This window comes from Streptomyces sp. NBC_00464 (genome assembly GCF_036013915.1).
GTDB lineage: Bacteria > Actinomycetota > Actinomycetes > Streptomycetales > Streptomycetaceae > Streptomyces.
Genome location: NZ_CP107899.1, coordinates 170,289 through 631,661 on the forward strand (window position 1 = coordinate 170,289; position 461,373 = coordinate 631,661).

The 461,373-nt window shown below is 70.9% G+C and carries 392 protein-coding genes, 1 tRNA gene, 4 pseudogenes and 1 riboswitch (1 of these 398 cut by a window edge); of the genes and pseudogenes, 157 read left to right on the forward strand and 240 right to left on the reverse strand.

The genetic code is table 11. The annotated features are described in order from the left end of the window. From OG912_RS00750 to OG912_RS00825, 16 genes are all read right to left on the reverse strand, one after another. Positions 1-70, reverse strand: the beginning of a protein-coding gene (locus OG912_RS00750; protein ID WP_326740260.1) for an aspartate aminotransferase family protein. Its footprint begins 1,328 nt before the window's first position; only the first 70 of its 1,398 coding nucleotides appear in the window; the start codon lies at positions 68-70; its stop codon lies beyond the left edge, outside the window. Then, a complete protein-coding gene (dxs, locus tag OG912_RS00755) occupies positions 67-1,989 on the reverse strand; it encodes a 1-deoxy-D-xylulose-5-phosphate synthase (RefSeq protein WP_327707667.1) in 1,923 nt (640 codons plus the stop codon). Before dxs ends, OG912_RS00750 begins: the two co-directional genes overlap by 4 nt. A 210-nt stretch (positions 1,990-2,199) precedes the next feature. Then, the gene (gene hpnH, locus OG912_RS00760; protein WP_327707668.1) at positions 2,200-3,219 is read right to left on the reverse strand and encodes an adenosyl-hopene transferase HpnH; all 1,020 of its coding nucleotides are present in this window, start codon (positions 3,217-3,219) and stop codon (positions 2,200-2,202) included. 5 nt (positions 3,220-3,224) lie between these two features. Beyond that, positions 3,225-3,884: a phosphorylase family protein gene (locus tag OG912_RS00765; protein ID WP_327707669.1), complete on the reverse strand. Its 660-nt coding sequence runs from the start codon at positions 3,882-3,884 to the stop codon at positions 3,225-3,227. Then, the gene (gene shc, locus OG912_RS00770; RefSeq protein ID WP_327707670.1) at positions 3,884-5,887 is read right to left on the reverse strand and encodes a squalene--hopene cyclase; all 2,004 of its coding nucleotides are present in this window, start codon (positions 5,885-5,887) and stop codon (positions 3,884-3,886) included. The genes OG912_RS00765 and shc overlap by 1 nt, the downstream gene beginning before the upstream one ends. 107 nt (positions 5,888-5,994) lie before the next feature. Further along, positions 5,995-7,098 carry a polyprenyl synthetase family protein gene (locus tag OG912_RS00775; protein ID WP_326740255.1) on the reverse strand — a complete coding sequence of 368 codons (1,104 nt, stop codon included), beginning with the start codon at positions 7,096-7,098 and terminating at the stop codon, positions 5,995-5,997. Beyond that, the gene (hpnE, locus tag OG912_RS00780) at positions 7,095-8,483 is read right to left on the reverse strand and encodes a hydroxysqualene dehydroxylase HpnE (RefSeq protein ID WP_327707671.1); all 1,389 of its coding nucleotides are present in this window, start codon (positions 8,481-8,483) and stop codon (positions 7,095-7,097) included. The genes OG912_RS00775 and hpnE overlap by 4 nt, the downstream gene beginning before the upstream one ends. A 119-nt stretch (positions 8,484-8,602) precedes the next feature. After that, a complete protein-coding gene (gene hpnD / locus OG912_RS00785) occupies positions 8,603-9,523 on the reverse strand; it encodes a presqualene diphosphate synthase HpnD (RefSeq protein WP_326740253.1) in 921 nt (306 codons plus the stop codon). A 29-nt stretch (positions 9,524-9,552) separates the two neighbouring features. After that, positions 9,553-10,473 carry a squalene synthase HpnC gene (gene hpnC, locus OG912_RS00790; protein WP_327707672.1) on the reverse strand — a complete coding sequence of 307 codons (921 nt, stop codon included), beginning with the start codon at positions 10,471-10,473 and terminating at the stop codon, positions 9,553-9,555. Positions 10,474-10,918: 445 nt separating this feature from the next. After that, complete coding sequence (locus OG912_RS00795; protein ID WP_326740251.1) at positions 10,919-11,707, reverse strand: ABC transporter ATP-binding protein; 789 nt, start codon at positions 11,705-11,707, stop codon at positions 10,919-10,921. Continuing rightward, on the reverse strand, positions 11,700-12,629 hold the full coding sequence (locus tag OG912_RS00800; protein WP_326740250.1) for an ABC transporter permease: 930 nt from the start codon (positions 12,627-12,629) through the stop codon (positions 11,700-11,702). Before OG912_RS00800 ends, OG912_RS00795 begins: the two co-directional genes overlap by 8 nt. Before the next feature lie 107 nt (positions 12,630-12,736). Beyond that, on the reverse strand, positions 12,737-13,609 hold the full coding sequence (locus OG912_RS00805) for a glycosyltransferase family 2 protein (RefSeq protein ID WP_327713310.1): 873 nt from the start codon (positions 13,607-13,609) through the stop codon (positions 12,737-12,739). 8 nt (positions 13,610-13,617) lie between these two features. Beyond that, a complete protein-coding gene (locus OG912_RS00810) occupies positions 13,618-14,397 on the reverse strand; it encodes a CDP-alcohol phosphatidyltransferase family protein (RefSeq protein WP_327707673.1) in 780 nt (259 codons plus the stop codon). Continuing rightward, complete coding sequence (locus OG912_RS00815; RefSeq protein WP_327707674.1) at positions 14,375-15,436, reverse strand: iron-containing alcohol dehydrogenase family protein; 1,062 nt, start codon at positions 15,434-15,436, stop codon at positions 14,375-14,377. Before OG912_RS00815 ends, OG912_RS00810 begins: the two co-directional genes overlap by 23 nt. After that, positions 15,424-16,161 carry a phosphocholine cytidylyltransferase family protein gene (locus tag OG912_RS00820; RefSeq protein WP_326740247.1) on the reverse strand — a complete coding sequence of 246 codons (738 nt, stop codon included), beginning with the start codon at positions 16,159-16,161 and terminating at the stop codon, positions 15,424-15,426. The genes OG912_RS00815 and OG912_RS00820 overlap by 13 nt, the downstream gene beginning before the upstream one ends. Beyond that, positions 16,158-17,960, reverse strand: coding sequence for a DUF5941 domain-containing protein (locus OG912_RS00825; RefSeq protein WP_327707675.1), 1,803 nt, complete (start codon positions 17,958-17,960; stop codon positions 16,158-16,160). The genes OG912_RS00820 and OG912_RS00825 overlap by 4 nt, the downstream gene beginning before the upstream one ends. A gap of 273 nt (positions 17,961-18,233) precedes the next feature. Here OG912_RS00825 and galE point away from each other — a divergent pair, with 273 nt between their 5' ends. From galE to idi, 4 genes are all read left to right on the forward strand, one after another. Next, a complete protein-coding gene (gene galE / locus OG912_RS00830) occupies positions 18,234-19,229 on the forward strand; it encodes a UDP-glucose 4-epimerase GalE (RefSeq protein ID WP_327707676.1) in 996 nt (331 codons plus the stop codon). Positions 19,230-19,406: 177 nt separating this feature from the next. Continuing rightward, entirely contained in the window at positions 19,407-20,348 is a 942-nt protein-coding gene (locus tag OG912_RS00835) for a cation diffusion facilitator family transporter (RefSeq protein ID WP_327707677.1), read from the forward strand. Positions 20,349-20,423: 75 nt separating this feature from the next. Next, on the forward strand, positions 20,424-21,011 hold the full coding sequence (locus OG912_RS00840) for a GNAT family N-acetyltransferase (RefSeq protein WP_327707678.1): 588 nt from the start codon (positions 20,424-20,426) through the stop codon (positions 21,009-21,011). Between the two features lie 147 nt (positions 21,012-21,158). Further along, positions 21,159-21,752, forward strand: coding sequence for an isopentenyl-diphosphate Delta-isomerase (idi, locus tag OG912_RS00845; protein ID WP_326740243.1), 594 nt, complete (start codon positions 21,159-21,161; stop codon positions 21,750-21,752). A 24-nt stretch (positions 21,753-21,776) separates the two neighbouring features. Here the strand turns inward: idi and OG912_RS00850 are convergent, their stop codons facing one another. Together OG912_RS00850 and OG912_RS00855 are read right to left on the reverse strand one after the other, a co-directional pair. After that, positions 21,777-22,232 carry an ATP-binding protein gene (locus tag OG912_RS00850; protein WP_327707679.1) on the reverse strand — a complete coding sequence of 152 codons (456 nt, stop codon included), beginning with the start codon at positions 22,230-22,232 and terminating at the stop codon, positions 21,777-21,779. A gap of 134 nt (positions 22,233-22,366) precedes the next feature. Then, positions 22,367-22,990 (reverse strand): HdeD family acid-resistance protein, encoded by a 624-nt coding sequence (locus OG912_RS00855; protein WP_327707680.1) that lies wholly within the window; start codon positions 22,988-22,990, stop codon positions 22,367-22,369. Between the two features lie 80 nt (positions 22,991-23,070). Between OG912_RS00855 and OG912_RS00860 the strand changes: the two genes are divergently transcribed. Next, positions 23,071-23,850 (forward strand): enoyl-CoA hydratase/isomerase family protein, encoded by a 780-nt coding sequence (locus OG912_RS00860; protein WP_327707681.1) that lies wholly within the window; start codon positions 23,071-23,073, stop codon positions 23,848-23,850. Here OG912_RS00860 and OG912_RS00865 read toward each other — a convergent pair. Beyond that, positions 23,837-24,472 carry a DJ-1/PfpI family protein gene (locus OG912_RS00865; protein ID WP_327707682.1) on the reverse strand — a complete coding sequence of 212 codons (636 nt, stop codon included), beginning with the start codon at positions 24,470-24,472 and terminating at the stop codon, positions 23,837-23,839. The two genes, OG912_RS00860 and OG912_RS00865, sit on opposite strands and share 14 nt — an antisense overlap. A gap of 33 nt (positions 24,473-24,505) precedes the next feature. Continuing rightward, positions 24,506-25,483, reverse strand: coding sequence for a GlxA family transcriptional regulator (locus tag OG912_RS00870; RefSeq protein WP_327707683.1), 978 nt, complete (start codon positions 25,481-25,483; stop codon positions 24,506-24,508). Positions 25,484-25,617: 134 nt separating this feature from the next. On the opposite strand from OG912_RS00870, the gene OG912_RS00875 reads away from it, so the two are divergent. Further along, positions 25,618-26,475, forward strand: coding sequence for an SCO6745 family protein (locus tag OG912_RS00875; protein ID WP_327707684.1), 858 nt, complete (start codon positions 25,618-25,620; stop codon positions 26,473-26,475). Between the two features lie 154 nt (positions 26,476-26,629). After that, positions 26,630-29,080: a Tex family protein gene (locus tag OG912_RS00880; protein WP_327707685.1), complete on the forward strand. Its 2,451-nt coding sequence runs from the start codon at positions 26,630-26,632 to the stop codon at positions 29,078-29,080. A gap of 139 nt (positions 29,081-29,219) precedes the next feature. Here the strand turns inward: OG912_RS00880 and OG912_RS00885 are convergent, their stop codons facing one another. The 3 genes from OG912_RS00885 to OG912_RS00895 form a co-directional block, all read right to left on the reverse strand. Further along, positions 29,220-30,857 (reverse strand): ABC-F family ATP-binding cassette domain-containing protein, encoded by a 1,638-nt coding sequence (locus tag OG912_RS00885; protein WP_326740235.1) that lies wholly within the window; start codon positions 30,855-30,857, stop codon positions 29,220-29,222. Positions 30,858-31,068: 211 nt separating this feature from the next. Further along, positions 31,069-32,814: a BCCT family transporter gene (locus OG912_RS00890; RefSeq protein WP_327707686.1), complete on the reverse strand. Its 1,746-nt coding sequence runs from the start codon at positions 32,812-32,814 to the stop codon at positions 31,069-31,071. A gap of 74 nt (positions 32,815-32,888) precedes the next feature. Beyond that, positions 32,889-34,244 (reverse strand): M14 family metallopeptidase, encoded by a 1,356-nt coding sequence (locus OG912_RS00895; protein ID WP_327707687.1) that lies wholly within the window; start codon positions 34,242-34,244, stop codon positions 32,889-32,891. A gap of 225 nt (positions 34,245-34,469) precedes the next feature. On the opposite strand from OG912_RS00895, the gene OG912_RS00900 reads away from it, so the two are divergent. Continuing rightward, complete coding sequence (locus tag OG912_RS00900; protein ID WP_327707688.1) at positions 34,470-35,513, forward strand: LacI family DNA-binding transcriptional regulator; 1,044 nt, start codon at positions 34,470-34,472, stop codon at positions 35,511-35,513. A gap of 34 nt (positions 35,514-35,547) precedes the next feature. On the opposite strand, the gene OG912_RS00905 is transcribed toward OG912_RS00900, so the two are convergent. Then, a complete protein-coding gene (locus tag OG912_RS00905; RefSeq protein ID WP_327707689.1) occupies positions 35,548-36,429 on the reverse strand; it encodes an oxygenase MpaB family protein in 882 nt (293 codons plus the stop codon). 348 nt (positions 36,430-36,777) lie between these two features. Between OG912_RS00905 and OG912_RS00910 the strand changes: the two genes are divergently transcribed. Continuing rightward, positions 36,778-37,752 (forward strand): oxygenase MpaB family protein, encoded by a 975-nt coding sequence (locus OG912_RS00910; RefSeq protein ID WP_327707690.1) that lies wholly within the window; start codon positions 36,778-36,780, stop codon positions 37,750-37,752. Here the strand turns inward: OG912_RS00910 and OG912_RS00915 are convergent. The 5 genes from OG912_RS00915 to OG912_RS00935 all read right to left on the reverse strand — a co-directional run bounded on the left by OG912_RS00915 (position 37,670) and on the right by OG912_RS00935 (position 41,842). Beyond that, positions 37,670-38,302, reverse strand: a complete 633-nt coding sequence (locus OG912_RS00915; protein ID WP_327707691.1) for a TetR/AcrR family transcriptional regulator — start codon at positions 38,300-38,302, stop codon at positions 37,670-37,672. The two genes, OG912_RS00910 and OG912_RS00915, sit on opposite strands and share 83 nt — an antisense overlap. A 657-nt stretch (positions 38,303-38,959) precedes the next feature. Continuing rightward, positions 38,960-39,949, reverse strand: coding sequence for an NADPH:quinone reductase (locus OG912_RS00920; RefSeq protein ID WP_327707692.1), 990 nt, complete (start codon positions 39,947-39,949; stop codon positions 38,960-38,962). Between the two features lie 20 nt (positions 39,950-39,969). Next, the gene (locus OG912_RS00925) at positions 39,970-40,548 is read right to left on the reverse strand and encodes a PadR family transcriptional regulator (RefSeq protein ID WP_327707693.1); all 579 of its coding nucleotides are present in this window, start codon (positions 40,546-40,548) and stop codon (positions 39,970-39,972) included. Between the two features lie 202 nt (positions 40,549-40,750). Then, on the reverse strand, positions 40,751-41,293 hold the full coding sequence (locus tag OG912_RS00930; protein WP_327707694.1) for a hypothetical protein: 543 nt from the start codon (positions 41,291-41,293) through the stop codon (positions 40,751-40,753). A gap of 72 nt (positions 41,294-41,365) precedes the next feature. Continuing rightward, positions 41,366-41,842, reverse strand: coding sequence for a macro domain-containing protein (locus tag OG912_RS00935; protein ID WP_327707695.1), 477 nt, complete (start codon positions 41,840-41,842; stop codon positions 41,366-41,368). 126 nt (positions 41,843-41,968) lie between these two features. Here OG912_RS00935 and OG912_RS00940 point away from each other — a divergent pair, with 126 nt between their 5' ends. Further along, positions 41,969-42,700, forward strand: a complete 732-nt coding sequence (locus tag OG912_RS00940; protein WP_327707696.1) for a MerR family transcriptional regulator — start codon at positions 41,969-41,971, stop codon at positions 42,698-42,700. Positions 42,701-42,756: 56 nt separating this feature from the next. On the opposite strand, the gene OG912_RS00945 is transcribed toward OG912_RS00940, so the two are convergent. The 4 genes from OG912_RS00945 to OG912_RS00960 are packed head-to-tail and all read right to left on the reverse strand — an operon-like array spanning position 42,757 to position 48,562. Beyond that, positions 42,757-44,964, reverse strand: coding sequence for a 3-hydroxyacyl-CoA dehydrogenase NAD-binding domain-containing protein (locus OG912_RS00945; RefSeq protein WP_327707697.1), 2,208 nt, complete (start codon positions 44,962-44,964; stop codon positions 42,757-42,759). 31 nt (positions 44,965-44,995) lie between these two features. Further along, positions 44,996-46,210: an acetyl-CoA C-acetyltransferase gene (locus OG912_RS00950; protein ID WP_327707698.1), complete on the reverse strand. Its 1,215-nt coding sequence runs from the start codon at positions 46,208-46,210 to the stop codon at positions 44,996-44,998. A 49-nt stretch (positions 46,211-46,259) separates the two neighbouring features. Then, complete coding sequence (locus OG912_RS00955; RefSeq protein WP_327707699.1) at positions 46,260-47,402, reverse strand: acyl-CoA dehydrogenase family protein; 1,143 nt, start codon at positions 47,400-47,402, stop codon at positions 46,260-46,262. Continuing rightward, entirely contained in the window at positions 47,402-48,562 is a 1,161-nt protein-coding gene (locus OG912_RS00960; RefSeq protein ID WP_327707700.1) for a CaiB/BaiF CoA transferase family protein, read from the reverse strand. The genes OG912_RS00955 and OG912_RS00960 overlap by 1 nt, the downstream gene beginning before the upstream one ends. A gap of 204 nt (positions 48,563-48,766) precedes the next feature. On the opposite strand from OG912_RS00960, the gene OG912_RS00965 reads away from it, so the two are divergent. Then, a complete protein-coding gene (locus OG912_RS00965) occupies positions 48,767-49,957 on the forward strand; it encodes a saccharopine dehydrogenase family protein (protein WP_327707701.1) in 1,191 nt (396 codons plus the stop codon). Positions 49,958-49,979: 22 nt separating this feature from the next. On the opposite strand, the gene mmpA is transcribed toward OG912_RS00965, so the two are convergent. Both mmpA and OG912_RS00975 read right to left on the reverse strand, forming a co-directional pair. Further along, on the reverse strand, positions 49,980-50,123 hold the full coding sequence (gene mmpA / locus OG912_RS00970; protein WP_327707702.1) for a morphogenic membrane protein MmpA: 144 nt from the start codon (positions 50,121-50,123) through the stop codon (positions 49,980-49,982). A gap of 81 nt (positions 50,124-50,204) precedes the next feature. Next, positions 50,205-50,882, reverse strand: coding sequence for an endonuclease V (locus OG912_RS00975; RefSeq protein ID WP_327707703.1), 678 nt, complete (start codon positions 50,880-50,882; stop codon positions 50,205-50,207). Between the two features lie 43 nt (positions 50,883-50,925). Here OG912_RS00975 and OG912_RS00980 point away from each other — a divergent pair, with 43 nt between their 5' ends. Further along, on the forward strand, positions 50,926-51,219 hold the full coding sequence (locus tag OG912_RS00980) for a YciI family protein (RefSeq protein WP_327707704.1): 294 nt from the start codon (positions 50,926-50,928) through the stop codon (positions 51,217-51,219). Here the strand turns inward: OG912_RS00980 and OG912_RS00985 are convergent. Beyond that, positions 51,216-52,313, reverse strand: a complete 1,098-nt coding sequence (locus OG912_RS00985; RefSeq protein WP_327707705.1) for a WD40/YVTN/BNR-like repeat-containing protein — start codon at positions 52,311-52,313, stop codon at positions 51,216-51,218. The two genes, OG912_RS00980 and OG912_RS00985, sit on opposite strands and share 4 nt — an antisense overlap. Before the next feature lie 183 nt (positions 52,314-52,496). Between OG912_RS00985 and OG912_RS00990 the strand changes: the two genes are divergently transcribed. Then, entirely contained in the window at positions 52,497-52,913 is a 417-nt protein-coding gene (locus tag OG912_RS00990; RefSeq protein WP_327707706.1) for an SsgA family sporulation/cell division regulator, read from the forward strand. Positions 52,914-53,341: 428 nt separating this feature from the next. Then, positions 53,342-54,973 carry an ABC-F family ATP-binding cassette domain-containing protein gene (locus tag OG912_RS00995; RefSeq protein ID WP_327707707.1) on the forward strand — a complete coding sequence of 544 codons (1,632 nt, stop codon included), beginning with the start codon at positions 53,342-53,344 and terminating at the stop codon, positions 54,971-54,973. 35 nt (positions 54,974-55,008) lie between these two features. Here OG912_RS00995 and OG912_RS01000 read toward each other — a convergent pair whose 3' ends face one another. Then, on the reverse strand, positions 55,009-55,470 hold the full coding sequence (locus OG912_RS01000; protein WP_327707708.1) for an ATP-binding protein: 462 nt from the start codon (positions 55,468-55,470) through the stop codon (positions 55,009-55,011). A gap of 168 nt (positions 55,471-55,638) precedes the next feature. On the opposite strand from OG912_RS01000, the gene OG912_RS01005 reads away from it, so the two are divergent. From OG912_RS01005 to OG912_RS01015, 3 genes are all read left to right on the forward strand, one after another. Continuing rightward, positions 55,639-56,490, forward strand: a complete 852-nt coding sequence (locus OG912_RS01005) for a Scr1 family TA system antitoxin-like transcriptional regulator (RefSeq protein WP_326740213.1) — start codon at positions 55,639-55,641, stop codon at positions 56,488-56,490. An 11-nt stretch (positions 56,491-56,501) separates the two neighbouring features. Beyond that, complete coding sequence (locus tag OG912_RS01010) at positions 56,502-56,693, forward strand: hypothetical protein (protein ID WP_326740212.1); 192 nt, start codon at positions 56,502-56,504, stop codon at positions 56,691-56,693. A gap of 278 nt (positions 56,694-56,971) precedes the next feature. Beyond that, positions 56,972-57,946, forward strand: coding sequence for an acyl-ACP desaturase (locus OG912_RS01015; RefSeq protein WP_327707709.1), 975 nt, complete (start codon positions 56,972-56,974; stop codon positions 57,944-57,946). Positions 57,947-58,037: 91 nt separating this feature from the next. Here the strand turns inward: OG912_RS01015 and OG912_RS01020 are convergent, their stop codons facing one another. Then, positions 58,038-61,388, reverse strand: coding sequence for a hypothetical protein (locus OG912_RS01020; protein ID WP_327707710.1), 3,351 nt, complete (start codon positions 61,386-61,388; stop codon positions 58,038-58,040). A gap of 72 nt (positions 61,389-61,460) precedes the next feature. Between OG912_RS01020 and OG912_RS01025 the strand changes: the two genes are divergently transcribed. Further along, entirely contained in the window at positions 61,461-62,369 is a 909-nt protein-coding gene (locus OG912_RS01025) for a chitosanase (RefSeq protein ID WP_327713311.1), read from the forward strand. A gap of 46 nt (positions 62,370-62,415) precedes the next feature. On the opposite strand, the gene OG912_RS01030 is transcribed toward OG912_RS01025, so the two are convergent. The 10 genes from OG912_RS01030 to OG912_RS01075 all read right to left on the reverse strand — a co-directional run bounded on the left by OG912_RS01030 (position 62,416) and on the right by OG912_RS01075 (position 71,295). Next, positions 62,416-63,993 (reverse strand): GMC family oxidoreductase, encoded by a 1,578-nt coding sequence (locus tag OG912_RS01030; RefSeq protein WP_327707711.1) that lies wholly within the window; start codon positions 63,991-63,993, stop codon positions 62,416-62,418. A 98-nt stretch (positions 63,994-64,091) separates the two neighbouring features. After that, on the reverse strand, positions 64,092-64,346 hold the full coding sequence (locus tag OG912_RS01035; RefSeq protein ID WP_326740208.1) for a WhiB family transcriptional regulator: 255 nt from the start codon (positions 64,344-64,346) through the stop codon (positions 64,092-64,094). Positions 64,347-64,440: 94 nt separating this feature from the next. Then, positions 64,441-65,241, reverse strand: coding sequence for a VOC family protein (locus OG912_RS01040; RefSeq protein ID WP_327707712.1), 801 nt, complete (start codon positions 65,239-65,241; stop codon positions 64,441-64,443). A 160-nt stretch (positions 65,242-65,401) separates the two neighbouring features. Further along, positions 65,402-66,475: an LLM class flavin-dependent oxidoreductase gene (locus OG912_RS01045; protein WP_327707713.1), complete on the reverse strand. Its 1,074-nt coding sequence runs from the start codon at positions 66,473-66,475 to the stop codon at positions 65,402-65,404. A 4-nt stretch (positions 66,476-66,479) separates the two neighbouring features. Then, the gene (locus OG912_RS01050) at positions 66,480-67,367 is read right to left on the reverse strand and encodes an ABC transporter substrate-binding protein (RefSeq protein ID WP_327707714.1); all 888 of its coding nucleotides are present in this window, start codon (positions 67,365-67,367) and stop codon (positions 66,480-66,482) included. Beyond that, a complete protein-coding gene (locus OG912_RS01055) occupies positions 67,368-68,123 on the reverse strand; it encodes an ABC transporter ATP-binding protein (RefSeq protein WP_327707715.1) in 756 nt (251 codons plus the stop codon). After that, a complete protein-coding gene (locus OG912_RS01060) occupies positions 68,120-69,004 on the reverse strand; it encodes an ABC transporter permease (RefSeq protein ID WP_327707716.1) in 885 nt (294 codons plus the stop codon). Before OG912_RS01060 ends, OG912_RS01055 begins: the two co-directional genes overlap by 4 nt. Continuing rightward, complete coding sequence (locus tag OG912_RS01065; protein WP_327707717.1) at positions 69,001-70,017, reverse strand: NrtA/SsuA/CpmA family ABC transporter substrate-binding protein; 1,017 nt, start codon at positions 70,015-70,017, stop codon at positions 69,001-69,003. The genes OG912_RS01060 and OG912_RS01065 overlap by 4 nt, the downstream gene beginning before the upstream one ends. After that, a complete protein-coding gene (locus tag OG912_RS01070; RefSeq protein ID WP_327707718.1) occupies positions 70,014-71,042 on the reverse strand; it encodes an ABC transporter substrate-binding protein in 1,029 nt (342 codons plus the stop codon). The genes OG912_RS01065 and OG912_RS01070 overlap by 4 nt, the downstream gene beginning before the upstream one ends. Before the next feature lie 142 nt (positions 71,043-71,184). Continuing rightward, positions 71,185-71,295: a putative leader peptide gene (locus tag OG912_RS01075; protein ID WP_326740200.1), complete on the reverse strand. Its 111-nt coding sequence runs from the start codon at positions 71,293-71,295 to the stop codon at positions 71,185-71,187. Positions 71,296-71,486: 191 nt separating this feature from the next. On the opposite strand from OG912_RS01075, the gene OG912_RS01080 reads away from it, so the two are divergent. Further along, complete coding sequence (locus OG912_RS01080; protein WP_326740199.1) at positions 71,487-72,269, forward strand: IclR family transcriptional regulator; 783 nt, start codon at positions 71,487-71,489, stop codon at positions 72,267-72,269. Positions 72,270-72,374: 105 nt separating this feature from the next. Further along, complete coding sequence (locus OG912_RS01085) at positions 72,375-74,573, forward strand: DEAD/DEAH box helicase (protein ID WP_327707719.1); 2,199 nt, start codon at positions 72,375-72,377, stop codon at positions 74,571-74,573. On the opposite strand, the gene OG912_RS01090 is transcribed toward OG912_RS01085, so the two are convergent. After that, a complete protein-coding gene (locus OG912_RS01090) occupies positions 74,567-75,580 on the reverse strand; it encodes a multicopper oxidase domain-containing protein (RefSeq protein ID WP_327707720.1) in 1,014 nt (337 codons plus the stop codon). The genes OG912_RS01085 and OG912_RS01090 overlap by 7 nt on opposite strands. Before the next feature lie 280 nt (positions 75,581-75,860). Here OG912_RS01090 and OG912_RS01095 point away from each other — a divergent pair, with 280 nt between their 5' ends. After that, the gene (locus OG912_RS01095; protein ID WP_327707721.1) at positions 75,861-78,353 is read left to right on the forward strand and encodes a ThuA domain-containing protein; all 2,493 of its coding nucleotides are present in this window, start codon (positions 75,861-75,863) and stop codon (positions 78,351-78,353) included. Next, on the forward strand, positions 78,350-80,587 hold the full coding sequence (locus tag OG912_RS01100; RefSeq protein ID WP_327707722.1) for an OmpL47-type beta-barrel domain-containing protein: 2,238 nt from the start codon (positions 78,350-78,352) through the stop codon (positions 80,585-80,587). Before OG912_RS01095 ends, OG912_RS01100 begins: the two co-directional genes overlap by 4 nt. Positions 80,588-80,602: 15 nt before the next feature. Here OG912_RS01100 and OG912_RS01105 read toward each other — a convergent pair whose 3' ends face one another. Together OG912_RS01105 and ligD are read right to left on the reverse strand one after the other, a co-directional pair. Further along, entirely contained in the window at positions 80,603-81,718 is a 1,116-nt protein-coding gene (locus OG912_RS01105) for an ABC transporter permease (protein ID WP_327707723.1), read from the reverse strand. Continuing rightward, the gene (gene ligD / locus OG912_RS01110; RefSeq protein ID WP_327713312.1) at positions 81,715-82,725 is read right to left on the reverse strand and encodes a non-homologous end-joining DNA ligase; all 1,011 of its coding nucleotides are present in this window, start codon (positions 82,723-82,725) and stop codon (positions 81,715-81,717) included. The genes OG912_RS01105 and ligD overlap by 4 nt, the downstream gene beginning before the upstream one ends. 97 nt (positions 82,726-82,822) lie before the next feature. Here ligD and OG912_RS01115 point away from each other — a divergent pair, with 97 nt between their 5' ends. Then, positions 82,823-83,887: an ATP-dependent DNA ligase gene (locus tag OG912_RS01115; RefSeq protein ID WP_327707724.1), complete on the forward strand. Its 1,065-nt coding sequence runs from the start codon at positions 82,823-82,825 to the stop codon at positions 83,885-83,887. 15 nt (positions 83,888-83,902) lie between these two features. On the opposite strand, the gene OG912_RS01120 is transcribed toward OG912_RS01115, so the two are convergent. The 18 genes from OG912_RS01120 to OG912_RS01205 form a co-directional block, all read right to left on the reverse strand. Beyond that, positions 83,903-85,171 (reverse strand): lytic transglycosylase domain-containing protein, encoded by a 1,269-nt coding sequence (locus OG912_RS01120; RefSeq protein ID WP_327707725.1) that lies wholly within the window; start codon positions 85,169-85,171, stop codon positions 83,903-83,905. A gap of 22 nt (positions 85,172-85,193) precedes the next feature. Continuing rightward, the gene (locus tag OG912_RS01125; protein WP_327707726.1) at positions 85,194-85,907 is read right to left on the reverse strand and encodes a hypothetical protein; all 714 of its coding nucleotides are present in this window, start codon (positions 85,905-85,907) and stop codon (positions 85,194-85,196) included. A 39-nt stretch (positions 85,908-85,946) separates the two neighbouring features. Further along, on the reverse strand, positions 85,947-86,444 hold the full coding sequence (locus tag OG912_RS01130; protein WP_326740854.1) for a hypothetical protein: 498 nt from the start codon (positions 86,442-86,444) through the stop codon (positions 85,947-85,949). A 115-nt stretch (positions 86,445-86,559) separates the two neighbouring features. Next, entirely contained in the window at positions 86,560-87,273 is a 714-nt protein-coding gene (locus tag OG912_RS01135) for a hypothetical protein (protein ID WP_327707727.1), read from the reverse strand. Next, on the reverse strand, positions 87,270-87,791 hold the full coding sequence (locus OG912_RS01140) for a hypothetical protein (RefSeq protein ID WP_327707728.1): 522 nt from the start codon (positions 87,789-87,791) through the stop codon (positions 87,270-87,272). Before OG912_RS01140 ends, OG912_RS01135 begins: the two co-directional genes overlap by 4 nt. Then, the gene (locus OG912_RS01145) at positions 87,788-89,050 is read right to left on the reverse strand and encodes an MlaD family protein (RefSeq protein WP_327707729.1); all 1,263 of its coding nucleotides are present in this window, start codon (positions 89,048-89,050) and stop codon (positions 87,788-87,790) included. The genes OG912_RS01140 and OG912_RS01145 overlap by 4 nt, the downstream gene beginning before the upstream one ends. Then, the gene (locus OG912_RS01150; protein WP_327707730.1) at positions 89,050-90,324 is read right to left on the reverse strand and encodes an MCE family protein; all 1,275 of its coding nucleotides are present in this window, start codon (positions 90,322-90,324) and stop codon (positions 89,050-89,052) included. Before OG912_RS01150 ends, OG912_RS01145 begins: the two co-directional genes overlap by 1 nt. Next, the gene (locus OG912_RS01155; RefSeq protein WP_327707731.1) at positions 90,321-91,436 is read right to left on the reverse strand and encodes an MCE family protein; all 1,116 of its coding nucleotides are present in this window, start codon (positions 91,434-91,436) and stop codon (positions 90,321-90,323) included. The genes OG912_RS01150 and OG912_RS01155 overlap by 4 nt, the downstream gene beginning before the upstream one ends. Position 91,437: 1 nt before the next feature. Then, on the reverse strand, positions 91,438-92,457 hold the full coding sequence (locus OG912_RS01160) for an MCE family protein (protein WP_327707732.1): 1,020 nt from the start codon (positions 92,455-92,457) through the stop codon (positions 91,438-91,440). Continuing rightward, positions 92,454-93,485 carry an MCE family protein gene (locus OG912_RS01165; protein ID WP_327707733.1) on the reverse strand — a complete coding sequence of 344 codons (1,032 nt, stop codon included), beginning with the start codon at positions 93,483-93,485 and terminating at the stop codon, positions 92,454-92,456. The genes OG912_RS01160 and OG912_RS01165 overlap by 4 nt, the downstream gene beginning before the upstream one ends. Beyond that, positions 93,482-94,807: an MCE family protein gene (locus tag OG912_RS01170; protein WP_327707734.1), complete on the reverse strand. Its 1,326-nt coding sequence runs from the start codon at positions 94,805-94,807 to the stop codon at positions 93,482-93,484. The genes OG912_RS01165 and OG912_RS01170 overlap by 4 nt, the downstream gene beginning before the upstream one ends. Further along, complete coding sequence (locus OG912_RS01175; RefSeq protein WP_326740182.1) at positions 94,807-95,610, reverse strand: MlaE family ABC transporter permease; 804 nt, start codon at positions 95,608-95,610, stop codon at positions 94,807-94,809. Before OG912_RS01175 ends, OG912_RS01170 begins: the two co-directional genes overlap by 1 nt. 3 nt (positions 95,611-95,613) lie before the next feature. Continuing rightward, on the reverse strand, positions 95,614-96,480 hold the full coding sequence (locus tag OG912_RS01180) for an MlaE family ABC transporter permease (protein ID WP_327707735.1): 867 nt from the start codon (positions 96,478-96,480) through the stop codon (positions 95,614-95,616). After that, positions 96,477-97,472, reverse strand: coding sequence for an ABC transporter ATP-binding protein (locus OG912_RS01185; protein WP_326740180.1), 996 nt, complete (start codon positions 97,470-97,472; stop codon positions 96,477-96,479). Before OG912_RS01185 ends, OG912_RS01180 begins: the two co-directional genes overlap by 4 nt. 869 nt (positions 97,473-98,341) lie before the next feature. Continuing rightward, on the reverse strand, positions 98,342-99,295 hold the full coding sequence (locus OG912_RS01190; RefSeq protein WP_327707736.1) for a hypothetical protein: 954 nt from the start codon (positions 99,293-99,295) through the stop codon (positions 98,342-98,344). Between the two features lie 75 nt (positions 99,296-99,370). Beyond that, a complete protein-coding gene (locus OG912_RS01195; RefSeq protein ID WP_327707737.1) occupies positions 99,371-100,918 on the reverse strand; it encodes a DUF6801 domain-containing protein in 1,548 nt (515 codons plus the stop codon). Positions 100,919-101,027: 109 nt separating this feature from the next. Further along, complete coding sequence (locus OG912_RS01200; RefSeq protein WP_326740177.1) at positions 101,028-101,663, reverse strand: hypothetical protein; 636 nt, start codon at positions 101,661-101,663, stop codon at positions 101,028-101,030. A 362-nt stretch (positions 101,664-102,025) separates the two neighbouring features. After that, positions 102,026-102,667, reverse strand: a complete 642-nt coding sequence (locus OG912_RS01205) for a hypothetical protein (RefSeq protein ID WP_327707738.1) — start codon at positions 102,665-102,667, stop codon at positions 102,026-102,028. A gap of 584 nt (positions 102,668-103,251) precedes the next feature. On the opposite strand from OG912_RS01205, the gene OG912_RS01210 reads away from it, so the two are divergent. The 4 genes from OG912_RS01210 to OG912_RS01225 all read left to right on the forward strand — a co-directional run bounded on the left by OG912_RS01210 (position 103,252) and on the right by OG912_RS01225 (position 106,730). Continuing rightward, entirely contained in the window at positions 103,252-104,466 is a 1,215-nt protein-coding gene (locus OG912_RS01210) for a helix-turn-helix domain-containing protein (RefSeq protein WP_326740175.1), read from the forward strand. 219 nt (positions 104,467-104,685) lie between these two features. Beyond that, on the forward strand, positions 104,686-104,949 hold the full coding sequence (locus tag OG912_RS01215) for a hypothetical protein (protein ID WP_327707739.1): 264 nt from the start codon (positions 104,686-104,688) through the stop codon (positions 104,947-104,949). Positions 104,950-105,036: 87 nt separating this feature from the next. Beyond that, entirely contained in the window at positions 105,037-105,510 is a 474-nt protein-coding gene (locus OG912_RS01220; protein ID WP_327707740.1) for an SCP2 sterol-binding domain-containing protein, read from the forward strand. 5 nt (positions 105,511-105,515) lie between these two features. After that, positions 105,516-106,730 (forward strand): acyl-CoA dehydrogenase family protein, encoded by a 1,215-nt coding sequence (locus OG912_RS01225; RefSeq protein ID WP_327707741.1) that lies wholly within the window; start codon positions 105,516-105,518, stop codon positions 106,728-106,730. A 39-nt stretch (positions 106,731-106,769) separates the two neighbouring features. On the opposite strand, the gene OG912_RS01230 is transcribed toward OG912_RS01225, so the two are convergent. Then, a complete protein-coding gene (locus OG912_RS01230; RefSeq protein ID WP_327707742.1) occupies positions 106,770-108,026 on the reverse strand; it encodes a cytochrome P450 in 1,257 nt (418 codons plus the stop codon). A gap of 78 nt (positions 108,027-108,104) precedes the next feature. Between OG912_RS01230 and OG912_RS01235 the strand changes: the two genes are divergently transcribed. After that, positions 108,105-108,932: a hypothetical protein gene (locus OG912_RS01235; protein WP_327707743.1), complete on the forward strand. Its 828-nt coding sequence runs from the start codon at positions 108,105-108,107 to the stop codon at positions 108,930-108,932. 55 nt (positions 108,933-108,987) lie between these two features. Then, positions 108,988-111,060 (forward strand): MDR family MFS transporter, encoded by a 2,073-nt coding sequence (locus OG912_RS01240; protein ID WP_327707744.1) that lies wholly within the window; start codon positions 108,988-108,990, stop codon positions 111,058-111,060. Positions 111,061-111,080: 20 nt separating this feature from the next. On the opposite strand, the gene OG912_RS01245 is transcribed toward OG912_RS01240, so the two are convergent. From OG912_RS01245 to OG912_RS01260, 4 genes are all read right to left on the reverse strand, one after another. Next, positions 111,081-111,521 carry a YchJ family protein gene (locus OG912_RS01245; RefSeq protein WP_326740167.1) on the reverse strand — a complete coding sequence of 147 codons (441 nt, stop codon included), beginning with the start codon at positions 111,519-111,521 and terminating at the stop codon, positions 111,081-111,083. Between the two features lie 58 nt (positions 111,522-111,579). Beyond that, the gene (locus OG912_RS01250) at positions 111,580-112,386 is read right to left on the reverse strand and encodes an SAM-dependent methyltransferase (RefSeq protein ID WP_327707745.1); all 807 of its coding nucleotides are present in this window, start codon (positions 112,384-112,386) and stop codon (positions 111,580-111,582) included. Positions 112,387-112,466: 80 nt separating this feature from the next. Beyond that, a complete protein-coding gene (locus OG912_RS01255; RefSeq protein WP_219567121.1) occupies positions 112,467-112,703 on the reverse strand; it encodes a DUF397 domain-containing protein in 237 nt (78 codons plus the stop codon). After that, entirely contained in the window at positions 112,703-113,563 is an 861-nt protein-coding gene (locus OG912_RS01260) for a helix-turn-helix domain-containing protein (RefSeq protein WP_327707746.1), read from the reverse strand. The genes OG912_RS01255 and OG912_RS01260 overlap by 1 nt, the downstream gene beginning before the upstream one ends. 204 nt (positions 113,564-113,767) lie before the next feature. Here OG912_RS01260 and OG912_RS01265 point away from each other — a divergent pair, with 204 nt between their 5' ends. The 3 genes from OG912_RS01265 (at position 113,768) to OG912_RS01275 (ending at position 118,282) form a co-directional block, all read left to right on the forward strand. After that, positions 113,768-114,226, forward strand: coding sequence for an ATP-binding protein (locus OG912_RS01265; RefSeq protein ID WP_326740164.1), 459 nt, complete (start codon positions 113,768-113,770; stop codon positions 114,224-114,226). Then, positions 114,220-114,660: a hypothetical protein gene (locus OG912_RS01270; RefSeq protein ID WP_326740163.1), complete on the forward strand. Its 441-nt coding sequence runs from the start codon at positions 114,220-114,222 to the stop codon at positions 114,658-114,660. The genes OG912_RS01265 and OG912_RS01270 overlap by 7 nt, the downstream gene beginning before the upstream one ends. Before the next feature lie 208 nt (positions 114,661-114,868). Beyond that, complete coding sequence (locus tag OG912_RS01275) at positions 114,869-118,282, forward strand: DUF4132 domain-containing protein (RefSeq protein ID WP_327707747.1); 3,414 nt, start codon at positions 114,869-114,871, stop codon at positions 118,280-118,282. Positions 118,283-118,346: 64 nt separating this feature from the next. On the opposite strand, the gene OG912_RS01280 is transcribed toward OG912_RS01275, so the two are convergent. From OG912_RS01280 to OG912_RS01305, 6 genes are all read right to left on the reverse strand, one after another. Then, the gene (locus OG912_RS01280) at positions 118,347-119,687 is read right to left on the reverse strand and encodes a 6-phospho-beta-glucosidase (protein WP_327707748.1); all 1,341 of its coding nucleotides are present in this window, start codon (positions 119,685-119,687) and stop codon (positions 118,347-118,349) included. Between the two features lie 137 nt (positions 119,688-119,824). Continuing rightward, a complete protein-coding gene (locus tag OG912_RS01285) occupies positions 119,825-121,414 on the reverse strand; it encodes a cytochrome P450 (protein WP_327707749.1) in 1,590 nt (529 codons plus the stop codon). 106 nt (positions 121,415-121,520) lie between these two features. Then, positions 121,521-122,135: a GTP-binding protein gene (locus OG912_RS01290; protein ID WP_327707750.1), complete on the reverse strand. Its 615-nt coding sequence runs from the start codon at positions 122,133-122,135 to the stop codon at positions 121,521-121,523. Continuing rightward, positions 122,116-122,487: a DUF742 domain-containing protein gene (locus tag OG912_RS01295; protein WP_326740158.1), complete on the reverse strand. Its 372-nt coding sequence runs from the start codon at positions 122,485-122,487 to the stop codon at positions 122,116-122,118. The genes OG912_RS01290 and OG912_RS01295 overlap by 20 nt, the downstream gene beginning before the upstream one ends. Next, entirely contained in the window at positions 122,484-122,891 is a 408-nt protein-coding gene (locus OG912_RS01300; RefSeq protein WP_148016885.1) for a roadblock/LC7 domain-containing protein, read from the reverse strand. The genes OG912_RS01295 and OG912_RS01300 overlap by 4 nt, the downstream gene beginning before the upstream one ends. Beyond that, positions 122,888-124,516, reverse strand: a complete 1,629-nt coding sequence (locus OG912_RS01305; protein ID WP_327707751.1) for a sensor histidine kinase — start codon at positions 124,514-124,516, stop codon at positions 122,888-122,890. Before OG912_RS01305 ends, OG912_RS01300 begins: the two co-directional genes overlap by 4 nt. Positions 124,517-125,009: 493 nt before the next feature. On the opposite strand from OG912_RS01305, the gene OG912_RS01310 reads away from it, so the two are divergent. Beyond that, the gene (locus OG912_RS01310) at positions 125,010-125,768 is read left to right on the forward strand and encodes an IclR family transcriptional regulator (RefSeq protein WP_327707752.1); all 759 of its coding nucleotides are present in this window, start codon (positions 125,010-125,012) and stop codon (positions 125,766-125,768) included. Positions 125,769-125,860: 92 nt separating this feature from the next. Here the strand turns inward: OG912_RS01310 and OG912_RS01315 are convergent, their stop codons facing one another. Both OG912_RS01315 and OG912_RS01320 read right to left on the reverse strand, forming a co-directional pair. Next, positions 125,861-126,367 carry a MarR family winged helix-turn-helix transcriptional regulator gene (locus OG912_RS01315; RefSeq protein ID WP_326740155.1) on the reverse strand — a complete coding sequence of 169 codons (507 nt, stop codon included), beginning with the start codon at positions 126,365-126,367 and terminating at the stop codon, positions 125,861-125,863. Next, entirely contained in the window at positions 126,364-128,040 is a 1,677-nt protein-coding gene (locus OG912_RS01320) for an FUSC family protein (protein ID WP_327707753.1), read from the reverse strand. The genes OG912_RS01315 and OG912_RS01320 overlap by 4 nt, the downstream gene beginning before the upstream one ends. A 169-nt stretch (positions 128,041-128,209) precedes the next feature. On the opposite strand from OG912_RS01320, the gene OG912_RS01325 reads away from it, so the two are divergent. Continuing rightward, positions 128,210-128,974: a VOC family protein gene (locus OG912_RS01325; RefSeq protein ID WP_327707754.1), complete on the forward strand. Its 765-nt coding sequence runs from the start codon at positions 128,210-128,212 to the stop codon at positions 128,972-128,974. Positions 128,975-129,017: 43 nt separating this feature from the next. Next, positions 129,018-129,983 carry a phosphotransferase family protein gene (locus OG912_RS01330; RefSeq protein WP_443060935.1) on the forward strand — a complete coding sequence of 322 codons (966 nt, stop codon included), beginning with the start codon at positions 129,018-129,020 and terminating at the stop codon, positions 129,981-129,983. Positions 129,984-130,035: 52 nt separating this feature from the next. On the opposite strand, the gene OG912_RS01335 is transcribed toward OG912_RS01330, so the two are convergent. After that, positions 130,036-130,617 carry a helix-turn-helix domain-containing protein gene (locus OG912_RS01335; protein ID WP_327707755.1) on the reverse strand — a complete coding sequence of 194 codons (582 nt, stop codon included), beginning with the start codon at positions 130,615-130,617 and terminating at the stop codon, positions 130,036-130,038. Positions 130,618-130,735: 118 nt separating this feature from the next. On the opposite strand from OG912_RS01335, the gene OG912_RS01340 reads away from it, so the two are divergent. Together OG912_RS01340 and OG912_RS01345 are read left to right on the forward strand one after the other, a co-directional pair. After that, positions 130,736-131,860: an aryl-sulfate sulfotransferase gene (locus OG912_RS01340; protein WP_327707756.1), complete on the forward strand. Its 1,125-nt coding sequence runs from the start codon at positions 130,736-130,738 to the stop codon at positions 131,858-131,860. An 8-nt stretch (positions 131,861-131,868) separates the two neighbouring features. Next, the gene (locus tag OG912_RS01345; RefSeq protein WP_327707757.1) at positions 131,869-133,203 is read left to right on the forward strand and encodes a uracil-xanthine permease family protein; all 1,335 of its coding nucleotides are present in this window, start codon (positions 131,869-131,871) and stop codon (positions 133,201-133,203) included. Positions 133,204-133,265: 62 nt separating this feature from the next. Here the strand turns inward: OG912_RS01345 and OG912_RS01350 are convergent, their stop codons facing one another. Next, positions 133,266-134,168: a phospholipid scramblase-related protein gene (locus OG912_RS01350; protein ID WP_327707758.1), complete on the reverse strand. Its 903-nt coding sequence runs from the start codon at positions 134,166-134,168 to the stop codon at positions 133,266-133,268. A 124-nt stretch (positions 134,169-134,292) separates the two neighbouring features. On the opposite strand from OG912_RS01350, the gene OG912_RS01355 reads away from it, so the two are divergent. The 4 genes from OG912_RS01355 to OG912_RS01370 all read left to right on the forward strand — a co-directional run bounded on the left by OG912_RS01355 (position 134,293) and on the right by OG912_RS01370 (position 137,498). Further along, positions 134,293-134,715, forward strand: coding sequence for a hypothetical protein (locus tag OG912_RS01355; RefSeq protein WP_327707759.1), 423 nt, complete (start codon positions 134,293-134,295; stop codon positions 134,713-134,715). An 81-nt stretch (positions 134,716-134,796) separates the two neighbouring features. Beyond that, a complete protein-coding gene (locus OG912_RS01360; RefSeq protein WP_326740147.1) occupies positions 134,797-135,447 on the forward strand; it encodes a DUF3105 domain-containing protein in 651 nt (216 codons plus the stop codon). A 26-nt stretch (positions 135,448-135,473) separates the two neighbouring features. Beyond that, entirely contained in the window at positions 135,474-136,091 is a 618-nt protein-coding gene (locus tag OG912_RS01365; RefSeq protein ID WP_443061071.1) for a DUF305 domain-containing protein, read from the forward strand. A 162-nt stretch (positions 136,092-136,253) separates the two neighbouring features. After that, complete coding sequence (locus tag OG912_RS01370; protein WP_326740145.1) at positions 136,254-137,498, forward strand: ROK family protein; 1,245 nt, start codon at positions 136,254-136,256, stop codon at positions 137,496-137,498. Between the two features lie 88 nt (positions 137,499-137,586). Here OG912_RS01370 and xylA read toward each other — a convergent pair whose 3' ends face one another. Beyond that, positions 137,587-138,756, reverse strand: coding sequence for a xylose isomerase (gene xylA / locus OG912_RS01375; protein WP_327707761.1), 1,170 nt, complete (start codon positions 138,754-138,756; stop codon positions 137,587-137,589). Between the two features lie 283 nt (positions 138,757-139,039). On the opposite strand from xylA, the gene xylB reads away from it, so the two are divergent. The 4 genes from xylB (at position 139,040) to OG912_RS01395 (ending at position 144,508) form a co-directional block, all read left to right on the forward strand. Further along, positions 139,040-140,530, forward strand: a complete 1,491-nt coding sequence (xylB, locus tag OG912_RS01380; RefSeq protein WP_327707762.1) for a xylulokinase — start codon at positions 139,040-139,042, stop codon at positions 140,528-140,530. A 161-nt stretch (positions 140,531-140,691) separates the two neighbouring features. Beyond that, a complete protein-coding gene (locus OG912_RS01385) occupies positions 140,692-141,966 on the forward strand; it encodes a VWA domain-containing protein (protein WP_327707763.1) in 1,275 nt (424 codons plus the stop codon). Beyond that, positions 141,966-142,790 carry a hypothetical protein gene (locus OG912_RS01390; protein WP_327707764.1) on the forward strand — a complete coding sequence of 275 codons (825 nt, stop codon included), beginning with the start codon at positions 141,966-141,968 and terminating at the stop codon, positions 142,788-142,790. Before OG912_RS01385 ends, OG912_RS01390 begins: the two co-directional genes overlap by 1 nt. 89 nt (positions 142,791-142,879) lie before the next feature. After that, positions 142,880-144,508 carry an aspartate:alanine exchanger family transporter gene (locus tag OG912_RS01395; RefSeq protein WP_327707765.1) on the forward strand — a complete coding sequence of 543 codons (1,629 nt, stop codon included), beginning with the start codon at positions 142,880-142,882 and terminating at the stop codon, positions 144,506-144,508. Here OG912_RS01395 and OG912_RS01400 read toward each other — a convergent pair. The 3 genes from OG912_RS01400 to OG912_RS01410 all read right to left on the reverse strand — a co-directional run bounded on the left by OG912_RS01400 (position 144,487) and on the right by OG912_RS01410 (position 147,113). Beyond that, positions 144,487-145,227: a GNAT family N-acetyltransferase gene (locus tag OG912_RS01400; protein ID WP_327707766.1), complete on the reverse strand. Its 741-nt coding sequence runs from the start codon at positions 145,225-145,227 to the stop codon at positions 144,487-144,489. The two genes, OG912_RS01395 and OG912_RS01400, sit on opposite strands and share 22 nt — an antisense overlap. Positions 145,228-145,298: 71 nt before the next feature. After that, positions 145,299-146,483 (reverse strand): GDSL-type esterase/lipase family protein, encoded by a 1,185-nt coding sequence (locus OG912_RS01405; protein ID WP_327707767.1) that lies wholly within the window; start codon positions 146,481-146,483, stop codon positions 145,299-145,301. A gap of 60 nt (positions 146,484-146,543) precedes the next feature. Continuing rightward, entirely contained in the window at positions 146,544-147,113 is a 570-nt protein-coding gene (locus tag OG912_RS01410; protein WP_327713314.1) for a TetR/AcrR family transcriptional regulator, read from the reverse strand. A gap of 229 nt (positions 147,114-147,342) precedes the next feature. On the opposite strand from OG912_RS01410, the gene OG912_RS01415 reads away from it, so the two are divergent. The 3 genes from OG912_RS01415 to OG912_RS01425 all read left to right on the forward strand — a co-directional run bounded on the left by OG912_RS01415 (position 147,343) and on the right by OG912_RS01425 (position 149,858). After that, on the forward strand, positions 147,343-148,716 hold the full coding sequence (locus OG912_RS01415; RefSeq protein WP_327707768.1) for a cytochrome P450: 1,374 nt from the start codon (positions 147,343-147,345) through the stop codon (positions 148,714-148,716). 61 nt (positions 148,717-148,777) lie between these two features. Then, on the forward strand, positions 148,778-149,095 hold the full coding sequence (locus OG912_RS01420) for a hypothetical protein (RefSeq protein WP_327707769.1): 318 nt from the start codon (positions 148,778-148,780) through the stop codon (positions 149,093-149,095). A 226-nt stretch (positions 149,096-149,321) separates the two neighbouring features. Further along, positions 149,322-149,858: a DUF4232 domain-containing protein gene (locus OG912_RS01425; RefSeq protein WP_327707770.1), complete on the forward strand. Its 537-nt coding sequence runs from the start codon at positions 149,322-149,324 to the stop codon at positions 149,856-149,858. A gap of 61 nt (positions 149,859-149,919) precedes the next feature. Here OG912_RS01425 and yicI read toward each other — a convergent pair whose 3' ends face one another. Both yicI and OG912_RS01435 read right to left on the reverse strand, forming a co-directional pair. Further along, positions 149,920-152,199 carry an alpha-xylosidase gene (yicI, locus tag OG912_RS01430; RefSeq protein ID WP_327707771.1) on the reverse strand — a complete coding sequence of 760 codons (2,280 nt, stop codon included), beginning with the start codon at positions 152,197-152,199 and terminating at the stop codon, positions 149,920-149,922. Between the two features lie 67 nt (positions 152,200-152,266). After that, positions 152,267-155,140 carry a glycoside hydrolase family 3 C-terminal domain-containing protein gene (locus OG912_RS01435; RefSeq protein ID WP_327707772.1) on the reverse strand — a complete coding sequence of 958 codons (2,874 nt, stop codon included), beginning with the start codon at positions 155,138-155,140 and terminating at the stop codon, positions 152,267-152,269. 458 nt (positions 155,141-155,598) lie between these two features. Between OG912_RS01435 and OG912_RS01440 the strand changes: the two genes are divergently transcribed. The 7 genes from OG912_RS01440 to OG912_RS01470 all read left to right on the forward strand — a co-directional run bounded on the left by OG912_RS01440 (position 155,599) and on the right by OG912_RS01470 (position 166,851). Continuing rightward, positions 155,599-157,272 (forward strand): extracellular solute-binding protein, encoded by a 1,674-nt coding sequence (locus tag OG912_RS01440; RefSeq protein WP_327707773.1) that lies wholly within the window; start codon positions 155,599-155,601, stop codon positions 157,270-157,272. Between the two features lie 100 nt (positions 157,273-157,372). Further along, positions 157,373-158,512, forward strand: a complete 1,140-nt coding sequence (locus tag OG912_RS01445) for an ABC transporter permease (protein WP_327707774.1) — start codon at positions 157,373-157,375, stop codon at positions 158,510-158,512. Continuing rightward, entirely contained in the window at positions 158,509-159,480 is a 972-nt protein-coding gene (locus OG912_RS01450; protein WP_327707775.1) for a carbohydrate ABC transporter permease, read from the forward strand. The genes OG912_RS01445 and OG912_RS01450 overlap by 4 nt, the downstream gene beginning before the upstream one ends. Positions 159,481-159,605: 125 nt before the next feature. Then, positions 159,606-161,849, forward strand: a complete 2,244-nt coding sequence (locus tag OG912_RS01455; RefSeq protein ID WP_327707776.1) for a WD40/YVTN/BNR-like repeat-containing protein — start codon at positions 159,606-159,608, stop codon at positions 161,847-161,849. A 22-nt stretch (positions 161,850-161,871) separates the two neighbouring features. Continuing rightward, a complete protein-coding gene (locus OG912_RS01460) occupies positions 161,872-163,848 on the forward strand; it encodes a beta-galactosidase (RefSeq protein WP_327707777.1) in 1,977 nt (658 codons plus the stop codon). Further along, a complete protein-coding gene (locus OG912_RS01465) occupies positions 163,845-166,097 on the forward strand; it encodes a glycosyl hydrolase family 95 catalytic domain-containing protein (RefSeq protein WP_327707778.1) in 2,253 nt (750 codons plus the stop codon). Before OG912_RS01460 ends, OG912_RS01465 begins: the two co-directional genes overlap by 4 nt. A gap of 40 nt (positions 166,098-166,137) precedes the next feature. After that, complete coding sequence (locus OG912_RS01470) at positions 166,138-166,851, forward strand: GH12 family glycosyl hydrolase domain-containing protein (protein ID WP_326740124.1); 714 nt, start codon at positions 166,138-166,140, stop codon at positions 166,849-166,851. An 84-nt stretch (positions 166,852-166,935) separates the two neighbouring features. On the opposite strand, the gene OG912_RS01475 is transcribed toward OG912_RS01470, so the two are convergent. The 8 genes from OG912_RS01475 to OG912_RS01510 form a co-directional block, all read right to left on the reverse strand. Beyond that, entirely contained in the window at positions 166,936-167,943 is a 1,008-nt protein-coding gene (locus OG912_RS01475; protein ID WP_326740123.1) for a LacI family DNA-binding transcriptional regulator, read from the reverse strand. A 296-nt stretch (positions 167,944-168,239) separates the two neighbouring features. Then, on the reverse strand, positions 168,240-170,345 hold the full coding sequence (locus OG912_RS01480) for a pectinesterase family protein (protein WP_327707779.1): 2,106 nt from the start codon (positions 170,343-170,345) through the stop codon (positions 168,240-168,242). A 95-nt stretch (positions 170,346-170,440) separates the two neighbouring features. Next, complete coding sequence (locus tag OG912_RS01485) at positions 170,441-171,415, reverse strand: arabinan endo-1,5-alpha-L-arabinosidase (protein WP_327707780.1); 975 nt, start codon at positions 171,413-171,415, stop codon at positions 170,441-170,443. Between the two features lie 361 nt (positions 171,416-171,776). Further along, a complete protein-coding gene (locus tag OG912_RS01490) occupies positions 171,777-173,033 on the reverse strand; it encodes a cytochrome P450 family protein (RefSeq protein WP_327707781.1) in 1,257 nt (418 codons plus the stop codon). Next, entirely contained in the window at positions 173,030-174,331 is a 1,302-nt protein-coding gene (locus tag OG912_RS01495; RefSeq protein WP_327707782.1) for a cytochrome P450, read from the reverse strand. Before OG912_RS01495 ends, OG912_RS01490 begins: the two co-directional genes overlap by 4 nt. Positions 174,332-174,486: 155 nt before the next feature. Further along, the gene (locus tag OG912_RS01500) at positions 174,487-174,936 is read right to left on the reverse strand and encodes a hypothetical protein (RefSeq protein WP_327707783.1); all 450 of its coding nucleotides are present in this window, start codon (positions 174,934-174,936) and stop codon (positions 174,487-174,489) included. Positions 174,937-174,983: 47 nt separating this feature from the next. Further along, positions 174,984-175,093, reverse strand: a riboswitch (SAM riboswitch). A 112-nt stretch (positions 175,094-175,205) separates the two neighbouring features. Further along, entirely contained in the window at positions 175,206-177,272 is a 2,067-nt protein-coding gene (locus OG912_RS01505) for a phosphocholine-specific phospholipase C (RefSeq protein WP_327707784.1), read from the reverse strand. A gap of 206 nt (positions 177,273-177,478) precedes the next feature. Continuing rightward, on the reverse strand, positions 177,479-178,294 hold the full coding sequence (locus OG912_RS01510) for an SAM-dependent methyltransferase (protein ID WP_327707785.1): 816 nt from the start codon (positions 178,292-178,294) through the stop codon (positions 177,479-177,481). Between the two features lie 197 nt (positions 178,295-178,491). Between OG912_RS01510 and OG912_RS01515 the strand changes: the two genes are divergently transcribed. Beyond that, complete coding sequence (locus OG912_RS01515; RefSeq protein ID WP_327707786.1) at positions 178,492-178,722, forward strand: hypothetical protein; 231 nt, start codon at positions 178,492-178,494, stop codon at positions 178,720-178,722. 122 nt (positions 178,723-178,844) lie between these two features. Here the strand turns inward: OG912_RS01515 and OG912_RS01520 are convergent, their stop codons facing one another. After that, complete coding sequence (locus OG912_RS01520) at positions 178,845-179,537, reverse strand: hypothetical protein (RefSeq protein WP_327707787.1); 693 nt, start codon at positions 179,535-179,537, stop codon at positions 178,845-178,847. A gap of 190 nt (positions 179,538-179,727) precedes the next feature. Further along, positions 179,728-180,615 carry a helix-turn-helix transcriptional regulator gene (locus tag OG912_RS01525; RefSeq protein ID WP_327707788.1) on the reverse strand — a complete coding sequence of 296 codons (888 nt, stop codon included), beginning with the start codon at positions 180,613-180,615 and terminating at the stop codon, positions 179,728-179,730. A gap of 285 nt (positions 180,616-180,900) precedes the next feature. Between OG912_RS01525 and OG912_RS01530 the strand changes: the two genes are divergently transcribed. From OG912_RS01530 to OG912_RS01560, 7 genes are all read left to right on the forward strand, one after another. After that, positions 180,901-181,272, forward strand: a complete 372-nt coding sequence (locus tag OG912_RS01530) for a DUF2255 family protein (RefSeq protein WP_327707789.1) — start codon at positions 180,901-180,903, stop codon at positions 181,270-181,272. 70 nt (positions 181,273-181,342) lie between these two features. After that, a complete protein-coding gene (locus OG912_RS01535) occupies positions 181,343-182,380 on the forward strand; it encodes an alcohol dehydrogenase catalytic domain-containing protein (RefSeq protein WP_327707790.1) in 1,038 nt (345 codons plus the stop codon). Between the two features lie 89 nt (positions 182,381-182,469). Then, the gene (locus OG912_RS01540; RefSeq protein WP_327707791.1) at positions 182,470-183,321 is read left to right on the forward strand and encodes an aldo/keto reductase; all 852 of its coding nucleotides are present in this window, start codon (positions 182,470-182,472) and stop codon (positions 183,319-183,321) included. Positions 183,322-183,434: 113 nt separating this feature from the next. Further along, on the forward strand, positions 183,435-184,412 hold the full coding sequence (locus OG912_RS01545) for an aldo/keto reductase (protein WP_327707792.1): 978 nt from the start codon (positions 183,435-183,437) through the stop codon (positions 184,410-184,412). A gap of 52 nt (positions 184,413-184,464) precedes the next feature. Beyond that, positions 184,465-184,884: a (R)-mandelonitrile lyase gene (locus OG912_RS01550; RefSeq protein WP_327707793.1), complete on the forward strand. Its 420-nt coding sequence runs from the start codon at positions 184,465-184,467 to the stop codon at positions 184,882-184,884. Positions 184,885-185,099: 215 nt separating this feature from the next. After that, a complete protein-coding gene (locus tag OG912_RS01555; RefSeq protein ID WP_327707794.1) occupies positions 185,100-185,582 on the forward strand; it encodes a GtrA family protein in 483 nt (160 codons plus the stop codon). Positions 185,583-186,124: 542 nt separating this feature from the next. Next, positions 186,125-187,477, forward strand: a complete 1,353-nt coding sequence (locus OG912_RS01560) for a hypothetical protein (RefSeq protein ID WP_327707795.1) — start codon at positions 186,125-186,127, stop codon at positions 187,475-187,477. 15 nt (positions 187,478-187,492) lie between these two features. Here OG912_RS01560 and OG912_RS01565 read toward each other — a convergent pair whose 3' ends face one another. Continuing rightward, positions 187,493-189,664: a tetratricopeptide repeat protein gene (locus OG912_RS01565; RefSeq protein ID WP_327707796.1), complete on the reverse strand. Its 2,172-nt coding sequence runs from the start codon at positions 189,662-189,664 to the stop codon at positions 187,493-187,495. A 329-nt stretch (positions 189,665-189,993) separates the two neighbouring features. Here OG912_RS01565 and OG912_RS01570 point away from each other — a divergent pair, with 329 nt between their 5' ends. Further along, entirely contained in the window at positions 189,994-191,769 is a 1,776-nt protein-coding gene (locus OG912_RS01570; RefSeq protein ID WP_327707797.1) for an AAA family ATPase, read from the forward strand. Positions 191,770-191,823: 54 nt separating this feature from the next. Here OG912_RS01570 and OG912_RS01575 read toward each other — a convergent pair whose 3' ends face one another. Further along, positions 191,824-192,645: a maleylpyruvate isomerase family mycothiol-dependent enzyme gene (locus OG912_RS01575; RefSeq protein ID WP_327707798.1), complete on the reverse strand. Its 822-nt coding sequence runs from the start codon at positions 192,643-192,645 to the stop codon at positions 191,824-191,826. A gap of 135 nt (positions 192,646-192,780) precedes the next feature. Between OG912_RS01575 and OG912_RS01580 the strand changes: the two genes are divergently transcribed. From OG912_RS01580 to OG912_RS01605, 6 genes are all read left to right on the forward strand, one after another. Further along, a complete protein-coding gene (locus OG912_RS01580) occupies positions 192,781-193,515 on the forward strand; it encodes a response regulator transcription factor (RefSeq protein WP_327707799.1) in 735 nt (244 codons plus the stop codon). A gap of 76 nt (positions 193,516-193,591) precedes the next feature. Next, positions 193,592-195,646, forward strand: coding sequence for a sensor histidine kinase (locus tag OG912_RS01585; protein ID WP_327707800.1), 2,055 nt, complete (start codon positions 193,592-193,594; stop codon positions 195,644-195,646). 125 nt (positions 195,647-195,771) lie between these two features. Next, on the forward strand, positions 195,772-196,182 hold the full coding sequence (locus tag OG912_RS01590) for a sortase-dependent protein (RefSeq protein WP_327707801.1): 411 nt from the start codon (positions 195,772-195,774) through the stop codon (positions 196,180-196,182). 91 nt (positions 196,183-196,273) lie between these two features. Next, the gene (locus OG912_RS01595) at positions 196,274-196,921 is read left to right on the forward strand and encodes a class F sortase (RefSeq protein WP_327707802.1); all 648 of its coding nucleotides are present in this window, start codon (positions 196,274-196,276) and stop codon (positions 196,919-196,921) included. Positions 196,922-196,977: 56 nt separating this feature from the next. Continuing rightward, positions 196,978-198,627 (forward strand): FAD-dependent monooxygenase, encoded by a 1,650-nt coding sequence (locus tag OG912_RS01600; protein ID WP_327707803.1) that lies wholly within the window; start codon positions 196,978-196,980, stop codon positions 198,625-198,627. Between the two features lie 102 nt (positions 198,628-198,729). Further along, positions 198,730-200,301: a hypothetical protein gene (locus tag OG912_RS01605; RefSeq protein ID WP_327707804.1), complete on the forward strand. Its 1,572-nt coding sequence runs from the start codon at positions 198,730-198,732 to the stop codon at positions 200,299-200,301. A 110-nt stretch (positions 200,302-200,411) separates the two neighbouring features. On the opposite strand, the gene OG912_RS01610 is transcribed toward OG912_RS01605, so the two are convergent. After that, positions 200,412-200,499 (reverse strand) — tRNA-Leu (locus OG912_RS01610). 247 nt (positions 200,500-200,746) lie between these two features. On the opposite strand from OG912_RS01610, the gene OG912_RS01615 reads away from it, so the two are divergent. Beyond that, positions 200,747-202,051, forward strand: a complete 1,305-nt coding sequence (locus OG912_RS01615; RefSeq protein WP_327707805.1) for a DUF2254 domain-containing protein — start codon at positions 200,747-200,749, stop codon at positions 202,049-202,051. 10 nt (positions 202,052-202,061) lie between these two features. On the opposite strand, the pseudogene OG912_RS01620 reads toward OG912_RS01615, so the two are convergent. Both OG912_RS01620 and OG912_RS01625 read right to left on the reverse strand, forming a co-directional pair. Continuing rightward, a pseudogene (locus OG912_RS01620) lies at positions 202,062-202,259 on the reverse strand (aldehyde dehydrogenase family protein); the annotation flags it as partial. Further along, a pseudogene (locus tag OG912_RS01625) lies at positions 202,257-202,496 on the reverse strand (ATP-grasp domain-containing protein); the annotation flags it as partial. The pseudogenes OG912_RS01620 and OG912_RS01625, both read right to left, overlap by 3 nt. A 165-nt stretch (positions 202,497-202,661) precedes the next feature. Between OG912_RS01625 and OG912_RS01630 the strand changes: the two are divergent. The 4 genes from OG912_RS01630 to OG912_RS01645 all read left to right on the forward strand — a co-directional run bounded on the left by OG912_RS01630 (position 202,662) and on the right by OG912_RS01645 (position 209,195). Further along, positions 202,662-204,344: a thiamine pyrophosphate-binding protein gene (locus tag OG912_RS01630; protein WP_327707806.1), complete on the forward strand. Its 1,683-nt coding sequence runs from the start codon at positions 202,662-202,664 to the stop codon at positions 204,342-204,344. Between the two features lie 16 nt (positions 204,345-204,360). After that, a complete protein-coding gene (gene frc, locus OG912_RS01635) occupies positions 204,361-205,590 on the forward strand; it encodes a formyl-CoA transferase (protein ID WP_327707807.1) in 1,230 nt (409 codons plus the stop codon). Between the two features lie 2 nt (positions 205,591-205,592). Continuing rightward, complete coding sequence (locus OG912_RS01640; protein ID WP_327707808.1) at positions 205,593-207,731, forward strand: acetate--CoA ligase family protein; 2,139 nt, start codon at positions 205,593-205,595, stop codon at positions 207,729-207,731. 69 nt (positions 207,732-207,800) lie between these two features. Beyond that, positions 207,801-209,195: an OFA family MFS transporter gene (locus tag OG912_RS01645; protein WP_327707809.1), complete on the forward strand. Its 1,395-nt coding sequence runs from the start codon at positions 207,801-207,803 to the stop codon at positions 209,193-209,195. A gap of 89 nt (positions 209,196-209,284) precedes the next feature. Here the strand turns inward: OG912_RS01645 and OG912_RS01650 are convergent, their stop codons facing one another. From OG912_RS01650 to OG912_RS01720, 15 genes are all read right to left on the reverse strand, one after another. Further along, on the reverse strand, positions 209,285-210,454 hold the full coding sequence (locus OG912_RS01650; protein ID WP_327707810.1) for a sugar phosphate isomerase/epimerase family protein: 1,170 nt from the start codon (positions 210,452-210,454) through the stop codon (positions 209,285-209,287). Between the two features lie 49 nt (positions 210,455-210,503). Beyond that, entirely contained in the window at positions 210,504-211,901 is a 1,398-nt protein-coding gene (locus tag OG912_RS01655; protein WP_327707811.1) for a nucleotide pyrophosphatase/phosphodiesterase family protein, read from the reverse strand. Beyond that, a complete protein-coding gene (gene eboE, locus OG912_RS01660) occupies positions 211,898-213,073 on the reverse strand; it encodes a metabolite traffic protein EboE (RefSeq protein ID WP_327707812.1) in 1,176 nt (391 codons plus the stop codon). The genes OG912_RS01655 and eboE overlap by 4 nt, the downstream gene beginning before the upstream one ends. A 4-nt stretch (positions 213,074-213,077) precedes the next feature. Then, positions 213,078-213,926, reverse strand: a complete 849-nt coding sequence (locus OG912_RS01665) for a TatD family hydrolase (RefSeq protein ID WP_327707813.1) — start codon at positions 213,924-213,926, stop codon at positions 213,078-213,080. Beyond that, the gene (locus OG912_RS01670) at positions 213,926-214,594 is read right to left on the reverse strand and encodes an EboA domain-containing protein (protein ID WP_327707814.1); all 669 of its coding nucleotides are present in this window, start codon (positions 214,592-214,594) and stop codon (positions 213,926-213,928) included. Before OG912_RS01670 ends, OG912_RS01665 begins: the two co-directional genes overlap by 1 nt. Positions 214,595-214,615: 21 nt before the next feature. After that, the gene (locus tag OG912_RS01675; protein ID WP_327707815.1) at positions 214,616-215,473 is read right to left on the reverse strand and encodes a sugar phosphate isomerase/epimerase family protein; all 858 of its coding nucleotides are present in this window, start codon (positions 215,471-215,473) and stop codon (positions 214,616-214,618) included. Then, positions 215,470-216,354, reverse strand: a complete 885-nt coding sequence (locus OG912_RS01680) for an SCO3242 family prenyltransferase (RefSeq protein WP_327707816.1) — start codon at positions 216,352-216,354, stop codon at positions 215,470-215,472. The genes OG912_RS01675 and OG912_RS01680 overlap by 4 nt, the downstream gene beginning before the upstream one ends. Next, positions 216,351-217,469, reverse strand: coding sequence for an inositol-3-phosphate synthase (locus tag OG912_RS01685; RefSeq protein ID WP_327707817.1), 1,119 nt, complete (start codon positions 217,467-217,469; stop codon positions 216,351-216,353). Before OG912_RS01685 ends, OG912_RS01680 begins: the two co-directional genes overlap by 4 nt. Positions 217,470-217,587: 118 nt before the next feature. Next, entirely contained in the window at positions 217,588-221,307 is a 3,720-nt protein-coding gene (locus OG912_RS01690; RefSeq protein WP_327707818.1) for a ThuA domain-containing protein, read from the reverse strand. Between the two features lie 383 nt (positions 221,308-221,690). Further along, a complete protein-coding gene (locus tag OG912_RS01695; RefSeq protein ID WP_219574062.1) occupies positions 221,691-222,695 on the reverse strand; it encodes a sugar phosphate isomerase/epimerase family protein in 1,005 nt (334 codons plus the stop codon). 12 nt (positions 222,696-222,707) lie between these two features. Beyond that, positions 222,708-223,946 (reverse strand): Gfo/Idh/MocA family protein, encoded by a 1,239-nt coding sequence (locus OG912_RS01700; protein WP_327707819.1) that lies wholly within the window; start codon positions 223,944-223,946, stop codon positions 222,708-222,710. A gap of 68 nt (positions 223,947-224,014) precedes the next feature. Further along, positions 224,015-225,055, reverse strand: a complete 1,041-nt coding sequence (locus OG912_RS01705; protein ID WP_327707820.1) for a substrate-binding domain-containing protein — start codon at positions 225,053-225,055, stop codon at positions 224,015-224,017. A gap of 73 nt (positions 225,056-225,128) precedes the next feature. Then, on the reverse strand, positions 225,129-226,178 hold the full coding sequence (locus OG912_RS01710; RefSeq protein ID WP_327707821.1) for an ABC transporter permease: 1,050 nt from the start codon (positions 226,176-226,178) through the stop codon (positions 225,129-225,131). After that, a complete protein-coding gene (locus OG912_RS01715) occupies positions 226,175-227,707 on the reverse strand; it encodes a sugar ABC transporter ATP-binding protein (protein WP_327707822.1) in 1,533 nt (510 codons plus the stop codon). Before OG912_RS01715 ends, OG912_RS01710 begins: the two co-directional genes overlap by 4 nt. A gap of 166 nt (positions 227,708-227,873) precedes the next feature. Continuing rightward, a complete protein-coding gene (locus tag OG912_RS01720; protein WP_326740848.1) occupies positions 227,874-229,055 on the reverse strand; it encodes an ROK family transcriptional regulator in 1,182 nt (393 codons plus the stop codon). A gap of 175 nt (positions 229,056-229,230) precedes the next feature. Between OG912_RS01720 and OG912_RS01725 the strand changes: the two genes are divergently transcribed. Continuing rightward, positions 229,231-230,118 (forward strand): AraC family transcriptional regulator, encoded by an 888-nt coding sequence (locus OG912_RS01725; protein WP_327707823.1) that lies wholly within the window; start codon positions 229,231-229,233, stop codon positions 230,116-230,118. A gap of 63 nt (positions 230,119-230,181) precedes the next feature. Here OG912_RS01725 and OG912_RS01730 read toward each other — a convergent pair whose 3' ends face one another. Both OG912_RS01730 and OG912_RS01735 read right to left on the reverse strand, forming a co-directional pair. After that, positions 230,182-230,859, reverse strand: a complete 678-nt coding sequence (locus OG912_RS01730) for a GntR family transcriptional regulator (protein WP_326740075.1) — start codon at positions 230,857-230,859, stop codon at positions 230,182-230,184. Between the two features lie 64 nt (positions 230,860-230,923). Beyond that, positions 230,924-231,874, reverse strand: a complete 951-nt coding sequence (locus OG912_RS01735) for a beta-ketoacyl-ACP synthase III (protein WP_326740074.1) — start codon at positions 231,872-231,874, stop codon at positions 230,924-230,926. 252 nt (positions 231,875-232,126) lie between these two features. Between OG912_RS01735 and OG912_RS01740 the strand changes: the two genes are divergently transcribed. The 5 genes from OG912_RS01740 to fdhD are packed head-to-tail and all read left to right on the forward strand — an operon-like array spanning position 232,127 to position 238,785. Beyond that, positions 232,127-233,125 carry a 2-dehydropantoate 2-reductase gene (locus OG912_RS01740; protein WP_327707824.1) on the forward strand — a complete coding sequence of 333 codons (999 nt, stop codon included), beginning with the start codon at positions 232,127-232,129 and terminating at the stop codon, positions 233,123-233,125. Then, on the forward strand, positions 233,122-235,059 hold the full coding sequence (locus OG912_RS01745; protein WP_327707825.1) for a molybdopterin oxidoreductase family protein: 1,938 nt from the start codon (positions 233,122-233,124) through the stop codon (positions 235,057-235,059). Before OG912_RS01740 ends, OG912_RS01745 begins: the two co-directional genes overlap by 4 nt. Next, a complete protein-coding gene (locus OG912_RS01750; RefSeq protein WP_327707826.1) occupies positions 235,050-237,074 on the forward strand; it encodes an NAD(P)H-dependent oxidoreductase subunit E in 2,025 nt (674 codons plus the stop codon). The genes OG912_RS01745 and OG912_RS01750 overlap by 10 nt, the downstream gene beginning before the upstream one ends. Then, a complete protein-coding gene (locus OG912_RS01755) occupies positions 237,071-237,931 on the forward strand; it encodes a 2Fe-2S iron-sulfur cluster-binding protein (protein ID WP_327707827.1) in 861 nt (286 codons plus the stop codon). The genes OG912_RS01750 and OG912_RS01755 overlap by 4 nt, the downstream gene beginning before the upstream one ends. Before the next feature lie 5 nt (positions 237,932-237,936). Then, on the forward strand, positions 237,937-238,785 hold the full coding sequence (gene fdhD, locus OG912_RS01760; protein WP_327707828.1) for a formate dehydrogenase accessory sulfurtransferase FdhD: 849 nt from the start codon (positions 237,937-237,939) through the stop codon (positions 238,783-238,785). Between the two features lie 128 nt (positions 238,786-238,913). Here the strand turns inward: fdhD and OG912_RS01765 are convergent, their stop codons facing one another. Further along, entirely contained in the window at positions 238,914-239,942 is a 1,029-nt protein-coding gene (locus OG912_RS01765) for a bile acid:sodium symporter family protein (protein ID WP_327707829.1), read from the reverse strand. A 118-nt stretch (positions 239,943-240,060) separates the two neighbouring features. Between OG912_RS01765 and OG912_RS01770 the strand changes: the two genes are divergently transcribed. The 4 genes from OG912_RS01770 to OG912_RS01785 all read left to right on the forward strand — a co-directional run bounded on the left by OG912_RS01770 (position 240,061) and on the right by OG912_RS01785 (position 244,703). Then, the gene (locus tag OG912_RS01770) at positions 240,061-240,963 is read left to right on the forward strand and encodes a LysR substrate-binding domain-containing protein (protein ID WP_327707830.1); all 903 of its coding nucleotides are present in this window, start codon (positions 240,061-240,063) and stop codon (positions 240,961-240,963) included. Positions 240,964-241,309: 346 nt separating this feature from the next. Then, on the forward strand, positions 241,310-243,109 hold the full coding sequence (locus OG912_RS01775) for an AMP-dependent synthetase/ligase (protein ID WP_327707831.1): 1,800 nt from the start codon (positions 241,310-241,312) through the stop codon (positions 243,107-243,109). Positions 243,110-243,283: 174 nt separating this feature from the next. Beyond that, the gene (locus tag OG912_RS01780) at positions 243,284-244,120 is read left to right on the forward strand and encodes an aldo/keto reductase (protein ID WP_326740065.1); all 837 of its coding nucleotides are present in this window, start codon (positions 243,284-243,286) and stop codon (positions 244,118-244,120) included. A 106-nt stretch (positions 244,121-244,226) separates the two neighbouring features. Beyond that, complete coding sequence (locus OG912_RS01785) at positions 244,227-244,703, forward strand: RICIN domain-containing protein (protein WP_327707832.1); 477 nt, start codon at positions 244,227-244,229, stop codon at positions 244,701-244,703. A gap of 12 nt (positions 244,704-244,715) precedes the next feature. Here the strand turns inward: OG912_RS01785 and OG912_RS01790 are convergent, their stop codons facing one another. The 3 genes from OG912_RS01790 to OG912_RS01800 form a co-directional block, all read right to left on the reverse strand. Next, positions 244,716-245,609: a hypothetical protein gene (locus tag OG912_RS01790; protein WP_327707833.1), complete on the reverse strand. Its 894-nt coding sequence runs from the start codon at positions 245,607-245,609 to the stop codon at positions 244,716-244,718. A 114-nt stretch (positions 245,610-245,723) separates the two neighbouring features. Then, positions 245,724-246,659, reverse strand: a complete 936-nt coding sequence (locus OG912_RS01795) for a class I SAM-dependent methyltransferase (RefSeq protein WP_327707834.1) — start codon at positions 246,657-246,659, stop codon at positions 245,724-245,726. A gap of 20 nt (positions 246,660-246,679) precedes the next feature. After that, positions 246,680-247,471 carry a class I SAM-dependent methyltransferase gene (locus OG912_RS01800; RefSeq protein WP_327707835.1) on the reverse strand — a complete coding sequence of 264 codons (792 nt, stop codon included), beginning with the start codon at positions 247,469-247,471 and terminating at the stop codon, positions 246,680-246,682. A gap of 248 nt (positions 247,472-247,719) precedes the next feature. Between OG912_RS01800 and OG912_RS01805 the strand changes: the two genes are divergently transcribed. Together OG912_RS01805 and OG912_RS01810 are read left to right on the forward strand one after the other, a co-directional pair. Then, positions 247,720-248,499 (forward strand): hypothetical protein, encoded by a 780-nt coding sequence (locus OG912_RS01805; protein ID WP_327707836.1) that lies wholly within the window; start codon positions 247,720-247,722, stop codon positions 248,497-248,499. Positions 248,500-248,563: 64 nt separating this feature from the next. Further along, the gene (locus tag OG912_RS01810) at positions 248,564-249,526 is read left to right on the forward strand and encodes a LysR family transcriptional regulator (RefSeq protein WP_327707837.1); all 963 of its coding nucleotides are present in this window, start codon (positions 248,564-248,566) and stop codon (positions 249,524-249,526) included. Between the two features lie 47 nt (positions 249,527-249,573). Here OG912_RS01810 and OG912_RS01815 read toward each other — a convergent pair whose 3' ends face one another. Next, on the reverse strand, positions 249,574-249,879 hold the full coding sequence (locus OG912_RS01815) for a 4a-hydroxytetrahydrobiopterin dehydratase (protein WP_326740058.1): 306 nt from the start codon (positions 249,877-249,879) through the stop codon (positions 249,574-249,576). Positions 249,880-249,938: 59 nt separating this feature from the next. Between OG912_RS01815 and OG912_RS01820 the strand changes: the two genes are divergently transcribed. Continuing rightward, a complete protein-coding gene (locus tag OG912_RS01820; protein ID WP_327707838.1) occupies positions 249,939-250,763 on the forward strand; it encodes a helix-turn-helix domain-containing protein in 825 nt (274 codons plus the stop codon). Here the strand turns inward: OG912_RS01820 and OG912_RS01825 are convergent. From OG912_RS01825 to ligA, 5 genes are all read right to left on the reverse strand, one after another. Next, the gene (locus tag OG912_RS01825) at positions 250,753-251,496 is read right to left on the reverse strand and encodes a YoaK family protein (RefSeq protein ID WP_327713315.1); all 744 of its coding nucleotides are present in this window, start codon (positions 251,494-251,496) and stop codon (positions 250,753-250,755) included. The genes OG912_RS01820 and OG912_RS01825 overlap by 11 nt on opposite strands. 159 nt (positions 251,497-251,655) lie before the next feature. Next, positions 251,656-253,935 (reverse strand): protein translocase subunit SecD, encoded by a 2,280-nt coding sequence (gene secD, locus OG912_RS01830; RefSeq protein WP_327707839.1) that lies wholly within the window; start codon positions 253,933-253,935, stop codon positions 251,656-251,658. 51 nt (positions 253,936-253,986) lie between these two features. Continuing rightward, entirely contained in the window at positions 253,987-254,574 is a 588-nt protein-coding gene (locus OG912_RS01835; RefSeq protein WP_327707840.1) for a hypothetical protein, read from the reverse strand. A 59-nt stretch (positions 254,575-254,633) separates the two neighbouring features. After that, entirely contained in the window at positions 254,634-255,473 is an 840-nt protein-coding gene (locus OG912_RS01840; protein WP_327707841.1) for a rod shape-determining protein, read from the reverse strand. A 314-nt stretch (positions 255,474-255,787) separates the two neighbouring features. Then, positions 255,788-257,890, reverse strand: coding sequence for an NAD-dependent DNA ligase LigA (gene ligA / locus OG912_RS01845; protein WP_327707842.1), 2,103 nt, complete (start codon positions 257,888-257,890; stop codon positions 255,788-255,790). 277 nt (positions 257,891-258,167) lie between these two features. On the opposite strand from ligA, the gene OG912_RS01850 reads away from it, so the two are divergent. The 3 genes from OG912_RS01850 to OG912_RS01860 all read left to right on the forward strand — a co-directional run bounded on the left by OG912_RS01850 (position 258,168) and on the right by OG912_RS01860 (position 260,891). Continuing rightward, complete coding sequence (locus tag OG912_RS01850) at positions 258,168-259,112, forward strand: DUF1996 domain-containing protein (RefSeq protein WP_327707843.1); 945 nt, start codon at positions 258,168-258,170, stop codon at positions 259,110-259,112. Between the two features lie 67 nt (positions 259,113-259,179). Continuing rightward, entirely contained in the window at positions 259,180-259,764 is a 585-nt protein-coding gene (locus OG912_RS01855; protein ID WP_327707844.1) for a DUF305 domain-containing protein, read from the forward strand. Positions 259,765-259,838: 74 nt separating this feature from the next. Further along, the gene (locus tag OG912_RS01860) at positions 259,839-260,891 is read left to right on the forward strand and encodes a LacI family DNA-binding transcriptional regulator (RefSeq protein ID WP_327707845.1); all 1,053 of its coding nucleotides are present in this window, start codon (positions 259,839-259,841) and stop codon (positions 260,889-260,891) included. 17 nt (positions 260,892-260,908) lie between these two features. Here OG912_RS01860 and OG912_RS01865 read toward each other — a convergent pair whose 3' ends face one another. Both OG912_RS01865 and OG912_RS01870 read right to left on the reverse strand, forming a co-directional pair. Then, a complete protein-coding gene (locus OG912_RS01865; RefSeq protein ID WP_327707846.1) occupies positions 260,909-263,071 on the reverse strand; it encodes a phage holin family protein in 2,163 nt (720 codons plus the stop codon). A gap of 143 nt (positions 263,072-263,214) precedes the next feature. Next, complete coding sequence (locus OG912_RS01870; protein ID WP_327707847.1) at positions 263,215-263,619, reverse strand: hypothetical protein; 405 nt, start codon at positions 263,617-263,619, stop codon at positions 263,215-263,217. Between the two features lie 261 nt (positions 263,620-263,880). Between OG912_RS01870 and OG912_RS01875 the strand changes: the two genes are divergently transcribed. Both OG912_RS01875 and OG912_RS01880 read left to right on the forward strand, forming a co-directional pair. Next, the gene (locus OG912_RS01875; RefSeq protein ID WP_327707848.1) at positions 263,881-264,663 is read left to right on the forward strand and encodes an MBL fold metallo-hydrolase; all 783 of its coding nucleotides are present in this window, start codon (positions 263,881-263,883) and stop codon (positions 264,661-264,663) included. Next, a complete protein-coding gene (locus tag OG912_RS01880) occupies positions 264,663-265,289 on the forward strand; it encodes a DedA family protein (RefSeq protein ID WP_327713316.1) in 627 nt (208 codons plus the stop codon). Before OG912_RS01875 ends, OG912_RS01880 begins: the two co-directional genes overlap by 1 nt. A gap of 66 nt (positions 265,290-265,355) precedes the next feature. On the opposite strand, the gene OG912_RS01885 is transcribed toward OG912_RS01880, so the two are convergent. Further along, complete coding sequence (locus OG912_RS01885) at positions 265,356-266,606, reverse strand: aminotransferase class I/II-fold pyridoxal phosphate-dependent enzyme (RefSeq protein WP_327707849.1); 1,251 nt, start codon at positions 266,604-266,606, stop codon at positions 265,356-265,358. Between the two features lie 249 nt (positions 266,607-266,855). On the opposite strand from OG912_RS01885, the gene OG912_RS01890 reads away from it, so the two are divergent. From OG912_RS01890 to OG912_RS01900, 3 genes are all read left to right on the forward strand, one after another. Next, positions 266,856-268,010, forward strand: coding sequence for a mandelate racemase/muconate lactonizing enzyme family protein (locus tag OG912_RS01890; RefSeq protein ID WP_327707850.1), 1,155 nt, complete (start codon positions 266,856-266,858; stop codon positions 268,008-268,010). 104 nt (positions 268,011-268,114) lie between these two features. After that, complete coding sequence (locus OG912_RS01895) at positions 268,115-269,143, forward strand: zinc-dependent alcohol dehydrogenase (RefSeq protein ID WP_327707851.1); 1,029 nt, start codon at positions 268,115-268,117, stop codon at positions 269,141-269,143. A gap of 107 nt (positions 269,144-269,250) precedes the next feature. Continuing rightward, entirely contained in the window at positions 269,251-270,234 is a 984-nt protein-coding gene (locus OG912_RS01900) for a hypothetical protein (protein WP_327707852.1), read from the forward strand. 50 nt (positions 270,235-270,284) lie between these two features. Here OG912_RS01900 and OG912_RS01905 read toward each other — a convergent pair whose 3' ends face one another. After that, entirely contained in the window at positions 270,285-271,136 is an 852-nt protein-coding gene (locus OG912_RS01905; RefSeq protein ID WP_327707853.1) for an SMP-30/gluconolactonase/LRE family protein, read from the reverse strand. Continuing rightward, entirely contained in the window at positions 271,133-271,906 is a 774-nt protein-coding gene (locus OG912_RS01910) for an IclR family transcriptional regulator (RefSeq protein ID WP_326740044.1), read from the reverse strand. The genes OG912_RS01905 and OG912_RS01910 overlap by 4 nt, the downstream gene beginning before the upstream one ends. Positions 271,907-272,166: 260 nt before the next feature. Between OG912_RS01910 and OG912_RS01915 the strand changes: the two genes are divergently transcribed. The 3 genes from OG912_RS01915 (at position 272,167) to OG912_RS01925 (ending at position 275,144) form a co-directional block, all read left to right on the forward strand. Further along, positions 272,167-273,672, forward strand: a complete 1,506-nt coding sequence (locus tag OG912_RS01915; protein ID WP_327707854.1) for a bifunctional phosphatase PAP2/diacylglycerol kinase family protein — start codon at positions 272,167-272,169, stop codon at positions 273,670-273,672. Between the two features lie 199 nt (positions 273,673-273,871). Next, complete coding sequence (locus OG912_RS01920) at positions 273,872-274,681, forward strand: class I SAM-dependent methyltransferase (RefSeq protein ID WP_327707855.1); 810 nt, start codon at positions 273,872-273,874, stop codon at positions 274,679-274,681. Positions 274,682-274,790: 109 nt separating this feature from the next. Continuing rightward, a complete protein-coding gene (locus OG912_RS01925) occupies positions 274,791-275,144 on the forward strand; it encodes a VOC family protein (protein WP_327707856.1) in 354 nt (117 codons plus the stop codon). Positions 275,145-275,176: 32 nt separating this feature from the next. On the opposite strand, the gene OG912_RS01930 is transcribed toward OG912_RS01925, so the two are convergent. Continuing rightward, entirely contained in the window at positions 275,177-277,147 is a 1,971-nt protein-coding gene (locus OG912_RS01930; protein WP_327707857.1) for a DUF5107 domain-containing protein, read from the reverse strand. 291 nt (positions 277,148-277,438) lie between these two features. Between OG912_RS01930 and OG912_RS01935 the strand changes: the two genes are divergently transcribed. Next, positions 277,439-277,792: a DUF6204 family protein gene (locus OG912_RS01935; RefSeq protein WP_327707858.1), complete on the forward strand. Its 354-nt coding sequence runs from the start codon at positions 277,439-277,441 to the stop codon at positions 277,790-277,792. 330 nt (positions 277,793-278,122) lie between these two features. Here OG912_RS01935 and OG912_RS01940 read toward each other — a convergent pair. Continuing rightward, a pseudogene (locus tag OG912_RS01940) lies at positions 278,123-278,386 on the reverse strand (hypothetical protein); the annotation flags it as partial. Positions 278,387-278,388: 2 nt separating this feature from the next. Between OG912_RS01940 and OG912_RS01945 the strand changes: the two are divergent. Further along, the gene (locus OG912_RS01945; RefSeq protein WP_443061123.1) at positions 278,389-278,730 is read left to right on the forward strand and encodes a hypothetical protein; all 342 of its coding nucleotides are present in this window, start codon (positions 278,389-278,391) and stop codon (positions 278,728-278,730) included. A 42-nt stretch (positions 278,731-278,772) separates the two neighbouring features. Here OG912_RS01945 and OG912_RS01950 read toward each other — a convergent pair whose 3' ends face one another. Beyond that, positions 278,773-279,396 carry an SMI1/KNR4 family protein gene (locus tag OG912_RS01950; protein WP_327707859.1) on the reverse strand — a complete coding sequence of 208 codons (624 nt, stop codon included), beginning with the start codon at positions 279,394-279,396 and terminating at the stop codon, positions 278,773-278,775. A 123-nt stretch (positions 279,397-279,519) separates the two neighbouring features. On the opposite strand from OG912_RS01950, the gene OG912_RS01955 reads away from it, so the two are divergent. Further along, positions 279,520-279,957 (forward strand): VOC family protein, encoded by a 438-nt coding sequence (locus tag OG912_RS01955; RefSeq protein WP_326740036.1) that lies wholly within the window; start codon positions 279,520-279,522, stop codon positions 279,955-279,957. Between the two features lie 62 nt (positions 279,958-280,019). Here OG912_RS01955 and OG912_RS01960 read toward each other — a convergent pair whose 3' ends face one another. Next, positions 280,020-281,546, reverse strand: coding sequence for an alpha/beta fold hydrolase (locus OG912_RS01960; RefSeq protein ID WP_327707860.1), 1,527 nt, complete (start codon positions 281,544-281,546; stop codon positions 280,020-280,022). Between the two features lie 101 nt (positions 281,547-281,647). On the opposite strand from OG912_RS01960, the gene OG912_RS01965 reads away from it, so the two are divergent. Then, a complete protein-coding gene (locus OG912_RS01965) occupies positions 281,648-282,610 on the forward strand; it encodes a MerR family transcriptional regulator (protein ID WP_327707861.1) in 963 nt (320 codons plus the stop codon). Positions 282,611-282,788: 178 nt separating this feature from the next. Here the strand turns inward: OG912_RS01965 and OG912_RS01970 are convergent, their stop codons facing one another. The 9 genes from OG912_RS01970 to OG912_RS02010 all read right to left on the reverse strand — a co-directional run bounded on the left by OG912_RS01970 (position 282,789) and on the right by OG912_RS02010 (position 293,119). Further along, positions 282,789-283,346, reverse strand: coding sequence for a GNAT family N-acetyltransferase (locus tag OG912_RS01970; protein ID WP_327707862.1), 558 nt, complete (start codon positions 283,344-283,346; stop codon positions 282,789-282,791). 59 nt (positions 283,347-283,405) lie between these two features. Beyond that, the gene (locus tag OG912_RS01975) at positions 283,406-283,645 is read right to left on the reverse strand and encodes a LapA family protein (RefSeq protein WP_327707863.1); all 240 of its coding nucleotides are present in this window, start codon (positions 283,643-283,645) and stop codon (positions 283,406-283,408) included. A gap of 192 nt (positions 283,646-283,837) precedes the next feature. After that, complete coding sequence (locus OG912_RS01980) at positions 283,838-285,628, reverse strand: CocE/NonD family hydrolase (RefSeq protein ID WP_327713317.1); 1,791 nt, start codon at positions 285,626-285,628, stop codon at positions 283,838-283,840. 248 nt (positions 285,629-285,876) lie between these two features. Further along, on the reverse strand, positions 285,877-286,821 hold the full coding sequence (locus OG912_RS01985; RefSeq protein WP_327707864.1) for a S66 peptidase family protein: 945 nt from the start codon (positions 286,819-286,821) through the stop codon (positions 285,877-285,879). 53 nt (positions 286,822-286,874) lie between these two features. Further along, positions 286,875-288,860: a S9 family peptidase gene (locus OG912_RS01990; RefSeq protein ID WP_327707865.1), complete on the reverse strand. Its 1,986-nt coding sequence runs from the start codon at positions 288,858-288,860 to the stop codon at positions 286,875-286,877. Between the two features lie 20 nt (positions 288,861-288,880). After that, complete coding sequence (locus OG912_RS01995; RefSeq protein ID WP_327707866.1) at positions 288,881-290,224, reverse strand: M20/M25/M40 family metallo-hydrolase; 1,344 nt, start codon at positions 290,222-290,224, stop codon at positions 288,881-288,883. Beyond that, positions 290,217-291,050 carry a M55 family metallopeptidase gene (locus tag OG912_RS02000; protein ID WP_327707867.1) on the reverse strand — a complete coding sequence of 278 codons (834 nt, stop codon included), beginning with the start codon at positions 291,048-291,050 and terminating at the stop codon, positions 290,217-290,219. The genes OG912_RS01995 and OG912_RS02000 overlap by 8 nt, the downstream gene beginning before the upstream one ends. A gap of 108 nt (positions 291,051-291,158) precedes the next feature. Next, positions 291,159-292,085 (reverse strand): ketopantoate reductase family protein, encoded by a 927-nt coding sequence (locus OG912_RS02005; RefSeq protein WP_327707868.1) that lies wholly within the window; start codon positions 292,083-292,085, stop codon positions 291,159-291,161. Between the two features lie 56 nt (positions 292,086-292,141). Further along, positions 292,142-293,119 carry a quinone oxidoreductase family protein gene (locus OG912_RS02010; protein ID WP_327707869.1) on the reverse strand — a complete coding sequence of 326 codons (978 nt, stop codon included), beginning with the start codon at positions 293,117-293,119 and terminating at the stop codon, positions 292,142-292,144. A gap of 103 nt (positions 293,120-293,222) precedes the next feature. On the opposite strand from OG912_RS02010, the gene OG912_RS02015 reads away from it, so the two are divergent. Continuing rightward, a complete protein-coding gene (locus tag OG912_RS02015; RefSeq protein WP_327707870.1) occupies positions 293,223-293,564 on the forward strand; it encodes an ArsR/SmtB family transcription factor in 342 nt (113 codons plus the stop codon). A gap of 66 nt (positions 293,565-293,630) precedes the next feature. Here OG912_RS02015 and OG912_RS02020 read toward each other — a convergent pair whose 3' ends face one another. Next, on the reverse strand, positions 293,631-294,632 hold the full coding sequence (locus tag OG912_RS02020) for an aldo/keto reductase (RefSeq protein WP_327707871.1): 1,002 nt from the start codon (positions 294,630-294,632) through the stop codon (positions 293,631-293,633). A 128-nt stretch (positions 294,633-294,760) separates the two neighbouring features. Here OG912_RS02020 and OG912_RS02025 point away from each other — a divergent pair, with 128 nt between their 5' ends. Next, on the forward strand, positions 294,761-295,651 hold the full coding sequence (locus OG912_RS02025; protein ID WP_326740023.1) for a LysR family transcriptional regulator: 891 nt from the start codon (positions 294,761-294,763) through the stop codon (positions 295,649-295,651). A 10-nt stretch (positions 295,652-295,661) separates the two neighbouring features. Here the strand turns inward: OG912_RS02025 and OG912_RS02030 are convergent, their stop codons facing one another. Next, positions 295,662-296,672 (reverse strand): chitinase, encoded by a 1,011-nt coding sequence (locus OG912_RS02030; protein ID WP_327713318.1) that lies wholly within the window; start codon positions 296,670-296,672, stop codon positions 295,662-295,664. A gap of 348 nt (positions 296,673-297,020) precedes the next feature. On the opposite strand from OG912_RS02030, the gene OG912_RS02035 reads away from it, so the two are divergent. Genes OG912_RS02035 through OG912_RS02045 form a run of 3 tightly spaced genes read left to right on the forward strand, consistent with a single transcriptional unit; the run spans position 297,021 to position 300,606 of the window. Next, the gene (locus OG912_RS02035) at positions 297,021-297,320 is read left to right on the forward strand and encodes a hypothetical protein (protein ID WP_327707872.1); all 300 of its coding nucleotides are present in this window, start codon (positions 297,021-297,023) and stop codon (positions 297,318-297,320) included. After that, on the forward strand, positions 297,317-299,530 hold the full coding sequence (locus tag OG912_RS02040; RefSeq protein WP_327707873.1) for a bifunctional polysaccharide deacetylase/glycosyltransferase family 2 protein: 2,214 nt from the start codon (positions 297,317-297,319) through the stop codon (positions 299,528-299,530). Before OG912_RS02035 ends, OG912_RS02040 begins: the two co-directional genes overlap by 4 nt. Further along, on the forward strand, positions 299,530-300,606 hold the full coding sequence (locus tag OG912_RS02045; protein WP_327707874.1) for an acyltransferase family protein: 1,077 nt from the start codon (positions 299,530-299,532) through the stop codon (positions 300,604-300,606). The genes OG912_RS02040 and OG912_RS02045 overlap by 1 nt, the downstream gene beginning before the upstream one ends. Positions 300,607-300,663: 57 nt before the next feature. Here OG912_RS02045 and OG912_RS02050 read toward each other — a convergent pair whose 3' ends face one another. The 4 genes from OG912_RS02050 to OG912_RS02065 form a co-directional block, all read right to left on the reverse strand. Beyond that, on the reverse strand, positions 300,664-301,383 hold the full coding sequence (locus OG912_RS02050) for a class I SAM-dependent methyltransferase (protein ID WP_327707875.1): 720 nt from the start codon (positions 301,381-301,383) through the stop codon (positions 300,664-300,666). A gap of 101 nt (positions 301,384-301,484) precedes the next feature. Then, the gene (locus tag OG912_RS02055; protein ID WP_327707876.1) at positions 301,485-303,926 is read right to left on the reverse strand and encodes a SpoIIE family protein phosphatase; all 2,442 of its coding nucleotides are present in this window, start codon (positions 303,924-303,926) and stop codon (positions 301,485-301,487) included. A 186-nt stretch (positions 303,927-304,112) separates the two neighbouring features. Next, entirely contained in the window at positions 304,113-306,560 is a 2,448-nt protein-coding gene (locus OG912_RS02060) for an MFS transporter (RefSeq protein ID WP_327707877.1), read from the reverse strand. A 187-nt stretch (positions 306,561-306,747) separates the two neighbouring features. Continuing rightward, complete coding sequence (locus tag OG912_RS02065) at positions 306,748-307,191, reverse strand: SRPBCC family protein (protein WP_327707878.1); 444 nt, start codon at positions 307,189-307,191, stop codon at positions 306,748-306,750. Between the two features lie 149 nt (positions 307,192-307,340). Between OG912_RS02065 and OG912_RS02070 the strand changes: the two genes are divergently transcribed. Together OG912_RS02070 and OG912_RS02075 are read left to right on the forward strand one after the other, a co-directional pair. Next, positions 307,341-308,390, forward strand: coding sequence for an Rv2578c family radical SAM protein (locus OG912_RS02070; protein WP_327707879.1), 1,050 nt, complete (start codon positions 307,341-307,343; stop codon positions 308,388-308,390). A 130-nt stretch (positions 308,391-308,520) separates the two neighbouring features. Then, positions 308,521-310,113 carry an alpha/beta hydrolase gene (locus OG912_RS02075; RefSeq protein ID WP_327707880.1) on the forward strand — a complete coding sequence of 531 codons (1,593 nt, stop codon included), beginning with the start codon at positions 308,521-308,523 and terminating at the stop codon, positions 310,111-310,113. Positions 310,114-310,193: 80 nt separating this feature from the next. On the opposite strand, the gene OG912_RS02080 is transcribed toward OG912_RS02075, so the two are convergent. Then, a complete protein-coding gene (locus OG912_RS02080; RefSeq protein ID WP_327707881.1) occupies positions 310,194-310,766 on the reverse strand; it encodes an adenylosuccinate lyase in 573 nt (190 codons plus the stop codon). Positions 310,767-311,139: 373 nt separating this feature from the next. Here OG912_RS02080 and OG912_RS02085 point away from each other — a divergent pair, with 373 nt between their 5' ends. From OG912_RS02085 to pssA, 10 genes are all read left to right on the forward strand, one after another. Beyond that, a complete protein-coding gene (locus OG912_RS02085) occupies positions 311,140-312,921 on the forward strand; it encodes a 3-hydroxyacyl-CoA dehydrogenase family protein (protein ID WP_327707882.1) in 1,782 nt (593 codons plus the stop codon). A gap of 130 nt (positions 312,922-313,051) precedes the next feature. Then, the gene (locus tag OG912_RS02090; RefSeq protein ID WP_327707883.1) at positions 313,052-313,867 is read left to right on the forward strand and encodes a TetR family transcriptional regulator; all 816 of its coding nucleotides are present in this window, start codon (positions 313,052-313,054) and stop codon (positions 313,865-313,867) included. A gap of 56 nt (positions 313,868-313,923) precedes the next feature. After that, positions 313,924-314,733, forward strand: coding sequence for a GNAT family N-acetyltransferase (locus tag OG912_RS02095; protein ID WP_327707884.1), 810 nt, complete (start codon positions 313,924-313,926; stop codon positions 314,731-314,733). A gap of 357 nt (positions 314,734-315,090) precedes the next feature. Continuing rightward, positions 315,091-316,452 carry a crotonyl-CoA carboxylase/reductase gene (ccrA, locus tag OG912_RS02100; RefSeq protein ID WP_327707885.1) on the forward strand — a complete coding sequence of 454 codons (1,362 nt, stop codon included), beginning with the start codon at positions 315,091-315,093 and terminating at the stop codon, positions 316,450-316,452. A gap of 9 nt (positions 316,453-316,461) precedes the next feature. Further along, positions 316,462-318,474 (forward strand): protein meaA, encoded by a 2,013-nt coding sequence (locus OG912_RS02105; RefSeq protein ID WP_327707886.1) that lies wholly within the window; start codon positions 316,462-316,464, stop codon positions 318,472-318,474. Then, the gene (locus tag OG912_RS02110) at positions 318,471-319,436 is read left to right on the forward strand and encodes an HpcH/HpaI aldolase/citrate lyase family protein (protein WP_327707887.1); all 966 of its coding nucleotides are present in this window, start codon (positions 318,471-318,473) and stop codon (positions 319,434-319,436) included. The genes OG912_RS02105 and OG912_RS02110 overlap by 4 nt, the downstream gene beginning before the upstream one ends. 2 nt (positions 319,437-319,438) lie before the next feature. Continuing rightward, entirely contained in the window at positions 319,439-319,966 is a 528-nt protein-coding gene (locus tag OG912_RS02115; protein ID WP_327707888.1) for a MaoC family dehydratase, read from the forward strand. A 2-nt stretch (positions 319,967-319,968) separates the two neighbouring features. Continuing rightward, the gene (locus OG912_RS02120; protein ID WP_326740004.1) at positions 319,969-321,174 is read left to right on the forward strand and encodes an acyl-CoA dehydrogenase family protein; all 1,206 of its coding nucleotides are present in this window, start codon (positions 319,969-319,971) and stop codon (positions 321,172-321,174) included. Positions 321,175-321,354: 180 nt separating this feature from the next. Continuing rightward, a complete protein-coding gene (locus OG912_RS02125; RefSeq protein WP_326740003.1) occupies positions 321,355-322,002 on the forward strand; it encodes a phosphatidylserine decarboxylase in 648 nt (215 codons plus the stop codon). Positions 322,003-322,024: 22 nt separating this feature from the next. Next, positions 322,025-322,843 (forward strand): CDP-diacylglycerol--serine O-phosphatidyltransferase, encoded by an 819-nt coding sequence (gene pssA, locus OG912_RS02130; RefSeq protein WP_326740842.1) that lies wholly within the window; start codon positions 322,025-322,027, stop codon positions 322,841-322,843. Positions 322,844-322,964: 121 nt separating this feature from the next. On the opposite strand, the gene OG912_RS02135 is transcribed toward pssA, so the two are convergent. Further along, positions 322,965-325,301 (reverse strand): Orn/Lys/Arg decarboxylase N-terminal domain-containing protein, encoded by a 2,337-nt coding sequence (locus OG912_RS02135; protein ID WP_327707889.1) that lies wholly within the window; start codon positions 325,299-325,301, stop codon positions 322,965-322,967. 408 nt (positions 325,302-325,709) lie between these two features. Between OG912_RS02135 and OG912_RS02140 the strand changes: the two genes are divergently transcribed. Continuing rightward, the gene (locus OG912_RS02140; RefSeq protein WP_327707890.1) at positions 325,710-328,082 is read left to right on the forward strand and encodes a discoidin domain-containing protein; all 2,373 of its coding nucleotides are present in this window, start codon (positions 325,710-325,712) and stop codon (positions 328,080-328,082) included. Positions 328,083-328,155: 73 nt separating this feature from the next. On the opposite strand, the gene OG912_RS02145 is transcribed toward OG912_RS02140, so the two are convergent. The 5 genes from OG912_RS02145 to OG912_RS02165 are packed head-to-tail and all read right to left on the reverse strand — an operon-like array spanning position 328,156 to position 332,980. Beyond that, the gene (locus OG912_RS02145; protein WP_326740000.1) at positions 328,156-329,406 is read right to left on the reverse strand and encodes an ABC transporter substrate-binding protein; all 1,251 of its coding nucleotides are present in this window, start codon (positions 329,404-329,406) and stop codon (positions 328,156-328,158) included. Then, entirely contained in the window at positions 329,403-330,503 is a 1,101-nt protein-coding gene (locus OG912_RS02150; RefSeq protein ID WP_327707891.1) for a branched-chain amino acid ABC transporter permease, read from the reverse strand. Before OG912_RS02150 ends, OG912_RS02145 begins: the two co-directional genes overlap by 4 nt. Then, positions 330,496-331,386 (reverse strand): branched-chain amino acid ABC transporter permease, encoded by an 891-nt coding sequence (locus tag OG912_RS02155; RefSeq protein WP_326739998.1) that lies wholly within the window; start codon positions 331,384-331,386, stop codon positions 330,496-330,498. The genes OG912_RS02150 and OG912_RS02155 overlap by 8 nt, the downstream gene beginning before the upstream one ends. Continuing rightward, complete coding sequence (locus OG912_RS02160) at positions 331,383-332,186, reverse strand: ABC transporter ATP-binding protein (protein WP_327707892.1); 804 nt, start codon at positions 332,184-332,186, stop codon at positions 331,383-331,385. Before OG912_RS02160 ends, OG912_RS02155 begins: the two co-directional genes overlap by 4 nt. Then, positions 332,183-332,980 (reverse strand): ABC transporter ATP-binding protein, encoded by a 798-nt coding sequence (locus OG912_RS02165; protein ID WP_327707893.1) that lies wholly within the window; start codon positions 332,978-332,980, stop codon positions 332,183-332,185. The genes OG912_RS02160 and OG912_RS02165 overlap by 4 nt, the downstream gene beginning before the upstream one ends. Before the next feature lie 340 nt (positions 332,981-333,320). On the opposite strand from OG912_RS02165, the gene OG912_RS02170 reads away from it, so the two are divergent. After that, on the forward strand, positions 333,321-334,058 hold the full coding sequence (locus OG912_RS02170) for a PucR family transcriptional regulator (RefSeq protein WP_327707894.1): 738 nt from the start codon (positions 333,321-333,323) through the stop codon (positions 334,056-334,058). Positions 334,059-334,108: 50 nt separating this feature from the next. Here the strand turns inward: OG912_RS02170 and OG912_RS02175 are convergent, their stop codons facing one another. Further along, positions 334,109-335,224: a glycerate kinase gene (locus tag OG912_RS02175; RefSeq protein ID WP_327713319.1), complete on the reverse strand. Its 1,116-nt coding sequence runs from the start codon at positions 335,222-335,224 to the stop codon at positions 334,109-334,111. 152 nt (positions 335,225-335,376) lie between these two features. On the opposite strand from OG912_RS02175, the gene OG912_RS02180 reads away from it, so the two are divergent. Then, positions 335,377-335,868, forward strand: coding sequence for an NUDIX hydrolase (locus OG912_RS02180; RefSeq protein ID WP_327707895.1), 492 nt, complete (start codon positions 335,377-335,379; stop codon positions 335,866-335,868). Between the two features lie 22 nt (positions 335,869-335,890). On the opposite strand, the gene OG912_RS02185 is transcribed toward OG912_RS02180, so the two are convergent. Then, positions 335,891-336,091, reverse strand: coding sequence for a type II toxin-antitoxin system VapB family antitoxin (locus OG912_RS02185; RefSeq protein ID WP_327707896.1), 201 nt, complete (start codon positions 336,089-336,091; stop codon positions 335,891-335,893). A 67-nt stretch (positions 336,092-336,158) separates the two neighbouring features. Here OG912_RS02185 and OG912_RS02190 point away from each other — a divergent pair, with 67 nt between their 5' ends. Both OG912_RS02190 and OG912_RS02195 read left to right on the forward strand, forming a co-directional pair. Then, positions 336,159-336,914: an SIR2 family NAD-dependent protein deacylase gene (locus OG912_RS02190; protein ID WP_327707897.1), complete on the forward strand. Its 756-nt coding sequence runs from the start codon at positions 336,159-336,161 to the stop codon at positions 336,912-336,914. A 29-nt stretch (positions 336,915-336,943) separates the two neighbouring features. Next, a complete protein-coding gene (locus OG912_RS02195; protein WP_327707898.1) occupies positions 336,944-337,591 on the forward strand; it encodes a class I SAM-dependent DNA methyltransferase in 648 nt (215 codons plus the stop codon). Positions 337,592-337,613: 22 nt separating this feature from the next. Here the strand turns inward: OG912_RS02195 and OG912_RS02200 are convergent, their stop codons facing one another. Continuing rightward, complete coding sequence (locus OG912_RS02200; protein ID WP_327707899.1) at positions 337,614-338,207, reverse strand: CGNR zinc finger domain-containing protein; 594 nt, start codon at positions 338,205-338,207, stop codon at positions 337,614-337,616. Between the two features lie 86 nt (positions 338,208-338,293). On the opposite strand from OG912_RS02200, the gene OG912_RS02205 reads away from it, so the two are divergent. Continuing rightward, positions 338,294-339,211: an alpha/beta fold hydrolase gene (locus OG912_RS02205; RefSeq protein ID WP_327707900.1), complete on the forward strand. Its 918-nt coding sequence runs from the start codon at positions 338,294-338,296 to the stop codon at positions 339,209-339,211. Between the two features lie 235 nt (positions 339,212-339,446). After that, complete coding sequence (locus tag OG912_RS02210; protein WP_326739989.1) at positions 339,447-340,031, forward strand: TMEM165/GDT1 family protein; 585 nt, start codon at positions 339,447-339,449, stop codon at positions 340,029-340,031. Positions 340,032-340,090: 59 nt separating this feature from the next. Here the strand turns inward: OG912_RS02210 and OG912_RS02215 are convergent, their stop codons facing one another. The 9 genes from OG912_RS02215 to OG912_RS02255 form a co-directional block, all read right to left on the reverse strand. After that, positions 340,091-340,615 (reverse strand): methylated-DNA--[protein]-cysteine S-methyltransferase, encoded by a 525-nt coding sequence (locus tag OG912_RS02215; RefSeq protein ID WP_327707901.1) that lies wholly within the window; start codon positions 340,613-340,615, stop codon positions 340,091-340,093. After that, positions 340,612-342,099 (reverse strand): AlkA N-terminal domain-containing protein, encoded by a 1,488-nt coding sequence (locus OG912_RS02220; RefSeq protein WP_327707902.1) that lies wholly within the window; start codon positions 342,097-342,099, stop codon positions 340,612-340,614. Before OG912_RS02220 ends, OG912_RS02215 begins: the two co-directional genes overlap by 4 nt. Before the next feature lie 114 nt (positions 342,100-342,213). After that, on the reverse strand, positions 342,214-342,684 hold the full coding sequence (locus OG912_RS02225; RefSeq protein ID WP_327707903.1) for a hypothetical protein: 471 nt from the start codon (positions 342,682-342,684) through the stop codon (positions 342,214-342,216). A gap of 186 nt (positions 342,685-342,870) precedes the next feature. Continuing rightward, positions 342,871-343,722 carry an ABC transporter ATP-binding protein gene (locus tag OG912_RS02230; RefSeq protein WP_327707904.1) on the reverse strand — a complete coding sequence of 284 codons (852 nt, stop codon included), beginning with the start codon at positions 343,720-343,722 and terminating at the stop codon, positions 342,871-342,873. Beyond that, a complete protein-coding gene (locus OG912_RS02235) occupies positions 343,719-344,723 on the reverse strand; it encodes an ABC transporter ATP-binding protein (RefSeq protein ID WP_327707905.1) in 1,005 nt (334 codons plus the stop codon). The genes OG912_RS02230 and OG912_RS02235 overlap by 4 nt, the downstream gene beginning before the upstream one ends. Further along, entirely contained in the window at positions 344,723-345,586 is an 864-nt protein-coding gene (locus OG912_RS02240; RefSeq protein WP_327707906.1) for an ABC transporter permease, read from the reverse strand. The genes OG912_RS02235 and OG912_RS02240 overlap by 1 nt, the downstream gene beginning before the upstream one ends. Then, positions 345,583-346,551, reverse strand: a complete 969-nt coding sequence (locus OG912_RS02245) for an ABC transporter permease (protein ID WP_327707907.1) — start codon at positions 346,549-346,551, stop codon at positions 345,583-345,585. The genes OG912_RS02240 and OG912_RS02245 overlap by 4 nt, the downstream gene beginning before the upstream one ends. Next, positions 346,548-348,188 carry an ABC transporter substrate-binding protein gene (locus OG912_RS02250; RefSeq protein ID WP_327707908.1) on the reverse strand — a complete coding sequence of 547 codons (1,641 nt, stop codon included), beginning with the start codon at positions 348,186-348,188 and terminating at the stop codon, positions 346,548-346,550. Before OG912_RS02250 ends, OG912_RS02245 begins: the two co-directional genes overlap by 4 nt. Before the next feature lie 91 nt (positions 348,189-348,279). After that, positions 348,280-349,977, reverse strand: a complete 1,698-nt coding sequence (locus OG912_RS02255; RefSeq protein ID WP_327707909.1) for an amidohydrolase — start codon at positions 349,975-349,977, stop codon at positions 348,280-348,282. A 128-nt stretch (positions 349,978-350,105) separates the two neighbouring features. Between OG912_RS02255 and OG912_RS02260 the strand changes: the two genes are divergently transcribed. Further along, complete coding sequence (locus OG912_RS02260) at positions 350,106-350,801, forward strand: TetR/AcrR family transcriptional regulator (protein WP_327707910.1); 696 nt, start codon at positions 350,106-350,108, stop codon at positions 350,799-350,801. Positions 350,802-350,893: 92 nt separating this feature from the next. On the opposite strand, the gene OG912_RS02265 is transcribed toward OG912_RS02260, so the two are convergent. The 6 genes from OG912_RS02265 to OG912_RS02290 form a co-directional block, all read right to left on the reverse strand. Beyond that, positions 350,894-352,525, reverse strand: a complete 1,632-nt coding sequence (locus OG912_RS02265) for a flavin monoamine oxidase family protein (RefSeq protein WP_327707911.1) — start codon at positions 352,523-352,525, stop codon at positions 350,894-350,896. A gap of 139 nt (positions 352,526-352,664) precedes the next feature. After that, the gene (locus OG912_RS02270; RefSeq protein ID WP_327707912.1) at positions 352,665-354,077 is read right to left on the reverse strand and encodes an amidase; all 1,413 of its coding nucleotides are present in this window, start codon (positions 354,075-354,077) and stop codon (positions 352,665-352,667) included. 28 nt (positions 354,078-354,105) lie between these two features. Then, positions 354,106-354,789 carry an ABC transporter ATP-binding protein gene (locus tag OG912_RS02275; RefSeq protein ID WP_327707913.1) on the reverse strand — a complete coding sequence of 228 codons (684 nt, stop codon included), beginning with the start codon at positions 354,787-354,789 and terminating at the stop codon, positions 354,106-354,108. Then, positions 354,789-356,627, reverse strand: coding sequence for a branched-chain amino acid ABC transporter ATP-binding protein/permease (locus tag OG912_RS02280; RefSeq protein WP_327707914.1), 1,839 nt, complete (start codon positions 356,625-356,627; stop codon positions 354,789-354,791). Before OG912_RS02280 ends, OG912_RS02275 begins: the two co-directional genes overlap by 1 nt. Beyond that, positions 356,624-357,856 (reverse strand): ABC transporter substrate-binding protein, encoded by a 1,233-nt coding sequence (locus OG912_RS02285; protein WP_327707915.1) that lies wholly within the window; start codon positions 357,854-357,856, stop codon positions 356,624-356,626. Before OG912_RS02285 ends, OG912_RS02280 begins: the two co-directional genes overlap by 4 nt. Then, positions 357,817-358,692, reverse strand: a complete 876-nt coding sequence (locus tag OG912_RS02290) for a branched-chain amino acid ABC transporter permease (RefSeq protein WP_327707916.1) — start codon at positions 358,690-358,692, stop codon at positions 357,817-357,819. The genes OG912_RS02285 and OG912_RS02290 overlap by 40 nt, the downstream gene beginning before the upstream one ends. Positions 358,693-358,853: 161 nt before the next feature. On the opposite strand from OG912_RS02290, the gene OG912_RS02295 reads away from it, so the two are divergent. Beyond that, complete coding sequence (locus OG912_RS02295) at positions 358,854-359,807, forward strand: helix-turn-helix domain-containing protein (RefSeq protein WP_327707917.1); 954 nt, start codon at positions 358,854-358,856, stop codon at positions 359,805-359,807. 19 nt (positions 359,808-359,826) lie between these two features. Here OG912_RS02295 and OG912_RS02300 read toward each other — a convergent pair whose 3' ends face one another. After that, entirely contained in the window at positions 359,827-360,690 is an 864-nt protein-coding gene (locus tag OG912_RS02300) for a PaaX family transcriptional regulator (protein WP_327707918.1), read from the reverse strand. A 117-nt stretch (positions 360,691-360,807) separates the two neighbouring features. Between OG912_RS02300 and OG912_RS02305 the strand changes: the two genes are divergently transcribed. From OG912_RS02305 to OG912_RS02320, 4 genes are read left to right on the forward strand one after another with little or no spacing between them, the layout of a single operon-like run. Further along, the gene (locus tag OG912_RS02305) at positions 360,808-361,710 is read left to right on the forward strand and encodes an SDR family NAD(P)-dependent oxidoreductase (RefSeq protein WP_327707919.1); all 903 of its coding nucleotides are present in this window, start codon (positions 360,808-360,810) and stop codon (positions 361,708-361,710) included. A 14-nt stretch (positions 361,711-361,724) separates the two neighbouring features. Further along, positions 361,725-362,594, forward strand: coding sequence for an amidohydrolase family protein (locus OG912_RS02310; RefSeq protein WP_327713320.1), 870 nt, complete (start codon positions 361,725-361,727; stop codon positions 362,592-362,594). Between the two features lie 12 nt (positions 362,595-362,606). Continuing rightward, positions 362,607-364,124, forward strand: coding sequence for an acyl-CoA synthetase (locus OG912_RS02315; protein ID WP_327707920.1), 1,518 nt, complete (start codon positions 362,607-362,609; stop codon positions 364,122-364,124). 38 nt (positions 364,125-364,162) lie between these two features. Then, entirely contained in the window at positions 364,163-364,618 is a 456-nt protein-coding gene (locus OG912_RS02320; RefSeq protein WP_327707921.1) for a MaoC family dehydratase, read from the forward strand. 60 nt (positions 364,619-364,678) lie between these two features. Here OG912_RS02320 and OG912_RS02325 read toward each other — a convergent pair whose 3' ends face one another. Both OG912_RS02325 and OG912_RS02330 read right to left on the reverse strand, forming a co-directional pair. Beyond that, entirely contained in the window at positions 364,679-365,215 is a 537-nt protein-coding gene (locus tag OG912_RS02325) for an O-acetyl-ADP-ribose deacetylase (protein ID WP_326739974.1), read from the reverse strand. A 59-nt stretch (positions 365,216-365,274) separates the two neighbouring features. Then, a complete protein-coding gene (locus tag OG912_RS02330) occupies positions 365,275-366,708 on the reverse strand; it encodes a phytoene desaturase family protein (RefSeq protein WP_327707922.1) in 1,434 nt (477 codons plus the stop codon). Positions 366,709-366,894: 186 nt separating this feature from the next. Between OG912_RS02330 and OG912_RS02335 the strand changes: the two genes are divergently transcribed. Continuing rightward, the gene (locus OG912_RS02335; RefSeq protein ID WP_327713321.1) at positions 366,895-367,680 is read left to right on the forward strand and encodes a nucleotidyltransferase domain-containing protein; all 786 of its coding nucleotides are present in this window, start codon (positions 366,895-366,897) and stop codon (positions 367,678-367,680) included. A 29-nt stretch (positions 367,681-367,709) separates the two neighbouring features. Next, on the forward strand, positions 367,710-368,105 hold the full coding sequence (locus OG912_RS02340; protein ID WP_327707923.1) for a VOC family protein: 396 nt from the start codon (positions 367,710-367,712) through the stop codon (positions 368,103-368,105). A gap of 30 nt (positions 368,106-368,135) precedes the next feature. On the opposite strand, the gene OG912_RS02345 is transcribed toward OG912_RS02340, so the two are convergent. Continuing rightward, complete coding sequence (locus OG912_RS02345; RefSeq protein WP_327707924.1) at positions 368,136-368,567, reverse strand: MarR family winged helix-turn-helix transcriptional regulator; 432 nt, start codon at positions 368,565-368,567, stop codon at positions 368,136-368,138. Positions 368,568-368,657: 90 nt separating this feature from the next. Between OG912_RS02345 and OG912_RS02350 the strand changes: the two genes are divergently transcribed. Then, entirely contained in the window at positions 368,658-369,515 is an 858-nt protein-coding gene (locus OG912_RS02350; RefSeq protein WP_327707925.1) for an SDR family NAD(P)-dependent oxidoreductase, read from the forward strand. Between the two features lie 12 nt (positions 369,516-369,527). Here OG912_RS02350 and OG912_RS02355 read toward each other — a convergent pair whose 3' ends face one another. The 11 genes and pseudogenes from OG912_RS02355 to OG912_RS02405 form a co-directional block, all read right to left on the reverse strand. Continuing rightward, a complete protein-coding gene (locus tag OG912_RS02355) occupies positions 369,528-370,355 on the reverse strand; it encodes an inositol monophosphatase family protein (RefSeq protein ID WP_327707926.1) in 828 nt (275 codons plus the stop codon). A 74-nt stretch (positions 370,356-370,429) separates the two neighbouring features. After that, complete coding sequence (locus tag OG912_RS02360; protein ID WP_327707927.1) at positions 370,430-372,277, reverse strand: gamma-glutamyltransferase family protein; 1,848 nt, start codon at positions 372,275-372,277, stop codon at positions 370,430-370,432. 95 nt (positions 372,278-372,372) lie between these two features. Next, positions 372,373-373,329, reverse strand: coding sequence for an ABC transporter ATP-binding protein (locus OG912_RS02365; RefSeq protein ID WP_327713322.1), 957 nt, complete (start codon positions 373,327-373,329; stop codon positions 372,373-372,375). 83 nt (positions 373,330-373,412) lie between these two features. Continuing rightward, complete coding sequence (locus OG912_RS02370; RefSeq protein ID WP_327707928.1) at positions 373,413-374,510, reverse strand: ABC transporter ATP-binding protein; 1,098 nt, start codon at positions 374,508-374,510, stop codon at positions 373,413-373,415. Further along, entirely contained in the window at positions 374,507-375,397 is an 891-nt protein-coding gene (locus OG912_RS02375) for an ABC transporter permease (protein ID WP_443060936.1), read from the reverse strand. Before OG912_RS02375 ends, OG912_RS02370 begins: the two co-directional genes overlap by 4 nt. Next, positions 375,394-376,347, reverse strand: a complete 954-nt coding sequence (locus OG912_RS02380) for an ABC transporter permease (RefSeq protein ID WP_219570198.1) — start codon at positions 376,345-376,347, stop codon at positions 375,394-375,396. The genes OG912_RS02375 and OG912_RS02380 overlap by 4 nt, the downstream gene beginning before the upstream one ends. Further along, a complete protein-coding gene (locus OG912_RS02385; RefSeq protein WP_327707929.1) occupies positions 376,344-377,927 on the reverse strand; it encodes an ABC transporter substrate-binding protein in 1,584 nt (527 codons plus the stop codon). The genes OG912_RS02380 and OG912_RS02385 overlap by 4 nt, the downstream gene beginning before the upstream one ends. 187 nt (positions 377,928-378,114) lie before the next feature. Continuing rightward, a complete protein-coding gene (locus tag OG912_RS02390) occupies positions 378,115-379,431 on the reverse strand; it encodes a ThuA domain-containing protein (RefSeq protein WP_327707930.1) in 1,317 nt (438 codons plus the stop codon). A gap of 91 nt (positions 379,432-379,522) precedes the next feature. Continuing rightward, positions 379,523-381,694 carry an RICIN domain-containing protein gene (locus OG912_RS02395; RefSeq protein ID WP_443061072.1) on the reverse strand — a complete coding sequence of 724 codons (2,172 nt, stop codon included), beginning with the start codon at positions 381,692-381,694 and terminating at the stop codon, positions 379,523-379,525. Between the two features lie 130 nt (positions 381,695-381,824). Beyond that, positions 381,825-383,221: pseudogene (locus OG912_RS02400) on the reverse strand (ricin-type beta-trefoil lectin domain protein). Further along, positions 383,221-384,498 (reverse strand): ricin-type beta-trefoil lectin domain protein, encoded by a 1,278-nt coding sequence (locus OG912_RS02405; RefSeq protein WP_327707931.1) that lies wholly within the window; start codon positions 384,496-384,498, stop codon positions 383,221-383,223. Before OG912_RS02405 ends, OG912_RS02400 begins: the two are co-directional and overlap by 1 nt. A 503-nt stretch (positions 384,499-385,001) precedes the next feature. Between OG912_RS02405 and OG912_RS02410 the strand changes: the two genes are divergently transcribed. Beyond that, positions 385,002-386,066, forward strand: a complete 1,065-nt coding sequence (locus OG912_RS02410; RefSeq protein ID WP_326740837.1) for a lipoate--protein ligase family protein — start codon at positions 385,002-385,004, stop codon at positions 386,064-386,066. 12 nt (positions 386,067-386,078) lie between these two features. Here OG912_RS02410 and OG912_RS02415 read toward each other — a convergent pair whose 3' ends face one another. Together OG912_RS02415 and OG912_RS02420 are read right to left on the reverse strand one after the other, a co-directional pair. Further along, the gene (locus tag OG912_RS02415; RefSeq protein WP_327707932.1) at positions 386,079-386,762 is read right to left on the reverse strand and encodes a response regulator transcription factor; all 684 of its coding nucleotides are present in this window, start codon (positions 386,760-386,762) and stop codon (positions 386,079-386,081) included. Continuing rightward, positions 386,759-387,907, reverse strand: coding sequence for a sensor histidine kinase (locus OG912_RS02420; RefSeq protein WP_327707933.1), 1,149 nt, complete (start codon positions 387,905-387,907; stop codon positions 386,759-386,761). Before OG912_RS02420 ends, OG912_RS02415 begins: the two co-directional genes overlap by 4 nt. A gap of 168 nt (positions 387,908-388,075) precedes the next feature. Between OG912_RS02420 and OG912_RS02425 the strand changes: the two genes are divergently transcribed. Both OG912_RS02425 and OG912_RS02430 read left to right on the forward strand, forming a co-directional pair. Beyond that, entirely contained in the window at positions 388,076-389,059 is a 984-nt protein-coding gene (locus OG912_RS02425; protein WP_327707934.1) for a carboxymuconolactone decarboxylase family protein, read from the forward strand. After that, complete coding sequence (locus OG912_RS02430; RefSeq protein WP_327707935.1) at positions 389,056-389,862, forward strand: class I SAM-dependent methyltransferase; 807 nt, start codon at positions 389,056-389,058, stop codon at positions 389,860-389,862. Before OG912_RS02425 ends, OG912_RS02430 begins: the two co-directional genes overlap by 4 nt. On the opposite strand, the gene OG912_RS02435 is transcribed toward OG912_RS02430, so the two are convergent. Together OG912_RS02435 and OG912_RS02440 are read right to left on the reverse strand one after the other, a co-directional pair. Further along, entirely contained in the window at positions 389,859-391,310 is a 1,452-nt protein-coding gene (locus tag OG912_RS02435) for an amidase (protein WP_327707936.1), read from the reverse strand. The genes OG912_RS02430 and OG912_RS02435 overlap by 4 nt on opposite strands. Before the next feature lie 161 nt (positions 391,311-391,471). Further along, complete coding sequence (locus tag OG912_RS02440; protein ID WP_327707937.1) at positions 391,472-391,834, reverse strand: hypothetical protein; 363 nt, start codon at positions 391,832-391,834, stop codon at positions 391,472-391,474. 199 nt (positions 391,835-392,033) lie between these two features. Between OG912_RS02440 and OG912_RS02445 the strand changes: the two genes are divergently transcribed. Then, complete coding sequence (locus OG912_RS02445; protein ID WP_327707938.1) at positions 392,034-392,807, forward strand: hypothetical protein; 774 nt, start codon at positions 392,034-392,036, stop codon at positions 392,805-392,807. On the opposite strand, the gene OG912_RS02450 is transcribed toward OG912_RS02445, so the two are convergent. From OG912_RS02450 to OG912_RS02460, 3 genes are all read right to left on the reverse strand, one after another. Beyond that, positions 392,770-394,320 (reverse strand): NCS1 family nucleobase:cation symporter-1, encoded by a 1,551-nt coding sequence (locus OG912_RS02450; RefSeq protein WP_327707939.1) that lies wholly within the window; start codon positions 394,318-394,320, stop codon positions 392,770-392,772. The genes OG912_RS02445 and OG912_RS02450 overlap by 38 nt on opposite strands. 82 nt (positions 394,321-394,402) lie before the next feature. Continuing rightward, a complete protein-coding gene (locus OG912_RS02455; protein WP_326739955.1) occupies positions 394,403-395,404 on the reverse strand; it encodes a TIGR03842 family LLM class F420-dependent oxidoreductase in 1,002 nt (333 codons plus the stop codon). A 366-nt stretch (positions 395,405-395,770) separates the two neighbouring features. Next, positions 395,771-396,790 (reverse strand): DUF389 domain-containing protein, encoded by a 1,020-nt coding sequence (locus OG912_RS02460; protein WP_327707940.1) that lies wholly within the window; start codon positions 396,788-396,790, stop codon positions 395,771-395,773. 232 nt (positions 396,791-397,022) lie between these two features. Here OG912_RS02460 and OG912_RS02465 point away from each other — a divergent pair, with 232 nt between their 5' ends. Further along, complete coding sequence (locus tag OG912_RS02465; protein ID WP_327707941.1) at positions 397,023-398,915, forward strand: alkyl/aryl-sulfatase; 1,893 nt, start codon at positions 397,023-397,025, stop codon at positions 398,913-398,915. Positions 398,916-398,990: 75 nt separating this feature from the next. On the opposite strand, the gene OG912_RS02470 is transcribed toward OG912_RS02465, so the two are convergent. The 5 genes from OG912_RS02470 to OG912_RS02490 all read right to left on the reverse strand — a co-directional run bounded on the left by OG912_RS02470 (position 398,991) and on the right by OG912_RS02490 (position 405,518). Continuing rightward, a complete protein-coding gene (locus tag OG912_RS02470) occupies positions 398,991-400,703 on the reverse strand; it encodes an aldehyde dehydrogenase family protein (RefSeq protein WP_327707942.1) in 1,713 nt (570 codons plus the stop codon). Between the two features lie 73 nt (positions 400,704-400,776). Next, entirely contained in the window at positions 400,777-402,072 is a 1,296-nt protein-coding gene (locus tag OG912_RS02475; RefSeq protein WP_327707943.1) for an MFS transporter, read from the reverse strand. A 92-nt stretch (positions 402,073-402,164) separates the two neighbouring features. Continuing rightward, entirely contained in the window at positions 402,165-403,094 is a 930-nt protein-coding gene (locus tag OG912_RS02480; RefSeq protein ID WP_327707944.1) for a TauD/TfdA dioxygenase family protein, read from the reverse strand. A gap of 241 nt (positions 403,095-403,335) precedes the next feature. Beyond that, positions 403,336-403,938 carry a TetR/AcrR family transcriptional regulator gene (locus tag OG912_RS02485; RefSeq protein WP_327707945.1) on the reverse strand — a complete coding sequence of 201 codons (603 nt, stop codon included), beginning with the start codon at positions 403,936-403,938 and terminating at the stop codon, positions 403,336-403,338. A gap of 59 nt (positions 403,939-403,997) precedes the next feature. Further along, the gene (locus OG912_RS02490; protein ID WP_327707946.1) at positions 403,998-405,518 is read right to left on the reverse strand and encodes a class I adenylate-forming enzyme family protein; all 1,521 of its coding nucleotides are present in this window, start codon (positions 405,516-405,518) and stop codon (positions 403,998-404,000) included. Between the two features lie 74 nt (positions 405,519-405,592). Between OG912_RS02490 and OG912_RS02495 the strand changes: the two genes are divergently transcribed. From OG912_RS02495 to OG912_RS02505, 3 genes are all read left to right on the forward strand, one after another. Next, positions 405,593-406,213, forward strand: coding sequence for a TetR/AcrR family transcriptional regulator (locus OG912_RS02495; RefSeq protein ID WP_327707947.1), 621 nt, complete (start codon positions 405,593-405,595; stop codon positions 406,211-406,213). A gap of 32 nt (positions 406,214-406,245) precedes the next feature. After that, positions 406,246-407,904, forward strand: coding sequence for an acyl-CoA dehydrogenase family protein (locus tag OG912_RS02500; protein ID WP_327707948.1), 1,659 nt, complete (start codon positions 406,246-406,248; stop codon positions 407,902-407,904). Between the two features lie 111 nt (positions 407,905-408,015). Next, positions 408,016-409,083, forward strand: coding sequence for an NAD-dependent epimerase/dehydratase family protein (locus OG912_RS02505; protein WP_327707949.1), 1,068 nt, complete (start codon positions 408,016-408,018; stop codon positions 409,081-409,083). A gap of 2 nt (positions 409,084-409,085) precedes the next feature. Here OG912_RS02505 and OG912_RS02510 read toward each other — a convergent pair whose 3' ends face one another. Further along, the gene (locus tag OG912_RS02510; RefSeq protein WP_327707950.1) at positions 409,086-410,192 is read right to left on the reverse strand and encodes a sensor histidine kinase; all 1,107 of its coding nucleotides are present in this window, start codon (positions 410,190-410,192) and stop codon (positions 409,086-409,088) included. Continuing rightward, the gene (locus tag OG912_RS02515) at positions 410,189-410,998 is read right to left on the reverse strand and encodes a response regulator transcription factor (RefSeq protein ID WP_327707951.1); all 810 of its coding nucleotides are present in this window, start codon (positions 410,996-410,998) and stop codon (positions 410,189-410,191) included. Before OG912_RS02515 ends, OG912_RS02510 begins: the two co-directional genes overlap by 4 nt. A gap of 123 nt (positions 410,999-411,121) precedes the next feature. Between OG912_RS02515 and OG912_RS02520 the strand changes: the two genes are divergently transcribed. The 3 genes from OG912_RS02520 to OG912_RS02530 are packed head-to-tail and all read left to right on the forward strand — an operon-like array spanning position 411,122 to position 413,321. Continuing rightward, a complete protein-coding gene (locus OG912_RS02520) occupies positions 411,122-411,826 on the forward strand; it encodes a glycosyltransferase family 2 protein (protein WP_327707952.1) in 705 nt (234 codons plus the stop codon). Then, positions 411,823-412,500, forward strand: a complete 678-nt coding sequence (locus tag OG912_RS02525; protein ID WP_327707953.1) for a TIGR04282 family arsenosugar biosynthesis glycosyltransferase — start codon at positions 411,823-411,825, stop codon at positions 412,498-412,500. Before OG912_RS02520 ends, OG912_RS02525 begins: the two co-directional genes overlap by 4 nt. Positions 412,501-412,526: 26 nt before the next feature. Next, positions 412,527-413,321 carry a class I SAM-dependent methyltransferase gene (locus OG912_RS02530; RefSeq protein ID WP_327713325.1) on the forward strand — a complete coding sequence of 265 codons (795 nt, stop codon included), beginning with the start codon at positions 412,527-412,529 and terminating at the stop codon, positions 413,319-413,321. A 325-nt stretch (positions 413,322-413,646) separates the two neighbouring features. Here OG912_RS02530 and OG912_RS02535 read toward each other — a convergent pair whose 3' ends face one another. Beyond that, positions 413,647-414,957 carry a molybdopterin-dependent oxidoreductase gene (locus tag OG912_RS02535; RefSeq protein ID WP_327707954.1) on the reverse strand — a complete coding sequence of 437 codons (1,311 nt, stop codon included), beginning with the start codon at positions 414,955-414,957 and terminating at the stop codon, positions 413,647-413,649. Between the two features lie 207 nt (positions 414,958-415,164). Between OG912_RS02535 and OG912_RS02540 the strand changes: the two genes are divergently transcribed. Further along, positions 415,165-416,559 (forward strand): hypothetical protein, encoded by a 1,395-nt coding sequence (locus tag OG912_RS02540; RefSeq protein WP_327707955.1) that lies wholly within the window; start codon positions 415,165-415,167, stop codon positions 416,557-416,559. Positions 416,560-416,645: 86 nt separating this feature from the next. Here the strand turns inward: OG912_RS02540 and hydA are convergent, their stop codons facing one another. Beyond that, entirely contained in the window at positions 416,646-418,037 is a 1,392-nt protein-coding gene (gene hydA, locus OG912_RS02545; RefSeq protein WP_326739937.1) for a dihydropyrimidinase, read from the reverse strand. Between the two features lie 210 nt (positions 418,038-418,247). Between hydA and OG912_RS02550 the strand changes: the two genes are divergently transcribed. Continuing rightward, positions 418,248-419,186 (forward strand): hypothetical protein, encoded by a 939-nt coding sequence (locus OG912_RS02550; protein ID WP_327707956.1) that lies wholly within the window; start codon positions 418,248-418,250, stop codon positions 419,184-419,186. Positions 419,187-419,245: 59 nt separating this feature from the next. Here OG912_RS02550 and OG912_RS02555 read toward each other — a convergent pair whose 3' ends face one another. The 5 genes from OG912_RS02555 to OG912_RS02575 form a co-directional block, all read right to left on the reverse strand. Continuing rightward, positions 419,246-420,529, reverse strand: a complete 1,284-nt coding sequence (locus OG912_RS02555; RefSeq protein ID WP_327707957.1) for an aspartate aminotransferase family protein — start codon at positions 420,527-420,529, stop codon at positions 419,246-419,248. Then, entirely contained in the window at positions 420,526-421,368 is an 843-nt protein-coding gene (locus OG912_RS02560) for a nitrilase-related carbon-nitrogen hydrolase (RefSeq protein ID WP_326739934.1), read from the reverse strand. The genes OG912_RS02555 and OG912_RS02560 overlap by 4 nt, the downstream gene beginning before the upstream one ends. A 234-nt stretch (positions 421,369-421,602) precedes the next feature. Then, positions 421,603-422,952: a hypothetical protein gene (locus tag OG912_RS02565; protein ID WP_327707958.1), complete on the reverse strand. Its 1,350-nt coding sequence runs from the start codon at positions 422,950-422,952 to the stop codon at positions 421,603-421,605. 150 nt (positions 422,953-423,102) lie between these two features. After that, the gene (locus tag OG912_RS02570; protein WP_327707959.1) at positions 423,103-423,483 is read right to left on the reverse strand and encodes a PPOX class F420-dependent oxidoreductase; all 381 of its coding nucleotides are present in this window, start codon (positions 423,481-423,483) and stop codon (positions 423,103-423,105) included. Positions 423,484-423,540: 57 nt separating this feature from the next. Next, positions 423,541-423,810 (reverse strand): helix-turn-helix domain-containing protein, encoded by a 270-nt coding sequence (locus OG912_RS02575; protein WP_327707960.1) that lies wholly within the window; start codon positions 423,808-423,810, stop codon positions 423,541-423,543. A gap of 41 nt (positions 423,811-423,851) precedes the next feature. On the opposite strand from OG912_RS02575, the gene map reads away from it, so the two are divergent. Next, the gene (gene map, locus OG912_RS02580; protein WP_327707961.1) at positions 423,852-424,619 is read left to right on the forward strand and encodes a type I methionyl aminopeptidase; all 768 of its coding nucleotides are present in this window, start codon (positions 423,852-423,854) and stop codon (positions 424,617-424,619) included. Between the two features lie 31 nt (positions 424,620-424,650). Here map and OG912_RS02585 read toward each other — a convergent pair whose 3' ends face one another. Continuing rightward, entirely contained in the window at positions 424,651-425,496 is an 846-nt protein-coding gene (locus OG912_RS02585; RefSeq protein ID WP_327707962.1) for a glycoside hydrolase family 75 protein, read from the reverse strand. A 159-nt stretch (positions 425,497-425,655) separates the two neighbouring features. After that, positions 425,656-427,458 (reverse strand): gamma-glutamyltransferase, encoded by a 1,803-nt coding sequence (gene ggt, locus OG912_RS02590; RefSeq protein ID WP_327707963.1) that lies wholly within the window; start codon positions 427,456-427,458, stop codon positions 425,656-425,658. Between the two features lie 104 nt (positions 427,459-427,562). Here ggt and OG912_RS02595 point away from each other — a divergent pair, with 104 nt between their 5' ends. Next, positions 427,563-428,306 (forward strand): hypothetical protein, encoded by a 744-nt coding sequence (locus OG912_RS02595; RefSeq protein ID WP_327707964.1) that lies wholly within the window; start codon positions 427,563-427,565, stop codon positions 428,304-428,306. Positions 428,307-428,481: 175 nt separating this feature from the next. Here OG912_RS02595 and OG912_RS02600 read toward each other — a convergent pair whose 3' ends face one another. From OG912_RS02600 to OG912_RS02625, 5 genes are all read right to left on the reverse strand, one after another. Continuing rightward, the gene (locus OG912_RS02600) at positions 428,482-429,510 is read right to left on the reverse strand and encodes a LacI family DNA-binding transcriptional regulator (RefSeq protein ID WP_327707965.1); all 1,029 of its coding nucleotides are present in this window, start codon (positions 429,508-429,510) and stop codon (positions 428,482-428,484) included. A 504-nt stretch (positions 429,511-430,014) separates the two neighbouring features. Then, positions 430,015-431,103 carry a rhamnose ABC transporter substrate-binding protein gene (gene rhaS / locus OG912_RS02610; RefSeq protein WP_327707966.1) on the reverse strand — a complete coding sequence of 363 codons (1,089 nt, stop codon included), beginning with the start codon at positions 431,101-431,103 and terminating at the stop codon, positions 430,015-430,017. 59 nt (positions 431,104-431,162) lie between these two features. After that, positions 431,163-432,194, reverse strand: a complete 1,032-nt coding sequence (locus tag OG912_RS02615) for an ABC transporter permease (RefSeq protein ID WP_327707967.1) — start codon at positions 432,192-432,194, stop codon at positions 431,163-431,165. Next, positions 432,187-433,245: an ABC transporter permease gene (locus tag OG912_RS02620; RefSeq protein ID WP_327707968.1), complete on the reverse strand. Its 1,059-nt coding sequence runs from the start codon at positions 433,243-433,245 to the stop codon at positions 432,187-432,189. The genes OG912_RS02615 and OG912_RS02620 overlap by 8 nt, the downstream gene beginning before the upstream one ends. After that, entirely contained in the window at positions 433,242-434,771 is a 1,530-nt protein-coding gene (locus OG912_RS02625; protein WP_327707969.1) for a sugar ABC transporter ATP-binding protein, read from the reverse strand. The genes OG912_RS02620 and OG912_RS02625 overlap by 4 nt, the downstream gene beginning before the upstream one ends. Positions 434,772-435,120: 349 nt before the next feature. On the opposite strand from OG912_RS02625, the gene OG912_RS02630 reads away from it, so the two are divergent. Further along, the gene (locus tag OG912_RS02630; RefSeq protein ID WP_327713326.1) at positions 435,121-435,387 is read left to right on the forward strand and encodes an FGGY-family carbohydrate kinase; all 267 of its coding nucleotides are present in this window, start codon (positions 435,121-435,123) and stop codon (positions 435,385-435,387) included. A gap of 158 nt (positions 435,388-435,545) precedes the next feature. On the opposite strand, the gene OG912_RS02635 is transcribed toward OG912_RS02630, so the two are convergent. After that, a complete protein-coding gene (locus OG912_RS02635) occupies positions 435,546-436,616 on the reverse strand; it encodes a PP2C family protein-serine/threonine phosphatase (RefSeq protein ID WP_327707970.1) in 1,071 nt (356 codons plus the stop codon). A 507-nt stretch (positions 436,617-437,123) separates the two neighbouring features. Here OG912_RS02635 and OG912_RS02640 point away from each other — a divergent pair. Together OG912_RS02640 and OG912_RS02645 are read left to right on the forward strand one after the other, a co-directional pair. Next, positions 437,124-437,849 carry a GntR family transcriptional regulator gene (locus OG912_RS02640; protein ID WP_327707971.1) on the forward strand — a complete coding sequence of 242 codons (726 nt, stop codon included), beginning with the start codon at positions 437,124-437,126 and terminating at the stop codon, positions 437,847-437,849. 4 nt (positions 437,850-437,853) lie between these two features. Further along, positions 437,854-438,633, forward strand: coding sequence for a sulfite exporter TauE/SafE family protein (locus OG912_RS02645; protein ID WP_327707972.1), 780 nt, complete (start codon positions 437,854-437,856; stop codon positions 438,631-438,633). Between the two features lie 125 nt (positions 438,634-438,758). Here the strand turns inward: OG912_RS02645 and OG912_RS02650 are convergent, their stop codons facing one another. Both OG912_RS02650 and OG912_RS02655 read right to left on the reverse strand, forming a co-directional pair. Then, positions 438,759-443,051, reverse strand: a complete 4,293-nt coding sequence (locus tag OG912_RS02650) for a S8 family serine peptidase (RefSeq protein ID WP_327707973.1) — start codon at positions 443,049-443,051, stop codon at positions 438,759-438,761. Positions 443,052-443,179: 128 nt separating this feature from the next. Continuing rightward, positions 443,180-444,019, reverse strand: a complete 840-nt coding sequence (locus tag OG912_RS02655; RefSeq protein ID WP_327707974.1) for a YhjD/YihY/BrkB family envelope integrity protein — start codon at positions 444,017-444,019, stop codon at positions 443,180-443,182. 245 nt (positions 444,020-444,264) lie between these two features. Between OG912_RS02655 and OG912_RS02660 the strand changes: the two genes are divergently transcribed. Next, a complete protein-coding gene (locus OG912_RS02660) occupies positions 444,265-445,392 on the forward strand; it encodes a hypothetical protein (RefSeq protein WP_327707975.1) in 1,128 nt (375 codons plus the stop codon). 60 nt (positions 445,393-445,452) lie between these two features. Here OG912_RS02660 and OG912_RS02665 read toward each other — a convergent pair whose 3' ends face one another. From OG912_RS02665 to OG912_RS02685, 5 genes are all read right to left on the reverse strand, one after another. Continuing rightward, positions 445,453-445,986, reverse strand: a complete 534-nt coding sequence (locus OG912_RS02665) for a hypothetical protein (RefSeq protein WP_327707976.1) — start codon at positions 445,984-445,986, stop codon at positions 445,453-445,455. Next, on the reverse strand, positions 445,983-447,419 hold the full coding sequence (locus tag OG912_RS02670; RefSeq protein WP_327707977.1) for a sensor histidine kinase: 1,437 nt from the start codon (positions 447,417-447,419) through the stop codon (positions 445,983-445,985). The genes OG912_RS02665 and OG912_RS02670 overlap by 4 nt, the downstream gene beginning before the upstream one ends. Beyond that, positions 447,416-448,099, reverse strand: coding sequence for a response regulator transcription factor (locus OG912_RS02675; protein WP_327707978.1), 684 nt, complete (start codon positions 448,097-448,099; stop codon positions 447,416-447,418). The genes OG912_RS02670 and OG912_RS02675 overlap by 4 nt, the downstream gene beginning before the upstream one ends. Positions 448,100-448,162: 63 nt before the next feature. After that, positions 448,163-449,854, reverse strand: coding sequence for a murein biosynthesis integral membrane protein MurJ (gene murJ, locus OG912_RS02680; RefSeq protein WP_327707979.1), 1,692 nt, complete (start codon positions 449,852-449,854; stop codon positions 448,163-448,165). After that, positions 449,851-451,014, reverse strand: coding sequence for a lipid II:glycine glycyltransferase FemX (locus tag OG912_RS02685; RefSeq protein WP_327707980.1), 1,164 nt, complete (start codon positions 451,012-451,014; stop codon positions 449,851-449,853). The genes murJ and OG912_RS02685 overlap by 4 nt, the downstream gene beginning before the upstream one ends. Positions 451,015-451,291: 277 nt before the next feature. Here OG912_RS02685 and OG912_RS02690 point away from each other — a divergent pair, with 277 nt between their 5' ends. Then, complete coding sequence (locus OG912_RS02690) at positions 451,292-452,533, forward strand: L,D-transpeptidase (protein WP_327707981.1); 1,242 nt, start codon at positions 451,292-451,294, stop codon at positions 452,531-452,533. A gap of 171 nt (positions 452,534-452,704) precedes the next feature. Here OG912_RS02690 and OG912_RS02695 read toward each other — a convergent pair whose 3' ends face one another. The 5 genes from OG912_RS02695 to OG912_RS02715 form a co-directional block, all read right to left on the reverse strand. After that, positions 452,705-453,577, reverse strand: a complete 873-nt coding sequence (locus OG912_RS02695; protein ID WP_327707982.1) for an amino acid ABC transporter permease — start codon at positions 453,575-453,577, stop codon at positions 452,705-452,707. Next, a complete protein-coding gene (locus OG912_RS02700; RefSeq protein ID WP_327707983.1) occupies positions 453,574-454,218 on the reverse strand; it encodes an amino acid ABC transporter permease in 645 nt (214 codons plus the stop codon). The genes OG912_RS02695 and OG912_RS02700 overlap by 4 nt, the downstream gene beginning before the upstream one ends. Positions 454,219-454,235: 17 nt before the next feature. Next, positions 454,236-455,147, reverse strand: coding sequence for a glutamate ABC transporter substrate-binding protein (locus OG912_RS02705; RefSeq protein WP_327707984.1), 912 nt, complete (start codon positions 455,145-455,147; stop codon positions 454,236-454,238). Positions 455,148-455,161: 14 nt separating this feature from the next. After that, positions 455,162-455,905: an amino acid ABC transporter ATP-binding protein gene (locus OG912_RS02710; protein ID WP_327707985.1), complete on the reverse strand. Its 744-nt coding sequence runs from the start codon at positions 455,903-455,905 to the stop codon at positions 455,162-455,164. Between the two features lie 133 nt (positions 455,906-456,038). Then, on the reverse strand, positions 456,039-456,479 hold the full coding sequence (locus OG912_RS02715) for a DUF6278 family protein (protein WP_327707986.1): 441 nt from the start codon (positions 456,477-456,479) through the stop codon (positions 456,039-456,041). A 551-nt stretch (positions 456,480-457,030) separates the two neighbouring features. On the opposite strand from OG912_RS02715, the gene OG912_RS02720 reads away from it, so the two are divergent. Then, the gene (locus OG912_RS02720) at positions 457,031-458,200 is read left to right on the forward strand and encodes a Cmx/CmrA family chloramphenicol efflux MFS transporter (protein ID WP_327707987.1); all 1,170 of its coding nucleotides are present in this window, start codon (positions 457,031-457,033) and stop codon (positions 458,198-458,200) included. Between the two features lie 13 nt (positions 458,201-458,213). Here OG912_RS02720 and OG912_RS02725 read toward each other — a convergent pair whose 3' ends face one another. From OG912_RS02725 to pcaDC, 3 genes are read right to left on the reverse strand one after another with little or no spacing between them, the layout of a single operon-like run. Further along, positions 458,214-458,993: an exodeoxyribonuclease III gene (locus tag OG912_RS02725; RefSeq protein ID WP_327707988.1), complete on the reverse strand. Its 780-nt coding sequence runs from the start codon at positions 458,991-458,993 to the stop codon at positions 458,214-458,216. A gap of 50 nt (positions 458,994-459,043) precedes the next feature. Further along, on the reverse strand, positions 459,044-459,706 hold the full coding sequence (locus OG912_RS02730; RefSeq protein ID WP_327707989.1) for an MBL fold metallo-hydrolase: 663 nt from the start codon (positions 459,704-459,706) through the stop codon (positions 459,044-459,046). Between the two features lie 13 nt (positions 459,707-459,719). Beyond that, the gene (pcaDC, locus tag OG912_RS02735) at positions 459,720-460,997 is read right to left on the reverse strand and encodes a bifunctional 3-oxoadipate enol-lactonase/4-carboxymuconolactone decarboxylase PcaDC (protein WP_327707990.1); all 1,278 of its coding nucleotides are present in this window, start codon (positions 460,995-460,997) and stop codon (positions 459,720-459,722) included. Positions 460,998-461,373: the final 376 nt, after the last annotated feature.

Genomic DNA, 461,373 nt, shown 5'->3' on the forward strand with positions numbered 1-461,373 from the left:
CGTAGCGTTCGGCGCCGCGCTCCGCGAGGAGCTGCGCCAGATCGAAGCCCTTGGGTCCGTCGTCCTTCATGCCCCGCCCTCCTTGTCCCCGTTGCCCGGGGCGCCCGGCCCCGCGTCCGCGTCCCGGACGGCCAGCGTGGCGCTGATCCGGCCGGCGATCTCGACCGGTGTGAGCCCGATGTCGGCCAGCACCTCGGCCCGTTTCCCGTGGGCGAGGAACTGGTCGGGAATACCGAACGTCCGCAGCGGAACGTCGACTCCGGCGTCCCGCAGGGCCTGCCCGACCGCCGAACCGACGCCCCCGGCCCGGCTGTTGTCCTCGACGACGGCGACGAGCCGGTGCTTCGCGGCGAGCGGCGCCAGCTGCTCGTCGACCGGCTTGACCCAGCGGGGGTCGACCACGGTGCAGCGGATCCGGCCACCCGTCAGCAGATCGGCGGCCTGCAGGCAGACAGGGGCCATCACGCCGACCGCGACCAGGAGCACATCGGCGTCCTCCGCGCGGTGCAGGACGTCCATGCCGCCGATCCTGCCGATCGCTGGGACCGGTTCCCCCACCGATGCCTTCGGGAACCGGATCAGGGTCGGTGCGTCGTCCACGTCGAGGGCCTCGCGCAGTTCGGCCCGCAGCCGTTCGGCGTCGCGCGGTGCCGCGATCCGCAGACCCGGCACGACCTGGAGGACGGACAGGTCCCACATGCCGTTGTGGGAGGCCCCGTCGGGTCCGGTCACCCCGGCCCGGTCGAGGACGAACGTGACCCCGCACCTGTGCAGGGCGACGTCCATCAGCAGCTGGTCGAAGGCCCGGTTGAGGAAGGTGGCGTACACGGCGACGACCGGATGCAGTCCGCCGGTCGCCAGTCCGGCCGCGGAGACCGTGGCGTGCTGCTCGGCGATCCCGACGTCCCAGACCCGGCCGGGGAACGCCTCGGCGAACCTGGTCAGCCCGACGGGGTGCAGCATCGCCGCCGTGATCGCGACGACGTCCGGCCGCTCCGCGCCGATCTCGGCGATCTCGTCCCCGAACACGGAGGTCCAGGACGGTCCGGCCGCGGGAGCGAGCGGGGCGCAGGTCAGCGGGTCCATCGCGCCGACGGTGTGGAAGCGGTCGGCCTCGTCCTGGAGCGCGGGAAGGTAGCCGCGGCCCTTCTCGGTGAGGCAGTGCACGAGCACGGGGCCGTGGAAGCGTTTCGCGCGGTGGAGCGCGGACTCGACGGCGGCGGTGTCGTGTCCGTCGATCGGACCGATGTACTTCATCCCGAGGTCCTCGAACATGCCCTGCGGGGCGAAGGTGTCCTTGAACCCCTTCTTGGCCCCGTGCAGCGACTCGTACAGCGGCTGCCCGATGACGGGGGTCTGCTGGAGAACGCCCTTGCCCCAGGTGAGGAAGCGTTCGTAGCCGTCGGTGGTGCGCAGGGTCGCGAGGTGGTTGGCGAGGCCGCCGATGGTCGGCGCGTAGGAGCGCTCGTTGTCGTTGACGACGATGATCAGGGGGCGGTCCCTGGCGGCGGCGATGTTGTTGAGCGCCTCCCAGGCCATGCCGCCGGTGAGGGCTCCGTCACCGGTGACCGCGACGACATGACCGGTGCGGCCGATGACCTCGTTGGCCTTGGCGAGGCCGTCGGCCCAGCCGAGCACGGTGGAGGCGTGCGAGTTCTCGATGACGTCGTGTTCGGACTCGGCACGCGAGGGGTAGCCGGAGAGGCCGCCCTTGCCGCGCAGCTTGGAGAAGTCCTGCCGGCCGGTGAGGAGCTTGTGTACGTAGCTCTGATGGCCGGTGTCCCACAGGATCCGGTCCACGGGTGAGTCGAAGACCCGGTGCAGGGCGATGGAGAGCTCCACCACCCCGAGGTTGGGGCCCAGATGGCCACCGGTCCTGGCCACCGCCTGGACGAGGAACTTCCTGATGTCCTCGGCGAGTTCGCCGAGCTGCGGTTCGTTCAGTGCCTTGAGATCGCGCGGCCCCCGGATGGACTGCAGCAGCGTCATGCCCGGGCCCCCTCTCTGGTCCTGTGATCGGCTCACGGTGACGGCGGGGACCCCGGTGGGGTCCCCCCGTCGTCCATGCCCTCGGCGGACTTCCGCCCGCCGACCGCTGCCGGCCCGGCCTGGACGCACCACGAGGGGCGGCGCATCGCGGGCGGCCGGGCCGACAGCACGGGGAGACCCGGTACGACCGGCTCTCCGGCACTCGTCACGTCACCGGTTGCCGCCGATGGTCTCCCGTGCGGCACGCAGGGATTCCTTGAGCGACCCCATGGTGGCGAGTACGGCGGTGGGCTCGTAGCCGCAGTGCGCCATGCAGTTGGCGCAGCGCGGGTCCTTGCCGCGGCCGTACTTCTCCCAGTCGGTCTCCTCGATGAGCTCCCGGTACGTAGGCACGTACCCGTCGCTCATGAGGTAGCAGGGCCGCTGCCAGCCGAACAGGGAGTAGTTGGGGATGGCCCATGCCGTGCACGCGAAGTCCGCCTTGCCCTCCAGGAAGTCGAGGAAGAGCGGCGAGTGGTTGAGGCGCCACCGGGCCCGGTTGCCGCCCGCGAAGGACTTCTTGAACAGCTCACGGGTCTGCTCGACGCCCAGGAAGTGCTCCTGGTCGGGTGCCTTCTCGTAGGCGTAGGCGGGCGAGATCATCATCTCGTCGACCTTCAGGTCGTCATTGAGGAAGTTGAGGACCTCGATGATGGTCTGAGGTGTGTCGGTGTTGAAGAACGTGGAGTTGGTCGTGACCCGGAAGCCGCGCGCCTTGGCCTCCTTCATCGCCGCGACCGCCTCGTCGAACACCCCTTCCTTGGCGACCGACTCGTCGTGACGCTCGCGCAGACCGTCGATGTGGACGGCGAAAGCGAAGTAGGGCGAGGGGGTGAACTTCTCGAGCTTCTTGCGCATCAGCATCGCGTTGGTGCAGAGGAAGACGTACTTCTTCTTCGCCACCAGCTGCCGGACGATTTCGTCGATCTGCGGATGCATCAGCGGCTCGCCGCCCGCGATGGAAACCATCGGGGCGCCCGATTCGAGCACGGCGCCGACGGCCTGGGCCACCGGCATGCGCTGCTTGAGGACTCCGGCCGGGTGCTGGATCTTCCCGCAGCCCTCGCAGGCGAGGTTGCAGGCGAACAACGGCTCCAGCTCGACAATCAGCGGGAACTTTTCCCGCTTTCGGAGCTTCTGTTCAATGAGGTACGTCGCAACCTTGATGGACTGACGGAGCGGCATGGCCATCTAGCTCACCTCCTGGGGAGCAGCAAAGATCGGTGCCATTCATAGAAAGCCGGCAGGACGGCACGGAGAACGCGGAAAGCCGATATTCCACCGCGGACCGTGCCGATGCGGACGAGCTCATGCTCCGGAGCGTCCACGACCACCCGTACGGCCGCAACCGGGCGTGGCCCGGACCGCAGAGCGATGCGCAGCGTCGCGGCGGACTCCATGTCCACTGCGATCGCTCCGGTGGCCCGCAGCGCGGCCCGCTCATGTCCTCGGACGACATGATCGGAGCCGGTCAGCGGACCGGTGTGGACGGTGCGTCCGGGTACGGCCCTGGCGAGTGCGTCGGCGAGCAGTTCCGTGCCGGTGCAGGTGTCCGACTGCCCGGCTGTCCGGGTCTCGTCGGCCACCACCAGGTCACCGGGGTGCATGCCGGGTGCGAGTCCAGCACAGAACCCCGAGGCGATGACCGCGGCACCGAGCGCCCGGCTCTCGCCGAGCGCCTTGGCCACGGCCGTTTCGGCCGCCTTCGGCCCCATGCCCGTACGGAGTACGGTCACCGGGCCCGGGGCGGTGCCCGCCCTGGCCCTGCCGGTGCGCAGGGCCAGGTGCTCGATGCCCAGGGCGCAGGCGATGAGCAGCGGGGCGGCGGGGCCGGCCGGCCCCGGGACATCGCCCATCAGGCCCCCTCGCGGACCGCCGTGCGGCCCGCGAACGGGTCGCCGTGCACGTACCGTCCGAGTGCGGTCAGCGGGAAGACCTGCCGGTAGAGGTGATAGTTGATGGAGAAGTCCCAAGGGAAGCCGGTCCCGGTGAAGTACGGCTCGTCCCAGGAACCGTCCTCCTGCTGGGTCTGGGCCAGCCAGGCGATGCCGCGCGAGACGGCAGCGGTGTCCCGGCGCCCTGCGGCAAGCAGTGCGAGCAGCGCCCAGGCGGTCTGGGACGCGGTCGAGGCACCGTGGCCGATCCACTTCTCCTCGTTGTAGGAGCGCAGGTCCTCGCCCCATCCGCCGTCGTCGTTCTGGACGGATTCCAGCCAGCCGACCGCGCGGCGGATCGAGGGGTGTGCGGGGGCGATTCCGGCGGCGACCAGTGCGGGCACCACCGACCCCGTGCCGTAGACGTAGTTGACGCCCCAGCGGCCGAACCAGCCGCCGGCTGCGTCCTGTTCGGCGAGCAGCCACTCGATTCCCCGCCGGGTGGCGGGGTGCTGGGACTGCCCCTCGATGGCGAGCATCTCCACCACATGGCCGGTGACGTCTGCGGACGGCGGGTCGATGACCTCACCGAAGTCGCAGAACGGCAGCCGGTTGGGGAACGCGCTGGTGTTGTCGGCGTCGAAGGCTCCCCAAGCGCCGTTGCGGGACTGCATGCCGACGTTCCAGCGCACCCCTCGCTCGATGGCGGCCTCGATCCGCGCCTGGTCCGGGTGGCGGACCCGGCGCAGCGCGAGGACCACCTCCGCGGTGTCGTCGATATCGGGGTAGTTGTCGTTGTGGAACTCGAACGCCCATCCCCCCGGGGCCAGTTGAGGCCTGCGCACGGACCAGTCACCGGGGCGCGCGATCTCCTCGCCGAGCATCCAGTCCGCCGCCTTCACCAGCGCCGGGTGGTCGGCGCCGACCCCGGCATCGGCGAGCGCGATGGTGGCGAGGCAGGTGTCCCAGACCGGGGACTGACAGGCCTCGATCATGCGGGCGCCGTCCTCGCGCCAGACCGCGAACCGGTCGAGCGAGGCGAGTCCGGCCCGCATCACCGGGTGGTCGAGGTCGTAGCCGAGCAGATGCAGGGCGATGACGGAGTACACGGCGGGTGGCTGGATGCCGCCCCAGCAGCCGTCGTTCTCCTGGCGTTCGATGATCCAGCGGGCCGCCGCGTTCATGGCGACCTTGCGCAGTCTGCGCGGGGCGAACCGGTGGTAGAGGTGCAGTGCCTTGTCGAGGCGCTGGAAGACGCCGTCCCAGCTGGCGGCCGGGGCGCGGCGGCGGGGCGGGTTCGGCTCGCCGGGATCGGTGTGCAGCTCGTCCAGGGCGAAGGGCGCGGGCCGTACCGGCCGCTTCGCGGAGACGACGGTGAGGGGCACGATGGTCTGGCGGGCCCAGCAGCCGAAATCATAGATGTTGAGCGGGGCCCACTTGGGGAAGAACATCAGCTCGGGCGGGAGTTCCGGCAGGTCGTCCCATTTCCACCAGCCGAAGAGGGCCAGCCAGATCCGGGTGAACACGCGGCTCGCCGCGATCCCGCCCTGTTCCCTGACCCACCCGGCGGCGCGGGCCATGTGCGGTTCGTCCGGCCGGTCCCCGGCCAGCCGCAGTGCCACGTACGCCTCGATGGTGGCGGAAAGGTCCCCGGGACCGCCGTGGAAGGTGGCCCAGGTGCCGTCGCCGAGCTGTTCGCCCCGGATGAAGAGGCCGGCCGCCCGGACCGTGGCGGGATCCTGGATCCCGAGGAACTGCCGGAGCAGGAGGTCCTCGGCGTCCATGGTGACGTTGGTGGCGAGGTCGCCCTTCCACCAGCCCTGCTCGTCCTGCCTGCCGAGGAGGTGCTCCACCGAGCGTTCCGCGGCCCGCCGCGCGGCGGCGAGTACGTCGTCCGCGGCGATGGTTGATTCGGTTGTCGGAATACTGGCCGAGGCTGCGCTGGGGTCCACAGCCCCGGTGCTTCCGTCGGTCGTCGCTGTCATGGCTTCCCCTTCGTGCAGTTGGTCCTCTGCTGTGCTGGGGTCTCCGTCGGCCGGTGCCTGTTACGGGCACCGGCCGGCGACTGCGAGTCATATTGAGGGGATGGTCATCATCTCTTTCGTACGACGACGAAGTCCGCGAGCGCCGTGAGCTGCGCCCGCACGGTTTCGGGCATGTCCACACCATGCAGCGCCTCGATGGCGACCGCATGCTGACGACGGGCCTCCTGGGCGGTCCACTCACGGCCGCCCGCCTCCTCGATGAGTGCCGCACGGGCGGCGAACTCCTCTTCGGAGAAGCTGTCGAAGTCGCTGCTCTTCGCGTCGGCGGCGAGCAGCTCGCCCAGACGGTCCGAGGCCGGGCCGCCCGCGGCGAGCGCGGCGACGACCGGCAGGGACTTCTTGCGCTGGCGCAGATCGCTCCAGGTCTGCTTGCCGGTGGACTCCGGGTCGCCCCAGATCCCGAGCAGGTCGTCGACCGCCTGGAAGGCGAGACCGAGGTGGTAGCCGTACGCCTCCAGGACGTCGGCGGTCCGGTCGTCGGCGCCGCCGAGCACCGCGCCGATGGAGCAGGCGCAGGCGAGCAGGGCGCCCGTCTTGTTGCCCTCCATCTCCAGGCACTCCTCGACGGTGACCCGCTCGCGGTGCTCGTAGGAGATGTCCTGGGCCTGCCCGTCGATGAGCTTGCGGGTGGCCGAGGTCAGCCTTCGGGCCGCGCGGCCCGCCTCGACGGTGCCGAGCTCCAGCAGGATCTCGTTGGCCAGGGCGAACAGCGCGTCGCCGACCAGGATCGCCTGGGCGGGGCCGTGCACCTTCCACACCGTGTCGCGGTGGCGCCGCTGCTCGTCGCCGTCCATCAGGTCGTCGTGCAGCAGCGAGAAGTTGTGCACGAGTTCGACGGCCACGGCGCCGGGGATGCCGGCCTCGGCGGCGGCGCCGGCCGCCTCGGCCGACAGCAGGGCCAGCGCCGGGCGGACGGCCTTGCCGCCGTCACCGTCGGAAGGCCTGCCCTGGGCATCGATCCAGCCGAAGTGGTAGGCGGCCACGGTGTCCATGGGCGGTGCGAGCCGGTCAACGGCGGCCCGGAGCACCGGCGTGGAAAGGGCCCGTCCGCGCTCCAGAAGCGCGGTGACGTCCGTGGTGTGCGCCACGGTGTCGGAAGCCGGATTCGCCGGGGTCACTGACTCTCCTCTTGTTCCGGTGGTACTGCTCATGCCGCCTCCTGCAGCGGATGTTCTTGGGGGCGGCCGAGCGCCAGGAGTGCGGCGTCCGCGGCGCCGGCACCGCTACGGACGGCGCCCTCCATCGTGGCGGGCCAGCCGGTGGCCGTCCATGCGCCGGCCAGGAAGAGGCCGGGGGCACGGGTGCGCGTCCCCGGTCGCAGCCGGCCGACGCCGGGAGCGGGCGCGAAGGTCGCCGTACGCTCCCGGGTGACGAAGAAGTCTCTGATGCCGGCCCCGCGGGCGGCGGGCAGGAGCCGCTCCAGCTCGGGCAGGTAGCGCGCGCGGAGCGCGGCGACGGGCAGGTCGATCTCCTCGTCGGCGGCGGACTGGGAGACTGCGAGGTACTGGCCGGGGCCGGTGAGGCCGGAGGCCTCGGTCCGGTCGAAGACCCACTGGACCGGTGAGCCGAGAGCCGTGAAGAACGGCTGCCTGAGCACCTTGCGGTCGTAGACCACGTGCACGTTGAGGATCGGGGAGGTGCCGATCTCCAGCAGCCGGTCCGGTTCGTCGAGCGCACCCTCGGGCAGCAGCTCATGGGTCTCGCGCTGCGGTACGGCCAGCACGACGGTGTCCGCCTCGATCCGTTCGGCGCCGGTGTCGACCACCCACCGTCCGTCGTCGGTACGGGCGAGCGATCCGGCCTTCGTCCGCAGTTCGGTGCGGACGCCGGCGGAGTCCAGGGCTTTGCGGCCGAGCGTGTCGTGTACGTCCCCGAGCGGTACGGAGGCCCAGCCGATGTCGGCTGCGCCGGGCTCGGAGAGGAGTCCGGTCTTGAAGACCTTCGCGGCGAGGGCGAGCGAGGAGTTCGGTGCGGTGGCGTTGAGTGTGGCCACGCCGACCAGGTCCCAGAGGGCCTCGATGGTGCGGGGCGACTGGCCGTGCCGGGCGAGCCAGCTGCCGAAGTCGATGTCGTCGAGCGCGGGGTCGTCCGGGTCCAGCCGGCCGAGCGCCAGCGCGGCCCGCCCGACGCTCGCGCGCTCGACGAGCGAGAGGTGCGGGTACGCGGCGAGTCCGGCGGCGAGGTGGAACGGGACCGGGAGGCCGTTGCGGCGCAGCCGTCCGAGCCGGGGCCCGGATGGCCGCCCCACGTCGAGAACCGGCACGTCCAAACGGTTTTGCAACGGGGCCAGGCGTGCGCCGTCGATCCGGTCGAGGAACCCGCGGTAGGCGGTGCAGCAGCGCAGATAGACGTGCTGGCCGTTGTCAACCGTCAGCTCGCCGCGCCGGAAGGAGAAGGCGAGGCCGCCGAGCCGGGGCCGCCCTTCCAGCAGGGTCACGTCAAGCCCGGCGTCGGCCATGCGCAGGGCCGCGGTGATGCCGGCGAGTCCGCCGCCGACCACGACCGCGCGGGAGGAACGCAGCGCGCCGTCCGTCATACGTCCCCCTCTCGCCAGGTCTTCTCCGTCAGGGACGCATCCGGGTGGCAGGGGGTTGCCCGCCGTGCGCCGTGATCATCCATGATGCACATGGTGCGCGAGATGTCCGTGTGACGCATTCAGACACGCCCCCTGGTCGTGCGGCGCGAGATGTGGCGTGCGTCCAGACCCGACAGGCCGCGCACCGCCACATACGCCTTCTCGTGGCCCGGGAGCGAGACCCGGCCGCGCAGCACGGCCTCGGGGTCGCGCTCGATCCGGTCGAGGAGCCGGCGGTAGATGCCGGCCATGGCCGCCACACAGGCACCGCTGCGCCGGTCGAGCATCGGCAGCAGCCGGTAGCCCTCGGCGAACAGGGCGCGGGCGCGCCGGACCTCGAAGTGGACCAGCCCGGCAAAGTCGGAGCCGGGCGGCGGGGTGGCCCGGTGGAAGCCCGCGGAGCAGCCGAACTTGGCGAGGTCGTCGGCGGGCAGGTAGGTGCGCCCGTTGCCCGCGTCCTCGCGCACGTCGCGCAGGATGTTCGTCAGCTGGAGCGCGAGGCCGAGCGTGTCGGCGTACTCGGCCGCGCGCTCGGCGCCCGGGGCACCCGGTTCCGTACCGAAGACACCCAGGCTGAGGCGGCCGATGGCGCCCGCGACGCACCGGCAGTAGATCTTGAGGTCGTCCCACGTCTCGTAGGTCGCACCGCGCACGTCCATCAGCACGCCGTCGATCAGCTCGTCGAGCCCTTCGAGCGGCAGCGGGAACCGGCGGGCGGCGTCGGCGAGCGCGACGGCCACCGGGTCGGTGTCGTCCTCGTCGATCGCGCCGTCGCGGATCCGGTCCAGCACCGCACGGGTGCTCTCCAGGCGGACGCGCTTGGTCTCCGGCTCCAGTTCGCCGTCACCGATGTCGTCGACCCGTCGGGAGAAGGCGTACAGGGCCGACATGGCCTGCCGCTTCTCGACGGGCAGCAGCCTGATGCCGTACGCGAAGTTACGCGCCTGCTGTCCGGTGACCGCCTCGCAGTAACTGTATGCGGCCTGTACCGGTGCCGACATGTACGTCGTCTGTCCCTCCACGGTCCGGCTCACCCCTCTCTACGCGCTCTTCGCAAAACAACTCCCACTTCGCGCAGCAGGCTGGGCTTGGTGGGTTTGGGGGGTCCGGGCAGTACGTCGAACCCGGCGGCCGCGATCGCGGTGAGGGCGGCACGCCCCCCTCCCACGAATCCGGCGAGAAGCAGCTTGAGCCTGCCGTGGACGCTACCCACCAGAGGGGTGCCTTCATTCAGCAGATCCCCGGCACGTTCGGCTTCGTACGCAATCAGTGCCCGCACCGCCGCGCCCCCGGAGGGGGCCGCCAGGTCGGATTCGGTGACATGGAACCTGGCCATGTCGTCGGCCGGCAGATAGATCCGGTCACGGCCGAGGTCCTCGGTGACGTCCTGGAGATGCTCGACGATCTGCAGTGCGGTGCAGACGGCGTCGGAGCGGCGGACGCGCTCGGGACTCGCGGTTCCGGTGAGCTGGAGGACCAGGAGGCCGACGGGGTTGGCGGAGAGCTCGCAGTAGGCGAGGAGCTCCTCGTACGTCCCGTAGCGGCGGATCTTCTGGTCCTGCCGGTTGGCCTCGATGAGGCCGAGGAAGGGTTCGGGGGTGAGAGCGCGGCGCCGCACGGTGGGACGCAGCGCCACCAGGAGCGGGTGGTGCGGGCTCTCACCGGTGGTGGTGAAGATCCTGCGCAGGTCGGTTTCCAGCGCGTCCAGCATCGCGAGCCGGTCCTCGCCCTCGGCCGGGTCGAGCCCGAGGTGCCGGGCGTCGGCGCCGCCGGGCGCGAGGTCGCCGTCACCGATGTCGTCGACGAGCCGGGCGAAGCCGTAGACGGCCATCAAGTCGTCGCGCCAGGCGCGCGGCAGGAAGAAGGGGGCCACCGGAAAGTTCTCGTCGGCGGCCTTGTCAAGGGTTCCGGGTACGGCGGGATCATGTCGCGCCTGCCGGGTACGGGTCACTGCGTACCGCCCTGCGCGGGGACGGCGTGAGCACCTCGGAGCTGGAGATCTTCCGTCATAGCCGTCACATCTCCCGTTCTACACTGCTGACCCAAAACAACCCATTCCGGACACGCCGCCCGCTCTCCCGAGTGCGGAGGACGACTACGGGCCGTCCACCCAGGCGGTATCGCCCCACTTGATACGAATCAGCACCGGTACAGCTTACGTTGTACAACGCTCATCCATACGCGGGGGTGCGGGGTGCGCAACACCTGCGAGCTGTGCGCTGTCAACTTTCCCCTCGCGCAAGGAAATTGACGTCATCCGGCGGGAGGAGATCTTGCCGGGCGCCGTACGACGAGCCGTGGAGGCCCGGGACGGGTGCCCCATCCGGAAGCAGCGCAGCGGCCTCCGCCGGAATGCTCCGGCGGAGGCCGCTGCGTTACGCGACTGCGGCGACGCCCTACTTGCCGGTCTCGCGCTCGTACGCCTTGAGGACCTCGTCGGTCGGTCCGTCCATCAGCAGTTCGCCCTTCTCCAGCCACAGCACCCGGTCACAGGTGTCCCTGATCGACTTGTTGCTGTGACTCACCAGGAAGACGGTGCCGGCCTCCTTGCGGAGCTCCCGGATGCGCGCCTCGGAGCGGATCTGGAACTTGCGGTCACCGGTCGCCAGCGCCTCGTCGATCATGAGGACGTCGTGGTTCTTGGCGGCGGCGATGGAGAAGCGCAGCCGCGCGGCCATGCCGGAGGAGTACGTCCGCATCGGCAGGGTGATGAAGTCGCCCTTCTCGTTGATGCCGGAGAAGTCGACGATGCTGTCGTAGCGTTCGCGGATCTCCTCACGGCTCATGCCCATGGCGAGCCCGCCGAGCACGACGTTGCGCTCGCCCGTCAGGTCGCTCATCAGGGCCGCGTTCACACCGAGCAACGAGGGCTGCCCGTCCGTGTACACCTTGCCGCTCTCGGTCGGCAGGAGTCCGGCGATGGCCCGCAGCAGGGTGGACTTGCCGGAGCCGTTCGTCCCGATGAGGCCGATGGCCTCGCCCCGGTAGGAGGTGAAGGAGACGCCGCGTACGGCATGCACCTTGCGGACCCCGCGCTCCTCGCCCTTGTTGCCGCGGCGCAGTATCCGGCTCAGTGCCGCGGTGGCGCCGCCCTTGCCACCGCCGCCGCCGTTGACGCGGTACACGATGTGCACATCGTCGGCGATCACAGTGGGGACGCGCCCCGCGGTGTTGTCCTCAGCCACGGCCGTACCGCTCCTCTGCCTTCCAGAAGTACACAAAGCCTCCGGCACCCACCAGGAGCGCCCAGGCGAGACCCACCACCCAGACGTGCGCCGGCAGGTTCTCGGAGCCGTAACCGTCGATCAGGGCGAACCGGACCAGGTCCATGTAGATGGCCGCCGGGTTGTACTGCAGCACATCACCGATCCAGGCCGGCTTGCCGGCGAGCATCACCGGGATGGAGAACATGACGCCGGAGGCGTACATCCAGGTCCGCATGATGAACGGCATCAGCTGGGCCAGGTCGGGCGTCTTGGACCCGAGCCTCGCCATGATCAGCGCCAGTCCGGTGTTGAAGAAGAACTGCAGGACCAGCGCGGGGATCACCAGCAGCCAGGACAGCCGTGGATAGCTGCCGAATCCGACGGTCACCACGACCAGCACGATCATCGAGTACAGCAGCTGCTGGAGCTGCTGGAGCGAGAACGAGATGGGCAGCGAGGCGCGCGGGAAGTGTAGCGCCCGCACCAGTCCGAGGTTGCCGGAGATGGCGCGGACCCCGGCCATCACCGAGCTCTGGGTGAAGGTGAAGACGAAGACCCCGGTCACCAGGAACGGGATGAAGACCTCCTGCGTCATCCCCTTCTTCGTGCCGAGGATCAGGCCGAAGATGAGGAAGTACACCGCGGCGTTCAGGAGCGGGGTGGCCACCTGCCACAACTGGCCCAGCTTCGCCTGGCTGTACTGAGCGGTCAGTTTGGCCCGGGAGAACGCCATGATGAAGTGGCGTCGCCCACGGAGCTGGCGCACGTACTCGAAGAGCCCGGGCCGGGCGCCGCTGACCGTCAGGCCGTACTTCTCGGCCAGTTCGGCAGGGCTCAGGGCGTCGTCGGCCGATGGCGGGGTGCTCAACGCAACAGCACCGTCATGGGTTGTGTCACTCACCAGATGAAACTCTCGTATTCACATCGCGCAGCCAGTCGCGGGCGCGGCTCAGGGCGGACAGGTCCCGACAAGAAAACTTACGCCTCATGCTCCCAGAGGCGTACCGCTCAGATCACCGGAGGGCGGCCGAGTCTGGTCAGCCGCCACACCGTACGCCACTTCATCGGACGGCGCGGTCCGCACGGTGTCGTCCAGCCCTCGCGGAAGCCGCCGAACCACGCCTTCAGCGCCGGCCCCGAGGGCTTGCGGAGCAGGGTCAGCAGCAGCCACACGCCGAGATACACGGGGACCAGGGGCGCGGGCAGATTGCGCCGGGCCAGCCAGACCCGGTTCCGGGCCACCATGCGGTGGTAGACGGCGTGGCGGGACGGAGCGGTCGTGGGGTGGTTGAGGACCATGTCCGCGCGGTAGTCGATCTGCCAGCCGGCGTCCAGCGCCCGCCAGGCGAGGTCGGTCTCCTCGTGCGCGTAGAAGAAGTCGCCCGGCAGCGGACCGACCTCGGCGATGACCCTGGTGCGTACGGCGTTGGCGCCGCCGAGGAAGGTCGTCACCCGCGAGGAGCGCATCGGATCGGCGGCGCGCAGTCGCGGCACATGGCGGCGCTGGGTTTCGCCGGTGTCGGGGTCGGCGATCCGGAAGCTGATGATGCCGAGTCGCGGATCGGCCTCGAACGCCTGCCGGCACAGCTCGGCGGTGTCGGTGAGCGGCAGGTGCCCGTCGTCGTCCAGGAAGAGCAGGGCGTCGACGTCGGCGCCTGAGGGCCCGAAGGCCTCGATGCCCACGTTGCGACCGCCGGGGATGCCCAGGTTCTCGGGCAGCTCGACGGTCCGCACGCCTGCGGGTACGTCCGGGACGGCGGAGCCGTTGCCGACGACGACCACCTCGATGCGGTCGCCGTCCTGCTCGGCGACCGAATCGAGCAGGGCGCGCAGCTCGGCCGGGCGGTTACCCATCGTGATGATGACCGCGCCGAGTTTCATGGGGGTGCTCACTTCAGCCTGCTCGATGCCAGGACCGACACGAGGTGGAGGAGGGTCTGCAGCAGGGCGATACCGGCCAGCACCGCGACCGCGAAACGGCTGAAGAACAGGTCGTCCCGGACCGCGTCGAGAACGGCCGCGACCAGGATGACCAGCGACGCCTCGACGCACAGGATCAGCCGGTGGAACTTGAGCGCACCGGCGGCCCGGCGGGCGAGCGCCATGCCGGACGAGCGCGGCTCGGAGGCGGCCTCCTTGACCGGCGGCAGCCCGCCCTGGTGGCGTGCGACCCCGACCAGGTCGGTCTCGGCCTTGATCAGGATGGCGCCGAGTGCGGCGAGCGTGCCCAGGAAGGCCCACAGCCAGTCGATCCGCCCGGTGCCCCACAGGTCCGCGGCGCGCAGGCCGAAGCCGACGAGCACGGCGGCGTCACAGAGGTAGGCACCGACCCGGTCGAGGTAGACCCCGCCCAGGGAGAACTGCTTCTTCCAGCGGGCGAGCTCGCCGTCGACACAGTCCAGCAGCAGGTAGAGCTGGACCATGAGGACGCCGAGCAGCGCACCGGGGATGCCCGGGACGAGCAGGGCCGGGGCGGCGAGCACACCGGCGATGGTCATCAGGTACGTCAGCTGGTTGGGCGTCACCTTGGTGTTCACCAGGTACCGGTCCACACGCAGCGAGACCTCGCGCATATATATCCGGCCCGCCCAGTGTTCGCCACTGCGCCGGTCCTTGACGCCCGGGGGGTGAACGACAGGACGGAGTTCAGCTACTGATGGTCTTGGCATAGTCGGCGTACGCGTCCCTGATCTGGTCGGTGGACAGGTTGAGGTGCTCCAGGACCGTGAAGCGTCCCGGGCGGGTCTGCGGCGCGTAGTCGACGGCCTGCACGAACTCGTCGGCCGTGAAGCCGATCTGCTCGGGCAGGACCGGCAGACCGTGCCGGCGGAGCACGTCGGCGAAGAGCCTGGACTCCGCGCGTGCGCCCCGCAGATGCATGGCGAAGGCCGCACCGAGGCCGACCTGCTCGCCGTGACTGGCAGCGCGCCTGGGGAAGAGCAGGTCGAAGGCGTGGCTGATCTCGTGGCAGGCGCCGGACGACGGGCGGGTGTCTCCGCTGATCGAGATGGCGATGCCGGAGAGCACCAGCGACTCGGCGAGGACCGTGAGGAACTCGTCGTCGGCGACGGTACCGGGGTGCCGCAGGACGGCTTCGCCGGCGGTACGGGCCATGGCCGCGGCCAGTCCGTCGATCTGCTCGCCGTTGACCTGGTGCGACAGTTCCCAGTCGGCGATCGCGGAGAGGTTGGAGATCGCGTCGCCGATGCCGGAGCGCACGAAGCGGTCGGGGGCCTCGCGGATCACCGTGAGGTCGATGACCATGGCGATCGGCATCGGGACACCGTAGGATCCCCGGCCGTTGTCGTTGTCCAGGGTCGCGACGGGCGAGCAGAGGCCGTCGTGGGCGAGGTTCGTGGCGACCGAGACCAGCGGCAGGCCGACCCGGGCCGCGGCGTACTTCGCCACGTCGATGATCTTGCCGCCGCCGAGGCCGACCACGGCGTCGTAGCGCTTGCCCTTGATCTCGTCGGCCAGCTTCACCGCGGAATCGATGTCGCCCCCGGCGACGGGGTACCAGTCGGCGCCCGGCAGAGCCGGGGCGAGCTTCTCGCGCAGCGCCTGCCCGGAGCCGTCGCTGATGGCGATCGCCAGCTTGCCGGACGCGGAGATCCGCTGGTCGACAAGGAGACCGGCCAGGTCGTCCATGGCGCCCCGGCTGATGTCGACGAAGACCGGGGAGGGGATGAGCCGGGTCAGTACAGGCACGCGATCTCCCTGCCCCGGGCGAGGTCGTCGTGGTTGTCGATCTCGACCCAGGTCACCTCGCCGATGGGGGCCACGTCGACGGTGAAGCCGCGGTTGACGAGCTCCTGGTAGCCGTCCTCGTAGTAGAGGTCCGGGTCGCGTTCGAACGTCGCCTTGAGCGCGTCGGCGAGCTCCTCGGCGGCCTCCGCCTCGATGAGGGTGACACCGATGTACTCGCCGGTGGCGGTGGCCGGGTCCATCAGCTTCGTGATGCGCCGGACCCCCTTGTCGCCGTCGGTGATGACCTTCATCTCCTCGTCGGCGAGGTTCTTCACCGTGTCGAGGGCGAGGATGATCTTCTGACCCTTGCCGCGCGCGTCCAGCAGCGTCCGCTCGACCGAGACCGGGTGGACGGTGTCTCCGTTGGCGAGGATCACCCCGCGCTTGAGGATCTCGCGGGCGCACCACAGGGAGTAGGCGTTGTTCCACTCCTCGGCCTTGTCGTTGTCCACGAGGGTGAGCTCGAGGCCGTACTTCGCCTCCAGCTCCTCCTTGCGGTCGTAGACGGCTTCCTTGCGGTAGCCGACGACGATCGCGACCTCGGTGAGACCGATCTCGGCGAAGTTCGCCAGCGTGAGATCGAGGACGGTCTTCTCGCCGTCCACCGGCACGAGAGCCTTGGGGAGCGTGTCGGTGTAGGGGCGCAGGCGCCGTCCTGCGCCGGCTGCCAGTACGAGGCCGATCATGCGGGTTCTCCTTCGTCGTGAACGGCGGGCGCCGCGGAGGACACCCAGAAGCGGATGGACTCCACCAGAACGACCAGTGCCACGGCCACCGCGAGGGCGGTGAGAGCCACGGTGAAACCTGAGGCCCCCGTGGTCACGGCGGCGAACACGGCCACCACCAGGGTCCGGCCCTCGTGCCCGCCGATCGTGCGCACCAGCCACTGGGGCGGGGCGCCGGTGCCGCCTCGAATGCGGTACACCGTGTCGTAGTGATGGTAGGCGACCGCCGAAACGAGGCCGAAGGCCGCGGGCAGCGCACCGTCGATGTCGCTGCGTGCGGCCAGGATGAGGATCGTGCAGTACTCCGCCGCGCGGAAGACGGGGGGGAGCAGCCAGTCCAGTGCGCCCTTGAGGGGGCGGGCCACCGCTACGCCCGCACAGATCGCGTAGAACACCGCGGCAGCGATCATCTGCCGGCTGCCGAAGGGCTGCTGCAGTGCGGCGGCGATCAGTGCGCCGGTGCCGACGACCGCCACCACCGGGGCGCTCCAGGCGCCGGGGATCCGGGGGCCGCGGGCCGCCACGAGCTGGGCGATCGGGCCGGAGTCGGCGAGGTCGGCGAGGGCCTGGGCGGCGCGGTCGGTGCGGCGGGCCTTGCGGGTCAGGGAGCGCAGCAGCCGGCCGGCGGTGGTGTAGCAGGCCGCGAAGGCGCAGCCGACGAGCAGGGCGTAGAAGACGATCCGCGGGGTGGTCAGCGCGGTCAGCACGGCGATCATCGCCCAGCGCTCACCGATCGGGAGCACGATTATGCGGCGCACCCAATGAGTCCAGCCGACGCTGTCGAGCTTGTCCGAGAGGGCCGCCGTGGGGCTGGCGTTCGCGACCGCGTCGTGGTTCGCCTCGGTGAACGAGAAGTCGATGACGTGGCGGCAGGACTGGAGCACCATCGCGCCGAGGGCCAGCGCCCACACGTCGTCACCGCCGCGGGCGGCGCCGAGGGCGAGGCCCGCGTAGTAGGCGTACTCCTTGGCCCGGTCGAAGGTGGCGTCCAGCCACGCGCCCATCGTGGAGTACTGCAGCGAGTAGCGGGCGAGCTGCCCGTCGGTGCAGTCCAGCACGAAGGAGAAGAGGAGCAGCAGCCCGGCGGCGACGTATCCGCCACGGGTGCCGGTGGCCGCGCAGGCCGCCGCGATGAGTGCGGTCAGCAGGGACGCGGTGGTGACCTGGTTCGGGGTGAACCCGCGGCGCGCGCACCAGCGGGCGATGTAGCGCGAGTACGGGCTGATGCAGTACGTGGTGAAGAAGCCGTCGCGGGCCTTGACGGCGCTGCGCAGCCGGACCGCCTCGTCGTCGACGGCGGCGACGCCGGACTGCGCGGTGGCACGTGCGGCCTCGTCCGCCGGCACGGCGGCGACGAGCGAGCCGAGCTCAGGGCGCTGGACCGCGGTGCCCTCGGCGTCCATCGTGGACGCGATCCGCCCCGGCACGGTGCGGTCGACGACCGCCACAGCGGTGCCGGGCGGTCCTGCGGGAACACCGGCGCCGACCGCCTCGGTGGTGATGCGCAGGGCGCGGAGCAGGGCGGGGCGCGCCTCGGGCTGCGCGGTGAGCGCACCGGGCACGGCGGCGGCGGGGAATCGGGGGTCGGTCAGTCCGAGCCGTAGGGCGTGAACATGACCGACGAAACGGGGGTCGACGAGGGCGACGCGGCTCTCGGCCGGAACCGCGGACAGCAACCGGACCGCCTCGGTGACATCGGCAGCGGTCTGTACGTCGAAGCCCAGTGACCTCAGATCATCCTGAAGCGACGATCCGGGCACCGGAGCACCTGTGAGAATGGCGGTCGACAGACGAACTCACTCCTTGGTGCTGACACGGGTCGGCGCGCGACAGTGCGGCCCTGAAATGCGGCCGGCGGCATGTCGGCAGAGGCTATCGGATGAACGGAGGCGGGAATTCACTGCCTGTTCGGGCTCCGTTCCGGACGGAACGGCATCATGCGGCCCCGTTCGCGATCATCATCGTCGATGGTCGCCTCGCCTGACAAAACACGGGTACGGAACAGCCCTCCGGTCGGCCGTAGTCTGACCGGCATGACATGGCTGATCACAGGCGGAGCTGGATACATCGGGGCACACGTGGTGCGTGCGATGAGGAGCGCCGGAGAGCGGGTGGTCGTGATCGACGACCTCTCGGCAGGCAAGCCGGACCGACTGCCGGACGACGTCCCGGTGATCCGGGGCTCGGCGGCCGACCGGGCGCTGCTCGACCGGGTGCTCGCGGAGCACGAGGTCACCGGTGTGGTGCATCTCGCAGCGAAGAAGCAGGTCGGCGAGTCCGTCGAGAAGCCGCTCCTGTACTACCGGGAGAACGTCGGCGGGCTGACCGTCCTCCTGGAGGCCGTCGTGGCCGCCGGCGTGCGGCGCTTCCTGTTCTCGTCGTCGGCCGCGGTCTACGGCGTTCCGGAGATGGACCTCATCACCGAGGAGGCCCCCTGCGTTCCGATCAATCCGTACGGCGAGACCAAGCTGGTCGGCGAGTGGCTGGTGCGTGCGGCCGGGCAGGCGCACGGACTGTCCACGGGCTGCCTGCGCTACTTCAACGTGGCGGGTGCCGCCGAGCCGCAGCTGTCGGACACGGGCGTCTTCAACGTGATCCCGATGTTCTTCGACCGGCTGACGCGCGGTGAGGCGCCGCGGATCTTCGGTGACGACTATCCCACCCCCGACGGCACCTGCATCCGCGACTACATCCACGTGGCCGACCTGGCCGACGCCCACCTGGTCGTGGCCCGGCGGCTGGCCGCGCAGGACGGTCCCGGAGACCTGACCGTGAACATCGGCCGCGGCGAGGGCGTCTCGGTGCGCGAGCTCGCCGCTCTGGTCGCGGAGGTCACCGGCCACGAGCTGAAGCCGGAGATCGAGCCGCGCCGGGCCGGGGACGCCGCGAAGGCGGTCGCCTCGTGCGACCGGATGTCCGGCGAACTGGGCTGGACGGCCCGGCGCGGGGTGCGGGAGATGGTCGCGTCGGCCTGGCAGGGGTGGCTGCTGCACCATCCCGAGACCTCTGCGCCGCAGGGTCTTCCGTAACGAGAGGTCCCAGGGGCAGGCGGGCGCTCCGCCGCTCTGACCTGCGACCATTTCCGCAGGTCAGAGCAGTTGACAACGGTGTTCAGTGCCGTGTTGCCCGATACCCCCCACCCGTAGTTCACTGGCAGTGCCCGGGCCGTTCGCGTCCGGGCCCGCAGACGACCGGGAGGCGTCCCCATGGGGGCAGGGCACGATCACGGACATGCGCACGGCGGGCCGCCGCCCACAGGGACGGCAGCCGCCGCGTACAGGGGGCGGCTGAGGATCGCGCTGGGCATCACGCTCGCCGTGGCGGTCATGGAGGTCGTCGGAGGTGCGCTGTCGGGCTCCCTCGCGCTGATCGCCGATGCGGCCCACATGGCGACCGACGCCCTCGGGCTGGGCATGGCTCTGCTGGCGATCCACTTCGCCAACAAGCCGGCCGGGCCGAACCGGACCTTCGGCTACGCCCGTGCCGAGATCCTCGCCGCGCTCGCCAACTGCGTCCTGCTGCTCGGGGTGGGCGGCTATCTGCTCTACGAGGCGGTGGAGCGTTTCATCACCCCGGCCGAGACCCGGGGCGGGCTGACGATCGCCTTCGCCCTGGTCGGCCTGGTCGCGAACATGGTGTCGCTGTCGCTGCTGGTCCGCGGGCAGAAGGACAGCCTCAACGTGCGCGGCGCCTATCTGGAGGTGCTGGCGGACGCCTTGGGCTCGGTCACCGTGCTGGTCTCGGCGGGCATCATCCTGGCGACCGGATGGCAGGCGGCGGACCCGGTCGCCTCGCTGGTCATCGGGCTCATGATCGTCCCTCGGACGGTGAAGCTGCTCCGCGAGACGCTGAACGTCCTGCTGGAGTCGGCGCCCCCGGGGGTCGACATGGGCGAGGTGCGCGATCACATCACGGCCCTTCCCGGGGTGCTCGACGTCCACGACCTGCACGCCTGGACGATCACCTCGGGCATGCCGGTGCTCTCCGCCCATGTGGTGGTGCATCAGGAGTTCCTCGACTCGATCGGGCACGAGAAGCTCCTCCACGAACTGCAGGGCTGTCTCGGCGACCACTTCGACGTCGAGCACTGCACCTTTCAGCTGGAGCCGAGCGGCCACGCCGAGCACGAGGCGAAGCTCTGCCACTGAGCCGCGGACGGCCGGATGAGCCCGAGGTGTAAGGTCTTCGCAACGTTGTACGAAACACTCAAGGGCTGCCCCACGTTGACGGACGACGAAAACTCCCCGAACAACTCATCCCCCGATTCCCCGCACGGCCGCGGTCCCGAGCATCCGTACTCCGGCGCCCGCTGGACGGCCCGTCCCGAGTCGCCCGCCGAGACCACAGCCGTGCACGCCGTCAACGCCGCCGCGTTCCCGACGGAGGCGGAGGCCGATCTGGTCGACGCCCTGCGTGAGGACCCGTCGGCCTGGCTGCCCGGACTCTCGTACGTCGTCGAGGCCGCCGACGGCTCCCTCGCCGCCTGCGCCCTGCTGACCCGCTGTCGGGTCGGGGGCGTACCGGCACTGGCGCTGGCCCCGGTGGCCACGGCCCCGGAGCATCAGCGAATGGGCGCGGGACAGGCCGTGGTGCGGGCCCTGCTCGATGCCGCACGGCGGCGCGGGGAGTCACTCGTCCTGGTGCTCGGCCATCCCGAGTACTACCCGAGGTTCGGCTTCGTGCCCGCGTCGCGGTACGGAATCCGGCCGGGCTTCGAGGTTCCGGACGAGGCGATGATGGCCCTGGTCCTCGATGATTCCGCGCCCGTCCCGCAGGGCACGATTGAGTATCCGGCGGCGTTCGGGGTCTGATGCGTCGTCCGGCCCCACAATGCCCGGGGGTGCCGCACGACCGGACATGCCAGGCCCCGAAGTACGGACAAGCCGCTTTTGTACGGCAGACTTGAGCAGACTCGACGGGACCGGCGTACGGGGCCGGGACCATAGCGAAGGATGGGTATGCCGACCACACCAACCACCGCGGCGAAGAGCTCGTCGAACGGCACAGCAGAAGCGATCATGCTCGAACTGGTCGACGAGAACGGCACCACCATCGGTACGGCGGAGAAGCTCGCAGCCCACCAGGCACCCGGTCAACTGCACCGGGCGTTCTCCGTGTTCCTCTTCGACGAGCAGGGACGACTGCTGCTCCAGCGCCGCGCACTCGGCAAGTACCACTCCCCCGGCGTCTGGTCCAACACCTGCTGCGGCCACCCGTATCCGGGCGAGGCGCCCTTCGCCGCCGCCGCCCGACGGACGTACGAGGAACTGGGCATCTCACCCTCGCTGTTGGCCGAGGCGGGCACGGTGCGTTACAACCATCCGGATCCCGCATCGGGCCTGGTCGAGCAGGAGTTCAACCACCTCTTCGTGGGCATGGCCCAGGAACAGTTGCGCCCGGACCCGGAGGAGGTGGGCGAGACCGCTTTCGTGACGGCCGGGGAGCTGACCGAGCGGCACGCCCGGGCTCCCTTCTCCGCCTGGTTCATGACCGTGCTGGACGCCGCCCGTCCTGCGATCCGGGAGCTGACCGGACCGGCTGCCGGCTGGTAGGTGCGGACCGCCGGCGCGGAGGGGTCACAGACGGGTGGTGAGCGGCAGCGCCGCCCAGATGACCTTTCCGCCGCCTGCGGTGTGCTCCACGTCGCAGGCGCCGCCCGCTTCGCGGGTGATCTCACGGACCAGCAGCAGCCCGCGCCCCCCGGTCTGCGCGTAATCCGTCTCCAGCGCCGTCGGCCGGTAGGGGTGGTTGTCCTCGACGGACACCCTGATCCATTCGGCGCCCACGGCGACCTCGACCGCGAGCTCCGGCGAGAGCAGCGCGGCATGCTTCACGGCATTGGTCGCCAGCTCCGAGACGATCAGCAACAGACCCTGGGCGATGTCGTCGTCGAGGGGAACGCCCTGGCGTTCCAGCAGATCGCGTACGGCGTGCCGGGCCTGGGGTACGGAGACGTCCGTGGCCGGGGCGGTGAACCGCCAGACCCCCTCGTACGACACGGGCCGGGCGGGGACACTCCCGCGGCTCTCCATTGTCCGGTACCCGCTCTCCACTCGGTGGTGACTGCACGTCGAGTACAGGGTGCGGGGCGTAGTTGGTTCGGTCCGTGCCACTGAACAGAAGTCGACTCCAATCGACGGAATTTGACCGAACCAGTGTGGGTACGTCAGTTTTCGGACCGTTTCTGACCGTCCGCCGGGAGCTCGTCCGTACCTTCCCCGGGCGCCATCCGGTCCGAGACCATCGACACGATCCGACGGCCCCCGACACCGACCGCGATGAGCCCGAGCCCGTCGAACAGCAGGGCGAGCGAGAAGAAGCAGCCGAGTACGTAGAGGCTGCTGTGCGGCCAGTCGAAGAGAACCAGCAGCCCGAGCAACAGCCCGAAAGCACCCTGCAACAGCGTCCAGCCGAACTGGGGCCCCCGCACCACGACGCTGCCGACGAGGCGGAACACCCCGCCCGTCAGGAAGAGCAGCGCGGCGAACATCGTCAGCGCCTCGGCGGTGCCGTGCGGGTGGCGGATGACGACGACTCCGGCGGCGATGTTCAGCGCCGCGACCACCACGCCCAGCCAGAAGTAGCTGGTACCGCGCGACTGGATCGCGTGGAGCAGCCCGACCAGGCCGCCGATGAGCAGCAGCCAGCCGAAGAGGATCATCGAGGTGAGCGTCGCGACGCCTGTGTAGACGAGGCCCACCAGACCGGCGACGACGAGCAGAGTGCCGAGCAGGGCCAGACCGCTGAAACTGCGGTGGAGCTTCCTGCCCTCCTTCACGGGATCGGCCACCAGAAGCTCCTCGGGGTGCGTACCTGCTTCGCGGCCCCTTCTTGATCATAGGTTCGAACGGCATGGATAGCATCCGGCGTATGGACCGTACGGAACCCCGGCTGGAGCGCACCGTCACGGACGGGGTCGCCACCGTCGTCATCAGCAACCCCGCCAAGCGCAACGCGATGACGGCCGCCATGTGGCAGTCCCTGCCCGTACTGCTCGAAGGGCTGGCCGCCGACCCGTCGGTGCGCGCCCTGGTGCTGACCGGCGCCGGCGACACCTTCTGCGCGGGCGCGGACATCTCCTCGCTCCGCGACCCCTCGGGCTCCCCGCAGGGACTCGCCGTGGCGGCCGAAGAGGCGCTGGCCGCCTTTCCCCGGCCGACGCTTGCCGCGGTACGCGGCTACTGCGTGGGCGGCGGCAGCCAGCTGGCGGCCGCCTGCGATCTGCGGTTCGCGGAGGAGGGGGCCTCGTTCGGCGTCACCCCGGCCAGGCTCGGCATCGTCTATGCCTCGTCGTCGACCCGCCGCCTGATCGCGCTGACCGGCCCGGCGACCGCCAAGCACCTGCTGTTCTCCGGCGAGCTGATCGGGACGGACCGGGCGCTGCGGACGGGCCTGGTGGACGAGGTGCTGCCGGCGGGCGAGCTGGACAAGCGGGTCGAGGCCTACGTACGGACGCTGGTGTCCCGTTCACAGCTGACCCAGGCCGCGGCGAAGGAGTTCGCCGCGGGCCGTGTGGACCGGGACGCGCACTGGGCGGAACAGGCACGTCGCAGCGGCGACACCGCGGAGGGTGTCGCCGCCTTCCTGGAGCGCCGTTCGCCACGGTTCACCTGGCCGGACGGGGCAGGCACCCCCGCTACCGGAGAATGAAGCGGCTCTTGGCGCGCCACTTCTCGACGAGCGCGGCCGGGGCCTTCTCGGGGGATCCCGCGTCGTAGGGCGGCTGCGGGTCGTACTCCGCCAGCAACTGCACGGCCTGGGCGTGCTCGTCGCCGGCGATCCGGCCGAGCAGGGTGAGGCCCATGTCGATGCCCGACGAGACACCTGCGGCGGTGACGTACTTGCCGTCGGTGACCACGCGGTCGCCGGTCGGCTCGGCGCCGTACTCCTTCAGCGTCTCCAGCGCGAGCCAGTGCGAGGTGGCACGCCGCCCCTCCAGGAGTCCGGCGGCTCCGAGCAGCAGCGATCCGGTGCAGACGGACGTCATCCAGGTGCTGGTCGCATCGGAGCGGCGCAGCCAGCCGAGAAGGGTCTCGTTGTCCATCTGGGCGTTCTGCCCGGGGCCGCCGGGGACGATCACCAGGTCGGGGGCCGGGACATCGTCCAGAGTCCGTTCGGCGACCAGCGCCAGACTGCCTCTGTCGTTGCGCACCTCGCCGGCGGACTCGGCGACGAACACGGTCTCGGCACCGGGCGCACAGCTCAGGATCTCGTACGGTCCCACGGCGTCCAGCGCCGTGAATCGGTCGAAGAGGACGATGGCGATCTGCATGACTGACTGCCTGCCTTTCGGATGATGAGCGAGTTACTTCGTGGTGGCGCGTTCGCCTGCCGGGTGGGTGCTGAACCGCCGGCGGTATTCGGCGGGTGCCGTGCCCACTGCCCTCACGAAGGCCCGGCGCATCGCCTCCGGGGTTCCGTAGCCGCAGGCGTGCGCGATCCCGGCGACGCCATCGGTGGTGTCCTCCAGGAGCCTGCGGGCCTGTTCGAGGCGGACCCGGTCGACGTACCGGCCGGGGGTCATGCCGGTCTCGGTCCGGAAGGCGCGGGCGAAGTGGCGCGGCGAGAGCCGGGAACGGGCGGCAAGAGCCTCGACGGAGAGGTCCTCGGCCGGGTGCTCGGTGATCCAGTGCTGGACCTCGCGCAGCGGTTCCCGGCGAGCGGTCTGGGCGGTGAGCTGGGCACTGAACTGGGACTGGTTACCGGGTCTGCGCAGAAAGACCACCAGATGGCGGGCCACCGTGAGCGCCGCGTCCCGGCCGTGGTCCTCCTCGACGAGGGCGAGCGCGAGGTCGATGCCCGCGGTGACCCCCGCGGAGGTGGCGAGCCGGCCGTCACGTACGAAGATCGGCTCGGGGTCGACCTCGACGGCGGGATACGTGCGGGCCAGGTGGTCGCAGAGGTTCCAGTGGGTGGTCACCCGGTGCCCGTCCAGCTGTCCGGCCGCGGCAAGGAGCAGGGCGCCGCTGCAGACGGAGACCAGCCGTTGGGGGCGCGGGCCGTGCGCGCGCAGCCAGTCGACGAGCCCGGCAGCGGGCTCCCGGGTGCCCTGGCCGCCGGGGACGAGCAGCGTGTGGGGTGTCGCGGCGTCGGCGAGGCTGCCGTCGGGGACCAGGGTGAGGCCGCAGGACGAACGCACCGGTGCGCCGTCCAGCGAGGCGGTGCGCAGGTCGTACGAGACCTCCGGAAACCGGGAGGCACCGGCGAACACCTCCATGGGTCCGGTCACGTCGAGGCTCTGGACGCCGTCGAAGAGGACGACGAGTACGGATCGCTGCTTCATGCCTGTCATCCTGTGTGCCCCCGCGGATGGCTGCAATGACGAGCTCCCCACCATTCCTGCCATGCCCGGCTGCGGCGCATGTCACGGACTCCCCGGGGTTCCGGCACGTACCGACCAGTCGGTAACGTGCAGGCATGAGTACTCTCCCTCCCCGTGCCGGACGCCGCTGCCACAACGCCCTCAACCCGCTGCACTCCGCGCTCTACTTCTCCCCCGACCTCGGCAAGGAGCTCGCGGGGATCGGGATCGACGACGCCTCCGCCGCGTACTTCGCCGCGCGCGCGGCCGCCATGGGCGCGGTCGGCCCTGGCACGGTCACCGCCACCTTCTACAACTTCAACCACGAGCTCGTGGGCCGGCACGTGCCCGCCGTCTGGAAGATCGCCTCACCCGAAGCGGTCCTTGCGGCGCGGCTGCGTGCCGCCGACTCGACGCTGCGCCGGCTGCTGGGCGAGGAGGTCATCGACTCCCCCGAGATGGCCGAGGCCGCACAGCTGGCCCTGAGCGCCACCGAGGGCTGTACGCGACACGCCCGGCCGCTCTTCGCGGCGCACGCCGATCTTCCCGTGCCGGAGCAGCCGCACCTGGCGTTCTGGCACGCCGCGACGCTGCTGCGCGAGCACCGCGGCGACGCGCATCTCGCCGCTCTCCTCGCGGCCTCACTCGACCCGATGGAGGCCCTGGTCAGCCACACCGCCACCGGCAAGGGCATGGCACCGCGCTGGATCCTGGCCAGCCGCGGCTGGCGGCGCACCGACTGGGAGGATGCGTCCGCGCGGCTGCGCGAGCGTGGACTGCTCACCGCCGAGGGCAAGTTGACGGAAGCGGGCACCGCGCTGCGGGCCGGCCTGGAAGAGACCACGGACAGGATGGACCTGGCACCGTACGAGCATCTCGGCGGCGCGGGCGCGGCCCGGCTGACGGAACTGGGGCGCGGATTCCTCGGCATCGCGCTGGCGGCCGGTGCGTTTCCGACGGAAGCGACCGGCTGACCTGCCGGAAAACGGGGGCCGGTAACTGGGGTGGTCGGGCGACACGGCGCCCGGCCACCCGGCACAATGCAGGCGAGTGGCTCCGGACCGGCCCGCACGGGCGGCACCGGGCCCGACCAGCACAGCCAGCAGGAGAAGGCGAGTCGGTAGAACCGTGACGACGTCCATCGAAGGCAGGATCGCCGAGGAGCTCGGCGTACGTGAGCGACAGGTGAAGGCGGCCGTCGAGCTGCTCGACGGCGGATCGACCGTGCCGTTCATCGCGCGCTACCGCAAGGAAGCCACCGAGATGCTCGACGATGCGCAGCTGCGCACGCTCGAGGAGCGGTTGCGGTATCTGCGGGAGCTGGAGGAGCGCCGTACGGCGATCCTCGAATCCGTACGGGAGCAGGGCAAGCTCGACGAGGCGCTGGAGGCGCAGATCCGGGCCGCCGACACGAAGGCGCGCCTGGAGGACATCTATCTGCCGTTCAAACCGAAGCGGCGGACCAAGGCCCAGATCGCCCGGGAGGCCGGTCTCGAACCGCTCGCCTCGGGTCTGCTCGACGATCCGTCGAGGGACCCGCTCGCCGCGGCCGCGGCCTTCGTCGACGCGGACAAGGGGGTCGCGGACACCGCGGCAGCCCTGGAGGGGGCCCGTGCCATCCTCACCGAGCGTTTCTCGGAGGACGCCGACCTGACCGGTGAGCTGCGTGAGCGCATGTGGTCGCGCGGGCGGCTGATGGCCAAGGTGCGGGACGGCAAGGAGGAGGCCGGCGCCAAGTTCGCGGACTACTTCGACTTCGCCGAGCCGTTCACCGCGCTGCCCTCGCACCGGGTGCTGGCGATGCTCCGGGGCGAGAAGGAGGACGTCCTCGATCTGGTCCTGGAGCCGGAGGAGCCGTCCGAGACGCCCGGCCCGTCCAGCTACGAGAACATGGTGGCCCGCCGCTTCGGGGTGAACGACCGCGGGCGCCCCGGCGACAAGTGGCTCGGCGACACCGTGCGCTGGGCCTGGCGTACCCGGATCCTGGTCCACCTCGGGATCGATCTGCGGCTGCGGCTGCGCACCGCGGCGGAGGACGAGGCGGTGCGCGTCTTCGCCTCCAACCTGCGCGATCTGCTGCTCGCCGCACCGGCCGGGACGCGGGCCACGCTGGGGCTCGACCCGGGCTTCCGTACGGGAGTGAAGGTCGCCGTCGTCGACGCGACCGGCAAGGTCGTCGCGACCGATGTCATCTACCCGCATGTTCCGGCCAACAAGTGGGACCAGTCGCTCGCCAAGCTGGAGCAGCTGGCGAAGGCGCACGACGTCGATCTGATCGCGATCGGCAACGGCACCGCATCGCGCGAGACGGACAAGCTCGCCGGTGAACTGTGCGACAAGCACCCTGAGTTGAAGCTCACCAAGGTGATGGTGTCGGAGGCCGGCGCCTCCGTGTACTCGGCGTCCGCCTTCGCCTCGCAGGAACTCCCGGACATGGACGTGTCGTTGCGCGGCGCCGTGTCCATCGCGCGCCGCCTCCAGGACCCCCTGGCCGAGCTGGTGAAGATCGACCCGAAGTCCATCGGGGTCGGGCAGTACCAGCACGACCTGTCCGAGGTGAAGCTGTCGCGTTCACTGGACGCGGTCGTCGAGGACTGTGTGAACGGAGTCGGGGTCGACGTCAACACCGCGTCGGCGCCGCTGCTTTCGCGGGTCTCCGGCATCGGTTCGGGGCTCGCGGAGAACATCGTGGCGCACCGCGACGCCAACGGCCCGTTCCGTTCCCGCAAGGGCCTCAAGGACGTGGCCAGGCTGGGCCCGAAGGCGTACGAGCAGTGCGCGGGCTTCCTGCGCATCCGGGGCGACGACCCGCTGGACGCGTCCAGCGTGCACCCGGAGGCGTACCCCGTGGTCCGGGCGATGGTGAAGCGGACGGGGAGTGACGTCGCCTCGCTGATCGGCAACACGGGCGTGCTGCGGTCGATCCGGGCCGACGATTTCGTGGACGAGAAGTTCGGGCTGCCGACCGTCACCGACATCATCAAGGAGCTGGAGAAGCCGGGGCGCGACCCACGCCCGGCGTTCAAGACGGCCACCTTCAAGGAGGGCGTCGAGAAGATCGGCGACCTGGCATCGGGAATGGTGCTGGAGGGGGTCGTGACGAACGTCGCGGCGTTCGGCGCGTTCGTGGACATCGGGGTGCATCAGGACGGCCTGGTGCACGTGTCGGCGATGTCGAGGACGTTCGTGAAGGATCCCCGCGATGTCGTGAAGCCGGGTGACATCGTCAAGGTCAAGGTCATGGAGGTCGACATCCCGCGGAAGCGGATCTCGTTGACGCTGCGGCTGGATGACGAGGCGGGTGCGGGGGCCGGTGCCGGCTCCGGCGGCGAGCGCGGCTCGGCGGGTGAGCGTGGCGGGCGTCCGCCGCGACAGCGGCAGGGCCAGGGTCAGGGCGGATCGGGCGCGCGAGGCGGTCAAGCCGGCGGCCAGGGTGGCCAAGGGCGTGACCGGCGTGGCGGCGGCAACGGTGGCGGTGCTCGTCAGGCTCCGGCGGCGGCTCCGTCCAACGGGGCGATGGCTGACGCGCTGCGGCGGGCCGGGCTGCTGAATCCCGGGCAGGGCGGCAAGAAGCGGTAGCTGTGGCCGACGCCCGGTCCGGATCGGGGCGGGGTGGGGAGGGGGCGCCTGCGGCGGACCTTCTCCCCGCCCCGCCCCTTCCCGTAACCGGGGCTCCGCCCCGGGCCCCGCGCCTCAAACGCCGGTGAGGCCGAAGCGGTCAGATCTCCGTCAGCCTTCCCGCCGCCACCTCGACGCGGCGCGTCGTGCGGACCGCCTCCAGCATCCGGCGGTCGTGCGTGACCAGCAGCAGTGTCCCCGTGTAGGAGTCGAGCGCGGACTCCAGCTGTTCGATCGCGGGCAGGTCCAGGTGGTTCGTGGGCTCGTCCAGCACCAGGAGGTTGACGCCGCGGCCCTGGAGGAGGGCGAGCGCCGACCGGGTCCGTTCGCCCGGGGAGAGCGTGGTCGCGGGGCGCATCACATGGTCGGCGCGCAGGCCGAACTTGGCGAGCAGCGTACGGACCTCGGCGGGTTCCGTCTCGGGGACGGCCGCGCAGAACGCCTCCAGGAGCGACTCCGAGCCGTGGAACAGCTTCCGCGCCTGGTCGACCTCGCCGACGACCACACCCGAGCCCAGGCTCGCGTGCCCCGAGTCCAGCGGGAGACGGCCGAGCAGGGCTGCGAGCAGGGTCGACTTCCCGGCTCCGTTGGCCCCGGTGATGGCGACCCGGTCCGCCCAGTCGATCTGGAGCGAGGCCGGCCCGAACGCGAAGTCACCGAGAACGACCTGGGCCTCGCGCAGGGTGGCCACGACGGAGCCGGAACGGGGGGCGGAGGCGATCTCCATCCGCAGCTCCCACTCCTTGCGGGGCTCGTCCACCACATCGAGTCGTTCGATCATGCGCTGGGTCTGCCGGGCCTTCGCGGCCTGCTTCTCGCTCGACTCGCTGCGGAACTTGCGGGCCATCTTGTCGGAGTCGGAGGCCTTGCGGCGGGCGTTCCTGACGCCCTTGTCCATCCAGGAACGCTGCATCAGGGCCCGGCCCTCAAGTGCCGAGCGCTTGTCCGCGTACTCCTCGAACTCCTCACGGGCGTGCCTGCGGGCCCGCTCGCGCTCTTCGAGGTAGGCCGCGTAGCCGCCGCCGTACAGGTTGATCTGTTGCTGGGCCAGGTCGAGTTCGAGGACCTTGGTGACCGTGCGCATCAGGAACTCACGGTCGTGGCTGATGACGACCGTGCCGGCGCGCAGCCCGGAGACGTACCGCTCCAGCCGTTCCAGACCGTCCAGGTCGAGGTCGTTGGTGGGCTCGTCGAGCAGGAAGACGTCGTAGCGGGAGAGCAGGAGCGAGGCGAGTCCCGCGCGGGCGGCCTGGCCGCCGGAGAGTGCGGTCATCGGCAGGTCGAGTCCGACCGTGAGGCCCAGGTCCGCGGCGACCTCCTCGGCCCGCTCGTCCAGGTCGGCGCCACCGAGAGCGAGCCAGCGCTCCAGCGACTCGGAGTACGCGTCGTCGGAGCCGGGTGCCCCGTCGACGAGGGCCTGCGTGGCGGTGTCCATCGCGGCCTGGGCGTCGGCGACGCCCGTGCGGCGGGCCAGGAACTCGCGCACGGTCTCGTCGGGGCGGCGCTCCGGTTCCTGCGGCAGGTGGCCGACCGTGGCGGTGGGCGGGGAGAGCCGCAGCTCGCCCTCCTCCGGCTGGTCGAGACCGGCGAGCAGCCGGAGCAGCGACGATTTACCGGCGCCGTTGACTCCGACGAGACCGATCACGTCACCGGGCGCGACCACGAGGTCGAGCTCGGCGAAGAGAGTGCGGTCGCCGTGTCCGGCGGCGAGGTCCTTGGCGACGAGAGTGGCAGTCATCAGGGTGCCGATCCTAATCGGCCACCGGACCGCTCCGGGCGGCCAGGCCCGTCAGGACGTGCGCAGGGGGTCTCCGGTCCGGCTCTCCCCGGGGCGGGGCGCCCCGCCGGCCCCGGGGAGCGAGGGTGTGAACGTGACGGTGACCCCGGGGTGGGCAAAGGCGGCGGGACGGCCGGTGGGCCGAGCCGGCCGCATCCGCCCACCCCATGTGTCAGCCTCCCGCGGGCGTCGAGCCGCCGGGCTTGTCGTGGCGCTCGGTGGTGACCTGACTGCCTCCGGGGCCGATCCGGATCTCGAAATCGCCGTCGTACTTGGCGTGCCCCTCGATCACCGCGGACTCGACGGCTTCCACGCCGAACTCGCGGCGCACGATCAGCGGGTCCTCGCGCAGGTCCCGCATCAGGGCCACGCACATGCCGACCATCACGATGGTGAAGGGCGCCGCCACCAGAATGGTCAGGTTCTGCAGACCCTCCAGCGCATTGCCCTTGCCGTTCCCGATGAGCAGCATGATCGCCGCCACGGCGCCGGTGACGACGCCCCAGAAGATGACGACCCACTTGGCCGGTTCGAGAATGCCCTTCTGGGAGAGGGTGCCCATCACGATGGAGGCGGCGTCCGCGCCCGAGACGAAGAAGATGCCCACCAGAACCATCACCAGCACACTCATCACGGTGGCGATCGGGAACTCCGCCAGTACGCCGAAGAGCTGGGCCTCGGGGGTGTCCGCGCCGCTCAGCCTGCCGGCCTCCTGGAGCTTGATCGCGGTTCCGCCGAAGATCGCGAACCAGACGAGGCTGACGGTGCTCGGCACCAGGATGACTCCGCCGATGAACTGGCGGATCGTCCGGCCCCGGCTGATCCGGGCGATGAACATGCCCACGAAGGGCGTCCAGGAGATCCACCAGGCCCAGTAGAAGACGGTCCAGCTCCCCAGCCACGTGGCCACCTTGCCCTCGCCGGTCGCCTCGGTACGTCCGATGAGCTGCGGCAGATCACCGAGGTAGGCGCCGAGCGAGGTGGGCAGCAGATCCAGCACGATGATCGTGGGGCCCGCGATGAACACGAAGACGGCGAGAATCAGGGCGAGCACCATGTTGATGTTCGACAGCCACTGAATGCCCTTCTCCACGCCGGAGACCGCCGAGGCGACGAAGGCGACGGTCAGCACGGCGATGATCAGGACCAGCAGCCCGGTGCCCGTCTTCTCCTGCCAGTCCAGCTCCTGGAATCCGCTGCCGATCTGGAGGGCGCCCAGGCCCAGCGAGGCCGCCGATCCGAAGAGCGTTGCGAAGATGGCGAGGATGTCGATGAAGCGGCCGAAACCACCGTGCGCATGGCGTGCGCCGATGAGCGGTTCGAAGACCGCGCTGATGGTCTGCCGCCTGCGGCGCCGGAAGGTGCTGTATGCGATGGCCAGCCCGACCACCGCATAGATCGCCCAGGGGTGGAGCGTCCAGTGGAAGAGGGTGGTGGCCATCGCCGTCTGCATCGCCTCGGCAGCGTCGGCGGGGTGGGTGCCGGGCGGTGGGTCGGTGAAGTGCGCCAGCGGCTCGCTGACCCCGTAGAACATCAGGCCGATGCCCATGCCGGCGCTGAACATCATCGCGACCCAGGACACGGTCCTGAATTCCGGCTCTTCACCCTCCTGGCCCAGGGTGATCTTTCCGTACCGGCTGATGGCGAGCCACAGGGCGAAGACCACGAAACCGGTGGCGGCCAGCATGAAGGCCCAACCACCGTTGTGGAGGAGGCCGTTGAGCAGCGTGTCGGACACGTCCTCCAGCGAGTCGGTGGCGGTTGCCCCCCAGACCACGAAGGCGAGGGTGAGGACCGCGGCGACTCCGAACACCACCCGGTCGGTCGTGGGGCGCCGGCCCTGGGTCGGGTCTCCGGGCAGATCCGCCGTCACCGACAGATCCCCCCGGCCGCCCGTTCTCTGATCGTCCTGCGACACGAATGGCACCTTTCACGGAAGCTGAATATTCGCTCTCCGTACGCAGTACCACACGCAACGTACATCTCCCGGGATCAACAAGCGGTATCGGCTTGACCGTTTGTGAGGTGATATGTCGCCCGCCGGTCCAGGAGGAGCGGGATCAGCTTCCGCGCGGGCTGGCGCAGGGGCACATACACGCCGTCACCGTCGGGCCGGGACGTGACGCCGTGCAGGGCCAGTTCGTCGCGTACGCCGGCGTAGCCGTCCGCCGTGAGCCGATAGCCGCAGGGCGGGTCGACGAGGATCTCTCCGGGCGCTGCCGCGTGGTTGTCCGCTCCCCCGAGATACACGGGACTTCGATCGGTGAACCCTGCCTCGCGCGAGCGGGCGGTGGCGGCTCGAATACGGTCGCGCTCCTCGTCGGCGTAGGCGAACACGGCCCGGAGCGCTATGCGTTGGGACTTCACGCGGCGGCGTTGCCCCAGCGCCGGATCGGCTCGTTCGGCCTCGGAAATCGCGTCCGCGCGTGATTCGACGAGCAGCCCGATCGCGTGTTTGACGGCCGCCGTGTTGCGCAGGATGCGTTCCTGCCCGTCGCCCGCCGTCTGCTTGAGCGGACCGCCGGTCACGGGGTCGGTCCAGACCCCGTAGCGACCGCTGCTGAATCCGGCTGCCAGCGCGGCCGGGCGTACATGGCGTTCGGCCAGACGCTCGGACTCCTCGTGCACCCGGTCGTCGGCATTGAGGGTGCGGGGCCACAGAACGTAGAGGTCCTTGTCGTAGTAGGGCGGGGTCGCACCGTACTCGTGGAGGTCGTCGATCACATCGGGCCTGCGGTCCCTGATGACCGCGGCGAGGGCGCGGGCCTCGGCGGTCCGCAGCGTGATGTGGTCCCGGTTGATGTCCAGGCCGTCGGCGTTGCCCCGGGTTCCGGCGGCCAGGCCGTCGGGGTTGGCCGTGGGCAGGACGAGGATCTCCGTGCGGGAGAGAAAGGCGCGGGTCGCCCGGTCCGTGGCGTATGCGAGGTCACGGATTTTCGCCAGGCACGCCTCACGGCCCGCGGGTTCGTCGCCGTGCTGGCTGCACACCAGCAGCACGGTGAGCGCCGGGGTGCGGCCCCCGCCGATCCGGACGAGGCGCAGCGGGCGCCCCTGTCGCGTCGTACCGATCCGGTCCACGGAGACCTGGTCGCTGTGGCGGTCCACGGCCGCGAGCAGGTGACTCTCCTCGGCCGGACCGGTCCACCGCGATCCGTCGGCGGCCTCGAATCCCGTACGGGGCAGGGCATGCGCCGCCTTGGAGGGCACGGTGACCAGCGGGACGGCGAGTACGGCGGCGACGGCCGCCAGTGCGAGGCTACGGGTGCGCCGGCGGCCGGAACGCGCACCACGGCCGGACCGTCCGCGGGCGCCGTACGCCGGACGGGTGCTCCGCAGACGTATCGGCATGGCCGGAAGGTATCCCGGACTCCGCCCGTGCGACAGACCTGTGCGGGGTTCGGTGCCGGGCCGCCCGACGCGGTCCGTGGTGGGATCCGGCAGTCACTCGGCGTCCACAGGTCCGCGACGGCGCCCGTTGGCCCCCTGCCGGTGGCGGCTAGGCTGACGAAGTTCGCGCTGATCGGCCGGGCCCGGCCGCTCTCTGCCTCATTCCGCGCCTCCGAGGAGCGTCTCTTGCCCGGTCCGACCCCCGATGCCCCTCACGACGCGCGCCCCACGCTGGAGGCGGTGGCGGCCCGCGCCGGAGTGTCCCGGGCGACCGCCTCCCGAGTGGTGAACGGCGGTGCGGGGGTGCGGCAGCCTCTCGTGGACCAGGTCCGCAAGGCGGTCGAGGAGCTCGGCTACATACCGAATCACGCCGCCCGGACCCTGGTGACCCGGCGCAACGGGGCCGTCGCCGTGATCATCGACGAACCCGAGGTCCGGATCTTCTCCGACCCCTTCTTCTCCCAGCACATCCGCGGCATCAGTCGTGAACTCAGCGTGTACGACGCCCAGCTGGTCCTGCTCCTGGTGGAGGGCAGCGGGGACTTCGAGCGGGTCACCCGCTATCTGGCCGGCGGCCATGTCGACGGGGTGCTCGCCTTCTCGCTGCACACCGACGACGAACTGCCCGCGGTCATCAGGAGGTTCCGGGTGCCGACCGTCTACGGTGGCCGGCCGGGGCGGCCCGGCGCGGCCTCGGAGCTCGCGGTCCCCTATGTGGACTGCGACAACCGCGGCGGCGCCCGCGAGGCCGTACGCCACCTGGTCTCGCTCGGCCGCAGGAACATCGCCCACATCGCCGGCCCGCGCGACCAGACATCGGCGCTCGACCGGATCGACGGCTACGCCGACGTGCTGCCCGACGGCGATCCCGCCCTGGTCGCGGACGGCGACTTCACCACCGAGGGCGGCGCCCGGGCGATGACACAGTTGCTGGAGCGACGGCCGGAACTGGACGCCGTATTCGCCGCCAACGATCTGATGGCCTCCGGCGCCCTGCGGGTGCTGCGCGAACACGGCCGCCGGGTACCGCAGGACGTGGCCCTGGTCGGGTTCGACGACATGGAGTCGGTTGCCGACGCCACCGATCCGCCCCTGACGACGGTCCGTCAGGATGTAGTGGGAATGGGCAGGTTGATGGTACGGCTCCTGATGGAGCGACTCAACGACGGGACCTCCGGCGGCGATTCGGTGATCACGCCGACCGAGCTGATCCGGCGCGCCTCGGCGTGATGCCCGGCGGCGCGGAGTCCGGGCCGGCAACCGGTCAGCGGACTCCGCGCCGCCGCACGTCACGGTGGGCCGCCCGTGCGCGCCGGGCCCGCGGCAGATACCTCAGCCGTTCCGGCAGCACCGGCACGACCACCCGTACCACGGTGCAGAACCGCCGCAGTCTGCGCTCCTGCGTGTCCGTCCACTCCAGGCCGATCGCCTCGCGTGCGTCCGGCGGCATGAGCCCGACGGTGAGGAAGCTGCGGAACCCTGCCAGCGGCGGCAGCAGCACCGGCCACAGGGCCCGCAGCAGCAACCGGAGCACCAGGGGCCCCCGGTCCGGGGGCGGCACGGGAACACCCGTGGCGACGAGCTCCTCGACGACGACGGTCCGTTCGACCTCGTCCGCGAGCATGCCGCGGTAATAGGGCCAGAACTCCTCGATCGTCTGCGGCATGTCCCGGTCGTGGATCCCGAGCACCCGGCCCACCTGCAGCCACTCCCGGTACAGCGCCCGCTCCTGCTCCCGGCCGAGCGGACGGACGAGGTAGCGCGCCCCGTGCCGGAACACCGGAAAGCCCGTCGCGTGCACCCATGCGTAGTTCGCCGGTGACAGCGCGTGGTACGGGCGGCCGCGGGTGTCCGTGCCCTGAATGGTGCGGTGCAGCCGACGGAGCCTGCGCCCCTCCTCGGCGGCCTCCTCGCCGCCGTACACCCAGAGTTGGAGCGAGCTCAGGGAGCGTTCCCCGCGCCCCCACGGGTCCGTGCGGAAGACGGAGTGTTCGTCGACGCCCGCACCGACCGCGGGGTGGGCCACCTGAAGGGTGAGGGCCGCCGGCAGCATCAGCAGGGCCCGGACGTCGCCGGCCAGGCTCCACAGCACTCCGCCGGGCGGCGGCGGTGCGGGATCAGCGCCCCTGTCCTTCTCGCTGCTCATGCGGCACTCCCGACGGTCGACGGGCACACGGCTCGGCGCCCGCCCCCTGTGTGATCCAGTATGCGAGCGCCTCGGGAGTCGCGCGCACCGACCCCTGGAAGGCCCCGGACAGGACCCGGGCCGGACCCGCCCCGGACCCGCCGCCGACCCGCCGCGGACTCACTGCAGACGACGGTGACGGCGGTGTTGACGGGACTCGTGAAACAAGTCGATAGTATTTGTAACTTTGACTCCCCAGCCAGATGGTCCCTCATATTCCTTGCACCACAGGTGAGTTGACCTGTCGGACAGCGACAACCCGCAACAGCGGCCCCGCAGGGAGTCGGCACACGGACAGGAGAGCGCATCATGGGCCGGTACAGCCGTCTGCACGAGATACGCCGGATGGATCCGGCGCGCGACTACGCCGAGATCCTTCGGCTGATCTCCCAGTACGAGTTCCCCTGGGACTACCGGCAGGGGGTGAGCGTCGCCTTCCTCCGGGACTACGGCGTCCCGCGGATCTCCGTGCTTCTCGACCGGACCCAGGAGTTCGAACGGGCCGGGCAGAAGCGGTACGACGACACGGTGCTGATCGGGTACGAGATGGCCGCCGAGGGCTTCGACTCGGAGCGCGCGCGGGCGGCCGCGCGCCATCTGAACCGGATCCACGGAAAGTACAGCATCCCGAACGACGACTTCCGCTACGTCCTGGCAACCACGGTCGTGGGCCCGAAACGCTGGATCGACCGGTTCGGCTGGCGCCCTCTGTGCACCCAGGAGGTGCAGGCGCTGGTGGAGGTCGGCCGCAAGATGGCCTCGGTCATGGGCATCGCGGATGTGCCCGACACATACGAGGGGTTCGAGCGGCTCCTCGACTCCTACGAGGAGCAGATGTTCGCGTACGACCCGGCCAACCGGCGGGTCGCGAACGCCTCCTTCCGCGTCATGGCCGGCTGGTATCCGCGTCCGTTACGGCCCCTGGTGGCCAGGTTCTCGCTCGCCCTGCTCGACGAGCCGCTGCTCAGGGCGCTGGGCTTCCGGCCGCAACCGCAGTGGGCGCAGGCCTCGGCCTCGGCAGCCCTGCGCCTGCGCGCCCGGTGCGTACGCCGGCTGCCGGCCCGGCCGCGCCGCTTCCCCTCGCGCCCGCAGCCCCGTTCGTACCCCTTCGGCTGGCGGCTCGACGACCTCGGACCGCACTGGGCCCGCAACCGCCCCCTGGAGCCGCTGCCCGACGAGGCCGGCGGGACCCCCGACGGCTCTAACCGGCAGCGAGCAGCGGCACCAGATAGCGGCGGGCGAACTCCCGCACCTGAGTGTCGTCGTCGAGCTGGAAACAGCTGACGGGGCTGAGGAGGAAGGAGACGGTGATCCGCACCATCAGTTCGGCCACCGGGGTCGGATCGGTCGCCGGCCGGCCCTCCGCTCGCCGGGCCTCACGCAGCCGGTCGGCCAGGTACCCGCGGATGGCGAGGAAGGCCGGGCCGCTCTCCAGGGTCAGGAAGGGCAGCATGGTCTCGGGCTCCAGCCGCAGCAGACCACCGATGAGCGGATGCTCGCGGATGTGGCGCAGAACCGCGGTGAAGCCCTCGACGAGCCGGTCCTCCGTCGTCGGCAGGGCGGCCACCGCATTGTCCACCTCCACCAGGAAGCGGCGGTACTCACGCAGCAGACAGGCGGAGACGAGGCTGTCCTTGTTGCCGATCCGCCGGTACACGGTCACCCGCGAGACCCTGGCACGCTTGGCGACGTCGTCGACGGTGGAGCGGCGCAGCCCGAAGGTCATGAACTGCTCGCGTGCGGCGTCCAGGATCTGCTCGCTCAGCGCGTCGGACGGCGGCGCCGCGCTGAGCGCCACCGCCAGCCGTGTCCCGTCGGTGCTCCGTGCCGTCATGGGCCCTCCCCGTTCCGCCGCTGCCACTCCCACCATAGAAGTCGTTACGGAGTGACTCACCCCGTAACTCTGTAACAACGCGGGCAGGGCGCCCACCGGAGTCCGGTGGGCGCCCTGCCGGGGGTGCGGTACCGCGGCCGGGGCCTACTCGCAGCCGGCGGCTGGCGGAACGGCGTCGTGCACGCATGCGGCTCAGCACAGAGCGGGCTACGGGATCCGGTGTTGACTGAGTGACTCTTTCGGGTTCGCTCCAAGCAGCCTTGGATTCTAGGCTGGCTTGGTGTCGACGAACGCTCAGGGGCCCGGCGGTTCGCGGCCGTGTACCGCTCGCCGAAGTGCAAGGTGAGGGCCTGGCGGCGGCGGAAGGATCCGTTCGCAGTCAGAAGTGTCTTGCCGAACGCCCGAGTTCTGAGAGGACTTCCGCGGACGGCGACCTACGGAAAAGCACCACGCTCAGGGGCTCTCGCAGAACTCGTACAGATGGCCATTTATGCGAGTCCGCAGGGCGTGCAGGTTCTCGCGGTAGAGGTCGGGCGAGAGCGACCGGCGGCATGGGGGCCGGGGATCCTGGCGGTGCCAGTGGCGGCTGCGCGGCCGGGGTCGATGGTGCGGTGCGCAGGGACTCTTCGTCGAGGAGCACCGTCGGCCGTCGCTGTCTCAGCTGGATCGCTGGGGGATGGTGACCAGGGTGCGGCCGCGGCCGCCGGCGTCGACGCGGTCGTGTGCCTTGGCCATCTCCTCCAGCGGGAAACGGTCGCCGATGTCCACCGTGAGGGCGCCTGCGGCGGCTGCGGCAGTGAGGTCACGGGCGGCCTGCCTCCTGGCCGCGGCGGGGAAGTCGTCGCTGCCGAGCAGGCGGAGGGTGACGTTGTTGAACAGCAGCGGCCAGAAGGGGATCTCTGTCTGGTCGGCGCGGGTGGCGTAGGCGGCGATGACCGCGTCGTTCGCGGCAACGGCGCAGTCCAGGTCGGCGTTGTCGGACAGGGACACCTCGACGATGCGGTGGACTCCCTTGGGTGCGTACGTGCGGATCTCCGCCGCCGGGTCGCCTGAGTCGAGGGCGACGGCGTGCGCTACCACGGAGGGGTCGATGCGGTGCAGGTCCTCCCCGCGCCGGACGGTGGCGAGCACAGTGGCACCTGCCCAGTGAGCGAGCTGGGCGGCCAGGGAGCCGACCCCGCCGAGCACACCGTGCACCAGGACGAGCTTTCCGTCGACCGGGCCGTCGGCGAATACGGTGCGGTGCGCGGTGATGCCGGGGATGCCCAGGCTCGCCCCGAGCTCGTCGCCGAGGTGGTCGGGCAGGGAAGCGGTCAGGTCGGCGGGGACGACGGTGTACTGGGCGGCGGTGCCGAAGGGCCGGTAGGACTGGGCGCCGTATACCCAGACCCGCTGCCCGACGCAGCGTGCGTCCACGCCTTCTCCTACGGTGTCGACGACCCCGGCGGCGTCGCTGTGCGGGATCACGCGTTGAAAGGGCATCGTCGAGCCGAGCCAGCCGCGCCGTTTCTTGGTGTCGCCGGGGTTGACGCCCGAGACGGTGACACGGACGCGTACCTCACCGGGTCCGGGGATGGGATCAGGGAGTTCGCCGACGTGCAGGACATCGGCGGCGGGTCCCTGGTCGTCGTACCAGGAAGCAAGCATGGAGGTACCTCCGTGGGCGGTCAGCTCGCGGGAGCAGCGGGAGCATGGGGGTCACTTTCGGTGACCGAGGTGTCGAGTGCGGGCGGTTTCTCGCCGAGGGCCTCGCGCAGCCAGGTCCGTTCGGCGCGGCTGGTGGCGCGGGCGGTGAGCAGCATGCCGCGCCGGTAGGGGTCGGTGATCTCCTCGGCACGCAGGGGCCGGTCATTGTCGTAGAAGAAGCTCGCCGGTTCTTCCAGGAACTCCAGCCGTCTGCGCAGCACCGCGTGCTGTTCGGCCTCGTCCGGCAGGTGGGAGAGAAATGCCAGGACGATGTAGAACCGGGTGAAGTCGGTGATCTCGTGGTCAGCGGGCTTGCGTAGACGCTGCATCATGTCGGCCCGCCCGGCCACTGTCAGGCTGAGCACGTACCGGGCCGCCCCCGCGGCCGGGTCGGCGCGCCGCTCGATCAAGCCCGCCCTGGTCAGACGGTTGATCGCCGGATACAGGCTGCCGTCGCTGACCGGCCGCGTGTAGCCAGTCAGCCGTGAGACACGGCGGCGCAGCTCGTGTCCGGACAGGGAGCCCTCAGCCAAGAAGCCGAGTATCGCTAGTTCCAGCATGGCCCCATTCTCGCACAGATACATCGAATCGATGTAAACATCGATTCGATGTTAGGGTCCGTACCTGCACCGTAGGGCGAGCGGGCCTCAGGGTGGTGGGCGAGGAGGACGCCACCGCGCTCGTCGAGCACGCGGGCGCAGCTCCGAGCGCAGGCGTGGACGGCTTCATTGGCTGCGCGTTCGATACCCCTGACCCCAGAGATCATTCCTGGTTGTCCTCGAAGCTGAGCAGGGCGGGCATGTGCCTGGCCGGCACAAAGGTGCACACCTCGTCCTTCGCCTGGCGCTGCATGGTCACCAGACGTCGCCGGACCGCCGCCGGACCGGACAGCACCTCCACCGGGGCACCGGTGCCGTACGTCTGCGCGGAGCGGTGGCGCTCGGAGAGGTCACCGACGAGCGACTCGACCCGGTGCAGTGCCGAGCGCCTGGATTCCAGGAGCGGCCCGAGCGCGAGGACGGGCGGGGCAGCCCGGTAGCGCACAGCCCCGCCGGACTCCGGCCGGTCGGCGCCGGCGAGCCCGCGTTCGACGAGGGAGGCAAGGGCTCCGGCCACCACCTCATCGCTCAACGGGCGCACGAGTGCGCCCGGTTCGCAGTCCGGGCGGTCCACGAGCAGACGGTAGACCGCGTCCTCGTCCGGCCCGAGGCCGAGCAACGTCAGCAGTGACGCGTCCACCGGGCCGCCCGGTCCTACGCCGTCCGACCGGACCGGCTCCCCACCCCGCTTCTCGGCAACCCCCACGCCCCACCCCTGCCTTCCTGCCTGCCGCATCGACGGCGCCAGGCTATCCGTCACGATCCGGACGCAGAGCGCCTAATCGAAGTCGTACACCGTCACCGGTATGTCCCGTCCGGTCAGCCGCTTCTCGATCAGGGGCTCGATCCGGGACCACTTCCCGCCCGCCAGCCCGCAGCCGATCCGCGGCATGTGGACCGAGGCCCCCAGCTCAAGGGCCCGGTCGGCCACAGCCCCCAGAGCCGTGTCGATCGCCTCGTAACGCACCGGGACCCCGTTGCTCCCCGTGCGCATGCCTCGCTGGCCCACGGTGTTCGCCACCCAGATGTACGGGCTCACCTGCACGAACTGCACGGCGCCGAGGGCGAAGTCGTTGCCCGAGCGCTCGCGGTGCCATCGGCGATAGGCCGCTTCGGGTTCGGGCCAGCGACGCGAGAGGGCCAGGACGAACCCCTTGCCCCAGCCGCCGAGGTCGTTGCAGACATGCACGATCAGCTTGACGCCCTTGCCGTGGGGGGAGGTCGCGTCGCCGCGTACGTAAGTGATCTCGGACATGGGATCAGGCTAGACGGGCCCACTGACATCCAGGCTCTTTCACATCATTGGTGAGACAGCAATACTGTTGCACCGGAGGGCGCATGCACCCGGCAACCCATCCGCAGGCGGACACGAGGAGCAGACATGGCGACCGAGGGCGAGGAGCCGAAGCTCACCGTCGACGAACTGGCGGCACGCGCCGGGGTGACCGTGCGCACGGTGCGCTTCTACAGCACCCGTGGGCTGCTGCCGCCTCCGGTCATCGGGCCGCGCCGGGTCGGGCACTACGGGCACGAGCACCTCTCCCGGCTGGCGCTCATCGAGGAACTCCAGCACCAGGGCATGACGCTCGCCGCGATCGAACGCTATCTGGAGCAGTTGCCGCCCGATCTGAGCGCCCACGATCTGGCCATCCACCGGGCCCTGGTGGCGTCGTGGGCGCCCGATTCGGCGGAGGAGGCGACCCGTGCGGAGTTGGAACGGCGCTCGGGGCGGCCGCTGTCGCCGGAGGACATCGACCGGCTGGCCGCGATGGGAGTGCTGGAGCGGTCCGGAGCGGATGACGGTGTGTACCGGGTGGACCCGGGCCTGCTGCGGCTCGGCGTGGAACTGCTCGACGTGCCGATCGCACACGAGACGATCCTCGCCGCCCGTACGGTCCTGCTGGAACACACCCGCTCGGTCGCGCACGAGCTCAGCCGGCTGTTCCGGGACGAGGTGTGGGGTCCGTACCGGGAACGGGAGTCGGATCCGGAGCACCTCAAGGCGATGAAGTCGCTGTCCGCGCACATGCAGCCACTCGTGCTGCAGGCACTGGTGACCGCCTTCCAGCGCTCGCTCAAGGAGGAGCTGCGGGCCGCCTTCGCGGCCGAGTAGCACCCTGACGGGCCGCACCACCGAGCATGAGGTGGTGCGGCCCGTCGGGAGTGTCGTCAGTCGTGGAAGGTCTCGCCCTTCTCCGCCTTCTCCACGAGCAGCGCGGGCGGCAGGAACCGGTCCCCGTACCGTTCGGCGAGTTCCCGGCTGCGGGCCACGAAGCCGGGCAGGCCGCCCTCGTAACCGTTGATGTACTGGAGCACGCCGCCGGTCCATGCGGGGAAGCCGATGCCCATGATGGAGCCGATGTTGGCGTCGGCGACGGTGATCAGGACGTTCTCCTCCAGGCAGCGGACACTGTCCAGGGCCTCGGAGAAGAGCATCCGCTCCTGCATGTCGGTGAAGGAGATGTCCGTGTCCGGCTTCGTGCTGTGCCCACCCGGGGAGCGACCCCCAAAACCCCCGAAATGCTCGCGCAGCCCGGGCCACAGGCGGGTGCGCCTGCCGTTCTCGTCGTACTCGTAGAAGCCGCCGCCGCCGCTGCGGCCGGGGCGGCCGAACTCGTCGACCATCCGGTCGATGACCACGTCCGCGGGGTGGGCGGCCCAGCTGCCACCCGCCTCCTCGACGGCCTTGCGGGTCTCGTTGCGGATCTTGCGGGGCAGGGTGAGCGTCAGCTCGTCCATCAGGGAGAGCACCTTGGCCGGGTAGCCCGCCTGGGCGGCGGCCTGCTCGACGGAGGCCGGCTCGACGCCCTCGCCGACCATGGCGACGCCCTCGTTGATGAACTGGCCGATGACGCGCGAGGTGAAGAAGCCGCGTGAGTCGTTGACGACGATCGGCGTCTTCTTGATGCGGCGGACGAGGTCGAAGGCGCGGGCCAGAGCCTCGTCACCGGTCTTCTCGCCCTTGATGATCTCGACCAGCGGCATCTTGTCGACGGGCGAGAAGAAGTGCAGCCCGATGAAGTCGACGGGGCGCGAGACCCCTTCGGCCAGAACCGTGATGGGCAGCGTGGAGGTGTTGGAGCAGAGCAGGGCGTCCGGCTCGATGATGTCCTGGATCTCCTGGAACACCTTGTGCTTGAGCGCGGTGTCCTCGAAGACGGCCTCGATGACGGCGTCGCAGCCCGCGAGGTCGGCCGGGTCGCCGGTCGGGGTGATGCGGGCCAGCAGCTCGTCCCGCTTGGCCTCGGTCGTACGGCCCCGGGAGAGCGCCTTGTCGAGCAGCTTCTCGCTGTACGCCTTGCCCTTCGCGGCGGCCTCCGTGGAGACGTCCTTGAGGACGACGTCGATGCCGGCCCGGGCGCAGGAGTACGCGATGCCCGCACCCATCATCCCGGCGCCGAGGACGGCGACCTTGCGGACCTGACGCTCCTCGATGCCCTTGGGGCGGCTGGCGCCGGAGTTGACGGCCTGGAGGTCGAAGAAGAACGCCTGGATCATGTTCTTCGAGACCTGGCCGGTGACCAGCTCGGTGAAGTAGCGGGCCTCGATGGTGAGCGCGGTCTCGAAGTCGACCTGCGAGCCCTCGACGGCCGCGGCCAGGATGTTGCGCGGCGCGGGCATGGGCGCACCGGCGAGCTGCTTCTTCAGGTTGGACGGGAAGGCCGGCAGGTTGGCGGCGAACTTGGGGTTCGACGGGGTGCCGCCGGGGATCCGGTAGCCCTTCACGTCCCAGGGCTGCTGGGACTCGGGGTTGGCGTCGATGAAGGCGCGGGCCTTCTCCAGCATCTCCTCGCGGGAGGTGGCGACCTCGTGGACCAGCCCGTTCTCCAGGGCGCGCTGCGGGGTGTACTGGGTGCCCTGGAGCAGCACCTTGAGCAGCGCGTCGGCGATGCCCATGAGGCGTACGGTGCGGGTGACGCCGCCGCCTGCGGGCAGCAGGCCGAGGGTGACCTCGGGCAGGCCGATGCGGGAGCCGGGGGCGTCGAGGGCGATGCGGTGGTGGGAGGCGAGGGCGATCTCGTAACCGCCGCCGAGGGCAGCGCCGTTGATGGCCGCGACGACGGGCTTGCCGAGGGTCTCGATGCGGCGCAGCGACCGCTTGATCGCGGTGCCGGCGTCGAACGCGGCCTGCGCGTTCTCGGGGCCGATCCTGATCATGTCCTTGAGGTCGCCGCCCGCGAAGAAGGTCTTCTTGGCGGAGGCGTAGATGATGCCCCGGATGGAGTCCTTCTCGGCCTCGGCCCGGTCGGCGACGGCCTCGATGGAGTCCCGGAACGCCTGGTTCATCGTGTTGGCGGACTGGTTGGGGTCGTCGAGTACGAGGGTGACGACGCCGGTCTCGTCCTGTTCCCAGCGGATGGTCGTGCTCTCGGTCATGTGTCTGTCTTCTCCGTAGGAAGGTGGACGGTCAGAGACGCTCGATGACGGTGGCGATGCCCATGCCGCCGCCCACGCAGAGGGTGGCGAGGCCGTAGCGCTTGTCCTGACGCTCCAGTTCGTCGATGAGCGTGCCGAGGATCATCGCGCCGGTGGCGCCGAGCGGGTGGCCGAGCGCGATGGCGCCGCCGTTGACGTTGATCTTGTCGAGCGAGAGCCCCATGTCACAGGCGAAGCGCAGGACGACGCCGGCGAATGCCTCGTTGATCTCGACGAGGTCGATGTCGTCGATGGTCAGCCCGGCCTTGGCGAGCGCCTTGCGGGTGGCGGGTGCGGGGCCGGTGAGCATGATGGTGGGCTCGGAGCCGGAGACGGCGGCGGAGACGATCCGGGCGCGCGGGGTGAGTCCGTAGCGCTCGCCGATCTCCTTCGAGCCGATCGCGACGAGGGCGGCGCCGTCGACGATGCCGGAGGAGTTGCCCGCGTGGTGGACGTGGTCGATCTTCTCCACCCAGTGGTACTTCTGCAGCGCCACCGCGTCGAAGCCGCCCATCTCGCCGATCGCCGCGAACGACGGCTTGAGCGCGGCGAGGGAGTCGGCGGTGGTGCCGGGGCGCATGTGCTCGTCGTGGTCGAGGACGACGAGGCCGTTGCGGTCCTTGACGGGGACGACGGAACGCGCGAAGCGGTTGTCCTTCCACGCCTCGGCGGCCCGCTCCTGCGACAGTGCGGCGAACTCGTCGACGTCGCGGCGCGAGAAGCCCTCGATGGTCGCGATGAGGTCGGCGCCGATGCCCTGCGGTGCGAACCCGGTCTCGTAGTTCGTCATCGGGTCCATCGCCCAGGCGCCGCCGTCGGAGCCCATCGGGACACGGGACATCGACTCGACGCCGCCCGCGAGGATGAGGTCCTCCCAGCCCGAACGGACCTTGGCCGCCGCCAGGTTGACGGCCTCCAGGCCGGAGGCACAGAAGCGGTTCTCCTGGACTCCGGCGACGGTGTCGGGAAGTCCGGCCGCGATCGCGGCGACGCGCGCGATGTCGGACCCCTGGTCGCCGAGCGGGCTGACCACGCCGAGGACGATGTCGTCGATGGCTGCCGGGTCCAGTCCCGGGAAGCGGCCCCGGAGCTCGTGGATCAGTCCGACGACGAGGTCGATCGGCTTGGTGCCGTGCAGGGCCCCGTTGGCCTTGCCGCGGCCGCGCGGGGTGCGGATCGCGTCGTAGACGAATGCTTCGGTACTCAAGACAGCTGCCTTTCGAGGGTGGTTGCGCAACAGGGGTGACGGGGCCTGGTCAGGCGAGCAGCGAGCGGCCGATGATCTCCTTCATGATCTCGGTCGTGCCGCCGTAGATGGTCTGGATCCGGCCGTCGGTGAAGGCCCTGGCCACCGGGAACTCCGACATGTAGCCGTATCCGCCGTGCAGTTGGAGGCAGCGGTCGGCGACGCGCTTCTGCAGTTCGGTCGCCCACCACTTCGCCATGGAGGCGTGTACGGCGTCGAGCTTCCCGTCCGAGTGGTCGACGATGCACCGGTCGAGGAAGGCGCGAGTGACGGCGCACTCAGTGGCCATCTCGGCGATCTCGAAGCGGATGTGCTGGAGCTTGGAGAGCGGCCGTCCGAAGGCCTCGCGCTCCTTGACGTAGGTGGTGGTGATCTCCAGGAGGTGCTCGGCGGCGGCGATCCCGGCGACGGCTATGCCCATCCGTTCCTGGGCCAGGTTGGTCATCAGGTGGATGAAGGCGCCGTCGAGTTCACCGAGGAGGTTCTCCTTGGGGACACGCACGTCGTGGAAGAACAGCTCGGCGGTGTCCTGGGACTTCTGGCCGATCTTGTCGAGGTTGCGGCCCCGCTCGAAGCCCTCGGCGCCGCGCTCGACGACGATCAGCGAGAGGCCCTTCGCGCCGCCGTCCGGGGTGGTCTTCGCGACGACGACCACCAGGTCGGCGAGGATGCCGTTGGAGATGAACGTCTTGGATCCGTTGATCAGCCAGTGGTCGCCCCGGTCCTCGGCGGTGGTGCGGATGCCCTGGAGGTCGGAGCCCGCGCCGGGTTCGGTCATCGCGATGGCGGTGATGATCTCGCCGCTGCAGAAGCCGGGCAGCCAGCGCCGCTTCTGCTCCTCGGTGGCGAGGCCGGTCAGGTAGGGGCCGATGATGTCGTTGTGCAGCCCGAGCGCCAGGCCTGGGGTGCCGGCCCGGGTGAACTCCTCGGCGAGGACGGCGCTGTAGCGGAAGTCGGTGTTCCCGCCGCCCCCGTACTCCTCGGGTACGGCGAGGCCGAGCAGCCCCTGCCGTCCGGCGGCGAGCCATGCCTCGCGCGAGACGATGCCGTCCTTCTCCCACTGTTCGTAGTGCGGGAGGACCTCCTTCGTCAGGAAGGTGCGGACGGTCTCGCGGAACGCGTCGTGCTCCTCGGTGAAGATCTGCCGCTGCATCAGTCGGTCGTGTCCTTCCGGGTGGTCCGCAGGGCCGGCACACCCCAGTCCGCGGCAACTGCCTCGGTGTCCGCGCCCGGCAGCGCCGGTCCGCTCTGCACCGAGGCGGGCGTGGCCGAGAACCGGGGCGCGGGCGCGGGCTGGATAAGTGCGCCGTGCTCGACGAAGGTGGAACGGGCGGCGAGGTGCGGGTGGTGCGGTGCCTCGCGAAGAGAGAGAACGGGTGCCACACAGGCGTCCGAGCCGTCGAAGACCTCGGTCCACTCGGTGCGGGTACGGGTGCGGAACCGGGCGGCGACGACGCTGCGCAGCTCGTCCCAGCGGACGATATCGCCCCGGTCGGGGGCCGTGTCCCCGATGCCCAGGAGCTCGGTGAACTCCGCGTAGAACCGCTTCTCCAGCGGGCCGACGGCCATGTACTCGCCGTCCGCGGTCTCGTACGAGCCGTAGAAGGGGCATCCGCCGTCCAGCAGGTTGGAGCCGCGCCGGTCCTGCCAGCCGCCTGCTTGCAGCATGCCGTGGATCATCATGGTGAGGTGTGCGGTGCCGTCGACGATCGCCGCGTCGACGACCTGTCCGCTGCCGCCGGGGGTCCGCGCGTGCTGGAGGGCTGCGAGGACGCCGACGACGAGGTAGAGCGAGCCGCCCGCGTAGTCGCCGAGGAGATTGGCCGGCACGACGGGCGGCTCCCCCGGCTTGCCGATCATGGAGAGGGCGCCGGTGACGGCGATATAGGCGATGTCGTGGCCCGCCCGTTCGGCGAGCGGACCGTCCTGGCCCCACCCGGTCATGCGTCCGTAGACGAGCTGCGGATTGCGGGCCAGGCAGACGTCCGGGCCCACACCCAGGCGTTCGGCGACGCCGGGCCGGTACCCCTCGATCAGGACGTCGGCGCGCTCGACGAGATCCAGGACCGTGTCCGGGCCGGATGCGGCCTTGAGGTCGATGAGGACGGAGCGCTTGTTGCGGTTGGTGAGGTCACCGGCCGGATCGATGCCGAGGCCGGCGCCGCCGGGCCGGTCGACCCTCACCACGTCGGCGCCCAGATCGGCCAGGAGCATCGCGGCGAACGGACCGGGCCCGATGCCCGCCAGCTCGACCACGCGAACCCCGGCCAGCGGGCCGCGCGGGCCCTGCGAGCCGTTCTCTGTCGTTGCCATCGAGCCCCCAGCGGTGTGACACAACCGATGTAACATCGATGATGCTAAGAACGCACCGCGCTCCGCACAACCCCTTGGGGCGAGCAAGCGCTTAGTTCTTTCCCCGGGATCCTCCCTCACGAAGCCTCCCCGGCCGCACACCGCCACGTCCGGCTCCGCTACCCTCTGCCTGCTACATCGGCGCCGGCCCCTGCGGAGGCACTCATGAACAGGCAGAACGGGGCATCACGCCCTTATGACGTGGTCCTCTTCGGTGCCACCGGATTCGTGGGTGTGCTCACCGCCGAGTATCTGGCAGCACACGCCCCGGACGGCTGCCGCTGGGCCCTCGCCGGCCGCAACCGCGCCAAGCTGGAACAGCTGCGCAACCGCCTCACCGCCCTGCATCCGCACTGCGCGGACCTCCCCCTGGTGCACGCCGACGCGGACGACGCGGACTCCCTTCGCGAACTGGCCGAGTCCACCCATGTGGTGGCCACGACCGTCGGCCCGTACGTCTGGTACGGGGAGAAGCTGGTCGCCGTCTGCGCCGAGGCCGGGACGGACTACACCGACCTCTCGGGTGAACCGGAGTTCGCCGACCGGATGTATCTGGATCACGACGCCCGGGCCCGCGAGACCGGGGCCCGGCTCGTGCACGCCTGCGGCTTCGACTCCGTTCCGCACGATCTCGGGGTGTACTTCACGGTCCGGCAGCTCCCCGAGGACGTCCCGCTGCGCATCGACGGATTCGTCCGCTCCAACGCCGTCTTCTCGGGCGGTACGTTCGCCTCCGCCCTCACCGCCATGGGCCGCGGCCCGCAGATGCTGAGCGCCGCCAGGGAACGCCGGCTGCACGAGCCGCGCCTGGTGGCCCGCCGCGCCCGAGCCCCGCTGGGCGGGCCGCGCTTCAGCACGGAGACCGGTACGTGGGCACTTCCGCTGCCGACGCTCGACGCGCAGATCGTGGAGCGCTCGGCCCGCGCACTCCCCCGCTACGGCCCCGACTTCCGCTACCGGCACTACGCCTCGGTCAAGCATCTGCCGGTGGCCCTCGGGGGCACCGCGGCGCTGGGCGCCCTGCTCGGCGCGGCGCAGCTGCCGGCCGTACGCAACTGGCTCATGGACCGCTACGAACCCGGGTCGGGCCCGGACGCGGAGCGCCGCCTGCGGAGCTGGTTCACGGTCCGGTTCGTCGGCGAGGGCGGTGGCCGCCGGGTCTTCACGGAGGTGTCGGGCGGCGACCCGGGCTACGACGAGACGGCGAAGATGCTGGCGGAGTCGGCGCTGTGCCTGGCACTGGACGAGCTCCCGCCGACCTCGGGGCAGGTCACCACGGCAGTCGCGATGGGTGACGCGCTGCTGGAACGGCTGCGCGGGGCCGGTCTGCGCTTCCGGGTGGCGGCGGTCCGCTGACCCGCCACCGGGCGGAAGCGTCCTAGAAGATCCAGGAGGCCAGGGTGTAGAGCATCGCCCCGGCCCACACGAGGCCGACCGCACCCCCGATCAGCATGCCCAGCGCCACACGGCGCTGAGCGGGGTGGAGGGGGGCGGTTCGGACGGTTGAGCGAGTTGCGTTCATGTGTCCAGAGTGCCGACCATGATCGGCCGGCGCTATCCGTACGGATACTCAGACGCCCTGACACCACGCCCGCAGCAGCCCTCAGGCGGTGGCCTCCCGGAGCGCACGCCGGCACAGCGCGTCGGCCCGACGCGTGGTCTCCGGCTGACGGAAGTCGCGGGCCAACAGCAGCGTGTGCGCGCACGCGTTGTCCAGGCCGGTGCGGTGTCCGACCGAGACGTACACCGGTTTGGTGCCGTCCTGGGTGCGCAGCGCCTGCCCCACCTCCTCGTCCCCGTCGAGCAGCGGCGACCGGTCGCCGCGGTGGGGGCCGGGCTGTTCGTACGAGAAGGTGAACGGGTTCTTCGCGACGCCGATGACGGGGAGCCCGGTGAGCACGCCCAGATGGCTGGCGAGGCCGAAGCGGCGCGGGTGCGCCCGTCCGTAGCCGTCGCAGACGACGAGACCCGGGTCGAGGGGCAGCGACTCCAGGGCGGCCAGCACGGTGGGTATCTCGCGGAAGGCGAGGAGTCCCGCGATGTAGGGGAAGGTGATCCGCCCGACGGCCGTGGACTCGGCCACCACCTCCAGCGTGGCCGCGTCGAGGACGACGGCTGCCGCCACGACGACGTCGCGCTCGTCGTCGTAGGCGACGTCGACGCCGGTCACCCGGCCGGTTCCCGGCGGCGGCCCCGGCTCGTCGAGCACGACCTCCGTGCGCAGGGTGTCCTGGAGGGCGCGGGCCTCGGCCTCGTCGGCGGGCATCCGAAGTGTTGTCATGATGCCCGTCAGCTTAGGGCGCACCTCCCGTAGCCTTGCGATCATGTTCGTACTTGAGCTGTCCTACACCGCCCCGCTGGACCGCGTCGACGCGGTGATGAAGGATCACGTCGCCTGGCTCGACGCCCAGTACGCGGCTGAGGTGTTCATCGCCTCCGGCCGCAAGAACCCCCGCGACGGCGGGGTGATTCTCGCGGTCGGCGACGAACGGGCCGCGATCGAGGCGCTCGCGGCGTCCGACCCCTTCGTCGTGCACGGCGTCTGCGCGTACCGGATCACGGAGTTCATCGCGACGAAGACCTCGGACGCGCTCGCGCCGTACCGCCAACAGCTCTAGGGAGTGAGCGCGGCCCGCCCCTTTTCGCCGGCTGCCCAGCAGCTCCCGTCCGCGGTGCAGTCGACCGTGTCGTACGACCCGGTGTCGACCGTGCGCCAGGTGTGGCCGCCGTCCGTGGTGAGGTCGGTGCCGGTCGGGCCGACCGCCAGTGCGGCGGACCGGCTGTGCGGCAGCCAGGCGACGCCCGAGCGGTAGGCGGCGGGCGGAGCCTGCGAGGGCTGCCAGTGCCGGCCTCCGTCGAAGGTGACCGCAGAGGCGCGGGGCGACGCCCGGTCGGCGCGGTAGTCGCCGCCGACCGCGATGCCGTGAGTACGGTCCCGGAAGGCGAGGCCGAAGACGCCGCGGGCCGGGTCACCGGCCGGGACCGGCGATGCGGTCGCGGTCCAGGTCAGTCCGCGGTCGCCCGAGTGCAGGACCCGGGCGGTGGCCGCTCCGCCGGTCGCCAGCCAGACATCTTTCGGACCGGAGCTGACCAGGCACTGCCCACTGGCCGCAAATCCCGCCTCGCCCGCCTGGGCCTGCGGCATGCCGGCGCTGGGCAGCACGTCCCAGCTGCGGCCGCCGTCCGCGGTGGACAGGATGCGGAACCGGCCGTCGACCGGGTCGCTCATGGCGAGACCGTGGCGGCTGTCGAAGAAGGTGAGGCAGTCGTAGAAGGCGCGTGCGTCGGCGTTGCGGAAGGACTCGGTCCAGGTGGCCCCGCCGTCGTCCGTGCGCAACACCCGGGAGGCCTCGCCCTCACCGATGGCCAGAGCCACCGCCCGCCGGGCGTCGAAGGCCTCGATGTCGCGGAACTCCAGCTCCGCGTCGGCCGCACCGGGCGGCGAGACGTCGCGCCAGTGCCGGCCACCGTCGGTGGTGCGCAGCACGGTGCCCTTCGAGCCCGCCAGCCAGGCCGTGCGGCTGCTGACGGCCGCGAGGCCGCGGAAGCGGGCGTCGGTTCCCGTGTCGGTGGGCGTCCAGACCGGCCCACGGGCGGGTCCGTGCCGTTCGCCGGGGGTCGCGTGGGCCGCGGGCGCGGCCAGCGCGGCGGCCAGCGCGGCCCCGCACAGTCCCAGTGACATCAGTCGTCGCGTCTTCCCCTTGGCTCTCATGGCGCTGGAAGCTAACCCACGGGCCGCGCCCCGTCCAGGGTGCATCGCCCGTAACGGGGCACATGATCGGGCAGCGGGGCGCGGTGACGCAGCTCACGCAGCACTCCGGTGCACGGATCGGCGGAATCCGCCGTCTGTATGAGTGCCGGAAACCGTCCGTCCGGCCGCGAGAGGGAGCAGGTCTTGTCCACCGTTATCGAACAGTCCGTGCAAGCCCGCATGGTCGCATCCGCACCGCAGATGGAGACGCTTCCCGCCGTCCTGACCTACGACCGCACGGATCCCTTCGCCGTACGCATGGCGTTTCCCGCGCCGGCGACGCTGGAGGGCACCGAGGTGTCGTGGGAGTTCTCCCGGGAGCTGCTGACTTCGGGGATGGACGCACCGGCAGGGGTCGGGGACGTACGTGTCAGACCCTTCGGATACGACCGTACGGTGCTGGAGTTCCACGCCGCCGAGGGAATCGCCATGGTGCACGTGCGGACGGCGGAGCTGCGCCGCTTCCTGCGGCGCGCGCAGGAGCTGGTGCCCGCCGGGGACGAGCGCCGCTTCCTGGACCTGGACCGGAGCCTGACGGATCTGCTCGACGGCTCCTGCTGAGACGGGGCCGTCGCGGGAGCGGGGCCGTCGCGGGAGCGGGGCCGTCGCGGGAGCGGGGCCGTCGCGGGAGCGGGGCCGTCGCGGGAGCGGGGCCGTCGCGGGAGCGGGGCCGTCGCGGGAGCGGGGCCGTCGCGGGAGCGGGTCCCGGTAATTCGCTTGCCCCGGCCCGCGCCCCGCCGTAGTTTCGTTGTTGTCCTTGTTGTCGCCGATAGGAGTAGGACGTTGCTCGTCTGAGGTCTTGAGACACCGTGTTGCGCGCCGTGTCATGTCTGCACATGTCCGCGTGCCCGAGTGTGACCTCAGCTCTTCGAGCCGTCCTCCGCGACCAGGGCCTTCCCTCTCCACTTCCGGAAATTCTTCCGTGGAAAGCCAGTGACCGGTGTCTCACCCCGTTGCCCCTGTCCTTCCTCGCAACCGGGAGATTCCTTATGTCTACCCCCCTCACCCACATCACCTGCTCGTCGCTCTCCTTCGCCTGGCCCGACGGCAGCCCCGTCCTCGACGACTTCCATCTCACCGTGGGGCCGGGCCGTACCGGACTCATCGGGCTGAACGGCTCGGGCAAGTCGACCCTGCTGCGGCTGATCGCCGGTGAGCTCGCTCCCGCCGAGGGCAACGTCAGGGCGGCGGGCCAGGTCGGCTATCTGCCGCAGAACCTGGTCCTGGACACCGCGTTGCGGGTCGACGCCGCCCTGGGCATCGCCGGGACCCGTGCGGCGCTGCACGCCATCGAGGCGGGCGACGTCGGCGAGGAGCGGTTCGCCGCCGTCGGTGACGACTGGGACGTGGAGGAACGTGCGCTGGCCACGCTCGACCAGCTCGGTCTCGGACACATCGGGCTCGATCGCACGATCGGTGAGATGTCGGGCGGCGAGTGCGTGCTGCTGCGCCTTGCGGCGCTGCTGCTGGCCCGGCCGGACGTGCTGTTGCTGGACGAACCGACGAACAACCTGGACCTGTACGCGCGCGGCCGCCTCTACGCGGCGGTCGACGCGTGGAACGGCGTCCTCGTCGTCGTCAGCCACGACCGTGAACTCCTGGAGCGGGTCGACCAGATCGCCGATCTACGGGAGGGCTCGGTCACCTGGTACGGCGGGAACCTCTCGGCGTACGAGGAGGCGCTCGCCGTGGAACAGGAGGCGGCCGAACGCATGGTGCGGGTCGCCGAGGCCGATGTGCACCGCCAGAAGCGCGAACTGGCCGAGGCCCAGGTCAAACTGGCGCGGCGCAAGCGCTACGGACAGAAGATGCAGGAGAGCAAACGCGAACCGAAGATCGTCATGGGCGCCCGCAAACGCGCCGCCCAGGAGTCGGCGGGCAAGCACCGCATCCTGCACACGGAGAAACTGGCCGAGGCGAAGGAGCGCCTCGACGACGCTGTCGAGGCTGTGCGGGACGACGCCGAGATCAGGGTCGAACTGCCCCACACCAGGGTCCATCCGGGCCAGGGCGTGCTGATGCTGAGCGGTCTGGAACTTGCCTACGGGGCACGGGTGCAGGGTTCGTTCGAGGTGCGAGGTCCCGAGCGCATCGCGCTGGTCGGACGCAATGGAGCGGGCAAGACCACGCTGCTGCGGACGCTGGCCGGCGAGCTGGCACCGGTATCCGGCGAGGCGTCGGTGCAGCTTCCGATGCGTTTTCTGCCGCAGCGGCTGGATGTGCTGGACGACGAGTTGAGCGTGGTGGAGAACGTGGCGCGGTTCGCACCGGATGCCACGAACAACCGGATCAGGGCGCGACTGGCACATTTTCTGTTCAGGGGTGCACGGGCGGACCGGCCTGCCGGGACCCTGTCGGGCGGTGAGCGGTTCCGTGCGGCTCTGGCCGCGCTGCTGCTGGCCGAGCCCGCGCCTCAGCTGCTGATGCTGGACGAGCCGACGAACAACCTGGACATGGCGAGCGTGAGCCGGCTGACGGCGGCACTCGATTCGTACGAGGGAGCGCTGATCGTGGCGAGCCACGACGTGCCGTTCCTCGAATCGATCGGCATCACGCGCTGGCTGCTGCTCGACGGCGGTCTCCGGGACACGACGGCCGAGGAGGTGCGTACCGGCCTGTGAACGCGGGGGCGCACAGGGCGATGGGTCTGTGGGGGCTACCGGTGGAGTAAAGCCCAGGTCTTGGAGCCGCCGGAGGCCGTCAGCGCGGGGGCCAGCCCCCAGTCCCCGCCGTGCGCGTCCACCGCGGCGGCCAGCAGCCACATGCTGGCGCTGCGGTGTTCACGGCACTCCTCGGACTTCTCGGGCGTCGCATGGGCCGGGTGCTGGTCGTAGAGGGTGATCCGCAGGGCGTCGAACTGCCAGTGGACCCGTAGGAGCATCTCCCGGTCCGGGGTGAAGCGGTAGGCGGCCGCGACCAGTTCCGAGGTGGCGAGGACCGCGGTCTCAGCGAGTTCGGCGAGACCGTGCCGGGTGAGGAGTTCGTCCACGGCGCGGCGGGCGAGGCCCGCACAGAAGGCGCCGCCCGGAAGGGCGAACGAGTAGCTGAGGTTGTCCGCCGCCGGCGGTTGTGGTCCGGCGGGTGCGAGGGCCGGGAGACAACGCAATGCGCCCTTCATCAAGTGCTGCTCACATTTCTCGTACGTGTGGTGACGATCACACACAGGGGCGCGGTCGCCCCGTGTGAGACTTGCACTACCGACCGTAGCGCACACCCGGAGCACAGTGCTACTACTTGTGTGGTTCCGGTCATTTCGACACCCCCCACCCCCCGGAGGACACGCACCGTGCCACCCAGAAGCACTCCGACCGCACGGCAACAACGCCTCGGGTACGAACTGCGCAAGCTGCGCGAGCAGTCGGGGATGACGGCACAGCAGGCGGCGGCACTGCTCGGCGTCGACCGCACCCGCATCCCGAACATCGAGTCCGGCCGGTTCGGCATCAGCGCCGAGCGGGTCCGCACCCTGGCCTTCAATTACGGCTGCCCGGACACCGGCCTCGTGGACCTCCTGGCGGAGATGGCGCAGGAGCGGGCCAGGGGCTGGTGGGAGGAGCATCGCGGACTGCTGCTGCCGAGCCTGCTGGACATCGCCGAACTCGAGTTCCACGCAGTGGAGTTGATCACCGCCACCACCACACACATCCCCGGCCTGCTCCAGACCGAGGAGCACGCGCGAGCGGTCTTCGACAACGCCGACCCCCAGCTCCCGGGCCCCGACCTGATGGCCCGGCTCTCCCTGCGGCTGCGCCGCCAGGAGGTGCTGGAACGGGACCGGCCACCGCTGTACGAAGCGGTGATCCACGAGGCCGCGCTGCGGATGCAGTTCGGCGGCCCCAAGATCACCCGGGCGCAGCTGGAACACATTCTCGACCAGTCCGAGCGCGGCCGGATCACGGTCCGGGCGATCCCGTTCGCGGCAGGCGGTTTCCCCGGAGCCGGACAGTCGTTCACCTATGTCGGCGCGGCGGTCCCGCAGCTCGATACCGTGCAGCTGGATTCCTCGCACGGTTCGATGCTGCTGGACGCGGATATGCAACTGCGCCGATACCGGGGCCTGTTGGAGCGCCTGCGTACGCTCGCGCTGCCTGTCGAGGAATCGCGCGATTTCATCCGATGCATAGCCCAGGACCTCTGAGGAGAGAGATCATGAAGGAAATCTGCTGGGACGAAGCGTTTTGCAGCGAGGGTGCGAACTGCTTCCGTTTCGGACTCGACGACCAGGGCCGCGCCTACATCGGCTCCACGACCGACACCGCCACCTTCGTCAGCGACTCCGTGGAGGCGCTGCAGGCGCTGATCTTCGCGGTGAAGGCGGGCGCGGCTGACCATCTGCTCTGATCCGGCCCCACCAGACCGTGCCCCTCGTGCGCTGCGCTCCGAGTACGCCGACTGTTCAGAGCCCATCGCCACCGGGGGCCCGGCCCGGCCGATTATTCGACTTTCGCTCACCTCACTCCCACCTCCCTGACCCTCCGTATATACGCCTGACCTGCACTTATGACACAACGTGATCAATCGTCGCCCGGACGGGCTTGGCGGAGGCCTTACCGCCGCTTTAACCTACGGTCTCGTAACCTACGAAGCCGTAGGTAATTCTCCCGTCCCCAGGAGCCCCCGTGACGATCACCTCTCCCCACCTCGGCAGTTCACAGGCGTGGACCGACGCCCAACTGCTGTACGCGCTGGAAGAGGTGGTGGAGAAGGAACTCAACCGCCATCTCAAGGTCGCCAAGGACTGGATGCCGCACGAGTACGTGCCGTTCTCCGACGGCCGGAACTTCCCCGGCATCTTCGAGGACGGCCAGGCCTGGGAGTCCGAGCAGTCCAAGGTCACGGACATCGGCAAGATCGCCCTGGTCGTGAACCTGCTGACCGAGGACAACCTCCCCAGCTACCACCACGAGATCGCCTCGCTGTTCGGCCGCGACGGCGCCTGGGGCACCTGGGTGCACCGCTGGACGGCCGAGGAGGGCCGCCACGGCATCGTGATGCGCGACTACCTGCTCACTTCGCGCGCCGTGGACCCGGACAAGCTGGAGCAGTTCCGCATGGCGCACATGGCGGAGGGCTTCGAGTCCGACAACCGCCACTCGATGCTGCACTCCGTGGCGTACGTGGCGTTCCAGGAGCTGGCGACCCGGGTCTCGCACCGCAACACCGGCCACCAGTCGGGCGACCCCGTCTGCGACCGCATGCTGGCGCGGATCGCGACCGACGAGAACCTGCACATGGTGTTCTACCGCAACCTCCTCGGTGCTGCCTTCGAGCTCGCACCGGACCTGACCATGATGTCCGTGCGCGACGTCGTCGTGAACTTCCGGATGCCCGGCCACGGCATGCCCGGCTTCGAGCGGGCCGCCGCGCAGATGGCGATCGGCGAGATCTACAACATGCGGATCCACCACGACGACGTCATCCAGCCGGTGTTGCGCTACCTGAAGGTGCTGGACATCGACGGCCTGGGCCCGGAGGGCCTCAAGGCCCAGGAGGAGCTCGGTCTGTACATGAGCGGGCTGGACAGCGAGGCGTCGAAGTTCGACGAGAAGCTCGCCGCGCGCAAGGCGCGCATGGCGGCCCGCGCGCAGGCCTGACGGCCGGCACACACGACCCCGACGGGGGCGGGTCTCCGCGGCCCGCCCCCGTTCGCCACGTTCGCACCCCCGGCGCCCCCTGCGGGCGCACTCATTCGCGCACCGTCACCTCCGCGTAGGCGGCGTCGCGCACATCCGCGTCCGGGTGGCGTCGCAGAAGTCTCAGCTGGGTACGCCACGGCCCGCTCCAGCCGGTCCGCCGGCCGGCCGCCGCAGCGAGCTCCACGGCCATGTGGCCATGGGCGGCGCCACCGTCCTCGGCCAGGCGTGCCACGAGCGCGAGCAGCGTTCCCAAGTCCTCCTCGCCGCGTGGCGCCCCGATCCTTGTGCCGAGCACACCCGCGGTCCGGGCGGCGAGCACGGGACGGCCGTCGTGCAAGCGGGCCAGCCGGTCCAGCGCGGCGTACAGCGCATCGGGCCCCGCATCCGGATCGACGGCCCTCACCAGGAGCTCCGCGGCCTGCGGTACGTGGTCCCGGTGACTGGCGAGCAGTTCCCCGGCGGCGCCCAGCACGGGCCTCAGCGCGTCGTCGGTGCGCGCCCCCGCCGCTGCGGCGAGCCGGTTCACGAGGTGGACGACCCGCTGCCGCCCCGGCCGGTCGCGCTCGCTGCCCGCGTCGTCCATGGCCACGGCGTCGGTGAGACTGCGCAGCGCCCGCATGAGCGCCTGCGCCGCCTCGGGCGTAGCGGGTGCGGCGGGCACCAGCGCGTCCGCGGCCGACTGCCAGGAGCGGCGGCGGGCGAGGTCCGTCGCCGCGGCCATCAGTACATCGCAGGCGCCCGGCGCCCACGGCATCCAGCGGGCCACCACGGCGTGGGCCGACGCCGCGAGTTCCTCGTCGTCGGTCTCGCACACCTCCCGTACCAGGCCTGCGTAGCGGGGACGGTACGTCGCGGGCAGGTCCATGGGCCGCACGCGCAGTACGGCGGTGCGCAGTACCCCGGTGCCGGTCGCCGCGTCCGTGAGCAGGTCCCACATCCGCTCGTCGCCGAGCAGCCCGGTGCCGCAGGCCACGGCGGCAGCCCGCACGTCGGGGTGCTGGCCGGACAGCCCGTACGCCTCGGCGACCAGCGCGGCGGCCTGTGGCCGGGGCAGCCGGGTCGCGGCGAGCCGTACGGCCTCCTTGCGGGCGGTCACCTTGCCGGTGCCCGGTGCGAGCCGCTCGCGCAGCAGGGGCCCGAGCACGGAGGGGCGGACGTCCTGCGAGGCCCGGCCGGCCGCGAAGACGGCGACCCTGGCGCGGTCACCCCCGCTGTGGGCGAGCAGCGCCGCCAGCATGTCCGGTGCCCGGTCCGTCCCGCCCAGTGCCGTGAGGGCCGCCTCGGCGAGCACGACGTCCTCGGAGCCGGTCCAGTCGAGCACGGCTGCGGCACCGGTCGAGGGGATGCGGGCCAGTGAACGTATCGCGGCGGCACGGGTGTACAGCGGCAGTTTCTCGTCCCGCGCGACCCGCTCCAGGCCACGCAGGGCCGCACGCCGCTGGCGCGGCACCCAGCGGCGGACCCCGGCGTCGGCCTGCACGCTCCACGGTGTTCCGTGCGGCAGGAAGCGGCCGTACGGCGGTGGGTCGCCGAGATACGGGTCGAGCAGGTCGGTACGGCAGCCGGTGAGAACGCGCAGCACCTCGGGCAGGGCTCCGGCGGAGGGTTCGACGGCCAGGAGCCGCTCCACACGCTCGCTGCGGTGCGCGACCGGCTCCAGCCACAGTCCCACCGCGGTCCGCGCCGCGCTGTTCTCCCCGAAGCGCACCGCCTGCCACAGGAGCTCCTGCAATTCGGGCAGTCCGGCCGCGCGACGGCCGAGCGCCCTGGTCAGCGCGAACACGAGTCCGTAGTCGGCCTTCTCCGCGCCCGCCTCCAGCCAGGGCCGGAGCGCCTCGAACACGTCCGTTTCCTGGCCGCGGCGCAGGGTCCGGTCGAGCCGTCCGAGGTCCGCTCCCCCGGTGTTGCCCGAGATCCGGACCAGGGTGCGCAGGGCCCAGCTGACGAGGGCGCGCCGGCCTGTCGCGGCGTGCTCGCGCAGCAGGCCCAGCGCAAGGGTGCTCAGGGCGTGCCGGGTGGCGTGCGAGGAGTCCCGGGCCTCGACGGCGTCGGCGGCTATCAGGTCCAGGGCCGGTTCCGCCGCGTCGGTGAAGAGACCGGGCGGGACGGCCGCCAGCGCGTGGAGGGCGACCGAACGGACCGGGTCCTGTTCGTTGCGCAGCCGCTCCATGTCGGCGAGCGCGTCCGCGAGGCAGGCCGGGTCCCCCGCCCGCCCGGCGTTGCCGATGAGCAGCGACCATGCCTGCGCCCGGTCCTCGGCCACGGGCGCACAGGTGGCGGCGGTCAGCCGCTCGCGCACCTCGGCGACGGGCAGGTACGACTCCGCGATCAGCACGGTGCTCCGGGCCGCTCCGCGTTCGGCCGCCAGCCGGGCCGTGCGCCGCGCCTCGTCCGCGACGCTGCTGCGCGGCAGCGCGTCGAGCAGCACGGTGTCCACCGAGATCTGGTTCCCCTCACCCCGTCCGGCCATGACCGAGGTGTAGAAGGCGGCGCGACGGCCCGGCGGGAGGGCGGCGAGCAGGCGGGCGAGCGCCCTGGAGTCCGTTGCCATGGCCCGGCCGAGCTCCACCACGAGCCCTTCGGACGCGGTGCGGGCCAGGCGGTACAGGACGCTACGCCCCAGCACGGCGCCCCCCGGCCGGGCGCCGGGGCGCAACAGAAGGCGGACGAGCCGGTCGGGGCCGGCCTCGGCGAGTGCCCCGAGGCGGCTGGTAAGCGGCCACGGAAGGGTGGCCGGAGCGTAGCGTTCGAGCAGATCGAGTACCCGCTCCGGGAGGGGCGCGACGGTGGCGGCGACCCCGGCGGCGTACCGGTGCCACCACTCGGCGCGGTGCGGCTCGGGCAGTGCCGCCAGGTGCCGCGCGCAGGCATCGAGGAGGAGGTCCGGATGCCGGCGTCCGAGGCCGCCCCAGCCGCGTACGGCATGCAGCAGTTCGGGCAGCAGCCGGGCCGCGGTCCCCGGCGTGCACCCCGGCAGCAGTACGGTGGCGTCCGCGTCGCCCCAGTCCGCACGGACCCCGTCGATCAGCCGGTCGGCGAGGTCGGCCCGCCCGTCGGCGACGACGGCCCGCAGGAGGCGGCGGCGTGCGGTGCGCGGGACATCGTCGAGGAGTTCCGCATACGCCTCGTCCGGTACGCCGAGGCTGTGCGCGACGCGCAGGGCGTGCCCCTGCACGAAGGGATCCCGGTCGGCGAGGCGCGCCGCGATCCAGTCCCGGTCCCCTCCCACGGCTGCGGCGACGACCGCGGCTTCCCGCTCGTACGCATCGCCCCCGTCCCATTCGTCCAGAACGGCACGCAACCGCCCCGAAGCAGCCATATCGCGCGCCCGTGCGGCAAGTTCACGCATGCGCTGCGGATACGGGAGGGCATCGAGGGCGTTCAGCAGGGCATCGGTCATGGGGCGATTGTGCCGTGCGGGGGCGAACCCTCCCCCGGGCTGTGCGGACCGTACTCTGTGCCGGTGAAACCTGTGACCCGTGTTGTTCTGTTCGGTGCGCCGATAGCCATCGTCGTTTCCCTGCTCTTCAACAGCGGGGGCGACGCGGAGCTGCCCACGAGCTCCCCCACCGCGAAGGCATCGGTCACCGCGTCCGCTCAGGCGGACCCGTTCGCCGCGGCGGACGACGAGGGACGGCGGAAGATGAACGCACGCGTCGCCGCGATGCCTCCGGGGCTGGCCGAGCCGAAGATGCGCGAGGTCGCCTGGAAGCTGCTTGCCAGCGCCGAGGGGTCGACCCTGGACTGGCGCAGTCAGTACGCCACGATCGAGGACACCGGCGACGGCACCGGGTACAGCGCCGGAATCGTCGGCTTCTGCTCCGGTACGCACGACATGCTCGCGTTCGTCGAGGCGTTCACCGAGGATCATCCGGACAGTCCGCTGGCTCCGTTCGTCCCGGCGCTGCGCAAGGTCGACGGCTCCGCCTCGCACGAGGGGCTGGACCCCGGATTCACGGCCGCGTGGAAGCAGTCGGCGAAGGACCCCGCCTTCCGTGCCGCTCAGGACCTGGTCCGGCTGAAGCAGTACTTCGAACCGGCCGTCCATCTGGCGAAACTGGACGGGCTCGGCGCCCTGGGCCAGTACATGTACTTCGACGCCATGGTGCTTCAGGGTCCCGGATCCGAGACGGACTCGTTCTACGGCATCCGGAAGGCCGCCGTGGCCGAGGCGGACACGGTTGCGGAGGGCGGCGACGAGAGCGCCTACCTGGACGCCTTCATGGACGCGGCGCGGACCGTGATGAAGTCGAAGAAGAACCAGCAGGACACCTCGCGCATCGACACCGCCCAGCGGGTGTTCCTGGAGGACGGGAACCTGTCCCTGGAACTGCCGCTGACCTGGCAGATGTACGGCGAGACGTTCCGCATCCCGTCCTGACCCGGGCGGATACGGCCCGGCGCCGCGCGTCCTGCCCCCGCGTGTCCTACCCTCGCGCGTCCTGCCTGATCAGCTCCGCCGCCTTCTCTGCGATGGCGACCGTCGGGGCGTGGGTGTGGCCCCGGGTGATGCGCGGCATCACCGACGCGTCCACGACCCGCAGGCCCTGCACACCGCGCACCCGGAGCCGTGGATCGGTGACGGACGACGGGTCCTCGCCCATCCGGCAGGTGCCGACGGGATGGTAGAGGGTCTGCGCACCGCTCCGGATCGCCTCCGCGAGCCGGTCGTCGTCGACCGGTCCCGGGTACGGGGCCATCGGCCCCGAGGTGTGCGGGGCCAGCGCGTCCGAGGCGAACAGGGTTTCGGCGCGGCGGACGCCGGCGATCAGCCGCGGCAGATCCGCGTCGGCGGTCAGATAGCCCGGGTCGATCCGGATTCCGGAGCCGGCGTTGTCCGGGTCCAGCGTGATCCGTCCTGTGCTCTCGGGCTGGAGCAGGACCACACCGATCGTGAGTCCGTGCTCGGTCGGCGGGGTGAGGCCGTGATCGATGAACGGGGCCGGCGCGAAGATCAGCTCGATGTCGGGTGCGGCAAGCCGGGGCGAGCTGCGGATGAAGGCGACGGCCTCGGCGAGGTTGGAGGTGAGCGGTCCGCGCCTGGCCAGCAGGAAGCGCGCCACGTTGGCCAGGCTGTCGGCACCGGTCAGAGTCACCGGTCGCGGACAGTGCACCGTCACGGCGAAGCTCAGATGGTCCTGGAGGTGGCGGCCGACGTCGGGGGACGCGGCGCGTACCTCGACGCCCGCCCGTCGCAGCTCGCCGGGGTCGCCGATGCCGGAGCTCATCAGCAGGTGCGGGGAGCCGATGGCTCCCGCGCTGAGGACGACCTCGTGGCGGGCGGTGAGCGTGCTGCCGCTTGCGGTGACCACTCCGACGGCCCGGGTTCCCTCGAAGGCGAGGGAGCTGACCCGGGTGCCGGTGACGATGTCCAGGTTGGCGCGGCGGGCGGCCGGTTTCAGATAGCCGTCGGCGGCGCTCCAGCGGCGGCCGCGGCGCTGGTTGACCGGGGTCACCGCCACCCCGCTGTGGTCGGGGGCGTTCAGCTCGGCGCGGAGCGGCAGGCCGTCGTCCAGGCAGGCGGTGATGAAGTCGCCGGTCAGGCCGGAGGGGGCGCGGGGCGGCGACACGAAGAGCGGACCCTGCGTGCCGTACACGGTGCCGTGGCCGGTCGGGCCGGTCCACCGCTCGGCCCGCCGGAAGTACGGCACGATGGCGTCGTGGCCCCACTCCGGTCCGGCGGAACCGGCCCAGCCGTCGTAGTCGTCACGGTGGCCTCGTACCCACATCATGGCGTTGACCGAGGATGATCCGCCGAGTGTGTGGCCGCGCGGCCAGAACAGTTCGCGACCTCCGAGGGCCGGCTGCTTCACCGTGCTGAAGTCCCAGTCGTACGCCGTCTTGAAGAGCTTCGGGAACGCCGCCGGGATCCGGATCTCGGGCTTGCGGTCAGGCCCACCCGACTCGACGAGGGCGACCCGGACCGTGGGGTCCTCGGACAGCCGTGCCGCCAGCACACAGCCGGCCGATCCCGCTCCGACGACGATGTAGTCGTACTCGCTCAACTCGGCTTCTCCTCGTGGTCGACGCGGGATCCGCAGCGTTCACGGAGACCCGCAGGCCGATGTACGGAAAGCCGAAGTGTCGCACGGTGGGGGCACGTTCACGCCTGGTCGCGGTCAACTCTGCGGAGCCGGTCGCGCTCCTTCTCGGAGAGGCCGCCCCATACGCCGAAGCGCTCGTCGTTGTCGAGGGCGTACTCCAGGCAGGCCAGGCGGCCCTCGCAGGCGTTGCAGAGCTGCTTGGCCTCACGTGTGGAGCTGCCGGGGGCAGGGAAGAAGAACTCGGGCCCCGTCTGTGCGCACAGCGCTGTCTCCTGCCAGGCGAGAGCGGGGTCGATCGCGGTGTTGATCAGCATGGGGCCACAGTGCCCTGCCGAGATAAACGACTGATCAACGATCCATCAACCGACCGGCCGGCCGCGCACGGCGATGCCGACGGCAGCCACACGATCAGGCGGCGGGCGTCTCCGCGCTCCTGATCACGGCGAACGCGGCGCCGTACGGATCGGCGACGTTGGCGAAGGTGCCCACGCCCTCCATCTCCAGCGGTTCCAGCGTGAGCTTGCCGCCCAGCCGCTCGACCGCCGCCACCGTGGCATCGCAGTCGTCGACCTCGATGTACGGCAGCCAGTGGGGCCCGGCGGCAGCCCGGACGGGCACGGCGTCCAGCGGGACGAGCCCGCCGAACGAGGCATCCTCGCCGCCGCCCGCCGTCCTGATGACGGTGTACGCGCCGCCTCCGCCCGGATAGGGCATCTGGACGGTCTCCCAGCCGAAGACGGCGTCGTAGAACGCCGCCGCTGCCGGCACGTCCGGGGTGTACAGCTCCGCCCAGCAGAGGCTGCCCCGTTCGTTCACGACGCCGAGTCCCGGATTCTGCTTCGGCTGCCAGACGCCGAAGTACGCCCCGGCCCGGTCGGTGAACCCGCCCATCCGGCCGTACTCCAGGACGTCCATCGGCGTGAACGGCACCGCCCCGCCGGACTTCTCCACGGCCTGTGCGGTCGCATCCACATCCGCCGCCCGGAAGTACACCGACCAGGACGGCTTCGCCTGTTCCTCGGTGACCGTCATCGCGCCACCGACCGTCTTCCCGTTCAGCATGAACATCCCGTAGCCACCGGTCTCGGGGCCGCCGGCCTCGTAGTCCCAGCCGAGGAGTGAGGTGTAGAAGGCCGTGGCGCCTTCGAGGTCCGGCGTGCCCAGGTCCATCCAGTTGGGGGCTCCGTCGACAAAACGGGTGGTGAGCATGGTGCGCTCCTTCGTGGTCCCGTTCTCGGACAGCAGGAATTCCTGACTCTCCGAGTCTTGCACCGGGCACTGACAACCGCAGTCCGTACCGCTCGCCGAACGAAGCCGCCCGCAGTCCGTGCGTTCTCCGGGCGAAGCCGGCCGGAGAACGACCCGTTCGTCAGCGTGCGACGCCCAGTGCCGGCAGCACCGTCTCGGCCACCCGGTACGCCTCCTCCAGGAGTGGGTTGCCGGAGAGGATGAAGGTGTCGACGCCCAGGTCCTCGAACTCCTTGAGCCGTTCGACGACCTGCGCGGTCGAGCCCACCACCGCGGTGCCGGGCCCCGGCCGGAACAGGCTCATGCCCGGCCACATGTTGGGGTGGACCTCCAGCTCACGGGCGTGCGCGGGGACCTTGCCGCCGTGCTGGCGGAACTGTCGCTGCCAGCCCACACCGTCCTCGCCCGACCGGTCGCCGAGCTGACGGGCGTAGGTCGCGTCGCTGGTGACGTCGAGCAGCCGGTCGGCGGCGGCCCAGGCCTCTTCCTCCGTGTCCCGGACGATCAGATGCAGCCGCAGTCCGATTCTGAGCGTGCGACCGTACGCGGCGGCCCTCGCCCGGACCTTCTCCAGCTTCTCCTTCAGCAGATGCGGCGGCTCCCCCCAGGTCAGGAAGACGTCGACGTGCTCGGCCGCCATCTCGATGCCGGGGTCGGACGAGCCACCGAACCAGAGCGGGATGTGTCCGTCCTGGACCGGCTTCAGTTCCCGGAAGGAGGCTCCGGCGTTCTTCAGGTCGTAGAAGCGGCCCTTGTGGTCGAAGACCTCGCCGGCCGTCAGCCGCTTCACGATCGACCAGTACTCCGCGCTCAGCTCGTACCGTTCGTCGTGCTCCACGTGGAGTCCGTACTCCTGGAGCGACTTCGTCGAGCCGTTGACCACGTTGAAGCGCAGCCGCCCCCCGAAGAGCGTGTCGAAGCTGAGCGCCATCTTGGCGAGCAGCGTCGGCGCGATGAGCCCCGGGTGGACGGCGAGCAGGGGCTTGAACCGGGTGCTGGTCGAGGCGGCCAGCGCACTGCCGAGCGGCCAGACGTCGTACAGGTCGGTGGCGAGGAGCGCGCCGCTGTATCCGAGCCGCTCGACCGTTCCGGCCAGCTGTGCCAGGTATCCGAGATCGACGGGGCGCCTGCCTTCGGGCTCCCACGGGTAGGCGCCTTCGCGCGGAATGATGTACCAGAGGACTTCGGTCGCCATGTCGTCATACCGCCTTGTCGGCTGCCGTACGGGCACGGGCATGGGCGACGGTGACCGGGCGGTCGATGAATCCGGTGCGGTGGAAGATGTCGGCCGCTTCCTGCTGCTCGGCGATGAACGGTTCGGTGACGGGCTCGATCGTCCAGGGCAGCGAGGCGAGCGCGGTCTCCCAGTCGTCGGCCGATCCGCCGAGGTCCGCCGCGGCGATCTCGGCCACCTGCCGGGGGTGAGCCGCGGCCCACTCGTCGGCGCGCTTCAGCGCCCGGGTCAGTGCCTCGACCACCTCGGGCCGGGATTCGGCGAGGTCGCGGCGGGTGAAGAAGACGGAACGGTCGCTGATGACGTCGCCGGTACGGACGAGGGTCCGCAGTCCGCCGGTGCGCCGTGCGGCGGCGAGCTCGGCGCCCTGGGCGACCCAGGCGGCGATCTCGCCGGTGCGCAGCAGCTGCTCGCTGTCGGCGTTGCTGCGGACGGCGGTGATGTCTTCGGCGTACGACAGCCCGGCGTCGTCGAGGGCCTTGGCGATCAGGTGGGTCTGCCAGGAGCCGATGGCCAGGTGGACGGTCGAGCCCTTGAGGTCGGCGACGGACCGCACGGGGCTGTCCTCGGGGACGAGGAGCGCGCCGTGTTCGGGGCGGGGGGCGGAGACGGCCGTGTAGACGATGTCGTGCCCGGTGGCCTGCGCGGTGACCGGCGGGGTGGAGCCGGTGCCGCCGAAGTCGATCACGCCCCGGGTGAGGAGCTCTCCGGTGCGTACACCGTTGGTGTACGGGTGGAAGACGACGCTCTCGCCCAGCGGGGCCAGTTCCTCCTGGGCGAAGCCGAGGCGGGAGAGGTGGTACAGGTGGTAGAGGGACGGATTGCTGCTGTGGACACCGATGGTGAGGGTCATTCAGATCACTCCGGCTTCGGTACGGACGGGGGAAGGGACAGAAGGTGCGGGGGCCTCGACGCCGAGGTCGGCGAGGAGGCGTCGGCGCAGGGCCGCGAAGGCCGGGTCGCCGGGGTCGCGCGGCCGTCCGACCTCGACGGTCTCGTCGGTGACGAGCCGGCCGTCACGCAGGACCGCGACCCGGTCGGCGAGCCGTACGGCCTCGTCGACGTCGTGGGTGACCAGCAGTACGGCGGGCCGGTGCCTGCGGCACAGCTCGCCGACCAGGTCCTGCATCTTCAGCCGGGTCAGGGCGTCGAGTGCGGCGAACGGCTCGTCGAGCAGAAGGAGTTCGGGTTCACGGACCAGGGCGCGGGCGAGTGCGACGCGCTGGGCCTCACCGCCGGAGAGGGTGGCGGGCCAGGCCTCGGCATGGCCGTCCAGACCTACTTCGGCCAGGGCCCGCAGCCCGTGCGCGGAGCGGCTGCGCGGCAGCGCGACCGTGACGTTGGCAAGAACCTTCTTCGACGGGACGAGCCGGGGTTCCTGGAAGACGATGGTGCGAGCCTCGGGGACGAGCACCTCTCCCCCATCGGCGCCGTCCAGGGCTCCGAGGATGCGCAGCAGCGTCGTCTTCCCACTGCCGCTGGCCCCGAGCAGGGCTACGAACTCGCCTCGGGCGATGTCCAGTTGCAGGTCGTCAAGGACGGCACGGTCCCCGAAGACGCGGCGCAGCCCTCGCACCCGTACGGCGGGAGCGGATCTCGTCGCGGTCATCGGGTGACTCCCTGCGGGGTGCGCCACGGCATCAGCAGGCGTTCCAGCAGCCGCACGAGGATGTCGGCGGCCAGCCCGAGGAGCCCGTAGACGAGGATGCAGACGGCGAGGATGTCGGTGCGGGCGTAGCTCTGCGCCTGGGACATCAGATAGCCGATGCCGGCAGTGGCGTTGATCTCCTCGGCGGCGATCAGCGCGATGACGCTGAGCGTCATGGACAGACGCAGTCCGGCGAGCAGGGACGGCAGGGCGCCGGGCAGGACGACTTCGCGTACGAGGGCCAGGCGTCCCATGCCGAAGCTCCGCATGGCCTCGATGAGTTTCGGGTCGGTGTTGCGGACTCCGCTCGATGTCGACACGTACATCGGGAAGGTGGTCGCGACGGCGATGAGGAGGATCTTCGCCGTCTCGTTGATCCCGAACCAGACCATGAACAGCGGTACCAGCGAGAGGAAGGGAATGGTGCGCAGGGTCTGGAGCGAGGAGTCGAGGAGCTCGTCGCCGAGGCGGGTGAATCCGGTGGTGATGCCGAGGGTGAGTCCGGCGGCGAGTCCGATCAGGAGGCCGAGTCCGGAGCGGGTGAGGGAGGTGGTGAGGGCGTCGGGCAGCTGCCCGTTGCCCCACAACTCACCTACGGCCCTGACTACTTCGCCCGGAGAGGCCAGGACGTCGGGTGTGAGGATTCCGGTGGCGGATGCCACCCACCACAGGGCGAGGAGCAGAGCCGGGCCGATGGTGCGGACGACGAGCGCGTAGCTCCGGCTCCGGGCCCGGCGGAGCTGGGGGCGCGGTCGGACGAGTCCGGTGGGCGGGGTCGTGGCGTCGCTGGACTCGGGCGTCCGCCGGACGAGCCCGGGGGACGCTGCGGCGGTGTCGCTCATGTCAGCTTCCCGACGTCGAGCAGGTGGGCGGCGACATCGACCCGGGTCCTGGTGACCTTCTGCTCGGCATAGAACGCGGCGACGGCCTTGAAGCGCTCGATGTCCTCGGGGCCGATCGGGTCGACGGTGCCGCCCTCTGCCGTGAACTCCGTCTGGACCTCCTTGGCCTTCCCGGTCACGGCGGTCGGGCCGACGTCCGTGAAGACGTTGAGGTAGGCGGCCGGGTTCTGCTTCTCCCTGGCGCTGGTCTCGTGGAGGTACTGGTAGAGGGCCTTCACCACCTTCGGGTGCTGCTCGGCGAACTCTGTCCGTACGGCGTTGAGGCTGTAGTTGTCGGAGCCGATGGCCGCGCCGTCGGCGACGAAGTGCGCCTTGCCGCTGCCGATCTCCGCGACGGCGTAGGTGGCCCAGACGGCCCAGGCGTCGACCTTGCCGGCGTTGAAGACCGCTGCGGTCTGGTCGGGCCGCAGATAGACCCGGGTGACCCTGTCCGCCGGGATACCCGCCTTGGCGAGGGCCTTGAGCAGCAGGTACTCGCCGGTGCCGCCCTGGTTGACGGCGACCTTCTTCCCGACCAGATCGGCCACCGATCCGATGCCCGAGCCGTTCCTGACGAGGATGCCCTCGCCCGCGGCGTCCGGGTCGACGGCGGTGAAGAACTTGAAGCCGGGCCGCTGGGCGAGTGAGGTGATGCCCGAGGTGATGGATCCCGTGGCGATGTCCAGCTGGTCCGCGTTCATCGCCTGGGCGGCGGGGGCGAACGGGCCGGCGCTGCCGGTCCACTCCACCTTGGCGCCCGCCTTGGACAGGGCCTTATCGAGGCTGCCGTCCTTCTTGCCGAGGGCGAGCACCCCGGAGTTGCCGGGGTCCGGAATGCGGACGGTCACCGTGGCCTTCGAGCCCCCTGCGGCGCTGTCGGCCTCGGACGTGCCGCAGGCGGTGAGGGCGACGAGCGCGGAGACCGTGAGGAGCGCCGGAAGGGCTGTCGTACGCAGTGGCCGGGAGAGATTCACGATGCGGGTTCCTCTGGGATCGGGCGGGCGGAGGGTCGGCGGGCCAGTGCGGCTGCGCGGCGCAGCGGCCCGGGGTCGGCCCAGGCCGCGATGTCGACGGGCTCGGGCAGGAAGCCGTGGGCGCGCAGCCCGGCCTCCTGTGCAGCGAGCAGACCGAGGCGTTCGGCGGACAGGTCGGGGTGGAGGGTCAGGTGGGTGCCGGGCCGGTAGGCGCCGGCGACTCCGTCGGCGCCCGCTCCGGTCTCGGCGCCGAGGATGCGGGCGACCTCGTCGGGATGTCCGGCGGCCCAGTCGGCTGCCCTCAGCAGGACGGCGAGGAAGCGGTCGACGAGGCCGGGGTGGTCGTCGAGGAGCTGCTGGTGGACGGTGATCGGGCGCGGGGTGCCGTTGTTGACGCGGAACCGGCGGTCGGGCAGGTCGTCGAGTTCGACGGCCACCTCGGCACCGGCGCGGCGGGCGGCTTCGACGGCCAGCGCACCCTTCACATACACGGCGTCGACGTCGCCGCGCCGCAGCGCGGCCAGTTCGGCCGCCCACTGGCCCTCGTGCCCGTCGGCGGGTACGTCGACGAGCGAGGCGTCCTCCGGCGCGAGTCCGGCGGAGGCGAGTGCCCCCTCGAAGCCGCGCAGGGCCATGGCACGCCAGAAGTCGATGGCGATGTCGTGCTTGGGCACGGCGAGCCGCAGCCCGCGCAGTGCCTCTGCGCCCCGGATGCCGGATCCGGGTGCGACCAGGACGGTCTGCCGTTCCTCGATCCAGGTGAGGCCGATCAGCCGGGTGCGTTCCCCCCGCGAACGGGCCCACAACGCGGGGACGTTGCCGCCCTCCCGGAAGAGGCCGGGCAGGGCGTGGGTGTAGTGCGCGCCGCGGTCGGCGTCCGGGGAGGCGTCCTGGAGGGAGCGTACGGAGATGCCGTCGGCGGCGAACTCGTCGGTGAGCCACTGCCGGTCGGCGGCGATGCCGGTGGCAGTGGGTACGGGACAGCGGGTGAACCAGAGGGTCCGGGGCAGGACGGCAGGCGTCATGGAGTCTTCCCGAGGATCGGCGAAGCAGGGGAGCCGGCGGGCACGGCACGTACGGCCCGGAACGGGGAAGTACGTGGGCAGGGGCCCGTGAGGCGTCGGAGGGACGCGTCAGGCGTGAAGAAGAGAAGAGCGTGCGGGGAGGTCAGCGACAGGCGGCGCTGGACACGCGGGCCAGGTCGATGTGACGGCGCAGCGTGAGGGCGAGCAGGACCGGAGCGGCGTGGGCGGGGGTCGCGATTCGGCGGCCGGCCATGGCAGTGCTCCCTTCAGCTCGTCGTGGTGACGTCCGCAGACTGCCACGGGACGACGCCGGCCCACAACTCGCTTCCCATGATGTGGGATTACGTATGAACGGAGTGTTTCACCAGGCCGTTTCGGCCCGGCCCGACTCCCGCGATGTGGCAACGTCGGGCCCCGCATCCCCACGAGCGGAGAGTGAAACCCATGACCGAGGCCGCCGCAGTACGCGCTCCCGGCGGGGCCCAGGCCGTCCAGCGCGCCCTGGACGTCCTGCACTGTTTCCACGACAACGGCCCCGATCTCAGCGCCTCCGACCTCGCCCGCCGCCTGACGCTGTCGGCGTCCACGGCTCACCGGCTGGCCCGCACCCTGCTCGGCGCCGGATTCCTGGAGCAGGACGCCCGGACGTCCCGCTACCGGCTCGGCCCGGCCGTGACCGAACTCGGCAGACTCTCCTACCACCAGCGCGGTCTGCATCTGGCCGCGCCCGAACTGGCCGATCTCGCCGAACGCACGGGCGCCACCGCCGACCTGGCGCTGCGCAGCGGACCGCATGCGGTGATCGTCGCGGGCGGTTCGGTGACCCCCAAGGTGGGGCTGCGGCGGCCGCTGCACTCCACCGCGCTGGGCAAGGTGCTGCTGGCCTGGGCGGGGCCCGGCGAGGGCGGACCCTCCTCGCTGCCGCCGCTGCCCGCCTTCACCGACCGGACCATCGTCGAACCGGCGGCCCTGGAGACGGAGCTGGCACGGGTGCGGTCCGACGCCTACGCCGTCAACGACGGCGAGTCGGCCCACGGGGTGCGGACCCTGGCGGTGCCGGTGCTGAACGGCGCCGGGCATGCCCGTTTCGCCCTCGCGGTACGGGCCACCCCGTCCGTGATCACCGAAGCGCGCACCGACTGGTTCCTGGCACAGGCACGCTCCTGCGCGCGCGCCCTGGAGGTACTTCTGCTGTCCCCTGCGGAGCGGCGGCCTCCCTCGGCCTGAGCCCTCCGCCGGACCCCGGTGTCAGTCACGCGTGGGACGATATGAGTCGCTCCGGGCGGAATCCGGAGAGCGCGGCGGCAAGGCGGCGGGGACAGAGGGAACGACATGACTGAGTCCGGTTCCACGGAGGGCGGGGCGCCCACCGGGCGTGCCGCCCGGGAGCTGCTGGCGCGGGCCGACGGGCTGCTCGGCGCCGCACGGGGGGTCCTCGCGGACCACGCCCGCGCCGTCACCGCCGTCCGCACCGCCCTGGACCCGCTCCTCGACTCCCTCGTACGCGAGGATCTGTCGTCCATCCCCGTGTCCCGGCTCAAGGACGTCACCGAGGGCCGGCTGCGCCTCGGCGCCGTCGAGCAGGCCGGCTTCACGACGGTGGGGCAGGTGTACGGCGCCAGCCGCTACGAGCTCCGCCAGATCCCCGGCGTCGGCGCGCAGACGGCCGACCAGACCCTGGCCGCGGCGGGCCAGATCGCGCATGCGGTGCGGGACACCGTCGCCCTGCGGATAGACGTGGACACCCCCGACGAAGCCACGACCACCCTGGTCACGGCGTTGTACCGGCTGGTCGAGGCCGGGCCGGACGTGCGCCGGGCCGTGGACGGCGCCCGCCGGCTGGCCGACCGCCTGGAGCCGCTGCTGGCTGCGGCCGGTCCGGCCCGGGGGCGGCTGCGGATGGTCTTCAGCCGTCGGCAGGTCCGGGAGCGGGCGCTGGAGGCCGTCGTCTCCGTGCGGACGGCCGTCGCCGACGCGGTGGAGCGTGAACTCCCGCTGCTCTTCGGCCAGGTGTCGGTCGATCTGCTGCGGGACCCGGAGTCCGACGTCGCGGCCTGGGTCGACTTCGAGCTGCGGTCCGCGGAGTACTACAGCCTGCTGGCGGAGATGTCCGGCACCGGTCCGGACCGGGATGCGGCCGAGGGCTTCCTGCCGTCCGGCATCGCCGACCGGGTCCGGGGACTGCGGCTCGACGACGCCCGGTTGCGGGTCTCGCTGCGCGGCTATCAGTCCTTCGGCGCGCGCTTCGCGCTCGCGCAGAAGCGGGTGATCCTCGGCGACGAGATGGGGCTCGGCAAGACCGTGCAGGCCATCGCCGCGCTGGCCCATCTCGCGGCGCACGGGGAGACGCACTTCCTGGTGGTGTGCCCGGCCAGTGTGCTGATCAACTGGACGCGGGAGATCCGCGCCCGTTCCACCCTGCGCGCCCTGCCGGTGCACGGGCCGGAGCGGCAGGCGGCGTTCGCCGAGTGGTGCGAGAGCGGCGGGGTCGCGCTGACCACCTTCGACGCCCTGCACACGCTTCCCCACACGGGCGACAGCGGTGTACGGCCCGGCATGCTCGTCGTCGACGAGGCCCACTACGTCAAGAATCCGGACACCCGTCGCTCCCGTGCGGTGTCCGGCTGGTCGGAAGCGACCGAGCACGTGCTCTTCCTGACCGGCACCCCGATGGAGAACCGGGTGGAGGAGTTCCGCAGCCTGGTCCGTCATCTCCAGCCCGAGCTGGCGCCGTCGGTCAACACCACGCACGGCGTCGCCGGTTCACAGGCGTTCCGCCGGGCCGTCGCCCCCGCCTATCTGCGCCGCAACCAGCAGGACGTGCTCACCGAACTCCCCGCGCTCGTGCAGGTCGACGAGTGGGAGGAGTTCAGTGAGGCCGATCAGCAGGCCTACCACGAGGCAGTGGCGGCCGGGCACTTCATGCGGATGCGCCGGGCCGCGTACGCCCACCCGGCCACGTCCGCGAAGCTGATCCGGCTGCGCGAGCTGGTCGCGGAGGCCGAGGAAAACGACTTGAAGGTCGTCGTCTTCTCCTACTTCCGCGAGGTGCTGGAAACAGTCCGACAGGCCCTGGGGGAAGGCGTGTTCGGCCCGTTGTCCGGAAGCGTTCCGGCCGCCCGGCGGCAGCAGCTGATCGACGGTTTCGCGGCTGCGGACGGCCATGCGGTGCTGCTCAGCCAGATCCAGGCGGGCGGCGTCGGGCTGAACATGCAGGCCGCATCGGTCGTCATCCTCTGCGAACCGCAGATCAAGCCGACGATGGAACACCAGGCCGTGGCCCGCGCGCACCGAATGGGCCAGATACGCACGGTCCAGGTGCACCGGCTCCTCGCGGCGGACAGCGTCGACCAGCGGATGCTGGACATCCTGGCCCGCAAGGAGCGGCTGTTCGACGCGTACGCACGGCGCAGCGACGTCGCCGAGACGACGCCGGACGCCGTGGACGTGTCGGAGGGGTCGCTGGCCCGCCGCATCGTCGAGGAGGAGCAGCAGCGTCTGGCCGCGGTGGCGGAGGCGGCGGGTCAGTGACCGCCGTGCCCCGCGGCCTCCCCGTCCTTCTTCGCCTCCGGTGCTGACTCCATGGCGTGCCCTTCGTGTCCCGGCACTGTCCCGTCCGCCTTGGCGACGAGCAGCATTCCGGCCATGCCCATGTCGGAGTGGCTCTGCACATGGCAGTGGTACATCCAGGCACCGGCGCCCACGTGTTCACCCGCGATGACCTGGAAGCCGAAGGAGTCCGCAGGACCGACGATCTTCGTGTCGATGACCCGGCTCGGGTCGTCGGGCCCGGTCAGCAGGCCCGTGCGGTTGTCCGCCCAGCGGTGACCGTGGATGTGGAACGTGTGGTAGTACTCGCCGTGCGTGATCATGACGACTTCGAGCCGGTCCCCCACCGTGGCCTCGAAGTCGGGGCTCTTGTCGGCGGGCTTGTTGTTGATCGTCATGTCGTTGAAGACGATCGTGATGGTCTTGTCGGGCAGGATGTCGCCCTTGCGCCGCACGACCACCGGCCCGTACAGCCCCTTGCGGATGCCGCCCGTGCCGTGGTCCGTACCGACGACGTGGTCGTGGTAGTGCCAGTAACCCGCGCTGCCCGGCTGCCAGGTGCCGTCCTTGCGCCGGCCCGGGGCGTGGGTGCGCCAGGTGTACGTACGGGTCTCGCCGGGTTCGACGATGCTCTTGTTCATCCGGGTGCCGTCGCTCGCGATGTCGTAGTCGACGCCGTGTGCGTGGAGGCTGGCCGCCACGTCCATCGTGTTCTCGAACTCGATGTGCAGCGTGTCGCCCTCGTTGATCTCGATCAACGGGCCGGGGACCGACGCCTTGCCCTTCTCGAACCCGTACCCCATCGAGCCGTCCGCCAGCTTCTCCGCGTACAGCTTGAGATGGCGCACCGCCCCTCCCGCAGGCGCCGTCGGGGGCGGGTTCTCCGCGGAGGTGGCCTCGATCGCGCCGAGGGACAACGATGTCACGCCGGTCGCTGCCACCACCCCGCCGCCCATCAGCATCCGCCGGTTGAAGCTCCTTCGATCCATGTCGAACTCCCCACTGCTAGACGGGTCTTGCGGAGAAAGCCGAGACAACCACGGCATGAGGCACGGAGATACGCAGACCGCACGGGCCGGCGGGCCGCGGGCACGGCCACCTCCGGAACGGGCCACACCGTAGCCCGGGGATCTTCGTTTATCCACACTAAGGACAAAGTTCGTGCGATTGCTGCCATAGCTATTGGCGAGTCGCGAAAAGAGGTCTAGCTTCATGCGCTGTTGCAGTGCCCAAAGCTGTTGCAGTGACCAAAGAGGGGTGGGTGACCACATGCAGCGCACACCACATCACAGGTCCAGATCGCGACGCGGGCCTGCGGCGGCCGTTGCGGCCGCCGCACTGACCGCATCCCTGCTCGGCGGCAATGCCGCCAGTGCCAGGCCGGACCCCGGGACACCGGGATCCATGGCGACAACGTTGTCCCTGCCGTCGCCACCGGGCGGCGCCAACGTCAAGGTGCTCGTCTTCCATGCCTCCGCCACCGAGGAGTCCCCGACCGTCGACGCCGGTATCGCGGCGATCGAGAAGATCGGGCTCACCGGACCGGAGGCGGGCCGGTTCAGGACCGTGGCGTCCGACGACCCGGCCGTCTTCACCAACGGCAAGCAGCTCGGCAAGTACAACGCCGTCGTCTTCCTGACGGGTGGCGGCGATGTCCTCGATCCGGAGCAGGAGGCCGGTCTGGAGGCGTACATGGAGGCCGGCGGCGGCTTCCTCGGCATCCATGACGCGGCGCGCACCGAGCCGTACTCGGACTGGTTCACCGGTCTGGTCGGCGCGCGTCCCGCGGCCGGCGGCCCCACCTCCGTACAGCGTGCGACGGTGGAGATCGGCGACCGGCAGCACCCGGCGACGAAGAACCTGCCGCTGGAGTGGAAGCGCCCGGACAAGTGGCTGAACTGGAAGGACAATCCGTCCGGCGACGTGCACACCGTGGCGCGGGTCCGGGAGATCACGTACAAGCCGGGGACGAGCGCCAACGGCTGGGACCATCCGGTCTCGTGGTGCCGTGACTACGATGGCGGCCGGTCCTTCTACACCGCGATGGGCGGTACGGTCGACAGCTTCGCGGAGGCCGACTTCCGGGACCATCTGCGCGGCGCGCTCGACTGGACGACCCGGATCTCGCAGGCCGACTGCAAGGCGACGATCACCTCCAACTACAAGGCGGAGCGGGTCACTCAGCCCAACCAGCCCGGCAAGAACGACCAGATCGGCGAACCGCACGGACTGGTGACCGCCCCCGACGGGCGCGTCCTGTACATCGGCCGCGGCGGCGCGGACAGCAGCGTGCCGGTCGTCACCGACTGGACCGACCCGAACGTCGGCAAGGGCCTGGGCCAGATCCACGTCTACGACCCGAAGACGAAGAAGGTCACCCTCGCCGGTGAGCTGACGATCTTCGGCAACAAGGGCGGCGGCGACGAGCTGGTCAAGGTCGAGGAGGGTCTGCTCGGCATCGAGCTCGACCCCGACTTCGAGAAGAACGGGTGGGTGTATCTGCACTACACACCCCACGACAAGATCGACCGCGACAAGCAGATGGCGGTCCGTCAGGTCTCCCGTTTCACTCTCGACCTGGCGACGAACAAGCTGGACCTCTCCTCCGAGAAGGTGCTGTTGCACTGGCCGGTCCAGATCCACAGCTGCTGCCATGCCGGCGGCGGCATGGCCTGGGACTCCAAGGGCAACCTGTACATCGCGGCCGGTGACAACAACTCCTCCGGTTTCAGCGACGGTTACTCCGGCAACAACCCGCAGCCGAACTACAAGGGCGTCTCGTTCGCCGATGCCCGCCGCACCGCGGGCAACACGAACAACCTCAACGGGAAGATCCTGCGGATCCACCCCGAGGACGACGGCACCTACACCCTGCCCGAGGGCAACCTCTTCACCGGCAAGGAAACCGACGAGGGCGGCGGCAAGACCCGCGGCGAGATCTATGTGATGGGTGTGCGCAACCCGGCACGCATCTCCGTCGACAAGTCGACCGACACGCTGTACGCGGGCTGGGTCGGCCCCGACGCGGGCGCCCCGAGCACCACCTGGGGCCCGGCCAAGTACGACACGTTCGCCGCGATCACCAAGGCGGGCAACCACGGCTGGCCGTACTGCATGGGCAACAAGCAGCCCTACCGGGACCGCAATCTGCCCGATCCGAGCAAGCCGCTCGGCTGGTACGACTGCGACCACCCCAAGAACGAGTCGCCGAACAACGACGGTCTCGTGAACCTTCCGCCGATCACCTCCAACACCATCTGGTACTCGCCCCAGGGCGGTGGCGTGGACTACCCGCGCGACGAGAACGGCATCCCGAGCTACAAGGTGGAGGACCAGAAGGAGCTCCTGCCCTGGCTCAAGGGCGGCGGCCAGGCCACGATGAACGGCCCGGTCTACCGGTACGACGCGGCGAGCACCAGCGCCGACAAGTGGCCCTCCTACTGGGACGGCAAGTGGTTCGTCGGTGACTTCTACGACGACACCCAGCCGCGGCACGCCGTGCTCACCGATCCGAGGACGGTCGGCAAGGGAGGTCTGCCCACCCACGCCGAGTCGCTGAAGGAGATCATCCCGGTGGGCGCGGACGGCATCCGCAACCTGATGGACTGGAAGTTCGCCCCGGACGGTTCGCTGTACGTCCTGGACTACGGGCGCGGCTTCTTCACCTCCGACTCCAAGTCCGCGCTGTGGCGTGTGACGTACAAGGGCGGCGCACCGACCCCGGCCGTCAAGGACCTGGCCAGGAAGGCGGCAGTGCAGTGAGACACCGTTCGATCTTCTTCCGAAGGCGGTCGCGGCCCGCGCGGCTGTGGCTCGCGCTGGTGGGGTCGTTCCTGATGGTGCTGGGGCTGACGTCGACGGCGGCGTACGGCCGTACGGCGGCGTCGGCGGACGCGGCGGCCGACCAGGTGCTGACCTGGACGGCGGGCAACCCCATCGACCACTACCTCTCCGCACCGAAGACGGCGGTGGCCGGCAAGGCGACCATCGTCTTCGAGAACAGTGAGGCGACCGGCAACACCACGGGGATGCCGCACACGCTGACCTTCAGCGTGTCGGACCCCGAGTTCAACAACGACGTCCCGCTGAACCTGCTGGCCAACCCGGGCGACGACCAGGGCGGCAAGCAGACGGCGGAGGTCACGCTCACCCCCGGCCGGTACTTCTACCACTGCACGATGCCGGGGCACGAGGCGATGCAGGGCATCCTGACCGTCACCGACGGGGGCGGCGGTGAGGACACCACCGCACCCGAGACCTCGGCGAAGGTCGACGGCGACAAGAACGCCGACGGCGCGTACATCGGTCAGGCCACGGTCACCCTCGCCGCCACCGACGAGGGCTCGGGCGTCGACACCGTCGAGTACGCGGTCGGGGCGGACGGTGCCTGGCAGCCGTACACCGTGCCGGTCGTCGTGAACGAGGTCGGCGCGCACACCATCCGGTACCGCGCCACCGACAAGGCGGGCAACGCGGCCGCCGAGAAGACGGCCGAGTTCACCGTAGCCGCACCACCGACGGACGACACGACGGCTCCCGAGACCTCGGCGACCGTGTCCGGGGAGAAGGACGACCAGGGGCAGTACCTGGGCATGGCGACGGTCACCGTCACCGCGTCCGACACCGGGTCCGGCGTCAACACCATCGAGTACGCGCTCGGGGCGGACGGCGCCTGGCAGGCGTACGCAGGTCCCGTGATGGTGCACGAGGTGGGGGCGCAGAAGGTCCGCTACCGCGCCACCGACAAGGCGGGCAACGCGGCGGCGGAGAAGGCGGTGGAGTTCACCGTCGTCGAGCCCCCCACGCAGGACACGACGCCGCCGGAGACGTCCACGAAGGTCGAGGGCGACAAGAACTCGGACGGCGCCTACCTCACCAGCGCCAAGGTGACGGTCACCGCGACCGACGCCGACAGCGGGGTGGACAAGGTCGAGTACTCCCTGGACGGCGGCCCGTACCTGGCCTACACGGCCACGGTCATCGTCGACCGGATCGGCTACCACACGGTCGCCCACCGGGCCACGGACAAGGCGGGCAACACCTCCGAGGCGAAGCAGACGTCGTTCACCATCGCGCAGAGCGGCGGCGTACCTGCGCCGAACTGCCCGGAGTTCGACGAACGCCTCACCGTCATCGTGGGCACCGTCGACACCGGGGTCCCCAACCGCATCACCGGCAACCGCTGCACGATCAACGAGCTGATCGAGGACGAGAAGGACTGGTCGTCGCACGCGCTGTTCCTCAAGCACGTCGACAAGGTCCTCGACAAGCTCCTGGCCGCCGGGGTGATCGACGCCCGCGAGCACAAGAAGATCTACCGGGCGGCCAAGCAGTCCGGCATCGGCAAGCCGGGCCAGGACGAGGGCTACCGCAAGCTCTTCGACGGCACGGCCGCCTCGCTCGCCAAGTGGCAGCAGGTGGGCGGCGGGCAGTTCGCGCTCAACGAGGCGGACGGCTCGATCACCAGCTCCACCACGGTGGACGGCATGGGCATGCTCTGGTTCCCGGAACGCCAGTACGGGGACTTCTCGCTGAAGCTCCAGTGGCGGGACGACGCCCCCGGCACGGGCAACGCCAACGGCGGTGTCTTCGTGCGCTTCCCCAATGTCCACGACAATCCGGAGGAGCCGAATCCGGAGTGGGTCGCCATCAAGTACGGCCATGAGATCCAGGTCAACGACCGGCCGGACGGCGACATGTACAAGACCGGTTCCGTCTACGGATTCGACCGGGTGGGTCTCGCGGGCGCCGGGGTCACCCCCAAGGGCACCTGGAACGACTACGAGATCCGGGTGGTGGACCAGCACTACTCGATCTACCGCAACGGTGTCCTGCTCAACGAGTTCGACAACACCGGCGGTCAGGTCTTCGAGCCGCCTCGGGGTGACGACCCGGGCACCGACGGCCGGCGGTACGCCTCCGGCTACATCGGGCTCCAGGTCCACAGCACCTCGGACGTGATCTCCTACCGGGACATCCGCATCCAGGAGCTGTAACAGCACCGATCTGCATCAGGTGGCCGCGGCCGCATGCTCGGGCATGTGGTCGCGGCCTCCCGGGTGCCGGTGGCGCCACACCCAGAAGACCGTGATGGAGACCAGGCACCAGACCGCGAGCACCAGGAACGGGAAGAGCTTCTGGTGACCCTGGTAGTAGACGGCGGTGTGCTGGGCGTTGACGGAGGCGCCCGGCGGCAGCCAGCGTCCGATGTGCCCGAGCAGTGAGGGCAGCAGCGGCCAGGACACGGCACCGCCGGAGGACGGGTTCCCCAGGAGCACCATCACGCCCCAGGTCGGGAGCATGGCCCAGCGCCCCATCAGGGTGTTGAACATGGTGAAGACCATGCCCGAGGTGAACATCGTGAACGCCAGGATCAGCCAGGACTCGGCAAAGGGCAGATCGACGGCGCCCAGCAGCCAGTCCACCACCGCGGCGATGGCGAAGGCGCCCAGCAGCGAGTAGGCGATGGTGAACGCGATCCGTTCCAGGGGGATCAGGCTCCTCGCGTGCACGCTCAGCTGGATGGAGCCGACGAATCCCACGATCACGGCGGCGAGCGAGATGTAGAACAGCGCGAGTCCGCGGGGGTCGCCCTTCTGGAGCGGTTTGACGTCCGCGACGGCAACGGGGATGTTCAGCGTGTCCCCCACCTTCACGGCGGATTCGGCGAGCAGCTGGGCGACGGCGGCGCCGGAGGCACTCGCCACGTCGAGCCGCACCCCGCGGCTGCCGGAGCGCACGATCGTGAAGACCTCCTGGTCCTCCAGCGCCTCACGCGCCGCGGCCGGCGTCCGGTAGACATGGATGACGAGGGACGCGTCGAGGGCCTTGTCCATCGCGGCGACGAACTCCTTGCCGCGGGCAGTGTCCGGCTGGCTGACCACGGCGGTCGGAATTCTGTGGGGGGTCGGATTGGCCATGGCGTACGTGTACGAGCCGGCGAAGAGCCCCGCGGCTGCCGCCAGGATGAACACCAGGACCGTCGCCGGGAAGTAGGGCGACTCCTTGTACGCCGCCCACTTCTCGCCCCTGGTCAGCGGCCTGCTGTGCGCCCCGTGGTGCGCGTGGGGTTGCGCCTCCGGCTGCGCCCCGTGGTGCGCGTCGGACTCCTCATCGGATGTGCTCATGCGTCGTCGTCCTCGTCGTGGCGGGCGCGGCTCGGCTGCACCCGTTTCGGCTCGCCCGGCATCTTCGGGTACTCCGGCGGATACGGCAGGTCGCCGGGGCCGCCGTCGCTTTCGTGACGGTCGGCGAGCTCCAGCAGCGAGTCGAGCCGGAATGCTTCCTGGTCCATGTCCGCGTGCACATCACCCTGTTCCGCGTAGCGAACCGGCATGGTCCGGATGTCGAAGTCGCGCGGTTCGGCGTCCTCGATCTCCTCCCAGCGCAGCGGGGCCGACACCGGGGCATGCGGGCGGGGGCGTACGGAGTAGGCGGAGGCGATCGTCCGGTCGCGGGCGGTCTGGTTGTAGTCGACGAAGATGCGCTCGCCGCGCTCCTCCTTCCACCAGGCGGTCGTCACCCGGTCGGGCATCCGGCTCTCCAGCTCGCGCCCCACCGCGATGGCCGCGCGCCGGACCTCGGTGAACGTCCAGCGCGCCTCGATGGGGACGAAGACATGGATGCCGCGTCCGCCGGAGGTCTTGGGCCAGCCCCGCAGCCCGTGCTCGTCCAGGACGGAGCGCAGTTCGAGGGCCGCCCGGACCGCGTCGGCGTAGTCGGTGCCGGGCTGCGGGTCGAGGTCGATGCGCAGCTCGTCGGGGTGGTCGGTGTCGCCGCCGCGGACGGGCCAGGGGTGGAAGGTGAGCGTCCCGAGGTTGGCGGCCCAGAGGACGGCGGCCACCTCGGTGGGGCAGATCTCATGAGCGGACCGGCCGCTCGGGAAGGCGATCTCGGCGGTGGGGATCCATTCGGGAAGGTTCCTGGGAGCTCGCTTCTGGTAGAAGAACTCACCTTCGACACCGTCCACGAACCGCTGGAGGGTGGTGGGCCGATTACGCAGGGCGCGCAGCATTCCGGGGCCGACGGCCAGGAAGTACTCCGCCACGTCCCGCTTGGTGTAGCCCTTCTCCGGGAAGTAGATCTTGTCCGGATTGGAGAGCCGTACGGCCCGTCCGCCCGCGTCCAGCTCCACCGCTTTGCCCGCTGCTGCCATGTCGGCCACGGTAGGCGGGGCGCACATATGGCGCATATCGGAGGACTCCGGTCGCCTTACGGTCCACAATCGGGGCATGGATCTGCCGGTGATGCCGCCCGTGAAGCCGATGCTCGCGAAGTCCGTGAAACGGATCCCGCCCGGGATGCAGTACGAGGCCAAGTGGGACGGCTTCCGGGCCATCGTCCACCGGGACGGTGACGAGGTGGTGATCGGCAGCCGCACCGGCAAGCCCCTCACCCGGTACTTCCCCGAGCTGGTCACCGCGGTCCGGGAGAATCTGCCGCCACGCTGCGTCGTCGACGGCGAGATCGTGATCGCCTACGACGGGCGGCTGGACTTCGACCGGCTCAGTGAGCGCATCCACCCCGCCGACTCCCGGGTGCGGCTGCTGGCCGAGCAGACCCCGGCGAGCCTGGTCGCCTTCGACCTCCTCGCGCTGGGCGACGACTCGCTCCTGGACACCCGGCAGTCGGACCGGCGCACGGTACTGGAGGCCGCGCTCGCCGATGCCTCGGCCCCGGTCCATCTCGCTCCTTCGACGACCGATCCGGCCGTGGCCCAGGAGTGGTTCGAACAGTACGAGGGGGCGGGGCTCGACGGGGTCGTCGCCAAACCGCTCGATCTGCCGTACCGGCCGGACACCCGCGCGATGTACAAGATCAAGCACGAGCGCACCGCCGACTGCGTGGTGGCGGGCTACCGCTTCCACAAGAGCGGCCCGGTCGTCGGCTCACTGCTGCTCGGTCTGTACGACGAGCAGGGCGCGCTGCAGCATGTGGGCGTCTGCGCGGCCTTCCCGATGAAGCGCCGCGCCGAGCTGGTCACCGAGCTCGAACCCCTGGTGACCGATGTCGCCGAGCACCCGTGGGGAGCCTGGGCGGACGCCGAGGCGCATGCGGGTTCCCGGATGCCCGGCGCCCCGAGCCGCTGGTCGGGGAAGAAGGACATGTCCTGGGTGGCGGTGCGTCCGGAGCGGGTCTGCGAGGTGGCGTACGACCACATGGAGGGCGACCGGTTCCGGCACACGACCCAGTTCCGCAGATGGCGGCCTGACCGCACCCCTTCCGGCTGCACCTACGCGCAGCTGGAAGAGGTGGTGCGGTACGACCTGGCCGAGGTGCTGTCGGCGGACGGCTGACCGTACCCGCCCGGATCAGCCGGTGGCCGGCGGCGCCGAATCGGTGGCGCAGGGCTCCTCGGTGTCCGTCGGGTCGGGCGCCGGGGTCTCCGTACTCCCCGTGGTGTCCGTCGGGTCCGGCGATGCGGAGTCCGTCGGGCAGCCGGGCTCGCTCGGATCGGGCGTGGTCGTCGGGTCGGGGGTGGTGCCGGGGTCCGGAGTCGTTGTCGGGTCCGGGCTGCCGGAGCCTGTGTCGGTGGGGTCGGGGGTGGGGTCGGGGGTGGTGCCCGGATCCGTGGAGCCGCCGGGGTCGGGGGAATCCGTGTCGCCCGGCGAGGGGCTCGTGCCCGGGTCCTCGGTTCCCGGTGTCGTCGGGCCCGTGGAGTGGCTGGGCTGCGGGCCGACCTCGATGCCGCCACCGCCGTCGCCGTCCTTGCCACCGGTGCCGGGCCCGCCCACGGGGTGCTTGGGCTCGTTCGGACTGCCGGCGCCTGGGCTCTTGGGCACCGGGCCCTTGCCGTCAGGCACCACATGGATGCCGTTGCGGTAGAACGACAGCCACAACAGCACGGTCCGCAGATAGGTGTCCGAGTGGTTGTAGCTCAGGATCGCCCGGTCGAGGTCGGCGCGCACCGTCAGATCGCGTGTGCCGGCGCAGAGATAGGCTCCGGCCGCCAGGGAGGCGTCGTAGATGTTGCTCGGGTCGCTGCGGCCGTCGCCGTTGCCGTCCCTCGCCCAGTGCGCCCAGGTCGAGGGGATGAACTGCATCGGGCCGACCGCCCGGTCGTAGGTCTTGTCCCCGTCGTACCCGCCCCCATCCGTGTCGGGGATGTTCGCGAACCCGGCGCCGTTGAGCACCGGTCCCAGGATCGGGGAGAGCGTCGTGCCGTGGGCGTCCACCCGGCCGCCTGCCGCGTGTCCGGACTCGACCTTGCCGATCGCGGCAAGTAACTGCCACGGCAGCCGGCAGCCCGGGTCACTGCGCCCCAGCGAGCTCTCCGCCTTGCGGTAGGCGGCGAGCACCGTGGACGGGATCCCCGCCTCGGCCCACGACTGGACGGCGGCCTTGTTCCGCTTCACGCCGGGCTTCGGCGGCTCGGGGCTCTTCAGGGGCGGGAGTTCGGTGTGGTAGGAGTCGTCGTTGGGTACCTGCGACCACTTGACCTCCTCCGCCTCCGTCTTCTGTTTCGGCGTCTCGTGGTGCGCCACAAGTCCCGGCGCCTGGGACGCGGTGAGCGCTGCCATCGCTGCGACGGCGGCCGCGGTGCCGCCGATGCCGCGGCGCATGGTGCCGTTGAACCTCATGCGTGCTCTCCTCTCCCCCGGGTCACCGGGTGAACGTATCGATGGCAGATATCCGCCAGGTGCCGCCCCGGCGAACAGCGTCCACGGCGAACATGGCCGCCGCGTAAGTGGTCTGCTCCGCCTTGCCCGTACGGGTGTTGCTCTGGTCGGCGAAGATGATCAGCCGGGCCCGGTCGCCGTCGAGCAGCTCCACCCCGCTCTCGGTGACGGTCGTGGTGAGGACGAGCTTCTGCTTGGGCGCCTGCGCCCGTACCTCGGCGAGCATGTCCTGGTGCTGCTGAATCGCCTTGCCCGTCAGGTACTTCTTCACAGCGGCGTCGGCCTTGGCGGGCGAGGCGTAGTTGTACGAGAACACCGCGCCGGCGGCCTCGGTGATCTGCCCCTTCACCTCGCTGGTGCGAGCGATGTCGGTGAGCGCGGTGTTCTGCCGGCTCGGGTCGTCGTTCAGGGTGGCGGCCGAGGTGAACGCCCAGGCGGCGAAGGCGCCGAGGAGGACGGTCGCGGCGCACAGCACGGCGGGCAGCCGGACCCGGAGGCGAGGTGACCGGCCGGGGCGTGGCTCCGCCTCCTCCATCTCCTCCTTCTCCTCCTCCTTCTGCTCCGCTGCCTCCCGTGGTTCGTCCGCGACGGTCCCGGGCTCCACCGGCTTGTCCACGGTGGCGGGCGCTGCAGTGCGTTCGGCGGCGACGGTGGCCAGGCGGCGCTGCCGGTTGACGAGGTGACGGGTCGTCGACATGTCCGGGTTCCTCTCGGTGCGGGGTGGGAGTCGGTGACGTCAGCCGGCGGTGTTGCCGACAGGCGCCTGGCCGAGGGCGCTGAGCTTCCACCCCTCGGAGGTGCGGGTGAGCTGCCCCAGCATCCGGCTCTCCTTCACCGCGGGCTTGCCCTTGGGCGCGGTCACGGTCACCCGCAGCGCCACCATCACACCCGCCTTGCCGGCCCGGTCGTCGAGCTCGGTGACCGCACCGGACAGCACCTTGGCCGTGCTGACGGTCTTCGCCTCCTGGATCTGCTTCACGAACCCGTCCCGTCCGTCCACGAGTTGCTGGTGCAGGTCCCCGGTGGTGGAGTCCTCCCAGCTGTCGAGCCCCTTGGCGAGCTGTTCGTGGTCGAGCGTGTTCATGTTCTGCACGGCCTGCTCACCGGCGGCCAGTGCGTCGTCGCGCGCCTGGGCGTACGCCGCCGAGCCCTCGTGCTCCGCCTGGTACCAGGACACCCCGCCCCAGCCCGCGGCACCCGCCGCCGCGACCGTCAGGACGATCGCCGCCGCCATCAGCGGATTCCTCGTCTTCCGTACCCGTGCCATCGCTGCCTCTCCCTGCCGGCCGGTCTGTGCTGTTCCGTGCTGTGCCGTGCTGTGCCGCGTGCCGACGTGCCGCGCTGCCGGGCTATCTGGACTTGATGTCGACGATCGTCCAGCGCCCTTCACGGAGTTGGGCCGTGACGGACAGCTGCGCCGCCGCGGTGCTCGCGGCCTTGCCCTTGCGCTCGTAGACCTGGTCGAGGAAGACCAGCAGCTGTGCGCTGTCGCCCGTCAGCCGGGTCACCCCGGCGCGGACGACATGCGTGGTGAGGGTGAGCTTCTGGTCGGCGGACTGCTTCTCGACCTGGCCGAACAGCGCCGCGTACTGCTGGAGCGCCTTGCCCGCCAGGAGTTGCTGCGCGGACGCCTTGGTGGCGGCGATGTCGGCGGGGCCGTAGGAGAAGACCTTGCCGAGCGCGTTGGTGACGTCTCCGGCGACCTGGGTGGTCGCCATGCTGTCCGTCAGCGCCCGGTTGGAGGTGGCGGGGGTGTCGCGGAGCTGCCGGCCCGCGACGTAGAACGCGCCCCCGGCCGCGATCAGAACGACGACGAGCACGCCGGCCACCACCCGGGGCCACCGCCGGACGGGGCCGTCCTCGCGATCGTCTCCCGTGGGCCGCCCGGCGCCCGCGCCGGCGTCGGTGTCGTCGTCGCTCGCGGCCGCAGCGATGCCGGGCAGACCGGCTTCCTCCGTGCCCTCGGCATCTGCCCGGTCGCTCACGCCGTCATCTGCCTCGTCGTTCACGAGGTCAGCCGTCTCCTCGGTCACGACGTCCGTCGTCCCGCTCCGCAGCTTCATGTGCCGCTCCCTATGCCGAGCGCGGTGAGCGCCTTGACCTTCCAGCCGTCCCCGGTCCGGACGAGCGTGGCCTCGAAGCGCTTGCGCTCGGTGCCGGCCTTTCCGGTGCGCGGAGTGACCTCGACGTCGACGGTGGCGATCATCAGCGCGGTGCCGGTCCGCTCGTCCACTTCGGTGAGCGCCGCGTCGGTGACCTTGGCACGCGCCGTGGCACCGGACTTCTTCAGCTCGACGGCGTCCTTCTTGCGGGTGCGCTTGAGCTGGTCGTGCAGCGGACCGGTGGAGGAGTCGAGCCAGTCGGCGAGGCCGGCGTCGACGCTCGCGGCATCCTTGCCGTCCAGGGTGTTGAGCCGGGCCAGGTCCTGCCTGCCGTCGGCCAGTGCGGCATCCCGGCTCTTGGCGTACGCCAGGTCGTCGTCGCCGCGCGCCCGGGCGTACGACCAGCCGCCCAGGGCGCAGATCAGCGCGGCGACGAGCAGGACGGCCCAGCCGCCGAGTGTGCGATTACGTGAGGTCATGCGCCGCCTCCCCGGCCCAGGCCCAGCAGTCCGGCCATGCCGTCGGCTGCGGGTGCCTCGTCCGCCGTGGCGCCGAGCGCTCCGGGCAGCCGGTCCTCCGCGTCGTCGCCGAAGAGCAGGGTGCCCGGCTTCGCCGGTGCGGCCAGGGGCCCGCCCTTCGGGGCGTTCGCACTGCCGCGGACGTTGATCCCGGTGCCGGGCGACGAGGTGCAGCGGGCCTTGGTGTTGACGACGGGCGCGGGTGCGAGATCGAGCCCGTTGCGGTACTTCGTGGCGCCGTAGCCGGCGGTGCAGGGCAGCGGCTCGAAGAAGGTGACCGACATCCCGAACCGGGCGCCGTCCTCGTCTACCGCGCTGGCGCCGGCCGCCGCGACGGCCGGGAGTTTCACCAGGAGTTCCTCCAGGCCGCGCTGCCGGGTGACGGCGACGTCCGACGTGGTGAGGAGGTTGGCGACGACGACCCCGAAGCTCGGGTCGAGGTCGCGCAGCAGCCCGCTGATCTGGCCGGTCGCATCGGGTGCGGCGGCGATCAGATGACGCAGATCGGTGTCCGAGCCCTTGAGCTGGGCGGCCAGTTCCTTCGCTCCCGAGGCGAAGCCCTTGAGGGCCTCGCCCTGTTCGACCTGGGTGCGCAGCACGGTCTCGCCGTCGACCATCAGCTTGGTGTTGACGGGCAGCGCCTCGTCGGCCGCCTCGACGAACTCGCTGCCGGTGTCCAGGAGGACCTGGAGGTCGTCGCCGCGGCCGGAGAAGGCGGTGCCGAACTCGTCGACGACGGTACGCAGCGACTCCAGGTCGACCGAGGAGGCCAGGTCGTTGACGCTGGTGAGCACGTTCGTCACCGGCGCCGGGACGGTGGTCTCGGCCTGGTCGATGACCGAGCCGTTCCCGAGGAACGGGCCCTCGGTCCGGGTGGGCCGCAGGTCGACGTACTGCTCGCCGACCGCGGAGAGGTTGGCCACGACCGCCTTCAGGTCGTCGGGGATCGACGGCGCGGACTTGTCGATGCGCAGTTCGGCCTCCACGCCGTCGTCGGTGAGCTCGATGGGCCCGACGCGGCCCACGGAGACTCCCCGGTAGGTGACGTTCGAGTGGGTGAACAGACCGCCGGTCCGCGGGAGTTGCATCTTCACGGTGTAGTAGTCACGCATGCCGACGTAGTGGCCGAGGTCGGCGTAGCGCACGCCCAGATAGCCGAGCACCAGCACCGCGATGATCAGGAACGCGATGTTCTTCAGCCGGATGGCGAGGGTGATCATCAGTTGCTCCCCTCCGTGGCCGAGGACGAGGCCGAGGATGTGGCTGAGGATGAGGCCGACGACGTCGCCGAAGACGAAGCCGGCGCCTTCTCCGAAGGCTTCTGCGACGCCTTCTCCGAAGCCGTTCCCGTTGCCGGGCTCGTCGTGGGAGCCGAGGTCGCGGGAAGCGGCAGCGGAAGTCCCGCGCCGGCTGCAGCCCTCGCCCCGGCCTGGTTCTCCGGCTCCGGCTCGAGCGCGGGAATGATCTGGGTGCCGGGTGCGGCCGTCATGTCCAGGTACACGTTGAGGTAGTCGCCCTTCACGCCGCGCAGCACCTCGTCCGTGAACGGGTACGTGAGAAGTACCTGGAGGGAGTCGGGCAGATCGTTGCCGGAGTCGGCCAGCGCCCGGAGGGTGGGGGCGATGGCCTTCAGGTCGGCGATCGTGTCCGCCTTGCTCTTGTTGATGGTGGTGACGGCGACCGTGGACAGGGTGTCCAGGGAGCGCAGCATCGTCAGGAGCGAGCCGCGCTGCTTCTCCAGGACCTTCATCCCGGGGCTGAGTCCGGTGAGGACCTTCCCGACGTCCTGCTTGCGGGTCGCGAGCGTGGTGGAGAGCCGGTTGACGCCGTCGAGCGCCGCGGTGATGTCACCGCGGTGGTCGTCGAGGTTGGTGACGAGTGTGTCGACGCGCCTGAGCATGGACCGGACCTGGGGTTCCTGCCCGGCCAGCGCCTTGTTGAGTTCGGTGGTGATGGTCTTCAGCTGGTTGATGCCGCCGCCGTTGAGGAGCATCGACAGGGCGCCGAACACCTCCTCGACCTCCGGGTTCCGGTTGGTCCGGGTGAGCGGGATCCGGTCGCCCGAGGCGAGGGTGCCCTTGGCCGTCCCGCTCGCGGGGGGCGAGAGCTGGATGTACTTCTCGCCCAGCAGGCTCGACTGCTCCAGGTGCGCGTAGGCGTTGGCCGGCAGTTCGATCTTCCCGTTGACCTTCATGGTGACCCGGGCCTGCCAGGTGTCCGGGGCGAGGGAGATCTTGGTGACGCGGCCGACGGCGACGTCGTTGACCTTCACCGAGGACTGCGGGGCGAGGCTGAGTACGTCCCCGAAGTCCGCCGTGATCTCGTACGGATGGTCGCCGAGGTCCGCGCCGCCGGGCAGCGGCACGTCCTCGATCCCCGAGAAGCTCGGGGCCCCGCACCCGGTGACGAGGAGTGTGCAGCAGAGGCCGAACGCGATCAGGGTGGATGCGCCCGTGGTCGCGAGGGCCCCGGGTCTGCGCGGGTTCCGGCTCATCGGTTCGCCCCCTTCTTGTCGGCCTTGCTGTTCTTCGTCGTGCCGTAGACGGTGCCCACGGCCGGCAGCGGAAGCGCGGGCAGGGCCTGTTGCTGCTCGGCGTCCACCGGCGAGAGCCCTTCGGGGCCGAGGGTGGAATCCAGGAGAGGTCCGCCCATGCTGAGCTCGTTGAGGTCGGTCCGGCCGTTGAGGGTGCGGTTGGCCGGGTCGTACGCGTTCAGGACGTTGCCGGCCGACAGCGGGAGGGTGTCGAGCGATTCGGCCAGTGAGGCGCGCTGGTCCACGAGGGTCTGGGTGATCGGCACCAGGGCGTCCACGTTCTCCTTGAGGGCGCCCCGGTTGTCCTTGATGAACGTCTTGACCTGGGCGAGGGCGGTGCCGAGTTCCTTGAGTGCGGCCCCGAGGTTCTTCTTGTCGTCCGCCAGGAAGCCGGTGACGGAGTTCAGCTGGGTCTCCGCCGACCGCACGTTGCCGTCGTTGTCCTTCAGCATGGTGGTGAAGGTCTGGAGGTAGGACAGCGTGTCGAAGAGGTTCCCGCTGCTCTTGTCGAGAGTCTTCGTCGCCTTGCCGAACTGCTCGATGGAGTCGCCGATGTCCTTGCCGTTGCCCTTGAGGTTCTTCGCGCCGGTGTCCAGGAGCCCGGCGAAGGCCCCCTCCGCGTTCGCTCCGTCCGGGCCGAGCGCGGTGGACAGTTCGGTGATGGACTCGTACAGCTGGTCCACCTCCACCGGTGTCGCGTTCTTCTCGGCGGGCAGTTCGGCGCCGTCGGCGAGGACCGCTCCCCCGGTGTAGGCGGGGGCGAGCTGCACGTACCGGTCGGCGACAAGACTGGGTGCGACGACGACCGCGTGCACGTCCTTCGGCACCTGGACGTCCTTGTCGACGCGCAGGACGACCTTGACGTCCTTGCCGCGCGGCTCGACGGACTCGACGGTTCCGACCCGCACCCCGAGGATCCGCAGGTCGGATCCGGCGTAGACGCCGGTCGCCTGGTCGAAGTACGCGGTGACGGTCGTCGTTCCCTCTTCCTCCATGGCCATCACACCGGTGGTGGCCGCGACGGCCACGACGACGAGGCCGGCCCCGATGCCGATGATGCGGGTGAGTCTCATCTCAGCTCCCGCCTTCCTGCTTGGGAGGCATGCATCCGGTCGCCGGTGGTGTGTTGGCGGGCAGGTAGCTCTTCGGTACGACGCCGCAGACGTAGTTGTCGAACCAGCGGCCGTTGCCGAGGGTGTTGCCGACGAGCCTGTTGTACGAGCCGGAGAGTGCGAGCACCTTGTCGAGGCTCTTGCGGTTCTTGTTCAGCACCGCGGTGACCCGGCCGAGCGCCTTGAGCGTGGGCTTCAGCTGCTTGTTGTTGTCGGCGACGAGCCCGGTGAGCTGGATGCCCAGATCGCGGGTGCCGGTGAGCAGGAGGTGGATGGAGTCGCGGCGGGCCTGGATCTCGCCGAGGAGCAGATTGCCGTCTTCGAGGAGGGTCTCGAAGCTGCTCTTCTTGTTGGCGAGGGTCTTGGTGAGCTGCTTGCTGCCCTTGAGGAGGGTCGCGAGCTGGGCGTCGCGCTCGGAGACGGTCTTGGAGAGGGCGGACAGTCCCTTGGCGGCGCTCTTCACATCCGGCGGGGAGTCCTTGAACGTGGCGGAGATCGTCTCGAAGCTCTTGGCGAGCTGCGCGGTGTCGATCTCCTCGATCGTCTCGCCCAGCCCGTTGAAGGCCTGGGTGACGTCGTACGGCGAGGTGGTGCGGCCGGCCGTGATGCGCTCGTCCGGGTTCTGCGGTGATTCGCCGAGCGGGTCCACGGCGAGGTACTTGTCGCCGAGGAGCGTCTTGATGGCGATGCCGACGGTGCTGGCGTTGCCGATCCAGGCGTCCTTGACCTTGAAGGTGACCTTCACCTTGGCGCCTTCGAGGGAGACCCCGGTGACCTTGCCGACCTTCACTCCGGCGATCCGCACCTCGTCGCCCTCGTCGAGTCCGGCGGACTCGGTGAAGTCGGCGCTGTACGTGGTGCCGTCGCCGATGAAGGGCAGGGAGTCGGCGCGGTAGGCCCCGTATCCCAGGAGGGCGAGCACGAGCAGTCCGACGAGGCTGACGGCGACGGGGTTGCGGTCGCGTACGGGCTTGATTCTCATGACAGGCACCTCGGCTGGGTGATCTCGATGCCGGTCGGCGGGGTGCTGCCGTCGCTGGTCGTCACTCCGCTGACCTTGGCCTCGCACAGGTAGAGGTTGAGCCATGAGCCGTACGAGGCGAGGCGGCTGATCGCCGCCATCTTGGCCGGGGTCTTCTGGAGGAAGTTCTCGATCTTCGGCGAGTTGTCGGCGAGCCGGTCGGAGAGCCGGCCGAGCTGCTTGATGTCCTCCTTGAGGGGCGCCCGCCCGTCATTGAACAGATCGGCCGTGACCGTGGTGAGCGCGCCCATCGCGGTGACCGCCTCGCCGAGCGGCTTTCGGTCGCCCGAGAAGCCGGTGACGAGTTCCTGGAGGGTGTCGACGAGGTCGTTGAAGCCGGCCTCACGGTCGTTGACGGTCTTCAGCACCGTGTTGAGGTTCTTGATCACCTCGCCGATCACCTTGTCCTTGGCGGCGACTGTGCCGGTCAGTGATCCGACGTGCTGCAGGATGCTGTCGATGGTGCCGCCCTCGCCCTGGAGCACCTGGACGATGGAGCCGGCCAGCTGGTTGACGTCGGGCGGGGAGAGCCCTTCGAAGAGCGGCTGGAAGCCGTTGAAGAGCTGGGTGAGATCCAGGGCCGGGGTGGTGCGGGAGAGCGGAATGGTGGCGCCTGCGGTGAAGCTCTTGCCGACGGGGCCCGCGCCCTGGTCGAGGTCGATGTAGCGCTGGCCGACCATGTTGAGGTACTTGATCGACGCGGTCACCGACGCCGGCAGCTTCCGGCTCTTCTGCACGTTGAAGCGGACCTCGGCGAGCCGCCGGTCGGCGACCTTGATGGACTCGACCTGTCCGACCTTGACGCCGGCGATCCGGACGCTGTCGCCGACGATGAGTCCGGTCGCGTCGGTGAACCTAGCGCGGTACGAACGGGTGTCGCCCACGCCGGTGTTGGCGATGGAGAGACCCAGCACCGTGGTGGCGAGCACCGTCACCAGGATGAAGACGATCGATTTCGCGAGCGGTCCCGCGAGGGAGCGGCGCTTCACTTGAGCTTCACCTCCACACCGCGGAAGGCCGGACCGATGAGCACGCTGCTCCACTCGGGCAGGGCCTGCGGCTGGACCTTCAGTGAGGGAGCGACCAGCTCGTTCACGAGCCGGCTCTCCTGCGGGGAGTTGGGCATGCCGAGGGACGTGTCGGCCGCCGGCACTTCTTCGGGGGCGGTCGTCTCCGGGTCCGCCGTACCGCTGTTGTCCGCGGCGGACCGGGCGTCGGCGGTCGGCACCGTCTGGCCGACATAGGGGATGGAGTAGCAGTGCGGTCCGCCGGTCGCGTTGTAGACCGGGGTGTCCTTGCCCGCCACGTACTTCCCCTTCGAGGGCACGGCCTTGATCGTGACGTGGAGCCCCGGCCGGTCGGTGCCCTTGCCGAGCGCCTTGTCCATGGCCGGTACGAACCCGGCGATGGTGCGCAGCGTGCAGGGGAACTCCGACGAGTACTTCGCCAGGGTCTCCAGCGTCGGCCTGCCCGAGGTCGCGAGCCGGATGAGGTTGTCCTTGTTCTTCTCCAGGAAGGCGGTGAGGTCCCGGGCGGAGGCGGTGGTGGAGCCGTACAGGTCGGCGAGCTCGGCCTGCTGTTCGGCGACGGTGCCGCTGGTGACGGTGAAGTCGGTGAGGGCGTCCAGGACGTCGGGGGCGGCGTCCGCGTACAGCGCGCTCACTTTGACGAGTTGCTTGATGTCCTCATTGAGCGTGGGGAGTTGCGGGTTGAACTTCCTGAGGTGGGCGTCGAGGGTGACGAGGGTGTCGCCGAGCTTCTCGCCCCGCCCCTGAAGTGCCTGGGAGACCGCGTTGAGGGTGGCCGAGAGCTTCTCGGGCTTCACCGCGGTCAGCAGCGGCAGGACGTTGTCGAGGACCTCTTCGAGTTCGAGGGCGTTGCTGGAGCGGTCCTGCGGGATGACGGCCCCGGCCCGCAGCGTCTGCGCGGACGGTACGGGGGGCGGCACGAGGGCCACGAACCGTTCGCCGAACAGCGTGGTGGGCAGCATCTGCGCGGTGACGTCGGCCGGGATGCGGTCGAGCTTGTCCGGCTTGATCGCCAGCGTGAGGCGGGCGCCTTCGCCGTCGGTCGCGATGTTGCGGACCTGGCCGATGACGACGCCGCGCAGCTTCACATCGGCGTTGTCGTGCATCTCGTTGCCCACGCTCGACGTGCGTACGGTGACGGTCGCGTCGTGCGTGAAGTCCTTCTCGTACACGGAGACCGATACCCAGATGAGTACGGCGGGCACGAGGAAGAACGCGACCCCGGCGGTTCTGCGGCCGGCGGTCCTCACGCCCCTTGTGCTCCTTGTGGTCCGGGATGTCATCAGCCGGCCACCTTCACGGTTGTCGTGGCGCCCCAGATGGCGAGCGAGAGGAAGAAGTCGGTGACGCTGATCAGCACGATGGCGTTACGCACCGAGCGGCCGACGGCCACGCCCACTCCGGCGGGTCCGCCGGTGGCGTGGTAGCCGTAGTAGCAGTGCGCGAGGATCACCATCACGCTGAAGATCAGCACTTTGAGCACCGACAGCAGCACGTCCTGCGGGGAGAGGAAGAGATTGAAGTAGTGGTCGTACGTGCCCGCGGACTGCCCGTTGAACAGGACGGTGACATAGCGGGAGGCGATGTACGAGGAGAGCAGCCCGATCGCGTACAGCGGGATGATGGCGACGACCCCGGCGATGATGCGGGTGGTGACGAGGTAGGGCATGGAGCGCACACCCATCGACTCCAGGCCGTCGATCTCCTCGTTGATCCGCATGGCGCCGAGCTGCGCGGTGAAGCCGGCGCCGACGGTCGCGGAGAGAGCGAGGCCCGCGACGAGCGGGGCGATCTCCCGGGTGTTGAAGTACGCGGAGATGAAGCCGGTGAAGGCCGCGGTGCCGATCTGGTTGAGGGCGGCGTACCCCTGGAGTCCGACGACGGTGCCGGTGGCCAGGGTCATCGCGATCATGACGCCGATGGTGCCGCCGACGACACCGAGGCCGCCGCTACCGAAGGCCACCTCGGCCAGCAGACGCTGCACCTCTTTGAGATAGCGCCGCAGCGTGCGAGGAATCCAGACCAGGGCCCTTACGTAGAAGGTGAGTTGGTCACCCGATCGGTCGAGCCAGCTGAGCATCGACATGGGTCAGCTCCCCTTCGCGGGGACGATCTGGAGATAGATCGCCGTGAGGACCATGTTCACGAAGAACAGCAGCATGAAGGTGATGACGACGGACTGGTTGACCGCGTCACCCACTCCCTTCGGACCGCCGCGCGGGTTCAGCCCGCGGTAGGCGGCGACGATGCCGGCGATGAAGCCGAAGATCAGGGCCTTGATCTCGCTGACGTACAGGTCCGGCAGCTGGGCCAGGGCGGAGAAGCTGGAGAGATAGGCGCCGGGGGTGCCGTCCTGCATGATCACGTTGAAGAAGTAGCCGCCGAGTGTGCCGACGACGGAGACGAGGCCGTTCAGCAGGACGGCGACCAGCATGGTGGCCAGCACGCGCGGGACGACGAGGCGCTGCACGGGTGAGACGCCCATGACCTCCATCGCGTCGAGTTCCTCGCGGATCTTGCGCGATCCGAGGTCGGCGCAGATGGCCGAACCCGCCGCCCCGGAGACCAGCAGCGCCACGATGATCGGGCTGGCCTGCTGGATGACGGCGAGGACGCTGGCGCCGCCGGTGAACGACTGGGCGCCGAGCTGCTGGGTGAGCGAGCCGACCTGGAGGGCGATGACCGCGCCGAACGGGATGGAGACGAGGGCGGCGGGCAGGATGGTGACGCTGGCGACGAACCAGAACTGCTCGATGAACTCCCGCACCTGGAAGGGCCGTCGGAAGGTCTCCCGGCACACGGTCCCGGCCAGCGCGAAGAGCCGGCCGGTCTCGCGCAGCGGGGCGAGGGCCTTGCTGGGGCGCGGGGCCTCGGGTGTCTTCTGCGGGAGCGGGGCCGAAGTCGGGGGCCGGTCCCCCGGCGGCCCCGGGGGTATCACCGGCATGGGGGCCGTCATGGGCGCCCACCGCCCGCGGCCGGGCTGTAGCTGTTGAGGATGGCGGTACGGGCCGCCTCCGGCAGCTGCCCCATCATCGACATGACCCGCTCCCGGCGGCGCAGGGCACCCTGGCGCACCGGCAGTCCCGGCGAGGGCTCCAGCTGCGGGACGACGGTGCGCGGGGCGTTGGCCGAACTGATGCCCTGCCCATAGCCGTTGAGCTCCTCGGCGGCGAGGGTGGCGGCGTCCTTCTCCTCGGACATCCCGATGGGGCCTTCGCAACGCCCGGCCAGGAACTGGTTGACCACGGGCAGATCGCTGGTGAGCAGCACCTCGCGCGGCCCGAAGGTGACGAGGTTGCGGCAGAAGAGCATGCCCATGTTGTCCGGGACGGTGGAGGCGATGTCGAGGTTGTGGGTGACGATGAGCATCGTCGCGTCGATCTGGGCGTTCAGGTCGACGAGCAGCTGGGAGATGTACGCGGTGCGGACCGGGTCGAGTCCGGAGTCGGGTTCGTCGCAGAGGATGATCTGCGGGTCCAGGACGAGCGCGCGGGCCAGGCCGGCCCGCTTGCGCATCCCGCCCGAGATCTCGCCGGGCAGCTTGTCCTCGGCGCCCAGGAGGCCGACCACGTCGATGCGCTCCATCACGATGCGGCGGATCTCGGATTCCTTCTTGCGGGTGTGCTCCCGGAGCGGGAACGCGATGTTGTCGAAAAGCGACATCGAGCCGAAAAGCGCACCGTCCTGGAACATGAGGCCGAAAAGCTTGCGGGCTTCCATGATGTCCCGCTCGGAACCGTTCACCATGTCGACGCCGTTGACGAGGACACGACCCTGTTCGGGTTTGAGCAGGCCGATGATGGATTTGAGGAAGACGGTCTTTCCGGTGCCGGAAGGACCGAGCATCACGCTCACTTCGCCGGCGGGCAGGGTGAGGCTGACGTCCTGCCAGATGTTCTGCTTGCCGAAGGATTTCGTAAGGCCTTCAACGACTACTTCGATGCCCATCGACCCTCCCTCGACGTATCGGTGAACGAAGTCATCTGTCAGCGCTCCGGCTCTGAGAAATCCAATGGCGGCTCGTCACACATGCACCAGGAGGCGCACGTTATGTCCGCCGAAACCGCCAGGACAAGCCGTTGAACAGCGGTAATCGACGAACCAGGTGCTCGGTGTGGATCACTTGTCACCGAGTGACAAAGCCACTCACGGACTTTGTCGGAATCTGCGCAAGATCTCCGGCGTGCGGGGTGGGGTCCAATGGTCCGTGGGAGCCGGAGCAGTGAGACCCCGACAGCGGGAGGGCCGGCCCCGCACAGAGGGTTCGGGGCTGAGGCATTCCCGTTGTGGAATCCAGGTCAAGAGGGGCGCGACCTGGACTCCATGCATCGAACGAACAGTCGCGGACGCATTTCCGCGCCGCCCACCCGGGACGCTACGGCTCGGTAACCTGCCTCCGCAATAGCGGTTCACTAACTTTTTGCGCAAGCATTGACGGCGGGGCCATTTTTGTACGCGGGTGAGCAGACACCCTCGCACGCCTATCGAGAAGTGAGTGTTTCCGGAGATCGATGCGGCGACGAACCTTCCCGGATCACCTCCGAATCAGCACTCACGAAAGGAGGTATGTCGATATAGCCGGCGCCGGGCACCACCGTGCTCGCGGTGTTCCGGAGCACGTATTCGACACATGTCTCATACGGATATGAGAATGTGCGGGAGCCGGATTTTGGAACCGTCTGCCGACCTTGCGGCACGACGCAGCACGCCGAAGCACGACGAAGCCCGTCCCCTCCGGTCGGTCTCCCGGAGGGGACGGGCAGCGTCACAAGGAGAAGCCGAACGAGTCAACGGACACCCGTCTCGGCCCGCCGGTACTACTTCACCGCGGAGTGCCAGTTCTCGGCGAGCAGCTTGCCGGCATTGGGCACCACGATGCCGGGGGCCGCGAGGCCGGCCGTGGAGGTCTCGGCGTTGTTGAGGACGAGGTTGTTCGTCCCGGACGCGGCCGGCAGGCCGACCTTGAGGTCGATCGCCCAGCTGAGCGTCCCGACCAGGCCGCAGCCACTGGCCTTCGGCACGGCGAACGTGCTGTCACCCTGAGCGGCGCCCGTGAGGCCGAACTTGATCATCGACCCCTCTTCCTGGTTCGCCGTTCCGTCACCGTCGAACCTGGTGACGCCCAGGCTCGGCGCGCTGAGGTTCCCGGGGTTCAGGAGAATCGGATTGCTGTTGGTGCCGAGGTAGCACTTGGATCCGAGCAGCGGGTTGTCCAGGCGGATCCTGATCGGCAGCTTCACGATGGGCCCGGACGACATCCCGGCGACCAGGCTGAAGTCCGACGGCGTGCCGGCCGACTCCACCGTGGCGGTCACCTTGTTCAAAGTCGCGTTGGTGATCTGCCCGCACACGGCCGAGACGACAGGAACATTGCTCGGGCACATGATGCCGAGCAGCCCACCGGGGATCGTGGTCTCGCCACTGATGATCGATCCGGCCGGTGGCGGAACGACCGTGTACGTGCCCTGCGCCGGGTGCTGGATGACCCCGAACTGCAGGTTCGTGGAACCGGTCGTCGCCGTGGTGTTGCCCAGCTTGATCGACCCGTTGGGCGAGGCGGAGGTCACGCACAGCGGGATGTCGGTTTCGCCGTCCGTCGCGAGCATGGCGGGGTTGTCCACCGGGCAGCGGTCGAACGGCGCCCAGGCGCCGTTGAGCTGGGCCGCGGCCGTGGCGGCGCCGGCCGGTGTCGCGGCCAGGGGCATGACCAGTGCGGCGGAGGCCGCGACGGCAGCGGATCCCTTGATCCAGTTCTTCGAGACAGATCTCATCGTTCCCTCAATTCGGTTGCGGCTCTGGGTGATTGCTGTGCTCGGTGCAATGGCGAGCGGGCGGGGGAATGAACCTCAGCGTTCCGCTTTGGGTATGTCGGACGGCTGGTTGTCGGATGTGCAGCCGTTCGAAACCGAAGCTATGCAGGGCGCTCCCTGCATTTGCTTGACGAATCCCGGGACACCGGACAGTGACGCGGTGAAGAGGCTGTCCAGGTCCTCACCGACACCACATCCCTGGAAGGGCGGGATCGTCACCGACCCCGTCAGCGGACCCCCTGCGGTGAGTTGGTAGCCGTCCAGGACCCCGCCGACCACGTTTCCCACGCCTTCGAGCGGGAGTGTGAAGGGCCGCTCCGTACGACAGTTGTTCCCCACGTCCAGTGGAACGCCGTTGACCTTGACGTCGCGCAGCCTGAGGACGAGCTTGACGTCGATGGTGGTGACAGCCTTGGTGGTGAAGGTCGTGAGATCGGTAACGGTGTGGACGTGCACATTGGGGGCGTCCGGCGTATCGGTCCTGGGAGGGATCTGCGTCATCTCAAGAGTCGCCGTCGTCGGCATGAACCCGAAGGTCAGGAATGTTCCTGTGGTGGGCGGCAGTTGCGGTTTCCCCTGATAGTCGAGCACCATCGCCGCTGTCATGTATACGTGAATATAGGGGGGCTTTATCACGGGGGGAACGCTGGGATACGTGTAGATCCGCGAGCAGGCAAGCGGGAACTTATTGGCGCCCTTGAGTTTGGTGACGTTCGCGTAGCCGGTCACATAGGCGACCATCTCGACCTCGTTCGTCGCGTCCCCGACACATTTGGGTGCATCGGCCGCCGCCGGCTCCTCGGCGGCCTTCTTCCCGACCTCCGGTACGCCTGGGTCACGCAGCCCGGCTCCGTCCTCGGGCCAGTCGTCGGACGCGGACGGCGCGGGTGTGGACGGTCCGCCCTCACCCACCACCTTCACCGTTGCCAGGGTCGAATCCTGATCGGCGTCCAGTTCACAGCTCAGGGGGATGGTCCGCGGTTCGGTCGGAGCACCGGCGGCCGTCCTGGTCGTGAGCACCCCGGACAGACGGGCCGCCTTGAGCGAGAGATCGCCGGGCGCGCCAGGTCTGACATAGGGAACAGCCCCCGAGGTCCTCAGCGTCAGGTCACCCTTGTCCGGGATCGGTGTCGACTCCGCGGTCGCCCCGGCCCACTCGGCCTTGGCGTGCTTGTCGCCCTGGGAGACGTCCGTGGACAGCAGCATCTCGGCGCTCACGGTCGCCGCGCCGGAAGCGGCCGGCCCGGAAGCGGCCGACCCGGAATCCGCCGGACCTGAATCCGCCGGCCCGGAAGCGGCCGGCCCGGTGAGTGCGCCCTCGGGCAGCACCACTTCCACGGCGACATCCTCGGGCTGTATCGCCCGGCCGGCCTGGACCGACTCCGCGACCTTGGCCGTGATACCCACCTTCACGGGATACTTGCCCGCCGGGAAGTCGCAGGTGTAGGCCAGGTTTGCATCTATCTCCTGAGCACCCGCCGCGGCCTGTGCCCCAGGGATCATCCCCCCCAGCAGCACCGCGGCGGCCACCGCGGCACCCCGTGCCGTGCGCCGCGGCGCTCCCGACTTACCACTGCGCTTCACTTGCGGTGTCCCCCTTCGGACGAGCCGGACGGAGCCGGATGGCGAATCGCACGGCGGGCTACCACCCGCCGTGCGATCCCTGATCACCCAAGACCGGCGTGAGGCCGGATCAGGGGGTGTAGGTGATGGTCGGCTTGGTCGTACCGCCGGACGGAGTGACCGCCGCGTAGCTGGCGGTGTACGTGGGGTTGTCACCCACGGCCGCGATTCCGGCGCAGCCCGCGCTGGCGGTCGCGACCCTCAGCTTGTAGGTGCTGTTGTTGCTGACCGCCAGCTTGCCGGTGGAGTTGGTGTACGTGGCAGCGACACTGCCGTCCACGGTGAAGGTGCAGGTGAGCACCGTCACGGAGGCCTTCACACCGGTGATGGCCCCGCTCGTGACGCCGCCGCTGTAGGTGTTCGCGATCAGTTTCCACGCGGGGGAGGTGGTGGAGGCCGGTGTCACGGGACCGAACGGGCTGGTGCACCCGCTCCAGGTCAGCGGAGCGATGGTGCCGACCTGCACGTTCGTGGTGCCGGGGGCGGACGCCAGGTTGCCCCCCGCCGCGGACGACGTACACGTCATCGGGATGCTGTTGAGGGTCAGGGTGACGGTTCCCGCGGTGGCCGAGAACGACTCCGGCGAGGCGGGGCCGACAGTCCACTGCCCGGCCGCAACGCCTGCGGTGGCGGCGGGGGCTGCGAGGGCGACAGCGGCGGCGGCTGCGCCGGTAGCGACCGCGATCTTTCTGAGGGAGTTGCGCACAGTTAGTTCCTCCGATTCGACAATGCGGGTGCACTGTTGCGGGGACACACACGCCAGGTACCGCGCAAGCGGCGGACGTGCGGCTATGAACCGTGTTGCGTGGGCCGTGCTACTTCTTCAGCCACATACGCTCTGTGACAGGCCCGGACGTTACTAGCGGGAAACTTGGAGCACAATCCTGCTCACCGAAATTGCTCACGCCGAGTTCTTTTCTCGTCCCGGGCTTACTAATTCCCGTGGCTCACTTGTCACTTGGTGCGCAATACCGGCAGCGGCCCCGTGGTGCCGCCCGCGTCTACCGGACACCGCGACGGGCAGCGGCGTCTGCATCGCGTCCCGCGCACGCCCTCCGTGGAGGGGGCTCAGCTTCCGGTGATGGCCGGGTGCACAACACCTCCCGCGGGCGTGACCACACCGAGGTTCGCGGTGAGGGTCGCGACCTCCCCGTCAGCCCAGAGCCCCTTGCACGCCGGCGTGGTGTCGGCGAACAGCAACTGGTGGTCCGGGGCGCCCGTCAGCGCCATCACGCCGGTCGACGAGGTGTAGGTCATCGCCAGCTCGCCCGCGATCCTGCCCGAGCAGGTGAGAACGGTGAACCTCATCTCGACCCCGGTGACGTACCCGCTGGTCACGCCCGTTCCGGCGTGATATTCGGTGGCCATGATCTTCCATGGAGGGCTCACATCAGCCAGAGGCGTGACGGTGCCCAGCGCCGTCGTGCAGGGGCTGCCGGAACTCCCGAAGACCATGGACGTGACCTTGCCGACGTAACCGGGTGACCCCGTGGCACTGAACAAGCTGCCCCTGACCGGAAGGACCGGACACGTCATCGGGATGTACCCGAGCTTGAAGACCGTGTCGGTCGAGTTCGCCCCGAAGGCGGCGGGCGTCGTCGGTCCTACCGTCCACGACGTGGGAGCGGCCATCGCCGGTGTCACCGCGATGTTCAAAGCAACGGCAGCCGCCCCGCCCAGCAGGAACATTCTTCTGATGAATGTGCGCATAGCGATCCATCAACCCTTTCCCGTCCGCCTGATCCGTGCAGGGCCGGAACACTAGAAGAAGCGAGTGGGATTCCTCAACGCCTTTGCCACATACATCTTCAGAGTGTGCGTATCGTCAACTCCGACCACGCAGCACTCCGTAAGCCTTGTCAGTTCATGAGTAGCGGGACACGCGTCCCGCACCACGCATCCGCTTCACCGACCGTCTCCCGGTCCCGGGAAGGAAGCGTCACTGCTACGCCTCCACAGCGCACCCGTCGGATGCCCGCCAAGGTTCTCCATGCGGTCGTCGCACCCGTCGCCGGCGCAGCCGCCCGATGTCCGGTGCTCACCTCCTCGCCAGCCGGAAAACACGCGGCCGAAAATATTGTCCGGAAGTGAGTACTCTCGCCCTACCTGCACCGGAGCACCACGTCGGGGCCACGATGTGTGGCCCCTGCACTTCGATCTTGTACAAGCTGTGGGCACGGCCGTTGACTTGGTCTATCTTCATCGCTGACTTGGTACGCACCTGTCGGTTCGTGGGAGCGCTTTCCCCCCACCGCCTCACCCCCACCGGGCGCCGGAGAGCAAGGGGAAAAGTCATGCCGAAAGTCATTTCACCCATGGACACGGGGGATCCGCTGGGACCGCTTCCCCAGGAGTTCGCCGCGATTATGCGTCCCGAACTGCCCAGCCTCATCAAGGAGATCGGCGTCGAGGTCACCCGGGCCTATCCGGAATATGCGCGCCTGCTCAGCGGGCCCAACGGCCAGGCCATTCGGGTCGGCGTGGAACAGAGCCTCTCCGCATTCGTGGACCTGGTCGCCGAACCCTCCACATCGACATCGCTGCGCGACGACATGTGCCGTCGATTCGGACGATTCGAGGCATACGAGGGCCGCACCATGGAAACGCTTCAGGGGGCCTACAGGCTCGGCGCCCGCGTCGCGTTACGACGGGCCAAGAAGGTCGGCCGCAGCTACCACTTCTCGCCAACCCTGATGCTCAGTTTCGCCGATGCGCTCTTCGCCTATATCGACGAGCTCGAATCACTCTCCCGCGAGGGCTTCCTGGAGGTGCAGTCCCAGACCGGCGAACAGAGCGAGGCCATGCGCCGGCGGCTGCTCCACCTGATCCTGGCCGGGCGCCCCGTACCCAGTTCCGCCATTGCCGAGCTGTGCGAGCAGACCGGGTGGGCGCTGCCCGAGGAGGTCACCCTGGTCGCAGCCCGCGCTCCCGCACGGCTCGACCGGGCCGGTGCCGACCACGACATCCTGGTCGATCTCAGCGACCCCCAGCCGCATCTACTCATCCCGGGGCCGCTCGACGACGCACGAAGAACCATGCTGGACCAGGCACTTCTGGGCACCCGTGCGGCGATCGGGCTGACCGTCCCCACCGCTCTGGCCTCGGACTCGATCCGCTGGGCCAGGAGGACCCTCGAACTCGTCGACGCGGGCGTCATCGACGACGCGCCGTTCATCCACTGCGGGGACCACCTCATCACCCTGTGGCTGCTCTCCGATCCGGCCCTCCTGGACCAGCTCGCGCAGCGGGAGCTCGCACCCATCGCCGGTATCAGCACCACCCGACGGGAGCGGCTGATCGAGACCCTGCGCATCTGGCTCGACACCCGTGGCACCGCTGCCCACATGGGCGAGCTGCTGGATGTACACCCGCAGACCGTCCGCTACCGCATGCGCAACCTCGAATCCATCTTCGGTGAGCAACTCATCGATCCCGAGAGCAGGTTCTCCACCGAGGCGGTTCTGCGGGCTCTCCAGTTGCAGGCCCGCAACGAGGAGACCTCCCCGTAGTCCGCCCACAGAACGGCTTCCGGCCGGATCACGGCCTTCACTGCGCGTCAACTTACTTACGAGTAAAGGGAAATACCCGGTCACTCCCAAACGGTTGCCACACGGAGACGTTCTCAACGAGAAACCTGGAACTGCGTCCCGTACATATGGAGGAGTCGGCCGCCCACCCGGCGGCCGCGACGCCCGACCTCCTGGCCACCATTCGAGAGGGAACCCCCCATGACCGCCTCGCACCTGCTCGTCCCCGTACCGATCCCGGACCGCATCGCGGCACTGATCGGCTCCTGCATCCCGGCGCACATCCTGGAGGCGGAGTTCGACGCGGAATGCGCCGCGCGCGAGGTCCGCAGCTTCCGCGGTCCGCGGCTCGACATCGAGGACCAGGCCGACCGGGAGCAGGCCCTCTCCGAGCTGGCCCGCGCCAACAAGGTGCTCGCCGCCCACCATCCCCAGCTGGCGGTGCACCCCGGCAGTTCCTGGTGACTCCCCCGCCGCGCCTCCGTCTTGCGGAGGCGGCCCCATGCCCTTACCTTACTCGGAAGTAAGTTTACTCCAGAGTAAGGAACTGGCGTGGCTGACAACAGCAGCGGCAACCTCACCGACGAACTGACCGCACTCGACTTCGCGGCCGTCTCCCCGCAGGAGTTCGCACGGATCGTGAAGGGCCTGTCCGCCAAGCAGCTCGGCGAGGTCATGCACGGCGAACTGCGCACCCGGGTGCTCGGCGAGGTGTTCGGCCGGATGAAGCAGCAGTTCCGCCCGGACGCGGCGGGACAGCTCAAGGCGCTGATCCGCTGGAAGATCACCGGTGACACCGACGAGGTGTACGAGACCGCGATCGCGGACGGCGCCTGCACCGTCAGCGCAGGCCGCTCCGACGCCGAGCCGCGCACGACGCTGGTGATGGCCGACGCGGAGTTCCTCAAACTGGTCTCCGGCAACGGCAATCCCGTGACGATGTTCATGATGCGCAAGCTGAAGGTGGCCGGCGATGTCGGCCTCGCCTCGGGCCTCACCCGCTACTTCGACATCCCGAAGGCCTGAGGCGGATGAGCTACTTCTCCCTCGCCCTCACCGAGGAACAGCAGGACCTGCGCAACTGGGTGCACGGCTTCGCCGCCCAGGTGGTGCGCCCGGCGGCCGCCGAATGGGACGCCCGCGAGGAGACGCCCTGGCCCGTCATCCAGGAAGCGGCCCGGATCGGTCTGTACGGATTCGAGTCCCTGGCCGACATGTACGGCGACCCGACAGGGCTCTCCCTCCAGATAGCCAACGAGGAACTGTTCTGGGGCGACGCCGGAATCGGCATGGCGCTCTTCGGCACCTCCCTCGCCGTCGCCGGAATCTTCGCCTCCGGCACCCCGGACCAGCTCGCCGAGTGGGTGCCCCAGTGTTACGGCGACGAGGACGACCCGAAGGTGGCGGCGTTCTGCGTCTCCGAACCACAGGCCGGCTCCGACGTCTCCGCGATGGCCACGAAGGCGCGTTACGACGAGGCCAAGGACGAGTGGGTGCTCTCCGGCCAGAAGGCGTGGATCACCAACGGCGGGATCGCCGAGATCCATGTGGTCGTCGCCTCGGTCGACCCGTCGCTCGGCGCGCGCGGACAGGCCGCGTTCATCGTGCCGCCCGCCACGAGGGGTCTTGAAGCGAGCCGCACCATCAAGAAGCTCGGGCTGCGCGCGTCTCACACGGCGGATGTCTTCCTCGACGACGTACGGGTACCGGGCCACTGCCTGCTCGGCGGAAAGGAGAAGCTGGACGCCCGGCTGGCCCGTGCCCGCGAGGGCGGCAACGCCAAGGGGCAGGCGGCGATGGCGACCTTCGAGGTCAGCCGCCCGACCGTCGGCGCCCAGGCCCTGGGCATCGCGCGCGCGGCGTACGAGTACGCGCTGGAGTACGCCGGACAGCGCGAGGCGTTCGGCCGGCCCATCATCGAGAACCAGTCGATCGCGTTCGCGCTGGCCGACATCCGTACCGAGATCGAGTCCGTACGGCTGCTGATCTGGCAGGCCGCGTGGATGGCCCGCAACGACCGGACCTTCGACGCGGGCCAGGGCTCCATGTCCAAGCTGCGCGCGGGTGAACTCGCGGTGTCCGCGACGGAGAAGGCCGTCCAGATCCTCGGGGGCGCCGGGTACAGCCGGGAGCATCCGGTGGAGCGGATGTACCGCGACGCCAAGATCTACACGATCTTCGAGGGGACCAGCGAGATCCAGCGCCTGGTCATCGCGCGGGCGATCTCGGGACGCCACATCCGCTGACACGAAGTCAGGGCCCGACGACCGGACGCCGGCGCGAGGTCAGAGCCCGGCAACAGGCGTGAACCGCACCGGCAGCGACTGCGGGCCACGCGTGAAGACGCCCTGCTCGGACGGGGTGAACCCGTCCGCGAGCCGTACGTCCGGCATCGCGTCGAGCAGCATGTTCACCCCCGTCTGCACCTCGGCCCTGGCCAGCAGCGCGCCGACGCAGAAGTGCCGGCCGAGGGCGAACGCCAGATGGTCGGCGGCTGCGGAGAACGCCGTGGTGCTGGTCAGGTCGGTGCGGAAGATGTCGAAGCGGTCGGGGTCGCGGTACCGGGACGCGTCCCGGTTGGCCGAGCCGATCAGACAGGTGACGGTCGATCCCGCGGGCACCCGGCCGCCGCCGAGCTCCACATCCGTGGCCGTCTGTCGCATGATCATGTGCACGGGCGGAGTGAGGCGCAGCGTCTCGGCGAAGGCCCGGTCGATGAGGGTGCGGTCCTCCCGTACGGCGGCGAGCTGCTCGGGGTGGGTGAGCAGGTTGGCGAAGATCGAGGCGATGGCCTTGTCGGTGGTCTCGCCGCCGGCGGCGAGCAGCAGGCTGCAGAAGGCCTTGATGTCCTCGTCGCTCATCCGGACGCCGTCGACCTCGGCCGCACAGAGCGCGGAGAGCAGGTCTTCGCCGGGCGCCTTCCGCCGCTCCTGGATGACCGGGATCATGTACTCGGCGAATTCCTGCCGGGTCCGGTCACCGGCCGCCGCCACCTCCGGGTCGCCCGCAAGGTTGCCGAGGAAGGCGATGACGCTGGTGTACCAGCCGTGGAAGCGGTCGTGGTCCGCCTTGTCCAGGCCGAGCATGTCGGCGATGACGAGGACGGGGAAGCGGGTCGCGAACGCGTCGACGAGGTCGGCCTCACCGGTGTGCCGGAAGGTGTCGATCAGCTCCCGAGCGTTGCGCTCGATGACCGGGAGGAATTTCTCCTGGAGGTCCGTGCCCCGGAAGGCCGGGGCGACGAGGGCCCGGCGTACGGCGTGCTCGCGTCCGCTGAGCTGGAGGATGGTCCTGCCGTGGACGGGCTCGATCTGCCAGTCGTAGTTGTCGGTGGTGAACTCCCCGGCCTTGTCCTTGAAGACCCGCTCGACGTCCTCGTACCGGGAGACGACGTAACTGTTCGTGGCCTCGTGCAGGATCAGCGGATGGCTCTCACGCATGATCCGGTAGGCCCCGTAGGGATCGGCGGCGAAGGCGGGCGAGAGAATGTCGGGTACGGGCGGTGCTTGCGAGGCGAGTGACTCTTGTGGGGCAGACGTCATGACGCTCCAGGGTCGTTGACGGGCAACGCCGCCAAGGTTATTGACCTACCGTCCGCTCTGAAACCCCCTGGGGGAACCATGCCCGCCGGCCTCCGCCCGTCCGTTCTCTTCGTCACCGATCTCGCCTACGAGGCGCGCGGGCGCCGCTACTGCGACGAGGACATCCACCTGACGTCGCGGCTGCGCGAGGACTTCGACGTCGCTCTCTGTCACCCCCGCGACGCCGCCGCGCTGCTGGAGGGCTTCGACGCCGTCGTCGTACGCAACAGCGGTCCGGTGCTGCACTACCAGGACGCGTACGACGCGTTCTGCGCGCGGGCCCGGGAGCTGGGCACGCGGGTCTACAACCCGCTGACCGGCCGGGGTGACATGGCGGGCAAGCAGTACCTCGTCGATCTGAGCCGGGCCGGATATCCCGTGATCCCGACCGTGGACCGGGCGGCGGATCTGGGGCTGCTGCCCGAGGCCGAGGGCTACGTCATCAAGCCGAAGCTGGGCGCGGACTCGGTCGGGCTGCAGTTCGTACGTACCCCGGCACTGCCTCCCGAGGCGGACGGCACGCAGTTGGTCCAGCCGCGGATCGACTTCCGCTACGAGGTGTCCTTCTACTTCGTCGACCACGACTTCCAGTACGCGCTGAACGCGCCGCACCCGGAGCAGCGGTGGGTGCTGGAGCCGTACGAGGCGAGCGCGGCGGATCTGGCGTTCGCGCGCGCGTTCGTCGACTGGAACGCCCTGGACCACGGCATCCAGCGGGTCGACGCGTGCCGGACGGAGGCGGGTGAGCTGCTGCTCGTCGAGCTGGAGGACCTCAATCCGTATCTCTCGCTGGACCGGGTGGCGCCGCCGGTGCGGGAGGTGTTCGTCGCGCGGATGAAGGCGTCGCTGAAGGATCTGCTGGGCTGACACGTCCGGCCGCCCCCCGCATGCGGGTGACAGGGGGCGGTGTGAGGGTGCAAAGGTGACCACTGCCAGCGAGACCGCCCCCGCCGCGCAGGCCCCCGGCGCACCGCCCCTGCTCGATCCGCGCCGCCGGAACATCGTCTTCGCGACGATCGTCCTGGGCATTCTGCTGGCGGCCCTGGACCAGACGATCGTGGGCACCGCGCTGCCCACGATCGTCTCGGACCTCGGGGGCGCCGCCCATATGTCGTGGGTGGTGACCGCGTATCTCCTGGCGGAGACCGTGGCGACGGTCCTGGTCGGCAAGTTCGGCGACCTGTTCGGCCGGAAGATCGTCTTCCAGCTCTCGGCGATCATCTTCATCACCGGTTCGTTCCTCTGCGGGCTCGCGACCAACATGACGCTGCTGATCGTGTGGCGCGGTCTGCAGGGCATCGGCGCGGGCGGTCTGATGGTCACGTCGATGGCGCTGATCGCCGATGTGATCCCGCTGCGCGACCGCGGCAAGTACCAGGGTGCGATCGGTGCCGTCTTCGGCGTCTCGACCGTCATCGGGCCGCTGCTGGGCGGCCTCTTCACCGACCATCTGACGTGGCGCTGGGCGTTCTACGTCAACGTCCCGATCGCGATCGTGGTGGTCATCGCGGCGGCCCGCACCATTCCGTCCGTGAAGGCGGCGGGACGTCCGGTGATCGACTATCTGGGCATCACGATGGTCACGGTCGGGGCGAGCTCGCTGATCCTGGCGACGAGCTGGGGCGGCAACGAGTACGCCTGGGGCTCCCCCGTCATCATCGGCCTGTTCGTCCTCGGCCTGGTCGCCCTGGCCGCGTTCTGCTTCGTCGAGTTCCGGGCGAAGGAACCGATGCTGCCGATGCGGCTGTTCAACAATCCGGTCTTCACGGTCTGCTCGATCCTCAGCTTCATCGTGGGCTTCGCGATGCTCGGCGCGATGATCTATCTGCCGACCTATCTGCAGTACGTGGACGGGGACTCGGCGACGCTCTCGGGGGTCCGGACGCTGCCGATGGTCATCGGTCTGCTGGCCGCCTCGATCTTCAGCGGCAACGTGGTCAGCAAGACCGGCCGCTACCGGATCTTCCCCATCGTGGGCTCCCTCGTCATGGCGGTCGGACTGTTCCTGCTCTCCCGGATGGGTCCGGACAGCGGGGTGTGGCTGGAGTCGCTGTACATGCTGGTGCTCGGGCTCGGCATCGGGCTGTGCATGCAGGTGCTGACGATCGCGGTGCAGAACACCGTCGACTACGCGGACCTGGGCACGGCGACGTCGGGCGTGACGTTCTTCCGTACGCTCGGCAGTTCCTTCGGTACGGCGGTCTTCGGGACCATCTACGCCAACTCGCTCGGCCCGAACCTCAAGGACGGGGTCGCGGAAGCGGTCCGGGCGGGCGGAGATCCGGCGGTCGTGGCGAAGGCCTCGCAGAGCCCGGAAGGGCTGCACTCCCTCCCCGACGCCCAGTCGGCGCCTCTCGCCCAGGCATACGCCGACACCCTGCACACGGTGTTCCTGTGGACGGTGCCGGTCGCGGTGCTCGGCTTCGTCGTGGCGCTGTTCCTGAAGCAGGTGAAGCTGCGGGACACAGCGCGGGCCGGCTCGACCGACATGGGCGAGGGGTTCGCGTCGCCGAGCACCGGGGATTCCGCCCGGCTGCTGGAGTTCTCGGTGGCCAAGGTCCTGCGGCGGGTGGACCCGGACACGGCCCGGCGGATCGTGGCCTCGTCCGACACCCGGCTCGACATGGCGGGGGCCTGGGCGGTGATGCAGGTCGAGCTGTTCACCCGGATGGTCGGCCATGCGGGGCTCCGGCTGATCGCGGCCCGGCACCGGATTCCGCCGGAGGTCCTGGTGCCCGTCTTCGACCGGATGATCGAGGAGGGCTACCTCACCGGGGACGGCCATCTGTTCACACACACCGAGGCGGGCAGCCGGGAGGCCAGGACCATCAACGACGCGTGGTCCCACTGGCTCACCGAGCAGTTGGGCGACCAGGGTGCGCAGGCGGACGACGCCCGGCTGCGCGCCGCGGTCGACGTGATCGCCAAACGGCTGCTGGCGGAGGACCTCACGCAGGAGCTCTCGCCGGTGGCCCCGGCGGGCGCACCGGTCTGACGTCGGTCCGGGTTCGCGCGTCAGTCGGCGAAGACGGCCGACTCGTAGACCCAGGCGCCCTCGTGCCGGACGAAGCGGCTCTTCTCGTGCAGCGAATCGCGGTGGCCGGCGGCCGTGTAGTGCGCCCGGAAGGTGACCGTGCCCGTGGTGTGGAAGGCGCTGCCCTCCGTCGTCTCCAGGATCTCCAGGCCCTGCCAGCGCTGCCCGGGATCGAGTTCGAGGACGTCGGGGCGGTGGTCCGGGTGCCAGGTGCGCAGCAGGTACGCGACGTCCCGGACGACGAAGGCGGCGTACCGCGAGCGCATCAGCGCCTCGCACGTCGGCGCCGGTGCCCCGGCGTGGAACCGCCCGCAGCACTCACCGTAGGTGGCGGGCAGCCCGCACGGGCACGGCAGGGCGGCCGTGACCTGAAAGGCGGGGGCGGCGGAGGGCCGTCGGGGGCGTGAGGTGCGTCGGGACATGGGTCCATTGTGGCCTGCGGCGGCATCGTTCCCTGACGTGCCGCCGCACGGGGCCCGATCAGGCCTTGCGGGCCACGCCCGCGTAGCCCGGGATCGGTTCGTCGCCCGGGACGTCGATGACCTCGCCGAGCTCCGGGTGCCAGTCGGCGGAGAGCGAGACGCCGGGGTCGACGAGTTCGAGGCCGTGGAAGAAGGCGGTGAGTTCGGCGCGGCTGCGCGGGCGCAGGGTCATGCCCCGGGCCTTGTACATGGCGGCGGCTTTGGCCGCGCCCTCCGGGTCGAAGTCGCCGGTGGTCTGCGAGAGGACGAGGTAGCTGCCGGGGGCGAGCTGGTCGACCAGGCGGTCCACGAGTTCGGCGGCACCGTCCTCGTCGTCCAGGAAGTGCAGCAGCGCCAGCAGGGACAGGGCGATGGGCCGGTCGAAGTCGAGGACCTTGCCGGCTGCTTCCAGGATGACCTCGGGGCTGCGGGCGTCGGCCTGGATGTACTCGGTTGCGCCTTCCGGGGTGGAGCGCAGCAGGGCCGCCGCATGGGCGAGGACGATCGGGTCGTTGTCGCAGTAGACGATGCGCGCGTCCGGCGCGGTCTGCTGGGCGACCTGGTGGAGGTTCGGCTCGGTCGGTATCCCGGCGCCGATGTCGAGGAACTGCCGGATGCCGTGCTCCGCGAGCCAGCGGGTGGAGCGGTGCATGAAGGCCCGGTTGACGCGTGCCATGTCACGGCCTCGTGCGTCCACGGCCAGCAGCTGCCGGGCCATCTGCTCGTCGATCGGATAGTTGTCCTTGCCGCCCAGGAACCAGTCGTACATGCGCGCGGGATGCGGCTTGCTGGTGTCGATCTCGACGGGGGGCTCGTGCCCGGTCATAGCGCGCTCCTTGGATCCGTGTCGGCGAACAGAGGACGAAATGCGGCGCGCGGCGACCGGGAACCGTCCGCGCGGTGGGGTCAGGTCAGAAGGAAGTCTGCCTGACCGGCCTTGGCGCCCTGGATGAAAGCGGCAATCTCGCGGTGGGAGTAGATGAGGGCCGGGCCGTCGGGGTCCGCGGACTGGCGCATGGCGATTCTTCCGTCGGAGAGCTTCATCGCCTCGACGCAGTTGCCGCCGTTGCCACCGCTCCACGGCTTGTACCAGCCCTCGGAGCCGAGATCAGCGGCCGGCATGCCGTTGTATATGGGGGTCATCACAGCTCCTTGCGGAAGTCCCGGAGGATTTCCTTCGTGCGTTGTGCAGTCGCGGCCTGGGCCGCCATGCGGTCCATGACCTCGAGGTACGAAGCCACCTCGGGGCGCGCGTCGAAGTAGACGGCCCCGGTCAGGTACTCGCTGTAGACCATGTCGGGCAGTTCGGGGACGGCGAACCGGAAGAGGACGAACGGCCCGTAGGTGCCCGGGTGATGGCCGGTGGAGAACTCGGCGATCTGCAGGGTCACATTGGGCATCTCGGTCGCTGCCAGCAGCCGGTCGGTCTGGGCGCGCATGGCCTCGGGGCTGCCCACCGGGCGGCGCAGCACCGTCTCGTCCATGACCACCCACAGCCGCGGGGCGTCCGGCCGGGTCAGCAGGGACTGCCGCTCCATGCGCAGCGCCACATGGCGCTCGATGTCCTCCGGCCTGGTCTGGCCGACGGCTCCGGTGCGCATCACCGAGCGCGCGTAGTCCTCGGTCTGCAGGAGTCCGGGGACGAAGTGCGGCTCGTACATGCGCAGGAGGCTCGCGGCGCCCTCCAGGCTGACGTACATGCTGAACCAGTCGGGCAGCACGTCGTGGAACCGCTGCCACCAGCCAGGCTTGTTGGCCTCCTCGGTGAGGTCGACGAAGGCGTCGGCCTCCTCCTCGCCGATCCCGTAGGCCTTCAGGAGCGACTGCACATAGGGGATCTTGAGAGCGACCTCGGCGGTCTCCATCCTGCGGATCGTCGCCGGGGCGACGCGGAGCACCTTGGCTGCCTGGTCCCGGCTCAGGCCGACGCGCTCCCGCAGATCCTGCAGGCGCTTGCCGAGAACGACCTGACCCACGGTCGGGGCGGACCGCGGTTCGCTCACTTCAGACCTCCCCATGCGCTGTTTGCCAAGAGTGTGCCATGTGCGTGCCATCAAAGACACAGCCACTCTGAATTTTTCAGAGTGCCCCTTGCCAAGTGTTCACGACAGGGGGACAGTTGGGGAGTGAACAAGTTCGGTCGTCATGCCCGCCCTTTTCAGGAAGATCGCGAAGCGTGACACAGCCCCCACTGTGAGGATTCGGTCGTGGCACCTGGCAGTGCGCTCATCCCCCGGCTCGTGGACCTCAGCCCCGGGACGGAAGCGCTCCGATACTGCTTCGCGCTGCCCGCGCACCCCGAGTCGGTCGCCGGCGCCCGGCGGTTGACGCGGTCCCGGCTGGACGAGTGGCGGTTGAACGGCGACGCCTACGACGCGGCAGTCCTCATCGTGTCCGAACTGGTCACCAACGCGGTGGTGCACACCGCCAGCGCGCGCGTCGTGTGCGAACTGCGCCGCCTGAAGAACCGGCTTCGCATAGCCGTACAGGACCAAGGACACCAGCCCGGCGGACCCCGACTGGGCGTCGGCGCCGACGACGAGCACGGACGCGGCCTGCTGCTCGTCGACGCGATGTGCAGCGCCTGGGGGTCCCGCGACGCCGGGGACGGCTCGGGCCGCATCGTCTGGGCGGAACTGCCGCACGGCTCGGAGCACTCATGTTGAAGAACGCCATGTCCCATCTGCTCGGAGCCAGGCGCTCCCGCGAACCCGGCTGCGCCACCGGCGTCGGCATGGTGCAACTGCCCCTGCCGACGGCCCTCTCGGCGAGCCTGGGCTGCGACGCGGTGGGGGTGCCCGCGCGCTACGGTTTCCGGCTGATGTCCCATCTGCCGCGCACGGGCTGCGTCTTCGCGGACGCCGACCGCTGGTGGTGGATCGTCCCGGCCGGCTCCGACCTCGATCTGGACTGGCCCGCGCAGGCCGCGTACGCCCGCGGGGCGTACGTCCCCGCGGTGCGGCCCCGGCTGATCCACCGGCCCGACAGCCGTACGCCGTACACGCCGCCCATTCCGCTGTTCCTCATGGTGTGCCAGGTGACGGGTGTGACTCCTTCGTGGGCACCCGCGGGCGGCCGGCGCGTCGTCTCCGCTCCCTGATCCCGTCCGTGTGTACGGGTGAGTGGGGACTGCACCGGCGCCCAATTTCCGCTGCGGGCCGGGTTGCACGCAGCGGTTGACCCGCTCTCTCATCCGTTCCGGATCTCGGTCACGCTGCGTTGTCAGTGGTCGGTTCTACTGTGGAATCACTGATCGAAAAGCCCGTGGCAGTGCGGGTCGGACGGGTGTGAAGGGGGCGGGCGCACAGATGGCGAAGTCGAGCGCCGAGAAGGAACGTACGGGGTACCAGGAGGCGGGGGCCGGCGATGTGCGCGAGGATCCCGCGGCGCTGCCCGACGAGGACACCTTCGTGCTGCCGGCCGGCTGGCAGCGTGTACTGCACCCCCGGCGGGGTGGGGTGGTGCGTACACCCGCCAGGGCCCAGCCGAAACAGCTGACGGCGGTCGAGGCCCGCACGGCCGAGGAGAAGGCGTGGATCCAGGAGTTCCTGGACGCGCCGGGGAGCGATGCGGGTCTGGTGGACCTGACGCGGATGCACCTGGCCGGCAGTCGTTCACCGGCCGGAGCGGCGGCCGTGGCCTCGATCGTCGGACTCGTCTCGCCGCATGCCGGTTCGTGGGCCGACAGTTGGGTGCGGCTGGGCGGACTGCCGTTCGCGGCCCGTGCCGTGGTCGAGCTGTTCCTGACCGAGGCCCACTGGATGCAGCGGGGCGCCAAGCGCTACGACCCCTGGCTGGAGGCGCGCACCCACACCCCCCAGTCCTACTGGACGGAGACCTGCCGGCCCGCTGCCGACCGGGTGCGGTCGCTGCTCGCCGCCGCGGACGAGGAGACCTACCGGGCCACGGTCGAGGCGCTCTCCCGGTGCCGTACCGACTCCTACCGGAGGATCGTCACGGCCTATCTGGCGCCGAGCGAGACCGACTGGGTCGCGGGGCTCTGCACGGATCCCGAGGTCACCGCCGAACAGGACAACGCCATCCTCTCCCTGGTGTACTGCACTCTCAACTCCGCCGACCAGGCGCGGGCCTTCGCGCACAAGCCCGTCATCAGTCACAGCACGGCCCTGATCGCGACCGCGGCCGAGGGGATCGGCCCGGCCGTCGTCCCGCTGCTCGGCCCGGACCTGCACCATGCCTACGCCTGCGCGGACGGCGTGAAGCAGGTCTCCCACGCCCTTGCGGAGTTCCCGACGGACGAGTCGTTCCTCCTCCTGCTCGGCCACTCGGACAACAAGCACGTCCGTCCCGCCCTCATGGAAGCAACGCATCGCTATCCGGTCCGGGCGCTGCGGCTGCTCGCCGCAGCGGTACGCGACCACGGCGGTTCGGCGTCAAGCGTCTCGCGACAGCTGCTGGTGGGGCACATCGCCGCCCATCGCGCTCTCGTGGAGAGGGTGCTGCCGACGCTCGACAGCGGCCTGGCGGAGATCGTCGAACCGCTCCTCAACCCGGCGAACCGGATCGCCGACGCGCCCGCCGACGCCCTTCCGGCGGTGCTGACGGCCCCGCCGTGGACCCGGGAGCGGAGCAGGGCAAGGCCCATGGTCGTGACGGGCCCGACGGCTGCCGGCGAGACCGTGGTGGAGTGGCTGCCCGGCGAGCGGGAACAGTGGGCCGCCTCCACCAGTTGGTACACCCGCCGGCACAGTGCCGGCGACTGGGAGAAGGACATCGCGGCGCTGCGCTACCGCCTCGACGCGCCGGACCTCCAGCCGGCCTGGGTCTATGTCCACGGCCCCGAAGAGCTGGTCGCACCGCTGCTCGCCACCTGGGATCCGACCGACCTGTGGGACGGCTCGGACACGCTGAAGCCGATAGCCGCCCGCTTCGGACTCACCGCCCTGCCGCTGCTGCTGCGAGTCGTGCCCCGGCAACCGAGCTCCCTCGCCCAGCTGCTGCTGCCCTTCGTCGATGTGTCGGTCGCCCGGCACATGGCCGACTGGTCGGTGCGGCTCAAGTCCACGGCGCCCCTCGCCCGTTCCTGGTTCGAGCGGCACGGTGTCCGGGCCGCCCCGTTGCTGGTGCCCGATGCCGTCGGCAAGGCCGGCAGGGCACGGCGCGCCGCCGAGCAGGCCCTCGTCCAGATCGCCGCGCTGCACGGCGACGCGGTGGTCCGCCGTGCGGCCGAGGCATACGGCGCGCAGGCGGCGGACGCGGTGGCCGGGCTGCTGACGGCCGATCCGCTGGAGCGGGCGCTGCCCACCGTCATGCCGGTGGTGCCGGGGTGGGCGGATCCGGCGCTGCTGCCGCAGATCACGGTCACGTCGGGCGGCGCCCTGCCGCAGGAATCGGTGCGCCATCTGCTGACCATGCTGGCGATGTCCGGTCCCGGCGGGCCGTATCCGGGGCTCGCGGAGGTGACGCGGACGGCGGATACCGCCTCGCTGGCCGAGTTCGCCTGGGCCCTCTTCGAGCAGTGGCGGCTCGCCTCCCTCCCCGCCAAGGAGTCATGGGCGCTGTACGCCCTGGGCCGGCTGGGCGACGACGGGACGGTGCGCCGTCTGACACCGGTGATCCGGTCCTGGCCCGGCGAGGGCGCCCACCACCGGGCGGTCGAGGGCCTCGATGTGCTGGCGGCGATCGGCAGCGATGTCGCACTCCTGCATCTGCACGGCATCTCCCAGCGGGTGAGGTTCAAGGCTCTGAAGGTCCGGGCCACGGAGAAGATCGCCGAGGTGGCGGCCGGTCTCGGGCTCACGGGAGAGCAGCTCTCCGACCGGCTGGTGCCCGACTTCGGTCTGGACACGAACGGCTCCACGGTCGTCGACTACGGCACCCGGACGTTCACGGTGGGATTCGACGAGCAGCTGCGGCCGTACGTCAGTGACAGCGACGGCAAGCGCCGCAAGGACCTGCCGAAGCCGGGCGCCCGGGACGACGCGGAGCTGGCCCCGGCCGAGCGCAAGCGGTTCATGGCCCTGAAGAAGGATGTGCGGACGGTGGCGTCCGACCAGGTGCGGCGGCTGGAGGCCGCGATGGTGGCGGGCCGGTCCTGGACGGCGCAGGAGTTCAACGAGCTGTTCGTCGGCCATCCGCTGCTGTGGCACCTGGTGCGACGCCTGGTGTGGCTGAGCGAGACGGACGGGGAGGCCACCGCGTTCCGGGTGGCGGAGGACCGTACGTTCGCCGATGCCGAGGGCGAGACCTTCGCGCTCCCCGGGGAAGCGACCGTGCGTCTGCCTCACCCCTTGCACCTGGGTGCGGAGTTGGCCACCACCTGGTCGGAGGTGTTCGCGGATGACGAGATCCTGCAGCCCTTCCCTCAGCTGGGACGTGCCGTGTTCACACCGACCGAGGAGGAGACGGGCAGCCACCGCCTGACCCGCTTCGAGGGCCTCAAGGTACCGACGGGCAAGGTCCTCGGTCTGGAGCGTCGCGGCTGGGCACGCGGGGTGCCGCAGGACGCCGGGGTGGAGCGCTGGATCTCCAAGCGGCTCGGCGACGACTGCTGTCTGGTCATCGCGCTGGACACGGGCATCGCGGTCGGCGTGGTCGACATGTTTCCCGACCAGACCCTGGAGACCGTCTGGCTCGACACGCAGCCCGGCGACTACTGGCTGCGCCGCAGCTACCCGCTGCGCTTCGCCGGGCTGGACACCGTAACCGTGTCCGAACTCCTCGCCGATCTGGCCGAACTCACCGAGGGCGTCGCGTCATGACCGTACGGAACCACACCCCCACCGGTACGGCCGACGGGATGGACGAGGCGGTCCCGGCCCTCGTTCAGCGCAGATACGAGAGCTCCGGGTGGACCTTGATGTAGCCGTCGACCAGCCGACGGGCGACGGTGACCGAGTCGACCAGCGGGTGCAGTGCGAAGGCCCGGACGGCGTCGGCGCGTGAGCCGCTCGCTGCCGCGTCGAGCACCGCGCGTTCCACTGCCTTCACTGCCGTGACCAGCCCGACGGCGTGGTACGGAAGCGGATCGACGGCGACGGGGCGGGCACCGTTGGCGTCGACGAGACACGGCGCCTCGATGACGGCGTCCGCGTCGAGCACCGAAAGGGTGGTGCGGTTGCGGACGTTGAGGATGAGGGAGGTCTGTTCGTTCCGGGCGACGGCGCGCATGAGAGCGAGGGCGACCTGCTCGTAGCCGCCGGAGTCCAGATCGCTCTCGTCGCGCTCACCGGCCCCCGCGACCTCACGGTTCTCCGACATGTACGTCGCCTCGCGCTCGGCGCGGGTGCGGTCCCAGGTGGCCAGCGCGGGCGTGGCCGGGTCCTTCATCCGGCCGTAGAAGCCCTCCTGCTGTTCGCGGAGGAAAGCGCCCCGGGTCTGCTCCGCCTCCTGGTAGGCGTGGACCGCCTCACGGTTGAAGTAGTAGTAGTGGAGGTATTCGTTGGGGATCGCACCCAGGGAGCGCAGCCAGCCGGCGCCGAAGAGCCGGCCTTCCTCGAACGAGCCGAGCAGTTCCGGGTCGGCCAGCAGCCGCGGGAGTTCGTCGCGGCCCTCGACGTACAGCCCGCGCACCCAGCCGAGGTGGTTGAGCCCTACGTAGTCGATCCGGGCCCGGTCGGGGTCGGCGCCGAGCACGCGGGCGATGCGGCGGCCGAGGCCGACCGGTGAGTCGCAGATCCCGATGACGCGGTCGCCGAGGTGCTGGGACATGGCCTCGGTGACCAGGCCCGCGGGGTTGGTGAAGTTGATGACCCAGGCGTGCGGGGCGAGCCGGGCGATGCGCCGGGCCAGATCGACGGCGACCGGCACGGTGCGCAGCCCGTAGGCGATGCCGCCCGCGCCGACCGTTTCCTGGCCGAGAACGCCCTCGTCGAGGGCCACCCGTTCGTCCGCGGCCCGGCCCGCGAGGCCGCCCACCCGGATCGCCGAGAAGACGAAGTCGGCGCCGCGCAGCGCGTCGTCCAGTTCGCTGGTCGCGACGACGGTGGGCGCGTCCGGGATTCCCTCGGCCTGCTCGGTGAGGACCCGGGCCACGGCGGTGAGCCGGTCGACGTCCGTGTCGTAGAGGGTGACGGCCGAGACGCGGCCCTCGGCGTGATCGGCGAGCAGCGCCCCGTACACCAGTGGTACCCGGAATCCGCCGCCGCCCAGAATTGTCAGCTTCACGCTTCCGCATGGTACGTGGGATGACCGCGCGGGGCCCCGAGCGACCGGCGGGTGCGCCCGCGCCACGGCGGCGGCCCGGCCGCGGGGACCCTCATCAGGTCCGCCGACGCCGGGCCGCCGCTTTCAGGAGCTGCCGGTCAGTAGCCGTTCCACCAGCGGGTCACGACGCGCCACAGCCTGGCCGGCGCCGCGGGCCTGCGCTGCTGCGGGATCATCCCGGCGGCGGAGCCCTTGCCCGCCCCGTTGTCTACGGATCCGTCGACGGATCCGGAAACGGAGGCGGTCGCCCCCTTCGGACCCGCGCCGGCCGCTGCGTGGGCCGGTTCCGACGGGGCGGACACGCGTTCGGGGGTCGGCGCCGTGTGCCGTACCGCGGACTGCACCTCCCAGTCCTGGCGCGACGGATTCGGCTTGCCCATGGACGGCGGTTCCCGGTCGTCCTGCGGGGGGCGCGGCGCGAACTCGGCGGGGAGTTCCACCAGGTGGCGGCCCATGAAGTTGCCGACCCAGCGCAGTTCGCTCTCGTCGACGGAGAGTTCGAGGTCGGGCAGGCGCATCAGCAGGGCGTCGACGCCCACGTCCGCGATGGCGCGTCCGATGTCCTGGCCCGGGCACTCGTGGGGCCCGCCACTGAACGCGAGGTGGGCGCGGTTGCCCTCCATGCCGGCGTTCAGGTCGGGCCTTACCACCGGGTCGGTGTTGGCCGGGGCGATGCCGACGATCAGCGCGTCCCCCGCCTTGATGCGCTGCCCGCCCAGCTCCGTGTCGCCCACCGCCCAGCGGCCGAGGACCGCGGTCAACGGCGGTTCGTCCCACAGGGTCTGCTCGACCGCCTCGGGCACGGTCATGTGGCCGCCGCTGAGCCGGGCCCGGAAGCGCGGATCGGTGAGCACCATGCGGAGCACGTTGGCGATCAGGTTGGTGGTCGCTTCGTAGGCGGAGATCAGGATGACCCGCAGATGCTCGGCCAGCTCCTTGTCGTTCATCTCGGCCGGGTGCTCGACGAGCCAGGTGGCGAAGTCGTCCGCGGGTTCGCGGCGGCGCCGCTCGACGAGACGGTTCAGCGTGTCCAGCACATAGGCGTTGCTCTCGACGGCGGTCGCGGTGCCCCGGGTCATGTCACGGGCGGCCTGCACCATCCGGTCGTTGTACTCCTCGGGCATGCCGATGATCGCGCACAGCACCATCATGGGCAGCCGCTCGGCGAACTGACTCACCAGGTCGGTGCGGCCCTCCCGGCAGAAGTCGTTGACGAGCCGGCTGCTGTAACGGTTGACGTGCCGCCGCACGCCGCGGGTGTCGATCCGGCTCATGGCGTCGGTGACGGCGCCGCGCTGACGCTCATGGGTGGCACCGTCGGCGAAGACGCAGACCGGCTGCCAGGTGAAGATCGGTGCCAGTGGGTGGTCCGGTGCGACGGTGCCGTCCTGCAAAGCCCGCCAGCGGCGCGAGTCCCGGGAGAACTGCGAGGGCGTACGGGTCATGTGCAGGTTCTCGCTGTGCCCGAGGACCAGCCAGGCGGGTACGTCGCCGTGCAGCAGGACGGGCGCCACCGAGCCGTGTTCGGCGCGCAGTTTCTCGTACAGGCCGTGCGGGTCCTGTTCGGCCTCGGGGCCGTAGAGGCGTCGCAGGCCGCCGGGGCCGATACCGAGGCCGTGGGCCGGGCACTCGGGGGGCGGAACCGGCCCCGTGGCCTCGCCGGGCTCGTAGTGGAATGGGGTTGTCACGATCGCTCCAGGGATCAGGCTGCCAAGGGCCGGACGAATGGGATACGCGGTGGGGGCGCGCGGATCGGTTGCGGGGTGGGCGTGCGGGCAACGCGTTCGGTCGACGTCAGCCCAGCGGGACGGCCAGGCTGTGCAGATAGCGCATCAGCGTCATCAGCACATCGCGGCTGGAGGCGCGCAGCCGGGCGTCGCAGTCGATCATCGGGACCTCGTCCGGCAGGTCCAGAGCGCTGCGCAGCGCCTCGACGGGGTGGTTCGGCGCGTCGGGGAAGGTGTTGACGGCGACGACGAACGGCACACCGCGCTCCTCCAGCCGCCCGATGACGTCGAAGCTGACTTCGAGCCGGCGGGTGTCGATGAGCACGACGGCGCCGAGTGCGCCCTCGAACAGTCCGTTCCACAGGAACCAGAAGCGCTCCTGGCCCGGGGTGCCGAACAGATAGAGGATCAGTTCCTGGCTGATGCTGATCCGGCCGAAGTCCATGGCGACGGTGGTGGCGGTCTTGCTCTCCACCCCGAAGTTGTCGTCCACGCCGACGCCGGCCTGGGTCATGGTCTCTTCGGTGGTCAGCGGCCGGATCTCGCTGACCGAGCCGACCATGGTCGTCTTGCCGACCCCGAACCCGCCGACGATCACGACCTTCACCGCGGCGGTGGCCGTGGTGGGGAGGACGTCCTCGCTCCGGGGGCCCGTGATCGTGTCAGAGTTTCTGAAGTCCATGCATCACCGCTTCGAGGAGGGACCTGTCCGGGAGGGTCGCGCGGACGATGGGCGCGCGCGACTCGATCAGTTCCGTGGCGAGGAGTTCGGTGAGGAGCGAGGTCACCACGCTGAAGGGCAGGCTGAGGTAGGCGGAGATCTCGGCGACGGATAACGGTGCCTGGCAGAGCCGAAGGATCACGGCCTGCTCGGGCTGGACCGTCGGTTTCGGCTGCGACTTCGAGACCACCATCGTGACCAGGTCGAGCGCTGCCCGCTCGCTGCCGTCGGGATCGCCGGTGATGACGTACAGCCGTTCCGGATCGCTCAGTGCCGGATCGGCCTTGCGGCGTTCTCGTCGGGAAGAACTCATCCGGCCTGCCCGTCGTGTCGGGGCGGGCTCGTGAGATGGGCGCCGATGCGTACGACCATGTCGCGCATCCGTGCTCCGACGAGTCCCGCGTCGACCGTCTCACCGGCGAGCACCGCGAGATAGGCGCCGGCCCCCGCGGCCATCAGATAGAAGAAGCCGCCGGTCACCTCGATGACGACGAGCCGCATTCTGCCGTCGCTGTACGGGATCTCCGAGGCGACCGCGGCGGCCAGGCTCTGCAGCCCGGCGCAGGCCGCCGCGAGCCGGTCGGCGACGTCGGGGTCGCCGCCGTGCCGGGCGATGCGCAGGCCGTCCGCGGAGAGCACGACGATCTGATGGATGTCGGGGACGTCGTCGGCGAGCTCTTTGAGCATCCAGTCCATGTTGCCCCGCTGCTGGATCACTTCAGGTCTCCCTTGTCCCACGCGTCGTCAGAGTTGTCGTCCGCCCCGGGCTCCTGCGGCACACCGTTGGCGGCCTTGGTGAACGCCTCCAGCCAGATCCCGGGAGGCGGCTCCTTGCCGTTGGCCTGACCGTTGCCGTTGCCGTTGCCGTTTCCGTTTCCGTAGCCGTTGCTCCGGGCTGCGCCGGGGTCGGTGGACTGGGCGGGAAGGTTGTGCGAACCCAGCGGTGCGCGGCCCCGGCTGCGGCGCTGCGGCAGTCCGCCCGAGGTCCACTCGGTCACCACGGGGGGGTCGTCCTCCACGGCGGCGGCCGGTGCGGCCGGGCGGGTGTCGGGTGCGACCGGTCCGGTGGCCTGGCGGGAGGCGACGGGTTGCGGCTTGCGGTGGGAGCTGCGGGTCGGGACGACGTGCTTCATGTCCGCGAGGTCGATGTCGCTGGTGGGCCGCGACGTGGCGCCGATACCGTGGGCGATACCGGGAGCCGGCCCGGTGGTGATCATGGCGCGGGGCACGATGAGCACGGCGCGGACACCGCCGTACGCGGACTGCCGCAGCGACACCTGGAGGTCGTACATCCGCGACAGTCGGCCGACGACCGCCATGCCGAGGCGGGGGGACTCGCCGAGGTCGTTCATGCTGGAGCCGGCCTGGGCCCTGGCGAGCATGTTCTCGGCCCTGGCGCGTGCCTCCTCGCTGAGGCTGACCCCGCCGTCCTCGATCTCGATGGCGATGCCGGTCTGGACCTCGACGGCGGTGACGTGCACGCGGGTCTGCGGCGGCGAGTACCGGGTGGCGTTGTCGAGGAGTTCGGCGCAGGCGTGGATGAGCGGTTCGACCGCGGTGCCGATGATGGCGACCTTGGCGATCGAGTGCAGATCGACGCGTGGGTACTCCAGGATGCGCGACATCGCGCCGCGCAACACGCTGAACAGCGGTACGGGCTTGGGCCACTGACGGCTGGGGCGGGCCCCGCCGAGTACGGCGATGGAGTCGGCGAGCCGGCCGATCAGCGCGGTGCCGTGGTCGATGCGCAGGAGGTCGTCGAAGACGTCGGGGTTGCGCCCGTGGTGCTCCTCCATCTCCCGCAGCTCGCTGGCCTGTCGGTGGACGATCGCCTGGACGCGGCGGGCGACGTTGACGAAGGCGCGCTGCGCGGAGTCACGCGTCGCCTCCTCGTTGTCGATGATGTCCAGCACGGTGTAGACGAGGGCGCGCTGGGCGTCGGGGAGATGGCGGTAGACCTCGTCACCGTCCACGACGTCCCGCAGCACCTCGTCGGGCGAATTGCCCACGCGCAGCCGGTGGATCGCAGCAGGAAGGAGCTCCTTGCTGATCCGCACAGTCTCTTCGTCGTGATTGGCGATGCGCCGCTCCAGCGTGGTGACGCGCTGCTCGTAGTGGGCGCGCTGCCGCCGGATCGTGCGTGAGCGGCGGGAGAGTTCGGCGGTGAGCACGGCGACCACGACAGTGGCGAAGACGCCGCACCAGACGACTGGCATCCGCGCGGCCTCGGCAACCAGCGCTACGCCGGCGGCGGTTGCGCCGGCCATCACGACGACGGGCAGCAACACGGCCCGGACGACTGGTGTTTCTCGGTCGATCGGTGGTGATTCGACACGAACCATCTAAAACCTCTGGCGGTTGATTCGGGAGGTAATCAGGAGGTACCGCGCTTGCAGGGCAGTAGGGAACAAGCGCTCGAATTCATATCAACTCGACTTCACTGCGCGTGAGCTTAGTCAGATCGAAACAGTGGTTCGGCACATTCACCCAACCCCCTGCGCGAGCGCTCCCGCGGTAATACACTCACGAGTTTTTGCACGCACCGCCAACAGGCGTGCGCGGGGAGTGACGAGAGGGGGCGATCCGGGGGAATCGCTCACCGTTGTCCTTCACAGCGGGACGCAGATGCCCGTAGCGTCCACTGCAGCCACTCTGGACACAGTCAAGAAGTACGGTGAAACGGTGAATTGCCGAACAATCCGGCTTCAGAACGAACCCTGATGTCCCTCAGAGAGGGACAAGGGCACATGTGATCGAAGCGGATCGAAAGGAGCAGATTCATGACCACCGCAAGAGTGCCGGGCAATCCGGGGCACGAAGGGGAACAGACGTCTCATGGGACCGACGCGGGGCTACACCATCGAATCGCTCGACAGCGGCCTCCGGCTGATGCAGCTGTTCCTCACCCATGACTCGCTGACCGTCTCCGAGGCGGCCGAGCTGCTCTCGATCGGCCGCTCCACCGCCCACCGGGTCCTCAGCACCCTGGAGGGACGCGGATTCGCGATCCGGGAGGACTCGGGGCGGGGTTACTCGGCCGGTCCCGAGCTGGTGCGGCTGGGCCGCCCGGCCGGATTCGGAGCCCCCGTCCGGGAGCGGGTCGGTGCGGTACTGGACGACGCCGTGCTGCGCACGGGCGAGACGGTGCTGAGCGCCGCCCTGATCGGTGATCAGGTCATCGTCACCGACGGCCGGGAGTCCTCCCATCCGGTACGGGTGATGCTGGAGCGGAACCGCACCCGTCCCGCGCACGCCACGGCGGGCGGCAGGCTGCTGCTCTCCCGGATGACCACCGAACAGGTCTGCGCCCTGTATCCCCAGGAACGCCTGAACGCGGTCACCCCCCACACGGTCGCCTCCCGGCCGGAGCTCCTCGCCGAGCTGGCCCGGACCCGCGACCGCGGATACGCGCTCAGCCGGGGCGAGTCGGTGCAGGGCATGCACACGGTCGCCGTGCCGCTGGCCGGCTCCACCTGGCGCGACCGGCTGGCACTGGCGGCATGCGCACCGGCCGGCCGCGGCGACGACGCCGCGCTGGAACGCCGCGCCGGCGAGCTGCTCCGGTCCGCCGCACTGCTCGGCACGACCGGGTAGCCCGGCGGGTCAGCGGCGGAAAACCGGGTACCCCGGCGGGTCAGCGGCGAAACGGGGTACCCGGCGCGTCATCGACGCGACCGCCCGTCAGGTCAGCGGCGGGCGCCGCCGATGCGGCCTTCCAGCTGGACCAGCAGTTCGCCGAGCTGTGCGCCGAGCCGGTCGCGCGACTCCGCGTCGAGGCCGGAGAGCAACGCGCGCTCGTACGCGAGCTGCTTGGGCAGCAGCCCGTCGACCAGTTCGCGCCCCTCGTCGGTGAGGCGGACGAGCGCGACCCGGCGGTCCCGGGCATCGCTGCGGCGGTCGATCAGGCCGCTCTCCTGGAGGACCCGGAGGCGTTTGGTGACGGCGGCGCCGGAGGAGAACGTCTCCCTGGCAAGTTCGCCCGGCGTGAGTTCCCGGCCGGTCCGTCGCACGGCGCCCAGCAGGTCGAACTCGGCGCGGGTCAGTCCGGCGGCCCGCAGCGGCGCGTCCTCGGCCTGCTGGAGCAGGGCGGAGCAGCGGTTGATACGGCCGATGAGTTCCATCGGCCCGGTGTCGAGTTCCGGGTTCACGGCCTGCCACTGCCGTACCACCGAGGCCACGATGTCGTCGGTCACACCGCTCCGTTCTCCTGGGCCGGGGAGATGATCCCCTGCCGTGTCGCTGTCGCCGCGAGCGTACGGTGTCCGGCCTGCTCGGCCGCGAGCACCGCCTCCTGGGGCAGGTCGCGCTGCCACCACTCACCGGCGGCGGTGTCGTCCGCCTCGCGCAGTTCGACCAGGGATCCGGTGAGCCTGCGGCGGGCGGCGTCCAGCGCGGCGGGCGCGGGTGCGGGCGCCGCGAGCGTCCGTACGGCGTGGGCGCGGGCCTGCTCGGCGGCGGCGAGGGCCTGCTCGACGCGGCCGGTGGCACGGCGGTTGGTGACGAGCACCGCGGCGAGGAACCCGACGGCGGCGCCGATGACGGTGTCCAGGACCCGGTCGCCGATGAGTTCACCGGCCGGGTGGCTGCCGGCGTACTCCAGGACGAGCAGCGCCATCGGGGTGACGGCCACGGAGCCGAGCCAGTAGTTGCGGGTGATCAGGGCCTCGGCGGCGAAACCGAAGAAGAGGCAGAAGCCGATCAGGGCCAGCGGGTCCATCCGGGCGACCGGGAGCACTGCGGCGAAGACCAGGACGCCGAGGAGGTTTCCGAGGGTGCGCTGCAGCGTGCGGTTCCAGGAGAGCGTGACGTTGGCCTGGTAGAGCGAGGCGGCGGTCACGATCGCCCAGTAGGGGCGCCCGACACCGACGGCTGAACAGATGTATCCGGCCAGGGCGCAGCCGATCAGCGTGCGGGCCGCGACCGGCAGCAGCGGGGAGCCGGGGGCGAGGCGGTGCAGCAGGGCGCGCAGGGGTCCGCCGCGGGCGGCGCGTTCGGCGTCGACGCCGAAGAGTTCGGCGGCGGTTCCGGGGGCGGGTGCCGGGGTGGGGACGGGCCCGCGGGACCGGGTCTGCCGGGCCCACTCGCGGAGCCGGTCGGCGTCCCCGGCCGGGTCCTGCCCACGCGCGGAGAGTGCGGTTTCGGCGTGGACGACGAGGCGTTCCAGTGCGCTGCGTACGGGGGTGGGGCGTCCGGCTGCGAGGAGGGTCTGCCAGGCCGCGTGTACGGCGGCGACCGCGGCGTGGCGGGTGCGGTGGCCGGGCTCGGCAACGTAGGCGGCTGCGGCGTTCAGTGCGCGGGCCGTGGCGCGGCGCTCGGGTCCTTCCCGGCGGACCAGCGCGGGAGCGAGGGCGACGAGCCAGGACACCGCGCCGGCGCCGAGGGTCAGGGCGAGGTGGCCCGGCACCTGGCCGGTCTCCTGCGGGGTGAACAGGGCGGCGGAACTGACGAAGGTGAAGATCACCGGTCCGGGAGGCCCGATGCGGGTGGCGTCGCAGAGCAGCTTCTGGCCGGCGGCCAGGAGGGCGCCGACGGCGATCAGGACCGCGGTCGAACCGGTCAGCGAGGCCGTGACCAGGGAGACCGCCAGGCCGGCGAGCATGCCGAGGACGACTCCGACGAGGGTCCTGGCACGGCGGGCGTACGGCAGGTTGTGGCCGTACAGCGCACAGAGCGAGCCGGCCATCGTGTACATCACGAGGTCGAGGCGGTCCAGGGAGTAGAGCACCAGGTTGGGGATCGCCGTGGCCACCACCACGCTGGTCGCCGGCTTGAACCACATGTCCGAGGGCCGGGCCAGGCGCAGGGGCGCCGCCAGTGGGATTCTGCGGACGGAGGGCTGCCGGGTCCGGATGCTTGTATTACTCACTCAAATACTTTAGCAGGTATTACACACGTAAAAGACTTCCTCCGTAACCCCTAGGCCTCCTCGGCCCCCGGCCCCGCTCCCCCGATGGCCTGTCCCGGCGCCCGGTCATAGCGTTCAGCTGTGCGCCAGAAAGCCACGCGCACATCCACCCACGCACGGAGGAGTCCGAATGAAGCTCACCGCACCGGTGCCCGGCGGTCCCTGCTGGATCGAGCTGAGCACCTCCGACGTTCCGGCGGCCAAGTCGTTCTACAGCGCCCTCTTCGGCTGGCGGTGCGAGACCGATTCGCGCGAGGAGGCGGGTGGCTACACCATGGCGCACCTGGGGGACGACCGGGTCGCGGCGCTCAGCCCTGTCTACCAGCCCGGGCAGCCGCCGGCCTGGACGGTCTCGTTCGCCGTCGAGGACGCGGACGCGGTGACCGAGAAGGCGCAGACGGCGGGCGGCTCGCTGCTGGTCGGCCCGATGGACGTGTTCGAAGAGGGCAGGTTCGCCGTCCTCGCGGACCCGTCCGGTGCGGTGTTCTCGCTGTGGCAGGGCCGCGCCTTCGCCGGCGCCGACCTGTTCAACGAACCGGGCGCGCTGGGCTGGACCGAGCTCGCCACCCGCGAGAGCGCGCCGGCGCTCGCCTTCTACACCGGCGTCCTCGGCTGGACGGTCACGGCCTCGGAGACGTACCCGCAGTGGGGTGTCGACGGGGAGGACTTCGGCGGCCTGCTGACGATGGACGAGAACATCCCGCCCGAGGTGCCGCCGCACTGGCTGCCGTACATCGCCGTCGCGGACGTCGACGCGACCGCGGCGACCGCGCAGAGCGGGGGCGGCGACCTCGTCATGCCCCCGATGGACATCGCGCACAGCCGCAGGATCGCCGTGGTGCGCGACCCGCAGGGCGCCGTGTTCGGCATCTACCGGGCGGGCGACGAGGGCTGATCACCCGTTGGATACCCTGCCCGTACGACAAGGGGAGGCAGCGGTGGGCACCATCGGCACAGAGAATCCGGACCAGGGATGGGCGAACACCCGCGCCTGGGTGGACACCGGACTGCCCGACGGGGCGCGCGTCGTCGCCGCCGAGCGGCTGCGCGGCGGCTGGACCTCGCAGATGCGGCGACTGAGTATCGCCGGCGGCGAGGCTCCCGGACGGCTGGTGCTGCGCTCCTTCGTCAAGCCGTTCTTCGTGCGGCACGCGGAGGGCCTGCTCACACGCGAGGCCGACATCCTGACGCTGCTGGGCGGTACGGAGATACCGGCGGCGACCCTGCACGGGGTGGACGCGACGGCGACGCACTGCGATCACCCCTCGCTGCTGATGTCCCTGCTGCCCGGAGACGTGCGCCTGTCCGACGAGGAAGCCGGGCCCCGGGCGGAGCTGCTGGCCGGCCAGCTGGTCCGGATCCACCGGGTCCAGGTCACCGCGCAGACGCGCCCCCGCACCTATGAGGCCTGGACCGCACCCGACCGGGTGCGTGTGCCGGAGGGCACCGCACGGCCGGAGCTGTGGCGACGGGCCGTCGAATTCATCCGCCGCGACGCACCGGAACACCGTCCCCGCTTCCTCCACCGCGACTTCCATCCCGGCAACGTCCTGTTCGACGGGGAGGGCGACTCACTGCGCATCACCGGCGTCGTCGACTGGGTGGAGACGTCGTGGGGTCCTGCGGACCTGGACGTGGCCCACTGCTCGACGGCACTGGCCCTGCTGCACGGCGCCGGCTCCGGTATGGCGTTCGCCGACGCCTATCTCGCCGCCGGCGGGCTGCTGGCGGAGGAGCCCGGCGACCATCTCTACTGGCGCCTGCTGGACGCGCTCGCCTTCGCCCCCGACGCCGAGAAGGTGGCCGGCCCCTGGCGCGAACTGGGCCGGGACGACCTGACGCCCGAGCTGCTGACCCGGCGGCTGGAGGAGTACGTGCGGGAGCTGTTCCTCCGCTACGGCTGAGAGCCGCCCGCCCCGGAACGTTCCGCCCCGCCGCCAGGCGGAACGCCGTCCGTCAGCCGCTCTGTTCGTCCGTCACCTGGACGTGATCCCCGATGCCGACCACGAGGACGCGCGTACCCGGTTCGATCGGGCGCCAGCGGTGGACGAGGCCGCCCGCGCAGTAGAGCGTGTCGCCCCGCTCCAGGCGGTAGAAGTTGCCGTCCGCCTCGACCTCCGCCGAGCCGTCGGCGACGTACAGGATCTCGTCGTTACGGTGCCGGAACTCGCGGCCCCAGTCATGGTCCCCGGTGAACTCCAGCGCGTGCAGGCGCTGGTGGCCGCGGACCAGAGGCCGCATCCGGCCGTCACCCTCACCCTGCGCGCCCGTCTCCCGTACGGAGGCGGAGGTGCCGCGCACCACGTCGACGGGGCGAGGCGCCTCGGCCGTGGACAGCAGCTGGACCGCGGTCGTGTCGAGCGCGTCGGCGATGCGCTGGAGCGATCCCATGCTCGGCCGGGAGCGGCCGTTCTCGATCTGGCTGAGGAAGGGGGTGGACAGTCCGGCCCGCCGCGCGACCTCGGCGAGCGTCAGTTCCAGGGCGCGGCGCCGTCGGCGAATTCCCGGGCCGACCAGTGGGGTGTCCGCCTCGCTCATCTCATTCACTCCGTGTCCCTGCGTGCCGCACACCACAGGCGGCGGGGCAGTGAGCAGCCTACCGGGCCGGTTAACCTCTTAAGTCCCACCTAATAAAGTTAACCGGGAGGACCGATCCATGCCCCTCGTGGACCAGAACCAGCGACGTCGACGCGGCACCGGGCTCATAGCCCTGGACGAGGACGCCAGCTACGGCGGTTACACCCTCTTCGCCCCGCTGACCGGTGGCGGCGAGGTGTATCTCATCGACATGCGCGGTGAGGTCGTCCACCAGTGGAACCTCCCGTTCCGACCCGGCCGGCACGCCCGGATCCTGCCCAACGGCAACCTCGCGTACAGCGGCGTCCTCCCGGACGAGCCCGCGCTCTTCCCCATGTGGCACAAGTACCGCGGCGGGATCATGCAGGAGATCACCCCCGACGGCACGGTGGTGCGCGAGCACCGCGACCGCTACCAGCACCACGACGCGTACCACTACGGCGACGGCCGGCTGCTGTACGCCGCCCTGGAACCGCTGACCGGCGAGGCCGCGGCCGCCGTCAGGGGCGGGGTGCCCGGTTCGGAGCCCGACGGCACGGTCTGGGCCGACACCATCGTCGAGGTGGACGCCGACGGCAACACCGTGTGGGAGTGGAAGGTCTCCGAGCACCTCGACCGCGAGGCCTTCCCGCTGCACCCCGACTACTCGCGCGAGCACTACCCGCTGATCAACAGCGTGCTGCCGACCAGCGACGGCAACATCCTGGCGAGCTTCCGCTCCGTCTCCGCCGTGGTCGTCATCAGCCGGGAGACCGGCGAGATCATCTGGCGCAGCGAGCCCGGCGTCGTATCGCAGCAGCACTGCCCGACCGAGCTGGAGAACGGCAACTTCCTCGTCTTCGACAACGGCGTCTTCCGGCCGCACTGGGACGTCCCGTTCAGCCGGGTCATCGAGATCGAGCGGGCGGGTGGCACCATTGTCTGGGAGTACCACGACCCGGCCCGCGAGTCGTTCTTCGCCCCGTTCATGGGCAGCGCCCAGCGCCTGCCGAACGGGAACACGCTCGTGACGGACTCCCCCGCGGGACGCCTCTTCGAGGTGACCGAGGACGGCTATCTGTGCTGGGAGTACATCGTGCCGTTCTTCGGCGGCTACCAGGAAGAAGAAGTGCGCAAGCTGTTCCCGTCCGAGCCCAACGCCGTGTTCCGCTCCTACCGCTACTCGGCCGGGGAGCTCCCCTGGCTCGACGTCCCGAAGGGCTGAGCCGGACCATGGCCTCCCCCGTCCCCGACACGGCAGCCCCTGCCGTGCCGGTCCCGTCCGTCGCACCGGTCGACGAGCGGCTTCCGCTCCCCCGGCTGGTCCCGCTCGCGTTCCAGCATCTGCTGGCCGGGGTGGCCGCCCCCGTCTCCTCGGTCATCCTGATCGGCACCACCCTGTCGCTGTCGGCGTCCCAGACGGCGTCGCTCCTCAGCGCCACCCTCGTGCTCTGCGGCATCGGCGCACTGCTCCAGTCGCTGGGCGTGAAGGCGCTGCGGATCGGCGCCCGGCTGCCGTTCCTGATGCTCCCGGGCGGCGCGGCGGTGGCGATCTTCCTCCAGGTCGCCAAGGAGCACGGACCGGCCACCGCGTCCGGTTCGGTGCTGATCGCGGCGGTCTTCCTGATCGCCGTACTGCCGCTCTACGGGCGCCTCGTGCGGTTCTTCCCGCCGTTGGTCATGGGCACCACCGTGGTCCTGATCGGGATCAACATGATCAAGATCACCGCGCCGATGATCGCCTCGGGGCCGGGGCTCGGCTTCGCCACACTGGGCATCACCGCCCTGTTCTTCCTGTTCATGCGCGGTGTCTGGCGACAGATGTCGGTGCTCTTCGGCCTCGCGGGCGGCACGCTCGTCGCCGCGCTCAGCGGTACGGCGTTCCACATGGCGCACGGCAGCACGTTCGCGCTGCCCGACCCGTTCCCGTACGGCACACCGCACTTCGATCTGCTGGCGGCCGTGCCGCTGCTGGTCTTCGCGCTCGCCTCGCTGGCGGAGGCTACCGGTCAGACGGTGCTGAACAGCGAGGCGGTGGGCCGGACTCCGGACGCCGCCCGTGACGTGCCGCGGATCTCCCGCGCGGACGCGGTCACCTCGCTGGGCGCCGGCATCTTCGGTACGTCGCTGATGGTGACCAGTGCCGAGAACATCGGGATCGTCCAGCTCACCAGGGTGCGCAGCCGGTTCGTCACGGCGGGGGCCGGGGTGCTGCTGATCCTGTGCGGCCTGATCACGCCGCTCACCCGGCTGCTCGCCGCGATCCCGGAGCCGGTGGTCGGCGCCGCGGGGCTGATCATCTACGCGGTGATCGCGACGATGGGGTTCGGCATGCTCAGCCGCGAGAACCTCAGTCACGGCACGAACGGCATCGTCGTCGCGCTGGCTCTCTGTGTCGGCCTGCTGCCGGTCTTCGCCCCCGAGATGTACGCGGGCCTGCCGGTGTGGGCGCGGACCGTCTTCGGCAGCGGTGTGGCCGCCGGGGCGCTGGCGGCGGTGATCCTTGCCGCGGTGTTCTCCAGGCTGGGGCCGCCGGACAGCGGGCCGCCCGGCCGTACACCGGAGTGAACACGTGAAGACGCCCGCACCCTTCGAGGGGTGCGGGCGTCTTCGCTTACGCGGGTGCGGGCTCAGCCGAAGCCGCGGGCGTCCTGCTTGAGGGCGGTGTCCACCGTCAGCGCCGTCGCCACGACGAGGCTCAGCAGCGGCTCGGGCAGCTGGTAGTGGATCTGCAGCACGTAGTTGTCCGCTGTCGTGAACAGCGTCTTCGCGAGGCCTTCCCAGGTCTTGGTGATCCGGGCTATCTCGGCGTCGTTGTGGTCGACGATGGCGAAGTTCCAGGCGCGCCAGTTCTCGGCCTTGATCGCACCGATCTGCTGACCGTCGACCATGATCGCGAAGTTGATCTTGCCGATGGCGTTCTGCTGGACGATCTCGCCGACCGGCTGCCCGTCGGGGCGCTGCACGATGACCTTGGACTTGATGAACTTCGCCGGACGGGTCAGCAGCAGCTGCGGCTGGCCGTACGCGTCGCGGATCTCCAGCCGGTGGGTCAGGTACTGGTCGATGCTGCTCACGAAGCGCAGCACCTTGCGGAGCGCGCTCTGGCCGACCTGGATGACCGAGCCGACGGTGTTGCCGTGCTGATCGAAGACGCTGTACTCGTTCGTCACCTCGATCAGCTTGGCCTTCTGGTTCACGACCAGGACCTGCTGATTGAAGAGCGAACCCGCGCCGGGGGCGCCGCCCTGCTGCTGGGGCACGCCCTGCTGCGGCATCGCGGGCTGCTGCTGGGCCGCGGCCTGCTGCTGGTACTGCTGCTGCGGGGCCGCCTGCGGCTGGTGGTGCGGGGCCACCTGCTGCTGCGGGGCCGCCTGCTGCTGCGGCACCTGGGCGGGGGCCTGTGCCTGCTGTTGCCCGTCCGCCGGATTGGTGTGTTCGGTCCACTGGGTACCGTCCCAGTAGCGCAGCAGCTGGGGCGCGCCATGCGGATCCGGATACCAGCCCGCAGATACGTTCGAGTGCGTTGTCACCGGGGCACACTATCCCGGCGCGTCGGAATGGGAACCCCTTCCCTCCGAGATCCACAGCTTCGCCGGTCACAACTGACCCGGTCCCGCACTCATTGAAACTTCACAGACCACGTACGATGCCGGGGTGAACTGGCTGAGCACATACCCGGACCGGCGGCGCGCCGGCGCGTCCGTGGTGCTCGGCTGGGTGCTCGTCCTGATCGCCCTGGCCTCGTGCTGCCTGCCGGCCCCGGAGTCGTCCGCTTCCGCGCATCACGGCCCCGCCCCGGCGACGGCCCCCCGGATCACCCTCGCCGCTCAGGTGCCCGCGGTGGTGGCCGTGGTGGCCGATGCCCCGGGCAACCGCTGGCCGGGGAGTTCCTGCCACGGCGCGTCCGAGCACTCGGCGCCCGTCGTGCTGCCCGACCGGCCCGCCCCGGCGTCGCTCCCGTCGGCGGCCGCGGTCCCCGCCTCCGCCCCGCTCACCGGCGCCGCCACCATCCGCGGCCCGTCGAACGACGCCGTGCGCGACGTCGACCATCTGCGCCTCCAGGTTCAACGGATCTAGCCGACCACGACCGTTCCCGGACGTCCGGGAACGCCCCCGTGTGCCCGCAACCCATCCGTGTCACGAACCGAAGGACCCACCATGGCCTCCGCCAAGAAGCAGAACACCCCTGCCGCCGCCCGCCGCGCCAAGCTGGACGAGGCCCGGCGCAAGGAGCGGGCCCGTGAGCGCCGCAGCCGCATCATCACGATCACCGCGGCGGTCGTCGTCGTGGCCGGTCTCGTCGCCGGCGGCGGCTACCTGATGAACGAGGCCGACGAGCAGGACAAGGCCGAGACGGCCGCCAAGTCCTCCCCCGTCGAGGGCGAGAAGAGCTGGGACAAGCTCACGCAGGAGCATGTGCAGAAGAAGGTCGACTACCCGATGAACCCGCCGGTCGGCGGTGACCACAACCCGGTGTGGATGAACTGCGACGCCGATGTCTACACCGAGGAGATACCGAAGGAGAACGCCGTCCACTCGCTCGAGCACGGCGCCGTCTGGGTCACGTACACGAGCAAGGCGAGCCCGGCCGACGTCAAGAAGCTCGAAGAGAAGGTCTCGGCCACCCCGTACTCCCTGATGAGCCCGGTGGAGGACCAGGGGGCCCCGCTGATGCTCAGCGCCTGGGGCAAGCAGCTGGCCGTGAAGAACGCCGCCGACGCCCGTGTCGCACAGTTCTTCACGAAGTACGTCCAGGGCCCGCAGACCCCGGAGCCGGGCGCCGCCTGCTCCGGCGGGATCGCCAAGTGACGTCCGTGGCCCGAGCGTCACGGCCGATGATGCTGGCCGGCGGGGCGGTTCTGCTGCTCGCGCTCGGTCTGGTCGCGCTGATGCTCGTACGTCCCTCCTCCTCGGCCCCCGCCGCCACGGCATCCGCGGCCGCACCCGCCGAGACCTCGGCGGATGTCGGATTCGCGCGCGATATGGCGGTCCACCATCAGCAGGCGGTCGAGATGTCGTTCATCGTCCGGGACCGCACCTCCGATGTCGCGGTGCGCCGGCTCGCGTACGACATCATCAACACCCAGGCCAACCAACGCGGCATGATGCTGGGCTGGCTGGAGGCGTGGGGGCGCGCGAAGAGCTCCCCCGGGCCGCCCATGGCGTGGATGGGCCATACGGTCACCCCGCGCGGTGACGGCGCGCTGATGCCCGGCATGGCGACCGACGCGGAACTCGACGCGCTGCGGGCGGCGAAGGGCAGGGACGCCGAGGTGCGCTTCCTGAAGCTGATGACCGTGCATCACCGGGCCGGGGCGGAGATGGCGCAGGCGGCCGCCACCGCGGCGGGCACCGACGAGATCCGGAACCTGGCCTCGGGCATGGTGCTCGGCCAGCGGTCGGAGATCGCGCTCATGGCGGACATGCTCAAGGAGCGCGGGTCCACGGCCTGAGCGCTTCCGGGGCCCGGCCCGCCCCGTGCGCGCGGCAGGCCGGGCCCCGCATCCTCCCCTGCACGGGGCGGGGTCCGGCGTCCTCCCCTGCACGGGGCGGGGCCCGGCCCCGCCGCATCACGACCGTACTGACGTACGGCATCGCATAGGCTCGGGACCGATATGAAGAGCAACCTCACGCCGCTGGGGCCCAAGGCCGACAAGGACACCGTCCGGCGCAGCAATCTCAGCCTCGTGCTGCGGGCCGTCCGTGACGCGGACGAGGGCGAGGCGACCCGGGCCGGAGTCGCCGCACGGGTGGGACTGACCCGGGCCGCCGTGTCCTCGCTCGTCGAGCAGCTGATCGACAGCGGGTTCCTCACCGAGTCGGGCAAGACGTTCAGCGGCCAGGCGGGCCGGCCCGGAACCGCGCTCAAGACGGCCCGCACCGGGCCCGCCGGGCTCGGCGTCGAGGTCAACATCGACTATGTGTCGGTGTGTGTCGTGGATCTGGCCGGGACCGGCCGGGTCCGGCTCACCGAGCATCTCGACAACCGGGGCGCCCCGCCCGCCGAGGTGCTGGCGCGGGCGGCCAGGATCGCCGCGCGCACCCTGGAGTCGGCGCGCGAGCAGGAGCTGTTCCCGGTCGGTGTCGCCCTGGCGCTGCCCGGTCTGGTCTCCGGCGGCTCGGTGCGGCAGGCCCCGAACCTGGGCTGGAACCAGGTGCCCGCCGAGGAGCTGTTCGCCGCCTCGCTGGCCGCCGAGCGCCCGGGGCACGAGGCGCTGACGGTGAGTTCGGAGAACGAGGCGAATCTCGCGGCGCTGGCCGAGCTGTGGTTCGGCGGGCTGGGGCGCGTCCGGAGCTTCCTCTATCTGACCGGCGAGATCGGCGTCGGCGGCGCCCTGGTGATCAACGGCGAGCTGCTGCGCGGCGCGCACGGTTTCGCCGGGGAGATCGGGCATGTGGTGGTCGACTCGGAGGGGCCGCAGTGCCGGTGCGGGTCGCGCGGCTGCCTGGAGCAGTACGCGGGACAGGCGGCGCTCCTTCGGTCGGCGGGGATCGACGAGAGCGGCAGCGGGATCGGGGTGGCCGAACTGGAGCGGCGCACCCGGGCCGGGGACGAGCGGGCGGTGGCAGCGGTCGCCGAGGCGGGCCGGCAGCTGGGGCGGGTCCTGTCGGGGGCGGTGAATCTGTTGGACCCCGACGCGGTGGTGCTCGGCGGGATCTACCGGAACCTGATGCCGTGGCTGGCGCCGTCGGCCGACGAGGAGCTGACGGACCGGGTGGTCTCCGGGCTGTGGTCACCGGGCAGCGCCCGGCTGCGCGCCTCCTCCGTCGCGGGTGACGCCGCCCGGGGTGCGGCGGGGCTGGTGATGACGGACGTGCTGGCCGACCCGGTGGCGTACGCGGGGCGGGCACCGGCCTGATCGGCCCCGGTCCCGGGAGACGGCGGAGGGGGACGGACGCGCGGTGCGCGTCCGTCCCCCTCCGCTCATGACCGGGTCCGGGTCCGGGTCAGCGCACGCCGAGCAGGTGGTCCATCGCCAGCTGGTCCAGCGCCTCGAACGCCATGCCGCGCTCCGCCGCCGCGGTCACGTCGAAGTCCTCGTAGGCCGAGCGGTCGGCCAGCAGACCCGCCACGCCGTCCTCGGCGGTGCGCTGGGCCAGCTCGTCCAGGCGGGACGCGCGCAGCGCCTCCTGGACCGCCGGGTCGGCGCGGAAGGCGGCGGCGCGCTCCTTGAGGATCAGGTAGTTGCGCATGCAGCCGGCGGCGGAGGCCCAGACGCCGTCGTAGTCCTCGGTCCGCGGCGGCTTGAAGTCGAAGTGGCGCGGGCCGGTGTAGTCCGAGTTCTCCAGCAGGTCGACGAGCCAGAACGCCTGGCGCAGGTCGCCGGCGCCGAAGCGGAGGTCCTGGTCGTACTTGATGCCGGACTGCCCGTTGAGGTCGATGTGGAAGAGCTTGCCCGCCCACAGCGCCTGCGCGATGCCGTGCGCGAAGTTCAGCCCGGCCATCTGCTCGTGGCCGACCTCGGGGTTGACGCCCACCATCTCGGGGCGCTCCAGGCGCTCGATGAAGGCGAGGGCGTGACCGATGGTGGGGAGCAGGATGTCGCCGCGCGGCTCGTTCGGCTTGGGCTCGATCGCGAACCTGAGGTCGTAGCCCTGCTCGGTGACGTAGTCGCCCAGCAGGTCGAAGGCCTCCTTCATACGGTCGAGCGCGACACGGATGTCCTTGGCGGCGCCCGACTCGGAGCCCTCGCGGCCGCCCCAGGCGACATAGGTGGTGGCGCCGAGCTCGACGGCGAGGTCGATGTTGCGCAGCGTCTTGCGCAGGGCGTAGCGGCGGACGTCGCGGTCGTTGGCGGTGAACGCGCCGTCCTTGAAAACGGGGTGGGTGAAGAGGTTCGTCGTGGCCATCGGCACGACGAGTCCGGCCGCGTCGAGCGACTGACGGAACCGCTTCACGATGCCTTCGCGCTCGGCGTCCGTCGAGCCGAACGGGATCAGGTCGTCGTCGTGGAAGGTCACGCCGTACGCGCCGAGCTCCGCGAGCCGCTGGACGGAGTCGACCGGGTCGATCGCCTCCCGGGTCGCGTCCCCGAACGGGTCGCGGCCCTGCCATCCCACGGTCCACAGGCCGAAGGTGAACTTGTCCTGCGGGGTGGGCGTGAAGCGTTCCGTCATGGTCCAGCCGCCTTCGGTGCCGTGGGTCCGCAGCCGGTCGAGCGGCCGAACCTCAATTTGTTCACTGTCATGACTAATCATGCACGGACCACCCTCGCGACGTAACCCCCCGTCCGGGGAAATCCGGAAATCGGGAGCGGCCCCTGTTCCGGAGGGGTTCCATCGCGTAATTTGTTCACCGCACGATCAAATCCCGTCGGCGCGAGAGCCCGCAGCGCGATGGTCCGTCGCCCGGGAACCCCTGGACCAGAGAAACCAGAGAATCCAGAAAATGAGGTCAGCCATGCCGCCGCATGAGGTCGTCATCGGTGTGGACAGCTCCACCCAGTCCACGAAGGCCGCGTTCGTCGACACCGCCACCGGACGGCTGCTCGCCGTCGGCCGTGCCCCGCATGTGGTGACGGGCGAGGGCGGGGCCCGCGAGACGGATCCCGAGGTGTGGTGGCAGGCACTGCGCGACGCGGTCGCCGCCGGGCTGAAGGAGTCCGGCGTCGCCGCCGCTGACATCACCGGGATCGCCGTCGCCGGGCAGCAGCACGGACTGGTCGTCCTCGACGGCGCGGGCCGCCCGCTGCGCCCGGCCCTCCTCTGGAACGACACCCGCTCGGCCCCGCAGGCCGCCGCACTCACCGCCGCCCTGGGCGGGGCCGACGCCTGGACCGCTCGCACCGGTTCGGTGCCCGTGGCGTCGATGACCGCGTCGAAGTGGCGGTGGCTGCGGGAGAACGAACCGGAGACCGCCGCCGCGACCGTCGCGATCCGTCTCCCCCACGACTTCCTGACCGAGCGCCTGTCCGGCCGCGCCGTCACCGATCCGGGGGACGCGTCCGGCACCTGCTGGTACTCCACCGCCACCGACGCCTACGACCCGGAGCTCCTCGAACTGCTCTCCATCGACCCGGCCATGCTGCCGGAGGTGGCGCCGAGCGGGGCGGCGCGCGCCGGTTCGCTGACGCAGGAGGCCGCCGATGCGCTGGGCCTGCCCGCCGGCATCGCCGTCGCGGCGGGCACCGGTGACAACATGAGCGCCGCCGTCGGCCTGGGGCTCGGGGGCGCCGGGCTCCTCGACCACCCGGTCCTCAGCCTCGGCACCTCGGGCACGGTCTTCACGGCCTCCCGGGCCCGGCCTGCCTCCCCCGCACTCGCCGGCTTCGCCGCGGCGGACGGTACGTACCTTCCGCTGGCCTGCACCCTCAACTGCACGCTCGCCGTGGACAAGGTGGCCGCTCTGCTGGGCCTGGACCGCAATGACGCGGCCCCCGGCGGCGAAGCCGTACTCCTGCCGTACCTGGATGGCGAACGCACCCCCGACCTGCCCTCCGCCGCCGGCCTCCTCACCGGCCTGCGGCACGACACCACCCCCCAGCAACTCCTGGGCGCCGCCTACGAGGGAGCGGTCGTCACCGTGCTGCGCGCGCTCGACGAACTGCTGCGGGCCTGCGGGCTCGACCCGGACGACCCCGAGGTGGCGAACCGTCCGCTCCGACTGATCGGCGGCGGCGCCCAGGGACGCGTATGGGTGGAGACCGTGCGCCGCCTCTCCGGGCGGCCGGTGACCGTGCCCGCCGGCAGCGAACTGGTCGCCCTGGGAGCGGCCGCGCTCGCCGCCGGGGCGGCCACGGGCGCGGACCCGGTCGCGATCGCCACCGGCTGGGACACGGGTGAAGAGGTGCACCTGGAGGCGGTCGAAAGGGATCTGACGACCTGGGAGCGAGTCGGTTCGGTACTGGAACGGGCGGCCGGTCCGCTGCTGGGAGCCGACCGGCCGAGCTGACCAACGGGCCGGAGCGGGCGGAGCCGAGGGGCCCGGCCGAAGACCTCGCCGGGGCCGGTACAGCTGACCGTCTGTCATGTCCCGTCGCACGCCGCACACAAGGGCGTGCGACGGTCACCGGCCGTTTTGGATAGCGAACTGATGTTCACTACTATCCGGCGATGATCATAAGAAGAAGGCTGACGGTCGGGGTGGGCATTCTGCTCGCCACCCTGACCGCCGGGCTCGGCTCGGCGCTCCCCGCCTCGGCCGATGAACCCCCCACCCAAGCCTCCCCCAAGGTCGAGCTGGTGCTCGACGTCAGTGGCTCCATGCGGACCCGTGACATCGACGGCCAGTCCCGGATGACCGCCGCGAAGCAGGCGTTCAACGAGGTCCTGGACGCGGTGCCCGAGCAGGTGCAGCTCGGCATCCGGACGCTCGGTGCCGACTATCCGGGCGACGACCGGAAGGTCGGCTGCAAGGACACCAAGCAGCTCTACCCGGTCGGCCCGCTGGACCGCACCGAGGCCAAGACCGCGGTCGCCACGCTGGCGCCCACCGGCTGGACCCCGATCGGGCCGGCTCTGCTGGGTGCCGCCGACGATCTGGAGGGCGGCGACTCCACCCGCCGGATCGTGCTGATCAGCGACGGCGAGGACACCTGCGGTCCGCTCGACCCGTGCGAGGTCGCCCGTGACATCGCGGCGCGCGGCATCCACCTGGTCATCGACACCCTCGGCCTGGTGCCGAACGCGAAGATCCGCCAGCAGCTCACCTGCATCGCGGAGGCCACCGGCGGCACGTACACCGCCGTCCAGCACACCGATGAACTCTCCGGCCGCGTGAAGCAGTTGGTGGACCGGGCGGCCGAACCCGTCGTCACCCCGGTCGCCACGAAGGGCACGGACAGCTGCACGAACGCCCCGCAGCTCAAGCCCGGTCTCTACACCGACCGCGAGAAGTTCGCGGAGCACCGCTGGTACCGGGTCGACGTGCTGCCCGGCCAGGAACTGCGCGCGTCGGTAAGCGTGTTCGCCGACCGCGCCGTCAACAACGACTACGGCATGCTGCTGCGTGCGGTGACCGTGCACGGCCGCGAGATCGTCAGAGGCGCGGAGTCCGGCACCGGTCGCACCGACGCGATCTCCTCCGGGCTGCGCTACCCGAAGCCCGAACAGGACACGGACGACGACGTCAAGCCGGCCGCGGAGACCGTCTGTCTCCAAGTGTCCAACTCCTTCTCCGCCCCCGCCTCGGTGAAGACCTCTCCCGGCATGCCGGTCGAGCTGACGATCGACCTGGTGGACGCCCCCGACGCGGCGGCCGACGCCGCGGCGTTCGGCCTCGGCCACGGCTGGTGGCTGCTGGGCGTGCTCGTCCTGACCGGACTGATCGCGGGCCTGCTGACCGGCTGGATCTCGCGCTGGCGCTTCGCCGTCTGGAGGACCCACTGATGTTCCGTACGAGACGCGTGCTCGCCGGCACGCTGCTGACCGGTCTCGCCCTGCTGACCGGGGCGGGTGCCGCCGTCGCGGACGACCCCTCGCCGAGCCCGAGCGCCTCCGCCGAGGGCTCGGGGCCCACGGAGGCGGGCACCACCTTCCGTACCGCCACGGCGCTCCAGCAGGACCAGCTCGCCACCGCCGGCGCCTCCACCGGGGACTACCTGTACTGGGTCTTCCCCTCCGACGCCGGACAGCGTGCCACGGTCAAGGCGAAGGTCACCCTGCCGGAGAACACCGCCCGCCACGGCGACTCGACCTGGCAGGTGGACGTGTACGACGGGCTGCGCCGCCGCCAGGCCTGCATGTACGGGAAGCAGACCGGCAAGGTCGCGGCCGACGCCGCCACGGTCGAACTCACCTGTGTCCTGCGTACGGTCAGGGCCTGGTCCGAACCGTGGGCCAACGACCCGCTGCCCGGCAGCTACTACGTCCGCCTCACGGTCGTCGACCTGCCCTCGGCGGACCTCGGACTGCCGGTGCAGACAGAGGTCCGGGTCACGGCGGCCGACAAGGGTGGCGCGGCCGATGTCGACGGCAGCCTCTCCAAGCCGCTGGTCCCTGGCGTGTCCACGGTCGAGCAGGCCGCCGACGGAGCCTCGGCGGCCCCGGTCGCCGTGGCCGGCGAACCGGAGGACGGCTGGTCCTCCGGCTGGTGGACCGACCGCTGGCTGTGGACGGTCGGCGGCGGAGTGCTGGGCGCGTTCGCGGCCGTCTTCGGCTACTCGCTGACGCGCGGCAGCGGCCGCCCGTCCAGGGTCCCGCCGGGCGTCTGACGGCCCACTGTCGGGCAGGCCGGCTGACCGGCCTGCCCGACGCGTGGCCGGATGCCACCGAGTGGCAGCCCCCCGTCGCCTCGAAGATCATGGCCCAGTCAGGATCGGCCAGCTCCTCGCTACGGGAGGCCCACCCCGTGTGGCAGTTCTTCGCGGACAATCCCTGGGTGGCCGTGTTCGCCGTCATCACCGTCGGCTCGCTGCTCGGAATGGTCCGGTTCGGCCCGGTGAAACTCGGCGCGGCCGGTGTCCTGTTCGTCGGCCTGCTGGTCGGCGCACTGGACAAGGACATCGCGCCCGCCGTCCCCGCCGGTGTCTCGGCGCTGGGTCTGGCCCTGTACGTGTACACCGTCGGGCTGGAGTCGGGGCCCGCGTTCTTCCGTGAACTGCGCAGCCAGCTGCCGGTGATGGCCGGTGCGGTGGTGGCGCTCGCGCTCACCGCGGTCGTGGTCGGCTACGTGGGGCACAGCGGCTTCGGCATCAGCGGACCGTTCCTGGCCGGCGGCTACGCGGGCATCGGCACCACCACACCGGGCCTGGCCGCCGCTCAGGAGGCCTCGGCCGATCCGGCACAGCCCGCGGTCGGGTACGCGATCGGCTATCCGCTCGCCGTGGTCATCACCATCCTGTTCGTCTCCGCGATCGCCGCCCGCCGCCGCTGGGTGGCACGCCGCGACCCCGACTCCGGGCTGCCGCCCGTCCTCGTCACCCGTACGGTCCAGGTGGACCACGAGACGGAGTGGAACGAGGTGCCGGGCGTCGCGGACCACCGGGTGCTGGCCAGCGAGTACCGCCCCGAGGGCGGCGACGTCCAGGTGGCGCGCGGCCTGGACCGGCTGCGCCCCGGTGACCTCATCGTGCTGGTCGGCGGCGAGGACGACGTACGCGTCGCGACCGAGCGGCTGGGCTCGACCGCCCCCGTCCATCTCCTCGACAACCGGCGGACGGTCGACTACCGCCGGGTCCTGCTCACGAACCCGGCACTCGCCGGCCACACGATCGCCGAGCTCGGTCTGGGCGAGCGGTACGGCGCGGCGGTCAGCCGGGTCCGTCGCGGCGACGTCGACATGCTCGCCCACGACGACCTCGTGCTCCAGCTCGATGACCGGGTACGCGTGGTGATGCCGCGCGAACGGATCACCGAGGTCTCCACGTACCTCGGTGACACCGAGGCGAAGGTCAGCGAGGTGAGCGCGGTGAGCCTCGGGCTCGGGCTCACGCTCGGCTTCCTGATCGCCATCCCCTCCGTCACCTTCGGCTCCACCACCCTCGCCCTCGGGACGGGCGCCGGTCCGCTGGTGATGGGCATGATCCTGGGCTGGCGCCGACGCACCGGCCCTCTGGTCTGGACCCTGCCGACCCGGGCGAACCTCACGCTGCGCCAGATCGGGCTGCTGCTGTTCCTCGCGGTCGTCGGCCTCACCTCCGGCTACTCCTTCCGCCAGAACGCGTTCTCCCTGTTCGGCCTGAAGCTGGTGGCCGTACTGGTGATCGGCGCGGTGGTCAGCTACACGCTGATGGTGCTGATCGCGAAGGCTCTCGGGCAGAGCAGGGAGCGGACGATGGGCCTGCTGTCCGGGTACGTGGGCAACCCGGCGATCACCGCGTACGCCAACAGCCGGGTCAGCGACAGCCGTGTCAACAACGGGTACTCGACGCTGTTCGCGCTGGCCATCCTGGTCAAGATCGTCTGCATTCAGCTGATCGTCGGGCTCTGAGCCCCGCGGGCGCTCAACTGGGAGCCCAGCTCACGAAAGCCCAACGCCCTGGCCACGCTGCGCGACGCCGCCGGCCGCGCCCGCCACTGCGGCAGCCGGCCGGCTGCGAGGGCCTGCGCGGTCGCGGCGGAGGCCACCTGCCGGGCCAGTCCCCGGCCCCGCACATGAGGTGCCGTCAGCACGCACAGGTGGGCGGTGTCCCCCGGCCAGTCCCGGTACCCCGCCGCCGCGACGACTGCGTCCCCGTGCCGTACGACGAACACCGGAGAGGTGATCTCGTCGAGGCCGCACTCCCCCGCGTCCTCCTCGCTCACCGAAGCGAGCAGCCGGAGAAGATCTCCATGGCCTGCGGGCAGACGGTCGACCTCGACGCTTCCCGGTCGTGACGGGGCGAAGTCGCCGGCGGACAGATAGGCGAGGGTGGCGGGCCCGAGCACCTCGGCGACCGGCCACGCCCCGGCGACCGCACCGGGATCGGTGAACGACGGGGTGGGGACACCGGCCAGGGCACGGCGGACGGCGTGCGCCACGTCGTCCGTGGGCGCGGTGACGATGGCCGCGTCGCCCAGGAGCACGGTGCCCACCCATCCCGGCGGTGCCAGGGCCGACGCGGGGGCCGTGACCACCGTCGGACCGCCGGCCGACGCGAACGAGACGGGCACCCCGGCCAGCGACTCCCACAGGAGGCGGGCGCGTGCCATGAGGGGATCGGTGTTCATGGCCGGATCCTGCCATCGGGCGGCGGTGAACTCCTCCTGCTTTTCCGGGACGCCGCGTGGGGGCGCCGCGCTCAGACGCTGTCCGCGGCAAACGGTCCGTCGCCGGTAAAGGCAAGGCCGGCGAAGCGCTTGCCCATGCGACGGTGGGTCGCCGCGTCCGGGTGGAGCGCGTCCGGCAGCGGCAGTTCGGCCAAGTCCTTCTCGCCGTAGAGGCTGCGGCCGTCGACGTAGTACAGGTGCGGATCGTCGGCCGAGCGCTGTGTCACGAGGCGGCTCAGTTCGTCCCGGATGACGTTGAGCGTCAGCTTCCCGGCCGCCCGTTCCGCCGGATCGCCCATCGCTGTGAACCGGAGCCTGCCCTCGGCAAGGCCGGAGAAGTCCGGGGCACTGGGGCCCGGGGTGTCCTCGTGAATGGGGCACAGGATGGGCGAGACGACCAGCAACGGGGTGTCCGGATGTCCCTCGCGGATGGTGTCGAGGAAGCCGTGCACCGCCGGGGCGAAGGCACGCAGGCGCATCACGTCGGCGTTGACGAGGTTGATCCCGATCTTGACGCTGATCAGGTCCGCGGGGGTGTCGCGCATCGCGCGGGCGGTGAACGGGTCGAGCAGGGCGCTGCCGCCCAGGCCCAGGTTGATGAGTTCCACGCCGCCGAGGGAGGCGGCGAGGGCCGGCCAGGTGGTGGAGGGGCTCGCCGCGTCCGAACCGTGGCTGATCGAGCTGCCGTGGTGCAGCCACACCCGTCGCCCGCGGTCCGGGGCGGGCTCGATGGGGGCGTCGGTGCGCAGCGCGACGAGTTCGGTGCTCTCGTTGTACGGCAGCCAGAGCTCGACGTCCTTGGCGTCCTCGCCCAGACCGTCGAACCGGACGGTGCCCACCGGGCCGGGCCGGACGTCGACGGAGCCGGTGGTCATGTCGACCATGAGGACGTTGCCGCCGCTCGCGTCGGCCTGTCCGGCGAGACGGCCGTCGACGACGAGGTCGTACACACCGTCGGGGCGGGGCGGGGCGCCCGTGTACTCCGTCTTGGTGCGCAGGGCGTCCAGCTCGATGATGTCGGCCCCGGTGCGGAACACCAGCCGTACGCCGGAGGGCTGGGCCTCCGCCATGGCCAGCTGGCCGTCGGCGCACTGTGCGCGGGCGCGGGCGGGCAGCCGGTGCGGGCGCAGGCCGCGCTCGGTCCGCTCCAGGTCCAGGGCGCCGCGCACGAGGCCGGCGGAGAGGGGCGTGGTGATCAGTTCGGGTCCGGTGTCCATGTCTCTGCCTGCTACTCGGTGGGGGGGTGGTCGTCGGTGGTGCGCAGGTGGCGCGGAACGTCAGGGTGCGGGCCAGTTCCGCAGCAGGGCGTCCAAGGCGTCCACAACGCGTGTCCAGGACTCCTGCGAGTCGGGGGCGCTGTGGCTGAAACCCCCCTGCATCTCCAGGCTGACGTAGCCGTGGAAGACGCTGCCCAGCAGCCGGACCGCGTGCGTCTGGTCCGGTTCCGTCAGGTCGTAGCCGCGCAGGATCGCCCGCGTCATCCGGGCGTGCCGGCCGCCGGCACTGGCGGCGGCCGCCTCCGGGTCGAGCTTGAACTGGGCTGCGGCATAACGGCCGGGGTGTTCCCGGGCGTAGTCGCGGTAGACGTTCGCGAAGGCGCTCAGCGCGTCCTTGCCGGCCCGGCCCGCCAGGGCGGCCGCACCACGGTCGGCGAGCTCCTCCAGGGCGAGCAGGGCGATTCTGGTCCTGAGGTCGTGGGAGTTCTTCAGATGCGAGTACAGGCTCGCGACCTTGACGTCGAACCGCCGGGCGAGAGCCGACACGGTCACCTGCTCGAAGCCGACCTCGTCGGCCAGCTCGGCACCGGCCTGCGCCAGGCGGTCCGGGGTCAGTCCTGCACGCACCATCGCCTTCTCCTCATTCTCGACATCACCCATGGTGCATTTACCTAATGGTTTTAGGCAAATGGGATCCACTCCTAGGCTGATCGGCAAGGTCGGGTTCGCCTTGGCGATCACGTCACAGGGCCGCCCCGCCACCCGCCACACGTCCCGGCTACTCTCGACAACTCACGTACTCCACAAGGCCGGTGACGCGCCACCCAGCCCGGCCGGACCGTCAGAGCGGAGACCTTTCATGTCCACGGAGACCGGCCCGGCCGTCGATGCCGAGCCGCGCGGCCACAGGATCGCCCCGGGCCCGAAGGGGCTCCCCTTCCTCGGGAACATGCCGCAGTTCGGCAAGAACCCCCTCGCGTTCTTCGAGCGGCTGCGCAGCCACGGCGACATGGTCCGGTGGCGCTTCGGCCCCAACTCCTGCCTGTTCATAGCCGATCCGGAGTGCATCGGCGAACTGCTCACCGAGACGGAACGCACCTTCGACCAGCCGGCGCTCGGCATCGCCTTCCGTACCGTGATGGGCAACGGCATCGTGGTGGCGCGCGGCAGCGACTGGCGGCGCAAGCGGTCGCTCGTGCAGCCGTCCGTACGGCCCAAGCAGGTGCGGTCGTACGCGGCGACCATGGCGGGCAGCACGGTGGAACTCGCCGACACCTGGTCGGGCGGTGAACGCATCGACATCAAGCGGGAGATGGCGGCGCTGACACAGAAGATCGCCGTCCGCACGATCTTCGGTGTCGACACCCCCGCCGACGCCGATTCGATGGGCCGCGCCATGGACGTGGCGCAGGCGGAGATCGGCAAGGAGTTCGCAGGGATCGGCGCACTGCTGCCGGACTGGGTGCCCACCCCGGGAAGGGCCAGGATCAAGAAGGCCGCCGCGGTCATCGACGCCGAGGTGGGCCGGGTCGTCGCCCGGCACCGCGACGGCGGGGACGAACGCCCGGACCTGCTCAGCCGGCTGCTCACCGCCGTCGACGAGACGGGGGCGCGGCTCACGGACAAGGAGATCCGCGACGAGACGGTCACGCTGTACATCGGCGGCCACGAGACGACCAGTTCGACGCTGGTGTGGGCCTGGTACCTCCTGTCCCGCAACCCCGGCACGCGGGCCGCACTGGCCGAGGAGCTGGACCGGGTGCTCGGCGATCGCGAACCGGGGTTCGACGACTACGCACAGCTCCCGTACGCCCAGGCGGTGGTCAAGGAGACACTGCGGCTCTACCCCACGATCTGGCTGGTGACCGGGGTCGCGAAGGAGGGCGCCCGGATCGGCGGGCTGCCGATCCCGGAGGGCACCAGGGTGTGGAGCAGCCAGTGGGCCACGCACCGGGACGAGCGGTGGTTTCCCGAGCCTGAGGAGTTCCGTCCGGAGCGCTGGGACGCGGAGGCGGGCGACGAGATCGCGGAGTACGCCTGGTTCCCGTTCGGCGGCGGCCCCCGGGTCTGTCTGGGCACGCGGTTCGCGATGGTCGAGGCGGTACTGATCCTGGCGGTGCTCGCGCGGCGCTTCGAGCTGGATGTCGACCCGGGTACGGTCAATCCGGTGCCGACGCTGACGCTGCAGCCGGACCGCGAGGTGATGGCCACGGTCCGGGCGCGGCAGGGCTAGCTGATGGGGCGGGATCCGGATCCCTGACCGGAGCAGGAGCGGCGCGCCAAGGTACGGGTGCATGGTCGCGGTTCCTGCCGTCAGGTCGCTTTGCCGGCCGAGCAGCAACCACACCCCCCGCAGCCAAGGACAGCAACCATGCGCATGCGTACCGCTCTCGCACTTCCCGCGCTCGCGGTCATCGCGATCGTCGGCCTGGCCGGCACGGCCGCGGGACGGCGACGGCGGTAACGGCAATGGCGACGGCACGACCGCGACCCAGACCATCAGCGACAACACGGTCTCCGACTCGGCGTTCCTCGGTCATGTGTTCCAGGCAGGCAACACCGGCATCCAGCAGACGCCGGTCACGATCACGTTCGCCGAGATCGGCGACTGACGTGCACTCCCGGCCAGCAGGCCACCCTTCAGGGCGGCCTGCGGGCCGGGGCGCGACCACGGACCCCATCGCATGCTCGACAGATACTGAACCGATATATCCGATCTATCGCCATGAATCAGGCATACCGTTCAGAATGTTCCTGTCGGCCGTACTGGCCACCGGTGCCCTCTGGCCATGGCCAGAGGTCCCGACCGCAGGCTGTCGATCCAAGGGGAGACACCTCATGCGTCCGAGTTCCGCTCTCACCGCCGCCCTCACCGCGGCGGCCGCCCTGGCCCTGACCGCCACCGGCGCGTCGGCCACCGCCGGCGCGGCCACCACCGGGTCGTCGGGCCGCCCGGCCCACTGCCAGGAGAAGGCGCTGCGGATCTCCGCATCGCCCGGCAAGCAGCACAACGTGGCGCGGATCGCCGTCACCAACCGGGGCGGCCGCACCTGCGTCGTGGACCGCATCCCGACGATCACGTTCCGGGGCCTCGACGGCTCCGCCCAGCCCGTCCCGCCCGCCACGAGCGGCTCCTACGTGCTCTCGCCGGGCGAGCGGGGTTACGCCGCCGTGCGCACGGCGGAGCGCGGCACCCGCCAGGGACATGTCGTCCGCAGCCTGTCCGTGGCGGCTGATCCCGCGCACTACGGGGTCACCTTCGGCGCGGCGGCGGTGGGTATGGACCGCGGGATCCGGGTGTGGGAGCCGGTGACCACGCTGTGGCACACGTCGCGGGGCGCGGCGGACCGGGCGCTGGCCCGCGCGACGCACTGACCGTACGGAGGCGGGGACCCGGAGCCGTGAAACGGCCGTGGGTCCCCGCCCTGCGGACGCGCTACAGCGTCACCGTGCCCGTCCCCTCCCCCGTGGCTCCCGTCGTCTCCGCGACCACGCGGTAAGGGCGGTCCGTTCCCTCGGCGGTGACGGTCACACTTTCCCCGTCCCGCACGATCCGGAACGCGGCGGCGGTCGCTCCCGTCAGGTCCGGCACCGTGACGGACGTGACGTCGCCGGTGGATGCCGCGGAGGCCCCGCCGAAGACCCGCAGCGTGAGCCCGTCCAGCCAGTCGCTGTCGGGGCGCTGGTCGTCCGCACCCCAGGGAAGCACCGCGCCGGGGCGCACCAGGATCGGCAGGCTGTCGAAACCGTGGGTCTCGTGGCGCCAGACCGGCCCGGTGACGGTCTCGCCGGTCAGCAGGACGGTCCAGGTGCCCTCGGGGACGTAGTACTCGACCTGCCCGTCCTCCGTGAAGACGGGCGCGACCAGCAGGTCCGGTCCGAGCATGTACTGGCGGTCCAGCATCCGGGTCGTCGGGTCGCCGGGGAACTCCAGCAGCATGGGGCGCATCATCGGGACGCCCGTGCGGTGGGCGGTGGCGGCCGCCCCGTACAGGTACGGCATCAGCCGGTGCTTGAGCAGGGTGAACTTCCGGGCGACGTCCACCGCCTCCTCGCCGAACGCCCACGGCACCCGGTAGGACACGTTGCCGTGCAGCCGGCTGTGCGAGGACATCAGGCCGAAGGCGAGCCAGCGCTTGAAGACCGCCGGGTCGGGTGTGCCCTCGAAGCCGCCGATGTCATGGCTCCAGAAGCCGAACCCGGACAGGCTCAGCGAGAGGCCGCCGCGCAGCGACTCCGCCATCGCGGTGAACGAGGCGAAGCAGTCGCCGCCCCAGTGCACCGGGAACTGCTGGCCGCCGGCCGTCGCCGAGCGGGCGAAGAGCACCGCTTCGCCATGGCCGCGCTGCTTCTCCAGGAGTTCGAAGACCGTGCGGTTGTAGATCTGCGCGTAGTAGTTGTGCATGCGCTCCGGGTCGGAGCCGTCGTGCCAGACGACGTCGGTGGGGATGCGCTCGCCGAAGTCCGTCTTGAAGCAGTCGACGCCCTGGTCGAGCAGGACCCGGAGCTTGCTGTTGTACCACTCGCATGCGGCGGGGTTGGTGAAGTCGACCAGGGCCATGCCGGGCTGCCACAGGTCCCACTGCCAGATGTTGCCGTTGGGCCGGCGCACCAGGTAGCCGAGTTCGGCGCCCTCCGCGAACAGGGCGGACTTCTGGGCGATGTACGGGTTGATCCACATGCTGATCCGCAGGCCGCGTTCCTTGAGCCGGGCCAGCATGCCCTCCGGGTCGGGGAAGACCTCGGGGTCCCAGAGGAAGTCCGACCACTGGTACTCGCGCATCCAGAAGCAGTCGAAGTGGAAGACGGAGAGCGGGATGTCGCGCTCGGCCATGCCGTCGACGAAGGAGGTGACGGTCTCCTCGTCGTACGAGGTGCAGAAGGAGGTGGTGAGCCAGAGGCCGAAGGACCAGGCCGGCGGGAGGGCGGGGCGGCCGGTGAGCGCGGTGTAGCGGGCCAGCACCTCCTTGGGCGTCGGTCCGGCGACGATGTAGTACTCCAGCGACTGGTCCTCGACGCTGAACTGCACCTGGCCGACCGACTCCGAGCCGACCTCGAAGGAGACCTTGCCGGGGTGGTTGACGAAGACGCCGTAGCCGCGCGAGGAGAGGTAGAACGGGATGTTCTTGTAGGCCAGTTCGCTGCTGGTGCCGCCGTCCGCCTGCCAGATGTCGACGGTCTGGCCGTTCTTGACGTACGGCGTGAAGCGCTCGCCGAGGCCGTAGACGTTCTCGCCGACGTCCAGGGCGAGTTGGGCCAGCATGTGGTGGGCACCGTCCGGCGTGGTGGCGAAGGCGGTGCCCTTGGTGTCGACGCCGGTGAGGCGCCGGCCGTCGGCGTCGAGGAAGGTCAGACCCCAGGGGCCGTCGCCGTCCATGCGCAGGGTCAGCGGGCCGCTGGTCAGTTCGGTGACCGCGCCGTCCCGCCGGGTACGGGCCCCGGCGGCCGCCGCGTCGAGGCCGGGGAGGACGAAGTCGGGTCCGCGGTGGACGGTGCCGGCGTGGTGGGTGGTGCGCACGCCGATGATTCCCTCGGCCGGGGAGAAGCACTCGACCGTGATGAGCGGGGAGTTGAGCGTGTCGCCGCGCTCGGCGACGTGCTTGACCGACGCGTAGGCGGTGAACCGGCCGTCGCCGACGTGCAGATCGCGGATCTCGGTCGCGTAGGAGGCGCGTACGCCCTCACGCATGAGCCAGAAGCCGTCGGTGAACTTCATGCGGACTCCTTGCCGGGGGCAACTGGAGGGGGAGGGACAGGGAGAAGGGTGCGCGGAGCGGTCCGGTTCACTCGCCGTTCCCGGTGAAGGCGATACGGGCGAGGCGCACCGTGCCGCGCAGGGTGACGCGCAGGTCTCCGGTGCCGGAGGCGTTCAGCCCGGCCTGGACGGTGCGGTAGTCGTACGGTCCGTCGGTGGCGGCGACCGGGACGGTGACCGTGGTGCCGTCGACGGTGATCAGTACGGCTCCCTCCCCCGCTGCGGACACCTCGACACCGCTTGCTCCGGTTGCGAAGTCGCAGCGGCGGTAGAGGAGTTCGTTGGTATCGGCGACGGCGGTGACCGCGTCGCCGTCCGTCTTCGCGCGGTCGACGATCTCGGTGCCCAGCTGCTCGTCGTAGTCGGCCGCGTCCAGACCGCGCGCCAGGACGGGGCGGGGTGCGGTCGGGTCGCCGTCGACGGTGACGACGGTGATGAGCCGGATGTCCGCGCTGGAGGCGCCTGCCTGGATCTCGTACGCGCCCGGGTCGACGGTCCAGCGGCCGTGCGCCACGTCCCAGTGGCCGAGCTCGGCAACGGGGACGATGAGGTCGACGCGCTCGGCGGCGCCGGGCGACAGGTGCAGCCTGCGGTGGCCGGCCAGCTGGCGCAGCGGCCGGACGACGGACGGCGCCACCGCGCGCACGTACAGCTGGGCGACCTCGTCCGCTGCGACGGCACCGGTGTTGGTGACGGTCAGCGACACCCGCAGCAGGTCTCCGTCGCGCTCGGCGCTCAGGGCACTGTAGGTGAACGCGCTGTACGAGAGGCCGTGGCCGAACGGGTAGAGCGGGGCGCCCTCGTAGTAGAGGTAGGTCTGGCGCGAGCCGATGATGTCGTAGTCCAGCAGGCCGGGCAGCTCCGCGTCGGAGGTGTACCAGGTCTGCGGGAGCCGGCCGGCCGGGGAGACGTCGCCGGCCAGGACGCGGGCGAGCGCCGTTCCGGCGGCCTGGCCGCCGTGTGCGGTCCACAGCAGTGCGGGGAGCGTGGCCGCCGCGTCGGTGAGGGCGTACGGGTAGGCGGAGGTGACCGCGAGCACGGTGCGCGGGTTGGCGGCGTGGGCGGCGCGCCAGAGGCGTTCCTGCTGGGCGGGGAGGTCGAGGGTGGTGCGGTCCTCGGTCTCGCGGCCGTTGATGTGCGCGTCGTTTCCGGCGACCACGATGACGACGTCGGCGTCGGCTGCCGCACGGGCGACGGCGTCCTCGCCGCGCTCGGTGACCTCCAGCTCGAAGACCGTTCCGGCGGCCCGGCCGGAGCCGGAAACTTCTTCGCCGGCGGCGGCAACCTTTACGCCGTCGGCGGCAACAGAGACATACCTACCCGTTCCCACGTGCAGAAGGCGGTGACCGCCCTCATGACCCTCCACCGCCTCCCAGCGGAACGTCTCCTGGACGATCCAGCCGCCCGGCTCGTCGGCGGAGGCGCGTACGAAGCCGTCCTCGGCGACCGAGAGGTAGCGTCCGGCCGGTTCCCGCAGCGTGATCACGCCGTTGCCCCAGTCCACGAGGGCCAGCTCCGACGGGGTGTCGCCGCAGGTCAGCGGCGGCAGGTCGGTGCGTCCTGCGAGCAGTGCCGGGTCGAGGGCGCCTTCCGCGCCGCGCACCGTCTCCCGGCTCTCGTCCGCCGCGGGAATCTGCAGCCAGCCGTCCGCGCACTTCAGCCGGACCAGGTCGACGCCCTCCGCGTGGACGATGTGCTCGGCGCCGAAGCGTTCCCGCAGTCCGTCGAGCGGGGTGGAGCGGTGGATGAGCGTGCCGCTGTACCAGTCGAGCTTGCAGGCGTCCGCGAGGAGGCCGACGACGGCGACGGTCTTGCCTGCGGCAGGGTCGAGCGGCAGCAGGCCGTCGTTCTTGAGCAGCACGACGGCCTGTTCGGCGGCCTCCAGGGCGAGCGCCCGGTGGTCTTCGGTGTCGAAGGCGTCGGTGTTCGCGTACGGGTCGAGCTCGGGGTCGAACTCGCCGAGCGAGAAGCGCAGTTCGAGGAGCCGTCGGACGGCGGTGTCGATGTCGTGCTCGTCGAGGAGCCCGCGCTCCAGGGCGCGGCGGATGCGGCCGGTCATGATGGCGGAGTCCTGGCCGTGGTCGGTGAAGCTGTCGACACCGGCGCGCAGGGATGCGGCCGTTGCCTCCTCGTGGGTGTCGAAGTAGTGCTCGGAGTCGACGAGGTTGGACGGCGCCCCGGCGTCGGAGCAGACCACGAGGGACCGGTCGGTCCAGGCGCGCAGCTGCTGGGACAGGAGCGGCGATACGTGGTTGGGCCGCCCGTTGACCAGGTTGTACGCCGGCATCACACCGGCCACCGCGCCCGCCTGCACGGCATCACGGAAGGCCCTGAGGTCGTACTCGTGCAGGACCCGCGGGCGGACCGAGGAGGAGGCGGTGTCGCGGTCGGTCTCGTTGTTGTGGGCGAGCCAGTGCTTGAGGACGGGGGCGGTCCGCCAGTAGAGCGGGTGGTCGCCGCGCAGTCCCCGGGTGTACGCGACCGCGATGGCGGAGGTCAGCCCGGCGTCCTCGGAGTACCCCTCCTCGCCGCGCCCCCAGAGCGGGTTGCGCAGCAGATTGACGGTCGGGGCCCAGACGTTGAGGCCGACGCGGTCGTCCTGGGCGCGCTTGGCGCGGACCTCGTTGCCGACGGCCTCGCCGACGCGGCGCACCAGTTCACCGTTCCAGGTGGCGCCGAGCCCCACGGCCTGCGGGAACACCGTCGCCGGGCCCATCCAGGCCACGCCGTGCAGGGCTTCCTGACCGGTCCGGAAGGCGCCGAGCCCGAGCCGGTCGACCGCCGGCGCGAACTGGTGCAGCATCGCGATCCGCTCGTCGAGCGTGAGCCGCTGAAGCAGATCGTCGACGCGCTTGGCGAAGGGCAGCTGCGGGTCGCGGAAGGGCTGCGGTTGTTCCGTCACGTGCGGGTCCCCTTGGAGAGGTGGGAGGTATTCCGGTGTCCGCGCCTCGTACGAGCGGTTGAGGAGCCCCGGAAGATCTTTCGAAGCGCTTCGATGCTCGGTGGCCAACCCCGCGCATGTCAAGGGCTCGTCCTCGACCTCCGTACGCGACAACCCCCTAATGCGCCAGGAAACGGTTCGGAAACAGGTCGGAGGAATCTGGAAACGGACTCTTGTGCGGCCGGGGCCCTTCACTTAACCTCGCTGCAACATCGAAGCGCTTCGACAGAGCTTCGATGGGGCGCCCCGGCGCCCTTGATCTTCCCGGGACGGCGACAGGTTCTGCCGCTTCCCTGTTGAACCGCTTCACCTGCGGCCGGTCACGCCGGCCCAGTCAGCAACGCTCCACCTCAGACACAGGAACCGAACGGCGGTCGCCCGCCACGTGTCGTCCTGGTGCGCCTCGAAGGGTTGACGCAATGACGCCGAATTCCACCCCCTCCTCCACGGCTCCGAGCCGGAGAAGCTTCCTCGCCACGGGCGCGGTCGCCGCTGTCGCCGTGGCCGGCGGGGTACCGCTGCTCGCCGCATGCGGTGGCTCGGGTTCAGGTTCAGGGAGCAAGGAAGGCACGACAACGGGCAAGGCCCTCAAGAAGGTTGTGCCGTCCTACGCCCCGCTGAACCTGGTCCAGCCCGACGTCGCCAGCGTCAACGGTTCGAGCCCCGGCTTCACCAAGCTGCCCGACCCGTTGGTCGTCTCCGTGAAGTCGGTCCCGGGCAAGGGCTCGTCGTTCCGGGTCATGACGCCGCTGTGGGGCACCGTCCCGAAGAAGAACAACCCGTACTACGCGGCCGTGAACAAGGCCGTCGGCGCCAAGCTCAACTTCGACCCGCAGGACGGCAACACCTACCAGGACAAGATCGGCGCGGTCCTCGCCGGCTCGGACATCCCGGACGTCATGACCATCCCCGGCTGGAACATGCAGGGGCAGATCCGCAACGCGATCAGCGCCAAGTTCGCGGACCTGACTCCTTACCTGGCGGGCGACGCCGTCAAGAAGTACCCGAACCTGGCGAACATCCCGACGGGCGCCTGGCAGTACTCGGTCTTCGGCGGCAAGCTGCGCGGCCTGCCGATGCCGACGCCGATCATCGGCAACGCGATCTTCTACCGCAAGGACCTCATCGGCTCCGGCGCCGTGCCGGCGAGCGCGGACGACCTGCTGGCCTTCGGCAAGGAGCACACCGCTCCCAAGCAGAAGGTCTGGGCGTTCGACGACCTCTGGACCTGCATCCAGAAGATCTACGGCCTGCTGCCGGACGCGCCGCACTACTGGCAGCTGGAGAACGGCAAGCTGGTCCACAAGATCGAGACGAAGGCATACCGCGAGGCGCTCGCCTTCGCCCGCAAGCTCCACGACGGCGGGTACGTCCACCCGGACGCCGACGCCGGCAAGGACGCCGACTCGAAGATCCGCTTCACCAGCGGTCACGTGGTGATGTACAACGACGGCACCGGTGGCTGGAAGGGCATGGTCACAGAGCAGGCGGCCGCCAACCCCAAGTTCGACATGCAGGCGCTGGACTTCTTCAACCACGACGGCGGCAAGCCGGTCCTGTGGCAGGACGACCCGGCGGGCATCTTCACCTTCCTCAGCAAGAAGCTCTCCAAGGCGCAGATCGAGGAGTTCCTCGCGATCGCCGACTACGCGGCCGCGCCGTACGGCACCGAGGAGTTCATGCTCACCAACTACGGAGTGAAGGGCACCCACTACACGATCAAGGACGGGGCCCCGACCTACACCCCGCAGGGTGTCGAGGAGGCGCAGCCCTCCACCTTCCTGTTCCTCGCCTCGCCGCCCACCTCCATCGCCTACCCGGACCAGCCGCAGCTGGCCAAGGACTACGCGGCCTGGATGGCGCGCCAGGCCCCGAACGTCAAGAAGCCCCTCTTCTTCGGCATGCAGGTCGTCGAGCCGCAGCGGTACGCCTCCCTGTACACGCCCTTCGACGACCTCCAGAAGGACATCCGCCGCGGCCGCAAGAAGGTCAGCGACGTCGACGAGGCCGTGAACACCTGGAAGAAGAGCGGCGGCGACAAGCTGCGCGACTGGTACCAGGACATTCTCGACAAGAACGGCTCCGGCGTCTGACGCGTACGACGCGCACCAGCCGTACGCAGGACAGCAAGAAGGCCGCCGGGCGCACGAAGCCCGGCGGCCGTGGTGGGGAGCACGACATGGGGAGTACACGGTGAAGCCACGGGCCACGGTTACGACCGACCCGGACCGCACCGCCGACGGGGCCGGAGCCTCGGCCGGCGGCAGCGGTGACGGGGACGGCAAGGACGGAAGCGGCACACGGACGGACAGGTCCCGCGCGATCGGTACGCGCGGATCCCGTACGGCGAAGAAGGCGAAGAGGGCGAAGAAGGGGTCGGCGAACACGGCGCCAACGGGTACCGGGCCACAGGCGGGCGGCATCACCTGGCGCCAACGGCTGCGGCGCGACCGCACCCTGGTGCTGATGACCCTGCCTGCCATCGCGCTGCTGCTGCTCTTCAACTACATCCCGCTGCTCGGGAACATCGTGGCCTTCCAGGACTACGACGTGTACGACCTGGGCATCACCGGCAGCCCCTTCGTCGGCTTCGACAACTTCACCCGGATCTTCGAGGACTACCGCTTCTGGGAAGTCCTCATCAACACCCTGGTCATCTTCATCACCCAGCTCGTCCTGTTCTTCCCCATCCCGATCGCCATCGCGCTGCTGGTCAACACGATCATGAGCGCACGGGTCCGGGCCTGGGTCCAGGCAGTCGTCTATCTGCCGCACTTCTTCTCGTGGGTGCTCGTCGTCACCGTCTTCCAGCAGATGTTCGGCGGCGCCGGGCTGGTCGCCCAGTGGCTGCGTGAGCACGGCCACGAAGGCTTCGACCTGATGACCGACCCGGGCTTCTTCAAGTTCCTGGTCTCCGCCCAGGCGGTCTGGAAGGACGCCGGCTGGGGTGTGATCGTCTTCCTGGCCGCGCTCGCCGCCGTCAACACCGATCTGTACGAGGCCGCGGCCGTGGACGGCGCGGGCCGCTGGCGCCGGATGTGGCATGTCACGCTGCCCGCGCTGCGTCCGGTCATCGCGCTCCTGCTCGTCCTGCGCGTCGGCAGCGCGCTCAACCTCGACTTCGAGCAGATCCTGCTCCAGCGCGACCAGGTCGGCGCCGGCGCTTCGGAAATCCTGGACACCTACATCTGGTGGACGGGCATCAAAACCGGCGACTTCGGCTACGCGGCGGCCGCCGGCATCTTCAAGGGACTGTTCAGCGTCGCCATGGTGCTGGGTGCCAACAAGGTCGCCCACATGCTGGGCGAGCAGGGGGTGTACTCCAAGAAATGACAACTCTCCTGGAACGTGAGAAGGACCCGGCAGAGCCCGCGCCCCGCGCGGAGACTCCGCTCCAGCGCGCCCTGCGCACGGAACCCCGCCCCGTCTGGGAGGAGGAGCCCACCAAGGCGGGTCTCGCCTTCAAGGGCTTCGGACTCGTCGCGATCTGCGCGATCGTGATCATCCCGATCTGGGTGGTGCTCGTCACCAGTCTCTCCGACACCAAGGCGATCAACGACGCGGGCGGTCTGGTCGTCTGGCCGAAGAGCATCACGTTCGTCGCCTACAAGGAGCTCCTCAGCGGTGGCGCGGTGACCCGCGCGGCCGCCGTGAGCGTCGGCCTCACCGTCGTCGGCACGGTGGTCAGCATGGTGGTCTCGGTCCTGTGCGCGTACGGACTGAGCCGCCGCGACTCCTACGCCCACCGTCCGCTGCTGATGACCCTGATGGCGACGATGTTCTTCGGCGCCGGGCTCATCCCCACGTACCTGCTGGTCACCGGCATCGGTCTGAGCGACAGCTACTGGTCGATGATCCTGCCCAGCGCGATCAGCGTCTTCAACGTGCTGGTCCTGCGCGGCTTCTTCATGGACACCGCGCCCGAACTCATCGACGCGGCCCGCATCGACGGCGCCGGCGAGTGGCGGATCCTGCTCCAGATCATCATGCCGCTCTCGCGTGCCGTGATCGCCGTGATCTCGCTCTTCTACGCGGTGGGCTACTGGAGCCAGTGGTTCAACGCGATGCTCTACATCCAGGACAGCGAGAAGTACCCGCTGCAGATGATCCTGCGCCAGCTGGTCCTCCAGCACCAGGTCCCGCCGGGCGCCATGGGCGCGGCGGTCAGCAACGGGTCGATCAACAGCCTCGCCGTGCAGATGGCGGTCATGATCCTCGCGTTGATCCCGGTGGCGATCCTGTCGCCGTTCGTCCAGAAGCACTTCCAGAAGGGCATGCTCACCGGCGCCGTGAAGGGCTGATCGGCAGCACAGCCCCGGTGCGGGGCCGGTCCACGCACAGTCCGGGACCGGCCCCGCCCCTTCTTCCCCTCCTCCACGCTTCCCCTCCCCTTGTCCTTCTTGCCCTTGTCCGGAAGGTGTTCGCCATGCGCGCTTCGTCTGCGCCCACGCCCAGCCGTAGAACCGTGCTCGCGGGAGCGGCCGTCGCCGCGGCCGCAGTGGCCCTGCCCGTCGCGGGCCCCGCCGCAGCCGCATCCAAGCACCACCGGGACGAGTCCACCGAGCCCCATCGCTGGCGGACCGCCGCGATCGGCGGGACGGGATTCGTCACCGGGGTGCTGTTCCACCCTTCCGTGAAGGGACTGGCGTACGCCCGTACCGACATCGGCGGCGCCTACCGCTGGGACGACGCGAAGGCCCGCTGGACCGCGCTCACCGACCATCTCGGCTGGGACGACTGGAATCTGCTGGGCATCGAGGCCCTGGCCGTCGACCCGGCGCACCCGGACCGCCTCTACCTGGCCTGCGGTACGTACGCCCAGTCCTGGGCGAGCCCCGGCGCGGTGCTCCGCTCCGAGGACCGGGGCGCGACCTGGCAGCGGGCGGACCTGACGGTGCGTCTCGGCGCCAACGAGGACGGGCGCGGGGCCGGCGAGCGGCTGCTCGTGGACCCGCGGGACAGCGACACGCTGTGGCTCGGCACCCGGCACGACGGGCTGCTGCGCTCCACCGACCGGGGTGCGACGTGGGCCGCGGCCGACTTCCCCGCCACCGCGTCGGCGAGCGGCCAGGGCGTGATGTTCCTCGCCGCCGCGGGCCGGGTGGTGTACGCGGGCTGGGGTGACGGAGGCAGCGCGCTCTACCGTGGAGACGGCTCCGGCGGCTGGGAGGCCGTGCCCGGTCAGCCGTCCGGCAGTGCGGCGACGAAGGTACCGGTCCGGGCCGCGTACGACGCCAAGGGCCGCGCCCTGTACGTCACCTACGCGGACGCCCCGGGCCCCAACGGGCAGTCCGCCGGCTCCGTCCACCGCCTCGACACGGTGACGGACACCTGGAGTGAAGTCACACCGGTGCAGCCCGACGCCGCGGCCGGTGACGGCTTCGGCTACGGCGGTGTCGCGGTCGACGCGCGCCGCGCCGGCACGCTCGTGGTCACCACCAACAACCGCTGGTCGCAGATCGACACGGTGTTCCGCTCCACCGACGCGGGTGCCACCTGGACCTCGCTCAAGGACACCGCGGTCCTCGATGTCGCGGAGACCCCCTATCTGCGGTGGGGCGGGGAGGCCAAGTTCGGCTGGTGGATCCAGGCCGTGGCCGTCGACCCGTTCGACTCGCGGCACATCGTGTTCGGGACCGGCGCGACGATCTTCGGGACCCGCGACCTCGTCCACTGGGCCCCGGAGATCCGAGGTCTGGAGGAGTCGTCGGTACGCTTCCTGCTCGCCCCGCCGGGAAAGGGCGCCCGTCTCCTCAGCGGCCTGGGCGACATCGGGGTGATGTACCACGACTCGCTGACCGCCTCCCCGTCGCGCGGCATGGCGTCGAATCCGGTCTTCGGCACGGCCACCGGCCTCGCCCTGGCCGCGCTGAAGCCCGCCTACGTCGTGCGGACGGGCTGGCCGTCGGGCTCCACCTCCGCCGGGGCGTCCTCGGACGACGGCGGCAGGACCTGGCAGCCGTTCGCCACCCAGCCGGAGATCGCCGCCTCCGCCCCCGGTCCGGTCGCGGTCTCCGCGGACGGGTCGGTCCTGCTCTGGTCGTTCGTCCACTGGGACGGCACCAAGTACCCCGCTCACCGCTCCACCGACGGCGGCGCGAGCTGGACCGAGGTCGCCACGTTCCCCAAGGGCGCGGCCCCGGTCGCCGATCCGCTCGACCCGCGGCGCTTCTACGTCTACGACACCGACACCGGAGCGGTCTTCCACTCCGCGGACGGCGGGGCGACCTTCGCCCCCGGCGCGGCCGGACTCCCCTCCGGTGACGTGCAGTTCAAGGTGGCGGCGGCGCCCGGACGTTGCGGCGACCTGTGGCTCTCCGCGAAGGACAACGGACTGTTCCGTTCGACGGACGGCGGGCTGACGTTCACGGCCGTGGCCGGCTGCCAGGCCTCGCACGCCCTCGGCTTCGGCAGGGCGGCTCCGGTGAAGGACCGCAAGCGGCCCGGTGCCGGCTATCCGGCCGTCTTCCAGACGGGCAGGGTCTCCGCGACGCACGACGGCGTGGCGGTGCTGCGCTCGGACGACGCGGGCGCCACCTGGGTCCGGATCAACGACGACTCCCACCAGTGGGGCTGGACCGGCGAAGTGATCACCGGCGACCCCCGCGTCCACGGCCGTGTCTACCTGGGCACCAACGGCCGCGGCATCCAGTACGCAGAACCCGCATAAGCAAGAAGGAACGAGAGACGCCATGCCGTCCCTGCGCGACGCAGCCCGTGGCCGCATCCTCTTCGGAGGCGACTACAACCCCGAACAGTGGCCCGAGGAGGTGTGGGAGGACGACGCCCGGCTGATGAAGGAGGCCGGGGTCAACTCCGTCACCCTCGGCGTCTTCTCCTGGGCGAAAATCGAACCACGCCCAGGAGCACGGGAGTTCGGCTGGCTGGACCGGCTGATGGACCTGATGCACACGAACGGCATCGGCGTCGTGCTCGCCACCCCGACCGCGTCCCCGCCGCCGTGGATGGGGGCGCGGCACCCGGAGACCCTGCCGCGCACCGAGGACGGCTCGGTCGTCTGGTACGGCTCGCGCCAGCAGTTCTGTGCGAGCTCCCCCGTCTACCGGCGCTACGCCGCGGCCCTCACCGAGGACCTCGCGGCGCGGTACGCGGACCATCCCGCGCTCACCGTCTGGCACATCAACAACGAGTACTGCACCCACTGCTGGTGCGACGAGACGGCCGCCCACTTCCGCCGGTGGCTGCGCAGCCGGTACGGCACGGTCGACGCACTCAACGAGGCCTGGGGCACGGCGTTCTGGAGCCAGCGCTACGACTCCTGGACCGAGATCCTGCCGCCGCGCAAGGCGCAGTACATGAAGAACCCGGCGCAGGTGCTGGACTTCAAGCGGTTCACCTCCGACGCGCTGATGGAGTGCTATGTCGCGGAGCGCGACATCGTGGCCCGGCACACCCCGCGCATTCCGGTGACGACGAACTTCATGCCGCTGTGGTCGGGCCAGGACGCCTGGGCCTGGTCGGCGCAGGAGGACATCGTCTCCGTCGACATCTATCCGGACCCGCGGGACCCGCAGGGCGGCCAGTACAACGCGATGCTCGCCGACATGACGCGCTCGCAGGCCGCAGGACCGTGGATGCTGATGGAACAGGCGGCGGGACCGGTCAACTGGCGGGGCGTCAACCACCCCAAGCCCGAGGGCCTGAACCGGCTCTGGTCGCTGCAGGCCGTGGCGCGCGGCGCCGATGCCGTCTGCTACTTCCAGTGGCGGCAGTCCCGGCAGGGCTCGGAGAAGTTCCACTCCGGGATGCTCACCCACGCCGGCGAGCAGGGCCGCACCTTCCGCGAGATCAAGCGCCTGGGAGCGGAACTCGCCACGCTGGGCCCGGCCGTCGGCGGCGGTGACGTACCCGCAGACGTGGCGATCCTGCACGACTGGGACTCGTGGTGGGCCGGCACGCAGGAGGGCAGGCCGTCCTCGCTGCTGGACTACACCGAGGTCGTGCAGCGCTGGCACCGGGCCCTGTGGGAGAACGGTGTCGCCACGGAGTTCGCCCGCCCGGATGCCGACCTCAGCCGGTTCAAGGCGGTCGCCGTACCTCATCTGTATCTGCTCACCGACGCCTCGATCGACAATCTCGTGGCGTACGCGCAGGGCGGCGGAACCCTGGTCTGCGGCTTCTTCAGCGGGGTCGCCGACGTCGACGACCGCATCAGGCCCGGCGGCATGGACGCGCGGCTGCGCGAGCTGTTCGGGATCCGCACGCTGCACGAGTGGTGGCCGCTGGACGCGGATTCGGCCGTGGAGTGCGACGGCTTCAGGGGCACCCTGTGGTCGGAGGAGCTGGAGGCGACACAGGGCACCGAGGTCGTGGCCGCGTATCGCGAAGGCGAGCTGGCCGGGCTGCCCGCGGTGCTCCGCAGGGACCGCGCCCACTACCTGTCGACGCTGCCGGAGCCGCAGGCGCTGCGTGCGCTGCTCGGTGACATGGTGCGGGCGGCCGGCGTGGAGCCCGTGCTCGCCGGGCTGCCCGAAGGGGTGGAGGCGGTCCGTCGCGGCGAGCTGCTCTTCCTGCTCCACCACGGGCGGGACTCCGTCACCGTGGCCGTGCCCGGTGCGCACGAGGAACTGCTGACCGGCCGGACGGTCGAGGACCGGGTGGAGCTGGGGCGTTACGGCGTGGCCGTGCTGCGGAGCGCCGCGCCATGACCGTCCGCACGCACATCGACGGCACGTGGGAGCCGCGTCCCGCCGCCCGCTGGGAGGACGCCTTCCTCGGCGGCAACGGCCGGCACGGGGCGATGGTGTACGGGGACCCGGTCGACGACCGGGTCGTCGTCAACCACCACACCCTGGTCCGGCCCAACGGAAGCGAACACCTGCGGCCGCCCGAGCTCGCCGACCGGCTGGACCAGCTGCAGAGCGACCTGCTCGCCGGGGACGCCACGGCCGCCGAGCGGTTCGGGGCGGGCCGGCCGCTGGTGTGGGTGCAGCCCTTCCACCCGGCCTTCCAGACCAGGATCCGGCCCACGCCGGACTCCTCGTCCGGTTCCGACGGCGGCGAGCCGCCCGCGGGCTACCGCCGTACGGTCGACTTCACCACGGGTGAGATCACGGCCGTGTGCGAGGGCAGGCGCAGTCAGGTCTTCGTCTCCCGCGCCGACGACGTGATCGTCCAGTACGTCACCGGCCCCGGGCTCGCGGTCGACCTGACCCTGGACCACGCGCTGCCGGGCGCTCCGCCGCGCCTCGCCATCGGCCGCAGCACCGTGCTGACGCCGGGCGGCGGCCGGCTGTCCCTGCGGGTGGGCTACCCGGACAGCGAACTCGCCTACACCGGGGTGACCGTGGTCCGGGCGGACGGCGGCAGGGTGTCGGTCGCGGGCGAGGGCATCCGGGTCGAGGGGGCCCGGAGCCTGTTGCTGCTCACCCGGGTGCGGCGCCACACGGGCGGCCTGGACCTCGCGGCGGAGTGTGCCGCCCTGCCGCAGGACGACTACCCGACGCTGCTGGCGCGCCACCGCGCACTGCACCGCCCGGCCTTCCAGCGGGCCTCCCTGAGCCTGGACGCCGATCCGGCCGAACGCGCCCTGCCCGGCAGCGAGCTGGTGCGCCGGCCCGGCAGCCCCGCCCTGCTGGAGCGGTTGTTCGCCGCGGGGCGGTACCACCTGCTCTCGTCCTCCGGTGTGCTGCCGCCCCGGCTCACCGGCCTGTGGACGGGCGACTGGGACACCGCCTGGTCGGGAGCGTTCACGACCAACGCCAACCTCAACCTCCAGATCGCCTCGGCGTCGGCCGCCGCGCTGCCCGAGGTGTCCGAGGCCCATGCCTCGCTGGTGTACGGGCAGTTGGCGGACTGGCGGGACAACGCACGGGCGCTGTTCGGGGCGCGCGGAATCGTCGCCCCGTCCCACACCGACGGCGAGTCCGGCCACACCCGCCACTACCAGCGGGCCTATCCGCTGCACCTGTGGACGGCCGGTGCGGACTGGCTCCTGGAACCGCTGATCGAGCACGCCGAGACGAGCGGGGCGACGGATCCCCGGCTGGTCGACGCGCTCCACGAAGTCGCGCTCTTCTACGAGGACTTCCTGACCCGCACCGCGCCCGACGGCACCGTGGCCATCGTGCCTTCGTACTCACCCGAGAACCGTCCGGCGAACGCGAGCTGGGGGACGGTGAACGCGACGATGGACATCGCGGCGGCCCGCCACGCGCTCACCGCTTCGGCCGACCGCTCCCCCACCGCTCCGGCCTCCGCACGGCGGCGGGAGCTCGCGGCCCGGCTCCCGGACTACCGGGTCAACGAGGACGGCGCGCTCGCCGAGTGGGCATGGCCGGGCCTGGAGGAGACGTACGACCACCGCCACCTCAGCCACCTGTACCCGGTGTGGCCGCTGGACGCGGTCAATCCGTACGACACCCCGGAGCTCGCGGCCGCCGCACACCGCGCACTGGAACTGCGCGGATCGGAGAACGACTCCGCCCACGGGCATCTCCACCATGCGCTGATCGCCGCACGCCTCCGGGACGGCATGCGGGTCTCGGCGGCGCTGGACGCCGTGCTGGCGGGCGACTTCTTCCACGACTCGCTGATGAGCGCCCACTATCCGTCCCGCAACGTCTACAACGCGGACGCCGCCCACACACTGCCCGCGGTGGTCATCGAGTCGCTCGTCCAGTCGACGCCCGGCCGGCTGGTCCTGCTTCCCGCACCGCCGGCCGGTTGCCCGAGCGGCGAACTGCGCGGTGTGCGCACCAGGTTCGGCGCCGGGCTGGACCTGCGCTGGAACTCCGACGGCTCCGCGACCGTGGTGCTGCATCCCACCCGTGACGCCCGGATCGATGTCCGTACGGGCAACGGCAGCATCCTCACCGATTCCTCCGCCGGAAGCACCGCGGCTCCACTGGAGCTGACGGCCGGCGTGGACCGCGTCCTCGATCTGAGGCGGCGGTAGCACTCCCCCCACCCCATCCCCCCACCATGGAAGGACACCCATGGCAACACGCACCCGCACCCTCAGCAGGTTCGTACTGGCCCCGGCAACGGCAGTGGCGGCCCTCATCGGCTTCGCCGCGGCCCCCGCCCAGGCCGCGATCTGGTCCTCCTCGGACCAGTGGGGCAACTACACCACGTCCGACGGCTACACCCTCTACAACAACATCTGGGGCTCCGGCGCAGGCTCACAGTCCATCTGGGCCAACTCATCCAGCAACTGGGGCGTTCGGGCCGACCACCCGAACACGGGCGGCATCAAGTCGTACCCCAACGCCAAGAAGGTAGTCAACAAGTCGATCACCTCGCTGTCGTCGCTCACCAGCAACTACAACGTCACCGTCCCGTCGTCCGGTGCCTACAACACCTCGTACGACATCTGGGACAGCGACTACGACTACGAGGTCATGCTCTGGGTGAACTACAACGGCGCCGTGGGTCCGCTCGGCACCTCGCAGGGAAACGTGACGCTGGGCGGCCACACCTGGACCGTCTACAAGGGCGACAACGGGGCCAACCAGGTCTTCTCGTTCCTTCGCACCTCGGACTCCACCTCGGGCACGGTCGACATCCTGCCGATCCTGAAGTGGATCAAGGACACCAAGGGCTGGTGGGGCAACGAGACCATCGGTGACGTCCAGTTCGGCTACGAGGTCACCTCGTCGGCAGGCGGACTGGACTTCACGACGAACGGATTCGGCGTCTCCTCCAGCTGATCCGTTCCTCCTCCGGCTGATCCGTACACACAAGGAGCCGGCCCCCGCGCGGGGGCCGGCTCGTGCGCGTGTCCGTGTCCGGCACTACCTCGGAGCGGGACCGGTGCTCTCACGCACCGTCAGCTCGGGTGCCAGCAGCTCCACTTCGTCCGTGCCGCGACCGGAGAGCTTCGCGACGACCTGCTCGACCGAGCGGCGCCCCATCTCCTGCGCGGGGATGGCCACGGAGGTGAGCCGCACCGAGGCCTGGGAGGCCACCTGCTCGGGGCAGATCGCGACCACCGAAACGTCCTCGGGCACCGCCCGGCCCTGCTGCCGCAGGAGATTGAGCAGCGGTTCCACCGCCGACTCGTTCTGCACGATGAACCCGGTGGTGCCGGGGCGCTCGTCGAATATCCGCGACAGGGTCTGCGCCATCGCCGGGTAGCCGCCCTCACAGGGCCGGTGCAGCACGCGCACACCGGTCTCCTGCGCCTTGGCGCGGATCCCGTCGACCGTCCGCTCGGCGAATCCGGTGTGCCGCTCGTACACCGCGGCCGCCTCGCCGATCACGGCGACCTCGCGGTGACCGAGGCCGGCGAGGTGGTCCACGCAGAGCGCTCCGGTCGCCTCGAAGTCGAGATCCACACAGGTCAGTCCGTCGGTGTCGGCGGGCAGTCCGATGAGCACGGCGGCCCGGTCGGTGTCACGCAGCAGCGGCAGCCGTTCGTCGTGGAGCTCGACGTCCATGAGGATCATCGCGTCGGCCAGCGAACTGCCGGCGATGCGCCGCACCGCGGCGGGTCCCTCCTCACCGGTGAGGAGCAGGACGTCGTATCCGTGGGTGCGGGCCGTGGTGGCGACCGCGATGGCGATCTCCATCATCACGGGGACGTACATGTCGGTGCGCAGCGGCACCATGAGCGCGATGATGTTCGACCGGCTGCTGGCGAGCGCGCGCGCACCGGCGTTGGGGTGGTAGCCGAGCTGCTGGATGCTCGACTCGACCCGCTCCCTGGTGGGCACCGAGATGGACCGCTTCCCGCTGAGGACATAGCTCACCGTGCTCGCGGAGACTCCGGCGTGCTGCGCGACCTCGGCAAGGGTGACCATTCAGCTCTCCATCACGGGACATCGTCGGACACCGGCACGGAAACCGGCCTGCACCGGCCGTTCCAGTCAGATGTGGCGAAGCGCTTCGACTTCGCCCGGTCCGCCTGTGACATGCCCGGATGGTGCGAGCCTAGACCTGCCCACACAGCGTGTCCATAGCGCTGTCGAAGCGCTTCGACTCGATGTCCCGGCAGCCCGCCGCCCGGGATGGGCCGTGGCGGCAGCCGTTTCGGCTACCGCCACGATATGCCCGGCCCGGGGCGTGGAACATCAGGGGGCGCGCGGGTACCCGTGGCTCAGGAGGCCGACGGGGTCCAGCTCCCGAGCCAGTCGGCGATCTCCTGCCCGGCCGCCCCGCTGTCACTGAGCTGCGGACGGTCGCCGCTCGCCGTACCGGCGCCGGGTCCGTCGTTGCGGTACTCCGCGAACCGGTCGTCCTTCCAGGAGAACCCGCTCATGTCGGTCCACGGCGCCGGCCGGATCGCTGCGCTCAGAGTGGTGTCGCGGACAGTGGTCATCGGGTCGAGGGTGGCGTCGCCACCGGCGTGCCAGGGGCGCCCGAGATAGAAGCTCGCCGCCGAGACGTCGCCGTTGACGGTGGAGTTGTTGATGAGGAAGCCCTTGCGGTCGGCGGCCGTGCTGGGGGCGGTGACGTATCCCGCGGAGCTGCCGTTCCACCGCTTCTTCAGGGTGATGACCGAGGCGTCGATGACCGCGCTCGCCCGGCCGAAGATGAAGTCGACGTTGCCGACGACATAGGAGTCGGTCATGTAGACCCGGCCCAGTCTGTCCTTGGCGGCGGTGTCGAGCAGCAGCGTGTCCTGGTCGCCCTCGGTGATGATCGAGTCGAGGAACACCTTGTCGGCCGCGGTGCGCAGCGCGACGGCCTGCAGCCCGCTCATGTCCTGGTGGGCGGCCTCGTCGAAGTCGTTGGCGATGGTGAGGTTACGGGCCTGGAAGCCGTCCCCCTCGGCGGCGACGGTCGCGCTGCCGCCCGTTCCGTACGTCCCCGATCCGTCGGGCTTCTGCGTACCCGAGGCGTTGTCGTAGACGATGACGGTGCTCTTGCGGCCGGGTCCGGTGCCCTGGAGCGTGACGTTCTGTTTGGCCGAGGGGATCTTCACCAGCTCGCGGTAGGTGCCGGGCGCGATCGCGATGACGGTCCGGGCCGTGTTGCCCGCGGGCACCGCGTCCACGGCGGCCTGCACGGTGCGGTACTGACCGCTGCCGTCCTTGGCGACGGTGAGCGTGGTCGCGGCGGCAGCGGTGGCGGCCGCCGCGGCGATCGTGGAGCGCGGCCCCGCCCCCGCCTTCACCAGCGCGGGCACATCGGCGGCGCTGTCGAGCGTGTAGGGGTAGGAGGCGCGCGGGTCGAAGGAGGCACCGCCGCCGCTCTCGTTGCGTCCGCCGGTGCCGCGGAAGATGCTGCCGCGCTGGACCAGGGTGGCGGTGCTGTCACGGGTGACGGGGTTGTTCAGCCCGTCGAAGTAGCTGTTCTCCAGGACCATGTTCGTGTTCCCGCGGGCGTAGTTGCCGTAACTGGTGGTGATGTCCGTGCCCGGGTCGTCCTGGAGGTAGTTGTTGTACAGGTGGGCGTGGGCCACGTTGTCGGTGGAGGGGTTGCGCTGTTCGGTCTCGTGGAACCAGTTGTGGTGGATGGTGATGTCGGCGGTGGTGTTCTCGGTCCAGCCGATCCCGAAGGCCTTGTTGTCGTGCTGGAGCCGGTTCCAGGACACGGTGAGGTAGGTGGTGTCCTTGCGGCTGTCGATCAGCCCGTCGGCCATGTTCCGCAGGTCGTTGTGGTCGATCCACACATGGTGGGCGCCGTCCATCTGGATGGCGTCCCAGTCGTGGTCCTTGTCGTTCCAGGTCCCGGCGTAGGAGTCCCGGATCGTCAGGTTGCGGATGATGACGTTGTGCACTCCCTGGCCGAGGAAGAAGCCGCCGCCGACGATGTGCCCGGAGGTGCCGGAGCCGATGATCGTCTTGTCGGAGGCGACCTTGATCTCCTTGCCCTTGGGGTCCATGGTGATGGCCGCCGCGACGACGATGACGTACGGCTGTGCCGCCGTCGCGTACTTCTCCAGGTCGGCGAGGGTGCGCACGGTCACGGTCTCACCGCCGCGCCCGCCGTACGTTCCGTCCTGTCCGAGGGCGTCGACCGAGGCGTAGCCGTCGGCCGCCTCGTCGGCCCGGACCGGGGAGGCGGCCGACGAGGCGGGGTAGGGGGTGTTCCGGATCTCCGTCGCACCGTTCGCCGTGGTGGCGGCGAATCCGGCCGCGAGGGCGGTGGCGACCGCTGTCGCCACCGCCAGTCGTGTGGTGCGGCTGCGGCTGCTGCGGTGGCTGCTGCCTGCCGGCTTGTGGGGGACGTGCTGTGCCGTTCGGCGTTCCGCTGTCATGACCTGAACCGTTCCCGTTGAGGAGATGTGGCGTTCAGGTACTGGTTGCCGCCGGTGGCCGCATGGTTGCCGGGCAGGTGCGACGGGCGGTCAGGTCAGTACGCGACAGGCCATCCGCTGCGCCAGTCGAGGAGGTTGACGCCGAGCTTCGGGGCCCCGTTGTCCTGACCGTCGTAGTAGTGGTAGACGAGCAGGTCGCCGTCGGAGTCGGCGAGCACCGACTGCCCGCCGGGCCCGATGTAGCGGCCGTGCGACTCCAGTACCGCCGTCCCGCCGTTGCTGAGCATGTTCACGCCGTTGCGGTCGTAGAACGGCCCCGTCACGCTCGTGGCGCGGCCCACCTTGACCTTGTACGTGGAGCTCGTGCCCGCACAGCAGGTGTCGTACGAGGCGAACAGGTAGTAGTAGCCGTTCCGCTTCACCACGGTCGGCGCCTCCACCGCCTTGGTCCCGGTGGGGCGGGAGGCCAGCGAGCGGCGTGCGCTGTCACCGGCGTACTGCTTGCCGGTGGACGGGTCGATGCGGATCATCTTGATCCCGGTCCACCAGGAGCCGAAGGACAGCCACCACTTGCCGTCGTCGTCCACGAAGAGGTTGGGGTCGATGGCGTTGTAGTCGCTCGACGAGCTCGACGTGTACACCGTTCCGTAGTCGGTCCAGCTGCCCGGCTGCCCGGTGGTGGAGCCGGCCAGTCCGATGGCCGAGGTGTTCGACCCGAAGGACGAAACCGCGTAGTACATCAGGTACTTGCCGCCATGGAACGAGATGTCCGGCGCCCATGGGTCGGAGGCCGAGGAGTAGTTCTTCCACCAGCTCGGCGGTGTGCTGAACGCCGATCCGGAACGGCCGAAGGCGGTGCGGTCCGTGGAGGTGCGCAGCTGGAGGTTGTCGCCGGTCGAGTAGAGCAGGTACTGCCCCGAGGACGTCCGGACCATCGAGGGGTCGTGGACGACGACGTCCCCCGTGACAGTGCCGGGGTTGGGGTACGCGGACGCGCTGCCCGGCACGAGGGCCAGGAGAAGTGCGGCGGGGAGGACCGCGAGGGTCCTTCGGAGGGTGGTGCGGCTCATGAGGGGACCTCCTGTGTTCGGTTACGGGAGGAGCGTGGGCTCGTACAGCAGTCGCCGCCAAAGGAAGTCCGGTTGTCACGAGGGTGCCGCTATTTCAGGAAATCCCATGACTCCGGTACGCCAGGGCATTCCGTTCGACATATCGAATACTGCTCGCACCTTCGAACGGACCGTAGAGTCGAACAGCTCTTGCGTCAACGGATCGCGCACGCCCGCGCAGAATCCGGGATCGCCGCGGATGCGGGGAGCGCGATGGCCATGCCCCTGGCGCCGACGGTCACCATGAGGTAGCAGCTCACCAGGGATCCCTACGGGCGCGGGGAGAACACGCGCCCGTAGGGAGAACGTCGTTCGGACGACTTCAGGCACCCAGCAGAACGGGGAAGGCCTCCATGTCGTTCTGCGTCATCACGGGCAGCTTGCGGATGTCCGCGTCCGGCACCGCGAGCCGCAGCTCCGGGAAGCGGCCGAAGAGGGCCGGCAGGGCGATCCCCGCCTCGACGCGGGAGAGCGCCGCGCCGGGGCAGATGTGCGGACCGTGACCGAAGGTCATGTGCCGGATGGGGGTGGGGCGGGTGATGTCGAAGGCCTCGGCGTCGGGGCCGTGCTGCTCGGGGTCGCGGCCGATCACCCGGTAGGAGATGACGACGCCCTCGCCCTTGGCGATGACACCGTCACCGACCTGGATGTCCTCGGTGGCGAACCGCATCAGCAAGTGGGTGGTCGGGGTGTCCCACCGCAGGGTCTCCTCGATCACGGTCTCCCAGGAGACCTCTCCGTCGAGGACCATCCGCAACTGGTCGGGGTGGGCCAGCAGGGCGCGTACGGCGTTGAGAATGAGCCCGATCGTGGTCTCGTGCCCGGCGGCGACCATCGCCTTGAGGTTGCCGACCACCTCTTCCTCGGTCAGCGGCTCGCCGCCCTCGTCGGCGAGGATGAGCGCGGAGGTCAGGTCGTCGGTCGGCTGCGCGGTCTTCTCGCGTACGAGCCCGGCGTAGAAGACGTCCAGGTCGGCGAGGAGGGCCAGGCGTTCGTCCTGCGGGGTGAGCATCGAGAAGAAGGCCTTGTACTGGCGGGTCAGCATGGCGTTCGCAGCGGGGTCGACCCCCATCAGCATGCCGACGACCCGCATGGGCAGCGGCTGCGCGAACACGGATTTGAGGTCGACGACGGCCCCGTCCCTGCCGCCCTCGGCGAGCGCGTCCAGCAGTTCCTCGGTGAACTTCTCGATGTCGGGGCGTATCGCCTCCAGCCTGCGCGGCGTGAGCGCCTGGGAGGTCTTGGTCCGCAGCCGGCGGTGCTCGTCTCCGTCGACGGTGAACATGGACCGGCCGGCGTCGATCATCCCGATGAGCGGCCACGCGTGCGTCACCTCGCCGCTCTGCCACAGGCTCCAGGCGTCGATGTCCTTCACCAGGCGTGGATCGAGGAGGAGTTGGCGTGCGTCTGCGTGCCGGGTGAGCGCCCAGGCCGGTACGCCGAGCAGCTCGATCCGGGCCAGCGGTCCGGCGTCGCGCAGCCGCGCCGTCTCACCGTCCAGGTCCTGGACCATCGGGTCGATGACGACGGTGCCGCTGTCCTGGGCTGCTGCCTGGGCGGCGGCGTGGGGGCAGTTCACGAGAAGTCTCCTGTCGTACGAACGGGGGTGAACCGAACAGGGAGCGAGGTCGAGCCTCGCAGGAACGCGGAGGGCCGTCGTACGAGATCGGCGACGGGGACGCCGAGCCGGAGATCGGGCAGCCGGTCGAGCAGGACCTCGATGCCGGTACGGGCGATGACTTCGGCGATCTCCTGGGCGGGGAACGGGCACCGGTACTCGCCGTGACTGAAGGCGAGATGGGCGCCGTTGCCGCCCTGCCCGGATGGTCCGGCGCCTGACATGCTCTGGCGGACCAGCGGATCGGTGTTGGCGGCGCCGAGCCCCAGCAGCAGCATGTCCCCGGCCTTGATCCGCTGCCCGCCGAGCTGGGTGTCCCGTACGGCCCAGCGTCCGGCGAGGATCTGGGTGGGTGTGTCCTCCCAGAGCACCTCGTTCATGGCCTCGCCGATGCTGCGCCGGCCGCCGGCCATGGAGTCGGCGAACATGTCCTCGGTGAGCATCAGCCGCACGGAGTTGCTGATCCAGTCGGCGGTGGTGAGGTGCCCGGCGGCCGTGATGGCCATGAGGTCGAGCATGTACTCCTCGTCGGTGAACGCCTCGGGGAACGCGAGCATGCGGGAGGTCACGTCGTCCCCGGGTGCGGCCCGCTTCGCGGCCACCAGCCGGGCCATGTGTTCCCCGAACCGCAGATGGGCGCTCTGCGCGTCCGGCCCGCCGTCGGCGAGGTCCTTCAACACCCGGGCGATGTCGGCGCCTTCGGCGTCGGGGAAGCCGACCAGGCGGGCGAGGACGAGGACGGGAAGGGGCTCGCAGAAGTCGGCGACAAGGTCGGCGGTGCCGCGGCTGCACACGTCGTCGATGAGCCGGTCGGCCAACTGCTCGCAGTGGCTGCGGATCTGGTGCGGATCGGCTCCTTCGAGGGCCGGCCCGACCATCCGGACGTGGCGCCGGTGCTCCTCCCCCGCGCTGAAGTAGATCGACGGCATGGGGCGCCCCACCATGGGCAGCAGCGGCCAGTCGTCGGGAATGTGCGGCCACTGGTTCCACAGGCCGACATCGCGCGGGAACAGTTCGCCGTCGCTGGTGACTTGATGGAGCTCGCGGTACCCGACGACCAGCCAGGCGGGGAACCCGCCCGGAAGTTCCACGGGGACGACGGGCCCGTGATCACGCCGCATGGTGCGGTAGACGGCCTGGGGTTCGGCCTGGAACCCGGGCCCGTCAAGTGGCACGGCCCCGGCGTGAGCAGGACAGCCCGGAGGCGGAGGAGAAGGAGGGGACGTCGGCGCGGGCTCGGCGGAAGAAGGGCGCGTCATGAGTCCTGACTCCTGTGGCGACAACTGCAAGCGTCACGATCATGCGATCAACGCATGGCCACTATAAGGATTTTATGTGACGCCGGAACTGTCAACGGCGGTCAATCCCACACCCTGAACGGAACAACGGGACGACATCTCACCACAATTGACGATCATCGCGATGTACCGCCCCGCGCAGGGCCGCTCTCGCACGCATCCCCGCCCCGGACGGAACCTCCCTCGCACAGATCTCCGCCCTGGAGAGCGACGTTGACCAGCCCGGCATCCCTCTCGCCGCCATCTCCGCCTTCGCCCTCCACCAGCTTCAGCGCATGCCAGCGCGCCAGCCAGTACACCCGTCCGCGGTGATCGGCGAGGGACTCCCGCAGCGCGCCAGGGGCATGCGTCCAGACCGCTGGAAGGTCACCCGCGTAATCGAAGGCGGGACGCAGTTCGACCCAGCCGTCGTCGCCGACGTCACCGGAGGTGAGCAGGACCTCGACGGCCTGCCCCGGCTCCTGCCGGCACTTCTTGGCGTGGATCCAGTGCACGCGGTGGCCCGCGGCAAAGCGGGAGCAGTCGTCGCTCCGCACGGAGTCGTTCTGAGCGAGATGACGCAGCATGGTGAGGTTCGCCTTCCGGGATGAGGACCCCGAGTGCCCTGCACCGCGGTCCGCTGTTCCCCGTACCCTGCGCACGGGGCAGGTCGTCACCCGGAGCACCCGCAGCGGAGCGGGGTGCCGTCCAGCAAGCCGGGGCTGTGCGCTGGAACTCATGACCCACCCACGACTCTAACCCACGCAAACGGCACGGCCCGACGGGTGGTCAGGAGTGCGCGGCGCCCGGCAACGGGCACCACGCAACCCCGGACCACCCGCCGGGACGAGGTCGCTCACCCGGTGACGAGACCCGGGTCGCTCGAACCGGCCCGGCCGGTCTCGACGTGTCCGGCGAAGCGCCGCAGGAAGGTGGCGTCCACGTCGGAGACGACGGTGATGTCGTACCAGTTCTTGCTCCCCCGCAGGTCAAGCTCGTGCTTCACGGTCGCGCCCGCACGGACCGCGAAGGTCTGCACCCCTCCCCCGTACCCGACGGCACTGCGTACGGTCAGACGCACGGTCGCCGAACCACCGTTGACGAAGGTCAGCTGAAGCCCACCGGTGGCGGCATCATGACGGGCGGTCACCTCCGGGCCCACTGCCTTGCCGTCTGCCCGGAAGGTGCGCAGGAATCCGTTGGGACCGTGGACGGTGAGGTCGGTCACGCCCTTGGAGTAGGCGGTGTTCCAGCTGTCCGACAGCGACTTGCCGGCCTCGGTGGTGTACGTCCAGGGCCCATCGGTGCGGTTCGCCGAGGTCACCAGGAACTGTGCCCCGGCGGCGGCGCCGCCGCTGAAGGTGAGGCGGTACTTGCCGGTGGCCGTATCGGCGGCACCGTCGACGACGGGCGCGTAGCGCAGCGGCCGGGTGGGCCGGGCCCCCTTCTCCTGCTTGGGCACGCTGCCGGTGGCGGGCGGCGCGGGGACGTAGTCGGGGTGCCGGAGGCGGTCCGGAGGCTCGTACGCATCGGTCGACGGAAGCGGGACGTCCGAGGTGTCCGTACGGCGGAAGTCGAAGGCTGAGGTGAGATCACCGCAGATGGCGCGCCGCCAGGGCGAGATGTTGGGCTCGTGCACACCGAAGCGCTGCTCCATGAAGCGGATCACGGAGGTGTGGTCGAAGACCTCGGAACACGCGAACCCGCCCGTGCTCCACGGGGAGACGACCAGCATGGGCACGCGCTGACCGAGCCCGTACGGTCCGGCGGCGTACCGGATGTCACCGGGGAAGTAGTCGGCGGAGGTGTCCACGGTGGACAGTCCCTGCGCGGCCCCCGACGGCACGAAGGGCGGCACGACATGGTCGAAGAAGCCGTCGTTCTCGTCATAGGTGATGAAGAGGGCGGTCCGGCCCCAGACCTCGGGATCGGCGGTCAGGGCGTCCAGCACCTGCGAGATGTACCAGGCACCGTAATTGGCGGGCCAGTTGGGATGCTCGCTGTAGGCCTCCGGAGAGACGATCCACGAAACCTTCGGCAGGGTCCCGGCCCGGACATCGGCCTTCAGATTGTCGAGGAGGCCCCCGCCGTTCTTGATGTCGGTCCCGGTGCGGGCCTTGTCGTGGAGCGGATCACCGGGCGCGGCATCGCGGTAACTGTTGAAGTAGAGCAGCGAGTTGTCACCGTACGTACCCCGATAGGCGTCGTCGATCCATCCCCAGGACCCGGCGGCGTCGAGACCGTCACCGATGTCCTGGTAGACCTTCCACGACACCCCGGCCTGCTCCAGCCGCTCGGGGTAGGTGGTCCAGCCGTACCCCGCCTCGTCGTTGCCGAGCACGGGACCGCCGCCGGTGCGGTCGTTCCCGGTGTATCCGCTCCACAGGTAGTAGCGGTTCGGGTCGGTCGATCCGATGAACGAGCAGTGGTACGCGTCGCAGACGGTGAACGCGTCGGCGAGGGCGTAGTGAAACGGTATGTCCTCGCGTGTGAGGTGAGCCATCGTCGTGGCGGTCTTGGCGGGCACCCACTTGTCGTACGCACCCTTGTTGAACGCCCAGTGCCCGCCGGCCCAGTCGTGGTTCAGGTCCCGGAGGAACTGCATCCCGAGCTCGTCGGCGGGCGGCCGGAACGGCAGCACCTCCCTGCCGAGGAGGTCCTTCTGGTGCCAGACCGGCTTTCCGCTGGGCAGGGTGACCGGCCGAGGGTCGCCGTAGCCGCGGACGCCGTTCATGGTGCCGAAGTAGTGGTCGAAGGAACGGTTCTCCTGCATCAGGACGACGATGTGCTCGACGTCCTGGAGGGAGCCCGTACGCCCGCGCGCGGGCAGGGATGCGGCGCGGGCGATGCTGCTCGACAACGCGGTGTAGGCGGCCGTGCCTCCGGCGAGTTGCAGGAGGCGGCGACGGTTGAGTTCTGCCATGGGTGGGGGCCTCTGCAGGGTGAGGGGATGTGGGGGCGAAAGCGACTGGAGTGTTCCAGAATCGACCGCGCCTACGGAAGACCCGTGCGGTGTGCACGTGATGGCGATCGGCCGAACAGTCGGCAACCGAACGGCTCACGATCCTGCCCTTGCACTCGATCGTGACGGGCAGACCGCCCCGCACACCCGTGGCCGGCCACCGCCCCCTACGCCTTCACTCCCACGCCTCCGAACGCATCCACATCAGCCGCCACCGTCGCGCTGTCGGCATCGGGATGCCATGCGCTGAGCCGTACGAACCCGGGCTCGATCATGCGCAGTCCGTCGAAGAGCGTCGCGATCTCCTGGGGCTCACGGACGTAATACGGCACGGCACCGCTCTCGATGTACGCCTTCTCCGCGGCGATCATGCCCTCGCTGGTCCGCGTGCCGTCGTACACGACAAGGAAACTCCCGGCCGGCAGCCCGGCCATGAGTGCGCGCACCACATCACGCGCACGGGCGAAGTCGCCGGCATGGCCGAGGATGCCGAGCAGCATGAGCGCGACGGGCCGATCGAAGTCGAGGGTCTTCGCCGCCTCGGCCAGGATGGCATCAGGCTGGTAGAGGTCGGCATCGATGTAGTCGGTGACCCCCTCCGGCGCACTGGTGAGCAGAGCCCGCGCATGAGTGAGGACCAGGGGGTCGTTGTCGACGTACACGATGCGCGCGTCCGGGGCGATTGCCTGGGCGACCTGGTGGGTGTTGTCGGCGGTGGGCAGACCCGTCCCGATGTCGAGGAACTGCCTGATGCCGTGTTCCTGCACCAGATGGCTCACCGACCTGCGCAGAAACTGTCGGCCCGCCACTGCTACATCGACGAGCCCGGGGAAGAACGTCTTGATCTGATCGCCGATCTCACGGTCGACCTCGTAGTTGTCCTTCCCACCCACGAAGTAGTTCCAGAAGCGGGCCGAATGTGGGCGCGTGGTATCGATCCGCGCCGATATACCGGCCTGGGAAGGCACTGGGTGCTCGCTCACGAGTGCCTCCTGGCACAAAGGAAGTTGAGGGACGCACTCAACCTATCCGGGGGCATGGCCGACCCTCGTCCCCGCTGCGAACGGCAACTCGGATCAGGCCACTGGCCGCGGGCGAGCCAAGCGAAGGGAATGTCACGAGCTCTCGACGACCACGTCGCCGCCGCCTACCGGCCCAGGGGCTCCAGGAGGAGGTGGGGGTGCCGGTTGTCCTCGCTCCGGAGACCACCGCGGACGAGTTGGCGGTACTGGAAGCCGGCAACTACCGCGTGTTCCACGGCACGGATGCGCTGCGGCGCTGCATCGGTCACCTGCGAGCGGAGCAGACGGCGGCCCGACAGGCGTCCGACCTGGCGTCCCGGGCCCCCAGCACCCGCGCATTGCAGTGCTGGGGGCCGTCACAGAGCTTCGTCCCGTACGACCGGAGATGAAGGACGCCCCGCCGTCACGTCCGAACCGACGTGCGGCGGGGCCTCGGTGGGTGGTGCCCTCACAGCGAGCGCCCACCCGGCAGCACGCCTGGCTGCCGTCGGCTCGACGGCTGTCAAAGCTGTCAGTCGAGCTCGTTGAAGCCGTAACCCGAGCCCTGGGTGGCGAGCTTGATCTGCAGCGTCCGGTAGCCCGGCTCGCCTTCGGCGGCGTACTTGCCCCAGTACTGGCACGTGTATCCGGTATCGGCACCGTACGCGAAGGTCTTCGCGGTGGGGAGCTTGTCGCAAGCGACCTTGCTGGCGTCCGTGCGACCCGACTCGGAACCGTACTGATCGTTGATCAGCTGGTAGACGAGCTTGCCGACCAAAAGGCCCTTCTTGGGCTCCTTGGTGTACGAGATGATGCTGCTGCCGGAGGTGTAGCTGTCGCCGATCTTGACCTCATAGGGAATCTCGGCCCCCTCGTACGTCACCACGCACCGGCTGACCGCACCGGCCTTCTTGGTCACCCCGTCGGCGCACTTGGCACTGGTCTTCCCAGGGACCTTGGCGATGCTGAGCACGTCCTCGCGCAGCGCGTGCTCCACCTTCTGCTCCAGGGGAGCGCCGATCTCGGGGATGGGGGTGACCCTGAGCTTGTCACCACTGTCCCGCATGTATACGTCCGCCTGCGAGCCGGTGATGGCCACGGGCAGAGCCTTCGCAGCGGCGTTCGCGCCATCGCCACCGGCGGTGTCGTCGGAACCGCAACCCGCGCTGAGCAGGGCCACGGCAGTCACGGCGGTCACGCCGGTGACAAATCTGTGAGATCGCATGGGAGGGAGACTAGACGCTGCCACTGACAGGTCCCGACCAGGCCGGCCACGACTTCCGGGCCGCCGGCGCTCCTGAGCGGACGAGCGGTTCTGCCGAGCTCTTGCACGGCGGGGCGGGTCTCTCGTATCCGCGTGATGCTGCCCGTGGCGCGATGACGCACCACCAGCCCCTATTTCAGGCTCCTGGGGCCTACGGCCTCTGCTGGGAGGGTGTGGGCTCGGTGTGGGTGGCGGTCATGTCGAGCAGGAGCATGGCGTCGTGGTCGGGCGTGCCGGGTTCGGCGGTGTAGACGCCGAAGCGGTGGCCGGGGGTGCCTTCGAGGGCCATGCCCTGGAAGTCGAGGGTGAGCTTTCCGACCTGGGGGTGCTGGAAGGTCTTGGTGGTGATCTTGCGGCCGGTGACGTCGTAGCGGTCCCAGAGCTTGGCGAAGTCGGGGCTCTTCAGGAGCAGCTCGCCGACGAGCTGGGTGAGGTCGGGGGCGTCGGGGTCGGTGCCGGCGAGGGCACGCAGGCGGGAGACGCAGTGCCTGATCTGGTTCTCCCAGTCGGGGAAGACCTCGCGGGCGGCGGGGTGGAGGAAGAGGTAGCGGCCGAGGTTGCGCTGGGTGGCGGGCCAGTCCTCGATGCCCGCGTACAGGGCGAGGCCGCCGGGGTTGTGGGCGAGGACGTCCATGCTGCGGCTGACGACGTAGGCCGGGCTCGGGCGCACGGTTTCCAGCAGCAGCTTCAGGTGCGGGCGCACGGTGCGGCTGGGGGCGGGGGCGGCCCGGGGCGCGTAGCGGGCGGCGCGGACGGCGAGGTCGCGCAGATGCTGGTGCTCGGCGTCATCGAGCTGGAGGGCGCGGGCGAGTGCGTCGATCACAGCGGGGCTGGGGCGGGTTTCCTTGCCGCGTTCCATGCGGGTGTAGTAGTCGATGCTGACCCCGGCGAGCGTGGCCAGCTCCTCGCGCCGCAGTCCCGGAGTGCGGCGGACGCCGGGACCGGGGGTGAGGCCGGCGGACCGGGGGCTGGTCTGGGTGCGGCGAGCGCGCAGGAAGCGCGCCAGCTCCTCGCCGCTGCTGTGCTGCTCAGGTGCCATACCACCAGTGTCTCTCCGCCTGCGGTGTGACATGCGCGCCGAGGGGGGCCCTGTCACACCCCCGCTGGCCACCCCCTGGAACATCCCGGCCTGCCTGCGGCGGCCGTAAGGAGGCACGGTTGATGGTGTTGCACCGTGTCCGGGTGTCCCCCGCCCCGTATCCCGGTGGCCCGGCCCCGTTCCGATGGCGTGCCCCTGGCGTGCGGGGAACGGTGGACGTGGTGCACGGCGACACGGCTGGTCAGGGGCCCGCCACCCGGCCTTGTACAGCGGAAGGGACTGACGATGACGGACTGGAACGGCACGGATCTGGAAAAGATCGCCGCGGCCGAGGAACTGGACCTGGCATCCGAACGGGCTAACGGCACCCTGCGCGACCCGGTGACGATGTGGGTGGTCCGCTCCGGCGCCCAGCTGTACGTCCGCTCGGTCAAGGGCACCGACGGTCCCTGGTACCGGGGCACGCAGTCCCGCCACCAGGGCCGCGTCCAAGCCGCCGGCGTCCACCGGAACGTCACCTTCCACCCGGCCGACGCCGGCGAGTACCCGGGAGTGGATGCCGCCTACCGGGAGAAGTACGGGCACTGCACGAGCATCGTCGAGCACGTCCTGACCGACCGGTCCCGCGCCTCCACCCTGCGCCTCGAACCACGCTGACCGGCCCGGAGACCGCCGGCATCCCCTTCTGGCTCACAGAGCTACCGCAGAGTAACGAAAGGCAAGATTCATGCGTGCCACCTTCATGTACGGCCCCGGTGACGTCCGTGTCGAGAACGTCCCGGACCCGCAGATCATCGACCCGACGGACGCGATCGTCCGCATCACCCTTGCCTGTGTCTGCGGCTCCGACCTGCATCCGTATCACTCCATGGAAAAGACCGACCAGGGTGCGCCGATGGGCCACGAGTTCCTCGGCGTTGTGGAGGAGACCGGCTCCGAGGTCCGCGGTCTCAAGCGCGGTGACTTCGTCGTCTCCCCGTTCGCGTTCGCCGACAACACCTGTCCGATCTGCCGCGACGGCTTCCACACCGCCTGCCCGCACGGCGGCTGGTACGGCGCCGGAAGCGTCGGCGGAGCGCAGGCCGAGGCCATCCGCGTCCCCCAGGCCGACGGCACCCTGGTCAAGATCCCCACGGACGTCGACCCGGCCCTCCTGCCCTCACTGCTCGCCCTCAGCGACGTCTACCTCACCGGCTACCACGCCGCCCACATGGGCCGCGTCGAGGCCGGCAGGGCCGTCACGGTGATCGGCGACGGCGCGGTGGGCCTGTCCGCCGTGCTGGCTTCGCGCCGGATGGGCGCGGAGAAGATCATCCTCATGGGACGCCACACCTCTCGCACCGACCTCGGCAAGGAGTGGGGCGCCACCGACGTCGTGGCCGAGCGCGGCGAGGAAGGCATCGCCAAGGTGTTGGACCTGACCGGGGGCGAGGGCTCCCACATCGTCCTGGAGGCCGTCGGCCTGATGCCCGCCTACGAGCAGGCGTACGGCGTCGTGCGCCCCGGCGGGATCATCTCCCGCGTCGGCGTCCCCCAGTACGAGGAGGCGCCGGTCGGCTTCGGTTCGCTGTTCGGAAAGAACGCCGGCCTGACCGGCGGGCCCGCCCCGGTGCGCGCCTACCTGGAGCCCGCGATCGCCGACGTGCTCGCCGGCCGGATCGCCCCGGGCCGGGTGTTCGACGCCGAGGTCTCCCTGGACCGGGTTGCCGACGCCTACAAGGCCATGGACGACCGCACCAACCTCAAGGTCGTGGTCCGCCCGTGACCGCCAGCGGCCCTGCCGCACCTGCGCGCCCACGGCCATCGGTCCACACCCTCGGACCCTCTCATCCCCCCGAACGACAAGGAGTCCCCATGCAGACCGTCACCCTGAACAACGGCGTCGAGATGCCGATCCTCGGCTACGGCGTCTACCAGATCCCGCCGGACCGGACCGAGCAGGCCGTCACCGACGCCCTGACGGCCGGCTACCGGCTCCTGGACACCGCGGCCGCCTACGGCAACGAAGAAGCTGTCGGCCGCGCCATCAGGAACAGCGGGATCCTGCGCGAGGAACTGTTCGTCACCACGAAGCTGTGGGTCCAGGACGCTCCGGCCCAGGACAACACCCGCCGCGCGCTGGAGACGTCCCTGTCCAAGTTGGGCCTGGACCACGTCGACCTGTACCTGATGCACCAGCCCTACGGTGACGTGTACGGGCAGTGGCGCGCGATGGAGACGGCCAACAGGGAGGGTCTGGCCAAGGCGATCGGCGTCGCGAACTTCTTCCCCGACCGGCTCCTGGACCTGATCCTCAACAACGAGATCGCCCCGGCGGTCAACCAGATCGAGACCCATCCGTTCTTCCAGCGCACCGCCGATCAGGCGCTGATGCGCGAGCACGGGGTCCAGCACCAGTCCTGGGGCGGCTTCGCCGAAGGCAAGAACGACCTGTTCACCCACCCCGTCCTGAGCGAGATCGGCAAGGCGCACGACAAGTCCGCGGCCCAGGTCGTGCTCCGCTGGCTGATCCAGCGGGACATCGTCACCATCCCCAAGTCGGTCAGCCCCGACCGGATGGCGCAGAACTTCGACGTCTTCGACTTCGCACTCACCGACCAGCAGATGGCCCGGATCGCCGGCCTCGACACGGGCACGACGCTGTTCTTCGACCACCACGACCCCGAGATGGTCGCCTGGCTCAGCAAACGCCGCCTCGACAACTGAACACCGGACCTGCCGCAGCACCCGCACCCACCGTTGGTCGAAGCGGACCACCGCGGGGGGACGCCGCCGCGCCCGCAATCGAGAGTTCAGTCCGACAGGAGGAGCACGAAGCCATGAAGCACATCAAGCTGGGTGACCTGGAGGTGTCCCGGATCGGACTGGGGGCGATGGGCATGTCCCACGGCCTCACCGGTGCCGGAAGCGACGACGCGGAATCCATCCGCACCATCCACCGCGCCCTCGACCTCGGCGTCACCCTCATCGACACCGCCGAGATCTACGGCCCCTACATCAACGAAGACCTCGTCGGACAGGCGCTCAAGGGCGGCCGCGACCAGGTGGTGCTGGCCACCAAATTCGGCATGATCGACCACGGCGGCGGCGGTGCCTGGAACCTCAACTCCAGCCCCGCCAACATCCGCACCTCCGTCGAAGGGTCACTGAAGCGGCTGGGGACCGACCGCATCGACCTGTACTACCAGCACCGCGTCGATCCGGGCACTCCCATCGAGGAGACCGCCGGCGCCGTCGCCGAACTGATCGCCGAGGGCAAGGTGCTCCACTTCGGGCTGTCCGAGGCCGGCCCGGACACCATTCGCCGCGCCCACGCCGTCCACCCCGTCGCCGCGGTGCAGTCCGAGTACTCGCTGTGGACCCGCGGCATCGAGGACCGCGTCCTGCCCGTCCTGCGGGAACTGGGTATCGGCCTGGTGCCGTTCGCCCCGCTCGGGCACGGCTTTCTCACCGGCACTGTCCGCAAGGAGAGCGACTTCGAGGAGGGCGACTTCCGGCGCGGCAACCCGCGCTTCACGGGTGAGAACTTCCGGCGGAACCTCGCCCTCGCCGACGAAGTCCAGGCCATCGCCGCCGAGGTCGGCGCCACACCGGCCCAGGTCGCCATCGCCTGGCTCCTCGCCCAGGGCGACGACATCGCCCCCATCCCCGGCACCAAGCGCGTCGCCCGCGTCGAGGAGAACACCGCCGCCGACAGCCTCCGGCTCAGCCCCGGGGTGCTGGCCAAGCTCTCCAGCCTTCCCCCGGCCGCCGGTGACACCCACACCGAATCCGGTCTGGCCATGCTGGAACGCTGACCCGTCCGACTTCTCCCTCACCCGCCGCCCACACGAAAGCAAGGAGCATCCCGTGGAGTTCGTCAAGCCGCAGCCCACCGGCAAAGGCCCGGAGAACTGGTTCCGCGGAGACGTCTGGTTCGACGTCATCCACGCCGGCAAGGAACCCTCCCGCCTGCGCGCCAACATGGTGCGCTTCGCTCCCGGCGCCCGCACCGCCTGGCACCACCACGCGGTGGGCCAGACTCTGCACGTCGTCGCCGGCATCGCCCTGGTCGGTACCCGCGACGGGGTCGTCTTCGAGGCCCACCCGGGCGACACGGTGACCTGCCCGCCCGGCGAGGAACACTGGCACGGGGCCGCCGCGGAGAACTTCATGCAGCACCTCGCCCTGTGGGACGGCACCGCCCCCGAAGACGAAGAGCCCGAGACCACCTGGCTCGAGCACATCACCGACGACCAGTACAACGCCCCGCGTACTCGCGCCCGCTGACGCTCGCTCACGAAAGGAGCGCAGTTCACGGCCGAGACGATGACTGCCCTGTTCGGCGGGCTCTCCCTCCGAGCGCCGGGGTCCACCTCCACCCTCCCCTGGGGGATAACCCCCAGAAAGGTCGGGGAGAAACCGGGTCGTGCGGAGGACGCCGGGTCCGTAGGTTCTGGAGTGGAATAGGCACACCGCTTCACACAGCCTTCGGAGGCCCACTCGTGACCGCCCCTTCGCTCCAGCCGACGCGCACGCTTCACCCGGCCCTGGCGGCCTTCGTGCGCTTTGTGATCTGCGGTGGCGGGGTCGGGGTTGCCTCCAGCGGTGTTCTCGTCCTCCTCCATGGCCGGATGCCGCTGGTCGTCGCCAATGCTCTGGTCACCGTCGTGTCCACCGTGATCGCGACCGAGCTGCACAGTCGGGTCTCGTTCCGCAGTGACCGCAGGGGGTGGGGTGTCCACCTCCAGTCCGGGCTGACCGTCGCCGTGAGCTACGCCTTCACGACGGGTGCCCTGTTCTGCCTGTACGCGGTTCAGTCCGAGCCTTCGGCGCTCGTTCAGCAGAGCGTCTACCTCTCGGCGTCGGCGATCGCCGGCGCCGGGCGGTTCGCGTTGCTGCGGGTGGTCGTCTTCGGGGAGCGCAAGGTGGACGGGACGCCGCGTGAGGCGTCGCTCGGCAAGGCGGCCGTGGCCATGGCCGCCTGACTGCGGTTCCCCGCGGCTCGGTCGTCAGCCCCGCCCCATTGGCTATCGTGACGGGTCGGCCGGGCAGCTGCGCGGCCCGTGAGTCGAGCGGGGGCGCAAGTGGCACAGGGGCTGGACGGGTGGGTGCGGGTGCCCGTCGGGGGCGACGCGGCACGGTGGGCCACACGTGGGGCGTGCCTGCGGGTCCTGGTCGTCGTCCACAATGTCACCGCCGCCACACGCCTCCTCGATGTGTTGCCGCTCTTCGACGACGATCTGCGGATCCAGCTCCTCGCCACCTGCCCGGGCTCCTCGGCGTTCTCCGCGGGCACGGCCGAGCTGCTCGCCGAAACCGGCGTGCCGGTCCTGCCGTGGGAGCAGGCTGCGGCGACGCCGGTCGACCTGGTCGTCTCCGCCAGCTTCGGCGGCCAACTCGATGTCTTTCGCGGAAAGTTGGCCATCCTCTCGCACGGCGTTGGTTACACTAAAAGGCTGGCGACACCGGACACCGGACACCGGACACCGGATCGGGGTCGGGGTCGAGGGCCTCAGCCGCACCCGCAGTGCCCGTCTTCGGGAACGCGCCCCAGTGGGTCCTGTCCGACGACGGTGTGCCCCTCGCCGACGCCCTCGTCCTGTCCCATCCCGAGCAGGTCGACCGGCTGCGTGCCGCGTGCCCCGAAGCCGCGCCGACCGCTGTCCTTGCCGGTGATCCCTGCTTCGACCGGATGCTCGCCGCCCGCCCCTACCGCGAGCGGTTCCGGCGCGCACTCGGCGTGCGGGCGGGGCAGCGGCTGGTCGTCCTCAGTTCCACCTGGAATCCTGCGTCCCTCTTCGGGGACGGGGGGACGGATGGGGGTTCGGGCGGGGATCCGGGCGCGGGCGATGTGCTGCCCGCCCTGCTGCCCCGGCTCGCGCGGGAGTTCCCCGTGGACGAGTACCGGTTCGCCGCCGTCCTGCATCCCAACATCTGGCACGGGCACGGCCCCGGCCAGGTCCGTGCGTGGCTCGACCGGGCACGGCGTTGCGGGCTGGTGCTGATCGATCCGCTGGAGGGGTGGCGGCAGGCGCTGATCGCCGCCGATGCCGTGATCGGGGACCACGGTTCGGTGACGTACTACGCGGCGGCTCTCGGCACCCCCGTACTGCTGGCGGCCGCCCCGCTGCACGAGCTCGATCCCGATGCGCCGATCTCCGCCTTCATGCGGGAGGCCCCCCGGCTCGATCCCGGTGCGCCGCTGCGCGGGCAGGTCGAGCAGCTCGTGGATCGTCATCGGCCGCTGTCCGGGCCGGCCGAGTTCACCACCTCCGTACCGGGTGAGGCGGCGGTCCGGTTGCGGGCGTTGTTCTACTCGATGATGGGTGCGCCGGAGCCGGAGTGGGCCGCCACCTTGGAGCCGTTGCCGCTGCCGCGGCTTGAGGCGGCCACCGTCACCGCTCCCCTCCACGTGCTCACCCGCGTCGACCGTCCGGGTGAGGTGTCCGTCACCCGGTGGGCCGGCGCCCCTTCCGCCGCCGGGGACGTACACATGGCGGTGCATGAGGACACCCGTGACGTGGATCAGTTGGAACTCGCCGACGTCATCCACCGGGACGGGTTGCCCGACGATCCTCGCTTCGGGTCCCCGTCCATCTGGACGGACGAGGTCCTGCAGCGGTACCCGGGGTGCTCGCTGGCCGCATTCGTCGTCGGACCGGACACCTGCGTGGTCCGCCCGCGGCGGGGTGACCTCCTGCGGTTGGTGGGGGTCGGAGTGGATCCCGGCGCCTGCGTCTCGGCTCTCCATGCGCTGCTGGGGTCTGGAGATGGCGGCGGCGAGGATGTACGTGTGCGGCTCGCGCGGCTGGTGGAGGACGGGTTCCTGGTACACGTCGGGGGCCGGGACGCTCGCGTACGCGTGGCCCCGGCGCAGTGAACAGCGACGCGCGCTTCAGGTGGTGTCGCGCCGTTCCTCAGCCGTGCAGCGCTCACGCATGCCCCGCAGGTATGCCACGTGGTACTCGGCGCTCTGCCCGTCGAGCGTCATGACCGCTTCCTCGATCAAGGGGCGCGCGGCCCCGGTCTCCGACGTGTCCAGGTAGGTCTCGGCCAGGTCGGTGAGGGTCCTGGCCGTGTTGTACGTGTCGCCGTGGTCCCGGAAGTACCGCAGTGCCGTCTCCAGTCGTTCCCGTGACTCCTCGGTCCTGCCCATTCCGCGCAGGGCCCGGCCCCGGTGACGCTCCAACAGGGCCTGCGCGCGCGGGACGTCGGCCGTCCCCTCGTCCGTCGGCAGCATGGCGTCCAGGACGGTCCCCGCCTCGTCGAAGCACGCGTAGGCCTCCCGCCAGCGCCACTGCCGCAGGCGGAGCAGTCCCAGGAACTCGGTTGCCGATGCGTGGCCGCGCCGGTGGCCGGACGCTTCCTCCGACCGGGCCGAGGCGAGCGCCTCCGTCTCCGCCTCCTCCCAGCGGCGCAACTCGGTGAGGGTGTGCGCCAGTTGGGCGTGCAGGGCGCCCGCTTCCGCCGTGCCCGGCCAGTGGGCGTCGGCGAGACGGGCCCCGATCCGGAGTGCGGGCAGCAGCATCTCGTGGTGTCCGGCCTTGAGTTGCAGCGGCCACAGGGAGCGGCAGATCCGCACGGCGGACGCGGGGTCGCCCGCCTCCTCGGCGCAGTGGACCGCCTGGACCAGGTTCCCCGCCTCCGCGATCAACGCGTCGAGGGCCTCACCCCGGCTCCCGTACGTCCGGTGCCCGTGCGCTGCGGAGGGTGCGGGGACGCGCCAGCTCTCCGGGAGTGCCTGATGCGCCGCGGATGTCGACAGGTCGACGTACCGGGTCAGCATGCGAGCCATTGCGGCCGAGCAGCCGGCGATGCCGTCCTCCCGTACGGCGACGGCCTCCGCGTGCCGGCGGACCGCGGCGCGGTAGTGGTAGCGGGCGCGGCCGTCGGCCGCTGCGGTGCACTCCAGGAGGAGGACATCCGCCAGCTTCTCCAGGTGTGCCGCCGCGTCCTCGGGGGTCGTGCCCGTCACATCGGCGGCCGAGGCCGCGTCGAAGGCGGGCCAGGCACGTACCGCCATCAGTCGGTACAGCCTCGCCGTCGCCGGGTCCAGCAGGCGGTACGTGTCCTCTGCCGCTCCCCGTACGGGATCGTCGCCCGCGGAACCGGCGGACACCGGGGCGGTGAGTCGGGGCGCTGCCGCGCGCAGGGCGTACGGCGATCCGCCGCACCGCGCGAGGACTGAGGGGAGGGTTGCCCTGGCCTCGGCGAGGGCGGGTTTGTCGATGAGCTTGGCCAGCAGCCGGACCGCGTCCTTGTCCGTGAGCGGGCCGACGGGGACACGTACGGCATCGAGACCCGGGAACGGGTTGCGGGCCACCACGATCATGAACACCGCGGGTGCCGAGGTGAGCAGCGGCCGGACCTGGGCGGCCGAGTGCGCGTGGTCGAGGATGATCAGCAGCTTCCGGTCCGCCACACAGCGGCGGAAGAATTCACTGAGCTGCGCGGCGGATGTGGGCATCTCCTCGTCCGGTACGCCGAGTTGACGCAGGAGGTCGCGCAGGGCCGTTCCCGGCTCGCGTACGCCCTCAGGGCCGGAGGCGGCTCCCAGGTCCGTGTGCAGTTGACCGTCGGGGAACCTCGCGGCCTGTCGCGTACCCCAGTGCACCGCCAGCTCGCTGGTGCCCATGCCTTCGGCGCCGTGCACGAGGGCCAGTCTCGGGGTGCCGTCCGCGCGGCGGGACGCTTCACGGTCGAGGGCCTTCAGCGCCTCTTTGCGGTCGGTGAAGAACCGTGTCGGCACGGGGAGCGACGGCCGGCCGGACCCGAAGGCGGCTCCGCCGCCCGTCCCGCGCACGCCGCCGTTCATCCGGGCCGCGAAGGCGGACCAGGAGGCGGCAAGTCGGGGGTCGCTGCGGAATCGGTCCGCCATCATCCGTGCCATGTCGTCCAGTTCGTCCGGGGTGGTGGGTGCAGGCACCTCCCGGCCCGCGATGCGGCGTACGAATCCGCCCGTCGACTCCCACGCCCATTTCCCCGCCTCGTTGGCCATCCCCGAACCGACCGCGCCGAGCACCGTTGTCACGGCCGATACGGCCGACAGTGAAATGGGATCCAGCATGTCGCGCACTCCCCGTTCCCGGTGCTCCGCGCGATGCACCCTCCCCGGCACCGCCGCTGCCACCGTGCGACTGCAATCTATCGAGAATCCGCCCGAGTCGGGCGGCATCCCCGGAGGCCCGTCCAGCACGGCACCCGCACGTCAGCGCGCAACCTGGGGAGGTTGGATATCCTGACCGGTGTGCCGACCGAACGGGTGACCGCGTCCCATCCCGACGAGCGTTCCGGGTGATCGGGTGGCCCCGGCCGACCTGACCAGCGTTCCAGATGATCACGGTGGGCCCCGTCGGCCGCCGGCGCGGGCTGCGCGCCCGTCGGAGGGAGAGTCACGTGCAGGGTCCTGCCGCGAGCCGGGGTTCGGTCAGGAAGGCCGAACAGGCGTGGAGCCAGGCGATGGTGTTGATGCAGCGCGGGGACACCGCGGGTGCCGGCGCGCAGTTCGCGCTTGCCACGACTCATGATCCCTCCGCCGCCGACGCATGGCTGGGGCTGCACGCGACCGGCCGGCGGCAGCAGGAGGCGTTGGACGCCATGCTCCGGTGTTCCGACAGCTTCGGAGCGCTGCGGACGAAGTTCGGGCTGCCGCTGCGGTCGACGTTCCAGATCGGCCACTACGTCACCTTCCGCCTGGAGAACGCGCGCGACCTGTGGCTGGCAGGCATGTCCTCGCTGCTGGACAGGAAGCGGGTAGACGAGGCCTGGGCGGGGCTCTCGACCGCGCAACTCGACTGTGACGAGACCCGGTTCGTCTGCACGCGGTATGCGTTCGTCAAGGAGGACTGGACCCTCGTCCATACGTTCGCGACGGGCATCGGGGACGCGTTCCTGCGCGACGAGGCGCAGTTGTACGTCGGCGCCGCACTCTTCGCCCAGGGCGTCTACCACGCATCGCTCAACGCCCTGACGCCACTGCCGCGAAAGCTGAAGACCGGCAGCCGGTTCGACGCCGAGACCAAGTACTTCATGGGACGGTCGCTGGAGGAGTTGGGGCGGCCGGAAGAGGCACTGAAGAAGTACCAGTACGCCTTCCGGTATGCGCCCGACCTCCTCGACGTGAATGCGCGCGCCAAGTCCCGGCCGGCTCCCGCAGCGGATCCGGACCCACCGAGGCCCGCCCCGGCGCCGGCTCCGACCGGGGCCCGGCCTCCTCAAGGCGGCACCGGAGGCGCGGAACCCGATTCCGGCGGGCTGTCCGCGGACGCGCGGGCCCGGCTGCTCGCCGAGGCCCAGCAGTCGCTGGAGGCCATGATCGGTCTCGGGCCGGTGAAGCGCCAAGTTCTCACCCTCATAGCCCAGTTGCGCATGTCCGAACTACGGCGGGAGCAGGGCCTTCCCAGCGGTGCGCGGCCCCGGCACTTCGTCTTCGCGGGGCCGCCCGGCACCGGGAAGACGACCGTCGCCCGCATCATCGGCAAGGTCTTCGCCGGGCTCGGGCTGCTGAGTTCGGGCCACGTCGTCGAGGCCCAGCGCGTCGATCTCGTCGGCCAGCACCTCGGATCCACGGCCCTCAAGACCAGCGAGGTCATCGACTCGGCGCTGGACGGGGTGCTGTTCATCGACGAGGCGTACTCCCTGTCCAACAGTGGGTACTTCGGTGGCGACGCGTTCGGTGACGAGGCGTTGCAGGTGCTCCTGAAGCGGGCCGAGGACGACCGGGACCGGCTCGTCGTCGTACTCGCCGGATACCGTTCCGAGATGACGGAGCTGCTGTCGGCCAACCCCGGCCTGGTCTCCCGTTTCAATACGCGCGTGGACTTCCCTTCGTACTCCGCCGAGGAGCTGGTCCTCATCGCCCGGTCCGTGCTGGCCACCCAGGGCGACGAGCCCGATGCGGGCGCCCTCGAAGTCCTCTCCTCCCTCTGCGCGGCGATCGTGGACGACGGCAAGGCCGACCTCGTGGGCAACGCCCGGTTCGCGCGCGAGCTCTGTCAGAAGGCCTCCGCTCAACGGGACCTGCGGGTCTACTCGGCACACGCCGGCGGCACACCGACCCGGGAGGAGATGGTGACCGTGCTCGCCTGGGACGTGGTCGCTGCGCACGACGAGCTGATGGAGTCCCACGAATCCGGAAACGAGAGTGAGGGCGGGCGCGGGAACGGCGGATGAGGAAGGGCGCGGCAGCAACGGGTGACCGGCCCCCGGTCCCCCGGTCGTCCCGCCTCAGGGTGCCTTGAAGTACGCCGGGAACCGGGGCCCCAGCCACGGCTTGCGGCCCCACGCGAAGACCCGTCCCCGGGCCATGGCGCCCACCGGCGAGCTGCGGCCGAGCGCCATCAGCAGGAAGGTGACCGGCTCGATGGAGATCGTGCAGTCCGGGCGGTCCGGCAGCTCGTGGCCCACGGCCGCCGAGCCGTCGGTGAACGTCACGCCCAACCGGCCGCCGCCCCACAGCCGTACCGCATAGCGGGCGTTCATTCCTGCGGTGGTGGCGGCGTCGGTCACCCGGGGCATCGCCTGGATCATGAACGGAAGCGCCAGGCGGACCCGGGCGGGGTCGACCATGTGCGGACGCTTCAGTGCGCGGGCCAGGTCGTAGCCGTGGCCCAGCATGTGCGTGAGGAGGTACGAACCGAGTACCACGCGGTTCATCGGGCCCATCGGTGTCATGAGCATCTCGTCCGCCGGGTGTCCGGTCACCGCGTCCAGGCAGGCATACGCCTGCGTCACGATCATCGCGGCCAGCGGCTCCGCAGCGCGCTCGCCGTACGCCGCGAGGGCGTCCTCGTTGGCCGCGGCGATGCCCTGCGGGGTGCCGTCGCCGTGGACGTGCGGGTGTCCGGCCGCCACCTCGGCCATCAACGCGTTGGCCTGTGCCAGGTGCGCGGCGACCTCCCCCACCGTCCAGGTCAGTCCCGGGACCGGGGCGCCGGTGTCGGGGGCGCCGCGCAACAGCGCGGCGATCTCCTCGGCTGTCGTACGTATCGCATCGGCCAGCCCCTCGGGCAGCGCGCCACGCACCTCCTGCCCCGCCTCTGACTCCACTGCGCCACCGTCCTCCTGGACGCCGCCCGCGCGTCCGCTGCCGCTCCTGTTACCTGCGGGTACACAAGAGCAGCTCACACGGCCTCCCGGCAAGAGGTCGACGCCCACCGTTCGAACCCCTCTACGATCGACCGCGTGTGCGCCAATGTGATCATCGCCGAGGACGACGAGAAACAGGCGGAACTCCTCCGCCGCTACCTCGAACGGGAGGGCCATGCCGTCACCGTCGTCGGCGACGGCCTCGCCGCCCTCGACGCCGTACGGCACCGGGAGCCGGACCTGCTGGTCCTCGACGTGATGATGCCCCGGGCCGACGGTCTGGACGTGGTACGTGTACTGCGCGCCGAGTGCCGGGAGTTGCCGGTGCTGATGCTGACGGCCCGCACCACGGAGGACGATCTGCTGCTCGGCCTCGACCTCGGCGCGGACGACTACGTGACCAAGCCGTACAGCCCGCGCGAGCTGATGGCCCGGGTACGTACCCTCCTGCGCCGCAACCGCCGCGCCACGAGCGCCGCCGAGGCCGGCCCGGTGGATGCGGCCGTCCTGACGGTGGGGACGCTGGTCGTCGATCCCACCCGGCACGTGGTGTCGGTCGGCGGCGAAGCGGTGGAGTGCACCCCGGGTGAGTTCAGGATCCTCGCCGCCCTGGCGGCCGAACCCGAGCGGGTCTTCTCCCGGCAGCAACTGCTGGCGGAACTACATGGCTTCGACCGGTACATCAGCGACCGCACGGTCGACGTGCACGTCATGAACCTGCGCAAGAAGATCGAGCCCGCACCGCGACGGCCCACCCGGCTGCTCACCGTCTTCGGTGTCGGCTACAAACTGACCGACCCGGCAAAGGCGGCGGCACGTGCGTCGTCGTAACGGGGGGCGCCCTCGGAGCCGTACGCGCAGCACGTCGTCGCCGGCGGCGTCCGGGGCGTCGCGGACCCGGCTTCCGTTGCGCAAGAGCCTCTTCGCCCGGTTGCTGACCGTTTCGGCTCTGGTGGCGGCGTGTTCGGTCGCCGCCACGGCCTGGCTCGCCGTGCAGACGACCTCCGGCGCGATCCTTCAGGAGCAGGGGCAGAACCTCACCGCCGACGCCCGGATCTACCACAGCCTGCTCGGCTACGCGGCGGCTCATCCCACCTGGGACGGCGTCGACAGGACGGTGCGCGATCTGGCCGAGCAGTCCGGCCGCCGGATCGCGCTGACCACCGAACAGCGCGCGCCACTCGCCGACTCGGCCGCGCCGGAGAAGGCGGCCGCGCTGCCTGAGCAGGCGTCGGCGATCGTGGACCCGCTGTCGGTGGACACCGCGCTGGCGGCCGAGAACGCGGGCCCGTCCGGCACCCCGGCGGACCGGGTCGATCCGCGGGCGGTCGGGCCGTTCCGGCTGCCGGCCGCGGAACGTACGGCGTTGCGGAAGATCGCGGACCGGGGCGTGGCCTGTCTCAGCGAGTCCGGGATCGCCTCGGACGTCGTCCTGACCGAGAGCGGGCGCCCGGCGATCCAGGTGGTGGGCAACGACCCCGACCGGCTTCAGGGAACCCGCTGCACCACCGACCTCCTCGACACCCCGACGGCCACGGAGAGGAAGGCCCTGAAGGCGCTCAACCAGCTGGCCGACGCCTGTCTGAAGCGCCAGAACCGCAGCGGCGTGGAACTGAAGCTCGATCTGTCCTGGGGGCAGAGCGCGGAACCCGTGCCCACAGCCGTACCCACCCTGCCGCCGACCGAGGCGCCCCGGACCGCACCCGGCACCGCATCGGAGGCCGCGCCCCGCACAACGCCGACCGAGACGCCCAGCGTCATGCCGAGCTCCGCCCCCGCCCCCGCCGTCGGCACCAGCGAGGACGACCGGGCCATCGCCTCCTGCGTAGGCACGGCCCGCCGGGAACAGCTCAGCTCGTACGTCGCCTCGCCCGCCCTGCTGTTCATCAGCGACACCGGCGGCGCCACCGTCCCCGGTTTCGATCTCTCCCCGGCGAACACCGCCAGGATCGCCGGCGCGGCCGCTCTCGTCCTGGCCCTCACCGTCGGAGCGTCGGTGCTCGTCGGCGCCCGGCTCGTCCGCCCGCTGCGCGCCCTGACGGGGGCCGCCCAGCGGATGCGGGACGGGGAGGACACCGTGCCGGTCCTGGTCACGGCGGACAACGAGATCGGGCGGCTCGCCGCCACGTTCAACGACATGTCCGCCCACCGCGCACGACTGGAGGCCCAGCGCAAGGCCATGGTCAGCGACGTCGCCCATGAGCTGCGCACCCCGCTCAGCAACATCCGCGGCTGGCTGGAGGCCGCGCAGGACGGCGTGGCCGATCCGGACCCGGCGTTCATCGCGTCCCTGCACGAGGAGGCCGTGCAGCTTCAGCACATCATCGACGACCTCCAGGACCTGGCCCAGGCCGATGCGGGCGCTCTGCGGCTGCATGCCGAGCCGGTACGGATCGAGGAACTGCTGGGCCAGGTCGCCGCCGCACACCAGGCCCGCGCCGAGACGGCCGGAGTGACGCTGACGGTGCCGCCCTCACCACCGGACCGTCCCGTACCGGCACTGACGGCCGATCCGGTCCGGCTCCGCCAGGCCATCGGCAATCTGGTGTCGAACGCCGTCCGCCACACCCCGTCCGGCGGGACGGTCACCCTGCGCGCGTACGGCTCCGAGCCGGAAGACGCGGTCCTGGTGGACGTCACGGACACGGGCACAGGTATCCCGGCCGCCGACCTCGCCCACGTCTTCGACCGCTTCTGGCGCGCCGAGAAGTCCCGCAGCCGTCGCACGGGAGGCAGCGGACTCGGGCTGGCGATCGTACGGAAGCTCGCGGAGGCACACGGCGGGACGGCGACGGCGGTGAGCGTGCCGGGCGAGGGCTCGGTGTTCACCCTGCGCCTTCCGGCCGACCGTCCGGGGGACGACCTCGCGAAAGGCTCCTCGAACGGCTCCGCGAACGGCTCCGCGAACGGCTCCCCGGCAGGCTCCGCGGGCAGTCCCCCGGACGGTTCCGAGCAGCCCTGATGCGATGACCACAGCGTTCTGACAGCTTCTTCATAACTTCGCGCCAGCCTGTCGGTACGCCTCACGCCGCGGTGCGCTCCCGCACCGCGGCGCCGTCGAGGCCGACCTGGAACGGAGCCATGTTCATGCCCCTGCGTACGTCTCTGCGTACCGCCGTCCTCACCGCTGTCGCGGTCGGCGCGGTCTGCGTCCCCGCCACCTCGGCGTTCGCCGACTCCACGCCCACGGCCACGCCCTCGGTCTCGGCCGCTCCCGCTTCGCCGCGCACCGAGCCCTCCCCCGTAGTCACCCGGGCGCCCTCCGCCGCCACCCCGTCCGAAGTGCCGCGTGGTGGCGTGGCCGCGGGCGACCGCCCCAAGCCCACGGCCGTGCCGTCACAGGCCCCGTCGGTCGCGCCTCGGGGCGGTGTCGCCGCCGGTGAGGAACCGGCCGGTGCATCGGGCGACAACACGGCCGCCGTCATGGGTTCCGCCGTGGCCGCCCTGCTGGTCGGCGGCGCCGGAACGGTCGTTCTGCGCCGCCGCCGCAGCAACTGACCCACCCGCACCGAACAGCCCGCAGTGGCGCCGTCCTTCACCGGGCGGCGCCACTGCCGTCGTCGCCCGAACGCCTCAGGAGCCCGCCCCCATGTCCCGTACAACCCAGCCCTTCCGGCGCCGTCGCACCGCACTGCTGCCGGCGTACGCCTGTCTCGCACTGACCGCGTTGACCGCACTGACCGGCTGCTCCGACACCTCACCGTCGAAGTCCCCGGCCGCCGTGGCACAGACGCCCACCACGGCCGGCACCCCGGACACCGAGGCCACGGCCGAGAGCCCTGCAAAGCCCGTTGCTCAGGCGCCGGTTCACGTCACCATCCCCTCCCTCGGGGTGGACAGCGACATCATGCGCCTCGGTCTCAACACCGACGGCACTGTCGAAGTCCCGCCCGCCGACAAGGGCATGACGGTCGGTTGGTACACCGGTGGCTCGGTGCCCGGAGAACCGGGGCCCGCCGTACTGATCGGCCACAACGACACCCGCTTCGGCCGGGCCGTCTTCCACGACCTCAAGAAGATCGCCAAGGGTGCGGACATCACCGTCCGGGACGAGAAGGGCACCGAGGTCCACTTCAAGGTCACCGTCCGCGAGACCGCGGACAAGACGGCGTTCCCCACAGCCCGGGTCTACGGACCCACCGACGACCGTGCCCTGCGGCTGATCACCTGTGACGGCGCGTTCGACGCCCAGGGGCATCCCGTGGACAACCTGATCGTGTACGCGACCAGAAGCTGACAGATGCGGACGTGATGTGCCGCCCCGGCTCGCCGCCCGTCCCGCATCGGGCGACCATGGAGGAGGGACCGCCCGGGGGCACGGCACGGGAGGCATCCGTGGCACACGACCACACCACTGACGTGATCGTCGCCGGCGCCGGTCCGGTCGGGCTGAGCGCGGCCGCCGAGCTTCGCCGTCGCGGGGTGTCGTGCCGCGTCGTCGAGCGGCTGCCGGCCCGGCTCCCGTACGCCAAGGCCGTCGGCATCCAGCCGCGCACCCTGGAGATCTGGGACCGGATGGGCCTGGTGCGCACCGTGCTGGAGGCCGCCGTCCCGATGCGCGGCCAGCTGATCCATGTCAACGGGAGCGAGGTGGCACGGATCGATCTCGTCCTCCCGCCCGAGGTGCCCTACGGCTTCGCCGCGCTTCCGCAGTACGAGACCGAGCGCATCCTGGAGGAGTACCTGGCGGGCCTGGACACGCGCGTCGAGCGCGGGACCGAGCTGCTGTCGTTCGCCCAGGACGCGGACGGGGTCACGGCGCACCTGCGCACCGGATCCGGCGCCGCCGAGGAGGTTCGCGCCCGTTTCCTGGTCGGCTGCGACGGCGCGCACAGCACCGTACGCAAGGGGCTGGGGCTCTCCTTCGAGGGTGGGGCCTTCGCCGAGGAGTACATGCTGGCGGACGTCGTGGCCGACTGGGACCTGCCGTACGGCTACGGGGTGCGCGCGAGCCACACCGGCGACGACGGCTCCACCGATGACCTGCTGGTCTGTATCCCGCTCCCGGGCGACGGCCGCTACCGGATGTCCATGCTGGTGCCGCCCGAGCTCTCCGCCGGGGCGGCCGACGGGGCCGAGGTGGCGCACGGGCTGGAGGGGGGATGTGTGCCGGAGCTCTCCGACATCCAGGCCGTCGTCGACCGCCTGGCCCCCAGGCCGGCGACCCTGTCCGGGATGCGCTGGTCCTCCGTCTTCCGCATCAGTCACCGCATCGTCGACCGGTACGGCGAGGGCCGGGTCTTCGTCGCGGGCGATGCCGCCCACATCCATCCGCCGACCGGGGCGCAGGGCATGAACACCGGCATCCAGGACGCCTGCAACCTGGCCTGGAAGCTCGCTCTCGTGGTCCGTGGGGAAGCCGGTCCCGCCCTCCTCACCAGCTACGACGCGGAACGGCGCCCGGTCGGTGAGGAGGTCGTCGGCCGGACCGTGCGGCACGCCACGCGGGGCATCGAGAACGACGCCGACGACATGGAGACGCTGATGCTCCGCGAGGCCCAGCTGCTCGTCGGGTACCGGGACGGCCCCCTCGCCTCCGCCCCGTACGGGCCGGACGACGCACCCCAGCCCGGTGACCGGGCCCCGGACTGCGCGGGGCTGACCACGCCGGTGGCCACCTACCCGCTGCGGCTGCTCGACGTGCTGCGCGGACTCACGGGGCATGTGCTGGTGCTGTACGCGGAGAAGAGCGCCGACGTCGAGGCGGGCGATGCGGACGAGGCAGGCGGGCTGCACACGGTCACCGTCGTCGGGCGCGACTCCCCGCCGGACACGCCCGCGTACCGCGATGCCGCCGGTGAGTTCGCCAGGCTCTACCGCCCCGACGGCCCGACCGGCTTCATCGTGCGCCCGGACGGCCAGCTCGGCGCCCGTTTCCCGCTCTCCGGTACCGCGAAGGCCGTGGCGGACCACTTCGCGGCCCTGTCCGGTCATGCGGGGTGACCACCCGCCCGGCGTACGTGAAGGATCTTCCCGCCGTTCCTCTTCTGTTGGCTCCGCCTGGCTACTCTCCACTCGCCCGGTCCGGCACAGGAGAGGTACGTCATGAGCACCCCGGTCCACCGCACCTCGACTCGGCAGTCCGTGGCTGTCCTGCCCCCGACCCGGCAGAGCCGGGCCGGGGCTCCGGTCCGCGACTCGCCGGATCGCCCCCTCCTACGGATCCAGTCCAGCCTCGGCAACCGGGCCGCGGTCGCGGCAGTGCAGCGTGCCAGGGACACCGCGGAGGGGAAGGAACCGGAGAAGGAGCCGGAGAACGGCAGCCCCTCCACCGGATCGAAGAGCTATCGCGACCGGATCGCCGCGGTCCTCGACAAGCTCAAGAAGAATCTCGAGTTCATCGACACCTTCGTCAAGGGCGTCCATGTCCCTGCCAACGCGGGCTTCTCCCAGCAGGCCTCCGCCACGGCCGACGAAGCCCTCAAGCACTCCGCCGGCTCCTCGGGGACCGCCGCCGCGTCGGAGAACCTGGTCACGGAGACCGCCGGCGCCGTGCTCAGCGGCATGGAGGCGGTCAAAGCGAGGAAGGACGCCGCGAAGCACACGGACGGGGCGGCCTTTCACGGAGCGGACAAGAAGGCCAACACCAAGACGGCCGACGCGGTCATCGGCGCCGCCGGCGCGGGAAACTATGCCCTCGGTATCGCCAAGGAACTGACCAAGGCCCAGAAGGCGATGCACGCCGCGACAGCGGCCGAGGCAAGCGGCATCGGATCCAGTGTCGTCGGCGCGGTGAAAGGCGCCCGCGCGGCGGGCCGCTTCGGACTGACCGCCCGCAAATACCGTGCTCTCAAGGAGCTCGGAAGGCCCGACCGCACCGACGAGGGGGCACTGGCCCGGCTGAACCAGGCACGGCAGGAAGCCGAATGGGCCGCGGACGAGGCGTACGTCGCGCTGGATGCCCATTGGGACCACGAGGACGCGGACCGGCTGGAGCGCGTTTCCCAGGCCATCGATGCCGCCTGGGCGGCCACGGGTACGGCACGTGACGCCGCCAGAGACGTCCGGCGCGCGGAAGAGGGGAACACGCTCAACACGGTGCACACGTACGCGCTCGGCAAGCAGCGCAACAAGATGGGCAAGCAGGCGCTCACCGCAGTGGGCGAGTCCACCAAGGCCGCAGGCGGCATCGTGACGGCGGTCGCCGCCACAGCGGGAGGAGCCGCACTGGCGAGCAACCCGGTCGGCTGGGGCCTCGCCGCAGGTGCGGCCGGCCTCATCCTCGGCGTCACCGCCTACAAGGCCGGCCGCGCGGGCATGAAGCGTTACGACGGAGCACGCCACCCGGAACGCTGGGCGGGGGATGCGGCCCCGGCGGAGCCCGCCACCCGGGAGGACGCGCTGAAGGAGGCCCTGAAGTTCTGGAAGAAGGTGGAGAACGGCGAGCGTCAGGCCATGGCGCGGAAGATCTACGGATTGGCGGCGGGCACGGACATCGCGGGGAGCGGCGACACATCGGCCGACATGCGGGACTCGGCCAGGGCCCTTCTCGTCGCTCTGAAAGCGGGCCCCGCCCAACACCGGCAGACCCCGGACGAGTGGGCGAACTCCCTCAACGACCCCGCGAGGAGTGCCGCTTGGATCAAGGAGATAGCCGAACAGCTGTCCTCTGCCTGACCGGGAGCCATCGCGGGCGGAGCGTCTCGGGGCGGCGGCTGTCGTCGGGGCCGGCCGAACGCGGCCTGGCCCGAAAAGCAGAAGGACCCCTGATGAACAGGGGTCCCAGCTGGTGTCCGAGGGGGGACTTGAACCCCCACGCCCGATAAAGGGCACTAGCACCTCAAGCTAGCGCGTCTGCCATTCCGCCACCCGGACTAGGTGGTCGGCCCCGGTCTCCCGCGGCGACAAAGAAAACAATACCAGGGGTTTGGGGTCGCTCTCACCTGCATATCCGGTGGTCATCGCCCTGGTCAGTGCGGTGCGGGGGCATCGGCGGGACGGGGGCGGGCCCGGATCCGGTCGATCGCGCACGGTCCGTCGCACGTCGTGTACGCACCGTACGGCCGGAGGGTCGGTGACGGCATCCACCGTTGCGCGGGCGGGCCGGGTTACGTTCGCGGGCATGAGTGATCGCGGCTACCGGCCACCCCGCGCGCTGTCGCCCCTGCGCGAGCACCTGCGCGAGACCTTCTGGTTCGCCCCGACCCTGACGCTGATCTGCGCCGTCGTGCTCTGGTTCATCGCCTCGGCACTGGACGAGCAGATCGTGGCCTACCTCCAGGACCAGCAGGCGTACGACGAGATCACGGACCTGGTCTCGATCGCCGAGGACACGAAGACGATCGTCGTCACGATCAGCTCGGCGATGATGACCTTCATCGGTGTGGTCTTCAGCATCTCGCTGGTGGCCGTGCAGATGGCGAGCGGGCAGCTCACGCCCCGGGTGGTGCGGATCTTCGTACGGAGCCGGATCAGCAAGCTCACGCTCTCCGTCTTCCTGGCGACCTTCGTGTTCTCGCTGCTGGTCCTGAGCTCGTACGAGAGCACGGCCGATCCGCGCCGCGTCGTGTCCGTCCCGTTTCTGCAGAGCATCCTGACTGCCGTGCTCGTCGGGCTCAGCCTGCTGCTCTTCATCGCGTACGTGAGCGCCACGCTGCGGTTGATGCAGGTCGGTCCCGTCGTCGACCGGATCACACGGGACTCCTTCCATGTACTGCGGCGGATGCCCGTCGGCGGGCCGCGCGAGGAGGCGCTTCCCGCGGAGACCGGGCAGATCCTGCACGAGGGGCGGGCCGGGGTGCTGCGGGACGTGAACGTGGCGCGGCTGGTCCGGGCCGCCCGGCAGCAGGGTGCGGTGCTGCGGCTGGTCCCCCGGCTCGGGGACTTCGTCGTGCCGGGCACGCCGGTCCTGGCGGTGCACGGGGGGACCGCGCCGCCCCGGCGCGCGCTGCGGTACACGGTGTCCGTCGGGGTCGAGCGCACGCTCCACCAGGATCTGGCGTTCGGGCTGCGGCAGCTGTCGGACATCGCGCTGCGGGCACTGTCGCCGGCGGTGAACGATCCGACCACCGCCGTGCAGTGCCTCGACCGCATCGTGCAGTTCCTCGCGGCCGTGTCGGGGCTCCCCCTCGGCGCCGTCCACCACCGGGACCGCAAGGGGGTGGTGCGGCTCGTTCAGGACGTGCCGGGGTGGGTGGACCTCGTGGATCTCGGGTTCGAGGAGATCCGGCGGTGCGCGACCGACAGTCCGCAGGTGACGCGGCGGCTGCTGGCCGGCATCGATGACCTGGTGCTGCTGGCCGGGCCGGAGCGGCAGGGTCCGCTGCTCCGGCACCGTGCGCTGCTGGTGCAGGCGGTGGAGCGCACGGTGCCGGAGGCCGCCGAGCGCGAGTTCGCGCTGCTGCCCGACCGGCAGGGGATCGGGTGAGGGCCCCTGCCTAGATCAGGTGGCGGTCCGGGAAGTTGCCCGGCAGGCGGTCGTCCGCCGGGCCGTCGGTGACCGCGCGGACCAGGAGTTCACCGCCGACGAACGCCCCGCGCCAGGAGGCGCCGAAGCCGCCGAAGAGCTCTTCGCGGTCGCCCCGGGATCGGGGTGTGCCATGGCCGACCTTGAAGGCGCGGATCTGCGGGGCCAGCCCCATGCCGAGAATCCGACGTGCCATGAGGGCCGCAGCCGCGGGGTCCGCCGCCATCCTCACCCCGCCCGCCTTGCCGCGGCCTCCGGTCTTGACCTGCGCCTTGACGACGACGCGTCCGCCGAGCCGCCGGGCCGCCCGCTGCGCCCGCGCCGCACTGCCGACGACCTCGGCGCGGGGTACCGCTATGCCGTGTTCTGCGAAGAGTTGCCGTGCCTGGTGCTCGTACAGATCCATAGCCACTCCCGATCGCGCCGATTGTGAAAGTGCCGCACGCCCCCTGGACACCACCCACCGGATGCGGGATAACAAGGTTCATACAGTATTCGTCGACTGTATGCAATGTACCGCGGGGGCACTGGAGCGGCTCCCGTACTCCCCTACGAAGGGACAGGGATCTTCATGCCCGAGGACAGCCAGGACCTCATTTCCGGTGGGCACTTGGTCGCGAAGGCGTTGAAGGCCGAGGGGGTGGAGCGCATCTACACCCTCTGCGGCGGCCACATCATCGACATCTACGACGGCTGCGTCGACGAGGGCATCGAGGTCGTCGACGTACGACACGAGCAGGTCGCCGCCCACGCCGCCGACGGCTACGCACGGATCACCGGGAAGCCCGGGTGCGCCGTCGTCACCGCAGGGCCGGGGACGACGGACGCGGTGACGGGCGTCGCGAACGCCTTCCGCGCCGAGTCGCCCATGCTGCTGATCGGTGGTCAGGGGGCGCACAGCCAGCACAAGATGGGCTCGCTCCAGGATCTCCCGCATGTCGAGATGATGGCGCCGATCTCGAAGTTCTCCGCCTCCGTGCCGGACACCGCGCGCGCCGCGGACATGGTGTCCATGGCCTTCCGCGAGTGCTACCACGGCGCCCCCGGCCCGTCCTTCCTGGAGATCCCGCGCGATGTACTGGACGCCAAGGTGCCGGTGTCGAAGGCCCGGGTGCCACAGGCCGGGCAGTACCGGGCCTCGACCCGCTCGCCCGGAGACCCCGCGGCCGTCGAAAGGCTCGCCGACCTCCTCGTACACGCCGAGAAGCCGGCGATCCTGCTGGGCAGTCAGGTGTGGACCACCCGCGCCACGGACTCCGCGATCGAGCTCGTACGCACCCTGAACGTCCCGGCGTACATGAACGGGGCGGGCCGCGGCACCCTGCCGCCCGGGGATCCGCACCACTTCCAGTTGTCGCGTCGCTACGCGTTCTCCAACGCCGACCTCATCATCATCGTGGGGACGCCGTTCGACTTCCGCATGGGATACGGGAAGCGGCTCTCCCCCGACGCCACCGTCGTGCAGATCGACCTCGACTACCGCACGGTCGGCAAGAACCGGGACATCGATCTCGGGATCGTCGGTGACGCGGGCCTGGTCCTGAAGGCCGTCACCGAAGCCGCGAGCGGGCGGCTCAACGGCGGTGCGGTCAAGCGCAAGGCCTGGCTGGAGGAGCTGCGCACCGCCGAACAGACCGCGATCGAAAAGCGGTTGCCGAGTCTGAGGTCGGACGCGCCGCCGATCCACCCGTACCGTCTGGTCAGCGAGATCAACGAGTTCCTCACCGAGGACTCGATCTACATCGGGGACGGCGGCGACATCGTGACCTTCTCCGGTCAGGTCGTGCAGCCGAAGTCGCCCGGCCACTGGATGGACCCGGGGCCGCTCGGCACCCTCGGCGTCGGCGTGCCGTTCGTGCTGGCCGCAAAGCAGGCCCGGCCCGACAAGGAGGTCGTCGCACTCTTCGGTGACGGCGCGTTCTCCCTCACCGGCTGGGACTTCGAGACGCTGGTGCGCTACAACCTCCCGTTCGTCGGCATCGTCGGCAACAACTCCTCGATGAACCAGATCCGTTACGGCCAAAAGGCCAAGTACGGCGACGCGCGCGAGCGGGTCGGCAACACCCTCGGCGACGTCCATTACGACAAGTTCGCCCAGATGCTGGGGGGTTACGGCGAGGAGGTGCGCGATCCGGCCGACATCGCGCCGGCGCTGCGGCGGGCCCGCGAATCCGGCCTGCCCTCGCTGATCAACGTCTGGGTCGACCCGGACGCGTACGCCCCCGGAACCATGAACCAGACCATGTACAAGTAGCAGAGGAGCCGTTGGCATGACCAAAGCTCTTGAGGGCGTGCGCGTCCTCGACATGACGCACGTACAGTCCGGTCCCTCCGCCACCCAGCTGCTCGCCTGGCTCGGTGCGGACGTGGTCAAACTGGAGGCTCCCAGCGGTGACATCACCCGCAAGCAGCTGCGCGATCTGCCCGATGTCGACTCCCTCTACTTCACGATGCTCAACTGCAACAAGCGGAGCATCACGCTGAACACCAAGAGCGCGCGCGGCAAGGAGATCCTCACCGACCTCATCCGCCGCAGCGATGTGATGGTGGAGAACTTCGGGCCGGGGGCCGTCGACCGGATGGGATTCACCTGGGAGCGCATCCAGGAGATCAACCCGAGGATCGTGTACGCCTCCATCAAGGGCTTCGGGGAAGGGCCGTACACCAACTTCAAGGCGTACGAGGTGGTCGCCCAGGCGATGGGCGGCTCGATGTCCACCACCGGTTTCGAGGACGGTCCGCCGCTGGCGACCGGTGCGCAGATCGGTGACTCCGGGACCGGCATCCACGCCGTCGCCGGCATTCTGGCCGCCCTGTTCCAGCGCGAGAACACCGGGCGGGGGCAGCGCGTCAACGTCGCCATGCAGCACGCGGTGCTCAATCTGTGCCGGGTCAAGCTGCGCGACCAACAGCGCCTCACACACGGCCCGTTGGCCGAGTATCCGAACGAGAACTTCGGCGACGAGGTGCCGCGCAGCGGCAACGCCAGCGGTGGCGGACAGCCCGGCTGGGCGGTGAAGTGCGCGCCCGGAGGCCCCAACGACTATGTGTACGTGATCGTGCAGCCCGTCGGCTGGCAACCGCTCGCCTCGCTGATCGGGCGTCCGGAGCTGGTGGAGGACCCCGAGTGGGCGACGCCCGAGGCCCGGCTGCCCAAGTTGAACAAGATGTTCCAGCTCATCGAGGAGTGGTCGTCCACGCTGCCCAAGTGGGAGGTCCTGGAACAGCTCAACGGGCACAACATCCCCTGTGGTCCGATCCTGTCCACCAAGGAGATCGTGGAGGACGAGTCGCTGGCCGCCAACGAGATGGTCGTACGGGTGGAGCACCCCGAGCGCGGGACCTTCACCACCGTCGGAAGTCCGCTGAAGCTCTCCGACTCCCCCGTGGACGTGGTGACCTCACCGCTGCTCGGCCAGCACAACGAAGAGGTGTACGTCGGCGAACTGGGCCTCGGTGACGAGGAACTGCGGCTGCTGAAGACGAGCGGAGTCATCTGAGCATGGTCGAATCACAGGATCGCGAACAGGTCAGGCAGCTCCTCGAATCCGTCCGGACCTCCGGCCGGACGGCGCTCACCGCCCCCGAGGGCAAGGTCGTGGCGGATGCGTACGGGATCGTGGTGCCCGGCGAGGAGCTGGCGCAGGACATCGACGAGGCGGTGGCCCATGCGGACCGGCTCGGCGGGCCCGTCGTACTGAAGATCGTCTCCCCCGATGTGCTGCACAAGACGGATGCCGGCGGGGTCGTCGTCGGTGTGGAGGGTGCCTCGCAGGTCAGGGAGGCGTTCTGCCGCATCATCGAGAACGTGCGGGCGTATGCGCCGGACGCACGGATCGACGGGGTGCAGGTGCAGCAGCTGGTGCCGCCCGGGCAGGAGGTGATCATCGGTGCGGTGACGGACCCGACGTTCGGCAAGGTCGTCGCCTTCGGCCTGGGCGGCGTGCTGGTGGAGGTGCTGAAGGACATCACCTTCCGGCTCGCGCCCGTCACCCCGGACGAGGCGCTGTCGATGCTCGACTCGATCGGCGCGGCGGAGATCCTGCGCGGGGTGCGCGGCGCGCCGGCGGTCGACCGGTGGGCGCTGGCCGAGCAGATCCGTCGGGTGTCCCAACTGGTCACGGACTTCCCGGAGATCGCCGAGGTCGACCTCAACCCGGTGATCGCTTCCCCGGACGGTGCCGTCGCCGCCGATATCCGGATTCTGCTGGCCACCGAGGCCGTCAAGGAACGGCGCACGTACAGCCGCGAGGAGATCCTCGCCTCGATGCGCCGGTTGATGGAGCCTCACTCGGTCGCGGTGATCGGCGCCTCCAACGAGGCGGGAAAGATCGGTAATTCGGTGATGCGCAACCTCATCGACGGGGGTTTTGCCGGGGAGATCCATCCGGTCAATCCCCGGGCCGATGACATTCTGGGCCGCAAGGCGTACAAGAGTGTCACGGACGTTCCCGGCGAGGTGGATGTGGCGGTCTTCGCGATCCCTGCCAAGTTCGTGGCGTCGGCGCTGGAGGAGGTGGGCCGCAAGGGCATCGCGAACGCGGTCCTGATTCCGTCCGGCTTCGCCGAGACCGGTGAACAGGCGTTGCAGGACGAGATCGTGGCGATCGGCGAGCGGCACGGCGTGCGGCTGCTGGGTCCCAACATCTACGGCTACTACTCGACGTGGCAGGACCTGTGCGCCACGTTCTGCACCCCGTACGACGTGAAGGGCGGGGTGGCGCTGACGTCCCAGTCCGGTGGCATCGGCATGGCGATCCTCGGCTTCGCCCGTTCGACGAAGACCGGTGTCTCGGCGATCGTCGGGCTCGGCAACAAGTCGGACCTCGACGAGGACGATCTGCTGACCTGGTTCGGCGAGGACCCACACACCGAGTGCATCGCGATGCACCTGGAGGACCTCAAGGACGGGCGCGCCTTCGTGGAGGCGGCGCGGGCGACCGTACCGAAGAAGCCGATCGTGGTGCTGAAGGCGGGCCGTACGAGCGCGGGCGCGAAGGCGGCCGGTTCCCACACCGGGGCGCTGGCCGGCGACGACGCCGTGTACGACGACATCCTGCGCCAGGCAGGAGTGATCAGGGCGCCCGGCCTGAACGACATGCTGGAGTACGCGCGGGCACTGCCCGTGCTTCCGGCACCCAAGGGCGACAACATCGTCATCATCACCGGCGCGGGCGGATCCGGTGTACTGCTCTCCGACGCGATCGTGGACAACGGCCTGTCGCTGATGGAGATCCCGCCGGATCTCGACTCCGCGTTCAAGGCGTTCATCCCGCCGTTCGGCGCGGCCGGGAACCCGATCGACATCACGGGCGGTGAGCCGCCGTCGACGTACGAGGCGACGATCAGGCTCGGCATGGAGGACCCGCGCATCCACGCGCTGGTCCTGGGCTACTGGCACACGATCGTCACCCCGCCGATGGTCTTCGCCGAGCTGACCGCCCGGGTGGTCCAGGAGTTCCGGGACCGCGGGATCGAGAAGCCGGTCGTCGCGTCGCTGGCCGGGGACACCGAGGTCGAGGAGGCCTGCGCGTATCTCTTCGAGCGCGGCGTCGTCGCGTACCCCTACACCACCGAGAAGCCGGTCGCGGCGCTCGGTGCGAAGTACCGCTGGGCAAGGGCCGCGGGGCTGCTGACCTGACCCTTCCCAGGCACGAGGAGTTTGGACAGGGGGCGCTGGCCAGGTTCTTTCGAAGCCAAGGGGAGATTCATGAGCACAGACGGACAACCGGGCGCGACAGCCGTCGCGTACCGGGAAGTGACGGACAGCAAGGGCCGCGTCTACCGGGTCGGTGAGACGGACCACGGCATCCTCGGTCACAGCCGCAAGTTCATGGTGTACCTGCCGTGGATCGCGATGATGGCCATCAGTGTGTCCGAGTACGCCTACGGGTCCGCGGAGGACACCCTCTCCGAGGCCCATGGCTGGACACAGAGCAACACGTTCTGGATTCTCAGCGTCTGGGTCTTCTTCCAGGCGGGCATCGCGTTCCCCGCCGGGTGGCTGCGCGAGAAGAACATACTCACCGCGCGCCGTGCCATGTACATCGGCGCCGCGCTCTGTCTGGTCGGCTTCCTCGCGCTCTCGCACGTCGACAACGTCTTCGGCGCCATCTGCGGCTTCGGTGTGGTCGGCGGCCTGGGTTCCGGACTGATCTACGCCACCTGCATCAACATGGTGGGCAAGTGGTTCCCTGAACGGCGCGGTGCGAAGACGGGCTTCGTCAACGGCGGTTTCGCCTATGGCGCGTTGCCCTTCATCTTCATCTTCAACTACGCCTTCGACACGAGCAACTACAACGAGGTGCTCGACCTCATCGGTCTCTACGTCCTGATCGTTGTGGCGGTCTGTGCCTGGTTCTTCAAGGACCCGCCGAAGAACTGGTGGCCCTCCGAGATCGACCCGCTGAACTACACGGGCAACGCGAAGAGTGCGGCGAGCCTGGCGAAGAACCCGCCGGCGTCGAAGCAGTACACGCCGAAGGAGGCCATCCGGACGGGCATGCTGCCCCTGATGTGGATCACCATCGTCCTGACGGCGGGGGTGTCCATATTCGGGATCTCCTTCCAGGTGGACTACGCCAAGGAGGTCGGCTTCGGTCCTCTGGTCGCGGCGTCCTCCATGGGCGTCATGGCCGTCATCAACGGGGTCGGCCGGGCCGTCGTCGGCTGGCTCTCCGACATCTGGGGCCGCAAGCTGACCCTGGTGTTCGTCATCGTCGTGCTGGGCCTCGCCCAGTTCGGTGTGATCTGGGCCGGCAACATGCACAGCGAGTGGCTGTTCCTGTTCTTCGCCTTCCTCTCCGGCTTCGGAGGCGGTGCGTTCTACCCGATGTTCGCCGCCATGACCCCGGACTACTTCGGGGAGAACTACAACGCCACCAACTACGGTCTCGTCTACAGCGGCAAGCTGGTCAGCGGACTGTTCGGCGGTGGTCTCGGCTCGATGGTGGTCGACTCCTGGGGCTACAACGGTGCCTACGCGCTGGCCGGGGCCATCTCCATGGTGGCGGCCTGCATCGCTCTGATGCTGAGGCAGCCCGGGCGGCCGCGGGTGCGGGACATCGTCCCGAATCCACAGCCGGTCAGCCGGGAGGTCGTCTAGAGGCGACGCCCGTCCCACCTCATACGTCGGGCCTCCCCGCATGTGCGGGGAGGCCCGACGTATGAGGTGGGACGGGGACGGAGGCGTGCCTACTTGCGCAGCGCCGCCATGCCCTCGTAGCTGATCCGTGCCTGCTTCAGGGACTGGGCGAGGTCCGTCGAGCTCGGTGCGGTGTCCTGCTCGACCATCGGGTTGCGGTAGTTCGCCTCGCCGACGCGGCGGAAGAAGGTCCGGTAGTCGATGACCCCCGTGCCGAAGGGGACCATGTCGTAGCCGTCGCCACTCGCCGTGTTGACGATGCCGTCCTTGGCGTGGAACAGCGGGTAGCGCTTGTTGTTCCCGCGGACCACTGCGGCGGGGTCGAAGATGTTCTCCCGCTGCGATCCGTCGAGCGCGGTGTAGGTGTGGAACTTGTACTGGGCGACGTGCGCCCAGTAGACGTCCATCTCCAGCCATACGGTCTTCGGGTCGGTGACCTTGAGGAAGTACTCCAGCTTGCGGATGCCCGAACTGCGGGTGGGCCGCCCCTGTTCGTCCAGCGGACCGCCGTCGAGCAGGAAGCCGTAGGCCGCGTCGTGGTTGTGGGTGTACAGCTTGATGCCCGCACGGTGGGCGATCTGCCCCAGTGCGTTCCACTTGTCGGCGGCCACGTCCCAGTCGGCGCGGTAGGCGCTGCCGGTGGGGTCGCCTCCGGTGCCCATGTGGTCCATGCCGAGGATGTTGGCTATTTCCAGGTGCCGCTTGAACTGGTCGAGGTCGCTCTGACTCAGGGGCCAGGAACCCGGGATGAAGCCGTGGTTGCCCTGGGCGCGCAGTCCGTAGTCGTCCAGCCACGAGCGCAGCAGCTTCGCGCCCTCCACCGTCTCCAGGTTGTTTCCGCCGGGGGCGTTGGCGTGCTGGCCGTATCCGGCGAACTCGACCTGCTTGTAGCCGTAGCGGGCCAGCTCCTTGAAGACGTCACGGAAGCCCGAGGGCAGGGTGGTGCTGAGCGGGTCCCGGCCCGTGGCGTCGCGCACGGTGTACAGGATGATGCCGCGCTTGTGCGCCGGCACCAGAGCCTGTCCGTGTCCGTGGCCATGACCGTGGTCGTGCCCCGGACCGGAGGCGGGCTGGGCGAAGGCCGGCGATGCGCCGAAGACGGGCGCGGCGATCGCGGCCGCCCCGACAGCCGTGCAGGTGCTGAGGAAGCGGCGGCGGTCGATGCCGAGGCTGCGGCGCAGGGCGCCGTCCGTTCCGGATGCGTCGTTGTACACGGTCACGGTCTCTCTCCTTCTCGAAGATGCTCGCAGCGCTGTGAACGGACCGGTCTCATGCGAGGCCGGCCAGCGTGAGGAGCAGGGACTTCACTTCGGTGGCCCGGACGGGGCCGGTGAACGCATGGGGGGTGGAGCAGAGGATGAGCGGACCTTCGTCGTCGCTCAGGGGGAGGCGGCCGTGGCTGCCGCGAATGGGTGACGGATCGAGTGGCACGACGGCCATGCGGTAGCGCATGCCGAGCTTCTTGCGGGCGACCGCCGTGACCGCCTTGACCCGTACGTACGGGTCCTCGGGGTCCATGAAGAGCTCGACGGGGTCGTAGCCGGGTTTGCGGTGGATCTCGACGAGCTGGGCGAAGTCGGGCGCCCGTTCGTCGTCGAGCCAGTAGTAGTACGTGAACCAGGCGTCCGGTTCGGCGACGGCGACCAGCTCGCCGGAGCGGGGGTGGTCCAGGCCCTGGGCCTTCTTGCCCTCGTCGTCGAGGAGCTGCTCGATGCCCGGGAGGTCCGCCAGGGCCGCGCGGGCCGCTTCGAGGTCCTCGGGACGGCGTACGTAGATGTGGGCGATCTGGTGGTCCGCGACGGCGAAGGCCCGGGAGGCCATCGGGTCCAGGTACTCCATGCCGTCCTGGGTGTGGACCTCCAGGAGTCCGGCCCGGCGCAGCGCTCGGTTGATGTCGACGGGCCGGTCGACGCGGGTGATGCCGTACTCGGAGAGGGCGATGACGGTGCGGCCCTCGCGGCGGGCGTCGTCCAGCAGCGGGGCCACGGCCCGGTCGAGGTCGGCGGCGGCCTTGAAGGCGCGCGGGTCGTCGGGGCCGTAGCGCTGGAGGTCGTAGTCGAGGTGCGGGAGGTAGCACAGGGCGAGGTCGGGGTGGCGGGTGTCCAGGATGTGGCGGGTGGCGTCGATGATCCACTGGGAGGAGACGAGGTCGGCGCCGGGCCCCCAGAAGTGGAAGAGGGGGAAGGTGCCGAGCTTGTCGGTGAGTTCGTCGTGGAGGGCGGGCGGGCGGGTGTAGCAGTCGGGTTCCTTGCGGCCGTCGGCGTAGTAGACGGGGCGCGGGGTGACGGTCCAGTCGGTGTCGGCGCCCATGGCGTACCACCAGCAGATGTTGGCGACGGTGTAGCCGGGGTGGGTCCGGCGGGCGGCGTCCCAGAGCTTGTCGCCCTCGACGAGCCCGTTGTGCTGGCGCCACAGGAGCACATCGCCGATTTCGCGGAAGTACCAGCCGTTGGCGACGATGCCGTGCTCGGCGGGGGTGGTGCCGGTGAGGAAGGTGGACTGGGCGGCGCAGGTGACGGCGGGCAGCACGGTGCCGAGCGGGGCGTGGGTGCCGGACTGTCCCAGCGCCTTGAGGTGGGGCATGTGGGCGAGGAGGCGGGGGGTGAGTCCGACGACGTCGAGGACGAGGAGGGGTGTGGGGCTGGGCGTCGTCCCGGCGGTGGTCATGGCAGCTCCTTGAGGCCGAGGTCGACCAGGAGGTCGCGGGCGAGGGTGAGTTCGGCGGCGATGCCGTCGGCGAGCTGGGCGCGGGTGCGGGGGCGCAGCTCGGCCGGGAGTGCCTGCCAGGTGTACGTCTCGACCTCCAGGTGCCGGGTGAGCGGCCGGGCCCCGCCGACCAGGCGGGCCAGCGTGGCCCGGAGCACGGGCAGGGTGGAGGTGAGCGGGGGCGCCGGCGGTGCGTGCAGGGGTACGTGGAAGTGGGCGCGCCAGGGGGCGCTGTCGGGCAGGGCGTCGCCGGTGACGGCTTCGTCGAGGTCGTCGGTGCCGCGCAGTCCGGCAGCGGTGGCGATGCGGGTCTGGTGCAGGAAGCGGGGCTCGGCGAAGGCGGCGAGGGCGGCACGCACCTCGGGGAGGTGGGGGTGCTCGGCGTGCAGGGCCGCGGAGAGCTGCGCCTTGACGGCGGGGATGCCGGCGGCGGTGAGCGCGTCGAGTGCGGTGTCCGGGTCCTCGAAGGAGGTGGCGAGGTGGCAGGTGTCGATGCAGACGCCGATGCGTGCGTGGCCGACGGCGGTGAGGGGGGCGATGGCGTCGGCCGTGGTCTCGACGGTGCATCCGGGTTCGGGTTCGAGGCCGATCCGGATGGACTTGCCCGTGAGTTCGGCGAGTGCGTCGAGGCGTTCGCCGAGGGTGGTGAGCGCGGCGAGTGCGGTGCGGGCCGCTTCGGGGTCGCCGGTGTACGGGGTGCGCCAGGCGAGCGGGAGGGTGGAGATGGTGCCGTCGGTGACGTCGTCGGGCAGGAGTGTGGCGAGGAGCCGGGCGAGGTCGGTGGTGTGGGCCAGGCGTTCGGGGTCGGTCCAGTCGGGCTTGTAGACCCGGTACTTGACCTCCTCGGCGCCGAATCCCTCGTAGGGGAAGCCGTTGAGTGTGACGACTTCGAGGCCGCGGCGGTCGAGTTCGGCGCGCAGGGAGCGCAGTTGCGAGGGGTCGTTGATCAGGGTGCGGGCGGCGTCCCTGGCGAGCCAGAGGCCGATGCCGAGGCGGTCGCGGCCGAGTCGTCTGCGTACGGGTTCGCAGTGGTCGCGCAGTTGGGTGCGGACGCCTTCGAGGGTTTCGGCGGGGTGGACGTTGGTGCAGTACGCGAGGTGGACGACGGTGCCGTCGGGGTGGCGGAAGCGCATGGGCTCACTCCCCGCCGCGCAGGATGGAGTTGCCCTCGTGGAGCGGTTCGGGGGCGGCGGTGTCGAGGTGGAGGCGGCCGCTCTGGCCGTAGAAGGCGACGGGGTTGCGCCACAGCACCTGGTCGACGTCGTCGTCGGTGAAGCCGGCGGCGAGCATGGCGTCGCCCACATGGCGGGTCTTCAGCGGGTCGCTCCTGCCCCAGTCGGCTGCGGAGTTGACGAGGATCCTCTCGGTGCCGTGGAGCTTGAGGACGGCGACCATGCGGTCCTCGTCCATCTTGGTGTCGGGGTAGATGGAGAAGCCGGCCCAGCAGCCGCTGTCGAGTGCGTCCTTCACGGTCGTCTCGTTGAGGTGGTCGAGCAGCACCAGTTCCGGGGCGAGGTGGGACTCCCGTACGACGTCGATGGTGCGGCGCAGACCGGCGAGTTTGTCGCGGTGCGGTGTGTGGACGAGTGCGGGCAGTCCGTGGTCGGCGGCGAGCTGGAGCTGGGCGGCCAGCGCGTGGTCCTCGGCCGGGGTCATCGAGTCGTAGCCGATCTCGCCGACGGCGACGACGGAGTCCTTGACCAGGTAGCGGGGCAGGGCGTCCAGGACGGGGGTGCAGCGGGGGTCGTTCGCCTCCTTGGGGTTGAGGGCGAGCGTGCAGTGGTGGGCGATGCCGTACTGGGCGGCGCGGAAGGGCTCCCAGCCGAGCAGCGCGTCGAAGTAGTCGAGGAAGCTGGCGGGCGAGGTGCGGGGCTGGCCGAGCCAGAAGGAGGGTTCGACCAGGGCGCGGACCCCGGAGTCGTACATCGCCCGGTAGTCGTCCGTGGTGCGGGAGGTCATGTGGATGTGGGGGTCGAAGATGCGCATCAGGACTCCTCCGTGGGGGCGGCGGGGGCGGCGGGGCCGGGGGCCGTGAGGGCGAGTACGCGGTGCTGGCCGGCGGGGACGGGGCGGCCCGCGGCGATGCGTTCCGCCGCGTAGTCGCCCAGCATCCGGGCGAGTTCCGCGTCGCCGCGCGATCTTCGGGCCAGCTGGTCGACGGCCTCGACGGGGACACCGGTGAACAGGCACTTGAGGACGGCGTGGCGCCAGTTGTGCGGGTCGAGGTGGGTGCCCGCGTACGGGCCGACGGCTGCGGCGACCAGCGTGGTGTCGTTGGTGCGCAGGGCGTCCTCGACGAGCGGCAGGGCGGTGGCGCCGAGGTCCAGTGCGGGCAGGGTGCGCAGAACGGCGCGGCGTTCGGCGGCCGTGCCCTGTTCGTAGAGGCGGGTCAGGGCGGGCAGGGCGGTGCGGGCCTCGATGATCAGCAGGGCGCGTACGGAGTCGGCGTGTTCGAGTCCGCAGTACCGGCCGGCGGCTGCGTACCGCAGCTCCCACGGAGGTACGGCGTAGCTGTCCGAGGGCGCGGTGTCCGGGTGGGCTGCGGAGTGGGCGGCCTCGGCGAGGGCCTCGTCGAGCCAGGCGCGCGCGGCTCCGCCGAGCAGGGTGTCGAGTTCCTTGCGGGTCAGGAGCGGGGTGGGCGGGTTCTGCGTCATGGCGTGCTCCCTTCGGCGGGCTCAGCGGTTCGACGGGCGGTGCTTGTTGAGGAAGTCGAGGGAGGTGCGGGCGAGTTCGGGGCCCGCGTGGGAGTGGCGGGGCAGCTCGACGACGGTGAGTCCGGCGTATCCGGTGTCGCCGAGCGCGTCGAGTGCGGCGAGCACGGGCGGGAAGTCGATCTCGCCGTCGCCGAAGGGGAGGTGCTCGTGGAGGCCGCGGCGCATGTCCTCGATCTGTACGTGGCGCAGCCAGGGGGCGGCGTCGCGTACGCAGTCGACGGGCAGGGCGGGCTCCAGGCACTGGCAGTGGCCGATGTCGAGGGTGAGCCCGAGCGGTTCCGGGTCGCCGCTCAGCACCCGCAGGTGGTGGAAGTCCGCGAGGTTGGCGAGGAGGTGTCCGGGCTCCGGCTCGATCGCGAGGGGCACCCCGGCCCGTTCGGCGGCGTCCAGGACCGGCCCGAGGGCGTCGGTGAGCCGCTGCCAGGCGGTGTCCGGGGCGGTGTCCGGGGGCCTGATGCCGCTGAAGCAGTGCACGGCGTGGGCGCCGAGCCCGGCGGCGACGTCGACGGCCCGGACGAGCAGCGCGGTCCTGGCCGCGCGCGCCTCGGGGTCCGGGTCGAGGAGCGAGGGGCCGTGCTTGCGGCGCGGGTCCAGGACGTAGCGGGCCCCGGTCTCCACGGTGACGCCGAGCCCGAGCTTCTGGAGCCGGGCGGCGACGTGGCGGGTGCGGGCGGCGAGGTCGGGGGCCATCGGGTCGAGGTGCATGTGGTCGAGGGTCAGGCCGACGCCGTCGTAGCCGAGGTCGGCGAGGAGCCCGAGGGCGTCGTCCAGGCGTAGGTCGGTGAGCCCGTTGGTGCCGTAGCCGAGGCGGAGTGTCATGTGGGGCTCACCTTCCGGGAGAGGGCGCGGGCGAGCGGGACCAGGCCCATGAGCGCGAGCCCCGTGCCGGTGGCTCCGGCGCGTGCGGCGAGGGCGGCCTGGAGCGGGATCATCGACCGGATGCCGCTGCCGACGGCGCGCTGGGTGAGCGGCGGCGACGGGTTGAGTGCGGCGTGCGCGAGGGGACGTACGGCGGTGCGGAGGTAGGCGCCGGTGAGCGCGGTGAGGAGGATCCGGGCGGGGGCGCCCCGGGAGGCCGGCCCTTCGCGCACCACGGCCCCGCCGATGCCGGCAACGGCCGCGAGAGCGGCGAGCGGCGCGGTGGTGGATCCGCCCTGGGTCTCGTGACGGGAGACGGTGGTGACCGCGTAGGTGTGGGTGCTCAGCAGAGCGGCGGCGGTCAGTGCGGCGCGGGTCGCCCGGGGCGCCGGGGCCGTCCGCGTGGCCGTCGCTCCCAGCAGCAGGTCCAGGCCCCGCGCCGCCGCCATCGCGGCGGGGCCCGCCGGGGTGTGCTTCAGACGGAGGTCGTACGCCCATACGGTCGCTGCGAGGCCCGTGGCGACGGTGAATGCCGGACGGCCCGCCCGTGCGGCGAGGGCGAGGCCCGCCGCGGTCAGTGCGCCCGCCGCGGCGAGCGCGGCGCGGGGCGTGATCCGGCCCGACGGGATCGGGCGGTGCGGCCGGTCGACGGCGTCCTCGTCGCGGTCGGCCCAGTCGTTGAGCGCCATGCCCGCCTCGTACAGACAGAGGGAGGCGCAGGCGGCCAGGGCCGTGGAGCGGCCGGGCCGCCGTCCCACGGCTGCCGCGCCCGCGAGGGCGTCGCCCGGGACGGTGAACAGTGCGGAGACCCTGAGCAGTTCCGCCCAGGCGCCTGCCGTCACTTCTCCCCCCGCAGCCGCTCGGCGAAGGCCAGCAGCGCCAGGTACTGCTCGGACAGTGCGGCCGGTCCGCCGTCCGGGTCCTTGAAGTAGAAGCCGAGCTCGGGCCGCGCGCCGGTGAGGCCCACCTCGTGGGCGCGGGCCAGCAGCCGGGCCAGGTCGAGCACCAGGGGTGCGGCGAGGGCGGAGTCGCAGCCCTGCCAGGTGGTCTGGAGCACCATGCGTGCGCCGAGGAAGCCGTCGAAGGCGATGTGGTCCCAGGCGGTCTTCCAGTCACCGAGCGCCGGGACGTCGTCGATGTGGACCTCGCCCTCGGGGGCGGCGCCGAGGGTGTCGGCGAGGACGCGTTCCTTGCCGGCGTTCTTCGCCGCGGCGGCGGCCGGGTCGGCGAGCGCGGCGCCGTCTCCGCCGCCCAGCAGATTGGTGCCGGACCAGGCCCTTACGGGCAGGGCGCGCTGCACGAACATCGGGGCGAGGACCGAGCGCAGCAGGGTCTGGCCCGTCTTGCCGTCGCGGCCGGCGTGAGGAAGTCCGCAGGCCGCGACGGAATCCTGGAGGGCGGGGCTGCGGAGCCCCGTGGAGGGGGTGAAGTTGACGTACGGGCAGCCGGCCCGGAGGGCCGCCGCGGCGTAGAGCGAGCTGGCGGGCAGCCGCTCGGCGCCGGCGGCGGGTGCCGGTTCGGTGGAGGAGACGTTGACGACGACGGTCCTGGCCAGGCTGTTGCGCCGGCCGAATTCGGTGAGGTCGGCCGCGAACGCTGTGATGAGTTCCTCGTCCGTGCGGGTGTCGCCGGGAAGGGGGCCGCCGGGGCGTATCTCCGCGTCTGCGGCGGCGAGTTCGGCTCGTACGGCCGACGGGAGTCCGTGCGGCAGCACTCCCCCGGCAGCCAGGGCCTCGGCCCGTTTGGGAAGCGGACAGTCCAGGATGTCGTGGCCGCCGAAGACGAGCGAGGTCACGGGTGGCAGACCGCTGTCGGCGAACGGGGCGGTCTCGGTGACCATGCCCGCCCCCGGGTGGAGGCCCGCCGCGATCGCCGCGCAGCCCGCCGTTGCGGTGGTGGCGACGGAGCCGCGTGCTCCGATGAACCAGACTCCGGTACGTACGCCGGTTGTTGACACGGGCTGCCTCCCTGGCTGGGGGTCCTGGCTGGGCAGAGCTGATGGCGCTGTGCGGAAGGTGCCGGGCGACGGCGGGCGGGGTGCGAGGCCCCGCCCGCCGTCGGCCGGGTGGACTGCTCTACGCCGAGGGCAGTTCCTTGAGCTGGATGTTGCGGAAGGAGACCTGGTCGTCCGCCCCGTGGTTCTGGAGGCCGATGTAGCCGTCCTTGAGGCTGCGGACCGGGTCGGTGTTGGTGAAGTCGTTGATCTTCACTCCGTTGAGGAAGATCTGGAGCCGTTCACCCTGGACCTTGATCTCGTAGCTGTTCCACTGCCCCGGCGGGCGCAGCACCTGGTCGCGGGCCTTGATGTTGGCCGCCTTGAAGGTGTAGACGGAGCCGGTGGTGCGGTCGACGGCGTCGGAGGCGTCGATCTGGACCTCGTAGCCGTTGTTCACCGCGGACCAGGGGTCGTCGGACTCCGGGAAGCCGACGAAGACGCCGGAGTTGTCGTCGCCCGACAGCTTCCAGTCGAGCTTCAGGGAGTACGACTTCAACTCCTTGGCCTGGTAGGTCAGCAGGCCCATGCCGCCTTCGGAGCGCAGCTCGCCGTCGACCACGTCGAACTTCCCGGGTCCGGCCTGCTTCCAGCCTTCGAGAGTCGTGCCGTTGAAGATCGACCGGTAGCCGGTGTCCGGCTTGCAGTCGGCCTTGACCTGGCCGGCCGCGTACCGTACCCCGCCGAGCAGGAGTCCCCGGAAGTCCGCGTCGGCGTACGACTCCTTCGTGTGGCCGAGGCCGGTGTAGAAGGAGCGGCCGCCCTGGTAGGTCTGGCACCAGGTGATCGGGTGATCGCCCTTCATGGTGCCGCCGGTGTAGGTCGTCTCGTCCAGGGTGGCGAGGACCTTCACCTTGTCGCGCGGGTTGGTGCGGTAGTTGTACAGCTCGTCGGTCCGCTCCCAGGCGTCGCCCAGGTGGGCGGTGGCCGGGTTCTTGTGGTCCTCGACGCGGACGGTGACGGGCTGGATGGCGGGGTGGCCGGAGAAGTACGCGCCGACGAGTCCGCCGTAGAAGGCCCAGTCGTACTCGGTGTCGGCGGCGGCGTGGATGCCCATGTAGCCTCCACCGCCGGCGATGTAGTTCTCGAAGGCCTTCTGCTGGTCGGCGTTGAGGACGTCACCGGTCGTCGACATGAAGACGACGGCGTCGTAGCGGGCCAGGTTGGCGGTGGTGAACTGGCCGGCCTCCTCGGTGGCGTCGACCGTGATGTTGCTGTCCTTGCCGAGTTCCTTCAGTGCGGCGATGCCCTCGGGGATCGCGTCGTGGCGGAAGCCGGCGGTCTTGGAGAAGACCAGGACGCGCTTGGCGGTCTTGTCGGGCGGGGTGTTGGAGAGCTCGAAGTCGTCGATGTCGTAGAGCGCGCCTTCGCCGCCCTTGAACACCAGGAAGAGCTCGGTTGCCTTCTTCGGTACGCCGCGCAGGGGGACGTCGATGTCCTGGAAGGTCTCCCAGCCGCCGGTCACCGGCACGGGTGCGGAGCCGAGGATCGTCCCGGTCGCCGAGCCGGACCGTACTTCGAGGAAGCCGCCCGCGCCGCCGGAGGAGATCCGGGCGGTGAGCTTGGTGGAGTCGCCGAGGATGTACGGCTTGAAGGAGATCCAGTCGTCGTTGTCGATGTCGCCGACGGTCTTGCCGCCCTCGGCGTTCGCCTTGTCGTACGTCTTGATGCCGGACGAGTCGTTGAAGTGCTCGGCCTGGCGGTGGCGCGGCTGGAGCTGAGACTGGTCGTGGCCGGTCAGTGCGGCCTGGCCGCCGCCCCCGCCGTCGGTGTACGAGGCGTCGATGACCCCGAAGATGTTGGCGTTGGGGTCGTGCCCGCCGTCCATCTCGGTCTTGATGGTGCCGGTGCAGCCGTGGGCCGAGGTGATCGGGTGGCCGTGGCTGTCGTGGCCGAGGACGAAGCGGACCTCGATCTTGGAGCAGTCGATCGTGCCGTCCTCGGGATCGGTGACGGTGACCTTGAACGGGATCTCGTCGCCGAAGGTGAACAGCTGTCCGTCACCGGGGAGTTCCAGGTTGACCTTGGGCGCGGTGTTGCCGACGGTCACATGGACGCTGGCCGAACCGGTGCGCCCGGAGGGGTCCTTCGCGGTGACGGTGGCGGTGTAGGTGCCGTTCTTCTTGTACGTGTACGCGGGGCCGGCGGCCGTGGAGGTTCCTCCGTCGCCGAAGTCCCAGGCATACGTGAGGGCGTCACCGTCGCCGTCCGCGGTGCCGGCCGAGGAGAACTGCACCTTCAGCGGCGCGATGCCCGATGTCTTGTTGGCCGCGGCCTCGGCGATCGGGGAGCGCCCCCCTGTGGCGTTCTCGATGCGGTAGAGCGCGGAGTTCTCGTCGCCGCCGAACCAGGAGAGGCCGTAGTCCAGGACGTACAGCGCCCCGTCGGGTCCGAAGGCCATGTCCATGATCTGGGTGCCGGACCACGGGATGTCGTTGATGGACTGGACCTTGCCGTCGGCGTCCTGCTCGATCCGCTTGATCCACTGGCGGCCGAACTCACCGGCGAAGAAGTCTCCGTCGTACGCCTCGGGGAACTTCACGGGCGAGTCGAGGTCGGCGTCGTAGTGGTAGACGGGTCCGCCCATCGGGGACTCCGAGCCGGTGCCGAACTCCGGGACGGACGCACCGTCGTACGGGATCCAGGCGGCCTGGGCCGGGGGCAGGTCGACGAGGCCGGTGTTGTGCGGCGAGGTGTTCTTCGGGGCGGCGCAGTCGAAGGCCGCGCCGGAGGTCTTGGTGGCGAAGTCGTAGTCGATGAACGGGTCGTTGTTGCCCGTGCAGTACGGCCAGCCGAAGTTCCCGGCCTTGGTCACCCGGGCGAACTCGACCTGCCCGGCCGGTCCGCGCTTGGGGTCGGCCGCACCGGCGTCCGGCCCGTAGTCACCGACGTAGACGATGCCGGTGGCCTTGTCGACGGAGAAGCGGAACGGGTTGCGGAAGCCCATCGCGTAGATCTCGGGGCGGGTCTTGTCCGTCCCCGGCGCGAAGAGGTTGCCGTCCGGGACGGTGTACGAGCCGTCGTCGGCGACCTTGATGCGGAGGATCTTGCCGCGCAGGTCGTTGGTGCTGCCCGCGGAGCGGCGGGCGTCGAAGGCCGGGTTGCGGTCCGGACGCTCGTCGATGGGGCTGAAACCGTCGGAGGCGAAGGGGTTGGAGTCGTCGCCGGTCGACAGGTACAGGTTGCCGTCCGCGTCGAAGTCGATGTCGCCGCCGACGTGGCAGCACATGCCGCGGGACGTCTGGACGTCGAGGACCTTCTTCTCACTGCCGAGGTCGAGCGTGCCGTCCTCGTTGAGGACGAAGCGGGAGAGCCGGTTGACTCCGTCGAACGGGGCGAAGTCCGCGGCGGTGCCGGTCTCGGGGGCGTCGCCGGCGGGGGTGTCCAGCGGGGGTGCGTAGTAGAGGTAGATCGCCCGGTTCTCGCTGAACTTCGGGTCGACCCCGATGCCCTGGAGGCCTTCCTCGTCGTGCGAATAGACGGGGATGACGCCGGAGATCCGGGTGTTGCCGGCGCTGTCGGTGATACGGAGCTCGCCGCTGCGTGAGGTGTGCAGCACGCTGCGGTCGGGGAGCACGGCCAGCGACATCGGCTCGCCGGTCTCGGCGGCTCCCTTGGCGAGGGTGACCTGCTGGAAGTCCTCGGCGACCGGGGCGGGGGCGGGATGGTCGTCGTGGGCGGCGGCCGTGCCCGCTGTGGCACTCAGGCTGAGGGTGGCGGCGGCGAGGAGGCCACCGGTGAACAGAGCGAGGGATTTACGGAGGCGGAGCCTTGTTCGGGTCCTGCTGCGGGTTCTGTGCACGAGTGTCCTCCGGAGATGGCCGGTGGTACGGGCGGGTGCTGCCGAGCCGTGACGCGCGGGGACTGCCGCGCAGGTCAGCCGGGGCCTGTGCGGCTCCGGTGACGGGAGTTATGTCATGTACACGCTTTGGACGGTAGACCTGTTCGTCCGGGACGGAAAGCCCTTGTGCAGCGGTGTTGTTGAACTTTTTCCTTGGCCAGGACAAAGGGAGGTGCGGGCAGGGGGGAGCCGCCCGGCGGCGTGTGCGGTGCCGCTGGGCTGGGGGCGGGGCTGTTCCCCTACCCGCCCCTTCCCGAACCCGGGGCTCCGCCCCGGACCCCGCGCCTCAAACGCCGGCGGGGCTGGATTTGCCCGGGGGCGGAGCCCCCGGAAGGGCCCGCGCCTCAGTCCTTGCCGCCGAACGCCGCGTCGAACGACGCGCTCGGCGGGTCGAAGTCGAACCGCTTCAGCGACGTCAGCGCCTCCGGCGCACCGGCCAGCCGGTCCATGCCCGCGTCCTCCCACTCCACCGATACCGGGCCCTCGTAACCGATGGACCGCAGCATCCGGAACACGTCCTCCCAGGGCACGTCCCCGTGCCCCGCCGAGACGAAGTCCCAGCCGCGGCGCGGGTCGCCCCAGGGCAGGTGGGAGCCGAGCCGGCCGTTGCGGCCGTCCAGGCGCTTGCGGGCCTCCTTGCAGTCCACGTGGTAGATCCGGTCCCGGAAGTCGTACAGGAAGCCCACCGGGTCCAGGTCCTGCCACACGAAGTGGCTCGGGTCGAAGTTCAGCCCGAACGCCGGCCGGTGGTCCACCGCCTCCAGCGCGCGGTGCGTGGTCCAGTAGTCGTACGCGATCTCGCTGGGGTGGACCTCGTGGGCGAACCGCACCCCCTCCGCGTCGAAGACGTCGAGGATCGGATTCCAGCGCTCCGCGAAGTCCTCGTACCCGCGCTCGATCATGTGCGGGGGCACCGGCGGGAACATCGCCACCAGGTGCCAGATCGACGAGCCGGTGAAGCCGATGACCGTGTCGACGCCGAAGGCGGCGGCGGCCCGTGCGGTGTTCTTGATCTCCTCGGCGGCCCGTCGCCGCACCCCTTCGGGCTCCCCGTCGCCCCAGATCCGGGCGGGCAGGATGCCCTGGTGGCGCTCGTCGATCGGGCTGTCGCAGACGGCCTGGCCGACCAGGTGGTTGGAGACCGCCCAGCACTTCAGCCCGTACTTGTCGAGCAGTTGGTGACGGCCCTCCAGATAGCCGGGGTCGGCCAGGGCCTTGTCCACCTCGAAGTGGTCGCCCCAGCAGGCCAGTTCGAGACCGTCGTAGCCGAAGTCACGGGCGTACCGGCAGACCTCCTCCAGGGGCAGATCGGCCCACTGACCGGTGAAGAGGGTGAAGGGACGGGGCATGCGCAGGACCTCCTAGATCTGTACGGGGGTGTGTACGGAGTTCTTCGCGGCGCTCTCCTCCACCGCTGCCAGCACTCGCTGCACCTGGAGGCCGTCGGCGAACGACGGAACGGGCGGCGCCCCTTCGGCGATCGTCCGCACCACGTCGCGGGCCTGGTGGATGAACGTGTGCTCGTAGCCCAGCGCGTGCCCCGGCGGCCACCAGGCCTCCAGGTACGGATGCTCGGGCTCGGTGACCAGGATGCGCCTGAAGCCGGCCGTGGTGGCGGGCTCGGTGTGGTCGTGGAAGGACAGTTCGTTGAGGCGCTCCAGATCGAAGGCGAGCGAGCCGAGCTCCCCGTTGATCTCCAGCCTCAGCGCGTTCTTGCGTCCGGCCGCCATCCGGGTCGCCTCGAAGGACGCCAGGGCACCGGAGGCCAGCCGCCCGGTGAACAGCGCCGCGTCGTCCACCGTCACCGCACCCAGCTCCCCGCCGGCCGCGACCCCGCCGAGGCCCCCTGAGGGACCGGCGAGCAGCGGGCGTTCGCGGACGAACGTCTCGCTCACCGCCGAGACCCCCACCAGCAGCTCCCCCGCCAGATACTGGGCCAGGTCCACGATGTGCGCGCCGAGGTCACCGAGCGCCCCGGAGCCCGCGTGCTCCTTCTTCAGCCGCCAGGTGAGCGGGGAGGCGGGGTCGACCAGCCAGTCCTGGAGGTAGGTGGCCCGGACGTGCCGCAGGGTACCGAGCCGGCCCTCGGCGATGAGCTTGCGGGCATAGGTGATCGCGGGCACCTTGCGGTAGTTGAAGCCGACCATCGCGATCTGGCCGCGGGCGGCAGCCCGCGCCGCCGCCTCGGTCATGGCCTCCGCCTCCGCGACCGTGTTGGCGAGCGGCTTCTCGCACAGCACGTGCTTGCCCGCCTCCAGGGCCGCGATGGCGATCTCCGCATGGCTGTCGCCGGGGGTGCAGATATCGACGAGCTGGACGTCGTCCCGGGCGATCAGGGCGCGCCAGTCGGTCTCCGCCGCCGCCCAGCCGAGCCGGTCGGCGGCGGCGTCGACCGCCGTCCGGTCGCGTCCGCAGATCGCGGCGAGAGCCGGCCTCATCGGCAGCTCGAAGACATGGCCCGCGGTGCGCCACCCCTGCGAGTGGGCGGCGCCCATGAACGCGTATCCGACCATGCCGACCCCGAGCGTGGGTGCGCTCGCCATCGGCCGGTACGTCGGCGGCGCGGCCGCCTCCTGCTCCGTCTCTTCCCTACGGGCCATGCGGACTTCCTCCTCATCGGTGGTTCGGTGGGTGCGGCGGGAGGGTCAGCACCCTCCCGCGGGTCGGCTCAGCTGAAGCCCGTCGGCAGGTACTGGTCGATGTTCTCCTTGGTGACCACGGCCGAGTACAGGGTGAGATTGGTCGGGATCTCCAGCTCGGCGAGCCCCGCCACCCCCTTGGCCTGGCCGAGCGCACGGGCCAGGTCGATGGCCGATGCCGCCATGGTCGGCGGGTAGAGAACGGTGGCCTTCAGCACGCTGTTGTCGGCCTTGATGGCGTCCATGGCGGACTTGGCCCCGGCGCCGCCGACCATCAGGAACTCGTCGCGGCCGGCCTGCTGGATGGCGCGGAGCGCACCCACACCCTGGTCGTCGTCGTGGTTCCACAGGGCGTCGAACTTCTTCTGCGCCTGAAGGAGCTGGGCCATCTTCGCCTGGCCGGACTCGACGGTGAAGTCGGCCGCCTGACGGGCCACCAGCTCGATGTTGGAGTAGTTCTTCAGCGCGTCGGCGAAGCCCTTGCTGCGCTGCTTGGTGAGCTCCAGGTTGTCGATGCCGGCGAGCTCGACGACCTTGGCGTTCGGCTTGCCCTTGAGCTGTTCGCCGATGTACGTACCGGCGTTGAGCCCCATGCCGTAGTTGTCTCCGCCGACCCAGCAGCGGTAGGCCTGCGGCGAGGCGAAGATACGGTCCAGGTTGATGACGGGGATGCCCGCCCGCATGGCCTCCAGGCCGACCTGGGTGAGCGCCTTGCCGTCGGCCGGGAGGATGACGAGGACGTCGACCTTCTTGTTGATGAGGGTCTTGACCTGGCCGATCTGGGCGGCGGTGTCGTTGGAGCCCTCGGTGGTCTCCAGGGTCACCTCGGAGTACTTCTTCGCCCGCGACTTGGCGTTCTCGTTGATCGCGTTGAGCCAGCCGTGGTCGGCCTGCGGGCCGGCGAAGCCGATGGTGACGGGCTTGCCCGGCTTGTCGTCGGCGGCGGGGGCGTCGCTCTGCGCGGCGGTGTTCTTCTCCTTGGGGTCGTTGCTGGTGCAGGCGGTCAGCAGGGCACCTGCGGAGACTGCGGCGGTACCGAAGAGCAGTCCTCTGCGGCTGGTTTCTGGCATGGCTGTCAAACCCTTCATCCGATGCGGCGTGGGATGCGTAACGGGGAGGAATCGAAAGGGAGGAGACGGGGGGTCAGGTCTCCCCGTGGGCCGACGTCCGTCGCTGTACGAGGACGGCGGCGACGATGATCGCGCCCTTGGCGATCTGCTGGACATCGCTCTGCAGGTTGTTGAGCGCGAAGATGTTGGTGATCGTGGTGAAGACGAGGACACCCAGGACGGAGCCGACGATGGTGCCGCGGCCGCCGCTGAGCAGGGTGCCGCCGATGATCGCGGCGGCGATGGCGTCGAGCTCGTACAGGTTGCCGTTGGTGTTCTGGCCGGAGCCGGACAGGATGATCAGCATGAAGGCGGCGATGCCGCAGCAGAGCCCGGACAGCAGGTAGAGATAGAGCCGCTGCCTGCGTACGTCGATGCCGGCCAGCCGGGCCGCTTCCGCGTTGCCGCCGACGGCGACCGTGCGCCGGCCGAAGGTCGTACGGTTCAGCACCAGCCAGCCGACGACGGTGACGGCCGCGAACATCATGACCAGCGGAGGGATGCCGAGGACGTACGCGTCGGGCAGCCCCAGGTCGAGGACCGACTTGACGGTGACGATCTGCGTCTTGCCGTCGGTGATGTTCAGGGCAAGTCCGCGGGCGGATGCGAGCATCGCCAGCGTCGCGATGAACGGCACCAGCCTGCCGTATGCGATGAGCACACCGTTGACGAGTCCGGCACCGAGACCGACCAGGACGGCGGTGAACAGGATGCCCGTGAAGCCGAAGTCCTGGGTGGCGAGCGTCGTCGCCCAGACGGAGGCGAGGGCGACCATGGCGCCGACGGACAGGTCGATGCCACCGCCGATGATGACGAAGGTCATGCCGACGGTGACGACACCGATGACGGACGCCTGGGTCAGGATGAGCTGGAGGTTCCCGCTGTCCAGGAAGGCGTCGGGCTCGGTGATGCCGCCGACGACCACGAGCACGGCGAGGACGCCGAGCAGGGAGAGGTTGCGGACGTCCGCGCGCAGCCCGAAGGTGCGCGGGGACCGGTCCTTCTTCGGGGACGCGGGGACGGACACGGGCACGGCGCCCTTGTCCGGCCCGCTCTGCTGCGCCGATGAGACGGGCTGCGTCATGACGTCGGGCTCCCTTCCATCACGAGGTCGAGTACGCGGTGCTCGTCGAGCTCCCCGGCAGGCGCCGTGTGGACGACGCGGCCCTCACGGAGGACCAGCACCCGGTCGGCGAGGCCCAGGACTTCGGGCACTTCGCTGGAGACGAGCAGAACGGCGAGGCCTTCGTCGGCCAGCCGGCGGATCACGGCGTAGAGCTCGGCGCGGGCGCCGACGTCCACTCCGCGCGTCGGTTCGTCGAGCAGCAGCACCCGGCAGCCGCGCAGCAGCCAGCGGGCGAGGACCGCCTTCTGCTGGTTGCCGCCGGACAGGGTGCGGACGGGGGTGTCCGGGTTGTCGGGGCGCAGGGAGAGTTCGCGGGTGGCGGCGCGGGCCGCTTTGCGTTCGGCTCCCCGATCGACCCAACCTGCCCTGGAGAAACGGGACATGGAGGATACGGAGACATTGCGGGTGACGGATTCGAGCATCAGCAGGGCCTGCGCCTTGCGTTCCTCGGGGGCGAGGCCGATGCCTGCGGCGACGGCGGCGCGTACGCTGCCGGGCCGCAGCGGCTTGCCGGCGACCGTGACCCGGCCGGCGGTGGCCCTGCGGGCGCCGTAGATGGTCTCCAGGATCTCGGAGCGCCCGGAGCCGACGAGTCCGGCGAGGCCGACGATCTCGCCGGGCCTGAGCTCCAGGTCGACGGGTTCGAACTCGCCCTTCCTGGTGAGGCCCTGGACCGTGAGGACCGGGGCGCCGGCGGGCCGGGCGTCCTCGGGAGCGACTTCGGGCCGGGGCGGGAAGACGTACTCGACGTTGCGACCGGTCATCATGGCAACGATGTCGCGCGTCGGTGTGGACTCGGCGGGGAGTCCCACCGCGACGGCCCTGCCGTCCTTGAGCACGGTCACGCGGTCGCCGATCCGGCGGATCTCCTCCAGACGGTGCGATATGTAGACGACGGCGACGCCGTCGGCGGTCAGCGAGGCGACGATCCGGAAGAGGTTGTCGACCTCGTCGGGGTCGAGGGCGGCGGACGGCTCGTCCATCACGATGAGGCGTACGTCGTGGGAGAGGGCCCGGGCCATCGAGACGATCTGCTGCTGGGCCGCGGAGAGTTCACCGACCGCGCGGGCGGGATCGATCTCCGGGTGGCCGAGCCGTCTCAGCAGGGCGGCGGCCGCGGTCCGGCCGTCGCGGATGCGGACCACGAAGCCGGCGCTGGTGGGTTCATGGCCCAGGAAGACGTTCTCGGCGACCGACAGGCCCTCCACCAGGTCGAGTTCCTGGTAGATGGTGGCGATCCCGAGACGCATCGCAGTGATGGGCGACTTGAGTACGGCGGGCTCGCCGCACCAGGTGATCTCGCCGTCGTCGGGCTGGTGGGCCCCGGCGAGCACCTTGATGAGGGTGGACTTTCCGGCGCCGTTCTGGCCGAGGAGGCAGTGGACTTCGCCCGGCTGGACCTCCAGGTCCACGCCGTCGAGGGCGCGCACACCGGGGAAGGACTTGGTGATGCCGGACATGGTGAGCAGCGGTGGTTCTGGAGCCATGACAAATCCCCTCGGCGGGTGCGGCCGGTGAGCGGGCAGGGCGCAGTGCGGTCCCGGGGCGTTCCCGGACCCCGGCCTGGAGCGCGGGGCGGTGCCTTGATGGTCGGCGGGCGGTGGTGCGGGCCGATGAAAGGTGGGACGGGTGAAGGGTGGGACAGGTGAAGGGTCAGGCGGGTGAGAAGAGGTGGTCACTGATGAGCCTGGCCGCGCCGATGACTCCGGCGACGGGTCCGAGCTCGCCCAGCACGATCGGGAGGTTGCCGGTGGCCAGCGGCAGGGACTGCCGGTAGACCTGGGTCCGGACGCTGGCCAGCAGCGTGTGGCCCAGTCCGGTCACCCCGCCGCCGATCACCACCAGACCGGGGTTGAAGAAGCTGACGAGTCCCGCGATGACCTGTCCGACCCGGTTGCCGCCTTCACGGATCAGGTCGAGCGAGGTGGGGTCGCCGGCGGCCGCGGCGGCGGCCACGTCGACTGCGGTGAGCTTCCCGGACGCCTCCAGCCGGGCCGCGAGCTCCGGGGACCGTCCGGCACGTGCCGCGTCCTCGGCGTCGCGGGCCAGTGCGGCACCGCTGAAGTGTGCTTCCAGGCAGCCCCGGTTGCCGCAGGCGCAGGAACGCCCGTCGGGTTCGACCTGGATGTGGCCGATGTCGCCGGCGCTGCCCGTCGTACCGCGGTGGACCTCTCCGCCGACGACGATGCCGCAGCCGATGCCGGTGCCGATCTTGACGCAGAGGAAGTCGCCCACGGAGCGGGCGACGCCCGCGTGCTGCTCCCCCATCGCCATCAGATTCACGTCGTTGTCGACCATGACGGGGCAGCCCAGCTCCTGGCTGAGTGCCTCGCGGACCGGGAAACCGTCCCAGCCGGGCATGATCGGCGGTGCGACCGGGATGCCTTCGGGAAAGCGGACCGGTCCCGGTACGCCGATGCCCGCGCCGTCGAACCCTTCGGCGAGCCCGGAGGCCCGGAGCTTGGCCGCCATGGACAGCACCTGCTCGAAGATGGCCACGGGGCCTTCGCGTACGTCCATGGGGTGGTTGAGGTGGCCCAGGACCTCCAGCTCCGCGTTGGTGACCGCCACATCGACCGAGGTGGCGCCGATGTCGACGCCGAGGAAGCGCAGTGCCGGGGCGAGCCGGATGTTGTGCGAGCGACGCCCGCCGCGGGATGCGGCGAGTCCGTCGGCCACGACAAGGCCGGTCTCCAGCAGTCTGTCCACCTCGACGGCGAGCTTGGAGCGGGAGAGATCGACCTGATCCCCCAGCTGTGCCCGTGAGTTGGGCCCGCCGTCGCGCAACAGCCGGAGCAGTCGCGCCTGATGCGCATTCGCGGGTCGTGCCGTCATACGTCTCACGCGCCCCTCCCCGCCACATCGGCCTGTCCGTCGGGCTTTGGAGGGGAACGTAGCAGCGCTTGCCGGGAGTGGGAAGAAGTTGCGCAGGAATCCACCTCAACTTTCTCCACCCTGAGGACAAAGAGGGGTTTCGAGGCCCTCCGATCCGCTCCCGTAACATGAATGGATGCGGACCTTCACGCACGGTACGGCTGTGTGGGACGTCGCAAGCCCGCAGCGTCCCAGCAAGGTGGCCGGGCTCAGCATGGCCGGGTTCCGCGCCCCGGACATGGACACGCTCCGAATGGTCCCGCACCCGGCCGTGACGCTGCTCCTGGAGTTCGGCGCGGGCTCACCCGTCCTCGACTGTGCCGCCGGGCAGCAGCGGGGAAGCCTCGTGGCCGGGCCGGGACTGGGGGCCGGAGGCGCGGTCCGGGCGTGGGGAGAGAACATCGAGTGCGTACAGGTGCGTCTGTCCCCGGTGATCGCACGCGCGGTTCTGGGTGTCTCCCCCGCCGGCCTCGACGGCGCCGTCGTGTCCCTGAACGACCTGTGGGGCCGGGAGGCGTGCCGGATCCGCGAGCAACTGGGCGAAGTCCCGTCGTGGCAGGACCGCTTCGAGTTGACGGACGCGCTGCTCACCCGCCGGTACGCGGCGGGGCCTTCGGTGGATCCGGAGGTGGCGTGGGCCTGGCACCGGATCATCGGCAGCCGCGGCCTGGTCCGGGTCGACGGACTCGCGGCCGAGGTCGGCTGGAGCCGCAAGCGTCTGTGGTCCCGGTTCCGGTCGCAGCTCGGCCTCCCGCCCAAGCGCGCGGTGAAGCTGGTCCGCTTCGACCATGCCGCCCACCGCCTGGTGGCGGGCGTGGGCGCGGCCCGGGTGGCGGCCGACGCCGGCTACACCGACCAGTCCCATCTGCATCGTGACGTCCTGGCCTTCACCGGGGCGACCCCGGCGACCGTGGCCGACGAACGGTTTCTCGCCGTTGACGACCTCGCGTGGCCCGGTCACGGAACACCCGCCGGTCCGCACGCCTCCAAGGACCTCCGGCCCGGCCGCCGGCCGGAGGTGTGAGGGTCTGAGGCCTGCCGCCGCGAGCACCGGGCCCGCGGTACGCACGGGGCGCGCGGCGCGGCGTCAGCTCTCTTCGCGCTGGTGGTACGTCTGCCGGGTGTGCTCCGTGTGGGCCCGCATGACCGCCGTCGCCCGCTGTTCGTCGCGCGAGGAGATCGCGGCGATCAGGGAGCGGTGCTCGATCCAGGACTGGGTACCGCGCTGCCGGGCGACAGGGGTGTAGTACCAGCGGACCCGGGCGTCCACCTGCCCGGCCAGTTCGGCGAGGACGACATTGCCGGCCAGCTGCATGACCTTGGCGTGGAAGGCGGCGTTGGTCGCCACCGCCAGGTCCACGTCGTCGTCGGCGACGGCCTGTTCCCCCTTGGCGCAGAGCTCCTCCAGTGCGGCGATGCCCGCCGTGCCGGAGTTGGCGGCGGCCAGCCGGGCGGCCTCCGCCTCCAGGAGCGTGCGGACCGAGAGCAGTTGGTCCGCCTCCTCCTCCGTGGGCTCATGGACGAACGCACCCTGGGCAGGGCGCAGATCGACCCATCCCTCGGTGTTGAGCCGCTGCAACGCCTCCCGCACCGGCTGCCGGGACACGCCGAGATGGCCGGCCAGCTCGCTCTCGACCAGATGCTGGCCGGGGCGGAGCGCCCGGGTGGTGATGAGTTCGAGCAGCGCCTCATAGACGCGCTCGCGCAGCGGACCGGGCCGTTCCAGCTTCGGCACAGCCCCCTGCGGCAGTCCTGTGGACAACATCGCGGTCCCCCTCCGGGCGACGAGCAATTGCTTATCGTCTACAGTCTACCGAGCACAACGCGCCTCAGGGACAGCGGATCACCTGTCCGGCATAACTGAGGTTCCCGCCGAAGCCGAAAAGCAGCGCCGGAGCGCCGGTGGCGACCTCGCCCCGCTCCACCAGCTTGGACAGGGCCATCGGGATCGAGGCGGCGGATGTATTACCGGAATCCACCACATCCCGGGCAATGACCGCGTTGACCGCGCCGATCTTCCTGGCGACGGGTTCGATGATCCTCAGATTGGCCTGATGCAACACCACCGCGGCGAGATCCTCGGGGGTGATCCCGGCCTTCTCGCACACCTTGCGCGCGATGGGCGGCAGCTGAGTGGTGGCCCAGCGGTAGACGGACTGCCCCTCCTGGGCGAAGCGCGGCGGCGTGCCCTCGATCCGTACCGCATCCCCCATCCCCGGCACGGAACCCCACAACACCGGCCCGATCCCGGGCCGGCCATCCGCCCCGGAGTCGGCGACCACGACCGCCGCACCGGCGCCGTCACCCATCAGCACACAGCTGGAGCGGTCGGTCCAGTCGACGATGTCGCCCATCTTGTCGGCGCCGATCACGAGGGCGCGCGTGGCGGCACCGGCCCGGACGGCGTGGTCCGCGGTGGCGAGGGCGTGGGTGAAACCGGAACACACCACGTTGATGTCCATCACGGCGGGCGAGGACATACCGAGGCGCGCGGCGACCCGGGCCGACATGCTCGGTGAGCGGTCGATCGCGGTGGAGGTGGCGACCAGGACCAGGTCGATGTCGGACGGCTGCAGGCCGGCAGCGGCGAGGGCCTTGGCGGCCGCGTGCGCGGCCAGCTCGTCCACCGGCTCGTCGGGGCCACCGAGGTGCCGGGTCTTGATGCCGACACGGCTGGTGATCCACTCGTCGCTGGTGTCGACCATCGCCGCCAGGTCGTGGTTGGTGAGCACCTTGGCGGGCTGATAGTGGCCGAGCGCCACGACACGTGAGCCGGTCATATTCAGGTTCCCCTCGCTACATATGGCAGGAACCATCCAGTCTTGGTCGCTACCGCCCGGTACAGGGGCACGTGATCCCACAGGAATACCGGCCGGAGGTTGGAGGCTTGACAACAGCCTTGACCCTCCAGACCGCATACTGTAGACAATATTCTGTCGACTTGACAGTGCCTCCCACTTCTCCCACCCGCTCATCCCCCCGCTGCTTCCCCGCTCCCGCCTCGCTCGGTCAGCTACCGAACGGAGAGCCCCGTGAAAGTTGCAGTAGTCGGTGCCGGCGCGATCGGCGCCTATGTCGGGGCCGCGCTCCACCGCGCCGGCGCCGAGGTCCATCTCATCGCCCGCGGGCCGCATCTGGCCGCCATGCGCCGTGACGGCGTACGCGTTCTCAGCCCCCGCGGCGACTTCACCGCACGCCCCTCGGCCACCGACGATCCGTCGGAGGTCGGGCCCGTCGACTTCGTGTTCCTCGGGCTCAAGGCCAACTCGTACACGGCGTCGGGCCCCTTGGTCCACCCGCTGCTCCATGACCGTACGGCGGTCGTCGCCGCACAGAACGGCATCCCGTGGTGGTACTTCCACGGGCTCGCGGGCCCGCACACCGGGCGCCGCATCAACAGCGTCGACCCGGCCGGCACGGTCAGCTCCACGCTGCCGCCCGAGCGGGCCATCGGCTGTGTGGTCTACGCGGCGACGGAGATCGAGGCACCCGGCGTCGTCCGCCATCTCGAAGGGACCCGGTTCGCCGTCGGGGAGCCCGACCTGACCCTGTCGCGGCGCTGCCACGACTTCAGCGAGGCCATGGTCGCCGGCGGGCTCAAGTGCCCCGTCGAGGCGGATCTGCGCAAGGACATCTGGATCAAGCTCATCGGCAACATCTCGTTCAACCCGATCAGCGCGCTGTCCCGGGCCACCATGGGCCAGATCTGCCACCACCCGGACACCCGCGCGCTCGTGGAGTCGATGATGCGCGAGACCCTCGGTGTCGCGGCCTCGGTCGGCTGCCGGCCCGAGATCTCCGTGGAACGGCGCATCGCCGACGCCGAACGCGTCGGCGACCACAAGACCTCCACCCTCCAGGACCTGGAGAAGGGCAAGCCCCTCGAACTCGACGTGCTCCTCGCGGCCGTCGTCGAACTGGTCGACCTGGCCGGGGCACCCGTCCCGACGCTGCGCGCCGTCCACGCGCTCGCCGACCTCCTCGCCTCCACCTCCTCGGCCGCCACGGCGCCAGCAGGGAGCGCACCATGAACGACAACCGCAAGCGGCGCGAGCGCAAGCAGTACGAGCGGCTGACGCATCCGCTGGTCCGGGACACGGACGGCGTCCTGCGGCAGGCAAGCTGGGACGAGGCACTGGACCGCGCGGCTGCCGGTTTCCGGCAGGCCCGTCAGGCGCACGGCCCCGACGCCTTCGCGATGCTCTCCTGCGCCCGCGCCACGAACGAGATGAACTACGTGGCGCAGAAGTTCACCCGGGTGGTGATGGGCACCAACAACGTGGACTCCTGCAACCGCACCTGTCACGCCCCGAGCGTCGCCGGCCTCTCCGCCGCCTTCGGCTCGGGCGGCGGCACCTCCTCGTACGAGGAGGTCGAGCACACGGACCTCATCGTGATGTGGGGTTCCAACGCCCGGTTCGCGCACCCGATCTTCTTCCAGCACGTGCTGAAGGGCATCCACAACGGTGCCCGCCTGCACGCCGTCGACCCGCGCCGCACTTCGACGGCCCAGTGGGCGGAGAGCTGGCTGGGCCTGAACGTCGGTACGGACATCCCCCTCGCCCATGCCATCGGCCGCGAGATCATCCATGCCGGACTGGTCAACCAGGCGTTCGTGGACCGCGCGACGACCGGCTTCGAGGAGTACGCGGCGCTCGTCGAGCCGTGGACGCTCTCGGCTGCCGAGCAGGTGACCGGAGTGCCCGCCGAGGCCATCCGCGATCTGGCCCACGCCTACGCCACCGCCGAACGGGCCCAGTTGTGCTGGACCCTCGGCATCACCGAGCACCACAACGGCACCGACAACGTCCGCGCACTGATCAACCTGTCGATGCTCACCGGGCACGTCGGCCGGTACGGCTCCGGCGTCCAGCCCCTGCGCGGCCAGAACAACGTGCAGGGCGGCGGCGACATGGGCGCCATCCCCAACAAGCTGCCCGGCTTCCAGGACATCCTGAACCCCTCGTCCCGGCAGAAGTTCGAACGCTCCTGGGACACCGTCATCCAGCCCCGCTACGGCAAGACGCTCACCGAGATGTTCGAGTCGATGGAGAGCGGCGAGCTGCGCGCGGTCTACTGCATCGGCGAGAACCCCGCCCAGTCGGAGGCCGACAGCGAACAGGCCGTACGACGACTGAAGGCCCTGGACCACCTGGTGGTGCAGGACATCTTCCTGACGAGGACCGCCGAACTCGCGGATGTCGTCCTGCCCGCGACGGCCGCCTGGGCCGAGACGGACGGGACCACGACCAACAGCGAACGCCGGGTCCAGCGCGTCCGGGCGGCCCTCGTCCCACCGGGCGAGGCCCGGGAGGACATCGACATCATCTGCGCCCTGGCCGGACGCCTCGGCCACGACTGGAAGTTCACCGACGCCGAGACGGTCTGGAACGAGCTGCGCTCGCTCTCGCCCGACCACTTCGGGATGACGTATGACCGACTGGAGGAGCACCAGGGCCTCCAGTGGCCCTGCCCCGACCCGGAGAAGCTCCCGTCGAGCTTCCTGCACGCCCGGCTCTGGGAGACCGACCCGGCACGCCGCGGCCCGGCCGCCCCCTTCGGGCTCGTCCAGCACGATCCGCCGGTCGACCTCACGGACGAGGTGTATCCGCTGCGCCTGACGACCGGCCGCCGCCTCGACTCGTACAACACCGGTGTGCAGAGCGGAGGTTACGCATCTCCCCTGCGCCGCGGCGAGTACATCGAGCTGTGCCCCGAGGACGCGGTCGCCTACGGTGTCGCGACCGGCGAGGAGGTACGGGTGTCGTCGCGTCGCGGCAGCGTGACCGCGCCGGTGTGGATCGATCCCGGGCTGCGGCCCGGGCTCGCCTTCATGACGATGCACTTCCCGGACGAGGTCGACACCAACGCGCTGACGATCGAGGCGAACTGCCCGATCGCCGGCACCGCCGAGTTCAAGGCGTCCGCCGTACGGATCGAGAAGCTGGTGCCCGCATGGACCTGAAATACACCGACGCGGCCCCGACGGACGCCGAACGTGACGCGGTGGACGGCCTGTTGGGCCCACCGCCGTCGGGCTGGGAGGGCGGCACGACGCGCAGCGACGAGGATCTGCGGTGGGCGCGGGGCGGCGTGTCGGCCGCGAAGGACCGGCGTGACCAGCTGCTGCCCGCGCTGCATGCGGTGAACGACCGGATCGGTTGGATCAGCGAGGGCGCCCTGGACTACATCTGCCGACGGCTGACGGTGGCCCCGGCGGAGGCCTACGGCGTCGCGACGTTCTACGCGATGTTCTCCGTACGCCCCCGCCCGGCGAAGGTCCTCCACGTCTGCACGGACCTGGCCTGCGCGGCCCGCGGCTCGGCGGCGGTGTGCGCGGACCTGACGGAGAGCTTCGCCCCGGCAGGTACGGCCACGGAGGGAGCGGTCTGGCAGGAGAGCCCGTGCCTGGGCCTGTGCGAAAGGGCCCCGGCGGCGCTATTGATCCAGGCGGGCGAACGTCCGGAACCAGCCCGCCTGCCCCTTCCGGCCCTTCCGCCCCTTCCAGCCCGGCCGCCCCTTCCGCCCCTTCCAGCCCGTCCGGCCCTTCCAGCCCGTCCGGCGTTTGAGGACCGGGGGTCCGGGGGCGGAGCCCCCGGGTTCGGGAAGGGGCGGGTAGGGGAACAGCCCGCCGCAGGCGCCCCCCACCGCACCGCGGTCATCGCCCCCGCCACCCCCACCGCCCTCACCACCGCGATCCGCTCCCCCGAGCACACCCCCGCCGAACCCCCGCCCGAGACCGCCGCGCCCCAGGCCGGCCACCCCACCCTCGTGCTCCTCAAACGCATCGGCACCACCGACCCCGCCTCCCTCGACGCGTACCGCGCGAACGGCGGCTACACCGCCCTGCGCCGCGCCTTCACCCTCGGCCCCGCGGGCGTCATCCGCGAAGTACTGGACGCCGGACTCGTCGGCCGGGGCGGTGCCGCGTTCCCGACCGGGCGCAAGTGGGAGGTCACGGCCCAGCAGCCCGACGGCCCGCACTACCTCGTCTGCAACGCGGACGAGAGCGAGCCGGGCACCTTCAAGGACCGGGTGCTGATGGAGGGCGATCCGTACGCCCTCGTCGAGGCGATGACCGTGGCCGGCTACGCCATCGGCGCCCGCCAAGGGTTCATCTATCTGCGCGGCGAGTACCCACGGGCCTTCGCACGGCTCGGCCACGCCCTGGAGACCGCCCGCACCCGGGGCCTGCTCGGTCCCGACATCCTCGGACAGGGGTACGCCTTCGACATCGAGATACGGCGAGGCGCCGGCGCGTACATCTGCGGCGAGGAGACCGCGATCTTCAACTCGATCGAGGGGCAGCGCGGCGAACCGAGGTCCAAGCCCCCGTTCCCGGTGGAGAAGGGCCTCTTCGGCAAGCCCACCGCCGTCAACAACGTCGAGACGCTGGTCAACGTCCTGCCCATCCTTGAGCACGGCGCCGCCGCCTACGCGGCCACCGGCACCGGCACGTCCACCGGCACGAAGCTGTTCTGCGTATCGGGACAGGTGGCCAGGCCCGGCGTCTACGAGCTGCCGTTCGGCGCGAACCTGCGGGAACTGCTGGAGCTCGCCGGCCCTCCTCAGGACCTGCGTGCGGTGCTGCTCGGCGGCGCGGCGGGCGGCTTCGTGCGCCCCGACGAGCTCGACATCCCGCTCACCTTCGAGGGCACGCGCGCCGCCGGCACGACGCTCGGCTCCGGCGTCGTACTTGTCCTTGACGGTTCGGTCGAGCTGCCCCGCATCCTCCTGCGGATCGCCGAGTTCTTCCGCGACGAGTCGTGCGGGCAGTGCGTGCCGTGCCGGGTAGGAACGGTGCGCCAGGAGGAGGCCCTGCACCGGATCAAGGACCGTACGGGCGCCGCGGCCGCCGACGACATCGCCCTGATGCGCGAGGTGGGGCAGGCCATGCGCGACGCGTCGATCTGCGGTCTGGGACAGACCGCGTGGAATGCCGTCGAGTCCGCCATCGACCGTCTGGGGGTCTACAAGTGACCGCTGTTCCCTTGCAACTGCCGCGCCGGCTGATCGAGTTCACGCTCGACGGCCAGGAGACCCGGGTTCCCGAGGGGTCGACGATCCTCGACGCCTGCCGGGCCGCGGGAAAGGACATCCCGACGCTGTGCCAGGGAGACACGCTCACCCCGAAGAACGCCTGCCGGGTCTGTGTCGTCGAGGTGGCGGGAGCCCGTACCCTCGCCCCGGCGTGTTCGCGCCGGGCCGAGGCGGGCATGACGGTGCTCACCGACAGCGAGCGGGCCCGGCACAGCCGCAAGGTCGTACTGGAGCTGCTCGCGTCGTCCACCGATCTGTCGACGACCCCCCGGGCCGCCGAATGGATCAAGGAGTACGAGGCGAAGCCCGGCCGGTTCGGAGCCGACGTGGCCCGCCTCAACGAGGAGCCGAAGGTCGACAACGACCTCTACGTCCGCGACTACGACAAGTGCATCCAGTGCTACAAGTGCGTCGACGCGTGCGGCGAGCAGTGGCAGAACACGTTCGCCATCGCGGTCGCGGGCCGCGGCTTCGACGCCCGCGTCTCGACCGAGCACGGGGTGCCGCTCACCGATTCGGCGTGCGTCTACTGCGGCAACTGCATCGAGGTGTGTCCGACCGGGGCGCTGTCGTTCAAGAGCGAGTTCGACATGCGGGCGGCCGGGACCTGGGACGAACCGGCCCAGACGGAGACGACCACGGTCTGCGCGTACTGCGGAGTCGGCTGCAACATCACGCTCCATGTGCAGGACAATGAGATCGTCAAGGTCACCTCGCCGCACGACAACCCGGTGACCCACGGCAACCTCTGCATCAAGGGCCGTTTCGGCTTCCAACACGTACAGAATCGGGTCTGACTGTCATGGGACGGGTCACCGAGCGCCGCCGCACCATCCGCATCCGGGACGGGGCCGTCTCCGCCCGCCCGGACACCCTCGTCGCCGAGGAGCCGCTGGAGATCCGGCTGAACGGCAAGGCACTCGCCATCACGATGCGCACCCCGGGCGACGACTTCGCGCTGGCCGCCGGCTTCCTGGTGAGCGAGGGCGTGATCGGCGAGGGCTCCGAGGTCCAGTCGATCGTGTACTGCGCCGGGGCGACGGCCGACGGGGTGAACACGTACAACGTGGTGGACGTGAAGCTCGCGCCCGGCGTCGTGGTCCCCGACATCACGCTGGAGCGCAACGTCTACACGACGTCCTCCTGCGGTCTGTGCGGCAAGGCCAGCCTGGACGCGGTACGCACCACGACCCGGCACCCGGTCGCCGACACTCCCCCGGTCCGGGTCGGCCCCGAGCTGCTGGCCGCGCTCCCCGACCGGCTGCGTGCCTCGCAGCGGGTGTTCGACCGGACCGGGGGTCTGCACGCGGCGGCACTGTTCTCCGAGACGGGCGAGCTGATCGACGTACGGGAGGACGTCGGCCGGCACAACGCGGTCGACAAGCTGGTCGGCCGGGCCCTGACCGACGGCCGGCTGCCGCTGTCCCGGTCGATCCTGCTGGTCTCGGGCCGGGCCTCGTTCGAACTGGCACAGAAGGCGGTGATGGCCGGCATCCCGATGCTGGCGGCCGTCTCGGCGCCCTCGTCCCTCGCGGTCGACCTGGCGGCCGAGACCGGTCTGACCCTGGTCGGCTTCCTGCGGGGGCCTTCCATGAACGTGTACGCGGGCGAGCACCGCATCGCCCTGGAGGCGACGGCCGTCCAGGGCTAGGGTCCTTCGTTCGGATCAGGCGGACCCCACGAGCCCGGCCTGATCCGGTCGAGAGGACCTGGAGGAGCCGCGCCCGCTGCACGGGTCGGGGTCCGGCCGGCGGGGAGCGCCCCCTGCGCCGGCCGGCCTCAGCCCACCGGCGCGGCCTCCCGTACGGCCCCGGCGCCGTCCGTGAGCGCTTCCTGCGGGTCGCGGGCCCGCCGCTTCGCGATCACCGCGCACACCATGAGCTGCATCTGGTGGAAGAGCATCAGCGGCAGCACGGCGAGGCTCGCCTGCGCGCCGAACAGGACGCTGGCCATCGGCAGTCCCGATGCGAGGCTCTTCTTGGAGCCGGCGAACTGGATGGCGATGCGGTCCTCGCGGCCGAAACCGAGCCGCTTCGCCCCGTACCAGCTCAGCGCGAGCATGAGGGCGAGCAGCACCGCCTCGGCGGCGAGCAGCGCCCCGAGCCGGGCCGGGGTGACCTGGTGCCAGATGCCCGCGACCATGCCCTCGCTGAACGCGGTGTAGACGACCAGCAGGATCGATCCCCGGTCCACATAGCCCAGGACCTTCTTGTGGCGGGCGATGAAGCCGCCGATCCAGCGGCGCAGCAGCTGTCCCGCGACGAACGGCAGCAGCAGCTGGACGCCGATCTTCAGCAGGGCGTCCGTGGAGAACCCGCCGCCGCTGTTGCCGAGCAGCGCCGCCGCGAGCAGCGGGGTGACGAAGATGCCCGCGATCGAGGAGAAGGAGCCCGCGCAGATCGCGGCGGGCACATTGCCGCGGGCGATCGAGGTGAAGGCGATCGACGACTGGATCGTCGAGGGGACGAGGCAGAGGAAGAGGAAGCCGCTCTGCAGCTGGGGCGTCAGTACGTACGGCACCAGGCCCTTGCTGGCCAGCCCCAGCAGCGGGAAGGCGACGAAGGTGCAGGCCAGGACGGTGAGGTGGAGCCGCCAGTGCTTGAGCCCGTCGAGGGCCTCCGCGGTGGAGAGCCGTGCGCCGTAGAGGAAGAACAGGAACGCGACCGCCCCGGTGGAGGCCCCGCCCGCCACATCGGCGGCGGTGCCGGAGGCCGGCAGCAGAGCCGCGAGTACGACGGTGCCGATCAACGCCAGGATGTACGGGTCGATCGGCAGCCAGGACGGCAACTGCGGGGTGCGGCGGCTCATGTGCTCCACGTGTTCTCTCGATCATGGTCGTGCCCTCCCCATCCTGCTCCTGATCACCGACATCGGGAATCCGGTATACCGCTCTGACTGTGATCACGGTTCGCGATAACCTCCTTCCATGTACGACCCCGCACAGCTGCGCACCTTCCTCGCCGTCGCCCAGACCCTCAGCTTCACCGCGGCCGCCCGCCGGCTCGGGGTGCGGCAGTCCACGGTGAGCCAGCACGTGCGGCGACTGGAGGACGCGACCGGGCGTCAGCTGTTCACCCGGGACACGCACCGGGTCGATCTCACGGTGGACGGCGAGGCGATGCTCGGCTTCGCCCGGACGATCCTGGAGGCCCATGAGCGGGCGTCGGCGTTCTTCACCGGGACCCGGCTGCGCGGGCGGCTGCGCTTCGGGGCGTCGGAGGACTTCGTGCTGACCCGGCTGCCGGAGATCCTCCAGTCCTTCCGCCGCGACCATCCGGAGGTCGAGCTGGAGCTGACCGTGGAACTGTCCGGGACACTGCACCGGCAGCTGGCGGCGGGCCGGCTCGATCTGGTGCTCGCCAAGCGACGGACCGGGGACACGCACGGGGAGCTGGTCTGGCAGGACGAGATGGTCTGGATCGGTGCGCCGCGGCTGCGGATCGACCCGGACCGCCCGGTGCCGCTGATCCTCTTCCCGCCGCCGGCCATCACCCGGGCCCGCGCGCTGGAGGTCCTGGAGGAGCAGGGCCGCTCGTGGCGGGTCGCGTGCACGAGCGGCAGCCTCAGCGGGCTGATCGCGGCCGCCCATGCGGGGCTCGGCGTGATGGCGCACAGTCGCGGCCTGGTCCCGCCCGGACTGGCCCCGGTGGCGGCCAGGGAGGGGCTGCCGGAGCTCGGCGACGTGGACTTCGTCCTGCTGCACGGCAGGCACCCGGGCGGCGTGCAGCAGGCGGCGGACGCGCTGTCGGCGGCGATCCTGGCGGGCGGTGACCGGCTGATCCGCCCGCGCGGCGGAATCGGTGCGATCAGTGCGCGGGACCGCGCATGAGGGAGTGCGGGACGGGGGAGAATGGGCGGTACGCGGCGGCCCCGGGCGGCCCGGCCCGGTCCCGGCAGGTCCTGACAGATGCGGACCGATCCCCCGTATCCGTACAGAACCCGGTGATCGCGGCGTACAGATTCGGTGGAGATTCCCGCGCGAGCCACTTACTCCTTGGTCAGAAGCGCGCCCGGGCCTTGCCCATCTGGCCGGATTTCATCACCGGACCAGTGCAGATGCCACCTGGTCCGGACCCCTCCGGGCCCTCCCGGAGCGGCGCCCGGTGGGGTAGCGTCACGGCGCTGTGCGGAGCGCCACAAGGAGCAGGTCATTGCGTGAGTTCACTGTCCCACCCATGGCGGCCGCGCCCCACGTAGGCGGGCTCGCGGATGTCGTGTTCGACTACGCCGAGGAGGATCCGCACCGGGTCGCTCTCGGCCGGAAAGACGCGGCCGGACGCTGGCGGGATGTCACATCGGCGACGTTCCGCGACGAGGTGCTGGCCCTGGCCAAGGGGCTGATCGCACACGGGGTGCGGTTCGGCGACCGGGTCGCCCTGATGTCGCGTACCCGTTACGAGTGGACCCTCTTCGACTTCGCCCTGTGGGCGGTCGGCGCGCAGTCCGTGCCGGTCTATCCGACGTCCTCGGCCGAGCAGGTCCTGTGGATGCTGCACGACGCCGAGGTCTCGGCGGTGATGGTCGAGCACGAGGACCACGCGATGACGATCGCGTCGGTGATCGACCGGCTGCCGCAGCTGGAGCGGCTGTGGCAGCTGGACGCCGACGCGGTGACCGAGCTGGTCGGGGCCGGCGCCCATATCGACGACGAGGTCGTGCACCGGCACCGGCGCGCGGTGACGCCCGAGTCGGTCGCGACCGTCATCTACACCTCGGGCACGACGGGGCGCCCGAAGGGCTGTGTGATCACGCACGCCAACTTCATGTTCGAGACGGAGACGATGGCCTCCCGCTGGGAGTCGGTCTTCCACTCCAAGCCGGGCGACGAGGCGGCGACGCTGCTCTTCCTGCCGCTGGCGCACGTCTTCGGGCGGATGGTGGAGGTCACGGCGATCCGCGGCCGGGTCAAGCTCGGCCATCAGCCGGAGCTGTCGGCGAAGGCGCTGATGCCGGACCTGGTGTCGTTCCGTCCCACGTTCATCCTGGCGGTGCCCTACATCTTCGAGAAGGTCTTCAACGGGGCCCGGCGCAAGGCCGAGGCGGAGGGCCGGGTCGGGCCGTTCGACAAGGCCGTCGACATCGCGGTGAAGTACGCGGAGGCGATGGAGGCGCGCGCGTTCGGCACCGGTCCGGGACCGTCCACCGGGCTGCGGATGCAGCACCAGTTCTTCGACAAGGTCGTGTACAAGAAGGTGCGCGAGGCGATGGGCGGCCGGATCCGGCACGCCATGTCGGGCGGCTCGGGGATGGAGCGGCAGCTCGGGCTGTTCTTCGCGGGCGCGGGCGTCACCGTGTACGAGGGGTACGGCCTGACCGAGACGACGGCCGCCGCCACCGCCAACCCCCCGGAGCGCACCCGGTACGGCACGGTGGGGCAGCCGATCCCCGGCACGTCCGTGCACATCGCCGACGACGGCGAGATATGGGTGTACGGCCCCAACGTCTTCGGCGGGTACCTGGGCGACCCGAAGTCGACCGACGCGGTACTCAACGACGGCTGGCTGTCCACCGGCGACCTGGGGGCGCTGGACGAGGACGGCTACCTGACGATCACCGGGCGCAAGAAGGAGATCCTGGTGACGTCCGGCGGAAAGAGCGTCTCGCCGGCCGGTCTGGAGGAGCGGGTGCGGGCACATCCGCTGGTGGCGCAGTGCATCGTGGTCGGCAACGACCGGCCGTACATCGCGGCGCTGGTCACCGTCGACCAGGAGTCCGTGGAGCACTGGCTCGCCATGCAGGGGCGGCAGGCGCTGACCCCGGGCGAACTGGTGCGGGACACGGATCTGGAGATGGAGGTCCGGCGCGCGGTGGTGGCCGCGAACACGGCGGTCTCCCAGGCCGAGTCGATCCGTACGTTCCGGATCCTGGCCCACCAGTTCACCGAGGAGCACGGTCTGCTGACGCCGTCGCTGAAGCTGAAGCGCAAGGCGATCGAGACGGCGTACGCGACCGAGGTGGACGCGCTCTACCGCTGACCGGCCCCGGTCCCTGCCCCGGTCACGGTCCCGTGCGCGGATCGGCGCACGTACCGCGCCGGGAGTACCGTTCCGGTGAAAACGGCGCGCGGACGGGAATGTGCGGGCCGTCTTGATCGTTCACCTGGGGAGTCCCACCGAGTCCCACCCCCACAACGTTAGGATCGACCGCTCGTGAGCCAGGTCCCCTCCCTCACTCTCAACAACGGCGTCGAGATGCCGCAGCTCGGTTTCGGAGTCTGGCAGGTGCCGGACGACGAGGCCGCGACAGCGGTCGCCACGGCCATCGAGTCCGGGTACCGCAGCATCGACACTGCCGCGATCTACCGGAACGAGGTGGGCACCGGAAAGGCGATCGCGGCCTCCGGTGTCGCCCGCGAAGAGCTCTTCGTGACCACGAAGCTGTGGAACACGGAGCAGGGTTACGATGCGACGCTGCGCGCCTTCGACGCCTCCCTCGACAAGCTGGGTCTCGACTACGTCGACCTGTACCTGATCCACTGGCCGGTGCCGGCCAAGGACGCGTACGTCGACACGTACCGGGCCTTCGAGAAGATCTACGCCGACGGCCGCGCGAAGGCCATCGGCGTCTCGAACTTCCTCCCCGAGCACCTGGAGCGCCTGCTGGGCGAGACCTCCGTGGTGCCGGCGCTCAACCAGATCGAGCTGCACCCGCAGCTCCAGCAGGCCGAGTCGCGCGCGCTGCACGCCAAGCACGGCATCGCCACCGAGGCCTGGTCCCCGCTCGGTTCGGGCAAGGGGCTCCTGGAGGTCCCGACGGTCGTCGCGGTCGCGCAGAAGCACGGCCGCACCCCCGCCCAGGCGGTGCTGCGCTGGCACCTCCAGACGGGCAACGTGGTGATCCCCAAGTCCGTGACGCCGTCGCGGATCGCGGAGAACATCGATGTGTTCGGCTTCGAGCTGGACGCCGACGACCTGGCCGCGTTCGCTGCGCTGGACGAGGGCAAGCGGCTCGGCCCGAACCCGGGCGAGTTCAACCTCGGCGCCTGAGGCCCGGCGTACCGCCGCTGCACCACCTGCGACACCGCCGCCCGGCCCGGAGCCGGGCGGCGGTGTCGCAGTACGAACCGTACGAGCCCCACGAAGGGACCGGGACATGACCGGGGACACCGCGCCCGCTGTCGGGGCGGGTCTTTACCGGCTGCGCAACGTGGGCAGCGGGCTGGTGCTGGAGGTGCGGGACGCCGCGAAGGGCGGCGGCGCACCGGTGCAGCAGAACGACGCCGACGGGTCGTCGGCCCAGCACTGGGAGTTCGCCCCCGTCCACGAGGGCGCGGCCCTGCACCATGTGGTCAACGCCCACAGCGGCAAGCGGCTGGACGTGCGCGGCGCCTCCACGGAGAACGGGGCCGTGATCCAGCAGTGGCGCGCGAACAACTTCGGTGCGCAGGAGTGGCTGGTCGAGCGGCATCTGGAGGCCCCGGGCACCGTGACGCTCGTCAGCTTCGTGAGCGGACTGGTCCTGGAGGTCGCCGACGGCAGCACGGCGAAGGGGGCGCCCGTCCAGCAGTGGGAGGACACCGACTCGCCCGGCCAGTGGTGGCGGCTGGAGCCGGTGTCCGGCACGTTGTAGGGCGGCTTCCGGTCAGGCGCGGCGTCGCAGGATGTACAGGTCCCACGAGTCGGGGTCGCCGACGTAGACGTAGAGCTTCGGATGTCCGGGGGTGCCGAGCACCTCCCACAGGTCCATGGGGCATGCGGGGATGGACACGACCACCGTCTGGGACCGCGGTCCGGCAACGCCCGGGACGTACTCCCAGCTCCCGATGCCGGTGCACCGGTGCACCACGGGTTCCAAGGAGTAGTCGTGCTCAAACGTCTCGACGCGGTCCGCCATGGCGCTGCCGTCCGCCGTGAGGGTGAGTGTGCCGTCCTTGTCGTCGGCCCACGTCCCGGCGACCCGTTCCATGCTCAGCTGCGGAGGCTCGTACCCGATCCCGGCGTACAGGCCGATCCCGGCAAGCAGGCCGGCGACGACGACAGCGAGCGTCCCGTACCAGGCCACCCTTGAGAACATCACGCCGCCGGACAGCCGCGGACGGTCCGGCAACAGCAGTCTGCGTGCGACCAGTGCCGCAGCGGCGAGCGCCACCGTCATCGCGAACCATCCGCCGAGGCCGGCCGGGAAGCCCATCTCCGTGAGCGCCACCGCGGCCAGGAACGGCAGCACGGTCGCGGCGGCCGCCGACGCCGGGACCCACCACCATGCCTCGCGTCCGGAGTACCTGCGGCCACACCATCCGGCCAGGACCAGGACCGGCATCACCACCGCGACGGACAGCAGGTAGCCGACGACTGCACCGGCCGCCGCCAGGAACGGCGCCAGCACGATCAGGAAGAAGATCCCCAAGGCGTTGTACGGGCTGCTCGGGCTCTCCGCGGCCACATCCCACACGAACAGCGCGATCGCCCCGATCACTGCCTCGACGAACAGCACCGACGTCGACGTCATCAGCACCGCGCCGAACCTGTCCCTCACACGCGACTGCCCCGGCCCCTGATTCCACGTTTCTGAACGCATTCAAATCCCCTCCGCCCCGCATCCTCCTCCATCGGGCCGGATCCGGACACCCCTGCGGACGGGCTTCCCCGCTCAGGCGCGGCGGCCCAGGTGGACCGTACGGGCCATGAGGAGGTAGGTGTCGCGGCGGCGGTGCAGTCCGGCCGGGTCCTCGGGGTCGAGCAGCCGGTCCAGCACCGCGATGTCGTCGGCGTCGAGCCAGTCGCGCAGCCCGTCGCGGCGGCGGGCGAACTCGGCGATGACGTGCTCACGCGCCACCTCGCCGAGCGGTGCGGGCAGGTCGAGCAGGAAGCTGCGGGTGCCCTGCGGGGCCAGGCCCACCGCGGTGAACAGTGCGGCCCAGTCCTCGTTCTCCCGCCGGGCGTCGGGCAGGACCGCACGCATCTCCTCGAAGGCCTCGGCCTGCACCGCCTCCATCCGGGCCTCCAGCCCCGGCCGGCCGAAGCCGAGGTCGCGCGGGAGCTGGCGCGGCTGCAGCCCGCCCTCGACGAGCGCGACGGTGCCGCCGGGGTTCAGCAGCCCGGCGAAGCCGGCCAGCACGGCGCGCTGGTCCCCCATGTGATGCAGCGCGTTGCCGGCCCACACCAGGTCCGCCTGCCCCAGCTCCGCCAGACCGTCCGGGATGTCGGCGTGCAGGGTGGTGACCCGGTCTCCGAGCCCGAGTCGCTGCGCGCGCTCGCGAGTGCGCTCCAGCAGGGCCGGGGTGCCGTCGACTGCGACTACCTCCGACCCCGGGAACGCCTCGGCCAGCAGGCAGGAGATCACGCCCGGCCCGCTGCCGATGTCCAGGACCCGGCGCACCTTCGGGGCGTCGGGCAGCCCGGCGATCCAACGGGCCGCCTCCGTGTACTGCTCGCTGCTGAGTTCGGCGTTCTGCTCCAGCAGCGGACCCATGACGTCCCAGTCGAAGTCGGCCGGGTCCTGGTGGTGCCCGTGCGCACCACCGTGCCCGTGATCGTGCCCGTGGCTGCTGTCGTGGTGGTGCCCGTGTCCGGTGTGGTTGCTCATGGCATCAGACTCACCACACCTCAGCCATGGGGCAAACTTTGTTGCCGTTCCGGCAAGCCGCGCCCCGGGACCTGTCGGCGGCGAAATGCCAGCAGCCGGTACTCCGGATCCGCGCGCCGATGCTCGGGCCCGGGCAGCGCGGTCAGGACCTGGGCGAGTTGTTCGGCATCCGTCCCGGACAGGGCCAGGCGCGAGACGAAGTAACCGCGCCGCACACCCCGGGCGGCGTTCAACGGCGTCCGCCCCTGTCCATGGCCGCGGAAGACGGCACTGCCCGCCACATCGAGGCCGTGTGCGGCGCCGTACTCGATGATCCGCTCCGTCGCATCGGACGGGCTCGGCGCCAGGTACGGGGCGAACGCCCCGTCGATGTCGCTGCCGACATCGTGCGCCGCGTCCTTGTCGACGGTGGTGACGAACACACCGCCGGGCCTCAGCACGCGTGCCGCCTGGGCCACCACCGCTCGCGCGGCCCCTTCCTCGCGCAGCAGGTGCAGCAGCCAGACCGCCGTCACCGCGTCGACCGCCGCATCGGGCAGGGGCAGCCGGCGAGCGTCGGCGAGCACCACGCCACCGACGCGCTGCCCTGCGACGCGGGCCATGCCGTGGGCGGCGTCGGAGCCGAACACCCGCAGCCGGGGCCGGCCGGCCGCGATCCGCTCGGTGACCAGTCCCGTACCGCAGCCGATGTCCAGCAGCGTGCGGGCGGCGGGCGGGACGAGGCCGAGCACCGCACCGGCGGCCGCCTCCGCCCGGGGCACTCCGCCGCGGGTGGCGTCGTAGGTCGCCGCCTCGTTGTCGTAGTCCAGCATTCGAACGACTCTAGACCCCGATCCGCAGCTCGCAGGCCCGCCCGAAAGCCGGTCGTCACCGAACTGCTGAACCGGAACCGGAACCCTAACCGGACCAGGACGATGCCGTGTTGATCAAATCGTTGCCGCACCCCGTACAACCACGTACAGCCCTCTCCTGTCCCATCAGTCAGTCGCGAGGACGAACCTCCGACCGATTGCGTCCTACGCGTTCGGTCCAGGCTGCAGGGGAAAGGGCGAGCTCGAACATGGGGAAGACGATGCGGAATGCGATGGTGGCCGGTGGAGCGGCCATCGTGTTCACAGGGATGGCTGCGGTGCCCGCCGGGGCGGCGGAGGGCGGGGTCGCCTTCGGCCGGGTCTCGGTGAACGGTGGGAAACCGATCGTGATCGGGGTCAAGGAGGAGGTCGTGGTGCCCGCGACCTTCCGGATGACGACGAAACTGAGATACGACTTCGGGCCGACGGTGTACCCCTACCGGGGGAAGCCCGACACCGGCGACACGCTGCACAGCTCCGTCGTCACCAGCGACTGCAAGGTCGTGGACAAGGCGCAAGGAGTCTGCGGCTTCAAGGAATGGCTGTACATCGACCCGCGGAACCACGACTTCGGCAACGAGGATGCCGGCACCTGGCGAACCGCCGCTCAGGTCTTTCTCGCCGGCGACGCCCACGACACGGATGACAAAGCCCTCCCGTTGCAGGTCAAGCGGGCCACGCGCGTCACCGTCAACGCCTCGCCGGAGCCGGTCGCGAGAGGGAAGACGATCACCGTGACCGGGCTGGTCACACGGGCGAACTGGGACACCCACACCTACCAGGGGTACGGAGGCCGCACGGTCAGCCTCCAGTTCAAGGCGGCGGGCGCCTCCTCGTACACGACGGTCAAGAAGGCGATGTCGAACAGGACAGGGACACTGAGGACCACGGTGAAGGCCACCGGTTCGGGGACCTGGCGGTGGACGTACTACGGAAACCCCACCTCCGGGGCGAAGTCGTCGACCGGGGATCAGGTCACCGTGCGTTAGGCGACGTACACGGAAGGACCGGGGAGCAATTGCCAGCGGGCCCCCGGGGCCATAACTTGCCCGTATGGAGCTGGAGTTGCGCCATCTGCGAACCGTACGGGCCATCGCCGACACCGGAAGCCTCACCAAGGCCGCCGCCTCTCTCGGACTTGCTCAGCCGGCCCTGAGCGCGCAACTGCGCCGCATCGAGAAGGCGCTCGGCGGTCCGCTGTTCGACCGGGACCACACGGGTGCGCGGCCGACGCTCCTGGGCGAACTGGTGCTGGAGCGGGCGCGGGTGGTGCTGCCCGCCGTGAGCGAGCTCCAGGAGGAGGCGGTGCGGTTCGCCAACGCCTGGGGGGCCATGGAGCGGTTCCGGCTCGGCGGCACGCACGGACCACTGCTCGGCGGGCTCGTCGACCGGCTGGCGACAGCGCACCCGGCGGCGCCGGTGACCACGTACACCTCATGGTCGGTGGCGGAGCTGGCTTCCCAGCTGGTGGACGGAAGACTGGATTTCGTCCTCATCGGGGCCTGCGGTGAGAGCCCGCCGCCGGTGGCCGACCGACTGGAATGGCAGGTCATCGGTATCGATCCGGTCTTCGTGATGCTGCCCGAGACCCACCCACTGGCCGGGGAGGCGGAGCTGGAACTCTCCGCGCTGGCCGACGAGTGCTGGGCGGATGTGCCGGGCGACGGCTGTTTCGCGGACTGCTTCGTGGCCGCCTGTGCGCGGGCCGGCTTCAGCCCGGTGTCGGTGTACGAGACGGACACCGCGTCGGTCGTCCATCTGGTGCAGGTGGGGCGCGCGCTCGGGCTGTGCCGGGCGACGTTCCCGCCGACGCCCGGCGTGGTGACCCGTCCGGTGGCCGGCTCACCGCTCAGCTGGCGCCACCTGCTGGGCTGGCACCCCCGCTCGGCGGCCGCGTCGGCGGCGGCCGGAGCGGTGAGCGGGCACACCCGAGCGGCTTACGCCCAGGCGGTGGAGCGCAGCGACAGCTACACACGCTGGCTCGCCGCGCATCCGCGCTTCGGCGCCGCTTCCTGACGGGCCCTGAGCAGGGCTTTGCGCCGTCTCCAGGCAGGCGGCCCCGGCTACTCCGCCCCGTGTCCCGGGGCGACGGCCTCGACCCTGGCGGCCAGGGTCAGGTCCTTCTCGGTGACCTTTCCGCCCGCGTCGTGGGAGTTCACGGACAGGGCCACGGTGTTGTAGCCGAGCGTCAGATCGGAGTGATGGTTCAGCTCGTCCTGGATCCGGGCGACGTGCACGGTGAGGCCGGCGGCGGCGAAGTGCGACGGGAGACGGTAGGTGCGGGTGATCCGGTCCCCTTCCAGCGTCCAGCCGGGCAGTTCGCGCAGCCGGTTCTCGATCTCGTCCTGGGGCAGCGGTGCGGCGGGCATGCGGTGGACCCTCCTGAGGTCTTGCCGGTCGATGATGCCGGTGACGTTACGGTCTCCGTATGACAACTGTCGCGCCTGACACGGGGGTAGGGCCGCTGCTGCGCAGCTGGCGGGAGCGTCGCCGGATCAGCCAGCTGGAGCTGGCACTGCGGGCGGACTCCTCGGCCCGGCACATCTCCTTCATCGAGACCGGCCGTTCCCGCCCCAGCGAGGAGATGGTCCTGCGGCTGGCCGGCCATCTGGACGTGCCCGTACGGGAACGCAACGCCCTGCTGGTGGTCGCCGGTTACGCCCCGCGCTATACGGAGACCGCCCTCGACGACCCCGCGATGGGCGCGCTGCGCGAGGGCATGGACCGGCTGCTCCGGGGGTACGACCCGTATCCGGCGTTCGTCGTTGACGGCCTGTACACCGTGGTGGCTGCCAATCAGGGGATGACCCGGATGCTGGACGGGGTGGCGGAACATCTGCTTACCCCGCCGCTGAACGCGATGCGGCTGACCCTGCACCCGGACGGGCTGGCCCCTCGGATCCGTAATCTGCGGGAGTGGCGGGCCGATCTGCTGGCCCAGATGGAGCGTCAGATCGCCCTGGTCCGTTCGGCGGAGCTGCGTGCGCTGTACGAGGAGGTGGCGGGCTACCCCGTGTCGGCGGAGGCGGCGGAAGTGGAGGCGGAAGGCGATGCGGACCGGGCCGCGCCCTCGTCCTCGGTTCCCTTCGCGCTGCCCCTGATGATCGAGCACGGCGGCCGGCTGCTCTCCTTCGTCGCGTCCATCGCGACGTTCAACACCCCGATGGACGTGACGGTCGCGGAGCTGGCCATCGAGACGCTGCTGCCGGCCGACGCGGCCACCGCCACGTATCTGCGGTCGCTCATCTGTTGACGACGGGCAGGGCCCACGGGGCGTCGGCCCGGGCCAGGACCTGCGCGGCCAGGCACACCAGGGCGAGGATCACCACGGCCAGCAGGAGCGGCAGGATCGGATGGCCGTGCAGGACGGCCACGGCCCCGACGAGGGCACCGGCCAGCATCGCCGCGGCCGAGAGGACCCGGCGGCCGGCCTTGCTGCCGGGTCCCCCGGCCAGTCGGCCGTCGGAGGCGATGCCGGTGATGGTCAGGGTCAGCACGGTCGTCTTGAGATCGGGAACGGCGAGCGCCCGCGCGACGGCGTTCTGCAGGCCGAGGCCGAGGGCGAGCAGCGCGATGAGGGTGAAGCGCACGCCGCCGGCGTACGGGCTGCCCGAGAAGAGCGTGACGACCAGTGCGGCCAGGACACTCAACGTCTCCGCGCACAGGGCGTGCAGCAGCATGCGGCCGCGGTGGGCGTGGGAGCGGTGGACGATCCGTCCTCCGGTCACCGCCCCGGCGACGAACCCGCCGAGGGCGACGAACGAGGCGGCCAGGGAGAACCCCGGGGCTCCGGCGAACGCGAATCCGGCGAAGACCACGTTGCCGGTCATGTTCGCGACGAAGACGTGGCCCAGTTCCAGATAGCTGACGGCGTCGACCAGTCCGGTGACGACGGTCAGGGCGAGCATGAGCGGCGGCAGCGGGCCGTGCCGGTCGTTCATGTCCGGTACGAGGGTGGTCCATGCCTCACGCAGCACCACGGGCAGGGGCACGGGCACGCTCCGCATCACGACGGGGGTGGGGATCAGGATTGTGCCGTCGCAGCTGCCGCCGAATGCCGTGGCCGGCGCGCGTCGCTCCTGCGCCGCTCGAACGGCGCAGGAGCGACGGCACCGGTTCGAGGCCGTGCCGGTGACGGACGTGCGCTACACGCGCGCCCCGTTGTCGAGCGGGTCCCGCTGCCCGGCCCCGGGCTTCCTGCGCGGGGCGCGGGCGGGCGGCGGGGCCTTGCTGCTGCGCTCCAGGAGGAGGGCGGCCGGTACGGCGGTCATGACCGAGGAGTACGTACCGACGACGATGCCGATCAGCAGGGCGAGGGCGAAGTCCGCGAGCGAGTCGCCGCCCAGCACCGCCAGCGCGACGAGGATGAACAGGGCGCCCATACCGGTGTTGACCGTCCGGGGGACGGTCTGCAGGACGGCCCGGTTCGCCACGGCGGAGAGGGGCTCCTTGCGGGCCTTCGCCCACAGTTCCCTGACCCGGTCGAAGACCACGACCGAGTCGTTGACGGAGTACCCGATGACGGTGAGGAGCGCCGCCAGGAAGATGCCGTCGACGGTGCGGCCCAGCCAGGCGAAGGCTCCGACCAGGATGATCACGTCGTGGACGAGCGCCCCGACGGAGGCCACGGCGAACGTCCAGCGGAACCGGATCGCCAGATAGCCCAGTTGGACGAGCACGGCGATGGCCAGGGCGATCAGGGCGTTGCGCCGCAGTTCGTCGCCCAGGCTGGGTCCGATGAGTTCGTCGCGGACCTTGGTGGTCTCGCCGCCCTCCACGGCGAGGGCCGCGCGCAGTGCGTGTTCGCCGTCGTTGTCGAGGTTCCCGGTGCGCACGGAGATGTCGCCCGCACCGGCTGTGGTGACCTCGGCTTCGCCGAAGCCCGCACCGGCCAGCGCGGTGCGGGCACTGTCCACGTCGACGGGGCGGCTGGTGGCGTACTCGACGAGCCGGCCGCCGGTGAACTCGACGCCCAGGTTGACGCCGCGCACCAGGATGCCTGTCACGGCGACCGCGATCAGGACGGTGGAGACCAGCAGCCAGCGCCGGGGGGAGCGCATCAGCTGCGGATCGCGGCGGGCGATCCAGGTCCGTACCCGGCCGGGACTCGCGATGCCGTTGACGCCCCGGTAGTCACTGACGAACCGGGAACGGGCGGCCGTCTCGGTGAGGGCGCGGGCGATGACGAGCGCGGAGAACATCGACGCGAGGACGCCGATGCCGAGCGTGACGCCGAAGCCCTTGACCGGTCCCGAGCCGAGGAAGAAGAGCAGGCCCGCCGCGATGAGCGTCGTGACGTTGGAGTCCGCGACGGCGCTCCAGGCGTGCCGGAAGCCCGCGGTGAGCGAGGTGCGCAGGGACTTGCCCGGGCGGAGTGCGTGTTCCTCTCTCGCCCGTTCGAAGACCAGCACGTTCGCGTCGACCGCCATCCCGATGGCCAGCACGAACCCGGCGAGTCCGGGCAGCGTGAGGGTGACGCCGAGCGCGACCAGCGCGGCGTACGAGATGACTCCGTAGGCGCCGAGAGCCGCGGCGGCGAGCGCGCCGAAGAGCCGGTAGACGAGGGTGATGAACAGCGCCGTGGCTGCGGCGCCGATGAGGGCGGCGCGGGCGCTGGCGTCGATGGCGGCGGCGCCGAGCGTCGGGCCGACCGTCCGCTGCTCGACGATCTCGACGGGCACGGGCAGTGCTCCGCCCTGGATCAGCAGGGCGAGTTCGCGGGCCTCGTCGGCGCTGAAGGAGCCGGTGATCTGAGTGGATCCGGAGGGCAGGCCGGTGTTGCAGGCGACGGTCGGGGAGACCTGCGGCGAGGAGATCACCTGTTTGTCGAGGACGATGGCGACACGGCGCCGTTCGTCCTGGACGGGGTGGCAGGCCGCCTCACCGGTCAGCCGGGTCCAGTCCCGGCCCGCGTCCTTGTGGAAGTCGAGGGAGACGCTCCAGCCGGCGCCCTGCTGGGCGTCGAACGCGGCGGATGCCTCCTTGACGCCCGCGCCCGAGAGCGCGGCGGGGCCGAGGGCGAGGGTGCGGTCCTGTTCGTCGGGGAGCGTCAGCCCTTCGCCGCCCGGTGTGCCGGGGCCCTGTACGGCGTGGAAGCTGAGCTGGGCGGTCCTGCCGATGACGTCGGCGGCCTTGCGCGGGTCCTGGACGTCAGGGAGTTCGACGATGATCCGGTCCTCGCCGGAGCGGGTCAGGGTCGGCTCCGTGACCCCGAGCGAGTCGATGCGCTTGCGCAGCACCTCCAGCGTGCGGTCGGTGCTCTCCCGGTCGGCCTTGGCGGTGTCGGAGTCCTTGGCCTGCAGCACCATGCGGGTGCCGCCCTGGAGATCGAGGCCGAGTCTGGGGGACATGGTCAGTGCGATGAGCACGGAGACGAGCAGTACGGCCGCAGCCAGAACCGCCCGCACCGTCGTGGCGCGGGTCATGCGTGATTCCTCCGAGGGGCGGCCGGACACGGTCCCGCTCCCCGAAGGGCGCTAGGACGGCGGGAGCGGCACGCCGGTGGTGGGGGTCGGGACCCGTGACGGGTCCCCGGGCCGGTGAACGGCAGCCCTCGGAGGCCCACGCACGCCAGGGAGGGCGGCGCGGAAACGGTCGGCGGAGACAGCGGGTACGGGGGGTGCGGCCCCGGGGACGGGGTGTGGCGGCGGGATCCCGGGCGGGAGCGGTGGCAGAGAACCGGGACCGGGCGGTGGCAGGTGCTGCGGGGTACGGGGGTGCTCGGCGGCGGCCCACGGCTGGGGTGCCGTCGCCGGTCCGGAGCGGTGGGCGCCGGCGGCGGTGACCACGCCGGTGCGGCGAGGGGTGGTACGGGGGTCGCGGTCGCCCGGTGACCGGCCGGACGGATGGGTCCGCGCGGGGCGGTCCGTGCGGAGGGAGCGGTCGGTGTGAGGGGCGGACGGACGGCTTCCGGCCGGGCCGTCGGCGGTGGGCGCCGGAGCGGCGGACGTGCGGGTGGGAAGTCCGGCCCCGGCCGCTGCGGGTGCGCTGCCCGCCACGGCGAGGACCGCCAGGAGCAGCGCGGCAAGGAACTGCCGTGCCGTCGCCGCGCGCCCGCGACGCACCAGGTCGTCCAGCCGGCTCCCGGGAGGCGTGTTACCCCGGGGCGGCCCCGGGAGGGGCGTCACCCGGATCGGCCGGGCAGAGCCGGTGCGGCGGAGGCGTGGCGGAGCACGGAGCTGAGGATCAGCCCGGCGCCGCGCACGACCGTGGTCGCAGGATCGTCCGCGAGCCGGACGGGGGCGCCGAGGCTGCCCGCGATCCGGTGGGTGATGTCCGGGCGCAGCGCACCGCCTCCGGCGAGCAACGGGCCCCTGCGCAGGGCTCCGAGGAGCGCGCCGTTCAGGTCCTGGTGCCACATCCCCGTGACCATGTCCAGGACGGCCCGGACGACGGCGGTGGGCGTCTCACCGGGATCCAGATCGCTGGTCCCGGTCTCGGCCAGGCGCGCGTCGCGGACCCTTCCGTCGACGAGGAGGGTCACCTCGGTCAGCTCGGCACCGATGTCGACGACGAGGAGCGGGCCGCCGTCCTGCGGTCCGGCGCAGGCGGCAGCGGCCCTGGCACTGTCCAGGACGATGACGCTCGACGGGCCGAGCGCGGTGAGGATCTCCCGGACGGCGGCGCGGTCTCCCGGTCCGGCGAGGACGGGGTGGCTGAGGACGATCACCGTGTCGCTGCGGTCGGCGCCCAGGGCCGTGTCGGCGATCCGGGCGAGCATCCGGCCGCAGGACTCGGCGTCGACGATGCGGCCGCGCCGGACCGGACGGCCGTCGTGTCCGTACGCACCGGCCTGGTCGGATCCGGTGTCCGTCACGACTCCCTGCCCGGGGATCCAGGCGCGCGTGCGCGAACTGCCGAGGTCGATCGCGAGCCCGCGGGTGATCCCGCGGTGCTGCGGATGCGGCCGGTGCTGCCGGTGAACGGAGCGAGCCTGCCGCTGTCCGTCGCGCAAAGAACGCATCGCCCCTCACCCCCGGCGCGCTACTGCGGCCGTTCACACACCCATTGACCCGCTGATAGCGAGGCATGGCCGAACCCTCACTATGCAATAGGGAGGCAAAGAAAGCCACTCCCGTACCAAATCGAAGGACGGGGTGGAGCAGGGAAGTCCGGCGCCGGGCACGAGCGGTTCCGCCGCACCGCGCGGACACTCCCGTGCGACCGGTCGCACGGTCGCCGGAGGCACCTGGGCCGACGGGCGCAGCGGCGCCGGACGCATGGCCGCCGGGCGTGCGGCCGCCGGACACTCCCCCGCGTCCGACGGCCGCCGCACGGTCACACCTCGGACGGCAGGAACTCCGCGATCAGCTCCGCGAACTCCTCCGGACCGGCGATCCGCACCCCCAGGTCCTCCGCCTTGGTGCGCTTGGAGCCGGCCTTCTCACCGGCCACCAGAAGTGTGGTGCGCTTGGAGACGCTGGAGGACGACTTCCCGCCGGCGCGCTCGATCAGCTCGTTCATCTGATTGCGTGAGAGTTTCTCCAGGGCCCCCGTCATCGCTCCGGTGACCACCACGGTCATCCCGTCCAGGGGCCGCCCGTCCACGCCCTCGCCGTCCGCCGCGACATCGCCCTCCTCGCCCGGCTCCGGCGGCGGCGTCGCGCCCGGCTCGCTCATGGTGACCCCGGCGGCAACCAGCTTCTCGATCAGCGGGGCGAGCTCCACCAGCTCCGCGACGACGCCGGCGGCCTTCTCCTTGCCGATCCCGTCGACCCGCTGGAGCGACTCGACGTCGGCGGCTCTGATGCGGTCCATGTCCGCGAAGTAGCGGGCGATCCGCCGGGACATCGAGCGCCCGGTGCCTCGCACCCCCAGGGCGCAGAAGACCCGGGAGAGCGGCTGCGCGCGCGCCGCGTCGATCGCGGCCAGGAGATTGTCGGTGCTGGTCTCGCCCATCCGCTCCAGGTCGAGCAGCTGCCCGCGCTCCAGGGTGAACAGATCGGCGAAGTCGGCGACCAGGCCGGCATCGACGAGCTGGACCACCCGGGTCGCACCGAGGCCCTCGATGTCGAGCTGGTCGCGCCCCGCCGCGTACGAGATGGAGGCCACCAGACGGCAGTTGCGGCCTCGCACACAGCGCCAGCGCTGCTCACTCGTGTCGATCTCGGAACCGCACTGCGGGCACGCCTCGGGGAAGACGACCGGCTGCTCGTCACCGGTGCGCAGATGGGCGACCGGGGCCTCGATGCGGGGAATGATGTCGCCCGCCTTGTAGACCATCACGTGGTCGCCGATCCGCAGATCGCGGCGGGTGATGTCGGCCGGGTTGTGCAGAGTGGCGAAGCTGACGGTCGATCCGTCGATCTCGACCGGCTCCAGCACGGCGCGCGGCGCGATGATGCCGGTACGGCCCACGTTCCACTCGACGCCGAGCAGGCGGGTTACCTTCTCGACGGCCGGGAGCTTGTACGCGATGGCCCAGCGCGGTGCCCGGGTGCCGGAGCCGGCGTCGCGCTGGTCGGCGGCGAGGTCCGCCTTGATGACGATGCCGTCGATACCGAAGGGCAACGAGGCGCGCAGCGAGGCGACTTCCTCGATCCGCGCCTGGGCGTCCTCGGCGGTGGTGACGGTGCGCGGCGCCACCGCCGTGTCCGCTGCGGTGTGGACTCCGAGTCCGGACGCACGGCCGAGGGTCTCGCTGTGGGGCAGCTCGGCCAGTGTGGCGGTGAGCTCCCCCGATTCGGGCAGCGCCACGACGCCGTACGCGAAGAACGTCATCTCCACCGTGTAGGGGCGGTCCTTGGCGCGCAGGGTGCCCGCCGCGCCGTTGCGCGCGTTGGCGAAGGGCGCCCCGCCGTGTTCGGTGCGGAGGGTGTTGGCCTGCTCGAACTGCTCCGTCGTCATCAGGATCTCGCCGCGCATCTCGATCGTGGCCGGCTCGGCGAGCTGCCGGGGCAGTCCGACGACGGTCCCGATCGCATGCGACACGTCCTCGCCCGCGGTGCCGTCGCCGCGGGTGATCAGCTGCTCCAGCCGGCCGGCGCGGTAACGGGCCGCGACCGCGAGGCCGTCGAGCTTCGGCTCGACGCTCCAGGCGGCGACCGGGCGGCCGATCCGGCGCTCCAGCGAGGCCGTCCAGGTGGCGAACTGCTCGGCCGAGAAGACGTTGTCCAGGGAGAGCATCGGAACCGTGTGCGGCACGTCCCCGACCGCGACGCCTCCGGCCACCTTGCCGGTCGGCGACTCGGCCAGCACGTCCTGCGGATGCTCCTGCTCGTATGCGGCGATCCCGCGCGCCAGCCGGTCGTACGCATCGTCGTCGAGCACGCTCTCGCCCGTGGCGTAGTACGCGGCGGCGGCCTGCGACGCTTCTTCGACCGCGGCGGCGTAGGCGGCGGTATCGGCGAGCACAACAGCTGAGTTCGTCATGTCCCCCATCCTGCCGTCCACCACTGACAACGTGCTGGTGACGAGCGGTGGGCGGCGCCTCGGAACCGGCTCGGAGCCCCACCTGTCCCCTATGCGCCGCCATCCGTCGAATCCTCACATGAGAGAGCGCTCTCCCATCAGAACGCACGTCAACTAGCTTCAGAAAGAAGGAACTTGCAGGTCTGCGCACTCTATTGACATGACCGAGACACGCTTTTACGTTCCTCCGAGAGAGCGCTCTCTCGCATGGTCAGGAAACCCCCACTTCCCCTCGAACAGGAGTGCCGTGCTCTTCTTCCGTCATCGACGCACCGGTGAAGACAGCCGCCGCAGAACCCTTCCGTCCCGGCGCCACCGCACGGCGGCACTCGTCGCCGCCGCGCTCGCCCTGTCCTTCCTCCAGGCGGCCACCGGCAGCGCGTCCGCCGGGCCGGACACCGGGATCGCCCCCACCGCCAAGGCCGCTGCGGACGTCGTCCGGGTCGCCGAGTTCCTCGCCGAATGCCCGTACACCCACCGGGCGCCCGACGACCCGATCGTCTTCCCCGGGCTGCCCGGGGCCTCGCACATGCACAGCTTCTTCGGCAACGACTCGACGAACGGCAACTCCGACCTCGCCTCACTGGAGAAGGCCAGGACCAGTTGCGCACCGGACACGGACCTGTCGTCGTACTGGGTGCCGACCCTGTACAACGGCGACACGGAGGTCGAACCCACCGGCACGACCTTCTACTACCTGGGCGAAGGCGTCCGGGACGACGTCATCCAGCGGATCCAGCCCTTCCCCCGGGGACTGCGGATCGTCGCGGGGAACGCCAAGGCGACCGGCCCCGACGACAACACGATCTCGCGCTGGTCGTGCCTGCACCACGGCGAGGTCAACCCGTCCCACGACTTCGTGAACTGCCCGGCGGACGCGATGCTGGAGTCGTATCTGGACTTCCCGCAGTGCTGGAACGGCAAGGACCTCGACTCGGCCGACCACAAGAGCCACATGGCCTACCCGGTCGGTGGTGAATGCCCGTCGACCCACCCGGTGCCGGTTCCCAAGCTGCGCCAGGTGCTGCGGTATCCCGTCAACGGCGACCCGGCGCGGTTCCGACTGGCGTCCGGTCCCGGCTACACGATGCACGGCGACTTCTTCAACGTGTGGCCCGAGGCCGAGATGGCGCAGCGTGTCCGCGACTGCATCAACGCCATCGTGAAGTGCGGTGCCGACGGCACCCCCTGACCGCCCGGCACCCGTCCGACGCCCGTCCGGGGCCGTATGCCCCGGGCGGGCCCTTCCGGAGGACCTCATGACGAAGGCGGCCCGCGCCACCGCTGTGCTGTCCCTGCTTCTGCTCCTGGCCGGCTGCGCGGCCCCGGCGAACGCGCCGAGCCCGTCCGCGTCCGCTCCCCCGGCCCCCGCTCCCCCGCTCTCCGTTCCGGCCGATCCGACGGATGCCGCCTGGGTCCAGTTGATGACCCCGATGAACGCGCAGGCCGTGGCGCTGCTCTCGCTCGCCGGGCAACGGGCGGATGATCCCCGGATACGGAGTTGGGCGGCCGCCCTGCGGTCTGCCCAGAACGACGAACTCGCCCGGCTGCGACCGCTGCTGGCCCGGATGGGGCTGCCGGACACCAATGTGCACAAGGGGCACGACATGCCGGGGATGGTGACGGAGCACGATCTCGAGCACGCCCGAACCGTCGAGGGCGGGGCATTCGACCGCTTCCTGGTGGCGCAGATCCGCGACCATCTGCGCCAGTCCGCGCAGGTCTCGCGCTCCGAGACGAAGGCCGGCACCCGCCCGGACGCCCGACGGCTCGCCGCAGCCCTGGTGTCGGCCCGCCGGGCCGAACTCGACCGGCTGACAAGGCTGTCGGCACGCACCGGCTGATGCCTCCACGCCCTTACGCCGAAGGCCTCGGTGGCCGTTTCGGCCCCCCTCGTACCACCCGGTATAAAGACTGCATGACTGCCGACGCGCCGATGCCCGCCCGCCCCGCCACGCTGGAGGACGTCGCCGGGGTGGCCGGGGTGTCCCGGGCGACGGTGTCCCGGGTGATCAACGGGGCGACCACCGTGGACCCGGCGCTGCGACGGATGGTCGAGGAGGCGGTGGACGCCACCGGGTACGTGCCCAACCGTGCTGCCCGCTCGCTGGTGACCCGGCGCACCGACTCGATCGCACTCGTCGTCTCGGAACGCGAGCGACGTCTGGTGTCGGAGCCCTTCGTGGGCCGGATGTTCTCCGATCCGTACTTCGGGCGGGTGGTCGGCGGACTGCTCGACGTCCTGCGCCCGGCGGGCATCCAGCTGGTGCTGATGCTGGCCGACGACCAGGAGTCCCGCGACCAGTTGCTGTCCTACCTGCGCCACGGGCATGTGGACGGGGTGGTGCTGATCTCGTCGCACGCGGACGATCCGCTCCCGGGACTGCTGCACGACACCCGGCTGCCCGCCGTGCTCGCCGGACAGCCCCGCAGGCCGACGCCGATCACCTACGTCGAGGCGGACCAGCGGGCCGGGGCCCAGCTGGCGGCCGATCACCTGGCTTCGCTGGGCCGTCGTCGGATCGGCACCGTGTCGGGCCCGCAGGACATGCCGGCCGGTCAGGCACGGCTCACGGGCTTCCTGGACGCGCTCGCCGCGCACGGCATCCGGGACGTGGCCGCCGCCGAGGGCGACTTCACCCATGCGGGCGGGGCGGCGGCGATGCGGCGGCTGCTCGCGGACCGCCCGGACCTGGACGCGGTGTTCATCGCGTCGGACCTGATGGCCCTGGGTGCCATTCCGGTGCTGTTGCGGGCCGGCAAGGACGTCCCCGGGGATGTCGCCCTCGTCGGGTTCGACGACAGCAGTGCGGCCCTGGCCTGCGATCCGCCGCTGACGACGGTCCGGCAGCCGGTGGAGGAGATGTCGGCGGAGATGGCCCGGCTGCTGCTGAAGCAGATCGGCAGGCCCGGTGTGCCGGCGCCGTCCGTGATCTTCCATCCCACGCTGGTCCGGCGGCAGTCGGCCTGACCCGGGCCCTCGTGCGGTCAGCCCCGCGCGCCGCTGCCCGCGTCCGTCTCCGTGTCGGAAGGGCCGGGGAGAGCGGAGAGGCCGTTCCCGGGCTCGTTCCCCTGGCTCCGTACGGTCCGGCGCCCCGTCCCGCGGCCCCGCCCGTCCTCCCGCCGCACCGGCACCTGCGGTCCCGAGACCTCGTGCAGCCAGCGCTTCAGGACCCGGTGCACCGTCTCCGCGCCGACCAGTTCGGCCGCCCGCTCCCCGCCCTCGGCGGCGGCCGCGTCCAGCGGGTCCGTCATTCCGCGCGGCCACAGCAGGAACGGCCGGGACTGCTCGCCGCCCAGACCGCCGTGCGAGCCGATCTGCTCCTCGAAGGCGTGCACGGTGCCGGTCTCGGGGTCGTACATCGAGTTGACCATCACATCCGCGACGTGCGGAAACGTGTCGGTGCGCCGGATCGCGTCGGCAGCGCCCGGGCCGAAGGCGGCCAGCGGGCCCTGTCCGTCCTTCAGCTCCGCCACCGGCACCCGCGCGCCGTCGCGGCCCAGCACCACCGATCCGTCGCGCTCGCTGCGGACGAGCAGGAAGCCGATGCCGGGGTGGTTGGCGAGCGTGCCGAGCAGGGCGGGGTGGCGGCGGTCGAGCTGCTCCTGCGAGGCGCGGCCCTCGATGTCGGGGAAGGCGATCAGGCCGAGGTTGCCGGAGGCGAGGACGACCGGGTCGGAGGCCTTCGCCACCTGCTTCTCCTCGCCCACGGCGACCGGCCGGTGGAGCGCGATCCGGACCGCGTCGCGTGCCTCGGAGCCGCTCCGGGTGCGCTGGGCCCTTCGGGGCACCGGCAGTCCGCTGCCCGCCCGCACCAGGTCCTTGAGCGTGAGCCCGTACGCCCCCGCGAAGGTCTCCCCCGGGCTCTGTCCGTGGTCGGACAGGAGCACGATGCGGTAGGTGCGGGGGGTGTGTTCGGCGACCTTGACGATCAGGGCGAGCGAGCGGTCCAGCCGGGCGAGGACCTTCTCGGCGTCCCGGCTGCGCGGCCCCGAATGGTGGGCCACCTCGTCGTACGCCACCAGGTCGGCGTAGACGGCGGTCCGGCCCGCGAACATGTCCCCTATGACGGCGGAGACCACCACATCGCGTTCGACGACGGTCGCGAAGGCCCGGATGAAGGGGTAGAGCCCGCCGCGCTTGATCCGGGGCGTCTCCTTGCGGATCCGGGCCCGGGTCGACTGGCCGATCTCGCGGCCGACCTCGGCGACGAACGAGAGCGCGGTACGGACGGCGTTGGCGGGATCGGAGAAGTAGGCGAAGTATCCGGCTCTGGAGCGTCTGCCCTTGCCCCGCCGGGCGGCCATCGACAGGACGAGGGCGAGCTGGTCGGCGCCGCCGCTGAAGAGGTTGCCGCGGCTGGCTCCGTCGAGGGTGAGCAGTCCGCCGTCGCGGGTGCGCACGATGGCGCGGCGCTGCAGTTCGAGGGCGCTCGCCGGTCTGCTGGAGACCATGACGTCGCCGGTCTCCTTCTCGTACCAGCGGAAGGCGGGGATGTCGTGGTTGCTGCCGTGCAGGATGCCGAGCTGGCTGGCCCCGGTCTGGCTGGACCAGTCGGTGCGCCATGGGGTGAGCCGGTGGCCCCCGGTGTCGGCCAGCCAGCGCGCGACGGTCGGCATGAGTCCGTCGGCGGCGGCCTGTGCGAGTACGTCGTGGCCGACTCCGTCGAGCTGGATGAAGACGGTGCCGGGCGGCCCGTCGCCGCCCTCACCGCTGGTGCCGCTGCGGCGGCGGCGTCGTTGGGCCAGGCGCGAGAGTCTGCGGCGGTAGGCGTTGTCGTCACGGACGGCGAGTGCCGTGGAGGTCGCGGAGGCGACGGCGGACATGACGGCCGCGACGACGACGGCCGTCTCCGGGGCGGCGGCGCCCCGCCCGTCCGGGATGAGCCACAGCGCGATCAGGAGCAGCGAGCCGTTGAGGAAGAAGACCAGCATGCCGAGGACGAAGGCGGGCACGATGAGCAGGGCCCGTACGAGCACCGGCCAGACCAGTGCCGAGAGCAGACCGAAGGCGCCCGCGCCCCAGGCCGCGGTGAACGCGGTCTTGGTCACGCTGTCGCCGTCGTCCGACTGGAGCTGGAAGTCCGGCAGAATCCCGGCGAGCAGCAGCAGGGTGAGGGTCGATACCGCCCACACCACGATCACCCGCATCAGGGCGCTCCCGGCTGTTCGCCATCGCCCGTCACCCACGCCGCTGCCACCTCACGTCCGGGCCCCGCCGTTCCGGGCCCTGCCCCAGCCTTTCACAGCGGGGGCGGCGCGCCGCGGAGCCCCGGGCGGGTGCGGTCGGGCGGTCAGCAGCCGTCGTAGCCGGCGGTCGGCATGGAGAGCCTGCGGTGCACGCCTGCTTTCGTACGGGCGCTGTACGGCGGTTCGTCGAGACCGGCGATCTCCAGGCGCACGCCGCGCCGCTCGCACTCCGCGGCGAACTGCGGAACCGAGGCGACGGCCCGGGCGAGCACCCGGTCGGTGGGGGCTACGAAGAGTTCGACCTCGCCCCCTTCGACGTCGGCCCAGAGCGCTGGGTGGTCGGGGCGCAGTCCGTACAGGCGCAGCTGCCGGGTGACGACGTAGCCCTGGTCGGCTGCCCAGCGGGCGCACATGGCGTGCTGGCTGCGGGTGTCCACGAGGAACGGATCGCTGTCGAGTTCCTCCAGCGGCGTGAGACTGGCGATGGCCGCCACCCGTACGTCCCCCATGGCCGTCTCCCCGTGTAGGCGTTCTGCGACCCTACCGGCCGGAGTCCCGCACAAGAAGGCGCATGTCAGGGCGGGGAGGGGCGCACGGGGCCGTGCGCGCGCCGTGAAGGCGGCGCACGCCCGGCCGTCGGACGGTCGGCCGTCGAGCGAGGTCATGACGTGCGGCCGACCATTGAGGCGGCGGCCACGCCGGGGCTCAGCGACTGAGGGACCGCCCGCCCCGTAGGCTCTTCGGCAGGTCCTACGAGCAGGAGGCGGCACGTGCCGGTGGAGATCACCTGGTGGGGTCATGCCACCTGCACCATCGAGGATTCCGGGGTGCGGGTCCTGACGGACCCCCTTTTCGTACGGCGCTTCGCGCATCTGCGCCGGCGCCGCGGTGAGCTGCCCGGTCCGACGGCAGCGGTCGCCGATGTCGTCCTGATCTCGCATCTGCACTCCGACCATCTGCATCTGCCGTCCCTGGCCCGCGTCGCCCCGGGTGCCCGGCTGGTCGTCCCGCTGGGGGCGGTCCGGGCGGTTCCGGGGCTCCGGCTGCTGCGCCGGATGCGAGGGGTGCGGATCACCGAGGTGGTGGCGGGCGACGAGGTGCGTGTCGGCGAGGTGGTGATCCGGGCCGTGCCGGCGCTGCACGACGGGCGGCGTCTCCCGGTCGGCCCGCACCGCTCCCCCGCGCTCGGATACGTCGTGGAGGGCGAGGCGCGCACGTATTTCGCCGGGGACACCGGGCTCTTCGACGACATGGCGCAAGCGGTCGGCCCGGTGGACGTGGCCCTGCTGCCGGTCGGCGGCTGGGGACCGTACCTCGGGCACAGTCACCTCGACGCGGCGCGCGCGGCCGAGGCGCTGGCCCGGCTCGCGCCGCGCGCGGCGGTGCCGGTGCACTACGGCACGTACTGGCCGATCGGGATGGACGGGATCCGGCCCCACGAGTTCCACTCGCCGGGTGACGAGTTCGTCCGCCAGGCGGCGCTGCGGGCGCCCGAGGTGGCGGTCCACCGGCTGGCGCACGGCGAGCACGTGCGGCCGGGAGCCGCCGGGTGATAGTCGACTTCCTCAGACAGACGGCGACGCTGCCCCCGGAGTCGACGCAGCAGGCGGTCGGCTATCCCTCGCTGTTCCTGCTGGTGGCGCTGGGCGCGCTGGTTCCCGTGGTGCCGACGGGTGCCCTGGTGAGTTCGGCGGCCGTGGTGGCGTTCCATCAGTCGGCACCGTTCTCGCTGCTGATCGTCGTCGCGGTGGCGTCGTCCGCGGCGTTCCTCGGAGACATCTGCCTGTACTGGCTGGGGCAGCGCGGGGTCCGGTCGAAGAACGGTTCCAAGTGGCTGCGGGCGATCAGCGACCGGGCCGCGCCGGAGCGGCTCGCGCAGGCGCAGCAGAAGCTCGACGAGCACGGGGCGATGGTGCTGGTGCTGTCCCGGCTGGTGCCGGCGGGGCGCATCCCGGTGATGCTGGCGTGCCTGCTGGGCCGGATGCCGCTCAGGCGGTTCGCCCGGGGCGATGTGCCGGCGTGTCTGGCGTGGGCCGCCACGTATCAGCTGATCGGAATCCTGGGCGGCTCGCTGTTCCCGGAGCCGTGGCAGGGCGTGGTGGCGGCGGTGGGCCTGACGCTTCTGATCAGCGGGGCGCCGGCAGTGTGGCGCCGGCTGCGTGCACGGTCCGGCCGGTGACCGCCGGGGTCCGGGGCTGTCGCGTCATCGAGTGGTTCCCGTCCCGGAGTGAGCCGGCGCGGTGCGTCAGCGGAGTTCGTCGAGGGCCGCCCGGAACCGGCTCAGGGCCGCCGCGACATGCGGCAGTTCGAGTGGCTCCGCGGCGGTGAGGGACTCCGTCTGCTGCTCCGGGGTCGACCCGAGCAGCGATCCGGTGCCCAGCCGTACCCGCAGCGCACCCAGTTCGTCACCGAAGCGGTGGCCGCCGGGGACCGGTGCGCCGAGCCGGGCCGTCAGGTACTCCTCCAGCTCCAGCGAGTCGGTGACCCCGCGGGCTGCGAGCCGGGAGCGGAGCGGGCCGAGGTCCGCGTACAGGTGGCGGCCGGCCTGCGGGGGACGGGCCAGCGCGCCGGAGGCCAGGACCGCCCGGTGGGCAGCCGCCGCGATCCGTGCCTGGAGCGCGGCGGCCCGGCGGATCCGCTGGGTGACGGCGTCCGGTTCGCGCAGCGCATGGGCGGCCGCCGCCGCGACCGGGCCGGCGACGAGGGCGCCGAGCGCGGTGAGGATGTCGAGCGTACGGGCGTGGCGCGCCGCCGACCGCTCGGTGTCCGGGAAGCGGGCGACGGCGACCGGCCAGGCCGACGGGGTCAGGGCGCCGGCCAGGTCGGAGACGACCGTCACGTCGTCGGGGCACATCTCGGCCGGGCTGAGGAGCACCGTGTCGTGGGGCCGGTGCAGGGTGTCGCACCATGTCTCGTCGCTGACGATGTGCAGCCCTTCGGCGACGGCCGCCTCGCACGCCTCACGCACCAGTTCCGGCGGGGCGACCGTGGCGGTGGGGTCGTCCACCACCGAGATGAGGAGGAGCCGCGGCCTGCCTCCCTCGGCGCGCACCCTGCGCACGGTCTCCAGGAGTGCGTACGGGTCGGGCACACCGCCGCACTCGGCGGGGGTCGGGACCTGGTAGGCGGGCCTGCCCAGCAGCCGGGCCTGCGGGATCCAGGAGGCGGGGCAGGGGCGCGGCATCAGTACGTCGCCGCCGTGCGCCGCGATCAGGGCGAGCACCAGCGGGGAGGTGCCCGGCGCGGCGGCGATGTGCTCGGGGCCGCCGTGCAGTCCGCGCCGGTCCCAGTAGGCGCGGGCCGCCTCGCGCAGGGCCGCCGATCCGCCGGCCGGTTCGGGTTCGCCGTCGGCCGCCGCGGCCGCCAGCACCTCGGCGAGTTCGGGCAGGACCGGCAGTCCGGGGCCGGGCGCGGGCGGTCCGTACCGTACGGGTCCGCGGTCCTCCCGGACCCCTGGCCCGCCGCGCCCCTGACGTCCGGTCCGCTCCCGGCCCATCCGGGCCTCCTTCGCCGCCGCTGGCTCACTGGCTCTCGGGCCCTTTATACGAGGGAATGGAGCGGGGCGCCTGCGCTACCGCGAAGCCGTCCGGGGCGTCGTACCACGACCTCGGCAGGGATGCCCGGCGGCGCGGGAACCGCACGGCACCGCGACGGCCCCATTGACACTCGCCCTGCCGCGTTATTACGGTCACGCCAGGATTTCGAACGAGTGACGAAATATCGAACAAGTCGAGGGGCAACTCCCGTGCGTATCACCGGAATCAGCACACATGTGGTCGGAACACCCTGGCGCAACCTCACCTATGTGCAGGTCCATACCGACGAGGGTCTCACCGGCGTGGGCGAGACCCGGATGCTCGGTCGCACCGATGCGCTCATCGGCTATCTGCGCGAGGCGGAGGCCAACCACATCGCCGGTTCGGACCCGTTCGCCGTCGAGGACCTGGTACGCCGGATGAAGTACGGCGACTACGGGCGGGCAGGCGAGATCGTGATGTCCGGCATCGCGGTCGTCGAGATGGCCTGCTGGGACATCAAGGGCAAGGCACTCGGCGTCCCGGTCTGGCAGTTGCTCGGCGGGAAGGTCACCGACCGGGTCAAGGCGTACGCCAACGGCTGGTACACGACCGAGCGGACCCCGGAGGCGTATCACAAGGCCGCGTCGGCGGTCGTCGCGCGCGGCTACCGGGCGCTGAAGATCGACCCGTTCGGGACGGGCCACTTCGAGCTGGGCCAGGAGGAGACCCGGTACTCCGTATCGCTGATCGAGGCGGTCCGGGATGCCATCGGCCCGGACACCGAGCTGATGCTGGAGATGCACGGCCGTTTCAGCCCCTCGACGGCGGTGCGGATCGCCCACGAAATGGCTCCGTTCCGGCCGGCCTGGCTGGAGGAGCCGGTGCCGCCGGAGAACCTCAAGGCGCTCGCCAAGGTGGCGGGCAAGGTCGACATGCCGATCGCGACGGGTGAGCGCATCCATGACCGCATCGAGTTCCGCGAGCTCTTCGAGTCGCAGGCCGCCGACATCATCCAGCCGGACGTCGGCCACATCGGCGGCATCCTGGAGACCCGGAAGCTCGCCGCGACGGCCGAGACCCACTACACGCTGATCGCCCCGCACAACGTCGGCGGCTCGGTGCTGACGGCTGCCAGCCTCCAGGTCGCGGGCTGCACACCCAACTTCAAGATTCTTGAGCACTTCAACGACTTCGCGGACGCCGACATCAAGAAGGTCGTGAAGGGTGCGCCGCAGGTCGACCCGGAGACCGGCTGCTTCGAGCTGTCCGACGCCCCCGGTCTCGGCGTGGAGCTCGATGTGGACGCCGCCGCCGAATTCCCGCAGCAGCAGGCCCGGTTCGACCTGTGGGCCGACGGCTGGGAGAAGAGGCAGCCCAAGTGAGCGACGGACGGCTGGGAGAAGAGGCAGCCCAAGTGAGCGACGCACGGCTGGGAGAAGAGACAGCCCAAGTGAGCGACGCACGGCTGGGAGAAGAAGCAGCCCAAGTGGGCGACGGACCCGCCCGCTCACGGGCGATCACGATCGACCGGCCGGGCAAGCACCGGCTGACCTCCGGACCGGTCCCGGAGCCCGGCCCCGGCGAGGTCCGGGTGCGGGTGGCCGCGGCCGGGATCTGTATGAGCGACCGGGAGGTGTACGACGGCCATCGCGACCCTGGTTACGTGCGCTACCCGGTGGTGCCCGGTCATGAGTGGTCGGGCACCGTCGAGGCGGTGGGACCCGGCGTCGATCCCGCCCTGACCGGCCGGCGCACGGTCGCGGAGGGCTTCCGTTCCTGCGGGAGCTGCGAGCGCTGCCGCAGCGGTGAGACCTCGCTGTGCACCTCGGGGTACGACGAGACGGGCTTCACCCGGCCCGGGGCCTTCGCCGACCATGTCGTGCTGCCCGCACGGCTGTTGCACCCGTTGGCCGACGACGCGGACCTGCGGGCCGCCGCACTGCTGGAGCCCGCGGCCGTGGTCGCGGCGGCGGTGCGGGCCGGGGCGCCGGAGCCGGGTGAGCGGATCGCCGTGGTGGGCGCGGGCACGCTCGGGCTGCTCGCGGTCCAGCTGCTGGCCGCGGTGTCGCCCGGGGAGCTTACGGTGATCGACCCGAGGGACGAACGGGCCCGCCAGGCGCTGCTGTTCGGGGCGAGCGAGGCCCTGGCACCCAAGGAGGCCGCGGAGGTGCACGGCCGGTACGACCTGGTGGTGGAGACGGCCGGGGCCGCGACCACCGCGGCCGACGCCTGCCTGCTCGCGCGGCGCGGCGGCCGGGTCGTGCTCACGGGGATGTTCGCCCCGGGGGCCGTCGGCATCGACCCGGTGCACCTGTCGCTGAGCCAGCTCACGGTGCGCAGCGTGTTCGGGGCGTCCTCCGCGTCCTGGTCGTACGCGGTGCGGGCGTTCACCGCGGGGCTGCTCGATCCGGCGGCGCTGATCACGCACGAGTTCCCGCTGGAGCGGTTCGCGGAGGCCGTGGCGCTGGTCGGGGGCGGCGGCGCGGGGACGGGGAAGGTGCTGATGCGCCCCTAGGGCCTTCCGTCCGGACCGGGCCGGGCTCGCGGCGACCCGTCGCCCCGCGCAGCCCGCCGCCACTCTCCCCGAACCTTGTCCGACCCACCGAACATGAAAGGTCGCTCATGACCTCCGCATCCCCCGCCCCGTCCGGATCCTCCGCCGGCGTACGGCGCCCGGGTGAGCCCGCGCTCACCGCACTCGGGCTCGGCGCTCCCGCCGCAGACCCGGCCGACGCGTCCCCGCACGCCTTTCCCGACGGCGGCACCTGGCGGACCGAAGTCCCGTCCGTGGAGGGCCCCGAAGCGCTGTCCGTCGTACTGAAGGAGAGTGCGCGGCTCGACGTCCCCGTACACCGGATCAGCCAGGGCAGCGGCGTCTGGATGCTCAGTGACACCGAGATCACCGACATGGTCGAGGGCTGCGCCGAACGCGGCATCGAGCTCTGTCTGTTCACCGGTCCGCGCGGCAGCTGGGACACCGGGGCCTCCTTCCGCACCGATTCGGGCGGGGCCGGGCTGCGAGCCCGCGGCCACGACGCCCTGGCCGGCTGCGTCGAGGACGCCCTGCGGGCCTCCGCGCTGGGCGTGAAGTGCCTGCTGGTGGCGGACGAGGGGGTGCTCTGGACCCTGCACCGGCTGCGCGAACAGGGCGTACTGCCCGCCGACACGACGTTCAAGGTGTCCGCCCTGGTCGGCCCGGTGAACCCCGCCTCCTTCGCCGTGTACGAGCAGCTCGGGGCGGACTCGGTCAACATTCCGTCCGACCTGACGCTCGCCCACTTCACCGAGATCCGGCGGGCGTCGGCCGCTCCGATGGACCTGTACATCGAGGCCCCGGACGACCTCGGCGGATATGTGCGGATGTACGAGGCGGCCGAGCTGATCCGGCGCGGCGCCCCGCTCTACCTCAAGTTCGGCCTGTCCAAGGCGCCCGGCATCTACCCGTACGGCGCCCATCTGCGCGATGTCGCCCTGGAGACGGCGCGCGAGCGGGTCCGGCGCGGCCGGCTGGTCCTGGATCTGCTGGCCCGGCACGGCGCCGACGGGAACATGTCCCCGCTGGGCTCCCGGCTGCCGGGAACCCTGCGGCGCTTCCCGGCGCGGTGAACCGCCGCTGGGCGGGTCCGTGTGCCGAACCCGCCCAGCTCCTCCCCACCTCAGCCCGCGAAGGCCGTGCCGGGCATGCCCAGGCCGGCGTCCGGCAGGACCAGCAGCGATCCCGAGAGCGGGTGCGGTGCGTCGAGACCGGTGCGGGCGGTGGAGATGTAGAGGTCGCGCAGGTCACGGCCGCCGAAGGCGCAGGCCGTGGGCCGTCGCACCGGCAGCTCGACGACGCGGTCCAGCCTGCCGTCGGCCGTGTAGCGGCGCACCGCGGCGCCGTCCCACAGGGCGACCCAGACGGCCCCGTCGGCGTCGACCGTGAGGCCGTCGGGGTAGCCCGCGCCCTCCTCGACGGTCGCGAACGGGCGTCGGCCGGTGACCTGTTCGCCGTCCACGTCGAAGACGTCGATCCGGCGGGTCGGTGTGTCGATGTAGTACATCAGCCGGCCGTCCGGGCTCCATCCGGTGCCGTTGCTGCAGGCCACCAGCGGCAGCACCCGGGTGGCCGTGCCGTCGGGGGCGACGCGGGTGAGGCTGCCGCCGACCTCCGATTCGTCGTAGCGCATGGTGCCCGCCCAGAGCGCCCCGTCCGGCGCCACCGCGGCGTCGTTCCCGCGCCGTCCCGGCTCGGCGTCATGGACGAGCCAGCGGAAGGCGCCGTCCGGGTCGTAGAGGCCGACGCCGTCGCGCAGGTTGACGACGAGGCCGCCGCCGGCCCGTGGCTTGGCCGCGCCGACATGCTGTTCGGTGGCCATGACGGTCCGCCGGCCGTCGGCCGGATCGTAGGTGTGGATGCGGGCGGAGAGGATGTCGACCCAGATCAGCCGCCCGGTGACCGGATCCCAGGTCGGACCCTCCCCGAGTGCGGCGTGCTCCCGTACGGCGACGTCGAGGCGCGGGTGGCTCACATCTCCCTCCGGTGGTGGCCGAGGCGGCCGGAGAGCGCCTCGGCGCCCTCGGCCGCGAGAGCGGCCAGTTCCGCCTCGCGCTCCTCGCTCCAGCGGATCATGGGGACGGAGACGGAGAGCGCGGCGACGACCCGGCCCGACCGGTCCCGCACGGGCGCCGCGACACAGCTCACGTCGGGGTTGGACTCCCGGTGCTCCACCGCGATGCCGCGTTCCCGCACGGCGGCGAGGGCCGCTCGCAACTCTTCCTCGTCGGTGATGCTGTCGGGAGTCATCCCGGTCAGTTCGAGGCCGTCGAGGCGGGCGTCGAGCTCCCGGCCGGGAAGGGCCGCGAGCAGCATCTTGCCGACCGATGTGCAGTGGGCGGGCAGTTTGCGGCCGGCCGCCGACACCATCCGGACCGCGTGGGTGGAGTCGACCTTGGCGATGTAGATGACGTCGGTCCCCTCCAGGATCGCCACATGGACGGTCTCCCCACAGGTCTCCGCGACCTGCCGGGCCACCTGCTGGCCCTCGGCTGCGAGATCGAGCTGCTCGGCGTACCGGCTGCCGAGCTGGTAGGTACGGACGCCGAGCCGGTAGCGGCCGGGCTGGTCGGGAATCGTGACCAGGTACGAGCGGGCGGCGAGCGTGGTCAGCAGCTCATGGACGGTGGTGCGCGGGAGCTGGAGCTTGCGGGTCACCTCGGGCGCGGAGAGCGTACCGTCGCCCTGGAGGAAGAGTTCGAGTACGTCCAGCGCCCGGGTCACCGCAGGGACGAGTCGCCCCATGGTTGTGCACCACCCTCTCGTGTTCGACATTCCGGCCAGTGACCGGCATCACGAACACAGGCTAAGCGTGGCGCACTTGCGGGGCAATGACGGGGTGATGTGCGGCACCCGACTCCCGAACGGACCTGCCGGTTTCACCCCGATATGCGCATGAATGACAGGCGGGCGGTGTCGCCCGGCACCCCCTTCACAGGGGCTCGTGGCCACCGTCCGGGCGCGCCTGCCGGTTCGGCGGGGACGGGCAGGGTATTCGCTGTTCCATGCCTTCACCGAACTTCCCTTCACCTCTGCCGCGGCCCGCCGGGCTGCGGAGCGTTCTGCACCGAAGCGATCTGGCGGTGTTCCAGAACCTGGCCCAGCGACACTGGCCGGCCGCCGGGCCCGTACTGCCGCGGCTCAGCCGCAGCGCCAATCACGGGCTGCTGTGGTTCGGCGCGGCTGCGGGCATCGCCGCCTTCGGCGGCAGCGCCCGGGCCCGGCGGGCCGCGCTGCGCGGGGTCGCGTCGCTGGCGGTGGCCTCGGCGGCGATCAACACCATCGGCAAGGGAGCGGTGCGCCGCGAGCGGCCGATACTGGACGCCGTTCCGGTGATACGGCAGCTGAAGCGTCAGCCGGTCACCACGTCCTTCCCTTCGGGGCACGCCGCTTCCGCTGCCGCGTTCGCCACCGGGGTGGCACTCGAATCGAAGGGCTGGGGGGCGGTCGTCGCGCCGGTCGCCCTGTCGGTGGCCGCCTCCCGCGTCTACACCGGAGTCCATTACCCGAGCGATGTGCTGGCCGGTGCCGCGCTCGGCATAGGGGCGGCGTTCGCCCTGCGCGGCCTCGTGCCGACCCGGGGGCAGCTGCCCGCGCCGGGCCGGCCGCCCGCCGAGGCGCCCGCCCTGCCGGACGGCCAGGACCTGGTGGTCGTCGTCAACCAGGAGTCGGGGACGGCGACGGCCACGGCTTCGCTCGTCCGGGACGCCCTGCCGAACGCCGAAGTGGTGGAGTGCCCCCCGGCCGAGCTCTCGGCCGAGCTGGAGAAGGCGGCCGGCCGCGGCCGGGCGCTGGGAGTGTGCGGGGGTGACGGCACGGTCAACCAGGCAGCTGCGGTGGCCGCCGTGCACGGTCTGCCGCTCGCCGTCTTCCCGGGCGGGACGCTGAACCACTTCGCGTACGACCTGGGCATCGAGACCGTGGCCGACGCCTGCGCCGCGCTCGGTGCGGGAGACGCGGTACGGGTGGACCTGGGCCGCTTCCGGCCAGGACCGGAGGGCCCCGGGGGCGCCCACGGCTACTTCCTCAACGCCTTCAGCCTGGGCGTCTACCCGGAGCTGGTGCGGACCCGTGAGCACTGGGCCCCGCGGATCGGCGGCTGGCCGGCCGGTGTTCTCGCGGCCTTCGAGGTGTTGCGCGGCGAGCGTCCACTGGAGGCCGAACTGCAGGGCCGGCGACGGCCCTTGTGGCTGCTGTTCGTCGGCAACGGACTGTTCCAGCGCGTCGGCCCGGCACCGGGCCGGCGGCACAATCTCGCGGACGGGCTGCTGGACGTCCGGGTCGTACACGGGGGCCGGACACCCGCCCTCAGGCTCCTGGCGGCCGCCGTCGCAGGCCCACTGACCCGCTCCCCCATCCACGCCGCAGTCCGGCGCCAGCGCATCCGCATCTCCGGCCTGAAGCCCGGCACCCCGTATGCGTATGACGGTGAAGTGGCGCACAGTCAGGGCGACTTGATGATCGACAAACTGCCGGAGGCGCTGACGGTCTACTGCCCGAGACCGGTGTGATCCCAGCCGGATCAGGGTGAGCGCAAGGGCGGCCGACGCCGAGTCGGCCGCCCTTGCGCATGAGTTCGCACCCCACCACGCATGTCCACATAGCAAGATACCCATCTCATCATTCGGCATCAGGGCATACGGTGGCCGTACCGATCAGCGCTTTGCGGCCCGCGTTTCGCGGTTCGCGTTCGAGAGAGGATGCACGGTCATGCCGAAGGAGACCGCCGTCTACACCCATGGCCACCACGAGTCGGTGCTGCGCTCGCACCGCTGGCGTACCGCCGCCAATTCCGCGGCCTACCTCATCGGTGAACTCCGCTCCGGCCTGAGCGTGCTGGACGTCGGGTGCGGGCCCGGCACCATCACCGCGGACCTGGCCGCGCTGGTCGCCCCGGCCCGCGTGACGGCCGTCGACACCACCCAGGAGATCCTCGACCAAGCGGCCGACACCGCGTCCGAACGAGGCCTGGACAACGTCGAGTTCGCCGTCGCCGATGTCCACGCCCTGGATTTCCCCGACGACTCCTTCGACGTGGTCCACGCCCACCAGGTGCTCCAGCACGTCGGCGACCCGGTGCAGGCGCTGCGCGAGATGCGGCGGGTGTGCCGCCCCGGCGGCATCGTCGCGGCCCGCGACAGCGACTACGCGGCCATGGGCTGGTTCCCCGAGTCACCGGTGATGAACGGCTGGCTGGAGCTGTACCGCCGGGTGGCACGCGCCAACGGGGGCGAGCCGGACGCGGGGCGCCGGCTGCTTTCCTGGGCGCGCGAGGCGGGCTTCACCGACATCACCCCGACCGCGGCCTCCTGGTGCTACGCCACCCCGAAGGACCGGGCCTGGTGGAGCGGCCTGTGGGCGGACCGCACCGTCGGCTCGGTCTACGCGAAGCTGGCGGTCGACGGCGGCCACGCGACGCCCGAGGAGCTCACCGCGATCGCCGATGCCTGGCGCACCTGGGGCGAGCAGGGTGACGGCTGGTTCATGGTCCCGCACGGCGAGATCCTCTGCCGGGCCTGATTCCACCACCCCGGGGCCGACCGGAACGCCGGCTCCGGGGCATCCCACCGCTCCGCCCCCTCCGCCGAATCGATCACACGCCACCGACCGGCCAACTACTCTGTCCGGCATGGAAATCCTGGGAACCACGCTGCGCATCTGCGTCGACGACCTGGAGGCCGCGGTGGCCTTCTACGAGGACCTGACGGCGAGTCCGGCGCTGCGCTTCGAGCGCGGCGGGGTGTCCGTCGCCGCCATCAGCTGCTTTCTGCTGATGAGCGGCCCCGAGTCCGAGCTGGAGATCCTGCGCAAGGTGACCGCGACGATCGCGGTGAAGGACATCGACGAGGCCCACACCGCCCTGGCCCGGGTCGGCGCCCGGATCATCGCAGGACCGGTGCCCACCCCGGTCGGCCGCAATCTGATCGCGGTGCACCCGGACGGCTCGGTCTTCGAGTACGCAGACCGCAACCGAACCGTCTGAGCCGTCCGCCGCCGCCCCCGCGCCCTCCGCCGTCAGCCCCGTGGCCGCATCCGGTAGTTGTACACATCCGGCAGCGGTTCATCGGTGAGTCCGGCCCACACCTCGTCCAGAATCTCGGCGCCCTCGCGCAGATCGGCGACCTCGAAGCCCTCGTCGAACAGCGCACGGGCGGCCGCCCGATCGCCCTCTGCGAGCAGGAGCCGTGCCTCCATCAGGCGGAAGCGGCCCCGGGAACGGATTCCCGGAAGCAGGCCGGTCCAGACCGCGCGGGCCGCGGCGGTGCGGCCCGCCGTCAGCAGGGCCTCGATCGCCTCCCGGCCGAGAGCCGCCGTGGCCGCGGTCCAGTCCTCGCCGTCGTCGCGGCGTTCCGCGCACAGGTCGTCGAACGCCTCCGTGTAGTGGTCGGCCGCCCGGTCCCGCTGTCCGCTCTCCTGGGCGGCTACGGCGAGACAGCGGAGCAGCGGCCAGCGCGACGCGGCGAGGGCAAGGCCGCGCTCCCAGCTGCGGACCGCCTGGGCGCGGTCGTCGGCATGCCACTGGGCGATGCCGAGGTGGTACTCCGTGAGAGGTTCGGCGGAGGCCGTCTCCAGCATGTCGCGCCAGTGCGAAGACACGAGGCTGGGCCCCGGCGGGGCGGCGCGGCCCGGTTCGGGGAAGGCGCCCTGTTCCAGCAGTTCGATCCAGGGCTCCTGCTGTTCGCCGAGCGTGGACTCCCCGAACGGGGTGCCGGGCAGCCTGTACCCGGCGCGGCGTACTTCGAGGGCGCCCCATCCCGAGCCGGTGGCCAGGATCTCGCCCGGCTCCGTGTCGGCACAGCGGCGCCAGGCCTCGTACGCGGCGTCCACATCGGCACGGGGCAGCGCCTCGGCGAGCCGCCGCTCCGTCTCGGTACGGGCCGCTGCCCAGTCGTCGCCGTGCACGGTGGCGGGGTCGGCGGCCAGCGGCCCGTACGACTCCAGCCAGCTGAACTCGCCGCCCGGCTCCAGCGGAACGTGCTCCAGCTGGGTGCGGGCGAGCCCGGCCTGGATCTCGGCATAGCCGGTGGTGCCGGGCTCGGTGAGCCATTCCTGCCAGCGGCGGCCACCGGGCCCGCTGCCCCAGAGGAAGAGCTTGCGGCCGCGCAGCAGATCGGTGGAGGTCTGGACGAGTCCGCGGCCGTGCTCGTCGAGGGAGGCGATCCAGCGGCGGGCGCCGTCGGGAACCTCGTAGAAGTAGTCCGCCGGGAAGTCGCTGCGCAGCGGGTACGTACGATCGACGCCCCCGGTCTCGGGCATCGGGACCCGGGTCAGTGCCCGCTCGTACCCGAAGTGCCAGGCCTCATCGGCGGGTGCCAGCACCCGGGTGCGTTCGCCCTCCGGGACGGCGATGTTGGACCACCAGTAGACGGGTGCGGGGTGTTCGTGCGGGTTGCGTATCCGTACGCCCACGTGAAGGAAGTCGGAGTCCTCCGGCAGCCACAGATCGACCTGGAACGGCAGGTCGCGCAGCCGCTCCCACTCCCAGAGCCGGACCATCTCGCCGCCGTCGGGTGCCGGGACACGGGCGGCGTGCACCGGGGCGCAGGACAGTGTGGTGTGGCCCGTCGCGCCGATGTTCCATTCGATGCCACCGGAGAACCAGGCGCCGTTGAGCGCGAAGTCGGCCGGCTGCAGCACGGGGTTGGTGTAGACGAGGTCGCGGCCGGTCGGCTTGTGGAAGAGGGAGTGGATACGGCCACCCAGGCCGGGGAGCACGGTGGCCCGCAGCCGGTCGTTCTCGATGACGATCGCGTCGAGGTCCGTGGGCGTGCGCTCCCGTCCGTACCCGTCGAGGATGCGCACCGGAAGCACGGTGGCCAGGGGTGCGTGGCCCAGCTGGCGGGCCATGTCGCGGGGCAGTCCCGCCCGGTCCCGGTCGTCGACCACATGCATCTCGTCGAGCGGCCGCAGTGCGGGCAGCGGATTCTCCGGTCCCGTCGCCGCCGCGGGCAGGGTCAGTACGGTGCGTCGTACGGTGGTGGCCAAGGCAACCTCGCTCCCTCGCGCGGGCCGCCGCAGGTCCGGGCGCCCCCCGATGACCATGGAACACGCTGGACGCCGCCCGGACCAGGGGATCGGCCGTCAGACTTCGGCAAAAGCCGCGACGACCTCCGAGTACACCTGGACGCCGACGTGATCGAGCTACGGTGCGGCCGGACGGAGTCCCAGGTCGGAGGGGTCGTCGAGCACGAGAATATTCCGCGCGCGCCCCGTCCTGCGCACCGTAGGCTGGCTCCTCGATCGGCATGCGGCATGTGACAGGAACGGTGGGACACGATGGGCACGCAGCACACGTACCGGGTGATCGTGCGCGGCACGTGGGAGGGGCTCACGGACGAGGCCCGCGAGCGACTGCTGGCCGAGGTGGAGCAGCACGGACTGGCCGGGATGCAGTTCAGCGAGGAGGGATCGCTGACCTACGACCGCGTGCTCAAGCACTTCAGCTTCCGCTACGTGGTGGTGTCGGACGCCGAGGACGGCGAGGAGATGGCCGCCGCGATCGCCGAGGACCGCGCGGAGACGGCGCTGCGGAAGGCCGGTTACGGGCACGGCGAACTGCGGTCCACCGCGACGGACATGGACACCATGAAGATCAACTACAAGGGGCGGCGGGGGCCGGGGGCGGAGTGACCGCGGGCCGGCGACGGCTACGGCATCTGTGATCAGGAGTATTCCGACCCTCGGTGGAGAACGAGGAACGGATCCTGCGTCAACACCCGCAGGTCGTGCGCCGGCCAGGTGTCCTGGCCAAAGCCCCAGTCGCCGGCACCGGTGCAAGCCATGGCGGCGAGGATCGGGACGCCATCGCTTGCATCGGTGCCGGCGACTGGGGCACCACAGCCGGCCATCTCGGCCGAGCACGGCCGGTCCGTCAGCCGGCCCGGATGAACACCTTGGTCAGCAGGACGACGAGGGAGACGGCCTCGACGGCGGCCGCGCCCCGTAGGGAACGCACGCTCATCACGCACCCGTCGTGGAGCCGGGACGGACGATCATCAGGATCACAACAACCGCCCACAGCAGGTTGAAGACGCCGGTGAGCATGGCCAGTCGGCTCGCCGGGGGAGGCGGCGCGTCCGGAGCTGCCGATCCTTCCGCCGACGTCAGTACGCGCTGCTGGTTGGGCAGGATGGCCATCGCAAGGACGGCCGCGGCAACCGCGGTCAGGGCAATCGAGACGACGAGCCACGCGTCGGTGAGAACGCCTGCCGAGGACTGCACAGCTGTTGGCCGTGCACCTGGCGGGTGTCGCGGTCGGTGCGGCCCTGCTCGCGGCGGCACTCGCCGCCACCGGCACCCTCGCCCGCCGGCTGCCCACCCCGGAGCGGCTGCCGCGCATGGTGGGGTGGACGGGCACCACCGCCAGTGTGTCCATGGCCATCGCCCCGCTCGCTCTCGCCACCGCCTCCGTCCTGGCCACGAACTGGCCGCTGACAGCGCTCGCCGGTTCGCTCGCCGCCGCCTCGCACGGCTGGATGGCCGGGTCGGTCCGCGCCTGCCGCCGGTGCGCACGTCTGCCGATCATGGAACCCGGCGGTGACCCGTCCATCGGCCACGACGCGCCATAGGGGCGCAGTCGGCCCCAGCGAAACGGGCGGGCGGTACGGCCTTCACCAGCCGACCAGGTCCATGGAATGTCGAGTGAGCCATTCCACGAACGAAACCGGCCGGCCGTCCAACTGCAGAGGAAGGATCCGGTCACAGCTGGCCCGGCCGTCGAACCACAGTGAGCCACGGAGGGGGCCGGTGACGACGAGGAGGGTCGCGAAGCCACAGCCGTTGTCCTGGATGAACACAGCGCCGGACGTCTTGCGCTCCTGGAACACCTCGTACTCCGCGTCCCACTGTTGCCAGGCCGCCCGGTAGGCGCTCTCGTCCGGGTAGTCGCCCGCCGACGGCGTGCGCGCGTCCAGCTCCTCCTCTTCGGCACGGTAGGAGTCCGGATGCGGAAAGGCGGTGGTGAGCAGGCCGTAGTTGGTGTCCGAGTCCCCCTGCCATCCCCAGCCCGCCACGGACCGGCGCAGACGGTTCACCGCGCCACCCGCGCTCCGGCGGAGCAAGTACGCGCGGTACTGGTCGGGGAAGGCGATACCCAGCTCCGCCTCGGCTTCGCAGATCTCCGTCTCCGACAGTGGCGGCGCCATGCAGGCGTCCGGCCTCGTGGGGGAACCGAGCTCGTCGGAGCGCCGCCCCCGGGCCGTGCGCCGGGCTACCTCAGTCCAATCGGTGGTCATACGGGTGAGCGTAGACGCACCCGGAGGCGGGCGGGCGAACCGTCCTTGAGCGCCACCCAGTCGGCCTCCGGCCTGGTGGGAGGGCCGTGGAGACCGCGAAAGCCCCGCCGCTATGGTGGGCCGATGACGTCGATCAAGCAGTTTCAAGTCACCTTCGACTGCGCGGACCCTGAGCGCGTCGCCCGTTTCTGGTGCGAAGTGCTGGGGTATGTCGTGCCGCCGGCACCGGAGGGGTTCGACACATGGGAGGCCTACAAGCGGTCCCTGCCGCCCGGGGAGCAGCAGCTTTCAGGGTTCGTCTGCTCCGATCCCACGGGGGTGGGCCCGCGCATGTACTTCCAGCGTGTTCCCGAGGGCAAGGTCGTCAAGAACCGGGTGCACCTCGACGTACGGGTCGGCACCGGGCTGGTGGGTGAGGAGCGCCTCGCCGCGCTTGAGTCCGAGTGCGCACGGCTGCTCCCGCTCGGCGCGGTACGCGGGCAACTGCTGCTTGCCGACGACGAGAACGAGTCCTGCCTCAACATGCAGGACGTCGAGGGCAACGAGTTCTGTCTCGACTGAGCGGCAGCGGGAATCCGCGGACCGGGTACACACACCCGTCCGCGGGTCCCCTTGCGCACGGCTCAGTGCGACACGTGCCCCAGCACCGAGCGCATCGCACGGTGCACGGCCTCGCGTGACTCCTCCGTCGGGTCGAGGGTCTCGAAGGCGTGGCGGCCGTTCGGTACGTCGACCACCTCGACGTTCGCCCCGGACTTCTGGGACGCGGCCATGAACTCCTCCACGGTGGCGGCGATTTCGGGCGACTCGCGTCCCGCCCGGGTGAGCACGACGGGCAGGGTGCCCGCGCCCGCCACCGCGTCCACCGGGCGGAACCGGCCGTCGACCGGCCCCCAGCCGGGGACGGGAACCAGGATCGGGTACGAGGCCGCAAGGCAGCGCAGCCAGGCCGGCGGCTTCCTCAGCCAGTCCGCCGCGATGAGGCCGCCTCCCGAGAGGAACCACAGCGCGATCCGGTCCGCGTCCACCCGCGGGTCGGCCCGGACCAGCTCCACCGCGGCCGCCACGTCCGCCGCGGCGCGCGGGTAGTCGGCCATGTCGTGCAGTCGGTGATCGAGGGTCACACCGACCGCTCCCTCCGCTGCCGCGTAGCGGGCGTATCCCCTGAGGGCCGGCCAGTCCCGCGGGGTCGGCCGGACCCCGGCGGGCACCGGGCCGCCATGCACGAACACCACCGCGGGCCGGGGGCCCCCGGCCTCGGGCAGGTACAGATCGACGTTACCGATCCGCTCGTGCGGGATCTCCGGCACGTCCAGCAGGAACGGCCGCAGGTGCGCGGGCGGCTCCGCCGAGCCGGGCGGAACCATGCGGTGTCCCTCGCCCGCGGCTGCCCGCAGCAGGACCTCGGCCAGCTCGGCCGGGAGGGACAGCATCGGCCAGTGCCCGGTGGGCAGTTCGAAGAACGACACCTGAGGGTCGGCCAGGGCGAGGAAGACGGGGTCACCGAGGTCCACCCGCCGCTGGACCATCTCGATGGTCGAACCGTTCGCGTTGCACAGCACCCCGGTGACGGGCACCGAGGCCACCGCGCCGGTCAGCCGCAGCGGCTGGAGGAGCGTGCGCAGCGGCTGGGGCGAGGCCAGGGCGGTGAGCCGGTCCAGCGCCGCTGCGGGGATGCCCGCGGTGCTGCCCCAGCGCTGCCACTCGTCGCGGGCCGGGGCGGCCAGCCCCCGGCCGGCCCCTTCCGCTCCGGCGCGCTCGGCCACCTTCTCGCGCGCGGCCGGGTTCGCGACGGCGGCCAGCGCGGGCATTCCGTCCTGGGCGGGCCCCGTGTCCAGGCAGACGATCCGGCCGATGTGCTCCGCGCGGCGGTCGGCGGCCCCGAGCACGGGGTGGACGCCGTAGTCGTGCCCGACCAGCACGATCTGCTGGTCCCGGCCTGCCCCGGCGCTCACCGAGTCGATCAGCGCGAGCACGTCCTCGATGTGCGTCTCCAGGTCGGCGTCGTCCGTCGCTGTTCCGCGGGACCCGCCGAGCCCGGTGAGCGCCACCGTGTGCACCCCGGCGCCCGACGAGGCCAGGGCCGCTGCGGTTTGGTCCCACACGTGTGCGCCGGTGAACATGCCCGGCACCAGGATGAATTCGGTCATGGTCCTCTCCTCCGCGTTCCTTCGTCGGCGGACCGTCCACGATCGCCCGGCCGCCCTCGCCGGTACGGTAGAAGCTCCCCCTGAGGGAGGTTCAAGTGTTCATGTCGCACGACGACGGCCTGTGCAGCATCGGTGAACTCGCCGAGCGCGCGGGCGTCACCGTCAAGGCCGTCCGCTTCTACTCCGACAACGGATTGCTCCCGGAGGCCGCCCGCAGCGCGGGCGGGCATCGCCGCTACGGCCCGGACGCGCTCGGCCGGCTCCGCATGCTCCGCTCCCTGCGCGCGCTCGGCCTGCCGGTGCGCGAGGTGCGCCGCGTCCTCGACGAGGAGGAGAAGAACGGGGCACAGGACGGGGCCGGCAGCGTGCTGGAGGACGTCGTCGCGGGGCAGCTGCGCGAACTGGGCTCGCAGCTCACGGCCCTGCGCTGGCGGGAGGCGGGGATGCGGCTGGTGCTGGAGTGCCCGCCCGGGGAGCGGGCCGACCGGTTGCGCCTGATCGGGGCGGTGAGCACTCCGCCCAGCACAGCCCCGCTGGCCCGGTTCTGGCGTGCCTGGCTGCCGCCGCGGATGCCGGCGCGGGCGACGGCCGCGTTCCTGGAGGTGGCGGTGCCTCAGCCGCCCGAGGACCCGGATCCGTCCCAGGTCCTCGCCTTCGCCCGGCTGAACGCGCTCGTGACCCGCCCGTGCACGGGCGGCGAGCGGCCCCAGCCCGAGGCGCACAAGGCCGCGGGGCCCCGTGGTCCTGCCGTGCTGTACGCGGGCCTCGCCCAGGCGTACGAGCTGGCCGGAACACAGCTGCGCCGGGGCCACGGACCATGCGCAGGCGAGGAGTTGGACTGTTTCGTGGACGCGTACGCAAGCGCGTACGGCAGCCGGGACACCCCGGCCTTCCGCAGCGTGCTCGCCGGTCAGCTCGCCGTCGACCCTCGGATCGACCGGTACTGGGAGCTGGTGACCGGCGTGATCACCGCACCCGGCAGTCCGCCGGAGCCGACCGCCGGGACCGCGCACGACTGGCTGCTCGCGGCACTGGACGCGCAGGCCGTCGCGGCGGCGGGCTGAGCACCGGCCGGCGTCCTCGCGGTGGTCGACCGCGGGTCCGGCGGCGGCAAAGCCATCGCGGCGGCAGGTCTGCCCTTCGACGCCCTGTTCCGTATCGACGAGCTGCTTCCGCAGGGCGTGGGGTGAGCGGCACCCGACATGCTCAGGGCCGCGCGGCTCCGGTCCGCCGGCTCGGCGATCAGCGCATCTCCGCGGTGATCGCCCACCGTTCGTGGTCGCGCCAGGCCCCGTCGATGAACAGGAAGTCCGGCGAGAGTCCCTCCAGCCGGAACCCCGCCCTGCGCACCAGGGCGATCGAGCCCGTGTTGTCCGGCTGGATGTTCGCTTCGAGCCGGTGCAGGCCGAGCGGCCCGAAGGCATGCCCGATGACCAGCCCGAGCCCCTCGCTCATCAGGCCGCGCCGGGTGGCGTGGGCGAAGGCTCCGTAGCCGAGCGCGCCACAGCGGAACCCGCCGATGACGATGTTGTTGATGTTGATGAACCCGGCGATCGCCCCGTCGGTCCGGCCCTCGGCCTCCCCGTGCCGTTCGCACACGAGGAATCCCGCCTTCGTCGGGTCCTCGATGAGCACGCCCGCGTAGGCGGCGTACGCGTCGGGGCCGACGGGCGGGTAGAGCCAGGGACGATGCAGTTCCCTGCTCTCCCGGGCGCGGGCGGTGAACTCGTCCGCGTCGGCGTGTGTGAAGGGGCGGATCGCCGTGCGCGGACCCTCGGCCAGGTAGGTGGTGTCGGACATCGGCCCAGCCTAGATCGTCGCCGCCCGGCCCATCGGGGCCGGGTGGCGGCGAAAGGCATCTACTTGGTCCGCCGCCGGAAGACGTACGCCCCACAGGCCATGCCGGCGAGGAACATCACGATCAGCCACACGTACAGCGGCATGGTCACCAGCGGAACGATGAGGCGGACCTCGACCTCTTCGGTGTTCTCCGCGATGAACACGACCGACAGAACCGCGATGATGATGACGAGGATGCGGGCCGGTGTGAACGCACCCGTGCTGCCCTTGCTGCCGCTCGACACGTCTTTCGGGCTCATGAGGCGTGCCCCTTCCCTGGTTCTGGTGCGCCACCGTCCCCCGGAGCACCAGGATGGCTCCGTTCGGGTGCCGGGGGGCGGTGCTGTACACCCATTCGGGTGACGGCTGCCTACCGGCGCCAGGGCCTGCCCGGCAGATCGGACCCGGACAGACCCTGGCCGGCGGATCGGGGCCGGACCTGCCCTACCGCATCACTCCCCCGCGGTGCCGACCACCGGAAGCTCCAGCACGCCGGTGTCCCCGGGCGCGCTGACGACCGTGACGGGCTTGATGCCTCGGTTGCCGAAGTACGCGCTGTCGCTGGCCGCGATCGCGAATTCGAGCCGGTGCCCCGCCTCGTACCGGTGGACGATGCCGGGCAGCTGAACGGTGAAGGGCCGCGTCACGTCGGGCACCCGGACCGGCGAGACGAGACGGTTCACCAGCGTCTTGGTGCCGTCCGGCGCGACGTCGTACACCTTGGCGAACAGGACGAGCTTGTCGGCGGCGTCTCCGCTGTTCTGCACGCGTTCCGTCTTCGGCGAGACGACCTTGAGCGTGGCCTTCGGGGACCCGACCACATCGACCGCCGAGCCGAGGGGTGCGCTGGTCCAGCCGAGGTAGGTGCCCAAGGTGTCGTACGGCTTCGGGTCGGGCAGTCCGATGAGACCGGCGAGTGAGCTCTCCGAGTGGCTGGTGGGCACCAGCCAGTTGGTGTACTGGCGGCTGCCTCGTGCGACCTTGGCGCGGTTGTCGACGAGCTTGCCGTCGCCGGAGAGGTACATCTTCCGCGTGAGGCCGGGGACGGCGTCCGCGGTGCCGTAGCCGCTCTGCCAGTCACGGTAGTAGGCGAACTCCGGCCCGGTGTCCTTCGTCGTCTCGTGGCGGAGGTAGCGGTCGAACCAGGCGAGGATCCGCCCGCCGACGTAGCTGGTCTCCAGATTGCCCTGCCCCAGGTCGAGTTCACCCTCCACCTGGCCGCCGCTGTGGCCCCAGGCCTGCCAGATCATCTTGGCCGTGGTGCCCTGCGCCTTGAGCGTCCGGTACGTGGCCGTCGCCTCGTTGAGGTTGAACAGGCTGTCGGCCTGACCCTGAATCAGAAGAGTGGGCGCCTTGACGCGCTTCAGGTACGAGACGGGCGAGACGCTGCGCGCGTAGTCGAGCATGGCGTCGGTCCTGCCGGCCGGGTAGCGGCCGGAGTTGAGCAACCGGATGGTGTCGCAGGCCTGCGCGGCGAAGTGGAGGCAGTCCAGGCTCCCGAAGCGGGACGGGTCGAGGCTGGGGCTGAGAAGCATCTGCCCCTCCCCCATCAGGTAGAAGCCGTTGGTCCACTGCCACTTGAAGACGCCTGCGGTGTCGGAGGAGACGCCCGCGGCCGCGCCGGTGTTGTTGGGAGCGAGCGCATAACCGAGGTCGTTCCAGGTGATGAGCGGGACGAGGGCGTCGACGCGGGGGTCGACCGCCGCGGTGGCCATCTGGATGGCTCCGCCGTACGAGCCGCCGATCATGCCGACCGTGGGGTCTCCGGGGCCGTCCTGGGCGACGAAGTCGGCCTTGGTGCCGTCGTCGGCGGCGCGTGTTCCGCCGAGGAAGTCGACGAGGGCCGCCGCCGCCCTGCCGTCGGTCTCCGGGTCGTCGAGCGTGATGCGGCAGCCGGACTTGCCGAAGCCCAGGCCGGAGTAGACGAGTCCGGCGTAACCGCGCGCGGCGAACGCCTTGCCGATGCCGTCGGTCGAACCGTCCGACTTGCTGCCGCCGAAGCCGTTGGTGGCGAGGACTGCGGGCACCGGATGCCGGGCGTCGGCCCCGGCGGGGCGGTAGAGGTCGGCGTCCACGGTGCAGGACCGGCCGCCCGCGGACACGGTGAACTTCAGTGCGGTGACGGTGTACTCGGACGTCGCGCCCGCCGTTCCCGCCTGTGCGGTACCGGCGAACACGAGGGGCGCGGCAAGCGCGGCCCCGGCGACGAAGGCGAGTGGTCTGCGGGACAGCGACTTCGACAACTTCGACCGTGAACGGGAACGGGAACCGGAGACAGCACGCGACACGAGGACCTCCACGCCGAGGACACCTTACCGACCGGTAAGTATTGGGCCGCGCTCATGCTGTGACACAGGTCATGGCGGTGTCAACGCCCAGGACGGTGATTCCTGAAGGTTGTTCAGCTTCTCCCCATCACCGACCCGTTCGGGCCCGCACCCCGCCCTCGCACCCCGTCCTCGCGCCCCGTCCTCGCGCCCCGTCCTCGCGATCAGACCAGCGCCGGCACCTCGACGGTGAGCGTGGCCGGGCCGCCGTCGGCCGGCGCGTCCAGCAGGGCCGGCACCCCGAGCGGGATCGTCAGCGCGGTGGGCCCGTGCCCGAAGCCGAGTTCCTCGACGACGGGGATGCCCAGGGGGCCGAGCCGGTCGATGAGCACCGACCGCACCCGCTCGTACGGCCCGCAGCCCGCCCAGGAACCACAGGCCACCCCGGCCACGCCGTCGAGCGCTCCGGCCCGCAGCAGCTGGGTGAGGATCCGGTCGATGCCGTACGGGTCCTCCGTGGTGTCCTCGATGACGAGCAGACCGCCGCGGGCCGACGTGCGGGCGTGCGGGGTGGCGAGGTCGGCGGCGAGCAGGCTCACACAGCCGCCGTACGTGATGCCCCGGGCCCGCCCCGGCACCAGCGCCCTGGCATCGTCGAGCCCCAGCGTCATCACGGAATCGGGCTCGAAGAGGGTGGCGCGCAGGGACTCCCGGGTCCGCGGGTCCTTCAGGAAGGTCTCCGTACCCACCATGGGGCCGTGCAGCGTGGCGAGCCCCGTCCGCAGGGCGAACGCCTCATGGAGCACGGTGATGTCGCTGTAGCCGACGAACACGTTGGGTCCGGCGGCCCGCATCGCCGACCAGTCCACCAGATCGACCATGCGGTGTGCCCCGTACCCGCCGCGGGCGCAGATCACCGCGTCGACGGACGGATCGCACCAGGCGTCCTGGAGGTCACGGGCCCGCGCCTCGTCCGCACCGGCGAGGTATCCCAACTCCCGGTGCACATCCAGCACATGCGGCATCACGACCGGGTCGAGCCCCCAGCCGCGCAGAAGGTCGAGGCCGGGCTCCAGCCGGTCGGCGGGCACCGGTCCGCTCGGGGAGACGACGGCGACCCTGGCGCCCGCGCGCAGCCGGGCGGGACGAGTCAGTGGGGCAAGGGTCATTTCGGTCGCCGCTTCTTCAGCGGTCACTTCTTCAGCTGTCACTTCTCCAGCGTTCACTTCTTCAGTTCCAGCCGCGGCACGTCGGTCCGGTCGATCCCGAACGTCTGCACGTACAAGGAGAGTTCGGACTCCAGTGCGCTGATCATGGTCTCGGCGCGCCGGAATCCGTGCCCCTCACCCGGGTACGTGAGATAGGCGTGCGGAATGCCGCGCCCCTCGACCGCGGCCAGGAACCGCTCGCACTGCACGGGCGGGCAGATCGGGTCGTCCTCCCCCTGGAGCAGCAGGAAGGGGGTGGTGAGCCCGGCGGTGCGGCTGATCGGCGACCTGTCGCGATAGCGGTCAGGGACCTCGGCAAGGGGGCCGACCAGCGACTCCAGGTACTGCGACTCGAAGTCGTGGGTCTCGTCGGTGCCCCAGCCCGTGAGGTCGAGGATGGGATAGATGATCGTGCCGCAGGCGTAGACGTCGGTCCCGGTCAGCGAGGCGGCGGTGGTCCATCCCCCGGCGCTGCCGCCACGGACGGCGAGCCGGCGGGGGTCGGCGGTGCCCTCTGCGGCAAGCGCGCCGGCGACGGCCGCGCAGTCCTCCACATCGACGACGCCCCACTGTTCGCGCAGCCGGTTGCGGTAGGACCGGCCGTAGCCGGTGGAGCCGCCGTAGTTGACCTCGGCGACGCCGATGCCGCGCGAGGTGAAGTAGGCGATCTCCAGGTCCAGTACGAGCGCGGCATGGCCGGTCGGGCCGCCGTGGGCCCACACCACATAGGGCGGCAGCTCGCCCTCGGGGCCGGTGCGGTCGGGGCTGTGCGGCGGGTAGACCTGGGCGTGGATCTCGCGGCCGCCGGGTCCGGTGAAGGTGCGGACGACGGGCTCGGGGTAGTACGCCGGGTCGACCGCGTCCTCGTGCGGTGCGCCGATGATGCGGGTGTGCCCGGTCGAGGTGTCCAGCTCCACGATCTCGTACGCGCTGTGCGGACTCGCCGCGATACCGATGACGCGGCTGCCCTGCACGGCGAGGGTTTCGGCCCATTCGGTCCAGGGCCCGGCGATGTCGACGAGGTCGCCCGACTCCGGGTCGAGGATGCCGAGGGTGGTGGAACCCTTGCCGTGGATCGCGGCGATCAGCCCGTTGTCCAGCGGGCAGAACCAGTTGAGCCCGATCTTCCAGAGCGGTCCGGCGAACTCTTCGTCACGGAAGCAGAGTTCGACGGCTTCCCGCTGCGGGTCGGCGCGGTAGAGGTTCCACCACCCGCTGCGGTCACTGGCGAACAGCAACTGCCCGCCCGCGTCCCACCGGATCTGCGGTACGGATTCCTCCGGGCCGCCCACGAAGCTCCGGGCGTCGTGGAACGTGCCGTCCTCGCCGATGTCCGCGAGCATCACCTCGGTACCGTCCCACGGCATCCGCGGATGGTCCCAGGCGATCCAGGCCGCACGCCTCCCGTCGGGCGACACCTCGGGGCCGGTGACGAACCGGTGCCGGTCGTCGGAGAGTTCGCGTATCGCGGACCGGTCACCGGCCGCCGATCCGTCCAGCGGCACGGCGGCGATGACGCGGCGCAGGTCGGTCGGGCCCTCGCCGGTGAACTCCTCCAGGACGCACCAGACCTCGCCCTCGGCGCCTCGGTCCGGATGCAGCCGGGGGTCGACCCAGCGCAGTCCGCCGCCGACGGCGGAGACGGGGGTGAGCGGCCAGGGTTCACGGGGCCCGTCGGGCGCGTAGGCGTACAGCCGCTGGTCGTCGAAGTGCACGAAGACGATCAGCGGGCCGCCCTCGGCCCGCCCGGTGCCGGCCCACGGCCTGCCGCCGTACTCGATGACCCGGCTGCGGGCGTTCCACGGCGCGGGCAGCTCCGCCGTGGTGCCGTCCGGCAGTCTGCGGACCAGGGCGCGCCGGCCGGCCTGGGCCGGCCGGGGCTCCGTCCACCACAGCTCGTCGCCGACCGCTCCGACGTACTCGGGGCGGCCGTCGCGGGAGGCGGCCAGCGCGGCGTCGATCGGTGACGGCCAGCTTCCGTAGGCCCCTGTGGATACCATGTTCAATTCCCCCGAGCGGTTCAGGCGGTACGCAGATAGTGGTCCAGGACCCGGACGCCGAAGTGCAGCGCCTCGACGGGGACACGCTCGTCCACGCCGTGGAAGAGGGCCTGGTAGTCGAAGCCGAAGGGCAGCTTCAGCGGCGAGAAGCCGTAGCCGGTGATGCCGAGCCGGGAGAACTGCTTGGCGTCGGTGCCGCCGGACATGCTGTACGGGACAACGTGGCCGTCCGGGTCGAACTGCTCCACCGCGGCACGGAGTTTGGCGTACGTGGGTGAGTCGACCGGCGCCTGGAGCGGCACCTCGCGGTGGTGGAACTCCCAGTCGACCGAGGGGCCGGTGAGCCGGTCCAGGGTGGTGCGGAACTCGTCCTCGCCGCCGGGGACCATCCGGCCGTCGATGTAGGCGGTGGCGTGGCCCGGGATCACGTTGACCTTGTAACCGGCTTCCAGCATCGTCGGGTTGGAGCTGTTGCGGACGGTCGGCGCGACGAGCTCGGCGGCCGGTCCGATCTTGCCGAGGAGTTCGTCCACGTCGAAGCCGGGGGCGTCGAGGTCGGGGTGGATGCCGTGCAGTGCGGCGATCTCGGTGAGTGCGGCGCGGACGGTCGGGGTGAGGCGCACCGGCCATTCGTGGGCGCCGATCCGGGCGACGGCGGCGGCCAGCGTGCTGACCGCGTTCGCGTGGTTGACCTTGGAGCCGTGGCCCGCCTTGCCGTGAGCGGTGAGCTTGAGCCATCCGGTGCCGCGCTCGCCCGCCGCGATGGGATAGAGCGGCATGTTCGGTCCGGCGTGGAAGGTGAAGGCGCCCGACTCGCTGATGCCTTCCGTACACCCCTCGAAGAGTGCGGCGTGCCGGTCGGCGAGGAAGCCGGAGCCGTCGTCGGCGCTGGCCTCCTCGTCGGCGGTGTACGCGATCACGATGTCGCGGCGGGGGCGGATGCCGGCCCTGGCCCAGTACCGGACGACGGCGAGGACCATCGCGTCCATGTTCTTCATGTCGATGGCGCCGCGGCCCCAGACGACTCCGTCGCGCACCTCGCCGGAGAAGGGGTGCACGGTCCAGTCGTCGGCCTCGGCGGGCACCACGTCCAGGTGGCCGTGGACCAGGAGGGCGTCCGCGGCGGGGTCGGTGCCCGGGATCCGGGCGACCACGTTGGTTCGGCCGGGGGTGCGCTCCAGCAGCGCCGGTTCGAGCCCCGCGGCGGCCAGCCGCTCGGCGACGTACTCGGCCGCGGGACGTTCGCGGCAGTCGCCGCCGCCCCGGTTCGTGGTGTCGATGCGGATCAGTTCGGAGGTGAACGTCACCGATTCGTCGAGCGCGAGCTCGTCGACGCTGTCCTTGGGGGTGCTCGCCTCAGCCATACTGTTCCTCCACGGCGGACGACACGATGGTCGTCACCGCCTTGAACGTGCGGATACCTTCGTACATCGTCGCGCTCGTGTAGGCGACACGCCTCTCGCCGGAGGGTGCCACGCCGGGTACGACCGTGGCCGCGGCGGCCAGGTGTTCGGCGTCGAACTCCAGCTCCACGGTGAACGGGCCGCCGTCGACCGGTGTGTACCGCCCGGCGAGCGCGGCCGCCTCCTTGGCCGCCGCACGGATGTCGGCGGCGGTGCGGGCGGGGGTGCGGCAGACCGCGGCGTAGCGCGACACATAGTCCTTGACGGCGACCGTCCGCGCGTCGGGGGCGTACCCCTCGGCGTCCACGCAGGTCAGGTCGTCGCCGGTGACGAGGACGACGGGGACGCCGTACTCCGCGGCCACATGGGCGTTGAGCAGGCCCTCGCTGGCCCTGATCCCGTTCAGCCACACCCCGGTGATGGAGTTGGCCAGATAGGTGTGGGCCAGGACGCCTTCCGTGCCGGCGCCCGTGTGGTAGCCGACGAAGGCGACGGCGTCGACGTCGCCGTGCTGGATGCCCTCCACCATGCTGAGCGACTTGTGCTTGCCGGTGAGCATCTGGACCCGGTCGTCGAGCTGCTCAAGCAGCAGGTTGCGCATGGTCCAGTGGGCCTCGTTGATGAGCACCTCGTCGGCGCCCCCGTCATAGAAGCCGAGGGCGGCCGCGTTGACGTCGGAGGTGAATAGGGAGCGGCACCGCTCCCACTGAGGCGTGCCGGGCAGCACATCGGCCGGCCAGGTCACGCCGGTGGCGCCTTCCATGTCGGCGCTGACGAGGATCTTCATGCGGCCACACGGTACGCGCCACAGAACGCGCAGGCCAGGGCTGCCGTGACCTCCAGAGGTCCATTCCACTGAAGGCCGCGGGCCCTGGCGTGCAGGCCCCGGGGATATTCAGACGGCAAAGGCCGTTCGGTGTTCGTGGACGCGCAGGTTGAGCGTGACGAGGTCCAGCAGCGGCGTGTCCACGGACAGGAGCCTGGCCCGGTCGACCAGGTCACCGAAGACCTGCTCGACCTCGGTCGGGGCGCCCTGGGCGACGTCGCGGTACAGCGAGGCGGTGAGGGGCGAGCCCTCCGTGGTGAGCATCTCGGCCACGGCGTCGAGTTCCTTCTCCCGTACGGGGTGGCCGGCGGCTGCCGCGACGGCTGCGCACTCGGCCAGCAGGGCGGTGACGAAGCCCTGTCCCCCGGGAACGGCCCGGACGTCGCCGACGGTGCCGCGCATCAGACAGGTCAGCCCCGCCAGGGTGCTGATGAACACCCACTTGCTCCACATCGCCGTGCGGATGTCCTTGGACTGGTACGTGTCGATGCCCGCGTCGGCGAGGACGGCGGCGATCGCCTCCACCCGCGGGGACGTGCCGCCCTGCTGCTCGCCGATCGTCAGGCTTGCGACCGGGGCGAGGCGCACGATGTCCCCTTCCGCGTTCAGCGTGGTGATGACCTTCGCGACGCCGCCCAGCACCGCCTTCTCGCCGAAGCGGTCGTTGAGCCGCGCGAGATGCGCCATGCCGTTGAGCAGCGGCACGATCGCGGTGCCCGGTCCGACGGCCGGCGCGATGTCGTCGAGGGCCCCGCCCAGGGCCGTGGCCTTCACCGAGAGCAGCACCAGGTCGTAGGCGTCGGTGAGCCGGTCCGCGGTGACGAGCCGGGGCGTGAGCGTCTCCTCCTCCCCCAGCCCGGTGATGCGCAGGCCCCGCTCGCGGAGAGCGGCTGCGCGGCGCGGACGGACCAGGAAGGTGACGTCCTCGCCCGCCTGCGCGAGCCTGGCGCCGAAGTAGCCACCGGTGGCTCCTGCTCCTACGACCAGAATCTTCATGTACGTGCACCTTCCGGGTTCCGTGACCAAGGGTTCGGGGCGAGCGACGGGACCGCTCAGTCGCCGATACGCAGCACCAGCTTGCCGGTCGACGTGCGCCCCTCCATCAGCAGGTGTGCTTCGGCCGCATCCGCCAGCGCGTACTCGGCCGTCACCGGAAGGTCGACGTGTCCGTCGGTCACGGCGCGGAAGGCGCGCTCCGCGACGGCACGCAGGGTGGCGGGATCGTTCGCGGCCAGTTCCAGGATCGAGAAGCCGGCCACCGACCTGCTGCCCGGGTAGAGCTCGCTCTGCCCGGCACTCCAGGGCTGTGCGCCGCTCGCGTTGCCGAACGAGACCAGCCGCCCGAACACGGCGAGCGCGTCGATGCCGCGGCGCAGGGTGTCCCCGCCGACCGGGTCGAGCACCAGGTCGACGCCCCGGCCGCCGGTGGCACGGCGGACCTCGTCCGGGAAGGTGTCGCCGACGAACACCTCGTCGTAGCCGTGGGCGAGGGCGTAGTCGGCCTTCGCGGCGGAGGACACCACGCCGTACACGGCTCCGGCACCCGCTGCCCGGGCCAGCTGACCGGCCACCGTGCCGACTCCCCCGGCCGCGCCCTGCACCAGCACACTCTCACCCTCCCGCAGCCGCCCGACCTCGTGCAGCAGGGCGTGCGCGGTCGGCAGCACGGTGGGCAGGGTGGCGCCGGTGCGCAGGTTCACGCCGTCGGGGAGGGGGAAGACGGCGGCGGCCGGCGCCGTCACCACGTCCGCGTATCCGCCGCCGTCCAGGAACGCCGCGACCTCCTGCCCGGGGCTCAGCCCCTCGGTCCCCTCGCCGACCGCCCGCACCCGGCCCGAGACCTCCAGGCCCGGAACGAAGGGCAGTGCGGGCACCCGGTATCCGTCGGATCTGGCCTTGAGGTCGGCGAAATTGACGCCCGCGTAGGCGACGTCGATCGTGACCTGGCCGGGGCCCGGTTCGGGGGCGGCCATCTCGACGACCGCCAGCACCTCGGGCCCGCCGTACTCCTTGAACTCGACTGCACGCATGACAGACCGCCCCCTGGAAGTTGTGTTCAACGAAAATCGAACACTCGGAGTGTAAGATATTCATCGAACACTCAGCAAGGGCCACGGACACGAGGAGCGGAACATGCCCAACCAGCCTGCGGGCAGCGGACATCGCGCCGCCCCCGTACACACCGACCCCGCCGAGGTCTCCGTGCTCGGAGCCCTGTCCGCGCTGGCCGATCCGGTCCGTCTCCAGCTGGTCCGCGACCTGGCGGGCTCCGAGGACTGGACGCGCAGCTGCGGCAGCTTCGACGTACCGGTCGGCAAGGCCGCACTCAGCCATCACTTCTCCGTGCTGCGCGGGGCGGGCCTGGTGGAACAGCGCGACCTGGGCCCCAAACGGGTCAACCGGCTGCGCCGCGAGGAGTTCGAGGCCCGCTTCCCGGGTCTGCTGCACCTGCTGCTGCGGGCCGACGACGTCTGAGCCGGGGCTCGCGACGAACACGAAGAGGCCGGAGCCCCGCTTGCGGGGCTCCGGCCTCTTCGTGGTTCAGCGGCGCTTCGCGCCCTTCAGCAGCTCCTCGATCCTGTCGAGTTCCTTGTCGCTGAACTCCAGGTCACGGATCGCCTCGACGCTGTTCTCCAGCTGAGCGACGCTGCTCGCGCCGACCACCGCGGAGGTGACCCGGCCGCCGCGCAGCACCCAGGCCAGCGCCAGCTGGGCCAGCGACTGGCCGCGCTCGGACGCCAGTCGGTCGAGTTCGCGGAGCCGGCCGACCAGGTCCGGGGTGACCGAATCGGCCGACAGGAACGGGCTGTTGCCGGCCGCCCGCGAGCCCTCCGGGATGCCCCGGAGGTAGCGGTCGGAGAGGATGCCCTGTTCCAGCGGCGAGTAGGCGATGGAACCGATGCCCAGCTCGTCCAGAGCCGTGAGCAGTCCGTCCTCGACCCAGCGGTCCAGCATCGAGTAGCGCGGCTGGTGGATGAGCAGCGGGGTGCCGAGCTCCTTCAGGATCCGGGCGGCCTCCCTCGTCTGCTCGGCCGAGTAGTTGGAGACACCCACGTAGAGCGCCTTGCCCTGCTGCACCGCCGAGTGCAGAGCGCCCATCGTCTCTTCGAGCGGGGTCTCGGGGTCGGGCCGGTGGGAGTAGAAGATGTCCACGTAGTCGAGACCGAGGCGGCCGAGGCTCTGGTCCAGCGAGGAGAGCAGGTTCTTGCGCGAGCCCCACTCCCCGTACGGACCGTCCCACATCAGATAGCCGGCCTTGGTGGAGACGATGATCTCGTCCCGGTGCCGGGCGAAGTCCGTCCCCAGCGCGCGGCCCATCGCCGTCTCGGCGGAGCCGGGCGGCGGGCCGTAGTTGTTCGCCAGGTCGAAGTGGGTGATCCCGAGGTCGAACGCCCGGCGGAGGATCTGCCCCTGGGACTCCGGCGTCCGGTCACCGCCGAAGTTGTGCCAAAGACCCAGCGAGAGCGCGGGCAGCTTCAGACCGCTGCGCCCGGTACGCCGGTACGGCATGTCCTGGTAGCGGTCGGCGGACGGGATGTACATGCGGGCTCCACGGGAGAGATCGTTCCGGTTCACGACGGGGTACGACGTGCGGGGTCCAGGTTCGCCCACAACGATCCAGCAGTCCAACAGGAGATTCCGCTGGGATTCAGCGCCTATATTTCTCAATCATGGAGTTGCGCCAGCTGGAACATTTCGTCGCCGTCGCCCAGGAACGGCATTTCACCCGGGCCGCCGAGCGCGTCGCCGTTTCGCAGTCCGGCCTCTCCGCCTCCGTCCGGGCCCTGGAGCAGGAGCTGCGGACCCCGCTGTTCAGCCGGACCACCCGCAGCGTGCGGCTGACCGAGGCCGGGCGCGCCCTGCTCGTGGAGGCCGAGCGCACCCTGGCAGGAGCACGGGCTGCGAAGGACGCCGTCGACGCCGTTCGGGGGCTGCTGCGCGGCACCCTGTCGGTGGGCGTGGAGCAGTGCGTCGCCGGGGTGAGCCCGCCGCGGCTGCTCGCCGCCTTCCACCGCGCACACCCGCACATGGAGATCCGGCTCCGCCAGGAGGGCACGATGAACCTCCTGGACGGGGTGGCCGGCGGGCGGCTCGACATCGCCTTCGCCGCCACGGTCTCCCCCGTGGAGTGGCGGGGCGAGCTGGTCCCGCTGGCCCGTGAGCCCATGGTCCTGCTGTGCGCTGCCGGGCACCGGCTGGCGGCGGCGGACCGGGTCGGGTGGGACGAGCTGCCGGGCGAGGCGTTCATCGACTTCCATCCGGACTTCGGTCCGCGCCGTGCGGCCGACGAGGCGTTCGCGGCCGCACGGGTGCGCCGCACGGTGGCGCTGGAGGTCAACGACGTGCACAGCCTGCTGGAACTGGTGCACGAGGGGCTCGGCATCGCGGTGGTGCCGCACCACTTCTCCCGCAAGCCCGAGGCCCGGGATCTGGTGGCGGTACCACTCGACGGAGCGGACCAGCCGCACTACGAGAGCGTCGTGGTGCTTCCGGCCGCGCAGGCGATGAGCCCCGGGGCACGGGCGCTGATGGCGCTCGTACGGGAGGAGACCGGGCACTGACCCACGGCGGTCAGCCATTCAGCGCCTCGGCGAACGCCCCGTCCTCCTGCTCGACGCCGCTGCACGTGTCAGCGGCCTTCGACGTGTCCTCACCGGTGCACGCCCGGTCGCGGAACGCCGCCCAGAGCGACAGCGCACCGACCCCCTGGCGCCGGGCGAAGGAGCGCAGGGACGCCGCGTCGGCCAGGGTGAAGGTCTCCCCCGCCACATCGTTGACGCCGATCATCACGGTGATGTGCAGCGCCCGCCAGGCCTCGGCGTCGGACAGCGCGAGGACGTCGGCGATCTGGTCATGGGCGGCCGAGGCCGCCTGCTGCGCGTAGTCGCTCATGTCGCCGTCGTGGGACGAGCTGTAGTTCATCGCCATGATGTTCACCGCCGAGACCTCGACGCCCCGGGCGACTGCGTCGTCGAGGACGGCTGTCCCACTCGCCTCCAGGCCGTCGGGCATGACCGGCAGGGTGTACGTGACGTCCAGGTCCCGCTCCTGCTGGAGCAGGTGCAGGGCCTCGTTGCGACGGGTGACCGAGGGGGTGTCGGTGAGAGCGTCGCCCTCGATGTCGAAGTCCGCCTTGGTCGCTCCGACGGCGTCCAGCACCTCTCCGTACACATCGGCGAGTTCCTGCGCGCTGTCGCAGGCGAGTGCCGCTTCGGTGCCCGCGGCCCCTCCGAAGGAGACCCGGATGTCCGCACCGGAGGCGGTGAGCGCCGCGACGCGCGAGACGACCGCAGGGTCGGTGGCCGCCGCGCTGCCGCCCCAGAGCGGGGTGCAGCCGCCTCCGCCGGCAACCACGAAGGCGAGGTCGTACGTGTCGGGGGAGCCCGCGGCGTCCGTGTCCGCGGCGTCCGTGGCGCTGACGTAGGGGGTGTACGCGGTGGCTGCCTGGGCCGTTGCGGTGGCGCTCGGTCGAGGGGCCGACGCAGCGCCCTGGTCCGCCGCGGTGCCGGTCGCACAGGCGGAGCAGGCGAGAAGGAGCGCCGCAAGGCCGGCGCCGGCCGCCGCCGGCCGGAAGGATGACATACGCATGGTGTTTGCACCTGCTTTCGGCAAAGAGTGCCCCGCAGCTGCGACACAGTGGGACCGGAACACCCGAAACCTCTCACACCCGCCCAGCAGCACCCTCACAGCCAAGCCACAGCCGGACGGCACGCATCACCATGATCCACACGCCAACGCCCAAATATCCCTGGGCCGTTGATGGAATCTTGGACTCAATGCACTGCGAATCACCGCCCACATACTCTCAGCCGACCGACAGGTGACGGACCGATCCACAGCGTTCGGCCAGCAAAGCACCAGCCTTCGCACATGACCATTGGTCAACATACGCAAATGCCTTCCGATACCCCTGTCGATACAGATCCGGCCGTGCGTGGCCGACACCGCAAACACGCGCGCACCTCCCTGCCCTCGGCGCAGGACGGGCCCGTCTTCGTGGACAGCTCCGGCCGGCGCGCCCGGCTGCTGCGCCGGGCCGGTGCGGTGCTGGGTGTCACCTGCGTCGGGTACGCCGCCGTTCTGGCCCTTTCCTTCATGGGCGGGATCTCCTTGTCCCCCTCGACGCTGCTCCCCTTCGACGGCACGTCCAATGCCCAGGGCGGCCCCGGCGGCGGACCCCCTGGCGGCAGCAGCGCGTACGCCCCGCCGAGCACCGGCACGGCCCGATGAGCCGCAGCCGCCCGTCGGCGGTACCGGGGCCCCGAGTGGTCGTCGCCCTGTTGCTGCTCCTGGGCCTGGTCTCCGTGATGCTGCTCGACGGTTATCTGAGGGCCGAGGTCGGCGACGACCAACGGATCCGCTCCGGCGCGAGTGCGGACAAGGTGCCGGACAGCGTCCTGGACGGCGGTCCCCTGCTCAGCTTCCCGGGCGGCACCGCGCGCACCCAGTCGGTGCCGGACAAGACGATCGTGCTGACCTTCGACGACGGGCCCGATCCGGAATGGACCGGCAAGGTGCTCGACGTCCTGGACGCCAACGACGTCCCGGGCACGTTCTTCCTCGTGGGCTCCATGATCTCGCGCTATCCGAGCCTCGTGCGCGACATGGTCGACGGCGGCAACGAGGTGGGCATCCACACGTTCACGCACGTCGACCTCTCCTACCAGGGTGCTTCCCGCATCACGCGTGAGCTCGCCCAGACGCAACTGGCCCTGGCCGGGGCCGCCGGCATCACCACGACACTGTTCCGCGCCCCGTACTCGTCCACGAACGACTCCATCGACAACTACAGCTGGCCCGTCTACGAGAAGCTCGGCGCCCTCGGCTACACCAGCGTCTTCATCGACACCGACAGCGAGGACTGGCAGCAGCCGGGCGTCGACAAGATCATCGACCTGGCCACTCCGAAGAGCGGCAAGGGCGCCTCCGTGCTCTTCCACGACTCGGGCGGCGATCGCGAGCAGACCCTTGAGGCGCTGCCCCGGTACATCAAGAAGATGAAGGCGAAGGGCTACACCTTCACCACGGTGAGCGGCGCCCAGCAGCAGGACGAGCAGACTCGGGCACAGTCCGGACAGGGCACCCCGGCCCCGGGCGGACAGGCAGCCACTCCGCCGGCCGCCGCCTCCGATCCCGAGCAGGCCGCGCACCGCAAGGCCGACACCACCACCCTCTGGGAGGGCCGGGCGCTTCTCGCCGCCGTCGCGGTCGCCGAGTGGACGATGCCCGGACTCGCCGCGGCACTGACCGTCGTCGGGGTCGCCGTGCTGGGACGGTTCGGGCTGATGCTCGTCCTTGCCCGGAGCCACTACCGGCGGCGCAACAGACGCCGGTTCGCCTGGGGGCCCGCGGTCACCGGCCCGGTGAGCGTGATCGTGCCCGCGTACAACGAGAAGGAGTGCATCGCCCACACGCTCAACTCGCTGGCGTCCAGCACCCATCCGATCGAGATCATCCTCGTCGACGACGGGTCGACCGACGGGACCCCGGAGATCGCCGAGGCCCTGGGACTGCCCAACCTCCGTGTCGTACGCCAGGAGAACGCCGGCAAGTCGGCCGCTCTCAACAACGGTGTGCGGCAAGCGCGTTACGACATCGTGGTGATGATGGACGGCGACACCGTCTTCGAACCCGACACCGTGCACCGGCTCGTGCAGCCCTTCGGTGACCCGGCCGTCGGCGCGGTCGCCGGAAACGCCAAGGTCGGCAACCGCAACACGATCATCGGCGCCTGGCAGCACATCGAGTACGTGATGGGCTTCAACCTCGACCGCCGGATGTACGACCTGCTGCGCTGCATGCCCACCATCCCCGGTGCGATCGGCGCGTTCCGCCGCACGGCGGTGCTGGACGTCGGCGGCATGAGCGAGGACACGCTCGCCGAGGACACCGACATCACGATCGCCCTGCACCGGGCCGGCTGGCGCGTCGTCTACGCCGAGCACGCCCGTGCGTGGACCGAGGCCCCGGCGTCCCTGGGGCAGCTGTGGAGGCAGCGCTACCGCTGGAGCTACGGCACCATGCAGGCCCTGTGGAAGCACCGGAGGTCCGTGAGCGATCGCGGGCCGTCGGGCCGTTTCGGCCGGGTCGGGATGCCGTTGGTGGTCCTCTTCCAGATCGTCACACCGGTCTTCGCCCCGCTGATCGACGTGTTCACGCTCTACGCGATGCTGTTCGTGGACTTCAGGGCGTCCCTGGTGGCGTGGCTGGCAGTCCTGCTGGTGCAACTCGTCTGCGCGGCCTATGCGTTCCGCCTGGACCGCGAGAAGTACCGGTATCTGCTCATGCTTCCGCTCCAGCAACTCGCGTACCGGCAGCTGATGTATCTCGTACTCATCCACTCGTGCGTCACCGCGGCGACCGGCGGCCGGCTGCGCTGGCAGAAGCTGAAACGGACCGGCGTGGTCGGCTCCCCCGTGTCCGGTACGGAGAGCCGCTGATGGGGGGTACCCACAGGCGGGGTGCGCCATTCGCGACCGCCCCCGCAGAACCAGCCCCCGACGGCCGTGACCGCTGGTTCGATGTGCTGCGGGCCTTCGCGCTGGTCCGTGTCGTCACCTACCACACCTTCGGATGGCCGTGGCTGGGGCTTGTGTTCCCGTCGATGGGTGTGATGTTCGCGCTCGCCGGTTCGCTCATGGCGCGTTCCCTGGAGCGCCCTGCCCGACAGGTGATCCGGGGGCGGCTGCGCAGGCTGCTGATCCCGCTGTGGGTGTTCGGCCTGCTCCTCGGTGTGGCGATGCTGCTGCACGGCTGGGTGCCGGGCGCCGATGTCCTGTACTGGGTGCTGCCGGTGGGCGATCCGCCGGGCGACGCGTGGGGCGAGCAGGCCTGGGCGGTGCTGTGGTACCTGAGGACGTACCTCTGGTTCGTCCTCCTGTCACCCGTCCTGCTGCGGGTCTTCCGGCTCGCGCCGCTCCCGGTGGTGGCGCTCTCTCTCGTCCCCGTCCTGGTGCTGACCGCGCTGGGCGGGGGGCCGGACGGGCGGCTGGGGAGTGCGCTCAGCGATGTGTCGGTCTTCCTGTTCTGCTGGCTGCTCGGATTCGCCCACCGCGACGGGGTGCTCGACCGGCTGCGTCCCGGCCAGGTCGTCGCAGTGGCGCCGGTCCTGCTGGCGGGGGGAGGCTGGTGGGCCCTGCACCACCGGGTCGACGGGTCGTACGACCTCGACGACATTCCGCTCGCCCAGGCACTGTGGTCCGCGGGATTCGTCCTGCTGCTCCTGCGGTTCCGGCCCGCCTGCGCATGGCTCGGCCGCCGCCCGGTGGCGGCACGGGTGGTGAAGGTCTTCAACGCCCGTGCCGTGACCGTCTATCTGTGGCACGAGGTGGCGCTGATGGCTGGCGTGCCGCTGATCGACCTGATGTGGAACGTCCCCGCCTTCGAACGACATCTGCCCCTCGGCAGCACCTGGCTGCAGTTCGGCGTCGCCTGGGTGCTGATCGCCGCGGCCGTGGCGCTCTTCGGCTGGGTCGAGGACGTCGCGGCGCGACGGAGGCCGCGACTGCTGCCGTGAAGGACGCGGCCGGCCCCGGACGGACTCCACGCCCGGGGCCGGTGCGCGCTCCCCGGATCAGCGGGCGGCCAGGACGAACCACCGCGCCGGCAGGTCGATCCGGGTTCCGTCGGGCAGGTACTCGGTCTGCGGCAGGGCCGTGTCACCGCTGTCCAGGGTGGTCAGCCCGGCCGCCCGCAGCACCTCCGGCACCTCCTCCTCGGTGGCGTTCGCCGGTTTCAGCCCGTGCTCGAAGACCCGCCGCAGCTTCTCGGGCGGCCCGTCCGGCCCCTGGGACGCCTGCTCCAGCACGGCCTTGGAGGCCGGGGTCAGCTCGGCAACGAAGGCCCGTCCGTGTTCCCCCAGCAGCGTCGCCACGGCCGCCGCGACCGCCGGCCTGGCCTCGGGGTCGCTCTGGTGGATGACCGCCCGCATGTAGACGTTCGTATCGCCGATCCGCTCATGCAGGGCGCGCACCGCGTCGCCGTCGACCAGGTCCAACTGGATGAACTCGGCTATGCCTTCAAGGTCCGCCCGCCGGGCGTGGCCGATCGCGGCGTGCGAGAGGTCCACGCCGATCGCGCGGGCGAACCGGGTGGCCAGATAGCGGGTCTGGGTGCCGTTTCCGCAGCCGAGGTCCACGACGGGCAGTGTGGCATCGGCGTACGGCAGAAGCAGCTCGCTGTGCGGTACGGCGCTCAGCGAGGGGTCGGCGTCCCAGATCGCCTCGCCGGGTGTGTCCGAGGTGGCCGACCAGAAGCCTTCCCACGCCTCGCGGTATCGCTGCGACACATCCATGCGCACTCCCAGGTCCGGCCGTCCCGCGGCTTTTCGCTCAGGACCGGACTATCGTCTTCCGCCGCCGTGGGCAAGTGTGCGCACACGGTTGAAGGCCGGATTCACCAGGTGACCGACCGGGGGTGCGGTACGCGGGAGAGCGCCAGCTCGAACCAGACGGTCTTGCCGCGCGCCGTGGTGCTGCTGCCCCATTCGCGCGCGAGGCCGCTCACCAGGACCAGTCCGCGGCCGAACTCGTCGTGGTCGGTGGCGCCCAGCAGCGTGGCGGGGGCGGGCTCGTCGTCGCTGACCTCGCACAGCAGGGCGCCGGTGCGCACCAGCCGGAGCCCGATGTGGTGGGTGCGGCCGTGCTTCACCGCATTGGTGACGAGCTCACTGACCATCAGCTCGGCGGCCTCCACCGCGTCCGGCAGATCCCAGTCGAGGAGCCGGCCTCGGACCAGCCGGCGGGCTCTGGCCACCTCGCGTGGGTCCAGGGCCAGTTGCCACTCGGCGACGTCGTCGTCCGGGATGCCGTTGAGCCGGGCCATGAGCAGGGCCACATCGTCCTTGCGGCCGCCGCTGGGGTTCAGGGCCCGGATGATCGTGTCGCAGGCGTCGTCCATCGACGCGGCGGGATGGGCTGCCGAGGCGCAGAGCGCGGCCAGGCCTGCCCCGATGTCCTGTCCCCGCACCTCGACCAGGCCGTCGGTGCAGAGCACCAGCCGGTCGCCGGGCCGCACCCGCACGGTGGCGGTCTCGAAGGCAACGCCGCCGACGCCGATCGGCGCGCCGGTCGGCAGGTCGAGCAGCTCGGCCCGGCCGTCCTCGGCCCGGACCAGTACGGGCGGGATATGACCGGCGTTGGCGATCTGGAGCTCGGAGCGGATCGGGTCGTAGACCGCGTACAGGCAGGTCGCGAGGTACTGCTCACCGAGCCGCTGGGCCAGGTCGTCGAGGTTGCGCAGCAGTTGGGCGGGCGGCATCTCCATGGTGGCCATGGTCAGCACGGCGGTGCGTAACTGACCCATCATTGCTGCAGAGTTGAGGCCGTGCCCCATCACGTCGCCGACGACGAGAGCGGTCCGGGATCCGGGGAGCTTCACCGAGTCGAACCAGTCGCCGCCGACCCTGCCGAGCCGGGCGCCGGGCAGGTAGCGGGTGGCGATGTCACAGCCCGCCATGCGCGGTTCGATCTGCGGCAGCATGCTGTCCTGGAGCGTCTCGGCGACGTTCTCCTGGTACGTGTACATCCGCGCGTTGTCGAGGACGAGCCCGGCCCTGGCGGCGAGTTCGGCGCCAGTGGTGCGGTCCATGTCGTCGAAGGGTTCGCGTCCGGGTCGGCGCATCAGCACCATGAAACCGAGCACCACGTCACGGGCCTTGAGCGGCACGATGAGCAGGGAGCGGTGCGTGATCAGGGGGCGCAGGTCGCGCTTCTCGAACTCGCCCGAGATCCGGTTGCTCAACTCCTCGCCGACGTAGGGGACGATGACCGGCTCGCCGGTGACCATGCACCGGAAGAACGGGGTGTGTTCGGGGAAGGCGATGGATTCGCCGACGGGCACGGTGTCGTCCCAGCGGCCCGGTTCGTCGTTGTGCTCGACCCAGACGCGGTGCCAGATCGTCGTGACGTCGGGCGGCCCGTCCGGAAAGCCCTCGCCTGCCAGGACCGCGGCGCGCAGATGCGTCCCCGCGAAGTCGGTGAAGCGGGGCACGGCGGCACTGGTGACCTCGCGGATGGTGCGTTCCAGGTCGAGGGAGGTGCCGATGCGGCCGCTGACCTCGTTGAGGAACTCCAGCCGTTCGCGGACCGCCGCGTATTCGAGGTCCAGCTCGGGGCGGGGTGCCGCACGAGGGACGGGCGCACCCCCGGCGGTGCGCGGGCGGCCGTCGGCGGTGCGGCGTCCGGTGCGCCGCGCCACACCCCAGTCGGGGGTCACCGGGATCCGGTCGTGGTGGCTGAACTCCAGGACCGGATAGCCGAGTTCAAGGACCTGGGAAACGATCCTGGTGGCCTCCTGGACGCTCATGCTGGGCAGGATCTCGGGCAGCCGCGAGGAGAGGTCCCGATAGTCGGGGAAGTCGGTGTGCAGGGCGAATCCGGGAGAGATGGTCTCGGTGTCCCCGCCGGCCCCGTCGCCCCGCAGCGGTGCGGAGTCCGCGGCGAGCACGAGCAGCCGTTCGGGGCCGGGGCCGACGAGCGGATAGGCCCACCACAGCACATCGATACGGCCACGGCCGGCGTCGTCCACCCGGGCCCGGCCCACCGTCGGGTAGGCGACGGCGCCGCTCGGGGAGCTGTCGAGCTCGGGGCCGAACTCCTCGTACACCCCGTCCGGCAGCGGATCGCCGTGTGTCCGTAACGCCCCGGACACCGGCAGGAGTTCACCCGCCGGGCAGCCGACGGCGTCCTCCCGGGAGACCCCGAAGAGCCTCCTCGCACCGGTCGACCAGTGCGAGACGAGTCCGTCCGCGTCGACGACGACCACGGCGAGCGGCACACGGCCCGCCGCGGCGTCGGGCGGCTGTGGTGTCCTCTGCGGCGGCACACCGGGGTCCATGGGCGGAAGGCTCCTTCCTCACCGCAAGGTTCTGCGATGCGTGCGTCCACGGTACGGCCCGGCGTCCGGCGTCGCGGAGCATCGGCGGAATCACCCTCGAAGGGGGGTGCACCACGCGCGGCCCGGCACGACGGGACCGCGCGGCCGGGCCCGGTGGCGAACGGGAGGCCCGGCCGGCCCGGACTCTCAGTCCTCGTGGCCCAGTTGCAGGTCCCGTTCGGTGCGCCCGCCGCCCGCGACCTGGAGCACGGTGGCGACCGGCGGATAGCCGGCGGCAATCACGGTGTACTCGCCCGTGGACAGGTCGACGAACCGGAAGGATCCGTCGGGGCCGGTGGTCAGCGTGTCGACCACATTGCCGGCCGCGTCCAGGAGCGTCACGCGGGCGTCCTCTACGGGCCGTCCGCCACTGGCGCGGACGATTCCGCGCAGCACGGCTCCGCCGGCCAGTTCGATGTCCTGCCGGGTCTCCCTGGCCGCCTGCACGCTGACCGGAAGGGCGGCAGGCCGGAAGGCGGGTGCGGAGGCGGCGAGGGTGTACTCGCCCGCGACGAGCTCCGTGATCACGTACCCGCCTTCGCGCCCGCTGCGCGTGGAGGAGACGACTTCGCCGCGTACGTCGGTCAGGGTGACGGCCGCGTCCCGTACCGGGACTCCGTCCGCCGTCAGGACGGTCCCGGCCAGCCGTCCGGCGCCGCCGAGCACCACGTCCAGTTCCACCGGCCGTTCGCCCACGGTGACGCTGACGGCCTGCGGCTGGTGGCCCCCAGCGGCGGCGATGAGGACGTACGAACCGGCTCCGGGCACGCTCAGCGCGTACCGCCCCTCGTCCCCGCTGGCGCCCCTGCCGACCTGCTGGCCCTGGACGTCGATGAGGGTGAGGGCGGCCCGAGGCACCTTCGTACCGTCGGGGTGCTGGACGCTGCCGCAGACCGGCACCCCGGAGAGGTATCCGGCGGAAGGGGGGCCCGGGTCGGTGCGGGCGGAGGGGATCGTCGCGGGCTCGGCTGCGGTTTCGGGGCTGTGGTGGGACACCAGCGGTTTCTCCTTGAGGAAGAAGGCGAAGAACAGGCCGAGCACGAGGACCGGCACGAGGTAGAGGAAGATCCGGGGCATCGCGTCGGCGTAGGCCTGGATGTAGGCGTCCCGCAGCGCGGGCTCCATCGCGTGGACCAACTGCGGAGTGATCGACTCCGGGTCGGGCAGCCCGGCTCCGGCGGGCAGCCGCACGGCGAGCGCGTCGGCCAGCCGTCCGGCGAAGAGGGTGCCGAACACGGCGGCGCCGACGCTGCCGCCGATCTGCCTGAAGTAGTTGTTGGCACTGGTGGCGGTGCCGAGGTCGGCCGGGCGTACGGAGTTCTGCACGGCCAGGACCAGCACCGGCATGATCAGCCCGATCCCGAGGCCGAGGACCGCCTGCGCGATGCTGTATTCGAACCGCGGGGTGTCGGTCTCCAGCCGGGACAGCAGCCACATGCCCACCGCCGAGATCGCGCTGCCCGCGATCGGGTAGACGCGGTAGCGCCCGGTACGGGAGATGAGCTGGCCCGAGACGACGGAGGCACCCACGATGCCGCCCATCATCGGGAGCATGAGCAGCCCGGACTCGGTGGCGGTGGCCCCGTCGACCATCTGCAGGAAAGTCGGCAGATAGCTGGCGGCGCCGAACAGCGCCACCCCGACGACCGCACCGACCAGAGCGGTGACGTTGAAGATCGAGTCGCGGAACAGCCGCAGCGGGATGATCGGTTCGGGCGCGCGGTGCTCCACGGCGAGGAACAGCAGAGTCGTTCCGGCAGCTCCGGCGGCCAGCCCCAGAATGGTGCCCGAGCCCCAGGCGTACTCCGTACCGCCCCAACTGGTCAGCAGCACCAGGCAGGTGGAGGCGGCGGCCAGCAGCACGGCGCCGAGGATGTCGAGCCGGGGCCGGACAGTCGGCTTGGGCAGTTTCAGTACGACGGTGATCACGGCCAGCGTGGCCAGGCCGAACGGCACGTTGATGTAGAAGCACCAGCGCCACGAGGCGTGGTCGGTGAAGAAGCCGCCGAGCAACGGCCCTGCCACGGACGCGAGACCGAAGGCCGCGCCGATGAGCCCCATGAACCGGCCGCGCTCCCGTGGCGGCACGACGTCCGCGATGATCGCCTGGACGCCGATCATCAGCCCGCCGCCGCCGACGCCCTGGATGGCGCGGAAGGCGATCAGTTCGTCCATGGTGCGCGACCAGCCGGCCAGTGCGGAGCCGACGACGAAGACGACGATCGCGAACTGGAAGACGCTCTTGCGGCCGAAGAGGTCGCCGAGCTTGCCGTAGATCGGGAGACCGATGGTCGAGGCGAGCAGATAGGCGGTGACCGCCCAGGACATCTTCTCCAGGCCGTGCAGCTCACCGACGATCTTCGGGAGCGCGGTGGCGACGATCATCTGGTCGAGCGCCGCGAGCAGGAGCGTGAGCATCAGCCCGATGAAGACGAGCCTGATGCGGCGGGGGTCCGTGGCCCCGTCACCGGCCGGGGCCGGGGCGGCGGGTTCCGTCGCGGCGGGCGGCGGAGGGGGCGGGACGACCGCGGGTACCGCCTCGGCGCCGTCCGTACCTTCCGGCTCGTCCTTCACCAGAGTGATGCCACCCACCACGTGCCGCTCCCCTCGTCGCACTGCCGCCGCCCATTTTTCGCATTGGGCAACAATCAAGGGCAAACGCGGCGAGGGGCGCTGACGGCGCACTCAGGGGGCGTATCCCCCGGTGGGAGCCACTACGGCGCACAACCGACCGGCCGAAAAAACCACCCGAACCGGTGAGGCCGGCCGGTTGGACCGGAGGTTACTTCTCCACCTCGGTGGCGAGGTTCTGCAGAAGCTCGTCGTAGATGCGCCCAAGTCCCTTGGGCGCGAAGGTCCTCTCGAAGAATCCACCGACACCACCGGCCCCGTCCCACACCGTGGAGACGACCGCCCTGGACTTGCCCTCACCGGCCGGGGTGACGGTCCAGGTCGTGACCATCGAGGAGTTGCGGTCCTTCTCCACGAGCTGCCCGTCGGTGGGCTCGGTGACCTCCAGCAGACAGTCGCGCACCCGCTTGCTGGTGGCCTGGAGCTTCCAGTGGACGAGGGTGCCCTCGCCGTCGCCGCCCTCCCGGATCTCGTACTCGCTGAAGTGGCCGGGCAGCACCTTGCCGCGGACGTCCTTGTAGTCGGCCAGCGCGTCGAACACCGTCTCCGCGTCCGCCGCGATGATCCGCTCTGTCGTGGCCTCGACCTGCGCCATGGCTGTTCCTCCAGCACTCGGTTGTTCGGGGGTGTGCTGAGCCAACCACCTCGGCAGCCCTGCTCAAAATCCGGTCCGGGACGAAGGGGAGAAAACGATCAAGGGAACACATGTTCTATTCTCGGGTCAGTGCTACCGAGGAGGCGTCCATGCGTTGGGACAATCTGGCCGATAACCCCGCCGCAACCATCAAACCCGGTACCGGCGCGCTCTTCGCCGCGGACGCGGTGACCACACGCACCTTCGACACTCCGGAATTCCGAGGAATCACCTTCCACGAGATACGGGCCCGCTCGATCGTCAACCGGGTGCCCGGTGCGTCCCGGATGCCGTTCGAGTGGACCGTCAACCCGTACCGCGGCTGTTCACATGCCTGCGTCTACTGCTTCGCCCGCAAGACCCACAGTTACCTGGACCTCGACACCGGGCTCGGCTTCGACTCCCAGATCGTGGTCAAGATCAACGCCCCGGAGCTGGTGCGCCGCGAGCTCGCCTCGCGGCGCTGGCACGGCGCGCACATCGCGATGGGCACCAACGTCGACTGCTACCAGCGGGCGGAGGGCCGCTACCGGCTGATGCCCGGCATCCTCACGGCCCTGCGCGACCACGCAAACCCCTTCTCGATCCTCACGAAGGGCACGTTGATCCTCCGGGACCTGGAGCTGCTGCGACAGGCCGCCGAGGTCACCGAGGTCGGCGTCTCGGTCTCCGTCGGCTTCGTCGACCCCGAACTGTGGCGGACCGTGGAGCCCGGCACCCCCTCCCCCGAGCGGCGCCTCGACGTGGTCCGCACCCTCAGCGAGCACGGCATCGGCTGCGGGGTGCTGATGGCGCCCGTCATCCCCTACCTCGGCGACCGTCCGGACCAGCTGCGGGCGACGGTCCGCGCGATCGCCGCCGCCGGCGCGACCTCGGTGACCCCGCTCGTCCTCCATCTGCGCCCCGGAGCACGGGAGTGGTTCATGGAGTGGCTCGGCCGCCACCACCCTCATCTGGTGCGGCAGTACGAGCGGCTGTACGCGGACGGCGCCTACGCACCCACCTGGTACCAGCGCCGTATCACCCGGTACGTGCACGAGCTGGCGACGGAGTACGGCATCGGCCCCTCGCACCACGGGACGCCCCGCGGTTTCCCCGAGCGCGGCGAGCCGCAGACCCCGCCGCCCGGTTCCGAACCCACCCAGTTGACCCTGCTCTGACCGGGCGGCGTCACCCTGAGGGCAAACGGGTCATCTCTCACCGGAACAGGTCCTTGCGGCTCCGAATACGGGGAGCATGCGGCGGGGGCTGCGTCACGCGCAGCCGTGTTCCCCCACCACGGGAGGCCATATGACGAACCGTTCAGGAATTCTGTTCGCCGTCGGGGCGACGGTAGCCGGTCTGGTGACCGCCGCCCCGTCCCCGGCGAGCGCCGACAGCGGCGCGCAGCGCGCCGCATCGCTCAAGTGGACCGACTGCTCCACCCAGTCGTACCCGACGCTCCAGTGCGCATCGGTGCACGCGCCCCTCGACCATGACGACCCGTCGGGCCGCCAGGTCACTCTCGCCCTGTCACGGATCCCGCACACGGCGAAGACCTTCCAGGGGCCACTGCTGGTCAATCCGGGCGGTCCCGGTGGCAGCGGTCTGTCGATGGCCGGATTCGTCGCCGGCTCGCTGCCGGAGGCGGTGGCCGCCCAGTACGACGTGATCGGCTTCGACCCGCGCGGTGTGGGCAGGAGCCGGCCGGCCCTGGACTGCGTACCGAAGTACTTCGACCCGGTACGGCCGGACCCGGTGCCGCACTCCGTCCAGGACGAGCGGACCAACCGGAACCGCGCCCGCGACTTCGCGGCCGCCTGCGGCAAGAAGTACCCGGACCTGCTTCCGTACATGGACACGGTGAGCGCGGCCAAGGACCTCGACGTGATCCGGGCCGCGACCGGCTCCCGGCAGCTCAACTACCTCGGATACTCCTACGGCACCTACCTGGGCGCGGTGTACGCGAAGCTGTTCCCGGACCGCGTCCGGCGCCTGGTCCTCGACTCGAACGTGGACCCGGACGGGGTCTGGTACGACGACAACATCGCCCAGGACTACGCGTTCGACACCCGCCACAAGGCGTTCGCGGCCTGGGTGGCGAAGTACGACAGCACGTACGGGCTCGGCACCGACCCGGCGAAGGTCGAGGCGGCCTGGTACCGGATGCGGGACGCGGTCAAGAAGCATCCCGCGGGCAAGAAGGTCGGCGCGGGCGAGCTGGACGACACCTTCCTGCCGGGCGGCTACTACAACGGCTACTGGCCGACGCTGGCCGGTGCGTTCGCCGCCTATGTGAACCACAAGGACGAGAAGGCCCTGGTCAAGGCGTACGAACGCTTCGGCGCGGTCGACGCGGAGGGCGACAACGGGTACTCGGTCTACTCGGCCGTGCAGTGCCGCGACGCGCAGTGGCCGAGCGACTGGAACGTCTGGCGCAGCGACAGCCAGCGGGTCCACGCCAAGGCGCCGTTCATGACCTGGGGCAACACCTGGTACAACGCCCCGTGCGCCGACTGGCCGGTGGAGCCGCTGAATCCGGTCCGGGTCTCCAACCACGAGCTGCCGCCGGCGCTGCTCTTCCAGGCGACGGACGACGCGGCCACTCCGTACGAGGGCGGGGTCACCCTTCACCGCAAGCTCAAGGATTCCAGCCTGGTCGTCGAGGAGGGCGGCGGCAACCACGGCGTCACGCTGAGCGGGAACGCCTGCCTGGACCGGTATCTGGCGGACTATCTCGCCAAGGGGACGGTGCCGCGCGGCAAGGGCGGCGATGTGGACGCGGTCTGCGCGAAGACGCCCGATCCGAAGCCGGCGACGGCCAAGTCCGCGCGGCCCGCGTCCCGTACGGAGGCGGACGGCCGGGGCAGCACGCTGCACGGGATCCTCGGGTTCCGGGGCTGACGGGTCCGCGAGGGCCGGCCGAAGGAACCTGCCGCACCTCGGGGACCGGAACGGATCCCGAGGTGCACTCCGTACCCGCCTCAGCCCGCCGGAAGCCGGCTGAGCGCGTCCTCTGCCGCGCCCCCGAGGCGGGGGTGCGGCAGCGCCGCCTCCAGGACCGGGCGGGCCTGCACGTCGCCGAGCCGCCCCAGGCCCTCGACGCAGGCCAGCGCCACCCGCCAGTGCGGCTCGTCCGGCCCCAGCAGCCGGGACAGGGTGCTCATCAGCGCGGGTACGGACTCGGGCGCCCGCAGTTCGGTGAGCAGGCGGACCGGATGGAGGGCGTAGGCGGTGCGCAGGTCGTTGGTGGCGAGCGCCGCCGCGGCACGGGGTGTGCGGGGGTCGCCCAGGCGGGCCAGGGCGTGGGCGGCCGCGACGCAGCGCTCCGGGTCGCGGTGGTTGAGCAGCAGCACGAGGGGCTCGAAGGCGCGGCGGTCACCGCCGCAGCCGAGCCGGAACGCCGCGATCTCGCGTGCCCACAGCGGGCGTTCCCGCTCGACGAGCACCTGGGCCAGTTCCTCGTCGTCATCGGTGGCGAGCAGTCTGCGGTAGGCCGCCGACTCCCCCGCCTCGTCCGCCAGCCGGTGCGTGAGTGACCGGTACTCCTCATCCATGACCGTCAGCGTATCGGTGGCCACACAGCGTGCCGACGGGGGCGGTGGATGTGAGGGGGGCCACAACGATCGAGGGCTGGCGCGCTCATTACCCGTCGGTTAACCTCATGTGAGCGGGACACTCCCCCGCCGGCTCCGATGGCCTGGTGACGCAGCCACTCGGAGTGTTTGTCGGTTCGGCAGTTTTGTGAGACGTGACTCCGGGACAGAGTCCGTCGCCCCTTACCGGTCCCGGCGTGAGCTTCGCGCCCGGAACCCGAGCACCACGACAGGCAATTCCCGCACGCCATACGCCGGTCGGGCCCTTCGGCCCCTCTCACCGGCCGCGCGCTCCGTGCGTCCCTCAGTCGTCACTCATCCCTGGAGTCCCGTGATGGACACCCGTTTCAGCACCATTGCCGTCGTCGGCCTCGGCACCATGGGCACCGGCATCGCCGAGGTCCTGGCCCGCGCCGGCCGCGAGGTCATCGGTATCGACATCAGTGACGCTGCCGCCCGCCAGGCCGTCGCGTCCCTGGAGGCCTCCACCGCCCGCGCCGTGCAGCGCGAGCGGATCACGGAGGAGGAGCGGCGCAACATCCTCGCCCGGTTCCGCACCTTCTCCGATCTCCAGGCGGCCGCGGAGGCCGAGCTGGTCATCGAGGTCGTGCCGGAGACGTACGAGATCAAGCAGCAGGTCTTCCGGGAGCTCGACGCGGTCGTCCCGCCCACCACGATCCTCGCCACGGGCACCAACGCCCTGTCGGTGACCCGGCTCGCTGCCGAGTCGCAGCACCCCGAGCGCGTGCTCGGCCTGCACTTCTTCAACCCGGCGCCGGCGATGAAGCTGGTCGAGGTGGTCTCCTCGGTGCTGACCGCGCCGCCGGCCGTCGAAGCCGTCACCGCGCTCGCCCGGCAGCTGGGCAAGGAACCGGTCGCCGTCGGCGACCGGCCGGGCTTCGTCGCCGACGGCCTGCTGTTCGGCTATCTCAACCAGGCCGCCGCGATGTACGAGGCGAACTACGCCTCCCGCGAGGACATCGACGCCGCGATGAAGCTCGGCTGCGGCCTGCCCATGGGCCCGCTCGCGCTGCTCGACCTGATCGGCATCGACACCGCCCGTACCGTCCTGGAGGCGATGTACTCCGCCTCGCACGACCGGCTGCACGCCCCGGCCCCCGTCCTCGGCCAGCTCAGCGCTGCCGGGCTGACCGGACGCAAGACGGGCCGCGGCTTCTACACGTATGCGGAGCCGGGCAGCCAGACCGTGGTCCCGGACGCGCAGACTCCCGCGCAGGACGCGGGGGCCGGTGCGGGCCGCACGGTGCGTTCGGTCGGTGTCGCGGGCTCCGGGACGATGGCTTCGGGGATCGCGGAGGTCTTCGCGAAGGCCGGTTACGACGTGGTGCTCGCCGCCCGCAGCCAGGAGAAGGCGGACATCGCCAAGGGCCGGATCGCCAAGTCGCTGGAGCGGTCGGTCACCAAGGGACGGCTGACGGCCGAGGCGCGGGACGAGACGCTCGCCCGGATCACCGCGGCGGGCTCGCTGGACTCCTTCGCCGAGGTGGACCTGGCCGTCGAGGCGGTCGCCGAGGACCTGCTGGTCAAGCAGCAGCTGTTCGCCACTCTGGACAAGGTGTGCAGGCCGGGCGCGGTGCTCGCCACCACCACCTCGTCACTGCCCGTCGTCTCGATCGCCCGGGCCACCTCACGGCCCGAGGACGTCATCGGGATGCACTTCTTCAACCCGGCGCCCGCGATGAAGCTGGTCGAGGTCGTCCGCACCGTGCTCACGGCCGACGATGTGCACGCGACGGTCCGCGAGGTCTGCGGGAAGGTGCGCAAGCACCCGGTGGACTGCGGGGACCGGGCCGGGTTCATCGTGAACGCGCTGCTGTTCCCGTACCTCAACAACGCGATCAAGATGGTCGAGGAGCACTACGCCACCCTCGACGACATCGACGCCGCGATGAAGCTGGGCGGCGGCTACCCGATGGGGCCCTTCGAGCTCCTGGACGTCGTCGGGCTCGATGTCTCGCTGGCCATCGAGAAGGTGCTGCACGGCGAGTTCCGCGACCCGGGCCTCGCGCCGGCGCCGCTCCTGGAGCATCTGGTGGCCGCGGGCTGCCTCGGCCGCAAGACGGGGCGCGGCTTCCGCGAATATGCCCGCCGCTGAGCGGGCCCGTCCCGGAAGGCCCGATGCGGGGCCTTCCGGGCCGGGAGGCGGCTGGGGCGGGCTGCTCGGCCCTTCGGGCGGCCCGCCCCCACGGGCGCACCCTCCTGCACCGATGCAGTACGTTCACACCATGTCCCAGCCCGCCAGGTCCCCCCGTGTGTCCGCCACGCCCGACGTCCCGGAAAGTGCCGCAGGCACCCGCGCCGCCGCCCAACGGCTCAAAATGCGCCGTGAACTGGCTGCCGCGGCGATGGAGCTCTTCGCCACGAAGGGGTACGAGGCGACGACCGTCGACGAGATCGCGGGCGCCGCGGGTGTCGCCCGGCGGACCTTCTTCCGGCACTTCCGGTCCAAGGACGAGGCGATCTTCCCGGACCACGACGACACCCTCGTGCGGGCCGAGGCGGTGCTCAACGCCGCCCCCGCGCACGAGCACCCGCTCGACACGGTCTGCCGGGGCATCAAGGAAGTCATGCGGATGTACGCGGCGAAGCCCGCGGTCTCCGTGGCCCGGTACAAGCTGACCCGCGAGGTACCCACCCTGCGGCAGGCCGAGATCGCCTCGGTGGCCCGCTACGAGCGGCTGTTCACACGCTATCTGCTGGGCCACTTCGACGAGCGCGACCACCTTGCCGGCAACGACGATCCGCTGCTGGCGGAGGTCGCGGCGTCGGCCGTGGTCACCGCGCACAACCATGTGCTGCGCCGCTGGCTGCGCGCGGACGGCCAGGGCGACGTGGAGGCGCAGCTGGACCAGGCGTTCTCCATCGTCCGCGACACGTTCGGGACGGGGATCGGCGCGGGCCGGACCGCCGGCAACGAGCCGGCGAAGCCGCCGGCCGCGTCGGTGAGCACGGAGGGCGAGGTCCTGGTGGCCGTGGCGCGGACGGACGCGCCGCTGGACGAAGTGATGCGCACGATCCAGCAGGCGCTCAAGGAGCGCTGAGCGGGGCGCGCCGAAACCCGGTTGCCGGGGCGGTGCCCCGGTGCTGTGGTGTGCGGATGAACGATCAACCGACGCACCGCCGTGAAGAGCTGCTGGCCGTCTTCGACCGCGAGATGCGCGAGCATGCCCGCCCCGACGGCCCCGGCGTCCGCGTCGAGCGCACCGACGGCCTCGTACGGCAGGTGGGCGGGCCCCACGACTGGAACGGGGTCGTCTGGTCGTCGCCGGATCTGGACGCCGCGGGCGCGGACGCGGCGATCGCCGCGCAGGTGGCCCACTGGACCGAGCTCGGGTACGACGCGTTCGAGTGGAAGCTGTACGGGCACGACCGGCCGGCCGACCTCGGGGCGCGGCTGCTGGCGGCCGGATTCGAGCCGGAGGAGCCGGAGACCCTGCTCGTGGCGCCGGTCGCGGACCAGCCCACGGCCGTCCGGCTCCCGGACGGCGTCCACCTGCGCACGGTGCGCGACGAGGCCGATGTGGACCTGATGGCGCGGGCCCATGAGCAGGCGTTCGGCTCGGACTGGTCCCGGTTGCGGCATCAGGTGCTGGCCCGGCTGAAGGAGGAACCGGACCACTTCGTCGGAGTGTTGGCCATGGCGGGCGACGAGCCGGTGAGCTCGGCCCGGATGGAGCTGTACCCGGGCACCGGCTTCGCCGGGCTGTGGGGCGGCGGCACGGTCGAGGCGTGGCGCGGCAGGGGCATCTACCGGGCGCTGATCGCCTTCCGGGCGGGGATCGCCGCCGAGCGCGGCTACCGGTACCTCCAGGTCGACGCCACGGAGGACAGTCGTCCGATCCTCCAGCGCCTCGGGTTCGCGGCCCTGAGCACGACGACGCCGTACGTCTGCCGTCCCACCTCCTGACCACCCACAGTGGGGCACATGACGGCATATCGCCCGCCGTGTTGCTCATGCGTGGCACCCGGATGACAATTGAGGGAAATTACTGGCACCCAGTGCCTTGCCAGCTGTCACGGAGTGCCATACGTTGAAGTCGTCCGGGCGGCCGGCGTGCTGAGACCTCACGTACGCCGGCTGTCCCCGCAAACCACGTGTTTGCGCGCTCGGACGCCTGCGTCACAGGCAAACCCTTCTGCTCCACAGAGCAAGCAGCCGAAGCACCATCCGCCGAACCGACGGCACACCTCCACGCAATACCGCTCCCCCTGCTTCGCAGGACCCTCAAGCGTTCCCTCAACGCCGCGCCACCGGAGGCACACCGTGAAGGAAATCCTGGACGCGATCCAGTCGCAGACTGATTCGAAGGGCGGCTCCGCCGCGGGCACCGCCGCGGACTTCGCGGCCCTGTCCATTCCCGAGTCGTACCGCGCGGTGACCGTGCACAAGGACGAGGCCGAGATGTTCGCCGGCGTCGCCAGCCGCGACAAGGACCCGCGCAAGTCCCTCCACGTCGAGGACGTCCCGGTGCCCGAGCTCGGTCCGGGCGAGGCCCTCGTGGCAGTGATGGCCAGCTCGGTCAACTACAACTCCGTGTGGACGTCGATCTTCGAGCCCGTCTCGACCTTCGGCTTCCTGGAGCGCTACGGCAAGCTCAGCGACCTCAGCAAGCGCCACGACCTGCCGTACCACGTCATCGGCTCCGACCTGGCGGGCGTCGTCCTGCGCACCGGCCCCGGCGTCAACGCCTGGAAGCCCGGTGACGAGGTCGTCGCCCACTGCCTCTCGGTCGAACTGGAGTCCTCGGACGGCCACAACGACACGATGCTCGACCCCGAGCAGCGCATCTGGGGCTTCGAGACCAACTTCGGCGGCCTGGCGGAGATCGCACTCGTCAAGTCCAACCAGCTGATGCCGAAGCCGGACCACCTCAGCTGGGAGGAGGCTGCGGCTCCCGGGCTCGTCAACTCCACCGCGTACCGCCAGCTCGTCTCCCGCAACGGCGCCGGCATGAAGCAGGGCGACAACGTCCTCATCTGGGGCGCGAGCGGCGGGCTCGGCTCCTACGCCACGCAGTTCGCCCTGGCCGGCGGTGCCAACCCGATCTGTGTCGTCTCCAGCGACCAGAAGGCGGAGATCTGCCGGAAGATGGGCGCCGAGGCGATCATCGACCGCAACGCCGAGGGCTACAAGTTCTGGAAGGACGAGCACAACCAGGACCCGCGCGAGTGGAAGCGGTTCGGCAAGCGCATCCGTGAACTGACCGGCGGCGAGGACGTGGACATCGTCTTCGAGCACCCGGGCCGCGAGACCTTCGGCGCGAGTGTGTACGTGACCCGCAAGGGCGGCACGATCGTCACCTGTGCCTCGACCTCGGGCTACAACCACGAGTACGACAACCGCTACCTGTGGATGTCGCTCAAGAAGATCGTGGGCTCGCACTTCGCCAACTACCGCGAGGCGTGGGAGGCCAACCGGCTGGTCGCCAAGGGGAAGATCCACCCGACGCTGTCGAAGGTCTACTCCCTGGAGGACACCGGCCAGGCCGCGTACGACGTGCACCGCAACCTCCACCAGGGCAAGGTCGGCGTCCTGGCGCTGGCGCCCACCGAGGGCCTGGGCGTGCGCGACAAGGAGCTGCGCGAGCAGCACATCGACGCCATCAACCGCTTCCGCAACATCTGAGGCCCGGATATGACTGAGCGCCAGAAGGACCGGCCCTGGCTCATGAGGACGTACGCCGGCCACTCGACGGCCGAGGCGTCCAACGAGCTCTACCGGCGTAACCTCGCCAAGGGTCAGACAGGTCTGTCGGTCGCCTTCGACCTGCCGACGCAGACGGGTTACGACCCCGATCACGTCCTCGCCCGCGGCGAGGTGGGCCGGGTCGGCGTGCCCGTCTCGCACCTCGGCGACATGCGTCGGCTGTTCCAGGGCATCCCCCTGGAGCAGATGAACACCTCGATGACGATCAACGCCACCGCCATGTGGCTGCTGGCGCTCTATCAGGTCGTCGCCGAGGAGCAGGGCGCAGACGCCGGCAAGCTCCAGGGCACGACACAGAACGACATCGTGAAGGAGTACCTCTCGCGCGGGACGCACGTCTTCCCGCCGGGGCCCTCGCTGCGGCTGACCACCGACATGATCACGTACACGGTCAACCGCATCCCGAAGTGGAACCCGATCAACATCTGCAGCTATCACCTGCAGGAGGCCGGGGCCACCCCGGTCCAGGAGATCGCGTACGCCATGTCGACGGCGATCGCCGTGCTCGACGCGGTCCGCGACTCCGGGCAGGTGCCCGAGGAGAAGTTCGGCGATGTGGTCGCCCGGATCTCCTTCTTCGTGAACGCGGGCGTCCGCTTCATCGAGGAGATGTGCAAGATGCGCGCCTTCGGCCGCATCTGGGACCGGGTCACCCGCGAGCGCTACGGCATCACCGACGCCAAGCAGCGCCGCTTCCGTTACGGCGTCCAGGTCAACTCGCTCGGTCTGACGGAGGCGCAGCCGGAGAACAACGTCCAGCGCATCGTGCTGGAGATGCTGGCCGTCACGCTCTCCAAGGACGCCCGCGCCCGCGCCGTGCAGCTGCCCGCCTGGAACGAGGCGCTGGGGCTCCCCCGGCCCTGGGACCAGCAGTGGTCGCTGCGCATCCAGCAGGTCCTCGCCCATGAGAGCGATCTGCTGGAGTACGAGGACATCTTCGCCGGGTCCCACGTCATCGAGGCCAAGGTGGACGAGCTGGTCACCGACTCGCTCGCCGAGATGGACCGGATCGAGCAGATGGGCGGCGCCATGGCGGCCGTCGAGTCCGGTTATCTGAAGTCGGAGCTGGTCTCCTCGCACGCCGCCAGGCGCGCCCGGATCGAGGGCGGCGAGGAGAAGATCGTCGGCGTCAACATCTACGGGACGACCGAGCCCAATCCGCTCACGGCCGACCTCGACGCCGCGATCATGACGGTCGACCCGGCGAATGAGGCCAAGGTCGTCGCCGCGCTGCACGAGTGGCGCGACAACCGCGACGAGCCCCGTGCCACCGAGGCGCTGGCCGCCCTGAAGAAGGCCGCCGCGGGCACCGAGAACATGATGGAGGCGACCGTCGAGTGCGCCCGCGCGGGCGTCACCACCGGCGAGTGGTCCTGGGCCCTGCGCGACGTCTTCGGCGAGTTCCGCGCACCGACCGGTGTGTCGTCCGCGCCGGTCGCGGTGACGGCGGAGGCGGGCACCCCGCTGGCCCTCGTACGCGAGAAGGTCGCCAGGACCGCCGAGGACCTGGGCGCGGGCCGGCTGCGGCTGCTCGTCGGCAAGCCCGGACTGGACGGGCACTCCAACGGCGCCGAGCAGATCGCCGTGCGCGCCCGGGACGCCGGTTTCGAGGTCGTCTACCAGGGCATTCGCCTGACGCCCGAACAGATCGTCTCGGCCGCCGTCGCCGAGGACGTGCACTGCGTCGGTCTGTCGATCCTGTCCGGCTCGCACGCCGAGCTGGTGCCGGACGTACTGAACCGGCTGCGCCGCACCGGCGCCGGCGACATCCCGGTGATCGCGGGCGGAATCATTCCCCCCGCCGACGCCGAGGCCCTGATCAAGGCCGGTGTCGCCGCCGTATTCACCCCGAAGGACTTCGGTATCACGGAGATCATCGGCCGTATCGTCGACGAGATCCGGAAAGCGAACAAGCTCGACCCTCTGGAGGTCCCCGCATGACCCAGCCCGTGAACCGTCTGCGTCCGCGCCGCTCCTGCCTGGCTGTGCCCGGCTCGAATCCCCGGTTCCTGGAGAAGGCCCAAGGCCTCCCGGCCGACCAGGTCTTCCTCGACCTGGAGGACGCCTGCGCGCCGCTCGCCAAGGAGGGCGCCCGTCACCACATCGTCGACGCGCTGAACAACGGCGACTGGACGGGCAAGACCCGGGTGGTGCGGGTCAACGACTGGACGACGCACTGGACGTACCGCGACGTCATCACGGTCGTCGAGGGCGCGGGCCCCAACCTCGACTGCATCATGCTGCCGAAGGTCCAGGACGCCCAGCAGGTCGTCGCGCTGGACCTGCTGCTCACCCAGATCGAGAAGACGATGGGCTTCGAGGTCGGGAAGATCGGCATCGAGGCGCAGATCGAGAACGCCAAGGGTCTCGTCAACATCGACGACATCGCCGCGGCCTCGCCCCGTCTCGAAACCCTCATCTTCGGCCCGGCGGACTTCATGGCGTCGATCAACATGAAGACCCTGGTCGTCGGTCAGCAGCCGCCCGGCTACGGCGCGGACGCCTACCACTACATCCTGATGCGCATCCTGATGGCGGCGCGGACGCACGACCTCCAGGCGATCGACGGCCCGTTCCTCCAGATCCGCGACGTGGACGCGTACCGCGAGGTCGCCGGCCGTGCCGCGGCGCTCGGATTCGACGGCAAGTGGGTGCTGCACCCCGGCCAGGTCGACGCGGCCAACGAGGTGTTCTCGCCCTCGCAGGAGGACTACGACCACGCCGAGCTCATCCTCGACGCCTACGACTGGTGCACCTCCGAGGAGGGCGGCAAGAAGGGCTCCGCGATGCTCGGCGACGAGATGATCGACGAGGCCAGCCGCAAGATGGCCCTGGTCATCGCGGGCAAGGGCCGCGCGGCCGGCATGCAGCGCACCTCCAAGTTCGAAGCGCCGGAGGCCTGATCATGCAGTTCGGACGCACATACGAGGAATTCGAGGTCGGTGCGGTCTACAAGCACTGGCCCGGAAAGACCGTCACCGAATACGACGACCACCTCTTCTGCCTGCTGACCATGAATCATCACCCGCTGCACATGGACAGCAACTACGCGGAGAAGACGACCGACTTCGGCAAGAACGTCGTCGTCGGCAACTACATCTACTCGCTGCTGCTCGGGATGTCGGTCCCGGACGTCTCCGGAAAGGCCATCGCCAATCTGGAGGTCGAGTCGCTGAAGCACGTGGCGCCGACCTTCCACGGCGACACGATCTACGGCGAGACCACCGTCCTGGACAAGACGCCGTCAAAATCCAAGAGCGACCGCGGAATCGTTTACGTGGAGACCAAGGGCTACAAGCAGGACGGCACACTCGTCTGCGTGTTCCGCCGCAAGGTCATGGTTCCCACCGAGACGTACATCAAGGAGCGGGGCGGCGAGCAGCCCGGCCGCCCGGAGCTGAAGCAGCCTTCGCAGAAGAACGTGGAGAAGTAGCCATGACGCGACTCGCCCAGACAGCCGGTCTCAACGACGTCCAGCAGGAAATCCTCTCCACGGTCCGGGATTTCGTCGACAAGGAGATCATTCCGGTCGCGACCCAGCTGGAGCACCGCGACGAGTATCCGATCGAGATCGTCGAGGGCCTCAAGGAACTCGGCCTGTTCGGGCTGATGATTCCCGAGGAGTACGGGGGTCTGGGTGAGTCGCTTCTCACATACGCGCTGTGTGTGGAGGAAATCGCCCGCGGCTGGATGAGCGTGTCGGGAATCATCAACACGCACTTCATCGTGGCGTACATGCTCAAGCAGCACGGCACACAGGAGCAGAAGGACACCTTCCTGCCCCGGATGGCGCTGGGCGAGGTCCGTGGCGCCTTCTCGATGTCCGAGCCGGCGCTGGGCTCCGATGTCTCGGCGATCAGCTCCAAGGGCGTCAAGGACGGCGACGAGTACGTCCTCAACGGCCAGAAGATGTGGCTGACGAACGGCGGCACGTCCTCGCTCGTCGCCGTCCTGTGCCGGAGTGACGAAGGCCACCCCGAGGGCACTCCGCCGCACAAGTCGATGACGACCTTCCTGGTGGAGAAGGAGCCCGGATTCGGCGAGGTCCGGCCCGGTCTCACCATCCCGGGAAAGATCGACAAGATGGGCTACAAGGGCGTCGACACCACCGAGCTCATCATGGACGGACTGCGCATTCCGGCCAATCGAGTGCTGGGCGGCACCACCGGCCGAGGGTTTTACCAAATGATGGACGGAGTGGAGGTCGGCCGCGTAAACGTGGCTGCGCGTGGCTGTGGCGTCGCACAGCGTGCATTCGAACTGGGCGTTTCCTACGCGCAGCAGCGCCACACCTTCGGAAAGCCGATCGCCCAGCACCAGGCGATCCAGTTCAAGCTGGCCGAAATGGCCACCAAGGTCGAGGCCGCGCATGCGATGATGGTAAATGCAGCGCGCAAAAAGGACTCCGGGGAGCGAAACGACCTGGAGGCAGGGATGGCGAAGTACCTCGCCTCCGAGTACTGCAAGGAAGTCGTCGAGGACGCCTTCCGTATCCACGGCGGTTACGGCTTCTCCAAGGAGTACGAGATCGAGCGCCTCTACCGTGAGGCCCCGATGCTGCTGATCGGTGAAGGTACCGCCGAGATCCAGAAAATGATCATCGGGCGCCGACTCCTCGAGGAGTACCGTTTCCAGGGTTGATTGTCCCTTTCGCGGTGATTTTACCGCGAAGAAGATCACACCCTGTCATCCTCATCCGGTGCCTTCCAGACGTCCGACTCGGCTGCTGGCTTGCCCAGTTGCGGTCCGCAACCGATAACATCGCCGGAAAGCCGCCGTCCCCCGTTGCCAGCGCGGCCTCATCCGCTACGAAGGTCATCCATGCCCGACAGCCATACCTCTGCCACACGCGGCGGGGTCCGCATCGCACGCGGAGCTTCGCCGTGGCTCCTGCCGACCGTCGCCACCGCCGCCCTCAGCCTGACCCGGGCCCGCAAGTCCGGGCGCTGGGCGGCGGTAGCCGTGCCCACCACCGCGCTCGCGGCGGGCATGCTGTGGTTCTTCCGCGACCCCGAGCGCGAGATCACCCAGGGTCGCGTCATCTCACCGGCCGACGGCGTGGTGCAGAGCATCATGCCGTGGAAGGACGGGCGTACCCGCGTCGCGATCTTCATGAGCCCGCTGAACGTCCACGTCAACCGCGCGCCGCTGGCCGGCACCGTGACCTCGGTCGAGCACATCCCCGGTGGTTTCGTTCCGGCGTTCAACAAGGAGAGCGAGAACAACGAGCGCGTTGTCTGGCACTTCGACACCGAGCTCGGTGACATCGAGATGGTGCAGATCGCGGGTGCGGTCGCCCGCCGCATCGTTCCCTACATTCCGCAGGGCACGAAGGTGGAGCAGGGCGAGCGCATCGGTCTGATCCGCTTCGGTTCGCGTGTCGACATCTACCTCCCGGAAGGTGTGGACGTCGCGGTCGAGGTCGGCCAGGCCACCACCGCGGGGGTGACTCGCATTGACCGTGATTGATCCTGATACACAGGCCGGCTGGGTGCCGGAGGCCGAGGCCGAGGACGACGCCGAGGACATGCCGCTCTCCATGCGGCTGTCGATAGCGGACACCCTCACTCTCGGTAACGCCACGTGCGGCTTCATGGCGGTGTACTTCACCACCACGGGGATCCTCATCCCGCACCTCACGGGCAGCGACGAGAGCGGCATGGCGCGGCACTCCGCGGCCACCGCCGTGATCCTCATGCTCATGGCCGCCATCTTCGACCTGTTCGACGGACTCGTGGCCCGCAAGCTGCGCTCGTCGCCGATGGGTGCCGAGCTGGACAACCTCTCGGACCTGGTCAGCTTCGGACTCGCCCCGGCGTACTTCGTCCTCGTGTACGGCATGGTCGCGGACGACGCACACCAGCGGGTCTCGGCGCTCGCCGCGATCGTGGTCCTGCTGGCGGTGGTGCTCAGGCTTGCGAGATTCTCCTGCGTGACCTTGAAGGACGGCATGTTCCAGGGCATGCCGAGCCCCTTCGGAGCGCTCACGGTCATCTCGATCGTGCTCCTGGAGCTGCCCTTCGTGCCGACGCTGCTCGCGATCATCGGAGTGGCGTGGCTGATGGTCAGCCGGGTCGAGTACCCCAAGCCGCGGGGTGTCCTCGCGGTGGCGATGCTCGGCTGGATCGTGGCCGCGATGGGGCTGCTGGCCGGATGGGCGTTCGACGCCCCCGGCGGTCAGCTGCTGCTCCAGACCGGCTGTGCGCTCCAGGTGGTCCTGGGAGCGGTCATCCCGCTCTTCGCGACCGCCCGCCGGGTGAACACCTTCCGTGACAACCGGCGCGAGGCACGAGCGGCTCAGCTGCCGTAGTCGCACATCATGCAAGAGGGCCCGGATGCTCCCCAGCATCCGGGCCCTCTTGCACGACGTCCGGCTCGATCGGAGCGAGACGCCCGTACGCCTCGCCGGAGCCCGGCGACGCGGCGGCGTCTCACCCGTGTGACAGTGCCTCGGCCGGATCGGTTCGGACGCATTCGATCAGGTAGTCGCCGGTGTCCGGGTCGCGTGTGACGCCGTGCGTCTCACTCCGGAATCCGGGGAAAGAACGGTCGAACGATTCGAGTGCGGTCAGATAGCTCAGCAGCGGACCGTCCGGACCGCCGGTGTTCTCGCCGGGCATCAGGACGGGAATGCCCGGCGGGGTGACGGTGACCATGGCCGCGGCCACACGGTCGGCGGCCTCCGTGAGGCGCACCCGCTCGGTGCCACTGCGGACAAGTCGTTCGTAGCAGTGCTGAGGCGGTACGACGGGCACGGGAAGCTCCTGGAACGCGGTGTCGAGCAACTCCACCAGACGCCCCTGCCGCAGGTGGTCGTGCATCTGCCGGCACAGGCCCCGCAGGCTGCTGCCCGCGTAGCGGCCCGGGTGCTGCGCCACCAGTGCGGGCAGCAGTTCCGACAACTGGACGTCCTGGTCGTAGAGCGTCTTGAAGTCCATCAAGGCGTCCATCAGGGTTCCCCACTTGCCCTTGGTGATCCCCATAGAGAAGAGAATCAGCGTGGTGTAGCTGTCGGTCTTCTCCACCACGATGTTCCTGGTGGCCAGATAGGCAGTGAGTACGCGAGCGGGGATGCCCCACTCCGCCATGCTCCCTCGCGCGTCGATACCGGGGCAGGTCAAGGTCACCTTGACCGGGTCGAGCAGACAGTACCCCTGGGAGAGGCCCTCGAAGCCGTGCCAGTCGGCGCCCGGTTCCAGTTCCCAGCACGACGAGTGCGTGCCGAGCAGGGCCGGCGGGGCCTCGGCGAAGGGCACCCGGTCACCGGTGGCGGGGTCGGTGACGGTCTCCGGCTGCCAGACGCCGAAGAACCAGTCGGGCCGGTCACCGGCCTGCCCGATCCGCTGTGCCGTGCGCACCATCGTCTGGCGGAAGCGGATGGCCTCCGTCACCGCTTCGTCGATCAGCCACGTGCCCTGCGGCCCGTCCATCATCGCAGCGGCCACATCAAGTGAGGCGATCATCGGGTAGAGCGGCGAGGTGGTGCCGTGCATCATGAACGCCTCGTTGAACCGGTCGTGCTCGACCGGGGCCCGCGGGGCGGACCTCACGTGCACCATGGCGCTCTGCGAGATGGCCGAGAGCAGCTTGTGCGTCGACTGGGTGGCGAAGACGGTCGGCCGCTCGGGCTCCGGAAAGCTCTCCGCGTCCACCGCCATGCCGTAGCGCCCCGCGTAGAGGGGATGGAAGCGGGCGTAGGCGAACCATGCTTCGTCGAAGTGGAGTCGCGGTGTGCTGGGTGCGAGGGCCCGGGCGACCTGGAGCGACTGGTAGCACAGTCCGTCGTACGTGGAGTTGGTGAGCACCGCGTACTGCGCCTCGGCGGAGACCGCGCCCCGGGTCAGCGGGTTCGCGGCGATTCTGGAGGCGATCGCTGTTGCCTCGATCCCGCCCGGCGGCAGCGGACCCGCGAGTCCGTAACCGTTGCGGGTCGGAATCAGGTATACCGGCCGGGCGCCCGAGAGGACGAGACCGTGCAGCACGGACTTGTGGCAGTTGCGGTCCACGAGGGCGATCTCGTCTCGGGTGACGCTGAAATGCCCGACCATGCGGTCACAGGTCGAATCGCCGTGCAGAACGAAATACGTGCGGTCGGCGCCGAAAATCCGGGCGGCATTCGCCTCCGCGTCGCCGACCGCGCCGGTGTGCTCGAAGAGCGAGCCGAGTTCCTCCACCGAGATCGACAGATCACTGCGCAGAATTCGTTCCCCGAAATAGTCGTGGAAGGCCCGGCCCACCGGCGACTTGAGGAAACCGACTCCTCCCGCGTGAGCCGGGGTGTGCCAGGAGTATTCGTGCGCGTCATCGAAGCGGCGCAGCGCCTTGAAGAAGGGCGGCAGAAGGCCCTCCTCATAGGTGCGGGACGCAGTTACGATCCGTCCCGCAATAAAGGCGGCGGTATCCTCCAAAGGCCAGATATATCCGATGACGGACTCGGCCACCCACAGCGGCAGATGCTGGAGATCGTCGCCATCCGTGACGAGGAAGACCGGAAGGTTCCGAAAGCGCCCGTCGGCCTGGCGCAGGACATCGGAACCCCCGGGCCCACCGCCGTCCGCATCCGCCTTCGGAAGGTCCCAGTCCACGACGGCCGCGACCATTCCCGCTTCCGTCCGCAGTACCGCCAGCGCATCATGAGCGGTCGACGCTCTGCGCACCTCGAATCCCCGGTCCACCAGCACGCGCTCGATGCGGCGCAGTTGTCCGGCTCTGGCGCCTTCGCCTTCCTTGCGCTCGGGGACCGCGAACATGATGAGACCGCTGGACATGCGAGACCCCACTCAACGAAGAGATGGAGCGCCGATTTCAGTGCGCCCCATCCAAGAGAAGCACTGACTCGCGAAGCGGCGTAGGGAATGAGAAGCGAAACCACCTGAACGGGCTTTCCCGCCATTCCGCCGAGCCGGATGCAGCCAGTGTCGGCGTTCTTCCGAGCTGATGCGAATCTTTTGCGCGCCACCACGGGGTCTCTGGCGCAACGCTCCGCCGCACTCGGGGGCCCGACCTGCCCACACGATGACCAAACGTAACCAACTACCCCATTACCCCCCAAAGTTGAGTCATATATTTGAGTAACTAGAGCAGAAATTTGCGCACCGACATAGACGTCCTTGCGTTACTACTCCTAGCCTGTGGGCGTCCGCAGAGCCCCCACGAGCCGCAAGGACGACTGTGACGTGACCCCACCATCCCGACGCCCGTTGCTCAGACGATCCCTGTCCGCCTCTCTCTCGCTGGCACTCGCCGCGTTCGGCGTCTCCGCCGCCGTGGTCCTGTCCAGCGCTCCGCCCGCCCGGGCGGCGGGGGTCCCCGCCCCCTCCCCTCTGGCGGTCCCCGGTCGCGGTGCGACCGTTCCGTTCAAGGAGCAGGAAGCCGAGTACGCCGCCACGAACGGCACCCTGATCGGCCCGAACCGCCTGTACGGCACGCTGCCCTCGGAGGCATCGGGCCGACAGGCCGTAACGCTGGACGCGGTCGGTGAGTACGTGGAGTTCACGCTCACCGCCCCCGCGAACGCCATGTCCTTCCGGTACTCGCTGCCGGACAACGCCGCCGGATCGGGCCGGGACGCCTCGATCGACGTGACAGTGAACGGTGCCTCGCCCAAGGCTGTGCCGGTCACGTCGAAGTACGGCTGGTACTACGGCGGCTATCCCTTCAACAACAACCCGGGAGACACCAACCCGCACCACTTCTACGACGAGGCCCGGACCATGTTCGGGTCGACCCTCGCGGCCGGTACGAAGGTCCGGCTGCAGGTCTCCTCCACCGCCGCCTCACCGTCGTTCACCATCGACCTGGCGGACTTCGAGCAGGTGGCCGCGCCCACCGCCAAGCCCTCGGGCGCCCTCGACGTGGTCGCCGACTTCGGTGCCGACCCGACCGGGGCCGCCGACTCGACCGCCAAGATCCAGGCTGCCGTCGACGCGGGCAAGGCCCAGGGCAAGCAGGTGTACATCCCACAGGGCACCTTCCAGGTCCGCGACCACATCGTCGTGGACCAGGTGACCCTGCGTGGCGCCGGTCCCTGGTACTCCGTCCTGACCGGGCGTGATCCCTCGAACCGGAGCAAGGCCGTCGGCGTCTACGGCAAGTACGCCGCACAGGGCGGCAGCAGCAACGTCACGCTCAAGGACTTCGCGATCATCGGCGACATCCGGGAGCGCGAGGACAACGACCAGGTCAACGCCATCGGCGGCGCCCTGTCGAACTCGACCGTCGACAACGTCTGGATGCAGCACACCAAGTGCGGTGCCTGGATGGACGGCCCGATGGACAACTTCACCATCAGGAACAGCCGCATCCTGGACCAGACCGCGGACGGCGTGAACTTCCACTACGGCGTCACGAACTCCACGGTCACCAACACCTTCGTCCGCAACACCGGTGACGACGGTCTGGCGATGTGGGCGGAGAACATCCCGAACGTGAAGAACAAGTTCACGTTCAACACCGTGATCCTGCCGATCCTCGCCAACAACATCGTCACGTACGGCGGCAAGGACATCACCATCTCCGACAACGTCATGTCGGACACCATCACCAACGGCGGCGGTCTGCACATCGCCAACCGCTATCCCGGGGTCAACTCCGGTCAGGGCACCGCCGTCTCGGGCACCACCACGGCGGCGCGCAACACTCTGATCCGCACCGGGAACAACGACTACAACTGGCAGTTCGGGGTCGGCGCCGTCTGGTTCAGCGGGCTCAACGAACCGATCAACGCCACGATCAACATCTCGGACACCGAGATCCTGGACAGTTCCTACGCCGCGATCCACCTCATCGAGGGCGCGACCAACGGACTGCACTTCGACAACATAAGGATCGACGGCGCAGGCACCTACGCGCTGCAGGTCCAGTCCCCCGGCAAGGCGACCTTCAACAACGTGGTGGCCACGCACATCGCGCAGTCCAACCCGATCCACAACTGCGTGGGCAGCGGCTTCGAGATCACCCGGGGCACCGGAAACTCCGGCTGGTACGCCGATCCGCCGGCCTGCACCGGCAACTGGCCGGCCCCCGTCTGGACCAACGGCGGTGTGCCGGGCGGCGGCAGCGGTCCGACGGACCCGCCCACCGACCCGCCGACCGACCCGACCGACCCGCCCACGGATCCGCCTGCCGAAACGGGCAACCTCGCCCAGGGCCGCAACGTCACCGAATCCGGCCACGCCGACGTGTACAGCGCGTCCAGGGCCGTGGACGGCGACGCGAACAGCTACTGGGAGAGCGCCAACCACGCCTTCCCGCAGACCATCACCGTGGATCTCGGCGCCGCGAAGGCGGTCAAGCGGCTGGTCCTGAAGCTGCCGCCGGCGGCCGCCTGGTCCACCCGCACGCAGACGCTGAGCGTGTCGGGAAGCACCGACAACAACACGTTCAACTCGCTCAAGGCATCGGCGGGTTACACCTTCGATCCGTCGAGCGGGAACAAGGCGACCGTCACCCTGCCCGGCACGTCCTCCCGCTATCTGCGGCTCACGTTCACCGGCAACACCGGCTGGCCGGCCGCACAGCTCTCCGAACTGGAGGCCTACACCAGCTGAGCAGTCACACGCACGACCGCCGGGCGGCACGCATGATGCGTGCCGCCCGGCGGCCTCTGCCGTCGTGCTCGGGCTACTTCAGCGTGTAGGACTTCGCCGCCGCTGCCGCCTGGGCGGGCCTGACGACCTTGAGACCACCGGGGATCTTGGCGTCCGGCTTCATGATCACGCTCTCCCGGGTGGAGGGCGCCGCCGGGTCGGAGAAGTCGTGCGGCATCCCGAAGTCGCTGCCGAAGTCCGTGATGGTCAGCAGCGCCTTGTCGATGCCCTCACGGGTGAGGTCCTTGGAGGCACAGGCCTTCTTCAGCGCCTCACCGAACAGGCTCGCCGCGTTGTATCCCGCGACGACGCCGTTGTCGAGGCCGTCCTTCGGGTACTCGGCGCCGTACTCCTTGGCGAGCTTCGCCGGGCCGGCGCCCGGGTCGCCGATCGGCAGGGTGGACGCCGCGACGTAGTAGTCCTGCATCAGGGCCGGTCCTGCCTGGGTCTTCAGCAACTGGGGAGCGTACGCCGAGTTGTTGCCGACGACCGGGACCTTGAAGCCGGTGGCCGCGGCGACACCGACCAGCGAGGCCGCCTGACGCGGGCCGGCGCTGACAATGACGGCCTTGACGCCGGCCTGCTTGAGCGCGGAGACCTGGGCGGTCATGTCGTTGTCGGTGGGCTTGATCTTCTGCTCGACGACGGTGAGGCCCGCCTCCTTCGCCGCGTACTTCGAGCCGGCCAGGGCGTTCTCGCCGTAGTCGCCCTCGAAGTAGACATGACCGATCTTGTCGCCCTTGGCGATGCGCTTCTCGGCGAGCAGGTAGTCGATCAGGTTGATCGTCTCGACGTCGTACGTGGCGCCGATGACGCGGACGTACTTGCTGCCGAGCAGATTCGCCGACCATGCCTGCGGCAGGACGAGTCCCTTGTCCTGACCGTCGATGCGCTGCTCGACCGCGGCCACGAACGGGGAACCGATGAACTGGGTGAAGCCCAGCACCTTCGGCTCCAGTTCGGTGTAGCCGGCGATGGCCTTCTGCGGGTCGTAACCGTGGTCGCGCACGGTCAGCTCGACCTTGCGCTTGCAGATGCCGCCCGCTGCGTTGGTCTGCTTGACCCAGAGCTGCTGGGCCTGGGTGACGCTCTTGCCGAGCGAGGCGTAGACCCCGGTCATGTCGGTGAGCGCACCCAGCGAGATCGTCGAGTCCGTGACGCCCTCGCCGGTCTTCACTCCGCTCTTGTCCTGGGCCCCCTCGTCGGAGGACTTGGCCTTCTCGCTGCAGCCCACGAGGGTGAGGGTGAGGGCCGCGCACACGGCCCCGAGCACACGCAGTTTCATTTCTTCTCTCCCGAGTTCTTCATCAGACGTGTCAGGCCGCCGGGCAGGAACAGAACAGCCGCGACCACCGCGGCGCCGTACAGATAGCGCGATGCCTCGCCCGGAGCCAGACCACCCGTACCGGGGGCCGAGACCAGGGGCAGGGAATCGCTGTAGTGGGTGAGCAGCTGCGGCAGCAGCGAGACGAACGCGGCCCCGACGACCGCTCCCGCCACGGTGCCGAGCCCGCCGATGACGATCATGGCGAGGTATTCGAGGGACAGGACCATGCCGAAGTACTCGGGCACGGTCCGCTGGAAGACCAGCGCGAGCAGGACGCCCGCCAGTCCGGCGTACATCGAGGACAGGACGAAGACGCCCGCCCGGTAACGGGCCACCGGGACGCCCATCACACCGGCCGCGATGCGGTGGTCGCGGATGGCGTTGAGCGCCCGGCCCGGCCGGCCGCGCAGCACTCCGCGGGCGAACAGGCCGCTCAGGAGCAGGGCGAGCAGCGCCGCGTACCAGAGCTTCTCGGAGGACTGGAACGGCACTCCGGCGACGATGACCTCGGTGTCGTCGAAGCCGAAGCCGAAGAGCGAAAGGGTCGGTACCGCACGGCCGTTGAAGCCGCCGGTGAGGGAGCCGGCGTTGAACAGCACATGCTGGCCGATGAAGATCAGCGCCAGCGTGGCGATGCCGAGATAGGCGCCGCGCAGCCGGCTCGCGATGGGGCTGAACAATCCGCCGGCGGCGCCCGCGAGAAGTACGGCGAGCACGGCGGCGAGCCAGCTGGGCAGGCCGAGTCCGGAGAGCTCGTGTCCGTTCTCCGTACTGCTCTCCCCCGCGAGGACGCAGTAGCCGTACGCGCCGACCGCGAGGAAGAAGGCGTGGCCCATGGAGAGCTGGCCGGTGGCGCCGGTGAGGAGGTTGAGCCCGATGGCGCCGATGGCGGCGGCCATCGCGAAGAGTCCGGCCTGGAGCCAGAAGCGGTCCAGGTAGAAGGGGAACGCGAGCAGCAGGACCGAGCCGACGGCCCAGAGGTAGGTACGCGGGTGGCGCAGCCGGGCGACGAGTGCGGCGGCCGTCGCGGGCGGTGCGGTCGTGGTGTCAGACACGGGCGAGCTCCTTCGTACCGAAGAGTCCCGCGGGCCGCAGGAGCAGCACGAGCACCATCACCAGGTAGGGGGCGAGATCGCCGATGCCGCGGCCCAGGAAGGAGAGGTCGCTCTGGTAGCCGGTGGCGAGCGATTCGGTGACGCCGACGATCAGTCCCCCGGCGAGGGCCCCGGTCGTCGAGTCGAGTCCGCCGAGGATGGCGGCGGGGAAGGCCTTGAGCGCGGCCAGTGAAGTGGCCCGTTCCAGACCGGGTGTGGGGAAGACGGTGAGGAACAGTGCGGCCACCGCGGCAAGCGCTCCGGCCACCGCCCAGGCGGCGAGCGAGACCCGGCCGAGCTTGATCCCCATCAGGGCCGCGGTCTGCGGGTTCTCGGCGGCGGCCCGCATGGACACCCCCCAGGAGGTGAAACGGAAGGCGAGCAGGAACACGGTGATGAGCAGGCCGGCGGCGAGGAACGCGGCGATCCGGGTCTCGGCGAGGGTGACGCCGCCGATGGTGACGACGCCGTCGCCCCAAGGGTCGCCGAGCGCGAGCACGTCCGTGCCCATGCGCCGGGTGAGTTCGGTGGTCAGGAGGATGTCGACCCCGATGGTGACGATCGCCAGGACGCTGTGGTCGCTGCCCCGGTAGCGGCGCATCACCAGGAACTCGACTGCCGCTCCGACGACGGCCGCGCCCGCGATGCCGACGGCGAGCGCGGGCCAGAAGCCGATGTCGTCGTGGAGGACCGCGGTCACGTAGCCGCCCGCGAGGAGCAGGGAGGCGTGGGCGAAGTTGACGACCTCGGTGGCCTTGAAGATGACGACGAAGCCGAGCGCGATCAGTGCGTAGACCGAGCCGATGGAGAGGCCGCCGAGGAGGAGTTCGATGAAGGTGGTCATTCCTGTGCCCCCAAGTAGGCCTGGACGACGGCCGGATCGTTCTGGACCTCGGCGGGGGTGCCGTCCGCGATCCTGCGTCCGAAGTCGAGTACGGTCACGGCGTCCGCGAGCTTCATCACCACGCCCATGTCGTGTTCGACGAGCACGATCGAGATGCCGAGGCTGTCCCGGACCCCGGCCACGACCGCTGCGGTGCGCCGGCGTTCGTCGGCGGTCATCCCGGCGACGGGTTCGTCCAGGAGAAGGACCTGCGGCTCCATGCACAGGGCGCGGCCGAGTTCGACGAGCTTCTGCTGTCCGTACGGGAGCGCCCCGGCGGGCCGGTCCAACACCTTGTCCAGACCGATGAATTCGGCGATCTCGCGGACCCGTTCCAGATGGCGGCGGGCCTCGCGGGCGGCGGAGGGCAGACGCAGTCCACTGGCGACGAACCCGGCGCGGGTGAGCCGGTGGCGGCCGAGGAGCAGGCTGTCGGTGACGGTGGCGTGCGGGGGCAGCGCGAGGTTCTGGAACGTACGGGCGACGCCGAGTTGGGCGATCCTGTGCGGGGCGAGTCCGGTGAGTTCCGTCGTGCCGAGGTGGACGGTGCCGGATGTCGCGCGGTACACCCCGGACAGCACGTTGAAGGTGGTCGACTTCCCTGCCCCGTTGGGGCCGATCACGGCGTGCACGCTGCCCGGCTCCACGGTGAAGGAGATGCCGTCGAGCGCGGTGAGTCCGGCGAAGCGGACGGTGACGTCACGGACGGCGAGTGCGGCCGGGGCGGTCGCGACCGGGGCGGTCTCCTGGGCGGTCGTCATGCGGACCACCTGCTCAGAGTGCGTACGGAGCCCGCGGCCCGGTCCGCGTCCTCGGCGGCCGTCTCGTCGACGACGCCCAGGTAGCGGCGGCGCACCTCGTCGGATGCGGCGAGTTCGTCGGCCGGCCCCTCAAGGGTGACCTCGCCGACCTCCAGGACATAGGCCGTGGAGGCGAGCCGCAGAGCGATCGCCGCGTTCTGCTCGACGAGCAGGACGGAGGTGCCCGACGCGTTGATCTCCTGCACCGTCTCGGCGATGCGCTGCGCCATCAGCGGGGCGAGCCCGAGCGAGGGTTCGTCGAGCAGCAGCAGCCGGGGCCGGGCCATCAGGGCCCGGCCCATCGCCAGCATCTGCTGCTCGCCGCCCGACAGCAGCCCGGCACGCTGGTGCGCGCGCTGGGCCAGTACCGGGAACAGCTCGTGTACGCGGCTCAGCGCGCCCGCCGACGCCTTGCGGCCGCCGCGGGCCCCGAGGGCGCCCGCCCGCAGATTGTCGGCCACCGTCATCCGGGCGAACACCTGTCGTCCCTCGGGCACCTGGACCACTCCGGCGGCCACCACCTGGGCGGGGCGCAGCCCGTCCAGGGGGCGTCCGTCGAAGTGGACGGTGCCCGTACCCGTCCCGCGGTGGAAGCCGAGGGTCCGCGAGATGGCCCGCAACAGCGTGGTCTTCCCGGCCCCGTTGCCGCCGAGTACGGCGGTGATCGCGCCGGCCGGCACATCGAGGGAGACGTCGCGCAGGGACCGTACCGGGCCGTAGCCCACGGACAGTGCGCGGATCTCGAGCGTTGCCATGCGTCCTCCTCCTTCCGCCTTGTCGTGGAATCGACGCGTCGATTCGTGGTGTGCAGGGCCCCGGCCGGGGCGTGGCCGACGGTGTCCGCCGGTGCCTGCCTGTGCCTGCCCTGTGCCTCTCTGGGGCCACAGACCAGCAGCGGGCGGGCCGCGCGTCCACGGTCACCGGCCGAAACGCTGCGGGTGCCCCGTGCGGAGGACCGCCGGTTGTGCACGCGCACAGAGGCGGGGTGTGCGCTGTCGCCCCCGGCCCGGACCGGTGCCATCCTCACGACGGCGGTCCGGTGAGGACCGAGGCGTGGAAGCGGCCCCCCGGGGGCGTGCGGAGGACGGAGCGGGCATGCGGCAGCGCGGGGACGAGCGGGGGTGGGCGCTGCTCGACGCGCTGCTGGAGGACGAGACCGGGCCGGGCCTCGCGGCGCTCACCGGTGCGGTGCTGGGGCTCCCGGAGCGTGGTCGGTACGCGGTGGCGGTGGTCCCGGTGCGCGGGTGCGCCGGGAGCCGTCCCGGCGATGCGCACGGGATGCGGTTCCTCTGGCGGCCGCGGCGGGACCGGGAGATCGCGGTGGTGGCGCTGGGCGACGCGGATCCGGCGGCCGTCGCCGCCCTGTTGTCGGACGGGGGGCCCGGTCCCGGAGGGGTCAGCCCGGCGGTGGACAACCTGTCCGCCCTGGGCACGGCGCGCAGGCTGGCCGATGCGGCGCTGCTGACGTGCGGCCCGGGTGGCGAGGCGGTCGTCTGCCTGGACGGCCGGGTCCCCACGGCGCTGGTGGCGGGAGCGCCCGCCCTCGCGGCCTATCTGGCCACGGACGTCTTCGGCCCGCTCCTGGCACGCGACCCGGCCGACCGGACCCTGCTGGTGTCGACGCTGGACGCGTGGCTGGAGTGCGGGGGTTCGGTGGGGCGGACGGCGGTACGGCTGTGCTGCCACCGGAACACGGTGCTGAACCGTCTGCGGCGGCTGGAGGAGTTGACGTCACGTTCGCTGTCGCGGCCGCGCGAGCTGGTGGAGCTGATGCTGGCGCTGGATGCGGTGCGGCTGTTGCCGCCGGGCATTTCAAGCCCCTCCGGCGATTGAGGAGCGGGGGTTCGGGGGCGGAGCCCCGAAGGGCCCGCGCCCCCGTCACCTCAGCGCAGGAAGTCCCGTGCGATGGACTCCGCCACGCGCTCCAGCAGCGGCCCCGCCTCGGCCATGCACACCGCGGGGTCCGGCTCCAGCTCCGTGAGCGCGTAGGCACGGCGGATGCCCGCGCGCCCCAGCGCCTCCGGGGTCAGCGCCAGACGGCCGCAGACCGCGACCACCTCGATGCCTGCCGCGCGCGCCGCCGCGGCGACCCCGGCCGGGGCCTTGCCGTGCAGGGTCTGCTCGTCGAGTGAACCCTCTCCGGTGACGACCAGCGTCGCCCGCGCCAGTGCCGGCGCGAAGCCGAGGACGTCGAGCATCACCTCGATCCCGGGCCGGAACCGCGCGCCGAGCGCGACGAGCGCCCCGTACCCGATTCCGCCCGCCGCACCGGCTCCGGGCAGTTGTGCCTGCTCCGGCCCCAGCACGGAGGCGTAGTGGGCGAGCGCCGCGTCGAGCACCGCGATGTCGTCCTCGGTCGCGCCCTTCTGGCGGCCGTACACCTCGGGCGCACCCTTGGGCCCGGTGAGCGGGTTGTCGACGTCACTCGCGAGGATCAGGTCGACCTCGCCGAGCCGCGGGTCGAGCCCGGACAGGTCGGCCGTGGCGAGATCGGCGAGTCCTCCGCCGCCGGGGCCGACGGGCTTGCCGTCCGCGTCCAGGAAGCGTGCGCCGAGGGCGGCCAGCATGCCCGCCCCGCCGTCCGTGGTCGCGCTGCCCCCGACCCCGAACACGATGGTCCGCGCGCCCGCTTCCAGGGCGGCGAGCAGCAGCTCACCGGAGCCGTACGTGGTGGCCGTGAGCGGGGCGAACACGCCCGCGGGCAGATGCTGGAGGCCCGAGGCCTCGGCCATCTCGACCACCGCTGTGGTGTCGCGCACCGCATAGGCCGCGGTGACCGGGTCGCCCAGCGGCCCGGTCACCCGCGCCTCGCGGCGCTCGAATCCGGCGGCCACCGCGGCCGCCACCGTGCCGTCGCCGCCGTCCGCCACGGGCAGGGTCTCGACCCGTACCCCGGGGGCGACGCGCCGCAGCCCGGCCGTCACCCGCTCAGCGACCTGCACGGCCGTGAGCGAGCCCTTGAACTTGTCCGCCGCGACGAGCACGCGTGCGGTCTCCATCACTGCTCCGTCCGTCACCTTGATTCCTTTGCATTCGAACAGGCAGTCGCGCCGCCCCGACCCTAACCGCAGCACACCCTCCCTGCCCATGGGTGTCCGGGCCCTGGACCTGGCCCTGTACCTGGTCCTGCGCCCACCACTACGCTTCTGTGGTGACCACCAATGACTACGCCGTGTACATCGCCGGTCTCCCGAAGGTGCTGGCCGGTGCGGCCTGCATCTTCCGCGACGCGCAGGGACGGGTGCTGCTCGTCGAACCGAACTACCGCGAGGGCTGGACGCTGCCCGGCGGCACGATCGAGTCGGCGCAGGGCGAGACCCCGCGCCAGGGGGCCCGGCGCGAGTCGGCCGAGGAGATCGGCCTCGACCTGGAGCCGGGCCGGCTGCTCGTGGTCGACTGGGCGCGCGGCAGCGCGCGACCGCCGATCGTGGCCTATGTGTACGACGGCGGGGTTCTGGACGAGGAGCAGCTGAAGGCGGTCCGGCTCCAGGAGGAGGAGCTCGTGTCCTGGAAGCTCGTCGAGCCCGCGGAGATCGACCGCTACCTGCTGGGCTCGCTCCGCGGGCGCGTACGGGCGGCGTTGGACGCGCTGGAGTCCGGCGCGGGCACCGTGGAACTGGAGGACGGCGGCCCCGTCGGCTGACGGTCGGGCTCCGGGCCGCCGGTCAGCCCTGCTGCTCCTGCGGCCTGATCCCGTCCTCGCGCACGGTCTCCTCACGTGCCGCCGTCCGGGCCTCGGTGCGGTGGCCGCGTGCGATGTAGTCGCGTACGACGAGTTCGACGGCGTCCTGGGGGCTGCCGACGCCTGCGAGCACCATCACTTCGACCACGAGTTCCGCGTCCAGACTGACTGTCACCTTCGCCATGGCGGCGACCGTAGCAGCACCCGATATCGCCTCGCGAGATGCGGCGCGCGGTGCGTACGCTCGCCGCATGACACTCGTGGCGATCCTCAGCGGCGCCGGCATCTCCACGGACTCCGGCATCCCCGACTACCGCGGGCCCAACGGTCTGTGGCGCAAGGACCCGGAGGCCGAGAAGCTCGTCCGGTACGACCTGTACATGGCCGATCCCGAGATCCGCCGCCGCTCCTGGCAGATGCGGCGCACCACCGCGACGTGGAACGCCGAGCCGAACGCGGCCCACCGCGCGGTGGCGGACCTGGAGCGGGCGGGCGTGGCGGTCCGGGTGATCACGCAGAATGTCGACGGTCTGCACCAGGCGGCCGGTCTCTCCGCGCGCAAGGTCTTCGAACTGCACGGCACCGCACTCCAGGTGGTGTGCACCCGCTGTCACGCCCGCTCGACGATGGCCGAGGCCCTGGCCCGGGTCGAGGCCGGGGAGCCGGATCCGCCGTGCGGTGTGTGCGGCGGGATCCTCAAGGCGGCCACGGTCATGTTCGGTGAACGGCTCGACCCGGTGGTGCTGGGCAACGCGATGGCGGTGGCCAAGGGCTGCGAGGTGTTCATCGCGGTCGGTACGACGCTCCAGGTGCAGCCCGCCGCCTCGCTGGCCGGCATCGCGGCGGAGCACGGGGCGCGGCTGATCGTGATGAACGCGGAGCCCACGCCGTACGACGCGCTGGCGCAGGAGACGATCCGGGAGCCGATCGGCACGGCGCTGCCCGCCCTGCTCAACCGGTTGGCGGACGAGGCGGGTTCGGCCCAGGGGGCAGGTACCGGGACCTGATGTCGGTGGGCGCCGGTACGGTCCGGGGCATGACTGCCGCTTCCTCCCTCAGCACCACGCGCACCTCGTACGACACCGTCGCCGTCGACTACGCGTCCCTGCTCGCCGACGAGCTCGCGGCCAAGCCGCTGGACCGCGCGATGCTCGGCGCCTTCGCCGAGCAGGTGACGGCCGACGGCGGCGGGCCCGTCGCCGATCTCGGCTGCGGGCCGGGCCGGGTGACGGCGTATCTGCGGGACATCGGGCTGCCGGCGTTCGGCGTCGATCTGTCGCCCGGCATGGTGGCGGAGGCCCGTCGGCGCCACCCGGACCTGCGGTTCGATGTGGGCACGATGAGCCCCCTGGACCTGGCGGACGGTTCGCTGCGCGGGGCTCTCGCCTGGTACTCGCTCGTCCACACCCCGCCGGAGGAACTGGAGCTGTACGTGACGGAGTTCCACCGGGTGCTGGCCCCGGGCGGCCATCTGCTGCTGGCGTTCAAGGTGGGCGACGAGCGGGTCCGGCTGGAGCACGCGTACGGGCATCCCGTCGACCTCGATGTCTACCGGTTCTCCCCCGAGCGGGTCGCCGGGCTGCTGCTGCGTGCCGGTTTCGAGGTAACGGCCAGGCTGGTCCGGGCGGCGGACCGGCGGGAGGCCACCCCGCAGGCGTTCCTGCTCGCGCGGAGGCCCGCGTAGGAGTTCGACGTTCCCGGGGCCGCTACCGCTGGGCGTCCGGCGCCTCCCCCTTGTGGCGCCGGTAGTAGCGGGCCACCCGGGCGCGGTTGCCGCAGCGCTCGGCCGAGCACCAGCGGCGGCGCGGGTGGGCGGGCACGAACAGCATCGTGCAGTCCTCCGCCTCGCACTCCCGGATCCTCGCGAGCGCCGGGTCCGCCAGCAGCCCGGCCACCTCCTCGGCCAGGGCCGCGGCCACCCGCACACCGAGCGGGCCCGAGCGGCGGGCCGTCACCGCGACGGCGTCGCCGTCCCATTCCGCGTACCGGATGGCGGGGGCGGCGAGCTGGGCCTCGTTGAGCCCGCTCAGGGCGGACACCGGCGGGCACTCGCCGTGACGGGCCGCCGCGACGGCGAGCGCCGCGTGTGCCCGGACCGCGCGTACCGCCACCAGATCGTCCGGGGTCGCCTCCCCCACCCCTGTGGCTCCGGGCAGCCGCTCCCCCTCCAGGGCCAGCCAGGCCAGCAGCCCGGCCGTGTCCGCCAGCTGATCGGCCGGCGGCCCTTGCGCCGTGTACGGCAGCGTGTTGAGCAGGTCCAGGGCGAGCAGCTCGCCGGTCAGGGGCTCAAGACCATTCATGTACCTAATGCTAACTCACCTCCTTGACGCATTAGGACTCTCCCGCGTAGAACTAATGCATCGAGCCACCAAGGAGGCATGTGAACATGGCGATTCAAGCTGTTCCGCACATCCGTCACCGTCATATCGAGGTCGACGGCGTCCGTGTCTTCTACCGCGAGTCGCTCCCCGTCGGCGCGGCGGACGACGCCCCCGTGATGCTGCTGCTGCACGGCTTTCCGTCGGCCTCGCACCAGTTCCGCCGGCTGATGGACGTGCTCGGCGCCCACTACCGCCTCATCGCCCCGGACTACCCGGGCTTCGGCCGCAGCGACGCCCCGGCGTCCTCGACCGCGGGCGGCCCGTTCACGTACACCTTCGACCGGCTCGCCGACATCACCGAGGGCTTCGTGCGGCAGCTCGGGCTGTCCCGCTTCGTCCTGTACGTGTTCGACTTCGGCGCCCCCGTCGGGTTCCGGCTCGCCGCCCGCCACCCGGAGTGGATCGCCGGACTGGTGGTCCAGAACGGCAACGCGTACGAGGAGGGGCTGTCGCAGCAGGCCCGCGACTTCATCGCCCTTCGGCCGGAGGCCCCCGGCGCCGCGGACACCGTGCGGTCGCTGCTGACCCTGCCCGCCACGCGTGGCCAGTACGAGGGCGGCACCGCCGATCCGGAGCTGGTGGCGCCCGACGGCTGGACCCTGGACCAGCACTTCCTGGATCTGCCGGGCCGCACCCAGCCGCAGCTGGACCTGGCCTTCGACTACCACTCCAATGTGGCTCTCTACCCGCAGTGGCAGGACTGGCTGCGCCAGCACACCCCGCCGGCGCTCGTCGTCTGGGGCGCAGCGGACATGTTCTTCCCCGAGCCCGGCGCCCGCGCCTATCTGCGCGATCTCCCGGACGCCGAACTGCACCTCTTCGAGACCGGGCACTTCGCCCTGGAGGACCACCTCCCGCAGATCGCACCGCTGATCGCGGACTTCCTGGACCGCACGTGGGCGGCGGATGGCCGTGTGCGGTAACGTTGACGGCTGCGAAGGGGAGTAGCCCTGCAAACCGGTCGTCGACACACTGGAACCTCCGGGTTCCCGGTGGCCGGGCTCGTGGATCATTACGGGCGGGCGAGACCTTCGGTCAGGTATGACACGCCCACGCCCCGTGGGCGGCGCCGTCATGCCGGGCCGAGTGGTCCTCCGAAAAGCCCGAGCGGCACTTCGCGAAGATCCGGGGCCCGGCTCCAACAGAAAGCCACCCGGAATGCATCTCGACCCCCTGGCGATCCTCACCGCTTTCGGGCTGATCTTCCTCGCGGAGCTCCCCGACAAGACGATGTTCGCGTCGCTGGCCATGGGCACGCGCATGCGCCCGCTCTACGTCTGGTTCGGCACGTCGTCCGCGTTCATCGTCCATGTCGCCATCGCGGTCGGGGCGGGCGGCCTGCTCGGCCTGCTGCCCGACTGGATCGTCAAGCTCGTCTCCGCCTCCCTCTTCGCCTTCGGCGCGTTCATGCTGCTCAGGGCCGACGCCGGCGATGACGACGAGGAGGGCGGCCCGAAGACGGTGACGGGCTTCTGGCCGGTGTACTCCACCGCCTTCATGGCGGTGTTCATCAGCGAGTGGGGCGACCTCACCCAGATCACGACGGCCAACCTGGCCGCGAGCAACGGCGCCTGGTCCACCGCGATCGGATCCGCCGCCGCCCTGATGTCCGTATCGGCGCTGGCTCTGCTCGCGGGACGGTTCATCGCCAAGCGGGTACCCCTCAAGACCGTGCAGCGCATCGGCGGGGTGTGCATGCTGGGACTGGCGATCTGGACGGTCATCGAGATCTTCACCGGCTGACCGGACCTGCATCACGAAGGGCTCCGCGTGCCTGCGCGGAGCCCTTCGCCGTTCAGCCCCTAGAAAAGCGCCGGAGCGCTGTCCTGCGTACCGTTCTCGAAGGCCAGCAGGCGCTGCTTGCGGTCGAGACCGCCGCCGTATCCGGTGAGGCTCCCCGAGGCTCCGATCACCCGGTGGCAGGGCACGATGATGCCGACCGGGTTCTTGCCGTTGGCCAGCCCCACCGCGCGTGAGGCGCCGGGCTTGCCGAGGTTCTCGGCCAGTTCTCCGTACGTACGGGTCTCGCCGTACGGAATCCGCTGGAGCTCGGCCCAGACGGAGCACTGGAACGGGGTACCGGCCAGGTGCAGCGGAAGGTCGAAATCCCGCAGCTCACCGGCGAAGTAGGCGTCCAGTTGCTCGACGACCTCGTCGAAGGGGCCGGGGTCGGCCTCGCCGAAGGTCTCCTCGGGCGGCCGGTGGCGCTGACCGGTCATATAGAGGCCGGCGAGAACCCGGTCGGTGGCGACGAGGGTCAGTGGACCGTAAGGGCTGTCGATCACGGTGTGCTGTCGGGTCGCCCGGGTGGCGCGTGCTGTGGTCACGAGGAACTTCCTTGCGCGGGAAGGTGGTTGATGGGGTGGTCGTCGACCGTCCACAGGTACTGCACGGCATAGGCCCGCCAGGGCCGCCAGCCCGCCGCTCGCGCGGTGAGCGCGGCCGGTGTCGAGGGCAGGCCCAGCTGCTGGGCGGCCCGCCGGATGCCGAGGTCCGTCGGCAGGAAGGCGTCCGGGTCGCCGAGCGCCCGCATGGCGATGACCTCGACGGTCCAGGGGCCGAATCCGGGCAGCGCGTCCAGTTCGGCCCGCGCCTTCTCCCAGTCGGTGTCGGTGCCCAGGCGCAGCGAGCCGTCCGCCAGTGCCCCGACGAGTGTGGTGAGGGTACGGCGGCGGCTGCGGGGCAGGGCGAGCTGCTCGGGGTCGAGTCCGGCCAGCGCCTGTGGTGCCGGGAAGAGATGGGTGAGGCCGCCCTCGGAGTCGTCGACGGGTGTGCCGTGGGCGGTGACCAGCCGGGCCGCGTGGGTCCGGGCGGCGGCAGTGGACACCTGCTGGCCGAGCACGGCCCGGACCGCGAACTCCGCACCGTCGACGGTCCTCGGCACCCGGCGGCCCGGCGCCTCGTCCACCAGCGGGGCCAGCATGGGATCGGAGCGCAGCTGCTCGTCCACGGCGACCGGGTCGGCGTCCAGGTCCAGCAGCCAGCGGCACCGGCTGATGGCCACGGTGAGGTCGCGCGGGTCGGTGAGCGAGAGCCGGCAGGCGATGTGGTCGGTATGCGGGGTGAGGGCGACGATGCCGTGCCCGTGGGGCAGGTCGAGCGTGCGGCGGTAGGCCCCGTCGCGCCACTCCTCGACGCCCGGGACGGCCGTCGCGGCGAGGTGCCCGAAGAGGTTGCTGGGGTTGAGCGGGGCACGGTACGGAAGCCGTAGCGCTATCACCCCGGGCGTCACCGGCGGCCTCGTCGACCGGGCCGCGCGGCTGCGCAGCTCCCCCGGCGCGAGGGCGAAGACCTCACGCACGGTGTCGTTGAAGGTGCGGATCGAGGAGAACCCGGCCGCGAAAGCGATCTCGGCCATCGGCAGCCCGGTCGTCTCGATGAGCACCCGCGCGGTCTGCGCCCGCTGCGCCCGCGCCAGGGCCAGCGGTCCCGCGCCGAGCTCCGCGAGCAGCTGCCGCTCGATCTGGCGGGCCGAGTATCCGAGCCGGGTGGCCAGCCCCGGGACGCCCTCCCGGTCGACGACCCCGTCCCGGATGAGGCGCATCGCGCGGGCCACGGAGTCGGCGCGCGCGTTCCACTCGGGCGATCCGGGGCTGGTGTCGGGCCGGCACCGCTTGCAGGCCCGGAACCCGGCCTGCTGGCAGGCGGCGGCGCTCGGGTAGAAGGTCATGTTCTCGACCTTGGGCGGCACGACGGGGCAGCTCGGGCGGCAGTAGATCCGGGTGGTCAGGACCGCGGTGAAGAACCAGCCGTCGAACCGGGAGTCCTTGGACTGGACGGCCCGCACGCAGCGCTCGGTGTCGGTGTGCATGATTCAAGGATGGGGCACGGTCCGGGGCCGCCGCTGGCGGGAATCCGACATCAGCGTCTCGTCACCGGGGCCCGCCCCCGAACCCTTCGCGTCGGACGGTGGGCATCGGCAGGGTCAGGTCGCGGCGGCGAAGTACGCGGCGGCGGCGGCGATGAAGCGGTCGTGCGCGGCCCGTGCGGCGTCCTGCGCCGCGATGAGCTCCTCCCTGCTCGTGGCGGCGTCGACCATGTCGTACGTGGCGACGACCATGGCCTGCGCGGTGGTGTGGACAGCCGGTTCGGGCACGAGGAGCCGCAGTGCGACCAGGGGACGGGTGATGGCGGAGCGGGTGGTGTGGGACCTGGCTCGCAACTCCTCCCGCTCGGCGTCGTCGGCGCCGCGCAGCAGCGCCTCCCCGCGCATCCACAGGGCCCGTCGGTGGTCGGAGCCGGCCGAGGCGAGTGTCGTCACGGCGTCGAGGCGGTCGCGGCGCAGCTGACCTGCAGCGGCCGCCCGCTCGGCACGGCCGGCTGCCAGATGGTGAAACGTGCCGGTGACGATGGATCCCAGGAGCGTCCCGATGACGGCGAGGACGGCGACTGTCATGATCTGCTCTCCTGGCCGGGTTCAGGTCCCCGGGCAGGTGCCGGGGCGGGTGCGGCGATCGTCGGCCGAAAGTGCGAACTGACGTGGCAGCAGCGGCCGAAGGCCCGCCACAGCATAGATGCCGGCCGAGGGCCGGGCCGGGGAGAACACCGGATTCGCCCGGCCCGGAACCCACGCTCCCCGCCCTCAGGTCCGCGCCACCGGAGGAGCGAGCTCCCGGCGCCGCCGGCTGATGGAGTCGGGGTCCCAGTCCGGCCGGGGAACGGACGCCAGCAGCAACTGCGTGTACGGGTGTCCGGGGTCGGAGAGCAGCTCCGCGACAGGGCGGTGCTCCATGGTGCGGCCCCGGTACAGGACGAGCGCCTCGTCGCACACGTACCGCACGACGGCCAGGTCATGGCTGACGAAGACCAGGCCGATGCCGGTGTCGCGGCGGATGTCCGACAGGAGGTTGAGCACCTGGGCCTGGACGGAGACATCGAGCGCGGACACCGCCTCGTCCAGGACGAGCACGGCGGGTTCGACCGCCAGCGCACGTGCGATGGCGGCGCGTTGGCGCTGGCCGCCGGAGAGTTTGCGCGGCAGGGCCGCAGCCTCCCGCCCCCCGAGCCCCACCTGGTCGAGGAGTTCTCTCGTCCTGGCGGCCCGGGCGGCAGGATCGGCGAGACCGTGCAGGCGCAGCGCTCCGTCGATGGTGGCGCCGATGGTGATCCGGCCGTCCAGCGAGAGGTACGGGTCCTGGAAGACGATCTGCACCGCCTTGGCGCGGGCGAGGCGGGCCGCTCTGCCGCGTACCGTCGGGGCCAGTGGTTCGCCCTGGACGAGTATCTGTCCGGCGTCGGGGCGTTCGAGGCCGATCAGCATCCGGGCCGTGGTCGTCTTGCCGGAGCCCGACTCCCCCACGATGCCGAGGGCGCCGCCGGCCCGCAGTGAGAACGACAGGTCATCGACGGCGACGACCTCCGTCTTTCCCGTCCGGTAGGCCTTACGCAGGCCGCTGACCTGAAGCAGCGTGCGGCCACTGTCGTCGACGGTCAACTTCCCTCCCTTGTCGCTGTGTTGTCGCTGACGGTGGGTGACTCCTGCGCGAGGTGGCAGGCGACCAGCGCCGCGCCGTGCCGCTCCAGCGGCGGCGGTGTCCGGTCACAGACGCCGGGCCGGGCCGAGCGGCAGCGCGCCGCGAAGGAGCAGCCGGGCGCCGAGTCGAGCAGCCCCATGGGGGAACCCGGGATCGGGGTGAGCCGGGCGGGCGGTCCGTCCGGGGCCAGGAGGGGCGGCGACGAGCCGAGCAGGCCGGCCGTGTAGGGGTGGCGGGGTGTCTCGAAGAGCTGTGCGGTGGGGGCGGTCTCGACGATCCGGCCCGCGTACATCACGTAGATGCGGTCGCAGACCGCGGCCGCGAGCTCGATGTCGTGCGTGATGAGGAGCATGCCCAGATCGCGTTCGCGCTGCAGCCGGCCGAGGATGGCCATGATCTCGGCCTGGGTGGAGACATCGAGCGCGGTGGTGGGTTCGTCGCAGAGCAGCAGCCTGGGACCGGCGGTGAGCGCTGCGGCGATCATGACGCGTTGCAGCATGCCGCCGGAGAGCTCGTACGGGTACTGGCGCAGGTGCCGTTCGGGGTCCGGGAGTCCGACCGCACCGAGCAGTTCGACAGCGCGGTCGTTGGCGCGGCCCTTGCTCCAGCCGTTGCTGACGCGCAGTGCCTCGGTGAGGAAGTCGCCGATGCGGCGGACCGGGTTGATGCCCGCCCGGGGGTCCTGGAAGATCATCGATGCCGTGCCGGTGCGGATCGCCCGCAGGGCTGCCGGGCCGGCGCCCACCACCTCCGTTCCGTCGACGCGCACATGTCCGTCGACGTCGGCCCCGGTGGGGAACAGCCCGAGGGCCGACCGTGCGGTGACCGACTTCCCGGAGCCGGATTCGCCCACCAGCGCGACGACTTCACCTGCCGAGACGGCCAGGTCGATGCCGTCGAGGACCGGCCGGGCCATGCCGGGCAGGGCGATGCTCAGGTTCTCGTACTCCAGCAGCGCCATCAGGTCTTCCTCCCTGCGAGCCGGTCGCCGACGTTCTCCCCGACGATGTTGAAGGCGACGACGACCACCACGACGGCGACGGCGGGCACGACCGCGGACAGCGGCTGGCCGCGCAGCACGGCTGCCTGGGACTGGTTGATCATGGCGCCCCAGTCGGGTGTCGGTGCCTGCACGCCCAGGCCGAGGAAGGACAGGGCGGCGAGGTCGAGCAGCGCGTAGCCGAAGTTGACGGTGGACTGGGCGAGCACGGTCGGGCCGATGTTCGGCAGCAGCCGGCGGACCGCGACATACAGCGCGGAGTGCCCCTGCACCCGGTAGGCCGCGATGTACGGCCTGGCCTGCTCCTGCATCGCGAGGCCGCGCACCAGGCGCGCGGTGTACGGCATGTAGGCCACGGACATGGCGATCACCGGTGCCGTCATCCCCTTGCCGAAGACCGCCACCGCGAGAATCGCGACGAGCAGCGCCGGGAAGGCGAAGACCACATCGAGCAGCCGCCCGAGAACGGTGTCGACCCAGCCGCCCCGCCACGCCGCGAACAGGCCGACGGCGATACCGGCCACGGTCGAGACCAGGACCACCAGCAGCGGTCCGACCAGACTCGTGCGGCTTCCCTCGACCAGGGCCGAGAAGGTGTCGTGCCCGCCCTGGTCGGTGCCCAGCCAGTGGTCGGCGCTCGGGCCGACGAGCCCGGTGCCCAGCTCTCCGTACGTCGGGTCCTGCGGTGACAGCCACGGTGCGAACACCGCGACCAGCACGAAGAGGACAAGAAGGGCCAGGCAGAGCTTCTCCAGCCAACCACCCCCCATGGAGCGCAGCTTGGCGATCGGCCTGCGGGTCACTCCCGCCATCGGGGCGCTCATCGCGCACTCCCCGCTGCCGCCACCCGCGGATCGATCAGCGGATGCACCAGGTCCACCAGGAAGTTGACCACGACGAACGCGGCCACCACGAGCAGCACGATCGCCTGCACCACCTGGAAGTCCATCTGGTTGACCGAGGTCACCAGCAGGGATCCCACGCCCGACATGCCGAACGCCGTCTCCACGATCGAGGTGCTCACGAGCATTCCGGAGATGAGGAGCGCGGAGACGGTGACGATCGGGCCGAGGGCGTTGCGCAGTACGTGCCGCCGGATCACGGTCCACCGCGGGGTGCCGCGGCTCACCGCGACCTCGACGTGCTCACGGCCCAGTTCCTCCAGCATCGACGAGCGGGTCACCCGCGTGACCATCGCCATGAACGTGACGGACAGGGCGATCGCCGGCAGTACGACGTGGTGCAGCCGGTCGAGAACACCTGTGCCGTTGCCTATCGTCGGGAACCAGCCCAGTTTCACGCCGAACAGCGACCGCAGCAGCAGCGCGGCGACGAAGGCGGGGGCCGCGGCCCCCACGGTCACCAGCAGCATCAGCATCGAGTCGGTGCGGGTGCCGCGGCGCAGCGCGCCGACGATGCCGGCCGCGACCCCGACCACCGCGATCAGCAGGGCCGAGGCGGCGATCAGCAGCAGGGTGGCCGGCAGCCGCGACCAGATGACCGAGCTGACGTCCTGGTGGAAGACGTAGGAGCGGCCGAAGTCGCCGTGCAGCACGCCGCCCAGCCAGTCCCAGTACCGGACGAGGAACGGCTCGTCGAAGCCGTATCTGTGGCGGATCTGGGCGAGTTCCTCGGGGCCGGCGCTGCGCCCGCGCACCAGGAAGCTCGCCGGGTCGCCGGGCGCCAGGTACAGCGAGGAGAACACCAGGAAGGAGGTGACCAGCAAGGTCGCCGCCATCCCGGCCAGGCGGCTCACGACCCCGATCGCCCGGGTGGCCGTGCGGCTCACTTCTTCGCGCCGATCTCGGCGGCCCACGGGTAGTAGAGGTAGGCGACCGACGGCTGGACGCCGGTGATCCGGTTGCCCAGGAAGACGCTGGTGGGCTGGGTGTACAGGGGCAGCCAGGGCAGTTCCCGCAGGGCGATCTTCTGCGCCTTCGCGCTCGCCGCGGCCCGTGCGGCCGGGTCGTAGGTGCCGGAGGCATCCTCGACCGCCTGGTCGAACTCCTTGTTCGACCAGCCGCCGTAGTTCGTGAACATGCCGGTCTCCAGCGAGCCGTACACATCCAGCGGGTCGGTGATCGAGGTGTACCAGAAGGTCAGGAAGAGGTCGATCCCCTTGCGGGCGGCGGCGTCGGTGAAGAGCGTCGAGTACTTCTCCGGGGACAGCGTCTCGATCTTGGGGTCCAGGCCGATGGCCTTGGCGGCCTGCTCCATGGCCTGCGCGACGATCGTGGTCTGCGAGTCGAGCGGGCTGGTCGCGATGACGATCCGCTCCCCCTTCACCCCGGCCTTTTCCGCGATCTCCTTGGCCTTCGCCGGGTCGTACGGGTAGTGCGGCACGTCCTTGATGATGGCCTTGCGATCGGCGGCGGGCGCCTGGTCCCACATGTTGTCGGTGACGAGGGAGTCGGCGATCTCGCCCGTCCCGCCGACGCCGGCCTTGACGATGCCCTTGCGGTCGATCGCCATGAGCAGGGCCTTGCGCACCTCGACGTCACCGAGCGGGCCCTTGAGATCGCCCACGATCTCCTCGGCGACAGTGCTGTTGACGCCGAAGTAGAGCTTGCCCGCGGTGGACGAGCCGAGCTGGTCGTAGGCGTCGGCCGGGACCATCCAGCCACCGTCCACCTCACCGCTCTGGAAGGCGTTGACGCGGGTCGTCGCGTCACTCAGGAACACGAACTTGACCTGGCCCGCCTTGGGCTTCAGCTCCTTGTTCCAGTAACCGTCGAACTTCTTCAGGGTGAGTGACTGACCCGATGCCCAGGACCCGAAGGAGAACGGGCCCGTGCAGTTGACCCCTCCCTTGGGGCTGCCGTAGTCCTTGCCCGCCTTGGCGAGGGTCGCGGCCGACTCGATGGTCCCCGAGCTGGTGGCCATCTCCTGGTTGAAGACCGCGTCCGGCTTCGTCAGCTTGACGGTGACTTCCAGGGGTCCGGTCATGTCGATCGACTTCACGTTGCGGAACGTGTTCTCCCACGCGCTGCCCACGGCGGGGTCCATGTGACGGCGCAGCGAGGCGACGACGTCCTTCGCGGTGAGGACCGTGCCGTCGTGGAAGCGCACACCCGGACGGATCTTGTAGACCCAGGTGGTGGGCGTCGGATTGGTGAACGAGGACGCCAGGTTCGGGGATGTCGTCAGGTCCGGGTTCCAGCGCAGCAGGCTCTCGCAGACGTTGGCGAGGATCTGGTTCGGCGGGTAGTCGTACGCGTAGGCGTAGTCCAGCGAGGAGGGCTCGGCGTAGATCGACCAGGTGAAGGAGCCGATGTCGCCCGCGGCGGCGGGCGTCTGCTTGGTCAGCTCGTACGACGTTCCGGCGGCGGCGTCCTCGTTCTTGTCCGCCGTGCCGCTGCACGCACTGGTGATGAGCACGGCGCTCGCCGCGAGGAGGGCCCCCGCTGCGCGGCGAACCGTCCGCATGCGCGTCGGCCGTCTCGATCCTGCACTCTGCGATGGCACTGTCTGTCTCCGTCCGGGGTGGGGTCGATGAAGTGCGTGGGGGGGGGCTGCGTCAGTCGGTCGACGCAGTGGGCGCGGTCGCGTCCGCGTCGAACACGAGGCGGCCTTCGACGTAGGTCCGGCGGACCCGGACGTCGCCTATCTCGTCGGCGGGGCGCGTGAACGGGTCACGGTCGAGGACGACGAGGTCCGCGTACTTGCCCACCTCGACCGTGCCGGTCACGTCGTCGAGGTGGTTCACCCAGGCGGTACCCGCGGTGTACGCGGTGAGCGCCTCGGCCAGGGTCAGTGCCTGTTCGGGGTAGAACGGCGGGTACGTCTCGCCCTCGGGGAGTTCCCGGGCCGGGGCGGTACGGTTGACCGCCACGTGGATGCCCCACAGCGGGTTGGGGCTGCTCACCGACCAGTCGCTGCCGGCGGCGAGGTGGGCACCGGCGCGGCGCAGATCCCCGAACGGGTACTGCTGGGCGGCGCGTTCGGCCCCGAGGAAGGGGATGGTCAGCTCGTCCATCTGTGGCTCGTGGGCGGCCCACAGCGGCTGGATGTTCGCGGCGACGCCGAGTTCCGCGAAACGCGCGATGTCATCGGGGTGGACAACCTGGAGGTGGGCCAGGTGGTGCCGGTGGTCGTTTGCGCCGTTGGCGGCACGGGCCTCGCCGAGCGCGTCGAGTGCCTCGCGCACGGCCCGGTCGCCGAGGGCGTGGAAGTGGACCTGGAAGCCGGACCGGTCGAGCGCGCACACCGCTTCCTTCAGCAGTCCGGGCTCGACGAAGCTCAGGCCGGAGTTGCCGGTCGCGCAGCCGCAGCCGTCCAGATAGGGCTCCAGCATCCCGGCGGTGAAGTTCTCCGCGACGCCGTCCTGCATGATCTTGATGCTGGTGGCGCCGAAGCGGCCCTCCCGGCCGATGCGGCGACGCTCCTCCAGCTCCGGAAGCTGCTCCATCCCGCGGTTGCGGTCCCACCACAGGGCGCCGACGACCCGGGCGAGCAGCGAGCCCTCGCGGGCCGCACGCAGGTAGACGGGCAGGTTGTCCGGGTAGCCGTGGAAGGAGCCGATCATGGCGTCCTGCCACCCGGTGACCCCGAGTGAGAACAGGTACTCCTGAGCGGCGAGCAGTCCGGCGTACGTCTCGTCCTCGGTCGCGACGGGAACGTGCTTGGCGACCAGCTCGACGGCGCCCTCGTGCAGGGTGCCGGCCGGGGTGCCGTCCGCCTCCCGCTCGATACGGCCGTCGGCCGGGTCGGCGGTGTGCCGGTCGACACCGGCGATCTCCAGGGCGCGGGTGTTGACCCATGCACCGTGGCCGTCGCAGTTCATGAGAAGCACGGGCCGGTCGGGCACCACCGCGTCGAGCATGGAACGCGTCGGTGTGCCGCCCGGGAAGCAGTCCATCGACCAGCCGCCGCCACGGATCCAGGCCGTGTCCGGGTGGTCCTCGGCGTACTGGGCCACCACGTCGAGACAGCCATCGGCGGTGGTCTGCTCGCTCTGGTCGCAGCCGAGCATCTGGGTGCCACCCATCACGGGGTGGATGTGCGCGTCCTGGAATCCGGGGACGAGCAGGCCGCCCTCCAGATCGACGACCTCCGTACCGGCGCCGGTCAGCGTGCGCACCGTACCCACGTCGGCGACGGCGATGATGCGGCCGCCCGCGACGGCGACGGCCGCTTCAACCGGGACGGGGCCCGCTCCGGTGAAGACCCGGCCCCCGACGAAGACGGTGTCGGCTCGTTCGCTGCTGTGCGCCATCAATTCAACCTCCAGCAGGGCGGAATGACCCGCCCGACGTGTTCGTTGAGGAGGAGTGAACGACAGCGCAACAGCGCTGTCAACAGTGTTGCGCTCAGTGCATCCCGAACCGATACACTGGCCGCACCATGCCGAAGTCACCCGCCACCAAGGCCCGGAGCAAGCGCGCCGGCAGTCAGCTCACGCCCGCCGCGATCATCGAAGCGAGCCTGCGCATCGCCGCCCGGGGAAGCGAGGACGCCTTCACCGTCCGGCGCCTGGGCGAGGAGCTCGGGGCGGATCCGACCGCGATCTACCGGCACTTCCGCGACAAGGACGAGCTGTTGCTGTCGGTCGCGGACCACATGCTCGGCGAGGCGCTCGACGCCATCCCCGACGGCCTCGACTGGAAGGCCCGCATCCGGGCACTCGCCGACGCCTCCCTCGCGGTCGCCCTCAAGTACCCGGTGGTGGGCTCCGCCATGGCGAGCCGGACCACGCGCCGCGCCAACGAGTTCCGGGTCGTCGAACTCATCCTCGGCGCCGTACGGGAGGCCGGTCTGGAGGGGGCCGAGGCCGCCGTCCACTACCGCATGATCGGGGACACCCTCCTCGCGTACGTGGGGCAGCAGGCCGCGTTCCTGCTGTTCGACGCGGACGCCCGCGCGGCCGACGACTCCGCGTGGAGCCGCGAGTACCGGCTGGTCGACCCGCAGCGTTTCCCCCACATCACCGGCCTCAGTGGCGAACTGGCCGCGGTGACGGACGAGCAGATCTTCGGCGCCACGGTCGAGGCCCTGATCTCGGCCGTCGAAGGGAGCGCCGAAAGCCTGCGGGGCGCCTGACCGGGGTCGGTCCTTCGCCGGGTTGTCCGGCTCGGTCGCCCGGGACACGGGGGCCCGGCCGGAAGGAGTCCGGCCGGGCCCGTCGGCCTCCGCTACAGGAGGCCGAGGTCCGTGAGGATCTCGTCGGCCGCGCGCAGGCCGGACTCCGCTCCGCCCTCCATGTAGCCCTGGGCTTCCTCGGACGTGTGCTCACCCGCGAAGTGGGTGTTGCCCTGGCGGACCGCCTCGTAGCCCGCGTACTGGTGGGCGTAGCCGGGCGGCCATGCGGAGTACGAGCCGTACGCGTTCGGGTTGAGCGGCCAGGCCGCCAGTGTGGCCTTGCCGGTCCAGTGGGCGGTCAGGCCGGGGAAGACCGGTTCGAGCTGGGCGAGCGCCGCCCGCGCGTATCCGGCGATCTGCGGGTCGGCGGCGGTGCGGAACGGAGCGGACGGGGTGAAGTCCGCCGCGTGGCTGCCGCCCGCGTACACGGTCAGGATGCCCTTGCCACCGGGCTGGGCCCTGCTGGAGTCCCACGAGGTCTGGTAGCCGGTGTCGGTCATCGTGCTGCCGGTGGCCACACCCCACGGACCGGCGGTGTTCCAGTGGCGGGTGTCGAACTGCAGGGAGAGCTTGCAGTTCTGTCCCATCGCCATCGCGGTGATGCTGCCGAGCTTGAGGCTGTCGAACCCGGACGCGGAGAGGTCGAGTCTCTTGAGCACGCCGACCGGAAGGGCGAGCACGGTGTGGTCGGCGAGGACCGTCTGCGTACAGCCGTCGACGGTGAAGGTGAGCGTCTGCCGGCCTCCCGGGGCCGCGGCCACGGCCTGGAGCCGCCGGCCTTGGCGTACCGTCCCCGGGGGCAGGGCCGCGGCGATCGCCTGCGGCAGGCGCTGGTTGCCGCCGCGGACGTGATAGCGGGTGTCGCTCTCACCGAACAGCGCGAAGCCGTTGGGGGTGGGCTGGTAGGCGAGCAGGCCGACGATGCCGAGCGCGGACGACGCCTGGGTGTCCACGCCGAACTCGGTGGTGTAGGCGACGTCGAGGAGTTGTCCGAACGGCGAGGCGTGGCCACCGGGAACACGGGTGGCGATCCAGTCGTGGATGGTCATGTTCGACAGGGCCACGGCTCCGGGGCTGTTGGCGGTGTTCCAGCCGACGGGCCAGTCGAAGGTGGCGAGGTCCTGCTGGAGTACCGGCTTCAGCTTCTTGAAGTCGGCACTCGCCTGGGCGTAGGTGTAGTAGGCACCGTCGAAGCGGTAGACCTCGGTCGCACCGGCCGGTTCGGCGGCTCGCAGGTCGTCGAGGGGCAGGCCGAAGCGGGCGGCGAGCGACTGCATCAGGGCGTGCCCGGTGTCGATCATCTCCCCGCCCCACTCGGAGGTCTGGCCGTCGCCCCAGTAGGAGCCGGCCGGGTTGGAGTGGATCCGGCCGCCGACCCTGGTGTCGGCCTCGTGGACGGTGCAGGCGATGCCGTGGTCGGCGAGCCGCAGGGCCGCGGTCAGTCCGGCGATGCCGGCGCCCACGATCGCGACCACGGGCGGGGAGACGGTGGAGGCCTGGGCGGTGGAGGCCGCGCCGACGCCGGTGGCGGCCAGGCCCACGCCGGCGGCGAGTCCGCCGAGAACCGTGCGCCGGGAGGGGCCTCCGGCAGCCCCGCCGGTGTCGGCGCCGTCGGAGGTGCCGGTGTCGGCGGAGTGTTCGGCGACGATACGGCGCAACGTGCGGGCGAGTGCGGTGCGTGCCATGTACGGCTCCTTCTCCTGTGGTGGCCGGGTCCCGGCCCGGGACGGGGAGGGACCCGGAAGCGGCGGTGGCGCGGTGCCACCGCCGACGTGGCAGGCGCCTCGCGTACGAGGCGGACTCACTCGGCGCAGAGCTGCCGGCTCAGCCGACGTAGCGCGCGGGGCGACGGTGCGGCCATCCGTCCAGTTCCTCCAGTTCGGCGGAGACCCGGATGAGGGCGGCCTCGTCCCACGGCCCGGCAATCAGCTGACTGCCGGCGGGGAGGCCCCCGGCCGAGGTGAAGGTGGGCAGGCTGACGGCGGGCTGACCGGTGATGTTGCAGATCGAGGTGAAGGAGATCATCTGCGTCTCGGTCGTACGCGGGCCGCCCGGGTCCTCGTTGGCCTCCTTGAGCAGGGCGTCCACCGGCGGCGGCAGGCAGGCCATGGTGGGGGTGAGCAGCAGGTCGAACTCCTGGCCCCACTGGGCGCGGACCGCCCGTGCCTCCTCGGCGAGCAGCTGCGCGGCCCGGGTGTATTCGCCCGAGTGCCGGCCGGCGGCCCGCTCCATCCGGAAGCGGAGGTGCGGCTCGGCGAGTTCCGGTTGCTGGTACGGGGCTGCCCAGAGCGCTGCGTCCAGCACGGTCTGCGCGTATCCGATGATCGCCTCCTCGCTGAAGAAGCGGGGCGAGGCGGGGGCGACGTCGTGGCCGAGGGAGACGAGCAGCCGGGCGGTGTGCTCGGCGGCCTCGACACAGCTCGGGTCGACGGGCAGGCCGGTGGGGGCCTCGGTGAGCAGCCCGATCCGCAGGCGTCCGCCGTCGCGGCCGGCCTCGTCGAGGAAGGGCCGCTCGGGGGCGGGTGCCTGGTACATGGCGAGCCGGTCGGGCACCGACATCGCGTCGAGCATCGCGGCGGCGTCCCGGGTGGTGCGGGTGATGGCTCCCTCGACCGTGGCGTGCTCCCAGCCGGGCACGTGCTGGGGGACGCGGCCCCGGCTGGGCTTGAGGCCGAGCAGCCCGCAGGAGGAGGACGGCATACGGATCGAGCCGCCGCCGTCGTTGGCGTGGGCGACGGGCGCGAGGCCGGCGGCGACGGCGGCCGCGGCGCCGCCGCTGGACCCGCCGGAGGAGTATGCGGGGTTCCAGGGGTTGCGGGTGCTGCCGAAGCGGCTGTTGTCGGTGGTCGACAGGAGGCCCATCTCGGGCGAGTTGGTGCGCCCCATCAGGAGGAAGCCGGCGTCGAGCAGCCGCCGGACCACGGGCTCGGTGAGGGTGCGGGGGCGGTCGTCGACCCCGTACGAGCCATAGGTGGCGGGCTGGCCCTCGACCTGGGTCAGCTCCTTGACCGGGACGGGCACTCCGTGGAAGGGCGGGAGGGGTCCGCCGTCGGTGACGGCCTTCTCGGCACGGCGCGCGGCCGTACGGCAGGCCTCTTCGTCGAGCCAGGTGAACGCGGCGAGTTCTCCGTTGTGCTCCTCGATCCGCCCGAGGTAGGTGTCGGCGACCTCGACGGGGCTGAGGTCGCGCCGGCGGATCGCCGCCGCGAGGTCGGTGGCTGAGTCGAACGGGTCCATGGTGGTGGCTCCAGAAAGGGTGGGGCGGTCAGCGGACAGCGAGGATCTCGTCGAGCCGGTCGCGCAGGCCGGGGCCGTTGGGTGCGTCGAGGACGACGTGTCCGGCCTCCATCGCCACGACGTGCCGGCAGTGGTCGAGGAGTGCGCCGGCGTGCTGGTCGACGAGGAGGACGGCCACGCCGGCGGCGGCGATCGCTCCGAGGGCTTCCAGCACGTCGGCGACGACGGAGGGCTGGAGTCCCTGGGTGAGTTCGTCGACCGCGATGAGCGTCCGGCCGGCGAGCATGGCGCGTGCGATGCCCAGTTGCTGCTTCTGCCCTCCCGAGAGCGTGCCCGCCTGCTGACGGGCGCGGTCGGTGAGGAGCGGGAAGACGGCGTACGGGTCGACGGCCGGGACGACGTCCCGGCGGCGTGCGAGACGGAGGTTCTCGGCGACGGTGAGCGTCGGGAACACGCCCCGGTCCTCCGGCATCAGGGTGGCGCCGCCGCGGGCGAGTAGCTCGGGCCGGCCGGGGGGCACGCGGTTGTCGTCGAGGGTCACCTCGCCGCCGTGCCGGTCGGCGAGGCCGAAGACGGTCCGCAGCAGGGTCGTCTTGCCGGCACCGTTGCGGCCGATGAGGGCGGTGATCTCGCCGCCGCGTACGGTCAGATCGGTCGGACGGACCACGGCGGCCTGCCCGTATCCGCCGGCGAGGCCGGTCAGTTCGAGCATCAGCGCACTCCCAGATAGGCGGCGCGGACCGCCGGATCGGCGGCCACCGCGTCGAGCGGGCCGCGGGCGAGCACCCGTCCCCCGGCCAGGACGACGACGTCGTCGGCCAGTTCCCGCACGATGTCCATGTCGTGCTCCACCACCAGCAGGGCGCATCCGGTGCGGCGGTTGACCGCGCGAAGTTCGCGGGTGAGACGGCGGGCGTCGTCGGGGCCGAGTCCGGCGGCGGGTTCGTCGAGCAGCAGCAGGCGGGGTGCCGCGGTGAGGACCATGGCCAGTTCCAGACGCCGCCGGTCGGCGAGCGGAAGGGTGCCGGCGGGCCGGAGCCCGTCGTCGACGAGATCCCGGAACTCGGCGGGCGGTTCGGTGGGTTCGGGCGCCTGCATCCGGGCGAGGCGGAGGTTGTCGGCCGGGGAGAGTTCGGCGACCACACTGGGTATCTGGAACATCCGGCCGACGCCGAGTCCCACGCGCCGGTGGACCGGGAGGCCGGCCGCGTCGGTACCGAAGAGGCGCAGGGTGCCCGCGTCCGGGGTGAGCTGTCCGGCGACGACGTTCAGGAAGGTGCTCTTCCCGGCGCCGTTCGGGCCGATCAGGCACACACAGCGGCCGGCGTCGACGACGAGGTCCACCCCGGCGAGCACCTCGACGGGGCCGAAGGACTTGCGGATGCCGGCGACGGCGAGCGGGGCGGGGCCGCTCGGACCCGGTGCCCGTGCGACGGACGGATCCGGTCCGTCGCCGGTGGCCGGGGCGGTCGCCCGCCCGGTGCGCGCGGACGTACGGCGTGGGCGGCGGCGGCTCTCGGACGGCAGCCGTACGACGGGTCCCGGGCCCGCCAGCCACCGGCGCGGCACGGCCGTGAGCCCGGCCGGCGCCACCTGGACGACCAGCAGGAACAGGGCGGCGAGGGCGAGGACGTACCAGCCCTGCCAGACGGAGCCCAGGTACTGCTGGCCCACGGTGACGGCGATCGCCCCCACGAACGGCCCGGCGGTGGACTCACGCCCGCCGAGGGCCAGCCAGATCAGCACGGACGTGGAGAGGCCGAGGCCGAAGACCTGTGGCGACACCAGTCCGGCCACGGGTGCGTACAGCGCTCCGGCCACGGCGGCGACGGCCGCGCTCGCGGCGAACGCGGTGGCTCGCACCCGGGTCGGGTCGATGCCGCTCTGAGCGGCCCGTTCGGGGTTGCGGGCCGCGGCGATGAGGCGGGCACCGAACCGGCCGCGGACGAGGAGCACGCCGCAGCCCGTCACCACGGCCGCGACGACGGCGAGGGTGACGTAGTAGGAGGTCACCACGTCGGGCCCGGAGGCGGGCAGCCCGTTGGTCCCGCCGGTGAGCCCGGTGAACGTGGTGGCGGCGCGCTGGAGCAGCAGACCGACGCCGATGGTGAGGAGGATCAGCGGGGCGTCGGGGACCGGGGCCGCCAGCCCCGTCAGCACGACGGGCACGGCGATCACCACGGCGGCCGCGACGGCGGCGGCCACGGTCAGCGCCCAGGGCAGACCGTGTTCCTGGCCGAGTGCGACGGCGTACGCGCCGAGGCCGAAGAACGCGGCGTGCCCGACGCTCAGCAGTCCGGCCCGCCCCCAGCTGAGGTCGAGGCCGTAGGCGAAGAGGCCGTAGCACAGGCCCAGGGTGAGCGTGGCGACGGCGAAGGCATCGAGGCCGAAGGGGGCGGCGAGCAGAGCCACCCCCGCGACGCCCGGGAGCCCGGCGCGCAGTGAGCGGCGGAGCCGGCCGGGCCGGGGGGCCGAGGAGGCGGACACCGGTCCGGCCGCGGAGGGGGCGCCGGAGGCCGAGGGGGCGCCCGATGCGGCGGCGACGTTCACGAACACCCCTTCTTCGGGGTCGTGTCGGCGACCATCGGGTGGTTGCGGGTGACGTTGTACGCGCCGTCGCCGCCGATGGTGACCTGCTGCATGTCGGCCTGGAGCACATGGTTGGCGGCGTGGAAGCGCGTCCCCTTGCCCAGCGGGCTGTCGAAGGACAGCCGGCCGATCGCCCGGTTGACGGCCTCGGGGTCGTTCGAGCCCGCCTTGGCCGCGGCAGCGAGGAAGAACTCGACGCCGAAGTAGGCGTTTCCGGCCACCTCGGGCACCGGGGCCTTCCAGTCGTGGGCGGCCCGGTAGTCCTTCACGAAGCCGCGGCTCTCGGGGTCGTCCAGCCGGTCGCTCCAGCGCACCGTGTGGGTGCGGCCGGCCACCAGCGGACCGAGTGCCGGCTGGAAGTCGGCGTCCAGCGGGGCGCCCTCGAAGCCCAGCTTCGGAGTGAGGAGGCCGAACTGCTGCGCCTGCTTGCTGAAGGTGACCGCGTCCGCGCCGACGACCATGGACAGGACGGTGTCGGGCTTCGCGGACTTGAGCCGGCCGATGACCGGCTGCCAGTCGGTCTGGCCGAGCGGGCTGTACTCCTCGGCGACCACGGTGCCGCCCGCCTTCTTCACCAGTTCCCTGGCCACCCCGGCGTAGAAGTGCGGGTAGTTGTAGTCGGAGCCGACCAGCGCGACATCGGTGCCGTACTTCTCGATCAGTCCTGGCACGGTGGGCGTCAGCATCTGCCGGGTCGACTCGCCGAAGCCCCACTGGTAGGCGAAGCAGTGTTCGGTGTCGCCCAGGATGGCGGTGCCGAAGGGGACGTGTGCCTCGTCGGCGACTCTGCCGACGGCTTCCGCGGTGTCGCCGGTGATGGTGCCGAACAGCATCGTCACCTTGTCCTGACGTACCAGACGCCGGGCGAGCTGGGTGGAGTTGGCCGGGTCCCCCGCGTCGTCCACCACGACGTACTCCACCGGACGCCCGTGCACGCCCTGGTGGGAGTTGACCTCCTTCACGGCCAGTTCGAGCCCGTTGCGCAGGGCCGTGCCCACCTGGGAGGTGGGTCCGGTGAGCGGGACGATCACACCGATCCTGACCGGCCCACCCTTGTCCGGGGCGTCGTCGCCCGACATCGCCGCCCCCTGGCAGCCGGTGAGGGCGAGGGCGCAGGCAGCGGCCAGCGCCGGGGTCCGGGACGCGCGCATCAGACGGCGCCCACGGGTGCGGGAGTGCGACGGAACCATGCGGAGAACCTTCCGGTCCAGGGTCGCGAGCGCAGGGCTGCGGTCGCGACGACGACGGCGTAGAAGAGGGCTTCGGCGAGGGTGTCGGAGAGCCACGTGCGCAGCAGGACCGACAGCGCGGAGATCAGCAGGGCCGCGACCGCGGCAGTGACCAGGGAACCGGGGCGGCTGAGCAGCAGGCCGAAGAAGACGGGGACCAGCAGGCCGAATCCCATGCTGGGGTTGACCGCGAGAACGGGGCTGTAGAGGGCGCCGGCGAGAATCGCGAGCAGTCCGCCGACGGTGAAGGCGGTGGCGCGCATCCGTCGCGGGTCGGTGCCGAGCAGCGCCGCCATGGGCGGGTTGTCGGCCACGGCGCGCAGCCTCAGGCCCCAGTCCGTGCGGTGGGCCGCGAGAAGCACCAGTGTGATGACGGCGATCGCGGTCAGCGCGCACACCAGCCGGTAGGCGGGGTAGGGGGTGCCGAGGACGTCGAGCGTGCCGTCCACGGGCACGGCGACGGTGCGGGACGTTCCGGTGAAGAGGAGTTCCGCGCCCTGTCGCAGGGCCATGCCCAGGCCCCAGGTGACGAGCATGGCGGCCAGTCCGTCCGAGCCGGGGCGCCGCAGCAGCAGGCGTTCGATGACGAGGAGCAGGGGCACGCCGGCGGCGAGGGCCAGCAGTGTGCGGATTCCGAACGGGGCACCGGTCGCGGTGGCGGCGACGTAGGCGCCGGCCATGGCGAGGTCGCCCTGGGCGAGGTTGACCACCCGCGTCGCCGCGAAGATCACCGCGATCCCGACCGTGAGCAGGCCGTAGAGGCCGAACTGGCCGATGATGGCCAGAAGTACATCCATCTGTTACCGCCTGTGTGCTTCCGGGTGCGGCTGGGTCTCTGCGAGCATCTGGCAATCCCGTGGTGATCACTGGTCCGGCAGCGCAGAGTTCTGTGCCCGCAGTGCAGGGACCGGCGGCGCGAAGAATGCCGGCAGTGCGGGCGGGTGGGAGGGGAACGCGCATGCAGGTGGAGCGACGTGATGACGGCAATCTGGTCTTCGGCTACCTCGACACCGCTTCGGCGGACCTGCGGGGCGCCTTCGACACGGTCCTGGTCAGGGCAACCCAAGGTGACGAGGGGTACGCCGCCGACATGCGGCCGAGCCGCTTCGGCGCGCTGAGCGGGTGCGACATCAGCGGTGAGCAGGAGATACGGGTGATGCCCCGGCCCTCTCCCGCGGCACCCCGGCCGGGCCATCTGCTGGGCCTGCTGGTGGCGGGGCACGGCAAACTGGAGCAGGACGGGCGGCGGGCGGCACTCTCGCCGGGGGACTTCGTGCTGTACACGGGCGCGCGCCCGTTCCGGTTGGAACTCGGCCCCTCGCACCGGTACTTCGTCCTGTCGCTGGACTCCGCGACGGCCGGTCAGCTGGCTGCGGCGGTCGGCCCGGTGACGGCCAACCCGGAGCTGCCGCGTTCTGCGAGCGGACGGATGCTCGCGGCCGTGGTCGGCGAACTCGCCGAACGGGCTGACGGCTTCGGGCCGCTGGCGCGCCGGGAGATGGGCGAGCACGTGTCAGCGATCCTGCGGACGCTGCTGCGCGAGGCGGCCGGTGCGGGACCTGCCGTCGGCTCAGGGGCGGCGGAAGCCCTGGAACGGGTCCTCGCGTACATCGACGACCGACTGGCGGAAGATCTATCGCCGGGCGCGATCGCGGCGGCTCACCACATCTCGGTGCGTCATCTGCACGCGCTGTTCCGGGCGTCGGGGGCGACGGTGGGCGATCACGTGCGGCGCAGGCGCCTGGAACGGATCCGCCGGGACCTGCTCGACCCGGCGCTGAAACACCTGCCCGCCTACGTCCTGGCGTCCCGCGCAGGGCTGGGGGAAGCGAGCCATTTCAGCAGGGTGTTCCGGGCCGAGTTCGGCCTGTCGCCGCGCGCGGTGAGGGAACAGGCACGCGGCGGGGCCTGAGCGCGCCGGCGCGGGCCGGTCAGACCGTCGGCGCGTCCTCCCAGCGGTCCAGGATGTCCGCGGCGATCCGCTCGGCCTCCGGTTCGAAGCGGGCCGCGAGTTCACGGAACAGCGCTTCGGCGTCGGCTGCCGGCCATTGCGGGGGGAGGTGTTCGGCCGGCAGGTAGGGGTCGCCGCGCACCAGGTCGAGCCAATCCGTGTGCAGCAGGAGCTGACGGCCGAGGTCGTCCTGGGCGGCGGCCGCCCCGGAGCCGCCGCCCCAGCGGTCGAGGAAGTCGCGGTACCCCTCGGCGATCACGTCGATGTCGAAGGCGCTCCGGAGCAGGGAGCCGGCCTCGGTGGGTGCGGCGGCCTCGCCGTGGAAGCCCCTGATACGGTCCCCCAGCCCCAGTTCCGCGGCGATGAGTGCGATGTCGACGCGGCCGGGAGCAACCCACAGACCGCTCTGCAGCGGGCCGAACCCGGCCCAGACGAGCCGGGAACGCAGGTCGTGGCGTTCCCGGCGCCATGATTCGGGCAGCGAGAAGCCGACCAGGGTCCAGGTGCCGTCCCAGTCGCGGTTGACCGCACCGGTGCGCCAGATGCGCTCCTGTCCGTCGGCGAGAACGACTGCGGCGCGGTCGGTGAGCGAGAAGTACATCCTGCGCCCGCGCCGGTGCCGCGCGAGCAGACCACGACCCACCATGCGCGTGAGGGTCGAGCGGACCGCGTCCTCCCCGACGCCGACGCGGGTGAAGGCGTCGATGACGCTCGCCGAGGAGAGGGCGGCCTTCGTGCCGAGGACGTGGATGCCGAAGAAGCTCAGCATCAGGGACTGGGGGCGGGGCGGGGCACCGCGGTCGGCCGCGGGTTCCGGCTCGTGGGCGGGGTCGGGACGGGTCACGAGGACAGCGTAGAGGTGGGACACCTCCCACGACATTAATATTCGGCTACTTCTTGACCGTCGACATAATTCTGCCTAGCTTTGCGCCATCACCCTCTCAGGGAAAGGCCTCCATTCATGGACCTCACCGACAAGGTCGCCGTCGTCACGGGCAGCGGCCGTGGTCTCGGGCTCGCCTACGCGCAGTCCCTGGCGGCCGCCGGCGCTGCCGTCGTCGTCAACGACGTGGACCCCGAGGCCGCCGCGGCCGCCGTGAAGCAGATCACCGAGGCAGGCGGCCGGGCCGTCGCCGAAGTGGTGCCGGTCGGCACCACCGAGGCCGCCGAGACCCTGGTCGCCCGCGCGGTCGACACCTTCGGCCGACTCGACGTCATGGTCACCAACGCCGGCGTCCTGCGGGACAAGGTCCTGTGGAAGATGACCGACGACGACTTCGACACGGTCGTCCAGGTGCACCTGCGCGGAACGTTCACCTGCGGACGCGCTGCCGCCGTACGGATGCGCGAACAGGGTGAGGGCGGCCGCATCATCGTCGCCGGCTCCCCGGCCGGCCAGCGCGGCAACTTCGGCCAGACCAACTACGCCGCCGCCAAGGCCGGCATCGCGGCGATGGTCCGCACCTGGGCGATGGAGCTGGACCGTGCCGGGATCACCGCGAACGCCGTGATCCCGGTCGCCGCGACCGCCATGACGAAGACCATTCCCGCCTTCGCCCCGCACATCGAGGCCCTGGAGGAGCACGGCACGCCATTCCCGGACGCCCTGCGCAAGGGCGAGGGATTCGGCACCGCAGAAGACGTGGCCGGTCTCGTGACCTTCCTCGCCTCGGACGCATCGGCCGGGGTCAACGGCCAGTGCATCGGCGTCGGCGGGGACAGGCTCGCCCTGTGGTCGCATCCCCAGGAGATCTCGGTCGCGTACGCAGAGGGCGGCTGGAGCGCCGACGCGATCGCGGACGCCTGGCCCGTCTCCGTCGGCCGCGTCCCGGAGACCTTCGGCATCCCCGCCCCCCGGCTGTGAGGAACGCGACCGTGCTGAACCTCGACGAACTCGTCGCCATCGACTTCCACACGCACGCCGAGGTCTCCGCCAAGGGCGGCATCTCCCTCTCGGCCGAGCTGGACAGTGCCGCCGGCGCCTACTTCAAGGCGGAGCACCGCCATCCCACCCTGCCCGAGATCGCCGCGCACTACCGGGAACGCAAGATGGCCTGCGTCGTCTTCACCGTGGACGCGGAGTCGGCGACGGGCACCCCGCCGGTCCCGAACGAGGAGATCGCCGAAGCCGCTCTGGAGAACCCGGACGTCATCATCCCGTTCGCCGGTGTCGACCCCTACAAGGGCAAGGCGGCAGTCCGTCAGATCCACCGTCTGGTAACGGAGTTCGGCGTCAAGGGCTTCAAGTTCCACCCGAGCATCCAGGCGTTCCATCCGAACGACCGGATGGCATACCCCCTGTACGAGGCCATCGAGGAAGCCGGAGCCATCGCACTGTTCCACACCGGCCAGACCGGCATCGGTGCCGGTACGCCCGGTGGTGGCGGCATCCGTCTGAAGTACTCCAACCCGATGGACGTGGACGATGTGGCCGCCGACTTCCCAGGGATGCCGATCGTCCTCGCCCACCCGTCCTTCCCCTGGCAGGACGAGGCACTGGCGGTGGCCACCCACAAGCCGCAGGTCTACATCGACCTCTCCGGCTGGTCGCCGAAGTACTTCCCGCCGCAGCTGGTCAAGTACGCCAACAGCCTGCTGCAGGACAAGGTCCTGTTCGGCTCCGACTATCCGATGCTCTCGCCGGACCGCTGGCTGGCCGACTTCGCCGGACTCCCCATCAAGGACTCGGTACGGCCGAAGATCCTCAAGGAGAACGCGGCCGCACTGCTCGGTCTGACCCACCGCTGAGGGATGGCTCACATGCGTAATCAGGGCATCGGCTCCTGGGTCGTGCGACGCAACCGACGAACTCCCCGGCGCACCGCTCTCGTTCATGAGGGCCGCGCCTTCACTTATGCCGAACTGCACGAGCGCTCCACCCGACTCGCGCACGCGCTGAGGACATCGGGCGTACGCCGCGGTGACCGGGTGGCCTTCCTCGGACCGAACCATCCGGCCTACCTGGAGACACTGTTCGCCTCGGGGCTGCTCGGGGCCGTCTTCGTCCCGCTCAACACCCGTCTCGCGCTGCCGGAGTTGCTCCACCAGACGACGGACTCCGGATGCCGGGTCCTGGTGCACGCCCGGCAGCCCGGGGAGCGGGTGAAGGCACTGGCCGAGGGTTCCGGGATCGGCGCTGTGATCGCCGTCGAGCAGGGCCCGGGGGAATCGTACGAGGAACTGCTCGCCGGGGCCGGCACGGAGCCGGTGGACGAGGAGGTCGGCCATGAGGACGTCTGTCTCATCATGTACACCTCGGGAACCACCGGGCGTTCCAAGGGGGCGGTCCTCACTCACGGGAACATCGTGTGGAACAGCCTCAACGTCCTGGTCGACACCGACCTCGCGAGTGACGAAGTCGCCCTCGTCGGGGCACCGCTGTTCCACACCGCGGCCCTCAACATGAGCTGTCTGCCGACACTCCTCAAGGGCGGCACGGTGGTCCTGGAGTCCTCATTCGATGCGGCCCGCAGCCTGGAGCTGATCGAACAGCACGGCGTCACCTGCATGTTCGGCGTCCCTACGATGTACGACTCAATGGTGTCCGCGCCCGGCTGGGCGACGGCCGACCTGTCCAGCCTGCGGAATCTGCTCTGCGGCGGGGCCCCGGTCCCGTCGCGTACCGCACAGGCATGTCTGGACCGGGGGCTCACCTTCGTCCAGGGCTACGGCATGACGGAGACCTCCCCAGGGGCCCTCGTCCTCGGGCGGGCGGACTCGCTCGGCCACGCCGGATCGGCGGGAGTGCCGCACTTCTTCACGGACGTCGAGATCCTGCTGCCCTCGGGCGAGCGAGCGGCGACCGGCGAGAAGGGCGAGGTCGTCGTCTCGGGCCCCAATGTGACGCCCGGCTACTGGAATCTGCCCGAGGCGACCGCCGCGGCCTTCCTCGACGGGGCCCGGTTCCGTTCCGGCGATGTGGCGACCGTTGACGCGGACGGATTCGTCACCCTCGTCGACCGCCTCAAGGACATGATCATCTCGGGCGGCGAGAACATCTATCCGGCCGAGGTCGAGGACGTCCTGCTCGGTCATCCGGCGGTCGCCGAGGCCGCGGTCATCGGCGTCCCGGACCCGAAGTGGGGCGAGGTCGGACGCGCCGTGGTCGTGCTCCGCGCGGACGCGGCCGTCACTGCGGACGAGCTCATCACCCACCTGCGGGACCGGCTCGCCCGCTACAAGGTCCCCCGGTCGGTGGTCCTCACCACCGGACTCCCCCGCAATGCCACCGGAAAGCTCCTCAAGGCGCCGATCCGGGCCCGTTACGGCTCCGCCTGACCCACCCCGTTACCCCTCACTCATACCAAGGAGTACCCATGTCACTCAGCGTGAACGGAATCGACGAGATCAAGGCTCTGAACGGCGCCGACCTCGGCCACAGTTCCTGGCTGGAGATCGCCCAGGACCGGGTCGGCACCTTCGCCGACTCGACCGACGACCACCAGTGGATCCACGTCGACGTGGAGCGTGCGAAGGAGGGGCCGTTCGGCGGGACCATCGCCCACGGCTACCTGACCCTCGCGCTCCTCATCCCGATGTGGAGCGAGCTGCTCCAGGTCGAAGGCGTGTCGATGGCCGTCAACTACGGCTTGAACAAGGTCCGTTTTCCTTCCCCCGTGCGGGTCGGCTCGAAGATCCGCACGCATGGCCGCATCGCCTCGGTCGGGGACGTCAGGGGCGGGGTCGAGGTGGCCGTCGACCTCACGGTGGAGATCGACGGCTCGGAGAAGCCGGCGTGCGTCGCGCAGGCCCTGTACCGCTTCTACGCCTGATCACCGGCAGCCCGCGGTGCCCGAGCGCAGGCCGTCGACCGTTCGCGGCTCTCCCGCCCCTCAGGCCTGCGCCGCCAGCGCCTCCTCGAACTCCACGTACGCGTGCGCGTCGAACAGCACGAACCGCACCTCCTCGACGGGCGCGGCCGCCTCCGCCAGCACCGTGCGCACGGCGATGCGGGCGCCGTCGTCCATCGGCCAGCCGTAGATTCCGGTGGAGATCGCGGGGAAGGCGATGGTGCGGGCCCCCAACTCCGCTGCCACCCGTAGGGCTTCGCGGTAGCAGGACTCCAGCAGCGCCGAGCGGTCCTCGGCGCTGCTCCAGACCGGACCCACCGTGTGCACGACCCAGCGGGCGTCCAGCTTGCCGGCTGTGGTGGCGACCGCCTGGCCGGTCCGCAGCCCCTTGCCGTACTTCGACGCGCGCAACTCCCGGCAGGCGGCCAGGATTTGGGGGCCACCCCGGCGGTGGATCGCACCGTCGACCCCGCCGCCGCCGAGCAGGGAGGAGTTCGCGGCGTTGACGACGGCGTCGACGGACTGCCGGGTGATGTCGCCCCGTACGAGGGTGACGGTGACGGCGGAAGATGTGCGCATGCGGCCATCATGCCGTCACGCGCGGGTCCATGGGTGGCCCACGGCCCGCGCGGCGCGCGTCAACGACGCCCGGACGGTCCCGATTCCCGCAGCCGCCGCCAAACGGCCTTCGCCGCATGGTGTCCGGACATGCCGTGCACACCGGGGCCCGGCGGGGTCGCCGACGAGCAGATGTAGACCGACGGGTGCGCGGTCGCGTACGGCACCCGGGCGAGCTTGGGGCGGATCACGGTCTGCAGTCCGGAGAACGCGCCGCAGGCGATGTCCCCGTCGACGTAGTTCGCGTTGCGCGCGGCGAGTTGGGGCGGCCCCGTCACCGCGCGGGCGAGCACCACGTCGCGGAAGCCGGGGGCGAACCGCTCCAGCTGGCGCTCGATGACCTCGGTGGCATCGCCCTCCCAGCCCGCCGGGACGTGTCCGTACACCCAGAAGACCTGCTTGCCCTCGGGTGCGCGGGACGGGTCGGTGAGGCTGGGCTGGGCCGTGATCAGGAACGGCACGCTCGGATCGCGCCCGGTGACTGCGGCGCGCAGGGCGGAGTCGATCTCGTCGGCCGTGGGCCCGATGTGGACCGTGCCGGCCCGGCGGGCCTCCTTCGCGGTCCAGGGGACGGGGCCCGACAGCGCGTAGTCGATCTTGAAGCAGGACGCGCCGTAGCGGTAGCCCCGGTAGGCGTTGCCCAGTCCCGCGATCCGGGCCAGCGCCGTCGGCGAGGTGTCGAAGATGTAGGCGCGGGCGGGCGGCAGCTCGTCCAGGCGCTTGACCTCCGTACCGGTACGGATGACGCCGCCCTGCTCCCGGAGGAACGAGGCAAGGGCGTCGGAGATGGCCTGCGAGCCGCCGCGCGGCACCGGCCAGCCCTTCTCGTGCGCGGCGAGGGCGAAGAGCAGGGCGATGCCGCCGGTGGCGAGGCCGCTGGTGGGGGCTATGGCGTGAGCGGCCAGTCCGGCAAAGAGGCCGCGGGCCTTCTCGCTCCGGAAGCGGCGGGACAGAAGCGTGGCGGGCTGGATCGCGTCGAGCCCGAACCGCACCCAGCGGTACGGGTCACGGGGCAGGCCGTCCCACGGAGTGCGCAGGAAGTCCTGGGCGAGGCTGTCCCAGTGACCGAGGAAGGGCGCGACCAGTCTCCGGTACGCCCCCGCGTCCTGCGGCCCGAGCGCCATGGCCGTCTCCCCCACCGAGGTGGCCAGCACGGCGGCGGTCCCGTCCGGGAAGGGGTGGGCCAGGGCGAGCTGCGGCTGCAGCCACTCCAGGCCGTGCCGGGCGAGCGGCATCGCATCGAAGGCGGGCGAGCCGATGCCCAGCGGGTGGACCGCCGAGCAGGGGTCGTGCCGGAAGCCCGGCAGTGTCAGTTCTTCGGTACGGGCTCCGCCGCCGACGGTCGCCCCGGCTTCGAAGACCTCCACGGCGAAGCCACGGCGGGCCAGTTCGGCTGCGGCGGTCAGTCCGTTGGGGCCTGCCCCCACGACGACGGCATCGAGCATCGACGGCACCTTCGGACTCCTTTGTCAGCCGACGGTCTGAGCACCAAGGATATTCACAGGCGCCGGCGGTTCGGGCGCGGGTAGGGTCGGCGTCCGATGAATACTCCGAACCCTGCTCAGCAGCCGTCCCCGGAACCGTTTCCCGCCGCCTCATCGGGAGCGGAGGATTCCGGGCCGCACCACCGGATCGGCGAGATGGCCCAGCGGCTGACCGCCGTGCCCGGCGTCCGTGCCGTCGCCCTCGGCGGCAGCCGGGCCCGGGGTACCCACCGGCCGGACTCCGACTGGGACCTGGGCCTCTACTACCGGGGCACTCCGGACATCGCCGCACTGACCACGCTGGCCTCCGAGTTCCAGGGCTCCCCGGTCGAAGTGGCCGGGCCGGGCGACTGGGGGCCGTGGGTGAACGGCGGGGCCTGGCTGCGGGTGGACGGCGTCCCGGTCGACTGGATCCTGCGTGACCTGGACCGGGTCGAGGCGGTCTGGTCCGATTGCCGGCGGGGCCGCTTCGAGGTGGGGGTCCAGCCGGGGCATCCGCTCGGCTTCTGGTCTCCCGCCTATCCGGGCGAGGTCGCCCTCGGGCGTGTACTCGCCGACGCGCACGGCGAGTTGACGGCCCTTCAGCAGGAGACGTCCGAGTATCCGGAGCCGCTGCGCACGGCACTTGCCGATGCGGCCTGGGAGGCGGACTTCTCGGTCGGGGCGGCCCGCAAGTCGGCGCCCACCGGTGACCGGCTCCATGTCTCGCTCTGTCTGTCCCGGGCCTTCGGCATCCTCACCCAGTCCCTGCACGCCCACCACCGCACCTGGTGCCTCAACGAGAAGGGCGCGCTGGCCGCCGCGGCGGCCCTGCCGGAGACTCCCCCGGAGTTCGCGGAGCGCGTCGGTGAGGCGCTGGAGGGGCTGGACGGCGCTGCGGTGGAGACGGCCGCGGAGGTCGTTCGGGACGTGCGCGAGGTCCTTCGGACGCGGCCGGCCTGAACCGGGCGGAAAGACCCTACAATCCCGCCATGATCGCCGAACTGCAGTGCGTGGTGCTCGACTGCCCCGACCCCTTGCTCCTCGCGGAGTTCTACCGCTCGCTCCTCGGCGGGCGCGTGAACCAGGTGGACCGGCGGTGGGCGGTCGACGACGACTGGGCGACGCTGCACACCGCGGCCGGTACCGTGCTCGCGTTCCAGCGCGTGACGGACCACCGGCCGCCGCGTTGGCCCGATCCGGAGCGCCCCCAGCAGTTCCATCTGGACTTCGGCGTCCCCGACCTGGCCGCGGCCGAGCAGGAGGTGATGGCGGCCGGCGCGACCGTACTGGACGACGGGGCCGGGACCGACCGCCCGTGGCGTATCTACGCGGATCCGGCCGGGCATCCGTTCTGCCTGGTCAAGCACGGCGCCGGCCCCTCCTGAGGGGGGATCGGCCCCGCCGCTGAAGGAACATCAGTCGCGCTGAATGGCCGTGACGCAGCGGCCCAGCAGCTCCCGCAGGGTGTCCCGCTCCTGCGGGGAGAACTCGTCCGCGATGCGGCGTTCGATCCGTACCGCCTGCTCGTCGGCCAGCCGCAGCGTCTCGACCCCGGCGTCGGTCAGGCGGGTCTCCAGCATCTTCTGATGCCACGGGTGAACCGACCTGACGATCAGCCCGCGCTCCTCCAGGTGCTTCAGCACCGCCGCCATCGCCTGCGGCGTCACCAGGCAGGCCCTCGCCAGAGCAGCTCCCGACATCCCCGGGTTGTCGGACAGGGCGAACAGCGCCGCGTACTGCGCGACCGTCAGGTCGGCGCCCTTCAGCGCGGCGCTCTTGGCTGCCATGAGGGCTTGCTCTGCACGTTTGATGTCCGCGCCGAGGCGGTCGCCGGCGGTCATTCCCATGTTCGCGAGCGTACAGCCACGGGCATACGTCAGGGATCGAGCATGTGACAGGCATGGAAGTTGAATCAAGGTCTTGATATAACTCAATGCATGGACACTCAAGACGTGCACAGCTCCGCGCCCTCCACTTTCGACGGGACCGTCCTCATCACGGGCGCCACCCAGGGACTCGGCCTGCACCTCGCCCGCGATCTGGCCGGCCGCGGCGCGACACTCCTCCTGCACGGCCGGAGCCGGGAACGGCTCGACCGGGCCGCCGCCGAGGTGCGGGCACTCTCCGACGGCCGGGCGGAGGTCCGCACCTATCTCGCCGATCTCTCCGATCTGGACCAGGTCCGCTCGCTCGCCGCCGAAGTCCGGGCGGCCGAGCCCCGGCTCGACGTCCTGGTCAACAACGCGGTGGCCGGCGGGGGTGCGCAGCCGCGGCTGCGCGAGCTGAGCGCCCAGGGCCATGAACTCCGCTTCGCCGTCAACTATCTGACGCCGTATCTGCTGATCAGGGAGCTGCTTCCGCTACTGACCGCTTCCGCTCCGGCGCGGGTGGTCCAGGTGGCGTCGGTGGGGCAGTCGCCCGTCGACTTCGACGACGTCATGATGGAGCGCGACTACGAGGGCCTCGAGGCCTACTGCCGGAGCAAGCTCGCGATGATCATGTCGACGTTCGACCTGGCCGCAGCCGGGACGCCCGGGAGCGGGGTCACCTTCAACGCCCTGCACCCGGCTCATCTGATGGACACCGAGGGGGTGCGGGCATACGGGCTGACTCCGGCGACCTCCGTCGAGGAGGGGGTACGTCCCACGGTCCGGCTGATCACCGACCCGGCGCTCGCCGGGGTCAGCGGCCGCTACTACGACCGGTTCACGGACGCGGCCGCGCATGATCAGGCCTACGATCCGCAGGCCCGCAGGCGCCTCGCCGCGCTGACGCGTGAACTGCTGGGCGGCTGAACGGCCGCCCCGTCAGGCGCCCGTGCGCAGCGCGGCCAGGATCCGGTCGGCCGTCGCGCGGTCGCGGGCCGCCGTGAAGGGCAGGTCGTTGCCCCCGGTGATACGGAACGGCGCGCCGGACATTGTGGCCTGGGCGCCGCCCGCCTCCGTGACCAGGAGAAGCCCTGCCGCGTGGTCCCAGGCGTACTCCCAGTTGAAGGCGAGCGCGTCCAGGTCGCCGCGGGCTACGGCGAGGTATTCGAGGCCGGCCGAACCGCAGGGGCGGGCGTCGATGCCTTCGGTGCGCAGGCCGAGCAGGGCCTGCTTCTGTGCGTCGGTGGTGTAGTCCGGGTGCGACATCGCCACCCGCAGTACGGCGTCGGGCGCGGGCGAGCCGGAGCGTATCGGAGCACCGTTGAGCGTGGCCCCACGGCCTCGGACCGCGACGGCCATCTCGTCCAGGGCGGCGGCGTACGTCCAGGAGGCCAGCAGCTCGCCGCGGTGGGCCAGGGCGACCAGGGTGCAGAACCCCGTTTCGCCGCGGACGAACTGGCGGGTGCCGTCGACCGGGTCGACGATCCACACGGGGGCCTCGCCGCCCAGCGCCTCGTACACCTTCGGGTCGGCGTGGACCGCCTCCTCGCCGACGACCACGGAGCCGGGCAGGAGCCGGCTCAGGGAGGCGGTGAGGTGTTCCTCGGCGAGCCGGTCCGCGATGGTCACGAGGTCGTGCGGACCGTTCTTCTCGACGATCTCGTGTGCGGCGAGCTGCCGGTGGCGCGGCATGATCTCGGCGGCGGCCGCTGCGCGGACCGCCGCCTCGACCTCGGTCAGGTCCCCGGCAAGGAAGTCATCGATCATGCCCCCAGCTAAGCACGGGCTGTCCGGACGCCGACGACCTGGTCATGACGGGGGCGTGACCGGCCGGTGGCCGGTCAGCGTCCGACCGCGTACCCCTGCATGCCCCGCGGGTTCGCCGCGGCGGACAGCACCCCGGTCTCCGGGTCGCGGGCGACCGCGCACATCCGGCCCTCGGACCAGGGGTCGCCGACCGTGACGTCGTGACCGCGCCGGCGCAGTTCCTCGACGACCTCCGGGTCCATGCCCGCCTCGACGGTGACGCTGCCGGGGCGCATCCCGCGCGGGAAGAAGGAGCCGGGGAAGCTGTCGTTGTGCCAGTTCGGGGCGTCGATGGCGCCCTGGAGGTCGAGGCCGCCGCGGACCTCGGCGCGCAGGGCGACGGCGAGGAAGAAGTGCAGCTGCCACTGGTCCTGCTGGTCGCCGCCGGGCGTACCGAAGGCCATCACCGGGACGCCGTCGCGCAGGGCGAGGGACGGGGTGAGAGTGGTGCGGGGGCGGCGGCCGGGTGTGAGGGAGTTCGGCAGGCCCTCGTCCAGCCAGGCCATCTGGAGGCGGGTGCCGAGCGGGAAGCCGAGCTCGGGCACGACCGGGTTGGACTGGAGCCAGCCACCGCTGGGGGTGGCGGAGACCATGTTGCCCCAGCGGTCGACGACGTCGACATGGCAGGTGTCGCCGCGGGTGGCGCCGTCCTTGGCGACGGTCGGCTCCCCCGCGCCGGGGACGGCACCGTCCTTCGCCACCGTCGGCTCGCCGACTCCGGCGGCCGGTATGCCCATGGCGTCGAAGCCGGACTCACCGGCGGCGACGGCGTGGGCGTGCTCGCTCAGGACGGGGGTGCGGCCGTCGGGGCTGCCCGGACGGAGCTCGCGCGAGGCCTCATCGGTGATCAGGGCGCGGCGGTCGGCGTTGTACGGCTCGGAGAGCAGCGCGGCGAGCGGGACCTCGGCGGCGTCGCCGTACCAGGCCTCCCGGTCCGCCATGGCGAGCTTGCAGCCCTCGATGAGCAGGTGGACGTACTCGGCGGAGCCGTAGGCCGGCAGTTCGGCGGGGAGCAGGGCGAGCTGCTGGAGGAAGGCGGGGCCCTGGCTCCAGCCGCCGGCCTTGGCGAGCGTCCAGCCGTTCCAGTCGTACGTGGCGGGGGCCTCGTACGCCGCGGACCAGCCGGCCAGGTCGTCGGCGGTGAGGGTGCCGGTGTGGCGGGTACCGCTGGTGTCCATGGTGGGGACGGCCGCCTGGCGGACCAGGGCCTCTGCGATGAAGCCCTCGCGCCAGATCGCGCGGGCGGCCTCGATCTGAGCGGTGCGGTCGTCACCGCCGGTCTCCTCGGCCTCGGCGATCAGGCGGCGCCAGGTCGCGGCGAGTGCGGGGTTGCGGAACAGTTCGCCGGGGATCGGGGACTTTCCGCCCGGGAGGTAGACGTCGGCGGAGGACTGCCACTCGGTCTCGAAGAGCTCGCGGACGGTCTCGACGGTCTGGCCGACGCGCTCGACGGGTGCGTGCCCGTCCTCGGCGTAGCCGATGGCGTACCGCAGCACCTGGGCGACGGTCTTGGTGCCGTGGTCGCGCAGCAGCAGCATCCAGGCGTCGAAGGCGCCCGGCACGGCGGCGGCGAGCGGTCCGGTGCCGGGGACCAGGTCGAGGCCGAGCGCGCGGTAGTGGGCGACCGTGGCACCGGCGGGGGCCGGGCCCTGGCCGCAGAGGACCTGGACGTCTCCGTCGCGGGGCGCCAGGATCATCGGCACCTCGCCGGCCGGGCCGTTGAGGTGCGGTTCGACGACGTGCAGGACGAATCCGGCGGCGACGGCGGCGTCGTAGGCGTTGCCGCCGTCCTCCAGGACCGCCATCGCGGACTGCGAGGCGAGCCAGTGGGTGGACGACACCATGCCGAAGGTGCCCTGGAGGGTGGGCCGGGTGGTGAACACGGATGCGGCTCCTTGCTGCGACGTTCTGTGGTTCGTTGCGGATCGTACGTACGGGAGGCCGGCCCCCTGGAACGGGGGCGGCCTACCGTACGGGGTCAGACGGCCGCGTCCGGGGCCGTTCCGTCGTCGTCGACGAGGTGGCAGGAGACCTGCCGGCCGCCGGGCAGCTCGCGCAGGACGGGGACCTCGGTGCGGCACCGTTCGGTGGCGAGCGGGCAGCGGGTGTGGAAGCGGCAGCCGGGCGGCGGGTCGAGGGGGCTGGGCAGTTCGCCGTGGAGCACGATGCGTTCGCGCGAGCGCTGGAGCACCGGGTCGGGCACGGGCGCGGCGGAGAGCAGCGCCTGGGTGTACGGGTGCTTGGGTGCGGCGAACAGTTCGGCGGTGGGGGCCTGTTCGACGATCTGGCCGAGGTACATCACGGCGATCCGGTCGGCGAGGAACTCGACCGCGGCCAGGTCGTGGGTGATGAACAGGCAGCCGAAGCCGCGGTCGCGCTGGAGGTCGGCGAGCAGGTTGAGGACGGACGCCTGCACGGAGACGTCGAGCGCGGAGGTCGGTTCGTCCGCGACGACGAGATCGGGGTCGCAGGAGAGCGCGCGGGCGATGGAGATGCGCTGGCGCTGGCCGCCGGAGAGCTCGTGCGGGTGCCGGTCGGCGTGCTCGGGGCGCAGTCCGACCTGGGCGAGCAGTTCCTCGACGCGCTCGCGGACGGCGGCGCCGCGGGCCCGGCGGTGCAGCTTGATGGGTTCGGCGATGATCTGGCCGATGGTCATGCGCGGGTCGAGCGAGGACGAGGGGTCCTGGAAGACCAGGTGGAAGTCCTTGCGCAGCGGGCGCACCGCGCGGCGGGACAGGTGGGTGATGTCGGTGCCGTTCATATGGACGGTGCCGCCGGTGGGTTCGTCGAGGCGTACGGCGCAGCGGCCGACGGTCGACTTGCCGCTGCCGGACTCCCCGACGAGGCCGACGACCTCGCCGCGGCCGACGGTGATCGAGACGCCGTCGACGGCGCGGACGGTGTCGCCGCCGGAGGCGGCGAAGTGCCGTTCCATCGAGTCGATCCGCAGCACGGGCTGCTGCTGGTCCGCGGCGCCCTCGGCGCTTTCGCGCGGGGCGGGGACGGTCTGTGGTGCGGTCACTTTCCGGCCTCCTGGTCGGGTCGCGCGGGCTCGGTGGCGGGGGTGGCCGTGAGGGTGTCGGACGCCTCGTCGGCGGCGTACGGGTGCCAGCACGCCGCGCGGTGGCCGGCGTCCGTTCCCGTCGCGGGGTCGACCGACCTGAATCCGGGGCGGCCTCCGGTGCAGGTGTCGTCGGCGCGGCTGCACCGGGGCGCGAAGGTGCAGGCGTCGGGCTGGCTGTCGAGGCTGGGCACCAGGCCGGGGATCTCGGGGAGCCGCCGCTTGCCCTCGCCGCCGGGGCGCAGGACCGCGCCGAGCAGGCCCCTGGTGTACGGGTGCCGGGCGGTGCCGAACAGGTCGTGGACGGGGGCCTGTTCGACGGAGCGTCCGGCGTACATCACCAGGACCCGGTCGGCCGCGTCGGCGACGACGCCCAGGTCGTGGGTGACCAGCACGATCGCGGTGCCGAGCCGTTCGCGCAGCGACTGGAGGACTTCCAGGATGCCGGCCTGCACGGTCACGTCGAGTGCGGTGGTCGGTTCGTCGGCGATGAGGACCGAGGGGTCGCAGGCGACGGCGATCGCGATCATCACGCGCTGGCGCATGCCGCCGGAGAGCTGGTGCGGGTACTCGTCGATGCGGCTGCGCGGGGCGGGGATGCCGACCAGGTCGAGCAGGTCCACGGAGCGCTCCCTGGCCTCCTTCCGGCTCAGTCCCTGGTGCCTGCGGAGCACTTCGCCGATCTGCCGGCCGATGGTGAGGACCGGGTTCAGTGAGGTCATCGGCTCCTGGAAGATCATCGCGATGTCCTTGCCGCGGATCTTCTGGAGCTCCTTCTCGGGTGCGCCGACCAGTTCCCGGCCGCCGAGGCTGATGGAGCCGCCGATGTGGGCCGTGGGCGGGAGCAGTCCCATGACGGCCATCGAGGTCACGGACTTGCCGCACCCCGACTCGCCCACGACGGCGAGGACCTCGCCGGGGTGCAGGTCCCAGGAGACGCCGTCGACGGCGTGCACGGTGCGGGTGTCGGAGCGGAAGGACACCGACAGGTCGCGGACGCTCAGGACGGGTTCGCGCACCGGTCCCCGTACGGATTCGAGAACGGTCTCGGTCATCGGGTCCCTCCACGGGGGTCGAGGACGTCCCGCAGTCCGTCGCCGAGCAGGTTGAAGGCCAGGGTCGCCGCGACGATCGCCAGGCCGGGGAAGACGGCGAGCCAGGGCGCGGGGGCCAGGAAGGACTGGGCGCCGGAGAGCATCACGCCGAGGGACGGGTCGGGCGGCTGGACGCCGAGGCCGAGGAAGCTGAGCAGCGCCTCGCCGATGACGGCGGCGGGGATGCCGACGGTCGCCTGGACGATCAGTGCGGAGGTGGCGTTGGGCAGGATGTGCCGGAAGAGCACGGTTCCGTCGCCGCCGCCGTTGGCGATGGCCGCTCCGACGTAGTCGACGTGCTTGAGCCGCAGCGTCTCGGCCCGGGTGATGCGGATGACGGCGGGGATCTGCGAGATACCGATGGCGATGGTCGCGTTGGTCAGCGAGGGGCCGAGGATCGCGGCGAGACCGACGGCGAGCACCAGGAAGGGGAAGGCCAGCATGGTGTCGGTGAGTCGGGAGATCGCCCCGTCGGCGAGCTTCCCGTAGTAGCCGCCGACCAGGCCGAGCGGTACGCCGATGACGAACGCCAGCACGACGGCGACGAGGCCGACCTGCATGGAGGCGCGCGCGCCGTACACGATGCGGGACAGCTGGTCGCGCCCCAGATCGTCGGTGCCGAGCCAGTGGGCCGCGCCCGGTTCCGCCAGGACGTTCCCGAAGTCCGGCTGGGAGGGGTCGTACGGGGCGATCAGCGGGGCGAGGAGGGCGACCAGGATGAAGACGGCGGCGATGATGCCGCCGGTCATGGCCAGCCGGTTCCTGCGCAGGGCGCGCAGCCGTCCGTTGCCGGTCCGCTTCCTCGCGGTCTGCGGGACGGTGGGGAGCGCTGGGGTCGCTGTGGTCACCGGGCACCTCCGAGCCGGATGCGCGGGTCGATGACCGAATAGACCACGTCGACCAGCAGATTGATGAGGATGTACGCGGCGGAGGTGCAGAGCACCACGGCCTGCAGCGTCGCGTAGTCACGGGTGAAGACGGCGTCGATGGTGAGCTTGCCGAAGCCGGGCAGGACGAAGATCTGCTCGGTGACGACGGCTCCGGAGATCAGGTGCCCGAGCTGGAGCCCGAGCACGGTCACGACGGTGACGAGCGAGTTGCGCAGCGCGTGCCCGCCGACGACGGACCGTTTCGACAGCCCCTTGGCGCGGGCGGTGCGTACGTAGTCGGCGGAGAGCGAGTCGAGCATCGCCGCCCGCGTCTGGCGCATCACGACGGCGGCGAGGCCGGAGCCGAGCACGATCGCGGGCAGCACCATGCGGCGCAGGTTGTCGACCGGGTCGGTCCCGAAGGGGACGTATCCGGAGGCGGCGAACACGGGGACGGCGATGGCGAAGCCGAGGACGAGCACGATGCCGAGCCAGAACGTCGGGATGGAGAGCCCGATCAGCGCGATGACGTTGGCGATCCACTCCTCGGGCTTCCCGCGCCGCACCGCGGCGACGACTCCGGCGCCGATGCCGAGGACCACGGCGAGCAGCAGGGAGAGCGCGGCCAGTTCCAGCGTGACCGGGAGGGCCTGCCCGATGGCGTCGGCGACCGGGAGCCCGGTCCGGGAGGAGTTGCCGAGGTCGCCGGTGAGGGCGTGGCCGATGAAGCGGGCGTACTGCACGACGATGTTGTCGTTGAGGCCGTACGCCTCGCGGATCGCGGCGAGCGCCTCGGGGCTGCGCTCCTCACCTGCCAGGGCGAGCGCCGGGTCGCCGGGCAGCGCCCGGATGCCGGCGAACACCACGATCGAGACCAGGAAGAGCGTGATGAGGGACTGACGCAACCGCGTCAGCAGGTATTTCGTCATCGGGTGTACCCCGCATTCGTGACCCGGACCAGTCCGTCGCCGTAGACGCGGATGCCCGCGACGTCCTTGGTGGCGACGACGTAGTTCTTCTGCCGGTAGAGGTAGATCAGCGTGTGGGCGTCCTGCACGCGGTGGGTGAGCTCGTCGTAGATCTCGGTGCGCCGTGCCGGGTCGGCGACGGTACGGCCCTCGGCGATGAGCTTGTCGATCTCGGGGTCGCCCAGGCCGTAGGCGTTCATGGCGCCGGCGGTCTTGAGGAAGTTGGAGACGTTGCCGTCCGGGTCGAGCCGTCCGGACCAGCCGCTGGTGAAGACGTCGTAGTTCCCGGCGTCGGTCTCCGAGAGCATGGTGGCGTACTCGGTGGGCCGCAGCGAGAGGTCGAATCCGGCCTCCTTGACCATGGCCTGGAGGACCTGTCCGACCCGTCCCTGTTCGGGGGTGGTGGAGGTCTTCAGCTCGATCTTCAGCGGGGTCTTCACGCCCGCCTCCTTCAGGAGCCTCTTCGCCTTGGCGATGTCGCGCTTCGGGCAGTCCTCGGGCTTGATGCCGGGGGCGATGGCGGACTGCGGCGAGATGGGGCCGCAGGCCGGTTCGTACATGCCCTGGAAGACGACCTCGTTGAGGGTGTCGCGGTCGATCGCGAGCTCGAACGCCTCACGGACCCGGACGTCCCGGGCGATCGGGGTGTCGAGCTTGCCGGGCTTCTGTCCGAGGCCCTTCACGTTGCCGACGTTGAGGCCGATGCCCTGGTAGCCGAGCGAGGGCGAGTTGAAGAGCTGGAGCTTCGGCTCGGTGAGGGCGCTCTGTACATCGATGGGGCCCATCTGGTCGCCGACCTGGAGGTCGCCGGAGCGCAGGTTGGCGAGCCGGACGTTGCCGTCGGGGATGGGCTTGTAGACGACCCCGTCGAGGTGGACCTTGTCCGCGTCGTAGTAGTTCGGGTCCTTCTTCAGCACGATCCGGTCGCCGCCGACCCGCTCGACGAAGCGGAAGGGTCCGACGCAGGAGGGGTGGTTGGTGAAGTTCTTCCCGTACTTCTTCAGCGCGGCCGGTGACATCACCATCCCGGCCCGGTCGGCGAGGACGCCGGTCAGCGGTACGTAGGGCTGCTCGAGCCTCATCCGTACCGTGTCGGGGCCGGTCGCCTCGATGGAGGTGACCGGGGCGAGCTCGGTGCCGCGGGCGGATCCGGGGAGGTCGCGGTGGCGAAGGAGTGAGGTGACGACGGCCGCGGCGTCGAGCCGGGTGCCGTCGCTGAACTTCAGCCCGGGGCGCACCTTCAGGGTGACGGTGCGGCCGTCGGCCGAGGTGGTGGGCAGTGCGGCAGCGAGCTGCGGCACGACGACCCCGTCCTCGTCGATGTCGTAGAGCTTCTCGCACATGCCCGCGAAGACCGTGCGGCCGACGAGGGTCTGGGCGAGCGTGGGGTCGAGTTTGTCCGGGTCGGAGTTGAGAGCGACGGTGAGTGTCCCGCCGTCGCGTACGGACCGGTCGTCGGTTTTGCGTACACCGCCGACCTCGGTCGCCGAGGACTGCAGCGACGCGCAGCCCGAGGTGAGGGACACCAATGCAACCGCCACCAGGGCAACCGCTTTTCGGCGCACGAGGGCCTACCTCCCGCCAGGGGGTGATCAAGGAATATCGCAGACCGTATTTCGCATACAGTCCGCAAGGCAAGAGGGGTTCCCATATATCGGACGGTTTTTACTGACGATCGGATAACGGGGGTGCAGAAGGCGTGAAGACGCCTGTCCACACCCCCCGCGATCAGCCCTGTGTGACGAGGCGGAAACTCTGCGCAGCCGTGCCGTCGCAGGACCGCTGGAACAGTTGGACGCCCGTGGCCGCGGACGCCGGCGCGCTCAGGCATTTGCCGCTGTGCCGGGCGATGAAGTGGTACGCGCCGGAGGCCTCGCGTACCGGCTTCCACTGCTGGTTCGCGCCGCCCCCGTAGGTCCACAGCTGGAGCGGGGCCTGCTCGGCCAGGGACACGTTCGCCACATCGACGACCTGCCGGCCGTCCCCGTCCGCGGCGATCCGCACATGGCCGCCGTCCGTGGCCGGGAACGTGAACCGCTGGGCTGCTGTGCCGTTGCAGCTGTACTGCTGGATCACCGTGCCGTTGGCGGTGGCCGCGGCACGCGCGTCCACGCAGTTCCCGTTGGCCTCGGCCACCAGCGCGTACGCCGACGTCGCCGGGATCGGGTCCCCGGGCGCCGGGTCTCCCCCGCCGCCGCCCAGCCATTTCAGCCCGTCCACCACGAACCGGTTCTGGGTCTCACTGGCGAAGGTCGAGGACAACGTGGTCCCGGAGCCGTAGTCCATGGCGTTGTGGCCGAAGTTCGCGTAGAGCATCCGGTAGCCGGTGTTCGTCCACAGGACGGGGTAGTCGCCGCTGTACCAGGACTGGTTCGGATCCGTGCCCAGCGGGAAGCTCACCGGGTCCACGGAGGCCAGGACCTTGATGTCGGGACGGTCGCGAAGGTTGTTCTCCCAGGCGTACCACTCGCTGACCGACGAGGTGAAGGTGGCCGGCAGGCCCGTGGTCGAGGGATGCGTCCGGTCCTCGGTGCGGAGCACCGCCGTGGTGGGTCCCCAGGTGTTCGACCTGAAGTTGCCGCTGCCGAGGAACTGGTCGTAGTACCAGGGCCACTCCTGGGCCTCGGTGGTGAACGCCGAGACATGGAAGCCCATCCAGGCTCCGCCGGAGCGCATGTACCTCTCGAAGCCGGTGCGCTGGGAGGCCGTCTGCGGGGCGTCGTCGAGGAACAGCACCACCTGGTACTGGTCAGGGGTGATACTGCTCAGCCGCTCCCAGTCGTTGGTGGAGGTGTAGGAGAAATTATTGGCGGCGGCGGTGGCGGGGAACCACCGGTTGGCCTCCTGGACGAAGCTGATGTGCGCCGCGTCCCAGGTGCCGTTGTAGAAGGCGATCACCTTGAAGTCGGGTGCCTGCGCGGCGTTCGGCACAGCATGCGCGGGGATGGCGGGCCCCAGCAGTAACGCCGGCAGCAGGAGGAGGAGCCATCGGCACAGCCGGCCGGCCCCTCCTCGGAGGGCCGCGGTGGCCCTGATGGTGTTCATGCGAAACCGTCCTCTCCGAACCGGGTGGGGGCCGGGCCGGCTCCGACGGGTGTCGGAGCCGGCCCGGTGTGTCCTGGAGACGTGGCGCTGTTCAGGGGTGGCTGACGAGGTTGGCCACGTTGGTGGAGGAGTTGGAGGGGCCGCCGCGCCCGTTGATGACGTGGCGGATGGTTCCGGTGCCGCCGAGCGAGACGGTCACCATGCTCTGGAACCGCACGTTCGGGTTGTCCGGGACCTCGAAGGCGTGCTCGGCACTCACGCCCGGGTTGGAGCTGAAGAAGCAGTAGCTGCCGAGGCCGTACGCCTGGTGGCTGGTGACCGAGTCCGCGACCTTGTAGGCGGCGTAGCCCTGGGTGGAGCCGTTCATCCAGGACGCCTGGTCGGGGACGTCGTACGGCATCTCGTTCTGGTAGAAGTACGTGCGTCCGCCGTTGCCGTTCCAGATCGTCTGGTGCTTCTGGTAGTGCTCGACGAACAGTCCGTACATCGTCACGTCGTCGCCGTTGACGACGAGCCCGGTATCGGCGCGGTTGCTGTTCCAGCCGATGCCGCTGCCGTGGTCGCCGCGCCAGATCCACATGTGGTCGCCGATGACATGGTCGCTGTTGACCACCAGGCTGGTGGTCGCCCGTCCCACGGCGGCGCCGCCGACCCGGAAGAAGACGTCGTGCAGTGAGGTCGGGTTCGCCGCGTGCGAGGCCGAGGACCCGGCCGGGCCGACCTCCATCAGAGTGGCGGAGTTCGTCGTACCGGCGTCGAAGAGGATGCCCGCGACCTTGACCCCGTCGACGTCCGCCACCGTCATCGCGGTGACCCCGTTGTCCGGGACGAACGTGGTGAGGCCGAGGCCCAGGACCACGGTGTCGGGCCTGGTCACCTTCAGGGTCTGGTCGAGGTGGTAGACCCCAGGGGTGACCAGGAGGTTCTTCCCCTCCGCGAGCGCGGCGTTGATCTGGGCGGCCGTGGCTCCCGCCTTCACGACGAAGAACTTGTCCATGCCGATCGAGCTGCCCCCCGCGTTGCCGCCCGCCCAGGTGGTGCCCGAGGCATTGCTGCGGACGGACGGCACGAACACCTGGTAGGCACCGTTGCCGTCCACGTACAGGAAGGGCTTCTCGCGGACCACGGGGGCCTGATTCACCGTGGTGTAGGGCGGGTTGGGGAAGCTGGTGGCCGGAACGCCCTGGCTGCCGACGAAGACCATGTTCCAGTTGGAGCCGGTCCAGCTGCCGAGGGTCGAGTTGCGGGTGATCCACTGCTGCTGCGTGCCGGAACGGACCTGGCCGTCGATCTTGGTGTCGGCCATGAAGCCGCCGCTGGCCCAGCCGCCGTCGTCCAGGGCCAGATTGCCGCGTACGTGCATGCGCCGGTACGGGGCCGCCTGGGAAACGGCCCAGCGGTCGGTACCGCCGGTCGGGTTCACCGACAGGTTCTCGGCGCCGCGCCAGAAGTTCTGGGTGGCGTTCTGCGGCGGGAACCAGTCCGCCTCGGCATGGACGGCGCCGTTGATCGTCACCGAGTCGGGCGACTGGCCCAGTCCGAGGACCTGGGTGTAGAAACCCACGTTGACGTCGTTGCTGTACGTGCCCGGCTTGAACATCACCGCGTACCGCTGGTTGCCGAACTGGTTCGTCTCCTGCTGCCGGAAGATCGAGTCCAGCCGGCTCTGGATGGTGGCCGACGGCATCGACGGGTCGAAGACCACCACGTTCGGACCGAGGTCCACATCGCCCGGCGCGGTGCTCACCGGGGTGACCTGGAAGCGCTGGGCAACGGAGTTGTTGCAGGTGTACTGGACGAGCTGGACGCTGTCGGCCGTGGAGGCGGCGGGCACGTCCAGGCACTTGCCGCTGTTGCGGTTGACGAAGTGAAAGGCGCCGCCGCCCTCGTCGACGGGCTGCCACTGCTGGTTGGTGCCGCCGCCGTACGCCCACAGGTGCACGGCGGCGCTGTCGGCGGTGGACACATCGCTCACGTCCACGACCTGGCCCGCGTCGTTGCGGTTGTTGATGCGGACGAAGCCGCCGTCGGTCGCGGTCAGGCTCCACTGCTGGGCGGTGGAGCTGTTGCAGGTGTACTGCTGGACGGCGGTGCCGTTGACGATCGCGGCGGCGCGGGCGTCCAGGCACTTGCCGCTGCCGCTGTTGACGACGGTCGCCCAGCCGGTCGGCAGGGCCGCGGCGGCCGCCGCGGCGGCGCGCGGGGCTGCCGGGGCCGGGGTGGCGGCCAGCACCGACCCGGCAAGGGCGCCGGCCGCGAACACCGCGGTCAGCGCCCGCCGTCGGCGGTCGGGCGAGGAACCGGACCGGCCCCCGATGGGTCTTCTTCGGACAGATCTGAGCACGGATTCTCCTGTGCGGGTGAGACGGCTCGATGAGGTGGGGACGCGCCGGTCAGCCGGCGTACTGGGCGAACACCTTCGTGAAGTCCCACGGCTGCTGGGAGACGCCCGAGCAGGTGTCGGCGCCACCGCCGGTGCACGGGCGGTCGCGGTTGACCGACCAGAAGGTCAGCCGGGCGAGGTGCCGCTGCTGTGCGTAGCCGAGGATGGTGCGGAAGTCCGCGACCGTGACGGTCTCGCTGTTGTCCGTGATGCCGTTCATCGAGGAGATGCCGGTGTGCCGGTAGGCCTGGTCGTCCGAGTAGCCATAGGCGCTCTTGACCGTGTTCTTCAGCCCTTCGGCCGCGCTGACGGTGAGATTGCCCATGTTCTGGCCCGCCCCGCCGAAGTTGAACGGCATGATCGTCCAGCTGTCCACGGTCAGCCCGGACGCGGAGGCCTTGCGGATCAGGCTGTCGTCGGGTCCGTTCTGTCCGGTGCCGAAGGTGACGTAGACCTTGATCCCGGGGTTGTTCGCCTTGACCGTCTTCAGCGCGTCGACCGTGCGCTGCTGGACGGTGGCGCTGTCGTACGCCTCGGCCTCGATGTCGATGTCGATCGCCTTGAGCCCGTAGGCGTTGATGACCTTCTGGTACGCGGCGGCCAGCTCACCCGCGCTGGAGCAGGAGCTCTCCAGCTTGTTGCCGCTCCAGCCTCCGAAGGACGGGATGACATCGCCGCCCGCGCCCCGGACGGTGTTGACGGTCTGCTGGTCGACCCCGCCCGTCAGCGGCCTGCCGCCGTCCCACTGCGGGTTGCAGTACCCGTTGCTGAGGACGAAGGCGAGGGTGAACCACTTCACGCCGGTGGCGTTCATGACGGTCGTCGGGCTGGGCGGGCTGCCCCAGCCGTTGTAGAGGTACGGAGCCACGGCCATCGCCCCGGCGGGCGGCGTCGTCGGGTCTCCCCCGCCGCTCGGCGCGGTCCACTTCTGTTGGCGGTGCCCGTGCAGGTCCAGATCTGGAGCCGGGTGCCGTTGGCGGAGCTGTTGCCGGTGACGTCCAGGCACTTGTCCGCCTGCGGATTGACGATGTCGTGCGCCGCGGTGACGGTCCAGCGCTGGGCCGTGGAACCGTTGCAGTCCCACAGCTGGACCGTGCTGCCGTTCGCCGTGCCGGCCGAGGTCACGTCCAGACACTTGCCCAGCGCCTTGATGCTCCCGTCCGAACCGACGTCCCACTGCTGGGCGTTGCTCCCGTTGCAGTCATAGAGCTGGACCGGGGTGCCGTTGGCACTGCCGGCGGCGGCCACGTCCATACACTTGCCGGCCAGGCCGGTGATCTGCCCGGTGGCCGCGGCGGCACCCAGGGCAGGCGATCCGGTCAGTCCCGCCAGCAGCGCCGCGGCCGCCCCGGCACCGAGCACACCCCGGAGGGCGGGAGCGTGTCTGCGTACGAAGTGAGTACCCATCAACTTCCAACCGTCCACTTCTGATTGGCGGCACCGGTACAGGTCCAGATCTGGAGCCGCGTCCCGTTGGCCGAACTGTTCCCGACGACGTCCAGGCACTTGCCCGCCTGCGGATTGACGATGTCGCGTGCTCCGCTGACCGCCCAGCGCTGGGCCGCGGAACCGTTGCAGTCCCACAGCTGCACGGCGGTGCCGTCGGCCGTGCCGCCCGACGCCACGTCGAGGCACTTGCCGAGCGCCCGGATCGTGCCGTCCGCGTTCACGCTCCACTGCTGGGCGTTGCTGCCGTTGCAGTCGTAGAGCTGGACCGGGGTGCCGTTGGCGCTGCTCGCGGCGGCGACGTCCACACACTTGCCGGCCAGGCCGGTGATCCGGCCGCCCGTTCCCGGCTGCTGGGTGTCGCTGGTGGTGACGCGTACGTGGTCGACGACGAGTTGCTGGGGGAAGGTGGTGTTGCCGTCGGGGTCGCCGGGCCAGTATCCGCCGACGGCGAGGTTGAGGATGAGGAAGAAGGGCTTGTTGAAGGCCCAGGTGTTGCCGCCGGTGTCGGCGGGCGTGCGGTGCTGGTAGACGTTGCCGTCGACGGACCAGGTCACCGAGTCGGGGGCCCAGTCGATGGCAAAGGTGTGGAAGGCGTCGGCGAAGGCCTGCCCGTTGGGGAGGGTGTATCCGGCGCCGATTCCGGCGGAGCCGGAGTAGCCAGGACCGTGCAGGGTGCCGTGGACGGTGGAGGGCTCGAAGCCGACGTTCTCCATGATGTCGATCTCGCCGGAGTTGGGCCAGCCGACCTGTCCGATGTCGTCGCCGAGCATCCAGAAGGCGGGCCACATGCCCTGGCCGCGCGGGATCTTCATCCTGGCCTCGACGTGGCCGTAGGTCTGGGTGAACTTCCCGGAGGTGTTCAGCCGGGCCGAGGTGTACTGGCAGCTGCCGTACCAGCACTGGTAGTTGTTCGGGTTCTCCTTGCGCGCGGTGATGACCAGATGCCCCTGGCCGTCCAGCGCGGCGTTGCTGTTCCCGGCCGTGTAGTACTGCCGCTCATGGTTGTTGACGTTGTCGCCGGTCTCGATCTGCCACTTGCTGCCGTTCACGGCCGAGCCGGCGGAACCGTCGAACTCGTCGGAGAACGTCGTGACAGCGGCGGCCGCCGCGGTGTCCGTCATCGGGGTGGCGGTTGCGGGTCCGCCGCCGCCCGTGAGGGCCGTCGTGACCAGGGCAAGAGTGAGAACCGAGAGTACGGAGTGCAGCAGGCGCCGCGTACGGCGTGGGGAGTCCATGACTCTCCCTTCCGGTGCATGAGGGGGAGAAGGGGAATCTGTCATGCATATGACAGGCATGCGCATGACAGATGCAGGGCGCAAGGGCGTGCGGGAGCTGCGCCGACCGGGGCGGGGGTGCCGTGCGAAGTTGCGCGTGCGGGGTGCGGCGACGGGGCCGCTTTGTTCACTACGTGATTTAAGAAGTGAAGTAAGCGGGTGTCAAGGCCTTGGTCCATACCACCGACCGGTGCCACCGAGATGCGCCTCCGGAGTGCGAAAACGCCCCCGCCTCCCCGCCTGCGACCCACCACCAGGGGGGTGAACCGGCCAAGAGTCGAAGCGACGACACCGGCAGTAGCCACGCCGGCCTGCAGAAATTCGCGGAATGCCCGCGGACCCGCGCCACCGTCGGGACGCCCGGATCCCTGCACCATCGGCGGACTAAATGTCGCGGCGGTGACGTTATGCCTGGTCGGAGCCGATTCGTAAGCAGGAGAACCGGCGGAACTGGAGGCATGGCTGTGCACGGTGAGTACAAGGTCCCCGGCGGCAAGCTGGTCGTGGTGGACCTGGACGTCCGGGGCGGGGCGCTGCGCGACGTACGAGTGGCGGGCGACTTCTTCCTGGAGCCGGACGAGGCGATCCTGACGATCGACGCGGCGCTGGAGGGAGCCCCGGCCACCACCGACACCGCCGGCCTGGCCGCCCGCATCGACGCGGCCCTCCCGGAGTCGACGGTGATGCTCGGACTCACGTCGGAAGGTGTCGCCGTCGCCGTGCGCCGGGCACTGGCGCATGCCACGGAGTGGAGCGACTACGACTGGCAGCTCATCCACGACGCCCCGCAGTCCCCCGCGCTCCACATGGCTCTCGACGAGGTCATCACGGCCGAGGTCGCCGCGGGCCTGCGGCCGCCGACGCTCCGGGTGTGGGAGTGGGACTCCCCCGCGGTGATCATCGGCAGCTTCCAGTCCCTGCGCAACGAGGTCGACCCGGCGGGCGTCGAACGCCACGGCGTCACGGTGGTCCGGCGCATCTCCGGGGGCGGCGCGATGTTCGCGGAACCGAGCAGCACCATCACGTACTCGCTCGCGGTGCCCCAGTCCCTCGTCTCCGGCCTCTCCTTCGCCGACAGTTACGCGTACCTCGACGACTGGGTGCTGGAAGCTCTCGGCGACATGGGGATCAAGGCCTGGTACCAGCCGCTCAACGACATCGCGACCGAGGTCGGGAAGATCGCCGGTGCGGCGCAGAAGCGCATGGTGGGGCCGGACGGAGGCCCCGGCGCGGTACTGCACCACGTGACGATGTCGTACGACATCGACGCCGACAAGATGCTCGACGTCCTGCGCATCGGCAAGGAGAAGATGTCCGACAAGGGCACGAAGAGCGCCAAGAAGCGCGTCGACCCTCTGCGCCGGCAGACGGGTCTGCCCCGCGAGGCCGTCATCGAGCGGATGATCGAGTCGTTCCGCGGCCGGCACGGTCTCAGCCGGGGCGCGGTGACTCCGCAGGAGCTGGCCCGGGCCGAGGAGCTCGTCCGTACGAAGTTCGCCACCGCCGAGTGGACCGCACGGGTGCCGTAGGACACGCCCCGATCAGCGCTCGCGCGGCGTGACGAGCCCCGACTCGTAGGCGAATACGACGAGTTGGGCGCGGTCCCGGGCGCCGAGCTTGATCATGGCGCGGCTGATGTGCGTCTTTGCGGTGAACGGGCTGATGACCATGTGCGTGGCGATCTCCTCGTTCGTCAGCCCCCGGGCCGCCAGCGCGCTGACCTCCCGCTCCCGGCGGGTCAGGGTCTCGAAGCCCGGCGCGGTCGTCCGGTCGGGGGGCCGGGCGACGAACTCGCCGATGAGTCTGCGGGTGATGGCGGGCGACAGCAGGGCGTCGCCGCGGGCGGCGACACGGACTGCCTGGAGCAGTTCGGCGGGTTCGGTGTCCTTGAGCAGGAAGCCCGCCGCCCCGGCGCGCAGGGCGTCGAACACGTACTCGTCCAGGCCGTAGTTGGTCAGGATCACCACGTGGACGCCGCCCAGCAGCGGGTCGCCGGCGATCGCCCGGGTGGCCTCGATACCCGTCATCACCGGCATCTGTACGTCGACGAGGGCGATGTCGGGGGTGTGCAGCCGGGCCAGCTCCAGCCCCTCGCGGCCGTTGGCGGCCTCGCCGACCACCTCGATGCCGTCCTCCGCGTCGAGCAGCGCCCGGAAGCCGGCCCGCATGAGGGCCTGGTCGTCGACGATGAGGACGCGGATCGGCCTGTCGGCGCCCTCGCTCATCCGGTGGATCCCACGGTGTGCAGGGGCAGTTCGGCGTGTACGGAGAATCCGCCGGCCCTGCGTGGTGCGGCGGCCAGGGTGCCGCCGAGCGCCGTGACGCGCTCCCGCATGCCGGTGAGGCCGGTGCCGACGGTGACGGTGTCGTCGGGGCCGCACGGGCCGTGGTCGTCGACGTGCACAGTCAGCGCGCTCGGCCCGTAGGTGAGCCGGACGGTGGTCGGGGCCCGGTCGGCGTGCCGGGCCACGTTGGTGAGGGCCTCCTGCACGATGCGGTACGCGGCGCGGTCCACGGCAACGGGCAGCGGCCGCTCCTCGCCGCTGACGGTGAGCGCGAGCGTGATCCCCGCGCTGCGAGCCCGTTCGGCGAGTTCACCGATCCGGTCGAGGCCGGTGCCGGGCTCGACCACGTCGGTGCGCAACACCTCAAGTGTGGCTCGCAGTTCGCGCATCGCCTCGCCACTGGCCTCCTGGATGGCGAGCAGTGCGGGCTCCACTGCCGTCCCCCGCTTGCGGGCGAGGTGGACGGCAACTCCCGCCTGGAGCTTGACGATCGAGATGGAGTGCGTGAGCGAGTCGTGCAGTTCCCGGGCGATCCGCAGCCGCTCCTCTCCGGCCCGGCGCATCGCGGCCTCGTCCCGGGTGCGTTCTGCGTCGAGTGCCCGCTGCTCGGTCTGGCGCAGATATGCCTGCCAGTTCTTGTCGATGAGTCCGGTGACCCCGGCGCAGAGGAACCAGCCGAGCAGCAGCAGGGTCCGCTCCACGACGCTCTCGGCGGCCGGTGAGGCGGTGATCAGAACGGTGAAGTAGCCGCCGAGGAAGAGTGCGCCGGCCGCGACGCCCCAGCCACGGCGCCCGCTGCGGGCGGCGGCGTGCACGGCGGCCAGCACGGGGAACGCCGCCCAGGTGCCGGGGTGCGCGTGGAGCACGTAGCCGGACATGGCGAGCGTGGTGACGGCGAGCACCGTGCGAGGTGCGCGGCGGTGCTCGGCGAGGACCAGCGACCCGGTCGCGACGAGCACCAGGTCGAGTGCATCCGGAGCCGATGCCGCGCAGGCCGCGACGGTGACCGCCGCACCGATCGCGACCGCGAGTACCGCGTCCAGCAACCGGGTGCGGCGGCCGGTGTCCCCCGTGTCCCCCGTCATGCGCCGACCCTAACTCCCGTAAGGCGGCCGGGGCATCAGCCCTGGGGACCGGCCGGGCACTACTCCCCCGGCAGTAGTGCCCGGGCGGTCCCGGCCGGGCGGGATCAGCGCCGATTGCCTCCGGCGGTACGACGACCCGGCCCCCGTCCGCGGGCGAGCATCGGAACCATGACCGGACCTTTCCGCTACACCTCACCCGCACCTTTGAAGTCGGCGACCGGAGTGGTCGCCGACGTGTACGCCCAGATCTCCACCGACTTCGGGATCGAGCGCGCCCCGACCTTCGTGGTGCTGTCCGCGTCCCCTCCACTCCTCACCGCGACCTGGGCGCTGGCGCGCGAGTCGCTGCTGGCCGGGCAGGTGTCCCGTACGGACAAGGAGGTGGTGGCGGCCGGGGTGTCGCTCGCCAACCGCTGTCCGTTCTGCGTGGACGCGCACACCGTGCTGCTGCACGCCACCGGCGACCACCGGCTGGCGGAGACGATCGCCCGCGGCGAGCAGCCGGCGGACCCCGCCCATCGCGCTCTGCTGGCCTGGGGCAAGGACATGAGCACACCGCAGCCGTTCCCGTCGGGCGCCGCACCCGAGCACATCGGGACCGCACTCGCCTTCCACTTCATCAACCGGATCGTCTCCTCGCTGCTGACCGAGACCATGCTGCCCCGCGGTCTCCAGCGGATCCGTGCCGTACGGAGTGCGGCGGGCCGCTCCCTTGCCCGGACCGTGCGCCGCGAGCTGGTGACGGGTCTGAGCCTGCCGCTGCTCGCAACGGAGGGCGAGGCGCCCGCCTGGGCGGCGGGTACCGCCGTCGGCACGGCGTACGGTGCGCTGCGCACCGCGGCGGAGCTGGGTGCCGGGCTGCTGAGCGACGAGGACGCGGCGCTCGTACGGGAGTCGGTGGCTGCCTGGGACGGCGTCACCCCGCTCCCCCTGCACGGAGCCGGTCTGCCGGACCGGGCCGAACGGCCGGGCGCCCGGCTGGCGCTGCTCGCGGCGCGCGCACCGTACCGGATCACGGACGAGGACGTGGCCGCCTGGCTCGCGCCGCCGTTCACCGATCACTGCCTGGTTCATCTGATCGCGTTCGGCGCTATCTGCGCCATGGGGCGCGTCGAGGCCGCACTCACCATGGAATCGAAGGAGCACGCGTGACAGTCGCCGAGGCCTGGAACGGACTGCTCGGGCAGCACTGGGCCGCCCACCCGGACCGCTACAACGCCATGCTGGACGGGTTCGACCGCCCGCTGTTCGACGCGGCGGCGATCGGCCCCGGGGACCGGGTGGTGGACATCGGCTGCGGCAGCGGGCTCACCACCAGGATGGCAGCGCACCGGGCGCCGGGCGGCCGGGTCACCGGGGTCGACATCTCGGAGCCGCTCGTCGGACGGGCCCGCGCGCTCACCGACGGCGCACAGTTCCCCCATGTCACCTACCGGTTGGGCGACGCGCAGACCTGCGCGTTCGAGCCCGGCGGATACGACCTGGCCATCAGCCGGGGCGGGGTGATGTTCTTCGCCGACCCCGTCGCAGCGTTCACCAACATCGCGGGAGCGCTGCGGCCGGGCGGCCGCCTGGTGTTCCTCTGCCCGCAGCCCGCGCAGCCGGACGGGGAGGAGCGCAAGGCGCTGGGACTGCTGGCCTCGCTGCTGGGGCGGGATCACACCACCGAGAACGCGGTGGCCACGGCGATGGCCTCGCTCTCGGAGCCCGAACGCATCCACGAGGTCCTGGGCGCGGCGGGGTTCACGGACATCGAGGTGACGGGCGTGAGCGCCGACACCTGCTGGGGGAAGGACGCGGCGGACGCGGTCGAGTTCTTCGTCTCCCGCACCCCCGGCCTCGCCGTCTCCGATGCCACACGGGCCGCGATGACCGACGCCCTGCTGCCCCATGAGTCGCCGCGCGGTGTGCTGCTGCGGGCGGGCGTCTGGGTGGTGACCGCACACACTCCCTAGGACGCGGCCGGCGGGCGGTGCTCGTACCACCGCCGGTCGGCCTCCAGTTGGGCGGCCAGCGAGATGAGCCGTTCCTCGCTGCGGGAGGGGCCGAGCAGTTGGGCCCCGACGGGGAGGCCGTCGGGGGTGAAGCCTGCGGGAACGTTGATGCCGGGCCAGCCCAGGACGTTCCACGGCCAGGCGTACGGGCACGCCTCGGCGATCGCGACATCGGTGCGCCAGGCGCTCAGTCCGTCGAACCTGCCGATACGGGGAGGCGGCAGGGCGGTCGTCGGGGTGAGCAGCACATCGAATCCCGATCCGGCCTTCCCGCGGGAGGGGTGGAACAGGGCGCCGATCCGCCGGTGCTGGCGCACCTCCCGCCCCCTCGCGGCCCGCACCACCCGGCCGCCGAGCCGGGTGCCCGTGCGCAGGGCGCTGCGGGTGCGGGGGTCCAGGAATGCGGGTTCGGGGTGCAGGGCCGCGAGTTCGGCGATTCCGGCGGTGGCACGGGGCACGAAGCCGAGGCCGATCAGCCCGTAGCGGGGCCGTGCCTCCTCGACGTGGTGGCCGAGCCGGGCCAGCGCCTCGGCGAGTTCGGTGACGGCGCGGCGCACGTCGGGGTGGGGAGCCGTGCCGGTGAGGGTGAGCGGGGGGCGCCAGGCGAGGGCGATGCGCAGCCGGCCGGGGTCGCGGCGGGCGGCGGCGGAGGCGTCGACGGGCGGCGGGCGGTGCGGGTCGTCCGGGTGCGCGCCCGCGACGGCGTCCAGCAGGAGGGCGGCATCGGCGACGGTCCTGGCCAGCGGGCCGTTGACGGTGAGCCCCTGGAAGGCGTCGCTCTGGGGGTGCACGGAGATCCGGCCGCGCTGCGGTTTGATGCCGACGAGGTGCGTCCAGGCGGCGGGGATGCGGACGGACCCGGCACCGTCGGAGCCGAGCGCGGCGGGCACCAGTCCGGCGGCGACGGCGGCCGCCGAACCGCCGGAGGAACCGCCCGGGGTGTGGTCGGTGTTCCACGGATTGCGGGTGGCGCCGAAGGCGGATCCTTCGGTGAACGGCCACTGTCCCAGTTCGCAGGAGTTGGTCTTCCCGACGATGACGGCCCCGGCGGCGCGCAGCCGGCGTACGGACTCGCTGTCGGCGGTCGCGGCGGGCAGCTCCCCCGCGCAGCCGAAGTGGGTGGGCATCCCGGCGACGTCGGTGTCGTCCTTGACCGCGACGGGCACCCCGAGCAACGGCAGCCGCTCTCCGGCGGCGAGCCGGCGGTCGGCCTCGGCGGCTTCGGCGAGTGCGGCGGTCGCGCGCAGCTGCCGGAAGGCGTTGAGGGTGCCCTGGCTCGCCTCGATCCGGGCGAGGGCCTCGGTGACCAGCCGGGTGGAGGTGGTACGGCCGTCCGCGAGGGCCTGCGCGCTGTCGGCGAGCCCGCCCGGGGCCTCGACGTCCGTTCCGGTGGATTGTGCTGAGGACATGGACTGCCCGCCTCCCTCGTACCGTCAGGTGCGTACACCTGTCCGCCCGAACGAACTTACTGGAGGGTAACGAGTCGTGGGCGATCCCTCAACCGTTCGCCCGGGCCCTTCGGTGCCGCCCGCGGGAGGTGCACCGTCCAAGCGCCCGGGCGGCGCCTGCCCTACGGCTGGACCGTGATCTCGCCGATTCCGGTGCCCAGTCCGGCGCAGTGCGCGGTCGACTGGCCGGACTGTCCCGGGTTCAGCGTGACGTGCTCACCGTCCGCGTCCGGGGACCAGCCGCAGACCAGGTGCACCCAGAAGGTCTGCGTCGCGGAGCCGTTGTTCCGGCACAGCGCGTAGCCGGTGTAGTCGTCGATGGCGTGCTTGCCCGTCTCGCAGGACAGCCCCGGCGGCGTCGCGGTCGGGGCGGCGGCCGAGGCCGCTGTCGCGAGGCCGGTGGACACGGCGAGTGCCGCGGTCACCCCTGCGACGGCGGCGCCCCGCACTACGGCCCCGGACAGGCTTCGCATGGACTTCTTCATGTTTTCCTCTCGGTCGTGACGCACTCGGTGCCGTGGCAACCGTCCCCCGGTCCGCATAACCGAAAACACCACAAAACGTTACGCTGTGTACGCACCCGGGGGTGCCGCTCCACCGGGCGACCGCACCTCCCCCGGCGTACGCTCGAAAGATCGGACCGCAGACCCGGACAGCCCCGCCACGACCCTTCGAGGAGGCGACGTGACCGGTCCACACCTCGGCACACGCCCGGCCGCATGGACTGCGGCGCTTGTACTCTCCGTCACCGGCAGCGGCCTCATCGGCAGCGGCGTGGCACACGCGGAGGACATCGACCACCTCACCGCCCAGCAGATCGCCGACCGCTCCCGTGACGCGCTGCTCGGCGCGGAATCCGTGCACCTGAGCACCAGGGGGGACCTCGGCAAGGGCAGCACCCCCATGTCCCTGGAGCTCACCCTGGACCGCGCCGGCAACTGCAACGGCTCGGTGGACCTCGGCGACAGCCAGGGCTCGGCGCTGATCGTGAAGCGGGGCGACGACATCTGGATCAAGCCGGACGCGGACTTCTGGAAGAACCAGGTCCCCAACGGCGGTTCCGCCTTCGCCGCGATCGTGGGCGACCGCTACATGAGGGGTTCGGCCGACGACCCCCGGCTGAGCGCCGTGACCAGGACCTGCGACCTCAACACCTTCCAGAAGCTGGTCAGCGACAACGCGAACAACAACACCGGAACGCTCAACAAGGGCGCGAAGACCACGCTCGGCGACGCGTCCGTCATTCCGCTGACCAGAATGCGGGACGGCACGACCCTGACGCTGGACGTGGCGGCCACCGGCAAGCCCTATCCCCTGCGGCTCACCATCCAGGGCAACGGCGCCGACGCGGTCGTGGGCTTCTCGGCCTTCGACGAGCCGGTACCCAGGACCACGCCGCCGCCGGACGAGACCTTCGACGTCAGCGCACTGCTGGGCCGCTCGACGAGCCCGGTGTGACGCCCTCGCGTCCGGTGAGCGCCACGTACAGCACCAGCGAGGAGGCCAGGCCGACCGCCCACCCGTAGTCGGCGAGGGGCTTCATGAACGGCACCAGACCGTCCGCCGGGAACGGCCCCTTTCCGGGCTCCGAGTGCGAGCCGCCGATCGCCAGGACACCGCCGACGGCGAAGGCCGCCACGGCCCGCCAGTTCCAGCCGTTCGTGTACCAGTAGCGGCCGCCGGGCCGGTAGAGGTCGGCGAGGTCGAGCACGGTGCGCCGGACGATCCAGTAGTCGGCGATCAGGATGCCCGCCACCGTACCGAGCAGACCGCCGACGAGTCCGAGCCAGGTGAAGATGTACAGCTCGGGCGTCTCGGTGAGCTTCCACGGCATGATCACGACGCCGACCACTCCCGTGATCAGCGCTCCCGTACGGAAGTTGATGATTCTCGGAGCAAGGTTCGCCAGGTCGTACGCCGGCGAGACCACGTTCGCCGCGATGTTCACGGAGATCGTCGCGACCAGCACCGTCACCAGCGCGTACAGCAGCCCGAAGACGTTGTCGGTACGGGCGACCAGTTGCACCGGGTCCCAGATCGCCTCGCCGTACACGGCCTGCGAGCCGGAGGTGACGAGGACCGAGAGGAGCGCGAAGAGCGTCATCGTGGTGGGCAGACCGAGCGACTGGCCGCGGATCTGGGCGCGTTGGCCGGCGCCGAAGCGGGTGAAGTCGGGGATGTTCAGGGAGAGCGTGGCCCAGAAGGCGATCATGCCCATCAGGGAGGGGAAGAAGACCGGCCAGAACTCCTTGCCCCAGCCGAGCCTGGACGGCTGGTCGAGCAGCGGGCCGAGGCCGCCCGCCTTGACGGCGACCCAGACGAGCAGCACCAGGGCACCGACGATGACGAAGGGCGCGGCCCAGTTCTCGAACCGGCGCAGGGTGTCCATGCCCCGGTAGATGATGGCGAGTTCGAGGGCCCAGAACAGGATGAAGCAGAGCCAGAGCGTCCACGGCTGCCCGCCGATCTCGTCGGCGTTCGCCCAGCCGCCGAAGATCTTCCCGAGCAGGGTGAAGATGCCGACGCCGCCGATCCACGTCTGGATACCGAACCAGGCACACGCCACGGCGGCGCGGATCAGGGCGGGCAGATTGGCGCCGCGCAGCCCGAACGAGGCGCGGGCCAGCACCGGGAAGGGAATGCCGTACTTGGGCCCGGCGTGCCCGGTGAGCAGCATGGGCCCGAGCACGATCAGGTTGGCGAGCGCGATGGTGAAGACCGCCTGTTTCCAGTCCATGCCGAGGGCGACGAGGCCTGAGGCGAGCAGCCAGGACGGGATGTTGTGGGCCATGCCGACCCAGAGGGCGGCGAAGTTGTACGTGGTCCAGTTGCGCCGCTCCAGGGGGACGGGCAGCAGGTCCTCGTTGACGAACCGGCTGTCGTCGGGAGCGGCTCCGGCGGGGAGTTCGACGCGGTCCTGGGCCTCGAGTATCCGGTCCTGCGGTGGTGGTGGCGGTACGGTCGATGTCATGGCGGCTGGACCCTTCGCTCGGGGACGGTGCCGTGCGGGGCGGGGCGCGGGGGGGGTGCGTACGACCGGCGGAACGCGGCGGTCAGTCGGACAGGGCGGGGATGATCTCGGCGCCGTAGGCGTCGATGGTCGCCTCGCGGGCGTCGTGCATGTTGTAGACGGCGAACTGGTCGACGCCGAGGTCGCGCAGGGCCCGGAGCTTCTCGATGTGCGCCTCGGGCGGGCCGAGCAGGCAGAAGCGGTCGACGATCTCGTCGGGGACGAAGGTGGTGTCGGGATTCCCGGCGCGGCCGTGGTGGCTGTAGTCGTATCCGGAGCGTCCGGCGATGTAGGCGGTCAGTGCCTCGGGGACGAGCCCGGAGTGCTCGCCGTAGCGGGCGACCAGGTCGGCGACGTGGTTGCCGACCATGCCGCCGAACCAGCGGCACTGCTCGCGGGCGTGGTCGAGGTCGTCGCCCACGTAGGCGGGCGCGGCGACGCAGATGGTCACGGAGTCCGGGTCGCGTCCGGCCTCGGCCGCGGCGTCCCGTACCGCCTTGATCATCCACTCGGTGAGGAAGGGGTCGGCGAGCTGGAGGATGAAGCCGTCGGCTTTCTGCCCGGCGAGCGCCAGCGCCTTGGGTCCGTACGCGCCCATCCAGACGGGGAGCCGGCCGTCCTTGATCCAGGGGATCTGGACCGGCTGTCCGTCGACGACCGCCTCGCGTCCCTCGGCGAGATCCCGGATGACGTCGATGGCCTCGCCCAGCCGCGCCAGGGTGTTGGGACTGCGCCCGGCGACGCGCATCGCGGAGTCACCGCGGCCGATGCCGCACACCGTGCGGTTGCCGTACATGTCGTTGAGCGTGGCGAAGGTGGAGGCGGTCACCTCCCAGGTGCGGGTACCCGGGTTGGTCACCATGGGGCCGACCACGAGGCGTTCGGTGTGTTCGAGGATGCGGCTGTAGATGACGAAGGGCTCCTGCCAGAGCACCGCCGAGTCGAAGGTCCAGCCGTAGCGGAATCCGTTGCGTTCGGCGCGGCGCATCAGGCCGACGACGGCCGAGGCGGGCGGGTCCGTCTGCAGGACGAGTCCGAAGTCCATGCCGTACTCCTAGTCCAGGTACTGACAGGTGGCGCGCGGGGTATACACGCCGTGGCCGGTGCGGCCGGTGAACGTACCGATGCCGGCGTCGGCCCCGGGCGCGACGGTGCCCCTCTTCGGGTAACGGCCGGAGTACTCGAGCGCACGCCGGCAGAGGCTCCGGGACGCTGCCCTTGAGTGGCGTGCTCCGGCAGATCCTTCCACATGAGTCCGCAACGGAGCTCGTACAACGCCGCCTCGAACGCGAGTCGCGGAGGGACGATTCTGGACTGGATTCCAGGCTTTGGGAAGAGGCCCTCCACGCGCGCCTGCTGATGGTCCGTGAGCGCTTTCGACACCTCGGAGGACCGGCGACCGCCGACGGTGTCAGCTGCGCTCGGCGTCCCGCACCGTGCAGGTGTCCGTGTCCGCCGGGCACCAGTGCGTCCGCCCGCCCACGAGGTGGAGTTCGAGGTCCGCGCCCGCCATGCCGTTCCGGTCCAGGGCGGCGCGCAGCTCGGTGGGCGCGGGCTGGGGCGGGAGCCCCAGGACGCCGATGACGATGATGCCGTTGCGCGCCTCGACCGAGGCGATCTGCCACTTCCCGGTGGCGGCCCACTTCTCGGCCACGGGCCGGGCGTCGGCGGCGAGCGACCGGTCGCGCGCGACGGTCACCGTGCCGGTCGTCAGAGGCACCGCGATCAGCAGGACGACCGTGGCTACGGCCACCAGCGTCCACCCGTGGAACCGCCCTACGCTCAGACCCGACTCCTGGGCGGCCGCCCGGATCCCATAGACGAGGAAGACGACGGTGCCGGTCGCCACGATGGCGGCGACGTTGGTCCCGAACAGCAGGGCGGACTCGCTCGCGTCGTGATAGCGGCCGACCGTGATCAGCAGTCCCGTCACCGCGAGCGGCGGCACCAGCGAGATGGCGATCGCCACCCCGGGCAGGGTGTCGGAGATGTCGGCGCGCACGAGAGCGAACGCGCCGACCGTCCCCGTGGCCAGAGCGGCGAGCAGGTCGATGAGCCTCGGGCTGATCCGGGAGGACACCTGACTGTTCGAGGCGAAGGCGTCGGGCGGGGAGACGATCCAGCCGAGCAGCATGCCGATGGCCACGACCGCCAGCGCGCCGCCCAGGACCAGCAGCGCGCACCGCACGACCTGCGGCCTGTCGGCGAGGACCAGCGCCAGCGCGCTGCCGAGGATGGGCGTCATCAACGGGGCGACGATCATCGCGCCGATGACCGTCGCCGTCGAATCGCCCACCACTCCGGCGCTCGCGATGACCGAGGCCAGCACGAGCAGTCCCCAGAAGCGGGTCGAACTCGGGCTGCGCAGCGAACGTTCGATGAAGAGGGTGCTCGTCATCCTCTGGACGGCGACCGCGTCGACTGACGGCATGTCCGGTGTTCCCCTCCCGCCGACGTACACAACCAGCACAAGGACTATATGCAGATATGCACCCATTAACGCATATGCTCCGCGCGTCCCTCAGCCGGCCGTGCCGGGCTTGATGCCCCCACCGGACGGGTGATCCGTTCGGAGTACTCCCGATGGCAGCGGAGTGACCCTGCGGCAAGGCTGGCAGACAGGCGGCCGCCGGGCTGTCCAGTTTGCCGCGAGGGAGCGCATCATGACCGGGAACACACAGTCCAAATCGGCTCAGCCCGCGATCAGCCGGTCCAACGATGAAGTCCTGCGACGCTTCCCCTTCGACGACACCCAGGACATGGACGCCGCCCGCCGTGGCTTCATGGGCACCGCACCCAGTGAGATCACGACGGCCGACGGCCGGGTGGTCTGGGACCTGGAGGCCTACGGCTTCCTCACGCAGGACTGCCCGCCCACGGCCAACCCGAGTCTGTGGCGGCAGAGCCGGCTCGTCGCCGAGCACGGGCTGTTCGAGGTCGTGGAGGGCATCTACCAGATCCGCGGTTTCGACCTGTCGAACATGACGATCGTCGAGGGCGAGCGCGGCGTCCTGGTGATCGACCCGCTGATCTCCAGCGAGACCGCCGCCGCCGGCCTCGCCCTCTACCGAAGCCACCGGGGTGAACGGCCCGTGACGGGCGTGCTGTACACCCACAGCCATGTCGACCACTTCGGCGGTGTGAAGGGCGTGGTCACCGACGAGGAGGTCGCCGCCGGGGTCCCGGTGCTCGCGCCGGAGGGCTTCCTGGAGCACGCGGTCAGCGAGAACGTGTACGCGGGCACGGCGATGGCCCGCCGCGCCGCCTATATGTACGGGGCCGCTCTGCCGAAGGGCCCGCAGGGCCAGGTCGGCGCGGGTCTGGGACAGACGACGTCGACGGGTTCGGTCGGGCTCATCCCCCCGACGCTCGACATCACCCGCACGGGGCAGACCGAGACGGTCGACGGCATCCGGATGGTCTTCCAGCTCACCCCGGGCACGGAGGCCCCGTCCGAGCTCAACATCCACTTCCCCGACCACGCGGCCCTGTGCATGGCGGAGAACGCCACGCACAACCTGCACAACCTGCTGACGCTGCGGGGTGCGGAGGTCCGCGACCCCCGGGTCTGGGCCCGGTATCTCACCGAGGCGATCACCCTGTTCGGTGACGAGACGGACGTCGCGTTCGCCTCCCACCACTGGCCGACATGGGGGCGCGAGCGGGCGATGGGATTCCTCGCCGAACAGCGCGACCTGTACGCCTATCTGCACGACCAGACGCTCCGGATGATCAACCAGGGAATGACACCGCTGGAGATCGCCGAGGTGATCGAGATGCCTCCGGCGCTGGAGAAGGCCTGGCACACCCACGGCTACTACGGCTCCGTGAGCCACAACACCAAGGCCATCTACCAGCGGTACCTGGGCTGGTTCGACGGCAACCCCGCGCATCTGTGGGAGCACCCGCCCGTGGAAGCGGCGAAGCGGTACGTCGAGTTCATGGGCGGTGCGCAGGAGGTGCTGCGGCGCGCACATGAGTCGTTCGCGGCCGGCGACTTCCGCTGGGTGGCGCAGGTCGTCAACCACGTCGTCTTCGCGGACCCGGTCAATGCCGAGGCCCTCAGCCTGCAGGCGGACGCACTGGAGCAGCTCGGATACGGCAGCGAGAACGGGACCTGGCGCAACTTCTACCTCATGGGCGCGCTGGAGCTGCGCCAGGGGCCCGTCGGTACGCCGACCGTCACGTCGTCCCCCGATTTCCTCCGTGTCCTCTCGCTCGACCAGCTCTTCGACGCGCTGTCCATCCGGGTGGACGGCCCGCGCAGCTGGGACGCGGACATCACCGTGCGCTGGAACGTGAACGGCTCGGGGCCCGTCACACTGCGGCTGCACAACGGAGTCCTGACCCACACCGCGGGCAGCGGACGGGCGGTCGCCGATCCGGATGCCGAGGTCACCCTGGACGAGGCCGATCTGCGGTCCGTCCTGCTGGGGCTGCTTCCCCCGTCCGAACTCGCGGGACATGCCACGGTCACCGGCGACGCCGCGAAGATCACCGAACTGCTCGGCCACCTCAGCGCCCCGGACCCGGACTTCGCCATCGTCACGCCCTGATCCGGCTCCTGCCATCCGCCCCCGGCTGCCGGGTGAGCACCCCGGCAGCCGGGGGCGACGGCTGTCGCCGAGGGCTCAGCCGCGCAGGGCGGAGAGGAAGATGCCGGGCAGCTTCCAGACCTTCGGTGCGGCGGTGAAGCCGGTGAGCCGCCGCATGGTCGTACGCCCGGTCCGGTTGGTGACGAAGTACGGCGGGCGCGGGGACAGCGAAGGCGATCCGCCGAACAGGCCGCGCGGTGACGGTGCGAAGGGGGCCCGGAGCACGGTCTTCTCCACGTCCTCCAGCATGAACGCGTTGTGCACGAAGCCGATGCCGCTGCCGATTTCCTGACGCGTGTGCCCCGGGAACGCTCCCCACGGGGTGTACCCGAGGAGGAAGCCGAACGCCGACCAGCAGTTGACCCCGAGGGTGCCGTAACGCAGTTCGGCGATGGCGGTGTTCACTGCGGTGCGGTGCGCGCGCTCGGTCCTGGGGTGGACCAGCAGGGTGGCGCCGAGGGTGCCCGGCAGGGTGTCGTTGGCGAAGTCGGTGGCCCTGCGCAGGAACGCGGCCGGGTCCCGGCCCTCCAGGCGCACCACTCCGAGCGCACTGGCGAACACCTCGTCGGTGAGCATCGGGTCGTCGGAACGCGTGATGTCGGACACGAGCGCCCCGCACGCCGCTCCGGCAAGGAACTCGGCGTCGGGGTGCGCCTCGACGACGTCACGCAGCCGTCCGGCCGCGCCCGGGTAGTAGTCGCCCCGGGGCGGGAGTTCGCGCAGGACCCTGCGGATCTCGTCGAGCAGCCGCTCCGTACCGTCCCAGTCGCGCGGCACCACGAGGATCTGACTGGCGACGCAGTTGTGGCCGGAGTTGTTCATCTTGCTGGTGACGATGTGCTCGGCCTGGAAGCGCAGATCGGCGTCGGTCCACGGCCCCGGGGTGACGATGCAGGGGCTGACTCCCCCGAGCTCACTGGTGAACGGCTTGTCGTTCAGGGGTGTGTCCTCGCGCCGGCGCTCTTCCGCCCGCGCGTCCGTACCCCAGACGATGGCGTCGTGCGTGCGCTCGCTCCCCGTCACATGGATGGTGTCGATGCCCTCGTGCGAGGTCAGGTGGGCCCCCTCGGCGGCGCCGCCGTCCACGAAGCGGACCCAACCGCGGTCCACGAACTCCGCGAACACCTTCTCGAAGTGCGGCCGGAGGTAGTCGTTGACCGGGTTCATCTTCGCGATGACGACCTGGTTGTCCTGGTAGAGCTTGTGCACGATGTCGAGCGGGGTGATGGCCGCCACGTTCCCGGCCCCCAGCACCAGGGCGACGGCGGCCTTCCCGGGCCGGCCCCGGTAGGCACCGGCAGCGCGGGCGAGCACCTGCTCGCGTGTGGTGCCGGGCAGGGTCCACACCTGTGCGGAGAAGCCGCTCAGCAGCAGCCGGTCCGTGCCCGTGGCCGGGAAGACGTCGACCACGGTACGGCCGTCCCGGTCGCGGACGGCCCAGGACGGGACCGGGTCGCGCCCGTCGGACAGCCTGCGCAGTACGTGAAGGTAGGCGCTCACGGTCTGGGCCAGGGCCCAGGGCGCGGTGACCCAGTCCTCGGCGGCCCAGCGCGATCCGGCTTCGTAGCCCTTGGCGCGTGCCGCGTCGGCGACCATGGCGGGGGCGCCCTCGGCGATGCGGGGCAGCAGCCGTTCCAGCAGGCCGATCCGTTCGGCCGGCCCGGTCCGGGTCCAGGTGTCCATGCCCGCGCGCAGCGCGGTGACGGCGTGGTCCAGGGGTGCGGTGTCGAGTACCGGTGCGGCGCTCACAGGAAGGCTCCTACGTATGGGGGCGGGGTGACCGGGGCGGACGGATCGTCGGCCCCGGGTGCGGCGGTGGGAGTCACCGTGCCAGCCGGGCGATGTCGCGGGCCGGGTCGATCAGAAGGAAGGACGCCGCTGCTCCGATCACGAGCAGCACGCCGGAGAGTGTGACGGCGAGGTGGTAGCCGTCGTTGCCCTGGGCGTCGACCAGTGCGCCGACGACTGCGGGTGCCGCGAGACCGGCGGCCGTGACCACCGCGTTCATCGCGCCCAGCGATCCGCCGCTCCGGCCGGCGGGGGCGAGTTCGGCGATCGTGGTCGCGGCGACCGTCGCGTAGGAGCCCCCGAGGCCGAAGCCCAGGGCCACCAGCACGGTCTTGCCCGTGGAACCGTCCACGAAGGTCTGGGCCAGCAGGCATGCGGCGCCCAGGGCGAGCAGCCAGCCGCCGACCCAGCCGCGCGCCCGGCGGCTGCCGGCCCCGCGGCGCATGAGCCGGCCGGTGATGCCGGCCTGGGCGAGCAGCGCCACGGCGCCGATCGCCCAGGGGACGACGATGAGGACGGCCGCCGTGTGCGCCGGGTGGCCGAGGGCGTTGCGCAGGTAGGACGGCAGCCAGACCAGCATCAGCGCCACCGACCAGTAGCTGGTGAAGTAGGCGAGGGTGGCCCCGATCCAGGTGCGCGTGGCAAGGATCCGTCCGTACGGAACGGGGGCCGGCGCGTCGGCGGCCGGCAACGCCCGCTTCTCCTCGGTGCGGTGGTCGCCGTCCGCGCCGAACAGCTTCCAGGCCAGGGCCCATACGAGACCGGCCCCGGCGAGCACCCACAGCGCGGCTCGCCAGCCGTGGTGCTCGATGACCCAGGACAGGCCGGGCGCGGAGACGATGACGCCGAGCGTCACGCCGAGGGTGATCAGGGCGCCGGGCAGATTACGCCGGTGGTTGGGGAACCAGGCCAGGGTCGCCTGTTGGGCGACGGGGAAGGCCGGTCCCTCCGCGGCGCCGAGGACCACGCGTGAGGTGACGAGTACGGCCAGCCCGCCGCCGATCGCCGCGGGCGCCTGGGCCACCGACCACAGCAGCGCCATCACCAGGAGCAGCAGCCTGGGCGACACCCGGTCGGCGACGAGCCCGACGACGACGGCGGAGAGCGAGAAGAGCAGGAAGAACGCGCTGTTCGCGAGGCCGAACTGGGTCGCGCTCAGATGGAGGTCGGCGCGGATTTCGTCGGCGGCCAGACCCAGCACGGACTTGTCCGCGAAGTTGACCATCATGAAGACCACGAGCAGCCCGGTCACGGTCCAGGCCTTGGCGCCGCCGCCGGGGTGATCTGTGGTCCCGGAGGACCGCTGGGACAGAGTCGGTGCCGTGTTCATGGGTCCTCCGTGAGGGGGCGGGCGGGGCAGGAGTGGCTACGGGGAGGGGCGGTCCGCGCGACGGGATGTCACGCCGCGCGGACCTCGGGCGTTCAGGACAGCGGTACTCCGGCGACGGCGATGCGCTCCATCACCCGGCGCTGCGGGTAGTAGTCGCTGATCGCGTAGTGCTGGGTGGCGATGTTGTCCCAGATCGCCACGGAGTCCTGCTCCCAGTGGAAGCGGACCTGGAACTCGGGGACACGGGCCTGGAGCACCAGTTCGTCCAGGAGTTCGCGGCTCTCGGCGTCGGACAGGCCCACGATGCGGGTGGTGAAAGGCTCGTTGACGTAGAGGAGCTTGCGGCCGCTGCGCGGGTGGCGCACCACGACCGGGTGCTCGACCGGCGGCAGGCTCTCGCGGAAGTGTGCGATCTGTTCCTCGGTCATGGTCGAACCCCAGCTGGGCACCCAGTCGTGCACGGCGGTGAGGTCCTCGATGCGTGCCTTCATCGCGTCGGAGAGGTTGTCGTACGCGGCGCCCATGTCGGCCCACATGGTGTCGCCCCCGGCGGCCGGCACCTCGACGGAGCGCAGGACCGAACCGAGCGCGGGTGCGGCCATGAAGGAGTGGTCGCTGTGCCAGATGTTCTCGTTGCCGACGGCCATCGCGTCCTTGGCGAGCCGTGACACGCCCACCGTCTCGGACTTCGGGAAGAACGGGTTGACCTCCGGCGGACCCCAGACCGCGGCCAGGTCCAGGTGGTGCTGCGGCTCCAGGCCGGTCTGCCCGCGGAAGAAGATCACCTTCCACTCGATCAGGGCCTGCCGCAGTTCCTCGGCGAGCGCCTCGTCGATCGGCCGGGACAGGTCGACACCGGTGACCTCCGCCCCGATGTGCGGGGTCAGCGGGCTGATGCCGAGGATCCGGTACTGCGGCGTCTCCGCGCCCGGTGCGAGGCGCTCCAGGGTCCGGCGGCCGTAGCGCATCAGCGGCTTGTCGAGTACGGGCTTCGGACCATCGGTGGTGGCGGTGGCAGCCATGGGTTCCTCCCACAATCGACGTTGATTACGTAACCGGCAGTATCGATATTGCGCGACGACGGGGCAAGGGGTCCGAGGAAAAAGATTCCTGGGCGCCCGCAAGCCGGTGGGCGTACCGGACATCACGTCACCGGAGGGACGAACCGGATGATCGGACGCGGCCGGAAACGGGCGCAGCAGAGCCACCGCCCCACGTCAACGCGGGTGCGGGAAAAGGGTGTTGGCGGGGCGCCCTACCGGTTCATGCGGGAACGCCGACCGCGCGGCCGATCAGGTCCACCACGGATGCGACGAGCGCGTCGTCCGGCACCTGCTGTTCACCGACCAGCCGGAACAGCAACGACGCGGCGACCAGCGTCGTCGCGGCGGCCAGGTCGGCGTCCGGCCGCACGTCGCCCCGGGCGACACCGCGCTCCAGCACATGCCGGGTCTCACTCGTCACCCGTGCCGTGTAGGCCCGGTAGTCGTCGGGTTCCGCCTCGGTCTCCGCCGCGGCGCCGATCACCCCGGCGAGCAACCGGCCGACACCGGGCTGCCGGTACGCCTGGGCGCGTGCCGTCAGCACGGCGTGCAGCTCGGCACGGAAATCCCCCATGTCGGGCACGGTCAACGGCCCGATGCGCGACTCGGCCGCGGCGATGATCAGATCCTGCTTGGTGGACCAGCGGCGGTACATGGCGGGCTTGCTCACACCGGCGCGTGCCGCCACGGCGTCCATGGTCAGGGCGCTCATGCCGCTCTCCGCCACCAGGGCGACGACGGCGTCCAGGACCGCGCCCGTGACGCGCTCCTCCCGGGGCCGGCCCGGCCCCCGGCGCGACTGCTTCATCCGCTGCTCGACCATGCCGTGACCATACGCGGGCACGGCGGACCGCCCCTCGAAGGGGGCCGGGCTCCTTGCGGTCAGCCGGTCAGGCCGCCGCGCAGCACATGCTTGGTGATCTTTCCGGAGGGCGTCCGGGGCAGCTCCGGCCGCAGCACCAGTTCGCGCGGGATCTTGTACCGCGCGAGGCGCGGCTCCAGCCATTCCCGTACGCCCTCGATGTCCAGCGCAGCGCCGTCCCTCGGCACCACCACGGCGACCACGGTCTCGCCCCACTGCGCGTGCGGGCGGCCGACGACGGCGACGTCGACGATGTCGGGGTGGCCGCCGAGCACCCCCTCCACCTCCTGCGAGGCCACGTTCTCGCCACCGGTGATGATCATGTCCTTGAGCCGGTCGACGACGGTGACGAAGCCGTCCTCGTCCATCCGGCCGAGGTCGCCGGTCCGGTACCAGTCACCGGTGAACGCCTCCTCGGTCGCCTTCTCGTCGTCGAGGTAGCCGACCATGCGGGTGTCCGAGCGCAGCCAGATCTCCCCGGTCCGTCCCGGGGTGGCCTCCGCGCCGTCCTGCGTCACGATCCGCAGGTCGACCCCCACCATGCCGCCCCGCCCGATCGAACCCGCCTTCTCGACCTGCTCCCCGGGGGAGAGCGACGCCCCCACGGGTCCCATCTCGCTCATGCCGTAGACCTGGTGGAAGTTCTGCGAGCCGTACGCCTTCATCAGCCGGCGGACCGTGTCCGCGTCCATCGGCCCCGCCCCGTAGATCCAGGAACGGACCGAGGAGAGGTCGTACGCGTCGAAGTCGGGCACCGCCCGGACCGGGGCGATGAGCGCGATCGGTGCACCGAACACCGCGGTGATCCGCTCGCGTTGGACGGTCTCCAGCATGACGCGGGGCTCGTACTCGCGCTGGAGCACGACCGTGCCGCCCAGCAGGAGGGTGCCCATCGCCCAGTTGTTGAGGGGGGACGCGTGCCAGATCGGCATGCAGACGAGGAATCGCTCGTCCCGGCGGAGCGGGACGGTGGCCGCCGTGCAGGTGGCGGTCAGGGCGATGCCCCGATGGGTGTGCACGCAGCCCTTCGGGCGTCCCGAAGTGCCCGAGGTGTACAGGATCTGGGCGATGTCGCCGTCGGACCCGGGCCCGCCCTCCCACTCGGCCGCCCCGGCGATCAGCGCCTCGAAGGAGCCGGGCTCCGGTTCGGTCCCGGCCGTGTCCGGATGGCTCATCAGCCAGCGGACGTCCACGCCCGCCCCGGTGGCCCGCTCGCCGATCTCCTGGTCGACGACCGCCAGCCGGGCTCCGCAGTGCCGCAGCTGGCGCTCGACCTCGGCGGTCTGCAGTTTGTGGTTGACGGGCACGAGCGTGGCACCGGCCAGCCAGGCGCCGAAGGCCGCGAAGAGGAAGGCCGGGGTGTTGTACGTCATCACGGCCAGGCGGTCACCGGGCCCGAGCCCCGCTTCCCGCAACACGGTCGCGGCACGGCGGACGGCGGCACCGAACTCTCCGTAACTCCACCGCCGGTCCCGGTAGACCAGGGCTTCCTTGCGGCCGGCCGATCGGACGACGCTGTCCAGCATGGCACTGAGGTGCACGCCATTCTCCTGGGATCGCGGGACGGGGTGTCCGGCCCTTGTCGGGAAACTATGAATGATGGTTCACTTCTTTCATGGCCTACCGCAAGACCCCAGCCGAAATTCAACGTCTCGAATCGGCCCGTGAGCATCTCGTCACCCGGGCGACCGACGTCGTCGCCGAAGTGGGCTGGTCAGGGGCGTCCGTGACCGCGGTCGCCGCTGCCGCGGGCATCGCGGCGGGCTCCGTGTACCAGCACTTCGCGTCGAAGTCCGCTCTCGCGGTCGAGGTCTTCCGACGGGCGGCAGGGCGCGAGGTGGACGTCCTGGAATCCGTGCTGGACGGTCCCGGGACCCCGGTCGAGCGGCTCACCGACGGTGTCGGGGTCTTCGCCCGCCGCGCCCTGGAGAACCGAGGTCTGGCCTATGCGCTGCTCGCCGCACCGGCCGACACGGCGGTCGGCGCGGAGCGTCTCGTCTTCCGCCGCCGCTACCGCGCACTGTTCGCCGAAGTGATCCGCGAGGGCATGGCCCAGGGACTGCTGCCGCCGCAGAACGGACAGGTCACCGCCGCGGCACTCACCGGCGCGATCGGTGAGGTCCTCGTGGCACCGCTGGGCACTCCGGAGGGGGACGACGCGGACGAACTGCTCGCCGAACTGACCGCCATGGCCTTGCGCTGCGCGGGCGCGTCCCCCTCATCCGCGCACCCCTGACCCGTCATCCGTCTCTGCCCAGGAGGGCCTTCATGCCTGCGTCGCCCGCACCTCACAGCCGTCCCGCCGCGACCACCCACGAGGTGACGAACCAGCCGCCTCCACTGACCGGCCACGACGTCGCCGACGACCCGGTGCTGATCGAGGGCGTGCGCCGCGAGGGCGCCGAGTGGTATCTGGACGACCTGCACCGGCTGGGCCGCCGCGCCGGCAGCGAGGAGGTGCAGCGCTGGGCGGACGAGGCGAACCGCCAGGAGCCGAGGCTGCGCACCCATGACCGCTACGGCAACCGGATCGACGAGGTCGAGTTCCACCCCTCGTACCACGCCCTCATGGACGTGGCGATCAGCGAGGGGCTCGGCGGCGCCGCCTGGGCGGCCGAGCGGCGCGGCGCGCACGTGGCACGTGCGGCGGGCTTCATGGTGTGGAGCAGCGCGGAAGCGGGGCATGGCTGCCCCGTTTCGATGACGTACGCGGCGGTTCCCGCCCTGCGCCATGCCCCCGATCTCGCCAAGACGTACGAGCCCCTGCTGACCAGTCGCGTGTACGAGTCCGGGCTGCGCGCCCCCGCCGAGAAGGCCGGGCTGCTCGCGGGGATGGGCATGACGGAGAAGCAGGGCGGCACCGATGTGCGCGCCAACACGACCGCCGCCGTGCAACAGGCGGACGGCACCTGGCGATTGCGCGGGCACAAGTGGTTCACGAGTGCCCCGATGAACGACCTCTTCCTGGTCCTCGCCCAGGCACCGGCCGGTCTGTCCTGCTTCCTGGTCCCCCGGGTCCTGCCGGACGGCAGCCGTAACACGTTCCGCATCCAGCGACTCAAGGACAAGCTCGGCAACCGCTCCAACGCCAGCAGCGAGCCCGAGTTCGACGACACGGTGGCCTGGCTCGTCGGGGACGAGGGCCGGGGTGTGCGCACCATCATCGACATGGTCACCATGACGCGCCTCGACTGCGTCCTCGGTTCGGCCGCCGGCACCCGCGCCGCACTGGCGCAGGCGGCGCACCACGTACGCCACCGGTCCGTGTTCGGGGCGAGGCTCATCGACCAGCCCCTGATGCGCAACGTGATCGGCGATCTGGCGCTGGAGTCCGAGGCGGCGACCACGCTGGCCCTGCGCCTGGCCGGAGCGGCGGACCGCGCGCAGCACGGCGACGCCCAGGAGCGCGCCTTCCTCCGGCTCGCCACCGCGGTCGGCAAGTACTGGGTGTGCAAGCGCCAGCCCGCCGCGGTCGCCGAGGCCCTCGAATGCCTGGGCGGCAACGGGTACGACGAGGAGTCCGGTATGCCACGCCTCTACCGCGAGGCGCCGCTCAACGGCATCTGGGAGGGATCGGGCAACGTCAACGCCCTGGACATGCTGCGCGCGCTGTCCCGTGAACCGGAGTCGCTCCAGGCCCTGCGTACGGAGATCGAGGCCGCGGCCGGGGGCGACCGCCGCCTGGACGCGGCCTGGCGGGAGCTCCGGGGCGAGCTCGTCCTCACCGAGGACGCCCCCGTGCGTGCCCGGCGGGTCATCGAGCGCGCGGCACTCGTCCTCCAGGGCTCCCTGCTGGTCCGCCACGCACCGGCCGCGGTCGCCGACGCCTTCTGCGCGTCCCGGCTCGCCGGGGACCGGGGCCTGGCCTTCGGCACGCTGCCGGCCGGGACGGACTTCGACGGGCTGCTCGAACGCCTCCCCGTGTGACCGTCCGTCGGCGGCCGGCCGCGGCTCGGCATGCACCCCGTTCCCTTACGGTCCCGTGACGTGCCGAGTCGTCGGCGCACGGTTCGTCCCGCGCGCCCTACGGTGGGCGGCATGCGTGTACTGGTCACCGGCGGCGCCGGGTTCATCGGTTCGGAGATCGTGCGGTCCCTCGCGTCCGCCGGACACGAGGCGGTGGTGCTCGACGCCCTGCTCCCCTCGGCGCACGGCGGCGCCACCGCCCCGCCCGGCGACGGTCTCGTCGTGGCGGACGTGCGCGACCGTGATGCCGTCGACCGGGCGCTGAGCGGCATCGACGCGGTGTGCCATCAGGCGGCGATGGTCGGCCTCGGCAAGGACTTCGCGGACGCCCCGGACTACGTGGGGTGCAATGACCTCGGGACGGCCGTGCTGCTCGCCGCGATGGCCGGGGCGGGGGTGCGGAGTCTGGTCCTCGCCGGCTCGATGGTGGTGTACGGGGAGGGCCGGTACGACTGCCGGGAGCACGGCCCGGTCCGGCCGGGTCCGCGCGCCGAGGCCGATCTGGCCGCGGGCCGGTTCGAGCCGTGCTGCCCCTCCTGCGGCACGGAACTGGTCCCCGGGCTCGTCGGTGAGGACGCGCCCGTGGACCCGCGCAATGTGTACGCGACGACCAAGCTCGCCCAGGAGCACCTCGCCTCCTCCTGGGCGCGGGCGACGGGCGGCCGTGCGGTGTCGCTGCGCTACCACAACGTGTACGGACCGGGGATGCCGCGCGACACCCCGTACGCCGGTGTCGCCTCCTTCTTCCGTTCGGCCCTGGCCCGGGGCGAGTCGCCCCGCGTCTTCGAGGACGGCGGCCAGCGCCGCGACTTCATCCATGTACGGGACGTGGCAGCGGCGAACACGGTCGCGCTGGAGGCGGTCGCGGGGCGCGCTCCGGGCGGTTTCGCCGCGTACAACACCGGGAGCGGGAAGCCGCACACCATCGGGGAGATGGCGGCGGCCCTGGCCTCGGCCCATGGGGGCCCGGCGCCGGTGGTCACCGGTGAGTACCGGCTCGGGGACGTACGCCATGTCACGGCGGACTCGCGGCGGCTGCGTGACGAACTGGGCTGGCGGCCGGAGGTGGGCTTCGCCGAGGGGATGGCGCAGTTCGCGGCGGAGCCGCTGCGCGGGGCGACCGCCGGTGCGCCGGCCTGAGCTCAGGCCACCGGCAGGGTCACCTCGAAGCAGCAGCCGCCGGTGACGTTGCGGACGTCCGCCCGGCCGGCGTGCGCCTCGACGATGCCGCGCACGATGGCGAGCCCGAGGCCCGCCCCGGCCGGGGGCGTACGCGCATGGGTGCCGCGCCAGCCGGTGTCGAAGACCCTGGGCAGGTCCTCCTCCGGGATGCCGCCGCAGCCGTCGGTCACCGAGAGCACCACCCCGGCGCCCATGCGGTGGGCGGCCACCGCGACGGTGCCGTCGGCGGGGGTGCGGCGGATGGCGTTGATCAGGAGGTTGCCCAGGACCCGGCTCATCTCCTTGCCGTCCACCTCGACGGGCACCGCCTCGATCCGGTCGCCGACCAGCCGCACGCCGTGCTCGCGCGCCAGCGGGTCGGCCCCGGCGAGCGCGTCGCCCACCAGGTCGTAGACGGAGATCCGGGTGGGGGTGAGGGTGAGTGAGCCGGCGTGGATGCGGGAGAGCTCGAAGAGGTCGCCGACCATGTCGTTCATCCGCTCCACCTCGGTGCGTATCTGCCGCAGATAGCGCCGCGAGTCGACGGCCATGCCGTCCTCCAGCGCCTCGGACATGGCGCGCAGACCTGCGAGCGGGGTGCGCAGGTCGTGCGAGATCCAGGCGACGAGCTCACGCCGCGAGGTCTCCAGGGCGCGTTCGCGCTCGCGTGAACTGTCGAGCTTGGCGCTGGTGGCGGCCAGTTCGCGGGTGAGTGCGGCAAGTTCGGCGGTGGCCGGTGCCTCGGGGGCCGCGAAGGTGCCGCCGTCACCGAAGGAGCGGGCGGCGAGCGTCAGATCGCGGCTCCTCGCCGCCACCCAGCGGCCCAGCAGCATCGCGGTGACGAGCGAGACGACGGCGGCCATGGCGACGACGGTGGTGACCACGGTGAGGTCGTGCGGCGACAGGAACATCGCCCAGGCGACGGCCAGGGTGCCGGCGAGCATGGCGGTGACGGCCACGGCGGCGACGACGGTCAGCGAGACGACGAGTGAACGGTGCCGGGAGATCCGCAGCACGAGCGCGCCGAGCAGTCCGGCAGCGGCGGCGCCCAGGAAGGCAAGAAGCGCGATGAGGAGGAGGTCGGTCATGCCGGCGCTCCGGAGCCGGAATCCGTCGGAGCGGCCGGATCAGCCGGCCGGTCCACAGGCAGGTCCAGCCGGTAGCCGACGCCCCAGACCGTACGGATCAGCTCCGGGCGCGCCGGGTCCGCCTCGACCTTCCCGCGCAGCCGGCGGACGTGGACCGTCACGGTCGACAGGTCCCCGAAGTCCCAGCCCCAGACTGCGCGCATCAGCTCCTCCCGGGTGAAGACCCGGCCCGGGTGACGCAGAAGGAAGGCGAGCAGGTCGAACTCCCGCAGGGTGAGGGCCAGCGCCCGCCCCGCGTACGTCACGCGCCGGGCGATGGGGTCGAGGGTGAGGCCCGCGCCCTCGATCAGGGCCGGGCTGTCGGAGGGTGTCGCGGCCGCACGGGCGCGGCGCAGCACGGAGTCGACGCGCAGAACGAGTTCGCGGGGGCTGAACGGCTTGGTCACGTAGTCGTCCGCGCCGGTCTCCAGACCGAGGATGCGGTCCTCCTCGTCGCCGCGCGCGGTGAGCATGATGACGGGCACCGGGCCGAGCGCCCGCATGCGGCGGCAGACCTCGAAGCCGTCCATGCCGGGCAGCATCAGGTCCAGGACGGCCAGGTCCGGGCGCCTGGCGGCGTACTGCTCCAGGGCGGCCGGGCCGTTCGCCGCCCGGGTCACCTCGTAGCCGGCCCCGGTCAGGTATCCGGTCACCACCTCCGCGACCGTGGGGTCGTCGTCCACGACGAGGACACGGCCGCGAGCGGTCGTACCGGAAGCCGTCCCGTCGGCGGGGCGGGGCGGGGCGGGGTCCGGGGTCGGCTGCATGTCACCACCTTGGCACCTGTCGGGGCGGGGTGCGGACGCCCGTGCGCCGCCAGGTGCCGACGTCCATATTTCGTAAGAATCCGGAACCCGATTTGTCGGTTTCCGCTCCGTAGGGTGAGCTGCGTGATCTCACCCTCCGATACTTCCGGCCCCCGCGCCGACATCGTCCTGCCCTGTCTGGACGAGGCCGCCGCCCTGCCCGGGGTGCTGGCCTCGGTTCCTCGTGGCTGGCGGGCGATCGTCGTGGACAACGGCTCGACCGACGGCTCGGCGGAGCTCGCCCGGTCCCTCGGCGCGACGGTGGTGCACGAACCGCGCCGCGGCTTCGGTGCGGCCTGCCATGCGGGGCTGCTCGCCTCCGAGGCGGAGTTCGTCTGCTTCTGCGACTGCGACGGCTCGCTGGACCCCGGGCTGCTGCCCGCCTTCGTCCGCCGGGTCGCCGACGGTGAGAGCGACCTGCTGCTCGGCCGCCGTCGGCCCCGGGAGCGCGGCGCCTGGCCGCTGCACGCGCGGGCCGGCAACGCGGCTCTTTCCCGGATGCTGCGCCGTCGCACCGGGCTGCGCCTGCACGACCTCGGGCCGATGCGGGCCGCGCGCCGGACCGATCTGCTGGCGCTCGGCCTCACGGACCGGCGCAGCGGATACCCCCTGCAGATGGTGGTGCGCGCGGCCGACGCGGGACTGCGCGTCACCGAGACGGATGTCCCGTACCTCGCGCGGACGGGAAAGTCGAAGGTCACCGGGACGTGGCGGGGGACCTGGCATGCGGTTCGCGACATGCGCGCCGTGCTGGGTGAGCCTGCGCTCCGGGTGGGGGTCTCCCGATGAGCTCTTCCGTTCCCGGACCTGTCGGTACGGCCCCGGCCGGGGCCACGGCCTTGCTGGTCATCGCGAAAGAGCCGCTGCCCGGGAGGGTCAAGACCCGCCTCACTCCGCCGTTCTCCCCCGCTGAGGCCGCGCGGCTCGCCGAGGCGGCGCTCGCCGACACCCTGCGCACCGTCTGCGCGCTGCCCGCCGCGCGGCGGGTGGTCGTCCTGGAGGGGAGGGCCGGGCCGTGGCTGCCGTCGGGCATCGAGGTGGTGGAACAGTGCACGGGAGGACTCGACGAACGGCTCGCCGCCGCGTTCGGCGGCTGCACCGGACCGGCCCTCCTGATCGGAATGGACACCCCGCAGATCACGGCGGCCGATCTGGCCCCCGCGCTCTCGCCCACCGCCTGGGACGGCTGCGACGCCTGGTTCGGCCCGGCCGAGGACGGCGGATTCTGGGCGCTGGGCCTGGCCGAACCGGACCCCGCGCTCCTGCGCGGCGTCCCGATGTCCGTGCCCGAGACGGGTGCGGTTCAGCGGCACCGGCTGGTCGACGCGGGGCTGACGGTCCGGGATCTTCCCCAGCTGCGGGACGTGGACACGGCGGCCGATGCCGCGCAGGTCGCCGCACTCGCCCCGCACGGGCGGTTCGCCGCCGAGCTCGGCCGGCTGACCGGGGCGGTGGTCCGGTGAGCCGCACCGGCCGGGACCGGGACGTGATGAGCCCGCCGCACCCGGACGTCACCTCGCCGGGCACCGACTCCTGGGGCACCGACCCCTATGCCAACGCCCTGCGCAACGGGCACGGGCCGCTCTTCCTCCGCCGCACGGACGGCTGGCTGCTGCCGCTGGACGTGGAGCGCTGGTGCGCCGGCGCGGACGCCGCGGATCTGTCGGCGCTGCGGCGCTGCGAGGGCCCCGTCCTGGACATCGGCTGCGGGCCCGGAAGACTGGTCGCCGCACTCGCGGCCCGCGGTCACCGCGCGCTCGGCATCGACGTCAGCGAGGCCGCGGTGAACCGCACCCTGCGGCTCGGCGGTTCCGCGCTGCGCCGCTCCGTCTTCGAACCGCTCCCGGGCGAGGGCCGTTGGGGCACCGTGCTGCTCGTCGACGGCAACATCGGCATCGGCGGCGACCCGGCCCACCTCCTGCGTCGCACGGCTGACCTGCTCGCCCCGGGTGGGCTCCTCATCGCCGAGACCGCGCCCCAGGACATCGACGAGCGGGTCCGCGTGCGGCTGGACGACGGGCGCGCCACCGCGACCGGACCGGCACCGTCCGACCTCTTCCCGTGGGCCCGGCTCGGCACATCCGCGCTGCTGAGGTATGCCGGCCCCCACGGCCTGCACTCCGCCGATCAGTGGGACGCGGACGGCCGCACGTTCGTCTCCCTGCGCCGCAGCCGCAGCGTCCGGACCACCAGCCAGACGCCCGACACCAGGAACAGCGCGGCCGTGATCAGCAGCCAGTTCCCCAGGAACACATCGGGGGACAGCCCGCTCGCCGGCTCATAGCGCTCCGCCTGCCGGGTGATCAGCGGGAACCACACGAGGAGCAGCAGTCCGGAGAGGAACACCGGCACCCGGACGAAGTTCACCAGACCGGAGCGCCGCCCGACCGATCGGCACAGCAGCCGGTCCGCGGACGCGTACACCGGGACCAGCACCAGGTCGTGCACGAGGGCGGCACCGACGAACCACACGATCACCCCCCAGGTGTCCCCCGCCAGCAGCCGTACACCCGCATAGCCCGCCAGCGCGAAGGAGGCGACCGTCAGCAGCAGATGCAGCGGCCCCTCCCCGTACCGACGCCTCATGACAGCGGTCGGGTTCGCCCTGTTCACAGCTCTCCAAAGGTCAGCCGGGACACCCATTTGGTGTTGAGTACGCCGGGGGCGGCCGGGACGATGATCCGTGCCGGATAGCCGTGATCGGGTGTCAGGTCCTCGCCGTTGACCTCCAGGGCGAGCAGGGAGCGCGGGTCGCGCACCTGGTTGTCGCGCAGCGCCGCCCGGCGGAAGGCGCCCCTGCGCTGAAGGGATTCCACCAGCACGCCGGGGGGCCGGTCCGGATATCCGGCGAGCGCAGCCAGGTCCGTCAGGCGTACCCCGCGCCACCACTGGTCCGAGGTGGACCAGCCCTCCACGCACGCGATCGGAAGAGCGGCACTGTGCTGCTCCATGGCCAGCAGCTGTTCCCGGGTGAACCGGAGGTCCCCGGCCGGTCCGCTGACGGTGAGCCACCAGCCCTCCCCCGTATCGACGGTGGTGACGCCGACCGCGGCGGCCGTCTTGTTGATCTGGAAGCCGTTGGGCCCCGACCCGGGTTCGGCCGCGCCGTGCGGAGTGAGCACGGCGAGACGCCGCAGCGGTCCGTCGAAGCTCCGTCCCGCCGAGGTGACCAGCAGGACCAGCGAACCGGCGCCCACCATGGCCAGGGCCCCGCGACGGGACAGCGTCGGTGCCGAGGGGGCGGGTGACTCCAGCGTGTCGCCCTGGACCTTTCCGCTCAGCCCGCCCGACCGAAGCACCCGTACGGCCTGCGGCACCCGGAGTCCCGCGTGGGCGAGGAACGCGGCGAAGAACACCCATGCCCCGTAGAAGTGCAGCGGGTAGAAGGAGCCCGGGAACAGGTATTCCAGCTGGATGTTGAGGAGTCCTGTCACGAACTCGAACAGTGCCCCGCCGACCAGGAGCAGCAGCGAGATCCGCTCCAGCGCGTGCCCGACGGAGCGGGCCGGGGGCAGTGCGAAGAGCCGCGGGACGACCGACCAGAGCTTGGCCAGCAGGACCGGCACGAGCACGATCCCGAGGGTGACGTGGACGCCCTGCGTCAGCCGGTACAGCCAGTGCGGACCGGTCGGCCAGTCGAAGAGGTAGAAGCCCAGCAGCCCCTTGTCCGGTGTCTTGTCGTTGACCGGGTTCAGGTCCGGGTTGTAGGCCGCGTACGAAAGCAGTCCGGTCACGAACAGCGCGGTGATCCCGAAGAGCAGGACGAGGCCCAGGACGGCGGTGAAGGGGACTCCGCGCACCGGGCTGCGCCAGAACCCGGGCGCCGAGGGGAGGCGGTCGAGGATCGTCGCCGCACGCCCGCCGAGGAGGCGGGAAAGCAACGCGGGTGGAGTCGGAGTGCTCCGACGGCTGTCGCCCATGCCCCGACGCTATGCCGGGCGTGCAGGGACGGGACGGTGACGACTCCTGACGAAACGGTGACGTCACTCCCCCGGAAGGCACGGACCCGCCCGCCGGGAACACGCGCCGGCGCCCGCGCCGTCCACGGGCGATCCGAGATCTGACGGTTCGGTGACGCGCCCCGTCACCACACGTCCCCGGCGCCCCGTCGTGCTTACGGTGCCTGCGTGAAGACCGTGGACCGCACCGCACAAGCCACCGAACCCGTCCCCGCGCAACGCTCCGGGCACCGCCGCGACCTGGCCACCGCCGGTGCGGGCGTCGTCCTGGTCGCCGCCGCCGTGCTCGTCGGCCGGGCCTACGACGACGCCGGCCGCGTCCTCGTCGTGCACTGGCCGCCGCTGCTCGCGTCCTGGTACCCGCACATCGGCCCCGGCACCTGGGCCGCGCCCGCCGTCGCCGTCGCCGTCATCACCCACGGCCCCGTCCTCGCCGACCGGCTGCGCTGGCGGTCGCTGCTCATCGGCTGCTACGCCACCGCGCTCGCCTGGGTCTTCTCGCTCGCGCTGATCGACGGCTGGGGTCGGGGGATCGCCGAACGGCTCACCACCAAACACGAGTACCTGAGGGTCATCGGCCGCTTCGACGACATCGGGGCCGCCCTGCGCGGCTTCAACGAACACATCCTGATCGGCCCGCCGGGAAACTGGCCCGCCCATGTCGCGGGACACCCACCGGGCTCCACCCTCACCTTCGTCCTGCTGGACCGCGTCGGACTCGGCGGCGGAGCCTGGGCCGGGGTCTGGTGCATCGTGACCGGGGCCTCCGCCGCGGTGGCCGTCCTGATCGCCGTCCGCACCCTCGCGGACGAGCACACCGCCCGCCGCGCCGCACCGTTCGTCGTCCTCGCACCGGTCGCCATCTGGGCGGGTGCCTCGGCAGACGGGTACTTCACCGCGGTGGCCGCCTGGTCCGTCACCCTGCTGGCCCTGGCCGCGACCCGCACGGTGCGCAGCCCCGCGGCCGCCGCGCTGGGTGCCGGGCTCCTCTACGGGCTGACCTGCTACCTCAGTTACGGTCTGACGCTCATCGCACTCCCGCTCCTCGCAGTTCTCGCGCTCACCCGCACCGTCCGGCCGCTCCCCCTCTTCGTCCTGGGAGCTCTGGTGGCGCCGGTCGCCTTCACGCTCGCGGGCTTCAACTGGTGGGAGGCGTACCACCTGCTCGTCGAGCGCTACCGCCAGGGAGCCGGGGGCATCCGCCCCTACTCCTACTGGGTCTGGGCCAACCTCGCCTGCACCGCGATCGCCGTCGGACCGGCGACGCTCGCGGGCCTCCGCCGGACCGTGGCAGGGGCCCCCGGGGCCGTACGCACCCTGCGAACCGGGACGACGGCTCCCTCGCAGCGCCTGATCCTGCTCGTCTCGGCGGCGCTCGTCGCACTGTTGGCGGCCGACCTGTCCGGGATGAGCAAGGCGGAGACGGAACGGATCTGGCAGCCGTTCATGCTCTGGCTGCTCCCCGCCGCCGCGCTCCTGCCCGTATCCGGCAGGCGTGGCTGGCTGACCGCCCAGGCGATCGTGGCCCTGGCCGTCAACCACCTGCTCTGGACGGGCTGGTAGCCGGCAGCCGCTTCAGGGCGGGGGCGGCCCACGGACGGGATCCCCCGGCCCCGACGCGTCCTGCCGAACCGCCCCCGTGGGAAGACTCAGTTGGTGTACTGACACATACCCCGCGGCAAGTACACCCCGTGCCCCGCCTCCCCCACATAGGCCCGGTCGTCGATCACCGGAACCCCGCGGGACAGCACCGTCTCGACCCTCCCCGTGACACGCTTGCCCTCGTAGGCCGAGTAGTCGACATTCATGTGATGCGTCTCGGCGGACAGAACCTGCTCGGCCGCCGGATCGTAGATGACGATGTCGGCGTCCGAACCCGGGGCGATCGTGCCCTTCTTCGGATACAGGCCGAACATGCGCGCCGGCGCAGCGCAGGCGATCTCGATCCAGCGGCGGCGGCTGATATGGCCTTCGACGACGCCTTGATGCAGGAGATCCATGCGGTTCTCGACACCCGGCATGCCGTTCGGGATCTTCGAGAAGTCTCCCCGCCCCATCTCCTTCTGCCCCTTGAAGCAGAAGGGGCAGTGGTCCGTGGACACCACCTGCAGATCGTTCGTCCGCAGCCCACGCCACAGAGCCTCCTGATGCTCCCTCGGGCGCAGCGGGGTGGAGCACACGTACTTCGCGCCTTCGAAGTCGGGTTCAGCCAGGTTGTCGGTCGACAGGAAGAGGTACTGCGGACACGTCTCACCGAACACCGGGAGTCCCTCGTCCCGGGCTCGCGCCAATTCGGCGACGGCCTCCTGGGCGGAGACATGCACCACGTAGAGAGGTGCACCTGCCACTTGGCTCAGCTTGATCACTCGATGCGTGGCCTCGGCTTCGAGCAGCGCCTTGCGGACTTCACCGTGGTAGCGGGGGTCCCTTTCCCCACGGGCCAGCGCCTGTTCCACGAGCACATCGATCGCGAGGCCGTTCTCCGCGTGCGTCATCACCAGGCCGCCGTTGGAGGCGGCGCGTTGCATGGCTCGCAGGATCTGACCGTCGTCGGAGAGGAAGACCCCGGGATACGCGGTGAAGAGCTTGAACGAGGTGACGCCGGCCGAGACGAGCCGGTCCATCTCCCTGAGCGAGGACTCGTTCACATCGGACATGATCATGTGGAACGCGTAGTCGATCGCGCACTTTCCATCGGCCTTCTCGTGCCACGCGTCGAGCCCGGCAGTCAGGGAGCCGCCCTTGGACTGGATCGCGAAGTCGATGATGGTTGTCGTGCCGCCCCACGCCGCGGCCCGGGTCCCCGTCTCGAACGTATCGGAGGCGAACGTGCCGCCGAAGGGCATCTCCATATGCGTGTGCCCGTCGACCCCGCCCGGAATCACGTACTTCCCGGCGGCGTCGATGACATGGTCGGCCGTCCACCCATGGCTGTCATGAGTGGCCATGGCCACGACCCGGCCACCGTCGATGAGCACATCGACGTGCAACTCGTCGGAGGCCGTGATCACCAGTCCGCCAGTAATAAGGGTGCGTGCCATGGCTTCTGCTCCATTCGCGTCGGATCAACGGCGTTCACTCGTGAACCATTCCTGCTCACCGCATGCGTCCCCCGCCGGCCCGGTGGGCGGCACGGTTCGACGCTGCCCTGACCCCGAACGGGCGAGTGCCGCGGGGCCCTTGCGGGGGAACTCTCGGGGCGGGGAGCGGCAGTTCCGTCCGGGCCTCGCGCAGCCGCCTAGCTTCGTTCCATGATCAGAAACGCAATCATCGCCTCGGCCGTCATCTGCACCTCCCTCGCCGCCACAGCCCTGAGTGCCACCGCCGCGTCCGACGGATGGCAGCGCGTCGGCTCCGGGATCAGGGGTGGCGTGAGCGGCATGGCGCTCGTCGAGGGTGCGCCCGCGGGCCGCGGGCAGGCCGACGCCGTCGTCGTACGGGACAACAAGGGTGACGGCGAGAGCAGGCTGGCGACGGTACGTCTGCGGCCCGGCCACGCACCCGTCGTCGAGGAGCTCCCCTGGCTCGGCATGCTCCCCGCCGACCTGGAGGCCCTCGACGCGGTGCCCGGCCGGCCCGGCCACTACGTCGCCGTGGCCAGCCGCGGCAACGCCTACCACGTCGTGGTCGCGGACGGCCGGGCGACGGCCGAGCAGGAACCCGTCGCGCTGCCGGGCCGGCGCGACGGCGACAACTACGAGAGCTTCGCGCTGCACCGCGACCGGTCGGGGACGACCTACGCCGTGTGGGCGACGCGGGGCAGCGGCGACGAGAAGGCCGTCGTACGCGCCGCATCGGTGCGCATCGGCGCGAACGGCCTGGACTTCGGCACGGTCTCGGCGCGGCAGGAGTTCGCCGTACCGTTCCCGGACGAGGACGAGGTGCGCCACATCAGTGACCTGAAGGTGCTCGGTGACGGCACCGTGCTGGTGTCGGCGGCCTCGGATCCCAATGTGGACGACGGTCCGTTCTCCTCCGCGGTCTACGACGCCGGCCGGTTCAGCGTGAACCAGGCCCATGACGCGGTGCTGCGCCTGAAGCCCGTACAGGCACTCGTTCCGCTGAGCCGCTTCACCAAGCAGGACAACCGGAAGATCGAGGCCATCGCCGTCCTGCCCGGACGGCTGGGCCTCTGGGGCACCGACGACGAGAACTTCGGCGGTTCCGTGACGTTCGAGCACATCGGCTAGCCGAGTCCGGTCCCCGGACACGGGGGTGCGGCGACCCGCCGGCCACCGCACCCCCGTCCTCATCCCACCGAGCGCAGTGCCTCGGCCAGGATCGCCGCGCCCTCCTCCGCCTCCGGGATGGACAGCGAGAGCGGCGGGGCGATGCGCAGCACGCTGGTGTCGTGGCCACCGCCCTTGCCGAGGAGCAGCCCGCCCTCCCGGGCCGCTTCGAGCACGGCCGCGGCGGCTTCGGGGTTCGCCTCGTCCGTACCCGGCTTCACGAGCTCGATGCCGATCATCAGGCCGCGCCCGCGCACCTCCCGTACGCACTCCGATGCCGCACCGATCGCGCGCAGCCGCTCGATGAGCAGACCGCCGACACGGCGGGCGTTGCCCTGGAGGTCGTGTTCGAGGAGGTACGAGAGGTTGGCGAGTCCGGCGGCCATCGTGACCGGGGAGCCGCCGAACGTCGAAATGGAGTTGGCGTCCAGGCAGTTCATGACGTCCGCACGGGCGATGACGCCGCCGATCGACATGCCGTTGCCGATGCCCTTGGCGAAGGTGACGATGTCCGGCGGGCCGTTCTGTCCATGCGCCTGCCAGCCCCAGAAGTGCTCGCCAGAGCGCCCCCAGCCGGTCTGCACCTCGTCGGAGATCCACAGGATGCCGTGCCGGTTGAGGACTTCGCGGAACGCCGCGTACAGGCCGTCGGGCGGCGAGGTGAACCCGCCCACGCCCTGGATGGGTTCGGCGATCAGGGCGGCGGGTGCCCTGGTGTGGCCGAGCAGGTCCTCCAGGTCCGCGACACAGGCGGCGATGAACTCCCCGTCGCCCAGGTGCGCGTACGGTCCGCGGGTGCGGACGCCGCCGTGCACGTACAGCGTCTGGAGCGGCGAGAGGCTGGTGGGCGACCAGGCGTTGTTGCCGGTGATGGAGACCGCGGAGAAGGACCGGCCGTGGTAGCTGTTGCGCATCGCGAGGATCTGGTTCGACCTGCGGTACGTGGTGGCGAGCAGCAGGGCCGTGTCGTTGGCCTCGGTGCCGGAGGTGGTGAAGAAGACCCGGGCCTCCGGGATGCCGGAGAGCGTGGCGACGCGCTCGGCGAGTTCGACCATCGGCCGGTTCAGATAGAGCGTGGAGGAGTGGATGATCCGCCCGGCCTGCTCACTGACCGCCTTGGTGACCTCGGGCAGGGCATGGGCGGTCATCGTGGTGAGGATGCCGCCGAAGAAGTCCAGGTAGCGCCTGCCGTCCGCGTCCCAGACGTGGCGGCCTTCGCCGTGGGTGATCTCCAGCGGGTGCCGGTAGTAGAGCGCCAGCCATTCGGGACTGACGGCGAGATGGCGATGGTGCAGGCTGCTCACGGCTCCACCAGTCCCTCGTACGCGTCGGGGCGGCGGTCCCGGTAGAAGGCCCACTGCTGCCGGACCTCCTCGATGAGTCCGAAGTCCAGGTCCCGTACGAGGAGTTCCTCGGCCTTGTCGCTGGCGACCTCACCGACGAACTGCCCGCGCGGGTCGACGAAGTAGCTGGTTCCGTAGAAGTCGTTGTCGCCGTACTCCTCCTGGCCGACGCGGTTGATGGCGGCGATGAAGTACTCGTTGGCGACGGCCGAAGCGGGCTGTTCCAGCTGCCAGAGGTAGCTGGAGAGTCCGCGTGAGGTCGCGGACGGGTTGTACACCAACTGGGCTCCGTTGAGTCCGAGTTGGCGCCACCCCTCGGGGAAGTGCCGGTCGTAGCAGATGTAGACGCCGACCTTGCCGACCGCCGTGTCGAAGACCGGCCAGCCGGCGTTGCCGGGCTTGAAGTAGTACTTCTCCCAGAATCCCCTGACCTGCGGGATGTGGTGCTTGCGGTACTTGCCGAGATACGAGCCGTCGGCGTCGATGACCGCGGCGGTGTTGTAGTAGAAGCCGGACTGCTCGACCTCGAAGACCGGGACGACGATCACCATGCCGGTCTCGCGGGCCAGCTCCCGCATCCGTTGCACCGTCGGCCCGTCGGGAACGGCCTCCGCCCAGCGGTAGTGCTCGGGCTCCTGCACCTGGCAGAAGTAGGGGGCGTTGAACACCTCCTGGAACCCGATGATCTTCGCCCCCTGCCGGGCGGCCTCACGAGCGTGTTCCTCGTGTTTGGCGATCATGGATTCGGTGTCGCCGGTCCAGGTCGCCTGGACGAGTGCGGCGCGTACGACGTGGGACATGAGCTGCTCCTTCGACGCGGCGTCAGAGAGCCTCTTGGCGTTTCTACGCCCGTAGACACGTGCGTAGAGGAGAACGTAAGCCCCGTCACACGGCGGGGCAAGACCATCGCCGTGAACCGGCGGAGTCGATCACGTTTCACACCCGTGCGGTCCATTGTCCGGGGTGGGCCGGATGGCCCTACGGGCTCGCGGGAATCAAGGTGCCGCTTCCCCGCAAACCCCGAACGAGAGGCCCTAGCCGATGCCCGCGACACGCAGTGCGTGCTCGACGTCGCGCTCCCGCGCCTCGGACACCGTCCGGGCCGCCGCGAGCAGCTGCGGTACGAGGTGGCGCGGGTCGCTCTCCGCGATCCTCGCCGCGTCCTGTGGTGTGCGCACCCGGACGAAGGCACCGAGCAGCGCCTGCGCCTGGGGGCCGCGGCCGGCCCGGTCCAGGGCGACCACCGCATCGGCGATCTCGGCGGCGGGCCGCGCCACTCCCTGACTCAGCAACTCCACGCAGTCCTCCGGGCGCCCCGCCGCGGCCAGGGCGTCCGCCGCACCCGCGAGCTCGTCCGGGGGCAGCGAGGACACCTCCCACAACAGGGTCGACCAGTCCGCGCCGAGCCCCGCCCGGTGGAGTTCGACGGCGAGGGCCGGCAGCAGACCGGCGGGCCGGCCCGCGGCCTCGCAGAGCACGCCGTGCGCCTCACCGCTGCGGCCCTGCGACCTGAGCCGGACCAGGGTCGCGACGATGGCCCGCGCGGTGTGGAGCGCGGCCGGGTCCGGAGCCGCCGCGGCAGGCCCGGCCGGGCTGCTGTCCGCGTCCGGGGCGCCGCCGAAACGGGCTCCGCGGGGCAGGGCGGCCGCCATGGGCAGGACGGGTGCGGCGGCCACGGGGGTCTCGTCCTCGGCCTCCAGCCCGGCGAAGCGTGCGCCCCGCGGCTTCTTGCGGAGCGGTTTGCGCGCGGGGGCCGGCGACGGCCCGGGGGGCCGCTGCGCCGCCGGGGCCGGTTCGGGCTCGGCGGGTGGCCGCACGGTGGCGGGCTCCGGTACGGCGGCGGGGTCCGTTACGGGCCCCGGCGCGTGCTCCTCCTCCGTACGGAACCAGCCCGTCGGGACCGCCACCGCGGCCAGCCTCCGGCGCAGCTCCGTGCAGCGGGCCGACGCCCGGGCGTGGTCGTCGCGGGCCCAGGCGACCGCCTCCGCATCCCTCGCGTCCACCTCACCGCCCGCCCGGACAACACTCAGCCGCCGGGCGGCGCCGGCCTGTTCCCGCAGCATCAGCTCCAGCCGCTCCAGCAACTGCTGTCGCCCGCCGGGGCGTCGGTCGTGGGCGACGGCGGAAGCCGCGTAGAGCTCGGCCGCACGCACCGACTCGTGCTCCGCGAACGCGGTGCCCCGCACCGACGCAAGGTCCGCGAGGAGCGATTCCATGACGTCCCAGGGGGGTATCTCGAAACCCGCCAGACAGGCCCGCATCCCGTCCGGGTCGCGTCGGCAGAAGACCCCGTACCACCCCCGCCCGGGATCGAGCAGCGCTGTCATCTCCCGCAGATAGCGCGCGAACTCTCCTATGGACACAGCATGCTGATGCACCGTCATCGTCGCCCTAGGCCGCCGTCGTCTGGAACCTTCCAGTCCGCAGGCATTCGACCGCAGCCGTGTTACGGGACGGCTACGCGCACTTTTCGGCCCGGGTGCGAGAGGCGCACGAACGGGGCCGCGAGCGCCCCGCGGCATCCGGCCCGGGACTCAGAAGGTGATGGCGATCCCGGTGTGCGGCCGCTTGCCGAGCCGGACGATCATCGCCGGGTAGTCGAGCAGCCAGTACTTCCAGGTGTACTTGCGGCCGATGACCCGGCGCACCGCGGCCGTGCCCCGCTCGTCGAGCAGCCTGCCGGTCCCCTCGGCGCTCGGGGCGCCCTCCGCGATCCGCCCGCGCACGTCACAGACGGTGACACGGACGCGGCTGTCGTTGCGCAGCCGCTTGACCTTCCACGAATCGCTCTTGGTCCAGACGAACAGCTGATCCCCGTCGGCCGCGGCCCATACCGGCGTGGCGACGGGCGTGCCGTCCTTCCGGTACGTGGTGAGGCTGACGTACTCACTGCGGGCGAAGTCCTGGAGGCTCATGACCCAACCCTACGCAGGGGCCGCCACCCTCCCCTCGGCCGCCCGGCACCCCTTCCGCTACCCGGCGAGCGGGACGGTGTCCGGCTCCGGGGCGCACCGAGGGAGCAGCTCGTCCATGGAGAGGCCGAGTGCCCCGGCGAGCGCCGCGACGGTGAAGAAGGCGGGGGTCGGGGCGCGGCCGGTCTCGATCTTGCGGAGCGTCTCGGCCGAGATGCCGGCGCATCCCGCGATGTCGGCCATGCTGCGGCGGCCACGCGCCTCGCGGAGCAGCCGGCCGAGCCGCTCGCCGCGCAGGCGCTCTTCAGGGGTGAGAGGAGTTCGAACCATGCCGTCATTCTAATACCGCTCGGACCGGTATAGTAATTGGCATGGTGCAGCTCAAGACAGACACATCCATCGAAGCCATGCGCGAGGCCGGCCGGGTCGTGGCGCAGTTGCTGACGGCCGCGCGCGAGGCGGCGGCCGTCGGCGTCTCGCTCCGCGAGCTCGACGAAGTGGCCCGCGGGGTCCTGCGCGAGGCAGGGGCGGGATCACCGTTCCTGAACTACCGGCCGCATTTCGCGCCGACCCCCTTCCCCGGCGTGATCTGCGCCTCGGTGAACGACGCGATCGTGCACGGCATACCGAACGATCTACGGCTGCGTGACGGCGACCTGGTGAGCATCGACGGGGGCGCGACGCTCGACGGCTGGTGCGGGGACTCCGCGATCAGCTTCATCGTCGGCCGCGCCCGGCCCGAGGACACCCGCCTCGTCGAGACGGCCTTCGAGGCGCTGGAGGCGGGCATCGCGGCGGCCGTCGTCGGCAACCGCATCGGCGACATCGCGCACGCGATCGGCACGGTCTGCCGCACGGCCGGCTACGGCATCCCGGACGGGTTCGGCGGCCACGGCATCGGCCGGTCCATGCACGAGGACCCGGGCGTCCCCAACGAGGGACGGCCCGGCCGCGGAATGCCGCTGCGACACGGCATGGTGCTGGCCATCGAACCGATGCTGATCGCCGGCGGCCATGACGAGTTCCATCCGGACCGGGACGGCTGGACCCTGCGTACGAACGACGGCAGCCGGGCCGCTCATGCCGAGCACACGGTGGCCATCACGGACGACGGCCCCCGTATCCTGACCGCCCTCTGACGGCCTTCGACCGGGAGGGTTCCCGTCCCCGTCAGTTCTTCCGCAGGAACTCCCTGGCAAGGGCGTCCCCGGCGGTCACCGCCGCGCTGTGACTTTCGATCGGTGCGACGACGGAGTCCTTGAACAGGATGTACGTGACGCCGGAACCGGCACCGCCGGTCTTCGGGTCCGGGTCGATCCCGAGCGCATCGGCGGTGGCGTAGGAGGCCTCTCCGATGATCCCGGCAGGTCCGGTGTCACCGACGACGGCGTACTCCACCTTGCCCGCGTGGATGACGGCGGCGACGCTGCCGCCCCCGATCCCGGCGCTGCTGAAGTCCCAGAGCGAACTGCGGCCCGGCACCACGACGTACGGGAGCTTCTCCGCGTCGAGCGGCCGGTCGCCGGAGGTGTGGAAGGCGGTGTCGCCCTGGAACGACGGGTCGGTGTCCGCGTTGCATGCCTTGGTCACCTCACCGTCGCAGTCGAGGTCCAGATCGGCCTTCCAGAACACGGCGCCGTTCAGGCCGCACACCGGCACGGAGGGCGAAGTCCCCTCGTCCGTACGGTAGAAGCCGTTCGAGATCTGCTTGCACGCCGACACCTTGGCCAGCAGCTCGGCCGCGCCGACGGGACCTTCCCCGCCGTCGGCAGAGGCGGGGGTGGGGGTAGGGGTAGGGGTAGGAGTGGGAGCAGGCGAGGCGGCTTCGGACGGTCCCTCGTCGGGCGCCGGACGGGCATAGGACGCGGGCGTGAGCCGCACCGGAACCGGATACGCCTTCCGCACCGGCGTGAACGCGTCGGTGCGGAAGGCCGGGCCGCCCCGGGCTGCCGGTGTCAGGGATCCCGACGCGAGCAGTGCGGCGCCGGAGACCGTGGCGAGGGCAAGCGTTCGCATACGCACCGTGGGGTGCCTTTCCGTGAGGAGTCTTTCCCTTGCTGACATCAGCCAAGACGCCCCCCGGCATGCCCCCGTCGAGGCGACGGGGCCGGCCCGACGCGCAGCTCCCCGCGTCCGACCGACCCCGCCCGTACCACTACTGACAAGTCATCAGCTCTACCCGGCAGGCCTCACCACCATGGCCGAGCCGCCGCCCCGCCGCTCCGTCTCGGCGGCTGCGAGCCACCGCCCGTCCGGGAGCCGCTGCACGCCCGTCGCCGCCCCGATCTCCGGGTTGGGCTTGAAGACGTGCCCCAGAGCCTCCAGTTGTGCCCGTACCGGGCTGTTCCACAGCCCCGGTTCGAGCTCCGTCGCCGCCGCGTTGCGCTGGCTGGCGCGGGGTGCCGCGATGGCGTCCACCAGCGGCAGACCCCGGTCGACCACGCCGACCAGGGACTGGAGCACGGTCGTGATGATCGTGGCGCCGCCCGGCGACCCCAGGGCCAGCACCGGCTTCCCGTGCTTCAGCACGACGGTCGGGGAGATCGAGGACCTCGGCCGCTTCCCCGGACCCGGCAGGTTCGGGTCGTGGACGGCCGGATTGGCCGGCGCGAACGAGAAATCCGTCAGCTCGTTGTTGAGCAGGAAGCCGCGCCCCGGCACCGTGATGCCGCTGCCACCGGTCTGCTCGATCGTCAGGGTGTACGCGACGACATTGCCCCACTTGTCGGCGGTCGTGAGGTGCGTGGTGTTCTCGCCCTCGTACGTCGTCGGGGCAGCCGTCCCACCGGCGGCGCAGTCTGCGGGGTGGCGCGGGTCACCCGGGGCGAGCGGGCTGGTGAGCACCGCGTCGTCCTTGATCAGGCACTCCCGCGAGTCGGCGAACCGCTGACCGAGGAGCTCCTTCGTCGGTACGTCCTCGAACGCCGGGTCGCCGACCCAGCGTCCCCGGTCGGCGAAGGCGATGCGGCTCGCCTCGATGTAGCGGTGCAGGTACTGCGCCTGGCTCGCCTTCGAAAGGTCGGTGGACTCAAGGATGTTGAGGGCCTCACCCACCGATGTGCCGCCGGACGAGGACGGCGCCATGCCGTAGACGTCGAGACCGCGGTAGGCGACCTTCGTGGGTGCCTGCCGCAGCGCCCGGTAGGAGCGCAGGTCCTTCGTGGTGAGATCGCCGGGACGGACCACCCGGGCCGACGCGGGGTCCACGGGGGGATTGCGTACGGTCCGCACGATGTCCTCGGCCAGCTTGCCCCGGTAGAGCGCATCGACCCCCTTGCTGCCGACCTCTTCGTACGTACGCGCCAGGTCGGGGTTCTTGAAGACCGAGCCGACCACCGGGAGCCCGCCGCCCGGCAGGAAGAGCTTCCGGGTGGCGGGGAAGTCGGCGAACCTGGCCTGGTTGCCCTCCGTCTGCGAGCGGAACGTCCCGTCGACGACGAAGCCGTCGCGGGCCAGGCGCTCGGCCGGTTTCAGGACCTGCCGCAGCGACTTGCTGCCCCAGGCGTCCAGCGCGGCGTCCCAGGTGGCGGGGGTGCCCGGCGTGCCGACACCGAGGCCGCTGGTGACGGCGGACTCGAACGCGAGGGGCTTCCCGTTCTCCAGGAAGAGCGAGGAGTCCGCGCTGCGCGGCGCGGTCTCGCGGCCGTCGATCGTCTCCACCGTGCGGGTGCGGGCGTCGTAGTGCACGAAGTAGCCACCGCCGCCCAGCCCTGCCGAATACGGCTCGGTCACCCCGAGGGCCGCCGCGGTCGCGACAGCCGCGTCGACCGCGTTGCCGCCCTTGCGGAGCACCTCGATACCGGCGGCCGTCGCGTCGGCGTCGACACTGGAGACCGCTCCCCCGTACCCCACCGCGACGGGGGACTTGGGTGGCGGCGACGCCGACGGGGCGGACGAGGACGGGGCTGCTGCCCCGACCGACACGACAGCGGCGAGAACACCTAACAACGACACATTCCGCGCAACGGAACGCCTCATGCGCACCTCCAGTGAAGGATTGTCCGCGCAGGGTAACGCCGCTCCGGCCGCCCCGTCAGGTCCGCCTCGAACTTGAGGCCGAATGCCCGCTAACATGCCCGCCCATGACTGACGACGTACGCAACATCGTGCTGGGCGTGATAGCCGCCGGCATCAGCGCCGCCCTCGGCTGGCTCGCGCGCACCTACCTCTGGCGCCGCAAGCTCCGCCGCAAGCAGGCGTTCTTCGGGCTGCCGGGGAACTCGGAGTGCCTGCTCGTCGTCAACCGCGACGCGGGCGGTGACGGCGCCGTCCACCGGCACGACGTCTTCGCCCTGCTCGAACTCTCCGCGCTGATCAAGGACTGCTCGGCGCATGCCCAGATCCTGTCCCACGACATCTCGCAGCAGGGGTTCGGGGAACGGACCGAGTTCTGCGTCGGCGGCCCCGTTTCCAACCGCCGGATGGCCGCGCACCTGCACTCGCTGCTGCCCGGCGTGAAGGTCAACACCGATGCCGAGCCGGGCCCGGACCGCAACGCCTTCCAGATCGGCTCGGAGCGCTACCGGGTGGAGAAGGGCGTCGCCGAGTACGTGGTGCTGGCCCGCCTGACAGCAGGTCAGGAGGCCCGCCCGGTCTTCCTGTTCTGCGGCCAGCAGGCGATCACCAACCAGGCCGCGTCCCGCTATCTGGCCCGCAACTACGAGCGCCTGGCCCGCAAGCACGGCAACAACACCTTCTGCCTGTTGCTGAAGGTGGTCAACTCGCAGGCGTACGGCCCCGATGTGGTCGAGCTGGTGGCCGATGTGACCCGGGCCGCGCAAACACCGGTCCCACCGCCGCGGACCTCTCACCGCGCCGGCGGCTGATGGTGACCTCTAGCCGGACCCGGGAAGCGCCGGCATGACCACGCGGGCGAAGCTTCTGCCCGCTCCCCTTGCCGGGGCAGTCGGGCTGACCGGCTGCGGTGAGCCGGGCGGCCGACAGCGGCGGCGGGGCCGTCCCTCGCCCTACGGCCCGGGCTCGCAAGTCATTACAGCCCGGTCAGTGCGCAGTCATACTTGAGCGCCGCACCACCAACTCCGGCTGCAGAAGCACGTGTTCGTGTCGGTGCTCGGACGCGCGGTCTCCGGTCTCCTGCAGCAGCAGCTCGGCGGCAAGGGTGCCCATGGTGGCGGCCGGCCGGCGCACGGAGGTGAGCGGCACTGTGGCCGCGGCAGCGAACTCGATGTCGTCATAGCCGACGATGGCCATGTCCTCGGGCACCCTCACCCCTGCCGCGTACAGCGACTGGAGCACGCCGAGCGCCAGCAGGTCGTTGGCGCAGAACACCGCAGTCGGCCGCTCCATGAGCCCGAGCAGACGTGCACCGGCGTCACGTCCCGCCGCAACGTCGAGGCGACCGACGGGCAGTTCACGCATCGACTCCGGCGGCAGGCCCGCGTCGGCGAGTGCCGCCCGAGCTCCCGCGCTCCGGTCCTGGATCTGCTTGAGGCGGGCAGGACCACTCACGAACGCAATGGCACGGTGACCGGAAGACACCAGGTGCCGGATCGCCAGGGCGCCACCGGCCACGTCATCGACGGCGACCGAGCAGCCTTCCTCTTCACCGCCCACCCGGTCGATCACAACGAACGGAATACCGTGGCGGCGGAACTCCCTGAGTGTGTGCCCGCTGAGATCTGCGGGGGTGACAAGCGCGCCGCGGACGCGCTGCTGCGCGAAGAGGGCCAGGTAGTCCATCTCCTCCTGCGGGCTCTGTCCGCTGTTGCAGACCATGACGCCCAGCTCCGCCTCGCGGACGGCGTGCTCGGCGCCACGCGCGATGTCGACGAAGAACGGGTTGCCCATGTCGAGGACGAGCAGGGAGATGATCCTGCTGCGGCCCGCCCGCAGTTGGCGGGCGGACTCGCTGCGCACATAGCCCAGACGGGTGATCACCTGCTGGACGTGGCGTCGGGTCGGGGCGGAGACCCGGTCCGGCTGGTTGAGCACGTTGGAGACAGTGCCGACGGACACTCCGGCCTCTCGTGTGACGCTCTTGATCCCGATGCTCAGCCGGGTGCCCGTCATGCTTCTCTCCTGCGCCGGTCACGTGCCGTCGCCGCACCGTCGGCATGGCGCGCAACAGCGACGTAAGGGATTCATCATCCCGGGAACGGGATGCGGTGGATTTCATGCCAGGGGGAAGACCTCGGTGAGCGAGCGCGCTGCGACGTCCGGAGACCGGCCCTCCAACTCCTCGAAGAGGCAGCTCATTCCAACCTGCCGGCGAGCGCTGACGTCGGTGGCTTGCATGGCGGCGGGCCGCTTCGAAGTCCTCGGTCTCCAGGCAGTCGACGAGCAGACGGTCTTCGTGCGGGAACAGCGAGTGGTCGTACCTGTGGGCGGCAGTCAGTGCCTCGCGCATCTCCCGCCGGACGCGCCGGTGGCGGCGCGGAACTCGTCGATCCGGTCGGCCTTGGCCTTGGCCTTGAGCAGGAAGCGGACGCGCTGCATGAATGTCATGCCCTCTTCCGGTATGGGATGCCGGGATGCCGGCCGTGCCCCGGCCGGCATCCCCGGCGGTCGTGCGAATCAGAACGTGAAGTCGTCGATGTTGGCCTTGTCGAAGACGGTCGGCTTGCCCAGGGAGACGAGGCCGTCCTTCCCGATCCTGAACGATCCCAGGTCGCCGGCCTTGAAGGTCTCCCCCTCCTTGCCGGAGATCCGGCCGGACTCCAGGGCGACGGCCGTGTGGGCGGCGAGTGCACCGAGCTTGGCCGGGTCCCACAGCTCGAAGCCCTCGACGGTGCCGTTCTTGACGTAGGCGCGCATGTCGTTCGGCGTGCCCAGGCCGGTCAGCTTGACCTTGCCCTTGTACTTGGACCCGGAGAGGTACTGGGCGGCCGCCTTGATCCCGACGGTGGTCGGGGAGACGATCCCCTTCAGGTTCGGGTGCTCCTGGAGGAGGCCCTGGGTCTGCTGGAAGGACTTCTGGGCGTCGTCGTCGCCGTAGGCCGTCTTGACGAGCTTGATGTCCTTGTACTCGGGCTTCTTCAGCTCGTCCTTCATGAAGTCGATCCAGGTGTTCTGGTTGGTGGCCGTCTGGGCCGCCGAGAGGATCGCGATCTCACCCTTGCCGCCGATCTGCTTCGCCAGCAGCTGCACCTGGGTGCGGCCGAGATCCTCGGCACTGGCCTGCGAGACGAAGACGTTGCGGCAGTCGATCTTCGTGTCGGAGTCATAGGTGACCACGCTGACGCCGTTCTTCATCGCCTGCTTCAGCGCCGTGCACAGGGCACCCGGATCCTGGGCGGAGACGGCGATGGCGTCGACCTGCTGCTGGGTGAGGGTGTTGACGTAGGAGACCTGTCCGGAGGTGTCGGTGCCGCTGCTGGTGCCGACCTCCTTGTACGTGGAGCCGAGCTGCTCCAGGGCCTTCTTGCCGCCGTTGTCGGACGTGGTGAAGTAGGGGTTGTTGACCTGCTTGGGCAGGAAGGCGACCGTGAGGCCCTTCTTCGTCGCGGCGTTCGGATCGGCCTTGCCTCCGGTGGCCGCCCCTGCGACCTCCTTGGCGGCGTCCTCCTTGGTAGTGCCGCCGCACGCTGTGGCACCGACGATGAGGGACGTGGTGAGAGCGAGCGCCGCGGTGAGGCGGCGTGTTCCGGCAGTGGCGACGGACATGGGGTCCTACCTTTCGATGTGCGACGTGTACGAGGTGCGGGGAAGAGGCAGGCTGCGCGCTACGAAGGGGCGGGGGACGGTGCCGGTGGCCCGGCCGCCGTCTTCTTCCGCGCCCTGGCCTGGGCGATCTGGCGGCCGACACGCGGGGCAAGCACGGAGATCACGAGCAGCACGCCGGTGACCACGATCTGGGACTGCGCCGAGACGTTAAGCAGGCTCATCACGTTCTGCAGCGATCCGATGAGGAACACTCCGGCGACGGCGCCGCCGAGGGTGCCCTTGCCGCCGTCGAAGTCGATGCCGCCGAGCAGTACTGCGGCGATGACGGACAGTTCAAGGCCGGTGGCGTTGTCGTAGCGGGCGCTGGCGTAGTGCAGGGCCCAGAACACGCCGGTGAGCGCCGACAGCAGACCGGTTGTCACGAACATGGACAGCTTGAGCCGCTTGACTCGGATGCCGGAGAATCGCGCCGCCTCCTCGCTCGCTCCGATCGCGAACAGTGAGCGGCCCACCGGCGTGGCGTGCAGCACGAGCACGGCGATCGCGAGCAGTGCGAGGAACGGCACCACCGCGTACGGAATGAAGGTGTCGCCGATGCGGCCTGCGCCGAAGTCGAGGTACTGGGTGGGGAAGTCGGTGACGGAGTCGGAACCGAGGACGATCTGCGCGATGCCACGATAGGCGGCCATCGTGCCGATGGTGACGGCCAGCGAGGGAAGGCCGAGGCGGGTGACGAGCAGCCCGTTGATGAGCCCGCAGACGATGCCGAGCGCGAGACACAGCGGAATGATCGTCTCGATGGCCATGCCCTGGTTCCACAGGGCGCCCATGACGGCACCGGACAGGCCGGCCGTGGAGCCCACCGAGAGGTCGACCTCGCCGGAGACGACCAGCATCGTCATGGGCAGCGCGATCAACGCGATGGGCAGCGTGTTACCGATCAGGAACGAGATGTTCAGCGCGTTGCCGAAGTTGTCCACGAAGGAGAACGAGCAGAGCAGGAGCACGATGAGCAGCACACCCACTGCGGTGTCCCAGCGCACCGCACTGCCGAACCGGGCAGCTACGGACGTCTTCTGAGTCTCAGGCATGGCGGGCGCTCCTCATCCGGGCGGCCTTCTTGCGCAGTACTCCGGCGACCCGCAGAGCGAGGATCCGGTCGACGGCGATGGCGAGCAGGAGCAGAACGCCATTGATCGCGGTGACCCAGACCGAGCTGACGCCGATCGCGGGGAGCACGCTGTTGATGGAGGTGAGCAGGACGGCTCCGAGGGCTGCACCGTAGACAGTGCCGGAACCGCCGGTGAAGGCGACGCCGCCGACCACGACGGCGCTGACCACGGTCAGTTCGTAGCCGTTGCCGGTGGCGGAGTCGACGTTGCCGAAACGTGCGAGGTACAGCGCCCCCGCGAGTCCGGCGAGCGCACCGCACAACATGTATGCCGTCATGATGCGTTTGCGTACGGGGACGCCGGCGAGAACGGCGGCCTCCGGGCTGGAGCCGAGCGCGTACATGTCCCGGCCGCTGCGGTAGTTGCGCATGCAGTACCCGACCGCGAGCAGGGTGACGACGGCGATAAGTGCCAGGTAGGGCACCACCCAGAGGCCTTCGTGTCCGAAGTCGACAAAGGCGTCGGGCAGGCCGTCCGCGGTGATCTGGCTGGAGCCGACCCAGATGGAGTCGATGCCGCGCACCACGTACAGGGTGCCGAGGGTGACGACGAGAGCGGGGACCTTGCCGAGGCTGACCAGGGCACCGTTCAGGGCACCGAAGAGCATCCCGAGGGCGACCGCCAGCAGCACTGCGACCATCGCATTGCCGCCGCTCTGAAGGTAGTTCCCTGCAGCGAAGGCCGAGATGCCCAGCACCGATCCGACCGACAGGTCGACGTTGCGGGTGATCACGACGACGGCTTGGCCGACAGCTACCAGCACGAGGATGGTGGCGTTGAGCATCAGGTCCTTGATGCCCTGCTCGGAGAGAAACTCTCCGTTGGAGATCTGCGTGGCTCCGAGCATCACGACGAGGACTGCCGCAACGGCCAGTTCGCGGGCTCGGAAGACCTTGGCGATGAACTTCGACGAGGCGGTGGCCTGCGGCGCAGGTGAGGTCCGGACCGGCTGTTCGGTGGTGGCGCTCATGCGGCGTCCCTCCCCCGGGCTGCGCGGCCCGTCGCGGCCGCCATGACGCCTTCTTCGGTTGCCTGTGCACGGGGAATCTCGGCAGTCAGCCGGCCCTCGTGCATCACCAGCACGCGATCGGCCATTCCGAGGATCTCCGGCAGGTCGGAGGAGATCATCAGCACCGCCACTCCCTCGGCCGCGAGTGAGGACAGAAGTCGGTGCACCTCGGCCTTGGTGCCGACATCGATGCCGCGCGTCGGTTCATCCACCATCAGCACCTGGGGCTTCGTGGCGAGCCACTTGGCGAGTACGACCTTCTGCTGGTTGCCGCCGGAGAGCGTTCCCACGACGTCGGCAAGTCGGGCGTACTTCACCTGGAGTCTGACCGCCCAGTCCAACGAGCGGCTGCGCTCGGCCTTCCGGTTCATCAGACCGGCGCGGGTGGTGTCGGCGAAGCCGGTGAGGCCGATGTTGCGCTCGATGGACATGTCCATCACCAGTCCCTGGGCCCGGCGGTCCTCCGGTACGAGTGCCAGGCCCGCGGACATCGCCATACTGGGGGCGCCTGGCCTGAGTTTCTGTCCGAGCACCTCGACCTCACCTCCGTCGAACCGGTCCACGCCGAACACGGCGCGCGCCACTTCGCTTCGTCCGGCGCCGACGAGTCCCGCCAGGCCGACGATCTCGCCTCGCCGTACTTCGAAGGAGATGTCGGTGAAGACTCCTTCGCGGGTCAGCCGCCGCACGGTGAGGGCAACCTCGCCCGGCTCGGTGTCCTGCTTCGGATAGAGCTCGTCGAGATCGCGGCCGACCATCCGGCGCACGAGGTCGTCCTCGGTGAGTCCGTCGAGGAGTTCACTGCCGATCAGGGCGCCGTCGCGCAGGGTCGTCACGCGCTGGCACAGCTGGAAGATCTCTTCCAGGCGGTGTGAGATGAACAGGACTGCGGCACCCTGCTCACGCAGCGTCTTTACGACTCCGAACAAGCGGGCCACTTCACTGCCGGTCAGCGCCGCGGTCGGCTCATCCATGATCAGGACTCGTGCGTCGGAAGAGAGCGCCTTGGCGATCTCGACGAGTTGCTGGTCCGCGATGGACAGGCCCCGCGCCGGCTGCTCCGGATCCAGGTCGACGCCGAGCCGTCCGAACAGATCGGCGGCGGCCTGCCTGATCGCGCCGTGATCCACACGCCCGAGGGAGCGGGACGGCTGGCGGCCCACGAAGATGTTCTCCGCGACGGTCAAGTCGGGGAAGAGCGTGGGCTCCTGATAGATGACGGCGACTCCGGCGTCCCGGGCACCGGCCGGGCCGTGGAACTCCACCGGTGTTCCGTCAAGAAGGACCGTGCCGGTGTCGGGGCGGTACACCCCGGCAAGAGTCTTGATCAGAGTGGACTTGCCTGCTCCGTTCTCGCCGGCGAGCGCGTGCGCTTCTCCGGCGTACAGCTTCAGGGAGACACCCCGCAGGGCTCGCACAGCGCCGAAAGACTTGCTCACCCCCTCCAGCGCGAGCACCGGAGCAGTATCCGGTTCGGGTTGCGTCATGAGTTCTTCTCCATCGTTTGCCAGGGGTCCGGGCCCACCGGGACGGGCGGGAAGAGTCGGGGCACGCTGCGCGCTGTGGTTGAGATCAGCAGGCCTGAAATGTTTCAGCTGAGTTGCCCGGAAGCTAGCCAGTGGCGCCGCACAGGTCAAGAGCGTGACCGGATCTCGGTGCACACGATGCGGCACGACGGACCCTTGACGGGGCTCGACCCCCTTGATCTGTGCAGTAGGGCGCCAGGTTCACGGGGAGGACACCACCAACGACACGATTTCGTAACGCGGATGACCATCGGACCGACCCCTTGACAGGCACCGCAGCGGGGATTAGTTTCTGAATAAAAATGAATCGATTCATCTCGCCACTCGATGCGACGCCCCCGCCGCGGCACTCCTGGCCGGCGCCTCCGAGGCGACCCCGTTCACCGCCCTGATCGACCCGGACGCCCCGGAGTTCATGGCGCCCGGCGACACGCCCACCCGCATCAGCGGCTTCTGCGCACGCACCGGCCGGCCACGCCCGTCGACACAGGGCGAGACCGTGCACTGCATCCTGGAAAGCCTCGCGCTCGCCCACCGCCGCACCCTGCACGATGCCGCGTGTGTCGGCCTCGGCTGAGCACCTCAACGTCCGCACGGCCCGGAGGGAACGCGGCTGCCGCCCTCCTCGGCGCCCGCGTCACCGACGCGGCGTGCGCCACCACAGCCCGCGCCACGGTGAGTCCTCGAACCCCCGAGCTAGCCCTTGTCCGCGTTTGATCGCACGATGGCCGGCGGTCACGACACCCGCTCGAACTGGAGCAGCAGGAGTGCCGAGTCGTCGTCACTGCCGCCGCCCGTGTGCCGGTCCACGTCGGCGCGCAGCTCCTGCAGCGCCCGGACCGGACCGGGGTGGGCGAGCGGGCCCCCGGCGCGGTCCTGGACGGGGTAGAACTCGCCCTGTTCATCGCGGGCTTCGCTGAGGCCGTCGGTGTAGAAGAGGATCCGCTCATCGGGGGCGAGGACGACCCGGGCAGCGGTGGGGCATGCGGGGTCGAGGCCGCAGAGGCCGGCCAGGCCCAGAGGCAGTGCGTGCTCGGAGGGCTCGGCGACTTCGAGGCGCCCGTCCGCGCGCCGTATCAGCGGAGCGGGGTGGCCGTAGTTCAGCAGGTCGACCGATCCGTCATGGCGGGCCTCCGCGATGACGCCCGTGACGAACCGCTCTCCGTCCGTCAGGGATTCGAGGGCCTCCTCGATGCGCGGCGCGATCTCCCGCAGGCCGAGTGGGCCGCGTGCCGCTTCGCGGAAGGTGTGCAGGACGACCGCGGCGGTTCGTAGCGCCTCGATGCCCTTGCCCTGGACATCGGCGATCATGACGCGCAGTCCGTCCTCGCAGGGCACAGCCTGACAGAGGTCGCCGCCGACCCTCGCGGACTTGGTGGCGGACAGGTACGAGTCGGCCAGCGTGAGCGGACCGACCTGAGCCGGCAGCGGGGGAACCAGGACGTCCTGCACGGCCTCCGCAACCTCCCGTACATCGACCAGGTCCCGTTCGGCCTGCCGGCGGACCCTGCTCACATAGCAGGCTGCGGCCGTGACGAAGGCGATCCCGCCCAGGGCCACCAGCATCCTGGTGTTCCCGAAGTGGCTGTCGATGAGCGCGCTGATCAGGCAGAGCGCGGCCGAGAAGGCTCCCACGCCCAGGACGGTCCGGGAGGTGCCGCGAGCGGCTGCGAGGGCGGGCCCGGCCGTGTAGAAGGGGAGCAGACCGAATCCCGGGCCCGCGAGGATCGAGGCCGTCGCCACGATCCCCATCGCAGCCACAGGAATCACCCATGGGTGATGGGCCGTGGTCGTCTGGGCGAGCATCTGATCATCCTTCCCTGGAGGCCGGACTTCACCGAGGCCCCACCGAGAGGCCGGACTTCACCGAGGCCCCACCGAGAGGCCGGACTTCACCAAGGGGCTGGACTTCACCAAGGGCCCGGATCCTCCGCGCGGCTGCCGGGGCAGCGGTACATGACCCTGCCGTGCGTTCCGCCGTCCGGCGCGAAACGGCGCCGCAGTCCGGAGCGGAGCGGCTTGCCGTCTGACGTACCAGCCTAGGGTGCCCGCCCCCCGGCGTCACGAGGCGCCCGACCTCGCCGAGCGGGACCTTCGGCCCGGCCGTCCGGGACCACCGGCCCGGGCCGGAAGTCCCCGGCGCGGGCGGTCGCCCCTCGCGGCCCCTCCCCCGCGCCGGACCGGCGTTGGCCTCCCGGCCCGCGACAGAACCACAGGTCAGACGTTTCCCCAGGTCACAGGGGGTGGCGTAACACCGGCGAAACATGGGGGCGGGTACGGTCTGCAGCCCTGAACAGATGAGGGAGGCGGACCATGACCACGACCACGGGCCGGGCGGCACAGGCGCGGCGGGCCGCCGACGCGCTGCGGCAGCGCATCGTCGCCGGTGAGTTCGAGGACGGCAGGCTCCCCGACGAGCACACGCTGAGCCGGTCGCTCGGCGCCTCGCGCAACGTCACCCGGGAGGCACTGAACCTGCTGCGGGACGAGAACCTCGTCGTCCGGCGGCGCGGCATCGGCACGCTCGTCACCGCACACACATACCGGCACGGCCTCGACCGCCTGGCCGGTCTCGCGGAGGAGCTCACCGCCTATGGCGCGGTCTCCAACGACGTACGTGTAGCTCATGTCGTCCCGCAGCCGCCCCCGGCGATCGCCGAGCGTCTCGCGCTGCCCCCCGGGTCGGAGGCCGTGTACATCGAGCGGCTGCGCCGGCTCGACGGCAGCCCGCTGTCCCTGGACTCCACATGGCTGGCTCCCGACATCGGGCGTCCGCTGCTCGAACGAGACCTGGCAGGCCGGGACTTGTTCGCGCTGATCGAGGAGGCGACCGGCACCGCGCTGGGCAGCGCCGAGGTCACCGTGCACGCGGTCACCGCCGAGCCGGACATCGCGCGGGTGCTCGACGTCGCGGACGGTGCCGCACTGTTCGCCATCGACCGGCTCACACGCCTGTCCGGCGGGCGGCCGGTCGACGTGGAGTCCCTGCGCGTACGGGCCGACCGGTTCGCGCTGCGCGCCGTACTGCCGAGGAGCTGAACGGATGACGGCCGATCCGGACACCACCCACCTCGTCCTCCTCGCTCTCGCCGGACTGCTCGGCGGTATCGGGATCACAGCCATCGGACCCGGCGGTGTGCTGCCGACGATCGGTTTGTTCCTTCTCACCGGCCTGTCACCATCCGGTGTCGCCGGCACCGCGATCGTCACGCACGTCGCCACCGGCATCCTGGGCACGGCGGCCTATACGCACTCGGGCCAGTTGAAGGCGGCGGCCACCCGCCGCTGCGCCGTCGTCCTCGCCCTGGCGGCGCTGGTCGGCACCCCGCTGGGCGTGCTGTGCAACACCCTGGTCGCGGGGCGCGGTTTCGGACTGCTGCTCGCCTTCGCGGTCACCGTGACCGGAGTGCTGGTGTGGGTACGCGACCGTCGCGCCCGGCACGTGTCCGACGGCCCGGTGATCCCCGGGATTCCCCCCGTCCGCACGGCGGTGGTCGGTTTCGTCGTGTCGCTGGCGGCAGGACTGTTCGGGCTCGGCGGCCCGATGCTCGGCGTGCCCCTGCTCGTCGTCTGCGGACTGCCGGTGCTCTCGGCGTTGGCCGCGGCACAGGTCCAGTCGATCGTGATCGCGGGGGTGGGCACGGTGGCGTATGTGGTGCACGGCGACGTGGACTGGCCGCTGGCCGCTCTGGTGGGGGTGCCGGAGCTGGCCGGGGTCCTGATCGGCTGGCGCATCGCTCACCGGATTCCGGCCCGGCGCCTCAAGTACGCATTGGTCGTCAGCCTGTTGGCGCTGGCGCCCTACTTGGCCCTGCACGGCTGAGTCCGTCCATGGAACGCCGATACGACACCGCGGACCCGCCCCGCCCGATGAGGCTGATCACCTCAGGTACCGGAACGGGTCCGGCGAAACCCGTGAACCGAGTTCCGCCGGACCCGTTCCCGGCGTCAGCCCGGAAGTCCGGCCGTGACGACCTTCGTCGAGCCGCCGTCCGTCGTGTCCATGGCGTAGAACGCGACCTCGCCCCGGTTGTTCACCCCGATGCCCTCAGTGGGCACCCAGTGGTGGGTGTCCACCATCGCTCCGAGGTCGTACATCCGGCCCTGCGGGTCCCAGACCACGGCGGTCGTGACATCGGGCTCCAGTTCGGCGGTGCCGACGATCCAGCCGGCCTCGTTGACCTGGATAGCGTCCGCGTCGAAACCGAAGTCGGGCAGCCGGGTCATGGCGCCGCCCGGCTTCAGGACGAACGCGTCGTGACCACTGGTGCCGACGACCGTGCCGGCCTCGTTGATGTCCCGGGCGGAACTGTCGCTCATCCCCGGCAGCGTCCCGAGGTCGGTGACCGTCCCGTCCGGCGTCCATCGGACGGCCCGGCGCTGGCCGTCCTTCTGGGAGTGCCCGACAACCACTCCGGCGTTGTTCAGGGCGAGCGGTTCGGTGAGGCTGCGCTGGGACGGCGTCAGGTGGGGCAGCTTCGTGAAGCCGCCGTCCTTCGTCCAGGCGAAGCCCTCGTTGACCGTGAGCTTGCGGCCGGTGGCCGGGTCGGTGACCAGGCCGGACGCGTTGCCGACGACCTTGCCGGCGTCGTTGACCGCGAACGCCCGGTCGTACGTGTACGCCTCCCAGGTGGGTAGCGGCAGGGTGGTCAGCGTGCCGTCCGGGGCCCACACGCCGCCGCGGGTGCCGTCGGGCAGCGTCAGCTGGCCCACGGCGTAGCCCGCGGAGTCGCTCGCGCCCAGCGCGTGGCCCTCGCGGGCGCCTGCGTTGTCGAGCGCGGTGACGCCGGTCGCCGCGTCCCAGCGGATGGGCTGGGATCGGCCGGCCTGCTGCCGGGATCCGACGACCCGTCCGAGGTCGTCGAGGTCGAAGGCGACGGCGGGACCGAACGCGGCCCTGACCTCCGCCTTCGGCTGGGTGACCGTGCCGATCAGGACGTCGGAGCTGCCGATCACGGTGTTCTCGTCGGTGACCAGGGAGAAACGTCCGACCAGGCTGCGGCCCGCCGGGGGCCTGGTCTCGGCGACGAGGCGGCCTCGGATGCCCAGCGACGCGCCGGAGGCGAGGTCGACGGGGGTGTCGTCCTCCACGCTCGCGGTGCCGAGGGAGTCGGCGAACATCGTGTCCTGGATGTCGAACTCCGTGCTGCCGGAGGGCACGCTCACCCCGGCGATCTGGAGAAAGTAGTAGCCGGGGGTCGGCTTGTCGACCGTGATCGTCTCCTCGGAGCCTCCGTTGGTGGAGGATCCGACCAGCACGCCGCTCTGGGCGACCAGGAACAGGTCGAGGTCGGCCTTGGGGTCGGACACGTTGCCCATCGACACCTCGAAGCGTGAGGCGTCGCGCGGCACCGTGATCTGCTTGCCGGTCATCTGCTGGTCGCCGACCGTGGGGTGGGCCTCCGCCAGGGCGCCCAGGGCACCGCCGGCGGCGTGGGCGCGGACGGGCGCGAAGTGGTTGACGGCGGTGACGTTCCGCTCCAGCGGGGCGTGCACTGCCGCCTCGGCGACCACGGCGGCCGGCGGGTCCAGCGTGGCGCCCTGGACGGTCGCGGTCAGCCGGTAGGGGTTCTCCAGCAGCGGTGAGGTGCGCCGGCTCTCCACCTCGAACTCCCAGACGCCGGGCATCGGATGCTCGTACACCCGGGTGGTGGGATCGCACTCCTTCGCGTCGGAGTAGTGGGTGTAGCAGCGGCCGGCCGCGGTGTCGTCGGCCGGCATGCCCTGGGGGTCGACGGCCAGGAAGCGGGTCTGGGAACCCTCGGCGATACGGGACAGGTCGACCCGTACGGCGGTGGCTCCCTTCGGGACGGAGACGAACAGCGACCGGGTGCGGTTGCGAACGGCCTCCCCCGACGCCGTCACACGGTAGGAGGGACTCGCGGGGCGGTCCGCGACGACCACGGTGACCAGGATCATCCGGTCGATGCCGGGGGTGGCAGGGTCGTCGACGCGCAGGACGGCGGAGTGCGCGCCGGTGGTACGGGCTCGTGCGCGCACGGGCACGACGGTGCTGTCACCCCGGTTCAGGCGGACACTCCTCGGAGCGTCGAAGGTGCCGTCGTTGCCGAGCCAGGACAGTTCGGTGAGGCTGCTGCCCGACCCGGTGCGGGTGATCTCGACGTCGTAGGTGCGGGCCTTGCCCGTGACCTGGCCACCGTCCTGGGGCGAGCAGCGGTTGTAGACGCCCTCGCCGCTGTCGGGGGTGGCGAGCATCTGGGACAGGGCGCCGCAGACCGGAGCCTTGACGTCGTACGTGGTGGGCTCGGGCCGCTTGCCGTGGGGGTTCCTCCCGGCCAGTGTCTTCCACGCCGCGGGCACCGAGAGGAGGCCGGCTCCCTGGGCGTACGCGGGCTCCTCGTCGAGGAAGCGTGCGGAGCCCGTCAGCGCGGCACGCAGGGCGGCCGGCGTGACGTTGCCGCGACCTGTTCCGGCCGCGGCGGAGAGCAGGAGTGCGGCATCGCCCACGGCCATCGGGGAGGCCATCGAGGTGCCGTTGAACATGCCGTATCCCGGCGGGAGTTCGTACCCCGCCTGCGGGACGGGCGAGCCGGGCAGCCAGGTCGGTATCGAGGAGACGGCGGCGCCGGGCGCGAGCAGCGTCGGCTTCATCCCGCCGTCCTCACGCGGTCCGCGGGCGGAGAACGGGAAGAGCGCCTGGCGTGCGGTAACCCGCGAACCGTAGTCGGCCCACCAGGTCTCCCGGCTGACCGAGGCACCGACGCTGACGACGCGGCCGGCCACGGACGGGTCCCCGACGGTGTTCATGCCGGGACCGTCGTTGCCGGCGGAGACGAAGATCTGCACGCCGTACTCGTCGATGAGCCGGTCGTAGAGCACCGCGCGGACGTTCTGGCCGTCGTTGAGGGCCGGCAGGCCGCCGACGGACAGGTTGACGACATCGACGTGCTTGTTCACGACGGCGTCGATCATGCCCTCGACCAGGGCGTAGGAGGTGCAGCCGGAGCTGAACATGCAGACCCGCTCGGACACGATGCGGGCGCCGGGCGCGGCGCCGTTCATCTTCCCGCCGAACAGACCGTGCCCGGCGGCGATACCGGCCACGTGCGTGCCGTGAGCGCCGGAGACGATGCCGATGTTCACGAAGTCGCCGGTCTTGCCGGTGCTGGTGCCGCCGCGCGGGGAAAGGTCGACGTCGTCGCGGTACTCGACGGTGAAGGGCAGCGACTCGGCTACGGGAGTGGCCGGGTCGTCGGTGCCGAAGCGGGCCATGGTGCCGCTCTCGGCGTACGGCCGCACGGTCTCGTCCGCTTCGAAGGAGTGGTCGAGATCGGTGTCGACCCAGATGGTGTGGTCGGCCTTGCGGTACAGGACGCCGAAGCTGTCCGTGTAGTCGCCGTCGCGGTTGACGTCGCCGCCCAGCTCGCTGCCCCAGGTGCCGCTCTCCTTGAACACCTGGAACTGGAAGGCGCCTTCGGGGGCGGTCCAGCCGACACCGCCGCTGGAGAAGGACGGGCCGGTGACCTTGGTGCGCATCTCCAGCCAGGTCGGGTCCTGGTCCGTCACGGGGTCGGTGGCGGTGACCCAGTCGGCGATCTTCGGGGTGCCGGTCGTGGTGGTCCGCAGCGCAGGGTGGCTCGCGTCCACGCCGGTGTCGAGGATGCCGACGGTGACACCGCGGCCGTCCCAGTCCGGGTGGTCCTCGACGAAGTCGACGGCGCCGGTGTCGGCCGTCGGCAGGTAGGGGTTGGCGGCGGGCGTGCCCTTGCCGGGCGCGGCCGCGGGCTTGCCGGCGGCGGGGGCCTTCCGGTCTGCCGCCGTGACGGGGGACGGGTCCGGAAGGTCGAAGGTCTCGCCGAGGTCGATCGCTTCGACGCTGCCGAGAGCCGCCAGTTTCTCGGCCTTCTCCGTCGGCACGGTCGCGCGTACGTAGCCGAGCCGGTCGTCCGACGTCGCGACGTGTGCGCCCAGCCCGGCGAGGTCGGCACGGAGCTGTGCGGTGCGGCCCTCGGGCGCGGCAAGCAGGACGGTGACCGTCTTCTCCTTGCCGGACCGTGCCTTCTGCAGCAGGGTGCGGTCGTGGGAGCCGAGCTTGTCGTGCCGGACGTCCTTGGGTACGTCGGCCTTCCGGGCCCCGAGCGGGTGCGGGATCTTCGCGGCCGGGGCGGGTGGCGCGGCGTGGGCGAGCGGGCCGGACAGGCTCAGCAGCGAGCCTGCCAGGGCGGCCGTGAGGGCGAAGGCGGTGAGCCTTCGCCCTCGGGAGGCGGTGTGTGGTCGCACGGTCCCTCTTTCGGTCGGTTGCGTCCCGGAAGGTCTATGGGACGAAGCCGGACCGAGGGCAGGGGATCGGGGTGGCGGGTTGTCGACATGTCGTAAGGACGCCAGCCGGAGGGAGTGTTGGCGCCTCCTCAGATTTCGGAGCCGTCCGTGCCGAAGTACCGATTCAGCGGCGGCTCCTGCGCGAGTACGGCACCGATGGTGATGGCGAAGGTGAGCGCGCCGCACACCACGATCAGCCAGGACAGCAGGGTGAGGACCAGCCCCAGTGAGCCGTACTCCCCCAGAGCCCTGTTGAGTGCGCCCGGCATGTAGAGCCGGGCCGTGAGCGCGAGCGCGCTCGTGGCTGCCGCCGCCAGGAGGGCGCCCGGCAGCAGCGGCAGCCACCGGACCCGGTTGGCCAGCAGCAGGTGCTGAGTCCACAGCCACACCACCGTACTGACGAGGAAGAAGGCCGGGACGCCCAGCCACATGCCGGCCCCGAAGCCGTTACGGAGAGGTTCCTGCAGAAGCACCACGATCAGCAGCGCCAGCAGCCAGACCGCCCACCGCCAGGCCGCGATCCTGGTCCCGGCCCTCGGGAGCACCCAGGCCCGCTCGCACACCCTGGCCATGGCCCGGCTGAAGCTCGTGGCCGACACCAGAGCCACGAGCGCGCCGACGATCCCGGTGGTCTCCCGCAGCCCTTCGGTATCGGTCCGGCCCAGGACCTGCTGCAGCTCTCCGTCGGACGGGCCGGTCAGTCCGAACATGGCCCGCAGGGACTCACGGAGCTGGTCCCTGACGCTCTGCGGGGCGAAGGCCGCCAGAGCGAACAGGAGGGGCACCGCGGCCAGGAACGCCTGGGCGGCGAGCCGGGTGCCCGCGTCCAGCAGATTGCCGCTCACCAGTCGGCTCGTCAGCTCCGAGAGCACCGGGAACCGGCTCTCCGCCCCACTCCGGAAGCCTTGCACCCGGCTCGTCCACGACATTGCGCCTCCCGTTCCCGCCCCGACCCGTCCAACCCCCATTCGACGCAACCCCGCCCTCCCGGGCCAGTCCGCTGCGCCGTACGGGGGAGCGGGACCGGGGCTCTCCCCCTGACCGAGGGAGTCCGGCTCGCGGGAGCCGGTATACCGGAGCCGGTTCGGGGGAGGCTTCAACCTTTACCGTCCGACGCGCATCAATGGTGTGAGAGAAAGCAGTTCACGTCTTCCCACCCCGAGGATGCCCACGAATGAACCGTTCCCTGCCCCGCACGGCAACCGCCCTGGCCATCGGCCTCGTCGTCTCCCTCACCACCGCGGCCTCACCCGCCTCGTCCCACACGGTGGCCTGGCACAACGTCAGCCCGGCAGCGAGCGACGGCTGTGTGCTGTTCGACGTCGAGACCGCCGGCGGGGCGACATGGGCGGTCGGCATGAGAAGCGACGCGACCACTCGCCCCTTCGCGCCGATCGCGATGCGCTGGACCGGCAGCACGTGGGAGGCGCCCCCGCAGCCCGCCGAGCACGGCCGGCTGGACGATGTCGCCGTCGGTGCGCCCGACGAGGTATGGGCTGTGGGCACCCGGAACGAACTCGCGGGTGAGGACGGCTGGGATCACGGGCGTGCGCTGCTACAGCACTGGGACGGCTCGGCATGGCGCGAAGCCGTGCTGCCCTTCCCCGAGGACGCGACCTACACGTCCCTGTCGGCGGTGGACGTGGCCGCCGACGGCTCGGTGTGGGTGTACGGCGGCTACGCCGGCACGGGCGGGGAGTACGTGACGGTTCTCTTCCGCGGCGACGCGCGCGGGGGTGGCGACTGGACCCTCCTTCCTGCGGAAACCGCACTCACCTGGGTATCCGAGCTGAAGGCGGGGCCCGGAGGTGTCGCGTACGCGATCGGTGACGGCGTCTCCCGCTTCGACGGCACGACGTGGACCGAGCAGCGCCTGCCCAGCGCGCTCGACGGTGCACTGTTCGACGGCATCGAGGTGCGGGCGGCGAACGACATCTGGGCCGTGGGACATCTGCCGGACGAGCTCCTGTGGCGACGTCCCGTGATCGTGCACTTCGACGGGCGGGTGTGGCGCACCGTCCGCACTCCTGCCGAGACCGGCCAGTTGTACGACGTCACCTTCGACGGCGCCGGCCGGCCGGTGGTGGTGGGAGAGACCCAGAACTCCGAGGTCAACCCGTCCGGAAGCTACGTGCTGACCCTCAACCCCCGGGGGATACTCAGCCGTTCCGAGGAGCCGCCCGGCGCCGGGTACCTCTACAGTGCCACGACCGACTCGGCAGGCCGGGTGTGGGCCGTGGGCGGCGCTGCCGGTGCGGAGGCCGGGACATCCCCCTCGGCGTACGCCGGAATCCGGGGCTGAGTCCGCAGGTCGCGTTCCGGCGCTCCGGACCGAACACGGGCAAGCCGTGCCGGAGCGCCGTCAGACGGCGCAGTGGGCCGGCCCGATGACGCCGTCGGTGCCGGTCACCGTCACCGCCTCGCTCCGGTCGGCGGTCCGGGCCTGGGCGGCGGTGCAGATGAGCTGCTGGCGCGCGGGTTCGGACAGCATGTTGACCGGGGCGTCCATCCGGACCTGCACTCCCTGAGCGCTCAGTTCGACGCTCACCTTCACCCGTCCGTCCGGCAGTTCCGAACGAAGACCGGCGTCCCGTTCCGAGCGGGAGGGGCCCGCGAAGAGCATGTCGAGGGCCCTGACCGCCCTGGCGGGCGACTGTTCCCCACCCGAACCCGACCCGGCGCCTTCGTCCCACGGCCCGGCGTCGCGTACAACCGGCATCGGCCGGGCCGCCGTCGACGAGGACACGAAGTACAGGACCGTCCCCAGCTGTCCGGCCGGCACGACCTGAACGAGCGCCGGTTCGCCGGCCTCGACGACATCCGTTGCCCGGATGCCGCATCCCGCGGCCAGCAGCGCGAGGGGCATGAGCGCGCCGAGCACGCGCCCGCTTCTCATTCCCCCTCCAGCGGCAGCTCGACGGTGAACACCGCGCCTCCCGCAGGCGCGTTCGCGGCATGGACCGTGCCGCCGTGCAGCCTGACGTTCTCCCGGGTGATCGCCAGGCCCAGTCCGCTCCCCGTCGACCGTGTGCGCGCGGCGTCGGCCTTGTAGAAGCGGTCGAAGATGTGCGGGAGTACCGCGGCGTCGATGCCCGGGCCGCTGTCCTCGACCTCCGTCACCAGCCGGGCCATCCCGTCCCGCTGCCCGGTCCGCAGGCGTACGGTGACGGGCTCGGTGCCGTGCCGCAATGCGTTGCCGACCAGGTTGGCGACGACCACGTCGAATCGGCGCGGGTCGAGCACCGCCCTTACGCCGTCGGGAAGTTCGGTACGGACGCGTTGGTCCCAGTGACGGGCCTGGAGGGTCTTGCGGATGGTCTCGGCCACGTCGACCTCGTCGCTGTGGAGATCGATGGCACCGGCGTCGAAGCGGGAGATCTCCATGAGGTCCTCGACGAGCGTGGCGAGCTTCCCGGTCTCCGCGCTGATCAGCCGGACGGCCGCCGCGGTGTCGGGGAGCAGCCCGGCGGCGTCCTCGTCGAGCACCTCGGTGACGGCGAGCATGCCGGCGAGCGGGGTGCGCAGTTCGTGCGAGACGTCCGAGGCAAAGCGCCGGGCCCGTTCCTCGGCCTGGCGGAGCTCGTCGACGGACTCCTGGAGCTTGGTCGACGACTCGTTGAACGTCCAGGCCAGTTCGGCGATCTCGTCGGAGCCGCGGACCGCGATCCGGGTATGGAGTTCGCCCCGGCCGATGCCGGCGGCGGCGCGGCGCAGTTCGCGTACCGGGCGCAGGACGCTGCGCGCGGCGAGCAGGGCGGGGACCAGGGCGATGAGCAGGGCGGGCAGGGCGCCGTCGCGGGCCGCGGTGACCATGGCGGCTACGTTGGCCTCCTCGGTGGCGAGCGGCATCACGGCGTAGAGGACGAGGCCGGTGGGCTGGCGGCCGTCGCCGCGGTTGAAGAAGGTCGGCATGCCGACGGTCAGCCAGGGTTTGCCGTCCTTGACCACCCGTTGGAACGAGCCGTGGCTGTTGTTCCGGGCCGCCGCCCGCAGCGCCGCCGTGATCACGGTGGAGGTCGGCCGGTCCGAGGAGGAGACCCGCAGGTCCCCGTACTCGGCGAAGACGGTCCAGGTGTGCGACTTGCCGTCGCGGGCCAGGGAGAGGCAGGTGTCCCGCAGTCCGACCGGGTCCGGTGGAAGGTCTACACCCCGGGCGCTGATCCGGTCGCGGAACTGGGCGACGGCGGTGTCCTGCGCCTGCTGCAGGATCGCGGAGCGGGCCTCGCGGTAGGTCAGGGTCGCGGTGGTGGCGGCGCTGACGGCGGCGACGAACAGGAACGCGGCTATGAGCCGAGTGCGCAGGCCGAACCGGGCGGCGAACAGTCTCATCCGACGGGGCCGAAGCGGTAGCCGAAGCCACGGACGGTCTGGATGTAGCGGGGGTTGCCCGCCACGTCCTCGATCTTCTGCCGCAGCCTGCGCACACACGCGTCGACCAGCCGGGCGTCCCCGTGGTAGCTGTGCTCCCACACGTATTCGAGGAGCTGCTGGCGGCTGAAGACCTGCTCGGGCGAGGCCGACAGATGAAGCAGCAGCTTCAGTTCGGAGGGGGCGAGCAGTATCCGCTCCCCCGTCTTCGAGACGGCGAGGCCGACTCGGTCGACGGTCAGTGCGCCGTGGGTCTCGACGCCGCCGCGCCCGGCGGGTTCGGCGAGCCGTCGCAGCACCGCGCGGATCCTGGCCTCTATGACCTCGGTACGGGCGGGCTTGACGATGTAGTCGTCGGCGCCGGCCTCCAGTCCCACGACCACGTCGAAGTCGTCGCCGCGCGCGGTGAGCATGATGATCGGCAGCTGGCTGGTCTCGCGGATGCGGCGGCAGACCTGGACGCCGTTCATCCCCGGCAGCATGAGGTCGAGCAGGACGAGTTCGGGCCGGAAGTCGTCCAGGGCGGCCAGTCCCGCCTCGCCCGTTCCGACGGTCCGCATCTCGTGCCCGCGCCTGCGCAGCCCCAGCTCGACCCCTTCCCGTACGGAGGGGTCGTCTTCGATCAGCAGCACGCGAGGCATGGCGTCAGTATCCCAGCGATCAAGGAGTGGATTCGGAAGTGTGAGCGGTCCGGGCGCGCTGTCTCAGGTGCGCCGCAGCCGCCCGCGGACGGCGCTCAGCGCGGTGGCGACCTCGGTCAGCCGCAGCGGGCGGGCCAGCAGTGCCACCACCAGGAAGAGGACAACCACTCCGGTCCCGGCCGCGGCGAAGTCCCCGATTCCCGGTCCGTCCGTGTCGACGGCGCGGGCCGCCCCGTACGCCAGCAGCCCCGCGGGCACGCACGCGGCCACCAGCCGGACATGTGCCCACACCCCCGGCGAGCGCAGCAGCGAGGGCCTCCGCGCCCCGGATGCGGAGACCCTGCGGTGCAGTACGTACGCGGTGACGGCGAACCCGGCGAACAGGGCCACGGAGTACGCCCCGGCCATCCCCGTCACCGCCCAGCGCGCGGGCAGCAGCAGATAGGCGGCGACCGAGAGCCCGGCGTTGAACGCGGCGATGACCAGGTTGAGGAGGAAGGGCGTGCGGGTGTCGCCCATCGCGTAGAAGCCGCGGGAGAGCACGTACTGTCCGGAGAAGGCGATGAGTCCGGGCGCGAAGGCGGCCATCATGCCCGCCATCACGGTGATGTCCGCCGGGCCGGTCTGTCCGTACCCGAAGACGGACCCCATCACCCAGGGGGCGAGTGCGAGCAGGGCTGCGGCGGCCGGGACCACGACGGCGGCGGAGGTCCGCAGTGCGTACGAGATGTCCCGCCGCACCCCGGCCAGATCGCCGTCGGCGGCGGACCGGCTCATCCGCGGCATCAGCGCGGTGACGAGGCTGACGGTCACGATGCCCTGCGGCACCACCCACAGCTGATAGGCGTAGCTGTACGCGGTGTAGCCGGCGCCGCCCGCCAGGTGCTGGTCCGCCGCGTGCTGGCCGGTGGTGGTGGAGAGCCGGGTCACCACCCAGTAGGCGGCCTGGTTGGTGAGCACGAGCATGACGAGCCAGCCGGCTGCCCGCAGCGGGCGGGTGAGTCCGCTGCCGCGCCAGTCGAACCGCGGCCGCCAGCGGAACTTCGCGGCGCGCAGGGCGGGCACCAGCGCGAGGGTCTGCACGGCGATCCCGGCGGTGGTCCCCCAGCCGAGCCACTGTGCCTGGGCCGAGGTCAGTTCGCCGTGCGAACTCGCGGCCGTCCAGAGGTAGAGCCCGAACACCGCGATGATCACGAGGTTGTTGAGGACGGGGGTCCACATCATCGCGCCGAACCGGTTGCGGGCGTTGAGTACTTGTCCGAGGAGGGTGAAGAGCCCGTAGAAAAGGATCTGCGGCAGGCAGTAGCGGGCCAGGGCGATGGTGAGTTCGGCTTGCCCGTCGTCGTAGGTGGGCGCGTACACCGAGATGATCAGCGGGGCGCCGACGACGGCGAGCGCGGTGAGGGCGAGCAGCCCGACCGTACAGAGGGTGAGGAGGCGGTCGGTGTAGGCGGCGCCGCCGTCGCTGTGCTCCCGGGCGGCCCGGACGAGTTCGGGGACGAACACGGCGTTGAGGGCGCCACCGATCAGCAGCATGTAGAGGATGTTGGGGACGGTGTTGGCGACCGTGTAGCCGTCGGCCGGAAGTCCGGTGCCGAGTGCGGCGACGACGACCGCCGAGCGTATGAAACCCGTCGCCCGCGAGACGACGGAACCGGCGGCCATGACGGCGCCGCTGCGCAGCACCGAGCCGGAGCCCTGGCGTTCGCGCTGCTCGGGGGCGACCGTGCCGGTGGTCGCGTCCGCGGCCGTCACCGGTGTGCCAGATAGGCCTGGAACGCCCGGTACAGCGCCTTGTTGGCTGCTCCGCCCACCGATGTCTCCCACTCTCCGAGGGTCTCCACGACCTGCCCTCCGGTGCCGAACTTCCAGCGCAGCAGCCCGAAGGGGCGGTCGTCGGGATCGAGCGTGGAGGATACCCCGCGCATGTCGTACACCTCCGCCCCCTGGGCCTGTGCGTCGAGGAGCATCTGCCACTGCAGGGCGTTGCTGGGGCGGACCTCGCGGCGGTGGTCGGCGGAGGCGCCCGTCTGGTACCAGACCCGGCGCCCGGTGCTGATCATGGTGTGGGCGGCGAGGATCTCGCCCTGGTGCACGGCGAGGCAGAGCTTCATCCGGCCCGGCTGTTCGGCGTTGAGCGCGGCGTACTGGCGCTGGTAGTAGGCGAGGGAGCGGCCGAGCCGGAAGCCGTCGCGTTCTTCGGTGATCCGCAACAGGCGGTGGAACTCGGGGAGTTCGGCCGCACCGCCGGTGACGATGCGCACCCCCGCCTTTCCGGCCCGGCGGACGTTGCGGCGCCACTCCTGATTGAGCCCGGACCACAGATCCTCGGGGGTCCGTCCGGCGAGGGGCACCCGGAAGACGTACCGGGGCTGGGCGTCGGCGTCGTCGCCGTCCCCGCCGCAGCGCCGCCAGCCACGGGCCCGGAGCCGGTCGGCCACTGCCGCCCCGAGCGGATCGACCTCGCTCGCCAGTACGTCACCCACCGTGCGGCCGGGGCCGGTGGCGGCCTTGAGCCGGGCGGTGTCCCAGCGGCGGTAGGCCGGGGACGGTCCGATGCGTACGGCGAACGCCCCCGCGCCGCGCAGATGGGCCATGAGCGGCCGGAGCCAGCGGTCGATTCCGGGATCGGCCCAGTTCGCGACCGGCCCTTCCGGTATATAGGCGAAGTATTTCCGGGTGCCCGGAAATTGCCGGTAGAGAATCAACGCACTCCCAGCCAATTCACCGTGGTCGCCGAGCCAGCCGACCGTTTCCGACTTCCACTGCTCTTTCACGTCGGCCCAGGACGGGTACTGGAGAAAGCTCGCGTCCGCGTGCGTGGCCACCTGTGTCCGGTGCTCGGCGGCGGTCAGACCGCATATGCGCAGTTCCTGGTCACGGCTGCGTTCTCCGGTCGCGAGCAGCGCTGACATGTCCGTGGCCCTCCCTCGTGGGCCCCGCGGCCGTTCTGCGGGGCTGCACAGGATGCTCACAGCGGACCATGACCGGGCTGCGCGCCGGATGTGACCGGACGATGACCGTTGCGCTGCGTTTCCTGTCACACACCGCATTCCCGCTTTTCCGTGGATTTACGGAACTTAGGCTCACGGGCAATGGGGGTGCGATGCCACCCTTCGATTGCCGACCGGCCACAGGCTCCGGCGAATGCCTCTCCTTCGATGACAGAGCAAGGCCCAGGAGGTTTTTCCGTTGATCCCCGCCCCTTTCATATCCCCCCCTCGGCGCGCTGCCCGTTCCGCTCCGTCCGCCCGTCCTGCCCGGCTCGCCCTGATCGCCGGCACGGCGGTGCTCGGCGCCGCCCTCACTGCCTGCTCCGGCGGTGCCGCGGCCTCGGGCCATGACGCGGGGCGGGCGCAGGACGCCGGCCCTTCGAAGGCTGCGAAGACCCGGATCTCGGTGAACCTCCACGGCACCGCGGCCGCCGCGGGCAAGCCGGTGAAGGTGACGCTGGCCGCCGGGAAGCTGCACACCGTCACGGTCTCGGCGGACGCGGGCGACGCCCTCACCGGCCGGCTGTCCCCCGACGGCCGGACCTGGACCTCGGACCGGGTGGCCGCGCCCGGCACCACGTACCGCGTCGAGGCGAAGGACACCGGGGGTGGCAGTGACACGGCCGGGTTCACGACCGCGGCAGCGGACAGGGTGAACAAGCTGACGCTCGCCCCCGGAAAGAACACCACGGTCGGCATCGCCCAGCCGCTGTCCATCGTGTTCGACCACCCGGTGAAGAACAAGGCGGCGGTGGAGAAGGCGCTCAAGGTCTCCACCTCGAACAACACCGAGGGCTCCTGGGGGTGGCTGCAGGACTACTCGGGCCGGGACCGTGTGGACTGGCGGCCCCGGGAGTACTGGAAGTCCGGCACCCGGATCACGCTCGACGCCGATCTCAACGGCGTCGACTCGGGTCCCTCGGGCGGCTGGTTCGTACGCGACTACGCGACGACGTTCACCATCGGCAGCAGTCAGGTGGTCGAGGTGGACCTGGACCGTCACCGGCTGGCCCTGAAGCGGGACGGCAGGACCGTCATGGACGTGCCCATGTCCGCGGGCACACCGGGCGGCGACAGGGCGTCCTGGCGGGGCACTGCGGTGCTGATGGCGAAGGAGGGCACGATCAACATGCGCTCCGAGACGGTGGGCCTCGGTGACCTCTACGACAAGATGGTCGACTACTCGATGCGGCTGACCTGGTCGGGCATGTACGCCCATGCGGCGCCGTGGAACGCCGCGTACTTCGGGGTGGCCAACCACAGTTCCGGCTGTGTCGGGATGAGCGACGCCGACGCCGCTTCCCTCTACCGCCGGGCCCGCGTCGGCGACCCCTTCGAGATCACCGGCGCCGACGCCAAGGGCACGGTCGCGGAGGGCAACGGCTACGGGGCGTGGAACGTCTCCTGGGCCGACTGGCGAACCAGGAGCGCACTGAGCTGACGACCGGCCATAGGCGCTCCCGGCCGACGGCCCGGCCCGGCCCGGCATGCAGCTGACCTTCTCCCCGCCCGGCACGGGCCTTCGCAGGCGTCCGCGCCGTGGGCGAGAGGTGATCACCGGCTGCTGCCGGACGGGCACCGCTGCCCGGGACCGCCTCGCGGCAGGTCCCGGCTACTGCGCTCCCGGCATCAACTTCCCCGGTTCGGCCGGGGCGACGCCCGCCGCCTCGGTCTTCGGGTTGCGCCGCTGCCGCTTCGCCACCCAGGTGGCGAACCAGGAGAGCAGCATGCACATCCCGATGTAGATCGGCGAGATCACCATCACCACGGGGATGAAGGGGAGATCGTAGTCGAGGTTGGACGCGATGAGCTTCCCCGCGTGAAGGAATTCCTCGTAGGTGATCAGGTATCCCAGCGAGGTGTCCTTCAGTGCCACCACCAGCTGACTGATGATGGTGGGCAACATCGCGCGCACCGCCTGCGGAGCCAGGACGAAGGTCGTGACCTGTGTCTTGCGCAGGCCCAGGGCGAACGCCGCCTCGCCCTGGCCGCGCTCCACCGAATTGACACCGGTACGGAACACCTCGGCGAGCACCGAGCCGTTGTACAGCGTCAGCCCGGCGACCAGGGCCGGCAGCGGCTGCACCTTCAGCGCGACGAAGATGAAGAAGATCATCACCAGGACGGGCATGGCCCGGAAGAACTCGACGAGGATCGTCGCCACCCAGCGCACCGGCCGGTGGTCGGAGAGTCTCCCCACCGCGAGGACGGCCCCGAGTGCCAGCGAGAGCACCGCGGCGTACGCGAACGCCTTGAGGGTGTTGCCGAGCCCGCGCAGCAGCAGTTCCTGAATGCCCTTGTACTCGAAGGGCGTCCACTTGGCGCTGGTGAACTGGTCGGTGTCGAAGAGCAGATAGATGACCCAGCCGACCAGGGCGAGGATGAGGATCGTCGAGACGATCCCGTACACGAGATGCCGCTTGCGGGTCTGCGGACCGGGAATGTCGTACAGCACGGTCGCGCTGGGTGCGGAGTGGGCGGTCATCGGGCGACTCCCCAGCGCTTTTCCAGCACGTTGAAGATCGCGCTGATGGTCAGAGTGATGATCAGGTACCCGACGGCGATCCAGACGAAGGTCCAGATGATGCTGTAGCCCAGCTCGTTCAGGGTCTTGTAGGTGCCGAGCAGTTCGGTGACGCTGAACGCCCCCGCGATCGCCGAGTTCTTGGCGAGCGCGATGAGCGTCGATCCGATCGGCGGAATCACCGACCGGAACGCCTGCGGGAGCACCACGTTGCCCAGCGTCTGAGCGAACGTCATACCGAGACTGCGCGCAGCCTCACCCTGGCCGGTGGGCACCGTGTTGATGCCGGAGCGCAGCACCTCGCAGATGAAGGCGGAGGTGTAGCAGCCGAGGGCGAGGATCGCGAAGACGTTGAACGGCAGCACCAGGCCGAAGCGTGGCAGGCCGAGCAGTACGGCGAAGAAGAGCAGCGTCAACGGCGTGTTGCGCAGCACGGTCACCCAGACCGTGCCGAGTACCCGGAGCGAGCCGACGGGCGCCACCCGGCAGGAGGCCATGACGAAGCCGACGACCAACGCCAGGATCGAGGCGTAGAAGGTCAGTTCGACGGTTCCGAGGAAGCCCTTGGCGTAGAGCGAGAAGTTGTCGGTGAGTACGTCCATGTGTCGTGGCCGTCCTCTCAGTTCGCCGGGTAGCGGTCGATGGGCGGCGGCTTCGGCGCTGGAGCCCCGGAGAGGCCGAGTGTCGCCTCGAACGCCTTCTTCCAGTTGCCGTTCTTCTCGTTGGCCTCCAGTGCGTCGTCGAGCGCGAACCGCAGCGCGTTGTCGCTGCGCGGGACCCCGATGCCGTACGGCTCCTCGGAGAAGGGCTTGCCGACGACCTTCATCTCGTCGGGCGCCTTCGCGGCGAAGCCCAGCAGGATCGCGTCATCGGTGGTGACGACGTCGACCTGGTACGTCAGCAGGTTGTCGACGCAGATCGAGTACGTGTCGTAGGCGACCAGCTTCGCCTTCGGGTAGTCGGCGGCGATCCGCTGGTACGGGGTCGAACCTGCCGCCGAACAGACCGTCTTGCCGGCCAGGTCCTGCGGTCCGTGGATGTCGTTCTCGTCCGTGCGGACCAACAGCCCCTGACCGGCCATGTAGTAGGGGCCGGCGAACCCGACGAGCTTCTTGCGCATGTCGTTGATGGTGTAGGTGCCGACGTAGTAGTCGATCTGCCCGTTCTGCAGGGCGGTCTCGCGGTTGGCCGAGGCGATGGTCTTGAACCTGATGGTCTTCGGGTCGAAGCCCAGCGAGGCGGCCATCATGCGGGCGATCTCGATGTCGAAACCGGAGTAGATCCCGGTGGCCGGGTCCTTCTCGCCGAGGTAGGGCTGGTCCTCCTTGGCCCCCACCCGCAGGTATCCGCGCTTCTTCGCGCTGGTCCAGGTCTTGGAGTCCGGCAGCTGGAAGGACTTGTCCACCTTGTAGACCGGCAGCGCCTCGCGCTGCGGCCCCTTCACCGGCGGGCTGCCGTCCTTGCCGCAGCCCGCCGCGAGGACGGCCAGCAGCAGGCCGGCACAGGCGGCCAGTACTCTTCTCGTACGCAACACAGGGCCTCCCGTCAGTGCTTGAGGATCTTGGACAGGAAGTCCTTGGCGCGGTCGCTCTCCGGAGCGGTGAAGAAGTCCTCCGGGGTGCGGTCCTCGACGATGCGGCCGTCGGCCATGAAGACGACACGGTTGGCCGCGGAGCGGGCGAAGCCCATCTCATGGGTGACGACGACCATGGTCATGCCCTCACGGGCGAGCTGCTGCATCACCTCCAGCACCTCGTTGATCATCTCCGGGTCGAGGGCCGAGGTCGGCTCGTCGAAGAGGAGTGCCTTGGGGTCCATGGCGAGGGCGCGGGCGATGGCCACGCGCTGCTGCTGGCCGCCGGAGAGCTGGGCGGGGAACTTGTCGGCCTGGCCGACCAGCCCCACGCGCTCCAGGAGTTCCCGGGACCGCCGGTCGGCCTCGTCCTTCTTCCGCTTGCGGACCTTGAGCTGCGCCAGCGAGACGTTGGCCAGCACGGTCTTGTGCGCGAACAGATTGAACGACTGGAAGACCATGCCGACTTCGGCCCTCAGCTGCGCCAGGCCCTTGCCCTCCTCGGGGAGGGGTCTGCCGTCGATGGAGATGTGGCCCGACTCGATCGTCTCAAGCCGGTTGATGGTCCGGCAGAGCGTTGATTTCCCGGAGCCGGAGGGGCCGATGACCACCACCACCTCCCCGCGGCCGACGGTGAGATTGATGTCCTGCAGTACGTGCAACTTTCCGTAGAACTTATTGACGTCACGCAGCTCGATCAACGGATCGACGGCCATACGCTGCCCTACCCACTTATCGCTATGTCGAGGTCAGCGCAAACTATCCACCCCGGAAAGGGACTTCACACCCGACACGCGTAAATGGGGCATAAGGCGTTTTATCTCGTCGCAGGGTGTGCGCGACCCGTCGTCACCCCTCGGCCGACTCCGAATACACCTGCGACAGCTCGGGACTGCCCGTCATCGCCCATTCCAGACCGGCCTCGACCACATCGATCTCGCGCCCCGAGGCGAGCCGCACCACGGGCTGACCGCTCGGCCAGATGTGCCAGAGCGCACCGGCGACGTTGCGCACCAGGACCGTGCCCAGATAGAGGCCCGCGTCATTGCCCAGCCAGGGCAACTCCTCCGGATCGTCGCGCCAGCGCGGCGGCAACTGGTCGAGCGCCGCCAACGAGGCCGGACTGTCGTCGAGTTCGAGCCCCCGTTCCCCGACCCGGACGCGCAGAAGCTCACATTCGGCGAGCAGTTCGGCCACGCCTTCCGGGTCTGCCTCGACGGCGGCCGCGAGCCCCGTCGACCGCGTTCCGTCGTGACGCTTAAGCCAGTTGTCCAAGAAAGGGATGTTCATACCAGTCAGGGTCCCATCCCGGCCGGGATCCGCACCACAGGGCGCGCGGCCTGTCGTTCGAGTGCTGAACACCACGCGTACGCCCCGCGTTCACCCGGACACGCTCCCGCCCGGCGAACACACGGGCCGGGCGTGCACGCGATGCGATCGGAAGGAACCGGAGAGAAGGGGAGAGAGCAGGGTGGAGGAGCTGGGCGTCGGGCTGGTAGTTTCCCCTTCATGAGCAGCCCCGAGTCCGACAGACGCTAGCCACCGGTCCCCGGTGGCTTCCCGCGTCCGAGCCCGACCGACTTCCCATCGTCAGGGCTGCCGCGCTGCCACCCCCGGACCCATGCCGATGCGGGTCGCGCCGAGCGTGGCGCACGGGCTCAGCACTCCACATTCCCGGCTCCACGGTCCTGCTCCTGTTGTGCCGTGTCACAGGCATGACCGCATGACCGTTGTGCTGACCTTCCGTTCCGCTGATCTGCCGCGTTGCCGCTCGTCGTCACGAGCGGGTGCGGCCCGCATCCCCGACCGGTTCTGTCCATCAGCCGACCATGGGGTTCTTCATGCCGTTTTCCGTCTACGCTCTCGGGCTCGCCGTCTTCGCCCAGGGCACTTCCGAGTTCATGCTGTCCGGTCTGCTTTCGGGCATCTCCCATGACCTGCACGTCTCCATTCCCGCCGCGGGCCTGCTGACCTCGGCGTTCGCCGTGGGCATGGTCCTCGGGGCGCCCGCGATGGCGCTCCTGGGCCGCAACTGGCCGCGCCGACGCGCCCTGTTGTCCTTCCTCTGCGTCTTCGCCGCCGTGCACGTCATCGGTGCGGTCACCTCCAGTTACGGGGTGCTGCTGGCCACCCGGGTCGTCGCGGCGGTGGCCAATGCCGGGTTCTGGGCCGTCGCCCTGGTCACCGCGGTCGCCCTCGCCGGACCCGCGGCAAGGGCGCGGGCCACGTCCGTGGTGGTCGGCGGTGTCACCGTCGCCTGTGTGGCGGGGGTGCCCGCGGGCGCTTGGCTGGGCGGGCAGTGGGGGTGGCGTGCGGCGTTCTGGGCCGTGGCCCTCGTCGCGCTGCCGGCCCTCGCCGTGATCGCGGCGACGATTCCGGCGGGACGCCCCGCGGCCACCCTGCCGAGCGCGTACACCGAGCTGCGGACGCTGGCCGGGTCCCGGCTGCTGCTGACCCTGCTGACGAGCGCACTCGTCCAGGGAGCGACCTTCTGCGCGTTCTCCTACCTCGAACCGGCCGCCCGGCACATCACCGGACTCGGCGCCGCGTGGGTGCCGGTGCTGCTCGCTCTGTTCGGCGTGGGCTCGTTCATCGGGGTCGCCGTCTGCGGCCGGATCATCGACTCCCGTCCGGTCGCGCTGACTGCGGCCGGTCTGGCCGCTCTGACCGTCGGCTGGGCCCTGTTCGCGGCCGGCGCCGGCAGCCCGGTTGCGGTGGTCGCGCTCGTCCTCGTCCAGGGCATGCTCGCGTTCGGCACCGGAACGGCGATGATCTCGCACGTGTTCCGGCTGGCGGGCGGGGCGCCTACCCTGGCCGGTTCGTTCGCCACCGCGGCGTTCAACGTGGGCGCCGCGCTCGGGCCCTGGCTCGGCGGACTGGCGATCGGCGCGGGGCTCGGCTTTCGCTCGCCGCTGTGGGTGAGCGCACTGCTCATGGTCCTGGCGCTCGGCACCGCGGCGGCCGCCTCCCTGACGGCCGTACGTGCTCAGGCACCAGGGGTGGACGCCTGAGCACGGCCGCTGATCAGAGGTCGAGGTCGACGACCACCGGGGCGTGGTCGGAGGCGCCCTTGCCCTTGCGCTCCTCGCGGTCCACGTAGCTGTCCTTGACGGCGGCGGTGAAGGGGGTGTTGCCGTAGACGAGGTCGATCCGCATGCCCTTGTTCTTCGGGAAGCGCAGCTCGCGGTAGTCCCAGAAGGTGTACGGGCGGTCGTACTTCAGCGGGCGGGGCATCACGTCGGCGAGGCCCTCCTCGCGCAGGGTGGCGAGGGCGGCCCGCTCGGCGGGGGTGACATGGGTGGCGCCCTCGAAGAGGGCCGGGTCCCAGACGTCCTCGTCGGTCGGAGCCACGTTGAAGTCTCCGAGGACGGCAAACGGCTGCGCCCCCGCGGCATCCGCCGCCACCGCCTTCTGCAGCGCCTCGAACCAGCGCAGCTTGTAGGCGTAGTGCTCGTGCTCGACCTCGCGGCCGTTGGGCACGTAGACCGACCAGAGGCGGACCGGGCCACAGGTCGCGCTGATCGCCCGGGGCTCCTGCACGCCGTCGTAGTCGGGGCCGCCGGGCAGTCCCGACACGACGTCGGCCAGGCCGACACGGGAGACCAGCGCGACCCCGTTCCACCGCCCTGTGGCGTTGACCGCGGACTCGTAGCCGAGCTCGCGGAGCGCCTCGGCCGGGAACTGCTCGGCCGCGCACTTGGTCTCCTGGATGCACAGCACGTCCGTGCCGGTGCTCTCCAGCCAGGCCAGCAGCCTCGGCAGGCGGGCGGTGATCGAATTGACGTTCCAGGTGGCGATGCGCATGTACGTAAACCTAGCGGCTCCCACTGACAACGGGGCCGGGGCGGCTCCCGTCACACGCCGGTCGACTCCCCCGGAGTCAGCCGGGCGTGGTCGGCGCCGCCCAGGTTGCCGATGTGGGTGTCGTAGATCGGGCGGGCCAGGTCGGTGAGCAGCGCGTCGTGGATGTCGATGGCGCGGCGCGGCTTGACCTCGCGGACGTAGTCGATGACCTCGGAGATCTTGTTCCAGGGGGCCATCACCGGTACCAGCAGCGTGTCGACCGGATGTTCGGGCACGGTGAGGGCGTCGCCCGGGTGGAAGACGGAGCCGTCCACGAGGAAGCCGACGTTCGTGACCCTCGGGAGATCCGGATGGATCACGGCATGGAGCTCGCCGTGCACCTGGATGTCGAACCCGGCGGCCGAGAAGGTGTCGCCGTGGCCGACGGTGTGGACGCGCCCCGGGAACGCCGCGGCGAGCTGCCCCGCCACGCTGCCGAGCGTCCAGATCTCGGCGGCCGGGTCGGCCTCCAGGCCGGCGCGCAGCCGCTCCTCGTTGAAGTGGTCGGGGTGCTCGTGCGTCACCAGGATCGCCTCGGCGCCGATCGCGGCTTCCTGCTCGGAGAACCCGCCCGGGTCGATGACGAGCGTGCGCCCGCCCTTCTCCAGTCGGATGCAGGAGTGGGACTGCTTGGTCAGCGTGAGCGCGAGCGGCTCGGGATTCTGGGCGTTCATACGGTCCATCCTGCTACGCGGGCGGCGTCGTTTCGGCCTGAATCACGGACTGGGCGATCGTGAAAGCGGCACTCGCGGCGGGAATCCCGCAGTACACGGCGGTCTGCAGGAGCACTTCCCGGATCTCGGCCGGTGTGAGGCCGTTGCGCAGGGCGGCGCTGACATGGGCGGCCAGGCCCTCCAGATGTCCGGAGGCGACCAGAGCGGTGATCGTGACGCTGCTGCGGGTGCGCCGGTCAAGACCCTCCCGGCGCCAGACCTCACCCCAGGCGTAGCGGGTGACGAGCTCCTGGAAGTCGCCGGTGAAGTCGTCGGCGGCGGCCATGACCCCGTCGACATGGGCGTCACCGAGCACCTCACGGCGAATCTTCATACCCGGCCCGTACGGATCGGGGCGCCCACCGGATTCCGCCTCGGGCTGCGCGGTGCCGGTGGTGAGTTCCGCGACGGGCAGCACGGGGGCGGAGAGCCTGGGCGCGAACGAGGGAACGGGAATGGCGGCCAGGGTGTCCTGCCAGGCCGTGGAGAAGTGCGTGAGCAGGAGGTCGGTGACGGCTCCCGGCTGCTCGACCGGGGCCAAATGGGAGGCGCCCGGGACGAGGGCGAGTCGTGCGTCCGGTATGCCCGCGACCAGGGTCCGGGCGTCGCCGGGACCGGTGACCTGGTCCTCGGCGCCGACCAGGACGAGCGTGGGAACACCGATCCGGCCGAGATCGGTCCGGATGTCGAAGGCGGCGAGTGCCTCGCAAGCGGCGATGTAGCAGCCGGGGTCGGTGGTACGCACCATCTGGACGGCCCACTCGACGATGGCCGGCTGCGCGGCGGCGAAGCCCGGCGTGAACCAGCGCTCCGGCGCGGTGCGGGCCATGGGCTCCAGCCCGTTGGTGCGGACGATCACCCCGCGCTGTCGGAATTCGTCGGCGCTGCCGAACCGGGGCGAGGCGGCGACCAGTGCCAGCGAGGCAACCCTCTGTGGGTGGCGCAGCGCGAGGTCGGCGCCGATCGCGCCGCCGATCGAGCAGCCCGCGTAGCCGAAACGCTGCACGCCGAGACCGTCGAGCGTGGCCACCAGCCGGTCGGCGAGCTCACTGACGGCGGTGGCGGGATGCGCGGGCGCGCCGCCGTGTCCCGGAAGGTCGTAGCGGAAGACTCTCCAGTGCTGGGTGAGCTCGGGTATCTGCCGGTCCCACATGTGCCATGTAGTACCGAGGGAGGGGCCTATGACGAGGACCGGGGCGTCTTCTGGCCCGTCAAAGCGGTATTGCAGGGTGTTCGGAGGTGTCTCGCTCACCCGCCCGACCCTCTCATCTGTCACGACAGCCCCTATGAGCGGGGTCCTGGCGATTCCTGTTTGACCAGGTAAAAGACTTCACGGGCAGCATGGCGTTTGAGGCAACGGGGGATTTCGCGCCTGGTCCCTCCTAGATCCGGCGCTTGTAACAACGCCCGGGGGGACTCCCCGCACAGGCGGCGAACCACGCTTCACGGCCCAGCCGCTCCGGATAGCCGAGCGGCCTGCAGCACGCCGGCGGGCCCGCGGAGCAGAAGCCGTTCTGAACATGCCCGATCCCCTTCCGTCGCATGAGTATCGCGCTGCCGGTACCGGACCGCGTCGGACGGTCAGAATCGTGAGTGGGCCACAACGATCGGCAGGCCCCTATCGGGAC

Coding starts and splice junctions, on each gene's coding strand:
- OG912_RS02510 (WP_327707950.1), bottom strand. CDS start 410,192: ATGACCGACCTCCTCCTCATCGCGCTTCTTGCCTTCCTGGGCGCCGCC.
- OG912_RS02525 (WP_327707953.1), top strand. CDS start 411,823: ATGAGCTCTTCCGTTCCCGGACCTGTCGGTACGGCCCCGGCCGGGGCC.
- OG912_RS02710 (WP_327707985.1), bottom strand. CDS start 455,905: ATGGCCGTCGATCCGTTGATCGAGCTGCGTGACGTCAATAAGTTCTAC.
- OG912_RS02290 (WP_327707916.1), bottom strand. CDS start 358,692: ATGGATGTACTTCTGGCCATCATCGGCCAGTTCGGCCTCTACGGCCTG.
- OG912_RS02700 (WP_327707983.1), bottom strand. CDS start 454,218: ATGGACGTACTCACCGACAACTTCTCGCTCTACGCCAAGGGCTTCCTC.
- OG912_RS00940 (WP_327707696.1), top strand. CDS start 41,969: ATGGCGACCGAGGGCGAGGAGCCGAAGCTCACCGTCGACGAACTGGCG.
- OG912_RS01775 (WP_327707831.1), top strand. CDS start 241,310: ATGGCGGCCGCGCCCCACGTAGGCGGGCTCGCGGATGTCGTGTTCGAC.
- OG912_RS02055 (WP_327707876.1), bottom strand. CDS start 303,926: ATGGACCCCGGTGTGCCGCCGCAGAGGACACCACAGCCGCCCGACGCC.
- OG912_RS01090 (WP_327707720.1), bottom strand. CDS start 75,580: ATGGATCGAAGGAGCTTCAACCGGCGGATGCTGATGGGCGGCGGGGTG.
- OG912_RS01675 (WP_327707815.1), bottom strand. CDS start 215,473: ATGACACTCCGCCTCGGCTACGGCACCAACGGGCTCACCGACCTACGC.
- OG912_RS02720 (WP_327707987.1), top strand. CDS start 457,031: ATGCCGTTTTCCGTCTACGCTCTCGGGCTCGCCGTCTTCGCCCAGGGC.
- OG912_RS02075 (WP_327707880.1), top strand. CDS start 308,521: ATGACGAACCGTTCAGGAATTCTGTTCGCCGTCGGGGCGACGGTAGCC.
- OG912_RS01485 (WP_327707780.1), bottom strand. CDS start 171,415: ATGAGCCGCACCACCCTCCGAAGGACCCTCGCGGTCCTCCCCGCCGCA.
- OG912_RS02265 (WP_327707911.1), bottom strand. CDS start 352,525: ATGGCACGCACCGCACTCGCCCGCACGTTGCGCCGTATCGTCGCCGAA.
- OG912_RS02045 (WP_327707874.1), top strand. CDS start 299,530: ATGGGGGGTACCCACAGGCGGGGTGCGCCATTCGCGACCGCCCCCGCA.
- OG912_RS02635 (WP_327707970.1), bottom strand. CDS start 436,616: ATGCTCGCCCAGACGACCACGGCCCATCACCCATGGGTGATTCCTGTG.
- OG912_RS00865 (WP_327707682.1), bottom strand. CDS start 24,472: ATGCAGATCGCCATCGTCCTCTTCGACCGATTCACGGCGCTGGACGCC.
- OG912_RS02435 (WP_327707936.1), bottom strand. CDS start 391,310: ATGTCCTCAGCACAATCCACCGGAACGGACGTCGAGGCCCCGGGCGGG.
- OG912_RS02345 (WP_327707924.1), bottom strand. CDS start 368,567: ATGGGAATGACCGCCGGCGACCGCCTCGGCGCGGACATCAAACGTGCA.
- OG912_RS01035 (WP_326740208.1), bottom strand. CDS start 64,346: ATGCTGATCAACACCGCGATCGACCCCGCTCTCGCCTGGCAGGAGACA.
- OG912_RS01190 (WP_327707736.1), bottom strand. CDS start 99,295: ATGAGATCTGTCTCGAAGAACTGGATCAAGGGATCCGCTGCCGTCGCG.
- OG912_RS02390 (WP_327707930.1), bottom strand. CDS start 379,431: ATGAACACCATCAGGGCCACCGCGGCCCTCCGAGGAGGGGCCGGCCGG.
- xylB (WP_327707762.1), top strand. CDS start 139,040: ATGCCGCCGCATGAGGTCGTCATCGGTGTGGACAGCTCCACCCAGTCC.
- OG912_RS02235 (WP_327707905.1), bottom strand. CDS start 344,723: ATGGCGCTGCTGGAGTACGAGAACCTGAGCATCGCCCTGCCCGGCATG.
- ggt (WP_327707963.1), bottom strand. CDS start 427,458: ATGAGGCGTTCCGTTGCGCGGAATGTGTCGTTGTTAGGTGTTCTCGCC.
- OG912_RS02170 (WP_327707894.1), top strand. CDS start 333,321: ATGCGGCAGCGCGGGGACGAGCGGGGGTGGGCGCTGCTCGACGCGCTG.
- OG912_RS02335 (WP_327713321.1), top strand. CDS start 366,895: ATGGCCCAGCGGCTGACCGCCGTGCCCGGCGTCCGTGCCGTCGCCCTC.
- OG912_RS01720 (WP_326740848.1), bottom strand. CDS start 229,055: ATGACGGCACGACCCGCGAATGCGCATCAGGCGCGACTGCTCCGGCTG.
- OG912_RS01215 (WP_327707739.1), top strand. CDS start 104,686: ATGACCGCCTCGCACCTGCTCGTCCCCGTACCGATCCCGGACCGCATC.
- OG912_RS02500 (WP_327707948.1), top strand. CDS start 406,246: ATGCCTGCGTCGCCCGCACCTCACAGCCGTCCCGCCGCGACCACCCAC.
- OG912_RS01255 (WP_219567121.1), bottom strand. CDS start 112,703: ATGACCCCCATATACAACGGCATGCCGGCCGCTGATCTCGGCTCCGAG.
- OG912_RS01730 (WP_326740075.1), bottom strand. CDS start 230,859: ATGTTGTCCACAGGACTGCCGCAGGGGGCTGTGCCGAAGCTGGAACGG.
- OG912_RS01440 (WP_327707773.1), top strand. CDS start 155,599: ATGACGCCGAATTCCACCCCCTCCTCCACGGCTCCGAGCCGGAGAAGC.
- OG912_RS01270 (WP_326740163.1), top strand. CDS start 114,220: ATGTTGAAGAACGCCATGTCCCATCTGCTCGGAGCCAGGCGCTCCCGC.
- OG912_RS01160 (WP_327707732.1), bottom strand. CDS start 92,457: ATGAGAATCAAGCCCGTACGCGACCGCAACCCCGTCGCCGTCAGCCTC.
- OG912_RS01640 (WP_327707808.1), top strand. CDS start 205,593: ATGGTCGAATCACAGGATCGCGAACAGGTCAGGCAGCTCCTCGAATCC.
- OG912_RS02275 (WP_327707913.1), bottom strand. CDS start 354,789: ATGCTCGAACTGACCGGCCTCGCCGGCGGATACGGGCAGGCCGCCGTG.
- OG912_RS02340 (WP_327707923.1), top strand. CDS start 367,710: ATGATCGCCGAACTGCAGTGCGTGGTGCTCGACTGCCCCGACCCCTTG.
- OG912_RS00810 (WP_327707673.1), bottom strand. CDS start 14,397: ATGCCAAGACCATCAGTAGCTGAACTCCGTCCTGTCGTTCACCCCCCG.
- OG912_RS02270 (WP_327707912.1), bottom strand. CDS start 354,077: ATGGACCCGTTCGACTCAGCCACCGACCTCGCGGCGGCGATCCGCCGG.
- OG912_RS00985 (WP_327707705.1), bottom strand. CDS start 52,313: ATGAGAGCCAAGGGGAAGACGCGACGACTGATGTCACTGGGACTGTGC.
- OG912_RS02450 (WP_327707939.1), bottom strand. CDS start 394,320: ATGACATCGACCGTACCGCCACCACCACCGCAGGACCGGATACTCGAG.
- OG912_RS01210 (WP_326740175.1), top strand. CDS start 103,252: ATGCCGAAAGTCATTTCACCCATGGACACGGGGGATCCGCTGGGACCG.
- OG912_RS01055 (WP_327707715.1), bottom strand. CDS start 68,123: ATGACCGCGACGAGATCCGCTCCCGCCGTACGGGTGCGAGGGCTGCGC.
- OG912_RS01795 (WP_327707834.1), bottom strand. CDS start 246,659: ATGAGCAACCACACCGGACACGGGCACCACCACGACAGCAGCCACGGG.
- OG912_RS02405 (WP_327707931.1), bottom strand. CDS start 384,498: ATGGACTCCCCACGCCGTACGCGGCGCCTGCTGCACTCCGTACTCTCG.
- OG912_RS02485 (WP_327707945.1), bottom strand. CDS start 403,938: ATGGTCGAGCAGCGGATGAAGCAGTCGCGCCGGGGGCCGGGCCGGCCC.
- OG912_RS01810 (WP_327707837.1), top strand. CDS start 248,564: ATGGAGCTGGAGTTGCGCCATCTGCGAACCGTACGGGCCATCGCCGAC.
- OG912_RS02325 (WP_326739974.1), bottom strand. CDS start 365,215: ATGCGCACATCTTCCGCCGTCACCGTCACCCTCGTACGGGGCGACATC.
- OG912_RS01120 (WP_327707725.1), bottom strand. CDS start 85,171: ATGAGGTTCAACGGCACCATGCGCCGCGGCATCGGCGGCACCGCGGCC.
- OG912_RS01870 (WP_327707847.1), bottom strand. CDS start 263,619: ATGGGGGACGTACGGGTGGCGGCCATCGCCAGTCTCACGCCGCTGGAG.
- OG912_RS01990 (WP_327707865.1), bottom strand. CDS start 288,860: ATGGTATCCACAGGGGCCTACGGAAGCTGGCCGTCACCGATCGACGCC.
- OG912_RS02090 (WP_327707883.1), top strand. CDS start 313,052: ATGTCCCAGCCCGCCAGGTCCCCCCGTGTGTCCGCCACGCCCGACGTC.
- OG912_RS02145 (WP_326740000.1), bottom strand. CDS start 329,406: ATGAAACTGCGTGTGCTCGGGGCCGTGTGCGCGGCCCTCACCCTCACC.
- OG912_RS02660 (WP_327707975.1), top strand. CDS start 444,265: ATGAACCGTTCCCTGCCCCGCACGGCAACCGCCCTGGCCATCGGCCTC.
- OG912_RS01295 (WP_326740158.1), bottom strand. CDS start 122,487: ATGAGTTCTTCCCGACGAGAACGCCGCAAGGCCGATCCGGCACTGAGC.
- OG912_RS01670 (WP_327707814.1), bottom strand. CDS start 214,594: ATGACGCAGAACCCGCCCACCCCGCTCCTGACCCGCAAGGAACTCGAC.
- OG912_RS01390 (WP_327707764.1), top strand. CDS start 141,966: ATGTTCCGTACGAGACGCGTGCTCGCCGGCACGCTGCTGACCGGTCTC.
- OG912_RS00850 (WP_327707679.1), bottom strand. CDS start 22,232: ATGGAGAGCCGCGGGAGTGTCCCCGCCCGGCCCGTGTCGTACGAGGGG.
- OG912_RS02135 (WP_327707889.1), bottom strand. CDS start 325,301: ATGTCCAGCGGTCTCATCATGTTCGCGGTCCCCGAGCGCAAGGAAGGC.
- OG912_RS01185 (WP_326740180.1), bottom strand. CDS start 97,472: ATGGGCATCGAAGTAGTCGTTGAAGGCCTTACGAAATCCTTCGGCAAG.
- OG912_RS01405 (WP_327707767.1), bottom strand. CDS start 146,483: ATGGACACCGGACCCGAACTGATCACCACGCCCCTCTCCGCCGGCCTC.
- OG912_RS01060 (WP_327707716.1), bottom strand. CDS start 69,004: ATGAGCGACACCGCCGCAGCGTCCCCCGGGCTCGTCCGGCGGACGCCC.
- OG912_RS00965 (WP_327707701.1), top strand. CDS start 48,767: ATGAACAGGCAGAACGGGGCATCACGCCCTTATGACGTGGTCCTCTTC.
- OG912_RS02210 (WP_326739989.1), top strand. CDS start 339,447: ATGCATCTCGACCCCCTGGCGATCCTCACCGCTTTCGGGCTGATCTTC.
- OG912_RS02115 (WP_327707888.1), top strand. CDS start 319,439: ATGCAGTTCGGACGCACATACGAGGAATTCGAGGTCGGTGCGGTCTAC.
- OG912_RS02155 (WP_326739998.1), bottom strand. CDS start 331,386: ATGACCACCTTCATCGAACTCCTCCTCGGCGGCCTCTCCATCGGCTCG.
- OG912_RS02105 (WP_327707886.1), top strand. CDS start 316,462: ATGACTGAGCGCCAGAAGGACCGGCCCTGGCTCATGAGGACGTACGCC.
- OG912_RS02620 (WP_327707968.1), bottom strand. CDS start 433,245: ATGAGCGCCACCACCGAACAGCCGGTCCGGACCTCACCTGCGCCGCAG.
- OG912_RS02440 (WP_327707937.1), bottom strand. CDS start 391,834: ATGAAGAAGTCCATGCGAAGCCTGTCCGGGGCCGTAGTGCGGGGCGCC.
- OG912_RS01040 (WP_327707712.1), bottom strand. CDS start 65,241: ATGCTCACCACCCGTTTTGTCGACGGAGCCCCCAACTGGATGGACCTG.
- OG912_RS01425 (WP_327707770.1), top strand. CDS start 149,322: ATGCGTCCGAGTTCCGCTCTCACCGCCGCCCTCACCGCGGCGGCCGCC.
- OG912_RS02260 (WP_327707910.1), top strand. CDS start 350,106: ATGCCGAAGTCACCCGCCACCAAGGCCCGGAGCAAGCGCGCCGGCAGT.
- OG912_RS02320 (WP_327707921.1), top strand. CDS start 364,163: ATGTCACTCAGCGTGAACGGAATCGACGAGATCAAGGCTCTGAACGGC.
- OG912_RS01175 (WP_326740182.1), bottom strand. CDS start 95,610: ATGTCGATGCTCAGCTGGCTCGACCGATCGGGTGACCAACTCACCTTC.
- OG912_RS01540 (WP_327707791.1), top strand. CDS start 182,470: ATGCAGACCGTCACCCTGAACAACGGCGTCGAGATGCCGATCCTCGGC.
- OG912_RS01705 (WP_327707820.1), bottom strand. CDS start 225,055: ATGCCAGAAACCAGCCGCAGAGGACTGCTCTTCGGTACCGCCGCAGTC.
- OG912_RS01715 (WP_327707822.1), bottom strand. CDS start 227,707: ATGGCTCCAGAACCACCGCTGCTCACCATGTCCGGCATCACCAAGTCC.
- OG912_RS01770 (WP_327707830.1), top strand. CDS start 240,061: ATGTACGACCCCGCACAGCTGCGCACCTTCCTCGCCGTCGCCCAGACC.
- OG912_RS02365 (WP_327713322.1), bottom strand. CDS start 373,329: ATGGAACGGCACTTCGCCGCCTCCGGCGGCGACACCGTCCGCGCCGTC.
- OG912_RS00975 (WP_327707703.1), bottom strand. CDS start 50,882: ATGACAACACTTCGGATGCCCGCCGACGAGGCCGAGGCCCGCGCCCTC.
- OG912_RS02480 (WP_327707944.1), bottom strand. CDS start 403,094: ATGGCTGCCACCGCCACCACCGATGGTCCGAAGCCCGTACTCGACAAG.
- OG912_RS00960 (WP_327707700.1), bottom strand. CDS start 48,562: ATGGCAACGACAGAGAACGGCTCGCAGGGCCCGCGCGGCCCGCTGGCC.
- OG912_RS00885 (WP_326740235.1), bottom strand. CDS start 30,857: ATGACTGCCACTCTCGTCGCCAAGGACCTCGCCGCCGGACACGGCGAC.
- OG912_RS00860 (WP_327707681.1), top strand. CDS start 23,071: ATGGACCGTACGGAACCCCGGCTGGAGCGCACCGTCACGGACGGGGTC.
- OG912_RS01045 (WP_327707713.1), bottom strand. CDS start 66,475: ATGGCGACCGAAGTCCTCTGGTACATCATTCCGCGCGAAGGCGCCTAC.
- OG912_RS01695 (WP_219574062.1), bottom strand. CDS start 222,695: ATGCCCCGTCCCTTCACCCTCTTCACCGGTCAGTGGGCCGATCTGCCC.
- OG912_RS02080 (WP_327707881.1), bottom strand. CDS start 310,766: ATGGATGAGGAGTACCGGTCACTCACGCACCGGCTGGCGGACGAGGCG.
- OG912_RS01735 (WP_326740074.1), bottom strand. CDS start 231,874: ATGACCGGCTCACGTGTCGTGGCGCTCGGCCACTATCAGCCCGCCAAG.
- OG912_RS01250 (WP_327707745.1), bottom strand. CDS start 112,386: ATGACCGGGCACGAGCCCCCCGTCGAGATCGACACCAGCAAGCCGCAT.
- OG912_RS01290 (WP_327707750.1), bottom strand. CDS start 122,135: ATGGACTTCAGAAACTCTGACACGATCACGGGCCCCCGGAGCGAGGAC.
- OG912_RS02220 (WP_327707902.1), bottom strand. CDS start 342,099: ATGCACACCGACACCGAGCGCTGCGTGCGGGCCGTCCAGTCCAAGGAC.
- OG912_RS01995 (WP_327707866.1), bottom strand. CDS start 290,224: ATGGCTGAGGCGAGCACCCCCAAGGACAGCGTCGACGAGCTCGCGCTC.
- OG912_RS02015 (WP_327707870.1), top strand. CDS start 293,223: ATGCCCAACCAGCCTGCGGGCAGCGGACATCGCGCCGCCCCCGTACAC.
- OG912_RS00775 (WP_326740255.1), bottom strand. CDS start 7,098: ATGAGCAGTACCACCGGAACAAGAGGAGAGTCAGTGACCCCGGCGAAT.
- OG912_RS02305 (WP_327707919.1), top strand. CDS start 360,808: ATGGACCTCACCGACAAGGTCGCCGTCGTCACGGGCAGCGGCCGTGGT.
- OG912_RS02715 (WP_327707986.1), bottom strand. CDS start 456,479: ATGAACATCCCTTTCTTGGACAACTGGCTTAAGCGTCACGACGGAACG.
- OG912_RS02050 (WP_327707875.1), bottom strand. CDS start 301,383: ATGGATGTGTCGCAGCGATACCGCGAGGCGTGGGAAGGCTTCTGGTCG.
- OG912_RS00925 (WP_327707693.1), bottom strand. CDS start 40,548: ATGCTGGAACTAGCGATACTCGGCTTCTTGGCTGAGGGCTCCCTGTCC.
- OG912_RS02200 (WP_327707899.1), bottom strand. CDS start 338,207: ATGAATGGTCTTGAGCCCCTGACCGGCGAGCTGCTCGCCCTGGACCTG.
- OG912_RS01605 (WP_327707804.1), top strand. CDS start 198,730: ATGAGCACCCCGGTCCACCGCACCTCGACTCGGCAGTCCGTGGCTGTC.
- OG912_RS01420 (WP_327707769.1), top strand. CDS start 148,778: ATGGTCGCGGTTCCTGCCGTCAGGTCGCTTTGCCGGCCGAGCAGCAAC.
- OG912_RS01115 (WP_327707724.1), top strand. CDS start 82,823: ATGGATCTGCCGGTGATGCCGCCCGTGAAGCCGATGCTCGCGAAGTCC.
- OG912_RS02640 (WP_327707971.1), top strand. CDS start 437,124: ATGACCACGACCACGGGCCGGGCGGCACAGGCGCGGCGGGCCGCCGAC.
- OG912_RS02175 (WP_327713319.1), bottom strand. CDS start 335,224: ATGGAGACCGCACGCGTGCTCGTCGCGGCGGACAAGTTCAAGGGCTCG.
- dxs (WP_327707667.1), bottom strand. CDS start 1,989: ATGACGCTGCTGCAGTCCATCCGGGGGCCGCGCGATCTCAAGGCACTG.
- OG912_RS01050 (WP_327707714.1), bottom strand. CDS start 67,367: ATGACCCTCACCATCGGTGTCCACAGCAGCAATCCGTCCCTCTACCAC.
- OG912_RS02225 (WP_327707903.1), bottom strand. CDS start 342,684: ATGACAGTCGCCGTCCTCGCCGTCATCGGGACGCTCCTGGGATCCATC.
- OG912_RS01475 (WP_326740123.1), bottom strand. CDS start 167,943: ATGGTCACCCTTGCCGAGGTCGCGCAGCACGCCGGAGTCTCCGCGAGC.
- OG912_RS02475 (WP_327707943.1), bottom strand. CDS start 402,072: ATGAACACGGCACCGACTCTGTCCCAGCGGTCCTCCGGGACCACAGAT.
- OG912_RS02550 (WP_327707956.1), top strand. CDS start 418,248: ATGATCAGAAACGCAATCATCGCCTCGGCCGTCATCTGCACCTCCCTC.
- OG912_RS01410 (WP_327713314.1), bottom strand. CDS start 147,113: ATGGTGCGTGCAGGACTGACCCCGGACCGCCTGGCGCAGGCCGGTGCC.
- OG912_RS00835 (WP_327707677.1), top strand. CDS start 19,407: ATGGGGGCAGGGCACGATCACGGACATGCGCACGGCGGGCCGCCGCCC.
- OG912_RS01365 (WP_443061071.1), top strand. CDS start 135,474: ATGATGCTGGCCGGCGGGGCGGTTCTGCTGCTCGCGCTCGGTCTGGTC.
- OG912_RS02005 (WP_327707868.1), bottom strand. CDS start 292,085: ATGAAGATTCTGGTCGTAGGAGCAGGAGCCACCGGTGGCTACTTCGGC.
- OG912_RS01345 (WP_327707757.1), top strand. CDS start 131,869: ATGGCCTCCCCCGTCCCCGACACGGCAGCCCCTGCCGTGCCGGTCCCG.
- OG912_RS02415 (WP_327707932.1), bottom strand. CDS start 386,762: ATGAGCGAGGGCGCCGACAGGCCGATCCGCGTCCTCATCGTCGACGAC.
- hydA (WP_326739937.1), bottom strand. CDS start 418,037: ATGGCACGCACCCTTATTACTGGCGGACTGGTGATCACGGCCTCCGAC.
- OG912_RS01460 (WP_327707777.1), top strand. CDS start 161,872: ATGCCGTCCCTGCGCGACGCAGCCCGTGGCCGCATCCTCTTCGGAGGC.
- OG912_RS02315 (WP_327707920.1), top strand. CDS start 362,607: ATGCGTAATCAGGGCATCGGCTCCTGGGTCGTGCGACGCAACCGACGA.
- OG912_RS01655 (WP_327707811.1), bottom strand. CDS start 211,901: ATGACCACCGCCGGGACGACGCCCAGCCCCACACCCCTCCTCGTCCTC.
- OG912_RS01500 (WP_327707783.1), bottom strand. CDS start 174,936: ATGCTGCGTCATCTCGCTCAGAACGACTCCGTGCGGAGCGACGACTGC.
- OG912_RS02110 (WP_327707887.1), top strand. CDS start 318,471: ATGACCCAGCCCGTGAACCGTCTGCGTCCGCGCCGCTCCTGCCTGGCT.
- OG912_RS01465 (WP_327707778.1), top strand. CDS start 163,845: ATGACCGTCCGCACGCACATCGACGGCACGTGGGAGCCGCGTCCCGCC.
- OG912_RS00820 (WP_326740247.1), bottom strand. CDS start 16,161: ATGATCGGCCTCGTACTGGCAGCCGGCGCAGGACGGCGCCTGCGCCCC.
- OG912_RS02065 (WP_327707878.1), bottom strand. CDS start 307,191: ATGGCGCAGGTCGAGGCCACGACAGAGCGGATCATCGCGGCGGACGCG.
- OG912_RS02025 (WP_326740023.1), top strand. CDS start 294,761: ATGGAGTTGCGCCAGCTGGAACATTTCGTCGCCGTCGCCCAGGAACGG.
- OG912_RS01180 (WP_327707735.1), bottom strand. CDS start 96,480: ATGACGGCCCCCATGCCGGTGATACCCCCGGGGCCGCCGGGGGACCGG.
- OG912_RS01885 (WP_327707849.1), bottom strand. CDS start 266,606: ATGGGCCGGGAGCGGACCGGACGTCAGGGGCGCGGCGGGCCAGGGGTC.
- OG912_RS01785 (WP_327707832.1), top strand. CDS start 244,227: ATGACCGGGGACACCGCGCCCGCTGTCGGGGCGGGTCTTTACCGGCTG.
- OG912_RS00945 (WP_327707697.1), bottom strand. CDS start 44,964: ATGACCGAGAGCACGACCATCCGCTGGGAACAGGACGAGACCGGCGTC.
- OG912_RS02535 (WP_327707954.1), bottom strand. CDS start 414,957: ATGGGCGACAGCCGTCGGAGCACTCCGACTCCACCCGCGTTGCTTTCC.
- OG912_RS01130 (WP_326740854.1), bottom strand. CDS start 86,444: ATGGCGGCGGCGATCGTCCTGACGGTCGCGGCGGCGGGTGCCGCGGGC.
- OG912_RS00920 (WP_327707692.1), bottom strand. CDS start 39,949: ATGCTTGCTTCCTGGTACGACGACCAGGGACCCGCCGCCGATGTCCTG.
- OG912_RS01075 (WP_326740200.1), bottom strand. CDS start 71,295: ATGGCCGGCCGCCGAATCGCGACCCCCGCCCACGCCGCTCCGGTCCTG.
- OG912_RS01370 (WP_326740145.1), top strand. CDS start 136,254: ATGAAGAGCAACCTCACGCCGCTGGGGCCCAAGGCCGACAAGGACACC.
- OG912_RS02570 (WP_327707959.1), bottom strand. CDS start 423,483: ATGAGCCTCCAGGACTTCGCCCGCAGTGAGTACGTCAGCCTCACCACG.
- OG912_RS02040 (WP_327707873.1), top strand. CDS start 297,317: ATGAGCCGCAGCCGCCCGTCGGCGGTACCGGGGCCCCGAGTGGTCGTC.
- shc (WP_327707670.1), bottom strand. CDS start 5,887: ATGACAGCGACGACCGACGGAAGCACCGGGGCTGTGGACCCCAGCGCA.
- OG912_RS01480 (WP_327707779.1), bottom strand. CDS start 170,345: ATGACAGCGGAACGCCGAACGGCACAGCACGTCCCCCACAAGCCGGCA.
- OG912_RS00955 (WP_327707699.1), bottom strand. CDS start 47,402: ATGCAGCGGCAGATCTTCACCGAGGAGCACGACGCGTTCCGCGAGACC.
- OG912_RS01615 (WP_327707805.1), top strand. CDS start 200,747: ATGAGTGATCGCGGCTACCGGCCACCCCGCGCGCTGTCGCCCCTGCGC.
- OG912_RS01645 (WP_327707809.1), top strand. CDS start 207,801: ATGAGCACAGACGGACAACCGGGCGCGACAGCCGTCGCGTACCGGGAA.
- hpnE (WP_327707671.1), bottom strand. CDS start 8,483: ATGACGGACGGCGCGCTGCGTTCCTCCCGCGCGGTCGTGGTCGGCGGC.
- OG912_RS02370 (WP_327707928.1), bottom strand. CDS start 374,510: ATGACCGAGACCGTTCTCGAATCCGTACGGGGACCGGTGCGCGAACCC.
- OG912_RS02665 (WP_327707976.1), bottom strand. CDS start 445,986: ATGAGAAGCGGGCGCGTGCTCGGCGCGCTCATGCCCCTCGCGCTGCTG.
- OG912_RS01960 (WP_327707860.1), bottom strand. CDS start 281,546: ATGACCGAATTCATCCTGGTGCCGGGCATGTTCACCGGCGCACACGTG.
- fdhD (WP_327707828.1), top strand. CDS start 237,937: ATGGGACGGGTCACCGAGCGCCGCCGCACCATCCGCATCCGGGACGGG.
- OG912_RS02585 (WP_327707962.1), bottom strand. CDS start 425,496: ATGCGAACGCTTGCCCTCGCCACGGTCTCCGGCGCCGCACTGCTCGCG.
- mmpA (WP_327707702.1), bottom strand. CDS start 50,123: ATGAACGCAACTCGCTCAACCGTCCGAACCGCCCCCCTCCACCCCGCT.
- OG912_RS01310 (WP_327707752.1), top strand. CDS start 125,010: ATGGGACCGACGCGGGGCTACACCATCGAATCGCTCGACAGCGGCCTC.
- OG912_RS02530 (WP_327713325.1), top strand. CDS start 412,527: ATGAGCCCGCCGCACCCGGACGTCACCTCGCCGGGCACCGACTCCTGG.
- OG912_RS01665 (WP_327707813.1), bottom strand. CDS start 213,926: ATGCGCATCTTCGACCCCCACATCCACATGACCTCCCGCACCACGGAC.
- OG912_RS01225 (WP_327707741.1), top strand. CDS start 105,516: ATGAGCTACTTCTCCCTCGCCCTCACCGAGGAACAGCAGGACCTGCGC.
- OG912_RS02420 (WP_327707933.1), bottom strand. CDS start 387,907: ATGACGGGGGACACGGGGGACACCGGCCGCCGCACCCGGTTGCTGGAC.
- rhaS (WP_327707966.1), bottom strand. CDS start 431,103: ATGTCCGTCGCCACTGCCGGAACACGCCGCCTCACCGCGGCGCTCGCT.
- OG912_RS01230 (WP_327707742.1), bottom strand. CDS start 108,026: ATGACGTCTGCCCCACAAGAGTCACTCGCCTCGCAAGCACCGCCCGTA.
- OG912_RS00895 (WP_327707687.1), bottom strand. CDS start 34,244: ATGCCGATACGTCTGCGGAGCACCCGTCCGGCGTACGGCGCCCGCGGA.
- OG912_RS01815 (WP_326740058.1), bottom strand. CDS start 249,879: ATGCCCGCCGCACCGCTGCCCCAGGACGAGATCGAGAACCGGCTGCGC.
- OG912_RS01915 (WP_327707854.1), top strand. CDS start 272,167: ATGCCTTCACCGAACTTCCCTTCACCTCTGCCGCGGCCCGCCGGGCTG.
- OG912_RS01340 (WP_327707756.1), top strand. CDS start 130,736: ATGCCCCTCGTGGACCAGAACCAGCGACGTCGACGCGGCACCGGGCTC.
- secD (WP_327707839.1), bottom strand. CDS start 253,935: ATGACCCGCGCCACGACGGTGCGGGCGGTTCTGGCTGCGGCCGTACTG.
- OG912_RS02725 (WP_327707988.1), bottom strand. CDS start 458,993: ATGCGCATCGCCACCTGGAACGTCAATTCGATCACCGCCCGCCTGCCG.
- OG912_RS02010 (WP_327707869.1), bottom strand. CDS start 293,119: ATGCGTGCAGTCGAGTTCAAGGAGTACGGCGGGCCCGAGGTGCTGGCG.
- OG912_RS01010 (WP_326740212.1), top strand. CDS start 56,502: ATGAAGGAAATCTGCTGGGACGAAGCGTTTTGCAGCGAGGGTGCGAAC.
- OG912_RS01125 (WP_327707726.1), bottom strand. CDS start 85,907: ATGTCGACGACCCGTCACCTCGTCAACCGGCAGCGCCGCCTGGCCACC.
- OG912_RS01910 (WP_326740044.1), bottom strand. CDS start 271,906: ATGGGGCGACTCGTCCCTGCGGTGACCCGGGCGCTGGACGTACTCGAA.
- OG912_RS01750 (WP_327707826.1), top strand. CDS start 235,050: ATGGACCTGAAATACACCGACGCGGCCCCGACGGACGCCGAACGTGAC.
- OG912_RS01800 (WP_327707835.1), bottom strand. CDS start 247,471: ATGCTGGACTACGACAACGAGGCGGCGACCTACGACGCCACCCGCGGC.
- idi (WP_326740243.1), top strand. CDS start 21,159: ATGCCGACCACACCAACCACCGCGGCGAAGAGCTCGTCGAACGGCACA.
- OG912_RS01385 (WP_327707763.1), top strand. CDS start 140,692: ATGATCATAAGAAGAAGGCTGACGGTCGGGGTGGGCATTCTGCTCGCC.
- OG912_RS01765 (WP_327707829.1), bottom strand. CDS start 239,942: ATGAGCCGCCGCACCCCGCAGTTGCCGTCCTGGCTGCCGATCGACCCG.
- OG912_RS02670 (WP_327707977.1), bottom strand. CDS start 447,419: ATGAGACTGTTCGCCGCCCGGTTCGGCCTGCGCACTCGGCTCATAGCC.
- OG912_RS02730 (WP_327707989.1), bottom strand. CDS start 459,706: ATGAACGCCCAGAATCCCGAGCCGCTCGCGCTCACGCTGACCAAGCAG.
- OG912_RS01925 (WP_327707856.1), top strand. CDS start 274,791: ATGGAAATCCTGGGAACCACGCTGCGCATCTGCGTCGACGACCTGGAG.
- OG912_RS01860 (WP_327707845.1), top strand. CDS start 259,839: ATGACTGCCGACGCGCCGATGCCCGCCCGCCCCGCCACGCTGGAGGAC.
- OG912_RS02255 (WP_327707909.1), bottom strand. CDS start 349,977: ATGGCGCACAGCAGCGAACGAGCCGACACCGTCTTCGTCGGGGGCCGG.
- OG912_RS01565 (WP_327707796.1), bottom strand. CDS start 189,664: ATGCTGGATCCCATTTCACTGTCGGCCGTATCGGCCGTGACAACGGTG.
- OG912_RS02455 (WP_326739955.1), bottom strand. CDS start 395,404: ATGGACTTCGGACTCGTCCTGCAGACGGACCCGCCCGCCTCGGCCGTC.
- OG912_RS02240 (WP_327707906.1), bottom strand. CDS start 345,586: ATGAGCGCCCCGATGGCGGGAGTGACCCGCAGGCCGATCGCCAAGCTG.
- OG912_RS01955 (WP_326740036.1), top strand. CDS start 279,520: ATGACGTCGATCAAGCAGTTTCAAGTCACCTTCGACTGCGCGGACCCT.
- OG912_RS01470 (WP_326740124.1), top strand. CDS start 166,138: ATGGCAACACGCACCCGCACCCTCAGCAGGTTCGTACTGGCCCCGGCA.
- OG912_RS02030 (WP_327713318.1), bottom strand. CDS start 296,672: ATGTCATCCTTCCGGCCGGCGGCGGCCGGCGCCGGCCTTGCGGCGCTC.
- OG912_RS01505 (WP_327707784.1), bottom strand. CDS start 177,272: ATGGCAGAACTCAACCGTCGCCGCCTCCTGCAACTCGCCGGAGGCACG.
- OG912_RS01205 (WP_327707738.1), bottom strand. CDS start 102,667: ATGCGCACATTCATCAGAAGAATGTTCCTGCTGGGCGGGGCGGCTGCC.
- OG912_RS01985 (WP_327707864.1), bottom strand. CDS start 286,821: ATGACCCTTGCCCCACTGACTCGTCCCGCCCGGCTGCGCGCGGGCGCC.
- OG912_RS01900 (WP_327707852.1), top strand. CDS start 269,251: ATGACCTCCGCATCCCCCGCCCCGTCCGGATCCTCCGCCGGCGTACGG.
- OG912_RS01235 (WP_327707743.1), top strand. CDS start 108,105: ATGCCCGCCGGCCTCCGCCCGTCCGTTCTCTTCGTCACCGATCTCGCC.
- OG912_RS01095 (WP_327707721.1), top strand. CDS start 75,861: ATGCAGCGCACACCACATCACAGGTCCAGATCGCGACGCGGGCCTGCG.
- OG912_RS01805 (WP_327707836.1), top strand. CDS start 247,720: ATGGGGAAGACGATGCGGAATGCGATGGTGGCCGGTGGAGCGGCCATC.
- OG912_RS02195 (WP_327707898.1), top strand. CDS start 336,944: ATGACTGCCGCTTCCTCCCTCAGCACCACGCGCACCTCGTACGACACC.
- OG912_RS01140 (WP_327707728.1), bottom strand. CDS start 87,791: ATGACCTCACGTAATCGCACACTCGGCGGCTGGGCCGTCCTGCTCGTC.
- OG912_RS01070 (WP_327707718.1), bottom strand. CDS start 71,042: ATGACGCCTGCCGTCCTGCCCCGGACCCTCTGGTTCACCCGCTGTCCC.
- OG912_RS02595 (WP_327707964.1), top strand. CDS start 427,563: ATGACTGACGACGTACGCAACATCGTGCTGGGCGTGATAGCCGCCGGC.
- OG912_RS02125 (WP_326740003.1), top strand. CDS start 321,355: ATGCCCGACAGCCATACCTCTGCCACACGCGGCGGGGTCCGCATCGCA.
- OG912_RS01325 (WP_327707754.1), top strand. CDS start 128,210: ATGAAGCTCACCGCACCGGTGCCCGGCGGTCCCTGCTGGATCGAGCTG.
- xylA (WP_327707761.1), bottom strand. CDS start 138,756: ATGACGGAACGCTTCACGCCCACCCCGCAGGACAAGTTCACCTTCGGC.
- OG912_RS00805 (WP_327713310.1), bottom strand. CDS start 13,609: ATGAAACTCGGCGCGGTCATCATCACGATGGGTAACCGCCCGGCCGAG.
- OG912_RS02615 (WP_327707967.1), bottom strand. CDS start 432,194: ATGCCTGAGACTCAGAAGACGTCCGTAGCTGCCCGGTTCGGCAGTGCG.
- OG912_RS02160 (WP_327707892.1), bottom strand. CDS start 332,186: ATGACGACCGCCCAGGAGACCGCCCCGGTCGCGACCGCCCCGGCCGCA.
- OG912_RS02000 (WP_327707867.1), bottom strand. CDS start 291,050: ATGAAGATCCTCGTCAGCGCCGACATGGAAGGCGCCACCGGCGTGACC.
- OG912_RS01950 (WP_327707859.1), bottom strand. CDS start 279,396: ATGACCACCGATTGGACTGAGGTAGCCCGGCGCACGGCCCGGGGGCGG.
- OG912_RS02465 (WP_327707941.1), top strand. CDS start 397,023: ATGACCGGGAACACACAGTCCAAATCGGCTCAGCCCGCGATCAGCCGG.
- OG912_RS02380 (WP_219570198.1), bottom strand. CDS start 376,347: ATGACGAAATACCTGCTGACGCGGTTGCGTCAGTCCCTCATCACGCTC.
- OG912_RS01970 (WP_327707862.1), bottom strand. CDS start 283,346: ATGTCCGACACCACCTACCTGGCCGAGGGTCCGCGCACGGCGATCCGC.
- OG912_RS02295 (WP_327707917.1), top strand. CDS start 358,854: ATGCAGGTGGAGCGACGTGATGACGGCAATCTGGTCTTCGGCTACCTC.
- OG912_RS02600 (WP_327707965.1), bottom strand. CDS start 429,510: ATGACGGGCACCCGGCTGAGCATCGGGATCAAGAGCGTCACACGAGAG.
- OG912_RS01935 (WP_327707858.1), top strand. CDS start 277,439: ATGGGCACGCAGCACACGTACCGGGTGATCGTGCGCGGCACGTGGGAG.
- OG912_RS01135 (WP_327707727.1), bottom strand. CDS start 87,273: ATGAAGCTGCGGAGCGGGACGACGGACGTCGTGACCGAGGAGACGGCT.
- OG912_RS01520 (WP_327707787.1), bottom strand. CDS start 179,537: ATGCGATCTCACAGATTTGTCACCGGCGTGACCGCCGTGACTGCCGTG.
- OG912_RS02565 (WP_327707958.1), bottom strand. CDS start 422,952: ATGACGGTGCATCAGCATGCTGTGTCCATAGGAGAGTTCGCGCGCTAT.
- OG912_RS01275 (WP_327707747.1), top strand. CDS start 114,869: ATGGCGAAGTCGAGCGCCGAGAAGGAACGTACGGGGTACCAGGAGGCG.
- OG912_RS01840 (WP_327707841.1), bottom strand. CDS start 255,473: ATGCGTTCTTTGCGCGACGGACAGCGGCAGGCTCGCTCCGTTCACCGG.
- OG912_RS01105 (WP_327707723.1), bottom strand. CDS start 81,718: ATGAGCACATCCGATGAGGAGTCCGACGCGCACCACGGGGCGCAGCCG.
- OG912_RS02560 (WP_326739934.1), bottom strand. CDS start 421,368: ATGTCCCACGTCGTACGCGCCGCACTCGTCCAGGCGACCTGGACCGGC.
- OG912_RS01000 (WP_327707708.1), bottom strand. CDS start 55,470: ATGAAGGGCGCATTGCGTTGTCTCCCGGCCCTCGCACCCGCCGGACCA.
- OG912_RS01745 (WP_327707825.1), top strand. CDS start 233,122: ATGAACGACAACCGCAAGCGGCGCGAGCGCAAGCAGTACGAGCGGCTG.
- OG912_RS00870 (WP_327707683.1), bottom strand. CDS start 25,483: ATGAAGCAGCGATCCGTACTCGTCGTCCTCTTCGACGGCGTCCAGAGC.
- OG912_RS00905 (WP_327707689.1), bottom strand. CDS start 36,429: ATGAGCAGCGAGAAGGACAGGGGCGCTGATCCCGCACCGCCGCCGCCC.
- OG912_RS01145 (WP_327707729.1), bottom strand. CDS start 89,050: ATGATCACCCTCGCCATCCGGCTGAAGAACATCGCGTTCCTGATCATC.
- OG912_RS02675 (WP_327707978.1), bottom strand. CDS start 448,099: ATGCCTCGCGTGCTGCTGATCGAAGACGACCCCTCCGTACGGGAAGGG.
- OG912_RS01725 (WP_327707823.1), top strand. CDS start 229,231: ATGCGGACCTTCACGCACGGTACGGCTGTGTGGGACGTCGCAAGCCCG.
- OG912_RS02285 (WP_327707915.1), bottom strand. CDS start 357,856: ATGGTTCCGTCGCACTCCCGCACCCGTGGGCGCCGTCTGATGCGCGCG.
- OG912_RS01545 (WP_327707792.1), top strand. CDS start 183,435: ATGAAGCACATCAAGCTGGGTGACCTGGAGGTGTCCCGGATCGGACTG.
- OG912_RS01085 (WP_327707719.1), top strand. CDS start 72,375: ATGACTGAGTCCGGTTCCACGGAGGGCGGGGCGCCCACCGGGCGTGCC.
- hpnH (WP_327707668.1), bottom strand. CDS start 3,219: ATGGCCATGCCGCTCCGTCAGTCCATCAAGGTTGCGACGTACCTCATT.
- OG912_RS01535 (WP_327707790.1), top strand. CDS start 181,343: ATGCGTGCCACCTTCATGTACGGCCCCGGTGACGTCCGTGTCGAGAAC.
- OG912_RS01600 (WP_327707803.1), top strand. CDS start 196,978: ATGGAGGAGGGACCGCCCGGGGGCACGGCACGGGAGGCATCCGTGGCA.
- OG912_RS01080 (WP_326740199.1), top strand. CDS start 71,487: ATGACCGAGGCCGCCGCAGTACGCGCTCCCGGCGGGGCCCAGGCCGTC.
- OG912_RS02495 (WP_327707947.1), top strand. CDS start 405,593: ATGGCCTACCGCAAGACCCCAGCCGAAATTCAACGTCTCGAATCGGCC.
- OG912_RS00765 (WP_327707669.1), bottom strand. CDS start 3,884: ATGGGCGATGTCCCGGGGCCGGCCGGCCCCGCCGCCCCGCTGCTCATC.
- ligA (WP_327707842.1), bottom strand. CDS start 257,890: ATGGGGGACATGACGAACTCAGCTGTTGTGCTCGCCGATACCGCCGCC.
- OG912_RS02505 (WP_327707949.1), top strand. CDS start 408,016: ATGCGTGTACTGGTCACCGGCGGCGCCGGGTTCATCGGTTCGGAGATC.
- OG912_RS01710 (WP_327707821.1), bottom strand. CDS start 226,178: ATGACGCAGCCCGTCTCATCGGCGCAGCAGAGCGGGCCGGACAAGGGC.
- OG912_RS02070 (WP_327707879.1), top strand. CDS start 307,341: ATGCGTTGGGACAATCTGGCCGATAACCCCGCCGCAACCATCAAACCC.
- OG912_RS02685 (WP_327707980.1), bottom strand. CDS start 451,014: ATGTCAGCGCTGCTCGCGACCGGAGAACGCAGCCGTGACCAGGAACTG.
- OG912_RS01360 (WP_326740147.1), top strand. CDS start 134,797: ATGGCCTCCGCCAAGAAGCAGAACACCCCTGCCGCCGCCCGCCGCGCC.
- OG912_RS01965 (WP_327707861.1), top strand. CDS start 281,648: ATGTCGCACGACGACGGCCTGTGCAGCATCGGTGAACTCGCCGAGCGC.
- OG912_RS01450 (WP_327707775.1), top strand. CDS start 158,509: ATGACAACTCTCCTGGAACGTGAGAAGGACCCGGCAGAGCCCGCGCCC.
- OG912_RS01020 (WP_327707710.1), bottom strand. CDS start 61,388: ATGACCGATGCCCTGCTGAACGCCCTCGATGCCCTCCCGTATCCGCAG.
- map (WP_327707961.1), top strand. CDS start 423,852: ATGGTGCAGCTCAAGACAGACACATCCATCGAAGCCATGCGCGAGGCC.
- OG912_RS01415 (WP_327707768.1), top strand. CDS start 147,343: ATGTCCACGGAGACCGGCCCGGCCGTCGATGCCGAGCCGCGCGGCCAC.
- OG912_RS01455 (WP_327707776.1), top strand. CDS start 159,606: ATGCGCGCTTCGTCTGCGCCCACGCCCAGCCGTAGAACCGTGCTCGCG.
- OG912_RS01495 (WP_327707782.1), bottom strand. CDS start 174,331: ATGACGCGCCCTTCTTCCGCCGAGCCCGCGCCGACGTCCCCTCCTTCT.
- OG912_RS02350 (WP_327707925.1), top strand. CDS start 368,658: ATGGACACTCAAGACGTGCACAGCTCCGCGCCCTCCACTTTCGACGGG.
- OG912_RS01855 (WP_327707844.1), top strand. CDS start 259,180: ATGACGAAGGCGGCCCGCGCCACCGCTGTGCTGTCCCTGCTTCTGCTC.
- hpnD (WP_326740253.1), bottom strand. CDS start 9,523: ATGTCGGCACCGGTACAGGCCGCATACAGTTACTGCGAGGCGGTCACC.
- OG912_RS01170 (WP_327707734.1), bottom strand. CDS start 94,807: ATGACATCCCGGACCACAAGGAGCACAAGGGGCGTGAGGACCGCCGGC.
- OG912_RS02085 (WP_327707882.1), top strand. CDS start 311,140: ATGGACACCCGTTTCAGCACCATTGCCGTCGTCGGCCTCGGCACCATG.
- OG912_RS02625 (WP_327707969.1), bottom strand. CDS start 434,771: ATGACGCAACCCGAACCGGATACTGCTCCGGTGCTCGCGCTGGAGGGG.
- OG912_RS01590 (WP_327707801.1), top strand. CDS start 195,772: ATGCCCCTGCGTACGTCTCTGCGTACCGCCGTCCTCACCGCTGTCGCG.
- OG912_RS01700 (WP_327707819.1), bottom strand. CDS start 223,946: ATGGCCCGTAGGGAAGAGACGGAGCAGGAGGCGGCCGCGCCGCCGACG.
- OG912_RS00995 (WP_327707707.1), top strand. CDS start 53,342: ATGTCTACCCCCCTCACCCACATCACCTGCTCGTCGCTCTCCTTCGCC.
- OG912_RS00980 (WP_327707704.1), top strand. CDS start 50,926: ATGTTCGTACTTGAGCTGTCCTACACCGCCCCGCTGGACCGCGTCGAC.
- OG912_RS02020 (WP_327707871.1), bottom strand. CDS start 294,632: ATGTACATCCCGTCCGCCGACCGCTACCAGGACATGCCGTACCGGCGT.
- OG912_RS01400 (WP_327707766.1), bottom strand. CDS start 145,227: ATGAACACCGATCCCCTCATGGCACGCGCCCGCCTCCTGTGGGAGTCG.
- OG912_RS01395 (WP_327707765.1), top strand. CDS start 142,880: ATGGCCCAGTCAGGATCGGCCAGCTCCTCGCTACGGGAGGCCCACCCC.
- OG912_RS02425 (WP_327707934.1), top strand. CDS start 388,076: ATGACCGGACCTTTCCGCTACACCTCACCCGCACCTTTGAAGTCGGCG.
- OG912_RS01865 (WP_327707846.1), bottom strand. CDS start 263,071: ATGCGGGTGATCGTGGTGTGGGCGGTATCGACCCTCACCCTGCTGCTG.
- OG912_RS00915 (WP_327707691.1), bottom strand. CDS start 38,302: ATGACGGCACGGAGCACCGACGGGACACGGCTGGCGGTGGCGCTCAGC.
- yicI (WP_327707771.1), bottom strand. CDS start 152,199: ATGAAGTTCACCGACGGCTTCTGGCTCATGCGTGAGGGCGTACGCGCC.
- OG912_RS01595 (WP_327707802.1), top strand. CDS start 196,274: ATGTCCCGTACAACCCAGCCCTTCCGGCGCCGTCGCACCGCACTGCTG.
- OG912_RS02165 (WP_327707893.1), bottom strand. CDS start 332,980: ATGGCAACGCTCGAGATCCGCGCACTGTCCGTGGGCTACGGCCCGGTA.
- OG912_RS01335 (WP_327707755.1), bottom strand. CDS start 130,617: ATGAGCGAGGCGGACACCCCACTGGTCGGCCCGGGAATTCGCCGACGG.
- OG912_RS02460 (WP_327707940.1), bottom strand. CDS start 396,790: ATGCCGTCAGTCGACGCGGTCGCCGTCCAGAGGATGACGAGCACCCTC.
- OG912_RS02355 (WP_327707926.1), bottom strand. CDS start 370,355: ATGATCGATGACTTCCTTGCCGGGGACCTGACCGAGGTCGAGGCGGCG.
- OG912_RS02645 (WP_327707972.1), top strand. CDS start 437,854: ATGACGGCCGATCCGGACACCACCCACCTCGTCCTCCTCGCTCTCGCC.
- OG912_RS01530 (WP_327707789.1), top strand. CDS start 180,901: ATGACGGACTGGAACGGCACGGATCTGGAAAAGATCGCCGCGGCCGAG.
- OG912_RS02695 (WP_327707982.1), bottom strand. CDS start 453,577: ATGACCGCCCACTCCGCACCCAGCGCGACCGTGCTGTACGACATTCCC.
- OG912_RS01155 (WP_327707731.1), bottom strand. CDS start 91,436: ATGAGACTCACCCGCATCATCGGCATCGGGGCCGGCCTCGTCGTCGTG.
- OG912_RS01305 (WP_327707751.1), bottom strand. CDS start 124,516: ATGGTTCGTGTCGAATCACCACCGATCGACCGAGAAACACCAGTCGTC.
- frc (WP_327707807.1), top strand. CDS start 204,361: ATGACCAAAGCTCTTGAGGGCGTGCGCGTCCTCGACATGACGCACGTA.
- OG912_RS02190 (WP_327707897.1), top strand. CDS start 336,159: ATGACACTCGTGGCGATCCTCAGCGGCGCCGGCATCTCCACGGACTCC.
- OG912_RS01245 (WP_326740167.1), bottom strand. CDS start 111,521: ATGTCCCGACGCACCTCACGCCCCCGACGGCCCTCCGCCGCCCCCGCC.
- galE (WP_327707676.1), top strand. CDS start 18,234: ATGACATGGCTGATCACAGGCGGAGCTGGATACATCGGGGCACACGTG.
- OG912_RS00910 (WP_327707690.1), top strand. CDS start 36,778: ATGGGCCGGTACAGCCGTCTGCACGAGATACGCCGGATGGATCCGGCG.
- OG912_RS01525 (WP_327707788.1), bottom strand. CDS start 180,615: ATGGCACCTGAGCAGCACAGCAGCGGCGAGGAGCTGGCGCGCTTCCTG.
- OG912_RS02185 (WP_327707896.1), bottom strand. CDS start 336,091: ATGGCGAAGGTGACAGTCAGTCTGGACGCGGAACTCGTGGTCGAAGTG.
- OG912_RS01975 (WP_327707863.1), bottom strand. CDS start 283,645: ATGAGCCCGAAAGACGTGTCGAGCGGCAGCAAGGGCAGCACGGGTGCG.
- OG912_RS02575 (WP_327707960.1), bottom strand. CDS start 423,810: ATGGTTCGAACTCCTCTCACCCCTGAAGAGCGCCTGCGCGGCGAGCGG.
- OG912_RS00935 (WP_327707695.1), bottom strand. CDS start 41,842: ATGTCCGAGATCACTTACGTACGCGGCGACGCGACCTCCCCCCACGGC.
- OG912_RS01630 (WP_327707806.1), top strand. CDS start 202,662: ATGCCCGAGGACAGCCAGGACCTCATTTCCGGTGGGCACTTGGTCGCG.
- OG912_RS02205 (WP_327707900.1), top strand. CDS start 338,294: ATGGCGATTCAAGCTGTTCCGCACATCCGTCACCGTCATATCGAGGTC.
- OG912_RS01920 (WP_327707855.1), top strand. CDS start 273,872: ATGCCGAAGGAGACCGCCGTCTACACCCATGGCCACCACGAGTCGGTG.
- OG912_RS01820 (WP_327707838.1), top strand. CDS start 249,939: ATGACAACTGTCGCGCCTGACACGGGGGTAGGGCCGCTGCTGCGCAGC.
- OG912_RS01150 (WP_327707730.1), bottom strand. CDS start 90,324: ATGAGCCGGAACCCGCGCAGACCCGGGGCCCTCGCGACCACGGGCGCA.
- eboE (WP_327707812.1), bottom strand. CDS start 213,073: ATGCGCTTCCGCCACCCCGACGGCACCGTCGTCCACCTCGCGTACTGC.
- OG912_RS02095 (WP_327707884.1), top strand. CDS start 313,924: ATGAACGATCAACCGACGCACCGCCGTGAAGAGCTGCTGGCCGTCTTC.
- OG912_RS02515 (WP_327707951.1), bottom strand. CDS start 410,998: ATGCAGCCGACCCCGGACCCCGCCCCGCCCCGCCCCGCCGACGGGACG.
- OG912_RS02250 (WP_327707908.1), bottom strand. CDS start 348,188: ATGCGGACGGTTCGCCGCGCAGCGGGGGCCCTCCTCGCGGCGAGCGCC.
- OG912_RS02120 (WP_326740004.1), top strand. CDS start 319,969: ATGACGCGACTCGCCCAGACAGCCGGTCTCAACGACGTCCAGCAGGAA.
- OG912_RS02655 (WP_327707974.1), bottom strand. CDS start 444,019: ATGTCGTGGACGAGCCGGGTGCAAGGCTTCCGGAGTGGGGCGGAGAGC.
- OG912_RS00875 (WP_327707684.1), top strand. CDS start 25,618: ATGAGTACTCTCCCTCCCCGTGCCGGACGCCGCTGCCACAACGCCCTC.